Origin of the sequence: Bacillus cereus, from assembly GCF_025917685.1 — a bacterium.
GTDB classification, from domain to species: Bacteria; Bacillota; Bacilli; order Bacillales; family Bacillaceae_G; genus Bacillus_A; species Bacillus_A cereus_AT.
In genome coordinates, this window is sequence record NZ_CP089518.1 from 3916938 (window position 1) to 4378310 (window position 461373).

Sequence of the window (461373 nt, forward strand, 5' to 3'; positions counted from 1 at the left end):
TATGTCCTAAACCACGTCCAGACATTTTCGCTACTGGTACACCTAAAGCAGCTACTAGTGGACCTAATACAAGTGTCGTTGTATCACCAACACCACCTGTTGAATGCTTATCTACTTTTACCCCTTCAATGGCTGATAAATCAATTGTATCACCGCTATTTACCATTGCCATCGTTAAATCCGCACGTTCTTGATCATTCATATCTTGGAAGAAAATTGCCATTGCAAGTGAACTTACTTGATAATCAGGAATATCACCATTTGTATATCCTTCAACAATAAAGTTAATTTCTTCTGTCGTTAATGCTTGTCCATCACGTTTTTTTGCAATTAGGTCCACCATTCTCATTGTGAAGTCACCCCTTCATTTGTTTTACGATTGCTTTTACTAATGCTAAGAAGTTAGCTTTAACACGTTCTGTCGTTTCAATTACTTCATCATGGTGAAGTGGCTGATCTAAAATACCAGCTGCCATATTTGAAATACAAGAAATACCAAGTACTTTCATACCAGCATGACGAGCTACAATTACTTCCGGTACTGTTGACATACCAACTGCATCTCCGCCAAGTGTACGAAGCATACGAATTTCAGCAGGTGTTTCATATACAGGACCTGTCATTCCAACATATACACCTTCTTGTACTTTAATGTTTAAGTCTGCTGCAACTTGTTTCGCCATTTCGCGAAGTTCTGTCGTATAAGATGTAGACATATCAGGGAAACGTACACCCATTTCAGAATCATTTGGTCCAATTAATGGATTCGTACCCATGAAGTTAATGTGGTCTGAAATTAACATAAGATCGCCTGGTTCAAATGATGTATTTACACCACCAGCTGCGTTCGTTACAACAACAGTTTCTACACCTAGTTCTTTCATAACACGAACTGGGAATGTTACTTTTTGCATGTCATATCCTTCGTAGAAATGGAAACGTCCTTGCATTGCTACTACAGGTACACCTTGAAGTGTACCGAATACTAGTTGACCTGCATGTCCTTCTACAGTTGATACTGGGAATTCAGGAATTTCGCTGTAAGGCACTGTTACCGCATTTTCGATTTCATCTGCTAATACACCTAGTCCAGATCCAAGGATTAGTCCTACTTGTGGTGTTTCTTGAAATTTCTCTTTTAAGTATGAAGCTGATTTTGTAATAAGTTCACGATTCATTTGTTTATCCCCCTATTTCTTTAGCTCGTTTAAAAAGCTTGTTCCGTATTCTGGCATTTTCACACCGAAGTTTTCTGCTACAGTTGCACCAATATCAGCAAATGTTTGACGAAGTGCTAATTCTTGTCCGCCTTCTTTCATGCTTGGGCTATATGCTAATAACGGTACATATTCACGTGTATGATCAGTACCAGGATGTATTGGATCATTACCGTGGTCTGCTGTAATTAATAATAGGTCATCTTCTTTTAGTTTTTCGAATACTTCTGGAAGACGTGCATCATATTCTTGCAGAGCTTCTCCATATCCTTGTGGATCACGACGGTGACCGAATAATGCATCAAAGTCAACTAAGTTTAAGAAGCTAAGACCTGTAAAGTCCATGTTTAATGTATCTACAAGCTTATCCATTCCATCCATGTTAGACTTCGTACGAAGTGATTCCGTTACCCCTTCGCCATCATAAATATCAGAAATTTTACCGATAGCAATTACATCGTAGTCACTATCTTTTAATTCATTCATTACTGTGCGACCAAATGGTTTTAATGCATAGTCATGACGATTTGGTGTACGTGTGAATTTTCCTGGTTCTCCAACGAATGGACGAGCGATAACACGTCCTACCATGTACTTCTCATCTAACGTTAGTTCACGGGCAATTTTACAAATTTTATATAACTCATCAAGTGGCACTACTTCTTCGTGTGCTGCAATTTGTAATACACTATCAGCAGAAGTGTAAACGATTAAAGAGCCTGTTTCCATTTGCTCTTGACCAAGCTCATCAAGAATTTCTGTTCCAGAAGCTGGCTTATTACCGATAATTTTACGGCCCGTTTTTTCTTCTAATTCATCAAGTAATTCTTTCGGGAATCCTTCAGGGAATACTTGGAATGGTGTATCAATGTAAAGGCCCATAATTTCCCAGTGACCTGTCATTGTATCTTTACCGGTAGACTTCTCTTGCATTTTTGTATAATATCCAAGCGGTTTCTCTACTTTAGAGATCCCTTTCATTTCACGAATATTACCAAGACCTAATTTCACCATGTTTGGCATGTTTAATCCATTCATATGTTCAGCGATATGACCAATTGTATCAGAACCTAAATCACCAAACTGCTCAGCATCAGGTGCCTCACCGATTCCCACAGAGTCCATCACGACTAGGAAAATACGTTTATATTTATTCATAACTGCGACCTCCTATATGTTCAGTTCTACTTCTTGTAGTATGTTCAAAACGCTATAAAGTGAAACTGTTATCAATGGGAATTATCTTTCGTCCTCATTATTAAACAGTACTGCTTTAAATCATTCTCTAACTTTTTCGTTTTACTTTCAAACGAATCAAAAAAATTTCTAATTTTTTCTAAGTCAGATGTCAGACATCTGATATTGATATCATAACATGTTTACGCTTTCTTTTTAATACATTTTCGTAGAATTTCTTATTTTATTCACACTTCTATTGTAATCCATTCTGCGAAGAAGTGCTAATTATTTTATAACATATTTCCTAATATAAAAATAAAAAGCAGCTCTAAAGAGCTGCTTTTTATTTTACTTCTACTGTTTCTTCTTTGTGTTCATGTAGTTCGCCTTTTCTTACATGAACTTTCACTTTATAAGCACCATTCTCTTTGAAAGTATGCTTACTTTCATATTCGCCTTTATTCCCCTCTTTTGCTGGAATAAATTCATGCTTTTCAACGCCGTCTTTCCAAATTTCAAGTTGTACTTCAGCACCAGTTAGTGCTTCTTCTTTTTGTTTTAAATGAACTTTCATTGTTGATTCAGCATTTGCTTTTATGTCACCAGCCATAAGGTGAATCATTGTGTCACTTTTATGATCGCCGTGTCCTGCACTGTGATCGCTATTTTCTTTTTTCGCATCTTCAACTTTCGCATTTCCCACAGCCACTTTTACTCCCGGCATAACATGCATTTCACGTGCATTTGTATGAGCAATAATATGATATACTCCATCAGTTTCGAACGTTTTCTCTACCGCATAAACACCTTTTCCTTTATGCTTACCATCTAACATCTCGTGTTTTTCGTCGCCTGTTTTCCAAATTTCAAACTTTACATCATCAGCATCTGTTACTTTTTCTTTTCCTTGTGTAACAAGTGCTTGTACTTCTGTTTTTTCACCAGGTTTAATTTCCTTCGGATTCGTTTGAACTGCTACTTCTACAGCTTCAAGTTTCTGTTCTTTTTTCGGTTCTTTTTTCGCTTCTTCTTTGTTTGTATTACAGCCAGCCAATGCTAGCATCGCGATAAATAGCGTCATAATAAGTTTTTTCATCATCATTTCCTCCTTCATACTTTCTTTAGTATAGAGGAAATACATTGTAATATTCCAGTCTTCTGCTGAAAACAATATACGAAATATTTGTGAAGTTTCTGTGAAACGGTTTGCTCTTCTTAATCTATGAAAAAAGAGCATAGTAACTATGCTCTCGGATGAAACTGTTTATATACATCTTTTAATCTAGTTTTTGAAACATGCGTATAGATTTGCGTTGTTGAAATATCTGCATGTCCAAGCATTTCTTGCACGGCACGTAAGTCTGCCCCATTTTCTAATAAATGCGTAGCAAACGAGTGACGCAACGTATGCGGTGTAAGCTCTTTTTCAATATTTGCTTCTTTCGCTAATCGTTTTAAAATTTTCCAAAACCCTTGTCTTGATAATCGATTACCATGATGGTTTAAAAAGAGTGCATCCACTGCTTTTTTACCCATCAGTTCTCTTCTTCCTTTTTCAATATACCTTTGAATTGCTTCCGTTGCTAAGCTTCCTAATGGAATAATTCTTTCTTTATTCCCTTTCCCTATACAGCGGACAAATCCCATAGTCAAGTGTACATCTTCTAAATTTAATGCAATTAATTCTGAAACACGAAGTCCTGTTGCATACAATAACTCCAACATTGCCTTATCACGAATCCCAAAAGCACTCACCGCTTTCGGAGTCTGAAGTAATGCTTCTACTTCGTCAATCGATAATACTTTTGGTAATTTCCGTTCCCCTTGCGGCGTTTCAATATGTACCGATGGGTCATGCTCCACCGCTCGTTCACGAAGTAAAAATTGGTGAAACGAACGAATCGATGCAATATGACGTGCCAATGTTTTTGAAGATTTTCCGTTTTCTTTTAAATACTGCAAAAAGTTAACAATGTGTATACGCGTCACTTCATGAAATGTCTTCGTCTGTTCTACATTTTGCAAATACTTCACATAGCTTTTCAAATCACGTTCATAAGATACAACTGTATTTTTCGCTAACCCTTTTTCAACAATCATATAATGAATAAAATCTTTTAATTGATCTTCCAATATACACTACTCCCCATTTTCATAGAAAAACATCATTCTATTTACGAAAGCATCCTTTGCCGGCTCCTCATTCCCTGATACTTTTTCTACAGTCTCTTCTTTTGGCTTTTCATAACGATGGTAACTTTCATATTCTTCATTTATCCATAGTATAGCGAAATAAAACAAAATCGTACAACTCGTAAATAATAAAAATACTTTCATCCCATCAAAAGTTAATTTTAAAGCTCGGCGCATTGTAAATTCCTCCAAAATATAAGTTATTACAACATATGCCAAGCTTTCACCAATTTATACCTTATTCAAATAAAAAACCTCTTCCTAGTTAAATAGGAAAAGGTTATTTTTCATCCGTTTCATTTTCTTGACAACTTTTACAAATCCCATGGAATGTTAAACGATGATCTTTCACCTTAAAGCTCCAGTCTCGTTCTACTTTATTCTCCACTTCACCAAGTAAATCTTCTTGTATTTCTTGTACAGCACCGCATTGTGTACAGATTAAATGGTGGTGGAAACGCTGTGCACCTTCTTGGCGTAAGTCATAGCGTGAAACACCGTCTCCGAAGTTAATCTTATCGACAACTTTTAACTCAGACAATAACTCTAAAGTTCTATAGACGGTTGCTAATCCGATCTCTGGCGACTTTTCTTTTACAAGGAGGTATACATCTTCTGCGCTTAAATGATCTTCTTCATTCTCTAGCAGCACACGAACTGTTGCTTCACGTTGTGGTGTCAATTTATAGCTCGCTGCATGTAATTGCTTCTTAATTCGTTCAATTCTTTCTTCCATTCGGTACTACTCCCTCCTCGCCACTCTTACACCATTATATCAGAAGAAGGGCTTCTGTCAAAAGAAAAACAATAAAAACAAATTGATAATTATTCTCAAAAAGTATTTATTGTTTATTAATAGCTTCCACGACTTCTTTCATTAAAACTGGTGATGCATATGCTTCGATACTAGAAGCAATAGCTAACACCGCTCCAATCACTAGAAAAAAGCATGTATAGCGAATTAGTAACGGTAATAGTGGCTCGGTTATTTTCCGGATAAATTGGTGCCTAATCATTCTCAAAGAAAAGCTTGCAGCAATTGTTGTCATAACGAGAAATACAGGAATTATAATTAGATTTTGTGGTAATACAGATACAAATGCTAATAATAGTCCATTCCATCCGTGCTGACTTACTAAAAAACCTACTGTAAATCCAACAACTACTCCTTTCAAAAATAGTAAAATAAAAATGAGTGGTAACCCAATAATCGAAATCCCCAAAATCCAAATAAAGCCGATGTATTTTAATTGCGAAAAGTAACTTTCTCGAAACATTTCGCCCGCAATAGCAAATTCTCCTTTAGAAACTTGTCCAAAAAAACGCTGTAAATAAAATGATAAATCTTGCTTTTGGTTTATTTGTAAACTATTCACAAGAATCGCTCCAAATATTACTCCCATCAATAATAAAACAGCATTAAATATATATAATGAAGAGTTTTCCTGTATGTGAGACATTACACGGTCTTGCCAAGTTTTTCGCCACATTTTCCTTCCCTCCGTTCACACTCTTACTAAAAATGTATGAAAGAAAGAAAAAAAGTATGACGAATTAACATTGAAATTCCGCTCTACTTTGCTAAACTAAATAGTAGAGAATAGGAGGGATTTCTCTTGAAACCATTATTATTAGATTTTCCAACATTATTTCAAACTGAGCGCTTGCAAGTACGTAAGCCGTTTCCAGGTGACGGTACAGAAGTATATGAAGCAATCCAAGCTTCTCTAGAAGACTTATTACCGTGGATGCCAATTACAGCTGAAACAGAAGAGAGTGCGGAAGAACTTGTTCGCGAAGCTCACGGACAGTTTTTACTTCGTGAAACACTTGATTTTCACTTATACGATAAAGTATCTGGTACATTCATCGGAGCTATTACTCTTAAGCCTGAAAACTGGGACATTCCAAAGTTTTCACTTCACTTCTGGTTACATAGCGCCTATACAAAACAAGGCTATATGACAGAAGCTGTTAAAGGTGCGATTCAGTTCGCTTTTGATAAGCTAGGTGCTAGAAGAATTGAAATTCGTACTGATGCAACAAACGTGAACGCATGTAACTTAGCAGAACGTCTAGAATTTATTTTAGAAGGTACTATGGAAAATGATTTCCTAGCACCAGATGGTAGCTTACGCGATGCACGTGTATATGCAAAAATTAATTAAAAAACACTCGCCTAAGGCGAGTGTTTTATTTTTGTAATTGTAAATATTGCACAGCGAACATCGTCTTCGCATCATGAATGCGAAGATCTTTCATAAGATCAATCGCTTCTTCTAATGACACTTCCATTAACTCCACAAATTCATCTTCATCTAAAGCTGCTTTATTTTCTTTTTGTTTTAATCCTGTCGCCTTATATACATATAAAATCTCATCTGCAAAACCAGGTGATGTATAAAAAGATGTAATAAGCTCCATATTTTCACATACATATCCTGTTTCTTCTTCTAATTCACGAACTGCTGTTACTTCTGGCTTTTCTCCAGGTTCTAACTTCCCAGCAGGGATTTCCACAATTGCCTTTTCAAGAGCTTTACGATACTGCTCGACAAGTACAATTTTCCCTTCATCAGTAATAGCAATAATAGCAACTGCCCCAGGGTGATTTACGATTTCACGTTTACTCATTTCTCCATTTGGTAATACTACTTCATCAACACGAACTTTTATAACTCTACCATCAAAAATCGGTTCAGTTTTTACTGTTCTTTCTGCAAGACTACTCATACTACTTCATCTCCCTGTTCTATTTCCTAATCGTTCTTCATACATTTTACCACATTGAAAGGAGCGTGATAGAAATGAAAGTTTATATTTTACCAAATCGCGTCACTTTAGTCGGCAAAGCGTGGCAAATTCGTCATAAGCTAAAACAATATGGAAAAGAGTATACAACTGTGCAAGAGTGGATTACAGCAAACAAAAAGTAAACGTTTGTCAACCTCCTTTCCCTTTCGTACAATAAAGATAAGGAGGTTGACCTATGAAAAAACGTCAATTAGGAAACTCAGATTTATATGTTACGGAAATTGGATTTGGCTGTATGTCTCTCGGTACATCTGAGGCTGAAGCTATGCGTATTATCGATGAGGCTATCGATTTAGGAATTAACTTTTTTGATACAGCGGATTTATACGATTATGGATTAAACGAAGAATTTGTTGGAAAATCCTTAAAAGGGAAACGAGACCAAATTGTTCTTACAACGAAGGTTGGAAATCGATGGACAGAAGAAAAAAACGGCTGGTCTTGGGATCCTTCTAAGGATTACATAAAGGCTGAAGTGAAAGAAAGTTTACGTAGACTTCAAACTGATTATATTGATCTTTATCAACTTCACGGCGGGACGATTGAAGATCCTATAGATGAAACAATTGAAGCCTTTGAAGAATTAAAAAAAGAAGGTATCATTCGCCATTACGGTATTTCTTCTATACGTCCAAATGTCATCCGTGAGTATGCCAAACGTTCAAATATCGTTAGTGTACTAATGGAATACAGCCTTTTAAATCGTCGCCCTGAAGAATGGTTCCCACTTCTAAATGAACATCAAATTAGCATTATTGCTCGTGGACCACTTGCAAAAGGAATTTTAACTAACAATAATGCAAGAAAGATAGAAAGAGTAAAAGAAAAAGATTACCTTTCTTATTCTTACGATGAATTATATACGACACTCGCGAGTGTAAAAGAAATAATCGGAGAAAGCTCTTTAACAGGAACAGCTATTCAATATTGCTTACATAACGAAACTGTTGCAGCTGTTATACCTGGTGCAAGCTCTATTCAACAATTGCAAGAAAATATACAAGCTAGTAAACAAACAGAATTAACAAAAGAAGAATATATACTGCTTCAGCAAATTGCTAAATGTGATACCTATGCTTTACATCGTTAAAAAGACGCTACCAGATGGTAGCGTCTTTTTATAGCGTATCATATTTATCAGGATTCGTTCCTACATGTAAATTACGATTTAACGTATTAATTTGATCCATCTCTTCTTCAGTTAATGAAAAATCAAAAATAGTAAAGTTCTCTTTAATACGAGATGGCGTAACAGATTTAGGAATAGTCACAATCCCACTTTGAATATCCCACCTTAATATAACTTGTGCAGGTGTCTTTTCATATTTTTTAGCAATATCTTGAATAATTGGATGCTGGAATACTTCGCCGCCCCTCATTAAAGGACTCCAAGCTTCCATTTGAATTTGCTCACCTTGACAGAAATCACGCAATTCAAATTGTGCTAACATTGGATGAAGTTCCACTTGGTTTACCATCGGCTTCACTTTGCAATTTGGTAATAACAGTTCTAAATGATGTTTATGAAAATTAGAAACACCAATGGCACGCACTTTACCTTCTTCATATAGCTTTTCTAGAGCACGGTACGTATCAACATACTTCCCTCTTATCGGCCAATGGATTAAATATAAATCTACATAATCCATTTGTAATTTCTTTAAACTTTTTTCAAACGCCTCAAGAGTCTCCTCATACCCTTGATCGTCGTTCCAAACTTTTGTTGTAATAAACAAGTCTTCTCGCGGGATTCCAGATTCACGAACTGCTTCTCCGACACCGCTTTCATTTTCATATACAGTTGCTGTATCAATCGAACGATATCCAACTTCTAACGCTGTTTTTACTGCTTGTTTAACTTCGTCGCCTTCTTTCGCTTTATAAACGCCTAGACCAATCATCGGCATTTTCACACCATTATGAAGTGTAGTTGTTGGAATATGCACAGTCTTTCTCCCTTTCATTGTTACATTTTTATAAACCATAACTTTATTTCAACAAGATTCATCCAAAAAGTCAAAACATATGTACAGTTTACATAATAATTTTATACCCCTTTAGAAAGTAACATGAACTCAGTCGTTCACGTTACTTTCTATCCATTCTTTCGCTTTTTCATCAACATTACGTACAAACTCATTTTTTCCTTCTGTATACAACGTGCCATCATATGTATATTTTTCAGCTAGTTCTTTCTTTAAAGTCGCATACGCCTCTGCTTCTTCACAATGAACCATCATATAATCACGAAATGCTAAATGCCTTGTAATCTCAGGATTTCCTTTTTCAAACACGTGTAAGTGATACGAGCGTTTTTCCTCGGTTCCATGAATAAAAAAACGACGTCCTGAAATACCATTTTCCCCTTTTACGATGTATCCAAGCTCTTTAAAACGTTCATTCCAATGATCTACTTTGGTGATACTTTCTACTTCCATAATCATATCTATAATTGGTTTAGCTGCCAGTCCTGGCACTGACGTACTTCCAATATGATGGATTTTCACCGTTTCTGGCATTGCCAATTTTAATCTTTCGGCCTCCATTTGAAATTTCTCACTCCAATGATTTTCATACGGAACGACTACAATTTTCCTCATTCTAACTCCCCTTTTCTTACAAACTCGTCAAAAAAATGATCAGTGGCATCTCACTGATCATTTTTTATTATTTAAAGTCTTTCCAAGTAAGGTTACTTTCACTTAACAGTTCTTCAAATGATTTATTCTTTTCACGTTCTTTTTGTTCTTTACGTTTTCTTTCTTGCTCTGCTACCTCTTTTTTCTCTTCTCTCACTTGCAACTCTTTTTTCTTATTCTTTAATTGTTGCATTAACGAATCGTTCAATTGATCACCTAGTGTAAGCGATTCTTTCTCTGGTTGATTCATTTGAGAGTGTCTTTGCATTTGTCTTTGCTTCTTTTTCTTCATACTACTCACCTTTTACTTTTTTCTCCATTATAGAGGATACACAGTGAAATCGACAATAAAAAAGGTGTATTACTCCCCGATTCTCTATTATTCTTTTTTGTAAATATGTTAATTTTTCGAAAAAACTAAATTTTATTGTAGATATAATCCTAGTAATCTATTAAAATTATGTCGTATGATGTCAGATTATAAAAAAAGGAGAAATTAATTATGTGGAAAAAAATTATTCCTGCTGTCGCTATTTTAAGCACCATGACTTTTTCAAGCGTGTTCGCCGCTCCTCCATCTCAGACTCCTGCTGAACAAAACCGATACATAGACGTACAAATGCTTGGTATTAATGATTTCCATGGACAACTAGACACTGTAAAAAAAATTAACAATAAAGAAGCTGGCGGCGCTGATTATTTAGCTACTTATTTAAAAGAACGTAAAAAACAAAACCCTAATACACTTCTCGTACATGCCGGTGATATTGTCGGCGCCAGCCCACCAGTTTCCGCATTATTACAAGACGAACCAACAATTGAATTTTTAAATGACTTAAAGTTTGATGTTGGTACAATCGGAAACCATGAATTCGATGAAGGTATCGATGAAATGAAACGCCTCATTTACGGTGGTTACCATGAAAAAACAGGGAATTTCAAAGGAGCAAACTTCCCTTATGTCGCTGCAAACTTCTATAATAAATCAACTGGCCGCTTATTTTTACCACCATTTACTGTAAAAATGGTTGACGGAGTTCCTGTAGGATTCATTGGAGTTGTTACAACGGATACGCCAAATGTCGTTATGCCTACTATGCTTAAAAATGTAGAAATCACTGACGAAGTAGAGGCTATTAATAAATCAGCGCAACAATTAAAGCGTCTCGGCGTTAAATCTATCGTAGTCCTTGCGCATGTCGGCGGAACAACTGATGAGTCTGGTGTAACAAATGGAGACCTCACTCGAATTGCAAATGAAACAGATCCAGAAGTTGATGTTATTTTTGGTGGACATAGTCATACGTATGTAAATGGTACAGTTAATAATAAACTTATCGTCCAAGCGAACTCTTACGGAACGGCTTTCTCAGATGTAGATGTAACAATTGATCGTAAAACAAAAGATATTGTTAAGAAAAAAGCTGAAGTTATTACAACATATCATGAAGGTGTAGAGCCTGATAAACAAGTAAAACAAAAGCTAGACCAATATAAAGAAAAAATCGCACCGCTTGTAAATGAAGTTGTCGGAAAATCTACAGCAGCTATCGACCGTAAACAAAACGATGCTGGTGAGTCTACTCTTGGAAATGTAATTGCCGATGCACAGCGACAAACAATGCAAGCGCAAATCGCTCTTATGAATCCTGGCGGCATTCGTAATGACTTAGACGCTGGAGATATTACATGGGGCGAATTATACGGTATTCAGCCTTTCGGGAATCAATTAATTAAAGTAGATTTAACAGGTCAAGATATTCGCGAGATTTTAAATCAACAATGGCAAAAAGGTGCAACGAGAATGCTCCAAATCTCAGGTATTCAATATACTTGGGATGCAAATAAACCGAATGGTGAAAAGGTTACTAATATCCGTTTAACAAATGGTGAAGAATTAGTTTCCACGAAAACGTATAGCGTAGTTGCAAATGCTTTCCTAGCTTCGGGTGGTGATGGATTCGTATCATTTAAAAATGGAAAAAATGCTGAAACGGGGCCAAACGACTTTGAAGCGTTAGTCGATTATGTAAAACAATTGAAAGAGCCAATTCAGCCAATTATTGATGGACGGATTCAAAAATTAAATTAAATATTTTTCAAATAACTGTATGTGCTGTAAATGGGAAATGTCGTTCCCTATAAAAGGAGCACTTTTCATTACAAATTATACGCACATACCCTTTAACTTTTTCGTAATATACATGAACCTGAAAAAGGATACTCGTTCTTACTTTGAACATAGTATCCTTTTCTTCATTTATCTAAATGTGATACCTCATTAAAATCATATCGTTGCAAAAATTCCTGTAGTGCCTCTTCTACAATTTTAGACTTTTGAATCCCTTTAACTTCGGATATAACATCTAATCTCGCTAATATTTCCGTATTAATAGAAAAGGTTCGTTTCTTTTTCTCTGAAATTCCACTTATAATCGGCACGCTTACTTCTTCTCTTTTTCTTAACAATTCATAAATACTTTGCAATTGTTCATAAATTAGTAATTGATAATCCGTTTTTGCATATTGAAGGGCGGCAGTAGCTTCTTGGAGTTGCAAATGACGCGGTTCTTCTCCATCGCCTATAAAGACACGCTTTTTCTGCTCCCCATCATATTCATATCCAATCACCCTTAATTTTTTGGATAAAGTATAAGGGCTCATTTCAAGACGTTTCGCTATAATAGCGATTGATTCGCGTCTATTTAAAGAATCAATAATTTCTCCAATCGTCACATTCTCCCTCCTCCCTTAATTACCTAAACTTGAAATCACACCAGTATGTTATGATACAATGATTTTCTAGTAGTATATGCAACAGAAAGAGCCTGTGCGATTCATACCATTTAAGAAAAGGAGGTTTACATATGCTTTTTCGTAGCTATACACCTCAGTTTTATAACGAAAAGAAGCAATTAATCCCTAACAGTATCGCTACGATAGAAAGCGTTATGATTAATGACCGGAAACAATCTCTCCTTATACGCGGGCAAAACGTGGAACAGCCTATTTTATTATGCTGTCACGGCGGGCCTGGTATGGCACAAATTGGCTTTATTCGTCATTTTCAAAAAGAGTTAGAAAAGCACTTTATCGTTATTAATTGGGATCAACGCGGGGCTGGTAAATCCTTTTTATGGCGAGATATCCAAACAAATTTTACGATTAATCAATTTGTTTCAGATGCAAAAGAAGTCATTCAATATCTTCTTAAAAAGTTCAATAAGAAAAAATTAATTCTTGCCGGTCATTCATGGGGAAGTATTATCGGACTAAAAGTCGCTAGTCAATGCCCTGAATATATAGAAGCATACATCGGCATCGGTCAAATCGTACACATGAAGCAAAACGAAGAATTACTATATCAACATTTAATTAGCTCTGCAAAAAAACATGACCATAAAAAAGCATTAGCTTCTCTTTTAAAATTAGGGAAACCGCCCTTTTTAGATACACGACGTCTCATCATTCAAAGAAAGTGGCTTGGCACATTCGGTGGAGCAATCCAAAACGGATCTTCCTTTTCTTTCATACGAAAAGGTTTCTTTTCTCCTGAATATACGCTATTAGATTGGTTCAAATTTCTCGCAGGAAATTTAAAGTCAGGAGTTTTATGGGAAGAGATGCTAACAATCGATTTCTTTTCGTCTATTTCAAGTTTATCTGTTCCGGTTTATTTTTGTTCTGGTCGCTATGATTATCAAACTCCTTACGCACTCGTTCAACAATATTGCGATATTATTCACGCTCCGATAAAAAAAATGATTTGGTTTCCAAACTCGGCACACTCTCCAGATTTAGAAGAGCCTGAACTATTCGCTCAATCTTTACAATCAATTAAACAAGAGCTATCTTTTCAACATGCATAACGACAGGCTCTTTTACATTTCATAAAAAACATTTTATAATAATATGTCGCAAGTATATGTCACTGCAAACATTTGCTTGCCTTAACAGAATAAAAATTAGGGAGATTACATTTATTATGAACGCTGTACTCATCGCAGTAGCAGTCATGCTAGCGCTTAGTTTATTACGTGTCCAAGTCATTGTCGCCATTATCGTTGGAGCTTTAACGGGCGGACTTATCGGTGGACTCGGTATTTCAGAAACAATTAGTACTTTTACAGACGGTCTTGGGAACAGTGCTCCTATCGCATTAAGCTACGCAATGCTCGGTGGATTTGCTATTTCACTTTCAAAAACAGGACTTCCTGATGCAATGATCCAATCAGCTTTAAAATGGATCGGCAACGAACAAGACACGAAAAAACAAGTCTATTCTAAAATACTCATATTATTTATCATTTTAACAATGGCTTGTTTCTCACAAAATATTATCCCTGTTCATATCGCCTTCATCCCGATCTTAATTCCAGCACTTTTAAAAGTATTAAATGAGCTGAAGGTGGATCGTAGGCTTGTAACATGTCTTATTACATTTGGATTAATTACCCCTTACATGTGGGTCCCAGCAGGATTCGGAAAAATTTATCATGACGTATTGCAAACAAATGCTGCGCAAAGCGGGCTTACATTTGATGTCGCTCTTATTCCAAAAGCAATGACTATTCCAGCAATCGGTATGATTATCGGATTATGTGTAGCGGTTTTCATTACATACCGAAAACCACGTACGTATGAAACGGAACAAGTTCATGCTACACAGAATGAAATCGTTCCCTATACAAAAAGAAGCATTACTTTTGGTTTATTATCAATAATCGCTACATTAACTGTTCAATTAGCAACCGAATCAATGATTTTCGGTGCTTTAGCAGGTATTATCGTCTTATCAGTTAGCGGTAGCCTCCCTCTTAAAGAAGCCGATGCTATTTTAACGAGCGGAATGCGTATGATGTCCTTTATCGGATTTGTTATGATTTCTGCCGCTGGATTTGGCGCTGTTCTTCGAAAAACTGGACATGTTGAATCTCTTGTGCAAACGAGTGCACATATAATCGGAAATAATAAACCGCTTGCTGCATTTCTTATGCTCATTATTGGACTTCTCGTTACGATGGGAATTGGTTCTTCCTTTTCAACCATCCCAATCTTAACAACAATTTTCGTACCATTATGCGTCCAGCTTGGATTTAGTCCAATGGCAACAATCGCAATTATCGGTACAGCTGGTGCACTAGGTGATGCAGGTTCTCCAGCATCTGATAGTACACTTGGACCAACGTCCGGTTTAAATGCTGATGGTCAGCACCACCATATATGGGATACGTGTGTTCCCACTTTTCTTCACTATAATATACCGTTACTTATATTCGGCTTTATTGCCGCAATTACACTATAAAAGGTGCGTTTTATAAACGCACCTTTTACTTTGTCGTTTCTCTCTCAATACATCTAAATTCTGTTTCCAATTCTTCTTGTCCCACTTGTTTCTTCTTTATTCTTCCTATTAACTGCTGAAATGCTATCTCCCCATTTTCTTCGATATAACTTCCAATCGTCGTTAATGATGGGCTTATCCATTCACCCTCTGCACTTCCGTTAAATCCAATGATTTGCAACTTATCTGGTATATGAATATTAAGCGTTTTCGCCGCCCTGATTAGCTCAATAGCGATCTTATCACTTGAAGCTACAACCCCATCTATGTATGGATGTTTTTGTAACAATTCAAGAAACTGTTGATTCGTATACCCTTGTACAATTTCCTCTCGATAAGAAAGTCCTTCTTTCCAAGCAGTATCTAAAAACCCTGCCACATGCTCTTCCATTTCTTCACTTTCTACTCCCTCGCCAATATAAGCAAGAAACTGGCAGCCTTTCTCTTTTAATAAAGAAACAGCTTTCTGCCCACTTTCATAATAACTAGTCAGAGATTGTCGTTCTTCAAGCACAGCGAAAGGCAGTGAGATTTCTCCTATACTTTGAAAAACAGATTTCGTCATTATAACGCCTGCAATGTTATTTTGCACCAACATATCTATGTATCTATTCTTATTTTCTATATTACAAACTACTACTTGATACCCTTCTTTATATGCTATTTCCTCAACGAAACGGAGCAAGGTGATGTATGATGGATTATGCAAATTATCTACCAGTAATGCAATCATCGTTGAAGGTTGCTTAAATAAAGGCTTTGCTGTAGCATTCGGTCTATATTGTAACTCTTCAATTGCTTGCTTTACTTGTTTTACCGTATCTTCATGGACATATCCTTTTTCATTAATAACTCTTGAAACGGTTGCAACTGAAACACCGGCCAATTTTGCAACATCACGTATAGTTGCCACATCGTCACCCCTTAATATGGTAATAGATTACAATTTTAAACTAAACCAAAATATAACATTCGTCAAGAATATTGTTTTATATTTCTGAAAGTTGTTACATAACTTTCACTTTACTTACAAAGTATACTCCAACTGAATTTCATGTGAAATTGCAATATTATCATAACCAATAAACGGAATTTCTTTCTTTATTTTTCGCGCCTCCTTTACGGCATCCATGTATAAGTTCGTCATTATAAAATTACGTTTTTGGTAAAATCGGAGTGCGTTCATATTATCATTCGTCGTAATGAGCCACACTTTTTCACACTCATTTTCCCTTGCCATTTGCAATACACAATCCACCAGTTTTGTTCCAATCCCATTTCCTTCCTCAAAACTATCTAACGATACAATTTCACACATGTTTTTTAGCACTTCACACGTTATAATTCCCACTATTCTGTCATTTTTAAGTGCGATAAAACCAGGTAATTGTTCTAATTGATGCGCTCTGCCTCGCGAGACCATCATTGAACTCCCCCAGTTTTCGCACATAAACCTCCGAATTGTTTCTTTCATTTCTGGTGTGATTTTTTGTATATGAACCATAGACGATTTCTCCCCTTTTTATATCATTGTGATACAATGTAAGTGTATCATATGTAGAGGTATTTGGAGGATGAGGTAAAGTATGAAACGTTTTTTTACAGCATTGTTTACTATACTAGGTGCACTAACTGCGATCGGGATTTTCTTTACAAATAAAGTTATGTACTTGAAGAAAAAAACAGAGGAAGAAGTTTTAGAACGCGAAACGAGAAAACATTTTCATTTGGACGATTTTAACGCGATTCAAAAAGAGGAGGTTCACATCCCTTCTCAATTCGGATATGAACTTCATGGATATTACATGCCAGCTGGTCATTCTAATAAATTTATGATTTTTTGCCACGGTGTGACTGTAAATAAAATGAACTCTGTTAAATATGCAAACTTATTTTTAAGCAGAGGATATAACGTATTTATTTATGATCATCGCCGTCATGGTAAAACTGGTGGTAAAACGACAAGCTACGGCTATTATGAGAAACATGATCTAAAGTCAGTAGTTGACTGGCTAAAAGATCGTTTTGGAACGAATATTACACTCGGAATTCATGGGGAATCTATGGGTGCTGCAACTCTTCTTCAATATGCGGGACTTGTAGAAGATGGTGCCGATTTTTATATTGCTGATTGTCCTTTCTCTGATTTTTATGGACAGTTACAACATCGTTTAAAGGTTGAATTTCATTTGCCAAAATGGCCTTTATTACCTTTAGCAAATGCCTTTTTAAAAGTTCGTGACGGCTATACAATTCGTGAAGTTTCACCAATTGATTGTATAAAAAACATTAATAATCCTGTTCTTTTTATACACAGCAAAGATGATGACTATATTTTATCTGATATGACGAAATCACTTTATGAAGCGAAAGAAAATAATAAGCAACTTTATATTGCAGAACATGGTGCACACGCTTGCTCTTATAATGAAAATAAAGAAGAGTACGAAGCTGCCATCGATCAATTTTTAAACACCTATGTAAAAGAAACAAAAAACAGGCTTGCATAAGCCTGTTTTTTTACTGCGCTAAAACGTCTGTAACTTGTTCCATATTTTCAGAAATCCACTTTATTGCCTCATCTAGCGTCGGAAATTCCGTCGTTTGAAAGGTCACCTCATCTTGCAGTAACCAAACATCTTTCGGTTCTTGTCCTACACCTGCGATTGACCAATGAAGTAAACTATATGGATGATTATCATTCAAAAATGATGCCCACGTGCGCTCATTTGCAATATTTTGTAGTGTTCGTAATTTTTTATCCATCTTTCGTCACCTTACTCTAGTCAGTTATAAAAACTATTATAACACTCTCTTCTCTCTCAAACAAAGTGCTCTTTTTGTCCCGCTATTTGCGGGCAGTAAGACTCCCACCTCAAAATTCGGCTTAGGCAAAGAAGTAAGGGGGGAGATTAACTGCCCGTAAACGCCCGATTGGTGCGGGCTGATAATCAGTGGGGGATGCCCCCCCACTGATTAAAGTTTCACTTTATATTGTCAAGTACTCTCCCTGATTATATGATGGGATTAAGCGTTTGGGAAGGAGGGATAAGGTTGGCAAAAGTACAAATTAAAATAAATGATAATGGCTCTTTTCGCGTTACAGGGGACGTGGAATTAGTTGACTCACAAGGGAATGTATTCCCAGCAAAACCAGCATTTTCTTTATGTCGTTGTGGTTTATCGAAAAACATGCCTTATTGCGATGCTTCGCATAAAGGCAAATTCGAGTCTGTTGTTAGAGCACCAGAAGCAGAATAGTTTTGTACGTAACATGCACATTTTTTTGTGCATGTTTTTTCTTTTTAGCAACTCCGTTATATCCCTTCTCCTTACAACATTTCTCATACTTTTTTCCCCATTCCAGCCTACATATATTTTCACACAATTCTTCACATTCGAATATTTTTTTCTAGCCTTTTATTTTTTTTGTGCTATAATTTGAGCAAACAACATCCTTCGGGGTCGGGTGAAATTCCCAACCGGCGGTGATGAAGTGCAAACTTCTAAGTCCGTGACCCGTTTTCAACTCGAAAACGGTGGATCTAGTGAAACTCTAGGGCCGACAGTATAGTCTGGATGGGAGAAGGATATGTTTTCTAGTAATTTTATATAGCGAATACACTTTTATTTCAGTATGCATATTTTTAAAGTTTCATTTTGAACCTTTATATATGTTTTATTTTGTATACTTATGTTTCTATACTGAAATAAAAAGATACGACTAGCGTTGAAAGAATTTGATATTTTGCTAGGTTTTTTTCCTTATGCCAAAATATCAGTCATCGTTAGGTTTCTTTCCTATACTTTCGTATTCGAACTATATTTCTAGAAATCACGTCTCCCAAACCCCAAGGATTTTATATCCTTGGGGTTTTTTGATTTTTTCAGGAGAGGTGAAGAGAATGACAGATCAAGAATATATGAGGATTGCCTTGCAGTTAGCACAAGGTACAACCGGCCAAACAAGTCCCAATCCTATGGTTGGTGCTGTTGTTGTAAAAGATGGAAACATCATAGGAATGGGGGCTCACTTGCGCGCTGGTGAAGAACATGCTGAAGTTCATGCACTTCATATGGCTGGTGAAAAAGCAAAAGGTGCTACCGTTTATGTAACACTTGAACCGTGTAGCCATTTTGGAAAAACACCACCTTGCTGTGAATTACTCATTGAAAAAGGAGTCCAGCGGGTTGTAATTGCTACCCTTGATTGCAATCCACTCGTTTCTGGTAATGGAAAAAGGAGATTAGAAGAAGCAGGAATCGAGGTAACTACTGGTGTCCTTGAGGCGGAAGTAACTTTATTAAATCGATACTTTTTTCACTATATGAAAACGAAACGTCCCTTTGTAACAATAAAAACAGCAATGAGCTTAGATGGAAAAACAGCTACTGTAACTGGTGAAAGCCAGTGGATTACAAGTGAAGAAGCACGTGCTGATGTTCACCAATATCGTCATATGCATGATGCTATCTTAGTCGGTGTGAATACAGTTTTAACTGATAATCCACATTTAACAACAAGAATTCTAAACGGAGGTAAACATCCTATACGTGTTATTTTAGATACCCACTTACGAACGCCGCCATCTTCTCATGTCATAACAGATGGCTTAGCTCCGACATGGATTATTGTCGGTAAGGATGTAAATAAAGAGAAAATAGCGTCTTATGAATCTAACAATATAGTTGTATACCAAATGAAAACACAGCAAATTAAAATACAAGATGTCCTATCCCTACTCGGTGAGAAACAAATTCTTTCTCTGTTCGTTGAAGGTGGTCAAACGGTGCATGCAAACTTCTTAAAAACAAATAGTTTTAATGAAATTGTGACCTATATTAGCCCGAAATTAATTGGTGGAAAAGATGCACCCACCTTATTTGGCGGAGCTGGTTTTTCGAAGTTACAAGATGCACTTTCCTTAACAATTCAAGAGATGAAACAAATTGGTAATGATATAAAAATTGTTGCAACCTTAAAAAGCGAGGTGACAGAATGTTTACAGGAATCGTAGAAGAGTTAGGAACGATATCAAGCATGACTCAAAGTGGTGAAGCAATGAAGCTAACTATTAACGCAAATCAAATTTTATCAGATATCAAATTAGGTGATAGTATCGCAGTTAACGGCATTTGCTTAACAGTAACTACTTTTACGACTACTTCATTCACTGTTGATGCAATGCCTGAAACAATGAAAGCAACATCACTTCGTATGCTAAAGCCAAGTGCCAAAGTGAATTTAGAACGGGCAATGGCTGCAAACGGACGATTCGGTGGACATTTCGTCACCGGACATATCGATGGCATCGGTACGATTTTAACTAAAAAACAACATTACAATGCCATCTATTACAAAATAGCAATTTCTGATGAATTACTACGCTATTGTTTGCATAAAGGATCCGTTGCTATTGATGGCACTAGTTTAACAATATTTGATATAGACGAATCTTCAATTACAATTTCACTCATCCCCCACACAGTAAGCGAGTCTATAATCGGAGAAAAAAAAGCCGGGGACATCGTAAACATTGAGTGTGACATGATTGGAAAATATATTGAACGCTTTATTTCAAAGCCCACAAAAAGAACAGATTCAATGACCGAAAGCTTTTTACAAGAAAACGGATTTCTATAAGGGGGAAGCACAATGTTTCATCGTATTGAAGAAGCTCTAGAAGATTTAAAACAAGGAAAAGTCGTTATCGTATGTGATGATGAAAACCGAGAAAATGAAGGCGATTTTATTGCTTTAGCAGAGTACATTACACCAGAAACGATTAATTTTATGATTACACACGGTCGTGGTCTCGTTTGCGTACCGATTACGGAGAAATACGCAGAACGTCTACAGTTAGAACCAATGGTTTCTCATAATACAGATTCACATCATACTGCTTTTACAGTAAGCATCGATCACGTTTCTACAACAACAGGCATTAGTGCTCATGAGCGTGCTACGACAATACAGGAATTATTGAATCCCGCATCTAAAGGAACTGATTTTAACCGCCCTGGACATATCTTTCCATTAATTGCGAAAGAAGGTGGCGTCCTTCGCCGCGCAGGTCATACAGAAGCCGCTGTTGATTTAGCAAAACTTTGCGGAGCTGAGCCAGCTGGCGTCATTTGCGAGATTATAAATGAAGATGGGACGATGGCACGTGTACCTGATTTACTAGAGTGTGCAAAACAATTTGATATAAAAATGATTACAATTGAAGATTTAATTGCTTATCGCCGCCATCACGAAACACTTGTGACGAGGGAAGTGGAAATTACATTACCTACAGATTTCGGTACTTTTCATGCAATTGGCTATTCTAACTCATTAGATATGAAAGAACATATCGCGCTCGTAAAAGGTGATATTTCAACAGGCGAACCTGTACTTGTACGCGTTCATTCAGAATGCTTAACAGGAGATGTATTTGGTTCGTGCCGCTGTGATTGCGGACCACAGCTACATGCTGCACTTGCTCAAATTGAGCGTGAAGGAAAAGGCGTTCTTCTCTATATGAGACAAGAAGGACGAGGCATTGGCCTTCTTAATAAGCTTCGCGCTTATAAGTTACAAGAAGAAGGGTTAGATACTGTAGAAGCAAATGAAAAACTTGGGTTCCCAGCTGATCTTCGTGATTACGGTATTGGCGCTCAAATTTTAAAAGATTTAGGCTTACAAAGTTTACGATTATTAACGAATAATCCACGAAAAATTGCTGGCTTACAAGGTTACGATTTAGAAGTAACCGAGCGTGTACCGTTGCAAATGCCAACAAAAGCAGAAAATAAAACGTATTTGCAAACGAAAGTAAGCAAATTAGGACATTTACTAAACTTATAATTAAGGGAGAGATAAATTATGGTATTCGAAGGTCATTTAGTTGGTACTGGATTAAAAGTTGGGGTTGTTGTTGGACGTTTTAATGAATTTATTACAAGCAAGTTACTTGGTGGTGCTTTAGATGGATTAAAGCGTCACGGTGTAGAAGAAAATGATATTGATGTTGCATGGGTTCCTGGTGCATTCGAAATTCCTTTAATCGCTAAAAAGATGGCTAATAGCGGAAAGTATGATGCTGTTATTACATTAGGTACAGTAATTCGCGGTGCTACAACACATTACGATTACGTTTGTAATGAAGTAGCAAAAGGTGTTGCCTCTTTATCACTACAAACGGACATTCCAGTTATTTTCGGTGTATTAACGACAGAAACAATTGAACAAGCGATTGAACGTGCAGGTACAAAAGCTGGTAATAAAGGATATGAATCGGCAGTTGCTGCAATTGAAATGGCTCACTTGTCCAAACAATGGGCATAATAAAAAGAGGCTACGGCCTCTTTTTATTTCTTTACCTTTTTTCGTACATCTTTTATTAATTCATCCATCGATTTTCCTTCTGTTTTTATACGAAGAGCTTGTGCCGTTCTCCACACATTTTCTCTCTTTTTCGCTTCTTCTATAATAGAAATTTCCTTCCTCACTTCTTTTAAATCTTTTCCTTCTGTTTCAAGACCAAAATGTTCAGCTTTCGTTCGAAAATGTTGTTCAATTCTTTGTTGCATTTCTTTTTGTTCAGGATTTTCAGCCGCCTTAACTGGATCAGCACTTATCGCTTTTATTAAAATCAGACAAGTCATAATGGCTAATATGTATTTGTACATGTAAAATCCTCCGCCCCGATATAAATTACATTTTTACTATGTACAATTGGGGCTTGGAAAATTCGTCCACAAAAATTATTTTTTTCGCTCAAAAGCCACTACTATCAAGCCTCAATGGCCTTTTATTACATTTTATTTACAAAAAAAGCAAACCCTTTAAAGAGTTTGCCTTTCATCTATGTTATAGCGCACATTCTTCAATCTCAAAACCTAAGTCTTCAATCATACCCCAGTCCGCAGTCGGTTCTTGTCCAGCTGTTGTTAAGTAATCCCCTACGAAAATAGAGTTTGCCGCAAATAAACCGAGTGGCTGTACAGAACGTAAATTAAGTTCTCGGCCACCTGAAATACGAATTTCTTTTGTTGGGTTTACAAAACGCATCATTGCCAGCACTTTTAAACATTCTACAGGCGTTAATTCTTTTTGTCCTTCAAGTGGCGTACCCTTTACAGCGACAAGGAAATTACATGGAATAGAATCCGCATCTAAGCGTTGTAATTCAAATGCAATTTCAGCGCGCTGTTCAATCGTTTCTCCCATTCCGAAAATCGCCCCTGAGCATGGAGAAATGCCAGCTTGCTTCGCTTTTTGGACTGTATCAACACGATCGTCATACGTATGCGTTGAACAAATGCTATGGTAATTATTTTCATGCGTATTTAAATTGTGGTTATAACGATGCACACCAGCATCTGCTAAACGCCCTGCTTGATCTTCATTTAAAAACCCTAAACAACAGCAAATTTTCAACTCTGTTGTTTCACGAATTTCCTTAACTGCTCCAATAACGTGATTTACTTCTTTATCTGTCGGACGACGACCAGATGCAACAATACAATATGTACCTGCTTTACGACGAATTGCTTCGTGTGCTCCTTCAACAATTTTCTCTTGTGTTAACCATGCATATTTATCAATCGGTGCTTCTGAAATAATAGACTGTGAACAATAACCGCAATCTTCAGGACATAATCCAGATTTCGTATTTATAATCATGTTCAACTTTACTTTCTTACCAAAATGATGATGGCGAATGATGTAAGCTGCATTCATAATTTCTAAAACTTCTGTATCATCAGCTTCTAATATTGCAATTGCATCTTCTTTCGTAATCATTTTTTCTTCTACTACGTCGTATGCAAGTTTTTTCCAATCCCTTTTTGTTTGTACTTGTTTCATTTCATCTCTTCCCCTCTTTTGTTATATACGTAAATAAAGCATGATACGTTGCCATTATCCCTTCTTTTCCCGTGAAGTCTCTTTCGTATATACGAAGCATCGTACGAAAGAGTGATGGTTTTTGACAGTAAGACTCTTCATTACTATTGGTTGCCCCTACTTTTCGAATAGAATGTAGAAACTCCCTAACTTCTGTAAAGCTTTCTATGTAACACGTTTCAGAAACATGTACGTTTCCTAATGGATTTTTGCATATATTCACTAACTGTTCTTTCGAAACGAATCGTTGTCCAATTGAAGTACAATTGTGTATCCCCTTTTCTTTCTTAGCGCGTTGAAAAGATGTATGCAATTCTTGGAAAGTCGTATTACCAAACGTTGAAAATAATAATATGCCTTCTTCAGGCAAATAGTTAAATAAATTTTTCACTGTCGTTTTTAAATCATTAAGCCATTGAAATGTAGCATTTGAAATAATGACATCATATGAATCTTCTAATTTTAATTGTTCAATATCTTCACATCGGAACATCACATTTTCCACATTATTTCTAGTTTTCGCGACTGCAATCATCTCATCGGCAAAATCCACAGCTGTAATATGCGCTTTCGGAAATAAATTTGATAATTGCTCTGTTACATATCCTGTCCCGCATCCAAGTTCTAAAATACGTATCGATGATGTTTCACTGTATCGCCCCTTCAATATAGAAAGTAACGAATGCGCCATCTTTTTTTGTACATTTGCATATTGATCGTAGGATACAGCCGCCCCATTAAACCGTTTTTGCAGTAACGTTTTGTTGATCATGTCGTATCCCCTCTACAAATTGAATAATTTCGTTTGCGCAATATTCAAAATTCGTCACGCATAAAGCATGCCCAGCCTCGCTTACTACCTTTAACGTAGCATTCGTATTCTCTGTCATACTATGAGCTGCGGATAATGGACATATCACATCCTGTTCTCCATGAAGAAGTAATAAAGGGACTTTGACACTTGTTAATTCGTTTCTCATATCTGTTTCTATTAAATAATCTAAGCCTAATTGTAAAGACTGAATCGAGTCTCCTTTAAACTTCAGCGCAATCTCTTCAAAACTCGTATTCTCCCTCAGCTCACTTTTTGTAAACATGTTTTCATAGAAACGCTTTAAAGTATCTTCTTTCTTTCTCGTTAAATTCTTTTTCATACGTTCTACATGCAAGGAATTCCATCCATTTGTATAGTCACTTGTATTGGTAAATTTAGCGGTACCACCAATTAGTACCATACCTTGGGCCTTAATCTTTTTATAAGCTTGTACTGCTGCTAACGCTCCTAGTGACCATCCAACTAAAATTACATTCTCATCCTCTGCTACATCTATTATTCGCCCCGCAAATTCACTTTGTTCTTTCACGTTACGCCAATCTATGCATTGAACAGAATATCCTTTAAAATACGGCAGAACTAAAGTCCAAACACCTTCTTCCATTCCCCATCCTGGAATAAAAATAAGCTTTAGCTCTTTCATACTAAAAACCCCTCTTCTTTACCAATGCGTATAATATGCTGAATAGCCCATTTCAAATCGGCTATTGTATTTTGTGACGTAACTGCAAAACGGACTCGAGAACTACCAACCGGAACAGTCGGCGGACGAATTGCAATGGCTGCGATACCTACCTCTTGTAATCTTTCACTAAACCGTAAAGTATTTTCATTTGACCCAACTACAATCGGTACAATATGAGTTGAGCTACTCCCAATATCAAAACCAGCTTCTTGTAAATGCGTCCTGAAATATGCACCATTCTCTATAAGTCGCTCTCTTCTTTCGTTATCTTCTTTCACAATTTCAATTGCTTTTCGTATCGCCCCTAATGTTCCTGGTGGTAAAGCTGTAGTAAAAATAAAGCTTCTCATCATATTTTGTAAATACTCTATATAAATTGCATCGCCTGTCAAATACGCACCATAACACCCTAAAGCCTTACTAAACGTCCCCATATGTATATCAATTTTCCGAGTAATATCCTTTTCTATATGAGCTAATCCAGCCCCGCCAATACCATATATTCCACTTGCATGTGCTTCATCAACTATAATGATTGCCCCGTATTTCTCTTTAAGCTGAACTAAGCCTCTCAAATATGCAATATCTCCATCCATACTAAAAATCGTATCTGTTACGATTAATTTTCTCTTTTCTGGTGACGCTATTTGCAACATCTTTTCTAAATGATCCAAATCATTATGACGATATCTTTTATGCTCTGCTCCGCTTAATATAATCCCATCAACGATACTTGCATGATTTAATTTGTCACTAAAAACAATATCGCGGCGACCAACTAACGAAGAAATCGCTCCAACATTCGCGGTATATCCACTATTTACAATTAAGGCTTTTTCAGTGCCTTTCCAATCGCATATACTTCTCTCAACCTCTTCATACAGTGGATAATTTCCTACAACGAGACGGGATGCTGTCGCTCCAGTTCCATATTTTCTTGTACAGGCAATAGCAGCTTCTTTCAGCCTTTCATCTCCAGCTAATCCTAAATAATTATTCGATGCTAAATTTAGCATCTTTTTCTTATTTCGAATAAGCCATGTCTCTTCGGATCGCTCTGTTACATGTAAATTACGATACTGCCCTTGCTCCTTTAATTGTTCTACTTTAGATTGAAGATGCGCGCGCCACATTTGATCCATTTTGGATGAGCTCCTCTAATTTTGAAATCATAATATGCTCTTTTGCCGATTCTAATAATTCTTCCTTTGTAAACTCTCCTTCAAGGAATGGTAATAACCCTAAAACTGGCACTCCACTTAACTCCTCAATCATTATTTTATTTTCTTGCACTCTTTCTTTTTCATATTCTTTACATCCAGATAAAATTACACCTGCTACTTTTAATCCATGTGCTTTTGCATAAGAAATTGTTAAAATAGTATGATTAACTGTCCCAAGCGTAGGACGCGCTACTACAATAAGAGGAAGCTGTAATTCTTTTGCAAAATCAATCACTAAAGCATCTTCTGTATATGGGACGGCAAGCCCACCAGCCCCTTCTACAAATAGGCTATTAAACTCTTTTAATAGTTCATTATAGTGGTCAGTAATTTTTTTTAACGTTACTGTCCTTCCAGCTCTTTTCATAGCAAGTCTCGGAGCAAGTGGTTCTTCAATGGAATAAGGACAAATTTTATCTTCTTTTGTCGGTACACCCGATAACGCTTTTAATCTTGCTGCATCACCCTCAGGATTTGATGCAACATGTCCACTTTGCAACGGTTTATATACACCAACATTATGTCCACGCTCTCGAAATATACCTGCTAATGCTCCTGTCACTACCGTTTTGCCAACTTCTGTATCCGTTGCTGTTATAAAGAAACCACTCATTACTCTCCCTCCGTAACATCCGAGATTGCTTTATATAAAATGCGTAACATCTCATCAATCTCAGCCACCGTAGATGCAAGAGGAGGCATAAATACAATGGTGTTACCAAGCGGACGTAAAATCATCCCTAACTCTCTTGAGCGTTTACACACTTGAACACCGACTCTTTCTGTCCATTCAAACGATTCTTTCATTTCCTTATTCTTCACAAGTTCAATACCAACCATTAGCCCACACTGACGAATATCTCCTACGTGCTTATATTCATTAAGGGCTTCTAATTGTGCTGCTACATATTCTGCTTTATGCGCAACATCTTCTATTAAATTAGTTTTTTCATATAGTTCTAAATTTGCAATTGCTACGGCACACCCTAACGGATTCCCTGTATAACTATGACCATGGAAAAATGTTTTTTGTTCTTCATAGTCCCCTAAAAAGGCATTATAAATTTCATCTGTCGTTACCGTAATTGCCACCGGTAAATAACCACCTGTTAAACCTTTTCCCGCAGTTAAAATATCTGGCGTCACACCCTCGTGCTCACATGCAAACATTTTTCCGGTACGCCCAAATCCAGTCGCTACCTCATCTGTAATAAATAATACATTGTATTTTGTACATAAATCGCGAAGCCCTTTTAAGTATCCTTTTGGCATTGTAATCATCCCGCCAGCACCTTGCATTAATGGCTCCACAATAATAGCTGCTACTTCTTCATGTTTTTCTTGCAGCAATTCTTCCATTTCTTCTAAATGTTTCTTTACAATTTGTTCCTTATTATCTCCATAAGGAGAACGATATGTATATGGATACGGCATTTTAATTGCCTCAAATAATAGTGAACTATACACTTGGTGAAACAAGTCTATTGCTCCTACTGAAACAGCTCCTATCGTATCACCGTGATATGCTTCTTTTAATGTAACAAATCTTTGTTTTTTCGGTTTTCCTTTATGCTGCCAATATTGAAAAGCCATCTTAATTGCAATTTCAACAGCGGTAGAACCAGAGTCTGAATAGAATACTTTCTTCAAGCCTTCTGGTACAACATCAATTATTTTTTCTGCTAATAAAATAGATGGAACGTTAGCAAGTCCTAACATAGTAGAATGGGCAATTTTATTTAATTGCTCACGAATTGCCTCATCTAGTTCCGGTACTTGATGTCCATGAACATTTAACCAAATAGACGAAACACCGTCCCAATATTCATTTCCAATTACATCGTATAGCTTTCTTCCCTCTCCACGTTCAATAATGACAGGATCTTCTTCTAAATAATCTTTCATTTGTGTAAATGGGTGCCATACGTAATCTTTATTCTTCTTCGATAATTCTTCATATGTATAAGACGATTTTTCACTCGTGTTACTATTAACAGCCACAATTGTCACCCCTAATGTTAACTTGTTTATAAATACAGTTAACATTAAAAATAAATGACTGTCAATTATTTTTAAATCAAATAGTTCTTAAAAAAGAACAACTTATCATACGATAAGTTGTTCTACTTTCCATGTTGTATCTTTCCAATTTCTAAAATGATCTCTTCATCTTTTTTTCCTTCTGTATCAATTCCAAGTTGCTTAGCATGCTCAATTAACAAATTATGGCGCTGCTCAAATCTAGCGGTATCTACTTCTTTCGTAACCTCTTCTTTTGTTTTCCCATCAGTAGAAACTCCTAGTTTCGCAGCTGCTTTTTCCATCGATTTTTTCTCTTCAGTTTCTTTCACTTTCTTCACTTCTGACTGCTGTATTTGCTTTTGTTTCGACTGCTCTGATTCAGCTGCAAAAGCTGTGTAAATTCCAGCACTTCCGCCAACGACTAGTAAGGTGGTAAAAAGAATTATTTTTTTCTTCACTCTTTCCTCCCCTTTCAAATTCATTATAACGCACGTTTTTACAGTATTAAAAACATTTCTCCTTTATTTCCCTAAAAAAATATTGAACATTTTTATTGACATGTAAGACGAATATATGATAAAAATTTAACTAACATCATATGAATCGGCGTTGATAGGATTTAGTAGTATTTCGATTTCTGATTTCAGAGAGCTGGTGGTCGGTGCGAACCAGTACAGAGCGAATTATGAATTACCCCCTGGAGCTTCTTTTACGAAACGTGAGGAGTAGTAAAAGACGGTTATAGACCGTTATGTCTAAAGAGTGGTGAAACGACACTGTTTCACAATTTAGGGTGGTACCGCGAATTTTTCGTCCCTGCATATATTGCAGGGGCGTTTTTATTTTATTAGCGCATATCATACGACCCTTTATTTTGTGATACATTCATTTCACAAGCTAGGGTGGTACCGCGATTTCTTCGTCCCTGCATAATTATATGCAGGGGCGTTTTTTTATTCCGATCTTCATTAAGCGATTATCCTAAAAATTTGAGATAGGAGAGATACAAAGCTTGATAAATCCCGATTATTTAAACTTTATGATGAAAAACAATTACCGGTAATTTGTCACAAAATTCTAAATTTTAGAAGGAAATATACAATATTGGCGAATTTTATATAAAAAAGAGCTATTTTAAATTACTTAGGAGGGAAAAACAATGGTTTCAAAAATTGAATCTGTTCTTTTAACATTATTTATCTTTTTCTGTATTGGCTTTAGTGTTATCAAATTAGAAGTTTCACCACACATCCCAATTTTATTTGGTATTGTTCTTTTATTAGCATTTGGATTTATGAAAAAAATCTCTTGGTCTACTATGGAAAAAGGGATGATCAGTAGTATTTCAGCTGGTATTCCATCTATTTTTATTTTCTTACTTGTAGGCGTATTAATTAGTGTTTGGATCGCTGCTGGAACAATTCCAACTTTAATGGTATACGGCTTCCAGCTTGTATCTCCTAAAATTTTCGTCCCAACTGTTTTTGTTGTTTGTGCAATTGTTGGAACAAGTATCGGTAGTGCCTTTACAACTGCCGCAACTGTAGGACTTGCCTTTATGGGCATGGGTAGTGCTCTCGGATACGATCCAGCTCTGATCGCTGGTGCAATTATTTCTGGTGCATTCTTTGGAGATAAAATGTCTCCTTTATCTGATACAACAAACTTAGCTCCTGCTGTAACGGGTGTAGATTTATTTGAGCATATTCGTAACATGCTTTGGACAACAGTTCCAGCTTTCATTATTGCTTTTATCGCATTTTTCATTTTAGGAGGCGGCACTAGTGGAGACGTTGACTTTACAAACTTTATTAGCACATTAGAAAAAAACGCAACGATTTCTATCGTTACACTTATTCCAATTTTATTACTGTTCCTATTCGCATTTAAAAAAGTTCCAGCAGTTCCAACATTGCTTGCAGGAATTGTGGTAGGAATTATTATTCTCTTTATTTTTAAACCTAGCACTTCTTTAGCTGATTTAATGAAAATTATGCAAGACGGCTACGTTTCTAAAACTGGTATAAAAGACATTGATAGCTTACTATCTCGCGGTGGTCTACAAAGTATGATGATGTCGATTGCCCTTATTTTCCTAGCTCTTTGTATGGGAGGATTATTACAAGGAATGGGTATTATCTCGCAGCTGATGAATATCATCTCTAGCTTTGTAAAAAATAGTACACGCTTAATTATTTCTACTGCTTCAACTGCAATTGGTGTAAACTTCTTACTTGGTGAGCAGTACTTATCAATCGTTTTAACAGGACAAGCATTTGCTAATAAATACGATGAAGTCGGTTTAGAACGTCGTAATTTATCACGAGTATTAGAAGATGCAGGTACAGTTATTAACCCTCTCGTACCATGGGGAGTAAGTGGCGTATTCTTATCGAACGTCCTTGGTGTTCCGACATTTGATTACGTTCCATTCGCAATCTTCTGTTTAGCTTGTCCAGTCTTAACCATTATTGTTGGTTTCACTGGATTTGGCCTTTCATGGAAGAAAGAAAAAGCAGTACCAGTTTCATAATATAACAAAAAGGATTACCTCAATTGGTAATCCTTTTTATATTCCTCTTCTATCTATTTGCTTTCTTTCTTCTAAATAACAGAAGGAATCCTGCTCCAACAAACGCCAAACCTGCTCCAATTGTAGAAACAACACTTGTACCTGTTTTCGGTAAATCACGTTCTTCTTTATTTTCACTTACAGTTGTTGTTTCTTTTGAGTTTTGATTATCCGTTGTAGTTTGTCCAGATCCTGCATTATTTCCATCTTGTTTTGGTTCATTTCCATTATTATCTTCACCTGTTGGCGGTGTCGTTGGGTTTCCTCCATTATTGCCTTCACCTGTTGGTGGCGTCGTTGGATTTCCTCCATTATTGCCTTCACCTGTTGGCGGTGTCGTTGGGTTTCCTCCATTATTACCTTCACCTGTTGGTGGCGTCGTTGGATTTCCTCCATTATTGCCTTCACCTGTTGGCGGTGTCGTTGGGTTTCCTCCATTATTGCCTTCACCTGTTGGTGGCGTCGTTGGGTTTCCTCCATTATTGCCTTCACCTGTTGGCGGTGTCGTTGGATTCTCTCCACCAGTTTCCTTATCATCATTCTTCTTCGTTATATCAATTGCATATTTAGCAAATTCATTTTCAGATGGTCCAACATATGATATTTTCCCATCTTTCTTTATATGCTTTTGTGCATTTGGTGAAGAGTCAAATGTTGTATTTAATTTATCTGCAACAATTGGTTTAAATGTCCAATTTTGATCAGCTGCTGGATCAATAACTGGTGTTTCTTGCATATACTTCACAATGATTTGACGTGTTTCATCTTGTGATTGATATACAACTTCCCCTTTACTTACACCCGGGAACGTTTGGCTACTTCCACGATAGTTATTTGTAGCAACGATGAACTCTTGATTATCAGCTACTGGTTTACCTTCATATGTCATATTTACAATACGATTCGTATTTGCATTTACAACTTTTCCATCTTTATCATATTTCGCCGGCTGTGTCACGTCAATTTCGTATTTTAAGCCATCTAAAATATCAAAATTATATGTAGGATAGCCTACATTTACTAATGGTTGTTCTTCTGTTTTCGCTGCATCAATTTGATTAAACTGACCTGCAGACATTTCAAGCCATTCTTTCACTTGTGCCCCATTTACTTTTACAGCATATAATGTATTTGGATATACGTATAAATCCGCTACGTTTTTAATCGCTAAAGTTCCAGCTGGAATATCAGTATAATATGTAGCACCGTTTCGGCCACCCGCTTTAAATGGTGCCCCGGCAGATAAAACTGGAATTCCTTTATATTTACTGTATTGTCCATTTTCAGCAAATAATTTCTCAACATACCATTTTTGTGCATTTGTCACAAGTTGTACGGAAGGATCATCTTGTACTAATGAAAAATAACTATTAATTGGTGCTGTCGTTTTACCTACAGCTGTATTTACATAATCGATTGTCGCTTGATGATCATCTTTAATTTCATTAACTAATTTTTGATCAGATTCTACTAATGGGTTACCTTTACTATCAGCAATCGGACGAAGTTGTGGCTTAGACTGATCTTTTTGCACTTCCCATTTTCCGTTTACCTTTTTCAATTGCATATCAATAATACCTAAGTTACTACCAAAAACACCAGGCATTACAACTGGAACACCATTAAATATATCCTTCACTTCAGTATGTGAATGTCCCATTAATACTGCATCAACACCAGCAACTCCTGTTAAATAATATGATGCGTTTTCCATTCCAACATTGTATCCACTCTTATCAACACCTGAATGAGCTAGTGCAACGATAACGTCCGCACCTTTTGCTTTCATTTCTGGAACTAACTTTTCCGCTGTTTGAACAATATCTTTCGCTTTTACTTTTCCTTCTAAATTCGCTTTATCCCAGTTCATAACCTGCGGTGGAACAAATCCCATTACACCAATTTTCACTTTTTGTTTTTGGCCAGATTCATCCTCTACTTCTTTTTCAAAAATATGATATGGTTCAAAGTAATGCTTGTCATTCTCTTCAATACCATCATGATCATCTGTATAAACATTCGAGTTAATAACTGGAAATTCTGTTTTACTAATCACTTTGTTTAAATAATCTAAACCGTAGTTAAATTCATGATTCCCAAGAGAGATGACGTCATACTTCATTAAATTCATTAAACGATATAATGGATGTGTATAACTAGGATCCACAGGATTTTTCGGATCATTTATTTTATTCGCTACGTAATCTCCAAGCGGTGTCCCTTGTAATGCATCCCCATCATCAAATAGAACAGAGTTCTTCGCTTCTTCACGCGCTTTATTAACAAGTGTTGCAGTTTGCACAAGACCTACTTTATTATCTGTTTTCGTTTGATAATAATCGTAATTCATTAAGTTAACGTGAATATCTGATGTTTCTAGAATTCGTAAGTTAACTGTACTCTCCCCATTGTTCTCATCTGCATGAGCTGTTGTTGGCATTACTTGCGGTGCTATAACACCAATCGCAAGAGTTGCTCCAGCTAGCATTTTTTTTGACTTTTTCACAAAAAATCCCCCTTATACAATTACCAGAAATAATGAAATGAATCCCTATCTGTCTCTAACCACATACCTTTTTTCTTCTATTAGAGACACAATTTTCATTTCACCCTGCGCTAACGAGTAGTCCCCTTAAACGCCCGATTGATGAAGACTAACAATTAATAGGAAATAAAGCTCCCACTAATTAAAGTTTCACCTTATCTGACATTATCATATCTAAAGTTCTTTCATACCGTCAATATTTTTTGACATACTTCTACAAATTTTCTGTAAAGTTATTGTGAATTTTTCATAAATATATAATATGCCCTTACATTGCTTATACTGCTGAATATGATACAATTACCAATTACAAGGAGGATGAATTTATGAAAAAAGTCATCTTAACAATTGTTTGTCTCCTCCTTCTAATCATTTCTTGTTCTAATTTTGAAAAGAACGATGAAATAGAACAAAAAAAAACTGAAGGAAAAGCAGAAAAAACATCTGCTCCAAGTTGGATTGATAAGCAAACGAACGACTCCTTTTATCATCTCGTATTAGGTGATTCACTCGCCAAAGGATATGGATCTACACAAGGGGGATTTGCCGAATTAGCTTCTAAGCAACTAGAAGGACAAATTCATAAACCAATTACGGTAGAAAATCTCGGTGTAAACGGTCTCACTACAGGTCGTCTCGTAAAAAAAGTTCAGTTAGAAGAAGTACAACAAAAAATTAGGGAAGCCAATATCATTACTATTAATATTGGCGGAAACAATTTATTTCGCTTAAATCGTGATGTAGGTGTTATTGATGGTATTAAAATGTTAAATAAAGAAAAAACTCGTTTTGAAACGGATGTAAAAACTATTGTAAAGACCGTTCGAGATCAAAATCCGAATGCTTTACTCATTCTCTCTGAACTCTATAACCCTTTACAACTCGATGACTCCATCGCAAGTTATGCAGATAGGTTTTTAGATGGTTGGAATGATTCTATTTATTCTATTTCAAAAGCACATCAACCGTCGATTGTTTTACCAATTCGCAAATTAATATCGAATGATAAAAAAGATTTACTATTTGACCAAGTACACCCAAATGATAACGGTTATGCGATTATTGCCAATACATTTACAAAGCAAGTGTTATCCTACAAATATTAAGGCTACCATGAAACAATTCTATTTTTATACCTTGTCTTTTTTGTTACAATGATAGTGGAAGGGGGCCGTTATATGGAATCACGCGAGTGGGAACGTATTGTTGATCATCTTCTTTCGCTAGTGCCTCTTTTTTATCGCAAATTTATGCTTCCTGGAGAGTTTTCTTCTCAAAGACATATGCCGCCATCACATACGCAAGTGTTACTGCTTTTGCATGAAAATGGTACATTAGCAGTTTCAGAAATTGGCAAGCGGCTAGCGATTTCACGGCCTAACATGACCCCTCTATTAAACAAACTTATTCAAGAAGAACTAATAGAGCGTCATTATAGCGAAAAAGATCGACGGGTCATTTTAATTTCCCTGACAACTGAAGGGAAATTACTAGTAAATCAGTATCAGCAATTCATTTTAGACAAACTAAAAGAAAATTTTCAAACATTATCTGAGGAAGAGCGTGAAAAGCTCATTCATTCTCTTAAAACCATTCAAAATTTAATTTTGAAAACAAACGCATAAAGCTGCTTCTAAATAGAAGCAGCTTTATGATTCGTAATAATTACCATAGTATACATTTGAATACGGCCATGTCGTTAAATATGGTTTTTTCTCTTGATTAACCTGTTGCTCAGGTTGTTGTAGTTGCTGCACTTGCTGTGGTTGCTGATACACTCCGAATTGTCTCCTCATATCATGTATCGAATAATATGTTGGATACGAGTATACTTGAGGTACGTAATAATAATACATTCATTCTCTCCCCCTTTTTCTTAAACATATTCAAAGGAGAAAATGAATGTGACATTCTTTATATTTGCACGAGTGGTTCTCTCACCCGTTTCTTTCTTTTCTTCAAACGTAACTTACGATTCTTTTCATATAAATAATGCACAACGAAATATGAAATTACCCCAAACACAACTCCTATTATCGTCATACCAATTAATACATACACTTCACTCTGTAATAAGCTCTTTAACATTGTGAAAATATGGCTCGAAAACAAATCCGATATCGTAAATGGTTCATGGTGTATTTTTTTCACATGAAATGGATAAATCATTTTCCCTAACGCATAAGCAAACGGAAATAAAAATACCGGTAGAAACGATATTTTCCCAATAATATTACCAATAACTGCGGCTGGAAAAGACCCCTTTGCTAACCTGACAATTGGATAAAATATTAAATATACGAGTGATGCCGTATAAATTACTAACATTTCTAACCCAAATCCAATAGCAAAACCTAATGCTACTTTTTTTGCCCCTTCTGGTGATCGAAGCAACTTAAAATATTGAAACTTTAATATTCTCCACATCCGCTGAAAAAACGAATATGTCTTCTTAGTTGTCTTCACAATTATCATCTCTTTAACTATATTTTTTCTATTTAGTATGTCCTTACATCATATGAAAAACAAATTTAGTTTTCTCTTGTTATTATAAATGATATAGAGATGATTAACCAAATATACATCCGACATTTCGATATAAAAAAACCTTCCTTTTTAGGAAGGTTTTCCAGTAGTTTGAAACAAACTCACTAATAACGCTTTTTGAGCGTGCAATCGGTTACCAGCTTGCTCAAAAACGATAGACTGTGGTCCGTCTATAATCTCTCCAGTTACTTCTTCTTCACGATGTGCAGGTAAGCAGTGTAAGAAACGATACGTTTGCTTCGCATTTATAACAAGCTCTTTATTTACTTGGAACGGCTGGAATAAAGTATATTTCTCTTCTTCTCCTTCTTGCCCCATACTCATCCAAACGTCAGTATATATAAAATCCGCTTCACTTACTGCTAATTCAGGGTTATGCAAAATTTCAATTTCAGCCCCTGTTTCACCTGCAATCGCTAACGCTTTTTTTACAATTTCTTCATTCGGCTCATACCCTACGGGAGTTGCAACAGTCATATTCATTCCTACTTTTGCACTCGCTAACAATAGCGAATGACATACATTATTCCCATCACCTACGTAAGCTAATTTAATCCCTTTAAACGTATGAACTTCTTCATATATCGTCATTAAATCAGCCAATGCTTGGCAAGGATGATGATCATCAGTTAAACCGTTAATAACTGGGATACTGGACTCTTTCGCAAGCTCTTCTACATCCGCATGTGAAAATGTGCGTATCATAATTCCATCAATATAATGAGACAGTACTTTCGCAGTATCTGAAACCGTCTCTCCTCTTCCGATTTGCATCTCTTTCCCACTTAAAAACATTCCATGTCCTCCGAGCTGTACCATTCCTGCTTCAAAAGAAACACGGGTACGAGTTGAATGCTTATCAAAAATGAGACCTAATATTTTCCCTTCTAATAATGGTTCATTCTTATTCTTCTTTAAATATATAGCGAATTCAATTAAAGAAATGATTTCTTCTTGCGTCAGTTCCTCTAATGTTAAAAGATCTTTCGTATTTAATTTCGGTACTTGTACAGTTGACATGAAATCTCCCCCTTATATAATTGATACATTTTTTGTACAAACTACTTTTTTTATCATATATACTGCTTGTTCTAGCTCTTCATTCGTTACAATAAGTGGTGGTAATAGTCTTATGACATTAGGCCCTGCTTGTAATACGAGAAGCCCCTCCTTTTCTAATTGTTCTATGAAATTCGAAACTTCATGCTTGCATTCGATTCCTATCATAAGTCCCTTACCACGAATGTCTTGAATACATTCGACATATTGCAATTCATCTTGCAATTTCTTTAATACGTTCTCGCCCTTTTCATTTACTTCTTTAAAAAACGATGGTTCCTTAATTAATTGCAATACTTCTTTCGCTGCAGTCATGGCAATATAATTCCCACCGAAAGTTGAGCCGTGTGATCCAGCAGTAAAAGATGTGCCGAGTTCTTTCCGGCCAATCATCGCTCCAACTGGAATGCCATTTCCTAGTGCTTTTGCAACTGTAACGATATCAGGTTGTATTCCCATTTGCTCATATGCAAATAGCGTTCCGGTTCTCCCTATCCCCGTTTGTACTTCGTCTATAATAAAAAGAGCATTGTACTCATTACATAGCTTTTCAATTTCTTTCAAAAAGGATGGATTAGCTAATATTACCCCACCCTCACCTTGAACAACCTCCACCATTATTGCGGCAACTTCTTCAGTCATCACTTCTTTTAATGCTTGTATATCGTTAAAAGGGGTATGTAAAAAAGACGGAAGTAATGGACCAAATCCTTCTTTTACTTTATCTTGACCTGTTGCACTCATCGTTCCAAATGTTCTGCCGTGGAAAGATTGTTGACATGTTACGACGAGAGATTTCCCAGTATGTTTACGGGCTAGCTTTAAAGCTGCTTCATTTGCCTCCGCCCCGCTATTACAAAAAAACACATAATCCAACGCTGTGTCTTCTGTTAATAACGATGCAACCTCTTCTTGTAAGGAGTTCACGAATAAGTTAGATATATGCCATATGTTTCCGAGCTGTATTTCTACTGCCTTTATAACAGTCGGATGACAATGTCCTAAGTTACATACTCCAATACCAGAAGTGAAATCTAAATATTGCTCACCATTTTTATCAATAACTTTCGCCCCATTGCCCTCTACAAACTCAATATTTCTTCTCCCATACGTTTGAAAAAGATGACTCGTCATACGATACTCACGCCTTTCGTTACCGTCGTTCCGATACACTCTCCCGTAACCTCAGTAAAATCTTTTGTACCATTCACAATACTTACCTTTTGCACTCCCATTTTTAATGATGCCAGTGCCGCCTGTACTTTCGGAATCATCCCACCTGTAATAACTCCTTTTTCTATAAAAGTAGCAATTTCAAATTCATCCGTTTTCTTTACTAAATTCCCTTCATGTAATATCCCATCTACATCCGTAATAAAAATGAGTTCTTTTGCGGATAGCGCAGCCGCAATCCCAGCTGCAGCAGTATCCGCATTTATGTTATAAATTTCATTACCATTTACCCCTATTGGAGCAATAACAGGAATATACTCCATATTTATTAGTCCTTTTAATAAGGCTGTTTCTACATACCTTACTTCTCCCACATATCCTATCTCTTCGCAGATAGGTTGAACTTGAAGTAACTTACCGTCACACCCTGAAAGCCCAACTGCAAGTAAATGATGTTTTTGTAAATTCATTACGAGTTTTTTATTCGTACTTCCGCATAGCACCATTTGAACAATATCCATCACTTCTTTTGGCGTTACTCGTAATCCATTTTTCTTTTCTATCTTGATATTAGAGTTTTCTAACTTGGCATCAATTTCCGGGCCACCGCCATGGACAATAATAACCTTATACTTATTTTGCAATTTCTTTATGCACTCAAAAAACACACTATTTAATCGATTCAACATACTACCGCCGCATTTAACTACAATATAATCGCTCATCTTCTCTCCCCTTATGTACGATAACAAGCATTTATTTTCACATAGTCATAACTTAAGTCGCAGCCCCAAGCTGATCCTGTTTCATCTCCTAAATGCAAATACACATCAATTTTTATTTCGTGTTCTTGTAATTTCTTTGTCATTTCCTCTTCAGAAAACATTTGAGGCTCACTATTTTTTAATACGTCGATAGATTGAAGAGTTATATCAATTGTATTTGGGTTAATAGTTACTTCACTCTGCCCAATACTACTAATAATTCGTCCCCAATTTGGATCCTCGCCGTATATTGCTGTTTTTACAAGACTCGAACCGATTATTTGCTTTGCAATCTTCTTTGCCTCTTCATTTGTTTTAGCGCCTTGCACATTTACTTCTATTAACTTCGTAGCCCCTTCACCATCTTGTGCAATTTTTTTTGCTAAATCTTCACATACCTTCTGTAAAGCGAATACGAAAGTTTCCCAGTCTTTATGTTCCATATTCATCGTTTTCGTTTCTGATAATCCACTTGCCATAACGATGACCATATCATTCGTAGAAGTATCTCCATCCACCGTAATTTGATTAAACGTATGATTCGTAACCTGTGATAATGCTATTTGCAATACATCATGCTCTATATTGATATCTGTTGTAATAAAACTAAGCATCGTTGCCATATTCGGATGAATCATCCCTGAACCTTTAGCAACACCAGCAATCGTCACTTCTTTTCCATCAATGATCATCTCATAGCAAGTTTCTTTCGTTATAAGATCCGTCGTTAAAATCGCTTCAGAAAAAGAATGTGCTTCACTTACTTCCTTCGTCAGTACAAGAGATCCAACTCCCTTTCGGATTATATCCATCGGTAAAGGGACACCAATTACACCTGTTGAAGCTATTGCAACATAGTTTTCTTTCACTCCAAAATGTTCCGCCCCTAATGCGCGCATCTCGTATGCATCTTGTAACCCTTTCATTCCAGTACAAGCATTTGCATTTCCGCTATTGACGATAATTGCTTGTAATTTCCCCTCAGCCGCTATACTATCTTTCGTTACTTGCAGCGGGGCTGCTTGTATTTGATTTGTTGTATAGACAGCGGCGCATGATGCTGGCACTTCACAAATAATTGCACCTACATCCTTTTTCTCCTTTTTCAAACCATTTGCAGTACCGATTGCCGAAAAGCCTTTCGGCGTTACAATTGAACCATTTTCTAATTTTGTAATAGACTCTACTTTAATCATCACGTCCTCCTTATGGATAAAGCGGCATATGCTGTAAACCCGTTGTTTCTTCTAGTCCCGCTAATAAATTTGCATTTTGAATCGCTTGCCCAGCCGCGCCTTTCATCATATTATCTATAACAGAAACGACCGTAACTCTTTCTGTTCTTTCATCATAAGCCATCCCAATATCACAATAATTTGAGCCTCTTACTTCTTTCGGACTCGGAAATTCTCCTTGAGAACGAATTCGAACGAAAGCTGAGTTATGATACGTTTCTTCATACAACTTTTGAAGTTGCTCTATTTCCATTTCCATTTCCTTTTTCACTTTTGCATAAAGTGTAATCATAATCCCCCGTGATATCGGTATTAAATGTGTACTAAACGTGATTGGCTTCATTTCACTATTCCACTCTACAAGCATTTGCTCAATCTCAGGAATATGCTGGTGCTGATTTACTTTATAAATGTGAAGATTATCATATAGCTCCGGAAAGTGAGTCATTGTTGTTGGAGTTTTGCCCGCTCCAGATACACCTGATTTTGCATCAATGATAATCGAATCTGCTTCAATCATTCCGCTACGTACTAACGGTGCTATCGCTAATAATGCAGCTGTCGCAAAACATCCAGGGTTTGCAATTAAATTTGCATTTTGAATCTCAGGTCTTTTCCATTCACTTAATCCATATACTGCTTTCCTAAGGATTTCTGCTTCTGCAGCTGGCCGCTTATACCACATTTCATATGACGAAGGATCTATCATACGAAAGTCACCAGATAGGTCAATCACTTTTAAACCTACTTCTAATAATTGTGGCGCTAGCTCTGCCGATACTCCTGCGGGTGTTGCTAAAAACATCACCTCTGCTACCTTCCTTATTTCATCCACATCAATTTCTTGCAACTTATGAACGAGAATATTTCGCAAATGCGGATATGCATTCGCTATACACTCACCAACTTGCGAAAAAGAGTGAAGAGATGCTATTGAGAAGTATGGGTGTTGCTCTAATAACCTAATTAATTCAATACCCCCATATCCAGTTGCTCCAATAATTGCGACTTTCATAAGCTCCTCCTCATATCGATTCTTTAAATTAAGTATGATTATAATATTGTATAATTATAGAGTCAATTAAATATTTATTAATTTTTAAAACTTTAAAAACTTAATTTTACTAGAAAAACAATATAAACAATTGAATTTTTATACAAAGATAGTGTATATTAGTATTTTCATTTCACTTCAAGTACAATAAAACAATACATGTATACATACAGGCGGGGGAAAACATGAATGAAAAATTAATTGAGAAAATGATTACAAAAAGTTTTCGGCAATATCAATGTAATCCTGTTTCAAAAGAGGATCAGGAAATGCTAATTAAACATATTCAAATGTTAATTCATTCAAATATCAAAATTGATTTATACGAGGCAGTTGAGGATGTCGTTTACGATTATGTGACTGGAAAATAAAAAAATAGGAGATTTCCATATGGAAATCTCCTATTTTTTACTTAATGATTTGCCTGCAACACGTTCAAATAAACCCGGGAATAATGCATAGAGCTTTGGTCCCATTCCCATCCACTTCGGCAAGTTTACTTCACGTTTTTTCGTTTGCATCACCTTTACGATTTGTTCTGCTACATATGTTGGTTTTAACATGTAACGTCCCATATTTTTTACATATGTACCTGATTGATCGGCTATTTCAAAAAAGTTCGTATCTATCGGTCCTGGATTAATTGCTGTTACAAAAACATTTGTATTAGATAACTCCATGCGTAAACTATTTGTAAATCCTAATACAGCATGTTTCGTTGCAGCATAAGCACTAGACTTCGGGGTTGCAATTTTTCCAGCTAATGAAGCAATGTTAATAATTTGCCCTTCGTTCTTTTTTACCATATAAGGTAATACCGCTTTCGTACAAGCTACTAATCCAAATACATTTACTTGAAACATATCCTTTACTTCATCCATTGATGCATCTTGAAACGTTTTAAAGATACCAAATCCCGCATTGTTTACCAATATATCAATACGTCCTACTTCTTGTAATACCTTCGAAAAAACAGATTGTACTTTCGTTTCTTCACTTACATCTAATACATAGTAATAGCAAGGCGTATTATAAGTTGCTTTAATTTTTTCTGCTAATGCTTGTAGCTTCTCTTCTGTTCGAGCCATTAATACTGGCGTCGCCCCTTGCTCCGCAACCTGCATTGCAACTTGCTCCCCAATTCCACTAGAAGCACCTGTAATGACGATTACCTTTTCTTGTAAACGTCCAGTCATTGCTGTCACCTACTTTGCATAATAAATCCATTGTTGTGAAGATTCATCAATCATCACTTGTTGATTATATGCTAAAAAGTCTAATTGTCCAACAGTTTCTGAGATAGTAAGTGGCAATTGCTCTTTATATAATACCGGAAATAATTTTACACATACTTCAAATGCTGTCATTGGCTTTTCCTTTAATAGCTCCAGCACTTTAAAAGCACGTGTCTCTTGCTTTTGTAATCTTGTTTCAATAAGTTGTTTCACATTCAGAACATCTTCCCCATGCCCGGATAAAATGCGTGAAATATCCATTTCACTTAAACGTTTTAACGTTTGATTGTACTGCAATAAAGGACGTGCTCTTTCTGTTTGCCCTTCATATGGTGGTTCTAATATTGGATTTGAAGAAATATGACTAATGAGGGCATCCCCACCAATTAATATCCCATCTGATTCTCTATATAACGAAATATGAGTGGAAGCATGACCTGGGGTTTCAATCACTGTAAATCCAGGTAACGAATCTATACGATCTCCCTCTCTCACAGTATGCGTTAACGACCTATTACAAGAATATTTAAGTGTCCTCGTCGTCAATAACGCCTCACCATTCAAAAATGCTGCTGGAACGCCGAACTGCAAAGCCGTCTCTTTAAAAAATTCATGATACCGCTTTAAAAATTCGGCATTCTGCGTGATCCACGGTTCATTCCAAGGATGTCCAATAATCTTTGCTTTTTCAGAAAATGTATTTAAAAGTCCACAATGATCCGCATGGTGATGCGTAATCACTACCGTTTCAATATCTTCTATCTTATACCCTAATGCACCTAATTGACTTTCTAGTGCCTTCTTTGCTTCTTCTGTATTTGTCCCTGTATCAATTAACGTTAATGTTTCTCCCTCAACTAAAAACACGTTCACTGTCTCAACTGCAAATGGAACAGGAATCTCCATTCGATGAATCGCCGTCATGCTTAGCCCCCCTGTCTTTTTCCGGTTCAAAAATGAATACCTCTTCAGTTTACAACTTCCCTATAAATTTGTCATTATTTTCAGATAAAAAGAGGTGTTTTCCATAAAAAAACGAATGTATGTACATTTACAAGCATTTCTAACCAAATTTAAAGGAGGAACATCATGTCTATTCAAAACATTTCCTTTCTCGGTGCAGGCTCTATTGCCGAAGCGATTATTGGTGGTTTATTAAACGCAAATGTTGTTAAAGGGGAACATATTACTGTAAGTAATCGTTCTAACGAGACAAGATTACAGGAGTTACATACAAAATACGGTGTCAAAGGTACACATAATAAAAAGGAATTACTTGCTGATGCAAATATTCTTTTTCTAGCCATGAAGCCAAAAGATGTCGCAGAAGCGATGATTCCTCTTAAAGAATACATACATAATGACTTGCTTATTATTTCGTTATTAGCAGGTGTTTCTACTCATTCAATTAGAAACCTACTTCAAAAAGACGTTCCGATTATCCGTGCGATGCCAAATACATCTGCGGCTATTTTAAAATCCGCTACCGCTATCTCACCTTCAGAGCACACAACGGCAGAACATATTCGCATTGCAACATCGTTATTTGAAACGATTGGTCTCGTCTCTGTTGTAGAAGAAGAAGATATGCATGCTGTCACTGCATTATCCGGGAGTGGACCAGCTTATATTTATTACGTGGTAGAGGCAATGGAAGGGGCAGCAAAAAAAATTGGTTTAAAGGAAGATGTTGCAAAATCACTTATTCTTCAGACGATGATTGGTGCTGCTGAAATGCTAAAAGCAAGCGAAAAACACCCTTCTATTTTGCGAAAAGAAATTACTTCTCCTGGGGGAACAACTGAAGCAGGTATTGAAGTGTTACAGGAGCATAATTTTCAACAAGCATTAATCTCATGTATTACACAAGCAACGAAACGATCACACGATCTCGGAAAAACATTAGAAAAAATAGCAAAAGAAAAATAAAAAACGGAGCTCAACTTTATTTGAGCTCCGTTTTTACTTTAATCATATGATATGCTTTTAGTTATTACTCTTACCAAAAATCTCTTCTTGCAGACGACGACCTGTCGGTGTTGCTGCAAGTCCACCTTCTGCTGTTTCACGAAGTGCTACTGGCATCGTTTGTCCGATTCTAAACATTGCCTCAATTACTTCATCACATGGAATTGTACTCGTTACACCAGCTAATGATAAATCAGCTGAAATCATCGCATTTGCAGCTCCTGCTGCATTACGTTTTACACAAGGTACTTCTACAAGTCCTGCAACAGGATCGCATACTAAACCTAGCATGTTCTTTAATGAAATCGCCATCGCTGTAGCTGCTTGATCTTGTGTTCCACCAGCCAATTCAACTGCAGCCGCAGCCGCCATTCCACTTGCTGAACCAACTTCAGCTTGACATCCTCCCGCTGCACCAGAAATACAAGCGTTATTCGCAACAACCATACCGAAAGCTCCTGCTGTAAATAAGAATTCAATCATTTCTTCACGTGTAGGATGCAATTTTTCTCTTAGTGCAAATAGTACACCCGGCACTGTTCCAGCAGACCCTGCTGTTGGTGTTGCACAAATAATTCCCATCGCTGCGTTTACTTCATTTGTTGCAACAGCTTTACTCACTGCGTCCAAAATCGTATCTCCAGATAAGCCTTTTCCGCTCTCCATATACGCCTGAACTTTTACAGCATCTCCACCAGTTAAACCAGTTGGTGATTTCACACCGCGAATACCACGTTCTACTGCTTGCTCCATCACGACTAAGTTCTTTTCCATACCAGCAATTACTTCTTCACGTGAAATACTTCTAGTTTCCATTTCACATTGAATCATAATTTCTGAGATTTTTACATTTTGTTCTTTAGCTTGCGCCACTAGTTCCGCTGCGTTCCGAAACATGGTGTGTCCCCCCTGCAATTATTCCATAATAGTTACTTGACAAATATTTTGTTGCGCGTTTATTTCTTCAATTACTTCATCTGCTAATAATTCGTCTGTTTCAATGACCATAAGTGCTCTTCTTCCTTTTTCTTTACGAGAAACACTCATTGTACTAATGTTAATCTCATGCTTAGCAAGAATTGAAGCTACCGCTGCAATAGCACCAAAGCGATCGTTATTTACAATAAGTAGTGCTGGACTCGTGCCTGATAATTGAAGATCGAATCCATTTAATTCTACAACTTCAATTTTACCGCCACCAATTGAGCAAGCAACAACTTCAATTTCTTCCTCACCTTTATACAAACGAATTCTCGCTGTATTTGGATGAGGTGCATTTGCATCTTCTTCAATGAATTCCACTTCAATTTTGCGCTCTTTTGCTATGTCTAGCGCCTCTGGAATACGTAAGTCATCTGTTTCAAATCCTAATATCCCACCTATTAGCGCTACATCTGTACCATGCCCACGATACGTCTTTGCAAATGATCCATATAATGAAATGCTTACTCTTTCTGGTTCATGACGAAACAGCTGGCGAGCAACTTGCCCCATTCTTGCTGCGCCTGCTGTATGTGAACTTGATGGACCAATCATAACTGGACCAATAATATCAAATACTGAGCGATACTTCATCATAACTCCCCCTAAACCTCTATGAAAAAAATTTTACTATTCTATTAAGCTACCGAATCGGTTGCCGTTCCATTCGTACCACGAATTTGTTCCGCTGTACGAATGGAATCGTTTTTGCATAACAGTGAAGCAATATATCCTGAAATAATACTAGTTATCATAATAAATAAGAAACTTAGCATTACCTTCATTTAAAAATAATATAAGCTAATCCACAATAAAGTCTGGTAGCAATCCAAAGTTTAACACAGAACCCCTTACAAGGATAGCATAAACAAGTGAAACTCCCATTGCTTTCACACCTTTTGATGCTTTAAAGCTAAAACGTGAAAAAAGACTTAGTACAAATAATAGTAGTATCCTTCCTATTATAATTTCCCTGTTGCTCTCTCACGATTTAGTCAACTTCACTTGTTACGACAAATGGCTAAAACGCATGTAGCCTACAATAAATTATAATCTGCCCTCATTATAGCTTGTTTTTAATAAAACGCTTACTTTTAATGAATTTTAAAAGTTCTGAATAACAATTTGTTTTCGCTATTTGTACCACTCGTATGTCGTCTGACTTATATAACAGTTTTTCTAAATAATCGGTAATATGTATTTTTATCCTATATCTTCACATCATTAAAACTTTCTGTTTCATCCAATATAGACATAAAATGATAACAGTTTTATTTTAATTTTTTTTAGAAATAAAAAAATGGCAACTTTTCGTCACCATTTTTTCACACCATTATTATCTTTCTACTGGAAATAATTTCAAATCCATAGCTATTTCTGTATTTGAAAATAGCTCTCTTGCCTCTTTCAATAATTCCTTATATGTATCCCCTTGATAACGAGAACTAATATGAGTCAATATTAATCGTTTTGCATTTGCCTGAAGTGCAATACTCGCAGCTTGCTTAGATGTGGAATGAAAATAATCATACGCTTGTTGTTCATCTTCTGCCGCAAAAGTTGCTTCATGAACAAGTACGTCAGCGTCTTGTGCCAGCTCTCTACTCGCTTCACAATATCTTGTATCACCTAAAATAGTAATGATTCTTCCCTTTTGAGGCGGACCAATAAAATCTTTTCCATTTAGTATCGTACCATTTTCTAATTCAACTACTTCTCCATCTTTTAAACGTTTAAAGAGTGGACCGGGTTTCACACCCATCTCCAGCAATTTATCGACTAAAAGAGCACCCTGTATATCTTTCTCTACAATACGATACCCAAAACATTCAATACCATGTGACAATCTTTTCGTTTCCACATAAAATTCATTATCTTCAAACACAGTACCTTCTTCTGTTATCTCAACAACTTCAAGTGGGTATTTCACATGTGTCGTACTTACTGATAATGCCACTTCAATAAATTGTTTAATTCCTTTTGGCCCATACACTGTTAAAGGTGTAGTCCCTCCTTGAAACGAACGGCTTCCTAATAAACCAGGCAATCCAAAAATATGATCACCATGTAAATGCGTAATAAATATTTTTTCAATGCGGCGTGGACGTACTGATGTATGTAATATTTGATGTTGCGTCGCCTCGCCACAATCAAATAACCAAGTCTGTCCTCGTTCTTCTAGCAATTGCAGAGCAATCGCTGAAACATTCCTTCCTTTCGAAGGAACACCTGCACCAGTTCCTAAAAATACAAATTCCACTTTCTTTCCTCCAGCTCTTTATATAATCTACCTTTCATCTTACGGAATGTTATTTCAAATGGCAAATTGAATTTACATAACCAATCATCTAGACAACTATATAACACGAACGTTATACTCGAAAAACTTAGCAACCGTTCGTGTTTTATGTTAAAATGATTATACTACATTTTAAGGGAGCGTTTTATTATGAAAGAAGCATTTCGTTTACAAACTGATTTTTCATCTTCATTTGATCGCTGGGTAAGTTCTTTCGTGTCTGATCACCCAGCACAATTAGAATGGACGACTTTGAAAGAATTAATCCATGAATATACAACAACACATACAAATGATTCGTTACCAACATATATTTCTTCAGCTTTAACATATTACGCACAACGCGTTTCAACTACAAACAGTTCAGAGATTGTTATTTTTGAAAACCCTACAATCTCGTAATCTAAAATAAAAAAGCACTGATTACAGTGCTTTTTTATTTATATCCATTAAAGTATTTATTTTCCCACCTTATTCCCCCAAAAAAAACTCCTCTTATTTCTTACTATATAGCCATCATGAATCTATTTAATTTTTCAAAAAAAGATATTGACACTACAAATCTACAGTGCTAATATTCAACTTGTAATTGAATATGGTCTCTGTTAGGTGAGGCTCCTGTATAGAGAAACGCTGCTGCCCAAAAATGTCGAGAGACGCCAATGGGTCAACAGGAAAGGTCGGAATGAAGGCCTTTTTTAACGTAGCTGGTTTCAGTACCTATGCTATACAGTGCTAAAACTCAACGAGGGAGAGGTGCGTATGTTTTGTCATACACAAAAACTGTTTTTATCTATGTTTAATAACAGTCTTTGTTGTTGACTCTTTTTGACTGCGAATTCAGACCTTTACTCGTTTTGAGTAAAGGTCTTTTTTATATCTTTATGCACCTTACTATGAAACAAACATAGCATATTCAGAAACTATTAAATTGTACGGAGGTGAGGAACAGTGGCAAGTGATGATTCGGCCCAGATACCCATATGTTTTACGTTAATATTTCACCATGTAGGTAGGAAAGAAGCTGTTCCTCCCAATTTTAAATAGTCGAGTAACAGATTGTTTCCTCCTTCATGAAAGAGGAGGAACTACCGATGTTAAATTTACAAAGACAAGAAACGAAGCATGCTTACGATCAAGATAGCATGAAAGCAAATAACGAATTATTAGTGGAAGTTGCAACACAGGATGTATACTCTGCGTTAAAACTCTTAGAAACAACACAAGATGGACTCTCTAAACAAGAAGCGTCTCGTAGACTTTCTTTATATGGTCCGAACGAAATCGCTCATAATAAAACATTGCCGTGGTACATTCAATTTCTGCTGGCATTTAAAAATCCATTTATTTTTGTTTTATTAGCTCTTGGAGCACTCTCTTTTTTCACAGATGACATACAAGGAACAATTGTCGTATCTGTAATGGTACTGCTAAGTGCAACGATTCGCTTTCTACAAGAATTCCGCTCTCAGAAAGCGGCAGATAAGTTAAAGGCTATGGTTCGAACAACCGCGAGTGTCTTTAGAATAGATGGATTTATACATGAAACAAAAAACGTAACGAATTTAAATCGAAATTATACAATAGAAATTCCAATTGAAGAACTTGTTCCTGGCGATATTATTTCACTTTCAGCCGGTGACATCGTTCCAGCTGATGTGCGTATTTTATCGGCTAAAGATTTATTTGTTAATCAGTCTTCCTTAACCGGAGAAGCACTTCCTGTAGAAAAATACGAAAACTGCTACCATACGGAAAATAAACATATATTACCGAAAAACATGAAAAAAAATTACAATCCGCTCGATATGGAAAACCTTTGCTTTATGGGTACAAATATTGTTAGCGGTAGCGCAAAAGCTGTTGTTGTTTCAACTAGTACGGATACGTATTTCGGCTCTTTAGCAAATAAGGTTATCGGAAAACGTGCAGAAACAAGCTTTGATAAAGGCGTGAACAAAGTAAGTTGGCTCTTAATCACATTCATGCTTATTATGGCACCCATCGTCCTTCTCATTAATGGATTCACAAAAGGAGATTGGCAAGAAGCTTTCTTCTTTGCTATTGCCGTTGCAGTTGGTCTTACACCTGAAATGTTACCAATGATTGTAACTGCTAATTTGGCTAAGGGTGCCGTGAACATGTCCAAACAAAAAGTAATTGTAAAACAGCTAAACTCAATTCAAAATTTAGGTGCTATGAACATCCTTTGCACGGATAAAACTGGAACTTTAACAGAAGATAAAGTCGTCCTTGTTCGTCATTTAGATCCTAATGGAAATGAATGCAATCGCGTCTTACAATTTGCGTATTTAAATAGCTTCTACCAAACTGGATTGAAAAATCTAATAGATAAAGCTGTCATTGAACATACAGAGGAAAACCATAAGTTTGATCCATCAACTTTTCAAAAGCTAGATGAAATTCCATTCGATTTCGCTCGTCGCCGCATGTCTGTTATCGTGAAAGATATTTCAGGTGAACAGACAATGGTTTGTAAAGGTGCCGTAGAAGAAATTTTATCAATTTGTAATTACACTGAAGTGGATGGGCAAATTGTCCCTCTTACTGAAGAAATGAGAGCAAATGTAAAACATCTTAGCGAAACTTTAAACAGTGAAGGAATGCGTGTCATTGCTGTAGCATACAAGAAAGATAACAAACCTTATCATAAAGCTTATGCAGTACAAGATGAATCCGCTATGATCCTTACTGGATATATCGGCTTTTTAGATCCGCCTAAACCATCTGCTGCTTCTGCAATTCAAGCATTGCATAAACACGGCGTACAAGTGAAAATCTTAACGGGCGATAACGAAATTGTTACAAGAAAGGTTTGTAAAGAAGTGGGATTAAATATAGGTGAGCCTGTCCTCGGTTACGAAATTGATTCTTTACCAGATAAAGCATTAGCGAAACTGGCAGAAGAAACAACAGTGTTCGCAAAACTAAATCCAATGCAAAAGTCCCGCATCATTCGTGTATTGCAAGGTAATGGTCATACTGTAGGTTATATGGGGGATGGTATTAACGATGCCGTTGCACTACGTGATGCTGATGTTGGAATATCTGTTGATACTGCTACTGACATTGCAAAAGAATCTTCCGATATTATTCTACTTGAAAAAAGTTTAACTATATTAGAAGCAGGTATTTTAGAAGGACGCACTACTTTCGGCAATATTTTAAAATATATAAAAATGACAGCTAGCTCTAACTTCGGAAATGTATTTAGTGTATTAGTGGCAAGTGCTTTCATTCCATTCTTACCGATGCTTGCAATTCATCTATTAATTCAAAACTTACTTTATGATATTTCACAGCTTTCAATTCCATGGGATAAAATGGATAAGGAATTTTTAGAGAAGCCTAGAAAATGGGATACTGCAAACTTGCGTAACTTCATTATTTGCATCGGTCCAATTAGCTCTATATTCGATATTATCACATTCGTTGTCATGTGGAATGTATTCGGTGCAAATACACCTGGAGAACAATCACTATTCCAATCTGGTTGGTTTGTCGTTGGGCTACTAACTCAAACATTAATTGTCCATATGATCAGAACACAGAAAATTCCGTTCATTCAAAGTACAGCATCAATACCAGTTCTTTTATTAACCGCTTGTATTATGGCAATCGGAATTTATATTCCATTCTCACCACTTGGTGCAGCAATTGGTTTACAAGCATTACCACTAAGCTACTTCCCTTGGTTAGTAGGAATATTATTAGGTTATGCTTTCTTAACACAATTCCTGAAAAAACTTTATATTAAAAAATTTCATAGCTGGTTGTAAAAATGAGAATGAGTGGGTATTTCTCACTCATTCTTAAAAAACATAACACGTACTTATATGTATGGAGGTGACCATGATGGTATGGTATGACATTGTATTAAGATTATTTATCGCAATTATTGTAGGAGCTTGCATCGGAATGGAAAGACAATGGAGACACCGGATGGCTGGGCTGCGGACAAACGCTCTCGTATCACTTGGTGCCTGTATATTTGTTTTATTATCTGTCATGCTTGATCATGATGCTAGCCCCTCACGTATTGCTGCTCAAGTCGTTAGTGGGATTGGTTTTTTAGGAGGCGGTGTGATTATCCGTGACGGTTTTAGTATTAGAGGTTTAAATACGGCAGCAACTTTATGGTGCGCAGCTGCTGTCGGTACTCTTACAGGCGCTGGTTTTCTCGTTGCAGCTATATTAGGTGCAGCCGGCGTTTTACTAGCAAATATACTACTTCGCCCAATCGCTCTCTTTATGAATAAAAAATCAAAAGAAGAATCACCTGAACAAACAAACTACTTCCTTTCTCTTACTTGTTCAGAAGAAAATGAAGCACATATTCGTTTTTTACTTATGCATATGGTAAGTACAGAAGGTCTCGGTTTAAAAGAGTTATATAGTGAAGATGTAGATTCTAATCAAAAAGTCTGTATACAGGCTACATTACATTGCAAGACAAATGCGGCTATCTTAATTGAAAAAATAGTAAGTAGAATGTTATTAGAATCTGGCGTTACTGCTGCTGGGTGGAAGACCTCTTTAGATTTAGAAGCGAGTTAAATATGAAAGGTGCCATGATATTTACTGCTTCATGACACCTTCTACATAAACTTATTTTCTAACTTTTGTTGAAACGACTTCTCTTGCTTACGCAATAGTTGACTACCTCTCTGTAAAAGCGGTGTTCCATACTTATCATTAATTTGATCAATGACAGCAAGTAACGGTTCTTTTTTCGCATCCTCTTCAAATGAAAACAAATCTAATTGTTTCACCGATTCTGTCTTCCACTCTATTTCAGTAGCTGTAACACCTAGTAAACGAACGGAATCACCGTCCCAATGTTGCTTCCACAAACGGGATGCAGCTTGAAAAATATCGCATTCTTCCCAAATCGCATTTTTCAATTGCTTACTCCGTGTTACTGTTCGCCTATCATGGTATTTAATCATAATTTGTATATTATAGCTGACAAGGGTTCGCTTTTGTAACCTTTTACTCACTGACTTTGATAAACGTTCTAACATATCAAGTAATTCTTTCTCTTCATCCATATCCTTTGAAAAGGTCATCGAATTACCGACACTTTTATGCTGTCCCATTTGACTCGGATCAACTTCCCTATCATCCATACCTTTTGCACGTCTTTGTAAGTCAACACCGTGCTTTCCAATTTTAGCGCGAATGATATGCTCGTCTCCTCTTGCCAACTGTTCGATTGTCTGTATATGAATATCATTTAATTTTTCAGCTGTTTTCTCACCAATTCCATGCATGGCTCCAACTGGAAGTGGCCAAATTAATTCTGGAATGTCACGTTTTCGAAGCACAGTAATACCAAGTGGTTTTTTCATATCTGAAGCGGTCTTTGCTAGAAAAAGATTTGGAGCAATTCCAATACTACACGGAAGCTGTAACTCTGTTAATAACGCTTGTTGAATCATCTTTGCTATTTCAAGAGGCGAACCTAGTGCATAGCAATCTGTAATATCTAAATACCCTTCATCTATAGAAACTGGTTGTATCTTTTCTGTAAAACGTGAAAGAATTTGAAACATTTGAAATGAGGCTTCGCGATATAATGTAAAATTAGGACGCCTCACAACTAATTGCGGGCATAATCGCTTTGCTTCCCAAAGGGGCATCGTCGTACGTATTCCATATGCTCTCGCTTCATAACTACATGTTATGATAATCCCTTTTCTCTCTTTTTCATTCCCGGCAATCGCTAATGGCTTTCCTTGTAATGATGGGTCATGAGCAATTTCAACAGATGCGAAAAAACAATTCATATCTACATGTAAAATAACACGACCATTTTTCGGATACATTTCTCGCATAATACTCATCTCCTCCAAAGAACATCCGTTCCTTTATTATATCAAATTCATGTACAATATAATAATTACTTATTCTTTTTATCCTTATTTTTGCTATACTTAATACGAATGATGGATATTATTGTAAAAGGAGTGACTTATTATGAAACCAAATAGTAAGCTCAACTATACATTCGTTATTATTATTTTAATTATCTTAATCAATTATTTGCTACTTCCGATGTTCAATATTAATGTGGCTGGACTCCTTCCTCGTTTACTTAGCATCGCAACAACTTATGTACTCCCATGGATTTTCTTATACTGGCTTATCCGTCTTGTGAAAGCAATTGAATCAAAATAAAAAAGCGTGTAAATCACAATTGATTTACACGCTTTTTCTAGTTAATTACTTCGCTACTTCTTCAATAATAGCTACGACTAATTCTGCTGTTTTCGCTAATTCTTCAACAGGAATTTTTTCATTTGTTGTATGAATTTCTTCATAACCAACTGCTAAGTTAACTGTTGGAATACCGTGTCCTGCGATTACGTTCGCATCACTTCCGCCACCACTTTGGTGAAGAGAAGGTGTACGGCCAATGTTTTCAGCAGCGCGTTTCGCAACTTCTACAACGTGATCTCCATCAGCAAACTTAAAACCTGGGTACATAACATTTACTTCAACGTCTGCATGACCACCCATTTCTTTTGCAGTTGTTTCAAATGCTTCTTTCATTTTTGCAACTTGTGCTTCCATTTTCTCATTGATTAAAGAACGAGCTTCTGCAAAAATTTGAACATGATCGCAAACGATATTTGTTTGTGTGCCACCTTCAAAACGCCCAATATTTGCAGTTGTTTCAGAATCGATACGACCAAGTGGCATCTTTGCAATTGCTTTTGCTGCGATAGTAATTGCAGATACACCTTTTTCCGGTGCTACGCCAGCGTGCGCTGTTTTCCCACGAATAATCGCATTCACTTTCGCTTGTGTTGGAGCTGCAACAACGATTTCACCAACTTTTCCATCGCTATCTAATGCGTAACCATACTTCGCTGTAATACGCTCACGGTCTAACGCTTTTGCACCAATAAGACCAGATTCTTCTCCAACTGTAATAATAAATTCAATTTTACCATGAGGGATGTTTTTCTCTTTTAAAACACGAATTGCTTCAAACATTGATGCTAATCCCGCTTTATCATCCGCTCCTAAAATTGTAGTACCATCTGATACGATATATCCATCTTTAATAGAAGGCTTAATTCCATTACCAGGAACTACTGTATCCATATGAGAAGTGAAATAAATTGTATCAACACCGTCTTTTGTTGCTGGTAAAGTACAAATTAAGTTACCTGCACCATGACCAGTCACGCCCATCGTGTCATCCTCAAATACTTCTACACCTAAAGCAGTAAATTTCTCTGTTAACACTTTGCAAATTTCTGCTTCAAATTTTGTTTCAGAATCTACTTGTACTAACTCCATGAATTCATTTACTAAACGTTCTTGATTAATCATAAGACTGCGCCTCCTGCACTACCATTATGTATGTAACAATATTAATTATAACAGAATTTCGCAAAAGTTTCGAAATACAAGACAAAAAACAGATGGTTCATACATCTAGATACCCATCTGCTTTCTATTACTCGTTTAACAACACCCAGCGCATATGATCTTCCCAAACACCATTAACCATTAGCATTTTTCGAGATACACCTTCATATTGAAATCCTATTTTCGTCACTACTTGTATAGATGCTAAATTTCGTGGCATAATCGGCGCTTCTATACGATGTAAATGAAATTCTTTAAAGGTAACTTGAATTGCTTTTCTAAGCGCTTCTGTTGTGTAACCTTTATTCAATTCTTCCCTATCTAATTTATAACCAAGTACACAAGATTGATAAATTCCGCGAACAATTAGATTAAATGAAATACATCCAATAATTTTTGTATCATCACCCTTCTTAAAAATCCACAGCCTGATGATCTTACCTTCCGCGAACTCTTTTCTATCCTTTTGTAACTTTTTCTTTTGATAATCTAGCGTGAAAAAATCCTCCGGTCTATACTCTTCCCACGCTTTTAAAAACTCACGATTTTTGTCGTAATATTGAAGAACTTTTTCCGCATACGACTCATCAATTTCTCTTAAATGTAAACGCTCTGTTTCGTATATTTTCATCATCGTATCTCCATTCTTCATACTTGCATAACAAAAACTAATAATCTACCTTTTAACATATTCTCTACGTATGCTCAAATTTCCTGTTATATTTTGCAACCCCTTCCCGAATTTTGTCCTTTCTCTCCCCTTGTCCACAATTTCATTTCTCGTTACAATGAAATTGTACTGATTTGCAAGGAGGTTTAACGATGCATAAAAAAGCTCAAAAAATTATGGTTTATATAATGCTAATTTCTATGCTTGTAACAACACTACTTACTGGCGCAAGTATGTTTTGGTAAAAAGGACGATTCACTCGTCCTTTTTTTACTGTTTACACATACAAAATAGACCATCTCGAAGTCGAGATAGTCTACCTTCTAATGAATATTTTATTTTATATATAGTACAACTGCTACAATACTAAAGGAAAAAGCCATTACAAGCGCTATTACAAAGCTTGTATATTGTTTCTGCTGAAATGCCCCAATAACAAAAGTAAGATTGAGTAATGCCATAAATACAATCGCTACAACGTAAGAACATATATTAAAAGTTGCCAATATGAATGTAATAACAAATAGAAAACCCACAAAAAACTGCATATAAGAAATTTTCGGATTCAAGTACATATGAGCAACCCCTTTACCTATTTTTATCCCGCTATTCGCGGGCAGTAAGACTCCCACCTCAAAATTTGGCTAGGGCAAAGCAGTTAGGCGAGAGGTCAACTGCCCGTAAATGCCCGATTGGTGTGGGCTAATAATCAGTGGGTAATAACCTCCCACTGATTAAAGTTTCACTTTATCTTTCTATATTTTCATTAACGCATGGTTATGTACACATGTCAAGACAACTTATAATAAAAGAAAAAGCCAACTTTTGTGTCGGCTTTTTCATATGCAATGGCACCTTTTTCTTTTGCTAATTGCTGAAATGATTTTTTAGATTTCACAATCCATACTTTCGTTCCAATTGGAATACGATCAAATAAATATTCCACATCGTTTTTCTTCATTCTTATACATCCTTGTGAAATATACTTTCCAATTGAACTAGGTTGGTTTGTTCCATGTATTCCATATTTACTCCCATCAGTTCCTCTTGCATTAAATCCCATCCACCTTGATCCAAGTGGATTTTTTGGTGACCCACCTGGAATATCCTTTGCAATATAGTACGGATCCTTCGCCTTCATTACAATATCAAAAGTTCCTTCTGGGGTTAATTCATTCGTTTTGCCTGTCGCTACTGGAAAAACCTTTTGGATTTTCCCATCGTCAATATAAGCTAATTTATTCGTCGCTTTATTTACAATAATAAAAGGATCTCCGGTACGCGGATTATCACCAAGAGGCCAGATCGGTGATAAAGAAAGACATAATATGAAAGAGAGAAGATACGGCATATGTAATTCCTACCTTCTATATAAGTTCTTTTATATTATCCTTTCCCTTAAAGCGACTTTTAATGAGTAAATATTGCTCCATTTCATACACAAGTTGAACAAGTTTCGCACGTATTTCAAATTCTTCTCGCGAGACGGGTAAAGGCATTTCTCTAAATACTTCTCGCATTTCTTGAAGTTGCCTTAACGAAATAACCCCTGTACTTTCAGGACGAATAGAGTTCCCTATATTTTCAATTACATCTGCAATCATATCGGCTTGTTCATACGTCCAAGATAGTGACGCAGCTAATGGTATCATGCGCTCCAAAATTTCAAATTGTTGCATGCGCATATCAAAATAACGATAATAATAGTCATCTTCACGCATAAACTCATTCTCAAGTTTTTTAAATGATAAATCTTTTGCTTCTTTCAGCATCCTTTCTGTTTCAATTAATTCGGCTCCACTCCAATTACTATCTCGATTTCGTAAATAAACGACCATTTCAAACAAGATTGTTCTGAAATGCTCTTCTATTTTTTCTTGATACTCTTTCAGTTTATTCTCACTGCTTGGCATGTACATGTTTACTAATAAAGCGACGCTAATTCCAATCGTTAATATAGCAATTTCATTACCAACTATAGACCATGTAATTTGCTTTAATGAATACAGATGCATAACGATAACCGAACTCGTGACAATGCCTTCTTGAATTTTGCACATAACTGCAGTCGGAATAAAGGTAAGCAGTAATACGCTAATCGCAAGTGGTGTATAACCAATCGTTTCAAAAATACAAAACGCAAATACCATTGATAATACACAAGCTAAAAAACGGTGCAACGATACTTGAACGGATTTTCGTTTCGTATTTTGCACGCATAAAATGACTAAAATACCAGCTGAACTATAAAATTCTAATCCTAATAACTGAGCAATAAAAACTGCCGCCCCCGTTCCAAGCGCTGTTTTCACTGTACGGTATCCAATTTTAAACATATCATTACTCCTATATGTATAAATGTATTTAAAGTTAGTATAAAAAAAGGATGACGCGATGTCATCCTTTTCTACTTATTATTCACGTAACCTTTACATATTACAATATTTTTTGCAAAAATTCTTTTGCACGGTCACTTTTTGGTGCTGTGAAAAACTCTTCCGGATTGCTATCTTCTACAAGCTTTCCACCATCTAAAAAGAGAACGCGGTCTGCTACTTCTTTTGCAAATCCCATTTCATGCGTAACGATTGCCATCGTCATTCCTGTCGTAACTAATGATTTCATAACTTCTAATACTTCTTTCACCATTTCTGGATCTAGCGCAGATGTCGGTTCATCAAATAGCATAACTTCCGGTTCCATCGCTAATGCTCTCGCTATTGCTACACGTTGCTTTTGTCCCCCTGAAAGACGATTTGGATATGAATCTTTCTTATCAAGCAGTCCTACTTTATCCAAAAGCTCCTGAGCCTTTTTCTCAGCCACTTGCTTCGTTACTCCTTTTACATTGATAGGAGCATACGTAATATTTTCTAATACAGTCATATGAGGGAATAAGTGAAAATGTTGAAATACCATTCCGACATTTTCACGAACGTGCATAATATTTGTTTTCGGATTCGTTACTTCTTCCGCTCCAATCCAAATGTGACCATTTGTCGGTGCTTCTAGTACATTCATACAGCGTAAAAACGTTGACTTTCCAGATCCAGACGGTCCGATAATTGCAACAACTTCTCCTTTTTCAATCGTTGTTGTAATTCCTTTTAATACTTCATTTTTTCCAAATGACTTATGAAGGTTTTCAACTTTAATCACTTTTCTTCATTCTCCCTTCAATGGCTTTCCCGACTAATGTAAGAATAATTACTAATATATAATAAATAAGTCCAACAAACAGTAATGGTTCAAGATATTTAAATGTTTCACCGCCTACAATGTAAGCACGGCGCATTAAATCTGTTGCACCAATTACAGTTACTACAGCCGATTCTTTCGTAAGAGTCGCAAATTCATTTACAAGTGCTGGTAAAATATTTTTTAAAGCTTGAGGAAAAATAATATTTCTCATCATTTTCCCGTAAGGAATCCCTAAAGCCATAGCTGCTTCTGTTTGTCCTTTATCAACCGCTTGAATGCCGGCACGAATTACTTCTGACATATATGCACCTGAATTTAAACTAAATGCAAGTACAGCTGCTAAAAAGGCTGGTATCTCATATCCAATCATTTGTGGAACACCGAAATAAATAATCATTAATTGCAATACTAGCGGTGTACCACGAAATATTGAAGTATATATATCTGCTGCAATATTTAATGCTCGTATTCTAGCAATTTTGCAAAGTGCTAATAACGTCCCTAAAATAAATCCTGCTAAAGCTGATGCAGCTACAATTTTCAATGTAACTTCTAAGCCCTTTAATATATATGGTATTGAAGGCGTAATTGCTGAAAAATCTAAATTCATCCTTTTCATTCCCCTCACAGAAAAGTGAAAGGCAGCTTATTTTCCGCTGCCAAACCATTTCTTCACTAATTTATCCATTTCTCCATTTTCTTGCATTTTCTTAATTACTTTATTAAATTCTTCTGTTTTATCACTATTTTTTGGAAGAGCAATCGCTGCACCTACTTCTTCTGGTGCTTCTTGAATTTCAATCCCTTGTAGTTCTTTCATTTTTTCCAAATAATTTTTTGCAACCGTGTCTTCTATAATTGCAGCGTCAAAACGACCAGCTTTAATTTCTTGTACGATTTCTGGTATACGGTCACGTCCCTCAGCTTTGAAATCGACTTGTTTCTGAAATTCTTTTGCCTTTTCTTCTTGAATTGACCCTGTTTGTACCCCTACTTTTTTCCCTTTTAAATCTTCTAACGATTTAATATTAGAGCCCTTTTTTGAAACAATCATATTTTTAGCAACAAAATATATATCTGTGAAATCAGCATTATTTTTACGCTCTGCAGTTGGCGTCATACCCGCCATAACGAAATCAATTTTTCCTGAATTAAGAGATGCTAATAATCCACCAAAATCCATGTCTTTCACTTTCACTTCGTATCCAAGTTCTTTTCCGATATATTTGGCAATATCAACATCAAAGCCGATAATTTCATCACTTTTTGAAGCTTCCACGTATTCATACGGTTTATAGTCTGCTGAAGTCCCCATAACGAGTACTTTTTTATTTTTGACATTCGCCTTTTCTTCCCCATTACTACAAGCACTGAACATACTTACAATTAAAATAAGTGCAAATGATATTGATAATAACTTCTTCATCTTTCTTCCCCCTAACGATGTATATTTAAAAGTTCAATAGTATATTTATTCGTTGTTTGTATTGTATCAGTACTTTTATTTTTATGCAACATTTAAAATAAAAATAAACACAAAAACATTATTAAGTTCATTTTATATGCATAAAAACATGCATAAAATAACATTCCTATGCATGTCTAATCATTATAAAAACTAAATAAAAAAGCGGTACGTCCACTTGTTCGTGAACGTACCGCTTTTTCTCTTCCTTATAGTTCTTCGCAATTGTCTTCGAAGTAAGATTGTAGTTTTGCAATTACTTGCATTGGTTCATGACCTTCAATTTCATGACGTTCTACCATCGTTACAATTTTTCCATCTTTCAATAAAGCAAATGATGGAGATGAAGGTGGATACCCTTCAAAATATTCACGAGCTCTTGCTGTTGCTTCTTTATCTTGCCCCGCAAATACCGTTACAAGGTGGTTAGGACGTTTATCATAATGTACGGAATGTGCAGCAGCAGGGCGAGCAATGCCACCTGCACAGCCACATACAGAGTTTACCATTACAAGTGTTGTACCATTTCTTTTAAATGCTTCTTCAACTGCTTCTGGTGTCGTCAATTCTGTATATCCTGCAGATACAATCTCCTCACGTGCTTGACGGACAACATCATTCATAAAAAAGTTAAAGTTAATCAATCTTTTCCCTCCTCTAATTCTACCTATTTGTATCTTACCAGTTAATGTTTAGAGAATACAAGTAAGTTTACTTGTATTTCAGCATAGAAAAGGTGTTAGAGCTCTTGCTCTAACACCTTTTCTTAATGACCTCGATGTTTTTGCTTTGCCTTTTGTACTTTTATTAAACGTCTTCTTTGCTTTTCAGCCTCTCGTTTCTCTTTAGATTGCACTCGCTTTTCTTGTTTATGCAACTCGTAAGATAAACTAATTGCCTCCTGCGCCTTTGTAAAACGTTTTACAGTTACTTCTTTTGCTGCTTGTCGTATGATACGCTTTATACTTTTTGGACGCTGTTTTTCTTTAACTTCCACACCACATCTTGCAAAGTGCTGAAAATATGCTAACAATGGACCATTTACAAATATAAGCACTTCTTCGTCTGACGGTTCCGTTCCAAAAGTATACCTCGCACCATACAATTTACCTTTTTCTTTACATGTAATAATTCCTACAAAAAATTGACCATCATGATATACTGTCAACTCCATCGACAGCCCCTCCTAAAAAATATTAGAAATACTGGACATCCCGGAGGGGGAAGGTTACTGACATGAGATCATGCGTCTGGACTACCAACCAGAACTGTGTTTTTGTATTTCTTCTACTATTGTATCTTACTTTTCCATAATTTTCATATATTCAACAATCATTTTTTTATGCGATCCTACAATATAGTCGGGTAGTTCTGTTACTGGGAAGAATTTAAGCTGAACCGCTTCTTCTTTATTCATAACAAAGTTCCCTTCATATTCATCGGTATAATAAGCTGTCGTTACAGATTGAAATTCATCACCGTTTGCTAATTTTGTAAAATAGTTCGCTCCAGAAAATACATTGATTAATCGAAGGTTCTTTACTTCTATTCCTGTCTCTTCGTATACTTCACGGTAAGCTGTTTCCTCTGGTGATTCACCAAGCTCCATTAACCCGCCAGGCAGCCCCCATTTTCCGTAAGGCTCTGTTCTTTGCTGTAATAATACATATCCGCTTTCATTGATAACGAGTACAACAGCACCAACTAAAATTAAAGGGCGATGACCAACTATTTTTCGTAATTCTTCTACATATCCCATCGAATCGAATCGCCTCCTTTTTTGTTGTCCACACTATTGTATCATATGTATGAAACGACAAAATGCGTATATTTTTCATTTTTTTAACAAAATATTTATTTTATGAGCTTCATCTACTGTAGCTAACATAATGGATTCGACTTCTGCACTCTTCTCTAGAAATTCTCTCGCCCAATCTTCTGTTTTTCCTACTAAAGCAAGAACATCTTGCTGAATCCTCCCATCCTTTACTAGCACAAAAGAAACTGGAGATCTTCTTCCTGCCACTTTAAGATCACGCCGAGAAACTGCTTCGTATTCTGGATACTGAAATATAGAAACAACACCGCTTGCTTCCCATAATGCTAATTTAACCGTTTGAATATCGCTCACATTTCGCATGCGAAGTTCTGAAAATAAATATTCCACCGTAATTCTCGCTTTTTTTAAATTGCTAAAATCAATGGAACCATTATGTATAAGAATAATAGGTGCTGGCTCTAAAAAGCGTCTCCATCTATCCCATTTCAACATTAAAACAGAGCTTATTATGTGAAGTACAACGAGTATGAACGTTGTGATCATCGAACCGAGTAATCCGACCTTTTCGTCAGATAGCGCATTAGAAATATTCCCGCCAAGCAATAACACTAATACAACATCTAAAAAGCGAAGTTGTGCGATAGATCTTTGCCCCATCGCTTTCGCAACTAATATTAAAAATATGTACGCTATAATAGCCCGAGCAACCCATTCACTATTAGAAAGATGCCGTGCCCCTTCAAAAATATGCATATGCATCACTTTGCACTCCTTACCCGTCTCAAACTGCTATTCTGTTTTAGTTTGCAACGTTTAAGAGCATATATGTAAAAAAGCTGATTCGTTTAAAAACGAACCAGCTTTTTTTACTTAACTGAAAACATATATTTTTTATACGTTTTCCGTACCGATAATATGAGTCCCATCATAATCATATTCGAGAATAAGGAACTTCCCCCATATGATAAGAAAGGTAATGCGATACCTTTTACAGGCATTAATCCAACGATCATACCGATATTTTGGAATATTTGAACCGTTAGTATTCCTATTGATCCAGCACATAATAATGTACCAAATAAATTATCAGCAGAATAACCGATAATAATTGTTCGATATAGTAGCAATAGGAACAAGAACACGACTAACGCCGCTACTATAAATCCACCTTCTTCGGCAATTGTAGCGAAAATAAAGTCAGTATGCTTCTCCGGGATATAGACATTCCCTTCGCCAAATCCCTTTCCTTCCATACCTCCACTACCTACAGCTAAAATCGATTGCTGTGTTTGATAGCCTTGATCTGCATTTTCAAATGGATTTAACCAACCTACAATACGCGACTGTTGGTGAGGTTTTAGTAAAGTAACTAAATTATTAAAGAAGAAATCCTCATACCTTACGTAAATAAATATTAACGCGGATAATATGGTCACCGGAATAACTGTACATAACGCTATCAATTTCTTCTGAATACCTGACATAAATAAAATACATGCAATGGCAGCAGCATATAAGAACACCATACCTGTATCCGGTTGGCTATATACAACAGCCGTAGGAGGAATAGCTACTAACATTACCTTCCCTATTAATATTAGGTCTGTTTTAAATGTTCGAACCACATACTGTGCATTATGCTTTACTGCTAAATTTGCTACTAACATAACCAGTGCAATTTTGAAAAACTCCGACGGTTGAATAGATCCAATTACCGGAAACCTAAACCATCTTTTCGCCCCAAGTATCTCAGGTGTAAAGCTTGAAACTGGTAATATCTTCAACAAAATAATCGAAGCAAATGTAGCAATATACAATGGCCAAGATAGTTTTTGTAGCTGATCTGAATCAACACTTGCAACAAGAAGTAACATTACAATCCCAATTATGTAGTTAACACCTTGCTTCAGAGCAAAATTCTCAGCCCCATATTGTCCAGTTTGCTGACTGCTATATATAGCCGTTATACTTGTAACACATAGTGCAAACAAAATTAAAATTAATTTTACATCTAAACTCTTAAAAAACTCGGTACTTCTTTTCATGACATCCTCCTGAAACATTGTTACAGCAAAATAAAAAACCAGGAGTCAACATTCTTCATGTTTTGACGACTGATTACACATTATCTATAAAACACTTATATAGAATAACTCTCTTTTTCATACAATACAATATATTATACTACAGTTTCATCAGTAAGATTTGCCAAAAAAATTATTCTTTTCTTATTTTATATCTATATACCATATATCAGCAATGTATTTTCGTAAATTCCTAATACATAATCGTTCATTGTAAGATTACTGGGAAAAGTTTTGTACATATAGTAGGATGCAGATGAAGAAATAAGATAATAAAAAGCTCGCATAAGCGAGCTTTTTATTAATATACAGATGTATTATTTTCTGACATGTTTTCTAAAATTTCTTTTACACGTCCTAAGAATTTACCACAAATTAAACCATCAAGTACACGGTGATCAAGTGATAAACATAAGTTAACCATGTCACGAGCACCAAACATACCATTATCCATAATTACTGGGCGTTTTACAATTGATTCAACTTGTAAAATAGCCGCTTGTGGGTAATTAATAATCCCCATAGATTGAACGGAACCAAATGATCCTGTGTTATTAATTGTAAATGTTCCGCCTTGCATTTCGTCCGCTTTTAACGACTTCGTGCGTACTTTTCCTGCAAGTTCTGTAATTTCACGAGCGATGCCTTTAATCGTCTTCTCGTCCGCTTGTTTAATTACTGGTACAAATAACTCTTCTTCTGTTGCAACAGCGATAGAAAGGTTAATATCTTTCTTCTGAACAATTTTATCGCCAGCCCACATTGAATTGATTTGAGGATATTCTTTTAACGCTTGTGCTACTGCTTTTACGAAGAAAGCAAAGAACGTTAAGTTAAAGCCTTCACGCTTTTTGAAATCGCCTTTAATTGTATTACGGTATGACACAAGGTTTGTCACATCTACTTCAATCATCATCCAAGCGTGTGGCGCCTCATGTTTACTACGTAACATATTCGCTGCAATTGCTTTACGCACACCTGTTACTGGAATTTCGATATCTCCAGGCATTGTCGGAACAGAAACTGGTTTCGCAGCTTCTACTTTTTGTGCTACCGGCGCTGCTTTTGGTGCTTCTGGACGCGCTTCTACTACCGCTGCTACAGCTTCCTCTTTTTTCGCACCAGCTTGCGGAATATTTCCAGATTCCACTAGCTTTAAAATATCTTTACGAGTAATACGTCCATTTGATCCTGTACCTTCTACTAGATCTAAATCAACATTATGCTCGCCCGCAAGTTTTAATACCGCTGGTGAAAAACGTGGTTTTCCATCAGTTGGTTGTTTCGCTTTCGGTGCTTTTTCAGGCGTAGTTACTTCTGCCTTTGGTTCTTCTTTCGTTTTTTCCTCAACAGCTGTTGCAGCTACTTCATCTGCGCCTTCTACTTGAATGACACAAACAACTTCACCTACAGCTAACGTATCACCTTCACCAGCTATTAACTCTTTCACAATACCCGTGAAAGAAGATGGTACTTCGGCATTTACTTTATCAGTCATTACTTCTGCAAGCGGATCATACTTATTTACGTGATCGCCAACATTAACGAGCCATTTACTAATTGTGCCCTCTGTAACGCTCTCCCCGAGCTGAGGCATTGTAATATTTTCTACAGCCATGTATAGTCCCCCCGATTAAAATTCCGCAAGTTCACGCATTGCTTTTTCAACTTTATCTGGATTTACCATAAAGAATTTTTCCATTGTTGGTGCATATGGCATTGCTGGAACATCTGGACCTGCAAGACGTGCAATTGGTGCATCTAAATCAAACAGGCAATTTTCAGCAATAATTGCTGCCACTTCACTTATAATACTTCCTTCTTTATTGTCTTCTGTTACAAGAAGAACTTTACCCGTTTTAGAAGCTGCTTCAATGATCGCTTCTTTATCTAACGGATATACAGTACGTAAATCAAGAATGTGTGCAGAGATGCCATCTTGTGCTAACTTTTCAGCTGCTTGAAGAGCAAAGTGAACACATAATCCGTATGTGATAACGGTAATATCATCACCTTCGCGTTTTACATCTGCTTTTCCGATTGGTAATACGTAGTCATCTTCTGGCACTTCACCTTTAATTAAGCGGTATGCACGTTTATGTTCAAAGAATAATACTGGATCTTCATCACGAATTGCAGCTTTTAGTAAACCTTTTGCATCATATGGTGTAGAAGGAATAACAATTTTTAAACCTGGTTGGTTTGCAAACATCGCTTCTACAGATTGTGAATGATACAATGCACCGTGAACACCCCCACCAAATGGCGCACGTATTGTAACTGGACAAGTCCAATCGTTGTTAGAACGATAACGAATTTTTGCTGCCTCAGAAACAATTTGGTTTACTGCTGGCATGATGAAATCAGCAAACTGCATTTCAGCGATTGGGCGCATACCATACATTGCCGCACCAATTGCTACCCCAGCAATTGCAGATTCTGCAAGCGGTGCATCAAGTGCACGATCTTCACCAAATTGATCATATAAACCGTGTGTCGCTTTAAACACGCCACCTTTTTTACCAACATCTTCTCCTAAAACGAATACTTTCTCATCGCGTTCCATTTCTTCGCGCATTGCTAATGTAATAGCATCAATATAAGACATTACAGCCATGAAACGTTCCCCCCTATTCTGCGTATACGTGCTTCAATGCATCTTCAGGTGCTGCATACGGAGCATTTTCTGCATATTCTGTTGCTTCATTTACGATATGCATAATTTCGTCTAACATTTGTTTTTCAAATTCCTCAGTTAACACGCCAGCTTCTTTTAAATAAGCTGCAAATGTTATAATTGAATCTTTTTTCTTTGCTTCTTCTACTTCTTCTTTATCACGATAAACACGATCGTCGTCGTCACTAGAATGTGCTGTTAAACGATATGATACTGTTTCAATTAAAGTTGGGCCTTCACCACGTCGGCCGCGGTCTGCTGCTTCTTTTACAGCTTTATATACTGCAAGCGGATCGTTTCCGTCTATTGTATATCCAGGCATACCGTAACCAATTGCACGATCTGATACGTTTTTACATGCTAATTGTTTTTCAACGGGAATAGAGATTGCATATTTGTTATTTTCACACATGAAAATAACAGGTAGTTTGTGTACACCAGCAAAGTTTGCCCCTTCATGGAAGTCACCTTGGTTTGAAGAACCTTCTCCAAATGTAACGAACGTTACTAAATCTTTCTTCTCCATTTTTCCAGCTAGTGCAATACCAACTGCGTGTGGTACTTGTGTTGTTACTGGAGATGAACCTGTAACAATACGATTTTTCTTTTGACCGAAGTGACCAGGCATTTGACGACCACCAGAGTTTGGATCTCCAGCTTTCGCGAAAGCTGACAACATAAGCTCTTTAGCTGTCATACCAAACGCTAGTACAACACCCATATCACGGTAGTATGGTAATGCATAATCTTTCTCTCTATCAAGAGCGAACGCTGCTCCAACTTGTGCAGCCTCTTGTCCTTGACAAGAAATTACGAATGGAATTTTACCTGCACGGTTTAATAACCACATACGTTCGTCGATTTTACGTGCAAGTAACATCGTACGGAACATTTCTAATACTTGCTCATCACTTAAGCCAAGCTCTTCATGGCGCTTTTCTTTTACTTCTGCCATTTTTCATAACCTCCTAAATCCACATTTTTATGCGTGTAACGCTTTTCCATCTACAGCTAGTGCTGCTTCACCAATCGCCTCAGATAATGATGGATGCGGATGAATTGTATGTGCTACTTCCCAAGGTGTTGCATCAAGTACTCTTGCAAGACCAGCTTCAGAAATCATATCTGTTACATGTGGTCCAATCATATGAACACCAAGAATGTCATTTGTTTCTTCATCAACTACAAGTTTTACAAATCCATCTGATTCTCCGTATACAAGTGCTTTTCCGATTGCGCGGAATGAGAACTTACCTACTTTTAACTTATAGCCTTTTTCTTTCGCTTCTTGTTCTGTTAAACCAACAGAAGCAACTTCTGGACTGCTATATACGCATTTTGATACCATAGAGTAATCAATTGGTGTAACTTCTTTCCCTGCAATATGTTCTACTGCAACAATTCCTTCATGAGAAGCAACGTGAGCAAGTTGTAAGCCACCGATTACATCTCCAATTGCGTAAATATGAGATTCTTTCGTTTGATAAAACTCATTTGTTTGAATGTATCCTTTTTCCACAACGATATCCGTATTCTCTAAACCAATATTTTGCGTATTGGCTTGTCTTCCTACAGATACAAGCATTTTTTCTGCTTTAAATTCTTTATTCTCACCGTTATGTTCAGCTTGAATTGTTACTCCATTATCTTTTACCAATGTTTCTGGTAATACTTTTGCACCAGTCACCACTTTAATACCTTTTTTCTTGAACAGACGTTGCATTTCTTTTGAAACATCCTGATCTTCTAGTGGTAAAATAGTTTTCGCATACTCTAACACTGTAACTTCTACACCGAAGTCAGCAAGCATCGATGCCCACTCAATACCGATTACACCGCCACCAACGATAATAATCGAGCTAGGAAGCGTTTCCATTTTCAGGGCATGATCTGAAGACATTACGTACTCTCCGTCTAATTCTAAACCTGGTAATGAATTTGGACGAGAACCTGTTGCAACAAGTACATTTTTTGGAATTAACATTTCATTCTCTTCTCCACTTGCAAGTTCAACTGAAATTGTCCCTGGCATCGGAGAGAAAATAGATGGGCCAAGAATACGGCCAATACCTTCAAACACATCAATTTTACCTTGTTTCATTAAATGTTGAACGCCTTTATGGAGCTGCGTTACAATCTTCTCTTTACGCTCTTGTACTTTTGCAAAGTTCAGTTCTACATTACTTGCAATAACTCCGAACTCTTCACTTTTTTTAGCAGTTGCGTATACTTCTGCACTACGTAAAAGAGCTTTACTAGGAATACATCCTTTGTGCAAACAAGTACCACCAAGATTTTCTTTTTCAACAAGTGCTGTTTTTAATCCTAGTTGTGATGCGCGAATAGCAGCAACATATCCACCTGTACCGCCGCCAACGATGACTAAATCATATTCTCTTGCCATTATCTCAACCCCTAGCTACTGTTTGTTTTTCTCTTACAACATACTCTTTCGGCGCTTCTTCTTCACGTAATACACGAAGTGCTCCTTCTGCTAACGCTTGTAACTCATCTTCTCCTGGATGCACAATAACATCTGCAATCCAGTCAACACGTTCTTTTATTTCATCGACAAGAATTTTACTGTATGCAAGTCCACCAGTTAATACGATTGCATCGATTTTCCCGTGAAGTACAGCACTCGCTCCGCCAATCTCTTTTGCAACTTGATATGCCATTGCTTTATAAATAAGTGTTGCTTCAGGATCACCTTTTTCAACCATTTGTTCTACTTTAATTGCATCGTTTGTACCGATTAGACTTACAAGTCCACCTTGTCCGACAAGTTTTTTAACCATTTCGTCTCGGTAATACTCACCAGAGAAACACATTTCAACTAATTGTCCTACTGGTACTGTACCAGCACGCTCTGGACTAAATGGTCCTTCTCCGTTTAAGCCGTTATTAACATCGATAACTTTCCCTTTTTTATGGGCACCAACTGTAATACCGCCACCCATATGTGTAACTAATAAATTTAAATCTTCGTATTTGTGATTTAATTGTTCAGCCACTTTACGAGCAACCGCTTTTTGGTTTAATGCATGGAAAATACTTTTACGTTCCATACCAGCAATACCGCTTATACGAGCAATTGGCTCCATTTCATCTACAACGACAGGATCCACAATGAATGCAGGAATATTTAATCCAGAAGCAATTTCATAAGCTAGAATGCCTCCAAGGTTTGAAGCGTGATGACCGCTGAACCCATTTTTTAAATCTTCTAACATTGCATCGTTTACTGTGTACGTACCGCCTTCGATTGGACGAAGTAATCCACCACGCCCACAAACAGCGTTTAATTTTGAAATGTTAATACCATGCGAATGTAAAACTTCTAAAATCGTTTCTTTTCGAAATTCATATTGATCGATAATTCGCTTATATTTTCCAATCTGTTCTTCATCATGACGAATTGTTTCTTCTAAAACGGGTCTTTCATTATCAAAAACACCAATTTTTGTGGATGTACTACCCGGATTAATAACAAGAATTCGATTTAAGGACAATGTTGCTACCTCCACTAATAAATTCAAAAGGAAGTGGAAACCTCATAAGAGGTAACCACACCTTTTGTAAAAGTTGTATATGAATGATTAGCGACGGCTAATAATGTCGTGACCGTTGCGTAAGTATGTGCTACGAGTGTTTTTCAAGCTTGCAATGCGCTCTTCAGCTAGACGATCTGCTGCTACATAAGTTGCTATGCCATCGCGTTTTGAAATTTCGATTACTTTTGCAATTGTGTCATAAATAGACTCAACACGTTTTAAGGCACGTTCTCTATTGTATCCATATAACTCGTCTGCTACGTTAATTACACCACCTGCATTAATAACATAGTCTGGTGCGTATACAATACCCATTTCATGAATGATGTCGCCGTGACGATCTTCTTTTAATTGGTTATTTGCAGAACCTGCGATTACTTTTGCTTTAAGTTGTGGAATAGTTTCATCATTAACTGTTGCGCCTAATGCACATGGTGCGTAAATATCACATTCAACACCGTAAATTTCATTTGGCTCAACCGCTGTTGCACCGAATTCTTCTACTGCACGTTGTACAGCTTCTTTATTAATATCTGTAACGATTAATTTTGCTCCTTCAGCGTGTAAATGTTTGCATAGGTGATATGCTACGTTACCAACACCTTGAACAGAAATTACTTTTCCTTCTAGACTATCTGTACCGAACGCTTCTTTTGCAGCTGCTTTCATACCACGGTAAACACCGTATGCAGTTACTGGAGATGGGTTACCAGAAGAACCGAATGAAGGTGAAATACCTGTTACAAAGTCAGTTTCTTCGTGGATAATATCCATATCATCTACTGTTGTACCAACATCTTCAGCTGTAATGTAACGTCCGTTTAGTCCTTGAATGTAGCGTCCTAATGCACGGAACATCGCTTCGCTTTTATCTTTACGTGGATCACCGATAATTACTGTTTTTGCACCACCTAAGTTTAAACCAGCTGCTGCATTTTTGTATGTCATCCCTTTTGCAAGACGCAATGCATCTTCAATCGCCGCTTCTTCAGAATCATATGTCCACATTCTTGTTCCACCAAGAGCTGGTCCAAGTGTTGTATCATGGATTGCAATGATTGCTTTTAAACCAGATTCTTTATCTTGACAAAATACCACTTGCTCATAATCATATTTTTCTAAGTATTCGAAGATTTCTAATGTCATTGTCGTTTCCCCCTAATTGTTTTACCCTATTTGGTTTATTTTGAAGCAGTCGCAACTGCCAATGCTAATGAATATACTTTTGTTTCTGCTGAATCAGCACGTGATGTTAAAACAATCGGTGCTTTAGCGCCTGCAATCATCGCCCCTACCTTTGCATTTGCAAAATAGACGAGTGATTTATATAGCACATTTCCAGCTTCAATCGTTGGGACGAGTAAAATGTCTGCCTTACCTGCTACATCACTTACTATGCCTTTATGTTCTGCTGCAATTTGTGATACTGCATTATCTAAAGCAAGTGGTCCATCAACGACACAATTTTTAATTTGTCCGCGGCGATTCATTTGAGTTAACATCGCTGCATCAATTGTCGCTTGCATCGCAGGATTAACAACCTCTACCGCTGCAATTGGCGCTACCTTCGGCAAATCTATTCCTATTGCCCGGGCAACTTCTACAGTATTTTGTATAATAGCAGCTTTTTGTGTTACATCAGGTGCAATGTTCATCGCTGCATCTGTAACAAAAATAAGATGATCGTAATTTGGAACTTCAAACGCTGCAACGTGTGAAAGTACGCTGCCCTTACGAAGTCCCCACTCTTTATTTAATACGGCTTTCAAAATATTTGCAGTTGGGATGTTCCCCTTCATAAGCACATCTGCTTCGCCATTTCTTACAGCTTTAACAGAAAGTTCTGCAGCCTCAGCACTTGACGTTGCTGCAATCACTTCAATATGTTCTGAAGTTTGTAATCCGTGCTCTTGTAGCATCCCCATTATTTTTTCTTGATTTCCATATAGACGAAATTGAGCTAGCTGTAGTTGAATTGCCTTCGCTACAGCTTCAATTACTTCATGATCTTCAGCTACTGCTACAGCCACAGTTTTTTTAGGCTGTCCTGCCGCTTGATCAATTAAATGTTCTAACTTCATATTTTGTAATCAACCCTTTCCGTCGTCCCTCGTCTATTCATTAAGCAAATACCGTGCCAACTTTTAAAAGTGGTCTTACCAATAATGAAAACGCATTCAAAATGCTGTAAAATCAATACTTTGGAAAACAACGAAATATTCTGTCTTGTTTTGTCGCTTTTTGTATACCATGCAATAAATTGCACGGTACGCAATTTATTGCATGCTATTTTTTGCACAGTCGTGCTTTTCTAGCTTGTAATATAAGTTTCGAACTGAAATCCCTAACGCTTTTGCAGTTTTCGTTTTGTTCCCCTCAAATTTCTCCAAATATTCACGTATAATATTCCCCTCAAATTCTGTCACTAAGTGTTCAAGGGCCTTCTCCTCTAATTCAGGTAATAAATTATTTTGTTTCGTCTCCACTTGTTCTTCTTTATGTAATAGGGGTAAATGATGTACATCAATGTATATCTCGTTATAATTCATAAAAATAATTGCTCGCCCTAGAATATTTTCAAGTTCCCTAACATTTCCTGGCCATTCATATGATTGTAAATACGAAACAGCTGAATCGGTGAGCCCTTCTACATTCCGGCCATAATCTTGGTTAATTTTTTGAATTAACCTTTCTGCAATCGCTGGTATATCTCCTTTGCGCTGACGAAGAGAAGGGATTTGAATCGGAATTTTATTTAAGCGGTAATATAAATCTTCTCGGAACTTTCCTTCTAAAATTGCTTTTTCTAAATTCACATGCGTCGCTGCAATTACTCGAACATTAATAGGTATCGCTTTCGTTCCACCTACTTTCACAATCTCTTTTTCCTGCAGTACTCGAAGGAGCTTTGCTTGCGTATTTGCAGATAATTCTCCAATTTCATCTAAAAAAATACTTCCATTGTTCGCTTCTTCAAAGAACCCTCGTTTCCCGCCTCTTTTCGCTCCCGAGAACGCACCTTCCTCATAACCGAATAATTCACTTTCTAATAACGTCTCGGAAATAGCAGCACAGTTTACTCTGACGAACTTATTGTATTTTCGATTACTACCATTATGAATAGCGTGTGCAAACAACTCTTTCCCTGTCCCTGATTCCCCTCTAAGTAGTACCGTTGCTGGTGTATTCGCTCCAAGTTTTGCTTGTTCAATAGCTGCTGTTGTTTCATCTGACTTCCCGACTATATCATCAAATGAATATTTCGCTTCTAATGTTCGGATGATTTGTCTTGCTCTATTTAATTCATTTGTTAATTTTTGAATTTCTGATACGTCACGAATTACCCCGACGCTACCTTTCAATATTCCATCTACAATAACTGGTGCTACGTTTACAATTACGTCGCGCTTCTTTTGCCCAATCTTCATATGTATTCCTCGTACCGCTCGGCGTGTCCGAAGTACTTTCATATGCATACTTTCACCTTCTACAATATCAGTTGTAGCTGGCTGCCCGAGAATATCTTCTTCCGTCAAACCTGTTAGCTTCGTATATGCAGGGTTTATAACTAACCCCCTTCCTTTCTCATCGACAACCGAAATCGCTTCTTCAGATGAGTTAATGATCGCCTCGAGTAGCGTTTGAATTTCTTTTAAGTCTGTAACTTCTTCCGCTAAATCTACAACTTCTGTAATATCTTTAAAAATCGCAAATGCCCCTTGAACCTCTCCGCCTTCTTTTAATATTGGTATACGCGTTGTAATGATCTTCTTGTCATTTTCTAACGTCAGTTCATGGTTCACTTCTATTTGTTTCGTACGTATAATACGGAGCAACTTACTCGTTGGAATAACTTCTAAAATATATTTCCCTACCGCTTCTTCTTTTTTATATCCGATAATACGCTCTGCGCTTTTATTAAACAGACGGACTTTTCCCTCTCGATCAATAACAATCATACCGTCATGTGTAGAATTTAAAATTAATTCTCCTTGTTGCGTTTGTTCCTCTAACTGCCCAATCAAACCTTCCTTCTCATGCGCTAATCTCGTAACAATTTTCGCAATATCCCCTGGTATAAGAAGAGTATCTTTATGCTTTTTCATTAATAAATCTTTATGTAAATCATCGTCACCTGTCATATCAAACATTACATCAATATGCATAGAAAGAAACGACGTTACGCTCTCTCCAATTGTAACCCCGTATTCCTTAGCCATTTGTAATCCTTTTGCAATCGGATTTATATCAATAATCCCTATAATTTGAAATATATTCGAACTTTGTAACAGATTCAGCAGTGTACTGCCACCTTCACCTGCACCAACAATTAAAACTTTTTGTTTCATATATTACACTTCCTCTCGAAGTATCTCTGCAAAATTTTTCACATTCTTATCTTACTCGTTCAGCAACCTCTTGACAAACCCCCATTCCATATAACATCATTAAAATACACAAAATAATCTGAAAAGGAGCGTTATTTATGCAGCGTTACCTCGCTCTATTATTAGCACTCATCCCCATTTCATTAGCCGTGCTTGGTATTAAACTAATGAGAGATACTGTATTTGGGATTTTGTTCTCCCCAATCCCTATATTGTGGTTACAATTTTTAATCGGCGCTCTTTGCTTTGCACTCGGGTTTTATATCTTCGGCGGCTTCGTCTTACACAGGGATCGTAAGAGAAATAAAGTACAAGCACGCTTCAGAAGATAAAACAAAGTTTTCACATATCATAAATAAAAAATGAGACCATTATATTAGGTCTCATTTTTTTATCGGTAATAAAGTTCTTGCTGTTTCAGGATAATCAGTAATAATCGCCGATATATTCATATCAAAATATTTACGCATAAGCGTTTCTTCATTTATCGTGTAAGGACGAACCTCCACACCACTTTCCATCGTTAATTCAGCGATAGCATCTTGAAGATAACGATAATTCGGATGTACTGCAGTAGCACCCATCTTTTTTGCATATGCCCACGGGCTATGCAAACCTTCACGATACAAAATAGCTGTTTGAATATCAGGAGCCATCATATGACACCGCTTCATACTGTAGTGATTAAAAGAAGAAAACACAATCCGATCCTCTAGACTAAACTTACGTACAAGTGTTATAACCTCTTCTTCTAAACCTCTGTATGGGATTTTATTATTTTTCAGTTCAATATTGAGTAGCAATTTCGTTTTTGCGAGCCATTCTAACACCTCTTCTAGAAGAGGTATTTTGCAAAAACCTACTTTGTCACCGAATTTATAACTCGCATCCAACTTACATAAATCCTCATATAAATAATTTCGAACCGCACCTTTTCCATTTGTTGTCCGATCCACCGTTTCATCATGAATGACGACAACTTTTCGATCTTTCGTGAATTGAACATCGAGTTCAATTCCATCTGCTCCAAAAGCCTCCGCCGCTTCAAATGAAATCATTGTATTTTCCGGATACGTTCCCGCTGCACCACGATGTGCAAATATAAGAGTCATCCTCACTCCCCCAATCTTATGCTATACTATACGAAAAAGGAGGTACTTCTATGAGACCATTACAAATTTCTCCAGACACTGCAGTCCGCCTATCAAAAGCGTTAGGTGTTCCACTTGAACAACTTATGCATATGCCACAGCATATTTTAATCCAAAAGTTAGTTGAATTAGAAAAACAAAATAAAAACGAAGAATAATATAGTCCTGTTTTGCAGGGCTTTTTATTATCATCTATTATATCATGGATAACTTACCCACTAAAATTATGAATGCATGGAACAACAAAATAAAAAGCCTCTATAGAGAAGCTTTTTTCTACAAATTGCAAATTTTAAGTTCCACCAACATATTGAAGGTCTCCAGATTTATGTAATTCACCTGTTACTCCATCTCCAAAATTATTTAAAGAAAAAGTTTGCTCTTCTAGCGAATCCTTTTCGATTTAAAATTCGAAATCAGACAAAAAACACCGCCCTCTCGATAGTTTTAGTAACTACCAAAAGAACGGTGTTTATCACTCAAATGACCGTGTTATTTATCGGTCAAAGATATTTATTGCTCAACGTTCTCTAACGTTAAAGTCGCGTCAGATACTGTTATATCAACATTTAAGAAGCCTTATGTTCAAGTCTTAGCTTATCCGCAACCATTGCGATAAACTCGGAATTCGTAGGTTTTGCTTTTGACATCGATACAGTATAACCAAATAAGGACGAAATAGAATCAATATTCCCACGGCTCCAAGCCACTTCAATTGCGTGACGGATTGCGCGCTCGACACGACTTGCTGTTGTATTATATTTCTTTGCGATATCTGGATATAATACTTTCGTAATAGATCCTAGTAATTCGATATCATTGTACACCATAGAGATTGCTTCTCGTAAGTACATGTACCCTTTAATATGAGCGGGTACACCAATTTCATGAATGATACTTGTAATACTCGCATCTAAGTTTTTCGGTTTTCCATCGATCGTTGTTGCTGATCGGAAAGATGGTAATGGACGTTTAATGGTAGCATTTGCTTTACCACTCACTTGACGAATATGACTCGTTAAATTCTCCATATCAAATGGTTTTAATATGAAATATGATGCACCTAAATCAACCGCTTTTTTCGTCACATCTTCTTGTCCAAACGCTGTCAACATAATAACGCTAGGTTGTCTTAACCTTTCAATATGTCGCATTTTCTCTAGCACAGCTAGACCATCTAAATGTGGCATAATAATGTCTAAAACGAGTACATCAGGCTGCTTGTCTGTCAATAAGTTTAAACATTCTTGACCATTGTAAGCAGTTCCGATTACTTCCATATCATCCTGAGCAGCAACATAGCTCTCTAGCATTGATACCAATTCTTTATTATCATCCACAAGACATACTTTAATTTTCTCCACAGTTTTTCCTCCCTTACCGAATCGATTCTTCCGACATGTGTAAGCTTCTAGGCTACATGAATTGTTCGACAATTGTGTGAAAATTCCCTTTTAAAGTTTCTTACTTTCCGATAAAAACACAAAAAAATATATTTATCGCCCATTTACTTTCTTTCGCAACACATTCCATCATAGAATTACAACGAAACGTTCAACCCTTTTCTTATATTTTACAACAAAAAACAGCTCTTGCGGAGCTTTTACAAAATTTCAACGAATTTTTCAATAGAAAAGCGAGCTAATATGCATTAGCTCGCTTTTTTCTCTTGATCATAAATATTAATTCCAGCCTCATGTAACATCCATTCAATATGAACACCGTATCCTGACGTTGGATCATTTACAAATACATGTGTAACAGCACCAATTACTTTCCCATTTTGTACAATCGGACTTCCACTCATCCCTTGTACAATACCACCCGTTTTTGCTAGTAAACGTTTGTCTGTCACTTTTATAACCATACCTTTTGTAGCTGGGAACTTTTGCGGTACCGTACTAACAACTTCAATATCAAACGCCTCAACTTTATCTTGATCAATAACTGTTAATATTTTCGCTGGTCCTTCTTTTACTTGATGGGATAATGCGATAGGCATTGCTTTATCCATTATGCCGTTTGTCATATTTGTATTTAATTTCCCGAAAATACCATACGGGCTATTTACTGTAATATTACCAATCACTTCACGATCCGGTGAAAATCTTGCTAATTTTTCTCCTGGATTCCCGTGACTCCCTCTTTCAATAGAGGTTACGGTCGAGCGCATAATTTGTCCATCTTCTACTTGAATTGGTTTTTTTGTATCATTATCAGAAATGACATGACCAAGTGCCCCGTATTTCATGGAACCCGGATGAACAAATGTCATTGTTCCAATTCCAGCTGCCGAGTCACGAATATATAAACCAATACGATAAGACGATTCCCCGCTGTCTTTTTGTGGTGTTAACTTAGTGCGAATGTATTTTCCATCTCTTAGCAAAACAAGATTAAGCGGTTCACCTGTTTCTCCACTATTATGAATAAATGGTGCTACATCACTCATTCTTTCAATTGTTTTCCCATTAATTGCAGTAATCATATCCCCAATCTGTACACCAGCTGTTTCACCAGGAGATACTTTACCCTTTTCAGTTTGAATTAAATGATGGCCTACAACAAGTACACCTTTTGTGTTCAATTTCACACCAATCGATTGTCCACCGGGGATAACTTTAAAATCTTTCAATACTTTTACATTTACTTTTTTCACTGGAAAACCAGCGAGTTGAAACACCATATCAGCTTCACCATTTTGGTGAGAATTCACCATAAGCTCTTGTTCATTTGAACTTACTGTAAATACATTACGATTTGTAGATGAAGCCTTAAAAACTGGTAATGATGCTATTTCTGATTGTTGTCCTTCAAAAACAACAAGTTGTTTCGGGGATGAAATAAACGTTCGAAGCGGTTTAAAACATCCAATAAAAACTAAAGAAACAAGGAGACAAAGACCTATTATTTTTCGAAATCTTTCTAATTTCAATTTGTTCACTCTCCTCGCTCCTACCCCACATTCAGCCTCTTGGCTTCACTTTTTAATCTCTCCTTGCAGTGCTTTATTTATAACCGGAAGAATTAAGAAATCATCATTTGAGAAAAAAAGCTATCCATTACTGGATAGCCTCTGCTGTCTGTTTGAAATGATGTGCTTGCGTAAGTAACTCTTTCGCATGTTCTGTCGTTAAATCTGTAATTTCTACACCAGAAATCATCCGAGCAATTTCTGTTACTTTTTCATCCGTACTTAGCACCGTAACAGATGTAATCGTCCGATCATTCGCCACTTGTTTTCTAATAAATAAATGCGAGTCCGCCATTGAAGCTACCTGAGGTAAGTGCGTAATACAAAGTACTTGCGAGTTTACCGATACACGATAGATTTTTTCCGCAATAGCCTGTGCAACCCGACCACTCACACCTGTATCCACTTCATCAAAAATAACTGAAGCAACACCTTGATGCTTAGAAAAAATACTTTTTAAAGCCAAAATAATACGAGATAACTCTCCGCCAGAAGCAACCTTTGAAAGCGGCTTTAACGGTTCACCAGGGTTCGTTGAAATATAAAACTCCACGTGATCATAGCCATCCGCCGTAAGTTTCACCGGTGTTCCTTCTACAAGAGGTTCTTCTGCATTTCCTTCCCTCTTCATTATTCTCACTTCAAATTTCGTTTTTTCCATATATAATTCTTTTAATTCTTGATGAATAGCGTTTGTAAGATGGTCTGCCAGTTCATGACGCATATCACTTAACAACGTTGCTTCTTTTAAAATAACACTTTCTAATTCCTTTAGCTGCTTTCTCGTCGTTTCAATATGTACGTCTTTATTTTCAATTGTAAAAATTTCTTGTTCAATTTTATCAGCATACGCTAAAATCTCTTCTACAGTATTTCCATACTTTCTCTTTAACATACGGATTTCATTCAACCTTGTTTCAATTTCATCTAAACGTTTCGGATCATATTCCATCATATCTAACTTTTCTCTAAGCTGATATGCAACTTCTTCTAATAAGTAATAGCTATTTGCAATTGAATCATGGTTTTCTTGATACGCCTCATCTAAATGCGTAATACTCTCCATTTGGCTCATTGCATTCCTTACATGATCTAACCCTTGGCTGTCCCCACTCAACGAACGATACGCATCCCCTAACGCTTTATAAATCTTTTCAAAATTGGATATTTTCAATCGTTCCTCAGTCAATTCATATTCTTCATCCATTTTTAAATCTGCCTTACGAATTTCTTCATGTTGGAATTGAATTAAATCTAGACGATGAGCCATTTGTTGTTCATTTTCACTTAAAGATTTCAACTGTTTTTTTAATTTTTCATAGTCTCCGTATACGTTCTGATATATGTCTAATTGCTTAACAATACGATCTCCATCAAAATGATCTAGCATAAACATATGACGCTCTTCATTCATTAAATCTTGCGTTTCATGCTGTCCATGTATATCAACAAGCGTTTTTCCAATCTCTTTTAATATACTAAGTGTAACAAGCTTCCCATTTACACGGCATACACTTTTTCCGTTCGCAGCGATATCACGTTTCAAAATAATCATGCCGTCTTCTATTTCTATATCTAATTCTTCTGCCTTTGCAATACACGGATGCTTATCATCTTCTACATAAAATAAACCCTCTATTTCAGCCTTTTCTGTTCCATATCGAACAAACTCCGCTGAACCACGGCCGCCAACAAGCAAACTAATCGCATCAATAATAATCGATTTTCCGGCTCCTGTTTCACCACTTAAAACGGTTAAACCTTTTTGAAAAGAAATATTTAATGCCTCAATAATAGCAAAGTTTCTGATCGATAATTCCGATAACAATGCCCCATTCACCTCGTTATAAACTAATCCCCTACTAAGGGCTTTTTTTAAGTACTCTTCATTCAAATAGTTATACTGTATGTTTATATGTATAAATTACTCATCTAACCCGCTCCATTGTACCAAACATTTGTTTTACGGGTCAATCCACCTATTTTCTAACTTTATTTAAAGAAAATATTATATTGCATTTAATAATTCATATTTTAACCAATAAAAATATCTTGTTTACTTTCCACTTTACAGAGGAAAGTAAACAAGATTTTTTTGTTACAGCATATTTAAGAAACGATCAGAGACAACACCTGTATCTTCAGGTGTACGGCAAATAATTAAGCAAGTATCATCACCACAAATGGTTCCGATAATCTCATCCCACTCTAAATGATCAATAAGTGCCCCAAGTGAATGAGCGTTACCAGGCAATGTTTTTAGCACAAGCATATGTCCTGCCGTGTCTAATTTTACAAATGAATCCACTAGATTTCGTTTTAATTTTTGCAACGGGTTAAATCGTTGATCTGCTGGTAAGCTATATTTATAGCGTCCATCATGTAATGGCACCTTAACTAAGTGCAGTTCTTTAATATCGCGCGATACTGTTGCTTGCGTTACATTAAATCCCTCATTACGTAAAATATCAACTAGTTCATCTTGTGTTTCAATTTCTTTGTTCGCAATAATTTCCCTGATTTTAATATGGCGCTGACCTTTATTCATACATTTGCACCTCACACTATCTCTTACCACAGTTTAAACATTGGTATACTTCACTTATTTATGTTAACGTATAATTCGTTTCTTGTACACAATTGTTTTTACAATCATTATACAATTACAACAAAAAGAGGAACAACATATGTTATTCCCCTTTCCCTTTTTGTTTTAGAACGTCATGTGCTTCTGTAACAACTTGCTCAATAGAAACCGGCGAATGGTTTTCGCCATTCTCACGCTCTCCATGCCATTTTAGATGGATTAAAAATTCAATATTACCATCCCCGCCCGTAATTGGCGAGAATGTTAAACCTTCGACATCATAGCCTTCCTTCAGAGCAAAATCGACAATCATTTCCACGACAGCTTCATGTACTTTTCTATCACGAACAATGCCTTTTTTCCCAACTTGTTCTCGTCCAGCTTCAAACTGCGGTTTAATTAATGCAGCTACGTCACCATTTAACATAAGCATTGTTTTTAAAACCGGCAATATTAGCTTTAATGATATAAATGAAACATCGATACTTGCAAACTGAGGTAAACCGCGCTCTAAGTCTGCCGGTGTCACGTAACGGAAGTTCGTTCGTTCCATCACAACAACACGCTCATCTTGACGCAATTTCCACGCAAGTTGATTATAGCCTACATCTAATGCATAAGATAACTTCGCTCCATTTTGAAGCGCACAATCTGTAAAGCCACCAGTTGATGAACCAATATCTATCATAACTTTATCTTGTAAATCAAGTTGAAATGTCTCTAATGCCTTTTCAAGTTTATAACCACCACGGCTTACATATGGCATAACTTGCCCTTTCACCGTAATCTCTGTATCTTGTGAGATTTTCTCTCCTGGCTTATCGAGTCTCATTTCATTCGCATATACGAGCCCTGCCATAACAGCACGTTTAGCCTTCTCGCGCGTTTCTATAAGTCCTCGCTCTACTAATAGTACATCTACTCTTTCTTTTTTTACGCTCATTTGTTACGCCCTTTTTTGTTTTGATGGAATCATTGTATGAATACGGTCTACAACAGCATCTGTCGTTAAACCAATTTCTTCTAATAATTTTGTTACACTACCATGCTCTATGAAACGGTCTGGAATACCCATTCTTTCAATTAATGCACTGTGGTATCCATTTTCAGATGCAAATTCAACTACTCCTGTTCCAAAACCTCCGATTAAACACGCTTCTTCAATCGTTAAAATCGGTATATTTTTCCCTAAAAGCTCATGTAAATATGCTTCATCCATTGGTTTAATAAAGCGAGCATTCACTACTTTGACTGAAACTCCAGCCTTTTCAAGACGCTCAGCTGCTTCCATTGCCATCGGGATTGTCGTACCAAACGTTAAAATTGCTGCTTGTGTGCCTTCTTTTAACGTTTCCCATGAACCAATTGGAATCGCCTTTAATTCTTCATCCATATGAACGCCAAGTCCATTACCGCGCGCATAACGCAAAGCAATCGGTCCATCTTCATATTGCATCGCCGTATAAACTAAATGTTGACCTTCATTTTCATCTTTCGGCATCATAAGCACCATATTCGGCAAGTGACGTAAAAACGCGATGTCAAATACCCCTTGATGCGTTTCACCGTCTGCTCCTACTAATCCAGAGCGATCTATTCCAATGAAAACATTTAAATTTTGACGACAAATATCATGAACAACTTGGTCATATGCTCTTTGTAAAAATGTTGAATAAATTGCTAAGAATGGCTTCATCCCTTGTGTTGCCATACCAGCCGCCATTGTTGTAGCATGCTGTTCCGCAATACCTACATCAATCATGCGATCCGGAAATTCTTTTTGGAATTTCTCAAGTTTCGATCCAACAGGCATTGCAGGCGTAATTGCAACGATACGTTCATCCGTTCTTGCTAGATTAAGTACAGTATCACTAACAACAGCACTCCATGCTGGTGCAACTTCCTTCGGTTTAACGAAGTCACCTGACTCGATTTTATACGGTCCTGTTCCATGCCAAGTTCCAATAACGTCACTCTCAGCTGGTTTATAACCTTTTCCTTTTTTCGTAATTACATGAACAAGTACTGGGCCTTTTGTTTTCTTTGCATATTGCAACGTTTCGAATAACTTTTCATAATCATGCCCATCGACCGGACCTAAATATGTAAAGCCTAATTCTTCAAAAAAGACGCCTGATACTAGTAAATATTTTAGACTATCCTTTATTTTCTCTGCTGTCGCAGCAACTTTCCCGCCAACTGCTGGGATTTTCTTCAATATATACTCTAATTCATCTTTTACCCAATGGTACTTCCCTGCGGTACGTAAACGACCAAGTACATTATGAAGCGCACCGACGTTTGGTGCAATTGACATTTCATTGTCATTCAAAATAACAATCATGTCCGTTTTTTCATGACCAATATGGTTTAATGCCTCTAAAGCCATTCCGCCTGTTAATGCACCATCGCCAATGATTGGTATAACGTATTCTTCCGTTTTCTTTAAATCACGCGCTAGAGCCATTCCCATTGCAGCAGATAATGACGTCGAACTATGACCAGTTTCCCAAACATCATGCTCACTCTCGCAGCGTTTTGGGAAACCACATAGACCTTGGTATTGCCTTAATGTGCCGAATTCTTTCGCACGCCCTGTTAAAATTTTATGTACATAGGATTGATGTCCTACATCCCATAAAAACTTATCTTTCGGACTATCAAATAATTTATGCAGAGCAATTGTGAGTTCTACTACACCTAAATTAGGTGCAATATGTCCACCTGTTTGAGAGAGCTCTTCAATTAAAAATTTACGAATATCCTCACTCAATCCCTCTAGTTCGCTAATAGACATATCTTTCAAAAAACTAGGGTTTTGAATTTGCGTTAGATCCACACGGATCACTCACTTTCATTTCATAATCTGTCAACATGTCAAATATTATAAGAAATATTTACACAACACAAGAAATTCTCTTTCTATTCTTTTTATCTTGTCCTGCTTTCAGAAAACACTTCCATTTTTTTCACTTATCATATTATACATCATATTTCTTTACGCGATGAAAAAAATAGCCGCTAACACGAAGTGATAACGGCAATGTAATCTACATATATTTTTGCCAATAACAAGAAAAGAAAAACCTTTTCCTACATTTATATCATAAAATGATGAATGACTCAACAAATGAAAACGCTGTTATATTAGTTATTACGTTTTGCGATCAAATCACAAATAGATAGTAAATATTCATCTTGTAATTGCAAGGAGCTAATAGAATCTTTTGCTTTTGCAATTTTTTCCTCTAAAATAGATTTTGCTCTATCTACAGTAAATAACGTCGTATATGTACTCTTTTCATTAGAAACATCACTACCAATCGGTTTTCCAATCTCTTCTTCGATGCCTTCTACATCCAAAATATCATCTCTAATTTGGAAAGCTAGACCGATATATTTCGCAAATGCAAGTAACTTCTCTTCCTGCTCTTCTGTAGCATCAGAAAGTATCGCTCCTGCAAGTACAGCAAACTCAAGCAGTTTACCTGTTTTATGCTTATGGATGTACTCTAATTCATTAATTGTAAGTCGTTTTCCTTCAGCTTCCATATCTGCCACTTGTCCAGCAACCATTCCTTCAGGTCCTGCTGCTTTCGCAAGCTCAAGTACAAGTCTTACTTTCTTTTCAGCAGAGATTTCTTTATGCTCATATGCCATAATGACTTGAAAAGCATATGTTAACAAACCATCTCCTGCTAAAACTGCCATTGCTTCACCAAATACTTTATGATTTGTAGGCTTTCCTCGTCTTAGATCATCATCATCCATACAAGGTAAATCATCATGAATTAACGAATATGTATGAATCATTTCAAGGGCACAAGCTGCACCCACTCCAAGATTTTTTTCTTTCCCAAACGCTTGTAACGTTGCAAATAAAAGTAACGGGCGGAGACGTTTCCCACCCGCTTCCAAAGAATATGCCATCGCTTCACGAAGCACATTTGGACATTGTAATTCATTTGCATAGCTTACAAGCTTTTCTTCTACGAAAGTTTTACTCTCTTTCAAAAAAGCATCAAAAGCTATATGTGTCACTATGCTTCATCTCCTAAAGCAGTAAACGGTTTAAGCTCTCCATCTTCCCCAAGGATAACTGCCATTTGTTCTTGTACATCTTTCAATTTCTCATCACAAAGCTTAGATAATTCCATGCCTTCTTTAAAATAAGAAATCGCTTCCTCTAAAGGTACATCACCTTGTTCAAGCTTAGAAACGAGGTGCTCAAGCTGCGAAATCGCTTCTTCAAAGCTTAACTTATTTTCCATTATTCAATTCACGCTCCTCTATGCTTGATACGCTACAATCTAGTATTCCATCTTGTAATTGAACTGAAACAGCATCTCCAAGGCTAACATCTTTCACGCTTTTTAATACTTGTTTCTCTTCATCGTATACAAGCCCATACCCTCTCATCATTACTTTAAGCGGGCTTAATACCTCAAGCTTTTGAGCCGCTCTCACAAATACGAACTCCTTCGTTTGAAGTAATGTTTGCATTTCACGTTGCAACTGCTTTTGCAACGTTTCAATTGCCGTTTTCGTTTGTATAATTTTTTGAGATGGGTGGTGCTTTTCTAAATAAAATGAAAGTTGCTTTAATTGATTTACTTTTTTATCTATATAACGCTCTTTCGCTAAAACAAGTTGTTCAAGAGCCCTGTCTAACTGCTCTTCTTTTTGTTCATACACTTGCCTTGGATAACGGAACGCATAAGATTTTTGTAACACTTGCAGTTTTTCTTCTTTTTTATGTACTCTCTCTCTCATTGCTCTTTGCAATCTCAGAGTTCTTTGTAATACCTTTTCTTGTAACTCTATAATATTAGGTACCGCCAGCTCAGCTGCTGCAGTCGGTGTTGGTGCACGTAAATCCGCGACAAAATCTGCGATTGTAAAATCTGTTTCATGGCCTACAGCCGAAATAATCGGAATCTCACTTGTAAAAATTGCTCTTGCAACTACTTCCTCATTAAAGGCCCATAATTCTTCAATAGAGCCTCCACCACGTCCAACAATTAAAACGTCAATATCTCCCATTTCATTCGCTGTACGAATCGCTTGTACAATCGAGGGAGCTGCTGACTCCCCTTGTACAAGTACTGGAAACACAATAACATTCCCAATTGGGTAACGACGTTTAATCGTTGTAATAATATCACGAATTGCTGCTCCTGTTGGCGACGTGATTACACCTATTGTTTTAGCATACGGAGGAATTATTTTTTTATAAACTTGAGAAAACAACCCCTCTTCCTCTAAACGAACTTTTAACTGCTCATAAGCTAAATGCAAGTTTCCAATTCCATCAGGCTGCATGTCTTGAATATAAATTTGATAAGAACCACTCGCCTCGTAAACAGAAATCTTTCCTTTTACAAGTACTTTCATTCCATTTTCCGGTCTGAATTTAATGTTACGATTATGACCCGCAAACATAACCGCTGCAATTCTTGCATTTTCATCTTTCAATGTAAAATACATATGACCACGACTATGATATTTAAAGTTGGAAATTTCTCCTTTTAACCAAACAGACTGCAAATGCGGATCATACTCTATTTTTGTTTTAATATAGCGTGTTAATGCTGTAACGGTTAAATATTGTTTCTCCATTGCTCTCTCCTCATAGCCGATTCAACTTATTTACAAACAACACCTGCACGCTTTGCGGACTCAACAGTGTTGTGAAGAAGCATTGTAATAGTCATTGGACCGACTCCTTTTGGTACAGGTGTAATGTATCCTGCAACGTCTAATACATTGTCAAAATCAACATCACCACAAAGTTTGCCTGTTTCTAAACGGTTAACACCAACATCAATTACAACTGCACCTTCTTTAATATAATCAGCTGTTACCATTTTCGCTCTTCCAACAGCTACGATTAAAATATCAGCTAACTTCGATAATTCTTTTATATTTTGCGTCTTTGAATGACAATATGTGACAGTTGCATTTTCATTTAAAAACAGTTGTCCCACCGGTTTACCAACAATATTACTTCTTCCGATTACAACAACATGTTTTCCAGAAATATCAAGATTTGTTTCTTTTACTAATTCCACAATACCGTGCGGTGTACATGGAAGGAATGTATCTTGTCCCGTCATCATACGTCCAACGCTGATTGGGTGAAATCCATCTACATCCTTTTCAGGTGAAATTCTTTCAATGATAGCTTTTTCTTCAATATGTTTTGGTAAAGGTAATTGTACTAATATGCCATTAATACGGTCGTCTCCATTTAAGCGATCGATTTCAGCAAGCAAACGCTCCTCAGTAATCGTTTCAGGAAGTTCAATTAGCTCTGAATAAATTCCTACTTGCTCACAGCCCTTTTCTTTTCCTTTTACATAAGAACGCGATGCTGGGTCTTCTCCAACTAAAATAACTGCTAATCCTGGTACAATCCCTTGCTCTTTTAACTTCACAACTTCTTCTTTCAATTGTGCTCGTTTTTTCTCCGCAACTTCATTTCCTTTGATGATTACTGCTACCATTTTAAGATTCCCCCTTAAAGAAATTACAGTGTATCTTTTATATTAGATAAAACGCCGTTAATAAAACGACGAGATTCCTCATCCCCAAATGTTTTTGCAATTTCAATCGCTTCGTTAATTGTTACATTGTGTGGAATTTCTTCCATGTATTTCATTTCATACACAGCTACACGTAAAATACTGCGATCAACAATACTAATACGCTCAAGCTTCCACTTCTTTAAATTTTGACGAATTGCTGCGTCAATCTCTTCTTTGTTGTCTACAAATCCTACAACAAGTGATTCTAGAAACTCATTTGTTTCTTCACCTTCATCTAGCGTATTTTCCACCGCTACTTTCGGTTCTAATTCACCTGTAATATCCATTTGGTATAATGCTTGCATAGCTCTTTCTCTAGCCGTCCTACGTTTCATTGTAACTCTCCTTTATACTTCAAGTCTTTCCTTATGCTTTGTTATATTATTATAATTTATAAGCCGTCAATTCACTTACTCTTGTAGTTTTCATTGATTTTCCAACCTTATAATACAATGATAATAACACAATTTATCGTTTCACACACGGGGTACAAGGCTGAAAAATAATAAAAAGATTAACTTCAAGTTCCATATCTTATCACAATGTACGTTTTTTGGAAAAATGAAACATTCTCTTTTATGTTTCTTATTTTTTGAAATAGTATAATAATTTAGAGGTTTTTAATTTGTGAAGAAATGAAACGATAAAAAAGGCACCTATGTTACTAGGCACCTTTTTCACTCTTACACTGGTTCGATTTCTGTTTTTTGTGTTTCGAATGTTACGCCAACGATGTGAACATTCACTTCTTTTGGCTCAAGTCCTGTCATTGTAAAGAGTGCCTGGCGTATATTGTCTTGAATTTTTTGTGCAACAACTGGAATTGCTACACCAAAATACATAACAACATAAAGGTCAACAATAATATCTTCGTTTGCTAGCTCAACCTTTACACCTTTACCGTGATTTTTCTTACCTAACTTCTCAACAACATCTGTAGCAAAATTACCACGCATTGCCGCTACACCTTCTACTTCAGCAGCTGCAATACCTGCAATTACTTCGATTACTTCTGGTGCAATTTCTACTTTTCCAAGAGTTGTATCTTGACCCATATCTAACATATGTTCAGCCATGAAAAAAACCTCCTTTAATGTATCACTGCGTCACAAGTTCATGCTCTTCCAAAAATTTCGTGTTAAACTCACCTTTTACAAAATCAGGATGATCTAGCAATTGCAAATGGAACGGGATTGTTGTATGTACGCCTTCAATGACAAACTCACTGAGTGCTCGCTTCATTTTTGCAATTGCCTCTTCACGTGTTTTTCCGTGAACAATTAATTTAGCAACCATCGAATCATAGAAAGGTGGAATTGAATATCCCGGATATACAGCTGAATCGACGCGAATACCAAATCCGCCTGGTGGCAAGTACATTTCTACTTTACCTGGAGATGGCATAAATTTTTTGGCAGGGTTTTCCGCATTAATTCGACATTCAATTGCCCAGCCATTAAATTGTACTTCTTCTTGCTGTAACGATAACTTTTCTCCAGAAGCAACACGAATTTGTTCTTTAATTAAATCCATCCCTGTTACCATTTCTGTAACTGGATGCTCAACTTGAATTCTCGTATTCATCTCCATGAAATAAAAGCTTTTCGTTTTATATTCATAAATAAACTCAACCGTACCAGCACCTGTATAATCAACCGCTACCGCTGCTTTAACTGCTGCGTCACCCATTTGCTGACGAATATTTTCATCAAGTGCAGGTGATGGACTTTCTTCTAATAGTTTTTGCAAACGGCGCTGAATTGTACAATCACGCTCTCCCAAATGAATGGCATTTCCATGTGTATCTGCCATTATTTGAATCTCAACATGGCGGAAATCTTCAACGTACTTTTCTAAGTATACACCAGGGTTCCCAAAAGCGGTACTAGCTTCTTGCTGTGTAATTTGAATTCCTTTTACAAGCTCTTCTTCATGGCGAGCAACACGAATACCTTTTCCGCCGCCACCTGCAGTCGCTTTAATAATAACTGGATATCCAATTTGATTAGCAAGCTCGATCGCTTCTTCGGTATTTTTAATAATCCCTTGTGAACCTGGTACAATCGGAACCCCTGCTTCTTTCATTGTATCACGTGCAACGTCTTTTGTGCCCATCTTTGAAATAGCTTCTGGGCTTGGACCGATAAAAATCAAGTTACACTCACGGCACAATTCTGCAAAATCCGCATTCTCTGCTAAAAATCCATATCCCGGATGAATTGCATCACAACCTGTTAATTTCGCAACACTAATAATGTTCGTCAAATTTAAATAGCTTTCTTTCGAAATCGTTGGTCCAACACAATACGCTTCATCTGCAATTTGCACATGAAGTGACTCTTTGTCTGCTTCTGAATAAATTGCAACTGTTTCAATATCCATTTCTTTACAAGCTCGAACAATTCGTACAGCAATTTCCCCACGATTGGCTATTAATACTTTTTTTATCATCACAAAGACTCCCTTATTACGCTTTTACAAGAAATAGCGGTTGTCCATACTCAACAAGCTGTCCGTTATTAACAAGAATTTCAACAATTTCGCCCTCTACATCTGCGTCAATTTCGTTAAATAATTTCATAGCTTCAACAATACATACGATAGAATCTTTCGATACTTTGTCCCCAACACTTACATATTGAGGTGTATCAGGCGAAGAAGAGGAATAAAATGTTCCTACCATCGGTGATGTGATTTTATGTAGGTTTTCATTTTGAACAGCTGTCTTCTCTTCTTGTTTTGGCACTTCTACTTGTGCTGCCGCTACTGTTGTTTCTACTTCAACAGGTGCTGCTGGTTGCATGACTTGTTTCGTTACGGGTGCTTGCACAGTAACTACTTCATTACCACGTTTTTTCATTTTAATTGTTGTACCGTCTTTTTTGTATTCAAATTCATCAATATTAGAGCTATCAATTAATTTAATTAATTCACGAACTTCTTGAATTTTAAACATGTAAAATCCACTCCCATACTCTTGTTTGTCCCGTTTTTACAGATTCTCATCACTAAAACTAGATTGACTGTAAAAATACGATGTATTCTATTAGAAAATTTATTTCATTTACTAATAGAAATATTTACTATTCCCATCTTACGATAAATTTTTTAAACATTCCAATTTATATTTCTTTGTAATAAATCGAAACTCCTGTAAAAATATTATTCCACTAAAAAATTATTACCTAGTAATAATACCAAGTTTCACACAAAATTGGCAAGACCACTTCCTAAAAAAACATTTTTCACTTTTTCAAAACTTCACATTGTAAACACGTAATTCCCTAACCACTCTTCTTTTTTCTAAGATAAAAAACATATTTTTACCAAATATTATTTTTTTGTTTACGTGCCGTTCATTCTTCCTTCATATAAGAATAGTATGTTCAAAGTGTATAAAATTTATTGTAGTGAGGTGTGGACATATGATATGGCTCATTCTATTCTTACCTGCCGTAGTGATTTGGGCATTGGTCCTCTTCATCCACGTCAAATCTGGAAAAAGTAATCACCATTATCATGAACCATTAATCTTTTACTCACAGCGTATTTCCCCGTTTCCAATTGAAAAGACTAAATACAACAACAAAGATGAAATAGAAAAAAGCTATCGAAATCGATAGCTTTTTCTATTATTCTTTTATCTCATTTGAAACAGCAACACCTATTATAATTTCAATTTATTTTACTGATGGGTCAAATTTCACACCTACATCTTTTGAACCACCTTCACTTCTTACAAGCTGAATAATTTTATTCGCTTCTTTTTGTGAATGCTTTGCCGCTTTAACTGTCACTCTAATGTCAGTTCCATCAGCTCTTACAAGAGCGTCTTTATATCCACCTTGAGACTTAATCACTGTTTCAAGTAATTCTTGCTTCGTTTCCATTGTAGTGATTGCATCTAGATTATCTTTCGCTTTACTCTTTTCTTCTGCTGAAGATTTTGATGAATTCATTACACCTTGTAATTTTTCTTTCTCTGCACTACGCTGATCTTCCATTTGCATACGTAAAGCTGTGAAATTCTCATCGCTTGATTGAACTGATACGTTAGCATCCTTTTTACTTGTCTCTTTTTTAGCATTCTCTTTTTTGTCTGTTTCTTTATTTGTAGTTTCCTTACTTGTATTTTCTTTTGTTGTTTCTTTATTTGTAGTTTCTTTCGTTGTTTCTTTTGTGACTGCTTTGTCAGCACCTTGTTTTTCTTGTCCCATCTTTTCACCCACTGTTGGTGCTGCAGTATTTTTATTCTCAGGAGTTGTCACGTAATAAACAGATAGTACAACAACTAAACTTAACATCGTTAATAGCCAAACTGTTTGTTTTTTTAACACTTTATTTCCTCCCTATCAATTTTTCGGTGATACTGAAACGCGATGAGCTGGCACATCTAACAATCGCGTCACAGCCTCTTTTACCATTGCTTTTATTTGTATATTATCCACTCCCTTTGCTACGACAAGAACACCTCGTACTTTCGGTTTCTCTGTTCGTAAAACAATTGGAGTTTCTTTATCCCCTTCACGTATAATGACTGTTTTTTCATCAAGAGACTCGTCCTCTACTTCTCTTTTCCCACCTGTTTTATCAGTTTCACCTGTTGTTTGTGAACGCTTTACTGTATTTTTCTCTAGTATTTTTTCTTCAGATGAATCTAAGTTTACTTTAATCGTTACATCTTTTACTCCCGCTATCTCTTCTAAAGAAGCTTTCAATTCTTGCTCATACGCTTTTTCATATTTTTCTACATTTGACATATTATCGTTATTTTTTTGTCCGAAAGTTGCTACGTCCTTTTCTTGGTTTTGAGTTTTTTGTTCTTTAAACACAGGTACTTCTTCTTTTCCTGAAAAGAACTTACTAGAAAACATAAGCAAAATCCCAAGTATAAGTAGGACAAGTAAAAACTTAGGTGTTACCTTTTTTCCCTTCTCATTACTTTCTTTTTCATCCCCATTTAATAAGTTGCGGAAAAATGAGAACTTCGAATTTTTATCTTTATTGTCCATTTACTCTACCTGTCCTCCCTTCCATTTGAACTTGGATTTGTTTATCCTCTAGTTGCCACCTGCTTGAAAAGAAACCTTTCATTTCTACATTCGTTTCTTCTATTTTTTTTGGAGGTTCTTTCGTATTAATTTCAACTGGCTTTACTGTTTCAATTGCATCATTTTTACTACGTTCTTTTTCTTTCAACGTCACAACAACAGATTGAATATCTTTCGCTGACTTTACTTCCCCTGCATGTTTCACTGCGACTATTTGTATTTCAGAGACTGTCATACCATACTTTTTCTCAAACTCTTTTCCTACGTCTTTTTTCATTTTGGTAGCCATCTCTTCTAAACTATATGCACGTGTTAGAGCTTGTATTTCTTTTTTCTTCGAATCTATCGAATTTTTTACCGATCCATCTGCTACGTACTTTTCTTCATTGAAATTTGCGATAACTTCATTTACATCTGTTTGTAACAACTTAAATAGAGGCGTTAAAATTAATACAACTAACAATAGACTTACAACGAATTTAACGTACTTTTGTAAATTTGAATTCGGAAGAATAAGATGAAGCATTGTCGCTAAGAGTAAAAAAACGATAATATTTCTAATCCACTCTGTAACAAATTGCATACTCTTCACCTCCTATCGCATCATGAGCGTAATGTTCCCCGCAGCAATAATAATCGTGATACTTAAAAAGAACATAAACGACACGATAGCTAAACAAGCAAATACGTAAATGATACTTCGTCCGATAATATCTAAACATTGAATAATTGCGCCTCCGCCAACTGGTTGCAATACTGCCGCTGCGAATTTATAAATAAATGCGATACAAAATATTTGAATCGCTGGAAAAGCGACAATTAAGCACAGAATGACGAGCCCGATAATCCCGACTGTGTTTTTTAATAATCCAGATGCACTAATAACGGTATCCGCTGCCTCAGTAAACATCCTTCCTACTACAGGAATGAAGTTTCCTGTTACAAATTTAGCAGTTTTCACAGCTATGCCATCAGCAACGGCTGAAGCGGTTCCTTGTACAGATAATACCCCTAAAAAAACCGTCAAAAAGATACCCATAATCCCAACACTAACGTTTTGCAAAAGCTTGGACAATTTCGTAACTTTATATTGATCACTCATCGTACTTACAATACTTAATATAGTTGCAAGTAATAAAAGTGGTAGAACAATATAATTCATAAGAAGACCACTCGTGTTCATTAAGAAAATGATGATTGGATGAAAAAACGCTACAGACACGACACCGCCACCGGTTGCAATGAGTGCAAGTAAAATTGGTAATAATGCTAGTATGAAATCTACCATTGTTTGTATCGTCTCTCTTGCATATGTCATAACAACATAAAAACTATTTAAAGCGAAAATAATAAGTACCATGTATACGACTGCATCCGCAATTTTACTTACACTACTCTTTGAAAAAGAAGATTGTAGTGATTGCAACAATGCACTGAAAATCGTAAGCATAATGAGCGTTCCAAGTAACTTTCCATTTGCAACAAGCTCGTGAAATAAATATTTTAATAGACCTATCATCCACTCTTTTATGGAGAACTCTTTTTCTCCCTTTACAAACTCCATAAAGCTTCCTTTTTGACTCTCTGGTAAATAGCCTCCGTACTTTGTAACAAGCCCGTCCCAAAATTGCTTCACATCTTCAATTCCGAGCTTATCCAATTGTTGATCAACGACGTTTGTTTCTATAGGAGAAGCTTGTACAACAATCGGTAAAGAAAAGAAAAGGAAGCAAGCAAATAGCAGCTTAGCTCCGAACTTCCTCAACATTCACTCCCCCTTATCCCGTAGGTAAAAATCCGAGAATTGTTTCAATTACAACCGTCAAAATGGGAATTGCCATAACGAGAATCAAAATTTTTCCAGCTAATTCAATTTTCGAGGCGATTGCACCTTGACCAGCATCTTTTGTAATTTGTGCACCAAACTCAGCGATATAAGCAATCCCTATAATTTTCAATAATGTTTCTACATATACGTTGCTAACCTTTGCTTCACTCGCCACTCTCTCAATCATTTGCAAGATAGAATGAATTTGATCGATTAAGAGAAGAAACATTACGCTACCAACGAACACAATAAATAACGATGTAATACTAGATTTATGCTGATTTAAAACAGCGGCTAAAAACGTAGCAACGAGGCCTAATCCGACAATTTGTATAATTTCGATTCGAACCGCCTCCTTTACTGGAAGAGAAAGACACTTTTAATCTTGTCGAACAGAGTATTAATTAAAAATGCAACATGAAATAAAATAACGACAAAACCGACAAGGATAACCCAATTTGCAATATCCTCTCGCTTTAATTCTTTTAGTACGGTATGAATGAAAGCTAAAACAATGCCGATTCCGGCGATTTGAAATATTAATCCAACATCAATGGACATCGCCTTTCTCCCCCCTATAGCAGTAAAATTACGATAAGTAGCCCTGCTAGCACTCCTAAACTCTTTATCATTTTTTCGTATTGTAGTTGTAAAGCTTTTGCTTCTCCTTCTTCTCTCTCCAAATGTGTAATACATAACCGAATATGTTTTTGTTGTGATTCACGATCATGTTGTCCAAGTGTTTCACCAAATTGTTGCAGTATTTCATACTCGGTTTGTTTAAACGCCGTTAATGTCCAGTTCTCTTTCAAACTATCGATCCAAGCCTCTCTAACTGTTTGTTCTCCGTTCTCTAGACGCCTCGCAAAGCTTTGAAATATCCAATTTAATGGCTTCGGCATTTGTTTAACCAATCGCTCAGCCGCTTCAGATAAAGGCGTGTGCCCATACATAATTTCCGCTTCTAATGATTGCAATGCCGCTTTCAATAATCTAAGTTGCCGCGGTCTCTCGCTGTATCGTTTAGCGTATGAAAATCCGAAAAAGGTACTGACCGCAACTATTAATACCGCACCAAATATTTTCACCATACGCCTTGAGCCTTTCTATGAGGTAATACTGGTTTTCCATCTCTGTCTTTCACTTGCATAACCGTTCCTGGTCCTCTCGCTTTTGACAATTCTACAAACCTATCAAATACACCAAGTTCCAGCACCGCCTGTAACGATGGACGTTTCACAACATCATCATAAGAAAATCCGTGTGCACTTATAAAAAGCTGAACGCCAGCATGCACCGCCTCCATAATCGCTTCACTATCTTCTTTACGTCCAATTTCATCTACAATTAATATGTCTGGACTCATAGAACGAATCATCATCATCATTCCTTCAGCTTTTGGACAAGCATCTAATACATCTACTCGCGTGCCAAAGTCATATTGCGGGATCCCTTTCACACAGCCCGCAATTTCTGATCGTTCATCCACAATTCCCACTTTACATGAAGGAATTTTCGAAGCACTCACACCTTGACTCATACAGCGTGCTACATCTCTTAAAAGTGTTGTTTTCCCCGTTTGCGGTGGACCAATTACCATCGTGTTTAACCATCGTGATTCATAAAGATATGGCAGGAGCGGCTCAGCAATCCCTATTTTTTGACGGGCAATACGAATATTAAAAGAAGAGACATCCCTAATCATTTTCACCGCACTTTTTTCTGTAATGACTTTTCCGGCTAGGCCAATTCTATGTCCTCCTCGTAGTGTCACATATCCACGTTTCAATTCCTCTTCCATCGTATAAATCGAAAATTGACTTAATTTATTCAATAAGTAGAGTGCATCTTCCGCTGTAGCGATATAGTCATAAAAAAACACTTCTCCATGTGCGATACACTCTAGCGGCCTTCCAATTCGAACGCGAATTTCTTCTAGAGCATCGTATTGCTTACAACCTTCAACTAACTGTTTCATCGTTTTCGGTAATACCTCTAATACTTCTTTCATAAGCTTCTCCCCACTATACTCGACTTACTATTTCAACAACGCGATAAAAATGCAGCCAATTCCAAGCGCTAGAAAAAAGAGTTTCAGGAAAGAAATTTCACTTGCTACACTCGCTATGCCAATTGTCATTGTTAAAATTAATACGGTCGGTCCAACAAACGCCAACATACCATTTATAAACAATGCTTTCTTCGCATCATTCACATAAAGCATAAGCAAAGCGGCGAATATTTCCGCGCTACCTGAAAACAACCGAAGTAATCCCATCACAAGCACGGATGTTTCCATTGCCGCTAGCCACTGTTTCATTCTCTCACCTTCTCCCATAACGGTTACTAGTTCCTTATTCTAAAAAAGAATATATTTGTACAACCATATGCAGAGGTTGTCTATTTCAGAAGTAAAAACATAATTTTCCTATTCCGATCTTATTAGAATCTGAATATTCTTATTTTTTATGATATATTTAATAGAAAAGGAGTATGGACGATGCAGCACGTTACTTTATTACCACTCGATTTTCGCTATGCAAATGTGATTTTCGAGCTATCAAGCAATCCACATGTAAAAAATGCATTAGGGATACAGGTAGAAAAAATCGAAGACACGAAGGCGTTTCTTCTTTTCGCAATAGAAGAAGAACGCCAAAAGAAGTCTTTATCCAGAATGATTGTAAATGAAAAAAATGAAATAATTGGCCTCACCACACTTAAACATATTAATTATGAGAAGAAGCAATCTCATATTGGTAGTTGGATTGGCTATCCATACTGGGGAAAAGGCTATAATGAGGCCGCTAAAAAAGAAATCTTCAAAGTCGCTTTCCTAGACTTACAACTCACATACGTATTCGCGGGTGCTAAAACGACTAACATTCGCTCTTTAAAGGCGCAAGAGAAACTACCTTATATTTCATTGCATGTGGAAAACAAGTTTCCCGGCGAACACGCTGCACTTGAGAAAGAAGTAAAGTCACCTTGCTCACTACATGTCGTATCACGCAAGAATTTTTTAAATTGGCTGGACGTACAAAATGAGGGGGGAAAACATGAAGGTATTGAAAATTAGTTTAACAATTGTAGTAGAATTAGCTATTATTTATCTTTTTTCAAAGATGGTCTCTTGGTCATTTATGGAGAGTTTTTTCCTTGGCAGCTTAGCAATATTTGCAATTACGTGGTTAATTATTATGAGTAACCATAGAAATAACATTACAGATCACGCAGTAAGTAAGACATTAACTGGTGTTGAAACTGGTGAAATAAAACCATTCCAAATCGTTTTCACTCCATATATCGCGGGTACTCTTTCACTTGTCTTAGTTAGTTTTGTTATAACTGCCATTTACTATCTACCCTACTTTCTATAAAAAAAGCACTCGTGATAATCACGAGTGCTTTTCTACTATGCACGAGAAACGTATTTACCTTCACCAGTGTTGATGATAAGCATTTCGCCTTCGTTAATGAAGATTGGTACTTGTACAACAAGACCAGTTTCTAATGTAGCTGGTTTTGTTACGTTAGAAGCTGTGTCACCTTTAATACCAGGTTCTGTCTCTGACACTTTTAATTCAACAGTATTCGGAAGTTCAACACCAAGTACTTCATCTTGGTATGTCATAATAGATACTTCCATGTTTTCTTTTAGGAATTTTAATTCGCGCTCAATTTGGTTTTCACCAAGTTCGATTTGCTCATAAGTTCCGTTATCCATAAATACGTGAGACTCACCACTCGCGTATAAGTATTGCATACGACGGTTTTCGATGTGTGCTTTTTCTACTTTTTCACCTGCACGGAATGTTTTCTCTTGAACAGATCCTGTGCGAAGGTTACGTAGTTTAGAGCGAACGAATGCAGCACCTTTACCTGGCTTTACGTGTTGGAAATCCATTACTTGCCAAAGGGCATTGTCCACTGAGATTGTTAAACCTGTACGAAAATCGTTTACTGAAATCATGTAAAAAAATCCTCCTGTGTATTACAAAATAATAAGTTCTTTTGGTGATTTCGTTATTACTTCATTACCTTCACTTGTTACAATGATATCATCTTCAATACGTACCCCGCCAACACCTGGAATATAAATACCTGGTTCTACTGTTACAGCCATACCTGGTTCAAGTAATGTATCAGAACGGAACGCTAAACCTGGTGCTTCATGGATTTCAAGACCGATTCCATGACCAGTAGAGTGTCCGAAGTATTCACCATATCCTTTTTCCGTTATGTAATCACGCGTTAATGCATCAGCTTCACGGCCCGTTAAACCAGCTTTAATACCGTTCACACCACGTAGTTGTGCTTCTAAAACGATATTATAAATTTCTTTTAATTTATCAGACGGTTCACCGACTGCAATCGTACGAGTAATATCAGAGCAATATCCTTTGTAATAAGCGCCGAAGTCTAATGTAACGAAATCTCCTTTTTCTATCACTTTTTCAGATGCCACGCCGTGCGGTAATGCCGAACGAAGACCTGAAGCAACGATAATATCAAACGAAGAAGATGTCGCTCCTTGTTTTCTCATGAAAAATTCAAGTTCATTTGACACTTCAATTTCAGATACTCCCGGGCGAATGAATGATAGAATATGCTCAAAGGCAGCATCTGCAATCTGTGCAGCTTCCTTTAATATCTTAATCTCTGAATCAGTCTTTATCAAGCGTAACTTTTCTACAAGCCCAGAAGTTGGGATAAATTCAGCTTCGATCGCTTCATTATGCGTTACGTAAGAGCTATATGTAAGAGTATCTTGTTCAAATCCTAGTTTTTGAATTCCTAGTTCTTTAACTTGTTTCGCAACTTCATCAAGAATTAATCCTGCATGCTGTACAATTTCATATCCAACCGCTTGCTTACTAGCTTGCTCTACGTAACGGAAATCTGTAATAAATAGAGCACGTTCTTTTGAAATTAGTACAACACCAGCTGTTCCTGTGAAATTCGCCATATATCTACGGCTATGTTCATTCGTTAATACGATACCGTCAATACCAGCCTCATCAAAAGCACTTCTTAATCTCTCGATCTTTCCCATTACTTTATGCCTCCCTCAATTTCTCCATTAATGCAAATAACGCTAGCTTATAGCCATAAAAACCAAATCCAACAATTTGTCCTGCACAAACAGCCGCCGTCACAGATTCGTGACGGAACGATTCACGCTGGTGAATGTTAGAAATATGTACTTCAATAACCGGAATCGAAACACTTGCGATAGCATCCCGAATCGCATAGCTATAATGCGTAAATGCACCTGGATTTAGAATGATTCCTTCATATATGTCATCAGCCTCATGAATAATATCAATAATAGCTCCTTCATGATTCGATTGAAAACATTCTAACTCCACTCCCATTTTCTCTGCTTCTTGTTTCATATCTGTTTCAAGCGTCGCTAACGTTCCTTCTCCATATACATTTACCTCTCTGACACCAAGGCGATTTAGGTTAGGACCATTTACGAGGAGTAACTTTTTCATTTTCTTAAAACTCCTTAATATTAAAGAATGTCTATACGACATTTTAACATACGAATCACTTATTTGAATAGTTTGTCTTCTCGAGCCCTTCTCCTCTATTTGTATTGTTCGCTTCGAATGCAACAGAGTATGAAATAAAGACACCATATAATATAAAGATACATGCTGTTGTTACAATTGTTCCTTTCGGTAAATGAAGTGCACTTTTTATAACTGGTGCCATTATCCCCATTCCCAAAAATAATAATGCCCACCAAAATAAACCGTATAGTATACCAGGTAGTACGCCTTCAAACTTTTTAAAAAGAGCTTTATAGAGCAAGGCCACTAAAATTGAAAGAAGTCCCATACAAACGATGCCTAGCATATTTCCCCAAACCCCTTCTTTCCAATCTCCAAACGCAAACGGTAAAAGGAAATAATTAGGTCCAGCTTCTGTAAACGAGAATATATGAAGGAAATACCATATACTTCCCCAAAACAAGCCTCCAAATAAACCAATTTGTACAAAGTTCCTTATCGTTGATTGTTCTTGATTCACATTGACACCTCCGCTCAATAGTATGCCCGAAACTATTTTGAAGCATGTTTAAATTCTGCGAAATTTGTCTATAAAAAGAATAAGAAATGTCCTACTCTCGTAACATTTCCCCTTGTCATCTGCTTGTATTTGTCGATAAAATAAAGGAAACTCGGTGATTGTCTCATTTCAAAATGGCAGGACCAAGTATGACAATTACCTCTTTTTCTACATAAGAGAGAAACAAATACAGGTTGGTGTTAACATGGCAGAAGAGTCAAAACAAATATATGGCGGGCAAGCAGTCATAGAAGGAGTTATGTTTGGCGGTAGAGAATATACTGTTACAGCGGTTCGTCGTAAAGATAAATCGATTGAATTTTATCGATTACCACGCGTTCGTAATAAAGCATTATCTATCCTAAAGAAGATTCCATTTATACGAGGTATTGCCGCTATCGTGGACGCAAGTGCGAATGGAGCGAAGCATTTAAACTTTGCTTCAGAACGATTTGATGTCCACCCAGAAGAAGATGAACAAATTGCAAATAAAAAAGAAGAACAATCAAAATTAACGATGATATTAGGAGTTGCAGCAGTTGGCGTTTTATCGTTCATATTCGGTAAAGTAATTTTCACAGCAGTTCCTGCACTATTAGCTGAACTAACGAGACCGATTTTCCCATCTCATACAGGGCAAATCATTGTCGAAAGTGTCATTAAGCTCATGTTATTATTGAGCTATATATACTTTATTTCTTTAACCCCACTTATTAAGAGGGTGTTTCAGTACCACGGTGCAGAGCATAAAGTAATTAATGCTTATGAGAATAATCTTCCACTAACTGTAGACAATGTTCAAAAGCAAACTCGCCTCCATTATCGCTGTGGCAGTAGCTTTATAATATTTACAGTTATTATTGGAATGTTTGTTTATTTCCTAGTTCCTACAGATCCACTTTGGGCAAGGGTAGTAAACCGAATTTTATTAATTCCAGTTGTTCTCGGCATTTCTTTTGAAGTATTACAATTTACCAATCGATTACGAGATGTCCCTGTTTTGCGAGTACTTGGATATCCAGGATTATGGCTGCAACTATTAACAACGAAAGAACCAACAGATGATCAAGCGGAAGTTGCAATCGCATCGTTTGAAGAATTATTACGTTTAGAAAACAAACAATAATTATTTAAAAATGGTGTTCAACTCCTTTCCTCATCGTTAATATACTAATTTTAATATATGTTTTTAGGAGGTGTCCCTTATGAACGGTCGTTCGTTTACATTCGCTATATTTGTGCTTATTATCGGATTAGCAATATTCGGCCTTGTTTCATCTGTTATTACAGATCCAATGGGAATATTGAAAAACATTGGTATCATGTTAGCTGTCGTCGGTATCTTTTACTTACTCTACAAAATGTTTACAAACTCTAGTGGTTCTGCAAATTCGCAAAGCTCATATAAGCGTGCAGCGAAACAATCGAACCGCAAACACGGGAAACAAAATGTAGCACCCCTAAGTAATTCTTTCTTGAAACGAAATGCTTCTGATGACAAGGGGAAAAAGGGTAATTCTCCATCGTTGAAAAGAAAAAGAAAACAATCTCATTTAACTGTCATTGAAGGTAAAAAAAACAAAAAGAAAGACCGTGCTTCCTTTTAGGAAATACGGTCTTTTTTTATCTCAATTAGTATGGGCAAATAATCAGTGGGGATGAGAAAAGCCCCGATTAATTAAAGTTTCACTTTATATATTGAAGTACTTCTTTCAAACTTTTTTCTTTCATACTTTCGATACGAAGGTGATGGTTTTCAAATTGTAGATTTCTTGTCACATCATTAGGTACGACGACACATTTTAATCCTGCTGCAATTGCTGCTTTCAATCCATTTAATGAATCTTCAAATACAACAGCTTCCGATGGTTCAACTCCTAATTCTTCTATCGCAACTTTATAAAGAGCGGGATCTGGTTTTACCTTCACGACATCTTCTCTCGTTTTAATCACTTCAAAATACTCTCTAATCTGTAGCTCTTCTAAAAAACGAACGACCCACTCTCTAGATGAACTGGAGGCTAATGCGATTTTTAATCCAACTTCTTTCGCTTCTTCTAAATATTCTTTTACACCGTCACGTGCTTTCGGTATTTTCATTTTTTCTTTATGTAAAGTTGTTACTTTTTCCTTTAATGTACGCTCATTAAACTTTTCTTTTAATTGCTCTTTTAAATATGCATAAAGCACTTCATCTGTCGTTCCAATACATTTTGCAAATTCCTCTAAAGGTAACTCGCCGCCGTATTCACGAACAGCATCTCTAAAAGAGTGAAACCATATTGTTTCTGTGTCCACAATTAATCCATCAAAATCAAAAATAATCGCTTTCATTATTCTCCCGTCCTTTTCGATTGAAATAAAAAAGGAAACGCCATACGTTCCCCTTAATTACTTTTCTCTTCATTTGCTTTTTGAACACCACGAAGTGTTTCTACTCGAACTTCATCTTGTTCAAAGTATTGTACTAAATCACCGATACGGTCAATTGATTCCCAACTTAAATGATGTTCAATTCCTTCTACATCATTATAAATTTTGCTTTCATCCACACCGATAATGCGCATAAACTGTTCTAACAATTCATGACGATATACGAGACGTTCTCCGATTTTTTTACCTTTTGATGTTAATACAAGCCCTCTATATTTTTCATAAATTAGATATTCGTCCTTGTCTAATTTTTGTACCATTTTTGTTACAGAGGATGGATGTACACTAAGCGCTTCAGCAATATCAGATACACGGGCATAACCCTTTTCATCAATCAACAAATAAATTTGTTCAATATAATCTTCCATACTAGGGGTAGGCATCGGTTTCCTCCATCCAATTTCATTTTGCTTATTCCGTACGAAGCAATCAATAAAATGATACACCAGAAAGAATAACGTGACAAGGTGGAAACGAGCCTAAATATATAAAACAAAAAAAGAATCCATATTCGCATACAGATTCCCCTTATGTAAAATATTGAATTTCTGCATCGGGAAAATACTCATATATATAACCTCGTATTGTTTCTTCTAATACTTCCACATCATCCTTTTGATATACATATTTTCCAATACCGTATCGTCCCCATTTATATTTCCGCTTCTCTTCATCCATTTCAAGTTTCGTATTTGGATAACGCTCTTGAATGACCTTTTTTGCCGGTTTCGTAAAGCGATGTTGAATTAATTCGAACGTTAAATTTGGTATCGTCATATCTTTTAACGCATTGTACAACCGTTCAAACAATTCACGGTACCCTTCTTCCCACCCTTCATGCATATAAATTGGCGCAACAATAAAACCAAGAGGGTAATTAGCCCCCGCCACTTTACGTGCAGCCTCAATTCGTTCTTCAAATGGCGATGTCCCTGGTTCAAAATTTTTAATCACATAACGTGAATTAATACTAAATCGAAAACGCGTTTTCCCATTATGCCTTGCATCTAATAAATGATCAACGTGCGAATATTTTGTAACGAAACGTAAACGTCCATGTTCACTGTCTCCGATAAACTCTATCGCCCGCTTTAATGCATGTGTTAAATGATCAATTCCGACGATGTCTGATGTACACGCCGCTTCAAATCTTGTTATTTCAGGGGCCCTTTCATCCATATATTGCTTTGCCTTCTCAAATATTTCATCTAGATTCACATACACCCTTACGTAAGGTTTACTACCAAGTGTCGTTTGCAAATAACAATAATGACAATGTCCCATACACCCTGTTGCAAGCGGGATTGCATATTCAGCTGACGGCTTTGATGTATCAAACTTTAATGTCTTCCTCACCCCAACGACTAGTGTCGCTTTTGCATTACGATACTTTTGCAATTCATTTTCGCCTGGCAAATTTCTAATTTGATTGTGTGATGTCGTTTCACGAATTTCTAATCCCATCTTCGTAAACTTCTCATAAAGCTCTTTTCCAAGCGGATATTCGAGTGCCCTCGGTTCAAAGTAAACGAGTTTTGGCATAAATGGTTTCATATGCTTCCCTCCTCTCGTTAGTATGGGAAACAAAGTAAAATTAACACAGATTAAAGTTTTCCACTTCAGTAACTTGCGTTGCAAGTTACTGAATGTTATAATTTGGATACCAGCTACCTTGCAACGCAAGTTACCTGGATAAAAGGTGGTGAAATCATGCACAGCCAAATGTTAAAAGGTGTACTAGAAGGGTGTATTCTATACATCATTTCACAAGAAGAAGTGTACGGATATGAACTGAGTACAAAATTAAATAAACATGGCTTTACATTCGTAAGCGAAGGAAGCATATATCCGTTATTGTTACGCATGCAAAAAGAGAAACTTATTGAAGGTACATTAAAGGCTTCCTCTCTTGGACCGAAGCGAAAATATTATCACGTAACTGATAAGGGATTAGAACAGCTTGAAGAATTTAAAAAAAGCTGGGGAATGGTTTCAACGACGGTAAACAATTTATTACAAGGGGAGTGATAGGGATGAATGCGCAAGATATGGTTAAATTGAACAATAGAAAACGAGAACTTCTAACACCTGAAAACGAATCTGCTTACGGTGATATGTTAGTATATCTTCGATTATCTAACGTACCCGAGCAACAAATGGAGGAACTTTTACTAGAAATATTAGATCATCTTATCGAAGCACAAACAGAAAATAAAAATGCTTACGACATCTTTGGAGATGATTTACAATCTTATTGCGATGAACTTATATCAGCTTCACCAACCCAAACAAAGCTAGAAAAAACTTCTTTGATTGGATTTGCTATTAGTTTACTTCTTGCTATACAGTTTGGCATAGATGCAATTATTTCATTTTTTATGTTTCTCTTTAAAAAAAACAATACATTATCAAGTCCGCCTTTTAGCATCCTTGGAACTACTTTGTCTGTTTCACTAATTATACTAGGCATACTGTTTATTTTATATTTATTAAAGCGTTACTCCTTTGATCAGAAGATGAATTGGAAAAGAAGAATTCTATTTGGTTTCGCTTTCGCTACTCCATTTTGTTCCGCTATATTCTTAAATATTTATTTCAAAAAGCAACCTTACCTCATTTATCATCTAACCTTTTGGCAAAATGCCTTAATCGCTATCTTATTTTACGTTTTATATAAATTACTATATAAAAAATCAAATTTTTAACAGCCTCTCAAGAGGCTGTTTTTTCTTCTGTCTAATTTTACAAATTGAAAAATTTCATAAAGAAAATAAGAAAAATGCAAAATAATTAAAGTTAATTGTTGACGTGATGCTTTTATTATCGGTATCATAAATCTTCGTGAGCAATTATTTTTCGTTATACGATTTTTTTATTATTACTGAATTTTTGAGAGGAGAAATTAGATGTCAGTTAAGAAGAAAACGCAAGTACGCACCGGCAAAATGGTACGTGAACTAATGTTAGCAGACGAAGATGTAAATGCTTCGCTAATTATGGTATATAGTGAAAACGGTGTAAACGCAGAAATTAAAATCGAGGGCTTAACGCCGAAATGTAACGAAGAATTATTTTTGAGCGGAAACGTGGATTGGAACAAGAGTGTTATTTATAAAATTGTTGATTTCACTGGGAACGCTGAAGTTGGTAAAGTTACATTAACAGCGATGAACAAAAATAATGTTTCTCTAGAAGTTGAACGCGTTATGTGGAGCAAAGAAAATAAAGAAGCTGCTGAGCAAGAAGAAACAGTTGCAGAAGCTACTCCGAAAAAAGAAGTAGTTGTAGAAGCTCCAAAAGCAGTTACACCTGCTCCAAAACCTGTTACGCGAGTAGAAACACCTGCTATGGCGCCTAAACCTACTCCGGTACCAACACCGAAGCCAGTAAGTGTTGAAGCAGCTGTAGAACTATCTACTCCAGCACCTATGAAAAAAACAGTACCTACTCCAGTTACAAAGCAAGAGACAGCACCGGTTACTCCTGCAAAACCAAAGCAACCTGCTTTGACTGAAACAAATACAAAACTACAAGAAAATTATGTTAAACTTGTGAAAAAGACAATTGAAGTTTGTCAAGATTACGAGCTTGGCATCGACATAGATGATTCTATTGAAGGATTAAAAGAAGAGCTACAAAGCCAAGGTATTAGCGTTACATTCGACAAAGAGATTATGGACGTTGTAAATCGCCTTCGTTCTTTACAAGATAAAGGAATCAAAGTAGAAAAAGTACTTACTTTACTATAAAAATAAGGAGATGGCGGTCGCCATCTCCTTATTTTTTATAATTCCATTCATTACTTTCATACTTCTCTTTTGCTAACGTTTGAACTTCATGAAGCTGTTCTTCTGTTAGTTCATACGGCACAAGCTCTATATCTAATCCTTTTTCAAATCCAGTTTCAAACGCTTTAATTAACTGTTCAATCGTAAATGTACGATCTGTTAATTCATTAATCGCTACCGCTTTAGAAGAAAACATGTTTTTCATACGCTCTTTTACACGTTCATTCGGGAATAAAAATAGATCGTATAACTCATCTAAATCTATTTCTAACGGAATAGAACCGTGCTGTAAAATAACACCTTTTTGACGTGTTTGAGCACTACCTGCGATTTTTCTTCCTTCAACTACAATTTCATACCAAGATGGTGCATCAAAACATACTCCTGAACGCGGATTTTTCAAATTTTCACGATCCGCTTCTGTTTTCGGAACTGCATAATATGCTTCTAATCCTAATGCCTTAAAACCATCTAATAAGCCTTGCGAAATAACACGATATGCTTCTGTAACTGTTTTTGGCATATTTGGATGATCTTCAGACACAATAACACTGTACGTTAATTCTTTATCATGTAATACACCCCTGCCGCCTGTTTGACGACGAACGAAACCATATTCTTTTTCGTTAACTACATCCATATTAATGTCTTTTTCAACACGCTGAAAATACCCGACTGTTAATGTCGGCACTTCCCATTCATAAAAACGAATTGTTGGCGGCATTTTCTTTTCACTTTGCCAATTTAATAAGCATTCATCTAACGCCATATTAAATGCTGGTGAACATTGACCAGAGTTAATATAACACCATTTTTCTTTTCCCATCCTGCACCTCATATAACCAATTATTTTTCACATTCTCTAGTCTACCAAATTCGACAAAATTTGTGAAAGAATACGAAATTTCTTCTTATATGCGAATGAATCTGTTGCATAAATACATATGGGCATTATAATATTGAAAGTAGGATTAGAAAAAAGGGAGCGATAGAACCGTGTCAACAAGTTGGATTATTTTATTAGCCGTAATCGTAGCGTTCATCGGTTACACTGTATGGATGTATTTCTATCAGAAAAAATTAATTAAAACTCTTACAGAAGAAGAATTTCGCGCTGGCTACCGTAAAGCACAGCTTATCGATATTCGCGAAGCAGACGAATATAACGCAGGGCATATTTTAGGTGCACGTAACATTCCGTTATCACAAGTTCGCCTTCGTCATAAAGAACTTCGTAAAGATCAACCTGTTTACTTATACTGCCAAAGCGGATTCCGTACAGGTCGTGCAGCACAATACTTAAAAAAACAAGGCTACAAAGATTTCTACCAATTACAAGGTGGATTTAAATCTTGGACAGGCAAAATTAAAAAGAAATAACATACAAAAAACTAGCTGTGTAATTCAGCTAGTTTTTTCATTCCATATTGTTCGCAATGTATAATAAATTTTGCTTGATTACATCTTCATCTTTCTCGTCTACATTACGATATAATAGCTGATATTCAATTCCCTGCTCTTGCCATATAAGCGTAGCGAATTCATCTCCTCGTTCGTAATCATCCTTATTTTTAAAATAAGCAGGCGCTCCATTATTCAGCCTCATTTGTTCTTGAAATCGATTCTCTTCTACGAGGTATGGAAAACTGTAAGAAAAGTTTGCTACTGTTAATTCTATATAGTCGCGCCTTCCTTTCTCTTGTTGCTTATATTTAATCGTTACGACAACATTCTTCTTGCCCATCATCCTTACCTCCCCCATCACATCACTCGTAATGTCATAAGGTAAAAATGTTGGAACTTTGAACTTCGCTGGAAAATATTTCGGTAGCTCCTTTAGCGGGATAGGATCAGTAACACGATCCTTAGCCCCCCCTGTTGTTCCCACAAATGTTTTTTCTTCTTGCATCGTTTGCTGAAATGAACATGAGCTAAGTAATACACTAGAAAACACGAAACAAACGATTCCTTTTTTCAATTTGTTTCCGCCCTTTCATACCGCCCTCTTAACGACCGAAGCGTTTATACTCTCTTCATATTCGCTTCGTTATGAAACGCCTCCTCCGAAAACTTTCCACGTTATTCTCACACATTTTGACAAAAACTCTTTGCAAACATACAAAAAAGACCCCGCTACTCTCACGCCCAAATAAAAAGGTTACGCGAATAACAGAAGTCATGTTTATAACATAGTTTGTGAAAAGCTTTTCAGGTCAAGATTTTTTCATTCTTATTATTTTCCCCTTATAATTAAGTAAAGAGGTGATACATATGGCCAATATAAAACAGATTGCAAAAACTGCTGGTGTATCCATAGCAACTGTTTCCCGCGTCCTTAATAATCACCCTTACGTAAAAGAAGAAAAACGTAAGCGTGTTCTAGATGCAGTTGAAGAATTGAACTATGCAAAAAATATTAATGCTATTCATTTAATAAAGGGAAAAACATATACAATCGGGGTTATGCTCCCTTTCATTAATGTTCCATACTTCAGTACCATTATTGAAGGAATCGGAAACGAAGCATTAGCAGCTGGATATCATATTAATTTATGCCAAACGAATTACGATAGTATTGAAGAAATTCGCGTTCTTGAAATGATGAAAATGAAACAATTCGACGGGATGATTATTTGCTCTCGAACGAGTTCATGGGAACAAATTGAACCGTTCGCAAAATTTGCCCCCATTATTTCATGTGAAAAAATGAAACATCCGCTCATTTCATCTGTCTTTGTAGATCATTATGAAGGATTCCGCCTTGGTACTTCCTATTTACTCAGTAAAGGTCATGAAAAAATCGGCATTTGTTTAGCAAGAAAAACAAGTGTTAATTCAATCGAGCGTAAAAAAGCTTTCGCCGATACTCTTCGTCACGAAGGAAAAACAGTGCACCCTGATTGGATTTTCCATCAATGTTATACGATGCAGGACGGGGCAAAAATACTTCATCGTATTTTAAACATGAAAAATCGTCCAACCGCTATTTTTACAGCGAACGATCAAGTTGCAGCTGGTTTATTAACAGAGGCGCGAAAACATGGCATTCGAATACCCGAAGACCTCGCTATCCTCGGATTTGATAACCATGAAATTTCAAAAGCATTAGAAATTACAACTATTGAACATCCCGGTCTCACAATGGGCTCACATGCTTTTTCTTTATTCCATAAACAAATTCAAAGTGAACAAATTATCGGCAACGCAGAAGAACTTTCATTCCATTTAATTGAGCGAGAAACAGTCTAAAAAAGAGCGTTAACTATAGCGCTCTTTTTTCAACTCTTCACCTATTGACTTTATATTTTCCATCTCATATAATTAACCTAACGAACGGTAGGTAGGGGATGAAAATGACAGCAAACCGCATTAAAGCTGTAGCACTTTCTCATTTCGCACGCTACGGCTACGAAGGAACTTCATTAGCAAATATTGCTCAAGAAGTTGGGATTAAAAAACCATCGATTTACGCACACTTTAAAGGAAAAGAAGAGTTATATTTCACATGCTTAGAATCCGCTCTTCAAAAAGATTTGCAAAGCTTCACAGACGATATCGAAAATTTTTCAAAATTGTCCACTGAAGAATTACTAGTAAATCTGTTAAAAGGTTATGCAAAACGATTTGGTGAAAGTGAAGAATCAATGTTTTGGTTACGAACTTCTTATTTTCCGCCGGATGCATTTCGCGAACAAATTATCAATAAAGCGAATGTACACATTGAAAACGTCGGAAAACTTTTATTCCCTGTATTTAAAAGGGCAAGCGAGCAAGATGAGCTGCATAACATTGAAGTAAAAGATGCCTTAGAAGCTTTTCTATGCTTACTTGACGGTCTTATGGTTGAACTACTATACGCAGGTTTAAATCGTTTTGAGACACGTTTAGACGCCTCTTGGAAAGTATTTTGGCGCGGACTTTCAAACTGACGGATTGCTCCTTTGCAATGCGTCGTTTTTAAGCCCTTTACCTAACGACTGGTAGGAAGGAGAAATGACATATGGCATGGATTTATGTAATCTTAGCTGGTATTATTGAAATCTTTTGGGTAATTGGACTAAAACACGCGGAGACACCACTTGAGTGGATAGGTGTCGCTCTATTAATTACAGTAAGTTTCGTCTTATTATTTAGAGCTTATAAAGATTTACCTGTCGGTACTGTGTACGCAGTCTTTACAGGAATCGGCGCAGGCGGAATCGTTCTTACAGAGATTTTCATCTTCGGAGAACCATTCTCTATTGTAAAAGTATTATTAATCGGTTTAATCTTCTTCGGAGTAATTGGTTTAAAACGAGTAACAGAAGAAAAAGAAACGAAGGAGGCTGCATAAAATGGCTTGGGTATTTTTAATTCTAGCTGGTATTTGTGAAATTATTGGTGTACTCTTTATGAAAGTAGCCACTGAAAAGAAAGGCTGGGCACCAAAAGTTATTTTAATCGCTAACTTCGGCGTAAGCTTCTTCTTCTTATCCCTTGCGATGGACACATTACCGATGGGAACTGCTTACGCGATTTGGACTGGAATCGGAACTGCCGGTAGTGCACTTCTAGGTATTCTTATTTTCCGCGAATCAGCGGATTGGCGTCGTCTTGCCTTCTTAAGCTGCATTCTATGCGGCGCTGTTGGCTTAAAACTATTAAGCTAACGTGAGGTGAATGTCATGTGGAAAGAAAAAGGAAAACAAATGTTAGCATGGATTACACTTGGTATCGTCATTCTATTACAGATAAGTTTTCATATAATAGAATCATTGTTTCATAAAGTAGTATCCATTCTCACATTCCTTCCTAACATGACACTTGAAATTGTATCAATTGTTTGGTCCATTATTGCCTCCATTGCAATCGTTATTATATGGAGTATCGCCAAGCTATGGAATAAGTTATTTAAAAAGGACAGTTCTTCTGAAAAGAAGTAACTGTCCTTTTTTTATCCCGCATTAACGGGCAGTAAGACCCCCACCTCAAAATTCGGCGAATGCGAGGGAGTTAGGTGGGAGATCAACTGCCCGTAAACGCCCGATTGGTTCAGCTAATAATCAGTGGGGATGGACAAAACCCCCACTGATTAAAGTTTCACTTTATATTCATTCAGATTTTCTATAGAAATTTGATGCGATCAGACAAAGCAGACCAGCTATGACAACACTCATACCAATCCCTTTATGCAAATTAGGAAATGGCGATGGTATATCTGAGTAAAAATTTACTAATATGAGACCAATTGAAAATAAAAGGACTCCTATTCTATATAACCATTTTCTTTTTTTCATCATTCTCCCTCCTAAAATTTTTCATACCCTTCTTTCTTTTGGACATACTACCTAAAAAAGGAGTGGATAGTATGCAGAATTCTATACATAAGCAAATCCTATTTTTATTTTTCCTCTTTCTCATTCTCGTTATCGTTTTCAGCTTTATATTACATACTCCGAAAGATGTACCTATTAGCGTTTCTTTGTATAAACTTTTGCTCTCGTATTGTCGTTATTGAAGAAGGTGCCTTTTAAAATTCTTGGCAAGAAAAAAAGACCAACATTTTCCTGTTGGTCTTTCGTATATGTATCACTTTTCAAAGCGATCTAACATTTCGTCTCTCATTCCGAAACTAACAACCGCAATTCCTACATACATAAATAGAAGGAATGCCGGATGAACTGTATTGTACCAGCTGCTATCAACAATTAAATAAATTGTTAACGCCACAACAAGAACAAAAGCTAAAATAAACATATAAAAGTGTCTTGTACTACCCATGATAAACTCCTCTCTGCTCTCTTCACCATTCAACAGTATATTTTATCGAATAATTCGATATGACTCAAGGCTAACTTTCTGTTATGTAATCAAGTTCTACCTTTACAATGTCCTCACACGCTATTGAAATGATCGTTCCCTGCTTATCAATCGCTGTCACTTCTCTATTGTCCATTACACGATGAGCTACTCTTTCTAGCACTTTCCCTTGGTCTCGGTAACAAAATTCTTTTATATCTTTAATTGTTTCTCCATTTTCTAAATGGTATACCATTCTATAACATCGATATCCCACACTTTCACCCCCATATTGCTCGTTTTTTCACATATACATAAAAATGAGTAATTTTTTCCTCATCACATCTTCTTAATTTCAATAAAATTCTAACAAAAATAAATACTTTTATCAAACCGACTTTTTCAACAAAATCGGCTATAAAACTGCTTCTTTACAGCAATATGAAACAAAAAATAATAATTTTTAACACTTTTTTCATCCTACCTGCACAAAAAAAAGAACCCGCATATAGCGAGTTCTTTTTTATTCTAATCAAACTTGTACAGGAGCTAGCTTTTCATAACGTAAAATAGGTTTACGTGCAGCCATCGTTTCGTCTAAACGTTTAATGACTGTAGTATGCGGTGCTTCTTGTACAACTTCTGGATTTTCTTCTACTTCTTTAGCGATTTGAATCATCTTATCAATGAAACCATCTAACGTTTCTTTTGATTCTGTTTCTGTTGGCTCAATCATAATACATTCTTCCACATTTAATGGGAAGTAAATTGTTGGTGGATGGTAACCGAAATCAAGCAGACGTTTTGCAATATCTAACGTACGTACACCAAGTTTCTTTTGACGACGACCTGATAATACAAATTCATGCTTACAATGTCTATCGAACGGAAGATCATAGAATGGTGCTAATCTTCTCATCATGTAGTTCGCATTTAATACAGCATACTCAGTTACTGCACGCAAGCCATCTGGACCCATAGAACGAATATATGTGTATGCACGAACGTTAATTCCGAAGTTACCATAGAATGGTTTCACACGCCCAATTGCTTCTGGACGATCATAGTTGAAGTGATAGCCATTTTCCGTTTTCTCCAAAATCGGTTTTGGTAAGTACGGAATTAAATCAGCTTTCACACCTACTGGACCAGAACCTGGACCACCGCCACCATGCGGACCTGTAAATGTTTTATGAAGGTTTAAATGCACAACGTCAAATCCCATATCTCCTGGGCGTGCTTGGCTTAATACCGCATTTAAGTTTGCACCATCATAGTATAATTTACCGCCTGCGTTATGGACGATTTCTGCCATTTCTAAAATATTTTCTTCGAATAGGCCTAATGTATTTGGATTTGTTAACATAAGTGCTGCTGTTTCTTCGTTTACAACACGTTTTAAGTCTTCTAAATCAACAAGACCATGTTCATTTGATTTTACTGTAATTGTTTCAAAACCAGCTACTGTTGCAGATGCTGGGTTCGTTCCGTGAGCAGAGTCAGGAACAATTACTTTCGTACGGTTAAAGTCACCATTTGCTTCATGGTATGCACGAATTAACATTAAACCTGTCCATTCTCCGTGTGCACCAGCTGCTGGCTGTAATGTAACAGTATCCATACCTGTAATTTCAATTAAATGCTCTTGTAAGTCGTACATTAATTCCATTGCACCTTGCACTGTCTTTTCATCTTGAAGTGGATGAATATTTGCAAATCCTGCGAAACGAGCTACGTTTTCATTAATTTTCGGATTATACTTCATCGTACAAGATCCAAGTGGATAGAATCCAGAATCAACGCCGTGGTTACGGTTTGAAAGTGCTGTATAGTGGCGCATAATGTCAAGTTCAGATACTTCTGGTAGCTCTGCATCTTCTACTCGAATATAATCGCTCTCAAACACATCTTCTAGTTTCACTTCTTCTACATCTAATTTGGGTAAGCTGTATCCTACGCGTCCTTCTTTAGTCACTTCAAAAATAAGTGCTTGGTCTTGGTTCTTCATTGGATAGCCCCCATTTCGTTTACAAGTGTGTCAATTTCCTCTTTTGTACGAAGCTCTGTTACTGCTACAAGCATATGATTTTCATGCTCTTTATAATCACGGCCTAGGTCGTAACCGCCGATAATATTCTTTTGTAATAGTGCATCATTTACTTCTTTAACTGGACGTTTGCAATCTACAACGAACTCATTGAAGAATGGACCAGCGAACGTTACAGTGAAGCCTTTCGCTTCGAATTGACGTTTTGCATATTGTGCTTTAGAAATGTTTTGACGTGCCATTTCTTTCACACCTTGTTTTCCAAGCGCAGTCATTGCAACTGATGCTGCTAATGCATTTAATGCTTGGTTTGAACAAATGTTAGACGTCGCTTTATCACGGCGAATATGCTGTTCACGTGCTTGTAACGTTAATACAAACCCACGTTTACCATTTGAATCTACAGTTTGTCCAACAAGACGTCCTGGAATTTTACGCATAAATGCTTTCGTTGTTGCAAAGTAACCACAGTGCGGTCCACCAAACTGCGTTGGGATACCAAATGGCTGTGCATCACCGATTACAATATCAGCACCAAATTTCCCTGGTGGTGTTAATGCGCCTAATGATAATGGATTTGAAGAAACGATAAATAATGATTTTTGTTGATGAACGATTTTTTCGATATCAGCTAACTTTTCAACTTGTCCGAAGAAGTTTGGATATTGAACAATTACACAAGCAACTGTATCATCTACTTCACTTTGTAATACTTCTAAATCTGTTACACCGTTTTTATGATCAATTTCAACAACTTCAAGATGTTGACCTTTTGCATATGTTTCAAGTACCGCTCTTGATTCTGGATGAACTGCGCTAGATACAAGAATTTTCTTTTTACGAGTATGGCCAGCCGCTAACATTGCCGCTTCAGCTAAAGCCGTACCTCCGTCGTACATAGAAGAGTTCGCTACATCCATTCCTGTTAATTCACAAATCATTGTTTGGAATTCAAAGATTGCTTGTAATTCCCCTTGTGAAATTTCTGGTTGGTATGGTGTGTAAGCTGTATAAAACTCTGAACGAGAAATAACATGATCAACAATTACTGGAGCGTAATGATCGTATACGCCTGCTCCTAAGAAAGAAGCGTATTCTTTTAAATTAGCATTTTTACTAGCCATTTGAGATAACTCTTTTAAAAGCTCTGGCTCTGATTTTGCTTCTTTAATTTTTAAATCCCCTTTAAAACGAACACTCTCTGGAATATCAGAGAATAACTCATCAATCGTGTGAACGCCGATTGTTTGTAACATTTCTTTTTTGTCTTCTTCTGTCATTGGAAGATAACGATGCAACATGAAATCTACCCCTCTCCCCGTTACTTTGAACGTTTATAAAATGGTGTTGGAACAACTACTGCTTTGACGCGTTTATTACGAATTTCAATTTCTACTTCTGTATCAACTGCTGCGTATTTTACATCAATTAGTGCTAAACCAATGCTTTTCTTTAACGTTGGAGATTGTGTACCACTCGTTACTTCCCCGATTTTTTCTTCTCCTATAAATACAGGGTAATGCGTACGAGGAATACCACGTTCGATTACTTCGATGCCGACTAACTTACGAGATGCACCGTTTTCCTTTTGCTCTTTTAACGTTTCTTTTCCAAAGAAGTCTGCTTCTTTATTTGGTTTTACCGCAAAGCCAATTCCTGCTTCAATCGGTGTAATATCTTTTGATAATTCTTGACCATAAAGTGGTAATGTTGCTTCGAAGCGAAGTGTATCACGAGCACCTAAACCACATGCTTTTAAGCCTTCTTCTGCTCCAACTTCAAGAAGTTTCTCCCAAAGCTTTGCAGCATCTTCACTCTTACAGTAAATTTCAAATCCATCTTCACCTGTGTAACCTGTACGAGATACAAGTGCTGGAATTCCATCTACAAGAATATCGTTTTTAAATTTAAAGAACTTAATTTCTTTCAAATCTTCTGACACAACTTTTTGTAAAATGCCTTCTGCTTTTGGTCCTTGAATTGCAAGCTGTGCAACTTCACTAGAAACATTGACTACTGTCGCATCGCCAATTACATGGCTAGCTAACCATTCGTAATCTTTCTCGATATTTGATGCATTGATTACTAATAAATAGTCTTCTTCACCACGTTTGTAGATTAATAAATCATCTACTGTACCACCATTTTCATAGCACATAGCTGTATATTGTGCGCCCCCTACCTTTAAGGTAGATACGTCATTTGTAACAACACGTTGTAAAAATGCTAAACTATCTACACCCTTTACCTCTACTTCTCCCATATGAGATACATCGAACAAACCTGCCGCTGTACGTACAGCTTCATGCTCTTCTTTAATGCTTGAAAATTGAACTGGTAATTCCCAACCACCGAAGTCGATTGTTTTTCCACCATACTTCGCGTATACATCAAATAACGGTGTACGTTGTAATGTAATCATGCTCTTTCCCCCTTATGCTCTGACAAATCAATAAAAGTTGCTTTCCATATCTAAACATTTTCATTCTGAAAAGATAGGATATACGGAATCTCATTATATTTTTTTATGAAAGCGTAAATAAAAAATCACTTTCTTGGATAAAATACGAAAGATTCCATACATTTCACACCATTATCCTAACATTATTCGCTATATTTCATCAATATTCTAGCATAAAAAATAATTTAGAATTTTTTATTCTTATTCTTATTAAATACAACTTTTGAGATTTATCCCTTTATCACTGCTTATTCTTTAACTTTTAGTAATTGTGATAATGCCTTATAACAAGGCTTATAATAAAGATTTTTTTAATAATCACTTTAGTTTATAAAAGGTGGGAGCGTCTGAATGAATGTCGATATTTCCGTAGATCGAACGTGGCAAAATAATTTTTTAAAAAGAATTGATGAAGATGGTCCTTGGACAAATTGGGATTTATATCAATTAGCTTATAAAACTGAAAAATCATTACTCGTCCCTACTTTTGATGGATTACAAGCACCAAAACACTTATCACATTTCACGCCACTTCCGCATCAATTAGAAGTTGCTCAAAATGTTATTGAACAAATGAATGGTAAAGCGATTTTAGCAGATGAAGTTGGACTTGGTAAAACAATCGAAGCTGGTCTTATTTTAAAAGAATATATGGTGCGGGGGCTTGTAAAAAAGGTACTCATTCTAGTTCCAGCTTCGCTCGTATCTCAGTGGGCATATGAACTAAATACAAAATTTTTTATTCCTGCGGTCGCTCAAAAGAAAAGTTATTCTTGGGAACAAGCTGATGTCATCGTTTCATCAATTGATACTGCGAAACGGTCGCCGCATCGCGATATCGTTTTAAACTTAGAATATGACCTTATTATTATTGATGAAGCACATAAACTAAAAAATAATAAAACAAAAAACTATGAATTTGCACAACGATTAAAAAAGAAGTTTTGTTTATTACTAACCGCTACTCCTGTTCAAAATAAAATCGATGAAATCTTCAACCTCGTTTCTTTATTAAAACCAGGTCATTTAGGCAACCAATCTAATTTTGAAGAATATTATGCTTCAAAAAATCGCTCGGCTGAATCTGATGAAGATTTAAAAGCTCTCATCAACAAAGTAATGGTCCGAAATCGACGTCATAATACTGGAATTGATTGGCCAAAAAGGCATGTACGTACAATTTTTGTTGAGTTTAATGAAGAAGAACAAGCGTTATATAACGCGATTGAAAATTGGCGAGGTCAAGATGCCTTCACGTCGGCTTTCTCATCTTTAACTTTAAAACGGGAAGCATGTAGTAGTCGCGAAGCTGTTTACTATTCATTAAAAAAACATGTAGAAAAAAGACAGAAAGAAAATGAGCACTACATAAAGGAACCACATATCGATGTGCTAATGGACAAAATTAATCATATTCCTTTCAACTCAAAAGCAAATAAAGCTCTAGAGCTTATAAAAGAAATCGACGATAAAGTTGTCATTTTCACTGAATATAGAGCATCGCAAATGTATTTACAATGGTTCTTACAACAACATGGAATTTCCTCTGTTCCATTTCGTGGTGGATTTAAACGGGGAAAGAAAGATTGGATGAAGGAACTTTTCCAAAATCATGCTCAAGTGTTAATCGCGACCGAAGCCGGCGGTGAAGGAATTAATTTACAGTTTTGTAGCCATATGATTAATTATGACTTACCGTGGAATCCAATGAGACTCGAACAAAGAATTGGGCGTATTCATCGTCTTGGACAAAAAAATGATGTTCATATTTATAACTTAGCAACCAAGCATACTGTTGAAGAGCATATTTTAAAACTGCTGTATGAAAAAATTAATTTATTTGAACGAGTAATCGGTGAACTCGATGAAATTTTAACGAGAATCAACATGAAAAATATCGATGCGCATATTCAAGAAATTTTCGCACAGTCAAAAAGTGAAGGAGAAATTCGAATCAAAATGGAAAATTTAACATCTATTATCGATTTTGCGAAGCGCAATGAAGCAGAGGTGCAGGGATATGCAGCAAAATGAAATTCATAATTACTTATATAACTTTTTTGAGGCGAATAACTGCGAAATTTTAGAACGTTCCCCTCACTTATTAGACGTGCAGTTAACAATTGAAATGGATAAATTATTAATGAACCGTCCTTTCTATTGGCACTATCTTGAAAAAACAGGAGGCGTTCCGAATCCGATGCGCCTTACTCTTATTACAAATCCAGAAAACGAAGAAAACGATGGTGAACTTATTCATTACGGTTCACCACGTTTGCATCAAATCTTTGAAACGACAAAAGAACTAGGCTCATACATACGGTTATACGAGGACGTGAAACATAGCGGGGCAACACATACCCCACTCCACCCTTGGCTTGGTGTAAATATTAAAGTATCTTATCAATGTGACCGAAAAAAAGACATCCTTCACTCCATTGGTATTCATCTCATTTCTGGCACAATGATTGCAAACTTTCATGAAACATTAACAAGCATTAAACTTACACCGAAAATACCTGACTTTTGTTTTACACTCTCGCCTATCATTAAACCGCAAAGCGGTTTACAACGTATAGAGGACGCTTTAAAGAATATAATTGCAGAAGATGACCATACGTGGGCGAAAGAAGCAAGAGTGCGCTGGAATCACGATTTAGATCTTTTAAATCGTTTTTATGAAGAAAGTGATGAACTTCCCGAAAGCTATGAAATTGAAAAACAAGCCTTGCAAGAACAATATGAACCCCGCATTACAGTACAAATTATTAACGGTGGGCTCTTTTATGTTACCGCGAATCATTTTCTATCTTAAAGAAGCTCCTTCTGCTTTAGAAGGAGCTTTATTTTGAGTTACTCTCTATCTTCATTACGCTCTTGTTGTTTTTGCTTTGCCATACGTTTTTGATACGCACGATCCTTTGCGCTCACATGATTTGCATCGGTTGGAAGGTTTTCTTTTGAACGTCCAATACCATTACTCATCTGTTCCACTCCTTCTTATGTCTTTCAAAATACACCCTTATTTTCAGCTAGAGGCACAATCCTTATACAAAAAAAAATAAGAGCAGCCATTGGCTACTCTTACTTACTCACTCACATATTTTTGAAACATATCATGGATGCCTTTATTTACGAGGTTCGAGATCTGCTCGTCAGATTTATTCGGATAACGATCACGCAATCTGATAGATGCCTTCACCATTAAATTTTCTAATACAGAACGGCCACCTTCTCCATAAATAATTTCAGCGTACTTAACAAGCCTACCATCCTCTAGTGTTGCTGGATTATGATTGAAGAAAAATTTACTCATTGTCTCCACCTCTCTTTGGTAACGTTTACATTTATATAGATTATTTATGTTATTTATTTCACAATATTGTATGCATGTATATTTAATTAGTTTCATTATAAAGCAACATATCGATAGTAAATATGTGATTTTCCGTCCATTTTGTGAACAAAACAAAAAATGAAAGCGTTTCCTTTATTATATACTAAAAAAACTTACTACGCTAGGGGCAATTTTTTCAATCTACTAATCCCTCAAAAAGTGATTTATTTTTTCTTTTCCCATTAAACCTTATACAATTTTCAGAAATTATATTATAAAATATATATATGACTTAAGGAGGCTGTATATGAATCAAAATAAAAAAGCTATATTAGATCTTGTCTTTTATCTCGTATTCCCATTCCTCATTTGGAAATTCGCAAAACCTTATATCGATCCTTATTACGCGATGTTAATTTCCTCTGCTCCGGGGATTATTTATACACTGTATACCTTTAAGAAAGAAAAACAGTTTAACATAACAGGGTTCTTTATTTTAATTACACTCATTTCTAATACAACAGTAGATTTATTATCTGGATCAGCTGAACGAATGTTGTGGAACGATGCGTATTATCACATCGTACTCGGTATTATCGTTATATGTACAATCTTTATAAAAAAACCACTGATGTTATATTTCGCTGCAGACATTGCTGCGTTGCAAGGTCATGACCGCGATAAAAGTCGTGAGCTTTACCGAGATAGCCGTATATATCCAGCACTGCAATATTTAACACTATTTTTCGGTCTTCAATTTATATTAAAAAGTTTCTTAAAAATCTATTTCATCTCTGTTTTCGGTGTAGATGGATATGGTGAAATGAGAGCTATTATGACCGCTGTTGGGTGGGGCATTTCTATTTGTATTGGAATTGGATTTGTATGGGTAAACAATAAAATACATGCAGTTACGGAGGAAAAAGAATCCGTACAGTAAATGAAAATCCCCTAGTAGTATGATACTACTAGGGGATTTTCATTTTGCTACACATATTACGAAAGAGTTAACTTGATTTTTTTCTTTTATTTTTTACGTTTCGATAAAACAAAGCTGCACTAAGCGGCATCACACCAAACCACTTATTCATAAATGGCTCTTTTTCAGCACGGCGCTGTTCTTTCTTTTGTTTACGATCCTCTTTTGGAGCATCCATATACGACACAAATTGCTGTGTCACAAAGCGTACATAATCATTAGTAGACATATTATCATCACCTCTACTTGATTAGTATGTCCACTTTTTTATTCATTAATCTTTTCCTTTAATTCATTCATGATTTGCTTTACCGACTTACTTGTCGTATCGATATGAATATGTGCCTCTTCATAATAAGCTCGGCGTGATTCGAATTTCGTTACAAATGCATCTATATTTTTCTTCTGAAATAGTGGACGTGTCGTATCTTCACGAAGCCTTTCTGCAATTACATGTGGATCACAATATAAATATATGACAGTTCCATTTTCCTTCATCCACTTTCGATTTTCCTCTCGTTCAATAATCCCTCCACCAGTTGTAATAATTACATTCTGAACCGGTAGTGAACGTAACATTTCACTTTCACATTCCCGAAAAGCCATTTCGCCTTCTTCTGCAAAAATATGCCGAATTGCCTTCTCTTTCTTCTCTTCGATTTTTTGATCTGTATCTACAACATCGATATGAAGTTCTTTACTTAACGCTTTTCCAATTGTTGTTTTCCCGGCTCCCATATAGCCAGTTATGTATATAGATTTCATTTTCGTTCCTCTCAATCATCCGTTATTATTTGTTATTATAACGAAAGTTGTTGCTTTATTTAATAAAAAAACGTTTTGTTCTTCTTATACTATGAAGAACAAAACGTAACATACTCGCTATTTTCTCGCAATCAAACAAGCTGGTCACTTTTACTTATAAGTACCTCTTCTCACCCACTGCGTCGCAATCCACTTCTCACCTTTCGTAACAGGTGCCCCTCCATGTAACGTAAGCTCATTTAGTGATTGGTCTTGATAGAAATACTCAAAGTATACTGCCATTCCCTTTCTAGGATGCACAGAAAGATTTAATTTCGGAAAGAATGTTTCCCCGCCTTCTTCTACATCATTTAAGTATATGACAAGCGTACTAATACGATTATTAGCAGCTGATCTACTATGTTCCGCAAAATAATCATAGTGCGCTTTATATTGTTGATCCACTTCATAATTTAAAATGTGTAATCCTTCTCCATGCGACGCAGGAACATTCATGATAGATGAAATTCGTTTTTCAATCTTCTCAGTAAGTTCATTATCGTCCAAAAATGCACCACGACTCGTTCGAATATCATTTACATCACGTGATGAACCAACTTTTGAACGTGCTAACTTACTTTTAGACAATTCAATTAATTCGTCGCATTCTTCATCACTTAATACATTTCCTAACACGACAATAAGAGGCTCTTCGAATTTTGAAATAATTTGTATTTCCCTATCCTCTGTCATAATCGTATTTCCTTTATGATCAAAAATAGTTTGTTCCTTATTTTCACCTATTTGATTGTTATTTGTCATTTCCTTATCTCCCTAGAAAAAATGATTGGATAGCATGAATATATCATATTCTTTCTACCTTTCTCTTTTTTGAGAAAATTTAAACTTTTGACTATCGTTTTATCCCTTTCCTCAAAGAAATTAACTCACTCCACAATAGGAATTAGTGGTTCTCTCCCGCTTATTTTACACACTATCCTTCTACCCAATCAAATATTTTATTATCCCTTTTCCTATAGCGAAAGCTCACTGTATAGAAAACTCTCTGCTTTGTAACACATTGCAACGAAATGATAATAACATCATTTTCAAAGATGTACTTTCCACTCACTTCTCCTCTTTCATACTGAAACAAAAAAATATCCTCTTTTTCTTTTTGCTGTAAGTCTCTTTTTATATCTGAAATAGCTCGATCAATAAGTTCCTCCATGAAAAAATTTTGTTCTATTTCAGCATAAAATTTTTTATCCAAAAGTAACATATTCGTTTCGCACATCAAAAAAGAAATTAATAAAATAAGAAAAATAATTGTTCCTGGCATTGCAAATCCATCTTGTTTTCTCATGTTTCTGTCTCAATTTCACTATAGCGTACAACCACGCCTTCATATATTTCACCACCTATATCTTTCACACGTATATATAGCAACTGAGGTGTTAATTTATACGAAATCGCTTCAATCCTTTGTAATATAACTTCCCTTCCACGCATATTTACTTTTCTTATTAAATTACTATTCACTTTTTCATACGTCACCTCATCATCATTACGAAGTTGGAAACGCAAAATATTCCCATCATTTTCTCGTTCTATCTTCCTCCCACTTATTACTTCACGAAACTCTAATTGCATTTGCCCTAAAAACACATCCCACTCCCAGTCATTTAATCCTTTTGAATGTGTATTTTCTACCCCCATAATATGAAGACGCGGTAAAATTAAAAAGAACATCGATAAAAGCAACAAACATGCAATCATTTCTATTAATGTAAATCCCGCTTCCTTTTTATCTTTGTTCTGCATAAAGGCATTGCTCCATCGCTTTTCCTCTCATATCTTTCCACACCGCACAAACTTCATCTCCTCTCCAATATGTGTAATATACAATCCCTTTTATGACTTGCTCTTTTTCTCGCTTTTCCCCATCCTCATACTTAAACAAGGCCGCTTCTTTTTTTAATAATATTAATGCTTTATAGCTCATGTTTATATTTTTTCTTTCCTGCATAATTAATAATGTTTGCGGGAGTAATAACGATACCGCCACCATTATTAAACTTAACGCTACAACCATTTCAACCATTACTGATCCTTTTTGACACTTCACGATACGTAAATCTCCCTCTTCCAAGCTGAAATACAATCTCATATTTATACCCTTGATAGGAAAGTAAAATCGTACCACCTCTATTAATATTCCCGCTCGGATTATATGTCATTGGATTTGGAAAGGTATGCAAATCAAATTGGATATCTTTATTGTATTCTCTCTTAACAATTAAAAAATCCGTCTCTGATTCCGAAATATAATACATCTGTTTCCCTTTAAACCAGCGTAACGTATAATGTTTTTGACGCTTAATTGCCAACTGCTGCATATACAAAACATCATTTGAAAACTGTTTTAAAAACTGCTCAACTCTTTGTTTTTCATGTAATGAAGTAACGTTAAAATGCGTAACAACACTCAGTACAGAAATAGCAAATAAGACAAGTAGCATCTCTAAAAGAGTAAAACCTTTTTGCTTCACGATTTCCCTGCTGATACCGTGCCATCATCAGAAATATGGATTGGTTTACCTTTCGGACATTCATCAACAGCAATATATTTTTTAGTTTTTAATTCCTCGATTGTAGGTATTTTATTATTTTCGAGTTGATATGCCTGTATTTGTGCTTCTACAGATTTCACGTAGGCTTCACACCCTTTTTCCTGCACCGAGGATCGCTGCTTAACTACATTTGGAATAATTAATAGTAATAATACAGTTATGACAACCATAACTAACAACATTTCTAAAAGAGTAAAACCTTCTTCATTCTGCATGTAAATGCCCCCTAAATAGAATTCATCATTTGAAACATCGGCATAATCATCGCTAAATACATCAGAATGACTATAACCCCAAGACATGTAAATAAAATAGGTTGAATCACAAATAACATACGTTTAATTTTTTGTTCTACCTTTTCAATAATGAGCTCACTGTAATCACCAAGCTCATTTGCTAAATTACCGTTTGCTTGTCCATGCGTAATGATATAAGAAAGTTCTTTCTCGTAATAACCGTTTTTATCAATAATAGATTGTAACGGTTCTCCTGCAATTAATTGCCGCTTAATTCGGGCTGCTTCATACTGAAAGAACGGATGATACTTTTGCTTCATCATTATTGTTAATGCTTCGTGTACTGACAATCCACCGTGTAATAAACCACTTAATTGAGCGGAAAAATAATGCGAATGATTTAAAATAAGAAATGTTTTCATAAGGGGAATACGGATCATAATCTTTACCTTTTGAGTAGGCGGAAGTTTCCGAAAATAAAATATATATAAACTAAAGCCTGTTATAACGATAAGAAAAATGCTATAAATGAAGTAGGGTAATAATTTAATTGCAACTAAAATTTGTTCCGTAAGTGGTGGTGCTGTAGAATGTAAAGAACTATACATCATTTCAAACTGAGGTAATAAAATGAGGTTAAAAACAGAAAGCATAATCATTAAAAAGAACGATAAAAACATAGGATATCGTATTACTTTCATCATATCTTTCCTATATTTATCCTTCTTGTAAAGAAGTACACTCCCTTGTCGCAAAGCAAAAGACATGTCACCATGTCGCTCTGCATAAAACAAATAACTTAACACCTCAGGGTGAAACATTAATTGGTGAAAAGAAGCGTGCAAACTTTGTCCATTTTTCAATCCCTCGATCATACGCTGTAGCTGTAGTTTCTTCCCTAATGGTAGTTGCAACTGCAAAAATTCTAACGCCTGCAAAAGTGAGTAACCTTTCTCTAATAAATCACTTAATCTTTTCCATAATAATGCTTGATCACTTAAACTCCATTTTCTCTTAAACATATACATCTTCTTCTAAAAATCCTAAAGCATACCCTTTTCGAACCGATGATTCCAACGTTTCATAGTGATACGTAACATGTTCTCCACTTGCTTCTTTAATCGCTTGTTTTAATTCATATCCATATAACAGTTCATAAATACTTGCCTGTCTCACTTGCCTCATTGATTTACATAAAGTTGAACACTTCCCTCTGCAAAATGGACATTTTAATTCGACGAGCCGCTGAGCAGCTACTGCTAATAATGATTGTTCAATTTCTTGCCTTGTAATACCATAATCCATGAATCGTAGTATCGCTCCTTTCGCATCATTTGTATGCAAGGTTGTCATTACTAAATGTCCCGTCAAACTGGCCCTTATAGCTACTTTTGCTGTTTCTTCATCACGAATTTCGCCAACTAAAATAATATCTGGATCATGACGCAAAATAGCCTTTAATCCCGTTTTATATGTGATACCAGCTTTTTCGTTTATTTGAATTTGTAATAAACCGTCTTTTCTTTGCTCAACTGGATCTTCCAGTGTAATGATGCGACGTGTTTGCCATTTTCTAGCTACTTCTAATAACGCATACATTGTTGTTGTTTTTCCAGAACCAGTCGGCCCAGTAAATACGAGTAACCCATGCGAATGCTTTAAAAAAGAGAGTAATTTTTCCGCTGAACTTGGAAATAACGAAAGGTGAGACAACGGCTGAGCAGATACTTGTAAATGGAGACGAATAACGAGACTTTCTTGATATACTGTTGGAAGTGTTGAAAGGCGTAAATACACTTCTGATCCATCAATTTGCAAATATAATGAACCATTTTGAGGCTTTCTCCTCTCTCCTATATCCATTGATGCTAAAAACTTAAAGTGCGAAACAAGCTTTTCTCCAAATTCCTTTTCAATACACCGTTTCGTAATTAAATCTTTTCCTATCCGTAATTGAATCGCCACATCCTTCTGCCTGGGCACAATATGTAAGTCCGATGCTTGCACCCCACAAGCTTCTTTCATAATCATATTTGCAAAAAGCTCGATACCATTCATCAAATTTCCCTCCTCACCATGTATATATCATGAAAAGCTGCAAAACAAAAATTAGCAATTTTTTATTTTCACTAAGATAAAAAGGGAAAATATGTTTGTGAAATTATGAACAATTTCCGAATTATTGTCTGAAATTACCTATATAGAAGTTTATCTGTATTATAATGTTAATATCTTGGATAAAGTGATAAAGGTGGAGATCCTAATGGAACAAGCTTTAAAAATTACAGGTGTGTTATCTGACCCTACTCGTTATTACATTTATAAATATATTTCTCAAAAGCATAGTTACGTAACTGTACAAGAAATAGCAGATGAGTTTGACATTCATCCAAACGTAGCTCGTTTACATTTATCTAAATTAGAAGATGTTAATATGCTAAAATCAGAAACAAAAAAAACTGGGAAAGGCGGCAGGCCAAGCAGACTATACGTCTTGTCTCAAGATGTCATCCAGTTACAATTCCCATTTCGCGATTATCAATTATTAGCACAGATAGCATTTAATTCACTGCTAAGCTTAGGTAGCGCTGGTGAAAAAGCGCTATATGAAACAGGGAAACAATTCGGCAAAGAATTAATGCAACAACATATGCATCGCTTAAATGTAAGTGCAGAAGCATTGACGGTAGAACAAAAAATGCAAATCGCAAAAGAAGCATTCTCAACAGCTGGTTTATCTCCTGCTTTTGAAATAAGTACGGATGGTACAAAAATTTTCTATGATGTACACAATTGCCCATTTAAAGAAGTTGCTGCGCATCATCCAACTGAAATTTGTAATATGCACGGAGATATGATGAAGGGAATTTTTGAAATCCTATTCCCGAACGTAGAATTAACTCGAAACGATAGTCTACTAGATGGATGCAAATCTTGTAACTATAAAGTGAAACTTTAATCAGTGGAGGTTTTGTTCTTCCCCTACTGATTATTAGCCCGCACCAATCGGGCGTTTACGGACTGCCCGACTCCCACCTAACTTCTTTGCTCAAGCCGAATTTTGAGGTGGGAGTTTTACTGCCCGGCAAATAGCGGGATAAAGTTCAAATTTAGTTTTTCAACTAAGAAGAAGTCAATATTATAATTGGCTTCTTTCTTTTATATGAATGAATATTTACAATAGTTAGAAAAATAAACTATAATGAATAGAGGTTTTACTTTTTTAGAAAAGGAGGGAGATGGCATGGAGCGCATGTTTCGCGTTCTCGGCTTTTGGACTGGAATTTTCTCGGTTATGTTTTACGTAGGGGATATGCATTCGACCGCACTACTATTTTTAGGACAAACAGGATTTTTCGTACTTTTAAGCTATTTAAAATTAACAGAGCGTATGTATATATACGTATTCGGGGCATATTTAACCGTTTTCTTCATCGGATTTACATACTACACGACGTTTTTACTTGTCCCTGGAGCTGGACATTAAAGGGTGGCGCAATTTGCCATCTTTTTTTAATTCCGTAATTTCCTAGTTGACTTATAGGTTTTATTACCTTATATTCTATATAACAGATTGGAATTAGGGGGAATTATCATGAATACACTGCTTGTCGGAATTAACGTTGCAGTCATGCTCATTTTAGTTGGCGTATTATATTATATGCAACGTAAGCATGTATCTTTTAATAAACGTGTATTTACCGCTTTAGGAGTCGGAATTATATTTGGTCTTATATTACAATTTATTTATGAGCCTACTTCTACAGTAATTATTGAATCAAATACTTGGTTTGGTTTAATCGGTAACGGTTATGTGAAATTGCTTCAAATGATCGTTATGCCACTTATTTTAGTATCTATTATTTCAGCATTTACAAAATTACAATTAACGAAAAACCTTGGTAAAATCAGTGGTCTTATTATCGGCATTTTAATTCTTACTACAGGTATTGCTGCAGCTGTCGGTATCGCAGCAAGCGCAGGATTTGATGTATCAGCAACAGGATTACAACAAGGTGATGCAGAATCTGCTCGTCTGAAATTAGTAGAAGAAAGATTTACTTCTATTGAAAAGACAACAATTCCAGACAAATTATTAGAACTGTTGCCTACAAATCCGTTTCTTGATTTAACAGGTGCTCGTCCAACATCAACAATTTCTGTTGTAATATTTGCAGCATTTATCGGTATTGCCTTTCTCGGTGTAAAAAGAAAGCATCCAGAACAAGCGGAGCTATTTAAAAAGATGCTTGATGCTGTATATGCAATCGTAATGCGTATGGTAACGTTAATTTTACGTCTTACTCCATACGGCGTATTAGCCCTTATGGCAAAGACAGTTGCTGGTAGCGATATAAATGCTATTTTAAAACTTGGTAACTTCGTGTTAGCATCTTACGTAGCTCTTATCGTAATGTTTATCATTCACTTATTATTAATCGCACTATCTGGTTTAAATCCAATTCAATATTTGAAAAAAGTGTTCCCTGTATTAACATTTGCATTCACATCCCGCTCTAGCGCCGGTGCAATGCCATTAAATATTGAAGCACAAAAAGAAAAACTTGGTATTTCTGAAGGCATCGCTAACTTCGCAGCATCCTTTGGGGTATCTATCGGTCAAAACGGTTGCGCAGGTATTTATCCAGCAATGCTTGCTATGATGGTCGCTCCAACTGTAGGAATTGATCCATTACAACCACAATTTATTTTAACTTTAATCGCTGTCGTTGCTATTAGTTCATTCGGTGTTGCCGGCGTTGGTGGCGGTGCAACATTCGCAGCATTAATCGTATTATCTACAATGAACTTACCAATCGGTATTGTCGCTCTAGTTATCTCAGTTGAGCCATTAATCGATATGGGGCGTACAGCTCTTAACGTAAGTGGTTCTATGACAGCTGGTCTTATTTCTAGTAAATGGCTTGGTGAATTAGATCAAGATACGTACAATCAAGATGATGTAAAAACTGGTGAGATTGCTTCATAATAAAAAAAGACGCTAACAATTTATACTGTTAGCGTCTTTTTTATTATGTTCCATCTCTATACATCTTATCTTGAAAGTTATCACTCCAAGTATTCTTCTAGTTGCTCTTTTAACTCCTCTTCAATCTCATAGTAAGATCCATCAACAAGTTCCCCTATTTTCTTACTCCCCAAAATTCTCGATTGAATTGGCATCCCTAAAAAAACATTTTCGCATTTCCAAATTGGAATGATATAAAATTCAATCATCTCCTCTTCTTCATCTAATACCGCTATGGAAACTGATGAACAATAGTCCGCTTCAAAGGGATTCTCCTTATCCCTTGCAAATTCCATACATAATTTCATGTTTTTTTCTATGTATACATGTGAATACTCTTCAAAAAGTTCAAGTGATATTCGCTCTATTTCATTCTCCATACATTGAATCTTCTCTTTCAACTCCAATGTAAGCTCCTGTGCTTTATATTTCATTTCCGCCTCCTTAAACATAGAAAAAGAGAATACAATAACATATTCTCTTTTTCTCAAATATATTTCATTATCTCACAGCCCGTCCCTTTCACAAATAACCATTTTGCTCGCACCATGTATGAAATTGTCCTACGTCTACTCCAACTAATACGATATCCTTTAGCTCTACATCAATACTTTGTTCTCCAATTACAATAGCAAAGTGGGATTCTAATTGTTTTTCGTTTTTCTTTACAGTTCCAATTCGGTTCCGATACGGTCCGTCTTTTATATATGCTTTTTGTCCTACAATATCAAAGTTCAAGATTCTCACCTCTTTTACTGCGCTCAAATTGGAAATACAATCTCCACCTCGAAAAATTTCCTTTCATTGCACTATTTCTCTATATATATGACGAAACAATAAAAGAGTCCTTCCTTCTTTACAATTATTTTTTCTTTGTTTCATTTTTATGATTGAAACGTAAAGTTTATAAAAAAATACACTTGGAAGCGCTTTCTGTGCATTTTTTTATGTTATAATATAAAAGTAGAACTTCGTAAAGAGGGTTAAAAAATGAATACAAACATGATTAAAAAAGTAATTGAAGCATTAAAAGTATATGGCTTTCAGGATGTATCATTCTGTGAAGAAACGAAGCAATTCTTATTTCATAACGAAACCGATATTATGAGCGGCTATGCAAAAATAACATATAGTAGTCAATTCGAAAAATTCAACGTACAAATTCATCCAATTGAAACACATCACCAAGCAGAGTTACAAGAGGTTGAAAGACATATACAAGCTTGCATACGAAAAGTAGAGTATTTAAATGCACTTCTTACTGGACAAACAAAGCTAGATGATAAAATTATTATTATGTAAAAAAAAGAACGTGATATCCTCACGTTCTTTTTCTTTATATTTTCATTTTTTCTTTCAGTTGTAATCCTGTAACGGATTGTAATACATCCATTACCTCTCCAAAAGTCATATCAAAAATCGTTTTATCTTCTATGTACGGGAATTGTTTAAAACGCTTTTCTAACATTTTCACTGCATCCGATGTGAAATTTGCGCTATCAATGCCAAATTCTGTTTCAAGAAGCACGATCCAATCTAACACGTGAAAACCTAATCCATTTACGAATGAAATAAGTTTTTCTTCTGGCTGTGAAGCTAAGAATACGTTTCGCTCCATCTCACTAAATAGTTCTTCTCCTAAAATTTCTGCTAACTCATCATCATGTTCGCGTTCAATAATCTCTTCGTAACCGTAATCATCAACAAGCTCTTCTACTTCTTCGCTCTCCTCACAAAGCAATTGGCTAAGAAGTGCATCTTTCTTAAATTCACTGTTTTGTACAACTTCTAAAAAACTTGTTTCCCATCCATTTTCTAATTTCATATGTATAACTCCTTTATATACTTTACTTATCATCACTGTACCCAAAAGATCACTTTTATAACCTTTAGGTAATTACTATTATTCCATATGATTTATAACATAAGATGCAAACTCAGCTGCATCTCCTTCAAAAACATTAACCTCTGGCAAATGGTAAAACGTTGTTTGGAGCGGGTTTCCTTCATGATACATATATACCTTTTTCTCTAGCGCAATCGCCATTCCAAGCTCTGTATGACTTCCGTTTCCGCCATCTAATATAAGTAAAAAGACATCTGCTTCTCGGATCGCTTTTTGTTCTTCTTCACCAATTTTTTGCAATTGTTCTCTATTAGTTGCTCTTTCATTTTTCGTCCAATCATATGTATGATGCCATCCTACTTCTTTCAACTGGCTTGATACGAAACGTACAAGATGCTTATTTTGAAATCCCGAAGCAATATAAAATTTCATCTATATCCACTCCTTATATAAATGGGGAAACTCCGTTTTAGCGTTAATAGGATTTTTTTCAAAAAAAATCCCCATCTTTAGAACTTATTTGCGTTTAAATGATGGGGTGCTTCATGGTCTTCTTTTATTTTTTGTTTTTTATAACTTTCATCAGCTAACATTTCTAGTTCAGCTGTTATCTCTGATTTTTCAAGCTCTCGTTCTTGTGAAAATTTCCTTGAAATATAAACAATAACACTACCAACGTACAACACAAAGCATATAATAAGTGCAGTATTTTCATAGAGACTTAGCTCCAACACAGTCACTCCTAATCCATTCGTATTTTCACGCTTCATTAATTGGAATTTCCCTATTAACCATTTGTTATTGTAACATAAAAATATCAATTCTTGGAATCTTTCAGCCTACTAAAAGAGGCATGATTGTTTCATCATGCCTCTGAAATATGGTGAATGATTGTTTTAATCGCTTCTTTTCCATTGTATTTTTTTAATGCTGTTTTATACGCCTCATTATTTTGATGCAACTCTTCGACATGCTTTATAAGAGATTTCACAGTTACATCTTCTTCATACAATACGGAGGCATATCCTTGCTTTTCGAAGGACTCTGCATTTAAAATTTGATCTCCACGACTGGCAAATTTTGATAGCGGAATTAAGACCATTGGCTTTTGTAATGTTAAAAACTCAAAAATCGCATTGGAGCCCGCACGTGAGATAACAAAATCTGTTGCCGCTAATACATCTGGTAACTCTCCATGTACATATTCAAATTGTTTATATCCTTCTTTATTTTGTAAACTTTCATCAAGATTACCTTTTCCGCAAAGATGAACAATTTGATACTTTTTAAGAAGTTCTAGTAACGCTTCTCGAACCGTTTCATTAATTTTCTTTGCGCCCAAACTTCCTCCCATGATTGTAATAACTGGCTTTTTACGTGAAAAACCTAAAAACGCTACACCTTTTTCACGATTTCCCTTTAACACTTCTTCACGTACAGGAGATCCCGTATATATTACTTTTTCTTTCGGTAAATGTTTCGCTGCTTCTTCAAACGTAACAAATATTTTCGAAGCGAAACGGAGCGCAATTTTATTTGCTAGTCCCGGCGTCATATCAGATTCATGTAATAAAACTGGTACTCTATTTAGCCACCCTCCAATTACGACTGGTACAGATACGAAACCGCCTTTTGAAAAAATTACATCCGGTTTTAATTTTCGAATCCTTACATACGCATCCATAACACCCTTCATTACGAGAAAAGGATCTTTAATGTTTTTCAAATCAAAATAACGGCGTAGCTTCCCGCTCGCAATACTATAATACGGAATGCCTTCCTTTTCTATAATCGTTTTCTCAATCCCTTGATGAGAACCAATATAAGAAATGTCCCAATTCTGTTCTTGTAAATATGGAATAATGGCTAAATTAGGTGTTACATGTCCTGCCGAACCGCCACCTGTAAAGACTATTTTTTTCATACGTCTCCCCCTTCTACACTATAGTACACTAAAATACCTTGCCTCAGGGTGAGAAAATACCATAGCCGTTACAGACGCTTCTGGCTCCATCATAAATCCTTCTGTTAATGTAATGCCTATTTCCTCTGGTTGAATTAAACGGAACAATTTTTCTTGGTCAGCTAGTTCTGGACAAGCTGGATAACCAAAGGACACACGTATTCCTCTATATTTCGTGCGGAAACGTTCTTCCATCGTCAATTCAGGTGAATCTGGAATTCCCCAACGATCGCGAATGAGCATATGTGTTTTTTCAGCAAGTCCTTCTGCTAATTCAAGCGCTAACGATTGAATGGCGTGACTGCGTAAATAATCACCTTTCGCCTTCCACTCTTCAGCAATGTCCCGAACTCCTTCCCCAACAGTAACAGATAAGAAAGCCACATAGTCCATCTCATCTCCAATAGGGCGTAAATAATCACCTAAAGTACGATATGGTGCTTTTCCTTGTCTTGGGAATGTGAAACGCTCTATAATACGCGTATGATCTTCTGGGTCATATATTACAATGTTTTGTCCGTCGCTTTGCGCTGGGAAAAATTGATACACGGCTTTCGGTTTTAACCAAGATTGTCCTTCTCGCAATAATTCGTCTATTAAATCATTTAATTCGTGCGCTCTTTTGTCTCCCTCTTTCAAAAGCTTCTTCACATTTCCTTTTAATCCAAGGTGATGTCCAAGGAGCATTTGTCTATTTAGAAACGGAGCAAGATGTGCAACGGGTATATCACGTAATACAATTCGTTTTGTTGAGTCCGGCACTATAACCGCCGATTTTGGCAATGGCTCAATTACTGCTGGAATTTCTACTTTTTTCTCTTCTTTTGTTACGATATGAAGATGACGTTCTTTTTTATCCTGTTTCATCTTCTCACGCTCTTCTTCTTTTTGAAGCTTATTAATAATATCAAGACCTGTCATTGCATCACTCGCATAACATACGAGCCCTTTATATGATGGAGAAATACGATTATCTGTGAACTTTCTCGTTAGTGCTGCGCCACCTACAACAATTGGAATATCAATATTCGCCGCTTTTAGATCTTCAGCAGTTGTTACCATTTGTTGTGCCGACTTTACTAACAGGCCAGAAAGACCAATAATATCAGGTTTCTTTTCTTGTACTTCTTGAACGATTCGATCCGATCGGACATTAATTCCTAAATTAATAATTTCATATCCGTTATTCGATAAAATAATTTCAACAAGATTTTTCCCAATATCATGTACGTCCCCTTTAACGGTCGCTAATAATACTTTCCCTTTTTTCGCACTTTCGCTAGATTCCATATGTGGCTCTAAATAACTTACAGCAGCTTTCATACTTTCAGCACTTTGCAATACTTCAGCAACGATCAGCTCATTATTATTAAATAATCGTCCCACCTCATCCATTCCTGTCATAAGTGGACCATTAATAATATCAAGAGGTTTTCTTCCTTCTGCAAGTGCGAGACTTAAATCTTCGTGTAATCCTTGTTTCGTACCTTCTACAATATAGTTGGCTAGTCGTTCATCAAGCGTAAGCGTTTCTTGTACAATAACATCTTTCTTTTTCGCCACGCGATAAAAGTTTGTAAATTCTTCTAACGTCTCTTTCGTCGTTTCAAATAATAACGCATCCGCAAGACGCTTTTCTTCCTCTGGAATTGACGCATAGCGCTCTAATTTTTCCGTATTAACAATCGCGTAATCTAACCCTGCTTTCGTTGCATGATATAAAAAGACAGAATTTAATACTTCACGTCCAGCTGGTGGTAAACCAAACGATATATTACTCACGCCTAAAATCGTTAAACATTCTGGTAACGCTTCTTTTATAAGACGAATTCCTTCTATCGTCGCTGCTGCTGAACCGATATATTCTTCATCGCCTGTCCCTACAGGAAACACGAGCGCATCAAATATAATATCAGACGGACGTATACCATACTTCTTTGTAAGTAATTCATAGCTTCTTTTCGCAATTTCTATCTTTCGTTCTGCACTAACGGCCATACCATCTTCATCAATTGTTCCGACAACTATAGCAGCACCGTATTTTTGAAGAAGAGGTGTCACTTTCTCAAAACGCTCTTCTCCATCCTCTAAATTAATAGAGTTGATAACAGCTTTTCCTTGAATATAAGTAAGAGCTCTCTCCATCACATTTTCATCTGTTGAATCAATCATAATCGGTACTTTTAACACTTTCGTAACTTCTGCCAAGAAATTTTCCATATCTTCTATTTCATCACGATCAGGGTCCGCCATACAAATATCAATAATGTGAGCATTTTTCTTCACTTGTGCTCTTGCCACTTCAGCGGCCTCTTCAAATTTCCCTTCTGCTACTAATCGTTTAAATTTACGCGATCCAATAACATTCGTTCTTTCACCTACAAATAAAGGTCTCATAGAATCATCATACTGCAATGCCTCTAATCCACTAATTCCATGCCCTTCTCGTTCATGATGTTCACGCGGATTAAGAGTTGCTAGCGCTGCTTTCATTGCTCTTATATGTTCTGGTGTTGTACCACAACAACCACCAATAATGTTAACCCAACCTTCTTCGGCAAATCGCTTTACTTTTTCCGCGAGAGAAGATGGAGATTCATGATAATGTCCATCTTCATCAGGAAGACCTGCATTTGGATAGCAAGAAATATAACACTCCGATAAATTAGATAATGAACGAATATGTTCCCTCATAAATTCCGGACCAGTCGCACAGTTTAATCCAACCGATAACGGCTTCATATGCTCTATCGATAAATAAAAGGCTTCTATCGTTTGACCCGCTAAAGTCGTTCCCATCGGTTCAATCGTTCCAGAAATCATAATAGGAACCGTTTTATTTAGTTCATCAAAAGCTGCTTGAATTCCAATATAAGCAGCTTTCACATTACGCATATCTTGACTCGTCTCCACAAGTAATACATCAATTCCGCCCCTCAATAACCCTCTCGCCTGCCTTGTATAGGCTTCAATCAGTTCCTCAAATGTAACTCCTCCTGTAACACTAATCGCTTTCGTTGTCGGCCCCATCGCACCTGCAACATATACTTCCTTCCCGCTTTCTTTAACAGCTTGCTTCGCCAATAGTGCTGCCTTTTCATTTAGTTCTTCATCTAAATGAGACAACTCATAATCACTTAATACGATATTCGTCGCACCAAATGTATTTGTTTCAATGATGTCAGCTCCAGCTTCAATATAAGCTTTATGAATCTTTAAAATAACATCTGGTCTTGTTTCTACTAAATATTCATTACACCCTTCGTACTCTTCTCCTCCGAAATCTTCCGCAGTTAAGTCCTCTTGCTGTATCATCGTCCCCATTGCACCATCTAATATTAGAATGCTATTTTGTAATCTTTCTTCTATACACTTCATCAATTAATACCCTCTTTCACTTCTTGCTTTTCTCTTACATATTTCACGAGATGTTCTGTAATTTCATATTTTAAAAATGGTGTAATAAGATAAACACCGTTAAAGTATTTCATTGCCGTATCGATTAACTCTTGTGAAATACGAATCCCTTCCTCAATAGCCGACTCTTTCGTTTCGTGCCCATCCATTCTCTCTCGTATTTCTTCAGGAAGAGTAATACCTGGCACCTCAAAATGAAGAAAATCTGCATTCCGCTTACTTACTAAAGGCATAATTCCAATAAAGATAGGTTGTTCCAAATGCTTTGTCGCTTCATACACTTCCTCAATTAACGCTATATCGTAAATTGGCTGAGTTAAGAAATATTCCGCTCCGGCATCTATTTTCCGTTCCATTCGCTTAACCGCTGCTTTTAAATGTCTTACATGCGGATTAAACGCACCGCCGACAGAAAATCTTGTTGCTGGGCCAATTGATTTCCCTAAAATGGAACGCCCGTCGTTCATTTCTTTAATCATTTTAATTAACTCAATAGAGGACAAATCATATACAGAAGTTGCACCTGGGAAATCGCCAACACGCGCTGGATCACCAGTTAAAGCTAGCACTTCCTCCATCCCTAACGCCGATAAACCTAATAAATGAGATTGTAGCCCAATGACGTTATGGTCTCTACACGTTAAATGAGTCAATACTGGAATATCATGCTTCGTTAATAATGCACCCATTGCCATATTAGAAACGCGAGGCGATGCTAGTGAATTATCTGCTAGAGTAATAGCGTCTGCCCCAGCTCTTTTCAATGCTCTTGCCCCTTCAAAAAAACGCTGCGTGTCTAATGTTTTCGGTGGGTCTAGTTCCACTACAACTGTCGTTTGTTTCTTTGCTTTCTCTGCTAGAGTGACGTGAGATTTCGAACGTTTCTCGTGTGTATGAACTACTTTTGGTCTTTGAATCGTGTCCTTTTCTATTACAGGCGTAACATTTAGAGTAGCACGCTTCATACTTTCAATATGTTCTGGAGTAGTACCACAACAACCACCCAATAACCGAATACCTTGCTCAATAAATTTCGGTGTCATCGCTTCGAAATAAGCCGGACTTCCCTCATATACGTAACGTCCCTCCACATAATTCGGGAGACCTGCATTTGGATATGCTGACAAGTAGCCATTTTGAGGAATCGATATCATTTTAAAAGCTTCCGTCATATGAAGTGGTCCTAGTTGGCAGTTCAATCCAACAACATTCGCACCGTAATCTAAAAGCTGTTTTAATATTTCATTTACATCATTTCCATTTTGAGTCGTACCTGCCTCATGTAACGCTAATTGGGCTACAATTGGAATATTCGTTTGTTTTCGTAACACCTTAACAGCATGAAGTAATTCAAATTCATCATAGAAAGTCTCTAATAGCAATCCATCAACCTGTTCTTCTAATAAAGCACCTGCCTGCTCAAGTAACATAAACTCCCTTTCCATATCAGTTGTTGTAACAGCTCCGATATGTTTCATACCACCAATTGTTCCTAAAATTGCATTTCTTTCTGTAACAGATGCTTTCGCAATCTTCACTGCTGCTTTATTAATTTGAACAACTTGATTCTCTAAGCCATACATACGTAATTTCGCTTCATTTGCCCCATACGTATTCGTTTGGATAACATCCGCTCCAGCAGCTACATATTGTTTATGAATCGATATAATTAAGTCCGGATCAGACAAATTCAATTCTTCAAAACTACTTTGTAAACCATGCGAATGTAATAATGTTCCAACTGCACCATCACCTATTACAATTCCTTTTGATAATAAATCTAGTAATTTCACGAATCTCCCTCATTTCTATCAATATAAAAACCCCCTCTTCACTTTGAAGAGGGGGACATAATTATTCCTCCTCTTATTATGCAAAACATTCGTTTTGCAGGTATTAGCACCGTTTCAAACATTTCGTTTGAAGGTTGCCGGGTTTCACAGGGCCTTTCCCTCCACCGCTCTCAATAAGAGTTGTCTTTATTATTTTATTTATGTAGCTAAAAGGAAATGCGTTCCCCTTTTAACAATGTTTGTTAATTTTTTATAAATTTAGCATGCACAAATATAAAAGTCAATGACACTTGCGGGAAAATAAAAATTATTTAAAATAAAGTTGCAATTCAATTAACTTTTGTTGTAAAGTTAAAAACATAATAAAAATTTCATACGAACATTCTTATCTAGAGAGGTAGAGGGACTGGCCCTATGACGCCTCAGCAACCATTAACAATTTGTTAATAAGGTGCTAATTCCAGCAAACTGTTAAAGATTTGACAGATGAGAAGAAGACTCTATTCAATCCGAAAGCCTTCTTCTTAGAAGGCTTTTTTTATTTTATATTCAACTACTCGTTCAATTTAAAAAGGAGGAATTTTCACATGTCAACTATCGAAACAAAACTAGCACAAATCGGAAATCGTAGCGAAACTACAACAGGAACTGTTAATCCACCCGTTTATTTCTCAACCGCTTATCGTCACGAAGGACTTGGTAAATCTACCGGCTTTGACTATTCACGAACTGGAAATCCAACTCGTGGTCTTTTAGAACAGGCAATCGCAGACTTAGAATATGGCGAACAAGGTTATGCCTGTAGCTCAGGAATGGCCGCTGTTCTCCTCGTCCTTTCACTATTTCGTTCCGGAGACGAACTTATTGTGTCTGAAGATTTATACGGGGGCACTTATCGATTATTTTCTGAGCATGAAAAAAAATGGAATGTTCGATGTAGATACGTAAATACACAATCTATTAAACAAATTGAGAAAGCTATCACAACTGAAACGAAGGCTATTTTCATAGAAACGCCGACTAATCCATTAATGCAAGTTACTGATATTGCCACTGTCGCAAGTGTAGCGAAAAGACACGGACTACTTCTTATTGTAGATAACACATTCTACACTCCTTATATACAGCAACCATTAACAGAAGGTGCCGATATCGTACTTCACAGTGCAACGAAGTATTTAGGCGGGCATAACGATGTACTAAGCGGACTTGTCGTGGCAAAAGGAAAAGAACTTTGTGAAGAAATTGCTCATTATCATAATGCCTCCGGTGCTGTCTTAAGCCCATTTGACTCATGGCTATTAATTCGTGGTATGAAAACTTTAGCGCTTCGCATGAGACAACATGAAGAAAATGCGAAAGCCATTGTTGCTTATTTAAATGATGAAGACGGTGTGACAGATGTATTTTATCCAGGAAGAGGCGGTATGATTTCGTTTCGCCTTCAAGATGAAACATGGATTAATCCATTCTTACAATCTTTATCCTTAATCACATTTGCTGAAAGTCTTGGTGGTGTAGAGAGTTTAATGACTTATCCAGCAACGCAAACGCATGCTGATATTCCTGAAGAAATCAGAACGGCAAACGGTGTATGTAATCGCCTTCTTCGGTTCTCCGTCGGCATTGAAAATAGTAACGATTTAATTCAAGACTTAAAGCAAGCCATTAAACTTGTAAAAGAAGGTGTAAGAATATGAGTTATTCTATCGATACACTCTTACTACACAACCAGTATAAACATGATACTCAAACAGGAGCTGTTAACGTTCCCATTTATAACACATCAACATTTCACCAGTTTGATGTAGATACTTTTGGCAAATACGACTATAGCCGATCTGGAAATCCAACTCGTGAAGCTCTGGAAGATATCATTGCTTTATTAGAAGACGGAACAAAGGGGTTCGCCTTTGCATCAGGCATTGCAGCGATTTCTACTGCTTTTCTACTGCTTTCACAAGGCGATCACGTACTCATTTCAGAAGACGTATACGGAGGTACTTACCGGATTATAACTGAAGTTCTCTCTCGTTACGGTGTTTCACATACATTTGTTGATATGACCAATTTAGAAGCAATAAAACAAAATATCAAATCGAATACGAAGCTCTTTTATGTAGAAACACCATCTAACCCACTTTTAAAAGTAACAGATATTCGCGAGGTTTCTAAACTCGCAAAATCTATTGGTGCTCTTACATTTGTTGATAATACATTTTTGACACCACTATTCCAGAAGCCGCTTGATCTTGGCGCCGATGTCGTTCTTCATAGCGCCACAAAATTTATTGCTGGTCATAGTGATGTTACTGCCGGATTAGCAGTCGTAAAAGATGCTGAACTCGCTCAAAAACTTGGATTTTTACAAAATGCATTTGGCGCTATTTTAGGTCCTCAAGATTGTTCTCTCGTACTTCGCGGCCTAAAAACATTGCATGTACGTCTTGAGCACTCAGCTGCAGGTGCCAATAAAATTGCACATTATTTACAAGAGCACTCTAAAGTCCAAAATGTCTATTATCCTGGATTACAATCACATCTTGGCTATGATATTCAACAATCTCAAGCAACATCAGCTGGGGCTGTCCTATCTTTCACTTTACAATCAGAAGATGCACTCCGCCAATTTTTATCGAAAGTTAAACTACCCGTTTTTGCGGTTAGTCTAGGGGCTGTTGAATCTATTCTTTCCTATCCCGCAAAAATGTCACATGCAGCTTTATCACAGGAGGCACGTGACGAAAGAGGCATTTCTAATTCATTGCTTCGCTTATCTGTCGGTCTTGAAAATGTTAACGATCTAATATCCGATTTTGAAAATGCTCTTTCTTACGTAGAAGAACCTGTAAATGCATAGAGAAAAAAGAAGATATGAAATTAAGTTATCATATCTTCTTTTTATGCTGTCTAGCATATTCATTTTAATGTTTTTTCTTTTTGTATAGTTCATTAAAAAATAAAAGTATATCATCTATTTCCAAGTAATGGATTTATTGATATATTAAGAAATAAAAAGGGGTAAAAATAATGGATACTTGTGCAGATATTTTAATCGTTATCGATTTACAAAATGGGGTATGTTATAGCGGAGAACATTTATTTGATTTACAAAATTTACTTACAAAAGTAAATAAAAGAATTTCTTCATATAGAAAATCAAATAAACCAATCCTTTTTGTCCAACATTGCGATGATGATTTAGTACCCGAAAAAGAACTTTGGGCTATTCATACCGATCTAGATGTTCAAGAACAAGATTTTTTTGTAAGTAAAACACATGCCAATTCATTTTATAAAACAAACTTAAAAGAGATTTTAGATCAATTATCTGTACATCGTATTGAATTTTGTGGTGCCCAAACAGAGTACTGTATGGATGCTACAATTAAATTTGCCCACGGACTGAGATACGAAAATTTCATGGTACAGAAAACAACCTCTACGTTAAACAATCCATTTATGTCCGCAAAAGAGACAATTGATTTTTATGAGAATATATGGAATCACAGATTTTTAACGTTGATAAAAGATGAGCTCTAGAATAAATGACTCATAACTTGATCATTCTAAGATTTATCAGCTACACTCAAATATTTAATCATCACCATAAGGAAGCTGATTATAATCAGCTTCTTTTAACCTGTTTTATATTCTATATATATCATTATAATTCCTTTGTCATATTATTTTAAAAATTTCGTATATTCATTTGAAAGAATAAGAAAATCATGATAAAATTGTGTTACAAATATATCTATATCTTTCAATTTTTAAAACGCATCAAAATTTTCACCCAAAAGTGTCATTTTACAAAACCGTACAAATTTATCTATTTTATTTACATCAGGGTCTCTTTTCTTACAATTTCTTTACTTTAGGACTTTTTTTCTGCAACAACTGTTTTCTTTTCTTTAATTTTTTGGTATGTATAGTATGGTATAACAGCTCACACGGAGGTGGAAAAGAACATGTTAGAAACCTTTCAAAAAGAAATAGAACTATATGAAAGCAATGCAGAATTATTGAAAGTGCTTGCTCATCCTGTTCGCTTATGTATTGTAAAAGGATTAATTGAACGTGGCCCAAGCAATGTTTCTACAATGTACACTGGCTTAAACATGCCACAATCTACAATTTCACAGCATTTAGCAAAGTTAAAAAGTGCTAAAATCGTTTCTAGTGAAAGAAAAGGATTAGAAATTTACTACAAAGTAGAAAACGAAACAATTATTCAACTCGTTCGTGTATTATTAGGTTAGGGACTAATAGACAGAGAAAAAGGACGTATTCTATATTTTTCATCTCATATCTTTAATATAAATATATATCATGAGAGGAAATATATAATACTACATAAGTCGTATTAAAAAACAAGACACAGAAATATACTGTGTCTTGTTTTTTCATATTGTTAAATATCGATTCAACTGTAAATTCTTCATATCTTTCGTGTGCATAACAATATCAAAGGCACTTCCTAAGCCTCCGTTCAAAATCATAGAACGAACTGCTCGATTTCGTTTTTGAGTTTCAGAAAAAGGATTTGTATCTTGATGACTCGTAAGATGTTCTAATATCCCTGCCGCTAACAAAAACTCTGATTGCTTCCTATGCCATATCGTATGAATCCCTTGTAGCTCGAAAATCACCTTCAACTCATCCCAATGAACATGGGTAGTTAAATCCATTTCTCCTGGATATGCAAGAGGGTTACGAATTAGCTTATGCTTATAATATCCTCTTAAACTTCCTTCATGATGTGCAGGATGCATCCATTCTTCTCTTGTATAACCATAATCAACTGTAATACATATACCTCGCTGGAACCATTCCGCAATTTCTTCTATATACTCTTCCATTGCAATAGGTACCTCAAATCGCTGCCCCTCTGCAATATGAATATTATATTTCAATAAGTATCGACCAATTTTTTTCTCTACTGGCCTAAATACTTCTGCAAGGTCCCCTTCCTCTGTATACGTGATACGTACTTCATACAAAATTCCATTTCTTTTCTCAACTACTTCAACAGGAAACGCATCAAATAGTTCATTCGAAAAAATAATTCCTTCGAAAGACTCTCCCATTTCAATATACGATGTATAATACGATACATTATCAAATGAGCAAAGACTCTCCTGCTGTAATCTTCTATGAAAAGGGCTCACTTCAACAATTGAATAGTTTAAACTACTAAAGGTTTCCGGAGATAATTGTTTCCATTCTTGTAAAACATCATGGGCAAACTTTCCCGTTCCCCCACCAACCTCACAAATATTTGAAGAAACTTCTCCATTTTCAACAAGCCGAATAAAAAACTTAGCAAAAGTCTTCGCAAAGACAGAAGATACATTACTACTCGTAAAAAAATCTCCTTGTCTTCCAATTTTTTCACGTTCTCTCATATAATATCCATGTCCTTCTGTATATAATACGAGGTTCATATACGTACTGTATGAAATTGAATAATCCTTTTCTTTCCCCATCCATTCTCTTAAAATGAGCTCCATCCCCATAATAACTCCTTATTGTAAAAATGGATTATTTTCTTTTTCAAATCCAATGCTTGTCTCTGGACCATGCCCACATAGCACTGCTGTTTCATCTGGTAATACAAATAATTTCTCTTCAATACTTCCAATTAATTCAGCAAAGCTTCCGCCAGGCAAATCTGTTCTTCCAATACTCATTTGGAATAATACATCACCAGAAAATACGGCATTCGCCTCTTTACAATAATAAGAAATACTTCCTGGAGAATGTCCTGGTGTCTCAAAAATTTCAAAGTTAAAAGAACCGATCGTTAATGTACCTTCTGCATCAATAATTTGATCTGCTGGTTTCGCTGTAATACTGCGGTTCATCATAAAAATTTGCGATCCATTCACAGTTGCATCTCCTAACCAATCCGCTTCTTCTTTATGTACGTATACCGGAATACGAAAAGCATCTCTCACGGCATCAACAGCACCAATATGATCAAAGTGAGCATGCGTTAATAAAACCGCAAGGGGCTTTAACTGCGCTTCTTGTAAATATGTAACAAGTTTCTCTCCTTCATGACCAGGATCAAAAATAATACACTCATTTTGATCATTCGTTAAAATATAAGCATTTGTTTGTAATGGGCCTAAAGGCATTTGTGTCCATTTCATATAAAAATCTCCTCCAGTTATTGAACTTACTTTCAATGATACAACATTTCTTTCTCTTAGGAAAAGAAAGGATGCTATCTCGACATTCATTTTTAAAACATGTACAATATAAAAGAGTAAATATTCCAAAAACTCATCGTAAGAAATAAGAAGACAGAGGAGGATATTGTATGGGCCTTGTTATTATTTTTGCGCTAGTCACTCTGTTAGCTGTATTTGCTACGCTTAGAACACTTCGCGAAAAGAACTTTTTCGCGGGCGGTTTTGCAATTGCAACCGTACTCGTTTTCGGATGGTTTACAATCATGACTGTTCTATATAATGGGTACCCTCCAACAGCTTAATTCATTTACATGGAATTCTTCATCAAGATTTTGCATAAAAAGAGGAAGGGGTGCCCCTTCCTCTTCTCATATTTCACAACTTATATCATCTTCGCTTCGTATTTGTGCTTTTTTACAAGCCAAGCTCCTCCGATAACACCTGCGTCATTACCAAGTGTCGCAATTGCTAACTTTGTGCTCTTTACAGCACGTGAGAAAGCATATTGCTCGAAATAGCGTTGAATTGGTTCTAATAACGCATCTCCAGCTTTAGACACGCCACCACCAATAACAATTTTCTCTGGATTCAATGTGCTAGAAAGGTTTGCTACAGCTAATCCTAAATAAGAAGCCACCTTTTCTACTACTTCGCCTGCTAGCTCATCACCTTGTCCATGCGCTTCGAATACATCTTTTGATGTAATACGCCCTTCTTCTGCTAACATAGAACGTAAAATACTCTCTTTATCAGTCTCTTGTATTTTTTGCATAGCAACACGCACAATACCCGTTGCAGATGTTACTGTCTCTAAACAACCAGACTTTCCGCAATTACATGGGAAAGCATTCTCTGTAACTACTGTAATATGTCCAATCTCACCTGCAGCACCACTTACACCGTGTACAATCTCACCATTGGCGATTACACCGCCACCAACACCCGTGCCAAGTGTCATGCAAATTAAATCTTTTGCTCCTTCACCAGCACCTTTCCACATTTCTCCAAGCGCTGCTAAGTTTGCATCATTATCTATCACAACAGGTAATCCTGTTTCTACTTCTAGTAAATCTTTTAACGGATAATTTTTCCAACCTAAATTAACCGCTTCATAAATCATTCCAGATGCGACATGTACAGGACCAGGAGCTCCCATACCAACACCAATTAACTTGCTTTTTAATTCACCTAACTCTTCTAACTTTTTATCAATAGCTTTCGCTACATCAAGTGTAATATGTTTTCCTTGCTCATTTGTATTCGTAGGGATTTCCCACTTATGTAAAATTTCACCGTACACATTAATAAATGCTAATTTAATCGTTGTACCACCAAGATCAACACCAACTAACCATTTCTCTTCCATGTTGCTTACCTACCTTTATCTAATTCTTATTTATCTCTTTTTGAATTTCTTGCTTCAATAAAAATAAAGCTGTTTGATAGTCTTGTGGATCGATTAGCTGTGATTGATTTAATTCACGCAATTCATCTTGCATTAATTGTAAATCTGCAATTCGATCACCTGTGTAAATAATCGTACCAAATTTCTTTAGCAATTGTTGAATATCATAAATGGATATCATTTCATCACCCTCTATGCTTACTTACTATAAAAAATTATAATAAGAAAACGTTCACATATTTTATTATAATCAAGAAGAAAAAGCCTCGTCAATTTTTATTTGTCTATACAAGCCCATTTATAACCATTGTTCCTTTTTCTGTAATAATTTTTTCTACATTTTTATCAAATGGTTCAACAGGAATATGTTTTACCATTTGATAATCATAAGCTAATGATAGCGTTTTCCCTTTATAATGCACGAGATAACGATCATAGTAGCCGCCACCATATCCAATCCGTTCCCCTCGCCCTGTATAAGCTACTCCTGGCACGATAAGAAGATCAATTTCACACGCATTCACTTCTTCCGTAAACGCTGGAATCGGTTCACGTAAATTCATATATACTGTTTCTAATTGATCAAAATTACTAATTTTCCGGAAAGACATCGTTCTTGTCCCTTTATTACACTTTGGAACAACAATTTTCTTTCCTTCTTCCCAAGCTTTTTCGATAATAGGATATGTATTCACTTCATGTTCCATCGAGAGAGTGATTCCAATTGTTCTAGCTTCAATCCACTCTTTTTGCCCATACAACGAAACTGCAATTTGTTCCGATAAAGTTGTATACTGTTCTTCAGATAAAGAATTCATGCGTTCTATTATTTGTTTACGTAAACGTATTTTCTCTTCTTTCACACACTTTTCCCCCTTACAGTGACACTTTACTCTACGAGGATAGTGTATCACTTTTACATAGGAATCGCATAAAAAAAAGAAACAGTAGGAAAATATTCCTACTGCTTACTTTGTTTCACGGTGTAACGTAGACTTCTTGTCACGCTTGCAATACTTTTTAAGCTCGATACGCTCAGCGTTGTTACGTTTATTTTTCTTTGAGATATAGTTACGATCTCCGCATTCTGTACATGCTAGAGTAATATTCACACGCATTCTTATTTCCCTCCAGTACTAATAACTTAAATCAGACTATACCATAATACCACTTTTAAAATAAAAATTCTACACCTTTTGATATTGTCTAATTTTTTCTATAAGATTTTTCATGTTTTCCCTTGCTATCACTGGGTTTCTAGCATGTGAATACACTAAAAATTTTGGTTGTTTTGCGTCAGAAACGATATAAGACCACTCTTTTTCTGTATATTTGAACTGTACTCCTTTTAATATCCCGTCTTCTTTTCTTTCCATATCAGCCAATAATTTCCGCATCACTTTCCCTTTTTCCTTCCACGAACACACAACTTCATCACAAAGTAAATAGAGCGGAGGTGACTGCTCTATTATGCTGAGAAATGTTTTTCCCTGCAGTGCTATTAACTCAAATAATTTTCCTATTCGATATAAAATATCTCGCTTCCATCTTATTTGAAAAGACTTTTTTTCATCATGCATATAAAATAGAAGATAACAACCGCCCAATTTCAAAGACATTGGGTAAATTTCACCTGCTGATTCAAATAATAAATCAGGAATATCTACTTCTTCAAAATCAGTTCCTTGGTAAATATTACTATGATTATCATATAAATCGAATTGATTTCCTTGTTCAGAAAACATAAGCGCCATATTTGCTTTACTCGATTTCATCAAAGCTTTCACATGATCTTTTTGTTCCCCCGCATAAATCCATGTAACTGTGCACCCAAGCCTTTGCAGAAAGAGCATAAGTAACTGTTGTAACATATCATTTCTCTTATTAATAAGAAGATGGAACTTCTGTTTTTGTATTTTCTCTATATCAATGTGTTCTAATACTGCTTCTATATAATTATTTAAAGAAACATGAACCTGCTTACTTCGCCCCATTTCTTTCTCACATACGTAACGAAACGACTCAGACATATATAGTTGTTCGATCATTTTTTGCTGCTTATACGATAACATTCCATCCCTGCCATACATCTTTATAACAATCCCTCTATCACTTTCTACTTGAATAAAAACCCCACCTGCACAGTTCAAATTATGAATGGCATACTGAAAAAGTGACTCGTTCATTTCTTTACATTCCATCGTATGAATCCCAATACCATGAATAGCATGGAGGAATAAGTTTTTATAGGACGTTGTTTCTATATTTTCTTGACTTCCGATTAATATACTCTCTCCTTTTACAAAAAGAGAACCATAAGCCATTGCGGCTTTCACAATAAATTGAGGGGTAATCTCAACATTGCCTCTTCCTACAATCCGGCTTTTTTGTAACCATCCTGCCCCCTTTTCACTCTCTTGAACACCAGCAGAGCCTACTATTGAATGACTATCTATCACCTTATATGGCCATAGTTTTCCTTTTTGCTTAATTACTGTACTTTTCCCTATATGGCAACGGTCCGCTACGATACTTTTTTGAAAAAGTGTAACATCATCTTCAACCATTGTATGCTCTCCAATTGTTGTTTCTAGCAACTCACAATATTTTCCGATACGGGCGTTTGCAAAAACGATGCTTTTTTGAAGATGAGAATAACTTGAAACGATACTATTTTTCCCTATAATAGAGTACGGTTCAATTACAGCACCAGCACCAATTATTGCTCCTTCTCCAATAAAAGAAGGACCATGAATTTTCGTCCCTTTTCCTATCGTTACGCCTTCTCCCATCCACACCATTGGTAATACTTCTGTATATGGAATAGGCACCTTCAATTTTTTCGTCAACAAATCGAATTGAGCTTGCCGATATTGATCAAATGTACCAATATCTAGCCAATAGTCTTCTGATAAATATGCAAATAACGTATTTTTATTTGCCAATAATGGGAATACATCATGACTGAAATCAAAAAATCCCATGGATGGTATGTAAGAAAAAATTTCCGGCTCCATTATATAAATACCTGTATTCACAACATTAGAAACTACCTCATTCCAACTCGGTTTTTCTATATATCGTATAATTTCTTGTTCTTTATTCGTTACAACTAACCCAAATGAGAGTGGATTTTCTACTTCTTTCACAAACATCGTTACCATTCTCTTCTTCTGTTCATGAAATGCAATTCCTTCTGATAATTGAAAATCAGTTAGTGCATCCCCACTAATAACAACAAATGTTTCATCTAAAAAACTTTCCGCTTGCTTAATACTCCCTGCGGTTCCAAGTGGGGGAGAGTCTTCAAAATAATACAAGTTAACTCCCCATTTACTACCATCACCAAAGTACTGCTTAATAGCTGTACTCATATATTGAACGGTAATTGCAATTTCACGAATTCCATGCTGACGTAATAATTCAATATTATATTCAAGAACCGGCTTTTCTAACAATGGTAACATCGGTTTTGGAGTATTACATGTTAATGGTCTAAGGCGTCTTCCCTTTCCTCCAGCTAAAATAACCCCCTTCATATACTTCAGCCTCCACTTATATAATGTTCAAGAACTCCGTATACCACATATATATCATTTATCCCTCATTAACTGCAGTAAACGCCCGACTCCCACCTAACTTCTTTGCTCCAGCCAAATTTTAAGGTGGGAGTTTTACTGTCCGCAAATAGCGGGATAAATAAATGTACCTTTTAACCTTAGCAAAAAAGAAAGCGCTTACTATTAACTTAGCAAAATATTTAATAATACGTAATTAACACATATGTACTTATTTTTCCATTAATTATGATACATCTTATCATCATAAACTAAAGGAAACAACGAGCTTTTTTTGTCATGTTTTGACTAAAAAAAGCAGGTGATTTCTCATCACCTACTCTTTTCCTACTCATTCAATAAATAATGCTTTCCTTTTACTAAATAAAATACATTCTCAGCAATATTGGTAACATGGTCTGCTACACGCTCAATATATCTTGCAACAAAGGATAGTTGTGTAATTTGTGTAATCGCTTCTGGTTGTCCAGGGATAGAGGAAATAAATTCACGAATCGCCTTCCCATAAATTTCATCAACTGAATCATCCATTTCAGCAATTTGTCTAGCAAAAGTTAAATTTTCTTGCTCGTATGCTTCTAATGCTAAATTTAACATTTTATGAGCAATCTCAAACATTTCATCAAGATTCTGCAAGCTAACAACCACTTCTTTTTCTCCAAGACGAATTGTTGATTTCGCAATATTAACAGCGTGATCTGCAATTCGTTCTAAATCTGTCGCTGTTTTAATTGAAATGAAAATTCTTCGTAAATCACTTGCTACAGGCTGCTGCTTTGTAATAAGCATAAGTGCAAGGTCATTTATTTCTTCTTCTAAATTATCCATGCGATAATCACCATCAATGACCTCTAATGCTTTCTCTACATCTCTTTTGTGAAGCCCTTCCATAGCAATCAATAAAGCTTCCCTTGCTAATTCACCAAGTTCAACTACCTTTTGTTGTAACGTCTTTAAATCATATTGAAACTGTTCTCTTACCATTGCTTCTTCCCCCTCAATATTATGTGCATTATATATAAATCCCCTCCACAGCCTCTTGTACGTTTATTAAGCCTTGAGAAAAGAGAAATATTACTCCCCTATTTAAAATGAGGTGAAAGTGAGGAATGCCCTCTATTAAGAGGACATTTCCTCTTAGCCTTACAACGATATCAACCAAATCGTCCTGTAATGTAGTCTTCTGTTCGCTTATCTGCAGGTGTTGTAAATAATTTATTTGTATCTGTATATTCCACAACTTCTCCACTTAAGAAGAAGGCAGTTTTATCTGAAATACGTGCTGCTTGTTGCATGTTGTGCGTTACAATAACAATACTAAAATCTTTCTTTAACTCCTGAATTAGTTCTTCTACTTTTAATGTTGAAATTGGATCTAACGCTGATGTTGGTTCATCCATTAAAATTACGTCTGGCTCAATCGCTAAGCAGCGTGCAATACATAGACGTTGTTGCTGCCCACCAGATAAACCATATGCATTATCGTGCAAACGATCTTTTAACTCATCCCAAATGGCTGCTCCGCGCAAGCTTTTTTCAACGATTTCATCAAGTGTTTTTTTGTCACGAACACCATGAATTTTCGGTCCATATGCTACATTTTCATAAATAGATTTCGGGAATGGATTTGGCTTTTGGAATACCATACCCACATGCGTACGTAATTCTTCAACGGGATATGCTTTATCGAATATATTTCGTTCTCTATATTCGATAACTCCCGTAGTTCGAACGATAGGTACTAACTCTACCATACGATTTAACGTTTTTAAGTATGTTGATTTCCCGCAACCACTTGGACCGATAATCGCTGTTACTTCATTCTCATGAATACTTAAGTTGATATCTTTTAAAGCATGGTCTTCTCCGTACCATAAATTTAAATTTTTCGTATCAAACACTACTTTTTTTGGTGCTGCCTCAATCTTCTTCTCATTTTTCACCTGTACATTTACTACTGTTGCTACCATTTGAATTCCCCTTTCATCCACTTCCAACTTATTTTCGATTTCGTAACCATAAGACAAATATATTTATAAAGAGCAGCAATCCTAGCAAAACAATCATCCCAGCTGCTGCTACATACTGAAATTCCTCTTGTGGTCTACTCATCCAATTAAAAATTTGAATTGGTAAAACCGTAAATCTATCGAACATACTAAACGGAACATAATTTGCAAATGCAAGTGCCCCAATAACTAACAACGGTGCTGCTTCTCCGATTGCTCTCGATACCGCTAACGTACATCCTGTTAAAATCCCTGGCAAAGCTACTGGCAGTACAATTTGATACATCGTTTGCCATTTCGTAGCACCTAATCCGTAAGAAGCTTCTAATAAGGAACTTGGTACAGATCGAATCGCTTCTTGGCTAGCCACAACAACTGTTGGTAAGACGAGTAAACTCATCGTCAGTGCCGCTGCGATTATACTCTCTCCCAAATGGAGGGCGTATACGAAAATAGTTAATCCGAGTAAACCAAACACAACGGAAGGTACTCCCGCTAATGTTTGATTATTCAATTCTATTAATTTTTTAAAAACGGACTCTTTCGCATAATGCTCTAAATAAAGAGCTGTTCCGACCCCAAATATAAAAGAGACCGGTATAACAATACTCATAAATAATATTGTCCCTGACAAAGCAGCAGCAATCCCAGCTTCTTTCGGATTACGTGAAGCGAAGTTTGTAAAAAAATCTATTGAAAGATAACTCATACCTTTTTCAAAAATTTGAAACAATAAAATAAACAGAATTACGATTGAAAACAAAATCGCTATATAAAATAATGATTTGTAAATTCTATCTTTTAAAAAACGTGATGCCATATTTTCTTGTATTTTTTTATGATCTAACATTCGCATATTATGTCACCCTCCTAAAACGGCGCATAATATACTGCGAAATGATGTTCATAATAAAAGTAAACATGAATAAAGTCGCACCTACAGCATACATGCTGTAATAAGTAAGCGTTCCATGCGGAGCATCCCCTAAACTCACTTGTACAATATAAGCTGTTAATGTTTGAATGGAATGAGTCGGATCTATCGATATATTAGGTGTTGATCCAGCTGCAATAACAACAATCATTGTTTCACCAATCGCCCGAGAAGCTGCCAATATAATCGCTGCCATAATGCCCGTAAAAGCCGATGGAAATACTATTTGTTTTACCATCTCAAAACGAGTTGCCCCTAGCCCTAGTGAAGCTTCTTTAATTCCTTTCGCTACAGCTCTCATTGCATCTTCAGAAAGCGAGGCAACCGTAGGTACCATCATAAATCCAATCACAATGCCTGGGCTAATAGCATTAAAAAACTGCAAATCTGGTATGATCCGTTGTAAAAGTGGCGTAACAACTGTTAATGCGAAAAAACCATATACAATTGTTGGGATACCTGCTAGTAGCTCTAACAACGGTTTTAATATTTTCCGAGCACCATTTGAAGCATATTCGCTCAAAAATACGGCACACCCTAAACCGATAGGAATTGCTACAACCATAGCAATTGCTGTTACAAGAATTGTTCCACATATAAGTGGTAATATACCGAATTTAGGATCTTCAAAAAAAGGTAACCATTCTTGCTCCGTCAAAAAGGAGTATAATGATATTTTTTGAAAAAACATGATTGTTTCATTAGCCAACGTAATAATAATTCCAAGTGTCGTCACTATAGACACGCTAGCAATTATTTTTAGTAATAACGGAACTATTCGATTGATTCGCTGCGCTTTTTTTCTTCTATTTGTATTTCTCTCAATCAAATGTTGTACAGAAAATGTAATTTGACTTTTGTCATTATGAGCCAAAGATGAAAACCCCTTTCCACCCTGACATTACCTTTTTATTTCTGTTAACATCCGCAGCTGTTCATTGTATTTTTCTTTTGGCAATTTTACATATCCGACCTCTTCAGCGAGGTTGCCAACATGTTTAATCATAAACTCAACATAATTTGCTACATTCATTTTATTTCGGATAGATGCATCATTTACATAAGCAAATAGCGGTCTAGCTAAAGGCTTATACGCACCTGACTGAATGGTCTCTTTCGTTGGAAATACACCATTCACCTTTATTGCTTTCACCTTATCTTGGTTAGCCATATAATAAGCATATCCTACAAAAGCAATGGCATTTTTATCATTCATTACCCCTTGCATAATCACTTGATCGTCTTCAGACAAAGAGACCGTTTTTACAAGGCGACTATTTTGTAAGACAACATTTTGAAAATAATCATAAGTACCAGAGTCTACGCCTGGCGCATAAAATTTAATTTGTTCACGTGGCCATGATGAATGAATTTGCGACCATCGTTTTGAACTTCCATCTTCACCCCATAGTAGACGTAACTCGTCTATCGTTATATTGTTTACCCACGTATTTTGACGATTCACAACAATCGTAAGACCATCATAAGCAACCTCAAATGGCGTAAATTGAATGGAATTTTTCTTCATTGCATTTTCTTCTACACGCTTCATCACTCTCGAAGCATTGTTTATATCTACTTCTCCTTTACTGAAGCGATTAAATCCTCCTCCTGTCCCAGAAATGCTAATAGAAATTTTCACGTTTGGATGAGCCTTTGTATATTCTTCTGCTACTGCCTCTATAATAGGAAAAACCGTTGAGGATCCATCAACTCTCACTTCTCCCATTTCATTTGTAGCGAATGCAGTAGACATGTTATAAAAAAGAATACATGCCGATAATGTCAAAATCTTAATCGATACACTCATCCATTTCACGTGTTCTTCCTCCTAGAAGTAACCGGAAATAACAGGATTACAGATATAAGAATACTGCTAAACTATTAATTCGGTTTTAATTGTTTGTAAAAGTTTTGTAAAGTTCCACAAAAACAACTGTATACACAAACTTGATTTTCATTTTTGTACTTTAGATGCAGTAAATTTTCTAATCATCCATACAACTGCCATCTCCTAGTACATAAGACGAATTTAAAGCGTGTGCACCAATCTTGTTGTGTTCATCTTTTTTGAAACTACATGTTTCTTCAACATTTTACGCTTGTCCACATTTACTAAACCATATGCATAAAGCATAAAAAAAAGCACACTATCTTTTCAGATAGTGTGCTTTTTTTACAGCTTTTTTATTCATCATCTTGTGTATTATTTTTTTTCTCTTTTTCATCTTTTGGAGCTTCACCAGTTAATGCTTGTTTTTTCAAATCATAGTAAGCGTCCATAATTTCACGACCGATATATCCATTGATTCCTGTTTTATCATCATGTACCCATGGCACAACAACAGAAAATGCTACTTCAGGGTCTTCAAGTGGCGCATAACCTACTAATGTTAAGTTATATGTTTCAATACGCTCACCTTTTGCATTTCTACCAATCTCTTTATCTCCGCCATATACAGTTTGAGCTGTACCTGTTTTCCCAGCAGCTTTATATGGTGCGCCTGCAAAGTATTTCGTAGCTGTACCACCTGAATCGTTATACACTTGTCTAAATCCTTCTTGAACACGTTTAATTTGCGATTCAGGCATATCAACGCGATTTAATACTTTCGGTTCCATGGATTGAACAACTTTTCCAACTTCCTCTGGCTTCGCCGATGGCTCACGAATTTCCTTTACAACTTGAGGTTGCATACGATATCCACCATTTGCAATCGTCGAAATATATTGCGCTAATTGAAGAGGTGTATACGTATCATACTGTCCGATTGCTAAATCTAATAAGAAACCTGGTTGATTTCCTCTACCCATTTGACCAGCCGTTTCATTTGGTAAATCAATACCTGTTTTTACACCCAGCCCAAACTGACCAAAATAATAACGCATCGTATCAAATGCTTTTTGCGGGATATCTAAAGTACCGCCTCGTACGTATGGAACCCCTGCAATATTCATCGCAGTTTTAAACATATAAACGTTAGAAGACATTTTTAACGCTGTAAGGTCATTAATATACCCCATCGTTTTCCAAGATGACTTCGTAGGTGTCCCTTTTAATTTAATCGGTTCATCTAACAGTACGGATCCAGGTTGAATTGCACCAGTTTGATATCCCGTAAGTACTGTCGCACCTTTTACAGTTGAACCCATCGGATAAGAACTTGTCATCGTTCCTAATGCGAAATCTTTTACTTTCGTTTCGCCGCCCTCATTCACTAATTGTTTCCCCGCCATAGATAAAACCTCACCATTTTTCGGGTTCATCATTACAACGAATGCGCGGTCTAAAAGAGGTTCGCCCCCTTTAAATCTCATTAAGTTTTTCGCAAGAATTTCTTCTACGCGCTTTTGTAATTCCATATCGATTGTTAAATTCAGGTCGTTACCTCGTTGTCCTTGTGACACATTAATAGTTTCTAAAATATTACCATCTTTATCTGTAACATTTCTAACTTCAGCTTTTGTGCCATGTAAGCTATCTTCATATTGTTGCTCAAGGTAACTTTTTCCTACGCGATCGTTACGATTATAATCGCGAACAAGATAGTAATCTAATCGCTCTCTCGGTAACCCTTCATCAGAAGTCGTTACACCACCAAGTACACTTCGGAACATATCATCATACTTATATTTTCGTTCCCAGTCGACATTTGTATCTACACCTGGCAATTTCGCCAAATTTTCACTAATAATCGCGTATTCTTCTTCTGTTGCACCTTTTTTAACGATTTGCGGCGTCATTGCATATCCGCTTTCCATCTTACTTTTGATCGCCAATATTTCTAAATCTTTTGCTGACAGTTGATTAATCTCTTCTTCTGTTACACGATTTCGTTGACGTTCATCTAGTTCTTTATCGTCAATTTTATTCACTTTAAACTCTTCACGATCTTTTTTTGTGATTTTTGCCTCTGCTTCTTCTTTATGTAAAGCAAGCCAATAGTCTTTTTTATCGCGATCCGTTAACTTATCTGTCGGGACTTCAATTAAATCTGCTAACTTTTTCGCTGTTTCTAAGCGATCTGCTGCAGTTGATCCCTTCATTTTTGTAAATGTAATTGTACGAATAGGCTCATTATCTACGACCGCTTCTCCATTACGATCAAATATTTTCCCACGCGGTACAGGATTACTTATCGTTGAATTTTCTTTCTTCTCAACTTCATTTTTATATTCCTCACCACGAACAATTTGTACGTATCCAAGTCTTACAATAACCGCGGAGAACATTAAAAACACGCAAAAAAACAACACGTTTAACCGAAAGGGAACGTGGGTCTTTGTCTTTGTCTGGTTCTTTTTCTGCTTCTTGCTCATACAAACCCCCTCTACCAACAGCTATGTAATGTGAAAGGGACACCTTCATACAGGTGCCCTCACTGCTGTCTTACATCTTTTTCTATTCTAGCATAAAACACACGATAAGTTAACCTTCTGGTTCAGTTTGATTCTGTGTGGTTTCTTGTGCTACAACGCTGGTTTTGTTCACATTTCCCTCATCATATTTGACATTTTTAACCGCAAAATAAATAAGGAAATGTCCAGCTCCTAAAATACATAGTAAGAAAGGTAAGCTTTTTTCAGGTGGAAAGAATATAACAGCACATAAAAAACTTAAAATGGAACAAATTCTTCCAGCATTTAACCATAATTCCCTGACCACTACATATTCTACACGCCATTCTCTCGCCTGTTTTGCTCTACCAATTACATCGTATGTCATGGAGCCGTACGGAACGAGTAAAATGGGATATGCAACCGCAATACATGCTGCATAAATAAGTAATTTCGTATATGTAACATTGAAAATAACTAAAAATACAACCGCGTATAAAATAATACCACCGAGTAAAATTGCTTTTTTTCGCCATTCTTTCTTTAACATACGAGCAACTAAATAATAGCATACAAATGATACTGCAGAATTCACTAAACTATATTTCCCTAGTGCTAACTCGCTACCAGATGCTAAATAGACGTATACCGAAATAACGAAAATAAACGTTCCTTCTCTTAAACCTTGGAAGAAATGAGCGCGTGTAATTCTTCCCCAGTTTTCATCAACTCGCCGCTCTTTCAATACTTGTACAATTTCATAGCGCCCTTCACATTCTCTCTTTGATAAAAAAAAGCTTAAAACAACTGCAATCGCAAATAGCATTAACGAGAGGAAGAAAACGACAGTATAACCACTCCATTTTTCCATACGTGAAATTGTATATCCGGCTGCTATTGGCCCAATCATTCCAGAGAACGATGTAAGAAGTCCGAGAAAACCATTAAAAAAATCTCTTGTTTCTGGTTCTGTAATCTCAAAAGTCAACAAGTTAAATGCGAGCCAATAAAAACCATAACCAACTCCCAAAAGAGCTCCCATTAGTAAAATATAGTGAGAAGCACTTTTTCCCGCTACTAAAACGACGATAAAAAAAACAGCTAACGTGCCTACACCTATTCGTAATAAAATTGAACGATCAATACGTTTCGCTAATTTTCCGCCTACAAGAAATGTTAGGGGTTGCAATACCACGCTGGCCAAATTATACAAGCCTAGATTCACATAATTTTGTGTTTGCTTCCATAAATAAATGTTTACAAACGTATTCGATAAAGAAATTGCGAGCGTGTATAAACCTCCTATAACGAGCAATAATACTAAATCACGATTCACTTCAACATCACCAATTACATGTTTCCACTTCATACACAACTCTCCTTTACTTCATGTTCTAGTCTTCCAAAGACAAGCTCAATTATGTAAAAGGAGAGCATAGAAAAAAGCTAAGAGAAAACTCCTAGCTTTTTTCTAGCTGTATTAACTTTAATTATTTTGCTTCTTGGTAAAGTTTTTCAGCAACGTTCCAATCTACAACGTTCCAGAATGCACCGATGTAGTCAGGACGACGGTTTTGGTAATTTAAGTAGTAAGCATGCTCCCAAACATCTAAACCGATAACTGGAGTTTTACCTTCAGTTAGAGGAGAATCTTGGTTTGGAGTGCTTGTTACTTCTAACTCACCATTGTTTACTACTAACCAAGCCCAACCAGAACCGAAGCGAGTTGCGCCAGCTTTTGCAAATTCTTCTTTGAATGTATCGAAGCTACCGAATTTCGCTTCAATCGCAGTTGCAAGTTCACCTACTGGTTGTCCTCCGCCGTTTGGAGATAGGATTGTCCAGAAGAATGTATGGTTAGCATGTCCGCCACCATTGTTACGTACTGCTGTACGGATTGCTTCAGGTACTTCGTTTAAGTTTGTTACTAATTCTTCAACGCTTTTGTCAGCTAATTCTGCATGACCTTCTAAAGCAGCGTTTAAGTTTGTAATATACGTGTTGTGATGTTTTGTATGATGGATGTTCATTGTTTCTTTATCAAAGTGAGGTTCTAAAGCATCGTACGCATAAGGTAAATTTGGTAATTCGTGTTTTGCCATTGTTATATTCCTCCCGGTTTATGTATTGTCACTACATATGTGACATACAACTTCATTCTACCCTAATTGCCATAGGGTGCAAACAAATAAATCACATTGTCTTGCTATCATTAAAGTAGCAAAATTCCCACTTCTTTTCAATTAAAATGCTCATATATTCCGTAAAAAAGCTTCCTTCTACAAGGAAGCTTCCTGCCGACATAATAAACATGCGAAATGGATATGGACCCTGTAGGACTCGAACCTACGACCGGACGGTTATGAGCCGTCTGCTCTAACCAGCTGAGCTAAGGGTCCACAATTATGTATGTAACATTAAAAATAACTAAATTCCCATCGGATATATCGTTTGAGAAATGTAAGATAAATTTACCATATACAAAAGAAAAGTGTCAATTGTATTTTTCTCTCCTAAAAGAAGAAAATTAAGTAAGAAGAAATTTAGTCCTCTCTACTATATGTAAATATAATATATCTTGAGCTTCTCTAGATTCGTACGTTACAATGAATTTATACATACATAAAGGAAGTGAATCTATGTCCATTTTTAAACAGCTAGCAAAAAGCGTATATTCGCCTAAAGATATGGCGCTTTTCCGTTTTCAAAAAATCGGTAAAACCATTTTGTATATTATACTTCTTTGCCTAATCACTACTATTCCAAGAACTTTCTTGTACGGTAGCGTTATCCAAGATGGTGTTAACATGGTAAATAAAGTGATTGAAAAAGATTTACCTGATTTCAAAATTGAAAATGGCGAACTAACAGCTGATATTGACCAACCTATCGAAAAAGAAGATGGAAATGCCCTTTTCGTATTTGATCCAAATTCAACAGACTTAGAAAAATATCAAAATAAAACAGGTTTATTCGTTTTAAAAGATAAAGTAGTCTCCATGGGAAATGGCCAAACACAAACATACTCTTATAATGATTTATTAGGTGCATCTCTTGAAAAGAAAGATTTACAAGATTTCATTTCGTTATTTGACAGTATTTATCCAATCTTACTATTCGTTATTGGGTTCTTACTGTACTTGTTCCAATTATTTATTACCTTTGTAGGAGTTACATTACTTGCCTTCATCGGTTCTGCAATGAGCGGTCAACGCAAATTATCTTATAAACAAGTTTGGACGTTAACTGCTTACAGCTACACAATTCCAACGATCTTCTTTATGGTTATGGATTTATTCAAAATAAACGTACCTGGAGCAACATTCATTTACATTGCAGTTGTTTTAATCGTTCTATACTTAACAATTAAAGAAGTTCCAAAACCAAAAGATAAACAAGAACTATAAAAAAATGCCTAAATAGGCATTTTTTTTTTGGACAAGCATATATTCCTAGCAAAGGAGTGAAGGATATGAAGAGATTAGGTGTACTCTTATTCGTGCTTGTCCTCGGCTATATATTTTATTACGACATTAAAATCGGTACTTTACCGATGTTAAGTTCATACAAAAAAACAACAGCTGCCGAAACGATAAAAAAAGAAAATGCAGATACAAAGCAAAATAACGAGAAAGAAACAGAAAAAGAAACGGATACAGCTTATAAAGCAATTGAAGTAAAAACTGGTGATACAGTCCTTTCTATTACAGAAGCGATCAATAAGAAAAAAATTCCTTCTATTGAAAAAGTAATTGATGATTTTAAACAATTAAATAAAAATACATCTGCTACAAAAATCCAAATTGGAAAGTCTTATAAATTCCCGTTATATCAATAAGCCATCACTTAATCCTTGTCAATTACATAAAGGCGCTGATACAATAGTAAAAGCGAAACCGAGTACTTTGGTTTCTATAGCCCTTTCTCACACATACTATCATTGATGTAAGGGACTAAAATAAGAAACTTCTTTTATAAGGAGAGCGATCTACTCGTGAATGAAATGACTCATCGTACAAAAACACGTCCAGTTAAAGTCGGTAATTTAACAATTGGCGGTAACAATGAATTAATTATACAAAGTATGACGACAACAAAAACACATGATGTTGAGGCTACAGTTGCTGAAATTAAACGTTTAGAAGAAGCAGGCTGTCAAGTCGTTCGTGTTGCTGTTCCAGACGAGCGCGCAGCAAATGCTATTGCTGATATTAAAAAACAAATCAACATTCCACTTGTTGCTGATATTCATTTTGATTATCGCCTTGCTTTAAAAGCAATAGAAGGTGGCATTGATAAAGTACGTATCAATCCAGGTAATATTGGACGTCGCCATAAAGTAGAAGCCGTTGTAAACGCAGCGAAAGAGCGCGGCATTCCAATCCGTATCGGCGTAAATGCAGGTTCATTAGAACGTCACATTTTAGAAAAATATGGATACCCAACTGCTGATGGTATGGTCGAGAGTGCACTGCACCATATTAAAATTTTAGAGGACTTAGATTTCCACGATATTATCGTATCAATGAAAGCCTCTGATGTTAACTTAGCAATTGAAGCATATGAAAAAGCCGCTCGCGCTTTTGATTATCCATTACATTTAGGTATTACAGAATCAGGAACTTTGTTTGCTGGAACTGTAAAAAGTGCTGCTGGTCTTGGAGCAATTTTAAATAAAGGTATCGGAAATACACTACGTATTTCTTTAAGTGCTGATCCAGTGGAAGAAGTAAAGGTTGCACGTGAACTATTAAAGTCATTCGGTCTTGCATCTAATGCCGCAACACTTATTTCTTGTCCAACTTGTGGTCGTATTGAAATTGACCTAATTAGCATCGCTAATGAAGTAGAAGAATATATCTCTACACTTCAAGTTCCAATTAAAGTTGCGGTACTTGGCTGCGCTGTAAACGGTCCTGGTGAAGCTCGTGAAGCTGACATCGGTATTGCTGGTGCACGCGGAGAAGGTTTATTATTCCGTAAAGGGCAAGTTGTTCGTAAGGTACCAGAAGAAACTATGGTAGAAGAACTGAAAAAAGAAATTGATGTAATCGCTGCTGAAATGGCTGCCGAACGAGAAAAAGAAAAAGAAAAACAAGAACAATAAAAAAGACGGTTGCCCACAATTTTTGTGAGCAACCTTTTTTACATTTAAATTAAAAACTCGTCAGTTAATAACCGACGAGTTCTCTCATTTTGCACATTTTGGACAACGACCATATATTTCGAACTTATGTCCCGTTACCTCATAACCTTTAAAATCTTTATTCATAAAATCCATTGGGCAAGAAGTGATTTCTTTCGTACCACCACAATCTAAACAAATAAAATGATGATGATGTTCCATAATAGAGCACGTAAAACGAAAATGTTTTTCACCATTTAATTCCGTTTGCTCTAAAACTCCAATTTCAGCGAATACCGTTAAGTTACGATAAATCGTATCGAAACTAAGTCCTGGATAATCATCCTTCATATGCTCTAAAACGTCTTTCGCAGTTAAATAACGATTATGTGCCGCGAATAGCCTTAGCATCTCTTCCCTTTTCCCCGTATGTTTATATCCTTTTTCCTTCATTAGGCGTAAAGCTTCTGTTAGATTCATACCTATCCCTACTTTATGCAGTTTTTTTCTTCTTCCATAAAATCGCACCGATTAAAATAAGAACCGCTATCATAACAATTGTACCACCTGGTGCTAGATCAAGTTGATACGAAGCAAACATTCCACCAATTACTGCAATTTCACCAAATAAAATAGAAAAGAAAATTGTTTGTTTAAATCCTTTTGCAATACGAATACTTGCTGCAACTGGTAACGTCATTAAAGATGATACGAGAAGAACACCTACAACCCGCATTGATACCGCAATTACAAGAGCAACTAATATAATGAAAATAAAGTGAATCCACTTTGCACTCAAACCGGTTGATACAGCGTATTCCTCATCAAATGATAGTAAAAACAACTCTTTGTATAATAAAACAATCGTTATAATTACTACAATTGCTACTATACCAATAATAATTAAATCCGCACTTGTCACAGCACTTACACTACCGAATAAATAACTAAATAAATCCGTATTGAATCCATTAGCAAGTGAAATGAAGATAACTCCAATCCCCATTCCTGCTGAAAGTATAATCGGAATTGCTAACTCTTGATAATGTTTATATACAGTACGTAATTTTTCAATTAGCAATGCTCCACCGATTGAAAAAAACATTCCCATATATAAGGGGTTTAAAAACCCACCGGTAAAGATTGTCTTTTCAAGTAATAAACTTGCTGCAATTCCCGATAACGTCACATGACTTAACGCATCTGCAATAAGCGACATACGACGAATTACAACGAACACGCCGATAAGCGGTGCGACAAGCCCTATTAAAACACCAGCGTATAAAGAATTACGTAAAAAATCATATTGTAAAAAATCCTGTATCATTATATCCTCCCGTGATGCCCATGTTCATGTTCTAAGCGATGAACATGATGTCCATATAAAATCGACATTTCGGCATCTTCTAACTCTCGGAATTTCTCTACATTCCCATGGAAATGTAGATGCTGATTTAAACATGCAACATGCGTCACCTTCTCTGTTACAGCACCCATATCGTGCGTAACAAGAATTAACGTGATCCCTAGCCTTTTGTTTAAATCCTCTAGTATCTCATAGAAGCTTTCCACATTTTTCACATCAATCCCAACAGTAGGCTCATCCAAAATAAGTAATTCCGGATCACTTACAAGTGCACGAGCAATAAATACACGTTGTTGTTGTCCACCAGAAAGCTCTCCAATGTTGCGACCTTGAAACTCGCTCATCCCTACATCAGCAATCGCTTTTTCTACTTTCACCTTATCGTCTTTCGTAAAGAAGCGAAAAAGACCTTTTTTGGAAACAAGCCCCATTGAAACAACTTCAAAAACAGTCGCCGGGAAACCTGAGTTAAAGCTATTTGCCTTTTGAGATACATAACCAACTTTATTCCACTCTTTAAACTTTTTACTATCAATGCCAAACAATCTAATACTTCCTTGCTTCGGCTTTAAAACACCCAATAAACATTTAAGTAAAGTCGATTTCCCTGAACCATTCGGTCCAACTAAACCTAAAAAAGCTCCCTTCGGAACTTGCAAATTAATATCTTCTAACACATTTCGATCTTCATACCGAAACGTAAGTCCTTCTATTTCTAATATATTATTCATTACACATCACCTATTTTAATTCAGAATGATTCCGATTTATCTCTATTTGAATTATAGTACAGCTTATTATAGTTGTAAACCAATCTGCCCAAAATATATTCTTTATTTCCAGAAACCTTACTATTATAACAAAAAGCAGAGAAAATTTCTCTGCTTTCAAAAGATATTGGAATTAATTTTTTAGTGAATCGCTGATTTAAACTTACCGCCATTCGTCTCTTGCGTACTCATAATCGTAACAAAGGCATTTTCATCAATTTCATGCACAATCGACTTTAACTTCGTCACTTCAAGACGCGTTACAACTGCATAAATAACTTCTTTTTCTTTATCTGTATAGCCACCTTTAGCAACAAGTTTTGTTGTTCCACGGCCAAGGCGGTGTAAAATTGCATTTGATACTTCTTCATATTGATCTGACACTATTAAAACCGCTTTCGTTTCGTCTAATCCTTGAATTACTGTATCAATTGTTTTGAATGCGATATAGTACGTCATAACAGAATACATGGCCTGTTCAACACCAAATACAAATGCTGCCCATGCAAAAATGAATAAATTCACAAACATTACAAATTCACCAACAGAGAAAGGTAATTTCTTCGTTAATAAAATCCCCATAATTTCTGTTCCGTCCATTGATCCACCATGGCGAATAACAAGCCCTACACCAAGACCTAAAATAAGCCCTCCAAAAACTGTTGCTAAAATTGGCTCAGTTGTAAATGGCGGGACAGCGTGCAACGTCGATTCAATAAATGCTAAAGCAACGATTCCGAACGCAGAAGATAACATGAATGTTTTTCCAATTTGTTTATAACCCGAGTACATAAACGGAATGTTAAGGATAACAACTAAAGTAGAAAAACTTAACCACCAAATATTAGGAGTAAGATAATCTAATATAAGAGAAACACCAATAATTCCACCATCAATAATTTTATTTGGCATTAAAAATAGTTCAATCGCTACCGCCGCACACGCTGCTCCAAAGAGAATCATAACTAAGCGATATATAAGATGAATAACACTTTCTTTTCGATGTTGCTTTTTTTCCATAAGTCCTCCTTATACTCTTTATCTATAGTTTTGTTCTTATATTATAGCATAAGCTTCTTTTTCACATGGAAAAAACGAAACTCTATAAGAATATATACAAGCTATGTGCACATATATTTCGATAGTAGAACGTGTGAAGGAGGACAACACGATGAACCTCATCAAACAAATTGTTAATAAAAAATTAAACCATATTTCTACAAAAGAGCTATTAAAATATAGCAAAGAATATGAAGTTCCAATTACAACTGCACAAGCTGATAAAATTGTTGTACTTATGAAAGGAAAGAATATTAACATTTACGATAATGACGAACGACTAGAGCTCTTAAAACAAATAGCAAAAGTAACCTCCCCTGCTACTGCCCAACAAGTAAATACTTTATTTCAGCAACTACTAAAATAAGGAGGGGAAAACCCCCTCCTTATTGTGCTTTAATTTTTTCAAGAATCCCTTCATCAAAAGTACCATTCTTCAGCATTTCGATTTCTAATTTATATGGTGGCTTCTTGTCTTTTTTATCTTCACCTACATACGGCGTTTCAAGAATTTTTGGTACATTTGTAAGTTGTGGGTGATGCACAATATGATGTAGCGCCTTATATCCAATATGACCAAAACCAATATTCTCATGACGGTCTTTTCCGGCTCCGCGTACATTTTTGCTATCGTTAATATGAAGTACTTGTAAACGGTCTATTCCAACAATCTTATCAAATTCGTTTAATACACCGTCAAAATCATTTACAATATCATAGCCTGCATCGTGTGTATGACACGTATCAAAACATACAGATAACTTTTCATTATATTTTACGCCATCAATGATTTTCGCAATTTCTTCGAAGCTACGACCGCACTCCGTTCCTTTTCCTGCCATTGTTTCTAGCGCAATATTAACTGTTTGTTCTGGCGTTATTACTTCATTAAGCCCTTTAATAATTTGTTGAATACCAGCATCTGCCCCTGCACCAACGTGAGCTCCTGGGTGAAGAACAATTTGTCTCGCCACACCTAACGCTGCCGTTCTTTCAATTTCCATACGAAGGAAGTCAACACCTAATTGAAACGTCTCAGGTTTCGTCGTATTCCCAACATTAATAATATAGGGAGCATGGACGATAATTTCTTCAATACCGTTCAGTTCCATATGTTTTCTTCCTGCTTCTATATTCAATTCTTCAATTGGTTTTCTTCGTGTATTTTGCGGTGCACCTGTATAAATCATGAACGTTGTTGCACCGTACGAAACAGCCTCTTCACTTGCTGCTAATAACATCTTCTTACCACTCATTGAAACATGAGATCCAATCTTTAACATACAATCACCTCTTCAATATACAATAGATATAATGATAGCATAATTTGTAGAAACATGTAGTGAATTGTTTGTTCGCAAAAAAGGAACTACACAAATTTATATGACTATTTAAACAAGCTATACTCTATATTTAACTTAACTAGATTAGGCGAAACTTTAATCAATATTTTTCTATCCTTACTGAATACACGCTCTCACAAATAGCGTGATAAAAAAAGATAAGGGAAAATCCCTTATCTTTTTTTATTGCTATATTTTCTCTTAACTTTATCACGTTCTGTTGCAAGTTTTCGTTTATAGTTTGGTTTTACTTTCTTAGGCTTTTTAACAACCTTTGTTGCCATAACATCTAGCCCATCATTTGGTTTTTTACGGCTCTTACGACGACGACGGTCACCTAAATCCGCCCACTCATCTCCGCGTAAATCTACATGCTTAAACTCGATATGACGTTGTTTTTCCAAACTATCTAACGCTTCTTCATTTGCTGGATCATAAATTGTCACTGCAATACCTGAATGACCCGCACGTGCAGTTCTTCCAACACGGTGAACGAAGAAATCTAAATCTGATGGAAGTTCATAGTTAATAACATGACTAATTCCTTCAATATCAATACCGCGTGCTGCTAAATCAGTCGCAACAATATATTGGAATTCAAGATCACGAATTTGTTTCATCATTCTTTTACGATCACGTGGTGATAAATCTCCGTGAATTCGTCCAACTTTTAAGCCACGCTCTGTTAATCCATCAGCAACTTGGTCTGCCATTTTCTTCGTGTTAGTGAAGACAATTGCTAAATACGGCTTAAATTGAAGCAACATCTTGTTCACTAAATCAATTTTGTTACGATGTCTAGAAGGCACTAAATAATGCTCAATATTTCCAGCCGCAACTTGTTTCGGATTAATATGAATATGCTCTGGATTCTCCATATATTTCTTCAAAAATGGTTTTAATTTTTGAGGAATTGTTGCAGAGAAAACTAGCATTTGTAAGTTTTTAGGCATACGTCCTGCAATTTTATCTACATCTTGAATGAATCCCATATCAAGCATTAAATCTGCTTCATCGACAATAATAGTATTTGCTTTATAAACAAATAGCGCTTTTTCTTCTACTAAGTCTTTAATACGTCCTGGTGTTCCAACTACAATATGAGGTTGTTTTTTCAACTTTTCAATTGATCGTTGTTTATCAGTTCCACCAATTAAACAACGTGCTGTAATCATTTGATCTTCTGCACAGAACTTTGTTAATTTCACGATTTCTTCGTAAATTTGTTGTGCTAACTCACGAGTAGGCGCTGTAATAACAAGTTGTACTTCTTCACGACTTGCATCAATTCTGTTTAATGTAGGAAGTAAGTATGCATGGGTTTTCCCAGAACCTGTTTGGGATTGTCCAATTACACTCACACCTTTTTTCACAACCGGGAAAATTTTCTGTTGAATTCCTGTCGGCTCTGAAAAGCGTAGTTCACGAACTGCATCTATTAAAAATGGTTTAAAATCATACTGTGTAAAAGTTTGTAGTGTCATAAGTTACACCTTCTTTCTAAAATTTCTACTGCGCGCACAAATCAAGTCAAGTCTACATTATATCGAAATCTACAAGTAAAATCCATCTTTAGTTTAGGTTTTTACTTCAAAAACTAACCTTCTTCCCTTTCATTGCATATTGTATGTGTATATACCTAACTGAAGAAAGGAGGATTTCCCACATGTTTCCGAAATCCCCTATAAGACAAATGTACCCGAATCGAGGACAACAATCTTACACACCATATCCGATTCCACAACTACCACCGATGGCTCAAAAAAAGAAAGGTTTCCTTGCTAAACTCTTTAAAAAACACGATCCAACCGAACCTTTCATGCAAATGGTCCCTCCTTATCGACAAATGGAAGGGCCACCGATGATGCACCAACAACCGCCGCACCAATATCAACAGCAACAGCCATACCAACAACAATATACACAACAATATCAACCATACATGCAGCAATATCCTCAACAGATGATACCACCTCAAATGTATGAATCAAATGATACACGTGGTGCTGCGTCAGCTACAACTGCAGCGGCATCTAGCAGCGGCATCGGTAGTTTTTTTTCAAATTTAATTACGAACCCAACTAATATGATAAATAATATCGAAAAAGTATCCCAAGTTGTTCAATCTGTAGGGCCTGTTGTCGAGCAATACGGTCCAATTATGCGTAGTCTACCAAGCATTGTTAAAATCCTCACCTCTGGAAAAAGCACGGAGGAAAATCAAACTGAAGATGCAACAGAACAGGTTGAGGTAGCAACTCCACCTCCTCCAAAAAGGAAACGAAAACAAAAAAAAATAGTGCTTGAACCTGTAATAGAAAAAGAAGTTCCGAAAGAACCCGTTCAACAATCAGCAACAAAACCAAAACTATATGTGTAACAATCCTTTGTTTTCTATCCACTCCTCCTTTATAATGTAATGGACTATGCACAAAAGTATCCCTTGTTTAGAAGGAGAGGATTACTCACATGAAGATTGTTAAAATTTCCCCTCGTGGTTATTGCTACGGTGTTGTTGACGCAATGGTTATTGCACGTAACGCCGCATTAGATAAATCATTACCGAGACCCATTTATATTTTAGGTATGATTGTTCACAATAAGCATGTCACAGATGCTTTCGAAGAGGATGGCATCATTACATTAGACGGTCCAAGTCGATTAGAAATTTTAGATAAAATCGATTCTGGTACTGTTATTTTTACTGCTCACGGTGTTTCTCCTGAAGTTAAACAACGTGCAAAAGAAAAAGGTTTAACGACAATCGATGCAACTTGTCCAGATGTTACAAAAACACATGACCTTATTGAAGCAAAAAAAGCTGAAGGATACCATGTCATTTATATCGGCAAAAAAAATCATCCAGAACCAGAAGGCGCGGTTGGTATTGCACCTGATATCGTTCATCTTATCGAAAGAGCTGATGATTTAGAAACACTAGAAATTCCAACGGATAAAATTTTAGTTACGAATCAAACAACAATGAGTCAATGGGATGTTCAACATTTAATGGAAGACATTCAGAAAAAATTCCCAACAGCAGAATTTCACAAGGAAATTTGTTTAGCAACTCAAGTTCGCCAAGAAGCTGTCGCTAAACAAGCTGATGTTGCAGATTTAACAATTGTTGTCGGTGATCCGAAAAGTAACAACTCAAACCGTTTAGCACAAGTATCACAAGAAATCGCTGGTACGAAAGCTTATCGTGTTGCGGATGTAAGTGAAATTCAATTAGAGTGGCTACAAGGTGTAGAAAACGTAGCTGTTACAGCAGGTGCTTCTACTCCAACGCCAATTACAAAAGAGGTTATCGCTTTCTTAGATCAATATGACCCAATGAATCCGGCTACGTGGGAAAGAATTCGAAAAGTACCACTTCAAAAAATCTTACCTCGTGTAAAAGTGAAAAAAGAACAATAATAAAAACCGTTGCCTATATGAGCAACGGTTTTTATTTTTCTTATACAAATGTGAATGGATCTGTATGTAACTGCGAAGCATGAATTTGTACATTGAATTTCTTCGCATCTACTTTTTCTTGCAGTTGCTTTTGCACACCTTGCTTCATTACCTTTTCAACGTTATGTCCTGGGTCAACTATATTTAAACCGAGCATCATCGCATCATGAGCGACATGGTAATACATGTCACCTGTTACATATACATCTGCCCCTTTAAATTTCGCTTGGTTTATATATTTATTACCGTCTCCACCAAGTACAGCGACTTTACGCACTTTATCATCTAACTTGCCGACAACTCTTGCGCCCTTCACATCTAATGATTGTTTCACATGTTCAGCAAACTGTCTAAGTGTCATTTCTTCTTGTAAATAGCCTATTTTTCCAAGCCCTAACGTTTCACCTTTATTATCAAGAGGATATACATCATATGCCACTTCTTCGTATGGGTGAGCTACCAACATCTCTTTCATAACTTTTCTTTGTAGTGAAGCTGGAATTATCGTTTCGATACGTACCTCGTCCACACGTTCTAACTGCCCAGTTTCCCCGATATAAGGATTTGTTCCCTCCTGAGGTACAAACGCGCCTGCTCCCTCACTACTGAACGTACAGTGGCTATAATTGCCGATATGACCAGCGCCTGCGTCTCCTAATGCTTTACGAACCTCTTCTGCATGAGTTACTGGCACAAACACAACAATTTTTTTCATTTCTTCTGCGTATGTCGGAGCTAATACTTCTGTATTTTGTAATCCTAACGCATCAGCAAGTAAATCATTTACCCCACCCTTAGCAATATCTACATTTGTATGTGCTGCATAAATCGCAATATCATTTTTAATACACGCTTCAATAATTCTTCCGTACGCCTTATCTGTATGAATCGCTTTTAATGGACTAAAGATTAAAGGATGGTGCGCTACAATGATATTCGCTCCTAATTGGATTGCCTCGTCCACAACTCCCTCCGTTACATCTAACGCGATTAGTACGTGCTGCACAGGTTTATTAAGTGCCCCAATCTGCAGGCCGATTTTATCCCCTTCCATCGCTAAATGCTTCGGATACATACTTTCAAATAAAGAAATAACCTCATGACCATTTGGAATTTTACTCATGATAAAATCTCCCCTATCATTTTCATTTTCGCTTCTACTTCTACACGTTTCGCTTTTGTTTCTTCAGAATCTGCTGCACGTTCTAATTGTTTTAAGATATTTTGGAAGTTTTTCAATTCTCCTTCCCACTTTTCAACAAAAGCCTCACCTTTTTCTTTTATTAAAAATGGACCCATAAATAATTCAGCTTGTTTATTATCTGAGTAAGATTCTGCAATATTTCCTCGTTCCCCAACTAAAATTTCGTAAATTTTCCCGTCTTCTTTTACGATTTTTTCATGGATAAGCTCCCAGCCATTTTCAATAAACCATTCACGAATGTGATGTGCTGCAATGTTCGGCTGTAAAATTAAACGTGTTACACCTTCTAATTTTTCTTTACCACTTTCTAAAATGTCACGAATTAGTGCTCCACCCATACCAGCAACTGTAATCACATCTACTTCCCCTGGCGCTATAACAGCTAATCCATTCCCTTTACGAACGTCTACTTTATCTTGTAAGCCACTTTCAGCTACAGTTGCTTGCGCAGAACGAAACGGCCCATCCACAACTTCTCCTGCAACTGCTTTTGTAGCAATATTATTTATTATTGTATAACACGGTAAATACGCATGATCCGATCCAATATCAGCTACTGTAGATCCTACTGGAATCTCGCGCACAACTTCTTCTAATCGTTTTGAAAGCTTTACTTCATTCATGTATTTCCATTACTCCTTCTCTTGTCAGTCTGTCTCCATGATAATGAATTTATAGTTGTTGTTGCAAGCCCATAACAACAATTCCATTCTCTATTACTCATCGTATTTTAGAAAGTATAGAAAAACAAGCCTTTTGCACAAAAGCAAAAGGCTTGTTTTTCTATACTTTATTTTTTCTGTGATAACCAATCAGCTACTTTAGCCGCTTGATCAGCCGGAACTATATTTGGCGGCATGTTTCCTTTTCCTTTCGAAAGAATTTCTTTAATTTCATCCTTTGAAAGTTTCCCACCAATTTTTTGTAAATTAGGTCCTACCGCTCCTTGTAACTGATCACCGTGACAGCTCGTACAGCTTTGCTTTACAATATCCTCTGGCTTTGATGCTGTTTGCGCTGGTTTCCCACCATTTTTTGCATCAGCTAACTCTTTAGATTTATTTAGCCCCTGAAATGAAAATACAAACATAACGATAATACCTAATGCTGCAATAAGAGCGAACGGAATCAACGGATTACGTTTCATATCTCTTCTCCCCCCTCTATACCCCTAAATAGTTAGATGATTCAGTCATTTTTATTGTACTTGAAAACGTTCTATCAGAAAAGAGTAAACTAACATTTGTTAAAAATATTCCATAAATTCAGTTTATTGATTTTCACTATTATATCGCATATTATTTCGATAATTACTAACGTTTCTCATCATATTTTTTACTTTTCTACATATTATTTTGTATATAATAAACAAAATAAATCGAAAAATCGAAAAATGAGCATTTGCAAATCAAAAGACAATTCTGTAAAATAAATTACAAGAAATTGTAATCGTTGCCGATAGCTAAATTTTAACAAAAATTAACAAAATAAAAAAGTTTACTTCACAAAAGTGAAGTAAACTTAAAGGTAGCCTATTCTAAGAAATCCTTAAGACGCTTACTACGGCTTGGATGTCTTAATTTGCGAAGTGCTTTCGCTTCAATTTGACGAATACGTTCTCTCGTTACGCCGAATACTTTCCCAACTTCTTCAAGCGTACGAGTTCGTCCATCATCTAAACCAAAACGAAGACGCAGAACATTTTCTTCACGATCTGTTAGTGTATCTAACACATCTTCTAATTGTTCTTTTAGCAACTCATACGCTGCATGGTCCGCAGGCGATGTTGCTTCTTGGTCTTCAATAAAGTCACCTAAATGGGAGTCATCTTCTTCACCAATTGGTGTTTCAAGAGAAACTGGCTCCTGTGCAATTTTTAAAATTTCGCGTACTTTTTCTGGAGCAAGATCCATTTCTTCACCAATCTCTTCAGGAGATGGTTCGCGTCCTAAATCTTGTAATAATTGACGTTGTACACGGATTAACTTATTAATTGTTTCAACCATATGAACTGGAATACGAATTGTTCGCGCTTGGTCTGCAATCGCACGTGTAATAGCCTGGCGAATCCACCACGTTGCATACGTACTAAATTTAAAACCTTTACGGTAATCGAACTTTTCAACTGCCTTAATTAAACCCATATTTCCTTCTTGGATTAAGTCTAAGAAAAGCATACCACGGCCCACGTAGCGCTTTGCAATACTTACTACAAGACGTAAGTTTGCTTCAGCAAGACGGCGTTTTGCTTCTTCATCGCCTTCTTCAATACGTGTCGCAAGTCGAATTTCTTCTTCTGCAGATAGTAAGTCTACACGACCAATTTCTTTTAAGTACATACGAACAGGATCATTGATTTTCACACCTGGTGGCACACTTAAATCATTAAGGTCAAATTCTTCTTCCGTTTTTGTAATTTGGCGATTATTAGGACCTTCGTCGTTGTCATTGTCACCAACTAAGTCAATCCCTTGTTCACCTAAATATTCATAGTATTCATCCATTTGATCGGATTCAATTTCAAATCCATTCATGCGTTCTGCAATCTCTTCATATGTAAGAACGCCACGTTTTTTTCCAAGCTCAGTGAGTTGTTCTTTCACTTGCTCAAGGGTCATTTCAGTTTCAATTTGTTTAGAACGAGCTGGTTTGTCAGCCATCTGTTCCCCTCCTTACGCGAGATACAAACATTCATTATACTAAAATTTTATCAAAAAAGCTATTTTCTTGCTTTTTGATTTTGTAAATATGCCACATAATATTTAGCAGCCTCTACAGGATCTGTTTTTTCCATTTGTTTTACTTTAAAGATGATTTCCATCTTTTCAAGTTTTTCCTGATGACGTTTGAGCGTCTCCAAATGACCTTGCAACACTTCTTCTGTGTATTCTGGATTAATAAATTCATCCGTCGAAATATCAGTGATAATATTTTTCAACTTTTCATCAGAGAGCCAACTTAAAAATGTTCCGACTGAAGGTTCATTTCCCTTTTCATAATATGCGTATAGTTCATATAAAATCCCTTTATGTTCTTCTGTATGAAAATCTTCTATATGGGGTTCCATACGAACAGCCACTTCTGCACTTTGCAACATATGGTAAATAATTTCTCTTTCTGCCCTTTCAAAACCTGTTAACTTCGGTTTCGTTTGAACAATTTGAGATGGCTTAGAAACCTGCTTTATTTGTTTTTGCTGTACCTTTTGTTCTTTGCGATATTGGTGCAATTGATTCAAAAGTGTTTCCATTGAATACGAAAATTCTTGCGATAATGACTTTAAATATGATTCAGCCTGCATCGCATCCTGTAGCAATGATAACTCTTTTAAAACACTTTTTACATATTCTTCTTTGCCAGACTCATCTTGCAAATTTTTCCCTAAACGCAAATAATTTATTTTGAAACCAACAAAACTTATACTTGATTTCACAAGATTTTCAAAAGCAGTTGTCCCATATTGTTGCACATATTCATCAGGATCAAGCTTATCTGGCAAGGGTGTGACTTTCACTTGGCAACCAACTTGCAATAACAACCGCCCTGCTTTCATCGTCGCTTCTCGCCCTGCTTTATCACCATCATAGCAAAGAACAACAGTTTCAACGTTACGTCGCAGAAGTTTCGCTTGTTCTTCAGTTAAAGCTGTTCCCATTGTCGCAACAGCTTCTTCCACACCACTTTTTACCGCGGCTAGTACATCGGCATATCCTTCAAAAAGGACAACCTGCCCACGTTTTCTAATAAACGGCCTTGCTTGGTGGAAATTATACAACAACTTACTTTTATGAAAAATTGGTGTTTCAGGACTATTTAAATATTTCGGAGTATCATCTCCTAGCGCCCTTCCACTAAACGCTATCACCTTACCTTGTAAAGTGTAAATTGGAAACATAACCCTTCCACGGAAGCGGTCATAATGACTACCATCCTTCTCGCTTCTTATAAGAAGACCGGCTTGTTCCATACTAGATAGCGAAAAACCTCTTTTTTGCAAAATTTTTGTCGCTGCATCCCAAGCTGGTGATGCATAACCAATTTCAAACTTCTCAATCATTTCTTTTGTAATACCACGTTTTAATAAATAAGAAAGTGCTTCATTTCCTTCTTCTGTATTTACTAATAAATGGTGATAATACTTTTTCAAAAGTTCATGAGCCTGTTGCATGATGACAGTGTCATCAGATATGTTTTCTTGTTGTCCTTGCCCTGATGTATATTCTGCAACTGCAATTCCATTTCTTTCACCCAGCTTTTGAACAGCCTCGGTGAAAGCAAGTCCTTCCATTTTCATAAGAAAAGAAAATACATTTCCACCTTCTCCACATCCGAAGCAATGAAAAATTTGCTTATCAGATGAAACAGAGAACGAAGGGGAATTCTCACCATGAAATGGACAAAGACCGAAATAGTTACGCCCCTGCTTTCTAAGTTGAACATACTCACCTATCACTTCGACAATATCGGATGACGTCCGAATCTGTTCAACAACTTCTTCGGGAATTCTGTTCCCCATAACTCCATCTCCGTGTCGTATTTTGTATTCGATATTAATTACAAGATTCCTTTATAATTCGACAATATTTTTTCTAAATTTATTAGAAAGTGCTGTCGATCACGTTGTGTAAACTATTTTGGGCCTTTTGTATAAGCCCCTTGCCTGCGTAACTTCACAAATACATACCTACTATATAAAATTGTATCCATTTGCTCATCTTTTACAAATGTACTTCGTGGAGACAATACATGTACTCCTTTTTTCAAAAGAAGACTAGCAAGCCACATATCCTATGTGATCACGAAATCTGTAGCTTTGGCATGTTGATAAATATAAAAACCGACTTCATCTTGCTTAAAATCTACATAGACCCAATTATCTTGCTGTTTTCTTAAACGATGAGCCTACGATACGACAAACAAAATTTCGACATAAATTTTTGTTCTAACGTGCACAATTTCATCCTTCACGGGACATGCATCTGCATCAACTAATATCTCACTGATGTTTTGCATATTTCTGTATTCTACATCCCTTCTGTGAATCCTTCCATAATGTGCGTTTTCTTGTCTAGATTTTGTCGATTTAACGTAAATACATGTCTTTTTCGCAAATCCTATCCCTAGTTTATTCTGAAAAATTAAAGTCTAAACGTAAAATATAGGTTTTTATCACAATTTTTTATTATAATATATTTTCTTCAACTACGCTACATATCCCTTTAATTTTCATTTTACATTTAAAGATAACTAAATCGTTCCTTCAACATAATAAAAAAACAGAAGAATATAAGTATAACCATTACACTGTATTCTATTACTAAATCGATAGTTATTGTCCTACTTCTCACGAGCGAAAAAAGCACATTCACCTGTGGTAAATGTGCTAAAACATTTTTTGGTTTTGCACTGCATTCACAATAATATTAGCTGTTTCTTCAATCGCCTTATTTGATACATCGATCACTTGACAATTTATTTTACTCACTACATTCTCAAAATGAACGATTTCTTCTTTAATACGATTAATATTCGCATATGTTGCTCCATCACTTAATCCAAGTGATTTTAATCGTTCTTTTCGAATATGATTTAACTTATCCGGTGTAATTTTCAAACCGAAACATTTCTCTTTTGCCACTTTATATAATTCCTCAGGCGGATCCACTTCTGGTACAAGTGGTACATTGGCAACTTTCAAGCGTTTGTTATGCGCTAAATATTGTGAAAGTGGTGTTTTTGATGTACGTGAAATTCCAATCAACACGATATCGGCTTTTAAAATACCACGTGCATCTCTACCATCATCGTACTTAACAGCAAATTCAATCGCTTCAATCTTTTTAAAGTACTCTTCATCTAATCTTCGAACGACACCTGGCTCATACCTTGGTACTTGTCCTGTAATTTCTTCAATTTGATCGATAAGAGGTCCGATAATATCGTATGCCTCTACCCCTTCTTTTGCCGCCTCTGTCAATAAATATTGACGCATATCAGGCTTTACTAACGTAAAACAAATAAGCGCCTGATTGCTCTTGGCAATCGAGATCACTTCTTTTAACGTCCCTGTATCTTCTACATAAGGTACACGTCTAATATCAGGAGCGAATGGGAACTGTCCCATTGCCGCTCTAACAACCAAATCAGCCGTTTCTCCTACAGAGTCAGATACGACATATACGATTTTATTATCCATTACATTACCTCACTTTAAACAAATTACACTTATTCGTTATTTACTAAATTTACAAACGCACGTGTAATATTTGTTTTTGTAATTCGCCCAATCACTTCTAGACCTTGTTTCGTGTCCTTTACAACTGGCATTGCATCAATCTGTCTTTCTATTAATTCCATCGCAATATCATATAAAGAATCCTCCCTGCGACACATCGCAATGTTTGGCATCCTTGTCATGATAATATTAACCGGGAGAGAGGTTAAATCCTGCTTTCCTAAGCTAGCTCGTAATAAATCTTTACGAGATACAACGCCAACCAATAAAGTAGCTTGATCTACAACAAACAATGTACCAACATCCTCTAGAAACATAGTACAGATTGCATCGTATACTGATACATTTTTATCAATTACAGCAGGTCTAGATTGATAATCTTGCACTTTAATTTTTTTAACAGCTTCAGATAATAGCTGCCCCCCAGTTTTACCCGTATAAAAATAACCTACGCGTGGACGCGCTTCTAAATAACCAGCCATCGTTAAAATTGCTAAGTCTGGTCTTAGCGTTGCACGTGTTAAACCCAATTGCGCAGCAATTGACTCCCCTGTAATAGGACCGTGATCTTTTACAATCTGAATGATATGTTCTTGCCGTTTATTCAGCTCTATGATAATCACCACCTTTAATGCACAACGAAAAAAGTTATACTATCTCTTAAATATTATATACTAAATATGCTATTCGAAAAAGAAAGTATGTAAAAAGGACCGTATACGGCCCTTTTTATATTTGAAATTTATCAAGTTGTTCTAAGAAACGCCTTGATTTCAAATAAATCCCACAATATTCATCATAATATGTATTCAATACTGTGCGCATTTGTTTTTTTGTACTATCCTTTACCGATACATTACCGAGCCGGTGTAGATCGAAGTGAAAAAAGAGACGTAATAATTTATGAACAGCCTCTCCCACCGGAATACGATACTGATCTTGCTCTGCATGACGCGAGCACAGAAAACCGCCTTCCCGAACAGAGAAGGCGACAAAATCTGTTTCTTGATGACAAATAGCACATGTATCAAAGTACGGGCGCATCCCTAATACCGGAAGCATTTTCGTTTGATAAATTAATGATAATACTTCAGGGTCAACACCCTCACACATATAATGCAACGTTTGATATAACATTTCAAATAAATATGGATTATTCTTCTTATCTTCTGTTGCTTTATCAGTTAATTCAATAATAAATGATGCATAAGCAGTTAAAAATATATCCTCACGAATTTCTTTCATAGATGAAATGATCTCGCCTTGTTGCAAAGTTCCAAGTCCAGATCCTATTTGAATAAGAAAATGACCATGTGTCATAAGTTGCGAAACAGCTGCTAACCGACTCTTCGGTTTTTTCGCCCCTCTTGCCATTGCACTTACCTTACCAAATTCCCGTGAGAATATTGTAACAATCTTGTTCGTTTCTCCGTAATCTGTCGTACGGATAACAATGCCCTCAACTTTTTGAAACATGTTCGTCACCATCCAAGGTTTGAACAAAACGGGTCAAGAAATTGGAGAGTCTAGATGCGCTAACTCCTCTTCATGTTGATCCATCTCATCGTTTACGTCTTTTTCCATTTCTTTCAAAAGCAAATACGTTTCAATGCTTCCTGTTTTGGAGAAAAACTTCCAGGTAAAATCTAGCATAAGAATCCACCTTTCTCAATAAGCGTAGCCTATAAACCAATTTCCTTTGTTGTTATTAAATTGACCCATTTTGTTCATTTTCATGTGAGAAAAATTTTTCCTAATTTATCAAGGTTCATAAAAACCAATAATCAGTGGATGAATGAACCATCCACTGATTACAACTTTACTCCATATTAATACTCGTCTTCACGGAAACCAAGGTCACGGAGCTGCGACATCTTATTACGCCAATCTTTTTGCACTTTTACCCATACTTCTAAAAATACTTTAGAACCAAGTAGTGCTTCAATGTCAAAACGAGCTCGCTTACCGACTTCTTTTAACATCTTCCCTTGCTTACCTATAATAATCCCTTTTTGTGATGCACGTTCAACAACAATCGTTGCGTTTATATAAACCGCTCCGCCCTCACGTTTTTGAATCGCATCAATAACAACCGCTACAGAGTGCGGCACTTCTTCACGTGTTAAATGTAATACTTTTTCACGAATAAGCTCTGAAATAATAAATCGCTCTGGATGATCCGTTACTTGATTATCTGGGTAGTATTGCGGTCCTTCTGGTAAATACTTTTTAATTGTTCCAATTAAAGCGTCCACATTATTACCGTCTAATGCAGAAATTGGTACAATCTCTGCAAACTCATATAGTTTACGGTATTGATCAATTAACTCTAATAATTGCTCTGGATGAAGTTGGTCAATTTTATTAATTACTAAAAATACTGGTTGTTTCGTTTCTTTTAATTTCTCAATAATGAATTCCTCACCACGACCAAATCCTTCAACTGCATTGACCATAAACAGAACAATATCAACTTCTTTTAATGTCGTTTGAGCCATCTTCACCATGAAGTCGCCTAGTTTATGTTTAGGTTTATGTATTCCTGGTGTATCAATGAAAATTACTTGTGAATCATTTTCTGTATATACGCCTTGAATTTTATTACGAGTTGTTTGTGGCTTGTCACTCATAATGGCAATTTTTTGGCCGATAATACGATTTAAAAATGTAGATTTTCCAACATTCGGTCTGCCAATAATAGAGACAAAACCTGATTTATAACCTTTTCTATTCATGTAAATCCTCCGCTAAAAATGCTCCTGGTAACAATTCTCCAACTGTAGTCTCTTGAACGTCACCATGTAAATTTGACAGGTATACTTTCGTATCCTGTTTACATAATTCTACCATAACTTGTCGACATGCTCCACAAGGAGGTACCGGACGCTTTGTATCCGCTACAACTGCAATAGCTATAAACCCTTTATCTCCTTCAGAAATCGCCTTAAATAAAGCTGTTCTTTCTGCACAGTTACATAAACCATATGATGCATTTTCAACATTACATCCACGATATATTTTTCCATCCTGAGTTAGTAAAGCTGCACCTACTTGAAATTTAGAATATGGTACGTACGCTTGTTTACGCGCTTCGATTGCTTCTTGAATTAATTGTTTGCTATTCATATTCCCGCATCCTTTCCGTTCACAGCTGTGAATAGATACATTCTTCTATTAAAGGCCCTCACGGCGCTCCCAAAGCTTAATAAAAACTTTGGAATGCAACTATACCATATACGGTAAGAAGATAATAGCACCAATTACAACAGCTATAATCGTAAATAATAAAACTGATCCCGCTGCAACATCCTTTGCGTTTTTCGCAAACGGATGAATATCGGTGGTTGCTAAATCTACTGTTTTTTCAATAGCCGTATTCACCATCTCCAAACTCATTACAATTCCAATCACAATAAGTAATACAATCCATTCTATTTTTGTAATATGGAAATAAAAGCCGCAGCATATGACAATGACTGCGGCTAAATAATGAATTTTCATATTTCGTTCATGACGAAGACAAAAGTATATACCAGCTATAGCATATCCAAAACTATTTATAAGTTTTCCTTTTTTCATCGCCCTAATCCAAATGCCTCTAAAATTTCTTTTTGTCTTCCAAACATTTCTTTTTCATCTTCTTCTGTCATGTGATCATAACCAAGCAAATGTAAAAAGCCATGTAACGCTAAAAACCCAAGTTCACGATCAAAAGAGTGTCCATATTCCTCAGCTTGCTCTTTCGCTCTTGGAATAGAAATAATAAGATCCCCTAACATACGTGGCATCTCCGCACCGATAATTTCCATTTCGCCTTCTCCCATTTCTTCCATAGCAAAAGAAATAACGTCCGTAGGCTGATCCTTATCTCGGTAATCACGGTTTATTTCACGAATACGTTCATTATCTACAAATGTAACCGATAATTCTGCGCCTTCTTCTATGTTCTCCATTTGGGCCGCTTTCTCTACTAAACCTCGAATCAAACTTATATATTCGTCTTTCACTTCTTCTGTTTCATCAATAAAATCAATTAATAAACTCATTCTTTCTCCTTTTCTTCCGGCGGTTCCGGATATGTAATACGGGAATGGAAAATACCATTTAACGTTTCACATAACGTTTTTCCAACGATTTGTAGTTCCTTAAATGTCAAATCACATTCACTAAATTGACCGTCTTGCAAACGATCTCTAATAATACTTTGCACTAAATTATTAATCTGATCTGGCGTTGGATGGTTCATCGAACGTACCGCCGCTTCTACACTATCAGCAATACCAACGATTGCTGACTCTTTAGAAGTTGCTTTTGATCCTGGATAGCGGAACATTCCCTCCGTATATTTCTCTTTATCTTCTTTAATCGCCTTATAGTAAAAATATTTAAGTAACGTTGTACCATGATGCTGTCCAGCAATATCGATAATTTCTTGAGGTATATGGTGTTCCTCTAACATTCTCACCCCATCGGTTACATGAGCAATTATAATATCTTTGCTCGTTACAGGGTCTAATCTATCATGCGGGTTTTCAATACCCATTTGGTTTTCAATAAAAAACTGTGGTTGTACCGTTTTCCCTACATCATGATAATACGCCCCTACACGCGCTAATACTCCATTTGCTCCAACTGCTTCACAAGCAGCTTCTGAGAGATTAGCTACCATTACACTATGATGATATGTACCTGGTGCTTCTAATAAAATTTTACGCAAAAGTGGGTGATTCGGACTTGAAAGTTCCATCAACTTCATACTCGATACAATCCCAAGACCACTTTCTAAATACGGTAAAATCCCCATAGCTAGAACAGAAGAGATAATACCCGAAACAGCAGCCATTAATAATTGCACCCCAATTTCAAGAGGCGAAAAATTCCCGTTACGTAATAATAGCAAAGCCGCTAATACGACTACATTTAATACAGAAACGAGTATACCAGCTTGTAAAATCATCGTACGACGATTTTTTTCTCTCAAGAAAATACTAACTGATAATGAACTTAATAAAACATAAATCCCCACACTATAATTCAGTGTACTCGTTACACCTTCATTAAACATAATACTTCCGCATACAGAAAAGATCATACTCGTTAAAAATACAAATCGATCACCAATCATTAATTTTACAAGTATTGTTCCCATGGCAACTGGAACAACATACGCGATTCCTGCATATTCAAGCTTTTGAAACAAACTAATGATTTTCATTAAAACAATCGTGATAGACAAAATTGTAATATACGCTAAGACATACGGCCTATCTTCTCTTTTCCGCTGTAAAAACACTTCAAACTGCTTATGCATAAAGTACAATAACACACAAATGAGTACCGCTAGACCAACATAAGGTTGGAAGGTATTGCCCTTCTCTAACAATCCTGCTAACTTCAACTGCTCATATGCTTCTCGTGAAATCGTATCGCCTTCTTTCACAAGAACTTGCCCTTGAAGGATAAAAACTGATGCAACTGAATCTTCCGCTATTTTTTTACTATCTTTCGTCGCAGCTGAATCATAAAAATAGTTCGCTGTAACCGCATACTTCCCTAGTGTATTCACCGCGTCTTTTAAATCACTACTTATACTTACGCTACTCATTTCAGTAACAAACTGTTCTCTTGCAGCTTCTTCTTGATCCATCTTGATGTGTTCCCTCATAATTTTATTAACCGCTGTTACAGCCGCATCCTTTGCCAATGACAATTGACTTGAATCAGCATTAATAAATTTCAACAAAATCGGATCGGTTAAACTTTTTGCTAAATCTGTTGGTAATTTCTTCTTTAACTTGTCCAATTTGTCCACATCAGAAATTTTTTTATACTCGTCTGGGCCAGTTGATTTAGCCTCTGCCTCTACTTCACTTACCGCATCAAAGACGGAAGTTACAATATCCACTTTATTTTGCTTATATTCGCTTTTATATGTATATTTATCCTCAACCTTTTGAGCGGCTTCGTTTTTCTTTTTCGCCGTTGCGGCTTTATCTTCAATTTTAATAGGAGAGTGAATTGTTTTTTTAGCAATTTCGAGCTCTTTAACATCTAATTGCTCTGGCTTTACATTATTCATAAGTGCAAAAAACAGTACTGCTCCCAATAATACGTAAGAAACCCAACTTAGTTTTTTCGAATGTTGTATATTACGAAACCACTTAAAAATTTCTTGAGATCTTGACATGATTTCAATACCTTCTCCTCTCCAGAAATAAAGTGAAACTATTTATAGCTTTCATTTCTTCTAGGCAACGATAATTTTTGGACAACATTTTTATCCACTATCACCTATAGTTCATTTCCCTCGTCTTTAATGATAGTAAAAAATATGTCATTCGCCAACCTTATCATACAAAAAGAAATGACCCTGACAAATAGGATCATTCCATTTTATCATATGCCTCAATAATACGTTGCACTAATGGGTGTCTCACAACGTCTGTTTGTTCCAGTGTTATGAACGAAAGACCTGATACACCAGATAAAATATTAGCAGCAATAGAAAGACCTGATTTTACCCCTTTTGGCAAATCTACCTGTGAGGGGTCTCCCGTAATAACCATTTTAGAACTAAAACCTAATCGTGTTAAAAACATTTTTATTTGAGCACCAGTTGTATTCTGTGCCTCATCTAATATAACAAATGAATCATCAAGAGTACGTCCTCTCATATAAGCAAGAGGTGCAATTTCAATTACACCACGTTCCATCATACGCTGTGTGTATTCTTGCCCAAGAATATCGTGCAACGCATCATACAACGGACGTAAATACGGATCTACTTTTTCTTTCAAATCACCTGGTAAAAAGCCTAAACTCTCTCCAGCCTCTACAGCAGGTCTTGTTAAAATAATTTTCTTCACATACCCTTGCTTTAAAGCTCTCACAGCCATTACTACAGCTAAGTATGTCTTCCCTGTCCCAGCAGGTCCTATCCCAAATACAACATCATTCTTTTTCATTGCATGAATATATCTTCTTTGTCCCATCGTTTTCACACGAATGGATTTACCTTTTGCTGTTTTAAAAATTTCCTCTTCATATAACTCTTCGAATTGAGCAATTTTCCCTTGTTTTCCAAGCTGAATTGCGTACGCAACATCTCTTTCCGAAATTGATACACCTTTACGGATAACAACAAGTAGCTGTTGTAAGATTTTTTCTACGAGCACTACAGCTTCATCTGCCCCAGATACACGAACAGACTCTCCTCTAGTTATAATCGATACACTAAGTTCTCGTTCAATTACTTTTAAATGAGCATCATTTACCCCAAATAGAGCGATTGCCTCGTTAGGATTTTCCAATTGTTGGTTCATTTCTACTAATTGTTCTGCCATCACTCAGTCTCCTTGAATATCGGATTCAGATATTGGTTGCGGCTCTGCAATATTTTCAATCACTGTGTAATGTAACGTGACCTTTAAGTGATCCGCCTCAATCTCTTTACTCAAAATCTTATCACTTACAATCATAGCATGTTCATCCAATTTTTTCTTTAGTTCTTTTTCTGCCATCTCTTTTGCCACTTTCATCGCTTGTTTTTCAGTATATTCTCGGTTTGCTTCTTCTTCTTCTCGTACAATATCTTTTTCGTACGCAATCGGTAATGTGAAGCCAAATAATTTCACATCATGTTTTACACTTTCAGTACGAGAGCGCTTATACTTATCATGTTGAAATCCCCATATTTTTATTTTAACACTACCAAATTCAAGAAAATATTCATTATAAGAATTACCAGTATACACTTGAAATTGTGTCTTTAACGGAACATCAACCTCAGATTTGTACCAAGTTTCCCCGTATACAATACCTTTAGCCGAAACAACCGTCGGATTCTCCTCATTACCATACATCCCCGATACGAGAAGCTGTCCCTTTTCTACATGGTCATTTTTCATAACGACCGGTTTTCCTACCTCCACAAACGTTTTCGTAATAGTTGCTTCTTTTTTCGCAATTAAATTTTGCGGCCTTTGTTCCTTTTCTTTTTTCGGCTCGTTTTTTTCAACAATTTTAAAATGATATGTTGTCCCTCTTATTTCCAATCCTGCCCAAGTAATTGCATTAATATTGTCCGTTAAATGCCGCTGAACATTTTCTACACTAGGCATTTGAAACTGTAATTTCCCTTTTTTAATACCCATTTTGTCCAATTCTTTCATCAATATATATTCCGTTTCAGGTTTTGCTCCTGTAATTTCAATTTTCCAAACCATATTTGATAATGTAATCATTCCGAAAAAAAATATTAAAAACCCAATTAAAAATCCACTATTTTTAATTAAACGCTTATTCCAAAATGGAAAACCGTAACGTCCAATAAAATATAATTTACATTCATTCTTTCTATAAATTGGTTTTATCTTTTTCACATCTCGTAATAACATGCAAAAAACTAACGTTTCATCCGCTATCTTCTTTACATCCCAAACTAATAAATTCCTACGTACACATTCGTTAACGAAGCGTTCTGCTCCTCTACCTTCAATTCGCACTTTTACATACCCAAGCCATTTTATAAACCATTTATTTTTCATCGACTACCTTCACTACCTTTCTAAAAGTAGATACAACACTTTTCACTTTAAGCATCAAATAGCTCGTACTAATCGAAGCTTTAATCGGTGAGGTTTTTCTCCTCACTAATCGGGCATATGCATAGGATGAAAGTTTAATAAGTGGAGGTTTTGTCCATACCCACTGATTATTAACGCACACCCCTCGAGCTTTTACGGGCAGTAACTGCGGGATAAAGTGAATATTAAGGTCAGATCACTAAAATAAAGAAGAAAAACTTCACAAACGGAAGTTTCCCTCACTCCTCTTTCTTTTCATTTTCTAAAAACATCACTTGTTCGATAATCCCTTCAAGCAAAAGTTCTTCCGGGAGGATTGTTTTAATAACAAAGGATTGCCCCTTAATTAATAGTTGACCTTGTTTTAATAACAACCTTACTTCTTTATCTGAAAACACTAATAAACCTCGATGATTTTCTATATAGATATGCACTTGCCCAACAAGCGTAATCCGAGGTAGATCCATTAGCACATCCACTGGCAGGTCTATTTGCTTCGTTAACCAATTCTTCATTTGTTCTAATTTTTTCATCTCAAAAGACCCCCTCTCATCCCATATGTATGAAAAAAGAGCTTGTAATATCACGTCCAAACTGAAAAAAGCATAAAAAAACGTCTCATACGAAATGAGACGCTTTTTTATGCTAATAGCTGTATAACCAGCTTATTCACAAGCGATCCGTCTGTTTTACCTTTTACTTTCGGCATAACAGCAGTCATCACTTTACCCATATCTGCTTTAGATGTAGCACCAACTTCAGAAATAACTTGCTTAATTATATCCGCTAGTTCTTCTTCTGTTAATTGCTCCGGCAAATATGCGCTTAAAATCTGAATTTCACTTTGCAGTTTATCAACAAGGTCTTCACGACCAGCTTTTTTAAATTCAAGGAGGGAGTCCTTATACTGTTTTACTTCACGAGCTAAAACTGTTAATTCCTCTTCTTCAGTAAGAGTATGCTGCAGTTTAATACCTTCATTTTGTAAAGCAGCCTTAACCATACGAATAACGGTTAATTTTTCTTTTTGTTTATTCTTCATCGCTTGTTTCATATCATCGTTTAAACGACCGAGAAGACTCATCACTTACACCCTCTCTTAGAACTTACGCTTTCTTGCCGCTTCAGATTTCTTCTTACGTTTTACACTTGGCTTTTCATAAAACTCGCGCTTTCTTGCTTCAGCAAGTGTACCAGTTTTAGAAACCGATCTTTTAAAACGGCGAAGTGCATCCTCCAAAGACTCGTTTTTACGAACGACTGTTTTTGACATTCTCTTTCCCTCCCTCCGAAACATCACACTTACATACTAACTTCAGCATGCAAAAAGAAACACTTCTTCAGCATGTCTTTTACGATTATAATACATTTTATCACTTCAGGTCAACTATTTGACAGAATAAAAGAAGACTAGATGCTCTTCCTTTTTCAAAAATCTATGTAAACAGCCATTATCGCTTCCACCTCAAAACAAATATATTTTTATCACGCAAATTTTTTCATACAAAATTTGCTAAATAACCACTTATTTTATGGCACTCCATTGCATCCATTTCAATACTTAACTTCTCCCCGAAAGAAAAAAGCATGCAAACCATTTTCGGTTGCATGCTTTTTATTATGCGCTTGCTGATTCTTTTTTCACATCATCTTCAAGAACACGAACAAATTGCGCTTCGTTATATGGATAACCAGCTTTCGTAATTTTCACTTTCACTAGCTTACCAATTAATTCTTCTGACCCTTCAAATACAATTTTCAAATAGTTATCTGTATAACCTACATATAACCCTTCACGGTCGCCATCTTTAAATTGCTCTTCCGGGATAATTTCAAGCACTTCGCCTTCGAACTGTGAAGCATACTCTTTCGCTAATTGATTAGATAGTTCAATTAAACGGTGAACACGATCGTTCTTCACATCTTCAGGAACTTGATCTTCCATACGCGCTGCAGGTGTTCCTGTACGTTTTGAGTAAGGGAATACGTGTAACTCAGAGAAGCGATTCTCTTTAATGAAATTGTATGTTTCCATAAATTCTTCTTCTGTTTCACCTGGGAAACCAACGATTACGTCTGACGTAATCGCAAGACCCGGTAAAGCTTCTTTCAAACGATCTAAACGCTCTTGGAAAAATTCCATCGTATACTTACGACGCATACGTTTTAATACAGTATTAGATCCTGATTGCAATGGAATATGCAAGTGGCGTACAACTACTTCAGATTTATCTAACACTTCAATTACTTCATCTGAAATTTGACTCGCTTCAATAGAAGAAATACGAAGACGTTTTAATCCATCTACTTCTGCTTCCATATCACGAAGTAATCCAGCTAAGTTATAATCTTTAATATCTTCACCGTATCCACCTGTATGAATACCAGTTAATACGATTTCTTTATAGCCTGCGTCTACTAATTGCTGCGCTTGTTTAATAACTTCTTTTCCATCACGAGAACGCATTAAACCACGCGCCCAAGGAATGATACAGAACGTACAGAAGTTATTGCAACCTTCTTGTATTTTTAATGAAGCGCGTGTACGATCCGTGAAATACGGCACATCAAGTTCTTCGTACACACGTGTTTTCATAATGTTACGGACAGCATTAATTGGTTGACGCTCTTTACGGAATTCTTCAATGTATCCTAACATCTTTTCACGATCCTGTGTACCAACTACAATATCTACACCTGGAATCGCCATAATTTCAGCTGGAGATGTTTGTGCATAACATCCAGTTACACATATTACTGCATCTGGATTTTGACGTACAGCACGTCTAATAACTTGACGGCTTTTTTTATCTCCAGTATTTGTTACTGTACATGTGTTAATAACATATACATCAGATTTCTTTTCATATTCAGTTCTTTCATAACCACCTTGTTTAAACAATTGCCAAATCGCTTCTGTTTCATAGTGGTTTACTTTACAACCTAACGTGTGGAACGCAACAGTTGACATTGATCATCACCCCATCAATTCAAAATGATAAGAAGCAGCACTTAACGCATAAAGCGGTGCCGTTTCCGTTCTTAAAATCCTTGGTCCTAAACTACATGGTACAAATTTATGTTCTCGAAGCGCTGTAATCTCTTCCTCAGCTAAGCCACCTTCTGGGCCAAATACAATCAATAGCTTTTGACCTGGTTTCATTGTCGTTAAAGCTTTCGCAAAATTAGATTTCTCGCCTTGTTTCGCTTCCTCTTCGTACGCAACAAGACAAACATCATATTCACCACTCATTGAAAGCAATTGCTTAAACGATGCTGGAGCATATACTTCTGGAACTTCACTTCTATGCGATTGTTCCGCAGCTTCTTTCACAATTTTTCTTAAACGCTCAACTTTTTTATCAGCTTTTTTCGCATCCCATTTTACGATAGAGCGAGATGCTTGAAATGGTAAAAATGCGGCTGCCCCAAGCTCAGTTCCTTTTTGGAAAATTAACTCTAGCTTGTCTCCTTTTGGCAGTCCACTTGCAATCGTCACGAACACAGGAAGTTCACTCGATACCTCTACCCATTCTACAATAGCTGTCTCAACAAATTCACTGGTAATTTCATCAATTGAACATACCGCTGTTTTTCCGTTTACACAGCAATAAATATGATCACCAGCTGACATACGCATCACTCTCACGATATGATGTACGTCATCACCTACAATACGAATACTTGTCTCATTTACATATTTCTCTTCTACAAAATAACGTTGCATATAATCACCTTAGTAGAGTTTCGTTCCTTTCGTAAGTCAACACTTACGAAAAGAACGAAACGTTATCATTTTTCATATAACAAACGGCAAGTCCCTCACCTTATAGTGAGAGACTCCCCCTTTTCATTATAAACTAAAATCTATATTACGCATTTCGTGCAATAATTGCTACCCAATCATCCATTCGTAACACTTCTTCAATTGTAAATCCAGCTTTTTCTAACGCCTCAGAAATTACTTTTTCTTTCGCAGCAATAATACCAGATGTAATGAATAATCCACCTGATTTTACAACTCTTGCTGCATCTTCAGGGAACAGAAGAATAATTTCTGCTAATAAATTCGCTACGATTAAATCAACAGGTCCTTCAATACCTTCTAAAAGACTATTTTGTCCAACAGACACGATATCATCTGTTTTATTTAAACGTACATTCATTTCTGCACTTTCCACTGCAACTGGATCTAAATCATATGCTTGAACAGAAGACGCACCTAATTTTGCCGCTGCAATACTAAGTACACCAGAACCTGTTCCTACATCAATGACAGTATCACCTGATTGAACTGTTTTTTCTAAAGCACGAATACACATCGTTGTTGTTGGATGAGTTCCTGTACCAAACGCCATACCCGGGTCTAATTCAATGATTTTTTCATCCGGAGAAGATGGTGTATATTCTTCCCACGTCGGCACAATTGTGAATGTATCAGAAATTTGAACTGGATGATAATACTTCTTCCAAGCAGTAGCCCAATCTTCCTCATCGACTTCATTAATTGTAATATTACCGGTACCAATTTCGATGTCGAAAGATGGTAGTGCATCAATAGATGATTTTACACCCGCAACCGTTTCGTGTAAAGAATCCGTTTGTGGAAAATATGCTTTCACTAAAACACCTTCACTTGGGTATTCATCAGGGTTAAGTGCATAAATCTCACCGTATTGTTGCTCACGCTCTTTCGTTAACTCCGCCGGGTCCTCAATTGCAACCCCGCTAGCGCCTGCTTCATGCAAAATATGAGAGACAGCTTCTACTGCTTCTTCTGTTGTATGAATACTAATTTCTGACCATTTCACAATTTACCAACTCCATTTTTTATTTCCATTATTCCCCTTTGAAAGCACGTTTAAGCTTTCCGAATAAGCTATCATCTTGATTTTCTTGACCAGCGAACTCACGCAATAATTCTTTTTGATGCGAAGTTAATTTCGTCGGTACAACAACGCGAACTACTACGTATTGATCTCCTTGACCATATCCACGTACGTTCGGAGCACCTTTTCCTTTTAAACGGAATTCCGTTCCTGTTTGTGTTCCTGCCGGAATTTTCAACTTCACTTTTCCGTGAACTGTAGGCACTTCTACTTCAGCACCAAGCGCTACTTGTGCGAATGTCAATGGCATTTCACAAATAATATGATCACCATCACGTTCGAAGAATTCATGATTTCTCACATGAACAACTACATATAAATCACCTGCTGGTCCACCATTCACACCTGCCTCACCTTTACCAGAGACGCGAATTTGTTGGCCATTATCGATACCCGCTGGAATTTTAACGTTAATTTTTTTACGTTTACGTACTTTACCTGAACCGTGACATGTCGTACATTTTTCTTTAATCATTTGACCAGTTCCTGAACAATGACCACAAGCTTGACGGTTTACAATACGACCAAACGGTGTATTTTGTTCTACACTTACTTGACCTGATCCTGAACAATGTTTACATGTTTCTTTTGAAGTTCCTGGTTTCGCTCCGCTACCTTTACAAGTATCACATGGATCTTCTACTGGAATTTCAACGTTTAACTCTTTACCAAAAATAGCTTCTTCAAAATCTAAAGTGACTTGATATTGTAAGTCAGCACCTTGGCGCGGAGCATTTGGATCACGACGTCTGCCGCCACCGCCAAAGAACGAACTAAAAATATCTTCAAAACCGAAGCCACCGCCGAAGTCTCCCCCGCCGCCAAAACCTTGATTTGCACCAGCATGACCAAACTGATCGTACTGCGCACGCTTTTGATCATCACTTAATACTTCGTATGCTTCTTGTACTTCTTTAAACTTTTCAATTGCATTTTCTTCTTTACTTACGTCTGGATGGTATTTTTTAGCCAAACGACGATACGCTTTTTTAATTTCATCTTTTGAAGCGCCCTTGCTAAGTCCAAGGACCTCATAATAGTCTCGTTTATTCATAAATTTGTAACCCCCGAATCTTTCACATAAACGTAATTTTAACACCGAAAGAAAGTGCTTTGCAACAATGTTTCCTCACTTACAATATGCAAAGCCTAAAACTTAAGATCTTCTCAAGAATGCCTTAACACAAATAACCACTTTTTTCTTATTCGTGAAAAAAGCCAAAGCCAAGGCACGCTTGACTTTGACTTTTTGTCATCTTACTTATTTATATTACTTGTCTTCTTTTACTTCTTCAAACTCAGCGTCAACTACATTGTCTTTTTTCGCGCCAGCGTCTTGTGCTCCTTGTGCACCTTCTGCTTGCCCTGCAGCCGCTTGAGCTTGCTCATATAATTTAACAGTTAATTGTTGTACGATTTCTTGAAGAGCATCTTTTTTCGCACGGATTTCATCAAGTTCGTTTTTCTCGATTGCCGCTTGTAATGCTTCTTTCGCTTCTGTTGCTTTTGCTACTTCAGCTGCATCGACTTTACCTTCTAAATCTTTTACAACTTTATCTGTTTGGAATACAAGTTGGTCAGCTTCGTTACGAAGTTCAACTTCTTCCTTACGTTTTTGGTCAGCATCAGCATTTGCTTCTGCTTCTTGTACCATACGATTTACTTCATCATCAGAAAGACCTGAAGAAGATTGGATTGTAATAGCTTGCTCTTTGCTTGTTCCTAAGTCTTTCGCACGTACGTTAACAATACCGTTCGCATCGATATCGAATGTTACTTCGATTTGTGGGATACCACGTGGTGCTGGCGGAAGGTCTGTTAATTGGAAACGACCTAGTGTTTTGTTATCAGCTGACATTGGACGCTCACCTTGTAGCACGTGAATGTCTACCGCTGGTTGGTTATCAGCAGCTGTTGAGAATACTTGTGATTTACTTGTTGGAATTGTAGTGTTACGTTCGATTAATTTCGTGAACACACCACCCATAGTTTCGATACCTAAAGAAAGTGGAGTTACGTCTAATAATAGTACGCCTTCTACATCACCAGTAAGTACGCCACCTTGAACTGCAGCACCTAATGCTACAACTTCATCAGGGTTTACGCCTTTGTACGGCTCTTTACCAGTTTCACGTTTAATAGCTTCTTGTACAGCTGGGATACGAGTAGATCCACCAACAAGGATAACTTTATCTAATTCGCTTGGAGCAAAACCAGCGTCTTTTAATGCACGACGAGTTGGCTCTAACGTTCTTTCAACAAGACCTGCTGAAAGCTCTTCGAATTTCGCTCTTGTTAACGTTAATTCTAAGTGTAATGGACCAGCAGCTCCAGCACTAATGAATGGTAATGAAATTTGTGTTTGTGTTACACCTGAAAGATCTTTTTTCGCTTTTTCAGCTGCATCTTTCAAACGTTGAAGTGCCATTTTATCTTGGCTTAAATCAATGTTGTTTTCTTTTTTAAATTCAGCTACTAAGTGATCGATGATAACTTGGTCAAAGTCATCTCCACCAAGACGGTTGTCACCAGCAGTTGAAATAACTTCGAATGTGCCGTCTGCTAACTCAAGGATAGATACGTCAAATGTACCGCCACCTAAGTCATATACTAAGATTTTTTGTTCTTCATCTTGTTTTTCTAAACCGTAAGCAAGTGCTGCTGCTGTCGGCTCGTTAATGATACGCTCAACTTCTAAACCAGCGATACGACCAGCATCTTTCGTTGCTTGGCGCTCTGCATCGTTGAAGTATGCAGGTACTGTAATAACAGCTTTCGTTACTGTTTCACCTAAGTATGCTTCAGCAGAAGCTTTTAAGTTTTGTAAAATGATTGCAGAAATTTCTTGAGGTGTATAATCTTTACCTTCAACTTCTACTTTATAGTCTGTACCCATATGACGTTTAACAGACATAATTGTATTTGGGTTTGTAATTGCTTGACGTTTCGCAACTTCCCCAACTTGACGCTCTTCATTTTTGAAAGCTACAACAGAAGGTGTTGTACGGTTTCCTTCTGGATTTGGGATAACCTTTGGTTCTCCACCTTCCATAACAGCTACACAAGAGTTTGTTGTACCTAAGTCAATACCGATAATTTTACTCATGGCGATTCCTCCTACTTTTATGTATATTATTGATTTACTTTTACCATTGATGGGCGAATCACACGGTCTTTTAGTTTATAACCTTTTTGGAATTCCTCCACAACCGCGTTTGATTCAAATTCACTGTCTTCCACTTGCATAATAGCTTGGTGCTCATTAGGATCAAACTGTTTACCAACAGATTCAATCACTTCAACACCTTCTTTAGTCAACGCTTCTAACAATTGACGATGCACCATTTCCATACCTTGTAACAAGGATTTCGTTTGCTCATCAGTTGCTTCCACTTGCATCGCTCTTTCAAAATTATCAAGAGCTGGCAAAATATCTGAAACTAAACTTTGTGCTCTATATTTTTCAGCAGCCTGTTTATCCATTTGGACACGGCGCTTATGATTTTCAAAATCAGCTTGTAGACGTAATGTGCGACCTTCCGTTTCCGTTAGTTTCGCTTGTAACTCATCTACTTTTTCTTGTAAAAGAGCAGCCTCACTTTTTTCTTCTACAGTTTTTTCACTGTTTTCTGGCGTGACAGCTTCTTCAACTTGCGCTTCTTTCACTTCTTCTACCACTTGTTCGTTACGCTCTTCCACAATTTTCACCTCCTTAAAAGGTATTAGGTATCATGTATAGCATGGTTACCTAAGCATTATATATTACACACAGCAATGAAAGTTTCATCACTTGAGCGAATGTATTACTCTCATTTATTTTTTAAGTCCGTCTGTAAATTGTCTTGTAAATAACTGCAACAAACTAATTACACGAGAATATTGCATTCTCGTCGGACCTAAAATCGCAATTGTTCCTAGTTGCTCTTCTCCAATTGAATACGTTGCAGAAATTAAACTACAATCTTCCATAGCTATTGAAGAATTTTCCCTGCCAATTTTCACTTGAATACCAACTTGTTTATGACGCAAAATATCATAAAACTCAGCTTCGTTATCAATCATCGTCAGCAAGGACCTTACTTTTTGAATGTCATGGAACTCTGGTTGCGAAAGCATATTTGCTTTTCCTCCAAAGTATATCTTTTCCGATAAAGGAACTTGAAATGTACCATCTAACATTTTTATTGCACTATCGTAATTATGAACATACCCACGCAAGACCGTAACAATCTCTTTAAAGATCTTATTATGAAGTTCCGACATAGGTACACCCGATAGCTTTTCATTTAAAATATTAACCATTTTTTCTAAATCTGATAAATCAACAGATTCCGGAACGGTAATCGTTTTACTTTGTACATGCCCTGTATCCGTTACAATAATAGCGACTGCTGTTTGACGATCAAGCGGTACGATTTGTACGTTTTTAAGTTTATTTGTACTTAACTTAGGCCCAAGAACAATAGCCGTATAGTTCGTAAGCTCTGATAAAATTTGAGCAGATTGCTGTGCAACTTTTTCTGCTTCAAAAATTCTTTCAGCAAATAAATCTTTAATTTGTACAATCTCATCGTTCGGTAAGTTTTGTGGTGCTAAAAGATGGTCTACATAAAATCGGTATCCTTTCTCAGAAGGAACACGTCCAGAAGAACTATGCGTTTTTTCAATAAAACCTAATTCTTCTAAATCAGCCATTTCATTTCGAATAGTAGCTGAACTAAATGTAATTTCCTCTTTTTTAGCCAACGTTCTAGACCCAACGGGCTGCGCTGATCCAATAAAGTCATCAATAATTGTTTGTAAAATTAAGAGCTGACGTTCCGTAAGCATCTCATCATCACCTCTGTTAGCACTCTTTGTCTTCGAGTGCTAAATCTATTAATAACTTACCAAAATTGACATTCAATTGTCAACGGAAACGTCACGAAATAATGAAACTTTTTCACGTTTATGGAACATTTAATTAGTCAATCAAAAATGATTGGAACACTTCATTCCCCAATAATTTTCCTTTTCGTGTTAAACGCACATATCCATCTCTCTCTTCAAGCAATCCTTGTTCTTGATTGCTTTGTAACTGCTTCGCGAAAACTTGATCCATCTCCATATTGAATTTCTTTTGGAACGCTATTTTAGACACACCTTTTGTTTTTCGAAGCCCTAAGAACAACTCTTCTTCCATTCTTTCTTTCTCCGTCACTGCGTGAACATCTAAATACGGAAATCCTGTTTCATCAATTTTCGTGAAATATTGCTTGAGCGGCCCTACATTTTGGATACGTTCCCCATTTACATAACTATGCGCTCCAGCTCCAAATCCATAATACTCTTCATTATTCCAGTATGTGAGATTATGTCTACTTTCATTATCACCTTTTGAGAAGTTGCTAATTTCATACTGGCTATAACCATGTTTCTCCATTTCATCCATTACCATTTCATACATTTTCGCTTCATGGTCTTCACCCGGAAGTCTCAACTTCCCTTTATTCATTAAGTTATAAAATACAGTCTTCGGTTCCACAATTAATGAATACGCTGAGAAATGTTGTACACCAAGCGTGAAGGCAATATCTAATGTTTCTTTTACATCTTCTATCGTCTGTCCTGGCAAAGCATAAATTATATCTACATTAATATTTGTAAAGCCAACGTCCTGCGCTTCTCGAATTGCTACAAACGCATCTTCCCTCGTATGTTTACGTCCAATCTTCTCAAGTAGCTCATCACGAAACGTTTGCACACCAAAACTAATTCGGTTTACTCCACCTTCTAGTAATAAGTTCAACTTCTCTTTCGGTAAGTCACCTGGATTCGCTTCAAACGTTAATTCACAATTCGGAGCAAACGGACGCAAACGACGATTAATGATATCGAGTAGTTTTTTTGTCTGTTCCATATTTAATGCTGTCGGCGTTCCTCCACCAACAAAAATCGTTTTCATACTATCAAACGGTACTTTTTGAACCGTGTTTATTATTTCTTTCTCTAAATACTCTAAATATTGATCTACCGGCTGGCGTTCAATAAACACTTTATTAAAATCACAATAGTGACAAATATGCTGACAAAATGGAATATGAATATATGCAGCTTGTACCAAATATAACTCCTACCTTTCTAAAAAGAAAACCTCCGCACTCCGGAGGGTTCTCTACTTCTCTAACGTATTACGGATTTGTTCCATTCGCATTTTTCCCCAATCATACATCATTTCAACGATTGGTAAAAGCGACATGCCTAGTTCCGTCATATAATACTCAACACGCGGAGGAATTTCTGGATATACTGTTCGATCAACAATCCCATCCTCCATTAACTCTTTTAATTGGTTCGACAAAACTTTATGAGAAATGCTCGGGAATAGTCGTTGCAATTCACTAAAACGATGTGGCCCTTCCACACCTAAGTGCCACAATATCACAACTTTCCACTTCCCACTAATAATAGAAAGCGTCAATTCCTTTTCACAATTAAAATTACCATTTTGTATTTTACCTTGAATATCTTTTCGAATATTTTCGGACATTAATAGTCTCCTAACTCTAGATCAATCACTAAAAAGCTCTCTCATCATTGTAAATGAGAGAGGCTAAGATGTCTAAAAAGTAATTATACAGAAAAAAAGAAGCCGCATAAACGACTCCTTTTTTATTTTAATTATTAGTTGTCATCCATTTTCAGTACAGCCATGAATGCTTCTTGCGGTACTTCTACAGAACCAACAGACTTCATACGTTTTTTACCTTCTTTTTGCTTATCAAGAAGTTTACGTTTACGAGAAATGTCACCACCGTAACATTTTGCAAGTACGTTTTTACGCATCGCTTTAATTGTAGAACGGGCTACAACTTTATTTCCGATAGTAGCCTGAATTGGTACTTCGAACTGTTGTCTTGGAATTAATTCTTTTAATTTCTCTACGATTACTTTACCACGGTCATATGCTGAATCACGGTGCACGATGAATGATAAAGCATCCACTTGTTCATTATTTAAAAGAATATCCATTTTCACAAGTTTAGATGGTTTATAACCAATTAACTCGTAGTCAAATGATGCATATCCTTTCGTATTTGATTTCAATTGATCGAAGAAATCATATACGATTTCTGATAACGGGATGTCATATGTCAATGTAACACGTGTTTCATCTAAATACTGCATATCAATAAACGTTCCACGTTTACCTTGGCAAATTTCCATTACAGCTCCAACATAGTCATTCGGAACCATAATTGCAGCCTTCACAAACGGCTCTTCTACACGATCAATAGACTGTGGATCTGGCATATTAGATGGATTATCAACAATAACATCTTCACCGTTTGTTAAATAAACTTTATAAATAACGCTTGGCGCTGTTGTAATTAAGTCAATCTTAAATTCACGTTCAATACGTTCTTGAATAATTTCCATGTGAAGAAGTCCTAAGAAACCACAACGGAAACCAAATCCTAGCGCTTGAGATGTTTCTGGTTCAAACTCAAGAGCAGAATCATTCAATTCTAGTTTTTCTAATGCATCACGTAAATCGTTATAGCGAGCAGAATCAATCGGATATAAACCACAGAATACCATTGGATTTAACTTACGATATCCTGCTAACGCCTCTGTAGCTGGACGTTTCGCATGTGTAATCGTATCACCAACGCGTGTATCACCAACGTTTTTAATAGATGCTGCTAAGAAACCTACATCACCTACTGTTAACTCGTCACGTTGCGTTGTTTTCGGTGTAAACACACCTACTTCTGTTACTTCAAATTCTTTTCCAGTTGCCATCATACGTACTTTATCGCCAACTTTTACCGTTCCATTTACAACACGGATATAAGCAATTACACCACGATACGGATCATATAAAGAGTCGAAAATCATACATTGTAACGGCTCTTCTGAATCACCTGTTGGAGCTGGTACTTTTTCAACGATTTGTTCTAAAATTTCTTCAATACCAATTCCAGCTTTTGCTGAAGCAAGTACTGCTTCTGATGCATCTAAACCAATTACATCTTCTACCTCTTGACGTACACGTTCTGGGTCCGCACTTGGTAAGTCGATTTTATTAATAACTGGTAAAATTTCTAAATTGTTATCAAGCGCTAAATATACGTTTGCTAACGTTTGCGCTTCAATACCTTGTGCTGCATCCACAACAAGAATTGCACCTTCACAAGCCGCTAAACTACGAGATACTTCGTACGTAAAATCGACATGTCCTGGTGTATCGATCAAGTGAAGAATATACTCTTCACCGTCTTTCGCTTTATACGTTAATTGTACTGCATTTAATTTAATTGTAATACCGCGCTCACGCTCTAACTCCATAGAGTCAAGTAATTGTGCCTTCATTTCGCGCTGTGTTAACGCGTTTGTTTTCTCCAAAATACGGTCTGCCAACGTTGATTTCCCGTGGTCAATGTGAGCAATGATGGAGAAGTTACGAATTTTCGACTGTCTTTTTGCTCTTTCTTCTTTATTCATCTATGTTCTCAACTCCTAATAGTCTCGCCAATATACACTAGCACTGATTATATCAATAGAGCAGCAAAGATTCAATGAAAACTCGTGCTGCTTACAAGACAAATCATTCTATCTATATCTTATGCGAACAAACCATAAGAGACAAACTTTTTTCAAATTTAAAAACGGTTGTCTTTCAAATCTGTCAGACAACCGTCCTTCCCACTCTCCTTAACTAAAAATCCCTTTTAGCTTCCCAACAACTATATCCGTTCCAAACTTAGTTATATCGTAAGTAACACTTGCTATCGCCATACCAATACCTTCTACGACGTTGAAACTCTTTAAGTTTTCTAACTGTTTTTGTTTTTCAACAGCTGAAAATGCCTCGCCCAAAATTTCCGATTCAGCTCCTGCACCTTCTGTTCCTGTCATATGAGCAATTTGTTCATATGACAGCTGACGGTATCCCTTCATACTTTTCAAACCATGATTAGCGAGTCCTACTCCAGCTATCATCATAAGTAAACATACGACTGTACCGCATATACACAAGAGCGCAAATCGACTCCAACTATTGTCATCTCTATCCATCAATGTGTATATGCCCCTGTATTATCCTGATCAATTTGATGATGCAGCGCTGCATTTAAACCACTTGCTATTACATTTGCCATATCCTCGATAAACGTATCTACTTCTTTTGGCGTCACCATTAAATTATGACCAAGGGGAGATAACACTTCATAAATTAATTTTCTCTTTTCTTCTTCTTCTAACGTACCAATAGCACCTAAAAACATATTCCGGCTCTTTTCGTCAGGCATATCTTCTTCTGTTAATTTTTTCTTTTCTCCAAATGTAAAACCTGCTGGCAATAAAGAGCGTGATGGTTTGTTTCCTTCTTTCATTTCCCGTCCAAAATGTTTCAAAATGAAATCAATTGTATCACTTGTAATCGATACAGCATCGACCACCGTCGGAACACCTATTGCGATAACAGGGATACCTAACGTTTCTTTACTTAGTTCCTTACGTTTATTTCCAACACCAGACCCAGGATGAATTCCTGTATCAGAAATTTGTATCGTGCTATTTACTCGTTCAATAGAGCGCGCAGCTAATGCATCAATTGCGATGACAAAGTCTGGTTTCGTTTTCTCAATAATCCCATAAATAACATCACTCGTTTCGATTCCTGTAATCCCCATTACTCCTGGACGGATTGCACTAACAGGTCTAAATCCCTCTTCTACACTTTCAGGCTGTAATTGAAATAAATGTCTCGTTACCAGTACGTTTTCTACGACTATTGGTCCGAGCGCATCTGGCGTTACATTCCAATTCCCAAGACCAACAATTAAACAACTCGCTTCTTTTGAAACTCCAACATCCTCTAGGAAATAAGAAAATTCCTTCGCGAAAATACGCTCTACTTTTTGTTGAAGTTCTGTATCTTGTTGACGTATACCTTGCACTTCAAGAGTTAAATAATTTCCAGGTTTTTTCCCCATCGATTCAGATGCAATTTCATCAATAGTTACTTTCGTAACAGTAACACCCTCTTCTTCTCTCTCCTTTACAATAACTCCTTGTATCCCTTTTTGCTCTTCTTGGCGCTCTTGCAACATTTGATGTGCCTCTACAGCAAGGTCGGTTCTAACATTATATTTACTTAAATCTAATGGTTCTTTCATCGTATCTCCTCCGTAATTCATAGTAAATATCGTTAGATTTCCCAAAGTTATATAAGGTCATTCTTTCCTTTACGTGAAATTTCATTGATATACTATTGCAATTCTCTTCACCGTTTGATAGAATATCACTTGTTCTATGTAAGAATCGAGTCATTCGATTGCACCAGGGAGGTGAAAAGTATGGCAAACATCAAATCTGCTATCAAACGCGCTAAACTTAGCGAAGAGCGTCGTGCACATAACGCTTCTATCAAGTCTGACATGCGTTCTGCTGTTAAAACTGTAGAAGCTTTAGTTACTAATAACGATCTTGAAAATGCTAAAGAAGCTTTCAAAACTGCTTCTAAAAAACTTGACAAAGCAGCTCGTAAAGGTCTTATCCACCAAAACGCTGCAGCTCGTCAAAAATCTCGCTTAGCGAAACAAGTAAACGCGTAAGGCGTTTAAAAACGATCCATTCGGATCGTTTTTTTATATACAAAAAAGCTCATGTAACAAGTACATGAACTTTTTTGTATCATTACAGATGATTTAACCGCATTAAGAAAAACTCGAGCACAAGTTTCTTATCCATTTTTCCAGTCTTCATACTGTAATCAGCTTCCGCTAATTCTAAAATAACTCTTTTTAATTCTTCAAAAGAGAAAAATTTCGTTTGATTCATCGCCAACTTTACACGATACGGATGTACACCAATATGGGAAGCAATTTGATTTTGTCCATAACCGCGCTGCTGTAACTCCTTTACCTGATTCAGCAAACGGAATTGACTTACTAATAATGCGAGTAACTTAATTGGTTCTTCCTGCTGTGTGAATAATCCATCCAAAATTTGCATCGCACCTGCGATATCTTTTTTTACCACTTTTTCTGTCAAAGCAAACACATTTTGCTCAACGGATTTTGGTACAAGTTCCGCCACAAGTTTCGATGTAATTTCCCCGCCCATACCGACGTATAACGTTAGCTTGTCCATTTCCTTCGCCAACATCGTGACGTTACTTCCCACAAGCTCTAATAACAAACTAACAGCCGCGTTATCAACATATACATGCGCCTCTTCCGCACGAGAAACAACCCACTTCTGGACATCTTGCACTTGCATCGCATTCGCTTCTACTACATCCGCTGTTTTCTTTAATAGTTTCGTAATTTTTTTTCGTTCATCTAATTTTTCATAAGGCGCAACGAAAACAAGAATAGAAAAAGGAGAAGGTTCTCCGATATATTCTTCTAAAATTTTTATATTTTGTTCTAATTTTTCTTTTTGTGCCGTTAAAAATAATGGTGATTTTATTAATATAACTTTACGATCTCCAAAGAATGGAAGGGTACGTGCATCCTCAACCACGTCTTCTAAATACGCTTCTTCCAAATCATATGTCACAACATTAAACTCTCGATCTTCCTCTTCAAGTGCTTCCGTTGTAATCAGTTTTATCGTTTCATTTATAAAATACGCTTCCGTTCCATACAGTAAATACAACGGAGCAAACTGTTTCTTTTTAATTTTCTTATGTATATCACTCATACTTTTTCCTACTCCCTAACTTGGCAATATATATTTATACTAATGCCCTAGCTTTTGTTTTACAAGTACAAAGGAACAGGCTTTATAACCCGTCCCTTTATTTATATAAAACGCCACACAATAAGCCCCGGGTTTCTTATTGGTGTGCGGTAATCACCTTCCCTTTATTATTTACAATAGTAATCCAAGTATAAGTGCCAACTGTTAACATGCTTGGAAACGAAAAACTCTTGTTACTTAGCTAACAAAAAAGAGTATATATGCTCTTTTTCTCTCCATTTATAAATTGTAGATTTTTTTCTGACAATATTTTATACTAAAGTGGAATGTTGGGGAGGGATTCTAAATGAATAATTTTGAACAAAACGTTCAAAGCAAACGCAATGACGCTATTGATTCAGGGGTAGGATTTATCGTCTCATTTGGTTTTTTCGCAACACTTTTCATTATTGCAACTGTTATTAAATTTATCGGTTCTTAAAGGCTGCTGCTTAATGGCAGTCTTCTTTTTTATCTATTATGTGTTTCATCATATGTGATTTTACTGCGAAAGGTTCCTTTTTCCCCTTTAAAAACATAAGAAATAGCACCTTGCTTATCCGTACGCCATATTTCAATACCATTCTTCTTAAAACTCTCTATAACTTCCTTATGCGGGTGCCCATACCTATTACGCTCCCCAGCAGAAATAATCGCTATACTAGGCTGTACAAGGCTCAAAAAAGGGTCGGTAGATGACGTTTTACTCCCATGATGCGCAACCTTCAAAATGTTAGCCCTCAGCTCCGGATATGTTGATACTACAAGCCGTTCACCTTCTTCTTCTAAGTCACCCGTGAATAACCATGTTAACCCTCCTAATTTCGCCCATATTACAACCGAGGAATCATTTCCCTCTTTTTCTTTTCCTTTTGGAGCTAATACAAAAAATTCCGCTTCATTTACTCTCCATCCCTCACCCTCTCCTACTACACTTACCTTCACTCTCTTTGCTAACGCTGTTTTCTTTAACGCTTTTTCTAATACAGCATCTTGGTCCTTTCTCCCAAATACAACTTCTTTTATAGTAATAAATGATAATAAATCCTGCGCAGCGCCTATATGATCCGCATCTCCATGCGTTACAATTAATTTATCAATTGTTTTAATACCTTCCTTTTGTAAAAAAGGAATAAGAATATCATGTCCAACAGAAAATTCATGCTTTTTTTCTTGCCACGCTTCCTTCTTGATATGAAGCGCTCCACCTGTATCAATAAGATAGACCCCTTTATCGTACGGGAGACGAATTAATATCGCATCTCCCTGTCCAACATCAAGAAATGTAATACTCCCACTTTCGCGAAAATATGGTGATACATAATGACACGTACAAATAAAAAGAAATACGCCTACAACCATAAAAAAAATCCTTTGGGATATTCTCTTTTCCCAAAACACCAATATGCTAATAATGCTAAAACAATATATAATCACAAGAATTAAGGGTGTTTGACCGAAAGTAAGGCGGATAAACGGGAAATTTTCACAGTAGCTTAAAAAATTATTAGAAACGGTTAAACATATCGATAATACATATGCAATTCCTTTCGCAAGAAATGGAATGATCGGCATACATAGAAGGATAACAATGCTACAGGGTAATACAAAAATAGATAGAAACGGAACATACAAAAGGTTGAGGAAAATACTATAAGGAGAAAAATAACCAAAATGATATAGCAAAATTGGGGTGCTAACGAGCTGTGAAACAACAGAAATATAAATCGCATTTCGGATTGCTCCGTTACTACGCGCTAGTAATATTGGAGCAGATAACAGTAAGGAAAAGCTACCTACAAATGAAAACTGGAATCCAATATTGAAAATAAGATACGGATCGTATATAAGCATACATATAGCAGTTATACTTAATGCATCTAAGCTAGATAAGCGAACAGAACATATGAAAGCTACTAGCAACAATACTCCTGTTATAGAAGCCCTTACGACAGACGGTGATGCACCTGCTATGATCATATACAGAGGAATACAAACTATAAGACATACTGTTGCTCTCTCCTTCGTTACACCACTTCTTAGTAAAACAAAATACATTATAACTATCAGCAATACGATATGCGAACCTGAAATTGCCAACAAATGTATAAGACCAAATTGTTGATATTGTTCTTCTACTTCAAACGACATTTGTTGTCGATCTCCAAATAATAACGCGTTCATAAAAGCACCTGACTGTTCCGGAAATATTTCTGTAACTTTCGAGATTGCTTGTTGCCTAAAAAAGAAAATCCACTGCACGAGAGACAACGATGTTTTATGGCATTCAGAAATATCTATCACATTGAATATAAAATGTATTTTTTGCTGGTATAAATAATCACGATAATCAAAAGCATGAAAATTCCTGGCAGTTTGCGGTTCTTGCTTCTCCCCTTTAAATGTACATGCTATTCCTGCAAATAATTGACGCAGTTGCTCCTTTTCTGATGCAGATTGAATTTTATAGTTCAACTGCACTATATCCTCATTTTGATCTTTTATTTGAAAAGAAAGGCGATCCCCATTAATAAAAGGTGTATTTTGTATAACACCTCGTGTAACTTCGTAGGACCCTCCTAGAGGCTTATTTTGACTTTGAACATACGCGGTATACATAGCGCCACTAAAACACGCTAACATACAAATGATGAAGGTTATATGAGAGGTACGATACAAATAAAATAAAGCATAACCAACGAAACAACAAGCAGTCAACAAATACGACGAGGAAAAGGCAATTGCAATCCCCATTATAAACGAGATTGCAACATAGCCCGATTGTCCCTGCAACTCATACCCACTCCTTATAGCATCATTTTTGCTTTAGTGAATACATGCTGTAATTCTTCCATTGACAAACTATCTTTTTCGAAAGATGAGAATAGTTCTTTTAACTGCAAATGACGCTCTTGCTCCTCTAGCGAGGCAATATCGTATTCTAGCGGAACGTGTTTCACTGTCACATTTGCTTGTTCAAACAACTCTATGGCATACGGATGGTTTTTATAATCCTGTGCATAATAAACAGCTGTAATACCACTTTGAATAATCGCCTTGCAACATTGCAAACAAGGGAAATGCGTAACGTATATTTCCGATTCCTCTGTTTTCACACCAAACTTCGCACATTGCAATAAAGCATTCATTTCAGCATGAATTGTACGAACACAATGATTATCAATGACGTAGCAACCATCGTCTATACAATGCACACCACCTTTAATTGAACCATTATATCCGCCAGCAATAATTCGTTTATCACGAACGATTGTCGCTCCTACCGCAAGCCTTGTACATGTACTACGCAAAGATAATAAATGGCTTTGCGTCATAAAATATTGATCCCATGAAATTCGTTCCATATCTTCACCTACTTTTTTGTCTACTTGTAGTGTAGCGAAAAAAGAAAAACTTCGTCAATCTTTTACGGAATAATTATTTGATCTTTTATTTTCTCAAGTGACTTCGTTCCAATCCCGTCAATCTCCAATAAATCTTCTATTTTCTGAAACGGTCCGTGTTCTTCTCGATATTTCAAAATACTTTCCGCTTTCCGGGAACCAATACCTGTTATTTTTTCAAGTTGTTCTTTAGAAGCTGTATTTATTTGTACTTTCCCCTCTTTTTTTGAAGAAGCAGCCCCCTCTTGCACTGGTTCATTTTTGTTAGGAATATAAAGAAGCATTTGATCTTGTACAACTTGTGCCAAATTCACTTTCTTTATCTCTGCATCCGGTAAAAAACCACCTGCTTTTTCAACCGCATCCTTCACCCGCTCCCCTTCCTTCATTTCATACACTCCCTCTTTAAAAACAGCTCCTTTTACATCAATTACAATGTTTTTTTTCTGCTCCTTTGTGCCCAACTCTTTCGGTTTCCCTTTCTTCTCCACCTCTTTCATTTGGACATCTGTTGTCATAATTGTTTGCTCTGCATGCTGGTTCGTTTTCCAGAAAAGAAGAAAAATTGCAGTTCCAATAATAACCACTAACCCCAACCATTTCTTTGGAAAATCCCACATCATTTTACACCTCTAATCATAAATTCATAACATCATTCATATTGTTTAGGAGAAAGCCGTTACGAAGGAGGGATGAAACATTGAACATAGGAATTATAGGGACAGGGAACATGGGGAATATACTAATCGATGCTTTTTTAGAAACCCGTGCTGTCAAACCTTCGTGCCTTACTATTATTAATCGGACGCCTGACAAAGCATATCATATAAAGGAAAAATACCCTTCTGTTCATATAGCCCAAACAATCCAAGAGGTAATCGAACACTCCCAGCTTATTTTCATTTGCGTAAAACCGATAGATATATACCCTATCCTACAAAAATACGCTGAACATTTTTCAGATGAAAAGTGCTTAGTTTCTATTACAAGCCCAATATCTCCATCACAATTAGAAACGCTTATACCTTGCCATATCGCACGAATCATTCCAAGTATTACAAACCGCGCTTTATCTGGCGCATCACTATTTACATTTGGAAATAACTGCTCTGAAGAATGGAAACAAAAACTACTTCATCTATTCAAAAACATTTCTACTCCCCTTGTTATAGAAGAAGATATAACGCGCGTTTCATCTGATATAGCAAGCTGTGGCCCTGCTTTTTTTAGTTATTTATTACAATGTTTTATTAACGCTGCTGTAGATAAAACAAACATTACACATGAAGAAGCGACTACTTTAGTAAGTGAAATGGTCATTGGAATGGGGAAATTACTTGAAAAAGAAATTTTCACATTACCCACTTTACAAGAAAAGGTATGTGTCAAGGGCGGTGTTACAGGAGAAGGTATTCGCATTTTAGAAGCGCACGTTGGGGATATGTTTCATAAATTAATCGAACGGACACATGAGAAATTTGATGAAGATTTAAAGTGCGTTGAGCAGCAATTCAATAAACACACATAATAAATACGCCATCGTAATTCCAAATCCTTTAATTAATACTTATCTTTTTCATACTACATTTTCACTAAAACTAGCATCTTTACACTTTACACATATCATCTTTTTATTTTTCTAGAACTAAAACTACATCTTTTCTATAAAACAAAAGCAACCTTAGCGGTTGCTTTTGTTTTATCCATTCTTCTTCGCCATAAAAAAGATGCGCTCTGTCTGTTCTGTCACTTCAATTCGTTCAAAGTCACCTGTGACGCGAAGCACTGTAAACCCAGCTTCTTCAAGCCATTTCGTTAATACTTCAACCGAATATGCACGTTGCACGTGACATTCGTCAAAACGATGATACACATCTTCTTCTGAATCTTGTACAAAGAATGTCAAATCATGTTCCACACTATCTGATTCTTCTCCAGGGAAGCAGTTCCAAATAAGTGATATTTCTTCGCCATTCACTGTATACGTTTCATTTTGAAATACATGATGTATTTTATATAAAGAGTGTACATCGAATAAAAACAAGCCATCTTGACGTAAATGGTGGAAAACTCTTCTAAATGTTTCTTGTACTCCATCTTCTTGCAAGACATAATTTAATGAGTCACAAAAGATTGTCACACAATCAAATTCACCAGGAACATCAAGCTCTCTCATGTCCTGTTGGTAAAAAGGAATAAAGTAACCTTCTCCCCCCAATTTCTGCTGTGCAACAGTTAACATTTCTTCAGATAGATCTACACCAATTAAATCATAACCTTTTCGCACAAGCGGAAGTGTTACGTTACCCGTTCCACATGCTACGTCAAGAATTTTCGCCTCTTTCATAGATGCCTGTTGCAAACTTTCTTCTGTGAATTCCACCCATTTATCATAAGGGACATCATTCATCAGTTCGTCATACAGCAAAGCAAATTGTTCGTAGTTCATTGATCTAGCTCATCTGCGATATCTTCACGAGGTACATCGCCCCATAGACGCTCTAAATTATAGTGATCACGCTCGTCTTTATGGAATACATGAGCAACCACATCACCAAGGTCTACTAAAACCCAACGCGCTTCATCAAAACCTTCCATACGTTGTACATTAATTTCGAACTCATGTGCCTTTGCTTTAATTTCACGTGCAATTGCTTGCACTTGCTTGTCTGAATTTCCGTGACAAATAATAAAATAGTCTGCAATCGGTGAAATACCTTGCATATTTAGTACAACCATATCTTCTGCTCTCTTATCATCAGCTGCTTTTGCCGCTAATACTAATAACTCTTTATCTTTCATTTATTAATTTCCTCCTTGATAACTGCGTTGTATGTTTGGAATGTTAATGGATAAATCGTTTGATCTTTTTCCATTAAAAATTGAATTGTTCGCTTTAAAGCAAACAGTAAAGCTTGATTTATATCTTTATATGCGAGTTCCCTCGCCTCTTCCACACCAGGAAACTTACGTCCTGGTTCAATGTAATCTGCTACATAAATAACTTTATCTAACATTGTCATTTTTTCATGACCACTTGTATGATATGTAATAGCTTGTAGAATTTCAGAATCAGTAATGCCTACTTCTTTTTCTACTAAGTATGCCCCAACAGGTGCATGCCATAACTCTTTGTTATAGCGAAGTAGATCCTTCGGCAAATCTTCTCTCTTAATAATCTCTTCCATTTCTGGAATCGCTCTACATTTTGCATAATCGTGAAATATAGCAGCTGTCTCTGCCTTCTTCTCATCTACACCATATAACCGAGCAAGTTCAATCGCTGTTTCCATTACACCAATCGTGTGTATATAACGCTTTTCATGCATTTGTTGTTGGACAATACTAAGTGCTTCCTCACGATTCATACAACCCATTCCTCTCGATATATACCTGTACTTTTTCAGGGAGTAAATATTTGCACGTTTTCTTCGTCATATATCTCTCACGTAACAGAGAAGAAGAAACTGCAAACTCCGGAATTTCCACTTTTACGATATCATAAGGCGTATTTAATGTATAACCTGGTCTTGCAACTCCAACGAAAGTCACAAGCTTAAGTAACTTTTCAATGTTATACCACTTCGGCAAATACTCAACCATGTCTCCGCCAATAATAAAGTGAAACTGCACATCCGGATACTTCTCCGTTAATTGTACCATAGTGTCGTATGTATAAGATGGGCCTTCTCTGTCTAGCTCTTCTAAACAAATTGAAAAGCATGCTTCTTCCTCAGTCGCTATTTGCAGCATGTTTAATCGACTTTTCACACTCGTAATGTTACGCCCTTGCTTGTGTGGTGGAATTTGATTCGGCAAAAACCATACCTCTTCCAACCCTAAAGCATGATACACTTCATTTGCAATTAACAAATGCCCATTATGAGGTGGATCAAACGTGCCACCAATAATTCCAATTTTTCTCAAAAGAAACGCTCCTTCCTTTTACATACAGCAACTCTCCCCATAAATATTCGAAGAGAGTCTACTGTTAATATAAAAGTTCAATTGGTTTCAATTTCTACATATCAAGCGTCCACTACGAAATAACTCACGTATACCTTTTATCGTGGAAGCTTAATCTGCTTATTTTCTCTTGATTCTTTGTATAAAACAATTGTGCTCCCGATTACTTGAACGATTTCAGCTCGTGCACCTTGTGCAAGCTCTTCTGCAACTTCACGACGATCAAATTCACAGTTTTGTAATACGCTCACTTTAAATAGTTCACGAACTTCTAACGCTTCTCCAATTTGTTTCACCATATTTTCATTTACGCCACCTTTTCCTACTTGAAAAATCGGTGTTAAATGATGTGCCTTTGCACGTAAAAATCTTTTTTGCTTTCCTGTTAACATATAATTAGCCTCCAAGCTCTCTCATTACTAATTGTTTCATTCTATCAATATTCGGCACGCACCCTGTCCACATTTCAAATGCAAGTGCGCCTTGATAAACGAACATATCGATTCCATTTTGAATTATTGCACCTTGTTCTTTCGCATCGCCTAAAATTTTCGTCTCAAATGGATTATAAATAATATCAGAAACAATCGTTCCTTGTTTCAACGAACGAATTTCTAGCGGTGCATATTCAACATGCGGATGCATGCCTATCGTTGTTGTTTGGATGATAATATCATATTCCCCTTGGATTTCCGCTGCGCGTTCTAGCGATAGAGCATGTGAACTAACATTTCCCATGCATCCAGCAATAAGACTTTCCGCCTTATCTACAGTACGATTAGCAATATCAATTGCTTTCACACCTACATCTGCAAGCGAAAAGTAAATAGCTCGACTAGCACCGCCTGCACCGATTAATAAAATACGTTTCTCTTGAAGTGGATCTTCACTAATTGACTGAAGGGCACGAACAAAACCAATTCCATCCGTATTATACCCAATCAATTTTCCATCTCGATGGACTACCGTATTTACTGCACCGATTTGCTCTGCTAGCGGGGCAACTTCATCTAGATACTCCATAATTGCAACTTTGTGAGGAGTCGTTACATTAAATCCTGAAATGCCTAATGCTTTTAAACCTTTTACTGCTTCCCCTAACGCTTCTTCTTCTACAAGAAACGCATGATAATGGGCATCCATATTCAAGTGTTCAAATGCATCGTTATGCATAACGGGTGATAATGAATGTCCAATTGGATTTCCGATTACACCATATAATTGTTTCATAAATCCCTCTCCATATTAAATTAAAGATTTACGTAATGAAACACTTACTCCTTTTGGTACATGAGCAACAATTTTCGCTCCTGATTCATTTACAGTAACCCAGCCCAATCCAGAGAATACAACGTCCGTTTTCGGCTCACGAATATTAAATTCATATTTCACAAACTCAGGCATATTTTCTAATTCTTCTGGTGTCGGTGGATTCAATAATTCCCCAGCATGTCTCTCGTACAATTCATCAGCCTTTTCAAGCTTTGTGCGATGGATTGTTAAACGGTTTGAGAAATGACAAGTGAATGCACGACGGCCTCCACTTACATAATCAAATCGTGCTAATCCGCCAAAGAATAATGTTTGTTCCTCATTTAATTGGAATACCATTGGCTTAATCTCTGTAGTTGGTGTAATAAGCTTTAAGCTTTGTTTCCCAACATAATGTGCCATTTGATGATGGTTAATAATACCTGGCGTATCAAATAAAGAAGATTCTTCGTCTAATGGAATATCAATTAAATCAAGTGTTGTTCCCGGGAAATGTGATGTTGTAATTACATTCTCAGTCTCATCACTAAACTCTTTAATCATACGGTTAATAAATGTTGATTTACCAACATTCGTACAGCCAACAACATAAACATCTTTGCCTTCACGGTAATACTCAATTGCATCCGCAAGTTCAGTGATTCCTTGCCCTTTAGCTGCACTGATCAAAAAGACATCTTCTGGTTTTAAACCAAGTTGCTTTGCACTATAACGCATCCAATGTTTTACTTTATCATGCTTAACTGACTTTGGAATTAAGTCAGCCTTATTCCCAACAAGTAATACTTTATTATTCCCTACAAAACGATGTAAGCCTGGTAACCAGCTACCATTGAAATCGAAAATATCTACGATTTTGACCACTAGTGCGTCCGATTGTCCAATTCCGTTCAAAATACGAAGGAAATCATCATCCGTTAAAGATACATCTTGAATTTCGTTATAATGTTTCAAACGAAAACAACGTTGGCAAATTACTTGTTCTTTTTCTAAAGATGATGCAGGAGCGTATCCTACTTCATTTTTATTTTCTGTTTGAATTTCTACACCGCAACCAATACATTTAATTGTTTCAGTCAAACTTTATTCCTCCCAATTAATTAAGCCTTTTTTCTTCATGTTTCTCATAATTCTTCGTTCAATTTTTCGATTAAAGCGTGTTACCAATCCGTCTGTTTGCGCTACTGGTACAACTAAAATTGTATGAAGTCCCACACGATTCCCACCGAGCACATCCGTTAGTAACTGATCTCCAATTACTACAACTTCATCTGGTTGTAAATGCATCTCTTGTATTGCGCGCTTAAAGGCACGAACAAACGGTTTACGCGCACTATGAATAAACGGAATACCTAATGGGTCAGCGAAGTCTTTAACGCGTTGCTCGTTATTGTTTGAAACGACCGTTACTTGAATATCATTTTCTTTCATTTTCAAAAACCACTCTTCAAGCTGTGGTGTTGCGTTTGGACGATCCCATTCAATTAAAGTGTTATCTAAATCAGTAATAACTCCTTTAATTCCACGCTTTTTCAAATCTTCTGGTTGAACATGATATACATTTTTCACATATTCATTTGGTAAAAATAACTTCAATTTCTTTCACCTCTTTGAGGATTTTTCATAAAATTTTTCGACAACATTTTTCGATAGATAACCTGTGGATAAACTTGTACACACTTTCCACATTAATTTTTCAGTTAATTTGGAATTTACTAACATTCTATACACATTTTATCCACTGCGGTATGTGGATAACCTCTTGTTTGTGACTGTCATATTTTTTTGGTACATTAAATGCAACAACGAATCAATCCTTATATTATTAGGAGGTGACTCACCTTGAAAACAAAACATATGGAACAGTTATCTACTGAGTTACTCACTGAGTCTTATTATAAAGCAAAAGAACTAAAATTAAATCCCGACTTCATTTTACTTATAAAACAAGAAATTATTCGACGCTCGTTAGAGGACAAGCTCGTCAAATCTTCTTGAGTACATATAGATTGCTGATTGACCTGTAAAAAGAGCCATCCTGCGATGGCTCTCGAATAAACAAGTACTCCCATCTAGGGGATTTCTTCATTAAGCATCTTTGTCCATATTTCTTAATTAGAGCTTCATAAGCATATTATAAAATCTTTTCTTTACTTATGAGATAATCGTGTTGCAATTTTTTCACCCAGACGCAGCTCTTGTCCACTTGTCAATTCCTGCACTGCTTCAATCATATCTTTTTCAAATAATAAAACAACTGTTGAACCAAATGTAAAGTATGCCATCTCTTCACCTTTTTGAACAGTACTTCTTTCATGAAGGAGCTCAATACTATTAACAAACATGGCACCTACTTTTACAAGCGCCATATGTTCACCTTCACTATTTACTTCTGTAACAGAGCGATAATTTTTTGACAATGGTTCTTTCCCATACTCCATACCCGCTGCATTTACCGGATATGATTTTCTGCCAAGTACAAATCTTTCAGTGACAGATCCAGAGAGCGGACTATGAATACGATGATAATGACTTGGACTCAAATAAATTACCATGTATGTACCGCCTGCATATCGCTTTGCACGCTCTTCATTACCTAGCATATCCACAATTGAATAACGCTTTCCTTTTATATCGAATGTTTTTGTATCCTCAATAGGACCTTGATCAGCAAAAACACCGTCAACAGGACTAACGATACTCGATGCATCTGCATCAATACTACGCTTTCCTTCTTTTAGCCTACGCGTAAATAAATCATGCAATGTTTGATATTCCTTCAAACCCTTTTCCATCTCATCTTGATTAATTTGAAAAACTTTCGCATACGATGGAATAATGATAGAGCTCAAACGAGATTGTGCAAATTTACGTAATATATAAGAAGTAAAACGACCATTTGTAAGTTCGATCATAAGTCGATATAATGTACGTCGCAAATTACGAAACCTCCTAACCAGTCTATAACTTTAGTTTCTCCTTCTTTTCTCTCTATATCATATGTAAAATTGGTTCTTATTCCCACATATAGCATGGAGCCGTCTCGTTATACATGAAGAAAAACTAAGTATAATTTTTATTCTTAAATTGTTTAGCACCTTCTAATATTACAGATAGAACCCGCCATTTTCAACAGTGAACATGTATTTCTTCTTAGAGCAGCTCGTTTTCTTTCCTTTTTACAGAAGAAAAAGCAGCCGCTTTTGAAATACGGTTGCCTTTCCTATACTCTATTCTTTTGCTTTCTTCTCTTTCTCAGCCCGCACAAATTCATGGAACATTTTCATTAAAGCACGCTTTTCAATTCGCGATACGTAGCTTCTTGAAATACCGAGTGCCTTCGCAATCTCCCTCTGTGTTTTCTCTTTATCAAGCCCTAGTCCAAAACGCTTCACAATTACTTCTTTCTCTCGTTCGTCTAAAATATCGATATACTCTTTAATCTTTTCTAACTCCATACTAAGCTGAATCATATCAATTACATCTTCAGATTCTGACTTTAATATATCAATAAGCGATATTTCATTGCCCTCTTTATCTTGCCCGATTGGATCATGAAGTGAAACATCTTTTTTCGTCTTCTTCAGCACACGTAAATGCATCAAAATTTCATTTTCGATACAGCGTGCTGCATATGTCGCAAGCTTAGTTCCTTTCCCTGCAGAATAACTCTCGATCGCTTTAATGAGCCCAATTGTACCAATTGAAATTAAATCTTCTGCATCTTCACCGGTGTTTTCAAATTTCTTAACGATATGAGCTACAAGCCGTAAATTATGTTCAATTAAAAGATTTCTCGCTTGAGCATCACCTTGCTCCATTAACTCTAAGTACTTTCTCTCATCATCTGATGATAACGGCTGCGGGAACGCATTGTTCTTCACATAAGAAACAAATACAAACACTTCTCGAACCATATATCCAATTGCGGCGAATAGACTCAAACCTTTCACCTCCGCCAAAATAGTGGTCTTTATTATGTGTATGTGGGCGTGAGGTTGTTTGTGTCTGTACGATGTTTTTAAGCTTAATATTTGTCTCACAAAGCCTCAATACGTATACTTAAACAACAGATAGGAGGGTAAAATGTGAAATTATTTATTACCTTCTTGTACCTGAGTAGCTTGTAAGAGATGAACTCCTTGTACGCTCTTGCAAGCTGCTTGTACTACAAGGAGGGATTACATATATGAAATTTGAAAGAACACGTGCTTATACAAGAAACCAACGTCAGCGTACGATGCGCCGAAAGATGATTATCGCAAAACACGCATGGGGACATACTCCTGAAACAGCTGGTATTTTTGCAAAAGGAAAAATTCACTGCTCCTGTGGAATGTGCACAATAAAATGGAGAACAGAAGGACCACCTGCTAGTGTACAAAAGTGGTTATACAAAATTGATACATACGAAGAATAAATCGTTCTTTCTAAAAAAGGGCTTCTCTCGAAGACCTTTTTCTCTATTTAAAAGCTTATTTGCTCCAAATTTTCTCCCCAGTACGCGCATCGATATAACGAATTTCTCGACTACAATCGAAAGGTTCTTTATGATTTTCATCCGTCGTTTGTTTATACAGCAGCTTGTATTTCGTTTCCTCTGCAGCATTATCTAAAGACCATTCTAGTCTAACTCGGATGGCCCCTCTGTATATTTCTAACGCTTTTTCTTTTGCTACTGTTGGTGTTGTTTCATATGTGAGCAATTCTTTTATAAGATTACTAGATTCTCCTGAGTAATGCATCACAGCACCATTCTCTGCATTGATGTTGACCATTATATATTCTCCCTCTACATGAATGTCATTTACATATATCGAAAAGGAAAATCTCTCTATCCCTTCTTCTTCCTCATCATGTTCATCCCAAAGACGAAGATATTCCGTAACATCTGGAGTAACTCGTTCTAAAAATTGAAGTGCTTTTTGTAAACATTCCTCTCTAGATAATATTTGTTTCGCTTCTTTATCTTCTGTCAGTTTTATAAAACCAATTAATGCATTGGTTGATTTATCCCTAGTAGTTCCAACTAAATTATTATATTTTAACATCGGTAAATGCTTTTTAAAGAATTCATTCATTAAATATGGATTCTTTTCTTCTTTCTGTTTTTGCAACTCCTCTTCCGGGACAAATTTCATCCTTATTGCATCTTCTTTTTCCGTCTCATCTACTTTTGTGAAACTTTCTTTATCCCAGTCAAACAAATCGAATATATCATCTTGTCGACTACTTTTTTCCGGCTTGGTAACAGCTACTGTTGGAGATAATTTATAGTGATCTGGTCCAAACAAATTCTTACCTGTACTTGCATCAATAAACGCATGACTAGGTTCCGGTTCATATACAAGATGGTACCCTTTTACTTCTTCTCCATTTTCATATTCACATGAGGAGTATGTTAAATCAGCAAATACAAGTCTCATATCTTGTCTAGCCTTGAGGTTATCTAAAACAATGCTCTCATCAACAATTTCAATTGGCCATAACGGTTTTTCCTGTATACTTTCCCCTCCGTTATAATGCAAGTTCACAACATTACCTGAAGGATGAACTCGCACAACACATCCTGTATCCGGTAATGGATATCCTTTCACTTCCTGCATATAATTTATTTCTTTCCAACCACGCCAGTCATCCTTAATTGACACATATGTATAAAATTCTAATCCGTCTTCCACATATTTTTTATAAATACATTTGCAACCTCTCTTGCCTTATTCTCCTCTATCACTTCTTTATCACTCGAAAAATAATTTTCATCATCTATCCTGAATTCAAATAGATTACCAGTATGCCTATTTAATGAAATTTGTATCTGTTTCTCCTCATCCTCTTTATGCCCCCACCATAATAAATGATGCGGATCATCCACTCCTTCTTGATCATCTACAACAAGACTGTATTCATCTGGAATTTCAATAATATGAGCCACTTGCTCTTTTCTTTCTTTATCTTTTTGATTCATCATACCCTCCTCCTTATTACAATTTAAGGTAATTATAACAAAAAAAGACTAGAGGAATCTCTAGTCTTCTACTTCGTTTCACGATGTAACGTAACTCGCTTTAATCGTGGACAATATTTTTTTAGTTCAATGCGCTCTGGATTGTTTCGTTTATTCTTTTTAGAAATATAGTTACGATCACCGCACTCCGTACAAGCTAATGTAATATTTACACGCATATGTATTCTCCTTTCTTTCAAAGATTGCAACTAAAACGTAATGATTACGATTTATATATTATATAACTTCATTCTATTTGTCAATTGCAAAACAAAAGGATTCTATATGTCCTTCTCAACAATCATAAATTCGAATTTATATTAATTTATGAAGCTGAATAACTGAAATTAAAACCTTTAAATTGCGACAATAATTTTTATTTACAAAAAAAAGACAAAAAACTGAAACAATTAGTTCATACGAATTTCACATGAATCTATTACTATAGGAATTGTACATAGCGAACTTACTAACAACTGCGTTTATTAATATATAAAATTTCATTTGAAAGGAGTTGAAAATATGAAAACTAAATATCGCTTTATGATTTCATCATTTGCTGCTTGCGCCTACATGATTTGGTGTTTAGTATAATAACAACTTCACTTGTAAATAAGAAAAGGTGTGTATATAAATGGAATATAACCAATCAACAGTTAACTACTGGAAAGCTTTTGTACTACCTTATACATTCGCTTTAGAAGAGTTAAAAACTAAATTTGAAATTATGAACCGGGAAGCTCAATTTTTAGAGGATTACAACCCGTTTGAACATATAAAGACGAGACTTAAACAACCCGAAAGTATCATTAGGAAGCTTGAGCGTAAAAACTTATTACCAACAGTTGAAAATGCTCAAACACAATTACAAGATATTATTGGTATCCGTATTACATGTTGCTTTGTAGAAGACATTTACCATTTAAAAGAGGTTATTGAAAATCGTGAAGATATGGAAATTGTAGAAGTAAAAGATTATATCGCTAACCCAAAACAAAACGGATATAAAAGTCTACACATGATTATTAAATATCCGTTATCACTAAATTCTGGTACGAAAGATGTCTTTGCTGAAATCCAATTACGTACACTTGCGATGGACTTTTGGGCAAGTTTAGAACATAAACTGTACTATAAATATGAAGGAAATATACCTGATTATTTGAGAGATGAACTACATGATGCGGCTATGAAAGCTGAAGATCTCGATAATAAAATGGCGACAATCCGTCAAGATATTGATGATATTGAAGCATGTTCAAATCAAATTTTATTACCACTTTAAAAAGGTTCTCTCTACGAGAACCTTTTTTATTTCTTTTCTATCGTACGAACCTCTTCAATTTTCCAGCCTGCCTCTTCTTTTCCAAGTGCATACTGTACTTTCTTCTGCAAAATAACTCCCCCGTCTACTTCTTTTTCCTCTGTTTCAACGATAACAAGTCCCTCTTTAAGAGCTTTCATATTCATACGCTCTAATTCAATTTTCTTATTTCCCTTTTGAAACGCTGCTTCCTTTTGTGTTTTTAAGTCTTCAGCACTAGGCATCTTCTTTGAAAATAACTCCATATGTTCAGCAAGATTTTTTTCATTCGTCGTCCGTACAAATGCCTCAATAACATCTTGAATGGATTTCTCTTCTTCTTTCGTTATATGTACCTTTTCCTCAGTTTTTTTAGCAGATTTTTGTTCTATATTATTCTCTTGAGATTGACATCCAACTAGCAATAATACAAATACTAAAAGGAATCTTACTTTCCCTAAAAAAATCCTCATCTTTCCATCTCCTAAAAAGAAAAGTGAGGCATTTCGCCTCACTTTCATTTATAATTAGCGTCTTCCTTTATTCGGATCGCCACCGCCAACAATGTCAAAGACACGTTTAGCTATATTTGTATTCTCTTGAACACCAGAGAATAAGTATTTACCTGGGCCAAATGCATACACGTTCACATCTTCACCTGTATGTCCACCCGTTGTCCAGCCTGTAACCGAACGCTTATTGAAGATATCTTCAATTGCATTATCAATCTTTGTTACATCTTTTGATGGAGCTATATCATTTACAGCTTTAATTTCTTCTGGTGTTAACTGTAAATCAATATACTTTTTCAATGTTTCTTCTACATTTGCACCTTTTGCAATCTCATTTGCCATAAAGTCTGGTGTACGTTTCGCAGCTTTAATCGGTTCTACTTTAAAGTTATACTCACCATTCGCACCTAAAGATAAACCGCCAGTAGAATGATCCGCAGTTGCAACAACTAATGTGTTCTTATCTTTTTTCGCAAACTCAATTGCTGCTTTAAATGCTTTTTCGAAGTCTTCCATTTCACTCATTGCACCGACAATATCATTATCATGTCCAGCCCAATCAATTTGACTACCTTCGACCATTAAGAAGAAACCATCTTTATTTTTGTTCAAGCGCTCAATCGCCGCATTTGTCATCTCTTCTAATGACGGTGTTTTATCATTACGGTCAATCATTTTATCTAAACCACCTGGTGCAAATAAACCAAGAACTTGATCACTTTTATCATTTAATAATTGATTACGATCTGTTACATAACTATAACCGGACTTCTTAAACTCTTCTGTAAGATTGCGGTCTTTTCTAACAAAGTTATTGACGCCACCGCCAAGCATAACATCTATTTTATGCTTACCTTTAATTTTCTCATCAAAGTAATCATTTGCAATTGCATCCATATTTTTACGACTAATATCATGTGCACCGAAAGCGGCTGGCGTTGCATGCGTAATTTCAGAAGTCGCAACGAGCCCCGTTGATTTCCCTCTTTCTTTCGCTTGCTCCAACACTGTTTTCACTTCAGCTTTATCATTATCAACTGCAATTGCTGCATTATATGTTTTTATACCTGCTGACATCGCAGTTGCTGCCGATGCAGAGTCTGTAATATTTTCATGTTCATCTTCTGGATATGTTTTTTGTGTTCCTACAAGATGCTTATCAAATTCTGTAGATTCCATCTCAAATGTTTTTGGATTATCTTTCATATAACGATGAGCTGTCATATATGAAGGCCCCATACCATCCCCAATTAATACAATGACATTTTTAATTTTTGCATTGTTTCCGTTCTCATCTGCATTAACCTCACTAGAACGCGTAAAATTCCATGTCGCTACCGAAGTAACTGCTAACGACGCCACAACTGCAAATGGCCATGCTTTTTTTACAAACTTTTTCACTGTCTTGTCCCCCTAATTAGGTTATTCATTTCCCACTATTCAATCTAATAGAAGACTATTAAGATAAAAGTAGTTATATGTAAATTTTTTGTTAACTTATGTAAATATCAGTTATAATTTGTATAACTTTGTCCTTTCATATCAAGCATAATGTCCTTTACAAACTAAATATAAACAAATTGGATTTCTTTTAACGTAAATCGATTACTTTACATTTTGTAACATTCTGTTCTCTACTTTTTTTCTAATTTGAATAGAAATGTGGTGAATCTTTATGGAAACAGTAAAACTAGACAAATCTGCCATTCCAGATTTACTCTCTCTTTGCGAATCTATCGGATGGTTACAACATGAAGCCTTTATGAAAGAACAATTCCATATGTATCTTTCAATTGGTACAATTTTTGGCTATGTACATAAAAATAAACTTATTGCAGCTGGAGGGGTATTTCCATTTGATCGTGGATTTTCTTCTATCGGTATGTTAATCGTACATCCTGATTTTCAAAGACAAGGAATCGGCCGTATTTTGCTAAACAACAGTTTAGCTCTAACTCATTCATCGTTTCCTATTCTGCTCATTGCAACAAAAGCTGGTGAACCTTTATATCAATCATATGGATTTCAATCAATAACAACAATTCATCGTTTCGAAAAACAAGCGAATCACATAAGTACAAAGTCTGTTCCCATAAAACAAATTCAGAAAAATGATCTTCCTTCTCTTGTTTTTCTTGATCAAACTGCGACTGGTGCTCATCGTTCTAAGCTTTATTCATCGCTACTATCGAGAGCAACCTACTCATTTAAAATAGAACGGGATAATCAAATCGATGCTTTTGCTTTATGCATACAAAAAGGAGATGTGCTATGTATTACTCCACTTATTTCAAAAACAGAAGAAGACTCTATTCACTTATTAGAAATAATTTGTAAATCGTGGAATGGGACAATACGCATTGATGTCCCGCATTCACAATTCTTATTCCGCCAATTTCTTCAAACAGCAAATTTCCATGAAGTACTTCTTTCACCTCTTATGATAAAGAATGGTGATCAACTTCCTGGAAATCGTAATATGCTATTTGCTATGATAGATGCAGCGTTATGTTAGAAAGGGGACAACTAATTGAAGCGACTTAGCTATTTTATAGCGAGCTGTCTGACTCTTACATCACTAGTAGGATGTAGTGCAGCAGAAAAGCCCGTAGAACAAGTAAAACAAGTAAAAAATACAATTACCGCGAAATTAACTACAGAAGAAAAAATGGTTGAAATAGATGGACAAACTATTTACTTTAAGCAAATTGGCAGCAAGAAACCACCTTTACTTATGATCCATGGATTTGGTGGATCATCAGATGGATTTCAAAAGATTTACTCAGATTTAGCAAAAGATCATACGATTATTTCTGTTGACGCCTTAGGATTCGGACGTTCCTCTAAGCCGATGGATTTTTATTATTCTTTCCCAACTCATGCAAATTTGTATTATAAGCTAATGAAAAAACTAGGTTATGATACATTCGCAATACTTGGTCACTCCATGGGCGGAGAAATTTCTCTTAATTTAACATACTTATATCCTGATGCGGTTACCCATCTTATTTTAACTGACGCTACAGGCGGGCCTCACTCATTAGTGAATAAGCAGGGATCTCCTAAACCACAATTATCGACTGATTTAAGTACAGTTTCTTCTATTGCAGACTATGATGAGAGCAAAGTTAACTTCAAGCGTAATGATGAAGAACATTATAATAAAATGAAGTTGTGGCCTAGACGTCTTCAAATCAATGCAAATGAAATTAAGCAGCCAACTTTAATTATATGGGGAAGAAATGATAGTAGCGTTTCTTGGAAAGAAGGAGAAACTTATCATCAATTCTTAAAAAATAGTACTTTCCATATTATCGAAAAAGGTTATCACGCACCATTTCGTCAAGAGCCACAAGAATTTGTAGGGTATGTAAAAGATTTCTTCGAAAAAAATCCTATAAGTGCTGAAAAATAAACGGGTATCTCATGTTGAGATACCCGTTTTCATATATTAAGCAGCTTGCTTTTGGCGTTTTGGCGTTTTTGATCCTAGTACTTTTGGAATAATGAAGCCATCAACTCCAATTTTCCCAGCATTCATACCAGAAACAAGAACGAACATCGATAAAATAACCATCTCAGGGTTCACACCAATTGACCCACTAAACATATAGGAAAAGTTCATTACAAGACCGAAAAAGACCGCTGTTTTTGTTAAACAGCCTACAATTAAACCAATTCCGACTAAAATTTCTCCCCACGTCACAAGTGTATTAAATAAATCAACGTTTGGAATTGCAAAATCTTGTAAGAATGATGCCCACCAAGATTGAACAGCTGGTTGTGCTCCTTTAGATTTTTCAATTGCACCTTGTAAATAACCAGTTGCATCGAATCCCTTGCCTTGTAGTTTACCGATTCCAGCCATTACCCATGTGTAACCAAGATACACTCGAACTATCGCTAATACAAAAGAAACTGCTTTGTTTTCTCTTAAAAATTGAATAATCATATCTTCCTCCTAAAGTTGTAATTAAGTCAGTTACAGATAATATAATAACATTAGTTGCTTACTTTTAAAATGTTAATTATGAATAATTTGTGAAACACATAAAAAACATTAAATACTAACGTTTATATAGTAACTTTTATTACCCGCAAAAACTTGAACATATCATACCACAAGTGATAATCATTTTCATTGAAGAAAATGTAAAAAAAATGTGAGTTAAATGTGAAACACATTCATTCGAATATAGAACAAATGCGTTTCACGTTGTTTATATACTCGAAATGTACATGTCCCCTCATCGATTAATCTCGCTTCTCGAACAGCTTCTCCTAACGTGTTGTCATGGTTAATAAGCCTGTAAAATACGCGTATTGTAAACATAAGTCCTAAGTTTCCACCTACATAATCTATCGATCTAACATACGATTTTGCATCATCATGTAAAATTGATTCTACTAGCTTCAGCTCCCCAAATTTACACCAACCATTTACAATATGTATAATATGCAATTTTGCATATTACTTAATTTCCGCTACGCCAAAGTATACCCTCTGCTCGTTTAAGTCGTATACATTCCCCCTAACTCTTCCATTACAAATCCCCTACCCTATAAGTCAATTTCATACATACCCGTTTCTTTCAAAAAATCTGCTCTAGTTAAAGCAACTTTCTGTAAATATTGCCTATACGCTGTAATTGTTCCATCATGTGAAACGATACAAATTTTTTCTGCTTTTAACTGATCGCACCAATGCAGAAATGCATCTACTATTTGCTGAAATTCCTTCTCTGAGATGATATTGATTCCCTCATTCCATAACAATTCATTTGTACTTTCTTCTAATGAAAAATATGGAAATGAATTTTTAATTATCTTTCGATCTAACAATTGATCGCATGGCAATGTTTTGGCGGATTCCCGATAAGGAAAAATACGCGGGGATACATATGGATGAACAATTTTTTGACAAGCAACTTCCGCACTCCATATTGTCGCAGTTTGTAAAGTTCGAAGTGTAGGACTAACGATTAATATATCCTTTTCTTGTAATGGTACATCGCGCTGAAGCAATTTTGCCTGCTTCTTTCCCACACCCGTCAATGACGGATTCACCACTTGTAAACTTAATGATAAATCTTTCGTATGCTCACCTTCACCATGCCGAACAAAGACAAGTTTCATTCTCCTCTTCCCCTCACTATGAAATAATCTCACATATTTCTTCCCTATTTTTTTCTTTACTCCTGCTATTTTAAAAAGCAGAATGTAAAAAGTATTTGACATCAATATTTGGAAAACATTACAATTATATATGTAAAATACTTTTTACAATAAGGGGAGGAATACAAATATGAAATGGATTATCATCTTTATCGGAATAATCATATGGGGATACATAAATGGCTTCTTTATTAGTGATAAAACTGCTAATCCTTGGATTACAGATGATGAACGTAAAACGAAAATTAAACAAAAAGCAATTATCGCAAGCTGGTCCGGTGTTTTCATATTTTGTATCATGAACCTCTTAAACAAATGGTTAGGTTTAGGAACGAGCGATACATCACCTTATTTACCAAATCCTGTCGCAACTATTTTTAAAGAAAATGTAGAGTTACAAATTTTACTTATGTTATTCATTACGTATGGACTATTTTACTTATACTACCGAAGAAAATTAAGCGCTTAACTTTTATCTCATGATTATCCTCCTAAATGGTTATAGTAACTAGGACGCAATGAAAAAAGGAGAGATATAAAAAATGAGTAAATCAAATGACTTTTTAGATACATTACATGAAAAACAAGCAAAAGATGAACAAAATAGACAGCACCAAGGTAACGGAAACCCTGCGAAAAAAAAGCCAAATAAAACACATAAGTAACATTGAAAAACCAGCCTACAAATTATATTTTAGGCTGGTTTTTTTACTCGTCTTTAACCGAAACGACATCTTCCCAATTCCATTTCTCATAATACCACTCTGGTACATCTATATTTTCAATCCACTTCTTTTCATGTTTTCCATCGTTATGAGCAAGCCATGCATCAGCTTTCTTACGATTCGAACGGAGCCACATTAATTGGTTGCTCTTCTTAATAAAAATAGGATTATAATCACCTTGGCTATTAGGTGGCTTTGTAATTTGATTTTGTTCATCGTTTATACTATTTACTTCATATAAAGATGGTAGTGGTCTTTTTTCTAGAGGGACCGATAGCTCTGCTTCCTTTGCCCTTGAAACGATAATTACATTATCGTTCTTCCATGTGAAATCCCAATCAACATAGCCTTTTGGAGTAAATGTGTGCTGCTGTAATGCCGGCAGTTCTTTTACTTTTAAATGTTTATTCTCTAATGCAACTCTCCCGCTTCCTTCAATATAGGCTAATATATTTTTTGATGGCGCCCATTTGAACCATTGTGTGTTTAATAACATTTGATCTACTGTTTCAAAACGACTGCCGTCTGATCGAATTAAGCAAAGTGTATTACTATCCGCTGACAAAGAAGCTGTTGGTACTGCCAAAAACGAAATCCACCTTTGATCTAGCGACCACTTAAATCCACTTCCAACTAATGCTAAAAAGTCATCATGCTCATTCGGTAGTGCATATAAATGTTTCATCTTATGAGGATTCATATTTGCATCCTTTTGTATTTCATATAACTGAGCACCTGTCCATCCTGTTGGAAGCAAGTGCGCTTCTGATGATACAAGAAATTTCTTACCATCAGGATACCATGCATAGTCACCTACACCATTGGCTACATTTTCAAAATCTGCTTTCTTTTTTTCAGCATCAAATATATTTAATGTACGTGCAAATACAAAGGCAATTATATTCTTTGTTGGTGACCATTGATAATTCGATGCTTCTGATTGAGATGGTGTAACTTTCTTTCCATCTTTCAACCGATACAGTTCGAAATGATTTCGCTTCTTTCCTTTTGCATATGCAAGCCACTCTCCATTATGTGACCATTTCGGCCCTGTTATGTACTCTCCTTTTGTAATTTGTTTTTCTTTCTCACCAACTTTAATCCATAGATTATGATTACGAATAAAGGCAACTTTCACTTCATGGTTTTCTGCGCCTTTAATCGAACTGGAACAGAAAAAAAGGAACAAAATCATGATTACACTTACTATAAATCTTTTCATATAGCACCCCCATTTTCCATCTTTAGCATTCCTCATATTCCGCTTACTATATGCAAATTTTACCCATTCGACATAATCCCAAAAAATTTCCCAAGAAATTTTCAATTCAAAGAGGATTGGTATGAATTATGTCGAAAATATAGTTTAGCCAACATTCGTTTTTATATTTAATGATAAAAATGTAAGATATTTTTTCTGAATATTAGCACTTTTTATTAGGGGGAGTTTCAATGAAAAAGACTACATCTACACTATTAAGTATGGCGCTCGTCTTTTCGAGTTTTGGAGCTTTAAGCGCCCATGCTGGGTCACTGCAAAAAGAGAAGCAATTTAGTCCACAGTTAAAAGCGAATATTGAACAATGGGGCGAAAACAAAATCGCGCAAAATGTTGAAACAAAAACATCAAAAGAAATTTCAGTCATTGTAGAATTGCAACATGCTCCACTCGCTTCACAAAGTAACATTCAGCATGCTCCAGACCTAAAAAATAGCAATGTGCAATCATACCATGCACAACTAAAAAAGGCACAAGAGGATACAACAAAAAAAATTAAAGAAAAAGCACCGAAGGCAACGATAAAAGAAACATATAGTACATTATTTTCTGGTTTTTCTATTTCTATCCCAGGAGATCAAGTTGCTGCTTTAGCTTCTTTACCTGAAGTAAAAGCAATTTATCCAAACTTAACATATAAGTTACATGAAACATCAAAAAGCCCAGCGGATCAAGAAACACCAAATGTTGGAGGTCCTACAGTTGGTGCACCTGAGGCTTGGAATTTAAAAGATCCAACTGGCAAACCCCTTGATGGAAAAGGGATGAAAGTCGCTATTATCGATTCAGGTGTAGACTATACCCATCCTGATTTACAAGCAAATTATATTGGTGGCTATGATACAGTAGATGAAGATAATGATCCGATGGATGGAAACGTCCACGGTACCCATGTTGCTGGAATTATTGCTGGTAACGGAAAAATAAAGGGAATTGCTCCGAACGCTTCTATACTCGCTTACCGTGTCATGAATGATGGTGGCACTGGTACGACAGAAGATATTCTTCAAGGTATTGAGTGCGCTATTCAAGATGGCGCTGACGTTTTAAATTTATCTCTTGGTCAAGATTTGAATGTCCCTGATCAACCTGTAACAATGACGTTAGAACGTGCAGCAAAACTTGGTGTTACTGCAGTTGTTTCAAATGGAAATGATGGACCAAAGCCTTGGTCTGTTGATGCTCCTGGTAACGCAAGTAGTGTCATCTCTGTTGGCGCATCTACTGTTTCTATTCCATTCCCAACATTCCAAGTAGCTGGTTCAAATAAATCTTACCAAGGATTACCGTTATCAAAAGCAGATTTCCAAGTAGGAAACGATGCTCAGCTTGTCTATGTTGGCTACGGTAATTCAAGCGATTACGCGAAACAAGATGTGAAAGGTAAGTTCGCCCTTGTTTTACAAGGAACTTCGAGCACGTTAGTAAAGGCAGAACAAGCAAAACAAGCTGGCGCTCTCGGTGTGCTACTAATTTCTAACGAAAAAGAAATTAATATTATGCCCGAATATTTTGGCCGTGAAGATATAGCTCTTCCAGTTATGCAACTATCAAATACAAATGGCGAAGAGTTAAAAACTTTAATTACAAAACGAAAGAAAAATATAAAAATTGGACAACCAAACAAAACCGAACTGATTGGTAACTTCAGTTCAAGAGGACCATCACAAGGTAGTTGGCTTATAAAGCCTGATATTGTTGCACCTGGCGTACAAATTACTAGTACTGTCCCAAGAGGTGGCTATGAATCTCATAATGGGACAAGTATGGCTGCGCCGCAAGTAGCAGGAGCTGTTGCCCTGCTCCGTCAAATGCACCCTGATTGGACGACAGAACAATTGAAAGCAGCTCTTGCCAATACTGCAAAAACATTAAAGGATGTCAATGAAAATACATATCCTGTCATGGCACAAGGATCTGGTTTAATTAACATTCCAAAAGCAGCTCAAACAGATGCATTAGTGCAACCTAACAATGTAAGTTTCGGTCTTATTAAACCTAATAGCGGTAAAGTGAAGTTAACACAAAATATTACGTTACAAAATCTTTCTAACAAAAAGAAAAACTTTTCAACTCGTATTGAATTACTAGATACAAAAACAAAAATCCAAACTTCTTTCCCTTCTTCTATTAGTTTGAAACCAAATAGTAACATCGAAAAGCCTTTTACTATTACTGTAGATAGCTCCTTACCACAAGGCGTATATACAGGAAATCTATATGTAAAAGAACAAGGAAAAACTGAAGAAATGCGTATTCCGTTTACATTTAGCATCGATCCGAAAGAATACAAACGTATTGATGGCCTTGAAATCGTTAACTCTACTTTCAGTCCAAATAATGACAAAATACTAGATGACAACCTAATCAATTACTATTTAGTTACACCAGTTGAGGACATAGCGTTTCATGCCAATTTAATTACGAAAGACCGTGTGACATATCAAGGCACGGTATATCAAGGTAAAAACGAAACACCAGGTTATAAATCTTTCAAATGGAATGGTACAAAAACTGACGGATCTCCTCTACCTGATGGCTTATACCAAATCGAAGCTGTTGCTTCTAACTCTGGTGGAGAAACGAAACAAACAGGGGCTGTATTTGTCGATCGCACTGCACCGAAGTTATCGTCTGAAGTAGATCAAGAAAACCTCGTAATTAGAGGGAAAGTAGATGATATACTTTTAGATTGGATGACAGAATCCGGATGGGTTGCTCCAGGACATCCAGTAACGATACAATATGAAATTAACGGAAATGGTGTGTGGGAAAGTGCGTTCCTGAACCCTTGGGAGAAAAGTTACGACATTTATTTCGATCGTAACCAATTACAACAAGGAAAAAATATAATTCACATTGTAGCAACTGATGCAGCCGGAAATATAACCAATTTAAACGTTGATTTGGAAGTAAAGTAATAATTTTTTGTTGACAATCTTTTAAAAATAGTTTTATAATACGAAACATAGTTTAGTTGAACGAATTATATATCGGCTTTGAAGGAATACTAGTAGCGACTTATATCCCTGTCTCAGAGAACTGATGGTTGGTGCAAATCAGTACATATACAAGCGTGAATTACAATTCTGGAGCTTCTTTCCCGTAGTGCACATAATGCATGAAGAGGAAGACGGAGTTTTTCCGTTATCTTAAAGTGAGTGGTAAACAATTTTTATGTTTACAATTAGGGTGGTACCGCGATTTTTATCGTCCCTATCGGATTTTCCGATAGGGGCTTTTTTGCGTCCTTCCCTTTTATACAACTTCATATATACGCATTGAAAGAATCGCAGTAGTATATTATATCCCTGTTACAGAGAGCTAGTGGTCGGTGGAAATTAGCACATATATAAGTACGAATTACAATTCTGGAGCTTCTTTTTCGTAGTGCTTTTATGCATGAAGGAAAAGACGGAGTTTTTCCGTTATCATGAATTGAGATGTAAGTGTATTTCCACTTACAAATAGGGTGGTACCGCGATTCTTTCGCCCCTATCGGATGTTCCGATAGGGGCTTTTTCTATTTCTCACAGAAACAAATGTTAAATAATTCCGAATCTTATGATAAAATTTTATAAACGCTTACAATTTTGAGGGGGTGGTACAAGCTATACGAAACCGATATTTAATTTTATAGAAAAAAAGGAGGATGTCTAAATGACAAAGAAAACAGAAATTCCATCGCATTTAAAACCATTCGTATCCACACAGCATTATGATCAATACACACCGGTGAATCACGCTGTATGGCGTTACATTATGAGACAAAATCATAGTTTCTTAAAAGATGTTGCTCATCCAGCCTATGTGAATGGACTACAATCATCTGGTATTAATATAGATGCAATCCCAAAGGTAGAAGAAATGAATGAATGTTTAGCACCAAGCGGCTGGGGAGCTGTAACGATTGACGGACTTATTCCTGGCGTAGCATTCTTCGATTTTCAAGGACACGGATTACTACCCATCGCAACGGATATTCGTAAAGTAGAAAATATTGAGTACACGCCGGCTCCAGATATCGTACACGAAGCAGCAGGACATGCACCGATTTTACTTGATCCTACATATGCAAAATATGTGAAACGCTTCGGACAAATTGGTGCGAAAGCTTTCTCCACAAAAGAAGAACATGATGCGTTTGAAGCTGTCCGTACATTAACGATTGTAAAAGAAAGCCCTACTTCTACACCTGATGAAGTTGCCACTGCTGAAAATGCGGTAATCGAAAAACAAAACTTAGTTTCTGGTTTATCAGAAGCTGAACAAATTTCACGTCTTTTCTGGTGGACAGTAGAGTACGGCTTAATTGGAAATATTGACGATCCAAAAATCTACGGTGCTGGCCTTCTTTCCTCTGTCGGCGAAAGCAAACATTGCTTAACAGATGCTGTAGAAAAAGTTCCTTTCTCAATTGAAGCTTGCACAGGGACAACTTATGATGTGACAAAAATGCAACCACAGCTATTTGTTTGTCAATCATTTGAAGAGTTAACTGAGGCGCTTGAGACGTTCTCTGAAACGATGGCATTCAAAACAGGTGGCACAGAAGGATTAGAAAAAGCAATTCACTCCGAAAACCATGCAACAGCTGAGCTAAATAGTGGATTACAAATTACAGGCACATTCAACGAAACAATTGAAAACGATGCAGGTGAAGTTATTTACATGCGCACAACTTCGCCAACGGCATTAGCACTTCATAATAAACAATTAGCGAATCATTCTACATCTGTACACAGTGACGGCTTTGGAACACCAATTGGATTACTCAATGAAAATATTGCATTAGAAAATTGCACAGACGAACAACTACAATCATTAGGAATTACAATTGGAAATATTACAGAGTTTACTTTTGCAAGTGGTATTCATGTAAAAGGAACAGTAACAGCTATTGTAAAAAACGATAAGAAAATTGCTCTTATCTCCTTTATCGATTGCACAGTTACTTATAACGACCGCTTATTATTTGATGCTTCATGGGGCGCATTTGATATGGCTGTTGGCTCAAAAATCACTTCAGTATTCCCAGGAGCAGCAGATGCAGCATCGTTTTTCCCAACTAATGAAGAAACAGAAGAAACTCCAACACCTCTTACATTAACTGAGCTGGATCGTATGTATCAAACGGTTCGTGATATTCGAGGTGAAGGTACTTTACACGACGCGTATGTCGAGCAATTAGTAGCAATTCAAGAGGTATTAAATAAATTTTATGCGAAAGAATGGCTGCTTCGCCTTGAAATATTAGAACTACTTTTAGAACATAACAAAGGGCATGAAACATCAGCAGCATTATTAAAGCAACTTTCTACTTTCACAACTGACGAAGCTGTAACACGCCTTATTAACAATGGTCTTGCGCTACTACAGGTAAAGGATGTGAAAAATGATGCTACGATTAACTGAAGAAGAAGTTCAAGAAGAATTATTGAATGTAGATAAATGGATGGTAAAAGATGAAAAATGGATTGAAAGAAAATATATGTTTTCCGACTACTTAAAAGGAGTCGAATTTGTCTCTGAAGCCGCCAAACTATCAGAAGAACATAATCACCATCCATTTATCCTTATCCAGTATAAAGCAGTTATTATTACTTTGTCATCTTGGAATGCAAAAGGTTTAACGAAACTAGATTTTGAACTTGCGAAGCAATTTGATGAACTATTTTTACAAAATGAAAAAGCAATTATAAGAAAGTAAAAAAGAGAAGCCTTTTTTAGGCTTCTCCTTTTATTTTGAAATGGATACAATGTCCAAACGGATCCTCGGCCTGTAATACTCCATCTTTATACGTAGCAAACACGCCAATATATTTTAAACTTTCACATACTTGCTCTTTTTGTTTTTCATCTGCTAATACAATAGTGAAATATTTCAAGCCGACGGAATTTGGCATTTGTGGTGGTATATCTTCACCTTGCCATGTATTTAAACCGATATGATGATGATAACCACCTGCTGATACGAACAACGCTCCATTTCGAGCTGGGATTGTTACATCAAAACCAAGACCGTCAACATAGAAACGTTTCGCTTCTTCTAAGTCAGCTACATGTAAATGAATATGCCCCATCACAGTACCAGCTGGGAATCCATTCCATGTACTGCCTTGCTGTAATAATCCTTCGCCGTCTAACGGGTTACTAACAAATGGTAGCTCTCCATTTTCATCATGCCAAACTTCTTTTTGGCGATCATGATAAATTTCAATCCCGTTTCCATCTGGATCAGCTAAATAAAGAGCTTCACTAAAGTAATGGTCAGCCCCACCATGTAATGGGTGTACTCTCTCAACAAAATGACGAAGAATATTTGCTAAGTCTTGTCTGTTTGGTAATAAAATTGCATAGTGATATAAACCAGTTCGACCTCTTTGCTTCGGAAGAGCGTCTTCCTTTTCTTCTATGATGAGAAGTGGCTCATTTTCCTCATTACCAAACGTAACGATTGTACTTTTTTCTTCCAATACCTTCATACGCAATACTTCTGTATAAAACTCTAGCGATTTCTTTAAATTTGATACATATAAATGAACAACCCCAAGTGTTGTTTCGGGATGAAGTTGAAAGCCCATTTTGTTATACCCCCATTTTAATTAATTCTTCTTTAACATTTTCTCTTTTAAGAAATTATCTACAAAACCATCAGCTTTCGCAACAAATAAGTATGCACCCATCGCTAATAATGCAAGTTCTAACTCAAACCCAGGATTTTTCCCGTCTCCTAACAAGCCAGCTGACCATTTTACTTTCACAATCGCTCCAACCATAACAAGTGCAAATAATAAGCCAATATATCTTACACCTAAGCCTAGAATTAACAATAGACCTCCAACTAATTCAAATGTTGCTACACCGTATGCAAGTCCTCCCGGTAAACCAATGCTTGTAAACCACCCTGCAATATTGTCAATTCCTGATTGGAATTTTGTTAAACCGTGCATAAAGAACGTTACCCCTAACACGATACGAATAATTAAGTTACCAATATGTTGATTCATTTCTTTCTCTCCTTTATAGTTTTCTTATACAAAACTTTTATTTACATTACAAAACATACACTAATTATTTTTATTCGTCAATTCATTTTTCATGAGAAAAAATATTTTTTTTTTGCTATGATACAAATAGTTGTTTACAAAAAAGGAGCATGATTTTATGAATATCGGTTCTGCAATTCGTGAAATTCGTCAACGTAGAGGTATTACGATTGCCCAAATCTGTGAAGGAACAGGTCTTTCTAAAGGCTTTATGAGTCAAGTTGAAAACAATAAAACATCACCATCTATCTCAACTTTAGAAACGATCTCTAATTTTTTAAATGTTCCCCTTCCCTATTTATTGTTAGAACAAAAAGATCGTTTGAAAATTGTAAAAAAAGAAAAACGTAAATACAGTGTTTATGGAAAAGATGAACAAAGAATTGAGCATGTTGCGGAGCAAGGTGGCCTTCGCCTAAATCTCGTAGAAATTCCTGCTGGGTTTCCAAAAGAAAACTCACCAAATGCTCATGAAGGCGAAGAGTGTCATCTTGTATTACGCGGAAAACTAGAAATTCAACATGGTGAAGATATTGCAATTGTAGAAGAAGGTGATTCTTTCTCCTGGAATGCATGCGTTCCTCATATTGTTCGTAATATAGGTGAAGAGTCTGCGTTATTACTTATCTCTAGTCATGCGGAAAATCGAAAACGCGTTTACTAATTGACAAAAAAAGAAGCCTGTTTCGTAACAGGCTTCTTTTTTATCCCCTTATAATTCCATAACTTGTCCCAACTAGTACGGTCTTTTCATGTTGATTACGATATACTGACTCAATTGAAACTTTTTTATATCCTTCCATTTGTTCAATATTTGTTAAAGTTAATTCACAAGTAATCGTATCCCCTGTAAAAACTGGCCTAATAAATTCACTTACTAATTCCCTTGCTATGTAATGTAACTCTTCGCCTACTTTCGTCCCAATACTAGCCGTCAATAAACCATGAACCATTAACCTTCCATTCTCATCATATTCCATATGATGCCTACCTTTATCGCCTGTAATATTGGCAAATTCGAAAACTTCTTCCTCGGTAAATCTTCTTTCATATTTAAATACATCCCCAACTTTTACATTCATTTTTATCCCCCGTTTAATAAACTGAATTTTCTTTTATTTTATCATAAAATGAGTCTCAATTCAGTTTATATTATTAAAATAGCAATCCTTTTTCTTCACTACCTTATAAGTTTATCGGTGCCCATCCTTTTTTGCTACTTGATACCCGTAGTACGCACATGTCCCATTTCTTGATAACTCTCTTACTTCAAAACCACAACTTCTATAAAAATCAAAATTATTAGCGGCTGTATGTGCAAACCAATCACCATGAGGAAGCTTTTGCAAACAAAGAGCTACTAGTTTCTTACCTAATCCTTTCCCTCTATACTCATACTTCACAACTAAATTTACTATATTAGCAACCATGATTTGATCAGAAATTACTCTAACCATCGCGACCATCTCTTCTTCATCCCAAATTGTGAAAGCCCATGTTGAATTTTCAAATGCTATCGAAAATTTTTCAATTTGCCAAGAAGGGATATTATCATTACTCCAACCAGCATCTTCAAATAATGTTTTAATTGCATATGCTGGCACTCCATTCGTTCCTTCACGAATAATTAGTCCATTATGATAAATATACATGTAATCCCTCCTTTTATTTTTATATACCATTCTTCAAAAAGTATATTTCACCTTTAAAAAAGTGAACTTTTTCATCCAACTCTCTTAATAGAATAAACTAAGACATCAATCCCATGAAATGCAGTTGTTTTTTCATAGCTAAGTCCTGTTTTTCTAGCTACAAATATTGAAGCTGGGTGGTTCGGATTAATAAGCGAAATTAATTTATTCATTTGTAACGCTTGGAAACCGTAGTCTCGAAATGCTGCTGCTGATTCTTTCGCATACCCTTTCCCCCAATACTGAGGAAGTAGCCAATAACCAATTTCGATTTCCTCTTTTCCATCTACCTTCTGCTTAACAAGTCCTGCATGACCAATTCGTATCCCAGTTTCCTTTTCAATCATTACAAATAAACCGAGACCATTTTTATAACTTGGAAGCACCCACTCCTCCAAACTTTTTTTACATTGCATATATGTTTTTAACGTCCCATTTCCAATATAGCGCATTACTTTCTCGTTCCCCCATAACGAAGCGTAGAACTGTAAATCATCCATTGTATATTTGCGAAATTGTAGGTGATCTGTATGGAACATTTTTAAACTCCTTCCCAGCATTCTGTTCTTTATTACACGATCATATTTTGTATGTATAGTAAGTGTTACTCTCTATTATAAATGAACCAACATCAAAATATAGAATATTCACTCTTTACAAACGTAAAAAAAGCAGTAGACAAATATTGTCTACTGCATCCATATCATAACTAGCAAAAAGAAAACTACAATTGAGGGGGGGTGTAGGATTTTCAAATATACTAGATACTTATCCCGTTCTAACGGGCGGTAAACTTTCCAATTATATTAAAGTGAAAAGTTTACCGCACATAAGAACTTTTACGGTTATTAAGAGAGCACCGTTAAGTACTCAAATACACGCTGTGCTTTTTCTCCACCCATTCGAGCATGTTGAAGAAGGGAAATACCATGTGGACCAGATGCACGTAATGCTTCTGGTTGTGCCACTAAAATAGCTTGTACAACTTCTAACTCTCCAAGCATAGCTGCTACGAAAATATCCATCCGAGCACCCTTTTCTAGTAAATAAAGAGCAATATCTTTACGACCTACATGTGCTGCTGCTCCTAAAGCACTTTCCCAATCTGAACCGCCCCAATTATAAGAAGCATGAAGTAAGCTAGGTGATTCGAACAAAAGCTCCTGTACCCTTTCTAGATCTCCATGAGCTGCCATAACAAATTCCCTTACTAATTCAGTGGTAATACGTTCTTCTGTTTGCATCGCTCTTCTCCTTTTTTAGAAATTCGTTTCGGTGTAAAAAATGGCTTGTCGCTTCCTTGAAAAATATCTACTTCTATGCCAAATACATGTTGAAACATTTGTTGACATAATACTTCTTCTGGTATACCGTCATACTGAATCTTGCCTTGCTTTAATACGAGTAAACGATCACTATATTGAGCCGCTTGGTTAATGTCATGTAAAACCATTATAATTGTCATACCAAACTCCTCGTTTAATCGTTTCACAAGTTCCATTACTTCCAACTGGTGAACGATATCCAAAAAGGTTGTTGGTTCATCTAATAATAAGACATTTGTACGTTGTGCTAGCGTCATCGCAATCCAAGCACGTTGTCTTTCTCCTCCTGACAAAGACTGTAAAAGACGATATTCATACCCTTCAAGATTTGTAACAGACAATGCCCAATCAACAATTTCTTCATCTTCTTTATTCAAGCGACTACTCCATGATTTATGAGGACCTCTTCCGAACTGTATTAACTCTTGCACTGTTAAATCTAATTGATGATCATGCATTTGTGGTAACATCGCTAATTGCTTCGCTACATCCGCACTCTTCATCGTATGAATATTTTCCCCATCTAAAATGATATCCCCTTCACTTTGTTTAAGTAGCCTTGCTATTAAACGAAGCAAAGTAGATTTCCCCGATCCATTCGGACCAATTAAACTAACGATTTCTCCAGCTTTAATATGTACATTCATATTTTGCATTTGAAATCTTTCGGAATGTGCGTAAAACACTTTGTTAACGGAAATCACGTCGTTTTCCTCCTCTATGAATTAAATATAAGAAGAACGGACCACCTAAGAAGGACAATAATATACCAACAGGCAATTCAATTGGATCGAACCAACTTCGAGCTATCGCATCCGCGAAAACAAGTAATATCCCTCCGCCAAGGCATGATAACGGCAGTAAATATTTATAATCATTTCCTACTAATAAACGTAACATATGTGGTACAACAAGACCGACAAATCCAATAAGTCCGGAAACACTAACCGCAATTCCAGCTAATAATGTACTTACTACTATTAAATAAAACCGACTTCTCTCCACGTTATGCCCTAATAATTTCGCCATTTCATCTCCTAGCATTAATACTCGAATATGCTTAATGCCAAAGAAAGCCAATATAATAGCGAATATTGCATAATAAATAATCATATTTAAATGTGCCCAACTTACACCACCAATGCCACCAGCTAACCACGGTAACACAGATTGTACTTTATCACTATGTAGTAACATTAATGCTGACGTTGCTGCACCAATTAATGCATTGATTGATACACCTACTAAGACGATTCTTGAAGGTGGTGCCCCTTTTTGCCATGATAAAGCATAAATAACCATCGCTGTTATGAACGCTCCTAAAAACGCCCCTAGTGGTAAAAAAGCCATATGTTGTGGGAATAAAATCATAATTATTATTGCTACAAGGCCTGCTCCTGATGAAACTCCGATAATTCCGGGGTCTGCAAGAGGGTTTCTCATTACCCCTTGCAATAACGCTCCTGATGCAGCTAAACATGTTCCTACAATAAACCCAACGAGCACTCTAGGTATACGAAGATCCCATACAATTCGATGAACTGTCGAACCTTCATCTTGTATCCCTGTTAGAATGTCTCCTAAAGAAAATGATAAACTTCCTGCAAAAAGACCATAAAAAAGACCTAGCATCGTTAATACAACTAAAGTAACTGCTGTTACCCATCTTTTTTTCGCAAAAGGATGTTCCTTTTCTCTTACTATTCCACTACTCTCCATGCTTATCATTTCCTTACATCTTGTATACTTTTATACATAAAGTCCATCGCTTCTGTCACTTTTGTTCCAGGATTTGAACCAAATAAATCTGGTGGTAAAATAACAACGCGATTTTGTTTGACTGCCTCTAAATTTTTCCACGCTTCATTTTTCATCATTTCGCCTTCAAATGCTTTTTTCACACTATTTGGATCTCCGTGTGTAATTAAATAAATTACATCTGGGTTCGCCTCAATAATGCGTTCTACACTTAGCTGTGCATATTGCGGATATTCTTTCATTTCTGGGAAACCAGCTGCAATATTTTTGCCGCCCGTTTTTTCTAAAATATCACCTGACAGAGATGTTGGTAATGCCGCTAAATAAGTGCCTGGTGCTCCATATACTAGCAATGCTTTAACGTCACTCTTTTTCTCATATTTCTTCATTTGATCATTAATTTTTTGATTAAGTTCTTTTGCTTTATCTTCTTTCTTCATCACTGTTCCATACATTTCAATACTCTTTTGAATATCTTTTACAGAATTGGCTGAAGAAATGATTACTTTTGTTCCTTGTCCTTCAACCGTTGGAATATTTTTTTGAAATCCATTATTTGCAACAAGTACGTCTGGTTTTAAGCTAGCAATTTGTTCAAAGTTTGGCTGATGTGCATTTCCAATTACTTGCGTTTTTTGCAAATCTTCTGGAAGGGGAATTTTTGCATCTGGACGACCGACGATTTTCCCTCCTAAAGCATCGATAACATTCATATCACCCATACTTAACGTTGCAAAACTTTCAGGAACTTTATTGAACGTTACCTTTCTGTTTGAGAGATCGGTAATTTCGATTTTGTCTGTTCCTTTTTCTGTTTTTGTTGCAGATGCTTTTTCGTTTTCCTTTGCACTGCAACCTATTAACAAGAAAAAAATAGATAAGATCGCTGTGAACAGCGTAATAGATTTTTTCATTCTTCCACCTCTAATTGATAATGATAATCATTTACTACTATTCTACTTTAATTGATAAGGATTATCATTGTCAATATAGAACGCATACATTTTCTACAAAAAAAAACAAAAAACGCTACAAAAAGATTTCTTCTTTTCGTAGCGCCCTATTTAACAATTTTCTTCATATTCGCTCTCCTCTAATTGATCACGCATCGTTCTAACACGCTTAAAGAAGAAAAAAGCAAGAACTAAAAATACAATAATACTTCCCATCATAACAAAAGACTGTACCATACTTTTTATTCCACTTGGAATTAATAAACCGATCATTAAAAATGTACTTATAGCTAAAAGTACTTGTGCAAACCGGGTATAATCTGCTATTTTTTCTTGTAATTCTTTCATCTGCTTATCACTCCCATCCTCACTTTATCACATTCTATCAAGCTTAAAGACAAGTAAATAGAACCAATCTGGGAGATGTTTTCCAAAGTAAAAAAGAGCCGCTTACTCGCGGCTCTTTTTTATCTATTATACGCCTTTATATGCTTCCATATAGATTTCTTTCAGCTCTGAAATGAGCGGTAATTTTGGATTAGCTGTTGTACATTGATCTTCAAAAGCTCTTTCTGCTAATAATCCAACAACCCCTTCAAATTGGTCTTTAGTAACCCCTTGTCCTGCAATACTCATATTTATATTTAAGCTTTTTCCAAGCTCAATAATTGCTTGGACGAGTGATTCCACACCTTCCGCCGCCGAACTTGCTGGAAGCCCGAGCGTTCTCGCAATATGTGCATAGCGTTCATCAGCCACAAAGTGCTCATATTTTGGGAACAATGCGTGTTTTCTTGGCTTAATAGCATTATAGCGAACTACGTGCGGCATAAGAATTGCATTTGCACGCCCATGCGGAATATGGAATTCTGGTCCAATTTTATGCGCTAAACTGTGATTAATACCTAGGAAAGCATTTGCAAATGCCATCCCTGCGATTGCGGAAGCATTATGCATTTTTTCTCGTGCTTCTTCATCATTTCCATCTTTATATGCTCTCGGTAAATATTTAAATACGAGATCAATTGCTTTTAATGCTAAACCATCAGTATAGTCATTTGCCAGAACAGACACATACGCTTCAATTGCATGTGTTAATACGTCCATACCAGTATCTGCCGTCACATAAGGTGGTACTGTCATTACAAATTGCGGATCAACAATCGCTACATCTGGTGTTAATTCATAATCCGCAAGCGGGTATTTAATATTATTTTTCTTATCTGTAATAACCGCAAATGGCGTCACTTCTGATCCCGTCCCCGATGTTGTTGGAATGGCAACAAATTGCGCTTTATTCCCCAGATTCGGATACTTACATGTACGTTTTCTTATATCTAAAAACTTCTGTTTAATTCCATAGAATGTTGTTTCTGGATGCTCGTAGAATAGCCACATCCCTTTCGCTGCATCCATAGCTGAACCACCACCAAGTGCGATAATTACATCTGGTTTAAAGCTTTTCATCATTTCCGCACCTTTAAATACAGTTTCATCTGATGGATCTGGCTCGACCTCAAAGAAAACTTCAACTTTCACATCATTTGCATGTTTACGTAAATAATGTGTAACCGTATCTACATATCCGTGCTCAACCATTCCTGGATCCGTTACAATAAATGCACGTGAAATGTTAGGCATGTTTGCTAAATATGCTGTCGCATGTTTTTCAAAATAAATTTTTGGTGGCAATTTGAACCACTGCATATTCTTTTTTCTATTTGCCAACCTTTTTATATTTAATAAATGCGCCGCTGTTACGTTTTGAGAAACTGAGTTTTTCCCATACGAGCCGCAACCAAGCGTAAGTGATGGAATAAATCCATTATATATGTCACCGATTCCACCTTGTGATGAAGGGGCGTTTACAATAAGACGGCAAGCTTTCATACGTAATCCAAATTGCTTTTGTACTTCTTTATTTGTAGAATGAATGACTGCTGAATGTCCTAAACCACCGAGGTCTAACATGTCTTCGCAATATGTAAGTCCTTCTTCTAATGAATTTGCTTTTACACAAGCTAATACTGGACTCAACTTTTCACGAGATAGTGGATATGCTGCTCCGATACCTTGTATTTCAGCTACAAGCATTTTTGTATGTTCAGGTACAGTAATTCCTACTAATTCAGCAATATACTGTGCTGATTTCCCAACAATATCACTATTTACTGCACATGTATTTTCATTAATAACAAGCTTTTCTAATTTTCTTCTCTCTTCTTCTGTTACAAAGTAACAATTGTTTGCAATCATTTCTGTTTTCACATCATCATAAATTTCCTTGTCTACAATGATTGCTTGTTCTGATGCACAAATCATACCGTTATCAAATGTTTTTGATAAAATTAAATCATTAACAGCTCGTTTTATATGCGCTGATTTCTCTATATAGCATGGTACATTACCAGGACCTACACCTAGCGCTGGTTTTCCAGTGGAATAAGCTGATTTCACCATACCTGCTCCTCCAGTTGCCAAAACAAGCGCAACACCTTCATGGTTCATTAATTGTTTCGTTGCTTCTACAGAAGGTTTTTTAATCCACTGAATACAATGTTTTGGTGCCCCCGCCTTCACCGCTGCATCATATAATGTTTTCGCCGCTGCAATGGAACAGTTTTGTGCTGAAGGATGAAATGCGAAAATAATTGGATTTCTCGTTTTTATCGCGATTAATGCTTTAAACATTGTTGTCGACGTTGGATTCGTTACTGGCGTTACCCCAGCTACTACACCGACAGGTTCTGCAATTTCTATTACTTCTTCATGAGGATCTTCATGAATTATTCCTACCGTTTTATCTTTCTTTATACTATGCCAAATATATTCAGTAGCAAAAATATTTTTAATACATTTATCTTCATATACACCACGACCCGTTTCTTCAACAGCCAACTTCGCAAGCGGCATATGTTGATCAACACCTGCTAATGCCATTTCATGAACAATGTTGTCAATTTGCTCTTGTGTAAAACTTTCTAATGCTTGTAAAACCTTTTGACCGTTATTCACTAACGTATCAATCATCTCTTTTACTTCCTGCATTTCATTTACAACCTTCTCTTTGACTACCATGTAAATTCCTCCTATTCTACTACCTTGGACTAAATAAGACCCTATAGGTCGTAATAAGTCCCGATTATCGCAAAAAAATAGAGTTGCTTTCCTACATGAACCTCATCATTTGTGAAATATTTCACAAGTTTGTTCGTGAGTAACATTTCATGAACTTAATATACATGAAATTATTTCATTTGTGTATGTCTATTTTGTGAAATGTTTCACAAAATAATGTAATAAAAATGCACTGCCTATATTAGCAGTGCACTTTTATTACGCTAACGCTTGTGCTAGATCTTCAATTAGATCTTCACCGTCTTCAATACCGACAGAAATTCGAATTAATGTATCTGTAATTCCTAATTCTTTGCGACGATCTGCTGGGATTGATGCATGTGTCATTTGAGATGGGATAGAAATTAAACTTTCCACTGCTCCTAAACTTTCAGCCAGTGTAAAGTATTGTAATTTCTCAAGTACTTTATTTAATGTTTTTTCGCTATCTACATCAAATGAGATAATAGCACCAAATCCGTTCGCTTGTTCTGTTGCTAGTTCATGGTTTTGATGTGACTCAAGACCTGGGTAATATACTTTATTTACTTTTGGATGGTTATTTAAAAACTCAGCAATTGCGCGTGAATTCGTTTCATGCTCTTCCATTCGAATTCCTAATGTTTTTAAACCACGAAGCAGTAAGAAGCTATCTTGTGGGCCAAGAATACCTCCTGTTGAATTTTGTACAAAGTGAAGGTCTTCTGCTAATTGCGGGCTATTTACAACTACTAGGCCTGCAACTACGTCACTATGTCCTCCTAAATATTTCGTTGCACTATGAAGCACAATGTCTGCTCCTAAAGAAATTGGCGACTGCCAATATGGCGTCATGAATGTGTTATCAATAATTGTTAATAAATCTTTCTCTTTAGCAAGAGCAGATATTTTCTTAATATCAGTAATTTTTAGTAATGGGTTCGTTGGTGTTTCTACATAAATCGCTTTCGTATTTGGACGAATCGCTTCTACAACTTCCTCTAGATTTGTTGTATCTACAAATGTATGCTCAATACCGAAACGGTTTAATACTTTCGTAATAACACGGTACGTTCCGCCATAAACATCATCTGTTAAAATGACGTGGTCACCTTTTGAGAACAACATAATTGTCGCTGTAATAGCAGCCATTCCTGAACCAAATGCAAATCCAGCATGACCATTTTCTAATACAGCAATCATTTCTTCTAAAGCTGCACGTGTTGGGTTGCCTGTACGTGAATATTCATATCCTTGATGCTTACCAACTGCTTCTTGTTTATACGTACTTGTTTGATAGATCGGTACGTTTACAGATCCAGTTGAAGGTTCTCCTATGCGAATACCATGAATTAACTTTGTCTTTGCTCTCATTTTTTATTCCCATCCTTTGTATATGTCTTTGCTTAAATAGCGCTCACTACTATCAGGAAAAATCGTTACAATATTTGTACCTGGTGTTGCTTTCTCTGCCTCAAGTAAGCTCGCATGAAATGCTGCTCCTGAAGAGCTCCCAACGAGAAGGCCTTCTTTTTGCGCTAACTCTTTCACTCGTAAAAATGCATGTCGATCAGAAATTGTATGAATTTCATCAAAATAAGATGTTTTTAAAAATGGCGGGATGAATTCAAGACCAATCCCTTCTGTTTCATGTGAACCAGCTTTACCACCATTTAAAATAGATCCTTCTGGTTCTACAATAACCGTCTTAATATCAATGTTTTTCTCTTTTAAATAAGACGCAGTTCCCATAAACGTACCGCCAGTTCCTGCCCCTGCAACAAATATGTTAATTTCTCCATTCAATGCATCCCAAAGTTCAGGACCTAATGTTTTGAAATAAGCACGAGGGTTTGCTTCATTCGCAAACTGACTTGGAGAGTATGAATTCGGTATTTCATTTACTAATTCTTTTGCCTTTGCAATTGCGCCAGTCATTCCTTGCTCAGTCGGTGTATGCACGACCGTTGCACCTAGCGCTTTCATTAATTCTTGCTTTTCAACACTAAATTTCTCTGGTACACAAACGATGACGCGTAAATCATGTTCTAACGCTGCAAGTGCCAGTCCAATGCCAGTATTTCCAGCCGTCGGTTCAATAATTGTTCCGCCCTGGTTAACAAGCCCTTTTTCTAAGGCATCCTCGATTAACTCTCTTCCTAAACGATCCTTAACGCTTCCGCCTGGGTTGTAAAATTCAAGCTTTGCAAATAAACGGACTCCTTTCGGAAGTGAAAAACGAGTAATTTCTACGATTGGTGTATGGCCAATCAACTCATGAACTCCACGATATACATTCATCGTGTTCTCCCCCTTATTTGCCAATAAAGAAAAGGCAACTGTATGTATTTTCTTTATATGAGACAGTTGCCTTTTTGTTACATTACTTTAACTCTTCTAGTACTTTTACGATAAAGTTTGTAGAATGAAGAGCTGCTTGATCTAAAAATTGATCAAATGAAACATTTGATTCTTTACCAGCAATATCAGAAAGTGCACGAATAATAACAAACGGAACTTCATATTGGTGGCATACTTGCGCAACAGCTGCTGCTTCCATTTCTACTGCATAAAGATCTTCAAATTTATCACGAATTGCCGCAACGCGGTTCGGATCACTCATAAATGAATCGCCTGTTGCAATCATACCTTTTACAACTTGAATATTTTCTTCTGCCTGCATACATTTCTCAGCTAATGCAACTAATGCGTCATCAGCTTTAAATCCAGGCGGCATTCCTGGCACTTGACCATATTCATAGTTAAATGCTGTTACATCTACGTCATGGTGACGAACTTCTGTTGAAATAACCACATCTCCAACATTTAAAGAGTGATGGAATCCACCAGCTGAACCAGTATTAATTACTTTTTCAGGCTTATATCTTTCTAATAAAATCGTCGTTGACATCGCTGCGTTTACTTTACCAATACCAGACTTTAACAAGATTACTTCATGTCCTGCTAATAGCCCTTTCGTAAATTCACAACCTGCAACAGTTTCTGTTTCTGCTTGTTCTAGTTTGTCACGTAAAATACGTACTTCTTCTTCCATTGCTCCAATTACAGCAATTCTCAATCTAATCCCTCTTTCTATTGCTTAGTTGCCTCCATTACCCAAACGAAATGATTTAATCTCGTGAACGTTACATGGAAGCCATTGTTTTCAAAAATAGATTGCATGATAGGAATACGTGTATAGTATTCTGTTTGCAAATCGTTTGCTAACTGATGAAAACCTCTTTGTTTTGCTACTTCGACAGTTTTATCATATGCATCTTGATCTGCAAATATTGTATCAGCAAACACTATTTTACCACCTTTGTTTAGCAATTGACTATACTTCGCAATCGCTACGTCTTTTTCTTCATCTGTTAAATGATGAAATGCATAGGTGCTCACAATGGTATCAATTGAATTTGGAACTTCGAATGAAAGAAAATCACCTTCTGTAATTGAAAACTCTTGCGGCAATTTTTCTTTAGCAATAATGCGCATTTCACGTGACGGTTCTATACCGTAAACTGTACGACCAGCAAGTAATAATTTATTTGTTAAATTGCCAGTACCAACACCAAATTCTAATACGTTACCAAATGACTTGTTAACTACATCCTCTAAAATGTCCTCATAACGGGCGAAAACTTCTTTATATTGTATATCTTCACCTTGTACGAATGAGTCGTACGTATGAGCCCACTCATCAAATAAACCATTAAATTCTGTACCCATAAAAATTCCCCTTTTTCTCATCGGTTTTATCAGTATAATATGCCCTCTTTCTAAAAATGTCAATTGAAATGTACATGGCATTTCCTTCTTTTCTTTGTTACACTATAGGTGATTACATAGGAGAGGGGTCGTCTTCGTGTCATTTACCTTTGAAATGTTAGAAGATAAAGTAGAGTTTTTTGAAGCGGGAGACTTAGCTTCTTTAGAACGAAAAATTAGTGAACAAATCGATAATAATAAAGCACTTATGCTTGAGGTTCATCACATCTCGCATCAAATGGTTATGGATCCGGAAAGCAAAAGACCATATTATAGCGCGGTTGTTCATTTTAAATTAAAAAAATTACGCTAACTAAAAAAGAGAAGCTCATAAGAGCTTCTCTTTTTTAGTTTAGAGTTTGAACAAGTACTGGTTTCCAGCCTTCATTGTCTACCCAATCAATATTTACATAATATTTTTTACCTGATTGTTTATCTTGTACGTTACCGTAAGCTTTATTCTTACCGTTATTTCCGATTCTATGAATAACTAATTGCTCTACTGGAACGTCAATTGCAGCGGAAATTGCTTGATTCATCTCATTCCAATCTGCTGTACCTTTTTTAAACGTCATCGCAGGTGTTGCGCCTTGCTCTGTACCTACTGGCTTCCAAGAAGATTTCGTATAAGCATCGGTTGCCTTTGGCTGTGTTTTTTCAGCTGGTACTTTCTCGTTAGCTTTCGCTTCTTCTTCAGCTTTTTTCTGTTCTTCTTCAGCCTTTTGCTTCTCTTCTTCCTTCTTCTTAGCCTCTGCCTTCTCTTTCTCGTTCTTCTTCGTCTCTTCTTTACCTTTAGCTTTCTCAGCTTTATTCTCTTTTGTTGTTTGCTGAGCTACTTTTTTATCACTAGAAGACGCTTGCTCTTTTGTGTCAGGAACAAACAATTGATATGCTACAATAGCTACTGCTATTAATACAATAGCAATTGCAATATTTAAAACACCGTTTTGACGACGTTTTTGTTGTTTCTGTTGAAATCTAGATCCTCCTGCCATTCTTCAAACCTCCATGCAGTTTTTCATACTTGCTATTGTAACATTAAATCTAGAAAGGTTGAACATTTACAATAATATTTTCACGAAATGAAAACATTTCATAAAATAATTGCAAGATTACTTTTCATTTTCTAATCTATGAATTGCTTCTACCAGTTCTGTAAAAACGGGTGTAACTACATTTTTGTTACTATCTGTTTCTATATCAACTACAACTAAAGCATATCTTGGATTTTCATATGGAAAATAACCTGCAAACCAGCGATTCACCTTTTCTCCTTTTCCTGTTTGTGCCGTTCCAGATTTTCCGGCAACGTTTAGTGGTAACGAACGGAACACTGTTCCCGTTCCTTTCTCCGCCGTTACAACAGCCCTTAATAACTCTTGTAGTTTTTTCACCGTTTCATAAGAAAGCTGTTTCCCAGTTAATTTATGATTTTCAAATGTAAAAAAGTCGGTTCCATTTTTATATACTATTTTTTTTACAGCTTTCACTTCCAACTTCTCTCCATCTCTAGCAATTGTCGCCATCATATTCGCTATAGCTAGAGGCGACACCCGTACATCTTTTTGTCCAATCATCGTTTGAGCAATGGCTTTTCTACTAACTTTATTTTCTTCACTCCTCCAAATAACAGCATTCTTTTCTTCTGGCAATTGTTCAAATTCTGGTGCATGAAATACTGAACCTTTCCAACCAACCGTCTTACTTGCCCCTAGGGCCTCTAAATACGTCTCTAACACTTCTTTATCCTTTTGTATTAGTTCATTACCTAATAGGGCAAACGTCCGATTACAGCTTCTAGCAAAGCTTTCCTTAAAGTTTAATGACCCCATCATAACTTGTGGAAGATTTTCACCATATAAATCCGTATTACAGTTAAATACACGGTTAAATCGCACCAAATTTTGATCAATTACCGCCGCTGCAACTACTGTTTTAAAAACAGATCCAGGAAAATGAGGAGTTAACATTTGATTTTCAAGTGTTGCTTTATATGCGCTCCTATCATTCATCTGTAAAGATGGCTTACTTACCATTGCTAAAACTTCACTATTTTTTATGTCTAGTAATACTAACCCACCTTTTTTTATTCCGTTTTCATTTATAATCTTTTCAGCTTGCCGTTGCAACGTTTTATGTAGCGTTGTTTGAATAGTAACTGGATAAAATGGATTTCCTGGTGAAGTGTATTTTGCCTGTTTCCCGAAAATCGGCTCTCCTTGCCGATCCACTTGATATAGTACTTTTGCCTCTCCATCAGTAAGTAAAAATTCATCAAATGATTGTTGCAATCCGGAAATACCAATTGGCGTTTGTTCCGAAAGTTTTTTCATTTCTCCATAGCGCTTTTGAAATTCCTGTTCATTCTCTCCCACATCTCCAATTAAATGATTTGCCTCTCCCGTTTGCTTCAATCGAACTTCTGCTGCTACAATGCCTAAAGTATCTAACTGATTTACCTTCTCCATCTGCTCAACCGTTAATTGAAATGGGATATTCCCCCTTTGTAATATAAATGCTTTATTCTTACTTTTCATTTGCAGTCTTATCTCTTGTCTCGACAAACCAATGATATGCGAAATTTTCTCTAACATGTCATTTTTTATTTGTAAAAATGGAAAAATAATTAGAACTGGATATTTCTCTTCACCGATTTCCTTACCATTTCGATCTGTAAAGTGCCCTCTTCCATTATCTACTGTAAGTGATTGCGTTCGTTGCGTAACACTTTTTTCAATTAAATTGATATTTTGGTCAGTAAATGATTCCGTATCTAAAATCTGTATTTGGATTAAGCGACAAAGTAGTAAAAACATTACACCCATAAAACAAATTAACACAACTGTAATTCTCCGTTTTATTTTCATAAAAAACACCTCGTCTCATGTAGTTTAGACGAGGTGTTTCATCTTTTATACAAATAAAAAAATCACCCGTTTTTACACGAGTGATTTTTACGTTATTTTACAGAGATAATCTCTACTTGCATTTCTCCACCTGGAGTTTGGATTGCTACCTTCTCACCAATTTGCTTACCTAATAAGCTTTTTGCGATTGGAGAATCGTTAGAAATTCTTCCTTCAAATGGGTCTGCTTCTGCGCTACCTACGATTGTGTAAGATTCTTCATCTCCACCTGGTAACTCTTTAAATGTTACTGTTTTACCTAATGTAACAACTGTAGATTCTTCGCCGTTATCTGTGATGATAACTGCATTACGAATCATGTTTTCTAATTGTGTAATACGTCCTTCTACGAACGCTTGCTCATCTTTCGCCGCATCATACTCAGAGTTCTCAGAAAGATCTCCGAAGCTACGTGCAATCTTAATGCGCTCTACAACCTCTTTACGTTTTACCGTTTTTAAATCCTCAAGTTCGTTCTCTAGCTTTTGCTTACCCTCTTGCGTCATTGGGTATGTTTTTTCTGTTGCCATATTTTCCACTCCTTTTATATACCAATCCCCCGAAAAAAAGAGGAGTTCCATATGAAAACTCCCCCGCTTATATGTGTAGCGGAGGTTTCTAGCACGCCTGTACTAGCGGAGTTGTCACATACAACCCCTTATTCCCAATTCTTCTTTATATAAAGAAGATATGTATGGAAAGTTGATATAAATATGCCCTCACCTATATATAGATGAGGTTGCATGTTTCATTGTATTCGATAGGAAGGGAAAAAATCCCTTCCTATCGTATATCTTTTACTATGCTATTACAAATTTACTTTTTGTTCAAGAATTGTTGCAATTTTTGTCACCATAATATCAATTGCAACATGGTTTTGTCCACCTTCAGGGATAATAATATCCGCAAATTTCTTAGAAGGCTCAATAAATTGATTGTGCATTGGACGTACAACAGTTACGTATTGATCAATAACTGAATCCATCGTACGACCGCGCTCTTCAATATCACGCTGCATACGGCGTAAAATACGAAGATCCGCATCTGTATCAACGAATAGCTTAATGTCCATTAACTCACAAAGACGTGGGTCTTCTAAAATAAGAATTCCTTCTAAAATGATTACATCTTTCGGCTCAACTGGAATAATTTCTTCTGAACGCGTATGCAATGTATAGTCATATACAGGCTTATCAATTTGCTCATATGCAAGCAACTGCTGCAAATGTTCAATTAACAGATCATTATCAAACGCAAGCGGATGATCATAATTTGTTTTTAAACGCTCTTCCATTGGTAAATGGCTTTGATCTTTGTAATAATAATCTTGCTCCAAGATTAAAATGGAATGACCTTTAAAATGGTCAAAAATCGCTTTCGTTACACTTGTTTTTCCTGATCCTGAACCACCAGCGATTCCAATTACAACAGGCTTATTCGTCCCCATTCGACTACCACTCTTTCTTATTGAAGTATGTTTTTTCGCATCATATTATTCACATACACTGGTTGATCCACTTTGAATTTCACGATTTGCAACGGATGTCTCGCTGCATCTAATTCGTTTCCATCCTCATCCCAAATTTTCTCCACCGTCTGCGTAAAGTTTTCTATTTCTGGTCCAAAGAACTCCACTTCATGTCCTGGTTTGAAATGATTACGTTGCTCAAGCGTTACGATGCCCGTTTCTTCATTATAATCTAACACTAAACCAGCGAAATCATACGTTGTTTTCTTACTATGATTTCCAAACATTTGCTCTTGATGTCCTGGAACCCCTTCAAAGAATGCAGGAGCTGTGTCACGATTTGCACATTTATCAAGCTCATCTAACCACTCTTGTTTAAACTCAAAGTTATCCGGATCCGCACAATACGCATCAATTACTTTACGATATACAGTTGCTACAGTCGCTACGTAATGGATAGATTTCATACGTCCTTCAACTTTTAAGCTATCAATTCCTATTTCAATCATTTTCGGAATTGATAAAATTAAATTTAAATCTTTTGGACTCATCGCAAAGTGAGCATCTTCTTCTTGGAATAAAGGAAGCTCTTTTGCATCTTTATGTTGTGATACCGTTTGAACTAAATCATAGTCCCAGCGACAAGATTGACAACAACCACCACGGTTAGAGTCACGCGCTGTCATATGGTTACTTAATGTACATCTTCCAGAATACGCGATACACATTGCACCATGGACGAATGCTTCAATTTCAATATCAACTTTGTCTTTAATTTCTTTCATCTCTTCATAGCTTGCTTCACGAGCTAATACAAGACGATGTAAACCCTCTTCTTTCCAATACTGTGCTGCTTTCCAGTTGGATAGTGATTGTTGTGTACTTAAATGCACCTCAACAGAAGGCGCTACACGTTTACATGTCTCAATAATAAGCGGATCAGCAACGATAATTCCCGTTACGCCAGCTTTTTCAATCCCTTTTAAATATTCCTCTAGCCCGTCCATATTTTCATTATGTGCAAAAATATTTGTTGTTACATATATTTTTGCTCCATATTTCTTTGCAAATTCAACGCCTTCTGCCATGTCTTCCAGCGTAAAGTTACCTGCATTCGAACGAAGACCAAATTCTTGTCCACCTAAATATACAGCATCTGCCCCATAATGGATAGCTACTTTTAATTTTTCTAAGTTACCCGCAGGGATTAACAGTTCAGGTTTCTTCACAATAACGCGTTTGCCATCGATCACTCGTGAAATTTCTTGTACAGTCATTTCCTACACCCTCCTCGTTTAGTAAACCGTCTCTTTAAAGAAGAATCCTGTATCTAACGGACGATTTACTGGTTGCATTTCTTCTATCTCTTTATATAAATCGTCTTTCACGTCATAATACGCATCACGATCTTCTATACATAAATCAATTGCTTTACGATATTTCTTCGTTACCTCAATAATGTATTCAGAACTTTTTAGGACACCATCAATTTTTAAACTACCGACTTCAGCATCGATTAGTTCCTCTAACTCATCAATGAAACAAATATCATTCGGACTCATAATGTGAGTACCATTTTCATCCTCATAAATTGGATATTTATTATTACGCTCTGGATCATACAAGAACATATTCTCTTCATACTTTTTCTTTTCAATGTCGAGATTACGGCCTTGATACTCAAAGTAGTTTCCTACTAATGAACGCTTTGATTGGAACATGCAAGTCATACCGTGAATTTGCACTTCAAGTTCCACTTCCGCATTTTCTTTTAATTCAACAATTTCATCTAAGCTAAGTTCACGAGCTAATACAGCGCGTTTCGCCCCTCTTTGCCCCCAATAGTTACAAGTAAACCAGTTTGTTGCTGTCGTTTCTGTATTCCAGTGCAACTTCATGTTTGGTGCAACTTCACGAACAGCCATTAATACCGCTGGATCTCCGAAAACAATTGCATCTACATTTATCTCATTTAAAAATGCAACGTATTCCGTTAATTCTTCTACTTTATCATTATGGAACATCGCATTCATTGCAACGTATACTTTCACACCATTTTCATGTGCAATGTTTACAGCTTGTTTCACATCTTCACGTGAAAAATCTCCTGCTAAACGTAAACCAAACTTTTGTTCACCGATCATTACTGCATCTGCTCCTGCTTTTGCAAGAGGTTCGATATCCGCCACTGCTCTAGGCGTTATTAACAATTCAGGTTTCTTCATACCTTTGTCACCCTTTCTTTTTACTTACAGCCACTCCATCACCAATCGGGAAAATCGTTGTATCATATCCTTCATGGTTCATAAGCCATTCATTGTACGTCTTAATACGACGAATCAAACCACGTGTACGTCTATTTTCAATTTTCTCTTTTGTCGTTACAAGCCCATGGTACATAACATTATCTGAAATAATAACGCCACCAGGATTTAATAACGGTTCATATAAGTCAAAAAAGCGACGGTATTGCCCTTTCGCTGCATCAATAAAAATAACATCAAATGTTCCATGCTCATTCACTTGTTCGCCTGTTTCTAAAGCATCACCGTAAATAACAGAAATGCGATCTGTTACTGGAGAACGTTCTATATATTCAAGTGCCTTTTCATATCGTTCACGATTGCGCTCTACTGTCACAATACGTGAATTTGGAATAGCTTCCATCATACGAATACTAGAATAACCGATTGCTGTTCCAAGTTCTAAAATGCTTTTCGGTCCAATTAAACGTAAAAATTGCAGCATAAATTCCATTCCAAGTCGATCCATAATCGGCACATGGTTTTCTGTTGCATACTCTTCCATTTCAAGAATTAATTTATCTTTTGGATCAATAAATGATAATAGGTACTCGTTAACTGCATCCTCCATAATTGGTCCTCCTTATTTACATGGAGAAGTGCCTCTATGACGCGTCAATCTTTGTCTTTTCACACATAGAATGCAATAAAAATACAAGCCAGCTTCACCCTTAGCTTGTACGTCCCGTTTTGATATTAAAAACGATTCTTCTGCCAGTTTTTAACCCGATATATTTTACCACAAAAAAGAGGGATGCGCGACCTTTTTCGCTACCCCTCCCCATTTCACTGTTTTTTCGTAATATATTTTTGCTTTAATGCATTATGTTCTTCTAATGTTTTCGCATAATACACTTCACCACTCGGTGCAGCTAAGAAATAATAATACTCTGTTTGCGCAGGCTCTAACGCCGCTTCCACTGAATGTTTCCCTGAGTTTGCAATCGGCCCAACTGGCAATCCTTTCACAACATACGTATTGTACGGTGAGTTTACTTTTAAATCCTCATATAATACGCGTTGTTTATGCTTTCCAAGCGCGTATAACACTGTCGGATCTGTTTGAAGTGGCATACCTTTTGCTAAACGATTATAGAAAACACTAGAGATCTTTTGACGATCTGTAAAGCCCGTTGCCTCTTCTTCAATAAGTGAAGACAATGTTAAAAGCTGATGAACATCCCAGTTCTTCGCTTTCATTTTCGCCTCGTTTTGAACAATGATTGCATTCGTTTTCTCAAGCATTGGAATTACGATTTCTTCTAACGTCGTATCCTTCTTATAGAACGAATACGTTGCAGGGTATAAATAACCTTCTAACGGGTATTTAATATTGCCGTCAAAGATTTTGTCCGTTAATAACTTCGGATACTTTTGCTGCATTTTTTGAACGAATGCTTTATCGTTTAATTGACGCACAACATCATCTTTATTCCACTTTAACTCTGTCGCAATTGCCTCTGCAATTTCGGTTACTTGTGCTCCTTCTTTTATCGTCACTTTATACAGAGCTGGACGATGTACATTACCAGATGACATTTGTTCCATGACATCTTTCGCACTCATGGAAGGATTCAACAAATATGTACCAGCTTGTAAATTTTTCGATTTAGCTTTTGCATAAAAACTAAAGACTGTACCGTTTTTCACAGCACCTTTTCCTTCTAAAATCTCACCAATTTTACTCGTAGATGAGCCCTTAGGAATCTCTACTTCAACCTCTTTTTTATTCCCGCTATCAACCGGTCCTAACGCCGATGAAATATACGCATAGACTGAACCACAAACTAAGAGCAGTGCAATAATCGAAAATAAAAAAATGCGTCTACGCTTCTTTTTCACTTGATTCTCTACCAAAACTCTTCCTCCTTATTCAATTGTAAACCGTATGTACATATTTCTATACAACACGATATAAAAACACAATAAATTTACTTATCTTCTTTAGATAGACATTTTACCCCGCATTAACGGGACGGTAAGACTCCCCTCAACAATCAGCTAGCGTAAAGAAGTTAAATGGGAGTCTAACTGCCGGTAAAAGCCCGATTGGTTCAACTAGTAATCATTGGGGGATAGCCCCCAATGATTACAGTTTCACTTTATTTTTTCTACAATCCGTCTCATTATACTACAAAGGGTTGCGCAGTTTCGACAAAAAATCATTCATTTTACATATGAAAACAAAAAAGATGGACTGTATGTCGTCCATCTTTTCAGTACTTATTATTCTGCTTCTTGCTCATCAGCAAGAGTGTTGAACATTTCTTGTACCATTTCCCACTCTTCTTCAGATTCGATTGGAAGTAAAGTTCCGCCCTCTTCTTCATTTTGCTCATAAGCCATTGCATCATAAATTTGGTCTCCATCTTCGTCTACTTCACCGATTGGAGAGAAGACTACGTATGATTTTTTGCCAAATTTTTCAGCATCAAAAGTGAAAACAATCTCACATAAATGTTCGTTACCTTTTTCGTCTACAATTGTAATTTGATTTTCTTCCATTTTGGTCACCTCTTATTTACTATCTAAAAATCCTTGTAAGATTACGACTGCAGCCATCTTATCGATTACTTGCTTTCGCTTCTTACGGCTTACATCAGCTGAAATGAGCAGACGTTCCGCTGCCATCGTCGACAAACGCTCGTCCCACATTACAACGTCTAATTGTAACAGCTCTCGTAGGTTTTCTGCAAATTGCTGGCACGCTTCACCACGAGGGCCAATTGTACCATTCATATTTTTAGGTAAACCTACTACTATTTTGTCCACACCATACTGTTTTACTAACTCAGAAATACGATCAAAACCAAATTGACCTCGCTCTTCGTTAATCTTGATTGTTTCTAGTCCTTGTGCTGTCCAGCCCATTTCGTCACTAATTGCAACTCCGACTGTTTTTGTACCTACATCTAAACCTAATATCCGCATAAACTACTCCTCACGATGATGTTTCAAGTAAGACTTCACAAGCTCTTCAATTATCTCATCACGTTCAAGCTTGCGAACGATGCTTCGTGCATCTTTATGGCGAGGTATGTATGCTGGGTCTCCACTTAATAAATAACCGACGATTTGGTTAATCGGATTATAGCCTTTTTCTTGAAGTGCATCATACACAGTTAAAAGTACATCATTTACATGGACACTCTGTTTTTCATCTTGAATGCTAAACTTCATTGTTTTATCAAAACCGTCCATTTCAAGCACCTCACTTGTAAGTAGTAAGTATAGGGAGAAGAACTTCTCCTCTCCCTACCATTGTACACTACTATCTCTTTATTTTGAAACAGATTTAACGTACTCTTGTACAAACGCTAAAGCTTCCTCAACTTGAGCTGGGTTTTTACCGCCTGCTTGAGCCATGTCAGGACGGCCACCACCGCCACCACCGCAGCGAGAAGCCACTTCTTTCACAAGCTTACCTGCATGGTAACCTTGGCTAATTAAATCTTTCGTTACGCCAGCTAAAATGTTTACTTTATCATCATTTACAGACGCTAATACAACAACTGCAGACTCTAATTTATTTTTTAGGTCATCCATCATTGTACGTAAGTTGTTCATATCTGCAACATTTACTTTCGCCGCTAATACGTTCACGCCATCAACTGTCATTACTGAATCAGTTAAGTTTCCAGCTTCGATATTGCTTAATTTCGCAGCAAGAGATTCATTTTCTTTTTGAAGTTGTTTCACTTCAGCAAATAAACCATCAACTCTTGTTAAAATATCTTTCGGATTTGTTTTCATTTTACCTGCTGCTTCTTTTAATAAACCTACTTGATCGTTCATTAATTCGTATGCAGACTTACCTGTTACTGCTTCAATACGACGAGTTCCTGCACCGATACCAGACTCAGCAACAATTTTGAAAATGCCGATAGAAGCTGTGTTATCAACGTGACAACCACCGCAAAGCTCTAAGCTGTAACCGCCAACTTGTACAACGCGCACCACATCTCCGTATTTTTCACCGAATAATGCCATTGCACCCATTTCTTTCGCTTCTTCGATTGCTTTTTGAGAAATCTCAACATCAATACTTTCCCAAATTTTTTCGTTTACAATACGCTCAATTTTTTCTAATTCGTCAGCTTGTACTTGGCCAAAGTGAGAGAAGTCAAAGCGTAAACGTTCAGAAGTTACAAGAGAACCAGCTTGGTTAACATGCATTCCAAGTACGTCTTTTAATGCTTGGTGCAGTAAGTGAGTTGCTGTATGGTTTTTCACAACGCTACTACGGTTCTTCGTATCAATAACAGCTTTTACAGCCGCATCTTTCGTTAATGTACCCTCTTCAACAACAACTTTGTGTAAGTTTTGGCCATTTGGCGCTTTTTGTACGTCTTTTACAAGAACTTTCACACCGTCAGCAAGAAGATAACCACGGTCAGCAATTTGTCCACCGCTCTCAGCGTAGAATGGCGTTACATCAAGCATTAACTGTCCTTCTTCACCAGCTTGTAAGCTATCTGTATACTCACCATTTTTCACAAGTGCTACAACGTTACTTTCTGTTGCAACTGTACCGTAGCCAACGAATTCGCTTGCTACTTTAACTTCACCAAGTACACCACCTTGAACTTGCATAGAATCAACGTCTTGACGAGCAGCACGTGCACGCTCACGTTGTTTTTCCATTTCAGCTTCAAAACCTTTATGGTCAACTGTCATACCAGCTTCTTCTGCATATTCTTCTGTTAATTCAATTGGGAAACCGTATGTGTCGTATAGACGGAACGCATCTACGCCAGAAATAACAGTTGTTTTTTCTTCTTTCGCTTTTGCAATTACTTCAGCTAAAATTGCTTCACCATCATGAAGCGTTTCATGGAAACGCTCTTCTTCGTTTTTCACAACTTTTGCGATGAAATCTTGCTTTTCAAGTACTTCTGGATAGAAGTCTTTCATTACTTCTCCAACAACCGGCACTAATTCAAACATGAATGGACGGTTGATGTTTAATTTCTTCGAATAACGAACAGCACGGCGTAATAAACGACGTAATACATAACCACGGCCTTCGTTAGATGGAAGAGCACCGTCACCAACAGCGAATGTTACTGTACGGATATGGTCGGCAATTACTTTAAACGCCATATCTTTTTCTAAGTCGCCATTACGATACTTCTCACCAGAAATTGATTCTGTTGCACCAATCATTGGCATAAATAGGTCTGTATCAAAGTTCGTAGGCACATCTTGAACGATAGATGTCATACGCTCTAGACCCATCCCTGTATCGATGTTTTTCTTAGGAAGTGGCGTATATGAACCGTCTGGATTATGGTTAAATTGAGAGAATACAAGGTTCCATACTTCTAAGTAACGCTCGTTTTCTCCGCCTGGATATAATTCTGGGTCACTAAAGTCATTACCGTAAGCTTCCCCGCGATCATAGAAAATCTCTGTATTCGGTCCACTTGGTCCTTCACCGATATCCCAGAAGTTTTCTTCTAAGCGGATGATGCGCTCTTTTGGAACACCCATTTTCTCATTCCAAATTGTGAATGCTTCTTCATCTTCTGGATGGATTGTAACTGATAGTAATTCTTTATCGAATCCGATCCATTTGTCGCTCGTTAAGAATTCCCAAGCCCAAGTAATTGCTTCTTCTTTGAAGTAATCACCGATTGAGAAGTTTCCTAACATTTCAAAGAATGTATGGTGACGAGCTGTTTTCCCTACGTTTTCAATATCGTTTGTACGAATTGATTTTTGAGCATTTGTAATACGTGGGTTCTGCGGAATTACGCGTCCATCAAAATATTTTTTTAATGTTGCTACACCACTGTTAATCCATAGAAGAGATGGATCCTCATGTGGAACTAGTGATGCACTAGGTTCTACTGCATGTCCTTTTTCTTGGAAAAAGTCTAAAAACATTTGACGAATTTGTGCGCCTGTTAGTTGTTTCATTGTATTTTCCTCCTTAAATATAAAAAACTCCCGCCCCTATAAAAGGGACGAGAGTTAACTCGCGATACCACCCTAATTATGAATTGATTATTATAACAATCAATTCATCACCTCATGGTGCCGTAACGTGGCAAGACGGCAGTGATTAGCTGCTCTCAGGATTAGCTTTCTGTTACCCTTCATTTAAAGCTTCTTTCAGCCAGTGGAAGCTTCTCTCTACAAATGGACTGTAACGTACTTGTTCCGTCATTGATTTAATGTATTATATGACTAAATATAATAGAATTCTCTTAAGTTTGTCAATGTAGTTAATCATTTATATTGTGTCAATTGCTTATTAACCATAATTATTCTACTATTCATTTTTAACAGCCTTTCGATATATTATGCATTTACTACTAAATAGGAATCTCTTCATAAAAAATATCCCTATACAAATTTCTAGATATTACATTATTTGTTATAATTAAATTATTAACAATAAAGAAGCGATTACAATGACAACTTTATTGAATCAAGCTAAAGCAATGTTAGCTACCGACGAAAAAATCCTTTTTTACGCAGCATGTTCATTAAATATATTTATATATCGTTCCGTCGCAAGGCCAGGCCTGTTAATCTTAACGAACAAAAGGCTCTTCTTTTATGGACCAGATGTAAGCAAGAACCCATTATTTGAGGAGTACTCTTTCGCAAAAATTTCTAATCTAAAAGAACAAAAACGACTTTTCAGCAATCAAATTGTATTTCTTTATGATACGGAATGGAAAAAAATAAAACATATTCAAACAAATGATGTTAGCTCCCTCGTTCAAAAAATAAACGAGCAACTCCCTAAATAAGCAAATGATTAGCCCTCTATTTCATAAATAGAGGGCTAATCATTTAAACATCTTCTTTTTTCCAAAGAGGCCTCACATGAACAATCACTGTACGAATGACTGCTAAAACAGGAACTGATATTAGCAATCCTACAATACCTGCTACTTCTCCTCCAACTAGTAATGCAAGCATAATAATAACAGGGTGCATACGAAGCGACTTACCAACGATGTAAGGAGATAAAATGTTACTTTCCAAAAATTGCAAAATAGCAATCGTAATCCCCGCCTTAATGAGTAAACTCGTTGATACCGTTGCAGCAATCATCAACGCCGGAATTGCCCCTAAAATAGGACCAAAGTACGGGATTATATCCGTTACCCCAATAATAATGCCGAGTAATAACGGATATTTCATACCGATAAACCAAAAAGAAAGAACAGATACTCCTCCTAATACTAAGCAAACAAATAACTGTCCTCGAATATAACTTCCAAGTGACTTATCAATTTCTTTCGCAAGCATTTGCCCCGTACCACGCCATTTACTCGGGACTAATTTCCAAAAGATATGATAAAACTCACCGTAATCTTTTAATATGTAAAATACAATGAATGGAATTAAGAAAATAATGAGTAACGAATCCAGTACACCACGAGCTGTGCTCATGACTTTATTTAAAAGCGCTTGAATCTTCGTTTCTACACCACCAAAAATTTGTTTCACCTTTTCATGAATAAATGATGGGAAATTCGCTGTTTGTTCCGTTACCCCATCCATCCAAGAATCGTACATTTTTGTAAACTGCGGAAATTGTTCATTAATCTCTTGCAACTGCTTAATAACAATTGGCGTTCCTTTATAAATTCCATAGCCAATCCCGCCGAAGAAAAGTACGTAAATGAGCAAAATGGCAAGTGTGCGAGGCATTCCTTCTTTATGGATTTTTTCAATTAAAGGATGCAATAAGTACGCAATGAAACACGCGATCAGAAACGGTGTAATTGCCACTTTAAATACAAAAATAATCGGTGCCCATAATGGCTTAATTTTCAAAAAGACAAGCAAACAAAGAAAAACGAGTAACAATAATCCTAAACGATATATCCAAATGATTTTAAGATTCTTCACACGAAAAACCTCCTCCACCTTTATTTTGAAAATAAATAGGTTAGGTTATGTGCAAAAGTTTTAAAATCTTTTTATACAGACCATACTGTTTTTTAAAGACGTACATATATTTAACATAATAAGGACAACCATCCCTGAAAATACAGAACGCCAAAATATAATCAGGAGGGCTAATTATGGTTTTATTTATGCTCGTATTATCAGCACTTTTTATGATTCTTGAATGGATTTGTATTGGGTTTGGTATTTGGAAAGGTTTCTTTATTCGTTCCTCGCGAAAAGAACGGGCGAAGCAATTATGGCATTATGGAATGCTTGGCGTTGGATGTTACGGTCTATCTTATCTCTTCTCAGAAATCGGACTTTTATATTTGCATACAAATGCATAAAAAACTCCCTTATCCTGAAGGGAGTTTTTCACTTTATCAAAATTATAAATAAGACTTAATCATCTTACGTGCTTTTTTCATATTGCGTTTAGAAAATACATCTTGCTTACGAGCATATTGATATGCTGCAGCCCCAACACCTAATGCGATTAATGAATTGCGTAGATTCAAAGTAAATCCCCCTTTTCGTTATCCGATCGTTCTTTCATTTTCATCAAATAAATCATCAAGAGAGCTTAATGAACCATCTTCCTCTACTTGATGCGTATGGATTTTCCCCTTTGAAACCGATAATTCGATATAACAACTCCAGCAGTAAAATTGGTTGACACCTATCTTTCCAATGTCTTTCCCTTTGCAATTTGGACAACTGAACATATGGCTTTCATCTCCTTACAGTCTCCCAGATTCTATTTGCCATTATGTCCAAACTGCATTCATTTATACATGCTAGAGCCTTTCAACGTTATACGTTTGAAAGTTTCACTATATAATTTCACCTTATTACATAAAATCATACGGTGAAATGTTTTCCACGTCCATTTCTTCACCATTAACCGTCACCATCTGTACCTCTCCTTGTGATTCTTGCAATCGACCAGCTAAAGTCGTTTGACGCATTGCATCATCAAGGCGATTTACACCAGATTGAAAAGCTGCTTCTTCTCCGCAAATGATAAGAAATTTTTTGCTTCTTGTAATACCTGTATAAATTAAATTACGACGTAACATACGATAGTAGCTCTTTACAATCGGCATAATAACAATTGGAAATTCACTACCTTGTGATTTATGAATCGAACAGCAATACGCATGTGTAATTTGGTTCAAATCAGGTTTTGTATACGTTACTTCAATTCCATCAAATGAAACGATAATCATATCTTGTTGCTCGACATTTTCTTTCGCATAAAACACCGAAACAATTTCTCCAATATCACCATTAAACACTTGGCTTTCCGGCTGATTGACTAGTTGAAGTACTTTATCACCCCTCCGGTATACAACGTCACCGTAGGCAATTTCTTTACTCTTTTCTCTTTTCGGGTTAAACACTTCTTGTAGAGCTTCATTTAACACATTAATACCTGCTGGTCCGCGGTACATGGGTGCCAATACTTGTACATCTCTTGCGCTAAACCCTTTCGTCTTCGCGTTTTCACATACTTTTTTTACAACTTCAACAATTTGAGCCCCTGCACAGCTAATAAATGAACGATCTTTTTTATTTTGCGCTAAATCTGGTGGGAGCGTCCCATCTTTTATCGCATGGGCTAGCTGAATAACAGACGAACCTTCTGCCTGACGATAAATTTCTGTAAGTTTTACCGTCGGGATGGCACCTGCATTTAATAAATCTTTTAACACTTGTCCAGGTCCTACAGATGGTAATTGGTCTTCATCACCTACAACGATTACCTGAATATTCGTCGGCAAGGATTTAAACAATTGATTTGCCAGCCAAATATCTACCATCGAAAACTCATCAATAATAAGAAGCTTTCCTTGAACCGGATCAGTTTCATTGCGCTGGAAAGACCCTTCTGGCGTCCAACCAAGCAAGCGATGAATTGTGCAAGCTGGAAGTCCTGTTGATTCACTCATTCGCTTCGCTGCTCTTCCTGTTGGAGCCGTTAATAGTATTGGAAATGGGTTGTCATCACTATATTCATTTAGATTTAATGATAATCCGTGAAGTGACGCATACATTTCAACAATTCCTTTAATAACTGTTGTTTTCCCTGTTCCTGGTCCACCTGTTAATAGCATCATCGGCTTATGAAGGGCAGTTTGAACTGCTTCTTGCTGAAGTGGTGCATACTGTACCTTCAGCTGCTCTTCAATTTGCCCTAATGTCTTTAATACTTCCGCTTCAGGGAATGAAGGAGTTTCTTCTTGATTCATAAGACGACGAATTGATTTTACAACGCCCTTTTCAGAGTAGAATAACGAAGCCAAATACACTCGCTCTTCTTCTATAATGACTTTCCCTTCACCTTGCATCATTTCAACGCAGCCTACAATGTCTTCCTCAGTCACTCTGCCTTCTTGATTATTTAAAAGTGACATCGTTTCTCTTACAAGCTGACCTTTCTCCATATACACGTGACCAAATTGCAATGAAACATTCTCTAATGTATAAAAACACCCCGCACGTACACGATCGTCGTGATTACCCGATATACCTAATGCACGTCCTATATCATCTGCTCTTCCAAATCCAATTCCGTCCACTTCTTCAATAAGCTGATATGGATTATTACGAATCACTTCTAATGTCATCTCTTTGTATTGCTGATAAATTTTAATAGAAAGCTTCGTCCCAAAACCATAACCATTTAAAAAACTCATAACTTTTTCAAGCCCTTGATGCTCAATAATCGTCTCATATATTTCCTGTGCTTTTTGCTTATTTACAACACCATTTAGCGCATCAGGATCATCCATAATTTTAGAAATAGCATGTTCACCAAGATGATCTACAATTTTTTCAGCTGTACGCTTTCCAATCCCTTTAAATAAATCGCTCGCTAAATATTGCACCATACCTGCTTTTGTTTGCGGCAATTCTTTCTTAAACGTTTCAACTAAATATTGTTTCCCATACTTTGGGTGATCTTTAAAATGACCTGTTAATGTAAACACTTCATCTTCATGCATACGGGGAAAATGACCATTTATCATCACTTTTTTTTCGTCGTATGTTTCATTTGTTTCAATGATTTTCATACTAACAACGGAATAGAGGTTTTCTTCGTTGTGGAAAATGGTATGAAGAACTTGCGCTTTTATAAATTTTTTCTCTTCCTCAAACAAATCCATTGCATGTTGATTTCCCATCTTTCCTCTCCTTTCCGAGTTCTTTTCACTTTAATGAGCAGTACATCCCCCACCTCTTTCATACTATTTAGATGAGGGGTAACTGCGCATTAAACTATAATTTCACTTTATTCAGCTTCTTGCTCTAATAAACGAACGCCATTACCAGCTAAAAAGTGCTCTGGCTGAATTTCAGTTGCTTTCTTAAATAAAGCAAGAGCTTTCTCATTATTTTCTTCAAATACGTACGCAACACCTAAATTATAATACGCATCTGCATGCTCTTCATCCATTTCTAATACCTTTTCAAAATAAGGTTTTGCCTCTTGAATATGTTCTAGTCGTGCGAAGCAAAGTCCGCATTGGAAAACAGCTTCTACATCACTTTCATCTAATTCAGTTGCTCTTTGTAAAAATGGCAGTGCAAGACGATCATTTCCAAGTTGCACGTTTGTGATACCTAACATAAACGTTACATCAGCTGATTGTAATCCAGCTTGCATTGCTTGTTCAAATACAGCCTTTGCCTCTGCAAATTGCTCTTGGCCGTAATATACATTTCCTAAGCCATAATAGGCAGCCGCAGATTTATCATCTAATTCTAATGCACGTTTGTAAAATAAAATTGCTCGCTCACTATCACCTAATACATCTAATAAATTCGCAAAGTTAATGTATCCTAGCGAATCTTTCGGATTTTCTTCGATTGCTTCCGTAAAATTTTTGGCTGCTTCTTCCCAGTTTCCTTCTTGCATATATTGAATACCTGTTTCAAGTTTGTTTGACATGTCCTTCACCTCTACAACAAATTATAACAAAGAATGTATTTTTCAAGCGAACGAAAATTCGCTTTATGTAAAAGAAACCTCTAACCGCTAATCGGCAGAGGCTTCTCATTTTATCCTAAATAATCTAATTTCTTACCACTATGATATACTTCATCAATTGTAGCGCCGCCTAAGCACTCATCTCCATCATAGAAAACAACTGCTTGGCCTGGCGTAATCGCACGAATTGGCTCGTCACAAAGAATACGAACTGTATTTTCATCAACGATTTGAACCGTTACTTTATTGTCTGCTTGACGATAACGGAATTTCGCTGTGCATTTAAATTCTGTTTCTTTTGCTTTGTTACTTACCCATCCTACATTCGTAGCAATAACTTCATCGCCATATAAAAGTTCGTTATGGAATCCTTGATCAACATATAAAATGTTGTCTTTTAAGTTCTTCCCAACAGCGAACCATGGATCACCGTTACCACCAATACCAAGGCCATGACGTTGTCCAATTGTATAGTACATTAAACCGTCATGTTTTCCTTTCACTTCACCAGATAATGTTTGCATTACACCTGGCTGAGCTGGCAAATAGTTACTTAAGAAATCTTTAAAGTTACGCTCACCAATGAAGCAAATACCAGTACTATCTTTCTTCGCTGCTGTCGCTAAACCAGCTGCTGTCGCCATTTCGCGAATTTGCGGTTTCTTTAATTCACCTAGCGGGAACATTGTTTTTGATAATTGTTCTTGGCTTAATTGATTTAAGAAATATGTTTGGTCTTTATTGTCATCAACGCCGCGAAGCATTTTATATTCGCCGTCCATATAAGCAACGCGTGCGTAATGACCTGTCGCTACATAATCAGCGCCAAGTGCAATTGCATGCTCTAAAAATGCTTTAAATTTAATTTCTTTGTTACACATTACATCTGGGTTTGGTGTACGACCAGCTCGGTACTCATCTAAGAAGTACGTAAATACTTTGTCCCAGTATTGTTTTTCAAAGTTTACTGCATAATACGGAATACCGATTTGGTTACACACTTCAATTACGTCATTGTAATCTTCAGTCGCTGTGCAGACACCATTCTCATCTGTATCATCCCAGTTTTTCATAAAAATTCCGATTACATCATAACCTTGCTCTTTTAATAAAAGTGCCGCTACAGATGAATCGACGCCACCGGACATCCCGATGACAACGCGTGTTTCGTGAGGTAGTTTGTTCATCATGTCACCTCCCATACTAATTTTGTGTTAATCGTTTCACGATTTTCACTGTTTCGTACGCCGCTTTTTCAATTTGCTCTTTCGTATTTCCAAGTCCGAAACTAAAGCGTACGGATGAACGTATTTGATCGGAGTCTTTTCCGAACATCGCTACTAATACATGTGATGGATCAATCGAACCAGCTGTACAAGCAGAACCACTTGATACTGCAATGCCAGCTAAGTCTAAGTTTACAAGAAACGGTTCAATATTCATTCCTGTAAAACTTATATTCAACACATGTGGTAAGCGATATTCCAAATTTCCGTTTACCTCGAAAGTAATGCCTTCATTTTTGAAGACAGATACCATTATATCTTTAAACTCTTCATATTGGGCATTTTTTTGCTCACGATTTTTTGCAGCTAGCAAAATCGCTTGCTGCAGTCCAGCGATACTAGGTACATTTTCAGTACCAGCACGGCGTTTTCTTTCTTGCTCTCCGCCTATTAATAACGGTTCAAATTTCACATTTGCACCAGCATATAGGAACCCGACACCTTTTGGTCCGTTAATTTTATGAGCTGATATTGATAGTAAATCAATGCCAAACTCTTTCACATCAATTTCTACTAAACCGTAAGCTTGTACTGCATCTGTATGAAAATAAGCTTGATGTTCTTTTAACAGCTTACCTATTTCCGCAATTGGTTGCATTGTCCCTACTTCATTATTCCCAAACATAACAGATACGAGAATTGTCTCATCCGTTAATGCCTTTTGTATGTCAGAAACTTGAACACGGCCTGTTTCATCAACAGGTAAATACGTCACTTCAAATCCTTCACGCTCTAGCAATTCACACGTATGCAAAATCGCATGATGTTCAATTTGCGTTGTAATAATGTGGTTACCTTTATGACGGTTCGCACGCGCTACACCTATAAGCGCTAAATTATCAGCTTCCGTACCACCGCTCGTAAATATAATTTCATTCGGACTCGCGTGAATGCTACGTGCACACACACGTCTCGCCTCATCTACTGCATGGCGCGTTTGACGCCCATAAAAGTGAATACTAGACGGGTTTCCAAATGTTTCTGTCATATATGGAATCATCTTTTCGACCACTTCTGGGTGAGTCGGAGATGTCGCAGCATGATCTAAGTAAATGCGTTCCATTAAATCTCCTTCTTTCCAAATCGTTTCACAAGGAATTAAATGTAAAACATATAGCCCCCGTGATTTTCTTCCTCATAACGTACTAGGTCTTCTAAAGTTGTACTATCTAACACTTCTTGCACCGCATCACGAACACGCATCCATAATTGGCGTTGTGCTGGTTCTTCTTCCTCTATCATTTCTACAACACTAATCGGACCCTCTAATACACGGATTACATCCCCAGCTGTAATGTTAGCAGGCTGATCTGATAATACATATCCACCATATGCACCACGCGTACTCTTTACAAGACGAGCATTACGAAGTGGTGAAATTAATTGCTCTAAGTAATGTTCTGATAAGTCATGTGCTTGTGCGATTGATTTTAATGAAATCGGACCTTCACCAAACTTTTTTGCAAGATCGATCATAATTGTTAAGCCGTAGCGGCCTTTTGTTGAAATCTTCATCTATTTTGCACCTCTTTTCAAATTTTCACTTCTATTGGTTATATCTTATTTATAAAAGAACACAATTTAAAATCCTATGAAATTATAGCATAATATAGTATTATAAGAAATTTCAACTTGTGTATCAAAATGATAACATAAAATCACATTGAAAAACTCGGAAATTATTACAATTGAAAGAAAAATGAAAATATTCATATTCATTTTTCCCACAAAGCAACATCTTATTTCAAATTTCATTAAAAAAAATGATACGATAGAGTGAGATTATACATTAAGGGAGAAGGTCAAAATGAAACAACCACTCGCACATCGAATGCGCCCTACGAATATTCAAGAAATTATCGGACAACAACATTTAGTTGGTGAAGGAAAGATTTTATGGCGAATGGTCCAAGCGAATCATTTTCAATCTATGATTTTATACGGTCCTCCAGGCACAGGAAAAACATCGATTGCTAGTGCAATTGCAGGAAGTACCGGAACCCCGTTTCGCCTATTAAACGCTGTTACTCACAATAAAAAAGATATGGAAGTTGTCGTACAAGAAGCGAAGATGCATCGACACCTCGTTTTAATTTTAGATGAAGTTCACCGTCTAGATAAAGCAAAGCAAGACTTTTTATTACCTCATTTAGAAAGTGGACTTCTTACTTTAATTGGTGCAACGACAAGCAATCCGTTTCATGCGATAAACTCCGCTATTCGAAGCAGGTGTCAAATTTTCGAATTACACGCACTAACAGAAGATGATATTTTAATTGGGTTAAAAAGAGCTTTAGAAGATAAAGAAAAAGGACTTGGGGAATATGCTGTAACGGTAACAGATGAAGCAATGTATCACTTTGCAAACGCCTCTGGTGGTGATATGCGTTCCGCTTATAACGCACTTGAACTTGCTGTATTATCTAGCTTCACTACAGACGATCGAGCGGCTGAAATCACACTCGAGATTGCAGAAGAATGCCTACAAAAAAAGAGCTTCGTTCACGACAAAGGCGGAGATGCTCATTATGACGTATTATCAGCATTTCAAAAATCAGTGCGCGGAAGTGATGTAAATGCAGCGCTCCATTATTTAGCACGCCTTATTGAAGCAGGTGATTTACAAAGTATTGGTAGACGCCTTCTTATTATGGCTTATGAAGATATTGGACTTGCTAGCCCACAAGCTGGACCGCGTACACTAGCCGCAATTGAATCAGCTGAACGAGTTGGATTCCCAGAGGCACGTATACCACTTGCAAATGCGGTTATCGAGCTTTGCCTATCACCAAAATCAAATTCAGCTTATAAAGCACTTGATGCCGCATTACACGATTTACGTAACGGTCAAACAGGTGATATTCCAAGTCATTTAAAAGATAGTCACTATAAAGGTGCCGAATCACTCGGAAGAGGCATTGGATACTTATATCCACACGACCATCCAAATGGCTGGGTACAACAACAATACTTGCCTGATAAAATAAAAAACAAGCAATATTATAAACCGAAAACGACAGGGAAATTTGAACAAGCACTTTCTACTGTTTATGAAAGATTACAAAGTTCGAATAAAACGAAAAATAAAGGGTAACATAAACGAAAACGTCACCATTACGGAGGCTTCGCTTATGAAAACACGTCAAGATGCATGGACAAGAGAAGACGATCTCCTTTTAGCAGAAACTGTTTTACGACATATTCGCAGCGGAAGTACACAAATAAAAGCGTTCGATGAAGTTGGCGATACATTAAACCGTACTTCCGCAGCTTGCGGATTTAGATGGAACGCTGAAGTCAGACCGAATTACGAAGATGCGGTGCAGATTGCAAAAAAACAACGTAAAGAATTAAAACGTTCTGAAGCTAAAATAGAAAAAGAGCAGTTTACACAAACTCGGCAGCTCGTAATCGACGCTGAGTTTTCAGAAGATATTACGCCAAGTAAACAGGAACTTACAATGCAAAATGTCATCTCATTTTTGCAAAACATGGAACATAGTAACCCTTCAATCGCAAAGTTGCAAACTGAAAATGGTGTATTACAAGATCAGCTCACTTCCCTACAAAAAACGAATAATGAACTTGAAGCAAAATTAGCGGTACTCACAAAAAAACAACAAGCAATCGAAGAAGATTACGCAATGCTTGTTAGAATTATGGACCGTGCTCGAAAACTTGTTTCAGTTGAAGAGCAAGAGGAACAGATTGCTCCAATCTTCAAGACTGATCAAAACGGAAACTTAGATATTATATATTCCGCAGAGAATTAAAAAACAGGGGTGTCACTTTTTGACTAAGTGACATCCCTGTTTTTTTTGATTCACAATTCAACAGTAAATGAAATTATATTAACGGTTTTTCGAATATATCTATCACAACTTAAAATATATCAACAATTCGACAAGGAATATCGATTTAACGACAAAGATTAACAATAATAAACCTCTCGAAAAAATTGGATATTTTTTACTTAAATATTATTGTAAATATATACGCTTGAAGGGAGATGGTTGCTATTTCATTAATAGTATTCAAAATAACACTCGGTGTTCTAGTCCTAGCGTTAGGTCTTTTTACAATTCATAGTTTAAAAAAGACCTCTGCCTACAAATCAGACAAATACGATTATTCTTTATTAGGATTACTTACATTTGAATTATTAGTATTGCAAATATCAACAATTCTTTAAAACATAAAAAAGCATATATCCGAAATGAATATATGCTTTCCTTTTATTCTTGCCCTACACGCTTCACTTCTACGTTTTTAATACGCTCACGTACAACGTGACTTGCCATAATTAAGCCTGCCACAGATGGTACAAATGCATTTGAAGAAGGCGGTAATTTCGCTTTACGAATTTTTGCATTTTCGTCTGGTACGATTTCTTTACGTACTTCTTCACGAATTACGATTGGGTTTTCGTCAGAGAAGACAACTTTTACACCTTTTTTAATACCCTCTTTACGAAGCTTCGTACGAATTACTTTCGCAATTGGATCTGTATGTGTTTTAGAAATGTCCGCAATACGGAAACGAGTTGGGTCCATTTTATTTGCAGCACCCATACATGAGATAATTTTAATTTTACGACGTAAACATTGTTTAATTAAATGAATTTTAAACGTAATCGTATCAGATGCATCCACTACGAAATCCAAGCCGTGTTTGAAGAACTCTTCATATGTTTCATCTGTATAAAACATCTCTAATCCAATTACTTCACACTCTGGATTGATGTCTGCAATACGCTCTTTCATTAATTCTACTTTTGAACGCCCTACAGTAGATACTAAAGCGTGAATTTGACGGTTTACGTTTGTAATATCTACAACATCTTTATCAACTAATACAAGACGTCCTACGCCAGAACGTGCTAACGCTTCTGCCGAAAATGACCCTACGCCGCCAATTCCTAAAATACCGACTGTACTATTTTTTAATATTTCAAGGCCTTCTTTTCCAAAGGCTAATTCATTACGTGAAAATTGATGTAACATTCAGCTCTACACTCCTATTACAAAAATGGTCTACCATGTATTCTAGCGTTTTTCCGACTATTTGTATAGAAAAAGTTATAGAATTCCTAAAAATACATATTTCAAGAAGGAAAACATAGTGTAAACTGTGCTTTCACTTCTTCTCTCAATCATCCATTAAAAAAGTCTAGATGGTATTAGTATAACCATCTAGACCCTATTTTTACTTCTCTTACTTCTCTTCTTTCACGTTCAACTTCAAGTTCAGTTCTTCAAGCTGTGCTTCTGCAACTGGGCTTGGAGCTTCTGTTAATAAGCAGCTTGCGCTTGCTGTTTTCGGGAATGCAATTGTATCACGAAGGTTCGTACGACCTGCAAGTAACATAACAAGACGGTCTAAACCTAATGCAATTCCGCCGTGTGGTGGTGTACCGTATTCGAATGCTTCTAATAAGAATCCGAATTGCTCTTGTGCTTCTTCTTGTGAGAATCCAAGTGCTTTGAACATTTTTTCTTGTACGTCACGCTCGTAAATACGAAGTGATCCACCACCAAGCTCATAACCGTTTAATACAAGGTCATATGCTTGTGCGCGTGCTTTTTCTGGTGCTGTTTCTAATAGCTCAACATCTTCACGGAATGGCATTGTGAATGGGTGGTGAGCTGCGAAGTAACGATCTGCATCTTCATCGTACTCAAGAAGTGGCCAATCAGTTACCCATAGGAAGTTAAATTTACTTTCGTCAATTAACTCAAGCTCTTTACCTAAGCGTAAACGAAGTGCACCTAAGCTATCTGCCACAACGCTCTTCTTATCTGCTACGAATAGTAATAAGTCGCCAGCATTAGCTTCTAATGTACTCATTAACACATTTGCATCTTCTTCACCGAAGAACTTTGCAATCGGTCCTTTTAGGCCGTCTTCTTCAACTTTCAGCCAAGCTAGACCTTTTGCACCATATACTTTTACAAATTCAGTTAATGCATCGATGTCTTTACGAGAGTATTTGCTCGCAGCACCTTTTGCATTAATTGCTTTTACTTGTCCGCCGTTTTCTACAGCACTTGTAAATACTTTGAAACCACAACCTGCTGCAAATTCAGATAGGTCTGTTAGTTCCATTTCAAAGCGTGTATCTGGCTTATCAGAACCGTATCGAGCCATTGCATCAGCATATTTCATACGAGGGAATGGTGCACTAACTTCTACACCTTTCGCATCTTTCATGACTTTCGTCATCATACGCTCCATCATTTCTAAAATTTCATCTTGTGTTAAGAATGATGCCTCGATATCGATTTGTGTAAATTCTGGTTGACGATCCGCACGTAAATCTTCGTCACGGAAACAACGTGCTACTTGATAGTAACGCTCAAATCCGCCGACCATAAGAAGCTGTTTAAATAACTGCGGAGACTGCGGTAATGCATAGAATTCACCATCATGCACACGGCTTGGTACTAAATAGTCACGAGCTCCTTCTGGTGTGCTCTTCGTTAAAATTGGTGTTTCAACTTCTAAGAATTCTTCTGTATCTAAGAAGTTACGAATTGTTTTTGTTACGTCGTGACGCATTTTAAATGTGTTGAACATTACAGGACGACGTAAGTCTAAGTAACGATATTTTAAACGCACATCTTCTGATGCATCTGTGTCATCAGAAATAATAATTGGCGTTGTTTTCGCTGCATTTAATACGTTTACTTTCGTTGCTTGTACTTCAATACGACCAGTTGCCATATTGTCATTAATGGCACCTTCGCCACGTTCAACAACTGTACCTTCTACGTGTAATACGTATTCGCTACGAATTGTTTCTGCTACTTCTAGCGCTTCTTTTGATGTTTCTGGGTTAAATACAACTTGTACGATACCTGTACGGTCACGTAAGTCGATAAAGATTAATCCGCCTAAGTCACGACGTTTTTGTACCCAACCTTTTAATTGAACTGTTTGTCCAACAGCGTCTACCGTTACTTTTCCACATGCATGTGTTCTTTCAGCCACTGTAAGTTCCCCCTATATTAATTTCTCTGCTACGTATGAAGCGAATACATCTAACGCTACTTCTTCTTGTCCGCCTGTTTCCATATCTTTCAAGTTAATGATGCCTTTATCTAGCTCATCTTCTCCTAATACAGCTACATATTTCGCATTTAAACGATCCGCTGATTTAAATTGTGCTTTCATTTTGCGATCTAAATAATCTTTTTCAACTGACAATCCAGCTTTACGAAGATCAAACGCAACTTTCGCAGCATGGTCTTTCGCTTTTTCACCAAGCGCTACAACGTAACAATCGATACTATGTTCAATTGGCAATTCAATGTTTTCAGCTTTCAGCGCCATAATTAAACGTTCAATACTCATCGCAAAACCGATACCAGGCATTTCCGGTCCACCGATTTCTTGTACAAGTCCGTTATATCGACCACCGCCACTTAATGTTGTGATAGCACCGAAACCTTCTGCCTCACTCATAATTTCAAAAACAGTGTGTTGATAGTAGTCTAAACCACGTACTAAGTTCGGATCTTTTTCAAATGGAACATCCATCATCGTTAATAGCTCTTGAACTTTGTCGTAGTATACTGCTGAATCTTCGTTTAAGTATTCTGTAATAGATGGTGCTGTACTCATTAGTTCATGATTACGGTCCTTCTTACAGTCTAAAATACGAAGAGGATTTTTTTCTAAGCGAGATTGGCAATCAGAGCAGAATTCTCCGATGCGCGGCTCAAAGTGTGCAATTAATGCATCGCGGTGCGCTTGACGGCTCGCTGCATCACCTAAGCTGTTTAATACAACTTTAATATTTTTTAAGCCCATGCCGCGGTAAAACTCTACAGCAAGTGCAATTACTTCTGCATCAATTGCAGGATCGTTACTACCGATTGCTTCAATACCGAATTGCACGAATTGACGATAGCGACCTGCTTGTGGTCTTTCATAACGGAACATTTGACCGATATAGTATAATTTCGTTGGTTGTGTTGCATCACCGAACATTTTGTTTTCAACGTAAGAACGTACAACAGGTGCAGTACCTTCTGGACGTAATGTTAAACTACGCTCTCCACGGTCTTGGAATGAGTACATTTCTTTTTGTACGATATCTGTCGTATCACCAACACCACGTAAAAATAGCTCTGTGTGTTCAAAAATTGGTGTACGAATTTCTTTATAATTGTAACGACGGCAAATTTCGCGCGCTTGCCCTTCGATATACTGCCATAACTCTACACTACCTGGAAGAATATCTTGCGTTCCGCGTGGGATTTGAATAGACATATTCAGTTCCTCCTCAAATTGTTTTAATCTTAATAAAAATAAAAAAACTCCCGCCTCTACTGTTTGAACAGTAGGGACGAGAGTATTATACCCGTGGTGCCACCCTAATTGAAGCACGTATGCTTCCACTTTTTTAATAACGCTTAAATGTGCGTTCATCTCTACTAGGCGTATAAGCCTTTCAAGTTGAAACCTACAGAGTGTCATTCAATCAGTCATCATGTAGAAATGTTTTCAGCCTAGGACATTTCTTCTCTTTCCATGTGTATCTCATTTACTCTTCTCTATCAACGGCTATATTCATATGTAAATATAAAATTACTATACGTTTGTTGAGTAGGATTGTCAAGTGCTCTAAGAGCGCTCAATTTGCTTCTTTAGGCGCTTTACATCTTGCAGTGAAATTCCGAACTCTGAAGCAAGCTCCATTGAAGTATTGTTTTGCTCTTTTGAAATAAAATCATGAAAATTCACGTTAAACAGTTGATTTGCACCATTTGTAACAGAATGCCCTTTTTCATTCATACGCATACGTATATCCCTCACATTCAATATGGATGTTTTACTTGTTATTGTTCCATATTGATGAAAGAGTTATACATAACTGAAAACAGCTATTGATTCCAAATAAACATAAGAATGCGATTAACAATAATAACAGTAGCCAATCCACTCGCAAGTAAAGGGTGCTTTAAATGATATAACGCTGCAACACCTACTCCAAAAACGCTAATTTCTAACAATACATGCAATATACCACGCACTTCCCACTCTGCGTGTGGAGCTCCAAATAACCCCCCTATGACAGCAACAACAATCGGAAGAATAATAGCCAGTATAATTTTCACAACAGGTATTTCTCCTATTCGAAACCCCCAGTACCCAACAATCCCAAGAACTCATAACTCTAGCATAAAACGCAAAGCTATATTGAATTCTTGAAGCATGCTACACCTTCTTTTTCTTTTATTCCCCTTCACAATCATCCTATGTTAAAGTGAAATTTTAATCAATGGGGGTTTTGTCCATCCCCCACTGATTATTAGCCTTCACCAATCGGACTTTTACGGGCAGCCCACAAATAGCGGGATAAATGAACAAAACATACAATAATGTATAAAAAAGAGAGGGTCATATAACCCTCTCTTTTTTAACAATACTATTTACTTTCCACAATTAAGGTCACCGGACCATCATTGATTAAAGAAACGTCCATCATTGCTCCGAACTTCCCTGTTTCTACATGTAATCCTTGTTTACGAACCTCTTCGTTAAAGAAATCATATAAACGCTCTGCATAGTCAGGTTTCGCAGCATCCATAAAGTTTGGACGTCTCCCTTTACGGCAATCTCCGTATAATGTAAATTGCGAAATAGATAGAACTTGTCCTTCTACATCAAGTACAGAGTGGTTCATCTTTCCGCTCTCATCTTCAAAAATGCGTAGGTTTGCAATTTTTTCTGCAATATAAGTTGCATCTTTTTCTGTATCTTCATGCGTAATGCCCACTAGTAATGTTAAGCCGAATGGAATTTGTCCTACAATCTCACCATCTACTGTGACAGACGCTTCCTTTGATCGTTGTAAAACAACTCTCATCTTTTCTACACTCCCTATTAATGCATCATGCGTCGTACTGCATAAATTTCTGGAACACGTTTAATGCGCTCTACTACTTTTTTCAAGTGCTGTAAGTTTCGAATAGAAATCGACATGTTAATCGTTGCCATCTTATTACGATCACTTCTACCAGAAACAGCTGAGATATACGTTTTCGTTTCTGTAACAGCTTGCAATACTTCATTCAATAAACCACGGCGATCATAGCCTGAAATTTCAATATCAACATTGTATTCAATTTCTTTTTCAGGGCTACCTTCCCACTCTACTTCTAGTAAACGCTCTACAGCTTCTTCTGTATGCACATTGACACAATCACGACGATGAATCGATACACCTCGGCCTTTCGTAATATACCCAACGATATCATCACCCGGAACTGGGTTACAGCATTTTGATAAACGAATTAGTAAATTATCAGCACCGCTTACCTTTACACCAGAATCCCATTTTCGAATTTTCATCGGTTTACGAACTTCTTTAACTTCAACGATGTCTTCTTCTTCACGTTGTTTACGGAACTTGTCCGTTAGTCGCGTAACAATTTGCGCCGCTGTAATTCCGTTATATCCAACTGCTGCAAACATATCTTCTTCATTTGCAAAGTTAAACTTCTCAGCAACACGTTTTAAATTGTCAGGAGCTAACACTTCTTTCATCTCATACTCTAGACCACGTACTTCTTTTTCAACAAGTTCACGGCCTTTTTCAATATTTTCGTCTCTACGCTGTTTCTTAAAGAATTGACGTATTTTATTTTTCGCATGAGATGTTTGAGCAAGTTTCACCCAATCTTGGCTTGGGCCATACGAATGTTTCGATGTTAAAATTTCAATGATGTCACCCGTTTTTAATTTATAATCAAGGGTTACCATTTTTCCATTTACTTTTGCACCAATTGTTTTATTCCCGATCTCTGAATGGACACGATAAGAAAAGTCAATTGGAACAGATCCAAGTGGTAATTCCATTACATCGCCTTTCGGTGTGAAGACGAATACCATGTCAGAGAATAAATCAATTTTTAATGACTCCATAAACTCTTCTGCATTAGAAGCTTCATTTTGCCATTCTAATATTTGACGGAACCACGTTAGTTTCTTCTCTAATGTACCTGTTGTTTCTGCTGTCTTTCCTTCTTTATACGCCCAATGTGCCGCGATACCGAATTCTGCAATTTCGTGCATTTCTTTCGTACGAATTTGCACTTCTAGCGGATCACCTTTCGGTCCAATTACAGTCGTATGAAGAGATTGATATAAATTTGCTTTCGGCATTGCAATATAATCTTTAAAACGACCTGGCATTGGTTTCCAGCACGTATGAATAATTCCAAGCACCGCATAGCAATCTTTAATACTATTCACAACGACACGTACGGCTAGTAAATCGTAAATTTCATTGAATTGTTTATTTTGCAATGCCATTTTACGATAAATACTGTAAATATGTTTTGGTCTTCCAGAAATCTCAGGTTGAATTGAAACCTCTTTTAATTTCTCGCGAATACCAGTCATTACTTCGTCTAAATATTCTTCACGCTCTGCACGTTTACGCTTCATTAAATTCACAATACGATAATATTGCTGCGGGTTTAAATAGCGAAGTGACGTATCCTCTAGCTCCCATTTAATAGTACTAATTCCGAGTCTATGTGCTAAAGGTGCAAAGATTTCTAACGTTTCATTTGCAATGCGTCGCTGCTTCTCTTGAGGCAAATGTTTCAATGTACGCATATTATGAAGACGATCAGCTAGTTTAATTAAAATAACTCGAATATCTTGAGCCATTGCGATAAACATTTTGCGATGGTTTTCTGCTTGTTGTTGCTCATGAGATTTATATTTAATCTTTCCGAGCTTTGTAACACCATCGACAAGCATAGCGATTTCTTTATTAAATTCCCGTTCAATATCTTCTAATGTAATTTCTGTATCTTCCACTACATCATGCAAGAAACCTGCCGATACTGTAGCCGGATCCATGTGTAAATCAACTAAAATACCTGCAACTTGAATTGGGTGAATAATATATGGTTCACCCGATTTTCTATATTGTTCGCTATGCGCATCACGTGCATATTCATAGGCACGTGCCACTAGCTCAATATCTTCATCCGCTAAATATTGACTTGCTTTCTCGAGTACCTGTTCAGCTGTTAGTACTTGCTCATTTGCCATCGAATCACCTTTTATTGAAAATTGACTTTATCTTTATTAAATAGAATAAATTATATTCTATCATTATAACCCAATGATTGTGAATTGTGAAAAGGAAAAGATTTTACTGACATTTCACCATAATTTTTTGTTCAATTATACAAAAGTACCCGATCCTCTCCAAGAGATTCACGGGTACTTTTTATCACCGTAGTTTTACTATATAGTGATTAGTATTTTTCTAATACTAATACATCGTAACCATCTAACATTTTACGACCATCTAAGTAAGTAAGCTCTACTAAGAATGCAATTCCTGCTACAACTCCGCCAAGTTCTTCAACTAGCTTAATTGTTGCTTCAATTGTTCCGCCTGTAGCTAATAGATCATCTGTAATTAATACGCGTTGACCCGGTTTAATTGCATCTTTATGGATTGTTAAAACATCTGTACCATATTCTTTGCCGTAGTCAACTGTAATTACTTCACGTGGTAATTTTCCTAATTTACGAACTGGCGCAAATCCTACTTCTAATGCATAAGAAACTGGGCAACCGATAATAAAACCACGAGCTTCTGGTCCTACTACAACATCGATATCTCTTTCTTTTGCATACTCAACGATTGCATCTGTTGCTGCTTTGTATGCTTTACCGTCGTTCATTAAAGGTGTAATGTCTTTAAACACAATACCTTCTTTCGGATAATCCGGTACAATTGCGATATGTTGCTTGAAATCCATATTTCTGAATCCTCCTCAGATATAAAAGGTTTGTAAATACAAATCCTTTACCCTAACTGTTCTACTTATTTATGATTACGAATCGTTTCAAACCATGTATATAGTTGCTGATATGTGCTATAAACCAATTCTTTTTCTAATTGTAAGTGGTTCATTTTCTCACGATATGTGTTCGATTCAATTAAATCACGCTTTTGTTTTTGTTCGGCCATAAAAATGACACCGTCTTTTATTGTAACAAATTCTAACTCAAAAAACACCTGTGTCATGAAATTTACTGTATCTTTCGACCAACCTTTATGACGACATAGTTGTTCCCCATATTGTCTTAAAGAAAATGGTGCTTTTTGGTTCAAGAAAGAGTAGTACCATTTAAAATGTTCCCTCGTTGGGACTGTACTAAATAAATGGTTATTCTCTTGATAAAATAACGTATAAATTCGCGATGGGAATCCCATTTTAAATAGGTCACGTAATTCATCTGTTCCTTTCGGCAAATCAAGCAAAACGATGTATTGATCATCTAACTGTGTGACCTCTGATGCATGCACGAGATGTTCTTTATAGTCTTCTAAAGAAAACTTATTCAATACCTCTTCAGAAAAATACACCATTGTTATTTTTCCTTTCGGAAGTTCTGCTAAATTTGCTTCCACATTACGCATACTACGCCAATCAAATAATTGCCATGCCTCTACAGCAATATCTTGTACCATTAATTGTGGCTTCTTAAAATTATTCCATTCATTAATGGATGCCTCTCCTATTACAGAAACTTTCGCAACTGGAGAAATTTCTTTCGCATACGCACCAAATCCGAATCCAATTGTATCCAGTATTGCCTGTCCGTCACGAAGTGCCATTTTCAAATGTGAACCATCTGATCCGATTGCACGAATACTTTCCAAATCAGCATCTTTTACCGCAATACGTGGTTTTGGATTTCCAACACCAAACGGCGCTAACTTTTGCATATCCTCAATTGCAGCAAGAGTTACATCCTCCACCTTACAAAAAGCATCAACTGCTGTAATTGGAATAAAATCTTCCTCAGTTAAAATCACATCAGCTTGCTCATTTAACCTACGTCTTAATTCATCTACATCATTCATATGTAGCGTCATTCCGGCTGCCATCGGGTGTCCCCCGAAGTGTGGCAATAACTCTCTACAATCAGACAAGTTAGCAAATAAATCAAACCCTGCAATACTACGCGCTGAACCCTTTGCCGTTTCTTTTATAGGGTCAATGCTCAATACAATCGTTGGACGATAAAAACGTTCAACTAATTTAGAAGCAACAATCCCAATTACACCTGGATTCCAGCCTTCTTTTGCAAGCACTAACACTTTGTTTTCTTCTGGCGGGAAATTATTTTCCACTTCAGCGATAGCCTCTTCTGTAATTTGCTTTACAATATCTTTTCGAAGTTTGTTCAGCTCATCAATTTCTTCAGCAAGCTCTTTCGCTTCTTCTGGATCGTCTGATAATAATAAGTGAACAGCAGGTGTTGCATCTTCTAAACGTCCCACCGCATTAATACGCGGTGCAATTGAGAAGCCAATACTTTCTTCTGTAATTTCACTTTGCGAAACGTTAGCAACTTTAAATAAAGCTTTCAAACCAATATTTCTTGTCATACGCATATGTTTAAGCCCGCGCTGTACTAACAATCTGTTTTCACCATGTAGCGATACTAAATCAGCTACTGTACCGATTACTGCGATTTCCAATAAATGTTCTGGAACGCGCCCTAAAAGTGCATGTGCAACTTTAAACGCAACACCAACACCCGCTAAATAGTGAAACGGATAAACACCGCCTTCTAATTTCGGATGAATAATCGCAAGTGCTTCTGGTAATTCTGGCGGTGGCTCATGGTGATCTGTAATAATAAGATCTATTCCAAGGTCCTTCGCTACCTTCGCTTCATGTACAGCTGCAATACCAGTATCTACGGTAATAATTAGCGAGAACCCAGCGCTATGCGCCCAACGAAACGCTTCTTCGTTTGGCCCATACCCTTCTGTAAAACGGTTTGGAATATAAAATTCTACCTCTGCACCTAATTCTTGAAGCGCAAGATATAAGACAGTCGTACTACTTACCCCGTCCGCATCGTAATCACCAAATATTAATATTTGCTCTCCATTTTGAATCGCCTTATTTACACGTTCTACCGTTCTATCCATTCCTTCTAATAAAAATGGATCGTGAAATTCTTGATTTTCTGTATTTAAAAAATCTAAAATCTTATCTTCTGTATCTAATCCTCTACCGAGGAATAACGAAACAACAAGAGGTGATAATTGCAATTTACTTGCTAATTCACTCACTCGCTCTTCACTATATTCTTTTTCTTTCCAACGCGTCTTCGGTTGTAACACGAAATCACCCCTTAACCTATCCATTATACAAGACAGATTAAGGGGTGACAATATGATGCAAGCTACGATGCAATATCCATATACTAAAATATTAATGCTATTTAATTTGGAGAATACGGATTTATATGTACAAACACATTTTGTACGTTATCTTGTTTCATAAGTGTTTCTTTCACATGCTTTCCGATGCTATGCCCTTCTTCTACAGTGATATATGGATCTACAGATACTTTAATATCAACGATTACATAGTGACCATGTTCCCTCGCATATAAAGAACCTATTTTCTTCACACCTTCCACTTGAAGAACTGCTTCTCTAAACGGAATAACATCCTCCTCATGAAGCACATGATCAAGCGTTGCGTGAATCGCTTCCGCCCCAATACTCCACGCCATTTTCGCAACAAGAATTGAAACAAATAATCCTGCAATCGGATCGGCATATACAAGCCAATCTAAACCTAATTTACCACCGATGATAGCTGCACAAATGCCGATTAAAGCTGCAATTGAGGAAAACACATCCGAACGGTGCTCATATGCATTTGCAATAATTGCATCACTATTTATCCTTTTCCCTAATCGGAATTTATATTGAAACATTCCTTCTTTCACGACAATAGAAAAAATGACAGCAAAAATCGTAATTCCCTTCGGCGGTTCTAATTCTTGTGAAAAAGCTTTTATAGACGAAATCGCTATCTCTAGTCCAACAATAAATAATAATACCGCTACAATAATCGCTGAAATCGATTCCGCTTTACCATGACCGTACGGATGATCTTCATCAGGCGGCTGCTTCGCTGCTCGCAATCCAAAAAGTACAGCTAGCGAACCGATTACATCTGATCCAGAATGCACTGCATCCGCCAATAGTGCCTTACTGTTTCCAATATAACCAATTACCGCTTTTATAATCGCTAATATAATATTACCAACGATACCGACAATAGCACCAAACTCAGCCTGTTTAAAACGTTCATCTTTTTCCATAATTAAAATCCCTTCTTTTCTTAACCTATCTTTTTATCCCGCTATTTGTGGGCAGTAAGCCCCCCACCTCAAAATCCGGCAAATAAGAGGAAGTTAGGTGGGAGTCGGGCTGCCCGTAAAAGCCCGATTGGTGGGGCTAATAATAAGTGGGGATGAATAAAACCCCCCACTTATTAAAGTGTCACTTTATTTTAACAAAAACAGCGATAACCTTACCGCTTTCTTCCACTTTCTTCTTTCAAAAGTTGCTACCTTATTGTATCCACAAACGAAAAAAGAGATGCCTCATAAAGAGACATCATCTTTTTTATACTTGCGGTTCAGATTCTACTTTCTCAACCTTCTTCTTGTTTTTCCCCTTTTTCAAACGACGGTTTTCAAGTAGTAACCAAATTTGAGAGGCAACGAAAACAGAAGAATACGTACCTACGATTAATCCAACAAGTAACGCAAACGAGAAATTACGAAGTGACTCACTACCGAAGATAAGTAACGCAATTACCGGGAATAACACTGTTAATACTGTGTTAATCGAACGACCAAGCGTTTGACGAATACTTGCATTTACGATTTCTTCTAGGTCTTTTATATCACGAACTCGTTTTTTCTGTTTGTATAATTCACGGTTTCTATCAAAGGTAACAATTGAGTCATTAATAGAATAACCGATGATTGTTAATACCGCAGCGATAAACGTTAAGTCTACTTCTATCTGGAAAAGACTAAACATAACAACCATAACGAATGCATCATGTAGTAATGCAAGTACTGCAGATAATGCATACGTAAATCGGAATCGAATACTTACGTATAAGATAATAACTACCGAAGCAATTAATACTGCGATAAATGCATTTCGTGCGATTTCTTTACCGATTGTTGGTGAAACTGTACTTACGTTTGGCTCTGTACCATATTTATCATGGAAGAATGTTTTTGCTTTCGCAATTTCATCTTTTGATAAAACTCCTAATGTACGAACGGCGAAACCTTTATTGTCGTCCCCAGTCGGTACAATATCTTCTTCCTTCACATCAATTTTCAATTCTTCCAAATCTTTATGAACATCTGACACAGTAAGTGCTTGTTTAGATTGCAAGTCGATACGTGTACCACTTGCAAAGTCAATCCCAAGATTCAGTTTGAAAATTGGTAGTATAATTGCACCTGCAATTACAACTACCATCGAGAAGATAAGGAATTTATGACCGATATTTACGAAATTAATACGATCAAATCTTGTCGGTGGATGTACTACACCTTTTGTTAATGGAATAATATCCTTTTCCTTAACACCAAAGTAAGATGGTTTTTTATCGAAGTAACGGCTCTTTACAAGTAAACCTAGTAAGAAACGAGTACCGAATACGTTCGTAATGAAACCGACTAAAATACTAACAATTAAACTTGTTGCGAATCCTTTTACAGAGCTATTACCATAAACGAATAATACACCAGCTGCTGCAAGTGTTGTAATGTTCGCATCTAAAATTGTTGCTAATGAACGATGGTTACCAGCACGAAATGCTGACATCATGGACTTACCAATTTTCAGCTCTTCTTTCAGTCTCTCGTACGTAATAATATTCGCATCAACTGCGATACCTACCCCGAGCACTAACGCTGCAATACCTGGCAACGTAAGAACCGCATGCATCCAGTTAAAGACAAGCAATGTAACGAAAATGTATAAGCCTAGCATAATAACCGCTACAAGTCCTGGTAAACGGTAGAATACAAGCATAAATAAGAAAATAAGAGCGATACCAATCGCACTAGCGAAAATCGTTTGCTCTAATGCTTGTTGACCAAATTTCGCTCCAACAGATGTTGAATACATTTCTTTTAAATCAACAGGAAGTGCACCTGCATTTAATAAAGATGAAAGTTCTTTCGCACTTTCCACTGTAAAGTTTCCACCTACGATAGATACTTGAGCTTGGTTAAATACTTGGTTTACTGTTGCTGCTGATAAAAACTTCGGATTCGGTTTTGCAGACTCTGCTTTATACGAATCTTTTCCTTCTTCAAAATCAAGCCAAATTACCATTAAATTCGTTGGTGGTGGCATTTTTGAAATTTTTTCAGTTACTTCACGGAATTTGTCAGCGCTTTTTAGTGTAAGACCTACGCTTGCACGGCCTTGCTCATCAAATGTTTGCTTTGCTCCGCCGCCTTTTAAATCCGCTCCGTCCATAAGAAGGTTGTCATTCACATCACGGAATGTTAATTTTGCTTGTGTTGATAACATGTCACGTGCTTTTTGCTGATCTTGTACACCAGCAAGCTGTACGCGAATTCGATCTTCTCCTTCGATTTGAATGTTCGGCTCACTTACACCGAGTGCATTGACACGATTTTCAAGAGCACCTACTGTACTGACAAGTGCATCACGATCGATTTTATCACCTTTTTTGGCTGGTTTTACTTCATACAGAATTTCAAAACCACCGCGAAGGTCTAGTCCTAGACTAATTCCTTTTGCTATGTCTTTTCCTGCCGCACCAATCACTCCACCAATTAATAAAACGATGAGGAAAAAGGCGGCAATTCTTGTACCACGCTTTGCCATATGTACCCTCTTTCTGCTACTAACACTTTCAATAAATCTCTTACGATTCATTTTTACACGTGTGCATACGCCTAGTTAGTAGACTTCCTTTCTATAAAATACATGTATTTCCGCTAGTTCATCACTAGCTGTGTCGGTAAGCTTGTCACCATACCTACACTTTCATTATTTATTTTTCCTCTTCACTACCTCCTTTATATATAATCTTAGACATAATTCTTTCCTCTTTATCAATACCTATCATTATACTGCAAAAGGAAGAACAAACCAATTACAGTCAGTTATTTATTTTCATATTCATCAAATGACCAAAGTGGCGCTTGATATGCTTCAACAGTTAAATAAGTCATATATTCATTAGTACTTACTCTTAATACATCATTTACTAATTCATATAACCTAACATCACTGTCTATCTTCTTCCACTTTTTCACCTTGAGAAACTTCCAAATATCATTATCTGTCACTCGGTCATAACCAAACATGTGAAACTCTTCTACTTTACTTTCTAAAACGACTTGTAACTGTCCGCGGTATGATTCTACCAAAGCCTCTTTATCCAACATATATAACATCTCCTTCTTATTTCAGCACGAAAAGTCGCTTTTACTCCCGCTCTAATGGACAGCAATAACTACTTCCAAGAGTACCATTCATACTTTACTCTCTTAAATGCTTGTCATTCTTGTCTCATACGTGCATATAAATTATTGTAAATCATTCCATTGATTTTGAGAAGGTAGGAGAAGAGTATGACGAGACAAAGCTTTTTAAAAGGTGCATTTATTTTAATGATAGCTGGCTTTATTACAAAAATCCTTGGATTCATTAACCGCATTGTAATGGCACGTATTTTAGGAGAAGAAGGCGTTGGCCTTTATATGATGGCTGTCCCCACCTTCATTTTAGCAATTACATTAACACAAATAGGTCTTCCCGTTGCAATCGCAAAATTTGTAGCAGAAGCTGAAGCAGTAAACGATAAACAAAGAGTTAAAAAAATCTTAACAGTCTCGCTAGCCATTACATCCATTATTAGTATCATTTTAACAATTGGGATTATGCTCCTCACACCTATTTTAGCAAAAACATTATTAACTGATGAAAGAACGTACTATCCGTTAATGGCTATTTTACCTGTCGTCCCTGTTATTGCCGTTTCTTCCGTTTTACGTGGTTATTTCCAAGGGAAACAAAATATGAAGCCTAGCGCTTATGCCCAAGTCCTAGAACAAGTTGTCCGCATTACAATTATCGCTGTATGCATTCGGTTATTTTTACCTTACGGCGTAGAATATGCTGCAGCTGGCGCTATGTTATCAGCCGTTCTTGGCGAAGTTGCATCTTTATTATTTTTACTTACTTTATTCCAACGCGAAAAACATCTATCTATACGCTCTGGGTTTTTCACTACGGTAAAGGAGAGCAAAAATACATTTTATTCTCTTATGGATATCGCACTTCCAACTACAGGAAGTCGTTTAATCGGTTCCGTTTCATATTTCTTTGAACCTATCGTTGTTATGCAAAGCTTAGCAATTGCCGGGGTTGCTGCTTCTGTCGCAACACAGCAATACGGTATATTGAACGGTTACGCCTTCCCGCTTCTATCACTACCTGCCTTTATTACATACGCTCTTTCTACAGCACTCGTCCCTTCCATTAGTGAAGCAATGGCAAAGAGACAGCACAAATTAGTGGAACACCGTTTACAACAAGCACTTCGAATTTCCTTAATTACTGGTGGATGGTCAGTCGTTATTTTATATGTATTTGCTTCACCCGTCTTAACGCTTATGTATGGATCGGACAGTGCAACAGCGTTCATCCAACTTCTTGCACCTTGCTTTTTATTTCATTATTTTCAAAGCCCACTTACATCTGTGTTGCAAGCTTTAAACTTAGCAAGAGCTGCTATGATGAACACATTTATTGGCGCTATCGTAAAATTAATCGTTATTTTTGCACTCGCTTCGCGCCCAGAATTCCAAATGATGGGGGTTGCTCTCGCAATCGCAGCAAATATAGTGACGGTAACATTCCTTCACTATGCTACTGTTTTAAAGAAAATTAAATTTACCATTTATGCAAAAGACTATATTTTTGGAGGACTTGCCATCGGTATTGCAGGCGCCTTCGGTTTTTACCTTCATAAGTATATTATTTTCTCTCATTCACTTGGCGTACAAACATTATGGGAAATCACTTTAACAACAATCGTTTATATTTTCCTCCTCTTTGCTTTCAAACTCATTCGAAAAGAAGAGTTGAGTCGCCTCCCTATCATTCGGAAACTTTCATTTTTGAAGTAAATAGGCTTACTATTTAATCTGGTAAGCCTCTAGTTTTCTTTCAAATCAACAAAAAATTGGCCATTTTGAAAGCTGCAGTATAAAATTTGTGTTATATCGTTATAACCTAAGTTTTTTAATTTTCCAATGAGCCATTCATCTGTGTGTTCAATCATTTGCAAATGATTGAATTGAATTTCTCCATCAATAATTAATGGGAGTGTAAAAATTGGCATATCATTTTTACTCTTTTTACTTTTTTGTTTTTGAAAAACAGACAACTTCCCTGACGGTTCTAAAATAGCATATTCCACATCCCGCACATCCCCGACCCCTTGCTCCCTTAGTTGCATCATTAAATCGTCTATGTTATAGCGCTGTTTCCGCATCTTTTTTTCATCAATCTTTCCCGCATTTATAAGGATAGCCGGTTCCCCTTCTATTAAATGTCGAAAACGTTGAAACTTTAAAGATATAACTGACAAAATGATTTGTATGCACATAAGAAAAATCATTGGAACTAATTGATGCCAAAGTGATTTATCGGTATTTTCAATTGCTACTACGGCCATTTCTCCAAGCATAATGAATACGACTAGATCTAATACACTTAACTCTCCAATTTCACGTTTACCCATAAAACGGAAAATAATTAAGATAATGATATACAAAAGCATCGTCCGGCCAATTATTGATACCCATTCCATTTCTACATCTCCTTTTTTATTTATAGATTCCCCTACAAAAAAGAAACTAGTCTAACTTGATCAAAATGAAAATATGCTTGTATTAAAAAGGGGGAATTCATAAATGGATGGAACGAAAAAATTATCAACTGCAATCGGCTTCGGTATTATTGCCCTACTTATCCTCGCATCTATTACTAGCATGGTTATAGCTCTATTATTAAAGTTTACAAATATGAATGAAGGGACATTAACCGTTACTATTTTGATACTAGCTCTTCTATCTATGCTTATGTCTGGGTTTATTGCTGGCAAAAAAGCGCAAGGGAAAGGCTGGCTAGTAGGTTTCACAACAGGACTTACATTCGCCATACTTGTTTTTCTAGTTAACTATTTAGGTTTCTCTCAAACTTTATCGAACTCACAGTTACTTTACCAATTAGCATTAATGGGCGCGAGTACACTCGGTGGTATTTTCGGTGTAAATATGTCAAAACAAAATAACTAAAAAAGGCCCTGCACATTTCATGCAGGGCCTTTTTTAGTTTTTCACAACTTCACGAATCGCATTGCGATCGAAAGTTAAGTGTGAACCACCAGATTTAATAACGATTTTCGTTTCATCTACTGATTCGATTGTACCGTGTAAGCCACCAATTGTTATGATAGCATCACCTTTTGACAACTCGTTTTGCATTTGAGCAACTGCTTTTTGACGCTTTTGTTGCGGGCGAATTAATAAGAAATAGAAAATCGCAAACATCGCAACGATCATAATGATATTCATCATACCTGGATTCATCTTTTGTTCCTCCTTTTAAATTATGTATTAGAAGTTTTTAGCATTCGGTTTATTAAAGCCATACTGTTCAAAGAACTCTTCGCGGAAATCGCCAAGACGGTCTTCACGAATAGCTTGTCTCACCTGCTCCATTAAGTTTAACAGAAAATGAAGGTTGTGATAAGACGTTAAACGAATTCCGAACGTTTCATCACATTTCATTAAGTGACGAATGTACGCACGAGAGTAATTTTTACATGTGTAGCAATCACAGTTAGGATCAAGCGGGCCGAAGTCTCTAGCAAATTTCGCGTTTTTCACAACTAAGCGACCTTCACTTGTCATACATGTACCATTTCGAGCAATACGAGTTGGAAGTACACAGTCAAACATATCAACACCGCGAATTGCACCATCAATTAACGAGTCAGGAGAACCTACTCCCATTAAGTAACGCGGCTTATTATCTGGAAGAAGTGGTGTTGTAAATTCAAGTACACGGTTCATAATATCCTTCGGCTCACCAACAGATAGACCGCCTATAGCATATCCAGGGAAGTCCATTGAAACAAGATCTTTCGCACTTTGACGACGAAGCTCTTCAAACTCTCCACCCTGTACAATACCGAATAAACCTTGGTCTTGTGGACGCTCATGCGCCTTTAGGCAACGCTCTGCCCAACGGCTCGTACGTTCTACAGACTTTTTCATATATTCAAAAGTAGCTGGGAATGGTGGACACTCATCAAATGCCATCATGATATCTGAACCTAATGCATTTTGGATTTCCATCGCTTTTTCTGGAGATAAGAATAATTTATCTCCATTTAAATGATTACGGAAATGAACGCCTTCTTCTTCAATACGGCGGAAGTCACTTAAACTAAATACTTGAAAACCACCAGAATCTGTTAAAATTGCACGATCCCAGTTCATAAATTTATGCAAACCGCCTGCTTCGCGTACAATTTCATGACCTGGACGTAACCATAAGTGATACGTATTACTTAAAATAATGCCCGAATCCATTGCCTTTAATTCTTCTGGTGACATCGTTTTAACTGTTGCAAGTGTACCAACTGGCATAAATGTCGGTGTATCAAATGAACCGTGCGGCGTATGCACACGACCTAAACGCGCACCCGTTTGTTTACAAGTTTTAATAAATTCATAACGAATTGCTGTCATAATTTACTCCTTTTATTTGTTTCTCATTTTAGCGTGAGATGCAACGAACATTGCGTCACCGAAGCTAAAGAAACGATATTTTTCTTTTACTGCTTCATTATAAGCATGAAGTACATTATCTCTATTTGAAAATGCACTTACAAGCATAATTAGTGTTGATTTCGGCAAATGGAAGTTTGTAATTAAACCATCAATTGCTTTAAATTCATATCCTGGGTACATAAAAATATCTGTCCATCCAGAAGCGGCACAAAGCTCACCATCATGATCTGTCGCAATTGTTTCTAATGTACGAGTTGATGTTGTACCTACAGTAATAATACGTCCACCATTCTCTTTCACACGATTTAATAATGCCGCTGTCTCTTCAGACATATGGTAATATTCTGCGTGCATATGGTGCTCTTCAATCGTATCTGCAGAAACCGGTCTAAATGTTCCAAGTCCTACGTGAAGTGTAATAAATGCTAACTGAACGCCTTTTTGCTTTAACTTCTCAAGTAACTCTTCTGTAAAGTGAAGTCCTGCTGTCGGTGCTGCTGCTGAACCGATTTCTTTCGCATATACTGTTTGATAGCGATCGCGATCTTCCAGTGTTTCTTTAATATATGGAGGAAGTGGCATTTCCCCAAGTTCATCTAAAATTTCATAGAAGATGCCGTCATATGAAAATTCAAGCTGACGTCCACCTTGATCTGCAGTTCCTGTGCAAGTTGCTTTTAATTTCCCTTCACCAAAAGAAATTACAGTTCCTTCTTTTACACGTTTCGCTGGCTTAACAAGCGTTTCCCACTTATCGCCTTCCTCTTGTTTCAAAAGAAGCACTTCAATGTGCGCGCCTGTATCTTCTTTTACACCGTGCAAGCGAGCAGGCATAACTTTCGTTTCATTTAAAACTAAACAATCCCCCTCATGTAAGTAAGAAAGAATGTCCGTAAAATGCTTATGCTCAATATCACCAGTTTCACGGTCTAACACCATCAATCTTGATGTTTCACGCTCTTCAAGCGGGACTTGCGCAATAAGTTCTTCTGGTAAATGAAAATCAAACAGATTAATATCCATAACTGTATCCACCTATTTCTTATTTGAATCGATTTATTATATACATAATAAAAGATAATACAATACTTAACACAATACATGTAATGATCGGAAAATAAAAGGTAACGTTACCTTTTTTCAAAAAAATATCGCCTGGAAGCCTTCCAATGAACTTCCAAGCTAGACCAACAACAATGAGTAAAATACCGGCTGTAATAAGCAGCTTTGGCATCTCCGTCATGCTTTTGGCATCTCCATTCCGAAATGTTCATATGCAAGCGGAGTTACAATCCGGCCTCTTGGAGTTCGTTGTAAAAAGCCAATTTGTAATAAATACGGCTCATACACATCTTCAATCGTATGAGATTCTTCCCCAATCGTCGCCGAAACTGTTTCTAGTCCAACTGGACCACCACGGAACTTTTCAATAATACCAAGTAATAATTTATGGTCAATATGATCAAGACCTAATTTATCTACTTGCAGTAGTTCTAACGCCATTTGTGTAATTTCCATTGCAATTGTTCCGTCGCTGCGAACTTGTGCGAAATCACGTACACGTCGTAATAAACGATTCGCTATACGAGGTGTACCACGAGCACGTCTTGCAATTTCTAGTGCAGCTAATGAGTCGATTTCAACTTCAAACACTTCTGCTGTACGTTCAACAATCGCAGAAAGCTGATCCACTGTATAATACTCTAATCTTGAAAGTACACCGAAACGGTCACGGAGCGGCGCTGATAATGCTCCGGCACGTGTTGTCGCTCCAACTAATGTAAATGGAGGTAAATCTAAGCGTACAGACCGTGCTGACGGTCCTTTTCCAATTACGATATCAAGACAAAAGTCTTCCATCGCAGGATATAGTACTTCTTCAATTGATCTATGCAAACGGTGAATTTCATCAATAAACAATACATCTCCAGGTTGAAGTGCTGTTAATACCGCTGCTAAATCTCCTGGTCTTTCAATTGCGGGACCTGACGTCGTTCGAATGTTAACACCCATTTCATTGGCAATAATATTCGCAAGCGTCGTTTTACCAAGTCCAGGTGGTCCATATAAAAGTACGTGATCTAACGTTTCTTCACGCATTTTCGCCGCTTCAATAAACACTTCTAAATTATGTTTCGCTTTATCTTGGCCAATATACTGACGGAGCGTCTGTGGCCGTAATGAATACTCTAAATCCGCATCTTCGTATCCAGATTCCCCTGAAAGGAGACGTTCGTCCATTATACTCACCTCTTACCATTTAGTAAAAGACTAAGTGCCTTTTTAATATATTGATCCGTCGTTAATGATTCTTTTAATAACTCTGGTACAACACGAGAAACTTCCCGTTCTGCATAACCAAGTGCACGCAGTGCCTCCAGTGCTTCATCAAGTTCAACTGAGGAACCTTTCTTCTCATCAAAACTTTCAACATCTGAGAACAAATCAACAAACGCATCTGGTACAACATCTGCTAGTTTTCCTTTTAAATCTAAAATCATTTGGCGCGCTGTTTTCTTTCCGACGCCCGGGAACTTCACTAAAAACTTCTCATCTTCATGTTCAATCGCTTGAACGACCTGTCCTGTTTGACCAGAAGCTAAAATTGCAAGAGCGCCTTTTGGCCCAATGCCAGACACACCTAACAACTTTGTAAATAATAAACGCTCTTCACGTGTTTTAAATCCGTAAAGTGCCATAATATCTTCTCTTACATAATGATATGTATAGACACGAATTTCTTGCTTACTTCTTTGAAATACATACGGATTTGGTGTGAAAATTTGATAACCAATTCCATTATGATCAATTACGACATATTCCGGTCCTACATATTCCACGTAACCTGTAACATATTCAAACAAAATACGATCTCTCCCTCTCAAATCATGTATTCCATTTTAACATATTTAACAATAGAAAAGCGAGAATGCCCCAACAAATGTTCTCTATTTGAAACTTCTGTTATTTTCCATTGACAGAAAGTATAAAGCCCCTTAATATACAGAGGTCGATAATGATTATCAATATTAATTAAAGGGGTTACATCAGGATGAAACAAAAGCTATTTATTTTATTTACTATTATGCTAGTTGTTCTTTCTATCGTTGGCTGTTCTTCTCAAAAAGAAGAATCAAAAGCAAAAGAACAACCGAAAACAAAAGTTGTAAAACATGCTAAAGGGGAAGCAACAATTCCAGTTAATCCAAAGAGAATTGTTGATTTATCTGGATCAACAGAGGAATTATTAATCCTTGGACATAAACCTGTTGGCACAGCAAACACGTATAAAGATAAAATCCAAAATCACTTAACGGACAAGCTAGACGGCGTAAAGGCAGTCGGCTGGTACTGGGCGCCTAAAGTTGACCTAGAGGCTGTTACAGCTTTAAAACCAGACTTAATTATTTTAAACAATCGTCAATTGAAAATTTATGATCAACTAGAAAAAGTTGCACCGACAGTTGTTCTAGAAACAAATCTAGAAGACTGGCGTGGTAAGTTTAAAGAAGTAGGTAAACTATTTGACGAAGAAAAGAAAGCTGACAAATGGATTGCAGACTACGATAAAAAAGCAGACTCTTTATCAAAAAAAATTAAAGAAAAAACAAAAGATGAAAACTTTATGTTCGTCGCAGTTACACCTCAAAACTTCCGTGTATACGGTAGCTTCGGATACGGTGACATCATCTTTAACGATTTAAAACTTCCAGCAACAAAAGGTACAGATTTAAAACAAACGATGGCACAAGTATCACTAGAAGGTCTTGTTGCATTCCAGCCTGACCAAATGTTTATCGTAAACTTCGGCGGTGAAGCTGATAAAGTGTACGAAGACTATAAAAACAGTGCCGTTTGGAAAGACAATAAAGCAGTAAAAAGCAATCACGTATACGAAGTATCAAATGAAGTCTTCAATACGAAAGCATTCAACCCAATCGGAAAAGATATGCTGATTGATGAAATTGCAAAAGAAATTTTAGCTAAAAATAAATAAGAAAAAGCAGCTCACCATGAGCTGCTTTTTTTCTTATTTTGTACTGCATACTGCTTCATTTTTTCGATTGTCTTCACAAAACCTTCTTTTGATTTTATGCGAATACCACGTTTCAATTTCGCACGTTCATAACTCTCAAGTTTTTTCATATCAATTTGAAAAAAGGAGTGGATCGCGTTATCACTTTTCGGTACCCCTTTGAAAATTTGTAATATCCCTTCCTCTGAAACACCAAAATAACCGCTCGTTTTCAGTAAAGGAGAAATATCATCAACTTTCTTTTGTAATACAATTTGTACATCATCACGATCAACAAGTTGCCATTCCTTATATTGCTGCAAAAACTTTTCTAAATCCGCTACTTTTTCTGTCAGTATTTCCTCACTTACTTCTCCATCAACATACATGCGCTCTAATAAAATTGTAACTTGAGGTTCTTTTTCTACTACTTCTGCCCTCACATCGGATCCATAAGCTAAGCAAAACATCATAACGAAAGCTTGCAATGCAATTAGTATCCATTTCATTTCCGTTCACCTCTTCTAGGCAAAATCATACTTTCATTTGTAGTTTTTCCGGAAATGGGGGTTTTATCCCTAATTCATAGAATGCTCACATTAAGAATTATAGAGTTCCATTATTTCTATTTACTTAGAAACGCGTTGATTATGTGAAACCTTCTTTATAGCTTTATTGGATTGCATCGTTGCTATGTAAACACCAATTAGCACAATTATCATTCCAACTATTTGTTGCCATGTAACAGTTGCTCCATATAATATAACCGATATACATGTAGCCACAATGGGTGTTAGATTTAAATACATACTAGCTTTACTTGCACCTAGCTCTTCTACCCCTTTATTAAACACGATATATCCAATTAACGTACCGCATACCACCATGTACAACATCTCTATCCATCCCTGTAAAGAAAGCGTCACAACCTTTCCCCAGCCATCTTCATACAGAGAAAGTCCTGCTAAAAAAACAGTTCCTAATACCGTCATACTCATTGTAGTTAACAAGGGTGATACACCACGCATAACTTTTTTCCCTGTTAAGCTATATAACACCCCACATATTAAAGCAGCTATAAATAAAAGATCCCCCTTATTAAATGATAAAGACATAAGTTTATGTACTGAACCACCCGTAATAACAACTATTACACCAATAAGAGATAAGATTAAACTTATTCCTATTTTTAAATTCCAAGATTCTTTAAAAAATAATATTGCTCCTAATGTCACAAAGACGGGTATTGTAGCAATGATAAGTGAGCCATTCATAGTAGAAGTATAGTGAAGTCCCATAAAGAAAAAAACATTGTAACCAAAAATACCTGTTAACGATACAAATAATAGCCCTCGCCAATTTTCAGCTAACAAACTTGTATCCCACTCAGATTTCATCAAGACTATCCCCATCAAAATAAAACCAGCTAAGCCAAAACGAATTGTCGCTGCGGTAATGGGTGGTATCTCTGTAATAATATGCTCTGCTGTTGCAAAAGAGCCACCCCAAAATAAAGGAACAAGTAACATAATTACGTACATACGATTTACATTGTTCATTCTTATTACCCCTTTTCACAAAACAAGTTTATAAGTTTAAACTTGTTTACTTATTGATCAAAAAAATTAGTAATTTGACTCTATCGCTTGAAGTAAATCCTTCACTTGTTTTAAAAATTCTCCAGCTACTATAGAATAAAAAATTTCTTTTCCACTCCGCTCCGCTACAATTAATTCTGCTTGTTTTAAAATTTTCAAATGATGCGAAACAGCCGGTCTAGAAATCCCCATTTCATCTGTTATTTGCGTTACATTCATCTGTTTGTTTTTTAATAACAACATAATAATTTGCTGACGATTCTCATCTCCCAGTGCCTGAAATATAGGTGTTACGACCTGAAATTTCTCTAATACAACTTCTGTATTTCTACATTCAAAACTCTTCATATCCTCTTCATCCCAACTATATATAAAAAATATGTAATATATTACCATTCAATAATAACTCTTTTACATGCACTTGTAAATAACTTTATTTTCTGACTTTAAAACCAACAAAAAAAGAGAAGCCTGGATTCCTCCAATCTTCTCTTTATATTCATATAAAATGAAAGACGCCTGCAAAGCAGGCGTCTTGATGCGTTTACGGCGAGAGACCAGGCGACCACATTCGCGTGTTTAGCACTTAAGCATATCTCTCGTCTTACGTAAATTAGCTCATCGCTTTGCTAATATAACATTAATAAGATAGAAGCGCAACATGTTTATAAAAATATTTTATTTCCTCTTTCATCCAAACGGACTTTGTGCAAATTATAAATTGATAAATGCAATATATATGTTACAATCAATATAACAGCGAAATCATAATAAACTGGAGATGGATATTGTGAAAAAAATAAAGGATGAACGTCTCATTCTTCAAACGTTAAAAAACATACGTATTGCCTTTCTTTTTCAATCACTTGGTATAATTGGAATTTTAGGATATATCGGATTCACTGAAGGAGTGGATCAAATTACGAAATCTCCCTTGTGGTTATTATTTATGCTTACGAGTATAGTACTTAGTTATTTACAGTTAAGTATTTCAATCGATGTAGAAGAAAGTGAAAAGGAAATAAAGTTAACTCCTTATTACAAACTTGTTTTACGCTCTCTTATTGTTGGAATTATCATAGCTATTATTTATATTATTTTCAGTCCAGAAAGACCTCTGTTTGAAGCTATTCTTACAGGTAGTATTTTCTTCATATGCTTTTTAGCGTCTTACTCCGTTAGTTATTTTATAAAAAAACGCCGTTTACAAGACGACGATGAATAAAGAGGAAGGGCTACCCCTTCCTCTTTTGTTTTGCTATCGTACTGTACCAGTCAGACCGTAACGAATATCTCGGAACATATTTGTTATGTCACGATTAAAATCGTTTGTAGCTGTGCCGTTACGTAAACGTGTACTCATTGCATCGACACGAGTAAACATGTCATTTCTTACAGAAACATATACGTTTCTATTTCCAACTTCATTTGCAACAGCTTGACGAATTTCGTTCGCCATCGCTGTTTCATTCGTCGCTGTATTACGTGGTTTTACCGCAATCGCTACATCGTTTCCATATACAACTGTAGAAACTCGGTCTACGTTATTCATACGTTTCACACGATTCGTAATTTTCTCCGCAGTTTTACCATCATTGTTAATGTATGAATTGTTCATTGTAATATTACGAGTTGGATGCGGATTAGCAATTTGCCCATTGTAATTTACATCGCGGTAATAATTGTACCCTGTATCGTTACGACCGTTGTAATAATTGTACCCTGTATCGTTACGACCGTTTTTATATGTTACATAATCTGTATAGCGATCGTTACGCGCTACATTATCACGATACTGGTGTGTATCATTATAAGATGTACGCTCGTAATTGTAGTTACGTCCATCCATAGCATTATTGTTTTTTGGTGTACCACATGCAGCTAATGCACTGGTAACTAACAAAGAAGCAGCAATCACTTTTACTTTCGTATTCAATACAAAAACCCCCTCTGTTAGAATGAACTTCTCTTCTGAAAAGCTCCCTCTTATGATGAGTAACAAAGAGGTTTTTTACACTGTTAATATTTCACTAGGAATTTTCTAACACTTGATGAAAAAACTTTATTTTTTTTAATTAACATAAATGCAAAAAAGGCGGGAATAATCCCACCTTTTTTAAACTTCCTCTTCGTCCTCTTCTTCCAAAACTGGCTCTCCAAATACATTTGGTGGATCTGGTTGATAATACATCGTTCCTGGCTGTGGTGCATATGCTGGCTGAGTTGGTTGATAATATAATGGGTTAGCATATTGCGGTCCACCTGGTTGTGGGCTATATAACCTACTTTCTCCTCCGCATCCACAATCTTCTTCACCTTGCACGAGTGGCGGCATATTATTATCCATTGGCATCATATTCGAATTTGGCATAGAAGTATATTGCGGCGCCATTTGTTGATACGGCATTTGATTGTATGGATTTTGTTGCTGATACTGCGGATATGGCGGCATCATTGGCTGTTGATACGGCATTTGATATGGCATCATATTTGGTGGTTGATTGTTATCCATTATCGGCATCATATTCGGCGGTTGATTGTTATCCATTATCGGTATCATGTTTGGCATTTGATTGTTATCCATTATCGGCATCATATTTGGCATTTGATTGTTATCCATTATCGGCATCATATTTGGCATTTGATTGTTATCCATTATCGGCATCATGTTTGGCATTTGATTGTTATCCATTATCGGCATCATATTTGGCATTTGATTGTTATCCATTATCGGCATCATGTTTGGCATTTGATTGTTATCCATTATCGGCATCATGTTTGGCATTTGATTGTTATCCATTATCGGCATCATATTTGGCATTTGGTTGTTATCCATTATCGGCATCATGTTTGGCATTTGGTTGTTATCCATTATTGGCATCATATTTGGCATTTGGTTGTTATCCATTATTGGCATTATATTTGGTGGTTGGTCGTTATCCATTATTGGCATTATATTTGGTGGTTGGTTATTATCCATTATTGGCATTATGTTCGGCACTTGTATATTTGGCGGTATTACTTGCGGAATAGTAACATTTTCTTTTGATACGTTTGGTGAGACTATATTCCCTATGTTTTCTTTCTTCACTTGTGGTGAGACTATATTTCCTACATTTTCTTTCTTCACTTGCGGTGAGACTATGTTCCCTATATTTTCTTTTGATACGTTTGGTGAGACTATATTCCCTATGTTTTCTTTCTTCACTTGCGGTGAGACTATGTTCCCTATATTTTCTTTCTTCACTTGCGGTGAGACTATATTCCCTACATTTTCTTTCTTCACTTGCGGTGAGACTATGTTCCCTACATTTTCTTTCTTCACTTGCGGCGAGACTATATTCCCTACATTTTCTTTTTTCACTTGCGGTGAAATTATGTTTCCTACGTTTTCTTTTTTCACTTGTGGTGAGACATTTCCTATATTGTCTTTTTTCGTTTGCGGCGAAATGACGTTGTTAGGTTTCATTTTATTAATTTGAGGAGCAATTAACTCGCTTCCCTTTTTTATTACATCTGAAATTTTATATTCTTTTTTCGCTTTAATTGGCGGTTGCGGTGGCTGTGGCAATACATTAATGGAAAATTTAGTATTCTCCTTCGTAGTTGGCTTTTGCTTTTCTACTTTCTCTATAACAGGTGGTTTTTGAATAACAGACGGCTTTTCAACTGGTTTTTCTTTTTGAATCGGCTTTTCTTGTTGTACTTCTTTTTGCGGCTTCACCTGTATTTCTTTTTGTGGTTTCACTTGCATTTCTTTTTGCGGTTTTACCTGCATCTCTTTTTGCGGTTTTACCTGCATTTCTTTTTGCGTTTGTTGCATAGCTGGCTCTTGTGTAATCGGTGCTGATTGATACGTAATTTCCTCTTCATCTTCTATTCCAAGTGGAGTTGGTGTTGATGCAAACTCTTTTTGTTGCACCTCTTTTACATATTGTTTTGGCGGCGTAGAACCCGCTCCAGGCTGTTGTTTCACATGAACGCCGTTTGATGGTACTTTAATTTTCATACCTGGCATGATTAAATCTGGATTACTAAGCTGTGTATTTGTTTTTTTCAGCGTGTCAAAATCCACTCCGTACTTTTTCGCAATTTTCCAAAGGGTATCCCCTTTTTGCACGATATGAATTTTCAAATTTTCCCCCTCCTGTATAACTTATCTATAAGTAACAAATCTCATGAAGTAACCCTTTCTAAATAACATTAACTTCTTTTCACTTTTATCACTTCTTCTATTTTCAATATAGTTCGAAGTGGAATAAGCATAAAAACCACAATGATTTCTTCAAAACAATGTATGCCTATTTCGCTCTCGTTATGATTATATGTATGAAAAAAAGCAACGGAAATCCCGTCGCTTTAAACACGTTCTAACATACGATTTAATGCAAGAACCGCTTCTTCTGTTACTTGATTTTCTACACGGATAACGTTAATTTCTTCTCCTCTTTCTATATTCTCGAGCGCCCATAGTAAGTGAGGTAAATCAATTCGATTCATCGTTAAGCAAGGACACATAAACGGATTTAGCGACATAATTTCTTTATCTGGATGTTGCTGAATAATTCGATTTACTAAATTCATCTCTGTACCAATCGCCCACTTACTTCCCGCTGGAGCAGCTTCAATCATATCAATAATATATTTCGTTGACCCTGCATAATCGGAAGCAGCAACAACTTCATAACAACATTCAGGGTGAACAATAACATTCATATTCGGATGATTTTTTCGCACGCTTTCAATGTTTTTCACAGTAAAATTTTGATGAACAGAACAATGACCTTTCCATAAAATCACTTGAATTTCTTCTATATCTCCATCGTACTCTAATGAATCTGTATGTGGGTTCCATACTGCCATTTTATCTAACGGGATGCCTAAGTCGTACGCTGTATTTCTTCCTAAATGTTGGTCTGGTAAAAAGACGAGACGTTCTTTTTGTGTAAACGCCCAAGACACCATTTGTTTTGCATTAGAAGAGGTTACTGTTGCCCCTCCATTACGACCGCAAAATGCTTTAATTGCAGCTGTTGAATTTACATACGTTAGTGGAATCATCGTATCCCCAAATAATTTCGCGAGCTCTTTCCACGCTCTTTCTGTTTGTTCAATATCTGCCATATCCGCCATTGAACACCCTGCACGCATATCTGGTAAGATGACAACTTGATCCTCTGTCGTTAACATATCTGCTGTTTCCGCCATAAAGTGCACACCACAAAACACAATATATTTCGCCTCTTTATTACTCGCCGCAACTTGTGCAAGTTGCAACGAATCCCCTGCCGCATCTGAAAATTGTACCACTTCATCTTTTTGATAATGATGCCCTGGGATAAATAGCAATTCACCCATTTTTTCTTTAATTTCGCGAACACGCTCTTCCATTTCTAATGTAGACATCGTTTGATAACGCTCTGGTAACATTACTTCGATTGGCTGCACTTTCTCTAAAATACCCATTTATGATTCTCCCCCTCTAAACCACTCTCATCACGCCTCAATATTAAAACTAATATCAAGTGCTTTCACTGAATGTGTTAACGCCCCAAGTGAAATATAATCCACTCCTGTTTTTCCGTATTTCGATAAATCTTCAATTGTAATGCCACCTGAAGCCTCCGTAACGATGGCACTCGGTACAATTTTTGAAAACTCACGAATCTCATCTGGCGTGCGATTATCGAACATGATAATATCTGCGCCGGCCTCTACCGCTTCTCTCACTTGCGCCTCCGTCTCTGTTTCGACTTCTACTTTCACCATATGTCCCAATCTTTCTTTCACCGATGTAACAGCTTTTGTAATCGATCCAGTAAACGTAATATGATTGTCTTTAATCATGACACCATCATACAAACCGAATCTGTGGTTAAATCCACCTCCGCACACTACCGCATATTTATCAAACATACGTAGTCCCGGCATCGTTTTTCTCGTATCACAAATACGCGTATGATTGCTATCTAACGTAAGTACTGCTTTACGAGTCATCGTTGCTATCCCGCTCATACGCTGAATAATATTTAATATAACGCGCTCCGCTGTTAATAAAGATGCAATAGGCCCTTTAGCTGTTGCTATAATTTCACCTTTTTCTACTAAGTCCCCATCTTTTTTATGGAGTGTAACTTCAATTTTTTCATCAATTAGTTTAAAACCCTCTTCTATTACTAAACTCCCAGCAAAGACCCCTGTATCCTTTACAAGAAACGTTCCTTTCGCAAGTGCATTATCAGGAAAGATAAGCTGAGATGTTACATCTCTTTCTCCTATATCTTCTAGAAAAAATCTATTTAGTGCTTCCTTAACTTTTAATGTGTTCATAAAACCCCTCTTCTCCTCATTAAACAAGTTGTAGTTTTCTTCTCACTCGAATAAATTCTTTCCTTACTTTATTTCTTTCTGGATAATCACTGCGATAATGACCACCAATACTTTCTTCTCTTTGCAACGCTGATACTGTTATAAGCTCACAAACTGTTAACATATTAATAAGCGTAATTTCTTCATTTGTAAGAGCATCATATTGTAATATCATATTTCTCACACCGTACCTACTAAACCATCTCGTAGCATATGATAAATCTTTCTCTGTTCGCACAATCCCAACATACTTCATCATGTATTCTTGTATTTCTTCTTTCAACGGTAAACCATTAAGAGCTATAAAACTTTTTTCCCTCTCTTCTGATATACTTTTTCTTTCTTGTGCTGGTCTAGCTAAAATGTGTTTTCCTGTCCGCCTTCCGAACACAAGACCTTCCAATAATGAATTGCTCGCCAATCTGTTCGCACCATGAACTCCATTACACGCCACTTCACCGACCGCATATAAGTTGGAAATGGACGTCTCCCCATCACAATTCGTCTTCACGCCGCCCATATGAAAATGAGCACCCGGTACAACCGGAATAAGGTTCCCTTTTAGGTCAACGCCATTCTTTTTACATAATGATGAAACGGTCGGAAAACGCTGTTCAAAGTCTTGAATAGTTTCGATGCTTAAGTACACTTTTTCACCCGCAAGAAGTTGTTCATGAATAGCTCTTGCCACTACATCACGCGGAGCAAGATCTTTCCCGGGATGTATATCCATCATAAAACGCTGTCCCTTTTCATTGATAAGGACAGCTCCTTCCCCGCGGACTGCTTCAGAAACGAGACCACAACATCGCTCGCCCACGTATAACATTGTCGGATGAAATTGTACAAATTCTAGATCAACTAGTTCACCACCAGCTCGATATATCATCGCAAGTCCATCGCCTGTAATTGTCTCGTCATTCGACGTAAAGGCATACAAACCACCTATTCCGCCTGATGCTAACACCGTATAATCAGCATAATAACGCTTCAGCTCTCCTTCACTATTTCGTGTTAAAGCCCCTATGCATTTATTATTTTCTATCATAAAATCGAGCACCATCTCTTGCTCTACAACAGTAACGTGCGGAACTACTTCTTGAATTAAATGTTCTAATAAATTTTTACCAGTTGCATCTCCTCCCGCATGTAAAATACGACGTTTTCGATGCGCTCCTTCTTTACCAAGGTGGAGCTCTTTTTCATCCCCATCAAATTTCATCCCATTTGTAATAAGCTTATTTATTTCTTTCGGCCCCTCTTCAACTAAATACCGAACTGCTTCTTCATTGTTATAATGACAACCTGCCACTAATGTATCTTCAAAATGCCCACTCGGATCGTCATATGCAGCAACAGCCGCTGCAATTCCCCCTTGAGCTAAATGCGTATTGTTATTGCGTCCTGTTTTTTTTGTGATAATTATCACATTCTTTTCGTGACAAAGCTCTTTTGCAACACGAAGTGCCGCAACGCCACTTCCAATAATCAAGACATCTGCACTTGGCATAATTATTGCCTCCTACTTTACACTTTTCAACTGTCTTGACACCTATATTTACATAGTTTTAAAATAATGACAAGAGTTTTTTTACAATTCTTATTTTCAATATCATTCTCAAAACGAAAATAAACATCACTCTTACTGAAGAGAGGAATTCACATGATGATATATCTTGATTACGCAGCAACAACACCTATGAGCGAAGAAGCTTTAGAAACATATATACAAGCGACAAAAACATATTTCGGAAACGAACAAAGTTTACACGATATTGGCGGAAGTGCATCTTCTTTATTACAAGTTTGTAGAGAAACATTTGCAGAAATGATCGTGGGGAAGGAACAAGGTGTATTCTTCACAAGCGGTGGTTCAGAGTCTAACTATCTTGCGATTCAATCACTTCTAAATGCTAGAAATGAGAAACATATTATTACGACACCTATGGAACACGCATCGATTCGAAGTTATTTTCAATCCTTACAATCGCAAGGCTATACAATTACTGAAATTCCTGTTGATAAAAGTGGGCTAATTCATTTAGTAGATTTAGAAGCAGCTATTACGGAAGATACTGTTCTAGCAAGCGTACAGCATGGAAATTCTGAAATCGGAACCGTTCAAAACATCGCAGAAATCGGGGCACTTTTTAAAAAATATAATGTTTTATTTCATTCGGATTGTGTTCAAACATTTGGTAAACTTCCAATAGACGTTACAACGATGTCAATTGATAGTCTCTCAGTTTCAGCCCATAAAATATACGGACCAAAAGGTGTCGGCGCTTGCTATATAAATCCGCAAACGCGCTGGGAACAAGTATTTCCGGGAACTTCTCATGAAAAAGGGTTTCGCCCTGGTACAGTGAACGTTCCTGGCATCGCTGCTTTTTTAACGGCTGCAGAGCATATATTAAAAAATCAAAAGAAAGAGAGCTTCCGTTTTCAAGAGTTACGATCCTATTTTTTAAAGCAATTTCAAACACTTCCTCTAGAAATTGAAGTAGAAGGTCATTCTACTTCTTGTTTACCACATATTATTGGGGTTACAATAAAAGGAATAGAAGGTCAATATACAATGCTAGAATGTAATCGTCATGGTATTGCCATTTCCACCGGAAGTGCTTGCCAAGTCGGTAAACAAGAACCTTCAAAAACAATGGTCGCAATTGGAAAAACGTATGAAGAGGCAAAACAATATGTCCGCTTTTCTTTCGGACATCACACAACGAAAGAACAAATTGATACAACTATTCATGCACTACACACAATTGGAAATCAATTTTATAGAGGTGTTAAATCATAATGAAACAAAATGATCAAAAAAAGATTTTAGGTGAAGAAAGACGTCAGCTTATTCTTCAATGGCTTCTCGCTGCAAATGAACCATTATCAGGGAGTGAGTTATCTAAAAAAACAAATGTAAGTAGGCAAGTTATCGTACAAGATATTTCCTTACTAAAAGCACGAAATGAACCCATTATTGCGACTGCTCAAGGATATTTATATTTAAAACCACAAGCGAAGCAACAAGCTTTTGAACGCGTAATTGTATGCCAACACAAACCAGCCGAAGTACGCCAAGAACTTACAATGTTAGTGGACCACGGTGTTACGATTAAAGACGTAAAAGTTGAGCATCCTGTATACGGTGATTTAACAGCATCGATCATGGTAAGTAATCGCTTTGATGTAGAGCAATATTTACAAAAAATCGAAAACACAAACGCTTCCTACCTTTCGCAACTAACAGATGGTATTCACTTACATACAATCGAAGCAGATTCTAAAGAGAAATTAGATGCTGCTTGTGAGGCACTAGACCGTGCTGGATTTCTCGTTTATTAATTAATGTAAAGCACAGAGTTTTTCATCATTCTCTGTGCTTTTATTTTGTAAATGATATAATATTGTAATCAATTGTAAAGGAGGTCAAATATGGGAATTGAACTCGTTCACTTTAGCACCGGTAAACCGAAACAAATGAAATATGGCGAAGATAAAGAAATGATAACAGGTATATGTAAAGATCCTACAGAAGAGGCCTTTCTCTCAAAAGACGGATTCCGTGGTGATGATGTAGCAGATTTAAAACATCACGGGGGACCTGACCGCGCAGTTTGTGTGTACCCACACGAGCATTACGCACTATGGGAAGAGGAATTTCAAACTACGCTTCCAGCTTCCACATTTGGCGAAAACATTACCGTAACAAATATGTTAGAGCGTGATGTTTGCATCGGAGATACATATCAACTAGGTGAGGCAATCATTCAAGTGACACAATCGAGAGTACCTTGTAGCACAATTTCAAAACGTCTTGGCATCCCTGGCATACTGCCGCGCATTGTAGCAACTGGATTTACTGGCTACCTATGCCGCGTTCTTCAAGAAGGTACTGTACGTCAAGATTCTAAAATTACATTACTAGAGCGTCCATCAAACAATGTATCTGTTTTGTTCTCTAACGAAATTTATTTTCATAATAGGAAAGATAAAGATGGCATTGAGAAGATTCTTGCTGTACCAGAACTAGCTGATATTTGGCGTGGTCAGTTAGAGGATCGTCTTGCGAAGTTGAAATAAAGAATCCCACCTTCTGCAGGTGGGATTTTATTAATCTAGCAAAATTATTTCTGTTGATTCAATAGAATAGACAGCTTGCTCTGCCCCAAACCGATAATACGTTTGAATTAATTTCATACGTAACCGTTCTAAAAGTTTACGCGAAGGTATATTAGCCATTTGTGTTACTGCAATTACTTTTGATAAATGTAATTCCCGAAAACCATACTGAATTACAGCCTGAACAACTTCTGTTGCATAGCCAACTCCCCAGTACATCGGTAAAAATTGATAAGATACTTCAATATCTTTATTAACATCATTTGGATCGAGCGATACTACTCCCAAAAATGCTTTTGTTTCCTTCTCTTTAACAATCCAATACCAACAGTTTTCTTCCGGATGCAACATATCATTCAAAACATCTCTAATCGACTCTTCTTCACGCGGTCCACCAAGATATTTTCTCACTTCTTCATTTAAATATAGTTCTTTTATACTTTCGTAATCTAATTCATGAACTGTATTTAATAAACAACGTTTCGTTTCAAGCAAGTTTAACAGCCTCCTCGCTTTTTACAACCAATAAGAAGAATAACTTCCCAGCACAGTAACAGAAAAACCAAGCGCTTCAAGCTCCATCGTTACGCCTGGCAGTAATACGTCATCGTATGCTTTATCGACATCGATTAAGAAAAAGTAATTTCCAAGACCTGTTTTCATCGGGCGAGATTCGATTTTTGATAAGTTCAATTTTCTCCATGCGAAAGCTGATAACACTTGATATAGCGCTCCTGCATAATCTGCAGGTAACGTTATCATAAGCGTCGTTTTCTCTCCGCGATTTTCTCCGTTTTTCGGGAGTACTGCTTTCTTTTTCTTATGCAGAACAAGGAAACGCGTATGATTGTTTTTGTGCGTATGAATGTCATGCCTTACAATTGTTAATCCGTATTTTTCTGCCGCTGCTTCATTTGCAATGGCGGCGATTTTTTCTTCAGGATGTTCTTTCACATATTGCGCAGCAGCGCTTGTTGATGTCATATCGCGAACTGTTACCCCTTTTAATTCTTCATTTAAAAATTTATGGCACTGTGCAATAGCATGTGGATGAGAATGTACAGCATATACTTCTTCCCACACTTCTGCATACTGGGGATGTACGAGTAAGTGTTGCTGAATCGGTACTGTAATTTCTCCTACAATAGAAAGTGGTTGCTCATGTACGAGGTAATCAACCGTTATATTTACTGAACCTTCAATCGCATTTTCTAACGGTACAACTGCAAAGTCTACATTTTCATTTGCAGCTGCATCTATACAATCTGGAATCGTTCGGTACGGCACATGCTCTGCTTCCGGAAAAAAACGACTCACCGCCATATTTGTAAATGTTGCCTCTGGTCCTAAATATCCTACTCGAATCATCGTCTTTTCCCCTCTTTTTCGTTTTCTTACTGTTATACCATAATTTTTTATATTCTTCTATGTAAATTTCGAATATTAAAAAAAGACTAGCATTTGCTAGTCTAAATGTTTCTTATATTCTCTTTGAGCGAAGAAGAAATAAATGATACATGCTGCGATATAAAACAGAATGAACAAACCTACTTTTCTTAATGATCCATCCATAAAGAACGTATTATGAAACGTATATAACGCAACTGCACTATGCATACTTCCTACTATAATTGGCGCAAAAAATAGCATACACAATTGCCAACGAGAAATTTTCCACACTTCTTCCTTCGTCATTCCAAGTTTGGAGAGCGCACCATACTGCTTTCGATCCGATGCAATATTATGAAACCATTTAAAATATACGATACTACATGAAGTGAGAAAGAATAATATACTAATGAATGAACCTAAAAATAGAGTAATATCGCCGCCTTCTTTCATATTCACATATAACTCCATATTACTTCGAAATGCATCATTATTATCTTGTTTCATATGTTTCCGTAAATCTTCATTTAATTTCTTCGTATTTTCAATATTTGGTAATGTGTAGCCTCTATATATCATTTTTTCAGAATCCGGAATTGTATTTGCTATACTGTCAAAATCCGCATCATTCATGACGAAGAACAGACCATTAATGTGCGCAGGGTGATAGTTAAATTTCACCCCTTCTTTCTGACCATTAAATACGAATGGATACGTTTGATTCATTACTTGTAATTGAATCTCTTTTTGATTATATACATTCGGATAATTACTTTTATTATAATAAACAAGTGTAACGGTTCCTGTTTTAGGATGATACGTTTTCTGCTTTTGTTTTCTTGCCTCTTGATTGTATTCACTTTCCTTTATAAGCGGCGCTACTTCTGTTTCTCCCTTATTGGATTGAAAGGATGCATACACTCCAACAAAACTCATAAATTGAAAATCATCATACCCATATTGATGTAGTAATTTTCCAACCGCCTCCTCCTCAAAAACTTCATGGGAAGAAGCACCTTTTTCTATGTACGAAAATGAGTGTACTCCTCCATCCCGCCACATATCTTGCATACTAGAAAAATATAAGAACACTGTACCTGTTGCTGTAACTACAAACGTCGTTGCCATAGACAACATGAAGAAAAAGCGACCATTTTCCTTCATTCGATGTGATAATTGATTCACTATAAACAAATACGGATATGTATACATAATCTTTTTATTTCGTTTTATCATTTCTAATATTTGAGCAGTGCCGTGTGTAAAAGAAAAATACGTTCCGAAAAAGACAAGTATAGCCACAGGAAAAAAATAGAATGCTATCGTTGACATCGTCGTTTGTAACGCTAACGCATATCCTATCCCTAAACAAATAAAGCCGAATATACAAAGCCACATTGATGTTTTCTTCTCTTTTTTATCTGCTCGAAATTCTTTCAATAACCGAATGATTTTTATATTCCATATTCGTAAAGCACTTATAAAAGATAATAGAATAAAAACGACCATATATATAACAAACGTTACACCAATCGCCCTCACGTCAAATATGACAGGGAGTTCTTTCGGAAGACGAAGTAACATACTAAACACCATGAAGAAGAGCTTTAAAAAGATCATGCCAAGCCCAATACCGAAAATATTAGCAAACATTCCAATTAATATTTGCTCGGTCATAATCACTCCTATTACGTTAGATTTCGTTGCTCCCATTAACATATATAACCCTAGTTCTTTCTTACGCGCTTCTATGAAAATAGAAGTAGAGTACAAAATAAATATGATAAAAAAAGAAATAATTATAATGTTACATATGATAAGACCCCAGCGTACATTTTGATACCACATCGTCTCTTGCATATACGGATGTACAATGATAGACATATATGCAAAAGACGCAAATATTGCAAAACAACTACTTAAGAAAAACACTTTATAATTACGCCAATTCCCCTTTATATTTTGCAGCGCTAGTTGCCGAATGTTCATCTATCGTCCCCCTGTAACTTACTACATAGGCAAAAAGCTAGAGGTTTCCCTAGCTTTTTACGTGTTTTAAATATCCTCTTTGCGCGATCATAAAGTAAATGGCAGAAGCTACAATGTATGCGCCAATTACGATCGCACCTGATTTCCATAAATCAATATAAAGCATTTTCCCTAACGTATGAAGAGCAAATCCACTATGAATTGTACCGATTAAGATTGGGATAAAGAAGATAACGCCCATTTGTCGAATTGCAATTTTATGAATTTCTTTGTCTGTCATACCGATTCTCTTTAACGATTTAAACTGAATACGGTCTTGTTCTTTATCGTTAAACCATTTAAAGTATGTCATGCTACAAGCGAAGAAGAAGAACAGTACTGCTACGAAGAAACCGATGAACATTGTAATTGCTCCTGATTCTCTTATATCTTTATAAGCAAACACTGAATTTTTCAGTTCTCCTTGCTTTTCTGGCGCAATTTCCTTTTTCAAATCTAACACAAGGTCTTCAGTACTCTTCCAATCTTCAATATAATAACCGTAATATTTCGTCTTTTCTTCATCTGGTACGAGCTTTGCATATTTCTCAAAATCTTGATCATTCACAATAAGATATTCATCATCATTAAAAACAGAATATGAAGTTGGTTCATTTAACTGAACAGACTGTTTTTGCCCATTAATTGTAATTTCATATGGCTTCGCACGATCTATCTTCACTAGATCATTTGTCATATCACTCATGATCATCGTCGCACTACCTGGTGCATTATGAACTTCTCTAACTTCTTCCCTTTTTTGTTTACGCACTTCCGCATTATATTCTTTCTCTGCAATAATCGCTGTTGGCACTTCATGTTCACTGTTAAAAAACGCTATTTTCTGTGTTGCAGGTAGTTTTACGTAGGTTATTTTTCGTGCATCTTCAAATCCATTCTTTTTTAATAATACCTGTACTTTTTCCTCGTTAATAATGGTATGCGTATTTATACCCTTTTCCTCATATGAAATAGCATGTGGCGTAAGATCTATCGTTTTCGCACTCATATTTTCAAAATATACATAAAGCGTACCAACTGCTGAAGAAACAACAGCTGTAATGATAGAAATAACAAATAGAAAACGAGCATTATCTTTCATTTTATAAATAAGATTGCTAAGGACGAACATGTTTGGATATGTATAAAATGATTGTTTTCTTTTTTGCAATGCTTTTAAAACGACTGTACTACCTTGTGTAAATAGTAAATACGTTCCTCCAATTGTCAGTCCGACGATTGGTAAGAAATACATTATAAAATTCATAATTGTTACTTGGAAACAAAGGACATACGCTGCAATAATACATCCTATTCCTGCTACACATAACCATGTAAATGCAAACGGCTCTACTTTTTGTTTTCTAGCTTCCCTTAATAAATCAATAATTTGCAAACGTCCTACTGTCCAAACACTAAACAATGATAGGATTAAAAAGAGGATAAAGTATATGCCAGCTGTAATAAGAACTGCTTTTCCATTCCACACAAGCGGCAATGTTTTATCAACTTTTAGTAAGACACTGAGTGCTTGGAAAAATAGTTTTGAACAAAGCATTCCAATCCCGATACCTACTACAATTGCAGTACTACCTAACATAAGTTGTTCTAATATAATCATTCTGCCAAGTTGAGACTTTGTTCCGCCTATTAATGTTAATAAACCGAATTCTTTTTTTCTTGCTCGTAAAAACGTTGAATTTGCATATAAAATAAAGAGTGCTGAGAAGATGACTACGATGTAATTCATTGATTCTAACCCTTTTGTAATCATCGTCTTCATACTAATATTACCGCTTACGACATCTGGATGATAAATGAAGGAAGCATACATGAAAAATACGACAATCGATAAACAACTACTAATAAGGAATGCTTTATAATTACGCCAATTTCCTTTTACGTTATTAAGCGCGAGCTGGCGAAAGTTCATGATATTCTCCTCCTAGCATCGCAAGTACGTCTAAAATTTCTTGGAAAAAGGCTTGCTTCGTTCTTCCTTTGTGTATTTCTGAGAAGATCTCTCCATCACGTATGAAGAGGATGCGTTCACAATAGCTAGCCGCTACTGGATCATGCGTAACCATTGCAATCGTTACTTTCTTTTGCTCATGCAAATCTTGAAGTGCTCCCATTAATGATTTCGCTGACTTAGAATCTAAGTTTCCCGTTGGCTCATCCGCTAAAATTAACGTCGGTTCATGAATGATTGCTCTCGCAGCTGCTGCACGTTGTTGTTGTCCGCCTGATACTTCATATACTTTTTTATTTAAAATTTCTTCGATGTTTAAAAACTTCGCAATTTCCAGTACTTTTGTATCGATTTCATTTACAGATTTCTTCGCCATTACAAGCGGTAAAATAATATTTTCTTTAATCGATAACGTATCAAGTAAGTTAAAATCTTGGAAAATGAATCCTAAATGTGTACGGCGAAACTCTGCTAATTTTGCTGCACGCATTTGATTAATTTCTTCACCATTTACAAGCACATGACCTGAAGTTTGCTTATCAATTGTTGCTAATAAATTTAAAAGCGTTGTTTTTCCGCTTCCTGAAGGACCCATAATCCCTACAAATTCGCCTTCTTCAATTTTAAAATTTATATCATTTAAAGCAGTCGTCGCTACTGAACCTTTCGATTGATACACCTTTGTTAAGCCTTTTACTTCAAGAACACTCATTTCTAATCCCCCTATGTGTTTTCTTCTTACATTTACTATAAGAAAAATAAGAAAAAGAAACGATTGATTTTCCTTACAAAACGTTTTGTTATCTTACAGTTTTGTCATTTTTCTCATCAATGCATGATATTCTTCATCTTTTGCAAATTGGAATGTGAATGTCGTTCCTTCTCCTTCAGCCGATTGAACATACATTCCATGATGTAAATTATCGCAAATTTCCTTCGTAATATATAAACCCATTCCAGTCGCTTCTCTCGTTTTACGGCCGTTTATTCCCGTAAAGAATGGATCAAATATGCGCTTTACATCTTGCTCTGGAATACCGATTCCATTGTCCTTAATATGTAGTAACACCTTTTGATCTTTCTCTTCAATTTGAAATTGAATTTCTTTTTTCTCTGCTTCTGCAATTTTTGTATACTTAATTGCATTTACAACAATTTGGCTCATGGCGATACTAAGCCACTTTCTATCAGACGCAATCATACAAGCTTCTTCTTCAACCATCAGTTTCGGAAATACAGACGATTGAATGAACGACTTTCGATTTTCATTAATAATATCTCGAATGACATCTATAACATTTACTACTTCTACTTTATAATCCTTCGCAAACTGATCTAATCTTGCCATATGTAACGCTAAATCTAAGCCATTTAAAATACGGTTATTTTCTTCACGAATACTTTCAATCGTTCCCCTTGCCTCACGATGTTCCTTACCATATTTCTGTAACAATAATTCAATAACCGATACTGGTGTTTTCATTTGATGAATCCATTGGTTCATAAATATCATTTGCTGTTGCTCTTTCGCATGCTGTTTATGAACTTCATTCATATATTGCTGCCTTAATAGCGTAAACGATTCGACGACCATCTCTTGTTCTGACGTATAAGAAGTATCGATAAGTAAGGAGTCATGTAATGTATTTCCGCCAGTAACATACTTTTCGATCCTCTTTAAAAACACACTCCGTTTTCGGTAATCGTAAATGAGGTATACAGTAAACACAACTGTCCCTAATAAAAGTCCGTATAACCACGTGCTCCAATCAATGGATTTCTTTTCTAAAAGACTTTGCAACTGCAAAACGAGCCCAAATAAACAAAGGCTAACAATATAAGAAAGAATTAAAGAAAAGCGGTCCATGAGGTAATTTTTAACCTTCATGCCCTTCGCCCCACTCTGTAAGAAGCGCATAACCATATCCACGTTTCGTTACAATTGCATTTTTAATGCCTAACTCCTCTAGTTTCTTCCTTACACGTTTTACATTTACGGTTAATGTATTATCATCAACAAAGGCTACTTCATCCCACAGGGCCTCTAATAGTTCTTCGCGCGTTACGTATTGATTCGCCTGTTTCATTAAACACTCTAATAAGTAAAATTCATTTTTTGTCAGTTCTGTTTGTTGCCCTTGCCACTCAACAACGTGTTGAGAAGGGAATAACAACAGTCCATTTACACCTAAACAATCACTCTCAGCAGCAGCAGCATACTCACCATACCCACGGCGAAGTGCACTTTTCACCTTTGCCATTACAATATCTAAGTGGAATGGCTTCGTAATGTAATCATCTCCACCATTTTCAATCGCCATTACTTGATCCATTTCCCCTGTTCTTGCAGAAACAAAAATAATCGGCGCATTCGATACAGTGCGGATTTGACGACACCAATAGAAACCATCAAAGTACGGTAAATTAATATCGAGTAACACTAGATGTGGATTTATTTTTACGAACTCATTTTTTATATGACGTAAATCACTTACTCTAAATGATTGATAGCCATACCTTTCTAAATGCTCCTCTAATATTCCCGCGATTTTCTCATCGTCTTCTACAATTAATATTTTATACATGTTCTCTTTCTCCCCATAAATATTCTTCTAAAATTACTTCTTTTTCTATTATAAATTGAAAATTTGATTAGTGGAGATTTTTTCCTATAAGAATCAGACTTTTACGATATAAAGTGAAACTTTAATCGGTGGGGCTTTTGTTCCTCCCCCACTGATTATTAGCCCACACCAATTGGGTGTTTACGGGCAGTAAGGCTCCCCCTAAACTTCTTTGCTCCAGCTGAATTTTGAGGTGGAAGTTTTACTGCCCACAAATAGCGGGATAAAAAAAAGACTGCCATATTTCGGCAGTCTTAATCGATAAATTCAAATTGATATTCAAGAATTTTTACAATATCTCCGTCTACTGCACCACGTGCACGAAGAGCTTCATCAATACCCATTCCACGCATTTGACGAGCAAATCGGCGTACAGATTCATCACGTGAGAAGTCTGTCATTTTGAATGTTTTCTCAATATCATAACCAGAAATAACAAATGTGCCATCACTTTCGCGTGTAATTTCAAAATTAGATTCAGATTCAAATTTGTACATTACACTTGCTTCAGATTCTTCTACATCATCGTACATTGGGAATTCTGGTGTTGTTTCTAATAAGTTCGCTACTTCAAATAGTAAGTCACGAACACCTTGTTTCGTTACAGCTGAGATTGGGAAAATTTTCACTTCGTCTCCCAATTTTTCTTTAAATGCTTGTAAGTTTTCTTCTGCACCTGGCATATCCATTTTGTTTGCAACAACAACTTGTGGACGCTCAGTTAAACGCATATTGTATTCTTTTAGTTCACTATTGATTGTTACATAATCTTCATATGGCTCACGGCCTTCTAAACCAGACATATCGATAACGTGCACGATTACACGTGTACGCTCAATATGACGTAAGAATTGGTGTCCAAGTCCGACGCCGGCATGTGCGCCTTCAATTAGTCCAGGAAGGTCAGCCATAACGAAGCTGCGGTTATCACCAGTTTCAACAACACCAAGATTTGGAACGATTGTTGTAAAGTGATACTCTGCAATTTTCGGACGCGCTGATGATACAACAGATAATAATGTAGATTTACCTACACTCGGGAATCCAACAAGTCCAACATCTGCTAGTACTTTAAGTTCTAGCGTGACATCACGTTCTTGACCTGGTTCCCCGTTCTCAGCGATTTCTGGCGCTGGGTTCGTCGGTGTTGCGAAACGTGAGTTACCACGGCCACCGCGGCCACCTTTTGCGATTACAGCTGTTTGTTCATGCGTTACTAAATCGGCAAGAATTTCACCTGTTTTTTCATCTTTTACTATTGTTCCCGGTGGAACCTTTACGATTAAATCTTCAGATTTACGACCGTGCTGACCTTTACTCATTCCGTGCTGACCACGATCAGCTTTGAAATGACGTTGGTAGCGGAAGTCCATTAATGTACGTAAGCCTTCCTCAACAACGAAAACAACATCTGCACCTTTACCACCGTCGCCACCTGCTGGGCCACCTTTAGGTACATACTTCTCACGACGATACGCAACCATTCCGTTACCACCGTCGCCGCCTTTTACATATATCTTGACCTGATCTACAAACATTATTTCACCACACTTTTTTCGATTGGTTGTAATATAACTGAGACTTCTTCGTCTCGTACTGTATAAGAAATGGAATACCATTTATTGTTTTGGTTCGCAAGCCAATTCTGTAGTTCTTCTACACTCGTTAGCTTACCACGAAAATCAAAAAAGAAACGAGCATTCTCCGCGTCACATTCAATTGTGATACAAACATAATTTTCAACATATACGTCTAAACTATGCTGAAGCATTGAGAAAAATTGATTCGTCCATGTACATACAGTCTCATCTAAGTGAGATAAGTTATGTAATTTCCCTAATACTTCGTACTCCAATAAGCACGGCTGCTGTTTCCAATTATATGTTAAAATCCACTCTGAAAATAAAGGCATTGATAGCCCTATCAGATTGGATTCTTGTCTCGCTTCTTGGACAAAACGATCGATGAGCCTATGAATCTCTTCCACTTTTCCAAGGGAAAGGTTTCCTTTAACCATCTGCATACGATTGAGCCAATCATGTCTTGAATGGCGCAACGCATCTATAATTGTCCATTTTTCATTCATTTAGATACCCCTTAATATAGAAAAACTCTAACCTGCACTCAGGTTAGAGTTTTCCGTGAGTTCTTATGCTTCTTGAGCAACAGGATATACGCTCACTTGTTTGCGGTCACGGCCAAGACGCTCAAAGCGTACTACGCCGTCAACTTTCGCGTATAAAGTGTCATCGCCACCACGACCAACGTTAACACCTGGATAAATTTTTGTACCGCGTTGACGGTAAAGAATTGAACCACCTGAAACCGTTTGACCATCTGCGCGTTTAGCACCAAGACGTTTTGACTGAGAGTCACGACCGTTCTTTGTACTACCTACACCTTTCTTAGATGCGAAAAACTGAAGATCTAATCTTAACATACGTTACACCTCCTGCACTTTTTCTATTAAACGGATATACTTTCCGTAATCAAGTTCGATCGTCTTTAGCGAAACAACCAATCCTTCTAAAAGCGTTTGTGCTTTTTCTGCTGCATGAACGTCTAAATCATTAGGCAATTCATACGTTAAGAATCCGCCATCACTTCCGAGTTCAATAGTTGCCTGCACATTACAAAGTTCTTCCACTGCATTTATAGAACCAAACACAACCGCTGTAGTTCCAGCACAGACAAGGTCTTGTCCATGTGGCGCATAATCGGCATGTCCAGTCATTTTAAATGATTGGATACTTCCTAATTTCGTGCGACTTATCGTAATTTTAATCATGTTAACCTGAATTAAGCGTTGATAGCTTCAACAACTAGCTTAGTGTAAGGTTGACGATGACCTTGTTTCTTACGATTGTTCTTTTTCGCTTTGTATTTGAAAACGATGATTTTCTTAGCGCGACCTTGTTTTTCAACTTTAGCAGTCACTGTTGCGCCTTCTACAACTGGGCTACCAACTTTAACGTTTTCGCCACCAACGAAAAGAACTTTGTCAAAAGTAACAGTTTCACCAGCTTCAACATCTAATTTTTCAATGTAGATTGCTTGACCAGCTTCAACTTTAATTTGTTTTCCACCTGTTTCGATAATTGCGTACATACTTGCACCTCCTCTTAATTACTAAGACTCGCCAAAAACGAGGTAGACATACATGTCTTTAGGGAACCTGTTTTGTGCGGTTGTAGCATATAGCCGTTTAGGTGCTATAAACTATAACATAAAGATGTTATCATGAATCATAGACTATTGTCAATAAATGTTCTACTAACTATTTTTTCCGTTCTACAATTTCTTTCTTACTTCCAAATCGGATAATAGCGTACTTTTCGATAATATCATCTTTGAAATAAATTTCAAATGGAAGATTTTTTTGTAATTCTTTTTGTAGAAAATGCTTTTGCAAAATTTTCGGTGCAGCGATTAATACTGCTTCATCTTCTATATTGCCATATGTAATTAATTCTCTCTCTAACTCATACGCAATTGTTTCATAAGACATGACATATCCCGTCGCTTTACATGGTACACATTCTTCTAATAATACGTCACGTAACGAATGTTTCTTACGTTTACGCGTCATCTCTAAAATTCCTAATTCCGTAAATCCGAGTACTCTCGTATATGTACGATCATCTTGTAAAGCTAACATTAAACTCTCTCTTACCTTCTCTTTATCTTCTCGTCTTTTCATATTAATAAAATCAATTAATATCATACCGCCAATATCACGCAGTCTTAATTGACGAGCAATCTCTTCAGCAGCCGCTTCATTTGTGCGAAGTACAGTATCTTGTAAATTTTGTTTTCCAGTAAATTTGCCTGTATTCACATCAATTACAGTCATCGTCTCCATTTGTTCTACAATTAGATACGCACCATTTGGTAGCCACACAATTTTTTGAAGTGCTTTCTCGATTTCACGATCTATTCCAAAATGGTTAAACATCGAAGATTTTTCATTGTAAAAGGATACTCTTTCTTCCCCTACTTTTTCTTCTAATTCTTTTACTACACTTCTCGTATCTGCAACTACTTTTTCAATCGTTTCAATTGGGTTCTCCTGAAATACACGATCTAAAAACGTCGCTGGTCGATGAAGTAGTAACGGCGCCTTTCCTTGCTCTTCTCTTCTTTTTAATTCTTCATATAACTGCTGCAACCCTTGCATTTCAGCTTGTATTTCATCAATTGTTCCTTTTTCAGAAGCAGAGCGGAAAATGTATCCACCCGTTCCTTTCACTTCAACTCCGAGCAACTGTTGTCTTCTTTTGTTATTTTTTATTTTCCGAGAAATAGCGCGCATTTCATCATACGGCATGTAAACAACATATTTTCCGGTAAATTCTATATTCGCTGTTAACTTAGGACCTTTCGTATCAATTGCTTCTTTCACAACTTGTACAAGTATCGCCTGTCCTTCATGTATGCGATATGAAGATGGTACATCATCATATGAAAGATATGCATGTTTTTCTAATCCGATATTTACAAAGGCTGCGTTCATTCCAGCAATTGTTCTTACGATACGCCCAACATAAATATGCCCGACAATCTCCTGCTCTTCATTCCTTTTCCATAAAAGCTCGACAATTTTTTGTTTCTCTTCTATCGCAACACGCTTTTCCGAACCAGTGTAGTTTATATATAACGTCTTCAAAATTTTTTCCTCACTTTTCACTTCTTTTCCTTACAATATAAAAGGTTAGTGTCGTCGTCAACACTAACCAATTAATTCTTCAACAGACGAAGTTGTTCGTTTTTCAGCAAAATACGCATAGAGCAATTCATTTTCGTCCAATGTGTAATGCTCTTTATATTTTCCATGGACGATAATAGAGTGTTTATATCCTCTACGAAATTTTGTAAAAATCGTATACAAGCGATCTTCTGTTTTCACCTCAATAGGTGCAATCTTTTCAATATCTCTTTTATTCCCATAATAACGTTCTAATAAAAAACGCATAAATGCGTACCTTCTTTGTTTCCATTCTTGATACAAAGAAATCGCTAGAAAAACGAGTAATACCCACATCATAATGTTATTACTATTCCAAAGTAACTGCCATCCTAATATTACACTAAAAAAAACACATGACAATTTCATCATCTTTTCATGTGCTTGTAAATACGGAAAACGATATGATAATACATTAAATAATACTTTTCCGCCATCAAGTGGCCAAATAGGCAATAAATTAAATCCTAAGATAATGACATTATTCCATACAAAGAAATGGTACAAATCATCAGTTACCCAGCCCGCTTGATACAAAATATAGGCGACTGCAATCATCCATATATGCTGAATTGGTCCCGCCATAACGACAATCAATTCTTCTTTTAATGATTTATTCCCATGTTCCTCCATCTCAGCTACGCCACCAAACGGCAAAAGCTGAATTTGTTTAATACGCCAATTATAATATGCAGCTGCAAAAGCATGCCCCAATTCATGAACTAAAACGATACAAAATAGTAATAGTAACTCTTTAAAACGCGCTGTAAAAATACCAATAACGATAATAACCCAAAACAATGGATGCACCGTAATTTTCGTTAAAACATCTCTATATTTAATCAAATGAAATCACCTGAATAGGATCAATAAATTTTTCATTCTTTTTCATCGCGAAATAAAATTTACCGTTTTTATTATTTTCGTCACTATTCACCGTTCCGATTTTTTGTTTTTTTGAAACGTAATCATATAATTTTACTGACATATCGTTTAAATTTCCATACCAAGACTCCGTGCCATCAGCGTGTTGAATTTGAACTGTATTTCCAAGTTCCTCTTTCTTGCCCGCAAAAACAACTACACCTTCATTTACTGACTCAACCGTTGCATTTGTAGCCGTTTGAACAAATACACCTTGGCCATTTTTTTGAAACCCTTGCATCACCTTTCCAGAGGCAGGAATCGCATAATCCTTTTGCTGAATAGTCTTTTCTTTTTTCTCATTTGGAGAAAAGAAAACGAGAGGTTTTCCAAACTGCTTTTCATACCATTTCGATATAGTAGCAAATTGAAATTCTTCTTGCATAACTTTTTCTGTGACAGCTCTAGTACCATCAAAAGAAGAAGGTGCATTTTTAAATAAAATAGCAACTGAGAGAACTAATATTGCTGATAGCAAAACTTTGAAGAGAAAAACTTCTTTTCGAAATAGAGGGTGAATTTCCTTCTCTCCTTCTTCAATAAATACCGTGTCACTATCAAAGTCCCCTCCAGCAAAATACTGATCTTCCTCCATCCTTTCTTGCTCTGCTTTCCTTTTCGCAATCCGCTTTTTAATTTCTTCCACACGTCTATTCTTCATACTGTCTCCTTTCTTTAGTGAGCCTTATTCAAATAGAAACAGTTATATACAGTTTGTACATATGTATGAGTTATGGAAGAAAGATATTCATGCGAAGAAAAAAAGAAAGCACTCCGCATATATGCGAAGTGCTTTTAACGAATCCCAAAGAAATTTTTCATCTTTGTAAATACCGATACTTTTTCTTGTTCAAATGCTTGTAATGGCACATTCTCACCTAACAAACGTCTTGCAATATTGCGATAAGCTAGTGCTGCTTTTCCGCTCGGTTGCAACGCTACAGGTTCGCCTGTATTCGTAGCACGAATAACTTCATCATCATCTTCGACAACACCAAGAAGCTCGATTGACAATGTACGTACGATTTCATCAACATCTAACATATCCTGTTCATGAAGCATATGACTACGCACACGGTTAATGACAAGTTTCGGCGGTTCAATATCCTCTTTCTCTAAAAGCCCGATAATACGATCTGCATCACGCATTGAGGATACCTCTGGCGTCGTTACTACGATTGCTTTATCCGCACCTGCTACAGCATTTTTAAATCCCTGCTCAATCCCCGCAGGACAATCAATTAATATGTAATCATAATCTTGACGTAATACTTGTATTAATTCATCCATTTGTTCAGGTGTTACCGCCGATTTATCGCTCGTTTGTGCTGCAGGTAATAAATAAAGATCATCAAAACGCTTATCTTTAATAAGAGCCTGAGGTAAACGACAACGCCCTTCAACGACATCAACAAGATCAAATACAATACGATTTTCCAGCCCCATTACTACGTCTAAATTGCGTAAACCGATATCTGTATCAATTAAACACACTTTCTTTCCAGATAACGCAAGGGCTGTACCAATGTTCGCAGACGTTGTAGTTTTACCTACGCCGCCTTTTCCAGATGTAATTACTATTGCCTCTCCCACAGCTATACAATTCCCCTTTCTAACTTTGTTAAATTAGGTCTAAGATGAGTGAGAAGTTGCAGGCGATCGACAACAATGTGATTGTTCTCATTAATATACGCACATTCGGCCGCCTCCGCTCCGTCCTCTTTCTCTTCCGGAGCCCGCATTGTCACATCACTAATTCGGAGTTGCATAGGGTTCATAATAGATGCAGCAATAACAGCTTCTAAATCTCCATCATACCCCGCATGTGCAATCCCTCTTAGTGATCCCACGACAAAAATATTCCCCCCAGCGATAACCGTTCCGCCTGGATTAACATCTCCAATTAATAATAAATTTCCTTTTACATGTAACACTTGTCCAGAGCGAACAATTTTGGAAATAGGGACAATTTCTGTTTCTTCTTTCCAAGCTATTGCTTCTGCTTTTGTTATAACATCACTATCAATTGATTCCACAACAAGATTCTTCTTATTGCGAATTAACGTACGAATCTCTTCTTGTTGTACTTCTGTTAAATAACGATTTCCTACTTTAACACGCACTTCAATCAAAGAACGTCCGTCACCATCATAGTAATGTGTAGAAAGCTTTTCATCCAATTCTTTTAATAGTTCAGAGAATGAACAGCAATCATCTAAATGAAGTGTTATTCCATCTTTTGTCCCTTTTATCGTTACATTTTGTTGCTTTTTTTCTTCCACTAAAGTTCACCCCACCGATTCAATTCGACATAAAATTAGAAAATCCTTTTTTCTTTTTCTTCCATCGCTTTTGAAAGACGCACTAAATATCGTCTCAGTGGGAAACAAACTATCAATAAGAAAATTCCATTTAGCAATAAAGTAGCAAGGAGACGATCGGTGAAAAAGACATACGCCGACATGTGAGTACGCCCTAACAAAGTTAAAAATCCATACACATAATACTCTAATGCTGCAATACTAGCTAATACGATAGAAACAACAATAAATAAATTCAATTGCAATATCTTCATCGTACTATAAACTAAATATGCCAAAATTGGATAGGCAAATATATATATACCAACAAGTTCTGTGTATACGGTATCAAATAAGAAACCAAATAATAGTCCGTAGTAAATCCCTTGAACCGGACCATAGTACACTGTAATAAAACATAACACAATTATAAAGAAATGCGGTGCTGCTATACTGTCTTTCCAAAAAACGTCTGTTGGAACAACAGTAGAGAACATATTTTCAAATAAAAAAACAAAAAGGAGCAAAAGAGGAAGAGCTGCTCTTTTTAAAATCTTCATCATCTCTTCTTCCCCTCCTATTCTAACGGCGCCGAAGGCGTGTCACGTTTGACAACCGTAATATGCTCTACGTCATTTAAATCAGCAGCAGGTTTTACATAAGCTGTTTTTGTTAAACCGTATGGATCAGGCTGAACATCAACGATTTTCCCAATTACAAGACCTTTCGGGAAAATATCACCAAGTCCAGATGTTACAACTAGTTGATCTTTCTCTACCTTAGCATCAGAGCCAATCTTTGTAAAAAGAAGTAAGTGCTTTTCTTTATCGTAACCTTCAATCAATCCAAAGATTTTCTCATCACCTTGTACAATAGCAGAAACACGATTTGTTCGGCTCATAGAGCTTAGTAACTCTACTGATGATGTAAACTGAGATACACTTTTCACTCGTCCAACTAAACCTTGTGAAGTTACTACAGCCATATCCTTTTTAATTCCTTGCTGTGCCCCTTTATCAATTCCAATTAAATCGTACCATTTATCTGGATTACGAGAAACAACAGTAGCTGGAATTTCAGTATAACCGCTATTTAACGCTGTTTTACCAGTTAACTCTTGTAATTTCTTTTTATCATCTTCTAATTGTTTTACTTTTCCTGATAGGTCTGCATAATTATCTAATTTTGCTTTTAATTCTTTATTCTCTTCATACGTGCGCTTTACATCTTCTACGTTTTCGAAGAATCCGGCAACATAATTCGCTGGCTTTTGGAATACACGTTCTACAACACCAACAGTATCTTTTATAAACTGCTCTGGCCATGTTAAACTGTTCCGTTCTTTCAATGAGATTCCAATCAATGCCACGAGAAGAATAATACTAACTAACAAAACAATTAATCTTTTGTTTAAGAAAAACTGTGGCACGTTCACACCCTCTTAATTTCATTGATTTTTATTTTGCAATATTATCGAGCAGCAGTTTTGAAAAGGTCGATATTGTCTAATGCTTTACCCGTTCCAATTGCTACGCAATCTAATGGATTTTCTGCAACAAGAACTGGCATATTTGTTTCTTCACTAATAACTTTATCTAAGTTACGTAGTAATGCCCCGCCACCTGTTAATACGATACCACGGTCCATAATATCTGCCGCTAATTCAGGTGGAGTTTTCTCTAACGTATTTTTAACTGATTCTACAATCGCATCTACTGTATCTTTTAATGCATCTGCAATTTCTTCTGGTTGAATTAGTACTGTTTTTGGTAAACCACTTACTAAATCACGACCGCGAATTTCCATAGGTTCAATACCTTCTGGCTCGCCTGCAGAACCGATTTCTAATTTTAATGCTTCTGCTGTTCTTTCACCGATCATTAAGTTATAGCTCTTCTTAATGTATTGAATGATTGAATCGTCCATATCATCACCAGCAACACGAACTGATTGGCTTGTTACAATACCGCCTAAAGAAATAATTGCAACTTCTGTTGTACCACCACCGATATCAACAACCATACTACCAGTTGGTTCCCAAACAGGTAAGTTCGCACCAATCGCTGCTGCAAATGGCTCTTCAATTGGATATGCATCACGAGCACCAGCTTGACGAGTTGCATCGATTACTGCACGTCTTTCTACAGCTGTAATACCAGATGGTACACATACCATTACGTATGGTTTACGTGAGAAGAATCCATTTGATTTTTGAGCTTGTTGAATGTAATATTTCATCATTGTTGCTGTTGTTTCGTAATCAGCAATTACACCGTCTTTCATAGGGCGAAGTGCCACTACGTTTCCTGGTGTACGACCAATCATTTGTTTTGCATCGCTACCTACTGCAACGATTTGTTTTGTATCAGTTTGTAATGCTACTACTGAAGGCTCACGTAAAACTACACCTTTTCCTTTCACATATACAAGCGTGTTCGCAGTTCCTAAATCTATTCCAAGATCGCGAGTAAAGCCACCAAATCCAAACATATTATTTATCTTCCTTTCTTGTTTTCACGGACTCATTTTTTCTTACTTTATATGATAAAAACAGTACGTTTTTTTATATCTGTATCCTTTTTGCAGATAATTTTCTACAAAAAACTCATAAATCACATTATAAAACAAAATAAGTAAAAAGCATAGTCTTAAATATGACCTTTTTCCTTTAAACTCACGAATTTATGGTCACCTATTATAATATGATCAAGTACTTCAATTCCGATAATCTGGCCGCATTCTACTAAACGTTTTGTTACTTCAATATCTTCTCGGCTCGGCGCCGGATCTCCTGAGGGATGGTTATGAAGACATATTATAGAGGCTGCTGCACGACGGAATGCTTCTTTAAAAACTTCCCTCGGATGCACAATCGACGTATTTAAACTTCCAATAAAAATCGTTTGCCTATGTATAACTTGATTTTTCGTATTCAAATATAAACACACAAAATGCTCCTGCTGTAAAAAACGCATCTCTTCCATCATATAACTCGCACAATCTTCCGGGCTTCGAATGCTATATCTATTTCGATATTCTAAACGAACCATTCTTCTCCCTAATTCAAAAGCAGCCATAAGTTGCGATGCTTTTACGATTCCAACACCATGAATGCTTATTAGCTCTTCTAACGTCGCGTCTTTCAACATTCGTAAACCATCAAAATGGTGTAAAATTTTATCTGATAACGTTAAAACTGTATCTTCTTTAGAACCTGTTCTGAGTAATACTGCAAGAAGCTCTCGATTCGATAAACTTCCTGCTCCTTCTAATAATAAACGCTCCCGTGGCTGTTCCTCTTTCACAACATCACGAATACCGTTCATTTCTTCACCTCTTTTTTATTAGTTCTCTCAAAGAAAACCCCATGCAATTTTACGCATGGGTTACATCGCTACCAAACTGTTTTAATTCACGAACAAGACGTGCAATTGGCAAGCCTACTACACTATAATAATCCCCTTGAATGTGTTGAACAAAAATAGATCCTTTCCCTTGGATCCCATAACTTCCTGCTTTATCAAGTGGTTCCTTCGATGCAACATATGCGTCAATTTCCTCTTCTGTTAATTCCCAAAATGTAACTTCTGTACGCTCGTAAAAAGTGATTGTTTTGTCTTTTGATATAATCGCAACACCAGTATATACTTCATGTGTTTTCCCTGATAATAATCGTAACATTTCTTTCGCCTCAGCCTCATTAGACGGCTTTCCAAGAATACGTGACTCATATGTAACAATTGTATCTGCACCTAACACAATATCATCACTATAATTTTCTGCTACGGCAGATGCTTTTTGTAAAGCAAGCGACATAACAATATCAGAAGGTGATGAATATGCACCAATCGTCTCATCTACTTCACTAACAACAACTTCAAATGGCACATCAGCCAATTCAAGCAGCTCCTTCCTCCGAGGTGATCCTGAAGCTAAAATAATTTTTTTCATGTTTTCTCCTTCCTTTCTCATATGAAGCAGAACAATCCCTATCAATCGTATCAAAAGAATAGTTTCCCCACAAATTAGAGAAATATCATTTTCTCTAAACAAAATAATATTTTTTAATACGATTATACTCTGCCCACAAAGAAAGCATTTTGCTCTAAATTCAAAAGAAAAGAAAGAAGTGTACGTACTTCTTTCTCCTTCATCTCATTATCTTATTATTTTACTTTTTGTGAAACCATTTTTTCGTACGAAAGTAACCCATCAATAATAACTTGATTTAATTTAGCTACAGATTCCTTATCGCTCTTTCCTTCCTTAATCGTTTGCATAGCCACAGATATATACGTATAAAGCTTCTTCGCATCTTCACGCTTCATACTTTTCCCTTCCTTTTCAATCGCTTTCCATTCTTTTTCAATCGCTCCTATATCTGTTGCATTACTTTTTCCACTAACTTGTACGCTGGAAGCATATTTTGCTAAATGAGTATATAATGGCTGTACTTTTGTTAAAAACGCCCCTATTTCTTTATCATCTTTAAGTAACACTTTATCTGTTATATCCCAGTTCTTTTTCAAAACGGAGACACCCTCGTTTTTATACTGAGTCATTAATTGATTTACGGCCTGTTCATCGCTCGCAATCCCAACGACTAATGCATACTTATCACCGCTCGGTTTCAAAGCTGCAACGCCTCCATTACCTTTCCATTCTTCAAGAGCGGCCTGTCCCTTTTCTTCAGAAGAATAAATCCCTCCTTGAACAAAAAATAAATTCATCGGATCTAATGACGTTCCTACCTGTGCTTTTTTGTTTCCCTCTTTTGGTGCTGGTGTTTGTTCTGCCGTTCCACCCACCTTTGATTCTTCATTCGAAGTCTGCTTCGAGGTTGTTACTTCGCTTCCTCCTGTCGCACCTTGTCCAGTGACATGAAGCATTCCCATTCCCAACGCCGTACCAATAATAATCGCAGTTGCAACGATTGCAATTAACGTATTGCTCCACTTCTTTCGTTTTTTTTCCGTAGACATTAATTTCGCTTTTTGAAACGGAACAACGTTTTTGGGTCTTTCACTTTCTACTACCATCCATTCAAACTCATCTTTCTTCTTTTCTTCATACTTCGCTTCTGTTCCATTTACTTTCACTGAGATCGTTCGTGATTGCTTGTCCATACACTCACACCTCACCTCTTATCGTTGTCCGCATCATATCATATTCATTTCACAAAAAAACGAGATATTTGTCAGAGGAATTCGCCAAATTACCCTATATAATTATCTTATATGTATGCATTTGACTTCATTTGTAGAACAAAAAACTAGATAGCAAATACTATCTAGTTTTTTTCGCAAATATATTTTCGAACTTCAGAAATGAAATATAGAGAACCAGTTATGATGAAGACATCATTTTTTCCTATCATTTCAATCTTCTTATCAATTGCCTCTTTCCAATCTTCAAAAATTAATTTTGATTCTTTTTGCGAATACGATGCAAGTTTGTCAGCAGAAATGGCACGATCAAAGGCAAATGTCGTAAATATTATTTCATCAGCAACTTCTTCTAATTGCCCTACCATGTTATGTAACTGTTTGTCACCAAGAGCAGTAAATAAAACTATTACATTTTTATCTTTGTAATGCGCCTCTACTGTTTTCACAAGACTTTCAATACCCTCTGGATTATGAGCACCGTCTATTATAATATCTGGATTACTTTGTAACTTTTCAAATCGACCAATCCAGTATGCTTCTTGTAATCCAGCTTTCATTTCCTCTTCATTAATTAAAAATGATAAATATGTTTTTAAATACATTACTGCCATAAGCGCTACTGTAGCATTGCCTACTTGATGAATACCCTTCATTGAAATCCGAACATCTTTAAATGAGGCGAATGGACAAGCAAAATCAAAATGTTCCCCATCTTCATTAGAATGTTTATGTAGTGATGTAAATTGTTTTCCAAGTTCATATACGTTTGCATGATTTTCCTTCGCAACCTTTTGAATGACTTGCAATGCTTCTTCATCTTGTACACCAGTAATTACTGGAACACCTGACTTAATAATCCCTGCCTTTTCATATGCAATTTCTCCTAGTGTATCCCCTAAAATATGCATATGATCGTGACCGATATTCGTAATAATCGTGAGAACAGGATGAATAACATTTGTAGAATCAAACCTTCCCCCAAGCCCTGTTTCAAATAAAACAACATCACAGAAATTAACTTTACCGAAATAACAAATTGCCATAACAGTAATAATTTCAAACTCAGTTGCTTCTCCTAAATCCGTCTCGTCTAGTTTTTCAACGACTGGCTTTACCATCTTTACAAGTTCCGCAATCTCTTCATCTGCAATTGGCGTTCCGTTCACACTAATACGCTCATTAAATGTTTCAATGTAAGGAGAGGTAAATGTTCCAACCTTATATTTTGCGTCTTCTAGCATGTAGCGCATATACGTTAAAGTTGAACCTTTTCCATTTGTACCAGCAAGATGAACACATTTTATATGACGCTCTGGATTTCCGAGCTCTTCTAACATCCATTGCATTCTTTCTAGTCCTGGTTTTATCCCAAATTTCAATCGGCTATGAATCCATCCTATCGCTTCTTCATATGTATGTATCACGTATGTTATTCCCCTTTCAAAAGACAACCTTCATACTTCTATTATACGCAAAGAAAAGAGACTCACCAATATAGTGAGTCTCTGAAAAAATATTTTATTTCTCAAGATCCGCTAGACGTTGACGAACTGCTTCACGTTTTTCTAGGTAATCTTGCTCTTTCGCACGCTCTCCGTCAATAACTTCTGCAGGAGCTTTCGCTACGAATCCTTGGTTTGAAAGTTTCTTCTGTACACGTTCTACTTCTTTATCGAACTTCTCAAGTTCTTTTTCAAGACGCGCTTTCTCTTCATCAAGATTGATAAGATCAGCTAATGGTAAGAATAACTCTGCACCTGATACGATTGCAGTCATCGCTTTTTCTGGCGCTTGTAAATCAATCTTAATTGTTAGTTCACTTGGGTTACAGAAACGCTCAATGTAAGAACTGTTTTTCGTAAGCTGAGCTAGTACTGCCTCATCTTTTGCTTTAATTTGCATTTGAACTTTTTTGCTCATTGGCGTATTTACTTCAGCACGAATGTTACGAACAGAGCGAATGATATCAACTAGAAGGTGCATTTCTGCTGCCGCCTCTTTATCTTGTAAATCTTCGCGAACTGTTGGCCATGCCGCTACTGTAATAGACTCGCCTTCATGCGGTAAATGCTGCCAGATTTTCTCTGTTACGAATGGCATGAATGGGTGTAATAGACGCATTGTTTGGTCTAATACGTAAGCTAAAATAGAACGAGTTGTTTTCTTAGCTGCTTCATCTTCACCGTATAGTGGAAGTTTCGCCATCTCAATGTACCAGTCACAGAAATCATCCCAAATGAAGTTGTATAATGAACGACCAGCTTCACCGAACTCATATTTATCCATGTTACGTGTTACGCTTTCGATTGTTTCGTTTAAGCGAGTTAAAATCCACTTATCCGCAACTGATTTTTCACCAGTTAAATCGATTTCTTCATACTTCATGTCATCCATGTTCATTAATACGAAACGTGATGCGTTCCAAATTTTATTAATGAAGTTCCAAGTAGATTCTACTTTTTCCATGCTGAAACGTAAATCTTGGCCTGGTGCACTTCCTGTTGATAAGAAGTAGCGCATTGCATCTGCACCGTATTTCTCGATAACATCCATTGGATCAATACCGTTACCAAGAGATTTACTCATTTTACGTCCTTGCTCATCACGAACTAAACCGTGAATTAATACATCTTTGAATGGGCGCTCACCTGTAAACTCTAAACCTTGGAAAATCATACGAGATACCCAGAAGAAGATGATGTCATAACCAGTTACTAGTGCATCTGTTGAATAGTAACGTTTAAAGTCTGCTGAATCTTCATTTGGCCAACCAAGTGTTGAGAATGGCCATAATGCTGAACTGAACCATGTATCCAGTACGTCGTTATCTTGATTCCAGTTTTCAATATCTGCTGGCGCTTCTGTACCTACGTATACTTCACCAGTTTCTTTATGATACCAAGCTGGAATGCGGTGTCCCCACCATAATTGACGAGAGATACACCAGTCATGAATGTTTTCCATCCAGCGTAAGTATGTGTTTTCAAAACGTTCTGGTACGAACGTTACTTTTTCTTCTTCTTTTTGTTGAAGTTCTACTGCTTTTTCAGCAAGTGGAGCCATTTTTACGAACCATTGTGTTGATAAGTAAGGCTCAACAACTGCACCACTACGCTCACTATGACCTACTGAATGCATATGAGGCTCAATTTCTACTAATACGCCAGCTTCTTGTAAATCTTTTACTAACGCTTTACGACATTCGAAACGATCCATGCCGTTATACTTACCAGCTTTTTCGTTCATCGATCCATCTTCATTCATTACTAAAATACGTGGTAAGTCATGACGGTTACCTACTTCAAAGTCATTCGGGTCATGAGCTGGTGTAATTTTTACAACGCCTGTTCCGAAGTCTTTTTCTACGTACTCATCAGCAATAATCGGAATCTCACGGCCTACGATTGGAAGTGTAACTGTTTTTCCGATTAAGTGTTTGTAACGATCATCTTCTGGATGAACTGCTACTGCTGTATCACCAAGCATTGTTTCTGGACGAGTAGTTGCAAGACGAATGTGACCAGAACCATCTGTTAACGGATAGTTCATATGGTAGAATGCACCTTGAACTTCTTTATGAATTACTTCAATATCAGAAAGAGCTGTGCGTGTTGCTGGATCCCAGTTGATAATATATTCACCACGGTAAATTAAGCCTTTTTCGTATAATTGAACGAATACTTTATTAACCGCATCAGATAAACCTTCGTCTAATGTGAAACGTTCACGAGAATAGTCTAGTCCTAAACCAACTTTTCCCCATTGTTGACGAATGTGAGAAGCGTACTCTTCTTTCCACTCCCAAGCTTTTTCAAGGAATTTCTCACGACCAAGATCGTAACGTGAAATACCTTCTTCACGAAGTTTCCCTTCTACTTTCGCTTGTGTTGCGATACCAGCATGGTCCATTCCTGGAAGCCACAGTACATCGTAACCTTGCATACGCTTCGTACGAGTTAAAATATCTTGAAGAGTTGTATCCCAAGCGTGACCTAAGTGTAACTTACCAGTTACGTTCGGAGGTGGAATTACAATTGTATACGGTTGTTTCTTCTCGTCTCCTGTTGCTTCGAAATATTTTCCTTCAAGCCACCATTGGTAAAGGCCTTCTTCAACGGACATATGATCATATTTAGTTGGTAAATTCTTTTCCGTGTTTGACATTATTTTCCCTCCTTAAAATAAAAAATGTCCCTCATCCAAAAAAGGACGAGGGACATCGCGGTACCACCTTTATTTACAAACAAATTCAGAATTTGCTTATACTCTTAATTTGATAACGGACAAATCCGTCTTTTCCTAATGAGAACTATTCCGTTCAGAAAAGATGCTCCAGGGCTACCTTCTAACATAACTATCTAGAGAATCTCCCAGCTAATGATTCTCCTCTCTGAAGACGTTTCATGTCATACTCTTCCCCTTCAATGCATTTATATGATTGTTAATTATTATATACAATAGTGTAAAAAACGAAACCTTATTCGTCAAGATAAATTTGAAACTACGGCTTTTATCTCTTTATGGAACTAATAAAAAAGATAAGCAGGGTTCTCCCTACTTATCTTCTTCATCCGTTCCCTTGCTGGGCAGCTTGTAATTGCGAAAGGAAATATTCTGTATTGCTAACGAGCCAATGCGATTGCTGCAAACTTTTCACCCCGCGGAGCTCATTTTCTTCATTACGACTCTTTCTTCTTTTCGTATACGACTGAATTTGCCGAATAAAATGCGACGGATACGTCATATATGCAAACATAAGAAGCTGCTCCTCTTTCGTAAACGGGAAATTTTTTTGATACATTTGATACCATTCAAAGCGGTCACTCCGTGCAATTGGATATGTGTTTAAAGACCGAGAATAAAAACCTACTATATCTTGCACGGGCGTTGCAAACTGCGATTTTTCTAAACTAATAAAATAGCCGTTTCGCTCATAATCAAATAAAAAATGATTAAGCGATACATTCCCATGAATGAAAGTAGTACGTGTTGTTTCCTTTTCTTTCATCGCATCATGCCATTCATTTAATTGCTTTGTTGCGAACTCGCGAGCTCTCATAACATGGTGATAATACGTACAATATTGTAATTCAAACGGAGACATATACCACTTCGCTTCAGATTCTACAAGAAACTCTTCTAACATCTCACCATCATTTTCCCAACGGTCGGATATATTTGTATAATGTTTTTCTAATTCTTCTTCTGTATACGTCTCCTCTTTCACCGTTTTTTGATGCAACGTTCCGAGCGTCTGAAACATTTTGTGATATTGATCGTTATCCTCACCGTTTCCTTCCGCACGCTCTAACCAAGGCATTAAATAATAACTATATGTCCCATCACTTAAGACATAATTTCCGTCCGTCGCATGATAAATAGGTACATAATTCGAAAAACCTTTCTCTTTCAAATATTGAATGTGATGCAAAAAATTATTCCGCTCTAATTTTCTATCTTGTATTTTCTTTAACGCATACGGACCTTGATTCGTATAAATTTTCATTACACTTCCGTGCTCTTCCATATGCTGCGTATCCAATCTATATTGCCTAACAATGGGTTCATAGCGATTTCGTAATTCAATATCCATACGAATGACCCTTTCTTATTCAAAACATAACTTTTAGGAAAAGAAAAGAGGTGAGTGAAAAAAAACACTCACTTATTTCGCCTTTGCTTTTGAAACAGGAATATATATAATTTGCCCTGTAGTTAAATATATATCTTCTGATTGATTTACACGATATAAATTTTGCACAGACGTTTCATAACGTTCTGCAACAGATTCGATTGTATCCCCTTCTTGCACAAAATACATTCTTAACTTTGTAAATTCTTCTTCCGGTTCTTTCGTAAATATTTTTGTTAAATAAAGCGCATTTTCATCTCGCTGTGAGTACGCTTCTTCTTCTTGTTCCTCCTGCTTTTTCGCTTTTTCTTTCTTGAAATCTTTTCGTCCGAACAATTCAAATTGTGGAGTTGCTTCTTTCTCCTCTTCACGCTCCACAAATTCATGTTCTTCTATTTCCTCTTCCTCTAATTTCTGCTCTTTTCTTTCTTCTAGTTGGAACGGTTCAAATGCGTAATCTTCCCACTCATCCGATTCCTTATAGACTGGTTCTTCTACATGCGTTGCAGGTCTATTTTCATCCTCTTCAGCTGGCTCATCTTCTAACTCAGCATACACCGTTTCTTCCTCTTCATCCTCGATTCTTTCTTCATCACATAAACCTGTAATAGATATATCCGCTAACAATTGTAAGCAACCATTTTCCTTTAATTCATAATCAAATTCCTCGATTGATACATATAATTCTTCAATGACTTTCACTCGATTTCTTGGAATTGATATTTCAAGCGGAAAGGAATGGACAAGCTCATTAACCCCATCTTCCCTTGTTTCTACATAATCAATTGCCTTTGCTGGTGATAGCTCTCTTAATGAATAAGCTGAATCATCTTGCCTTACAACATACTCTCCCGTTAAATCTAACTGCCCTCTCACGATAACTTCATGATCAAGCTCTTCTATCTCAACGTCTGGATCTAACGAAATTGACAAAAGTTCTTCGACTTCCTGTCCTTTTTGGAACCAAACAGATTCTTTTAATGAAAATCGTAATGAATGATCTGTTGTCACTTCTTTTCCCCCTCCCAAACTATATGTCATTACAGATTTATGTATGGAAAGCCTACTTTATGAATAAAAAAAATCGCTCCCCTTATGGAGAGCGATTTTCTTTATTAAATTAAGCTTTTAATTTTGACATTGCAATTTCAGCCGCTACAATCGTCGCTTCAATATCTGCATCACTATGTGCTGTCGATAAGAATAAACCTTCGAATTGAGATGGTGGTAAGAATACACCTTGTTCTACCATTTCACGATAGTAAGCCGCAAAGAATTCTAAGTTTGAAGATTTTGCTGCATCGTAATTAATAACCTGCTCAGCTGTGAAGAAAATACCAATCATAGAACCAGCACGGTTAATATAATGCGGAATGCCATGTTTTTCAGCCGCTTTACGTAAGCCAGCTTCTAACATTTCAGCTTTACGCTCAAATTCTACATATGATTCTGGCGTTAATTGTACTAACGTTTCATAACCTGCTGCCATCGCAAGCGGGTTACCTGATAAAGTACCAGCTTGGTAAATCGGTCCGCTTGGCGCAACTTGGCGCATAATTTCTGCTTTACCACCGTATGCTCCTACTGGTAACCCACCACCGATTACTTTACCTAAACAAGTTAAATCAGGTGTTACACCGTAATAACCTTGTCCACAATTATAAGCAACTCGGAATCCTGTCATTACTTCATCAAAAATAAGCAATGAACCGTTTTGCTCTGTTACTTCACGAAGGCCTTCTAAAAATCCAGGTTGTGGAGGAACAACACCCATATTGCCCGCTACTGGTTCTACAATTACACAAGCAATATCATCACCGAATTGTTCAAAAGCGTATTTCACACTTTCTAAATCGTTATAAGCTACTGTAATCGTATTTTTCGCTACCCCTTCTGGTACACCAGGGCTATCTGGTAAACCTAGCGTCGCCACACCAGAGCCTGCTTTAATTAATAACGAATCACCATGACCATGGTAACAACCAATGAATTTCAAAATTTTGTTACGGCCTGTATAACCACGAGCTAAACGTAGTGCACTCATTGTCGCTTCTGTTCCAGAGTTAACCATACGTACAATCTCAATTGATGGTACGCGCTCAATAACAAGTTTTGCTAATTTATTTTCAATTTCTGTTGGTGCACCGAAGCTTGTACCTCTTTCAGCAACAGCTTTTAAAGCTTCCACAACACGATCATTTGCATGGCCATGAATTAAAGGACCCCATGATAATACGTAATCGATGTATTCATTTCCATCGATATCATATACTTTAGAACCTTTTCCACGCTCCATAAACAACGGATTCATACCGACAGATTTAAAGGCACGAACAGGGCTATTTACGCCACCAGGCATTAAGTCTTGTGCCTCTTCAAACGCCGCAATCGACTTATCAAACTTTTTCATTATTTAGCGCCTCCTTCTTGTAACCATCTTGCTGCATCTTTTGCATGATACGTAATAATTAAATCTGCTCCTGCACGTTTCATGCTAATTAATTTTTCAAGTACAACTTCTTTTTCATTAATCCAACCATTTTGCGCCGCCGCTTTAATCATTGAATATTCACCGCTTACGTTATAAGCAACGACTGGTAAATTAAAGTTATTTTTCACATCACGAACGATATCTAAGTAAGAAAGAGCTGGCTTTACAATTAAGAAATCTGCCCCTTCCATTACATCTGATTCTGCTTCACGGAACGCTTCCATACGGTTCGCTGGGTCCATCTGATATGTTTTGCGATCACCAAATTGTGGTGCACCGTGCGCCGCATCACGGAATGGTCCGTAAAATGCTGATGAATATTTCACAGCGTACGACATAACTGGCACATGACCAAAACCATTTTCATCTAATGCATGGCGAATTGCTGTTACGAATCCGTCCATCATGTTTGATGGTGCAATAATGTCCGCTCCTGCTTTTGCTTGGCTTACAGCTGTTTTCGCAAGAACTGCAAGAGACTCGTCATTTAAAATAATACCATCTTCAATCACACCGCAATGACCATGGCTTGTGAATTGACATAAACATGTATCCGCAACTACTACTAGCTCAGGGAAATCACCTTTAATTTGCTTAATTGCACGTTGCACAATTCCATGGTCACAATATGCTGATGACCCAACTTCATCCTTTTCAGCAGGTAAACCAAATACAATAACAGAACGAATACCTAAGTCAACAACCTCTTGCATTTCAGCTTGCAATAAATCTAAAGACATTTGATATACGCCTGGCATAGAAGGAACTTCATTACGAACATTTTCACCTTCTAATACAAAAATAGGGTAAATAAAGTCTTCCGTATGTAAAAACGTTTCACGCACAAGCGCACGCAAATTACCGCTTTGTCTTAAGCGACGATGACGATTAAATTGTAAAGAATTCATAGATTTCTATCCCCATTCTTTTATTTTGATTATGCATGTAAAATAGATTCACAAATGCATTGTATTAACGATTCTATTGTGTATTCTTCTGGCACGATAACTTCTGAGAAATAACTTCTTGCCTCTTTCGCTGTTATCGGTCCTATACAAGCAATTGTACATTTTTTTGTCCATTCTCTCCAGTTTGTACCCTCAAGTAAACGGACAAAACTATTAACAGTTGAAGGGCTCGTAAATGTAATAATGTCTACTTTCCCAAACTTCAACGCTTTTATCAGTTCTTGTTTTTTCTCTACATTTTCTTTCGTACCGTATACGATTAGCTCCTCTAGAGAAACACCCATTTCCCGGAGTTTAACTGGAATAACATCTCTTGCTAAATTCCCTTTCGGAAATAAAATACATTCGTTTCCACTTAGTTTTTTTACAAACTCTTCTGCAAATACTTCTGCAACAAATGCGGTGGGAACAAAATCTACTTGATAGCCTCGCTTTTCTAACTCTAACTTTGTTTTCACGCCTACTGCAGCAATTTTAATCGTTCCGGGGAGCTTCTTTCTCAAACTATCTAGAAAAAAAGCTACACCATTTCTACTCGTAAACATAACCCAGTCATACGAATGTAGCTGCCCTGCTATATGTTGAATTTGCCTATGAGACATACCTTCCATACGCAAAAGCGGAATTTCCAATGGAATTCCGCTCCTTTCTTTCACTGCTACACTCATTTGTTTCGCTTGGTGCTGGGCACGTGTAATCAATACCGTTTTGCCAACGAGAGCGTTCATATTTATTGTTGCCCCTTATTCGCAGCAAGGATGAGCTCTTTTGCTCCTTGTTTAATTAAACGATCCGCAGCCTCTAATCCTACTTCCTTTGGATCAGTACCTACTACTGTCTCTTTTAATAAAACAGAACCGTCCATAGAACCAACAAGGGCTGTTAATTCGATTGCATCATCTTCTTTAAGAGTTGCATATCCAGCGATTGGAACTTGGCATCCACCTTCAAGTTTGTGAAGAAATACTCGTTCAGCAGCCACTGTTCTTTCTGTTACTGCATCATTAATATGTGCTAACAACTGAAGTAAATCCTTATCGTCCTCACGACATTCAATCGCTAATGCACCTTGTCCTACAGCTGGTACACATAACGTTTCATCTAAATGTTCTGTAATAACTTCATCGTCCCAGCCCATTCTCTGTAATCCAGCTGTCGCTAAAATAATTGCATCGTAATCTTCATCTTTTAACTTACGTAAGCGTGTATCGATATTTCCGCGGATCCACTTCACTTGTAAATCTGGTCTCGCAGCTAGTAGTTGTGCACTACGTCTCAAACTACTCGTCCCTAAGATTGCACCTTTTGCTAAGTCTTTAAACGATTCTCCGTTTTTAGAAATAAAAGCGTCACGAGGGTCAACGCGCTTTGGTGTACAACCAATCGTTAATCCATCTGGAAGTACAGCCGGCATATCTTTCATACTATGTACAGCCATATCAATTTCTTTCGTAAGTAACGCGTGTTCAATTTCCTTTACAAATAAACCTTTTCCGCCTACTTTTGAAAGAGTAACATCTAAAATAACATCACCTTTTGTTACGATTTCTTTCACTTCAAATTCATATGGTAAACCAAGCGCTTTTAATTGATCGATAAACCAATTTGTTTGTGTTAATGCTAGCTTACTCTTTCGTGAACCTACAATAATTTTGCGCATAATTCTCTCTCCTCATTATAAATACCAAAAGTGGAAATTAGATAAACTACTTAATAGAAAAATGTTAACTAGCATTACGAGAAATGCCCCTACATTCCACAGCACAATTTTCTTACCTTGCAACACATCTGCCGCTCGTAAATACAAGCCCGCACAATATACAAATAGAACAACAAACGAACCGATTACTTTCGTATCATACCAATGGAAATTATCCAATTTTGTATATCCCCATATGCATCCTAATATAATTGCTAATAAGAAAAACGGAACAGAAAATAAATTTAATCCGTAAGACATAGATTCAAGCTTCGGCAAATTTCCTAACCTTCTTAATCTCGCATTCCATTTTTTCTTTTTTAATAGCCGATATTGCAATAAATACATAATAGAAAAAATGAACGATACAGTAAACGTTGCATAAGAAATAATCGCCATACCGACATGCACGTATACAAGCTCTGAAACTAATTGCTCTGCAAGTACTGGCGACATCTTTCCGAGTGGTGTAAAAATAGAAAAAGCGCTTACGCCAAATGCTACAACATTTGTAAAAAAGACTAAAAAGTCAATGCGCATAAATCGATTAATGACTAATGACATCGTAATCAATAACCAAACATAAAAATAAATCCCTGACAATAAAGTTAAAATAGGATTCGTTTCTGAATCTGTAGCCCTAAGCAACATAAAGATAGACTGCAATACCCATACAATCGCAAGTAACCAAAAAGCAAATCGGTTCGCCTTTCGGTTACTTTGGAAATAATCTATAAAATATAAACTAATGCTACAAGCATATAAAATAATTGCAATATGATAAATAATACTGTTATTTAAAAAACTCATCCGATCATCCTTCCAAATTATAAAGATGGAACGGATGGTGTCCACGCTCTTTTATGTTCTACTTCTTCCGTATTTCCCGCTTCTTCTACTTCTAAATCAAAAATCTTCGCAAATAAGGCTAATTTTTCACTTGCTCCCTCTTCAGCAGCTAGTTCTTTCGCTACTAAAATTGGGTCTTTTAGCAATTGATTAATAATACTTTTCGTATGTTTACTAATTACCTTTTTCTCACGATCACTAAGATTTGGTATTTTTCGTTCAAGGCTTTCCATCGTATCACTTTGAATTGCTAGCGCCTTATCACGTAGAGCCGATATTAACGGTACAACACCAAGCGTACTTAACCACGTTTTAAATAAAACCATTTCCTCTTCAATCATAAATTGAATTTTCTCTGCTTCCTTCAAACGCTCGGCACGGTTTGCTTCCACTACACCTTGCAGATCATCAATGTCATATAAGAAAGAGCCTTCTAATTCATCAATCGCAGGATCAATATCACGCGGTACTGCAATATCAACCATAAATAACGGACGACCAGAGCGCATTTTCTCCACTTTCGTCATCATCTCTTTCGTAATGACATACTCTGATGCACCCGTCGAACTAATTAAAATATCCGCTTCCAATAATGCACATTGCAATTCACTTAAAGGCTTTGCATGTCCCATATATTTCTCAGCCATTACTTCTGCTTTCGAAAGCGTTCTATTCATAACTGTTACTTTACGAGCACCGCTTCCATATAAATTTTGCAGAGCAAGTTCCCCCATCTTACCAGCACCAAGAATAAGTACATGACAATCTGTTAACTCACCAAATATTTTCCTTCCAAGTTCAACAGCAGCATAACTAACAGACATCGCACTTTCACCAATCGTTGTCTCTGAGTGCGCACGTTTCGCTAACGTAACCACTTGCTTAAACAACTCATTAAAAATTGTGCCTGTCGTTTTTACTTGCTGCGCTTCTAAAAAGCTATCTTTTATTTGGCCTAAAATCTGTGTTTCTCCAACTACCATAGAATCTAAACCGCACGTTACGCGGAATAAATGATCTATTGCACCATCTTGTTCAAAAATAGTTAAGTATGGTGCGACTTCGTCTATTTCAAGCTGAAACCAATCAGCTAAAAACTTCTTAATATAATACCGTCCCGTGTGTAATTGATCGACGACAGCGTAAATCTCAGTGCGATTACAAGTTGATACAATGACATTTTCTAGCACGCTCTTTTGATTTTGTAATGTAGTCATTGCTTGCTCTAGCTCTGCTGCCTGAAATGTGAGTTTCTCACGAAATTCTACAGGGGCTGTTCGATAATTTACACTAACAACAAGAATATGCACGCAGCATGTCCCCCTTCACCCGTTTTATCACTTTATCTACTATCATAATACAACTTTCCTCTTATGAATCTGACAATCGTGTGAACAACCGATTATTTTTTATTTATTCTCCGTATGTTAACGAAGGAGATTCCGTATAACTAATAAAAAACTTTCTACTTTATAATGATTATAAATTAATAACTCTATTTGTACGTTACCAAAAAAAGTCCTCATAATCAAGTGATGGAAACTATTCCATATTAATTATAACATCATCTTTTCTATCTTCTTTCATCATGAAGGAAAATATGTATGATTGTTCCAAAATATAGTACTCACTTTCTCAATGCAATGTATTTGACATCGTATTTATTTTTCGTTATATTGGTTTTACAAAATTAAATTGTGCACAATTTAAAAGAGAGGTGTTGCTGATGAAAGAAGATTCTTTGCAACTAGATAACCAACTTTGTTTTTCTATTTACGCTTGTTCAAGAGAAGTTACCCGTTTTTATCGGCCCTATTTAGAAGAAATGGGCATTACGTATCCCCAGTACATTACGTTACTCGTACTATGGGAGCAAGACGGACTAACAGTAAAAGAAATTGGCGAACGCCTATTTTTAGATTCCGGCACTTTAACACCCATGTTAAAACGCATGGAATCATTAAAACTTGTAAAACGTGTTCGTTCAAAAGAAGATGAGCGAAAAGTTTGTATTGAATTAACAGAACAAGGCAAGGATTTAAAAGAAAAGACTTGTTCATTACCGACAACGATGGCTACAAATTTAGGAATTACAGAGCAAGAATATCGTTCTTTATTAATTCAATTAAATAAACTAATTGAAACAATGAAAACCATTAATGATAGAAAAGGGGAATAAACATGGATAAATTATATACTGCTTCAGTAACAGCAACAGGTGGAAGAAACGGGAAAGTAGTTTCAGATGATGGCATATTAAACCTTGATGTAAAAATGCCGAAAGCACTAGGTGGTGCAGGCGGAGAGGCAACAAATCCAGAACAACTATTTGCTGCTGGTTATGCAGCTTGCTTTGATAGTGCATTACAACTTGTCATTCGTACAAAACGTGTGAAAGTGGAAAGTACAGAAGTAACTGCTCACGTTTCTATCGGAAAAGATACAGATGGTGGTTTCGGCCTATCTGCTGTACTTGATGTACATGTCGCTGGCGTTTCACATAGTGAAGCACAAGAACTTGTAGAAGCTGCTCACGGGGTGTGTCCGTACTCTAAAGCAACACGAGGGAATATTGAAGTAACATTAAACGTACGCTAAAAGTGTATAAAGAAAAAAACGCGCGACATTCGTCACGCGTTTTTTGTTTTTGTCATTTTATGAATTGCTTTCCATGCCTCTTCTTTTCCAAGTCCTGTTTCAGAAGAGAATAGAACGATTTCATCGCCAATTTCAACAGCAAGCGTTTCTTTTACAACTTTTAAATGCTTTTGCCATTTCCCTTTCGGAATTTTATCGGCTTTCGTTGCAATAATAATTGTTGGGATTTCATAATGCTTTAAGAAATCATACATCATCACGTCATCTTTTGTTGGCTGGTGACGTAAATCAACTACTAATACAGCTGCGTCTAATTGCTCACGTGTTGTAAAGTACGTTTCAATCATCTTGCCCCATGCCGCGCGCTCCGTTTTAGATACTTTCGCATATCCATAACCTGGAACGTCAACAAAATGCATCATTTCATTGATTAAGAAAAAGTTCAGTGTTTGCGTTTTTCCTGGTTTAGAAGAAATACGTACTAACTTTTTACGATTTAAAATTTTATTAATGAAGGAAGACTTCCCGACATTTGAACGACCTGCTAATGCAATTTCTGGTAAATCACTGTCTGGATATTGTTCTGGTTTAACAGCACTAATTACAATATCTGCTTTTGTTACTTTCATTGTTTCACTCCTACTAATGCGTGCTCCAATACTTCATCTAAATGAGATGCAAGCACAAACGTAAGGTTTTCTTTTACGCTCTCTGGAATATCATCTAAATCTTTCTCGTTTTCTGCTGGCAAAATAATTTTTGTTAAGCCTGCGCGGTGAGCACTTAATGTTTTTTCTTTTAAACCACCAATTGGTAATACACGACCACGAAGTGTAATTTCACCTGTCATACCTACTTCTTTACTTACAGGAATACCTGTTAGTGCCGAAATAAGTGCCGTTGCCATCGTAATACCTGCTGACGGTCCATCTTTTGGAACTGCTCCTTCTGGAACATGAATATGAATATCATTTTTCTCATGGAAATTCGGATCGATCTGCAACTCTTCTGCACGAGAACGAATATAACTAAACGCTGCTTGTGCTGATTCTTTCATAACATCCCCAAGTTTCCCTGTTAAAATTAATTTCCCTTTACCTGGCGCTACAGACACTTCAATAGCAAGTGTATCACCACCAGCTGCTGTGTAAGCTAAACCAGTCGCCATACCAACTTGGTCTGTCTTCTCAGCTTGTCCGTAACGGAATATGTGCTTGCCAAGTAAATCAACAACATTTTTCTCCGTTACAACAATTCGCTTGCGTTCTGCTGTAACAATGATTTTTGCTGCTTTACGACAAACTTTTGCAATTTGACGCTCTAGTGTACGAACACCAGCCTCACGTGTATAATAACGAATAATTTCAAGAAGCGCTTCATCACGTACTTGTAAATTACCTTTTCGTAAGCCATGCTCTTTTAATTGTTTCGGCAGTAAATGTTCACGAGCAATGTGTACCTTTTCAAGTTCTGTATAACCAGCAATCGAAATGATTTCCATACGGTCAAGCAACGGACCTGGAATACTTGAAAGTGTATTAGCAGTTGCTACAAACATAACTTTCGATAGATCATATGGTTCTTCAATGTAATGATCACTAAAGTTATGGTTTTGTTCTGGATCTAACACTTCAAGTAATGCTGCTGATGGATCTCCACGGAAATCGTTAGACATTTTATCAATCTCATCTAATAAGAAGACTGGATTAACTGTTTTCGCCTTTTTCATACCTTGAATAATGCGTCCCGGCATTGCTCCAACATACGTACGGCGGTGACCACGAATTTCAGACTCATCACGTACACCGCCAAGGGATACACGGACAAAGTTACGATTCAATGATGTTGCGATAGAACGAGCTAACGAAGTTTTTCCGACCCCAGGAGGTCCTACTAAACAAAGAATAGGGCCTTTTAATGAGTTAGTCAATTTTTGTACAGCTAAATATTCAAGCACTCGCTCTTTTACTTTTTCAAGGCCGTAATGATCTTTATTTAAAATCTCTTCAGAATGAACAAGATCAATCATATCCTCTGTCGCTTCTGTCCACGGAAGAGCTAATAACCAATCCATATAATTGCGAATAACACCGCTCTCCGCAGAACTTGCTGGTAACTTTTCATAACGGTCTAATTCCTTCAGTGCAGCCTTCATTGTTTCTTCAGGCATTCCTGACTGTTCAATTTTTTCACGAAGTTCTTCAACTTCCCCGCCCTTACCTTCTTTATCGCCAAGTTCAGTTTGAATCGCCTTCATTTGCTCACGTAAGAAATATTCTTTTTGCGTGCGCTCCATTGAACGTTTCACTTTTTGTCCAATTTTCTTTTCTAGGCTAAGCAACTCTTGTTCATCTTGAATAATTGAAATAAGTGTATGTAATCGTTCCTTCACAGATACAATCTCTAAGATTTCTTGTTTCTGCTTCGTTTTAATCGGCAAGTGAGAAGCAATTAAATCAGCTAGCCTTCCCGGTTCTTCTACATCAGCTACCGTTGCAAATGTTTCATTTGAAACTTTTTTCGAAACTTTAATATATTGTTCGAAATGCTCCAGTAACGTACGCATAAGAGCTTTCTCTTCTAAATCATCTTCTACTTCTTCCGTTACCGTTTTAATTGAAACTTGCACTATATTTTCTTCTTCGATAAACTCTACTACTTCTGCTCTATGTAAACCTTCCACAAGGACACGAAGCGTACCGTTCGGCAATTTAAGCATCTGCTTCACTTTCGCCACTGTACCTACACTATATATGTCATCTTCTTTCGGATCATCGATATTCATTTCTTTTTGCATTGCTAAAAAGATGATATTTTCATCCATTGCCGCCTGCTCTAGTGCTTGTATCGATTTATCACGTCCTACATCAAGATGCAGAACCATCGTTGGATATACGAGAACGCCTCTTAATGGTAGGAGGGGCACAATTCTTTCGTTCGTATTCATACTAGACATAGCACCTCCATAATAAATTAAACTCCTGTTCAACTATTTTATATTACAATACATCTAGATGCAATTGCAGAGATTATCCGCAATTGTTAATATCTTGTTTTTTCTCCCTTATGAAAAGAAAAAAGACTCCGCTTAAGCATACAAACTTAAACGAAGTCTGGCAAATTTTATTATCGTTTATTCTTACATTGATTGTGCATCTGTTTCGTCCAAAGCAGTCTGTACATCAATCTCACGATGCATATTTTCCTGCATAAATGTTAATTCAAATACTTCTTTTAATTTACGGACAGGAATGATTTCAATTCCCTTTATTGTATACAAAAATGGTTGCATGTTTTCAGCCGGAATAATGACTTTCTTAGCCCCCGCTTTTTTCGCAGCTTTTATTTTTGCGTACACACCACCAATAGGCTTCACTTCTCCGTGGATACTTATTTCACCTGTCATCGCTACTTCATTATTCACATATGTACGATGCACCGCTGAATAAACACCCGTTGCCATAGCAATCCCTGCCGAAGGACCATCAATCGGGATACCGCCCGGAAAGTTAATATGTATATCATAGCCTTCTGGAAGTACATCTAGAGAACGGAGTACTGTTAATACGTTATCAACAGAACCTTTCGCCATACTTTTACGGCGGATTGATTTCGTTTGACTCCCAATACTTTCCTCTTCCACAATACCAGTTACATTTACTGATCCTTTATCTTTCGCAGGAATAGCTGTTACCTCAATTTCTAATAAAGCGCCTGTATTCGGTCCATATACAGCAAGCCCATTCACAAGGCCAATCCTTGGAATTGGATAAATGTGCTTTTCATACTTTGGTGTAAGTTGGCTCGAATGAACAACCCACTCAATATCTTCATCTTTAATGAAAGAACGTTCTTCATTTATCGCCATACCAGCAGAAATTTGTACGAGATTAATCGCTTCCCGTCCATTTCTTGCATACATTCCAATCATTTCAATACCGTTCTCACCTATTTGCATTTCCACTTTGTCAGCTGCATTCTTCGCTACTTTTTGAATTTCTTCTGTTTCTAACTCCCGGAAGAACACTTCTAAACACCGCGACCGAATTGCAGGAGGAATTTCCTCTGGCGAACGAGTCGTTGCACCAACTAAGCGAAAATCGGCTGGTAAACCTTTTTGAAAGATATCATGTATATACGTTGGAATCATCGAATTTTCTTCACTATAGTACGCACTTTCCAAAAATACTTTCCGATCTTCTAACACCTTTAACATTTTGTTCATTTGAATCGGATGTAACTCACCAATCTCATCAATAAACAAAATGCCTCCATGTGCATCTGTTACAGCCCCTTTTTTCGGTTGCGGGATACCCGCTTGCCCCATTGCACCCGCTCCTTGATAAATTGGATCATGGACTGAACCAATTAAAGGATCTGCAATACCACGTTCATCAAACCTAGCTGTCGTCGCATCAAGTTCAATAAATGTTGCATTCGTACGAAATGGTGATTTCGGGTTTCGTTTCGCTTCTTCTAATACAAGGCGTGCTGCCGCTGTCTTTCCGACACCTGGCGGACCATATATGATTACATGTTGCGGATTAGGACCACAAAGAGCCGCTTTTAACGACTTAATCCCGTCTTCTTGCCCTACAATGTCTAAAAAGGATGTAGGACGCACCTTTTCCGCAAGTGGCTCTGTTAAAGAAATCTCACGCATTTTACGAAGCTGCTCCAATTCTTTTTTCGATTCTCGATCAATTGAAACTTTTTGTGTTCGCTGATTTCGAAGTAAATGCCAAAAGTACAATCCGACAATTACACCAAAAACAAGTTGAACAAGTAAAAATATATTTGTCCAGCTCATAATTCATTTCCTCCCGCTATGTTTTATCATTTAGTATTTCCTGGGAGGAATAGTGCTAAACATAAAGAAAAACAGCAATTATAAAAATTGCTGTTTCTTCTTCGCATTATGCAGATGTTTTTGTATCAAGTACAGTACCGTCTTGTAACACCAATTTTGGCGGTGCATTATCAGCTACTGTTTCTTTTGTAAGAACACACTTCTCGATATCTTTGCGAGATGGAAGTTCAAACATTACATCAAGCATTAAGCCTTCAATAATAGAACGAAGTCCACGAGCACCTGTCTTACGTTCAATTGCTTTTTTCGCAATCTCAACTAGTGCACCTTCTTCAAACTCTAACTCAACATCGTCAAGCTCCAATAATTTTTGGAATTGCTTAACAAGTGCATTTTTCGGTTTAGTTAAAATATCTACAAGAGCATCTTCATCAAGCGGCTCTAGATTCGCAATAACTGGAAGACGACCGATAAACTCCGGAATTAAACCGAATCTTAAAAGATCCTCTGGTAAAACGTGAGATAAAACATGCTTCTCATTTACATCAGCATTTTTCTTCTCAGCACCAAATCCAATTACTTTCTCACCAAGGCGACGTTTAATAATAGGCTCGATGCCATCAAACGCTCCACCACAAATGAATAAGATGTTCGTTGTATCAATTTGAATAAACTCTTGATGCGGGTGCTTACGACCACCTTGAGGTGGAACGCTTGCTACAGTACCTTCTAGAATTTTCAGAAGTGCCTGCTGTACGCCTTCACCAGATACATCACGTGTAATTGATGGATTTTCGGACTTACGTGCCACTTTATCAATCTCATCAATATAAATGATTCCTTTTTCCGCTTTCTCTACATCATAATCAGCTGCTTGGATTAATTTTAGTAAGATGTTTTCTACATCTTCCCCTACATATCCAGCTTCCGTTAAAGATGTTGCGTCCGCGATCGCAAATGGAACATTTAAAATACGCGCTAATGTTTGTGCCAATAATGTTTTACCACTACCAGTTGGCCCAATAAGTGAAATATTACTCTTCGCTAATTCTACATCATCAATTTTGCTGTTAGAATTAATGCGTTTGTAATGGTTATATACCGCTACCGCTAGTGCTTTTTTCGCGTTATCTTGTCCGATGACATACTCATCTAAGATTTCACGAATTTCTACCGGTTTCGGTACATCTTTGAATTCTACTTCTTCGTCCTTCGCAAGCTCCTCTTGTACAATTTCAGTACAAAGCTCGATACACTCGTCACAAATGTAAACACCTGGACCTGCAACTAGCTTTCGAACTTGCGTTTGTGTTTTACCACAGAAAGAACATTTTAATTGACCTTTTTCATCATTAAATTTAAACATATTTTCACACCCCTTACAAAGTGCTAATCTCTTGCCTTCGTATGTACACGATAAATGTATCGTATGTAAATACATATTATGTCACTACGTGGCGAGAAATACAAATAATATGACTAGTTATGTACAAATAAAAAAATTTTAAAACTTTTGAAATATGTATATTCGACTTACAAAGGAACTTTTCCTTCTTCATCAAAAAGTTTTATAAATATATTTCTATATTTATAAAACAAGGCACGATTAAAATCGCGCCTTGTTATTTTATTATGCAGCGTTGTCTACTAAGAAGTCTACAGCTTTACGCACTTTAAGATCTTCAGATAAAGCGTCTACGCTTCCAAGAGCTTGCTTGATAGCGTCTACTGGCATACCGTACATTTCAGCCATTTTTTCAACTTCTGCAGTTACTTCTTCTTCAGTAACTTCGATGTTTTCAGCTTCAATGATAGCTTCAAGAACAAGATTGATTCTTACACGTTTTTGTGCATCCTCTTTCATTTGCTCTTTTAACTTGTCAGCGTCAGTACCTGTGAATTGGTAGTAAAGCTCAAGGTTCATACCTTGTTGGCTTAAACGTTGCTCGAATTCACGAACCATACGATCTAACTCAGTGTCGATCATAGCTTCTGGAATGTCGATTTCAGCGTTAGCAGCAGCTAATTCTACTACTTCGTCACGTACTTTGTGCTCAGCTTCGTGCTTTTTGCCTTCTTCTAAGTTTGTGCGAAGTTTTGTTTTTAATTCATCAAGAGTTGCAACTTCTTCGTCAGCATCTTTAGCGAACTCGTCGTTTAACTCAGGAAGTTCTTTTGTTTTGATTTCGTGAATTGTTACTTTGAATGTTGCTGGTTTGCCAGCTAATTCAGCAGCATGGTACTCTTCTGGGAATGATACTTCAACGTCTTTAGAATCACCAGATTTAAGACCAATTACTTGCTCTTCGAAACCTGGGATGAAAGTACCAGAACCGATTGCAAGAGAGTAGTTTTCGCCTTTTCCGCCTTCAAATGCTTCGCCATCAACGAAACCTTCGAAGTCGATTACAGCTGTATCACCGTTTTCAATAGTTCCTTCTTCTTTAACAACTAGTTCAGCTTGACGCTCTTGTAAAGCTTTTACTTCGTTCTCTACATCTTCGTCAGTTACAGTTGTTTCAACTTTTTCTACTGCTAAACCTTTGTACTCACCTAATTTAACTTCAGGTTTCACTGTAACTTTTGCAGTGAAGATAAGGTTAGCATTTTTTTCGAACTTCTCGATGTCGATTTCAGGATGATCAACTGGGAAGATACCAGCTTCATCGATTGCTTCACCGTATGCTTTTGGTAAGATGATATCTAAAGCATCTTGGTATAAAGATTCAATACCAAAGCGTTGTTCGAATAATGGACGAGGCATTTTTCCTTTACGGAAACCTGGTACATTAATTGTTTTTACTACTTTTTTGAACGCAGCGTCGATAGAGTTGTTTACTTCTTTAGCATCAACTTCGATTGTTAAAACGCCAACGTTACCTTCTAATTTTTCCCATTTTGTAGACATTTATTCTTTCCCTCCAACTATAATAATGTATGCACATACCTCTATAGATTAAGACCTTCATTATCTCTTTTTTGAAATAACAAATGTACAAATAATCTTCTAGCAAAAGCTTTCAGATATAATGTTCCAATCTACTAATTGTCTAAAAGACAATTACGGTATATTTTGTTCGAGAATAATATGAAACATATTAAGTAAGAGAATTATACTTCTCTTCTCTTACAAACAGGCAGATTTCTGCCTTTTGCAACCCTTACATTATAACATAGAATATGCTCGTTTCAATAACTGAACGATTCTTTTTCATAATTATACGGGCAAATACCCTTCTCTTTCAATGCGTAATAACCATTGATAAGCAATATGAAATTCCTCAAATTCAATATTGTATGCTGTCATAAGTTCTTCTTCATCAATAGCTAATCCGAAACGCTTTCTTCCAATTCTCTCTAAGACGGCAGCCCAAATTTCTACTTTATCCATTAATAGAGGGAATGGGAAGGTGCTAATTTGTAATTCTTTCCAGTATGTAACCATTGCATCAAATATATCCGGATAATTTTGCTCTAATCGGCTTGATAATTTATGTATTATTTTATCGGATTGCTCCTCATTATGACCTGTAAATGCCGGAATCACCTTTATCGTATTTCCAAACTTCTCTACTTCTATCTCTTCTTCTATTTGATTTTCTACCATCTTATACAAAATAGAAGTTTTCAAATAAGGGTGTTGCTTTTCCTCTATTAAAAATTTCTTTAAAGCAGGAAGTGCAAGATCCAGGTCTTTTAATGAAAGTTTCTGGATCACTCTTAGCTTTTGACCAAAGTTCCCTCCAAAAAGTTCATTAGTAAACTCGTCTAATTCAAAATCCGAATCAACTAGCGACGCGTCTTCCTCATTTAGCATACCTTCTGCAAATAAAGCGAGCTGCGCTAATTTTTCCTTTTGCTCGGGCATTATGTCTTTCGTTTGCAAAACTTTTTCGACAGTTTCAATAACACCTTCATAATCATTTGTTTGAACTAAAATCGTCACATACGTTTCAAGAATGTCACCAAATAATACAGCTCCCGTTTCAAGCAACTGCTCACATTTTTCTTTCGCTTCTTCCATATGCTTTAATTCTAACAAACAAATAACCGAAGCTAATTCTGTTTGTTCCGTTTCCGCATTATACTGACGTAATATTTCAAAGCAGCGCAATGCATCTTCGAATTTCCGCTCTTTCAACGCTAAAAAACCTTCATCAATATAGCGTGCTGATAGTTGCGGAAACAATACGACCGTATTTTCTTTTTTATCCATACGTTCGCCTCTTTTTCTAGATTTTAATTATCTTCAAAGTAAATATATCAAATGCGTAATGAGAACACAACATTCCAAAACCATTCGTTTGAAATATAAGAATATTTAATTTTTATATCAGAAAATCAACAACCTTTTAAATAAAATTCATTTTTCACAAACAAAAACCCTCAGCAACAGAAGCAGAGGATTCATCATTAATGGAAAGCATTTATAATTGTGGGGTATATAACAAGGGTAATAATTTGGAGAACAATAATTGCCATAACAATCATGCTAAAGTAGAAGATTGGTTTACTTCGCTTCATTAAAAACATAATAATAAGCATCGTACAAGCAAACAAACTTAAGAAGAACAAACTCGTTGTCGAACTAAGTATACCACTCGGGACAAAGAACAATAATACTACACTACAAGTACCTATAATTCCGAATAACCATTCCATTCATTCACTCATTCCCTTTCCCTCTCATGGTAGTTTTTTCTAAGCGATTAAATGTTTTACAACATCAACTACATACGTTAATTTCTCATACGCTACAAATCCAAAAGCAACTGTTAAACCCGTTACGATTAATCCCTTCATCATTTCTTCCTCCTCGTTTTATCGTTGTTACCTTCATTATAGAGGATTAGTAATTTGTTACCATCGAACTTCCTTACACTTACCTTACAGAATTGTAAGCTTTCCAAAAATGAAAAAAACACCTCATATTACTCGAGGCGTTTTCCGGAATTTCTCTATATTCATTTACAATTGATGCATTTTTATAGTTTTTTATTTCACGCTATTAATTAACTCACTCATGCCGCGTGAATGAATCATCATTATTCAAATCGGTAACTTTTACCACCTTTGATCTCGGATCATATATAGAATGAATCGCAGAGTACAGTTTCCCCATCGATATAATTAACAGTCACACTCGTAATTGACGCAGAATATTCATACCGAACAGCTTCTTTTCCATCTACTGTAGCCCACGAACTAGACTCCGCATTCTTTTGCAACTTTCCCGTGACTTCTTCCGCCGTCATACCTACGGATAAAGCATTAAAACTTCCAACGTTTAGCATACCACGATCACAATACTTCCCGTTCGAATCACACGTATTGAACGTTTGAAGTTCAGGCCTTGGCTTCACCGATTCCTCGGAATTTTTTACATTTTTTGCTTCATCCACCTTTTTATCAGTAGACTTCCCCTTCTTTTCAACCTGTTCACTCTTCTTTGGCGTTTCCTTTCCCATAGAAGTGTTATCTTGTGCGCATCCGACCAATAAACTTAACATCAGCACCCCTACTACAAAATACTTTTTCATATTCATTTCTCCTGTTTATATTGTTAATTATGTAATAATAGCTATTTACTCCTAATAGCACCTTAATTTCTATATGGTAGTATAGCAAAAAAAACAAAATATATATCCACACAATCACTATAGCTACAGCGATTCCAAATGTTTTTATTACGACTCATAGTTTAGTTATTTCCAATTTTTATTTACACACATCACTTTTAGACAAACAAAAAACCTTGTTATCAAAAGATAACAAGGTTTTTTTAGCGTCCCAGGAGAGATTCGAACTCCCGACCCGTCAATTACCGATATATAAACGATTCTTTCATCGCTTACTGAACGTTCATTTGTGCGGTCAACTGACCATTTTTGTTAATTAATATTATACGCTATATAGTAGTTCTACATCAATGTTGAATACCTTTTTGTTCTATCGATTCCCTATCGAAAATTCTGACGCATTTAGATGAATTCCCTTATCCACGGAATAAAAAATAATCGTCTTAAAATGCGAATCTCGGCGTACCTTTCCGCACTATTTTATATATTTTGATTGCAGTCTTAATATATCTTCCTCTTCGCGAATGCCTGCCGATCCCTTCCTCACATTTTTTACGACAGTCCAATTCGGGTTAGTTTCATCACCGATGTTCTGTACTGTAAAGTTGCCGTCACCATATTTTCGGTGACCTTCTGCCAATTTCTCCGTTAAATCATTTTCTTTTGATCTCGCCATATTTGCGCCATCTCCCTTTTTTATACAACCTTCTTAAACTGTCCAATCAATCACACGTCCAGTCAATTGGAGATCCTCACTTTCCGCTTCTATTAATTCTAACACACTGCCGGGGATAAGTTCCGATAACGGCTGCCCAATCGTACTAGAAACGTTATTTTCTTTGAATTTGAATGATCTGACGCCAGTTACGCTAAATGATGCGATTCCTTGCCGCTGCATTTTGTTTGTATCGTTATAAACAATTACTAAGTATGCGCTGAATTCACATATCGCATTATAGGGGATATCATATCCTTCGAATTGATTGTACAACGTTCGATCCGCCGAGTTCATTAATCGTACTTTCTTTTGATCGTCCGCATCGTGCCAGTCTTCGTTGCTGATAACGTATGTGTCGATATGTTGTTTTAACAGAATTCGATAAAATAGCTAACGAACTAGAAAGAGCTACGGAAAAATTTCGCACGGCGGATGCTGAATACGAAGATAATCCAATCAAAGGCGAGATAACAAATACTGTGGCTTCTTCAGAAAAAAGCCTTCTCCGAAATTGCGGAATCAGGTACCATTGTTAAAAGTAGGAACAAACCGCCATTTGAACATTTATTAGAAGAGATTCCACCAACGAAAATAAATGTAATAAGAAAAGAAGAATAAGGAGGCTTTTATATGGCATTACATGATACGGATCAAGTCGATTTAGTATTAATAGACGAGGATAATAAAGATAATGTGTACTTAACAACCTTTGATGCTTTAGAGTGGAATAAAAGCGAAGAACTTGACGATAAACACATTTTACTTTTACAAGACAAAATCAATACATATTTAGGATTCATTGAAAGTGATGAAATTTATGAAAAAGTTCCAAGTACAATAGGAAGAACACAATTTATTATACAAGTGTATCCGCAGAATGAACCTAGTTTTTATGGGAAAAAGTTTTATAATATTGTAAGTGAACAATTAGGAGAATCTGGATATGGATTTGAGTTCCATCATAAACCTATTGATTCTTTAAATTAAATAAGAGGAATAGGGCGCATAAATGGTGCTCTTTTTTTAATGTGCTTTAATCTGTTACATATACTCATTAACATATATTCCGTTGTAGTATTTTCACACCTCTTGCACATACATCAATTTTTAGACAAACAAAAAACCTTGTTATCAAAAGATAACAAGGTTTTGTTAGCGTCCCAGGAGAGATTCGAACTCCCGACCGACGGCTTAGAAGGCCGTTGCTCTATCCTGCTGAGCTACTGGGACATGGAGCGGGTGAAGAGAATCGAACTCTCGACCAGAGCTTGGAAGGCTCTTGTTTTACCACTAAACTACACCCGCATATGTTATTTTATTTTTCTTCGTTAGCGCCGTTGCCCTATCGACAATATTTATTATATTCATAACCACTTATAAAGTCAACACTTTTTTAAAAGAGGATAATTTTTATTATCCTCTTTTAAAAATTGCTTGTTCAACTAGCTGTCCGTCTAATGTTTCAAAACGAACTTCTATATGATTTTCATCCATTTCTAATAAAGCGAATGTCTTTTCCACACGAGAGCGCGGGAGCAAAATACTTCCTGGATTAATAAATAAAATCCCATCAAGTAATTCTGCCCCTAGTACATGAGAATGTCCAAAGCACGCTACTTGTGCTCCTACTTCTTCTGCATGATACGCTAACGTTTGTAACGTCATTTTCACATTATGACGATGACCGTGTACAACTAAGAAACGAATTCCATCTACATCAGTTACAATTTCATCTTGAAAGTTAGCATAATCACAATTCCCTTTTACAACATGGAAACCTTGTAGCTCTTCGTGAGCAGGCGTTAGCTCTGAATCACCACAATGAATCATGACATCTACTTTCCCTTCATATTTCTCTTTTAACTGCTGTAATTCCTTCACAGAGCTATGACTATCGCTTACGATTAAAGCTTTCATCAATTTCTCTCCCTTATTCTTCTAAAAACCATTCTGGGATTTTCTCTTCTAATTTACGAAGAGCGCGTCCACGGTGGCTAATGGCATTTTTCTCATCTGAGCTTAGCTCCGCCATCGCTTTTTTATATTCTTCTACATAAAAAATCGGATCGTATCCAAAACCATTTTCCCCGCGGCGCTGTTCTAAGATTTTCCCTTCACACGTTCCGTTTACAATAACAGGCTCTTTATCTGCTTCAGGGAAAGCAACCGCTAGCGCGCAGTAAAAACGAGCTGTACGTTTTTCTAAATCGATGTCAGTTAACTCTTGCAACACTTTATCGATATTCGCTTGGTCATCTTTCGGCTCTCCAGCAAAACGAGCTGAATATACACCCGGCTTCCCGTTTAAGGCATCTACAATAAGACCAGAGTCATCCGCAATTACGATGGAATTCAACTGTCTACTAAGACTGTCCGCTTTCAAAATTGCATTTTCTTCAAATGTTTCACCAGTTTCTTCGACTTCTTCAATATGAGGAAAATCGTGTAAAGATTTCACTTCTAAATCAAATCTCTCAAATAACTCAGCAAACTCACGTACTTTCCCAAGATTTTTCGTCGCTACAACAACTTGCTTCATATTTTCCACCTCTACTCTATATGAGATACGATGTCACCTAACGCTTCTTTTTGCTTTTCAACAAGTTGGAAGATCCCTTGTTCCGCAGCATCAAGTAGTTCATTTAATTCTGCTCTGCTAAACGTCGCTTCTTCTCCAGTTCCTTGCACTTCAACAAACTGACCTTTTCCAGTCATAATAACGTTCATATCAACATCCGCTTTAGAATCTTCGGCATAATTTAAATCTAAAACGACACCTTGCTCTTCAACAACACCTACTGACGTTGCCGCTAAATAATCTTTTACAGGAATTTTAGATACTTTGTCTGCTTGCAATAATTTTTCAAAAGCTAATACCATCGCTACATAAGCACCTGTAATTGAAGCTGTTCTCGTTCCGCCATCCGCTTGAATTACATCACAGTCAATCCAAACCGTTCTTTCGCCAAGCGCTTCTAAATCGACAACCGCACGTAATGCTCGTCCAATTAAACGCTGGATTTCCATTGTACGCCCTGTTACTTTCCCTTTACTTGACTCCCTGATTGTACGTTGCTCTGTCGCACGTGGAATCATTGAGTATTCTGCTGTTACCCAGCCTTTTCCTTCTCCACGCATAAACGGCGGTACACGCTCTTCAATTGTCGCTGAACAAATTACCTTTGTATCCCCAACTTCAATTAGTACCGATCCCTCTGGATGTTTTAAATAATTTGTATGAATATGTATATGGCGTAACTCTGCTTGTCCTCTACCATCTACTCGCATAAAAATAACCCCCTCATAAATACTCTCATTAGTATAGCCAAATTTAAATGTACGATATGTATAACAATAAAAGAAGGGGAACTCAAAAAGCAATCCCCCTTTCTTACATAATTATATCAAATTATTCACGATTAAAAACTACCTGTATTCACGTTTTGTGGACGATCAACAGGTTTTGTTAACTTTTCACCTTTCTCATCCATCAGATTCGCTTTCCCATTCACTTCAATAGAAACATTTTTCACACCTTGTTTTTCCGTTAAAGATAAGACTAACGACTTCAATACGTAATTTGAAATCACACTCTTGTCTTGGTTCGCAAATATATTTTCATTAAAGTTTAATGTAAGATTTCCATTTTGTAATTTCGGATTCGTAATAAGCTTAACTCCTGGATTAAAATCATTCAGAAGCGATTGATGAATCGGTCCTTTTACAAGTTCATCTATAATTGCTGCATAATCATTTTCTTTCCCTTCTACAACGCGTCTTGTTACCGGTACGTAATATTGCTGCTTATTATTATTTTGCGCCATAAAGTAAAGTGTAACCGGTTTTGTATGCGTTACATCTGCTACTTGTTCATCATCAAAGTTAATTCCATTCGCACGACTTACACCTTCACCAAGCGGTGTACCCGCAACAGGCATCTTCGCTAACTTTTCACCATTTATTTGGAACTGCACTTGTTTTATTTCTGTAAATTGAGTCAAAGTCCACGCTACTGATTCAACAATTTGACGCTCTTCTTCCTTTGAATAATTTTTCATTTCTTTAGAGAAATCAATTACCGCTGTCCCATCTTTTTTCAAATCCAAGGTCATCGTCGTATTCGCTGGAAGGACTGCTCGAAATCCATTCGGCAATAAATTTGTGACTGGTCCATCTTTCACAAGATACTCTAACGTTTGCTTTACAACTTCATTCGCTTTCGGAGTAGGCATTGCAATAGTTTGCGGTACGACATATCCATTTTTATCAACGAGGTATAACTCTCTATTTACTGTTTGCCCTTGTTTATCTTTTTTAGCTGTTTCTTTCTTTTCACCTTCTGTATACGTAACTTTTTTCGGTGGATCAATTTGTTCTGTTGCTTTCTCTTGATTTAATAAGCCACACCCTGATAATAAAATCGCACTCACAGTAGCACCAACAACCCATTTAAAAGTGGATTTAGGCATGCCATTCCCCCCTAAAATCTAAGTTTGTACTATTATGTATACGAGCTGTTTCATATTTTAGAACAAGCTATAGCTACTTACACAGAAAAAACCCCTGATTTCTCAGGAGTTCTCTTATATGAATCTACTATTATTCTGTTTCTAAATTAATATGCTTCACATTTTCAATCGGCTGACCAAACCACTTTGATGCAATTTCTTTAAACAGACCTATTTTACCAGTCGTTAAGAAGAGGTGATCACTTTGTTCTTCTCCCTCGTTTAACATCTTACTATGGTATAAAATCGTACTTACCTCACGAGCTGTTTCATCACCCGAACTAATTAATTGCACTTGATCTCCCATTACCTTTTTTATAACAGGACCTAAAATCGGATAATGTGTACACCCTAAAATAAGTGTATCAATGTCTGTACTTTTCAACGGTTGCAATGTTGCTCTTACAACCTCATACGCCATTTCGCTTTCGAAATTCCCACTCTCTACAAGCTCAACGAAAGGTGGGCACGCTAAACTTTCTACCATAACACGGTTATTAATAGATTTTAGCGCCTCTTCATAGGCACCACTTTTTACTGTTCCAATCGTCCCAATAATCCCAACATGATACGTATTTGTCACTTTTAAAGCTGTACGTGATCCTGGATGAATAACTCCAACTACTGGAATTGGCAACTGTTTCTGCATTTCTTCCAACACAACCGCAGTTGCTGTATTACACGCAATCACTAACATTTTGATATTTAAATCTAATAAATGCTCCGTCATTTCCCACGTAAATTGACGCACTTCTTCACGAGAACGCGGACCATAAGGGCAACGTGCTGTATCCCCTAAATATATAATACGCTCTTTCGGCAACTGACGAATTAATTCCTTCGCTACTGTTAAACCGCCAACTCCTGAATCGATTACACCGATCGCTCTATTCAACTTAATCACCCGTTTTCTCATTCATCATCTTATTTTATGTTTATCATTATATTTTACGCACTTTAAGTTCGCTCACTTAAAATGCTCCTGTATGAAATTTTTTTATCTGTATCTGCATAGACTAGGACCTTTTTTATTTTGCTCCTTTTTTTCATAATTTGCAAGACAGAAAAATAAACGATCCTCTATATGAAAATTGGTTTCTTCTATATAAAATACGTATTCATTACGACACTTTTCTCTGAACAGAAGACATTCCTATTAATAAGAAGAAATGAGCAGAAAGTAAACTCCCCACCACTCAGTATCTCTTACAAGCTTACTTGAAGTGGGGACTTCTCGGTTCATCGTTACTTTTGATAGTTAACGAATTTGTCTTAGGACAGCCGAGCTAACTCCCTTGTTCCAAAGGTTATTTCTTACCATTTATATCAATTTATTTCAATTTCAATCTAGGCTATACATAAAAGTACCCACTACCTTTGTTAGTAGCGGGTACTTTTTCTATAATTTATTTACAGCTCTTTTTATAGCCTTACCTATTTCTATACTAGACTGCGGATTTTGCCCTGTAATTAAATGCCCATCTACTACTACATGTGGCGTGAAATTTGGAGCAACATAAAACAAAGCCCCTTCTTCTTTCAATTTACTTTCTAATAAAAACGGCACTCTCTTTTCTAAATGTACAGCTTTTTCTTCATCGTTTGTATAACCTGTTATACGCTTACCGGCAACAAAAAACGAGCCATCTTTATTTTTCACACCGACCAAAGAACTTACTCCGTGACAAACAGCCGCTACAATCCGGTTATTGTTGTACATGTTCTCAATCAAATTCGCTACATATGGATTACCAGGAAAATCCACAATAGCCCCGTGTCCACCACCAAATAAAACTGCATCATAATCTAAAAAGTGAACAGTAGATATTGGTTTTGTATTTTGCAACAAAGAAGCGACATGCTTAAATTCACGAGGTATACCATTTGGAATTGATACTCTATCAATAGGCACCCTTCCACCTTCTATAGATACAAGATCAACATCGAACTTAGCCTTTTTAAATAAATTATACGGAGCTGCGAGTTCTTCAAGCCATAAACCAGTCGGGTGTCCATTCATATCATGAGCGCTTGTTGAAACTAATAATACTCTTTTCAACACATCCCCTCCTTACTACCTATTTATGTATGAAACATTCTTATCATTCATATAGCACGTGAAACAGACAGAAAAATAGCCGACTCTTCATATAAAAGTCGGCTGCTTTCTTATAGTTCGAGTTCTCCCATACGAAGAAGCTCTACAACTGCTTGTGAACGTCCTTTAACCCCTAGCTTTTGCATTGCGTTTGAAATGTGATTGCGTACTGTTTTTTCACTTATAAAAAGTTCACCTGCAATTTCCTTCGTCGTTTTATCTTGAACGAGTAATTCAAATACTTCTCTTTCTCTCTTTGTGAGTAACGGTTTAGATTGATACGCTTTTTCCTTCAACTGGTATAACCCTCCTTGCTTAAGCCAGAGCTGTATATGTGTAAGTTGGGTGTTTATTTAGTCAAGATATTGTATGAACGAAATGTGCAGGTGGTGAATGAAAATGGGCTTTATTTCTTATGTTATTTTAGACTTTTATACAGTGCATACACTCGATTTATCCACTTACTTTCCAGTACGCCATATTTGTTCTAGCAATATACTTACAACAGTACCTACAAACAAACCATTACCGAATACATATTGCATAACAGAAGGCAATGATTGAAGTGCTCCAGACGGTAAAAACATAACGCCGCAGCCAAACAATACCGCGACTCCTAAGATCGTTACATTCCGTTCGCTAAGTGGCACTTGTTTTATATTATGAAATCCAATTCCAATGAGTTGCACGAACGAAGCCATTAAAACCGCAGATGCGACCGCGGATGGCAGAGAGGCTAAATAACGAATAATACTTGGAAATAGCGACATAACGACTAATAGTACACAGGCCAATAAGAATGAACGCATATACTTTTGATTTGTTAAACGTATGAAACCTGCCGTTGCCGGTAATGGAACGACACCTACTGTTGAAAATAAAGAAGAAATCATATGCGAAATCCCTCCAACCCACGTACCGTTTCTCAACTGTTTTTGTTCAATAGTCGCTTTATGAATGGTAGCTTGATTAATTGCTATAATAGCTGCCACTGTATTTGAAACTAAAATACATACCATAACGAAACTTGATACAGCCATACCTGTATTCCATTTTGGAAGTCCCCAAGCAAATATATGTGGAAATTGTACAAAATGAGTTACTTGAGACGGAATCGTCACTTTCCCTACGATCAGAAAAATAATCCAACCGCTAATCAATCCTATTAAAACCGCATAACTTTTAACAAAACCTTTTCCAAAATTCGAAAGTATGACTACGAACAAAAATATGCCAAAAGCGATCAATGCTGTAAATCCATCAATTTGAGAAACAGTAGCTGTAATTCCTAACATTCCTTTTAAAAATACACCACTTAATTGCAAACATAATAGAAGCAAGAACGTCCCTGTAACGAGCGGTGTAAATAAAAATAAAATGCGCCCTATAAAACCCGTTACCCCTAATCCTATTAAAATAACTCCGGAAATCATCATCCCTAATTCTAATATTTGCAACGTACTATGTAGTTGATCCTGCCCGACAGTTGCATAAGCAAGTACGGTAAATACACCAACCCAAGATCCAGCTGGCCCATCCGCAATTGGTAATCTATGCCCAATCCATCCTTGTAAAAAAGAAGATATACCCACTACAAAAAACGTACGCTGCATTAAATAAAATACTTCTTCCGTCGTAAGATGAAATAATCCGCCAACGACAATTGGTAGTGCGATCGAATTCGCTAATAAAAAAATAAACCATTGCAAGGTTCCCATAATATGATTTTGGTTATGTTGATTGTCCAAATTTTTCATCCCTTCCATACATTGCGTACAAAAATACGCTTAATACTATTACGTAGCTTTTCGAAACAACTCTTTTTCTCCCCTCGATTTCTTCCCATATCCAAACGTTGCGATGTAAACTCCACAAACGATAAAAATAGCTCCAATTATTTGAATGGATGTTACACTTTTCTGCAATATAATATATCCAACTACCATCGTAACGAATGGTTCTAAATTTAAAAACATAGCCGCAGTCGACGCCTTCGTTTTTCTCAATTGATTATTCCAAACAAGCGTACAAATTCCATGCATAAGTATTGCTGTCACAATTAGAAGCGACCAACTCTCTATAGAGTATTTCAACGTTATGTGAGAAAAGGTAAAAGCAAGAAACGGTAGCATAATTAAAAAACCAAAAATTGAAGAAAAGAATGTAATAAAAAACATATCATCTCTGTTCCCCAATTTCCGAATTAAAACGATAGATAAAGAAAAAGATAGCATCGTTATAAAAATCCATATTAACCCTTCTGAAAAGACGAACCTCTGCCCAACACCAATTACAAAAAACACTCCAAAAGTAGCAATCCCTCCTCCTATTACTAACTTAGCTGTTAACGGTTCGTTTAAAATAAATACCGCTAGAATAGAAGTCATGACAGGAGTAAGCGCTAATATTAGCGCAGCTGTTGTTGGGTCTGCTGTTTGTAACCCTTCATAAAAAGACCATTGATTAATCGCGACACCTATGATCCCAATTAATAATACACTTTTCATTTCATTCTTTTCTATATATAAGTCTTTCTTACACATAATAGCGTACGCTAGAAAAAACAAATTAATAAATAGTAAGCGAAGTGTCGTTAACAACACCGGATGAAATGTATTTACTAAAATCGCACCAAATATAAAATTACTCCCCCAAACTACTACACATATAAACAGTAATATATATGTACGTGTCACCTATTCCCCTCCTTTTCTCGTAAAAAAGAAGGATTCCTATTCTTTCATTAGGAACCCTTGAAAATATATATATAAATTAGGGAGATACGTAAATTAAATCAATACACCTTGAACATTTTGCAAGGAACCTGCTACTATTTTCCCATTTTTCATTACGGCTGGTCGCTTTGCTCGTCTAGCAATCGCTTCTGCTGAACAAGTAGCTTGTAAGAAGACGAAATCAGCTTTATCTCCTACTTTAGGCCAAACTTGATTTCCTTCTTGATCCAATGGCGTTTTTCCATCTGTAATATACGCTAAAGAAGAAGATAAAGACTTCTCATCAATCCAGCGATACTTTTCTGCTAAACGCCCTACTCTTTCAAAAATATCAGCATTTCCAAATGGTCCCCATGAATCAAACATACTATCGCAACCTAAAGAAACGGAAACGCTTTTTTCTGTAAGCAATGGTACTGGCGGCATATTTCTGTTAATTGGTACTGTCGTAATAATAGACATTCCTCTTTCAGCTAATAAGTCTGCCATATCTGCCCCTTCTTCTTTAGATACGTCTCCTAGGCTAAACGCATGACTGACCGCAACACGTCCGTCCCAACTAGCATCCTCTGTAAATTGAGCTAACTTTTTAATTGTATAAATACCTAAATGCCCTGCATCATGTAAATGCAAATCAACATCTGCATTTGCCTCTACAGCAATTTCCATCATATCAAAAAGTGATTTTTCAATATTATTATCTACAGTAGCTGGATCTACACCACCTACTAAAGTTGCGCCCATTTTCATCGCTTCTCTCATAAGAGAATGTGCTTCTGTACGAAGTAAACCGTGCTGCGGGAATGCTACGATTTCATATGTAAACGCACCTTTCATATTTTCTAAAGTTTGACGTACAGATTCTAAGTTTTTAAGACCAATATACGGATCAATATTTACATGCGTTCGTATATGAGTCGAACCAGCATTTAAAATATTTCTTAGTAACAACTCTGCTCTCTCTCCAGTTGTTTGAGCTAAAATTGGTAACTCCTGCTGTTCTAACTCTAATCTCTCAATAATATTTTTTACTGGTGTGCACGCTTCCCACGGGCCACCAAGTTTTGTTTTATCAAGGTGAAAATGATTTTCCACAAACGACGGAAGAACAAGCAATTCTTTCGCATCTTTCGTTTCATATTCTGTTTGAAGCGGTACATCCGCAAGTACAATCTTCTCAATCTTTCCATCCTGTATGAGTAAATGATGCAAAGCTGTTTCTGTACCTGTAACTACTTCATTATTAAACTTGTAACCTGTTTCTAATCGTACATTCGTTAACCAATACACATTTTGCATTTCAATCATCCTCTCAAACAAGATTATTTATAGCCGTTTTTTGCAAACTACCAGCAACAACATTTCCTTTATATAAAACAGCACAGCGCTCTGTTTGTCTTGCTACTACCTCGGCTGAACATGACGCTTCTGTAAAGACGATATTTGCTTCATCCCCAATTTTTGGCCATTGACGATTTCCTTGATCATCTAATATAGATTTCCCACCCGTAATAAACTGAAGTGCTTTCCCTAAAGAGCGCTCGTCAATCCATCTAAATCTCTCCGCTAGACAATTTGCCTTTTGCAACATATCTCCTGTTCCAAATGGAGACCAATGATCAGTTATACTATCGTTTCCTAGTGAAACTTTTACACCTTTACGATTTAATAACGGAACTGGAATTACATGTCTACTAATTGGAACTGTTGACGTTATATCAACGCCTAATGCCGCAAGTCGTTCAGCCATTTCCTCCGCTTCTTCTACGGATACATCTCCAAGTCCAAGAGCATGACTAATTGTCACTCTTCCTTGCCACCCTGCTTCTTCTGTTAACGCAGCTAATCTCTTCATTGTAAATATTCCAAGTTGATCCGCGTCATGTAAATGAATATCAATGTCTGAATCAAACTCTACTGCAATATCTATAATTGTATTTAATGATTTTTCAATATTACCGTCTACAGTAGCTGGGTCTACTCCACCTACTAAATGAGCTCCCATACGCATAGCGTCTTTTACAAGCCCTACGGAATTACTTCGTAACAAACCGTGTTGCGGGAATGCTACAATTTTTGCTGATAACTTATCTTTATACGTTTCTAGTGCCGCAATCGTTGCTTCTAAATTCCCAAGACCAATTACAGGATCAATATTGCAATGTGTTCGAATATTTGTCGCTCCATTTTCAAGAAGTAATTGCAACATTTTCTCCGCTCTACTCTTTGCAGTTTCTAATTGCTTCGGAAGAATAGTTTGCTCCTCATGAATACGAGTGAATATACTTTTTACTGGTGTACACGCTTTCCACGGTCCACTATAATACGTTTTATCAATATGAATATGCATTTCTTCAAATGCTGGTAATGCCAGTAAACCATTTGCATTTACTACTTCACCATCTTGCTCCGATACAATCCCAGTTAATATCTTCGTAATCTTTCCATCTTCAATAAACAAACTACAAATTTCCGTTTCTGTACTTGTAATTCGCGATTTCTCATATACGTACCCACATTCAAGTTTCACATTCGTTAACCAATATTGTGATTTCACACTCACTTTGTCAATCTCCCCTCGCAATATGATTTTTCTACTTCACAAATGAAACAAAAATAGATAAAAATTTCTATCAGTGTAAAATGATGTTTTACACTGATAGAATTTCCTATTTTACTGTAGTTCTACACCTTCCAGTCGCAAATACCCAGATGGATCAATCCAAAATCCTTTTATATTTTTCGTGGTTGCAGCAATATGATTAATCCCTCGAATTGGTACTAATAAAGCATCTTTTAATTCAATTTCTTGTAACTGTTTATACAATTCTTTTCTCTTAGTCTCATCTTTTTCTTTTCTAGCATCTTCTATTAATTTATCTACTGCCGGATTACTATAGAAGAATTGGTTACCAGTTGCTCCGTGTGAACTAGAATGGAATAAATTATATTGATTATAGTCACCATCACCTGTTGCGTTTCCCCATCCTCCAACAAACATCGCATGTTCTGATTTATTCGTTGCAGCTAAAAACGCACCATATTCCATAACTTTAATTTCTACATCAACGCCAATCCCTTTTAATTGAGATTGAATTACTTCCACTAACGCCATTCTAACTTTGCTGTCATTCGTCCAAATTGTTGTTTTAAACCCATTTGGATAACCAGCTTCTGCTAATAACTTTTTCGCAGTATTAATGTCATACTTATATCCTTTTACGTCTTTCGTATAACCGAATACTTTAGGCGTCATTACAGAGTTCACTTCAGTCCCAACATTGTTATATACTCCTTTTAAAATCCCTTTTGTTTCAATCGCATGTGCAATCGCTTGACGAACGAGCGGATTATCAAATGGCTTTTTCTCCACATTAAATCCAATATATTCTACACCCAAACCTTCATTTTCAATTAACTCCATAGATGGTGAATTCTTCACTCGCTCTACTTCAGTTACTGGTAAATTCTCTGCAATGTGAGCTTCACCAGTTTCAATCATTCCAATACGTGTTGCATCTTCTGGTACTACTTTGAATACAACTTCATCAACCTTTGTTTTTTCACCCCAATAATTTTTATTCTTCTCAAGGCGAATTTCTTCACCTGGTTTCCATGACTTAAAAGTATATGGACCTGTCCCAACTGGATGCTGGGCTAAACCTTTTCCTTTTTCATCAATTGCTTTCGGACTTAAAATACTTCCTTCATTACTTGCGAAAATAGATAAAAGAGGTGCGTATGGGTATTTCAATACGAACTGTACTGTGTATTCATCAATTACTTTTATTTCTTGAATCATGGAATAAACAGTTGCTCGATTTGAACCTACTTTCGGGTCTAATACACGTCCAAAGTTTTTCTTTACTGCCTCAGCATTAAATGGTGCACCATCTTGGAATGTCACTCCTTGTTGCAACTTAAATTCCCAATTTAAATCATCAATTTGTTTCCATTCCTTTGCTAACATCGGCTTAAAATCCATGTTTTTATCTCGTTGTACAAGATTTTCATACACTTTATGGTACACAACACTTGCGGAAGGGATGTTTGTAATAAAATGCGGATCTAAATTATCAGCATCTGACAGTCTAGCAATTGTTAAAACGCCGCCTTCTTTTGTCCCTTTGCTTCCTGACCCTTCATTTCCTGTCTTCGTATTAGATGAACACCCCGCTAGAAAAACTGAAAGACATAAAATTGTGATAAAACAAATCACAAGTCCCCTTTTGAATCTCATCGCCCTTCCCCCTCCACTTTCTTTTATCTCTACATCCTAAAGCGAAACCTTAAACCTAGCTTTCTATCCCCCTATTTTCTAATAGCAGATCATTCCACCACCCTCTCTTTTTTCAATTTTGTCTATGTATTTGTAATTATAAATAACTTTGTGGAAAAAGTTTTTAAACATCTTTACTTCTATTTGCACTTTCTTTACTATTTGAATTTTCTGATTTTTTTGAAACATCTTTACTTCTATTTGCATTTTCTTTACTTATTGTTTTAAAATCGTTGACTGGTTTTAATTTTCTGATAATTTATTCATAAAGAAAGGGAGGTATGAAAAATGGAAGTTCGTCTTTCTAAAGAAGAAAATACTTCTTTACAAACGATTCAAACGAAGAACACATCGAAATGGATAATTAGCTATCGAAAACTGAAAAAAAATAAGATGGCATTTATCGGGGGTAGTATCGTTCTTTTCTATATTTTAATAGCTATATTTGCCCCATTGTTAGCACCCTATAATCCATTTGATATTCAGTTAGTTAACAAATTACAACCACCATCTATGGAACATTGGATGGGAACAGATGATAAAGGTAGAGATATTTTAAGCCGCCTTTTACACGGGACACGCCTTTCATTACTTGTTGGATTTTCTTCTGTATTTATAGGGGCATTGTTCGGCATTATTCTTGGTATCATTTCTGGTTATTACGGCGGATGGTTTGACACAATTATTATGCGAATCATTGATATTATGCTAGCTTTCCCTGGTATTTTACTTGCTCTTGCCATTGTAGGCGCACTAGGACCAAGTCTTGTGAACGTAATTATCGCTATTGGCTTTTTCTCAATCCCTATGTTCGCTCGTATCGTTAGAGCTTCTACATTAACAGTAAAAAAATTAGAGTATATCGATGCTATAAGAGCACTAGGGGCAAATGATTTTACTATTATTATGAAACACATATTCCCTAACATCTTATCACCTATTATCGTCCAAGCTACTTTACGCTTAGCTACAGCAATTTTATCTGCAGCTGGATTATCATTTTTAGGACTTGGAGCGCAACCACCTTCACCTGAATGGGGTGCCATGTTAAGTAATGGACGCGACTTTTTATTTACCGCACCACATATCGCAATGTTTCCTGGAATCGCAATGTCTACACTCGTAATCGGTTTAAACATGTTTGGGGACGGATTACGTGATGCACTAGATCCTAGACTTAAAAAATAGAAAGGGGCATTACACATGCTAATGTTTATATTTCGTAGAATACTACAATTAATTCCCGTTCTTTTCGGCGTTGTATTCGTTGTTTTCTTAATTATGCAAATGGTACCCGGTGATCCAGCTCTCCTTATTGCTGGTGAAGGAGCATCAAAAGAAACTGTCCAGCAAATACGTCACCAATTAGGATTGGACAAACCTTTTATCATGCAATATTTCTCTTATATCGGAAATATATTACAAGGCGACTTTGGGGTTTCGATTCGTTCTAATCGCCCAGTGTTAGACGAAGTATTAATTCGCCTTCCAATCACTATTGAACTCGCACTGTGTAGTATCGTCATTACAGTTGTAATTGGGATGATTGCTGGCATCATCTCTGCTACAAAGCAATATTCTTGGACAGATGTTTCTATTATGATTATCGCTTTGTTAGGTGTCTCATTACCAAGCTTTTGGTTTGGACTTATGCTTATTTTCTACTTCTCTGTCCAAATTCAAATATTCCCCGTTTCTGGTTGGGGAACTTGGATGCACATGGTTTTACCAGCACTTACACTAGGTGCATCCGGCGCAGCAATTGTAGCACGTATGACTCGCTCAAGTATGCTTGATGTTATACGCCAAGATTATATACGAACAGCAAGAGCGAAAGGGGTAAAAGAAAGAGTCGTTATATATAAACACGCTTTGAGGAACGCATTAATTCCCGTTATTACTGTTGTTGGATTACAATTTGGTGCTCTTTTAGGCGGTACAGTTTTAGTAGAATCAGTTTTTGCTATAAATGGACTTGGAAGATTGATTGTGGACGCCATCCGAATGAGAGACTTACCAATGTTACAAGGGGGCGTATTAATCGCCTCGGTCATCTTCGTTCTAGTCAATCTTATTGTTGATATTTTATACCGTCATTTCAATAAACGTATTGAACTTAATTAAGGGGGGTGCACAAACATGAATAAAAAGGAAGAGATATTACAAGTTAAAGATTTAAAAACACATTTCTTTACAGACGAAGGTGTAAGCAAAGCGGTTGATGGTTTAAATTTCTCTGTTTCTAAAGGAGAAACACTCGGCATCGTAGGTGAATCTGGTTGTGGGAAGAGTATCACTTCTCTATCCATTATGAGATTAATCGACCGAGAAAGCGGCAGTAAAATTGAAGGCAGCATTTTATTTAAAGGAAAAGATTTATTACAACAAAAAGAAGCTGAAATGCGCGCAATTCGTGGAAATCAAATCTCAATGATTTTCCAAGAGCCAATGACATCTTTGAATCCAGTATATTCTGTTGGGGAACAGATCGCAGAAGCAATTCGTATCCATCAAAAATTAAATAAAAAAGAAGCTTGGAATAAAGCCGTCGATATGTTGAAACTAGTTGGAATTCCTTCTCCTGAAAAGCGTGCAAAACAAGAGCCACATGAACTAAGCGGAGGAATGCGACAACGCATTATGATTGCAATGGCACTTGCTTGCAATCCAGATTTACTCATTGCAGATGAACCAACAACTGCTCTTGACGTAACAATTCAAGCTCAAATATTATCACTTATGAAATCACTTCAAAAACAACTCGGTATGGGGATTATCATGATCACCCATGACTTAGGAGTCGTGTCAGAAACATGCGATAGAGTCGCCGTTATGTACGCTGGAAAAATCGTCGAATATGCAGATATCGAGCATATATTTACTAGCCCAAAACATCCTTATACAATCGGACTTCTTCAATCTCTTCCAAGACTCGATACAGACCAAGAAGAATTACAAACTATTCCTGGGTCCGTACCGAGTCCATACCATATGCCGAGTGGATGTCGCTTTGCTGATAGATGCACACATGCAAAAGAACTATGTCACAATACTCTTCCAGAACTTCAACTCACGCAAGATGGAAGCGAAGTTCGATGCTGGATGTTTACTGACCTTTGGGATAAATCATCTTCAGAAGAATTGGAGGTATTATAAAATGTCTACTGCTACGCAAATAAATAAACGAGAGTTATTACAAGTACAAAACTTAAAACAATACTTCCCTATAAAAAAAGGGATTCTAGGACGTTCTATTAGCTATATTAAAGCGGTTGACGATATTAGCTTTACAATTTACGAAAAGGAAACTGTTAGTATTGTTGGTGAATCTGGTTGCGGAAAATCCACCACTGGGCGTGCAATATTGCGCCTTGATGAAGCAACAAGTGGAAAAATTATATTTCAAGATAAGGATTTACTAGAATTAAATAACTCAGCAATGCGAAAGATTAGAAAAGATTTACAAGTTATTTTTCAAGATCCCTTCGCTTCTTTAAACCCTCGGCAAACTGTAGGGAGTATTTTAGAAGAAGCTATGACCATTCAAAACGTATGTCCAAAAGGAGAAAGGAAAGCAAAGGTTATTGAGTTACTCGGGAAAGTTGGTCTTCCACCTGATGCAGTGAAGCGCTATCCACATGAGTTTAGTGGCGGACAACGCCAAAGAATTGGAATTGCTCGCGCCTTAGCTGTTAATCCAAAACTCATCATTTGTGACGAAGCTGTCTCCGCCTTAGATGTTTCAGTGCAAGCACAAGTATTAAATTTATTAAAGCAGTTGCAACAACAATATGGGTTAACATATTTATTCATCTCTCACGACTTAGCTGTCGTTCGTCACATATCAGATCGTATCATTGTAATGTACCTTGGTACCATTGTGGAGATTGCCGATAAACATTCTCTTTTTAACAATCCGCAACACCCTTACACAAAAGCGCTTCTCTCAGCAATTCCTACCATTAGTGCAGGAACGAAAAAAGAGCGTATTGAACTTAAAGGAGACCTGCCCTCTCCTTTAAACCCGCCAACAGGCTGTCGTTTTCATACTCGTTGTCCGTATGCCATTGAAAAATGCGCTACGCAGCAACCAAGTTTTCAATCTATAAGTGAAGATCATAAAGTAGCCTGTCATATCATTTGATCCGAGTCTGAATAATAGAAATATTTACAACACTTTAGTATAATAATAAAAAACAAGATTGAGGTATGTATGTTAACTTATGAAGCATTTGCTGTATTAATAACTATACTTGTCTTAGCTCCAATTTTTGGAGCTATTATTTTATTATGTTTATTTATTTTTGAAAAACGAATCGACTTACTAGAAAGTGAAAAGAAAAAAATAGCACTAGAACGAGAGTTGCAACAATCTTTATATCATCAACTTACTCAACAAATTCAGCCTCATTTTTTATTCAATACATTAAATACAATTTTAAGTTTAGCTCGTCTACAGAGAACAGATGAAGTTGTCAAATCACTCGAAATCTTTTCTCTATTTTTAAAAGGAAAATATAAAACAACAGATTTGTTAATTCCTATTTCTGAAGAACTAACCTATACGAATTATTATATTGAGATTCAAAAAATGCGATTTCGCTCAAGGCTTTCAGTAAGCATTACCTCTTCTGAAGATTTACATAACGCCCATATTCCACCTTTCGTGATTCAAACGTTGGTTGAGAATTCCTTTAAACATGGGCTAGAAAAAAAAGCTGGTCAAGCAATTTTAAATATTCATCTATACAATACAAATAACCGAATTATACTTCTAGTATCCGACAACGGTACTCAAAACGAACCATTTACTTCCCATACGGAAGAAAGCGGATACGGACTTGAAAATATAAAACAACGATTTCAGTTATTCTTTCAAGAACAAACTACGTTCTCTTTCCTCTCTACAAAAGAGAACGGCACGAAAGTAGAAATCACATGGCCTTTCATCACAGAAAAAAACACAGAGGAGGTAATACAAAAATGAACGTGCTATTAGTAGATGACGAACCACTGGAACTGGAACAATTAGAATTTCTTATCCACCGTCAGTTTCCTAATTGGACACTGCATCTAGCTTTAGATGCGGATGCAGCTTTAAGTATAAATGAAAAATTCTCGATTCATTTAGCACTTTTAGATATTCACCTTCCAGGCATATCCGGCCTACAACTAGGTGAAAAATTAAAAAATAATAACTCTAACTTGGACATCATCATCGTAACCGCATATCAAAATTTCGATTATGCAAAACAATCTATTCGTCTAGGAGTTATTGACTACATAACAAAGCCAATTATAGAAAAAGAACTCATTGATGTATTACAAAAGTACAAAGGAGTTTCCAATACTCCTTCCTACTCACGTATTATTCAAGATACATTAGACATCATCCATGAAACTTTTCATGACAAACTACACTTGGCAGACATCGCAGCTAAAGTACATACAAATCCGACTTATTTAAGCCGACGGTTCCATGAAGAAGTAGGTATTTCATTTTCCGGATATATCATGCAATATCGGATTGAAATGTCACAGAAATATTTAACGGAGCACCCTCATTGGTGTATCTCTCAAATCTCTGAACGATCTGGTTTTAATAGTCAGCATTATTTCAGTACTGTTTTTCGTAAAATGACCGGAATGACTCCGAAAGAATATAGAGGCGAGGGATAAATTGTGACGAAAAACAACTCAGCTTTCACACCTTTACAATTGGGTATCGGAACTGGTACTGTTCTTTTATTATCTAAATGGGTCGCAAGTATATCGACGCTCGCTTTACCTGAATCTATTATCAATTATGGGCTAATCGCTGGTATTCTTTATGCGATGATTGGCCCTTTTACTCTTATTTTATTGGGGATTTTAATAAAAAAAATACGTTCTACATTCCCAGAAGGAGAATCCATTCACGATTACTTATCTTATAAACTTTCTCACAAAGGATATATAATTGTATGCTCTTTCCTTGTTCTATTAAGTATAGAAAGTATGTTCATTCAAACGAAAGTTGCTAGTATTTTACTTAATGTTTTTTTTCATATTCCATATACATTGGGTTCTTTCCTTTTCATTACCCTTTGTACAATATTCGTAATGTTAAGTAACGCTAAGCTATTTACTAAAATGGCTATTATGCAAACTGTATTAATGTTTTCTACCATGATCATTATTCCAATTTATTTTTTTGTGCAAGATGGCATTACCCATGTATACGATGGAATTCGCTTATATCACCCGTATTTGCTATTTTATGAAAATATAAACGGAATATATTTTCTTACTGCCGGCATTCTCATCGAAACAGGCAGAGTATTAATAAGCCCTGCATCTTGGGATAAAGCTTTCCGTATTCATCCTAAAAAAATCATTCCGACTTTTTTACTATCAGGATTTATATGGATTACCATCCCTTTGGCGTTCGCTTCTCTAATTATGATAGTTATCTTTAGTGGAAGCTTAGATCATTTATACGATCTTCTAGCTCAACTTCCAAAAAAAATAGAATTTACCATTTTATTTTATCTACTCGTTATCGGCTCTTTAAGCGCAATAACTTCTAGTTTTATTTCTTGGATGCATGGATTTACTAAACTCATTCGAGATTTTATACCGATGATACGTACAAAAATAAATTTCAAATTATATACAGCTCATTTTATTTCTATAACTATCGGATTTTTAGCTTTTTTCATTACAATTACTACAAACTATACTATTTTAGAAATTATTTTTTTCTTTGGTATTCTTTATACATCTCTTATCATCACAATATTATTCGTTATTTTCAGCAAACAAAAGATCAGCATCATTATACCGCTCATCTCGATTATTGGTACCCTTACCGGTTATGTAACTTACTTCTTAATCAGTCCTTTAGCGAGCATTTGGGTTAGTATAGCGGTTACTCTTTCACTAAGTATTTGTTATATGTTTTCACATTGGATACACCAACAATTCAACTATAAAATGAAACAATAATATAAGGCCCTTTTGGTGGTTTAACTTTGCTACCTAAGGCCTTTTTTTACTTTTATCGCAAACTATTGTACTGCGCTATAAATTAGATTCATTGTTTATATAATCCCGTATCTAAATTGTAAAACACAGTTCACTTTATAAAAAATGTAATACAACCTCATAGTCTTCTCATAAAATTCCATATAGAATAGAAGTATACAGTTTGCTATAAAAAGGAGTGGATTGGACAATGTCAAAAAGATTATATAAATCCGAAACTGATAAAATGTTATTTGGTGTATGTGGTGGTTTAGGAGAATATTTTGATATTAGCTCTACTCTCATTCGCATACTTTGGGTTATTGCTATTTTATGTTTTGGAACGGGTTTTTTAGTTTATTTCATTTGTTTATTACTTATGCCACGCTCTTACTAATAACTTCATTCAATACATTTGAACAAAACGTATAAAAAATCCCCTATAGTTTTTTCTATAGGGAATTTTTTCATGAAGAGTATTTCATCGTTAAATGTAATACTGCCACTTCATCTTCTTCATTCTTATAACTATGTTTCTTATTCGCTTCAAATTGAATGGAGTCAAACTCATTTAGCTCATACACATCATTCTCCACTTGAATAGATACTTTCCCTTTCATTACCGTTACAAGCTCAATAGCACCTTCATGATGAGCTTCCGGTTCATATATACTATTCGCTCTTAAACAAGCACGGTGCATTTCCATCCCTGTTTCTTTCGTGTAACGGAACATCGTTTCTAAATGCCATGCTTGTCCTACATCTACTGCAAATCCCTCTCCGCAGCGCGCAACAGCTACAGGTTCTCCAACAACCATTAATCTTGATAAAGGAATCGATAACCCTTTCGTTATTTTCCAAATGACAGCTAACGTTGGATTCGTTTCCCCTCTTTCGATTTTTCCTAATGTCAATTTACTAACCCCTGTTTTTTGGGCTAATTCTTCTAAACTTAGTTTTTGTTCATTTCGAATTTGTCTTAATAACTGACCTACTTGCTGGATCACTTCTTTTGTTTGCATATCCTCATTTTCTTTCATCTATAAAACCACCTTAAAATATAAAATAGTTTACTTTTATTGTACTTAAGTATATTATACTATACATAATTATTTAATTCCGAAAGGAGTGCTATATTTCATGCGCGCAATATTATTAGGCCTTTTATCATCAGCCTTCTTTTCTGCAACCTTTATTATTAATAGAGCGATGAACGTATCTGGAACAAGCTGGGCTTGGACAGCTTCCTTCCGTTTTTTATTTGCTCTCCCTATTTTATTCCTTATCGTTTTATTTCGCAAAAACTTAAGGGGGTTATGGGCAGAGTTAAAGAAACATCCATTTGCATGGATCGGATGGGGTTCCGTTGCAGGGATTGGTTTCTATTCTTTATTAAGTTTCGCCGCTGTCTTCTCTCCAGCTTGGCTCGTTGCTGGAACTTGGCAAGTTACTATATTAGCAGGTTTGCTTTTATCGCCATTATTTTTCATTAAAATAGAAACAAAATCAGGTACAAAACTTGTACGTGGAAAAATTCCACTACGCAGTTTATACGTCGCTTTATTTATTTTACTTGGTGTAATTTGTATGCAAGCGACTGAAGCAGGCCACATTACAATGAATCAGTTCATTTCAGGCTTTTTACCTGTCGTTTTAGCAGCTTTCTTATATCCCTTCGGCAACCGAAAAATGATGGAACTTGTTGGCGGACGTCTTGATACATTCCAACGTGTATTAGGAATGGCAATTGGAAGTCTTCCTATTACAATTCTCCTTGGGATATACGGATTTTCCACTACTGGTATTCCATCATCAACTCAAATGCTTCAAGGATTTTTGTTAGCACTATGTTCTGGAGTTATTGCGACGATGACATTTTTCTTTGCTACTGATTTAGCAAAAGACAATCTTGCTTTACTTGGAGCTGTTGAAGCAACACAAGCTGGAACGATGGTCTTTACCGTGCTTGGTGAGATTATTTTCTTAAATGGTTCATTCCCTAGTGGTCTGTCACTGATTGGGATGATTATTATCATGTTAGGAATGGTCGTAAATAGCGTTTTAAACCGTTCTGTTCCAGTTATTAAACAAAAAAATCGGCATAAAAATAGATATGGTTCTTCTTCATAGAACCATATCTATTTTTATTGTCTCCCTATTTCGCCTTATCAGAATAGTATTTCATTAGCTGTTTATACTAAAACTTATGTTATAATACGTTTCATGCGCATTAATAGGAGGTAAATTATGTTAAAAAAAGCAATCGCTGAATTTATTGGTACATTTGTACTTGTATTATTCGGAACTGGAGTAGCTGTTACTGGCGGCGGAATTGAAGGAATTGGAACACTAGGTATCGCTATGGCTTTCGGTCTATCTATTGTAGCTATGGCATATAGCATTGGAACAATTTCTGGATGTCACATTAACCCAGCAGTATCAATCGCTATGTTCATCAACAAAAGAATGAACGCTATGGAACTTTGTTATTATGTATTAGCTCAAATTTTAGGTGGTTTATTAGGAACTGCAACGTTAGTAACAATTTTACGCTCTGCTAAAACACCTTTAGATAATTTAGGACAAAATAGTTTTGGAACTCTTGGTTTATCTGGAGCATTTCTAGTTGAATTCATTTTAACTTTCGTATTTGTTTTAGTTATCGTTGCTGTAACTGGTAAAAAAGGAAGTTCTTCTTTAGCTGGACTAGTAATTGGTTTCACATTAGTATTAATTCACTTATTAGGCATTCCGTTAACTGGAACATCTGTTAACCCAGCTCGTAGTATCGCACCAGCTCTATTCGCTGGCGGAGAAGCACTTTCTCAACTATGGGTATTCATCGTTGCCCCAATTCTTGGTGGTATCGTAGCAGCTGTTGTAGGAAAGTTTATTTTAAATACTGAAAAATAGAATTTTCAATATTTCCGAATAAAAAAAGCGAGCCCTCATTATGAGGAAGCTCGCTTTTTTATTTTTTAATTTTCGACTTTAAATTTGTAACTAACTGCTCTACCGTTACATTTGCAAGTACGTTTTCCATCGCTTCTTGCGATTGCATTAAAACAATCTCTAATACCGATTGAATATTAGCTCCTACTGGACATTCAATGTTGGGATTTTCATGGAAAGAAAATAGATGTCCTTCTTCTACAACTTCCACAGCTTTATATACATCAAGTAATGTAATTTCATCTAAATCACGAGCAAGTGTCGTACCACCTTTACCAGCTTGTACATCAACAAGTCCTGCTCTCTTCAACATTCCTGTAATGCGACGAATCACAACTGGATTTGTATTCACACTACCAGCAATCCATTCAGAGGTACAGCGAGAGTTTCGATCTATCGCAAGTAACGTTAACATATGAACACCTACTGTAAAACGACTACTAATTCCCATCTGCACACCCTCCTTTTTATTCATTCTATTAAAAGACAACTCTTATTATTATATACTATTTTTAATTTATACATAAAGAAAAAGCATGATTCCATTAGAAAATCATGCTTTTCTCCCATTATTGACGCTTTATAAATTTCGCTAAATCTTTAAACTTCACTTTGTCGGAGTAATTCATTACACCGTTTACGTAGATACGGCTTGTAACAGCGTTTAATATACCGATTGTCGCCAATAAGACTACTAATGTTATCGTAATTTCCAACATACCTGCTTCACCAGCTACAATCCGTGAAAATGTGACCATAGGAGTAAAGAACGGAACATATGAACTTACAACAACGATAGTACTATTCGGATCACTTAATGATTTAATACTAATAAAGAATGCAGCCATGATTAAAATCATTACTGGGAAAGATACAGCTTGTAAATCCTCCGTCTTAGACACGACAGCTCCAGCAGCTGCATACATCATCGCATATAGTAAATACCCCGTAATGAAATACACAAGGAACATGCTTATAACCTTTGCATCTAATTTGGTAAAGTCAATTGGAATACCAAATAATGAGGCACTTTCTAAATCGACCCAACCTAACAAATAAGGAATAAGGTAACCACACGCCAATATTACAAGTTGCAATAACGCCGTTGAAACAACCGCTAAGATTTTCGCATACATCATCGTAAGTGGCTTTACTTTCGGAAGCATTACTTCCATTACACGTGACGCCTTTTCAGATGCAATATTCATTGCAATTGTATTTCCGAAAGCTACAATAAACATATACAAAGCAAATGTAAAGAAATACGCAATTCCGAAAGAAGATGTACGATCTTTTATCGCTTCTTGCTTCACTTGAATTTCTGCTTGTAATTGCTGCGCAATTTCTGGTGAAACATTATTTTTTGCAATCGTCACCATCGTATATTGTTGTTTTAAATAGCCTGCCATAATTGCAGAAGTTGCTTGGCTTGGAAATCCATTATACATATATGTAACCGCTGGAGTCCCATCCTTTTCCATCACATGGAATAGACCATCTAAATCACCTTCTTCTACTTGCTTATGCAGTTTATCAAAATCATCCTTTGAACCAACCGTTATTTTTGCTGATGGCAATAGCTTATTTAGCTCTTCTTTTTGTACTTTGTATGTGGAGCTCTCTACTACAACTGCAATTTTATCTTTATCCTTATTTTTATCATCACCTGAAGTAAAATGATTAAATGCAAAAATCCCAAACACAACTAAAAATAAAATCGCACTCGTAATTAATGATTTTTTAGATAAAAACGCTTCCCTAAAATAAAATGAAAATACATGAGAAAATTTACGCATCGTTATTTCGCCCTCTCTACAAAGATTTCGTTCAACGTTGGCTCTAACATTTTAAATTGTCGTAAGCTAACACCTTGTTCTTGCAATTGTTGCAAAATCTTTAGAGCTTCTGCATCGTCTTGTACTTTTACATAAAGAAGGCCTTGTTGTTTTTCATACGGGACTTGTATAGCTTCTAATCCCTTTTCATTCTCTGCTATATCTTCAATCGTTAAATTACGGAAACCGTATTCCTTCTTAATATCACTTAACTGTCCCTCTACAACTGCTTCACCCTTTTTCAAAATACATACATGCTGGCAAAAAGCCTCTACTTGCTCCATACGGTGACTTGATAAAATAATTGTCTTTCCGCTCTGTACTTGTTCTCCAATAATACTAGCTAGCATTCCAGCATTAACTGGATCAAGTCCGCTAAAGGGTTCATCCAAAATAAGGAGTTCTGGATCGTGAAGAAGAGCAGCTATCAATTGAATTTTTTGCTGATTCCCTTTTGAAAGTTCTCCAGCCGTTTTAAATTTATATTCTGGAATTGCTAAGCGTTCTAACCAGTAATCAATTGCAAGATCCACTTCTTTTTTCGTCATTCCTTCTAATCTACCAAAATATCGCAACTGATCTATTACTCTACTTTTTGTATATAGTCCTCTTTCTTCTGGTAAATATCCAATTGTTACCCCGCTATCACCAAATGTTTTTCCATCCCACGTAATAGAACCTTCATTTGGCGTTAATAAACCTAGTAACATTTTAATTGTCGTTGTTTTCCCTGCACCATTTCGGCCAAGTAACCCTAACACTTCACCTTTCGGTAACGAGATTTGCAAACCATTAACTGCTTTAGATTCTCCGAATATTTTTGTTAAGTTTTGAATTTGTAAACTCAATGTATAAAGCCTCCCCTTTAGTATCATTCGTACCCTCTGTTAAAGCCTATGATTGTTCAGGATGAAATATAGTACTATATTTCATTCTCTTATATGTATCGCTACACCTAACCCATCATTTGTTTCATTTAGTTAAAATTGTAAATAAAAATCCTGTTTTCGTCAATTATACTTGTCATTACGACAATAAAACTTGTCAAAACAATTATTATTATTTGACTCATCTTTCTAATATAAGACAAACTACTACATATACAAAAGACAATATGCAAATGTTCATATAAAAATATTATATTTTAATATATAATATAAAATGATTTTCTAACATCAAGGAGGATACATATGAAGATGAAGAGGGGTATTACCACTTTATTATCTGTAGCCGTTCTTTCCACATCGCTTGTAGCATGTTCAGGAACAGCTGAGAAAACAGTGGCGAAAGAAGAAAAAGTAAAATTAACAGACCAGCAATTGATGGCTGATTTATGGTATCAAACAGCTGGTGAAACGAAAGCACTTTATTACCAAGGATACAATATTGGTCAATTAAAGCTTGATGCAGCTCTTGCAAAAGGCACAGAAAAAAAACCTGCTATCGTACTTGATTTAGATGAAACTGTTTTAGATAACAGTCCTCATCAAGCTATGAGCGTAAAAACAGGAAAAGGCTATCCTTACAAATGGGACGATTGGATTAATAAGGCTGAAGCTGAAGCCCTTCCAGGCGCAATTGATTTCTTAAAATATACAGAGTCTAAAGGTGTAGATATTTACTACATCTCAAATCGTAAAACGAATCAACTAGATGCAACTATTAAAAACCTTGAGCGCGTAGGTGCTCCTCAAGCAACGAAAGAACATATATTACTACAAGACCCGAAAGAAAAAGGAAAAGAAAAACGCCGTGAACTCGTTTCTCAAACACATGATATTGTTTTATTCTTCGGTGATAACTTATCTGATTTCACTGGTTTTGATGGAAAATCTGTAAACGATCGTAATCAAGCAGTGGAAGAATCAAAAGCACAATTTGGTGAGAAATTCATCATTTTCCCTAACCCAATGTATGGTGATTGGGAAGGCGCTTTATATGACTATAATTTCAAAAAATCAGATGCAGAAAAAGATAAAATCCGTCGTGACAACTTAAAATCATTTGATGCAAAATAACAAAGAGGATGGCTTTCGCCATCCTCTTTCATTTTCCCTTCTCTGTTAAAGGCAAGATAAACACTTCCACACGTCTATTCTTTGCCTTTCCTTCTTGTGTATCGTTCGGAGCAATTGAACGATATTCTCCGTAACCAATTGTACTAAATTTTTCTGGTTGCAATTCTTTATTTTGGAGTAATACTTGCATAAAATTAACTGCACGCTGCGTACTTAATTCCCAATTCGATGCAAACTGCGCATTGGCAATCGGGACATTATCAGTATGACCAGCTACTGTAATTTCACGAGGTGACGCTGAAACAAGTAGGTTAGACATCTCTTTTGCAATCCCTAAAGATTCTAATTTCACATCTGCTTTCCCCGAATCAAACAGCACATTCTCTAGTATTGTCACCATTAATCCCTTTTCAGTTAATTCAGTTTGAAAAGCAGAGGATAATTGCTTCTTATTAATATATTGATCAATCTTTTTTTGTAATGATTTTAACTCATCCATTTCTTTTTTTTCTTCGGCTCTAGCTTCTTTTTGTTTTTTTTCTTGTTCCGCCTCAAGGCTACTTGCTGATAATTCTTTTTCATCATTTGGCTTTTGATCACTTAAAAACTCTTTATTTCCTGTTCCACCTGCTAGTTCACTGCTAAAAGCAACTGCCATCTGTTTAAATTTCGCAGCATCTATACTACTCATTGCAAATAAAACAATAAACAATGCAAACAACAGCGTTAGCATATCAGAATACGGAATTAACCACGTTTCATCAATATGTTCGTCATGCTTTTTCTTTTTATTTCTTCTATTCTTCCTACTCCGCATTTTTTCCCGCTCCTTTTTCTAGCTTTTTACGCTCAGTTGCAGAAAGCGCACCTAAAATGCGGTTTTTCATAATAAATGGATATGTACCTTCTTGTAATATTAATAAACAATCAATAATTAAACGTTTCTTCTCTAATTCAGCGGCAGACTTTTGCTTTAATTTATTTGCAAATGGATGCCATAACACGTAACCTGAAAAGATACCGAAAATCGTTGCAATAAATGCACCTGAAATAGCATGTCCTAACTTTTCAATATCAGTTAAATTTCCAAGTGCAGCTACAAGACCAATAACAGCACCTAAAACCCCTAATGTCGGTGCATATGTACCAGCTTGAGAAAAAATTGCCGCTCCTTTTGCATGCCTTTCTTCAATTGATTCTAATTCAGCTTCTAAAATTTGTTCTAAATCTTCTGCGGATACGCCATCAATCACAAATTTCATACCACGTAAAAGAAACTCATCCTCAATTTTATCTAATTGTTGTTCTAAAGACAAAATACCGTATTTTCTACTCTCGGATGTCCAATGAACAAATAACTCTAGTAACTGTTCATAGCTTAAATCTTTTTTATTTGAACCAAAAAGAACTTTAAATAATTTTGGAACTCTTTTTAGTTGATTCATCGGAAATGCAATACATACTGCAGCAAATGTACCGACAAAAATAATTAGTGCCGCGGCAGGATTCAGTAAGGCCATTACGTCAGCGCCCTTGACGACCATTCCTACTACTACCGCCAATACTCCTAAAATGATTCCAATAATTGTTGCAAAATCCATTCCCATTCACTCCTAGTCTATACAAGAAGTCCTTTACTCTCATAATCGTTATATCTTCTTATATATATATAACATAAAAAATGAATTTCGTGAAAGATAAGAAATGAATTATATGAAAAAACACTACAATTTCACACATTTTCTGACATTTTCTTTGCATTTCTATTACGTTATGACTCTTATATTTCTTTTTCAATAAACTAGACTTATAATAACAACGATACATATTTTATTAAGAAAGGACTGTGATTACAAGGCATCATGAAAAAGATAATAATTGTTTCTGCCGCTACTATTGTAATCGGTATCACATCTTTCGCTTACTTTGGTTCTAAATCACCACTACAAAACGAGGTAAAGGCTGTCGAAAGTCAAAAACATAGTAACCATCAAAAAGAAGAGATTCCTGCTTTTCCAAAAGCTAATCATAATGCAAAGAAACTAGACAATAATTTTTCAGTTGTAACAAATCCAGATTCTGCTCTTGTATTAGTTAATAAACATCGAAAACTACCAGATGGGTACATTCCAAAAGATTTAACGAAACCGAACGTACCATTTACTAGTCCAAAAGATAAAGAGAAAACATTACTTCGTAAAGATGCTGCAGATGCGCTTGAGAAAATGTTCCAAGCAGCGAAAGACGAAGGGTTAGAACTTACAGCAGTTTCAGGTTACCGTTCTTACAAACGTCAACAGTCATTACATAATACATATATTAAGCGCCAAGGAAAAACTGAGGCTAATTCGGTAAGTGCAATTCCTGGAACAAGTGAGCATCAAACTGGTCTAGCAATGGATATTAGCTCAAAATCTGCTAAATTCCAATTAGAACCAATCTTCGGAGAGACAGCAGAAGGAAAATGGGTCGCGAAACATGCTCATGAGTTCGGATTTGTCATCCGTTATTTAGAGGATAAAACAGAGACTACAGAGTATTCATATGAACCGTGGCACTTGCGATACGTTGGTAATCCATACGCTACATACATATATAAACATCATTTAACATTAGAAGAAGCGATGGAAGGCAAAAAATAAGAGAGCAATTTGCTCTCTTATTTTTCTTTCACTCTATCACTGTAGTAATTTTCTCTTCCATTCTTCAGGCCACGGTTCGCCTCTTCCCGTTTTTTTCGATGCTTGAACCATCATACCGCGTCCAACTAAACACACTTCCCCTTCTGCATTTTTGACCATATAGTGTAAATCTAAAGAGGAATTCCCAACCGCTCCAGCCTTTACATATACTTTCAACTGCTCATCAAAATAAATTTGTTTAATAAAATTACATTGTAGATCTGCAACAACGATCATCGTTTCTGATGATTCATGTGTCCATTCTTGCATAAATCCGAGCTCTTTAAATAATGCGATACGAGCTTCTTCAAAATAAGTAAAAGCAACGACATTATTTACATGTCCAAACATATCGACTTCACCAAAACGAACTTTCACAGGATTGTAAAATGAAAAACCACTTTCCCATTGCTCAAAGTCTTCGATATAAGAAATCCTCTTCATTGCTACCTCTCCTTTTCACTTTTAAAATAAACAGAATAAACAGAAAAATAAAGTTATAAATATTGCCTCTTCAACATGAAGAGGCAATATTTATTAATAGTTATTGTCGCTACCAAAGAAATCTTTGAACGATTGAATTGTTGTATCACGGTTTAATGCTGCAATTGAAGTTGTTAATGGAATACCTTTCGGACATGATTGCACACAGTTTTGAGAGTTACCACAGTTGGCAAGTCCTCCATCTCCCATAATTGCACGTAAGCGATCTGCTTTATGCATTTCACCCGTTGGATGTGAGTTGAATAAACGAGCTTGTGATAACGGTGCTGGTCCAATAAAGTCAGATTTACTGTTTACGTTTGGACATGATTCTAAGCAAACACCACATGTCATACATTTTGAAAGCTCATAAGCCCATTGACGCTTTTTCTCTGGCATTCTTGGTCCTGGTCCTAAGTCATACGTACCATCAATTGGAATCCAAGCTTTAACGCGTTTTAGAGCATTAAACATGCGACTACGGTCAACTTGCAAGTCACGTACAACTGGGAATGTCTTCATCGGCTTTAAGCGAATTGGTTGTTCTAACTGGTCAATAAGAGCTGTACATGATTGACGTGGTTTTCCGTTAATCACCATCGAACAAGCACCACATACTTCCTCTAAACAGTTCATATCCCATGCAATCGGAGTCGTTTGGTTCCCTTTTGAATCAACAGGATTACGACGAATTTCCATCAGCGCTGAAATAATATTCATATTTGGACGATACGGAATTTCAAACTCTTGGTCAAATTCTTGTGCATCTGGTCCATCTTGTCTCGTAATGATGAGGCGGATTGTTTTCTCAGACATGTTGCTTATCCCCCTTCTCTTCACCCTTAGCAGCTACATCGTGTTTTGAAGAATAGTCACGTTTACGTGGTTTAATTAATGAAACATCCACTTCTTCGTAATGGAATGCTGGTGCATTTCCTTCTCCTTCAAATTTCGCCATCGTAGTTTTTAAGAAGTTTGCATCATCACGATTTGGGAATTCTGGTTTGTAATGAGCTCCGCGGCTTTCATTACGGTTATATGCCCCAATTGTAATAACACGTGCTAACTCAAACATATTTGCAAGTTGGCGTGTAAACGAAGCACCTTGGTTGCTCCATCTTGCAGTATCGTTAATGTTAATACGTTTGTAACGAGCCATTAACTCTTCAATTTTCGCATCTGTTTCTAGTAATTTTTTATTTTCACGAACTACTGTAACGTTATCTGTCATCCATTCTCCAAGCTCTTTATGAAGAACATATGCATTTTCATTACCATCAAGCGTTAAAATATTGTTAAATTTCTCTGTTTCGATTAATTCATTTTGCTCATATACAGTAGATGAAACAGCATCAGATGATTTAGAAAGACCTTTCATATACTCAATTGCGTTTGGTCCTGCTACCATACCACCGTAAATTGCTGATAATAGTGAGTTCGCACCTAGACGGTTACCACCGTGCATAGAATAATCACACTCACCTGCTGCAAATAAACCTGGAATACTTGTCATCTGCTTGTAATCAACCCATAGTCCGCCCATTGAATAGTGAACCGCTGGGAAGATTTTCATTGGTAGTTTACGAGGATCATCACCTGTAAACTTCTCATAGATTTCAATAATTCCACCAAGTTTAATATCTAGTTCTTTCGGATCTTTATGAGAAAGATCTAGATATACCATGTTTTCACCGTTAATACCTAGTTTTTGCTCTACGCAAACATCAAAGATTTCACGCGTTGCAATATCACGAGGTACAAGGTTTCCGTAAGCAGGATATTTTTCTTCTAAGAAGTACCATGGCTTACCATCTTTATATGTCCAAACACGCCCACCTTCACCACGTGCAGATTCACTCATAAGACGTAACTTATCGTCTCCAGGAATTGCCGTTGGATGGATTTGAATGAACTCACCGTTCGCATAATATGCACCTTGTTGATATACAGCAGATGCTGCTGTACCTGTATTGATAATAGAGTTAGTTGATTTTCCAAAGATGATACCAGGGCCCCCTGTTGCCATAATCACGGCATCAGCTTGGAAACTTTTAATCTCCATAGTCTGTAAGTCTTGTGCGACGATTCCTCGGCACACACCTTCATCATCAACAACAGCTCGTAAGAAATCCCAACCTTCGTATTTCGTTACAAGTCCTGCTACTTCATGACGGCGTACTTGCTCATCTAATGCATATAGTAATTGTTGACCAGTTGTTGCGCCAGCAAATGCTGTACGGTGATGTTGTGTTCCACCAAAGCGACGGAAATCAAGAAGTCCTTCTTCCGTACGGTTGAACATAACACCCATGCGGTCCATTAAATGAATAATACCTGGTGCTGCTTCACACATTGCTTTAACTGGCGGTTGGTTCGCTAAGAAGTCCCCACCATAAATTGTATCGTCAAAGTGGATCCATGGAGAATCCCCTTCACCTTTTGTATTTACGGCACCGTTAATTCCACCTTGGGCACATACAGAATGTGAACGTTTTACTGGTACTAAAGAAAATAGTTCAACATTTACTCCTGCTTCTGCCGCTTTAATCGTTGCCATTAAGCCGGCCAAGCCACCGCCGACTACTATAAGTTTCCCTTTCATGCTCTCCCACTCCTTACTGGTTTGCTAGCTGTGGATCGATGAACGCTAATAATGCACTCACACCTACATAAGATAGACCTAAGAAAATAGCTAATGTTACATAAGTAGAGATTCTTTGTGAACGTGGAGATACTGTAATTCCCCAGCTTATGCAGAATGTCCATAGTCCATTTGCAAAGTGGAAAATCGTTGAAACAACACCAACTAAATAGAAACCAAACATAAATGGGTTGTTTAAAATATCTGCCATCATATCATAGTTTACCTCTTTACCTAACATTGCTTGAATACGAGTTTCCCAGACGTGCCAAGAAATGAAGATCAGCGTAACGATACCTGAAATTCGTTGGAAGACGAACATCCAGTTACGGAAATAACCGTAAGATACCGCATTGTTCTTAGCTGTAAATGCAATATATAAGCCATATATAGCATGGTACAGTATAGGTAAAAAGATGATGAAAATTTCTAGCGCATACCGGAATGGAAGGAGCTCCATAAAGCCTGCAGCTTTGTTAAAAGCCTCTGCTCCTCTTGTTGCAAAGTTGTTTACAATTAGATGTTGCGTCAAAAAGACACCAACCGGGATGACCCCCATTAATGAGTGCCACTTACGAAACGTATACTCGCGGCCTTTCATGTCCCCATTACCCCCTTGAATGTTTGACTGCTGTTTTCAGATTAATTTACAACAATAATGTTTTTTCACTATTGGCATAAGAAAAACTGAAAAAATTATTCGAAATATTTCAGCATAATTTGATAACAAGTTCATTTTACCCCTATTTTTGTCGAAGCGTCAAGAAAACGTATACATAATTTGCATATAATTTGCCAATTCTTTTTCCCTTCTTATATATTCAGATTTCCCTAAAGAAAAATCTGTTTTTATAAATGAAAAATGTTATATAATAATCCCTATAGAAAGAGGGGAATATTGTGAGTAAAAATACAATCGATACAACATCTTTAGAAGATGTTTCATTGAACGCCTTCGCTTATGAATTGCTACGTGAAGAATTACTACCTGATTTAATCGGTAACGATTTAGATGGTATTTTATACTGGTCTGGTAGAAACCTTGCAAGAAAATATCCGCTAGAAACAATTGAAGAAGTCATTCAGTTCTTTGAAAAAGCTGGCTGGGGCACTTTAAGCATTATTGAACATAAGCGTCGTGAAATGCAGTTCCAACTTAAAGGCACACTCATCGCTGAACGTCAAAAACAAAACAGACATTCTTCTTATCAATTAGAAGCTGGATTCATCGCTGAACAAATTCAAAAGCAACGAAACGTCGTTGCAGAGTCCTATGAAGAAAAGAAAAAGCGTTCAGACTCTATTACATTTCTTGTGAAATGGGATATAAAAGATCTCATTGAAGTGTAACCTTTCCCACGGTCAACTAGACATATAAGTTTAGTTGACTTTTTTGTATTTTCATTCATATGCATTTATTTTAAATCTTCAGAAATTATACCAAAAAACAGAAGACGTTGTAAACTACAACGTCTTCTTATCTGTTAAATACGTATAAATCGTCTCTGCGACATTTTTCGGCATACCTGCTTCGACAAATTCTGTTACAGAAGCTTCTTTCATCTTTTTTAATGAGCCAAAATGTTTTAACAATACCTTTTTCCGTTTATCACCGATTCCTGGAATATCATCCAACGCTGATTGAATGACCGATTTCCCATGCAACTGGCGATGGAATGTAATTGCAAATCTATGCACTTCATCTTGAATGCGTTGCAATAAATAAAATTCTTGGCTATTCCTCTCAAGCATCACAGGTTCAGGCGGATCTCCAATAATTAAATGTGATGTTTTATGTTTGTCATCTTTTACAAGCCCTGCCATTGGAATATATAATCCTAGTTCATTCTCCAGAACATCACTTGTAGCGGCCAGATGGCCTTTTCCACCATCAATAATGATTAAATCTGGTAAAGGTAAATTCTCTTTAAGCGCCCTCGTATAACGGCGTCTTACAACTTCCCTCATAGATTCGTAATCATCAGGACCTTGAACTGTTTTAATTTTATATTTCCGATATTCTTTCTTTGCTGGTTTCCCATCGATAAAAGCAATCATTGCGGACACGGGATTTATCCCTTGAATATTCGAGTTATCAAACGCTTCAATACGATATGGGGTTTCAATACCAAGCTGCTTCCCTAAATTATCAATGGCTTTAACCGTCCGCTCTTCATCACGTTCAATTAAGTAAAATTTCTCTTCTAGTGCAATTTTTGCGTTTTTATTTGCTAATTCTACAAGGTCTTTTTTCTTACCACGTTTCGGCTGTGTCGCTTCAACTTCTAAAAAGCGTTCTACTAATTCTGAATCTATACTTCCTGGAACGACAATTTCCTTCGGTTTAAAGTGACTACTGTTTTCATAAAATTGACCGATAAACGTTAAAAATCCCTCTTCTGGTTCATCATAGATTGGAAACATAGAAACATCACGCTCAATTAACTTTCCTTTTCTAACAAAGAAAACTTGAACACACATCCATCCTTTATCAACCGCATATCCAAACACGTCACGATCCACTAAGTCACTCATAATCATTTTTTGTTTTTCCATAATTGCATCAATATGAGCAATTTGATCGCGCAACTCTTTCGCCCGTTCAAATTCTAGTTTCTCTGAAGCCTCATACATCTTTGTTTCTAATTCTGATCGAACTTCTTTATGTCCACCATTTAAAAACTTAATAATTTCATCTACAATTTCTTTATTTTGCTCTTCCGTTACTTCTTTCACACAAGGCGCTAAACATTGGCCCATATGATAATACAAGCAAACTTTATCTGGCATATTTGAGCATTTACGAAGCGGATACATACGATCTAATAATTTCTTTGTTTCATGAGCTGATTGCGCATTTGGATAAGGACCAAAATACTTTCCTTTATCCTTTTTTACATTTCGCGTAATGAGTAAGCGCGGCTGTTTTTCAGCTGTAATTTTAATGAAAGGATATGTTTTATCATCTTTTAATTGAATATTATATTTTGGATCATATTTTTTAATTAAATTTAACTCTAAAATAAGAGCCTCCAAATTTGAGGAGGTTACGATATATTCAAAGTCAACAATTTCTCCTACAAGCCGAAGTGTTTTCCCATCATGCGAACCAGTAAAGTACGAGCGCACACGATTTTTTAGTACTTTTGCCTTACCGACATATATAACCGTTCCTTGCTTATCTTTCATTAAATAACAACCAGGTTGATCTGGTAAAATAGCCAACTTCTCTTTCAAATGTTCGTGCACTCGTTACCCTCCATTTCTACATGCTTAGCATTTTTATTTTCACATGAAAACATACTATGCCAAAACACCCAACATACGTTCTTTTATTGTAACGGAAAGGTTATAAAAAAGAAAATAAAAAAAGCTACCAAATGGTAGCTTTTTTTATTTTAGAAGTGTTTAGAAACTAATTCTACTAACGCTTCTTTCGGTTTATAACCTAACGTTTGATCAACTACTTTACCGTCTTTTAATACGAAAAGAGCTGGAATACTCATTACTTCGAATTGACGAGCAGTTTCTTGGTTCTCATCAACGTCTACTTTTACTACTTTTACTTTCTCGCCTAACTCTGCATCGATTTCTTCTAATACAGGAGCGATCATTTTACAAGGTCCACACCAAGGTGCCCAGAAATCTAATAATACAACACCTTCGCCAGTTTCAGCTGCGAAGCTTTGGTCGTTTGCATTTACAATTGCCATTTTATTTCCTCCTTCAAGTATATTCTACCAAGAGTATAACATTAACTTATATACGTGGCGAATATTATGTATCGTTATGTATTGTAACAAAAAAATGTCCCTTTATACTATATAAAAATACGGATTAAATACTAAAAAGGTGAGAGACAGGGGATCCCTCACCTTTTTCTATATATAGGGGTACTTCACTTAGAACTCAAGGGTACTCAAATCATGAATGTACTTTTAACTTTTTAAATTCTTCTGTTAAAAGAGGTACAACTTCAAATAGGTCACCAACAATACCATAGTCAGCTACTTTGAAGATACTTGCTTCTGGATCTTTATTAATCGCAACAATTATTTTCGAGTTAGACATACCAGCTAAATGCTGAATCGCACCAGAGATACCGCACGCAATGTATAGGTCTGGCGTAACAACTTTACCAGTTTGACCAATTTGTAATGAGTAATCACAATACTCAGCGTCACAAGCACCACGAGATGCCCCAACAGCGCCGCCTAGCACGTCAGCTAACTCTTTTAATGGTTTAAATCCTTCTTCACTCTTCACACCGCGTCCACCTGCGATAATAACTTTCGCTTCAGAAAGATCTACACCTTCTGCAGTTTTACGGACGACATCTTGAATGATTGTACGTAAATCTTTTACATCAACTGTAATAGAAGATACATCACCGATGCGAGATTCATCTTTTTCAAGCGTTGTAATGTTATTTGGACGCACTGTCGCAAATAAGATACCATCTGTTACAATCTTCTTCTCGAACGCTTTACCAGAGTAAATTGGACGAGTGAAGATAACATTTCCACCTTCAACTTCTAAAGCAGTTACGTCAGAAACTAAACCAGCTTCAAGCTTCGCTGCTAATTTTGGTGATAAATCTTTACCAAGTGCTGTATGTCCAAATACAATACCTTCTGGATTTTCTTCAGCATATACAGCTAAAAACGCTTGCGCATAACCATCAGACGTATATGATTTTAACTTATCATTTTCAACTGTCACAACGCGATCTGCACCGTAATGAATCAATTCATTTGCAAAAGAGGCAACGCTGTCTCCAACTAGAAGACCTACCACTTCACCGCCTTCTGCAATTGTTTTTGCTGCTGCTACCGCTTCAAATGAAACGTTACGTAGCGATCCATCACGAACTTCACCCATTACTAATACTTTACGAGCCATAGATTTTCCCTCCTGCATATATAATTTCGTATTTTATTAGATTACTTTCGCTTCTGTGTGGAGCAACGATACAAGTTCTTTTACTTGATCTTGCAGCTCGCCTTGTAACACTTTTCCTGCATCTTTCTTAGGAGGCAAATAGATTTCAATTGTTTTTGTTTTTGCTTCCACATCATCTTCTTCTAAATCTAAATCATCTAATTCTACTTCTTCTAGTGGCTTTTTCTTCGCTTTCATAATACCTGGAAGTGATGGATAACGCGGTTCATTTAAACCTTGTTGCGCTGTTACTAAAACTGGTAATGATGTTTCAATTACTTCTGTATCTCCTTCAACATCACGCTCAATCTTCACATTTGTACCGTCAATTTCAAGCTTTGTAATTGTCGTTACGTATGGAATGTTTAACGCTTCAGCCACGCGTGGACCAACCTGTCCAGATGCACCGTCAATCGCAACGTTTCCGCCTAAAATTAAATCTGCATCTTTATCTTTTAAATACTCAGCAAGTACTTTTGCTGTCGTGAACTGATCACCATTTTCAACATCATCTTCAATATTGATTAATACCGCTTTATCGCAGCCCATCGCTAACGCAGTACGAAGTTCTTTCTCACTATCCTCGCCACCAACTGTTACAACAGTAACCTCTCCACCTTGTGCATCTCTTACTTGAATTGCTTCTTCAATCGCATATTCGTCGTAAGGGTTGATGATGAATTCCGCTTCGCCATCGTAAATTGCACCGTTTTTAATTACGATTTTTTCTTCTGTATCAAATGTTCGTTTCATGAGTACGTAGATGTTCATTCCATTTACCCCCTTATTTTTCAGAAAGATTCTATCAATTTTAAAATTCTGTTAATTTATATTAAAAAAATAATTGGACTACCTACCACTAAATGAAGGCTTACGTTTTTCTAAAAACGCTGCTACACCTTCTCTTCCATCTTCACTCGTAAACACTTCACCAAAAATCTGTGATTCACGCTGTACACCTTCATAATAATGAGACGATTTTGTCGTTTGTAATAACTCTAGCACAGCACGAGTTGTTGCTGGACTTTTTCCAGCAATCTGTTTTGCAATTTTAAGCGTATCTTCTAAAATAGATTCTTCAGAAAATACCCCGTTAACAAGCCCCCATTGTAATGCTTCTGCACCAGTAATTGGTGTACTTGTTAACATCATTTCACAAGCTTTCGCTTTACCAACATAACGCGGTAAACGCTGTGTACCTGCAAAACCAGGAATTAATCCAAGTGTTAATTCAGGTAAACCAAGTTTTGCACTTTCAGTTACAAAGCGCATGTGGCAAGACATAGCAAACTCAAGGCCGCCGCCAAGTGCCGCTCCATGAATTGCCGCAATAACTGGTTTTGAACATTTTTCAACACGCTCAAACGTAACTTGTCCAAGCTGTGCTAATTCTGTTGCTTGCTTCGCTTCAGTAACAGATGTAAATTCTTTAATATCTGCTCCTGCTGAGAAGAAACGCCCTTCACCATGTAGAACAACAACACGAATGTTATCATCCTTTTCCACTTGATCGATTAATTCAGTAACGTCATGCATAACTTGTGAAGACATTGCATTAGCTGGCGCATGATTTAACGTCGCCACCGCAATATGGTCTTCAACTTTTACAGATAGGAATTTCAACATGATCCCTCCCATTATTGACGATAACCACAAGCTGCACTAAGTAGCCCATGTACCGTTTTCGAAAGTGCGACCAGATCATACTTATGATCGCTCATTACCCAATTGGTCACAACTTCATCCACTGTTCCAAAGATCATTTGTCTTGCCACGCGAACATTTAAATCCGCCTGGAATTCACCTTGCTTTATACCTGTTTCTAAAATCTCATCCATAACTTGTAAGTAGCCTTTTAATACTTCATTTATTTTAAGGCGCAAGTCTTGATTGGACTGTCTTAGCTCTAATTGCGTAACTATAGCAAGAGGATCATTTTGCGACAACAGCAAGAAGTGCGTTTCTACCAACATGAATAACTTCGCTACAGCGCTTTCAATTCCTGCTGTTTTTTGACGAATTGTTTCAACAAATTCTCCCATCTTCTCTTGGAATAAGGATATTAATATATCTTCTTTATTTTTAAAATATAAATAAATCGTGCCATCAGCTACCCCAGCTTGCTTTGCAATTTTAGAAACTTGCGCTTGATGGTATCCATTCTCTGCAATCACAATGACTGCTGCATCAATAATTTGATTGTATTTCGGTCTATTTTTCTTCACTTTACTGTCCCCTTCAAGAAGATGACTGAATGAATAGTCATTCATATTCTTATAATACTGACTATTTAGAAAAGTGTCAATCCTATTTTTTCAAAAAGAAAGGGCCTTAGCCCGTTTGCTCATCCTCATTCTTTCTTTTCTCTTCATCTATTAGGACACGGCGTAAAATTTTTCCGACTGTCGTTTTTGGCAGTTCATCTCTAAACTCATATACTTTCGGCACTTTATAAGCCGCTAAATATTTACGCGCAAACTGGTTTAATTCTTCCTCAGAACACTCCATACCTTCTTTTAACACAACAAATGCTTTAACTGTTTCTCCTCGGTACGGATCGGGAATTCCAATCGTCACTACTTCTTGCACTTTTTCATGCTCATATAATACTTCTTCTACTTCACGAGGATACACATTAAATCCACTCGCAACAATCATATCTTTCTTACGATCTTTCACATAGAAAAATCCATCTTCATCCATGTAACCAACATCCCCTGTATGGAGCCATCCGTCTTGTAATACAGCTGCTGTTTCTTCTGGCTTATTCCAATACCCTTTCATAATTTGAGGACCCTTTACAACAATCTCACCAATTTCACCCGGAGGTAAAGCCTCTCCAGTTTCAAGTGACATAATGTTTGCCTCTGTATCTGGCCACGGCACACCAATACTTCCTGGCACGCGTTTTTCCCACAAAAAATTCCCATGTGTAACTGGCGACGACTCCGTTAATCCATAACCTTCTACCAATTTTCCACCTGTAACTCTCTCAAACTCTTCCTGTACTTCTACAGGAAGCGGGGCAGATCCACTAATACAAGCCTCGATAGAAGAAATATCATATTCTTTTAAGAGGGGACTATTTAATAGAGCAATATAAATGGTTGGTGCCCCTGGAAATAGTGTGACTTTATGTTTTTTTATTGCTTCAAAAACCATTTTCATATCAAACTTCGGAATCAGCACCATTTTATATCCTTGCATAATACTTAAATTCATTACAGCTGTCATCCCATACACATGAAAGAACGGGAGAACACCAAGAATTACTTCTTCTCCTTCTTTACAATTATATAGCCAATGAGCTCCCATTAAAGTGTTCGAAACAAGGTTTTTATGCGTCAACATAACCCCTTTTGGAAATCCCGTTGTCCCCCCTGTATACTGCAAAAGAGCTAGATCATTTTCAGGATCACAAGGAACTTCAACATTAACATTACTTTCTCGTTCTACTGATTTCCATAGATGAATCGTTTCACTTTCCGACACATTCACCACAAGATTTGCCTGCTTTTTTTGTACAAATGGATAAAGTAAATTTTTAGGGAAGGGTAAAAAGTCCGCAATACGGGTTACGATAATATGTTCAATTTTTGTAGCAGCTTGAACATTCGTTACTCTTGGAAACACTAAATCGAGACAAAGAATTACTTTTGCTCCCGAGTCATAAAGCTGGTATTCTAACTCTCTTTCTGTATATAGTGGATTTGTTTGTACTACGATACCTCCCGCAAGTAATGTACCATAATAACCAATTACAGATTGCGGACAGTTCGGCAACATAATAGCAACTCGATCACCCTTTTCCACACCTAGCTTTTGAAGATAATTTGCAAACCTCTTTACCTTATCGTGGAAGTCTGAAAATGTAATATCCTTCCCTAAAAAGTGAAGCGCTTTCTTTTCTGGATAACGAGAAGCCACCTGTTCCACATATCCATGAAGCGGCTGAATATCATAAGAAATCGTACTTGGAATTTCCTCTGGATAACTTTTCAACCATGGTTTTTCCACCTTCATTCCCCCTTCAAATACATAAAAAATAAATGAATGTTCATTCATGATGGTTTTTTTCATTATATTATAGTCGCCATAGCGTTACAATCATAATATTCTGACTCTTATATAACTATGCTTCACTCCATTAACTTCTTATTATATGTATAAACTCTCCTAATCTATAAAAGAATAAGAGAGTTATTATTTAGCTTAATCTTATTATCGTTAACACAGCTCCTGGTGTAGTTGTTGATAATGTGGCAACAGCTAACAAACCAAATAGTTGCAAACTAATAGCATCTCCTGCTGCAAGAGTTGTAATAATTGTTGCACTAAATGATGTGGTTGCTAACGCAGGAGCATTGATAGTCCCAGCAAGCGCTGCTCCATTAATTGTAATTCGCGAACTGACTAATAATGAAGCAGTAATATTAATCGTATATGAAATATAATAATTCCCAGCATTCGCAACCGTAAATACTGTATTTCCGCCAGACACTGTAATTCCTGGACCGATATTTTGATTATTCGGAAGTGGGACATTCGTTCCACCAAGAAGTACCGATATCGCTGTTCCCGACGTATTATTTGCAAATGCATACGTCGCCGTGATACTCGTACCTGTTACTCCCGTTGGACCCGTTGCTCCTGTTGCTCCCGTTGCTCCTGTCACTCCCGTTGCTCCTGTTGAACCCGTTGCTCCTGTTGCTCCTGTTGCTCCTGTTGAACCCGTTGCTCCTGTCACTCCCGTTGAACCGGTTGCTCCTGTTATTCCTGTCGCTCCCGTTACTCCTGTTGCTCCTGTTGAACCCGTTGCTCCCGTTACTCCTGTCGCTCCCGTTACTCCTGTTGCTCCTGTTGAACCCGTTGCTCCTGTCACTCCCGTTGCTCCTGTCACTCCCGTTGCTCCCGTTGGACCCGTTGGACCCGTTGCTCCTGTTGCTCCTGTTGCTCCTGTTGCTCCTGTTGCTCCTGTTGCTCCTGTTGCTCCTGTCGCTCCTGTCGCTCCCGTTGAACCCGTTGCTCCTGTCGCTCCTGTCGCTCCCGTTGAACCCGTTGCTCCTGTTGAACCCGTTGCTCCTGTTGCTCCCGTTGCTCCCGTTGAACCCGTTGCTCCCGTTACTCCTGTTGCTCCTGTTGAACCCGTTGCTCCTGTTGCTCCTGTTGCTCCTGTTGGACCTGTTGCTCCTGTTGAACCCGTTGCTCCTGTCGCTCCCGTTGAACCGGTTGCTCCTGTTATTCCTGTCGCTCCCGTTGGACCTGTTGCTCCTGTTGAACCCGTTGCTCCCGTTACTCCTGTCGGACCCGTTGCTCCCGTTACTCCTGTCGCTCCCGTTGGACCCGTCGCTCCCGTTGGACCTGTTACCCCCGTTATTCCTGTCGCTCCCGTTGGACCTGTTGCTCCTGTTGAACCCGTTGCTCCTGTTGCTCCTGTTGTTCCTGTTACTCCCGTTGCTCCCGTTGAACCCGTTGCTCCTGTTGCTCCCGTTGGACCTGTTGCTCCTGTTGAACCCGTTGCTCCTGTTGCTCCCGTTGGACCTGTTGCTCCTGTTGAACCCGTTGCTCCCGTTACTCCTGTCGGACCCGTTACTCCTGTCGCTCCCGTCGGACCCGTCGCTCCCGTTGCTCCCGTTACTCCTGTCGCTCCCGTTGGACCTGTTGCTCCTGTTATTCCTGTTGCTCCCGTTGGACCTGTTGCCCCCGTTATTCCTGTCGCTCCCGTTGGACCTGTTGCTCCTGTTGAACCCGTTGCTCCTGTTGAACCCGTTGCTCCTGTTGAACCCGTTGCTCCTGTTGAACCCGTTGCTCCCGTTGGACCTGTTGGGCCTAGCTTAGGAACTGTCCCATCGCAACTAAAACAGCATGAATCAACATGTACACCGTTTTGATTATTACACCCATAATTATCGCTCCATAAAGACATGCTGATCCCTTCCTTCGTGTTCAATCTTTTAAGTACAGCCAACTAATTAAAAATATCTTTCTAATAAAAATCAGTTTTTATTTCCCCTATCAACTACCCGCTCTGGAACAAACCTTTTATAAACAAAGTTTTTTCCTTACATTCTAATAAATATTACATGCAATACGCTCTCCTTTCGCTTGTACTTTCGCCTTCCTAATTAAAGGAATTTCAGCTCCTTCAACTTTGATACACGTATGCATTTTAATAAGGTATATTAAAATGCGTATAAATCGTTATTTTTTTCGTCAAAATTTTTTAACATATCAACACTTAAAATGCCCTCATAGTATGATTTGGTCGTTGTAATTGATAATGATTTTCACCATCGTACATATTGCAAATAAAACATTTTATTTTTGGGCAGAAGATGAAGAAAATTATCGGTATTTTCATAGTAGTTCTTCTATTCGATGTTGGATGTGGGCAGCAAAAAGAGAAGAAAACAGAAACGAAAGTGGACAATATAAATCAAGCTATAACAATTAAACACGCTGAAGGAGAAACGAAGTTAGATAAACCAGCGAAAAAAGTTGTTGTACTTGAGTGGAGATATTCAGAAGACTTATTAGCACTTGGTGTTCAGCCAGTATGGATGGCAGACATTAAGAATTATAATAAAATGAAACAACTTGACGTTCTTGTACTTGGAGATGATTTAGCAACCGGACTCGGGCAGCCTGCAAATAAAACGCGTCTTGCTCTAATTGTGTTAGCGACACTACTTACATCAATTAACATTGCTGCTGTCGGTACAGTTGCCTTTTTAGGTCTTGTTGCACCTCACTTAGCACGAATCGTCGTTGGTATGAATTATCAAAGACGATTCGTTTGTTCAGCACTGTTTGGAGCAACACTTCTTTCCATTGCTGATTTACTCGGACGAACGATTGCATATCCGAAAGAAATCCCTTCTGGTCTTGTCGTTGCTGTACTTGGAGCACCTTATTTCTTGTGGTTGATGAGGAGAAGTGGGAAGAAGGTTAATTAAAAGCTGGCTTCATATATGAAGCCAGCTTTTCTATTATGGCATAAAGCGAAACTTTAATCAGTGGGGGTTTTACTGCCCGTTAATGCGGGATAAAATTAATATAAGCTTTGTACATAAAGTATATAACAATTGAATACATGATTATATTAAACACACTTCGTTTTAAAGTTAACTGTCTCTTTAATTTCTTATCCTGTAACCTTAGTTCTATTCCGCTTGCTATTTTCAATCCACCTACTATTTGAAATAGCTCTCTGTAATCATCAGCATTTCCTAACAATACGTATTCTCTATTATTTTTATACTTTATATATAGAAATTCACTTCCACCTTTACGGTCTAATATTGTTTTCATAGAAGCTATTTCATTTAATAAACATACTTTTAGATCAACGTCATTATAATAACGATCAACAAAAAACACGTACAATCGTTCATTTGTAACGATTAGCATATTATTAATACCGAAGTTCATCGCAAGAACGCCTACCCCTAAGCTCATCGCTGTTCCTGTCTGCCAATTTTTCACGCGAGGATTTTCAGCAAACATACTATATAAAATTTCTTCCCTTCCCTGTAATCCTTCTTGTACAACCTCATGACATCGCTTCATTAAAATTTTTTTTGTTACAACTTCTTTTGTACGATTTATTTTCTTTTCATCTATTTTTTCATCATTTATATCGTCATCTACAAAATCATCACTATACTGCAAATTATTTAATTCCTGAAGGAACTTTTCTTTATTCATCCCTATTCCCTCCCAACATCTTCTTCAATTTTTTTCTCCCTCTTGAAAGCCTGCTATACACCGTATCTCGTGTCATACCGAACTCAAGCGCTATTTCTTGTACACTATATTCATCTAAATACCTTTTTATAAAAATTTTCTTATCTTCTTCGTTCAATTCTTTAATCAAAACGAAAAAATTACAATCTAGCTCTTCTTTTGTTAAATTAACATTTTTTCCTTCTACATATATGTCTTGCTGAAACTCTTGTAATTGATAGACCTTATTACTTTTTCGTTTATAATCAATGGCTTTAAATTTCGCAACAGATATAAGCCAATTTCTAAACTTCCCACGATTTTCATCATAACTATTAATGTTGTACCAAACGATTAATAAAATATCGTCAACACATTCATCCACTAGCACCTTACTCTGTGCCGTATCTAAAACACTATGAACCACCTTATAAATTAAATCTCCATATTGATCAATGACTGTATGTAACGCTAACATATCTTGTTTTCGAAGACCTTCTACTATTTCTATGTCCTTCACCCTTATCACCACTCTTTACTCTTTACTCCATTCTCTATTCATTATATATACGAATGAATAGAGCGGTTTTCTGACACTTTTACAAATATTTTCTAATTATTTTTTATATTGTAGCAATGCTTAATTAAGTATTTCTTATGAAACAGGGATTATATTATCTCTCACGAATTTAATATACGAGCGAAAAACAGGAGGGATAACTATGTACCAAACAATTGAAGATTTTTTAACATCATGGACATACGAGGCTGAGTCTACTCAAAAGATGCTCGATGCATTAACCGATGAATCTTTATCACAAGAAATTGCACCTGGGCACTGGACGTTAGGCAGAGTTGCTTGGCATATCGTGACTGCAATTCCTGTTATGCTATCTGGAACAGGGCTTAAGTTTGAAGGAGAAACGAAAGATTATCCTGTACCAACTTCAGCAAAAACAATTGCAGATGAGTATCGTAAAGTAAACGCAGCTTTTGTTGAAGCACTTCAAAGCGAATGGACTGATAAAGATTTAGCAACTATTAATGACTTCTTTGGCCGTCCTATGCCGAATTCTATATTTTTAATGACACTCATTAATCATCAAAATCACCACCGCGGGCAAATGACCGTTTTAATGCGACAAGCTGACTTAAGAGTTCCTGGCGTATATGGTCCTGCAAAAGAAGAGTGGGCTGCAGCTGGAATGGAAGCTCCTAAAATGTAACGACAGAAAAAGACAAGGTGATTGCTCACCTTGTCTTTTTCTGTAACTTGTTTCATGTGAAACTATTTTCTACTAAATAATTGTTTTATGAGGAAAATACGTTAAAATAAATTCATATTATTAGGAACGGGGAACCATATTGAATACAAAGAATAAAAAAATAACATTGGGAACTCTTTTACTAACTTCAATCATTGGAGTTATCGGTGTATCTATTTACTTCACATATTATGGTACCCCTTGGGGAAAACAAGCAGCAATTACGGAATCAAAGAATTATATTACAAAATACTTTAATCTAGATGCAGAAGTCAAAAATACTTCTTACGATGCTAAAATGAATAGCTATGCAATCTCCTTTGAAACAAGTACCGACGGAGAGTTTACTATCGAATATAAAAGTCCTAATAACTTTAACATTTCTCCAGGAGTGCAGGAGTATTTAAGTAAACACTACAAATTAACAAAGTAGTAACGAAGCATACATATACAAAAAAGAGTTGGTGTAACGCCAACTCTTTTTTACGTATTCTTATCATACTGTTATATCTTCCTTCTCTATATTTTTAATTCCGTAATATGCAATCGCAACTCCAATCGCTGCAAATGTGAATTGAAGAGGAAGAAACGTCGCTATAGGAAATATGGACGGGTTATTAATTGCGATTAATACAACGATAATAGAAGAAACGATTGTAGCTGGCACAGAACGTTTACGCATCCCGAAATATAGAGGAATTAAGCTTATTCCTGCCGTGGCAATGGCTAAAGGAATAAGATTTATCCCTTCTTGAATCAATTGATCTACTGTGAATGAATTAGGAAGAATTGAAAAATAACTATCTATCCCAAAGAAAATTCCTACTACTAAAATGTTAGATACAATAACTGTTATAAATGTTAATGTCGCTGTAATAGCCAACTTACTAGCCATCATTTTCTTTCGGTTAATTGGATAAGAAAACATGAGTAGTATTGTTTTACTTTTATATTCATCAATTATTAACTTGGCTATTAGTACGCCACCAAAAATAATAAATGTTGCTCTTACTAACGCACTAGCCATCGACAAAATTATCTGCGGATCCCTTATTTTTGGATCCCCTTCTATTTGAGCAACGATACTAACGAAGATTAGTAGTGCCAGTATAACGATATTCGCAATAACCGCTCTCTTCACATACCATCCGAGCTTAAACTTCTTCAATTCTAGCTTCATAAGACGTAGCATGATAGTCCTCCTTTCATTTTAAATTTAATTGATATAAATCGCCCCTGTTTCACTTAAAATCTTCACTTCGTTTTTTGCATCACCGATGGTTCCTTCTTTTACCTTTTCTGTATTTTTATCTTTCTTAAGTCCGTTTACATTCACCATTATGTCAGACGAATTACTTTTAGCCATAAGTTTCAAAGAAGTCGGAACACCCTTATACCGTACGCCAATATCCCCTGATTTTGTTTCTACAAATAATGATTTTCCTTCTGTCATATCTTTCAGTAATACTTCACCAGATGTTGAAGTGATGTTCATATTTTCATTTTTTATATTTTTCACATAATTATCGCCAGTAGTAGAAGTTATATTTACTTCTTGTAATGAACTATCTTTTAACATTAAATCTCCACTTTCGGATATGAACTCACCCTTATCTGCCGATAGTCCTACAATCATTTCATCTCCAGACTTGCCTTTTGTCACGATACTTTTTACTACTATATCGCTTATTTTCACATCGCCCGATTTATTATTTAATACAATTTTATCTATTTCTTTCTTCGGAATAGCTATAGATATACTATTTTTCTTCCGAAACGTAAAACCATTAAAAAATCTGGTCGCCTTTTGTTTTTGCTTAATCACAACTTTATTTCCTTCATGTTCTATTTCGATGGGATCTAAATCTTTATCTGCTCGTTGGCCTTGAGCAGAAATCACTATTTTGTTAGCTTCTGTGCTTTTAAATTCAATATCCCAGTTTTCATTGTCCACTTCTATTTCTTTTATATTATTTATCTCAAAAGACTTTTCTTTCTTAAAATCTTTCCCCTGAAATGTCTTAAACCCAAAAACTACACTAGCAATTATAAGCAATAAAATAGCACTTACTATTATTTTTTTCACCATTCATACCCCAGTTTGTTGTTGTTTTAGGCCTGCTTCACGCCACATCGATCTTGTCGATTTTACGATACGATAGATAACTAATGAAAATTCCTAATAAACAGAGCACAATTGGGATAACTATAAAATCATACATATTTACTTGACCGTTTCCAGCACCAACATTACCGTTAATTATCATCCCAATTATTACTGCAGAAGTAATCGTTGTCGGTGTCGATTTCTTTCTCATCCCAAAAAATAAAGGAATTAAACTTATACCAGATATCATAAATGCACTTATAAAAGTAGACGGAACGGTGGCTATTATTTCACCCATCGTAATAGGTGTTTCAATCAGTCCCATCATTGGGTTCATAAAATATATGAGCAAACTAATAGTGAAAGTAGCAATAGTCATGCTCACAAAACAAAAACTAAAAACAATTGTTAATTTCGCCCTCATTAACATTTTCCTTTGCAGTGGGTACATAAACAATAGTTGTATTGTTTTGTTCTTATACTCATCAATTACTAAACGTGACAAAATGATCGAACTAAAAATAAGAAATGTCATCCTAATAAAGATGTTTGCTAAAGTCATATATTTTGTGAAATCAGTGAGCGCCGCATCTACTTCATCTTTCGCTCCCAACCCCATAAGACTTACCGCAGCAAAAATTGCTATAATACAAATTGCTACACTTTTAAAGTAATTAGATAATTTATGTTTTTTCCACTCTAGCTTCATTAATCTAAGCATACTTTTCCACTCTAGCTTCATTAATCTAAGCATACAAACCACGCCTCCATTCTTTATATAACTCTCTCTACGCTGCTAACATTCTAATTCCAGCAGTAACTACGCTTAACATTCCTATCACTAGTAGAATTAACAACCATTTCCGCTCTGGTTTCCTATAATATAAAATCCCACTTATGAACATTACGATTAATCCGCTTACGAGATTCAACAACAATCCATTAAGCATGAATGCCCTCTCCATCCATTACATTTAAGAAATACTCCTCTAAAGAACTATGTTTCTTATTAATACTTTCAATTTCTACATCGTTCATAATGAGTGCTTTTGAAATGGCTTGCTGCGTCGCCTTCACTTCATACACACGAATCATGTTTCCACTCATTATTTTGTAATTTTTTATAGCGAGTTTATCTTCTAAAATATAAGCCGCACGTTTCACATCTGGAGTCGTAATTTCAATATACTCTGTTTGTTTTCCGTTAATACTCTTCATTGAAACTTCTTTTATTAGTTTTCCATTTTGAATCACACCAATTGTATCTGCCATTTGTTCCATCTCACCTAAAATATGACTAGAGACTAATAACGTAATGCCATATTCTTTGCAAAGCATTTTAAATAACTCTCGTAACTCTTTAATACCAATTGGATCTAAGCCATTAATTGGTTCATCTAAAATGAGAAGCTCTGGTTTTGTCATGATCGCCCTTGCAATACCGAGTCGTTGTTTCATTCCTAATGAAAAATCTTTTACTTTTTTATTATCTATGCCGTGTAGTTTCACTAAATTTAACGCATGGTCAATTGCGTTTTTATCGTAATAGCCCATATATTCACAATGTAACTCTAAGTTTTCTTTCGCCGTTAATTTATCATAAAAGATTGGATATTCAATAATTGTCCCCATTCTTTTTAATACTTCATAAGATGTGTCTGTTAACTTCTCACCGAAAATTTCAATATCACCGCTCGTCGGTTTTATTAAATTTGTAATCATTTTCATAATCGTTGTTTTACCCGCGCCGTTCGGTCCTAAAAAGCCGTAAATCTCTCCTTTTTTCACATGCATATTAACACTAGAAATAACTTCTTTCCCTTTAAACACTTTCGTTAACTGGTTCGTTTTTAATATATATGTCATGTCACTTTCCCCTTTCGCACTGCTCTATATTTCTATAATAGACAACGGAAATCTCTTTTTTCTTACCCGTTCCTTACAAATTCCTTACGCTGAAAAAAAAGCTTGTAGAATCTACTTCTCTACAAGCTAAAACTGCATCTTTGTTAATACAACTGTAAAAACCGTTTTTTCATACGGCTTACTAGAAAGATAAATTTCTCCATCCATCGCTTCCACAAGCCTTTTCGTAATTGTTAACCCTAGACCACTTCCTTGGTACAATCTATTTCTTGAATCTTCAAGTGTGTACATACGCTCAAACACTTTATCAATATGAGATTCATCAATTCCTTTTCCTTTATCCCATACGTCTATATACACACTCGTTTCATCATCTCTTAAAGTCATACCAAGTGTCTTTCCATCGTCCCCATATGTAATCGCATTTGATATTAAATTATTCAATACTCTGCCTAATACTTCTACATTTCCAAGTGCATATATATTTCTTTCTGCTATATCAATATGGACATGAAAACCTTTCGTCGTCACTAAATCATAAAAAGATAAAATCTTCTCGCGGCAAACTTCATTCATATTTACTTTTGTCATCTCGATTGCTTTGTCACCGGATTCTAATTTTGCTAAATCAAAAAACTTATGAATCAGTTCCATAACTTCCAGCGTTTTCGTATGCACCTTTTCAAGCAATATTTGCTGCTCTTCCTCATTTATCGTTTTATCCTTATTTAACATTTCTGTATATCCAAGAATAACTGTTAGTGGTGTTTTTAAATCATGTGAAATATTTGAAAGCATTTTTCTCATTGAAATTTCCACTTTCGCATGATCTGCATTCGTTTTTTGTTTTGCATCTAATAAATGATTAATTGCCACTAATAACTTTTGCAATTCTGTATCATCCGTCATAATTAATAGCTTCTCACCAGTTTGTTCTTTTACAATTCGATTTAACTTCTCATACGTATAGCGTAAATTCCTACTACTATTTTTCCTAATTTTATATTGCACGTAAATAATGATAAGCAATATAATAATCACCACTGTTAAAAATACAACCATACTACATCACTTCCAACTTATAGCCGATGCCCCATAACGTTTTAATATATTCTGGATTAGATGGATCACTTTCGATTTTCTCACGCAATCTTCTCATATGAACATTAATAACGTTATCATCACCATAATATTCTTCATTCCAAACAAGCGTATATATTTGCGCTTTCGTAAAAACACGATTTTGATTCTTCACGAATAGCTTTAAAATCTCAAATTCTTTTAAAGTAAGTTTAAGCTGTCTTCCCTTTTTTTCCACAGTAAAATTAATTGGGTCAATTATTAAATCACCAATCTGAATGGCCTCATCTTTTGATTCCACAGCTGAATACTTTGTAGACCTTCGAATAGCGGCTTTTACACGTGCTGCCAATTCAATCATAGAAAATGGCTTACAAATGTAATCATCTGCTCCAAGTCCTAACCCAACAGCTTTATCAACATCTGTATCTTTTGCCGACATCATTAAAATCGGCACCGCACTTTTTTCTCGAATGATTCGCACAACCTCTAAGCCATCTAACTTCGGCATCATAATATCGAGGATAATCAAATCAAATGAACCTTTTAAAAATGCGTTAACTCCTTCTTCTCCGTCAGATGCGATTGTAACTTGAAAACCTTCTTTTACTAAATATGTTTCAACCATCTCTTGAATTGAGATGTCATCTTCAACTAATAAAATATGATGTGACATATTTCTATCCCCTTTTTTTTACAAACATTAACATTTTAATTGTATCGTAACGAAGGAATGCTGGAAAGAATTATATGAATTTTCAAACCAACTTCCCTTCCTTCCCTAACAATGATATGATAAAATTCACTACTATTGTTCATAATTAACTTTATATAAAGGAGACTTATCATGTCAGAAAACAAAAAAGTAAGCTTAGCTGATTTAATGCGCGAACAACTTGCAAAGAAAAAGCAAGGAAATGGAAATGCTGCAAACAATACGAATCAAAGCCAAGCAACGAAAAAATTACAAAACCAACAAACGAAGAAAACAAACAACCAACGTAGACGTACAGGTGTGTAAATGAACGGACAAAAACGATCTAACATTTCATCAGGTCTTGAAGTTGATATTGTATTAAAACAAGATCAACGTACAGGCAAGCTAACAAGAGGAATTGTAAAAGATATTTTAACTAACTCTCCCTCTCATCCTCACGGTATTAAAGTACGATTGCAGGATGGGCAAGTTGGCAGAGTACAAAATATCGTTCAATAAGAAAAGGAGCTCAAGTAAACTCGAGCTCCTTTTTCTTTATTACCCTTTAATTTTCTCGATGAAAACTACTTTTAAATAGTCTCCCTCTTTAAACTGATCAATTGTACGGAAATCTTCTGGTAAAGAGTGTTCTTCTAATATTTTATATTTGCCATTCATTTCTTTAAATGCTGTATCGATAAAACCTTTAAACTTTTTCATATCGAACGCGCTACAATTTGTAGAAGCAACGATAATACCGTTATTTTCTGTAATCGCGATTGTTTCTTTTAATAAGTTTTTATAGTCTTTCGCTGCGCTAAATGTATATTTTTTAGAGCGTGCAAAACTTGGAGGATCAAGTACCACCATATCAAATTTCATCTTTTTCTTAGCTGCATATTTGAAATATAAAAATACATCTTCTACGATAATGTCTTGTGCTTCGTAATCAATTTCATTTACACTAAACTGCTCAATTGTTTTACTTAAACTACGATTGGCAAGGTCAACACTTGTTGTTTTACTTGCGCCGCCAAGTGCTGCAAATACAGAGAATGCTCCTGTATAAGAGAACATATTTAAAACCGTTCTTCCTTGTGCATATGTATCACGAATTTGTTTTCGAACGTTACGCTGATCTAAAAATACACCAACCATCGCCCCGTCATTTAAATATACAGCAAAGTTTACACCGTTTTCTTTTACGATAAGTGGGAACTCACCGCGCTCTCCTGCTACGAAATCATCGCCTTCAATGTATTTTCCTTTCGTATCAAAACGCTTTTTCTCATAAATACCTTTAAAGTTTGCTACTTTTTGAAGAGCTGCTATAATCTCATCTCTGAAAGTATAAATCCCTTCACTATACCAACTTACTACGTAATAACCGTCATAATAATCGATGATTAAGCCGCCAAGACCATCACCTTCACCATTTAGGGCACGGAATGCTGTCGTATCATTTGATTTGTAAAACTGTTTTCGTTTATGTAAGGCAGATTTGATTTTACTTTCAAAGAAAGATTGATTAATTTGTTCACTCTCTTTTCTCGTTAAAATCCAGCCGTATCCTTTATTTTGTTTTCCGTAATAGCCTTTTCCGATGAATTGGTTCTTCTCATCTACTACTTTGATGATTGTCCCTTCTTCACGTACATCATTTAAATTTTGAATAGCATCTTTTAAAATAAGTGGATATCCACTTTTAATTTCTTTTATAAATTTCGGTTTTATTTTTATAGTTACTTCAGATCTCATGTAATGTCTTCCTTTCCATTTGAATGCTTTCTAATTAGTAGGAAGCATGTAAAAAACGAGGCCGAAAAACAGCCTCGTTTCACTATACCATATTATCGCTTTGCTAGTACAACCCGCTCAGCCTTACACCTAATCGCGATATATTTACTAACTTATGAAATAAACATCATACTTTCAAAAAAAATTTTATATATTTCATTATTGTCATTGACAATGATAATGATTTTCATTATCATTTAATGTATATGGGTTCTTGAAAATATAGCTACATTTATAGGAGGAAGAAACATGATTATTGTTACAAATACAGCTAAAATTACAAAGGGAAATGGACATAAATTAATTGAGCGTTTTAATAAAGTAGGTCAAGTCGAAACGATGCCAGGCTTTTTAGGATTAGAAGTGCTTTTAACGCAAAATACAGTTGATTATGATGAAGTAACAATTAGCACACGCTGGAATGCAAAAGAAGATTTCCAAGGTTGGACGAAGAGCTCAGCATTTAAAGATGCTCACTCACACCAAGGCGGGATGCCAGAATATATTCTTGATAATAAAATCACTTACTACAATGTTGAAGTTGTACGTATGCCAATGGCTGCAGCACAGTAAACATATTTCTTTTTTAAAGTATAGAATATGAGAAGCGTTACCACTTCTCATATTCTGTACTTTTTATTTACTGTCTTTTTACTAGTTTCGCATGCACGACTAACCTTCCTGCTTCCGGATCAAGTGCATAGTCACACGTCGAAAGTGTTACGATTTGATCACTTGCTGTCACTTTTGTATCCGTTTTGTACAGCGATTTTTCTTGAATTTTCTCCAAAAATGATGTGTATTCCGTATCACTACTAAAATCCGTTTCAATGTAATAAAAATCAGTTGTTGTCGTATACACTGAAAATACTTCGACATCGTACCCTTCAAATAAAGTATCGTAATATAATTTGCGGTGCGACATAAAAAAACCTTCATCTAACATTTTTTTTAGGCTTGCGAACATAGAACCATCTTTCATACGATGACCGTATAAAATTGTATTTCGATTTTGCGACTTCACATCATTACGATAGTCCATAAAGATACTGCCTGCTCGCATATCCTCACCTTTATAATTACGGTATAAATAGTAATCATTGTCTTTAGCTTGAACAATTGGATAATTAATTTGTGTATCATCCATCGTAATCCATCCAACTATTTCTGGGTTGATTTTTTGTAACGCTTGAAACTGTTTTCGTATCTCTCCGTCTTTTGCCTTTTCTTCTACCGGGCTCCGCTCATAAATTTCTTGTGCCTCAGCCATTACTTTACGATTTTCATAGTAGTCCATAAAAATGCCGCCTAATTCATACATTGAGTAGAAAAAGACACCTAAAAAAACAACTGTAAGTATTCGTTGAAAAAAAGGATTCTTTTTCCGTTTTTTTGTACTACTCAAATTATCACCTCAAAACAGATTGCGATCAGCGCTTAAATTCCCATCGGTACCATATACAATCCTGTATCTTCATCATGCTTTACAACAACATCTACACCGTATATCGCTTTAATCATATCCTCTGTTACTACATCATTCGGATTACCTTTCGTAACGATTTCACCATCTTTCATAACAATAATGTGATCACTATAGCGAATCGCTTGATTAATATCGTGCAGTACCATTACAATCGTCAATCCATACACTTCATTTAATTCTTTCACTAACTCTAATATTTCAAGCTGATAATAAATATCTAAATATGTTGTCGGCTCATCTAAAAAGAGCATCGGTGTCTTTTGCGCTAAAGTCATCGCAATCCATACCCTTTGTCTCTCACCGCCAGATAAAGCATGAATTGGCTTATCTCGCTTACTCTGTAAATTCGTACAAGTAAGTGCCTTTTCAATAGCTTCTCTATCTTCATCATTGTGTGAAGAAAAAATATTTTTATATGGCATACGACCAAAACTCGTTAATTTTTCAACAGTAATATCTGCCGGCGCCTCATTTTGTTGATGAACAACCGCTAGTTTTCTAGCAAACTCTTTCGGTTTATACGCACTAATTGCTTTTCCATCAAGTATTACTTCCCCACTACGAGGAGTGTGATTTCTTGACATAACACCAAGTAATGTCGATTTCCCGCAACCGTTTGGGCCAATAATGGTTGTAATTTTCCCCATTTCTATTTCACTACTAACAGACTTTAAACGATCTGTTACATTGTCATACGAAAAGGTTACATTTTTAATTTCCATGAACTTTATCACTCTTTCTAAGCAAGAATATTAAGAATGGACCACCAATAACCGCCATAATTGTTGCTGCTGGAATTTCATTAGGTGGCACAATTAACCTCCCGATCGTATCCGCCGTCAAAATTAATAATGCACCTGCAAGCGCTGAAAATGGAATCAATACTTTATGGTCTGAACCGACTAGTTGTCTTGAAATATGCGGAACAAGTAACCCAACGAAAGCAATAACACCTGCAATCGCTGTCGATACTGCGGCTAAGAGTACTGCAATGGCAGAAATAATAAGACGAACTCTCGTCACGTGCAAGCCTAAGTTTTTCGCAGTCTTATCTTGTAGCGATAATAAGTTACACCAAGCTCCTACAAACAGAGCGAGAATAAGGCCAATCGTCCCATATGTAACCATTATTTCTACATCTCCCCACGTCTTCATCGTTATATTAGAAGTCGTCGTTTGCTTAATACTCTTAATAAAATATCCGCAAATCGTAATGAACGATTCATTTAATCCAGTAAACATCGCATTAATAGCTATACCAACTAAAATAATGCGAAGTGGACTTAACCCTGACTTCCATGAAAATGTATAAACGAGATAACATGCAAACGCACCACCTAAAAAGGCGAATACTGGTGTCCAGAAAAAGAATTGCGGGAACAACGTAATAATAACGAGTGTCATAAAACTTGCTCCAGAAGATATACCGATTACCCCAGCATCAGCAAGTGGATTTTTCATAACAGCTTGAAAAAGCACACCTGAAACAGCCAGAGCTGCTCCAGTAAATAGTGCAATAATAATACGTGGGAAACGTAAATCTTTAATCACTTCAACATCTTCATTTCCCCCTGTAAATATCCCTTGTACAAGCTCAACAATACCTACTTCTAAACTACCTTTCATCGCTGACAATGATGTCATAACAATAAGCAATGCAGTAACAATGAGGAAACTCCAAGTTTTTTTATTCATTCCACTCTTCCTTTATATTAAAATGCATCACTGATACATCATTTTTTTCAATTCATCTAACGCTTCAATTGCTGCTAAATTACCTGTCGTTCCAAATAAACGCTCTTCTAAATCGTAAACACGGTTATTTTTAACTGCAGCGAAGTGCTTCCAAATGTCATTTGTTTTAAATTCTTTATCAAACATTTTTACAACTTCATCAGGCATACCATGAGCTGCTCGTAAAATAATATCTGGATCAGCTTTCTTTAAATACTCTGTATTAGAGGCTAAATACTCTACTTGTTCACCTTGCACAATATTTTTACCACCTAGTTGTTTCACTAAATCTCCAATATAAGAATGCTCTGTTGCTACTAAATAACTCCCCGGCACACCTAATAAAATAAGCACTGTCGGTTCTTTCTTTCCTTTTACTTCTCTTTGAATGCTAGCAACCTTTTTATCTAACTTAGTTACAACTTCTTCAGCCTGCTTTTCGCGTCCATATTTCTTACCTAAATCGCTAATGGAATTTTGCATATTTTTTAAGCTTGTTAAATCTAAAAAGTTTGCTTTCATACCCACACCATCAAAAACTGGCTTTAATTCATATTTAAGTGTTGTCACAGATAACACTTCTGACGGCTTTAATGATTTTACCTTTTCCATATCAGGACTCATTGGATTCCCAACTTCAGGTAAACCTTTATATCGCTTCGGTAAAGTTTTAGAACTTGTTGGGACACCAACTAACTCTACTTCTAACGCATCCATAATTTCAGTAACAGCAACTGTCGTTGCAACAATTCGCTCTTTACTATCACTCTTTACCTGCTTCGCTGTTTCTTTTTTTGGTGATGAGCACCCAGCTATACTCATTAACAGAATGATAGCCATTAGTACACTTGTGATTTTCTTCACTCTCAATCACCACTCCTTTCCAAACAATATGAAACAAGTCTTGATGCACGCGAACACGCATCAAGACTCCAAAAATTACAATCTACCAGCTCTATATTTACGAACTAATAAAGCAAGTGACCCTAGCAGTAGCACCATGTATAAACCAAGTTGTGCTGTGTCTGCAGTTTTTGAGTTTTTCTCTTTTTTCGAATCATTTTTTTGATCTTCTTTTTTCTTCTTATCATCCGCATTTCGGTTGAAATCAGGAGTACTTACTGTTTTTACATTATCTACTTTCGGTGTAGTCACTGGGGTTTTTGGTTCATTCTTTGGCTCTTCTTTTACCGTTCCTATAGCACCAATCTTCGTCGTATCAAATTGAATTTGTACGTCATAGAAGTGATGGTAGTTCATTGAATCGATATCTACTTTTACTTTTGCATTTAATTTTGCAAATAAATCAGCTACTTCAAACTCTACTACTCTTGTATTGGCAGCCTTATCTTCACTTACTACTTTTGCATCAACAAATGCACCAGCGTTTTCTGTTTGGAACTTCGTAATCCATGCACTATCTTTCAGTGTCACCGCAACATATTTTTTGCCATCTTTCACTGTTAATCTCGCTGGATTTAGAACATATTGATTCATCATTGAAATCTCATCAGTTTTATCTTTTAACACTTTAAAAGCAATATCGTACTGACCGTCTTTTAAATTTTTCGGATCAACTGTTACGTGTCCATTTTGGTTATTATTTCCGTCTTGATTGTTACTTCCGCCTTGATTATTGTTTCCATCTTGGTTATCGTTTCCGCCTGGAATGTTGTTTCCATCTTGATTACCTAAAGCTTTAATACTACCTTTATCAAATGCAAATTGAATATCGTAGACATGATGATAGTTCATTGCATCGATATCTACTTTCACTTTTGCATTTAGCTTTTTCGATAAATCATCTACTTCCACTTCTACTACTCTTGTATCTTGCTCTTTACTTGTACCTAATACCTTTGCATCGACGAACGCGCCATTCTTTTCAAACTCAAATTTTGTAATCCATGAGCTATTCGTTAATGTGAATGATACATACTTCTTACCATCTTTCACTTTTAATACGCCCGGACTCTTCGTATATGTGTTCATCATTGAAATTTCTTCGGTTTTATCTTTTAACACTTTAAAACCGATACTGTATTCACCGTCTTTAAGAGCATTTGGATCAATTGTTGTATTGTCTTGGTTGTTGTTTCCGCCCTGGTTGTTGTTTCCGCCTTGGTTGTTGTTTCCACCTTGGTTGTCGTTTCCGCCTTGGTTATCGTTTCCGCCTTGGTTATCTAAAGGTTGGATGCTGTCTTTATCAAATGCAAATTGAATATCGTAAGAATGATGGTAATTCATTGAATCGATATCTACTTTCACTTTTGCATTTAATTTCTTAGATAAATCATCTACTTCCACTTCCACTACACGTGTATCAGCTTGCTTATTCTCACTTAGTACATTTGCATCAACAAATGAATTATTCTTTTCAAATTCAAACTTTGTAATCCAAGCACTATTCGTTAACGTAAATGATACATACTTCTTACCATCTTTTACTTTTAACACACCTGGACTTTTTGTATATGTGTTCATCATTGAAATTTCATCTGTTTGATCTTTTAATGTTTTAAAATTGATGCTGTATTCGCCATCTTTAATTGTTTCAGCATCTGGTTGTTTCTCGCCTTCTGGTTTCTTATCTCCGTCTGGTTGTTTTTCGCCTTCTGGTTTCTTATCTCCGTCTGGTTGTTTTTCTTCACCTTTAATTGTTTCAAGTTTGTCTTGTTCAAATACAAGTTGTACGTCATGCGTTTGCTTGTAATTTCTTGATGCCATCTCAATAAATACTTTTGTATTTAGTTTTTTTGATAAATCATCTACATCAAATTCTACTACTCTTGTATCGTTTTCTTTATCTTCACTCACTACTTTTGCATCAACAAATGCACCATCTTTTTCCGTTTGGAAATTTTTAATTAATGAGCTACTTTTTAGTGTTACAATCGCTTTTTTCTTACCATTTTCTACTTTCAATACTCCTGGATTTACCATGTAAGTATTCATTTTAGATTCTTCATCTGTTTTATCTTTTAACACTTTAAATGGAATGCTGTACGCACCATCTTTAATTGTGTTAGAATTTGGTTGTTGATCTGAGTCAGGCTTTTGGTCGGGCTTCTGACTTGGATCCGGATTTTCATTTGGATCTGGCTTATTAGCTGGGTCCTCTTTTTCATTTGGTTTTTCTACATGAATTGGTGTAATGCTATTTTGATCGAATGAAATACGAATATCATAGTAATGATGATAATTAAAAGCATCAATATCAACTTTTACTTTTGCATTTAATATTTTTTCTAAATCTTCTACATCAAATTCTACTACTCTTGTATCGCTTTCTTTATCTTCACTCACTACATTTACATCAACGAATTGGCTACCTTTTTCTGTTTCAAACTTCGTAATCCATGAACTATGTGTTAACGTAAAGGATACTTTCTTTTTCCCATCCTTCACTTTCAAAGTCCCCGGGCTTACAGAATATTGATTCATCATTGATTCTTCATCTGATGTATCTTTCAAAACTTTGAAACCAATTGAATATTCACCGTCAGCTAAAGTTGTAGCTGCTTGAACTGCAAGTGGTTGTAGCGTTGATACGAATGTAAAAATCGTTAGAAACATTGCAACAACAATCTTAAGATACCTGTTCAATGGAATGACTCTCCTTTTTAAAATTTATTTACTGAACTTCACTTTACGAACTAAGAAAATACCTGAGATTAAAACTAACGCTGCAAATAATCCGATACGTGCTTCGTCGCCTGTTTTTGGGTTATCTGTTTTTTCAGCCTTGCCACTCTCATTTGTTCCTTTATTTGCGTCTTTGTTTGTTTCTTTACTCTCTTCTTTCTTTTGCTCTTCTTTTACTTGTCCATCTTTTTTAGTTTGGCCATCAGTTTTCGTTACACCAGCTGCTTCGTTATCGCGACCTACAGCTTTTACATTTGCATCAAATGCAAAGCGAACTGTGTAATGATGGTCGTAGTTTGCACTTGGTACAACAACATGAATTTTTACTCCTAACGGTGTAGATAAATCATCAACTTTAAATTCAACCGTTCTTTTATCTGCTGCTTCGTCTTTGCTAATTACTTTTGAATCAACGAAATTACCATTCTCTGGTGCTTTAAATTCTGTAATCCAAGCACTATGATTCATTGGAACTTGTACTCTCATCTCACCATTTTTTACAATTAACTTAGCTGGTTTCTCAAAATAATCATTTGCCATTGAAGCTGAATCATCTTCCGCCTTTTTGATAACGTAGTTAATATCGTAAGTACCGTCAGCTAATTTTGCTGAAGCTTGTCCAGATGGCATTACGAGAAAAGCTAGCATACATACTAACGTTATAATAAATGCGGGTAATACTGAAAACTTTCTCATTTTGCTTACTTCCTCCTTGTTTATCCTTCGTTTTATATTTCGAAAATGATAATTATTCTCAATTTATAAGAAAAAAAATAATCTCTTCTACCTTTATTTAATTGTCATTACTTTATGTAATATAAGTATTATTGATTATCATTCTCAATAGAGGTCAAAAAATATAATATCCCTCAATCTTCCCTATAAAAAACACTCTAAAATACTTTAATCAATTCACTGATTATCATTCTCAACAGACTACAAAAAAAATAAACTACCTATTCTATTGTTCTATCACCTCTTCTTCCAAAAATGATATAGTCATAGAAAACCTCTTCCCTTGCTCCCGTCACTTCCCTTCTAACATTTCCACAACTAAGTCAATCTTAGCCTACTCATATTTTTTTTGTCAACTATATTACGTATAAAATTTTTAATATCTAAATTTCCCTATATATAATTTTCCCTACAAAAAAGAGACCTTCTTTCACAGAAAGTCTCTTTTCTCTATTTTTCTACAGCAATTTCTTGCTTTTGAAACTTAGAAACTATATAACCAATTCCTATACCGATCATACCTGGAACTAACCAGCCAATCCCTACACTATATAGTGGAATCTTATCTAGAATAGGTGCTAATGCTGCAATTTGCAGATTCGCATTGTGCAATCCATCAAAGAAGCTAATTGCGAACGCTCCTATAATACCGCCTACATACATTGCTAATGGAAGACGAACATAGTTTTCAACGAGTGACAATACAATAAGTACGATCCCAATTGGATAAATTGCGATTAAGATTGGTAATGCTAATGCGTTTAACTGAGTTAAACCAAGATTTGCTACCATAAATGCTAATACACAGAAAATGAAAACAACTTTTTGATATGAAAGCTTCGGTAATAAGGAAGAAAAGTATTCTCCACAAGCAGCAACAATACCTACAGAAGTTGTTAAACACGCTGCTGTAATTGCGATACCTAGTAATAATGTTCCGTAGCTACCAAATAAATGATTCACGACGTTTGTTAAAATAATTCCTCCATTTGCTCCCATTCCAAGTGAAACACTAGAAGCTCCAAGGTAAGCAAGTGCTAAATAAACTAATAGTAAACCAAGTGCTGCAATAAATCCTGCAAAGATTGTTACTTTCGCAATACTGTTCTTATTTGTAATGCCTTTTGCTTTTAAAGCATTGATCACAACATTTCCGAAAACAAGTGCTGCAAGTCCATCTAAAGTTAAATATCCATCAATAAAACCTTTAAAGAGTGGAGCACTATACGCTTCTGTCGGTGCACCAAACTCTCCAATTGGTGTCATAATTGCTTTCGCTACAATAATTGCAATGACCGCTAATAAAATTGGTGTTAACACTTTACCGATGCGTCCCACTAATTTCGAAGGGTTTAAAGATAAATAGAAAGTTACCGCAAAGAAAATAAATGTAAAGATAACAAGTGGATATGATTGACCAGCTACCTCACTTGGTAAAAACGGTGCAATGCTCATCTCATAAGCAACTGTTCCTGTACGTGGTACACTTACAAATACACCTAAACATAAATAAATTACTGTGATAAAAACTAGTGCGAATAAAGGATGTACACGTCCTGCTAGTTCATTAATATCCCCTTTTAGAGCTATAACAATTACCCCTAATAAAGGTAAACCAACGCCTGTTACGATAAAGCCAAATAACGCGATCCATACATCAGTTCCAGCACCTTGTCCTAACGCTGGTGGGAAAATCATATTACCTGCACCGAAAAATAGTGCAAATAACATTAAACTTATTGCGAACATCTCAGAAAACTTTAAAGATGATTTCATTTCTACTAACCTCCTAATTATTTAATTAACAAAATATTCTGAATTAAAATCCGTCACATATCCTCTTTCAAGCATACTTCCCCGTAAAAGAACGCAAAAAACACCCGTCCCTAACAAAGGGACGAGTGTTGAAATCGTGGTTCCACCCTTATTCTAATAAAATGAATTTATAACGAAATAAGCTCATTTTATAGCTCGTGTAAATTGATAACGGTTTTATCCGCCAAGAATTACAATGCATCATGCATGCAGTTCACTCTTGAAGTTTAGAGGTGGTAAGCTTGTCTTTTCGTATTAGGAAGCTCACAGCCTAAGGCTTCCCTCTCTGAGAATCGTAGAAAACAACTCATGTCCTCATCATTACTTTTATAAAATATCTTGTCGAAACTTGTTGTTTTTTATTATATGGGCTATTTTTTAAAAAATCAATAGTTTTATTTTTTCTGACAAAAAAATATAGGGAGAAAATTTTTCCTCCCTATAACTGTCCTATTAATAATTCTAATTCTTCAGCTGTAATGTCTCGCCACTTTCCTACTTCAAGATCACTTAGCTTTATATTCATAATACGTTCTCGCTTTAATTTTGTCACAGTGAATCCGAAAGCACGGCTCATTCTACGAATTTGTCTGTTCATCCCTTGCGTTAAAACGATGCGAAATGTTGATTGATCGACTCTCGTCACTTTACATGGCTTCGTCATTCCATCTTTAATCTTTACACCGCTGGACATCTCATCAATAAACCAATCAGTAAAAGGCTTATCGACCGTCACAACATATTCTTTCTCATGCTCATGATCTCCGTGTAAAATTTGATTCGCAATCGCACCATCGTTCGTTAATAAAATAAGTCCTTCTGATGCTCTATCTAATCGTCCAACAGGAAAAATTCGCTCTGGGTAATTGATATAATCAATAATATTATCTTCAATATGATCGGCTGCTGTACAAGTAATTCCGACTGGTTTATGAAAGGCGATATACACTTTTTCTTTCTCTTCTTTTGCAATAACCTGTCCATCAATCGTTACAACATCACCATCGCTCACGAGTGCACCGTGCGTACATATTTCACCGTTAATAGCCACGCGTCCCGCTTTAATGAGACGGTCTGTTTCGCGTCTTGAGCAGGATTTTGCTTCGCTTATGTATTGGTTGATTTTCATAGCTTATTCCTTTTCATATATATTAAAAGCGTCAATCTATGGCGATGTCATTATGCCACGATTGACGCTCCTTTACTTCGCAAAAACAACTAAATAAATAACCCCAATCACCAAAAATATTCCACAACAAGCTAACAATGCTTTTGCAAGTTTGTCCATAAACATATAATGGTTTCCCCTTTTGTTTGGTTGTTTGCTATTTTAATTCGACAACTGTTACGCCTAGGCCTCCCTCGCCCATGTCACCGTAGCGGTAGTTTTTCACGCCGCGATGTTTCTTCAAGTAATCTTGTACACCTTGGCGAAGTGCTCCTGTTCCTTTACCGTGAATAATTGATACGCGCGGATAGCTTGCAAGCTGTGCATCATCTAAATATTTTTCAACGCGCATCATTGCATCTTCATAACGTTCACCGCGAAGGTCAAGCTCTAACGACACGTGATAATCTCTACCCTTCACACTTGCGACTGCTTTTTTCTCTGTTTGCTTCGGTGTATTAATGTATTCCATATTGGATTCTTTCACTTTCATCTTCAGAATACCAATTTGTACGCTCCACTCTGTATCACTTACTTTTTCAAGTAATTGACCTTTTTGGCCGAACGTTAATACTTTTACTTCATCGCCTGCACGTAATTGTTGTTTTGGCGCTGTGTTTTTCACGTTCACTTTTTGTTTCTTCACAAGCTCTGGCACTGCGCCTTCTAGACGGCTCTTCGCTTCAATAAGCTCGTGATCTTTCACGTTTATAAGCTGCGCTTTACGCAATTGACGAAGTTCGTGAATAATGCCCTCTGCTTCTTTCTTCGCAGCTTCGACTTTTTCTTCCCCTTCTATTTGCGCTTTTAATAATTTTTCATCACGCTCTTCGTTAAATTCAATAATTTGACGCTGTAATTCGCGATGAAGTTTTTCAGATTGCTTACGAAGCGCTTCTGCTTCGTTCCAGTCACGCTCTGCGTTCTTTTGACTTTCTTCTAACTTCGCAATCATATTTTCAATTTTATTTGTATCCGTACTAATATGGTTACGAGCTTGGTCAATAACGCGATCAGATAATCCAAGACGCTTCGAAATTTCAAAGGCGTTACTACGTCCTGGTACACCGATTAATAATTTGTACGTTGGGCTTAATGTGTTCACATCAAACTCCACGCTCGCATTAATAACTTGCTCACGGTTGTATCCGTATGCTTTTAATTCTGGATAATGCGTTGTAGCAACAACGCGAGCACCACGATTACATACTTCATCTAAAATTGAAATTGCTAGTGCAGCCCCTTCTTGCGGGTCTGTTCCAGCACCTAATTCATCAAATAAAACTAAGCTTTCAAAATCAGCTTTTTCTAAAATATCTACAATATTCACCATATGTGAGGAGAACGTACTTAAACTTTGTTCAATCGATTGCTCATCACCGATATCAGCGAAAATATTTTTAAATACACAAATCTCCGATTCATCCATTACTGGAATGTGAAGACCAGACTGCGCCATTAATACACAAATACCGACTGTTTTCAGCGTAACTGTTTTACCACCTGTATTCGGTCCTGTAATAACAATTGTCGTGAAATCTTTACCTAACATAATGTTATTTGGCACGATGATTTCTGGATCAATAAGCGGATGACGTGCTTGTCTTAAATCCATATAGCGCTCGTTATTTACGATTGGCTTATTTGCTTTAATACGCTTCGCATAAAAAGCTTTCGCAAATATGAAGTCAAGATTCGCAACTACTTCTACGTTAGATAAAACGATATCCGCTTCTACTGCCACTTCTTCTGTTAACATCAATAAGATGCGTTCAATTTCTTGTTTTTCTTTCACTCGTGCTTCTTGAAGCGCGTTATTTAACTCTACAATGACTTGTGGTTCAATAAATAACGTTTGCCCAGAAGCTGATTGATCGTGAACAATACCACCATATACGCCGCGGTATTCTTGTTTTACCGGGATTACGTAACGTTCGTTACGAATCGTTACAATCGAGTCAGACAGCATCTTTTGCGCGTTTGAAGAACGCGTCATGTTTTCTAACTTTTCACGAATACGGCTTTCTGCAGTACGAATTTGAGTACGAATACCACGCAGTTTATCACTTGCGCTATCGACTACTTCACCACCGTCACCGATGCAATTAGTAATTTTCTTTTCTAAATCATATAAAGATACAATTTGAGCGACATGAGTTTCTAAAATTGGAAGCTCGACACCATTATCAACCATATCTTCAATGAAACGTTTCATATTGCGACTACCATACATCGTATTGGCAATATCAAGTAGTTCATTTGGGCTTAACATACTTCCAATCTTTGCACGCTTCACATTTGGGCGAATATCCGTAATACCACCTAATGGTGCACTACCTTTTAAACGAATAACTTTCGCCGCTTCATCCGTTGTATCTTGCAGTTCTACAATTTCTTCAAAATCAGTGCTGGGCACTAAATTCTTCACCTTGTCACGACCAAGTGAAGAGGCTGTATGTTCAAGTAATTGTTCTTTTACTTTATTGTATTCTAATACACGCAACGTTCTTTCTAACATGTTGCAGGTCCCCCTTGTGTTACTTATTACGTTTAATATAGTCTAATAAACGTTCAATATCCCATGTGTTAATTACGTTATCTTTTTGAATCCAACCTTTACGTGCTGCTGCTACACCTGTTTCCATATCTTCTAACATTTCAAGTGTATGAGCATCCGTATTAATCGCTACTTTTACACCAGCATCTTGTGCTTGTTTTAATAATTTCGCGCTTAAATCTAGACGGTTTGGGTTTGCATTTAATTCTAAAACTGTATTTGTTTCTTTTGCGAGCTGGATTAATAAATCTGTATCTACATCGTAACCCTCGCGGCGCCCAAGAAGACGACCTGTCGGATGGGCAATCATAGTGACATGCTTATTCTCAAGCGCAGTGCGAAGACGTTTCATAATCGTTTCACGGTCTTGTGAGAAGCTAGAGTGAATCGCTCCAATGACATAATCTAGTTCTGCTAATACTTCATCATCAAAATCAAGCGAGGCATCTGGTAAAATGTCCATTTCAATTCCCCGTAAAATTGTAATGTCTGGATACTTTTCATTCATACGCTCAATTTCTTTCGCTTGCTCGCGAAGACGCTCTTTCGTTAAACCATTCGCTACTTTCAAGTATTGTGAGTGGTCCGTAATCGCCATAAACTTATATCCACGAGCGCGGCATGCTTGTACCATTTCTTCAATTGAAAAGGCACCGTCACTCCATGTTGTATGCATATGTAAATCACCTTGTATGTCAGAGAACTGAATTAAGTTCGGATACTCTTTAATTAATTCAATTTCCTTTCCATCTTCACGTACTTCTGGCGGAATAAACGGAAGACCGAAATGAGCAAAGAACTCCTCTTCTGTTTCAAATGTTTTTACTTCACCTGTTTCCAGATTCTCTACACCGTACTCACTAATTTTCTCACCTTTATCTTTGGCGATTTGGCGCATTTTTACGTTATGATCTTTTGATCCTGTGAAATGGTGAAGAGTTGTAATAAACTCTTCTGGTTTTACTAAGCGGAAATCAATTGAAATATCGTATTCATATTGAAGACGAACAGAGACTTTCGTATCTCCACTTGCAATCACTTCAATCATATTATCAAACTGTAATAAATGTTCACGTACTACTGCTGGCTCCGTCGTTGCAATAATGAAATCTAAATCTTTCACTGTCTCACGAACGCGGCGTAAACTACCAGCGCGAGAGAAACGAATCACTTCAGCAATATTCGACAATTTCTCCTCTATTTCCCCGGCAATAGGCAATACCATCGCAATTGGTAAACGCTCTGGACGAGATCCTACTTGATCAATTGCTTCTAATATTTTCTCTTCTGTTTTCTTACCGAAACCTGCTAAAGCTTGTACTTTATTTTCCTCGCAAACAGCTTTTAGCGATTCCATATCAACAACACCAAGTTCTTTGTATAACTTAGCTACCTTCTTACCACCAAGGCCCGGAAGTTTTAATAACGGTAATAAACTGCTTGGTACTTCTTTTTCAAGTTCCTGTAATACTTCAGATGTTCCCGATTCTATATATTCTTGAATAACTGCTGCTGTTCCTTTTCCAATACCCGGAATCTTCGTGAAATCTTCAATCTCAGAAAGACTACGATCATCACTCTCTAATGCTGCTGCTGCTTTACGGAATGCAGATATTTTAAATGGATTCGCGCCCTTTAGTTCCATAAACAGGCCGATTGTCTCTAATAATTTAATAACTTGTTTTTTATTTATTTTCATCATTGCCCCGCCTTTCTTTCATAGAAAAAAACTTCTCTTTCTGAAAAAAGAGAAGTTATACTTTGCTACCTGTCTGCCATAGCTCCTTCACCTTTTCAGAAAGAATCGGTGTATCGTCTACAATTATTTTGCTAATTGATGATTTTTGTAATGGTGTTTGTATTTGCTCAATTGGAAGGATGTTTCCAACGATAATTAAAACAAACAAAATAATATATACTTCTAAAAATCCGAGGATTGCCCCCGCGAACGCATTGACTTGCTTTAAAACCGGTATTTCTGCAAACATATTTAACAAATTACCAAGTAATGAAAGTGCAATTTTTGTAATAATAAACAATATGATAAACGCAAGTGCTTGATAAAATACTGTTTCAATATTATTTGCATCAATCCATTCTGGAACAGATACGTTTTTATCAAATGGATACGGAATAAATTTCGCAAGCGCTGGCGCTAAATCTTTACAGTACCAGTATGCAACAAGGTATGCGATAATAAAGCTTGTTAACTTTACAAGTTGCAGAATAAACCCTCTGCGTAAGCCGAGGAAAAATCCCATAACAAGCAGTAAAATGATAATAATATCAATCATGTTATTCCATTCCTTTTTTTGTCATACTTTCTTTCAATTTCTCATGTTCTTCTTTTAATTTTATGTAATCGTGTATGACGTTTACCGCCGTCAATACCGCTAGTCTACTCGTGTCAAGCGAAGGATTCTTGGCATTGAGTTCGCGCATTTTATCATCCACAATCGCTGCTACCATGCGGATATGACTTGTACTTTCATCGCCAACAACTGAATATTGCTGACCATAGATTTCTACATTAATTCGACTTTTCTTTCCCTTTTGTTGTGACAACTCACCGGCCTCCAATCACGTACAGAATCCTAAAGTTTATCATACCATGAACCTTCATAATATGGAAACAGAAAGAACAATCCGATATGATAAAAATAACAATATAAAAAAAGGGGTGACCATTATGTCAAATTCTATCGTAATTCAAACAAATTCTACAGTAATTGAAAACATGAAACAACAATATAAACAAGCGCTTAGCCCGAAAATTCCACAAGGCGGGATCTTCATGGCAAAGGTGCCATCTTGCACAATTACAGCGTATAAATCTGGAAAAGTAATGTTCCAAGGAGGCCGCGCTGAAGCAGAAGCTTCTCGTTGGCAAACTGTCTCTCAAACACCGAAAACAGCTGTAAAAAAATCTGTCGATTCACACCGTTATGCACCGCCTACTTCCATCAGTACAATGTCTATCGTAGGGTCAGATGAAGTTGGTACTGGTGATTTCTTCGGACCGATGACAGTAGTTGCTGTATATGTGGATGCAAAGCAAATTCCACTACTAAAAGAACTTGGTGTAAAAGACTCTAAAAACTTAAATGACGATCAAATTACTGCCATTGCAAAACAACTTCTACACGTTGTTCCTTACAGCTCTCTTGTCCTTCACAATGAAAAATATAACGAGCTATTTGATAAAGGAAACAACCAAGGTAAGTTAAAAGCCTTACTACATAATAAAGCTATTACAAACTTATTAGCTAAAATTGCACCTACAAAGCCTGAAGGCGTCTTAATCGATCAATTCACACAACCTGATACATACTACAAATATTTAGCAAAACAAAAACAGGTACAACGTGAAAATGTTTACTTCGCGACGAAAGGCGAAAGCGTCCATTTAGCAGTAGCCGCTGCTTCTATTTTAGCTCGTTACTCATTCGTAAAACAGTTTGACGAACTAAGCAAAAAAGCTGGTATGCCACTTCCAAAAGGTGCCGGTAAACAAGTTGATATTGCCGCTGCTAAATTAATTCAAAAGCTTGGTAAAGAACGATTACCTGAGTTTGTGAAAATGCATTTCGCTAATAAGGAGAAGGCGTTTCGCTTATTAAAATAGTATCGACAAAAACAGGAGCCTACAAACTCCTGTTTTTTGTTTCCCCCTACTATAGGCCTTATATTTTTGTTACAATTATAATATACAGATTATTCTAACATAGGAGGAGATTCCCATTGCTACTTCTACAAATGATTCTAAATATTTTACTAGGTGATCCACATGAAAGACAATTCGAAATTAGGGGAAATATTCAATTACTCAGTGAGCAGCAGGAGTTTCAAAACTTGATTGAAAGATATGGTAGATCATTCCTATTAAACTTACGAATTCGAAAGTTTATTGGGAAACACGATGCCCGCTTGTTAATACACAATCCAGCAAAACTACAACACTTCTGTAAGGAACTTGAATTTATGATTAGAAAAAGGAGGTATTTCATATGAACGCTGTAAAAGTAAAAAAGGTATTATATGCTTTCGTACACCTCGTAGGTCCACTTTCTTACTTCATTATTTCTACCATTTGGGGAGTTTTTTTCACTACTAAATCCATATTCGAGAATATATCTGATAATCTTGGCGTTATGGCTATCTATTACGTGTTCATTAGCTTAGTGTGGTTTTTCTATTTAGGTCGATTAGACAAAGATGTAGATAAAATCACAAAAGAAATTAACGATAATAAGATGTAATACATAAAAAAGGAGTGTCGCCAAGACTCTCCTTTTTTATGTTAGCTTCGTTTCTGCTTCTTATTAGATGAAGATACTTTATGAGAGCCTGTTTCATGTGTTGTCGTTCCTTGTCCTTCTACTTCTGGAGAACCTAGGCCCGATCTTGAATGATCTTTTTTCACTTTTTTACTCATTTATATTCACCCCTTCGCGTTACTTTTTGCTATGAGGTAATAAACTATGCAAAATAAAAAGCGAGAGGAAATCCTCTCGCTTTTTTCACATTTTAGAATTCAGAAGAACCTGGAGTTCTTGGGAATGGAATTACGTCACGGATGTTAGCCATGCCAGTGATGTACATTAGGAAGCGCTCGAAACCTAGACCGAATCCAGCATGTTTTGTACCGCCGTATTTTCTAAGTTCTAAGTACCACCAGTAATCCTCTTCGTTCATACCTAGTTCTTTAATTCTGTCTACTAAAACGTCCATTCTTTCTTCACGTTGACTGCCACCGATTAATTCGCCGATGCCAGGAACTAGAAGGTCAGTAGCAGCTACTGTTTTACCATCTTCATTAAGACGCATGTAGAATGCTTTAATGTCTTTCGGATAGTCAGTTACAAATACAGGGCGTTTGAAGATTTCTTCTGATAAGTATCTTTCGTGCTCTGTTTGTAAGTCAATACCCCATTCTACTGGGTATTTGAAGTCAGCACCTGACTCTTGAAGCACTTTAATTGCTTCTGTATATGTGATGCGACCGAAGTCAGAGTTAATTACGTTGTTCATGCGCTCTAGAACTGTTTTGTCAACGAAACTGTTGAAGAATTCCATTTCTTCTGGTGCATGCTCTAGTACGTATTTCATTGCATATTTTAGCATATCTTCTGTAAGGTTCATTACGTCACCTAATTCAGCGAATGCAATCTCAGGCTCAACCATCCAGAACTCAGCTGCGTGGCGAGTTGTGTTTGAGTTTTCTGCACGGAATGTAGGTCCGAATGTGTAAACATCACGGAATGCTAACGCATAAGCTTCAGCGTTCAGCTGTCCACTTACTGTTAAGTTTGTTTCTTTACCGAAGAAGTCTTTTGATTCATCAACTTGTCCGTCTTCACCTTTTGGTACGTTGTTTAAATCTTGCGTTGTTACGCGGAACATTTCGCCAGCACCTTCTGTATCACTACCAGTGATGATTGGTGTGTGAACATGTACGAATCCACGCTCTTGGAAGAATTGGTGAATCGCAAATGCTGCGATAGAACGTACACGGAACGTTGCAGAGAATGCATTTGTTCTTGGACGTAAATGAGCGATTGTACGTAAGTATTCAAACGTATGACGCTTCTTTTGAAGTGGGTAATCAGAGTCTGATAAGCCTTCGATATCAATTTTTTCTGCTTTAATTTCAAATGGTTGCTTCGCTCCAGGCGTTGCAATTACTTTACCTTCTACTTTAACTGAAGAGCTAAGTGGAAGTTTTGCAATTTCTTTGAAGTTCTCTAATTCTGTATCGAAAACGATTTGAACGCCTTTGAAGAAGCTACCGTCGTTTAATTCGATGAAACCAAATGCTTTTGAATCACGTAAGTTACGAATCCACCCTGATACTTGTACTGTTTGATCTGCATACTTTTCTGTATCTCTATACAGACTTTTTACTAATGTGTTTTCCATAGTGAAATTCTCCTTTGCTGATATATTTAAATACAAAAAAACCTTTCATCCATAAAGGGACGAAAGGTTAAACTTCGCGGTACCACCCAATTTGTCATAAAGACCAACTTTAACTCGTATGTAATACATACTTCCCGGTTTGTAACAGGCCGGATTCCCGTCTAAGTCTACTCTTGAATACAAGATCCAATTTCGGTTAGCAACTCCAAGGTGTTCTTCATATATACCGCCTCATCAGGCTCTCACCGTCCCTGACTCGCTTTGGATTATAGTATATACTACTTTTCCTTATCATCGTCTTTCGTTTTGTTAAACTAAAATTAATGTACTACATTCGAGGGAAAGATGCAAGATGTCGGAAAATATATCAGTATTTTTCTTTCTTCAACAACATATATTTAAAAGCTTTCCTTGTACAGACCAATCCCCTGCCGTATTATGCTAATTTGCTTCTAATAATGCTTTCATCTTCATTTCTGTATCTTCCTCTGTACGAGGCTGGTAAATTGTAAGCTTTAATTCAGGTGCGTCATAAACCTGGAGTGTGACATGATCCATAATCAACGTTCCAGCGACAGGATGTAAAAGTATTTTCCGACCAATAGGTGTTCCTTGTACTTCATGATTTGACCACCACATACGAAATTCGCTACTTCTTTCCGTAAGTTCTTCAATTATATTTTTAAACCACTCATCCCCAATAAACTGTGTATATGTAGAACGGAACTGTGCAATTAAACGTTGCGCATGGTTTTCCCAGTTTTCAAATAGTTCACGGTATTCTTTTGATGTAAAACAACGCCAAACTGCATTTCGATTTCTCTCATCCATTTCGCCAAAATCACCAAATACAACGCTTGCTGCTTTATTCCAATGAACAATGTTTAGTTTCTCATCAATTACATAAGTAGGACAAAATTGTAATTGATCTAATAGCCCCTCTAAAATCCCATTTATGTGTCCAGCAATCGGTTTCCTTATTTGAGAAGGTAGTGAATGATTTGCTAATAAAAGCAAATGTTTTTTCTCTTCCCCCTCCAACTGAAATACACGAGAAATTGACTCTATAACTTCTTGAGAAACTTGGATATCACGCCCTTGTTCTAACCATGTATACCATGTCAATCCAATTCCAGCTAATTGCGCAACTTCTTCTCGTCTTAATCCTTTTATTCTTCTTCGTTGACCAATTGGTAAATTAAATTGCTCAGGAGTCAACCTAGCGCGGCGGCTTTTTAAAAAATCAGCTAGTTCCTTCCTTCTATCTGCATCGCTTAACATATAATGTTCCCCTTTATTAGTGGTAGTTTTTATACCAGTATAAATACACTCCTATTTTCATTATAAACCTACCTTTATCTTAATAAGTAAAGGAGGTGAATTTTATGATAATAAAAAATACAGAAACGCATTCTTTCGAACTGACACAGCGATTTGTTTTATTCATGGCGATAATATGTGGTTTTACAGTAGCAAACGTGTATATAAATCAAACCCTTTTAGTAAGTATGGCTCATACTTTTCATGTTTCAGAAACTAGAATCGGTATTGCTGCTACTGTAACCCAAGTCGGGTATGCATTAGGAAACCTCTTCCTAGTTCCTTTAGGAGATATGCTTGAGAGAAAAAAATTAATTTTAAGTTTATTGTCCCTCGTTTGTATCAATTTAGCTTTATCCGCTTTATCGACAAGTGCGAATTGGCTAATTGCATCCAATTTTATTCTTGGATTTGTTACAATCATCCCCCAGATTGTAATCCCTTTTGTCTCTCAATACGCCACTGATCAAAATAGGGGGCGAATTTTAGGCAATGTGTCTATCGGTCTAGTTTGCGGCATTTTAGGTGCTCGATTAATTAGTGGATTTATTGATATTCACTTCGGATGGCGAGCTGTTTACGGAAGTTTTTTCATAAGTACATCCATTCTTATTTTATTGGTGAAAATATATTTCCCTAAGGGAGATACGATTCACCACATGCAGTATAAAAAGCTGTTTCATTCTTTCCTTCCACTTTTGTTGCAAGAAAAAATATTGCGAAAGGCTTGTTTAAGTCAAGGAATGATATTTGGAGCTTTTAGTGTCTTTTGGACTACACTTATTTTCTTATTAACCACACCTCCTTATCATTACGGAAGTTCTACTGTTGGATTAATCGGTTTAGTAGGAATAGTAGGGGCATTTGCAACACCTATAATTGGGCGCATTATAGATAAAAAAGGAGCCGTATTTGCTAGTACTTTATGTACATCTATTTCATTTTTTTCTTTTTTACTATTTTTATTTTTAGGGTACTGGTTACCAGGACTAATTATAGGAGCCCTTCTACTTACAGCCAGTACTCAAGCAAATCAAGTCGCTTGTCAAGCACACATTTTCCAATTACACCCTGAGAAACGAAGTAGTTTGAACGGCATATACATGGTAGCTACATTCCTTGGTGGATCTATTGGTTCTTACTTGGGACTACTCGCCTGGAGCAAATGGCAGTGGACCGGAGTATGCATTCTTGGAATTTCCATGATAAGTATTGCAATAATCTCGTTTATAAAAATACCTAACTATACTAGAAAGGGAGATATATGTAATGAAAAATCCTAGTGTAAATTATGAAAAAGGAATGAAAGTTTTAGCAAAAATCGCTCCAGAACATTATCAAAATATTGTAAATAACTTTGCAGATTCTATTGCGCCTGATTTAGGAACATTAGCTGTAGAATTTAACTACGGTCAAATTTTCGCCAGACCAGGTCTTGACTTAAAATCTCGATTACTTGCGACCGTTGCTGGATTAACAGCTTTAGGCAATACTGAGCAGCTAAAATTTTATATAATCGGAGCATTAAACGTCGGATGGACAGAAGAAGAAATCATTGAAGTAATGATGCAAATGATTATTTATGCCGGATTTCCTGTAGCATTAAACACCATTTTAACGGTTGCTACCGAGGTATTTACAGAACGAAAAACAGCTGAAATTTAATTAAAAATAAAAAGGTTGAGCCTCATGTAATTAGCACTCAACCTTTTTATTTAAAAATTACTTACGTAACTCCGCACCAAATTTCTCTTCTACCGCTGTTAATACACGGTTATGTGCTTCTGTTACTTCTTCATCTGTTAATGTACGTTCTGCATCGAAGTAGTTCATAGAGAATGCAAGTGATTTCTTGCCTTCTTCCATTTTTTCACCTTCGTATAAGTCGAATAGTGTTACATCTTTCAGAAGTTCTCCGCCAGCTTCAGCAATGACTTGCTTCATTTCACCAGCTTTTGTTTCTGTTGTTACGACAACAGCCATATCACGTGTCATAGATGGGAAACGTGGAATTGCTGAGTAGTAAGTTTCCTCTGCGTCTGCACCGAATACTTTTACAAGAGATAGTTCGAATACGAATGTATCTTTCACATCTAATTGTTTTTGCGCTTCAGGGTGCAATTGACCGATGAATCCAATTACTTCGCCATCTAATACGATGTCAGCTGTACGTCCCGGGTGCATACCTTCACGTTTTGCTGGTGCATATGTGATTTGGTTAGCAACGCCTAGTACGTCGAATAATCCTTCTAGCACGCCTTTAACAACGAAGAAGTCTACAACTTTCTTCTCACCTTGCCATGCATGGTGAAGAGCAAGACCTGTCATAACACCTGCAAGATGTTGTTCTTCTTTCGGAAGTTCTCCTGCTTCTGTTGGTAAGAAGACAGAACCTACTTCGTATAAAGCAACGCTATCGTTTTTACGTGCAACATTGTATGAAACTGCTTCTAACAATTGTGGCACTAAGCTTAAACGAAGTTGGCTACGCTCTTCGCTCATTGGAAGTGCAAGATTTACAGGAGCTTTTTCGTTTGGCTCAACCATATATTGTTTCGCTTTGTCAGCGCTTGTTAATGAATACGTGATTGCTTCATATAAACCAGCGCCTTCTAGGAAGCGGCGTACTTTACGACGTTTCGTTTGTGCCGATGTTAATTTACCACGTGTCATTGTTCCAGAAGGTAATGTAACTGGAATGTGGTCATAACCGTATAGACGACCCACTTCTTCTACTAAGTCTTCTGAAATTGTAATATCAGGACGACGTGCTGGCACATTTACATGGAATGTTCCTTCTACTTCTGTGAATGGGAATTTTAAGTTTGTGAACATTGTACCCATTTCACTTGCAGAAATATCTGTACCTAATACACGGTTTACTTTTTCAGCAGTAACAGATACTGTACGCTCTTCTACTTGTAAGTTATCAGCTTCTACTACACCTTCAAGTGCTTCACCGCCAGCGTATTTTGCCATTAAAGCAGCTGCATGTTGAATCGCTTCAAATGTGCGTGTTGGGTCAATCCCTTTTTCGAAACGTGCACTTGATTCACTACGAAGACCTAAGTCTTTTGATGTACGGCGCACAGTTTGTCCTGCAAAGTATGCAGACTCGATTAGAACGTTTACTGTGTCATTTGTAACTTCAGAATCAGCTCCGCCCATAACACCAGCAACAGCTAAAGCTTTTGTGCCGTTTGTAATTACAAGGTGGTGGCTTTGTAATGTACGTTCTTGATCATCTAATGTTTCAATTTTTTCGCCTTCTTTTGCAAGACGAACAACGATTTCTTTTGAACCTAATTTATCGTAATCGAATGCATGTAACGGTTGACCGTATTCCATTAAAATGTAGTTTGTAATATCAACAACGTTGCTAATTGGACGAATGCCAGCTGCCATAAGGCGCGTTTGCATCCACATTGGTGATGGACCAATCTTTACGTTCTTAACCATTTTTGTAATATATAATGGGTTTTCTTCTTTCGCTTCTACACTTACAGAAATGTAATCAGAAGTTTTTTCTGCTGTTTCTTGTAAGTCGATAGCTGGAAGTTTCACTTCACGGCCGTAAATAGCGGCTACTTCATATGCAACACCTAACATGTTTAAGCAATCTGCACGGTTTGGTGTTAAACCAAGCTCAAGTACTTCATCGTGTAAGTTTAAAATTTCAAGTGCATCTGCACCAACTTCAGCGTCACTTGGGAAGATGAAGATACCATCTGCATATTCTTTTGAAACTAACTTTCCATCAATACCAAGCTCTTGAAGAGCACAAACCATACCGTGAGAAGCTTCACCGCGTAGTTTTGCTTTTTTAATCTTGAAGTTACCAGGAAGTACAGCGCCAACTTTTGCAACTGGTACTTTTAAACCTTTTGCAATATTAGCAGCACCACAAATAATTTGTACTGGTTCTTCTTCACCGATATCGATTAAGCATTTGCTTAATTTATCAGCTTCTGGGTGTTTTTCACATTCTAATACGTGACCAACTACAACACCTTTTACACCTTTATTTAATACTTCAACGCCTTCTACTTCAATACCACTTTTCGTGATTTTGTCTGCTAGTTCTTGTGCCGTTACATCTTTAATATCTACATACTCTTGTAACCAACGATATGATACGAACATATTTATCCTCTCCTTCCCTTACGCTCGTTTGAATTGTTGTAAGAAACGTACATCATTTGTATAGAAATGACGAATGTCATCTACGCCGTATTTCAACATTGCGATACGCTCTGCGCCCATACCGAATGCGAAACCTTGATATTCTTTTGAATCATAACCAGCCATTTCAAGTACGTTCGGATGAACCATACCTGCGCCTAAAATTTCGATCCAGCCAGTCCCTTTACAAGTGCCGCAACCTTTACCGTGACACATCATACAAGAAATATCCATCTCTACAGATGGCTCTGTGAATGGGAAGAAACTTGGACGAAGACGGATTTCACGGTCTTCACCGAACATCTTTTTCACGAATACTTGCAGTGTACCTTTTAAATCACTCATACGAATGTTTTTATCAATTACAAGACCTTCAATTTGCATGAACTGGTGTGAATGTGTCGCATCATCGTCATCGCGGCGATACACTTTACCAGGACAAATAATTTTGATTGGACCTTTTTCTTTATTATTTTCCATTGTACGTGCTTGCACAGAAGATGTATGTGTACGTAGTAACGTTTCTTCTGTAATGTAGAATGTATCTTGCATATCACGTGCTGGGTGATCTTTCGGTAAGTTTAGTGCCTCGAAGTTGTAGTAGTCTTTTTCTACTTCTGTTCCTTCAGCTACTTCATAACCCATACCGATGAATACATCTTCAATTTGTTCAACAACAGCTGTTAACGGATGGTGACACCCTGTTTCAACAGGACGACCTGGCAGTGTAACATCAATTGTTTCAGTAGCTAATTTCGCTTCAATTACTGCTTTTTCTAAGTTACCAATTTTGTCATCTAGACGCGTTTGAATCGCTTCACGTACTTCATTTACTAATGCTCCCATACGTGGACGCTCTTCTGCTGATAATTTTCCCATGCCGCGTAATACTTCTGTAATTGGGCCTTTTTTTCCTAAATACGCTACGCGTACGTCGTTTAAGCCCTTTAGCTCTTTCGCTTCTTCAATAAGCTCTAACGCTTTTTGCTTTAGCTCTTTTAAACGTGCTTCCATTTGGAACCCTCCTAATTTTAAAAATAAAAAAACCTCGCTCCCAAAAAGGGACGAGGTAAATTCGCGGTACCACCCTAAATTGACAGAACAAGTCTGCCCACTCATTAGTTATAACGATCAATTCTGACCGGAACGCCTTTACATATAAATGGTCCTGGCGTCAACTCCAGAGGTGAATTCACTTCCGTCTACCATAAGAATGCTTTCAGTCTACGGCACTCTCTCCCTATATGGCGATTTTGTAAGCTACTCTTCTCTATCAACGTTTTTCGTTATTTAACTTTTATTGTATGTTCATTTCAAACATATACTTCAACTTATTATAAGAAGTTTTTTATTTGTTCGCAACTGGGCTTTGTAAATAATACGTTAAAACCCCTGCTGCAACCGCAACATTTAATGATTCTGCCCCGCCGTAAATTGGAATATACAAGTTTTGATCCGTTTTCGCAAGAATTTCTTGGCGTACGCCGCTTCCTTCATTTCCTACAATTAATGCAAAAATTCCGGCTGGTGTTACTTCACCGTAAGGAACTCCATTTTCAAGAGCTGTTCCATATACAGGAACGTTATTTTCCTTTAACTTGTCTACCCATTCTTCTAAGTTCCCTTTTACAACCGGTAAGTGGAAAATAGAGCCTTGTGTAGAGCGGAGTACTTTACTATTATATGCATCAACGCATCCTTCTCCAAGCACAACGGCATGAATACCAGCTGCATCAGCTGTACGAATAATTGTCCCTAAGTTACCTGGGTCTTGAAGACCATCTAATAAAAGAAACTTCCCATCTGCAAGAGCTACTTCACTCTCGTGTTTCTCACAAACAGCAAATACACCTTGCGTCGTTTCTGTTTCACGAAGTACTTTTACGATTGCTTCAGGTACGATATACATTTCCACATCATTAACTGTCCAATCTTCCGGAAGATCTGTCTGATCTGAAACGATAAGTTCTGTTACGACGCCTGCCTTTAAAGCTTCTTCCACTAAGTGGAACCCTTCAACAAAGAACAACCCTTGTTTATCGCGCTCTTTTTTCGTCTGCAGCTTTTTCCACTGCTTCACACGCGGATTTTGTACTGAATCAATGTTTTTCATAATATGTATTTCCCTCTCTTCTTGTCTTATCATTATAGCCTATTTTTCATACATATTTACATAAAAAAGAACAAAAACTAACGTCAGTTTCAATTCTGAAGAAGAGGTGAAAATCATGAGCTTTAATTTACGCGGCGCTGTATTAGCGAATGTAACTGGAAATTCACAAGACCAATTACAAGAAACGATTGTCGATGCAATTCAAAGCGGTGAAGAAAAAATGCTTCCAGGTCTTGGCGTTTTATTCGAAGTCATTTGGAAAAATGCTGATGAAAATGAAAAACACGAAATGTTAGAAACACTGGAGCAAGGATTAAAAAAATAAGCAATTTGAAAATCACCTTAGCATAAGCCGAGGTGATTTTTTTACGAAAAAATTTTTTTCTTCTCCTAAACATTTCTACTTTACTAACGCTGATTGATGGAGTACAATGTTCAAAATACATTTAAACCGATCGATTTTCTTCATATACACCATTAGATAAAAGGAGTGAATGTTTTATGCACCGTATTACGCTTGAACAAGTTTTTAAACATCACATTACACAAAAATATGTAAACCGTTCTGGAATGGTCCACGCGATTGCTGTCGCTTACCATGCGTTTCACCTAGCTAAAAAGCATCACGCCTCAGTCGATGCTGCGACAAAGGCTGGTTTCCTTCATGATATCGGACACCATACGTGGTACACAGGTGGCGAATGGGACTATGACTTGTATAAAAAGAATGATATACATGCAATTAAAGGAGCAGAAAGAGCTCATAAATTGCTTATTAGATTAGGAGAACATCCGAAACTAGCAAAAGAAATTTCTGTTGCAATTCTTCTGCACACCGATTCTTTCCTACTAGAACAAACGCTTGAAAGAACACCTCTACAAAACGTTATTAAGTGGGCGGATGAAGCCGATGAAGAACCGGGCGGGGCACATCATTATAGAACGATTCCTTATGAAAAAGCATTGAAAGCAATTCAACAATTAGACCGATTGGTAGAGCGTGAATTGCAAATAGAGCAATCGAAATCGAATAACAAGGCAGAACGCATTTACCAATGAGAAAGAGGCATCACTACAGAGTGATACCTCTTTTATTATTTTCCCCTAAAAAACACACGGAATATTTCAAATTTGAATCTTGTATGTAATATTTAAACGTAACATTCCAAATTCAAATCAACTATAATTTTATATATAAATATAAAGAGGTGATTTGAACATATGCAACCCGCTACACAAATTCCAAACGAACAGAACAACTCCATGTCATGGTTACAATTTCTTGGAGTTTTATTCATTCTCTTCCCATGTCTCTCATTAATAAATATACTCCTTACACTTTTACCTATTGAGTTATATGGATACATTAACCCAGATACAAATAAATTTTTGCTTGATTCTATAGAAAATGTAAGTTATGAATTAGTTGCTTTACTTTTACTAATCGTATTTACCACGAAATATAAACCACTGAAAGAACTAGTATTGCCTATATTTGATTTTCGAGTTTTAAAATCTTTTCAGATGTACATCTATGTTCTCATTTATTATGTACTCACTCTGTTTGTAGATATGTTTGTGTTAGATAAATTATTCCCTTCATCCGTACAAGAACAGTCTGATGCATTGCAACTTTCAACACTAGAGCATTATCCACTTCTCTTACTTCTAGCTGGCGGGATTTTTGCACCTATTTTTGAAGAGCTTGTATGCAGAGGTATTCTTCTTCGTTTTTTCGAAGAGAAGTTTACCTTTTGGCCAGCTGTAATCCTCTCAAGTTTAATTTTCGGTATTGCCCATACGTACTCTGTGGGAGTTATGATTAGCGCATTTATGACGGGAATATTTGCTTGTTTATTGTACAAACAAACTAAATCTATTATTCCAGCTATACTATTACATATTTTGACTAATGTAATCGCCTTTTCAACGTAAAAAAGAGGTATCATCCCGATACCTCTTCATTCTTTTATAACAACTTCAAACTCTTCTTCTGTTAACACTTTTCGATCATTCGTATCGTTACTACTCATTTCTATCAAATTATTCATATTCATTAACAATATCCAAAATAAACCTCATGTAGTAAAATGTTACTTAATTAATATAAAGGAGTTTATACATATTCAGTATTATTTGGATGCTTTTTATGCCGCTTCTCATGTTGTGCGGAATTGCTGGTGGTATTTTTTTAGTGGTAACCGGAATTATTCATCGTAAATTCCTTGCTATTTTAATGGGGATTATTTGCTGCTCATTCGTTATAATGCCTTTTATTTTTTTGAACAAAGGTATAAACGGAGAGGATATTCTTCATATTCCAGCGGTTCTATATTGGGTGCTTTTCTCTCTAGCTGGTTTATTAGCAGGAATTAATGGGGCACGTTCAAAAATTAAAAGTATACGTAATACGGGATTCATTATTTTCTCGGTAGGACTGTTCGCAGCTATTTGTTATCAGCTCATGTCTATGCCTGATTCATATTTCATTCGTTAAGAAGTTGTTACACATGGAAGCTACCGGATTATTAGTTTGGATTATTTTAGGCCCTATTTTGATGCTATGTGAAGTCATCGTTGGCATTTTTTTAATTATTGCTGGAATTAAATATCGGAAATTACTTACTTTTATAGTGGGATTGATTAGCATATTACTTATCGTTGTTCCTATCATTTGTATAGGCTATGGAATAGATTTAGAGCGGATGCTTCCAATTTCAGGAACTTTATATTGGGGCTTCTTCCCTTTAGCCGGACTATTAGCTATTATAAGTGGAAGACAATTAACACATATTCGTTCTATGGGGATAATTTTGTTTATAACGGGATTATGCTCTTTGACTGCTTATCATCTTTTATATTTAACTACATAAAAACATAAAAAAGCAGGGAAATTAATTCCCTGCTTTTCTATTTGGTTTATTGCCTGATGGTAAGAAGAACGATAATACCCAAGCAACACCTGCTAATATCGTTGCAATTAAGAAGGCATCGTTAATACCATTAATTGCAGATAGCTTTGAAATTTGTCCGAATAATAGTTGCGTACTCATCGCATCTCCTGCTTGAGCTGATCCAGCTAATGCCGCTAAGCTTTGGCCCATACCGTGCACTTTATCAACTAAAATTGGGTTTGACGTTGTTAACATATTGCCGTAATCCGCTACGTGAGCAGTTGTTTGTTGCGTCATAAGTGTAATTAAAATCGCTGTCCCAATTGAACCAGCTACTTGTCTTGACGTATTTTGCGTTGCTGTACCGTGAGAAATTAATTTCATCGGTAACGCGTTCATACCAGCTGTCATAATTGGCATCATAATGAATGACATACCAATTGAACGTATAATATAATCCGTCATAATAACGCTATACGGTGTATCCATCGATAACGTCGTAAATTTATATGTTGCAAATGTTGTAATGGCTAATCCGACAATTGCTAACGGACGAATACCATACTTATCAAATAGTTTACCTGCAACTGGTCCCATAATCCCCATAATTAATGATCCCGGAAGGAGTAGTAGACCAGATTCCATCGGCGTAAAGCCGCGAATATTTTGCAGATATACTGGAAGTAATAACATACCTCCGAATAATGCCATCGTTACGATTGCGTTAATTAATAATGTGAAAGTGAACGTTGGATATTTAAACACTTGTAAATCAAGCATTTTATTGTCCGTTGTTAACTCTCTCCAAATAAATACTGCTAAACCAATAACACCGATGATAAGTGTTATAACAACTTCTGCACTAGTCCAGCCATTATTTCCAGCTTCACTAAATCCGTACAATAAGCTTCCTAGTCCAATACTTGAACTAATAACACCAAATACATCTAACTTTGTTTTAGACACCGGCTGTGCTAGTGTGAAGAATTTTAAAGATAAGAACGTAATAATTAAACCGATCACAAACATACCGTAGAACATTAAGTTCCAGCTATAATTTTCAATCACCCAACCTGTTATAGTTGGTCCAATAGCTGGCGCTAAAATCATTGCTACCCCTAGTAATCCCATCGCTGCTCCGCGCTTATGAGGCGGGAATAATGTCATGAAGATATTCATACCAACCGGCATTAAAATACCTGCACCGACCGCTTGAATAATGCGGCCTGTCATCATCATTGTAAAGTTACCTGATGTAGCACAAATGATAGATCCTACCGTGAAAAATAACATTGCCGCTACGAATAATTTACGATACGTAAATCGTGAAACTAAAAAGGCACTAATCGGTACTAAAATTCCGTTCACAAGCATGAAGCCTGTAATTAACCATTGGGCCGTTGAAGTTGATACGTTAAATTCGTTCATTAATGGAGGCAATGCAACATTAATGATTGTTTGGTTTAAAATAGAAACGAACATACCAAGAATTAATACAGCTACAACTGCCTTTACATTCACATTCTCTACCGGCAATTGTCTCTTCAGCATTTCTTTTTCCTGCTTTACTTGCTCTTGCTTCCCTATTTCTAATTCCACTACGTTAGAAGCTTCTATTTCTTGTTTTTGTTCAAGTTCTGTTTCTGTTTTTGTTTCTGTTTCTGTTTTTGTTTCTGTTTCTGTTACCTCTATTTTACTTACGGCTGGGACTTGTTCTTCTCCCATATTCGTTTTTTTCTTTCGTAAAAGACGATTTACAAGGAAGAAGACGATTATACAAAATAGTGCATATCCTACAATTGCAATTGAGGACATCTCATCTCCCCCTTACTTATGAATACGAACTGACACATTCATTCCAGGAACAATATTTACTGATTTACTATGGTCTAAAGAAATTTTAACTGGTACAACTTGCTTTACTTTCGTATAGTTCGCTGTTGCGTTACTTGATGGTAACATTGAGAATGTATTTGCTGTTGTTAATCCAACTTGTTCTACTTTTCCTGTTAACGTTGTATCTGGGTATGCATCTACATACACATCTACTGTTTGGCCTTTTTGAACATCATCAATAGTTGTTTCTTCAATGTTTGCTGTTACCCATAAATTATTCATATCAAATGCGTAAGCAATTGGGCTTCCCGCTCCAACGAATGCATTTGTTGTTGCGTTTGATTGTACAACTGTCGCATTTTGTGGAATCGTTACATCTACTGTTTGTTCTCCATTTGTTGCCGCTACAGTAACAGCACCTAATTTATCGTTCTCATTGTAATTTTTGCCTACTTCAGCTTTCCAGTCTGTTAACTTACCCGCTACTGGTGACGCAATTGGAATTACCTTTCCGTCAATTTTTGCATTGTCTGTTTTTAAATAGTTTTCCGTTTGATTGTAATAGTAATAACCGCCAATACCGCCGCCAACTAATACAATTAATGTGATAATGTTGATAATTACCATTCTTCGAAACTGATTCATTGCATTCCTCTCCTTATATCGCATATAATTTTTTTCTAAACTATTTACATCCTTTTTGTTTAGATTGCTTAATTGTTAATTATATTAACTTTTAACCAAAAAAATCACACCCTTTGCAGTACAAACCTTATTTCGTCTGTCTGCGAGCGGTGCTGATTTCTAAAGGACTATCGTTTATAATTATAAATAATTATGCCGAATCTACAACCGACAATTTAAGTATGAAATGTTGCTTAAACAACAATACAATATCATTGTGTTGTTTAAGTGCAAAAAATTAAACAAGGAGAAGTAACAATGTCTATTAAAAATACAAATGATCCACGTGTAAAACGAACGAGACAACTCATACAGGATGCTTTTGTCGCTTTAGTAGGCGAAAAAGGATTTGAAAATGTAACTGTCCAACATATTGCAGAACGTGCTCCTGTAAATCGCGCTACGTTTTATAGCCATTACCAAGATAAATATGACCTATTAGAAAAAAGTATCGAAGAAATGTTAGAGAAGTTAACAGAAGTAATTAAGCCTAAAAATAAAAATAAAGAAGAGTTTCAACTGACATTCGATTCACCATATCCGACATTTTTGGCTTTATTTGAGCATATCGCAGAAAACGCTAAATTCTATAACGTTATGCTTGGTGATAAAGCAGTTGGAAACTATACTCATAAAATGATGAAAGCAATTCAAACACATTTAACATTAAGCTTATCTATTTCCCAGCCAGATGATGAAGACCTTATGGTCCCTCGTGATATTCTTATTAGTTATGTTACAGGCGCTCATATCGGAATGATTATGTCATGGTTAAAAAGAGGCATGATTTATACCCCACATTTCATGGCAATGCAATTAACTCGCTTAATTATTTTAGGAGCTCATACTGCAGCAGGATTAGAAAGACCGTTTTAAAAATGAAAAAAGCGAAGGAGGTTATCCTTCGCTTTTTTCTATTAATTAAATGTAATGTTATGTACAGCCTCTTTATCAAGACGTTTAATAACTTCTACAATTAACTTCACTGCATTTTCATAGTCATCACGGTGTAACATTGCCGCATGAGAATGAATGTAGCGTGTCGCAATCGTAATTGCCATAGACGGAATACCGTTTACAGAAATGTGAATTGCTCCTGCATCTGTTCCCCCGCCGGCTACAGAATCATACTGATATGGAATTTGTAATTCATCAGCAACATCAACTACAAAGTCACGTAAACCTGTATGACCAATAACAGAAGCATCATATAAAATGATCTGCGGTCCATCGCCCATTTTACTTTGCGCTTCTTTTGACGTTACACCCGGTGTATCTCCAGCGATACCAACATCTACTGCGAACGCGATATCTGGTTTGATATAATTCGCAGATGTTTTCGCACCACGAAGACCAACTTCTTCTTGTACAGTCCCAACGCCGTATACAACGTTTGGATGTTTTTCATCTTTTAATTGTTTTAATACATCAATTGCAATTGCACAACCAATTCGGTTATCCCATGCTTTTGCAAGTAACATCTTTTCATTCTTCATTACTTGGAATTCAAAGTAAGGTACAACTTGATCTCCTGGTCTTACGCCCCACTCCATTGCCTCTTCTTGGCTAGAAGCACCAATATCGATGAACATGTCTTTAATGTCAACTGGCTTTTTACGAGCTTCTGGAGGTAAAATGTGCGGTGGTTTCGAACCAATCACACCTGTTATATCTCCTTTACGCGTTACAATTGTTACGCGCTGTGCCAGCATAACTTGCGACCACCAGCCACCAACCGTTTGGAAACGAAGGAAGCCTTTGTCATCAATTTGCGTAAGCATAAAGCCAACTTCATCTAAATGACCTGCAACCATAATTTTCGGGCCATTTTCTTCCCCAACTTTTTTCGCAACTAAACTTCCTAAATTATCAGTAGAAAGTTCATCTGCAAACGGCTCAATATATTTCTTCATTACTTCACGTGGTTCGCGCTCATTACCCGCAATACCGCGTGCGTCTGTTAATTCTTTTAGCATTGTCAATGTCGCGTCTAATTTTGTCATTGCCAACACCCTCCTTTTTCTTCAGTCACTTTATTATACAAAAGGAAATTGAAATATTCAAAAATTAAATTAGTATCCTTGTGTTTGACGCTGATGATTTACTTCATTTTTGTCTAAATACGCCTTTTCAATCTCTTCTTGTTCAAATTCAAGCGCTTGTCCAAGGCGAAGATAACTTGTAAATAGTTCAATATAGTTCGTAATAGAAGGTTGATCTGTAAATCGAATCACTTTTGCATATGTGTCTAAGAAAATTTCTACTTGCGTTTTATTCGTTTGCGCACATTTATAGAATAAGAAGTTTTTATCAATTCCTAAATCGATTCCGATTGATAAGATAAAATGTAAACCATCTACGTATTCTTCTAATATTACTTCACGCTCTGATGCTGGTTTATTGCTCCAATATTTAAAACAACGTGTTTCATTTGCAAGTTCTCCAATTTCTACAAGAAGAGCTAACATTTTTTCTTTTAACAATTTTTTTGGTTGTAAGTCATGTTCTTTCACAATACGGTCATCTAATTCTTTTTGTAGTTTAAATAGTTGTAGTAAGTCCATTCTATTGTCCTCCTCCAACATCGCATTTTACGCAACAATGTTGTTTCATCTCAAAGTTCATTATTATTTTTCAGTTCTTATTAATAAGTCAGCTACCTAACTCTTTATAAAATAGCTTGTCCTTAATTTGCAAATACGTTTCAATCATCGCTATTCGATTGTTCACCTCATTGGTGATGGCTAATATTTAGCCGAGGATAACACCTCACTGATTAAAGTTTTACTTTATCTGATGAAAGTTCCATATCATCTTTCCATTATAGCAGTGTCGTTTCTGCTAGGAAAGATACTCTTCTTTCCAAAGGAGCATAAATAAAAAAAGCCAGGAGGATTCTCCCGACTTTATACACATATTCTTCTATATCACTATAGTTTTCGCATTGATTTTGTCATATCGATAACGATAATACTGAAGGATTTTGCAAATCATTGAATATTTACAATAAATGTAAACAAAAAACCTTAGAAGAAAAATCTTCTAAGGCTTCAACTAATTAATTAGTTAATGTTGTTTTTTGCAACTGTTGCTAATTCAGCGAAAGCTTTTTCGTCATGAACAGCTAAGTCAGCAAGCATCTTGCGGTTAACTTCGATGCCAGCATTTTTAAGACCGTGCATTAAGCGGCTGTAAGAAAGACCATTCATACGAGCTGCTGCGTTGATACGTGTAATCCATAATTTACGGAAGTCACGTTTCTTTTGACGGCGGTCACGGAATGCATACATTAGAGATTTCATAACCTGTTGGTTAGCAACCTTGAATAATGTATTTTTAGAACCGTAATAACCTTTTGCTAATTTTATTACTTTTTTACGACGTTGACGAGTAACTGTACCACCTTTTACTCTTGGCATAATATTACCTCCTAATTGTTCTATATATCAGCCGAACTTATTTTAAGTTGTCAAGCATTTGACGAATGCGTTTGAAGTCACCAGCGCTTACTACACCAGCTTTACGTAGTTTACGTTTAGCTTTTGTAGATTTGTTAGCGAATAAATGGCTTGTGTAAGCGTGAGAACGTTTCAGTTTACCTGATCCAGTCTTTTTGAAACGCTTTGCAGCGCCGCGATGAGTTTTTTGTTTAGGCATAGGTATTTCCTCCTCTATCTATTACTTATCGTTTTTCGGTGCTAAAACTAAGAACATACTACGTCCTTCCATTTTAGGCTTAGATTCGATTGTACTAACTTCAGCACAAGCTTCTGAGAAGCGATCTAAAACACGTTGACCGATTTCTTTATGAGTAATGGCACGTCCTTTAAAGCGAATTGACGCTTTAACCTTGTCGCCTTTCTCTAAAAACTTGATAGCATTACGAAGTTTTGTGTTAAAGTCGTGTTCATCAATTGTTGGACTTAAACGAACTTCTTTCATGCTGATTACTTTTTGATTTTTGCGCTGTTCTTTTTCTTTCTTCTGTTGCTCAAAGCGGAATTTACCGTAGTCCATAATGCGGCATACTGGCGGTTTCGCATTTGGAGCAACTAATACTAAATCAAGATTAAGACTTGCAGCTAAGTCTAAAGCGTCATTACGAGACTTGATTCCAAGTTGATCGCCATTTGCGCCAACTAAACGTACTTCACGTGCACGAATTTGCTCGTTAATCATCATATCCTTGCTAATAGTAAGCCACCTCCAAGGTTTTTTCAGAATATGTTTTGTAATTGTAGAACCCGAACAAAAAAAGTGCGGGCATACGGCACCCACACTTGTAATATCTTAAGTAAGAAATACATTTACCTGCTAACTGCGAATGCGTCCATCAGGTGAGAAGCGGGTGCTTCTACTTGTTCCAAAACCATATTCTATTATCCTTGATGAGTTTATCATAGGACATGACGTCTGTCAAGAAGACGCGATGTGTTTTACTAACAACAAGAAATATTGTAACAAACAACTAACATACTTGCAATACTTTTTTATGATAAGTGTTACATGGTTATTTTTTCTAATTTTTTTCACTTATATTACATAGAAAAGCCGCGGTATACCGCGGCTTTTTCTTATCGTTTTCCTTCTACTTTAATCATGTCAACAAAAGCATCTAATGCAATTGTTTCTGATTTTTGTTCACCATATTTACGTACGTTTACGCCGTTTTCAGCCACTTCATTGTCACCTACTACAAGCATATACGGGATTTTTTGCATTTGTGCTTCACGGATTTTGTAACCAATTTTCTCTTCACGAGTGTCTAATTCAACACGGATACCAGCACGTCGTAATTCATCTTGTACTTTCTTCGCATAGTCTAAATGCACTTGCGGAGAAACAGGAATTACTTGCGCCTGAACTGGAGCTAACCAAGTTGGGAATGCGCCTTTGTATTCTTCAATTAAGAAGGCTACGAAACGTTCCATAGTTGATACAACACCACGGTGGATTACAACTGGACGATGTTGTTTACCGTCTTCACCAACGTAAGTTAATTCAAAGCGTTCCGGAAGTAAGAAGTCTAATTGTACAGTTGAAAGTGTTTCGTCTTTTCCAAGAGCAGTACGAACTTGAACGTCAAGTTTTGGACCGTAGAATGCCGCTTCACCTTCAGCTTCATAGTAATCAAGACCCATTTCATCCATAGCTTCTTTTAACATACCTTGTGCTTTTTCCCACATCTCATCATCAGCATAATACTTTTTAGTATCTGCTGGGTCACGATAAGATAGACGGAATGAATAGTTTTCTAAGCCGAAATCTTTGTACACTTCTAAAGTTAAGTTTACAACACGTTTTAACTCTTCTTTAATTTGATCCGGACGAACGAAAATGTGCGCATCATTTAAAGTCATTCCGCGTACACGTTGTAATCCAGATAACGCACCTGACATTTCATAGCGGTGCATTGTTCCAAGTTCCGCAATACGGATTGGTAATTCACGGTAGCTGTGAATATCATTTTTATAAACCATCATATGGTGAGGGCAGTTCATTGGACGAAGAACTAACTCTTCATTATCCATTTCCATTGATGGGAACATGCCATCACGGTAGTGATTCCAGTGACCAGAAGTTTCATAAAGCTCTCTGCTTCCTAGCACTGGAGTGTATACGTGATCATAGCCTAAGCTCGCTTCTTTATCAACGATGTAACGCTCGATAATACGGCGGATTGTTGCACCTTTTGGTAACCAAAGTGGTAAGCCTTGTCCTACTTTTTGACTATTAGTAAATAGTTTTAACTCTTTACCTAGTTTACGGTGATCGCGCTCTTTCGCTTCTTCAAGCATGCGTAAGTGCTCATCTAATTCTGTTTTCTTAACGAATGCAGTACCGTAAATACGTTGTAACATTTTATTATTGCTGTCGCCGCGCCAGTAAGCACCTGCAACACTTAATAATTTAAATACTTTAATTTTCCCTGTAGATGGAAGATGAACACCACGGCAAAGGTCGAAGAATTCGCCTTGCTCATAGATTGAAATAACTGCATCTTCTGGAAGATCGTTAATTAAATCTAATTTTAACTCATCGCCGATTTCTTCAAAGCGACGAAGTGCTTCTGCACGTGGTACTTCATGACGAACGATTTCTAAGTTCTCGTTTACAATTTTTTGCATTTCTTTTTCGATTTTCTTGAAGTCTTCAACTGTAATCGCTTCTTCCATATCGATATCGTAGTAGAAGCCATTTTCGATTACTGGACCAATGCCAAGCTCAAGCTTAACATCTTTATATAAACGTTTTAACGCTTGTGCTAAAAGGTGAGCTGTTGAATGGCGTAAAATGTATAAGCCATCTTCAGAATCTAATGTAATAATAGAAACTGCACCATCTTCTTCGATTGGTGTAACAAGATCGATCATCTCATCGTTTAATTTTCCAGCCACAGCTTTTTTCTTTAAGCCTGGGCTAATAGAAGCTGCGATTTCTTCAGTTGTTACGCCTTTTGGAAACTCCTTCACAGCTCCATCAGGGAAAGTAATTTTAACTACGTCTGCCATCACTGGTCACTCCTCTTTTTTTTCAAAATAAAAAACACTCATCCCGTAAAAAGGGACGAGTGTTGAATTCGTGGTTCCACCCTTGTTCCAATTAACCTTATTGTTAATTGCTCAAGTTCAACATAACGGTGTTGTCCGTTAGCAATTACTAGAAAAACGTTCACTGCTAAAGTTTAGAGGTGGTAAGTAATAATCCCGTACTAGGAAGCTTACACCCTAAGGCTTCCCTCTCTGAAAATCGTAGATAACTACTCATGTCCTCATCATGACATTTCAATATATTTCATTTATGTAGGTAATTATATGCTCAAAAACTTAGAAAATCAAGGGCGTTACCTTTATTTTTTAAATTTTTCACATTGCGCTCAAACTCATGTAATCCATGTAATTGGACCCGTTCTTGAAATACATTTCGCAAAGTAATGATCATATTATGATCTTGTTCTTTCGTATATAAATAAATCTTTTTCGGCGAAATAGAAAGAAGTGGCGCAATTACTTTCGTATCGATATATACATCCTTTTGCTTTAATAATTCCTCATCTATATATTGGACCAACCTCTCCTGTTTTAAACGTCTACCTTTATCATCATAGAAAATAAAACTTTCATCAAAAATAAGATGCACACAGGACAAACGTGATTTCCGGCTACTTACTTGTTGACGAAGGGTCTCAATGAACATTTGGTATTCTTGCTCCATTTTATACTCATCAATTGCAACTTCAGCAAGCCTAGCTACCATTTCCCTATATGTACGAAGACGAAAACGAACATATGATGAAAACGAGAATGAAAGCGGATCACAAAGCCAATCATTTAAAGATGACATAATATAGGTCTCAAATTTATGACGCGTTAAATCACGAGCCACTCCTTTTCTTCTTTCTTTTAATATCTCCTGTGCCATATGCAAGATGTGATGACACTCTTCTTGTTCTTCGTAAAAAAACTTTTCCTTTAAAATGGTATGAATCCATTCATTTTGTTTCACATTCATAATGAAATATAGTAGTACTGGCAATAAAATCTTTTCAATATAATTCGATTCACATAATGGTATATGAATAATAACCTTTTGCCCATCTAAATATACACTTGTTTCCTTGTATAAAGATTCCGTTCTTTTCGTTAGTTGTCTGTATACGTGCGCAGCATCATTTTTTTCTTCGAAGCAAATTTCAATCACTTTTGTCCCCCCTTTTATCCCCGCTCTAAAGGATTGCATCTATACGTTACAAATCCTATAAGAGTCCGATCTGTGGAAGTTCACTCTTAGTAGAAATATATCTCCCATCGTTAGAAAATCCACTCGATATGGCTTGCTAATTTTATATATATTAAGGGGGAGAGAAAAAAATGATACAAGCTACTATGAATTTTCAACAATTTGACCATTATGATAAAGTGAAACTTTAATCAGTGGAGGTTTTGTTCGTCCCCCACTGATTATTAGCCTTCACCAATCGGGCGTTTACGGGCAGCCCGACTCCCACAAATAGCGGGATAAAGTGAAACTTTAATCTGTGAAGGCATCCTCATTCCCTACTAATTATTAGCCCTCACGAATTAGGATAAACGGACGGTATTAAGATGTTTGAGTATATACATTATAAAAATCAAATCGAAAGGTTCCTTCGTCATATGTAAACTGCTTAAGAGTTACTACATCGTTATGAAGAAAGTGTTAGTTTTAGACACCTTGAATACTTTGATCTTATCTCCAAAACATCATCACTATAACAAAAAAGAGCAAGCTTCTCAGCTTGCTCTTTTACTTATGACGACGGTTCTTCCCACCAATTGGAATTGGCTTCGCTAAATATTTAATTCGTTCCATAATACGTGCTGCTTTCATTTGCTCTGCCTCACCGCGTTGTGTATACGTTAAATGATGTTCCAACTCCTTGAAATCAAAGTTAGACGTAAAGAACGTCGGTAAGTTTTCTAACATACGGAACTGCAAGATTGCGCCAAGCACATCATCACGCACAAAACTTGACATCGCTTCTGCTCCGATATCATCTAACATTAATACTTGTACGCGTTTAACCGCATCAATCTTTTCACCAATCGAATTATCTTGAATCGAACTTTTAATTTCACGTAGAAATTCAGGGAAGTATACGAGCATCGAACTAATTTTCTTTCGAGCAAGCTCATTTGCAATTGCCCCTAAAAGATACGTTTTCCCTACACCAAATTTACCGTACAGATATAAACCTTGTACTTTTTTACCCGGTTCGTATGTGTTTAAAAATTCATTCGCTGCACCTATTGCATCAATACGTGCATCTAACTCTGAAGGGTCTAAATTTTCCATAGTTGCCTGTAAAATGTCAGCTGGCATATATACACTTTGAACAAGTTTTTCATATTTTTTTCTCTCATCATATGCTACTTTTCTAATGCAACGATCGTATTGAATATCAATCATCTTACCTTGGATGACGAGCTTCGGCTCATATCCTTGTAGCATGTTTTTACATGAACCTAAATCCGGACAATCCGCACACCCTACACTTTGTCCAATATATTCATACAACTTCACAAGACTTCGTTCAATCATCGAAGTCGTTACTTCACCTTTATGTTCGTCTATAAATTCTTTCACACGCGGGTGCGCCATCACTTCTGTCTTTAAGACTTCATATCTATTTTTAAAATTTTTATTTTCCATTAATTTCGCAAATGAATTTTGAATATGCTCCATTTCCTCACCTCAAAGAGCGTTCATTCTTTTTTATTAATCACGCTTATATTTTTTCAACACTTCTTCTAATCGCTTCCGCTCATCTTCTAACGAACTTGTATTTTTCTTAACACTCACGTCCGTTTTCACAGTTTCTTTCACTTCTTCTTTCGGCTCTTCTTTAAGCCAATCTGGTACCATTTCTCTTCGTACCGTTTTCTTCGCCGTACGACCTTTTTTCTTCGTCTCAGCCCACTCTTGATATTGGCGGTTTTCTTCTTTCGCTAATGCCATCGCTTCAGCTACTGTACCGACCTTTTTTCGTGCCCAATGTCCAGCGATCTTCTCAACATACGTTTTCGCAAGTTTCATATCTGAGCGTAGCATAACATAATAAATAAGTACATTCACAACCCCTGGCGTTAACTTTTGGTTTATCATTACATCCTCGACAATTTGCAAGTCTGCTTTCGTTGCTTCTGCACCGCCTGAAATCTCTTTCAATAGTTGTTTTGGCGATATTTCCTCTAACTGCTTCATTAGCATTTCTTCTTGCGTAGATGGCTCTTTCTCTTTCATCGTACGTGCAGCATGAGGTTGCACTCTTTCACTTAATACAGGTAATGCTTGACCATTTTCAAATTGATACCAATCGCGAGCTCCTTTTCGAAGTCTTTCGATATCAATTGTTTGCATCTCTGTCACCGTACCAAGAACGATATTTTGCATTGATAACACATCCACACCGTACACATAAGCGAGTGTAATGACACATTCTCGTACTTGATCTGTAATCGCCTTTTTAGGAACAAGCGCTGATAACCCTTCCACAAATAAAGGGAAATCAAAGAAATCATTCCAAACTTTCGGAGCATCCCCCTTCTCGTTACTTGGCATAGTTGTCGTTTTGGGGATACGAAGTTCTTCTTGCGCATGCTCAAACTGACCTGGGTTAAATGAATCAAATACATCATTGAAGGAGCGCGTAACATTTTCATAAGAAGTAAAATCGAATTCTTCTTCTAAGAAATATTGCTTTATTTGGTTATATTTTGTCCGACTCAATCGATTGTATAAAAAGATACTTAAAACAATATCATCAAAAAACTGCTTCGGAGATAACGGTGGTTGCAACTCATATATAAACATTCGAATATCTTTTTCTTTTTTAATATATACATTTAAAAGCCCAATCGCCTCTAACTTTACTCGTTCCTCATATATTTCAGGAAGTTGCATTTGCATGGTCACCATAAGGGAGTGATGTGTATTCTCTTTTCCAAATACACGATCTTGCTCAAGCTCCCCCCATAGCGTCATGTATAAGCTAAAAGCTCTACTACCTATTAATGGCTGATACAACATTGTTAAAACTTTCCGGTCGTAATTATGTAACAACCCTTTCGCACTTACCTTATAACGATCAATCGGCAATAGCTCCATCCATGACTGTTTTTCCATTCTTGCTTTTCCTTTCTCTTATCCAATCTAACCTATATTTCACTCGTTCTATCTTTATTATATAATTTCTTAGCGAAAAAGAGCTATTAGCTTCCGCTTCTAGCTCTCTTATCTCATTTACTTACAGTATATAAGGAGAATATACTACACCTTCTACTCTCTCTCTTTTTGCAGTATATCTTTTAATTCTTCAATAAATACATTTAAATCTTTAAATTGACGATACACAGAAGCAAAACGTACGTAAGCAACATCATCAATATCACGAAGTTCTTCCATAACAATTTCACCAATCATATCACTTTTCACTTCTGATATACCTAAGTTACGAAGTTCACGTTCCACACTTTGTGTTACTTCCTCTAACTGTCTTAAAGATACAGGTCTTTTTTCACACGCTTTAATTAAACCGCGTAAAATCTTCTCTTTATTAAACTCTTCTCGTGTTCCTTCTTTTTTAACAACGATAAGAGGTGATTCTTCTACTCTTTCAAATGTTGTAAAGCGACTTAAACAACTTTCACACTCTCTTCTTCTTCGAATAGAGCGCCCCTCGTCTACCGGACGCGAATCTAACACTCTTGTGCCATTATGAAAACAGGATGGACAACGCAATTCATTCACTCCTTTACAATATAATCTTTATTTTTTCGCTACTCACCTACATGTGAAAATATATATACAATATTATATAACTCATTCTTATACACTGACCACTCTAAGTTATTACACATCATGATCCTATTTTATATAAACTAAAAAAGAGGTGCATTATACACCTCTTTACATTTTAAATCAATTATGTTCTTTTTTAAAGAGCTTTTGTTTCTCTCTGCTTAATTTCGAAGCTACCAGTGCCTCGAGGAAGCTCGATGCTCTCACGCGTTTTCGCGTTTAAACCTTCTGCAATATATTCTGCAGCAACATTTGGATCAATACGATCCCCACAAGTATAAACATCAATACTTGCGTAACCGTGCTCCGGAAAGCTATGAATTGTTAAATGTGATTCCGAGATAATTACTACTCCACTTACACCTTGTGGTGCAAATTTATGAAAAGCAACCTCACGTACTTCAGCACCAGCTCTTAGTGCTGCATCCACAAATAATTGTTCAATATACGGCATGTCATTAAGCTTGTCGAAATCGCAATCCCAAAGTTCAGCAATCACGTGACGACCCATCGTATCCATAGTATCCATTCTACAGTTCCCCCTTGTAAATTTATTCTAACTGTTCGAATTGAAAACTAATTTGCAATTTGGCTTGCTCCACTACCACGGGGGAAAGTTAGTCCAGAGAGGTCCTAACCCTTTAAGTAGTGACTACGTACCTCAGCTCTTAAGTTTACGAGTGTTAGTATACTTTGTTTATTTTCATTTTGCAACAACAGTTTTTTCGATTTTCTGTCATATTTTCCTCTTTACTTTTCCCTAAAAAAAATTAATGATTCACGAATACAGTAATCCCAACGTTTCGTGGTATGTCCACTATTTGAAAATATACTTATATAATTTTTTTCCTTTTCAGAAAAAAATAAAAAAGAGAGCAAATTTTCACTTGCCCTCTCTCTCTCGTTCACTTAAATATGTTGCACATTTTTTTGTTTCGCTAATTCATCAACAACTAACGTTACAAGATCTACAACACGACGAGAGTAGCCCCACTCGTTATCATACCAAGCAAGTACTTTCACTTTACGATCACCCATTACCATTGTAGACAAACCATCAATAATAGCTGAGTGTGTATTTGTATTAAAATCGATAGACACTAAAGGCTCTTCGCTGAATTCTACAATTCCTTTTAATGCACCGTTTGCAACAGTTTTGAACGCTTCATTAATATCTTCAACTGTTACATCACGTTTCACGTCCACTACTAGGTCAACAAGAGACACGTTTGGTGTTGGTACACGAAGTGCCATACCATGAAGTTTGCCGTTTAAGTGCGGAAGAACTTTTGATAGCGCTTTCGCAGCACCCGTCGTTGTCGGAATGATAGACTGTCCGCAAGCACGTGCTCTTCTTAAATCTTTATGTGGGTTATCAATATTTTTTTGGTCATTTGTATAAGCATGAACAGTCGTCATTAAACCGTTTTCAATTCCGAACTGCTCATCTAACACCTTTACAACAGGTGCTAAACAGTTTGTTGTACAAGATGCATTTGAAATAACAGTATGTTTTGTAATATCTAATTGGTCTTCGTTCACACCAACTACAATTGTTACATCTTCATTTTTACCAGGCGCTGTTAAAATAACTTTTTTCGCTCCAGCTTCAACGTGAAGAATTGCTTTTTCTTTCGAGTTAAATTTACCAGTTGCTTCAATTACAACTTCAACACCTAAATCTGTCCAAGGCAATTCCTTTGGATCGCGGTTGTTTAAAAGGCGAATCATTTTCCCATCAACTAATAAGTGATCTTCAAATGCTTCTACTGTTCCGTCAAACTTACCATGAACTGTATCATATTTAATTAAATGTGCTAACGTTTCTGATGGATAGCTTGCATTGATTGCTACAATTTCGAATGCGCTTTCTTTTATTGCTTGACGAAATACCATTCTCCCAATACGTCCAAATCCATTAATTGCCACACGAGTCATAATATGTTATCCCCCTTGAATGCGTTATACTATTTATCTCCAATCCCAATAATAGTATAACACAAAAAGGGGATATGTCACTAAGCATTTTCATTAATTTCACAATTTTTTAGTTAATAATGTTCCACTTCTTTAAAATTACCTGTAATTGTGTTTTCGTTCCCATAATTGTGCCATCATTATTTATCACTTCATCTGCACGCTTTACTTTTTCTTCCAATGGCATTTGAGATTGAATACGCGCCGTTGCTTCTTCTTCTGAAAAATTATTCCGTTTCATTAAACGTTCTAATTGCGTACTCGGCATAACTGCTACAACTAAAACACGATCAACGAGATTTGTTAAGTTACTTTCAAACAAAAGAGGGATATCTAACACAACCGCTTGCATACCTTCTTTTATGTACATCTCCTTTTTCGCATTCATTTCTTCACGTACCGCAGGATGCACAATTTTGTTTAACTGCAATCGTTTTTCTTCATTATAAAAAACGACACTTCCTAATTTAGGTCGATCAAGCTCCCCATCTTCTTGTAACACTTCCGTTCCAAACACCTCTACAATTTTGTTATATGCTGGCTTTCCTCGTTCTACAACTTCTCGTGCAATAATATCAGCATCAATAACTGGTATATTTAGTTCACGAAACATTTCTGATACCGTACTTTTTCCGCTTGCAATACCTCCCGTTAATCCAATTACCACTGTCATAATAATCCTCCTCACAATATAAAAGGCGCGAAACTAATGTTCCACGCCCATACTTACATTTTCCAAATTCCAATAATAATGAGTAATACCCCAGGCAGGAATGTAAATTTTTGTAACCACTTCATATTCGACAAAACCGTGCCAAGCTTCATTCCAATAAATAAAAATAAAGAACTCATAACCGCGACTAATATCGCCATCATAGCAGGTGCATAACCTAATAAGGATGCACCAATTCCAGCACCAAACGAATCGATAGAAAGAGCAATACCGAGAAGTAGCGCTTCACCTGCAGATATAGTTCCTGATTTATCAAAATCCGCAACAGTCGGTTTCCTCAAAATTTGAATCACTAGCCCTAGAGAAGCAATTTCTAATTTCCAAACCTTCTCCTCTTGCTTCAGTTCTTCTTTTTTATCACTCCGAAAAAATTGATATAATACCCAAATCCCGATTCCAATAAGAACAAGCCCACCGATACGCGTTGCGATAACTGGTGAAAATATTTTCGCGATCATATGTCGAATTCCCATGGATACGAGCATGACAGCTGCTGAACAGATCCCGATAATTATAATTGATCTTAGTGGAATTCTTACACTCCTTAATCCGTATGTTAGCCCTACACTACAGCTATCTAAGCTTAATGTAAAAGCTAATAAAATAAGAGATAAATAAAGGTACATCGGTAAGCTCCTCCCTTATACATAGCTCTGCTGTATGTATATGACAAATGCCTATCCGATGTTATCTCTTTTCTATATTCTCGGCTGACAAATCGGGCAGTAATGCGTTCCTCTTCCGCCAACAACTGTTTTTTCTAATATCGTACCGCAAGTCACACAAGGTTCCCCTTTTTTTCCGTATACATTTAGAAGTTCTTGGAACGAACCAATTTGCCCTTGTGAGTTGATATACGTTCGAATTGTACTTCCGCCACGCTTCACTGCTTCGCCTAGCGTTGTAACAGTCGCCTCATAAATCCGTTCAATTTCTTCTACTGTTAAAGATGACGCTTCTCGTTCCGGATGAATTTGAGAACGGAATAAAACTTCATCTACATATATATTTCCAAGCCCTACTAAAAGACGCTGGTCTAATAATACAACTTTTATTTTACGATTTGTTTTTTGCAATCTTTCTTGTAAATACTGCGGTGTCAATTCAGCATCAAATGGCTCCGGGCCTAAGTCAGCAAGAGGCATTTGATTCAACTCTTCACCTTTCTTAAAGAGATGCATCGTACCAAACTTTCTCACATCTTTATAATGTAATTCAGTTCCATCTGTAAATAAGAAACGGACGTGCGTATGTTTATCAATTGGCTCACCCTCTTGATGAAGTAAAAACTTACCTTCCATACGCAAATGTGAAACAATGACATAATTCGTTACATATAAAAGCAAAAACTTTCCTCTTCGCTTTATATTTTCAATTGTCTCGCCTCTTAGCATTTCTTTAAAGATTTCTGCATCATCCGGTCGTTTTACTATTTTGGGATAAGTAATAACGACATCTTCAATCGTTTTTCCTGTTACAAGATTTTCAAGCGTCCGTCTAACGTTTTCAACCTCTGGTAATTCCGGCATTTCATCACGTCCTTATTTTGCATCGTACCAAGTTGGACCGTAAGAATAATCAACTTTCAATGGAACGGCTAGTTCAATTGCATGCTCCATTACTTCAGGTACAAGCTTCTCTAATTTTTCAATTTCTTCTTTTGGTGCCTCAAATATCAATTCATCGTGTACTTGCAGAAGAAGACGTGCTTGTAATCCTTCTTCTTCTAAACGATCTGCCATAATAATCATCGCTTTTTTAATAATATCAGCCGCACTACCTTGAATTGGTGTATTCATAGCTGTACGCTCAGCAAAGCTACGTAAATTGAAATTACGACTCGTAATTTCCGGAATATAACGGCGACGATTTAATAATGTAACCACATACCCTTTTTGTTTCGCATCTTTTACGATTTCATCCATGTATTCTTGTACACCAGGGAAACTTTCTAAATACTTTTCAATAAATTCCGCTGCTGCTTTTCTTGTAATTCCTAAGTTTTGCGAAAGACCATAATCACTAATGCCATACACAATTCCGAAGTTAACAGCTTTTGCTTGTCGCCTCATGTTAGATGTTACTTCATCTTTCCCAACACCGAATACATCCATAGCTGTTTTCGTATGAATATCCATGTCATGTTGGAATGCTTCAACTAACCCTGGATCATTTGCAATATGAGCAAGCACACGAAGTTCAATTTGTGAATAATCAGCCGCGTACATGATCCATCCTTCTTCTGATGGAACGAATGCCTGACGAATTTTTCTTCCTTCTTCTAATCGAATCGGGATATTTTGTAAGTTCGGATCTGTTGAACTTAATCGACCTGTTTGCGTTAACACTTGATTGAAACGAGTATGGATTTTAGATGAATCTTCATGTACAACTTTCAATAAACCTTCAATGTAAGTTGAATTTAGCTTTCCTAATTGACGATAATGTAAAATATTTGGAATAATTTCATGATGATCCATAAGTTTATCTAATACATCCGCCGACGTAGAATAACCTGTTTTCGTCTTTTTAATAACTGGTAAGTTTAAGTTCTCAAACAGAATAACCCCAAGTTGCTTCGGTGAATTAATATTAAATTCCGTTCCCGCAAGCTTATAAATTTCCTGTTCCATTTCCTTTAATCTACCTGCAAGTTCTTCTCCCATATTACGAAGACGCTCCGTATCAACTTTTACACCTTTTACTTCCATATCAGCTAATACACGCGCAAGTGGTAATTCTAACTCTGTAAACAATTCATATTGCTCGTTCTTTTTTAATTCTTCTAAGAACGTTTGCTTTACATCATATAATACATGCACTTTACGAGCTACATGCTCCGCTACTACATCTAACTCTGGAACTGCACGCTTCGCACCTTTTCCGTAAACTTCTTCATCCGATTTCACGGCATGCGTTTCTTTCATTTTCGCTACAGTACGGAAATCTTTATCCGTATCAGCTGGATCAAGTAAATAAGCAGCGATTAATAAATCAAAGTCAATTCCTTGAATATCTACACCGTTCCATTTGAGTGCAACGATAGCTCGCTTCGCATCAAATGTATGCTTTCTCATTTCTCCATTTGCAAGCCATGCTTTGAAAGCATCTGATTTAAGAGCAATGTCTGCCGAAATAAAGTAACAACCACTTTCATTTTGAATACCAAAACCTTGAATATCCGCTTTATGATAGTTATCTTCTTGCACTTCTACAATAAGCGCACTATCTTGCTGAAGCATTTCTTCTGTAACTTCTTCCACAATATCAAATGTAATATCATCTAATTCAGCTGGAGCTGTTTCTTCAGGCGTAACACCTAGCTTATTTAAAAGAGATGTAAATCCTAAATTCTCAAACATTGGAATAACATCACTTGGTTCATACCCTTTATATGCCATATCATCTACATGCACAGTAATTGGTGCGTCTGTAATAATCGTCGCAAGTTCTTTACTCATAAGTGCTTGTTCTTTATTTGCTTCTAACTTTTCTTTTAATTTCTTTCCGCTCACTTGATCTAAGTTTTCATATACTGCTTCAACCGTTTCAAATTGCGTTAATAATTTAATGGCTGTCTTCTCACCAACACCTGGTACACCTGGAATGTTATCTGATTGGTCTCCCATCAAACCTTTCATATCGATAATTTGCTTTGGTGATAAGCTATATTTCTCAAATAAAGCTTCTTTCGTATATTCATCTACTTCTGTAATCCCTTTGCGCGGAATACATACAAGTGTATTATCAGAAACAAGTTGAAGTAAGTCTTTATCTCCTGAAATAACTTTTACATAAGCCCCTTGCTCACTCGCTTCCTTCGCTAGGGTTCCCATAATGTCATCCGCTTCATAGTTTTCTAATTCATAGCGCGGAACATTAAATGCATCAAGTACTTCGCGAATAAATGGGAATTGCTCTGATAACTCAGGTGGAGTCTTTTGACGTCCTCCCTTGTAATCACTATACGTTTTATGACGGAATGTTGTTTTCCCCGCATCAAACGCCACAAGCATATGCGTCGGTTTTTCTTCCTCTAGTATCCTCATTAACATCATTGTAAAACCATAAATTGCGTTCGTATGTATACCTTTGTCGTTATTTAAAAGCGGTAGTGCAAAGAAAGCACGATACGCGATATTATTACCATCTACTAATACGACTTTTTTTTCCAAACTACAAACCTCCCCATACATATTTGAAACGATTTTTTCCACAGAAAAAAAACCGTTCCTGTCCTCTCTCTATATTAACATGACTAATAGAGAGAAGAAAAATAACGGCTATTTTCTATCATATATACAAACGTTTACTAACATAAAAGGGAAGTGACGAGAACAGCATAACTATTCTCGTCCAAAATTACTCCTTGGATGAAGGGGTTTTCATCTATTATATTAACAGAGCTTTATTAATATTTAATTAAGCCATTGTTAATATATTGTAAATATCCTTCATCCTATTTTTCAGTAGCTGATTTTGGCAAAACAACCGTAAATGTTGTTCCTTCCCCAACCTCACTATCCACCGTAATCGTACCTTGATGTGCTTCAACTAAATGTTTCACAATTGATAAACCAAGACCCGTTCCACCCGTATTTCTACTTCTTGCTTTATCCACTCGGTAAAAGCGTTCAAAAATACGTGGGATTTCCTCTTTGCTAATACCAATTCCAGTATCAGATACTTTTATATAAGCATTATATTTATCTTCTGCCAATTCAACAGAAACAACGCCTCCAGCCGGTGTATATACAATCGCGTTATTAATTAAATTAATAAAGATTTGTTTCAAGCGGCCTGGATCACCAATGACAGAGACACGTTTTAATGCATTCACTTGTAAAGAGATTTCTTTTTCTCCTGCTTTATTATCAAGCACCATATGAATATCTTCAAGAAGTCCCTTCATATCAACGGTCCCCATATTTAGTTTAAACCCTTGTTGCTCGATCTTTGACAAGTCTAATAAATCTTCAATTAATCCTTGCATGCGTTCACTTTCTTTTAAAATAATATGTAAGAAATGTTCACAGAATTTTTTATTATCCATAGCCCCATCCAAGAGCGTTTCTGAAAAACCTTTAATAGAAGTAATTGGTGTCTTTAGTTCATGAGAAACATTCGCTAAAAAGTCTTTTCTCATTTGTTCTAATTTCTTTAACTCTGTTATGTCATGGAATACAAGAACAATACCTTTCCATTCATGGTTCGTCCCGATAATCGGCGCTCCATATACTTCAAAATGCTTTCGCTCAATTCCAAGCGGCAATAACATTTGTTTACGCACTTTCACTTCTGTCATAAAGATTTCTTCCACAAGCTCAATAATTTCTGTATGATGAAACGATTCATAATATAAACGATCTAAATATTCTTCATCTGTTACGTGGAAAGTTTCCTTATAAGAACGATTTACAAGGTTTATATAACCGCGGCTATCAATTAAAATCATTCCACTTCCCATATTTTCAATTAACGTATGCAGACGATCCTGTTGCATTTCCTGCTCAAGTGTCATCTCTTGTAAATTACGAGCTAAAATATTAATCGCTTTACTCAGCATCCCTGTTTCATCCGAATGACTTTCATAAGCGCGTGCTTTATAATTTCCCTTTGCTAATTCAATGGCAACTTTCGTAACCGATTCAATCGGCCTAATATATTGCCCCGTAATTTTCATACCTAAAAATACGACTACGAGACAAGCGATAACAAATCCGATAATTAATAATCCCCACGTTTTTTGATGTACGTCTTTCAATGGCTCAATTGTACTTTTTACCAAAATGTATCCTTGTTTTCCTGCTAGATCTTGAACGAACACCGCATGATAAAATTCATTCTTTTGATCTGTTTCTTGCGTAATCACTTTACTTCGTTGTTTTGCTGCTTCCGAAGAAAGCTCTTTAATCGTCTCTTGACTAAATACAGATTGTTGCCCTTTGCTATATTGAACTCTCTTTTTTTCATCCACAAATACAATAGAAGCTGGTATTTTTTCTTCTAACTTTTCAAATACATATGGCTTTTTTAAAACATCATCAAAACCTTGTTCTTCTGCTAATACTGCAACATACTCTGTCTCTCGTACCATTCTCTCTTTCGCATGATCTATATAATAGTTTTCAAACACAGTTTCTAGTAATAAACCGAGTCCGACTAAAATAAATACAATAAGAGAAACAAATGTAAAAAGAAGCCTGGAACGAAATTTATTCATCCCCTTTTGGCTCCTCTAATTTATATCCTAAACCACGTATCGTTTTAATGTACGTCGGTTTTTTCGTATTTTGTTCAATTTTATCGCGTAAGTGGCTAATATGAACATCAACAATTCGTGTATCAC

487 protein-coding genes, 3 tRNA genes, 6 pseudogenes, 4 riboswitches and 12 other annotated features (2 of these 512 running past the window's edge) are annotated in these 461373 nt (G+C 36.5%); of the genes and pseudogenes, 117 read left to right on the top strand and 379 right to left on the bottom strand.

Going from position 1 to position 461373, the window contains the following annotated elements:
* The 8 genes from LUS72_RS20260 to spoIIM all read right to left on the bottom strand — a co-directional run.
* On the bottom strand, positions 1-349 hold the beginning of the coding sequence (locus tag LUS72_RS20260) for a pyrimidine-nucleoside phosphorylase (protein ID WP_097830798.1). Its footprint begins 956 nt before the window's first position; only the first 349 of its 1305 coding nucleotides appear in the window; its start codon is at positions 347-349; the stop codon falls past the left edge of the window.
* A 7-nt stretch (positions 350-356) separates the two neighbouring features.
* On the bottom strand, positions 357-1178 hold the full coding sequence (locus LUS72_RS20265) for a purine-nucleoside phosphorylase (RefSeq protein WP_071746972.1): 822 nt from the start codon (positions 1176-1178) through the stop codon (positions 357-359).
* Between the two features lie 12 nt (positions 1179-1190).
* Positions 1191-2375 (bottom strand): phosphopentomutase, encoded by a 1185-nt coding sequence (gene deoB, locus LUS72_RS20270; protein ID WP_097830797.1) that lies wholly within the window; start codon positions 2373-2375, stop codon positions 1191-1193.
* Positions 2376-2739: 364 nt separating this feature from the next.
* Positions 2740-3495, bottom strand: coding sequence for a FixH family protein (locus LUS72_RS20275; protein ID WP_141533244.1), 756 nt, complete (start codon positions 3493-3495; stop codon positions 2740-2742).
* A 143-nt stretch (positions 3496-3638) separates the two neighbouring features.
* Positions 3639-4529 carry a site-specific tyrosine recombinase XerD gene (gene xerD / locus LUS72_RS20280; RefSeq protein WP_097830795.1) on the bottom strand — a complete coding sequence of 297 codons (891 nt, stop codon included), beginning with the start codon at positions 4527-4529 and terminating at the stop codon, positions 3639-3641.
* A gap of 6 nt (positions 4530-4535) precedes the next feature.
* Complete coding sequence (locus tag LUS72_RS20285; RefSeq protein ID WP_001250436.1) at positions 4536-4766, bottom strand: YqzK family protein; 231 nt, start codon at positions 4764-4766, stop codon at positions 4536-4538.
* A 103-nt stretch (positions 4767-4869) separates the two neighbouring features.
* Positions 4870-5325: a ferric iron uptake transcriptional regulator gene (locus tag LUS72_RS20290; protein ID WP_097830794.1), complete on the bottom strand. Its 456-nt coding sequence runs from the start codon at positions 5323-5325 to the stop codon at positions 4870-4872.
* 106 nt (positions 5326-5431) lie between these two features.
* A complete protein-coding gene (gene spoIIM / locus LUS72_RS20295; RefSeq protein ID WP_097830793.1) occupies positions 5432-6079 on the bottom strand; it encodes a stage II sporulation protein M in 648 nt (215 codons plus the stop codon).
* Between the two features lie 126 nt (positions 6080-6205).
* On the opposite strand from spoIIM, the gene LUS72_RS20300 reads away from it, so the two are divergent.
* On the top strand, positions 6206-6757 hold the full coding sequence (locus LUS72_RS20300) for a GNAT family N-acetyltransferase (protein WP_097830792.1): 552 nt from the start codon (positions 6206-6208) through the stop codon (positions 6755-6757).
* A gap of 25 nt (positions 6758-6782) precedes the next feature.
* Here the strand turns inward: LUS72_RS20300 and LUS72_RS20305 are convergent, their stop codons facing one another.
* The gene (locus tag LUS72_RS20305; RefSeq protein WP_097830791.1) at positions 6783-7322 is read right to left on the bottom strand and encodes an NUDIX hydrolase; all 540 of its coding nucleotides are present in this window, start codon (positions 7320-7322) and stop codon (positions 6783-6785) included.
* 74 nt (positions 7323-7396) lie between these two features.
* Here LUS72_RS20305 and mciZ point away from each other — a divergent pair, with 74 nt between their 5' ends.
* Positions 7397-7525: a Z-ring formation inhibitor MciZ gene (mciZ, locus tag LUS72_RS20310; RefSeq protein WP_000870295.1), complete on the top strand. Its 129-nt coding sequence runs from the start codon at positions 7397-7399 to the stop codon at positions 7523-7525.
* A 53-nt stretch (positions 7526-7578) separates the two neighbouring features.
* Positions 7579-8493 carry an aldo/keto reductase gene (gene lolS, locus LUS72_RS20315; protein WP_264448206.1) on the top strand — a complete coding sequence of 305 codons (915 nt, stop codon included), beginning with the start codon at positions 7579-7581 and terminating at the stop codon, positions 8491-8493.
* A 28-nt stretch (positions 8494-8521) separates the two neighbouring features.
* Here the strand turns inward: lolS and LUS72_RS20320 are convergent, their stop codons facing one another.
* The 3 genes from LUS72_RS20320 to LUS72_RS20330 all read right to left on the bottom strand — a co-directional run bounded on the left by LUS72_RS20320 (position 8522) and on the right by LUS72_RS20330 (position 10334).
* On the bottom strand, positions 8522-9349 hold the full coding sequence (locus tag LUS72_RS20320) for an aldo/keto reductase (RefSeq protein ID WP_000548008.1): 828 nt from the start codon (positions 9347-9349) through the stop codon (positions 8522-8524).
* A gap of 129 nt (positions 9350-9478) precedes the next feature.
* Entirely contained in the window at positions 9479-10003 is a 525-nt protein-coding gene (locus LUS72_RS20325; protein WP_097830789.1) for a GrpB family protein, read from the bottom strand.
* 67 nt (positions 10004-10070) lie between these two features.
* Positions 10071-10334: a YqkE family protein gene (locus LUS72_RS20330; RefSeq protein ID WP_141533243.1), complete on the bottom strand. Its 264-nt coding sequence runs from the start codon at positions 10332-10334 to the stop codon at positions 10071-10073.
* A gap of 210 nt (positions 10335-10544) precedes the next feature.
* Between LUS72_RS20330 and LUS72_RS20335 the strand changes: the two genes are divergently transcribed.
* Positions 10545-12134: a bifunctional metallophosphatase/5'-nucleotidase gene (locus tag LUS72_RS20335; RefSeq protein WP_071746979.1), complete on the top strand. Its 1590-nt coding sequence runs from the start codon at positions 10545-10547 to the stop codon at positions 12132-12134.
* Positions 12135-12298: 164 nt separating this feature from the next.
* On the opposite strand, the gene LUS72_RS20340 is transcribed toward LUS72_RS20335, so the two are convergent.
* Positions 12299-12778, bottom strand: a complete 480-nt coding sequence (locus LUS72_RS20340; RefSeq protein ID WP_097830788.1) for a ribbon-helix-helix domain-containing protein — start codon at positions 12776-12778, stop codon at positions 12299-12301.
* A gap of 131 nt (positions 12779-12909) precedes the next feature.
* Between LUS72_RS20340 and LUS72_RS20345 the strand changes: the two genes are divergently transcribed.
* Together LUS72_RS20345 and LUS72_RS20350 are read left to right on the top strand one after the other, a co-directional pair.
* Complete coding sequence (locus tag LUS72_RS20345; protein WP_097830787.1) at positions 12910-13911, top strand: alpha/beta fold hydrolase; 1002 nt, start codon at positions 12910-12912, stop codon at positions 13909-13911.
* Positions 13912-14027: 116 nt separating this feature from the next.
* Positions 14028-15347, top strand: a complete 1320-nt coding sequence (locus LUS72_RS20350) for a Na+/H+ antiporter family protein (RefSeq protein ID WP_264448213.1) — start codon at positions 14028-14030, stop codon at positions 15345-15347.
* 25 nt (positions 15348-15372) lie between these two features.
* Here the strand turns inward: LUS72_RS20350 and LUS72_RS20355 are convergent, their stop codons facing one another.
* Together LUS72_RS20355 and LUS72_RS20360 are read right to left on the bottom strand one after the other, a co-directional pair.
* Positions 15373-16299, bottom strand: coding sequence for a LacI family DNA-binding transcriptional regulator (locus LUS72_RS20355; RefSeq protein WP_264448215.1), 927 nt, complete (start codon positions 16297-16299; stop codon positions 15373-15375).
* Between the two features lie 114 nt (positions 16300-16413).
* Entirely contained in the window at positions 16414-16890 is a 477-nt protein-coding gene (locus tag LUS72_RS20360; RefSeq protein WP_097830784.1) for a GNAT family N-acetyltransferase, read from the bottom strand.
* Positions 16891-16972: 82 nt separating this feature from the next.
* On the opposite strand from LUS72_RS20360, the gene LUS72_RS20365 reads away from it, so the two are divergent.
* Positions 16973-17896 (top strand): alpha/beta hydrolase, encoded by a 924-nt coding sequence (locus tag LUS72_RS20365; RefSeq protein WP_071746985.1) that lies wholly within the window; start codon positions 16973-16975, stop codon positions 17894-17896.
* 10 nt (positions 17897-17906) lie between these two features.
* Here the strand turns inward: LUS72_RS20365 and LUS72_RS20370 are convergent, their stop codons facing one another.
* On the bottom strand, positions 17907-18152 hold the full coding sequence (locus LUS72_RS20370; RefSeq protein ID WP_000358701.1) for a YqkC family protein: 246 nt from the start codon (positions 18150-18152) through the stop codon (positions 17907-17909).
* A gap of 288 nt (positions 18153-18440) precedes the next feature.
* Here LUS72_RS20370 and LUS72_RS20375 point away from each other — a divergent pair, with 288 nt between their 5' ends.
* The 5 genes from LUS72_RS20375 (at position 18441) to ribH (ending at position 22716) form a co-directional block, all read left to right on the top strand.
* On the top strand, positions 18441-18647 hold the full coding sequence (locus LUS72_RS20375) for a CDGSH iron-sulfur domain-containing protein (RefSeq protein WP_128853498.1): 207 nt from the start codon (positions 18441-18443) through the stop codon (positions 18645-18647).
* Positions 18648-18837: 190 nt separating this feature from the next.
* Positions 18838-18981, top strand: a riboswitch (FMN riboswitch).
* A gap of 310 nt (positions 18982-19291) precedes the next feature.
* Complete coding sequence (gene ribD / locus LUS72_RS20380) at positions 19292-20404, top strand: bifunctional diaminohydroxyphosphoribosylaminopyrimidine deaminase/5-amino-6-(5-phosphoribosylamino)uracil reductase RibD (protein ID WP_264448219.1); 1113 nt, start codon at positions 19292-19294, stop codon at positions 20402-20404.
* Positions 20386-21030: a riboflavin synthase gene (gene ribE, locus LUS72_RS20385; protein ID WP_097830781.1), complete on the top strand. Its 645-nt coding sequence runs from the start codon at positions 20386-20388 to the stop codon at positions 21028-21030. Before ribD ends, ribE begins: the two co-directional genes overlap by 19 nt.
* Before the next feature lie 12 nt (positions 21031-21042).
* Positions 21043-22236, top strand: coding sequence for a bifunctional 3,4-dihydroxy-2-butanone 4-phosphate synthase/GTP cyclohydrolase II (ribBA, locus tag LUS72_RS20390; protein ID WP_097830780.1), 1194 nt, complete (start codon positions 21043-21045; stop codon positions 22234-22236).
* Between the two features lie 18 nt (positions 22237-22254).
* Positions 22255-22716 carry a 6,7-dimethyl-8-ribityllumazine synthase gene (ribH, locus tag LUS72_RS20395; RefSeq protein ID WP_000230892.1) on the top strand — a complete coding sequence of 154 codons (462 nt, stop codon included), beginning with the start codon at positions 22255-22257 and terminating at the stop codon, positions 22714-22716.
* Between the two features lie 23 nt (positions 22717-22739).
* On the opposite strand, the gene LUS72_RS20400 is transcribed toward ribH, so the two are convergent.
* The 8 genes from LUS72_RS20400 to LUS72_RS20435 all read right to left on the bottom strand — a co-directional run bounded on the left by LUS72_RS20400 (position 22740) and on the right by LUS72_RS20435 (position 29502).
* Positions 22740-23060 (bottom strand): hypothetical protein, encoded by a 321-nt coding sequence (locus LUS72_RS20400; RefSeq protein ID WP_000280031.1) that lies wholly within the window; start codon positions 23058-23060, stop codon positions 22740-22742.
* Between the two features lie 181 nt (positions 23061-23241).
* Positions 23242-24240, bottom strand: coding sequence for a biotin synthase (gene bioB / locus LUS72_RS20405; RefSeq protein ID WP_264448222.1), 999 nt, complete (start codon positions 24238-24240; stop codon positions 23242-23244).
* A gap of 1 nt (position 24241) precedes the next feature.
* Positions 24242-25051, bottom strand: a complete 810-nt coding sequence (gene bioC / locus LUS72_RS20410; protein ID WP_097830778.1) for a malonyl-ACP O-methyltransferase BioC — start codon at positions 25049-25051, stop codon at positions 24242-24244.
* On the bottom strand, positions 25017-25757 hold the full coding sequence (locus LUS72_RS20415; RefSeq protein WP_097830777.1) for an alpha/beta fold hydrolase: 741 nt from the start codon (positions 25755-25757) through the stop codon (positions 25017-25019). Before LUS72_RS20415 ends, bioC begins: the two co-directional genes overlap by 35 nt.
* Positions 25754-26941: an 8-amino-7-oxononanoate synthase gene (gene bioF / locus LUS72_RS20420; RefSeq protein ID WP_097830776.1), complete on the bottom strand. Its 1188-nt coding sequence runs from the start codon at positions 26939-26941 to the stop codon at positions 25754-25756. The genes LUS72_RS20415 and bioF overlap by 4 nt, the downstream gene beginning before the upstream one ends.
* Positions 26907-27635, bottom strand: a complete 729-nt coding sequence (bioD, locus tag LUS72_RS20425) for a dethiobiotin synthase (protein ID WP_097830775.1) — start codon at positions 27633-27635, stop codon at positions 26907-26909. The genes bioF and bioD overlap by 35 nt, the downstream gene beginning before the upstream one ends.
* A complete protein-coding gene (gene bioA, locus LUS72_RS20430; RefSeq protein ID WP_141533242.1) occupies positions 27635-29068 on the bottom strand; it encodes an adenosylmethionine--8-amino-7-oxononanoate transaminase in 1434 nt (477 codons plus the stop codon). The genes bioD and bioA overlap by 1 nt, the downstream gene beginning before the upstream one ends.
* Before the next feature lie 77 nt (positions 29069-29145).
* Entirely contained in the window at positions 29146-29502 is a 357-nt protein-coding gene (locus tag LUS72_RS20435) for a hypothetical protein (protein WP_128853492.1), read from the bottom strand.
* A gap of 142 nt (positions 29503-29644) precedes the next feature.
* Positions 29645-29865, top strand: a binding site (T-box leader).
* A 338-nt stretch (positions 29866-30203) separates the two neighbouring features.
* On the opposite strand from LUS72_RS20435, the gene nhaC reads away from it, so the two are divergent.
* A complete protein-coding gene (nhaC, locus tag LUS72_RS20440; protein WP_097830772.1) occupies positions 30204-31577 on the top strand; it encodes a Na+/H+ antiporter NhaC in 1374 nt (457 codons plus the stop codon).
* A gap of 49 nt (positions 31578-31626) precedes the next feature.
* Here nhaC and cpdB read toward each other — a convergent pair whose 3' ends face one another.
* Complete coding sequence (gene cpdB / locus LUS72_RS20445; protein ID WP_098361630.1) at positions 31627-34122, bottom strand: bifunctional 2',3'-cyclic-nucleotide 2'-phosphodiesterase/3'-nucleotidase; 2496 nt, start codon at positions 34120-34122, stop codon at positions 31627-31629.
* A gap of 365 nt (positions 34123-34487) precedes the next feature.
* Between cpdB and LUS72_RS20450 the strand changes: the two genes are divergently transcribed.
* Both LUS72_RS20450 and LUS72_RS20455 read left to right on the top strand, forming a co-directional pair.
* Complete coding sequence (locus LUS72_RS20450) at positions 34488-35267, top strand: GDSL-type esterase/lipase family protein (protein WP_264448223.1); 780 nt, start codon at positions 34488-34490, stop codon at positions 35265-35267.
* Between the two features lie 72 nt (positions 35268-35339).
* Positions 35340-35786, top strand: a complete 447-nt coding sequence (locus tag LUS72_RS20455) for a MarR family winged helix-turn-helix transcriptional regulator (protein ID WP_002111682.1) — start codon at positions 35340-35342, stop codon at positions 35784-35786.
* A 24-nt stretch (positions 35787-35810) separates the two neighbouring features.
* Here the strand turns inward: LUS72_RS20455 and LUS72_RS20460 are convergent, their stop codons facing one another.
* The 7 genes from LUS72_RS20460 to argC form a co-directional block, all read right to left on the bottom strand.
* Positions 35811-36017: a hypothetical protein gene (locus tag LUS72_RS20460; RefSeq protein ID WP_264448224.1), complete on the bottom strand. Its 207-nt coding sequence runs from the start codon at positions 36015-36017 to the stop codon at positions 35811-35813.
* A 58-nt stretch (positions 36018-36075) separates the two neighbouring features.
* The gene (locus tag LUS72_RS20465) at positions 36076-36627 is read right to left on the bottom strand and encodes a DUF2062 domain-containing protein (RefSeq protein WP_141533241.1); all 552 of its coding nucleotides are present in this window, start codon (positions 36625-36627) and stop codon (positions 36076-36078) included.
* Positions 36628-36777: 150 nt separating this feature from the next.
* Positions 36778-37728 carry an ornithine carbamoyltransferase gene (gene argF, locus LUS72_RS20470; RefSeq protein ID WP_097830768.1) on the bottom strand — a complete coding sequence of 317 codons (951 nt, stop codon included), beginning with the start codon at positions 37726-37728 and terminating at the stop codon, positions 36778-36780.
* A 12-nt stretch (positions 37729-37740) separates the two neighbouring features.
* The gene (locus tag LUS72_RS20475) at positions 37741-38901 is read right to left on the bottom strand and encodes an acetylornithine transaminase (RefSeq protein WP_264448225.1); all 1161 of its coding nucleotides are present in this window, start codon (positions 38899-38901) and stop codon (positions 37741-37743) included.
* Positions 38898-39665 (bottom strand): acetylglutamate kinase, encoded by a 768-nt coding sequence (gene argB, locus LUS72_RS20480; RefSeq protein WP_097830766.1) that lies wholly within the window; start codon positions 39663-39665, stop codon positions 38898-38900. The genes LUS72_RS20475 and argB overlap by 4 nt, the downstream gene beginning before the upstream one ends.
* A gap of 11 nt (positions 39666-39676) precedes the next feature.
* The gene (gene argJ, locus LUS72_RS20485) at positions 39677-40900 is read right to left on the bottom strand and encodes a bifunctional glutamate N-acetyltransferase/amino-acid acetyltransferase ArgJ (RefSeq protein WP_141533240.1); all 1224 of its coding nucleotides are present in this window, start codon (positions 40898-40900) and stop codon (positions 39677-39679) included.
* 10 nt (positions 40901-40910) lie between these two features.
* Positions 40911-41954, bottom strand: coding sequence for an N-acetyl-gamma-glutamyl-phosphate reductase (gene argC / locus LUS72_RS20490; protein WP_097830764.1), 1044 nt, complete (start codon positions 41952-41954; stop codon positions 40911-40913).
* A 224-nt stretch (positions 41955-42178) separates the two neighbouring features.
* On the opposite strand from argC, the gene LUS72_RS20495 reads away from it, so the two are divergent.
* The gene (locus tag LUS72_RS20495; RefSeq protein ID WP_097830763.1) at positions 42179-42364 is read left to right on the top strand and encodes a YqzH family protein; all 186 of its coding nucleotides are present in this window, start codon (positions 42179-42181) and stop codon (positions 42362-42364) included.
* Between the two features lie 30 nt (positions 42365-42394).
* Here LUS72_RS20495 and LUS72_RS20500 read toward each other — a convergent pair whose 3' ends face one another.
* The gene (locus tag LUS72_RS20500) at positions 42395-43189 is read right to left on the bottom strand and encodes an SDR family oxidoreductase (RefSeq protein ID WP_097830762.1); all 795 of its coding nucleotides are present in this window, start codon (positions 43187-43189) and stop codon (positions 42395-42397) included.
* A gap of 9 nt (positions 43190-43198) precedes the next feature.
* Entirely contained in the window at positions 43199-44152 is a 954-nt protein-coding gene (locus tag LUS72_RS20505; RefSeq protein WP_097830761.1) for an MBL fold metallo-hydrolase, read from the bottom strand.
* 165 nt (positions 44153-44317) lie between these two features.
* Here LUS72_RS20505 and proI point away from each other — a divergent pair, with 165 nt between their 5' ends.
* Entirely contained in the window at positions 44318-45157 is an 840-nt protein-coding gene (gene proI, locus LUS72_RS20510) for a pyrroline-5-carboxylate reductase ProI (protein WP_097830760.1), read from the top strand.
* Positions 45158-45214: 57 nt separating this feature from the next.
* Here proI and sdaAA read toward each other — a convergent pair whose 3' ends face one another.
* From sdaAA to rnz, 3 genes are all read right to left on the bottom strand, one after another.
* A complete protein-coding gene (gene sdaAA, locus LUS72_RS20515) occupies positions 45215-46093 on the bottom strand; it encodes an L-serine ammonia-lyase, iron-sulfur-dependent, subunit alpha (RefSeq protein ID WP_097830759.1) in 879 nt (292 codons plus the stop codon).
* Positions 46094-46111: 18 nt separating this feature from the next.
* Complete coding sequence (gene sdaAB / locus LUS72_RS20520) at positions 46112-46771, bottom strand: L-serine ammonia-lyase, iron-sulfur-dependent subunit beta (RefSeq protein WP_087966079.1); 660 nt, start codon at positions 46769-46771, stop codon at positions 46112-46114.
* A 742-nt stretch (positions 46772-47513) separates the two neighbouring features.
* Positions 47514-48437, bottom strand: a complete 924-nt coding sequence (rnz, locus tag LUS72_RS20525) for a ribonuclease Z (protein ID WP_097830758.1) — start codon at positions 48435-48437, stop codon at positions 47514-47516.
* Positions 48438-48626: 189 nt separating this feature from the next.
* On the opposite strand from rnz, the gene LUS72_RS20530 reads away from it, so the two are divergent.
* From LUS72_RS20530 to LUS72_RS20540, 3 genes are all read left to right on the top strand, one after another.
* Complete coding sequence (locus tag LUS72_RS20530) at positions 48627-48878, top strand: DUF3932 family protein (RefSeq protein WP_044442673.1); 252 nt, start codon at positions 48627-48629, stop codon at positions 48876-48878.
* Between the two features lie 192 nt (positions 48879-49070).
* Positions 49071-49236: riboswitch (M-box (ykoK) riboswitch) on the top strand.
* Between the two features lie 334 nt (positions 49237-49570).
* On the top strand, positions 49571-52276 hold the full coding sequence (gene mgtA / locus LUS72_RS20535) for a magnesium-translocating P-type ATPase (RefSeq protein ID WP_141533239.1): 2706 nt from the start codon (positions 49571-49573) through the stop codon (positions 52274-52276).
* 76 nt (positions 52277-52352) lie between these two features.
* Positions 52353-53054 carry an MgtC/SapB family protein gene (locus LUS72_RS20540; protein WP_071747052.1) on the top strand — a complete coding sequence of 234 codons (702 nt, stop codon included), beginning with the start codon at positions 52353-52355 and terminating at the stop codon, positions 53052-53054.
* A 41-nt stretch (positions 53055-53095) separates the two neighbouring features.
* Here LUS72_RS20540 and LUS72_RS20545 read toward each other — a convergent pair whose 3' ends face one another.
* Positions 53096-54334: a DNA polymerase IV gene (locus LUS72_RS20545; protein ID WP_097830756.1), complete on the bottom strand. Its 1239-nt coding sequence runs from the start codon at positions 54332-54334 to the stop codon at positions 53096-53098.
* A 142-nt stretch (positions 54335-54476) separates the two neighbouring features.
* Here LUS72_RS20545 and LUS72_RS20550 point away from each other — a divergent pair, with 142 nt between their 5' ends.
* On the top strand, positions 54477-54677 hold the full coding sequence (locus LUS72_RS20550) for a hypothetical protein (protein ID WP_097830755.1): 201 nt from the start codon (positions 54477-54479) through the stop codon (positions 54675-54677).
* Between the two features lie 45 nt (positions 54678-54722).
* On the opposite strand, the gene LUS72_RS20555 is transcribed toward LUS72_RS20550, so the two are convergent.
* Positions 54723-55841 (bottom strand): tripeptidase T, encoded by a 1119-nt coding sequence (locus LUS72_RS20555; protein ID WP_097830754.1) that lies wholly within the window; start codon positions 55839-55841, stop codon positions 54723-54725.
* A gap of 127 nt (positions 55842-55968) precedes the next feature.
* Positions 55969-56514 (bottom strand): GNAT family N-acetyltransferase, encoded by a 546-nt coding sequence (locus LUS72_RS20560; protein ID WP_128853575.1) that lies wholly within the window; start codon positions 56512-56514, stop codon positions 55969-55971.
* A 188-nt stretch (positions 56515-56702) separates the two neighbouring features.
* Here LUS72_RS20560 and prli42 point away from each other — a divergent pair, with 188 nt between their 5' ends.
* The gene (gene prli42, locus LUS72_RS20565) at positions 56703-56795 is read left to right on the top strand and encodes a stressosome-associated protein Prli42 (RefSeq protein WP_000549036.1); all 93 of its coding nucleotides are present in this window, start codon (positions 56703-56705) and stop codon (positions 56793-56795) included.
* A gap of 90 nt (positions 56796-56885) precedes the next feature.
* On the opposite strand, the gene LUS72_RS20570 is transcribed toward prli42, so the two are convergent.
* The 19 genes from LUS72_RS20570 to LUS72_RS20660 all read right to left on the bottom strand — a co-directional run bounded on the left by LUS72_RS20570 (position 56886) and on the right by LUS72_RS20660 (position 75660).
* A complete protein-coding gene (locus tag LUS72_RS20570; protein WP_071747057.1) occupies positions 56886-57125 on the bottom strand; it encodes a DUF3894 domain-containing protein in 240 nt (79 codons plus the stop codon).
* A 215-nt stretch (positions 57126-57340) separates the two neighbouring features.
* Positions 57341-57901, bottom strand: a complete 561-nt coding sequence (locus LUS72_RS20575; RefSeq protein ID WP_097830751.1) for a L,D-transpeptidase — start codon at positions 57899-57901, stop codon at positions 57341-57343.
* A 16-nt stretch (positions 57902-57917) separates the two neighbouring features.
* A complete protein-coding gene (locus tag LUS72_RS20580; protein WP_097830750.1) occupies positions 57918-58886 on the bottom strand; it encodes an aromatic acid exporter family protein in 969 nt (322 codons plus the stop codon).
* 100 nt (positions 58887-58986) lie between these two features.
* On the bottom strand, positions 58987-59709 hold the full coding sequence (locus LUS72_RS20585) for an amino acid ABC transporter ATP-binding protein (protein WP_097830749.1): 723 nt from the start codon (positions 59707-59709) through the stop codon (positions 58987-58989).
* Positions 59702-60361, bottom strand: coding sequence for an amino acid ABC transporter permease (locus tag LUS72_RS20590; RefSeq protein ID WP_001046912.1), 660 nt, complete (start codon positions 60359-60361; stop codon positions 59702-59704). The genes LUS72_RS20585 and LUS72_RS20590 overlap by 8 nt, the downstream gene beginning before the upstream one ends.
* A 36-nt stretch (positions 60362-60397) precedes the next feature.
* On the bottom strand, positions 60398-61177 hold the full coding sequence (locus tag LUS72_RS20595; RefSeq protein WP_264448226.1) for a transporter substrate-binding domain-containing protein: 780 nt from the start codon (positions 61175-61177) through the stop codon (positions 60398-60400).
* 248 nt (positions 61178-61425) lie between these two features.
* The gene (locus tag LUS72_RS20600; RefSeq protein ID WP_002015097.1) at positions 61426-61839 is read right to left on the bottom strand and encodes a BrxA/BrxB family bacilliredoxin; all 414 of its coding nucleotides are present in this window, start codon (positions 61837-61839) and stop codon (positions 61426-61428) included.
* Between the two features lie 143 nt (positions 61840-61982).
* Positions 61983-62390 (bottom strand): YjdF family protein, encoded by a 408-nt coding sequence (locus LUS72_RS20605; RefSeq protein ID WP_097830747.1) that lies wholly within the window; start codon positions 62388-62390, stop codon positions 61983-61985.
* A gap of 126 nt (positions 62391-62516) precedes the next feature.
* The gene (locus LUS72_RS20610) at positions 62517-62975 is read right to left on the bottom strand and encodes an NUDIX hydrolase (protein ID WP_071771625.1); all 459 of its coding nucleotides are present in this window, start codon (positions 62973-62975) and stop codon (positions 62517-62519) included.
* 75 nt (positions 62976-63050) lie between these two features.
* Positions 63051-63755: a DUF421 domain-containing protein gene (locus LUS72_RS20615; RefSeq protein ID WP_097830746.1), complete on the bottom strand. Its 705-nt coding sequence runs from the start codon at positions 63753-63755 to the stop codon at positions 63051-63053.
* Positions 63756-63862: 107 nt separating this feature from the next.
* The gene (locus tag LUS72_RS20620) at positions 63863-65041 is read right to left on the bottom strand and encodes an FtsW/RodA/SpoVE family cell cycle protein (protein ID WP_097830745.1); all 1179 of its coding nucleotides are present in this window, start codon (positions 65039-65041) and stop codon (positions 63863-63865) included.
* A 340-nt stretch (positions 65042-65381) separates the two neighbouring features.
* Positions 65382-66698, bottom strand: coding sequence for a dihydrolipoamide acetyltransferase family protein (locus tag LUS72_RS20625; protein ID WP_097830744.1), 1317 nt, complete (start codon positions 66696-66698; stop codon positions 65382-65384).
* Positions 66699-66713: 15 nt separating this feature from the next.
* Entirely contained in the window at positions 66714-67697 is a 984-nt protein-coding gene (bfmBAB, locus tag LUS72_RS20630) for a 3-methyl-2-oxobutanoate dehydrogenase subunit beta (protein WP_000290070.1), read from the bottom strand.
* Between the two features lie 13 nt (positions 67698-67710).
* Entirely contained in the window at positions 67711-68712 is a 1002-nt protein-coding gene (gene bfmBAA, locus LUS72_RS20635) for a 3-methyl-2-oxobutanoate dehydrogenase subunit alpha (protein ID WP_000852549.1), read from the bottom strand.
* A 27-nt stretch (positions 68713-68739) separates the two neighbouring features.
* A complete protein-coding gene (gene lpdA / locus LUS72_RS20640) occupies positions 68740-70161 on the bottom strand; it encodes a dihydrolipoyl dehydrogenase (protein ID WP_000090438.1) in 1422 nt (473 codons plus the stop codon).
* Between the two features lie 4 nt (positions 70162-70165).
* Positions 70166-71269, bottom strand: a complete 1104-nt coding sequence (gene buk, locus LUS72_RS20645) for a butyrate kinase (RefSeq protein ID WP_097830743.1) — start codon at positions 71267-71269, stop codon at positions 70166-70168.
* 87 nt (positions 71270-71356) lie between these two features.
* Positions 71357-72457, bottom strand: coding sequence for a leucine dehydrogenase (locus tag LUS72_RS20650; RefSeq protein WP_097830742.1), 1101 nt, complete (start codon positions 72455-72457; stop codon positions 71357-71359).
* Positions 72458-72492: 35 nt separating this feature from the next.
* Positions 72493-73392, bottom strand: coding sequence for a phosphate butyryltransferase (gene yqiS, locus LUS72_RS20655; RefSeq protein ID WP_097830741.1), 900 nt, complete (start codon positions 73390-73392; stop codon positions 72493-72495).
* Positions 73393-73587: 195 nt separating this feature from the next.
* Entirely contained in the window at positions 73588-75660 is a 2073-nt protein-coding gene (locus LUS72_RS20660) for a sigma-54 interaction domain-containing protein (RefSeq protein ID WP_097830739.1), read from the bottom strand.
* Positions 75661-75797: 137 nt separating this feature from the next.
* Between LUS72_RS20660 and LUS72_RS20665 the strand changes: the two genes are divergently transcribed.
* Complete coding sequence (locus LUS72_RS20665; protein WP_001190193.1) at positions 75798-76031, top strand: DUF2627 domain-containing protein; 234 nt, start codon at positions 75798-75800, stop codon at positions 76029-76031.
* Between the two features lie 51 nt (positions 76032-76082).
* Here LUS72_RS20665 and LUS72_RS20670 read toward each other — a convergent pair whose 3' ends face one another.
* Positions 76083-76811 carry a glycerophosphodiester phosphodiesterase gene (locus LUS72_RS20670; RefSeq protein ID WP_097830738.1) on the bottom strand — a complete coding sequence of 243 codons (729 nt, stop codon included), beginning with the start codon at positions 76809-76811 and terminating at the stop codon, positions 76083-76085.
* A gap of 50 nt (positions 76812-76861) precedes the next feature.
* Between LUS72_RS20670 and LUS72_RS20675 the strand changes: the two genes are divergently transcribed.
* A complete protein-coding gene (locus tag LUS72_RS20675; protein ID WP_097830737.1) occupies positions 76862-77008 on the top strand; it encodes a YycC family protein in 147 nt (48 codons plus the stop codon).
* 411 nt (positions 77009-77419) lie between these two features.
* On the opposite strand, the gene spo0A is transcribed toward LUS72_RS20675, so the two are convergent.
* From spo0A to accB, 14 genes are all read right to left on the bottom strand, one after another.
* Positions 77420-78214 (bottom strand): sporulation transcription factor Spo0A, encoded by a 795-nt coding sequence (gene spo0A / locus LUS72_RS20680; RefSeq protein ID WP_000411416.1) that lies wholly within the window; start codon positions 78212-78214, stop codon positions 77420-77422.
* 287 nt (positions 78215-78501) lie between these two features.
* Complete coding sequence (gene spoIVB, locus LUS72_RS20685) at positions 78502-79794, bottom strand: SpoIVB peptidase (protein WP_264448227.1); 1293 nt, start codon at positions 79792-79794, stop codon at positions 78502-78504.
* Positions 79795-79912: 118 nt separating this feature from the next.
* On the bottom strand, positions 79913-81652 hold the full coding sequence (gene recN / locus LUS72_RS20690) for a DNA repair protein RecN (protein ID WP_097831045.1): 1740 nt from the start codon (positions 81650-81652) through the stop codon (positions 79913-79915).
* A gap of 270 nt (positions 81653-81922) precedes the next feature.
* Positions 81923-82372, bottom strand: a complete 450-nt coding sequence (gene argR, locus LUS72_RS20695) for an arginine repressor ArgR (protein ID WP_001032581.1) — start codon at positions 82370-82372, stop codon at positions 81923-81925.
* Between the two features lie 142 nt (positions 82373-82514).
* Entirely contained in the window at positions 82515-83354 is an 840-nt protein-coding gene (locus LUS72_RS20700) for a TlyA family RNA methyltransferase (RefSeq protein WP_097830735.1), read from the bottom strand.
* A 3-nt stretch (positions 83355-83357) separates the two neighbouring features.
* Positions 83358-85250 (bottom strand): 1-deoxy-D-xylulose-5-phosphate synthase, encoded by a 1893-nt coding sequence (gene dxs, locus LUS72_RS20705; RefSeq protein WP_097830734.1) that lies wholly within the window; start codon positions 85248-85250, stop codon positions 83358-83360.
* 308 nt (positions 85251-85558) lie between these two features.
* Positions 85559-86452 carry a (2E,6E)-farnesyl diphosphate synthase gene (gene ispA, locus LUS72_RS20710; protein WP_097830733.1) on the bottom strand — a complete coding sequence of 298 codons (894 nt, stop codon included), beginning with the start codon at positions 86450-86452 and terminating at the stop codon, positions 85559-85561.
* Positions 86452-86682: an exodeoxyribonuclease VII small subunit gene (gene xseB, locus LUS72_RS20715; protein ID WP_000428422.1), complete on the bottom strand. Its 231-nt coding sequence runs from the start codon at positions 86680-86682 to the stop codon at positions 86452-86454. Before xseB ends, ispA begins: the two co-directional genes overlap by 1 nt.
* Positions 86672-88030: an exodeoxyribonuclease VII large subunit gene (gene xseA / locus LUS72_RS20720; RefSeq protein WP_097830732.1), complete on the bottom strand. Its 1359-nt coding sequence runs from the start codon at positions 88028-88030 to the stop codon at positions 86672-86674. The genes xseB and xseA overlap by 11 nt, the downstream gene beginning before the upstream one ends.
* 26 nt (positions 88031-88056) lie before the next feature.
* On the bottom strand, positions 88057-88917 hold the full coding sequence (gene folD, locus LUS72_RS20725; RefSeq protein ID WP_071718655.1) for a bifunctional methylenetetrahydrofolate dehydrogenase/methenyltetrahydrofolate cyclohydrolase FolD: 861 nt from the start codon (positions 88915-88917) through the stop codon (positions 88057-88059).
* 23 nt (positions 88918-88940) lie between these two features.
* Positions 88941-89333 carry a N utilization substance protein NusB gene (gene nusB / locus LUS72_RS20730; protein WP_000830246.1) on the bottom strand — a complete coding sequence of 131 codons (393 nt, stop codon included), beginning with the start codon at positions 89331-89333 and terminating at the stop codon, positions 88941-88943.
* A 348-nt stretch (positions 89334-89681) separates the two neighbouring features.
* On the bottom strand, positions 89682-90074 hold the full coding sequence (locus tag LUS72_RS20735) for an Asp23/Gls24 family envelope stress response protein (protein WP_000807630.1): 393 nt from the start codon (positions 90072-90074) through the stop codon (positions 89682-89684).
* A gap of 22 nt (positions 90075-90096) precedes the next feature.
* Positions 90097-91449, bottom strand: coding sequence for an acetyl-CoA carboxylase biotin carboxylase subunit (gene accC, locus LUS72_RS20740; RefSeq protein ID WP_071747080.1), 1353 nt, complete (start codon positions 91447-91449; stop codon positions 90097-90099).
* A 16-nt stretch (positions 91450-91465) separates the two neighbouring features.
* Positions 91466-91954: an acetyl-CoA carboxylase biotin carboxyl carrier protein gene (gene accB, locus LUS72_RS20745; protein WP_000472877.1), complete on the bottom strand. Its 489-nt coding sequence runs from the start codon at positions 91952-91954 to the stop codon at positions 91466-91468.
* Between the two features lie 469 nt (positions 91955-92423).
* Here accB and LUS72_RS20750 point away from each other — a divergent pair, with 469 nt between their 5' ends.
* On the top strand, positions 92424-92621 hold the full coding sequence (locus LUS72_RS20750; RefSeq protein ID WP_002094415.1) for a hypothetical protein: 198 nt from the start codon (positions 92424-92426) through the stop codon (positions 92619-92621).
* A gap of 57 nt (positions 92622-92678) precedes the next feature.
* Here LUS72_RS20750 and LUS72_RS20755 read toward each other — a convergent pair whose 3' ends face one another.
* The 9 genes from LUS72_RS20755 to LUS72_RS20795 are packed head-to-tail and all read right to left on the bottom strand — an operon-like array spanning position 92679 to position 98197.
* Complete coding sequence (locus LUS72_RS20755; protein WP_097830731.1) at positions 92679-93335, bottom strand: SpoIIIAH-like family protein; 657 nt, start codon at positions 93333-93335, stop codon at positions 92679-92681.
* Between the two features lie 15 nt (positions 93336-93350).
* Positions 93351-94010: a stage III sporulation protein AG gene (gene spoIIIAG / locus LUS72_RS20760; protein WP_097830730.1), complete on the bottom strand. Its 660-nt coding sequence runs from the start codon at positions 94008-94010 to the stop codon at positions 93351-93353.
* Positions 94000-94632, bottom strand: a complete 633-nt coding sequence (spoIIIAF, locus tag LUS72_RS20765) for a stage III sporulation protein AF (protein WP_097830729.1) — start codon at positions 94630-94632, stop codon at positions 94000-94002. The genes spoIIIAG and spoIIIAF overlap by 11 nt, the downstream gene beginning before the upstream one ends.
* Positions 94633-94644: 12 nt before the next feature.
* Entirely contained in the window at positions 94645-95817 is a 1173-nt protein-coding gene (spoIIIAE, locus tag LUS72_RS20770) for a stage III sporulation protein AE (RefSeq protein ID WP_071747085.1), read from the bottom strand.
* A 10-nt stretch (positions 95818-95827) separates the two neighbouring features.
* Positions 95828-96211, bottom strand: a complete 384-nt coding sequence (gene spoIIIAD, locus LUS72_RS20775; RefSeq protein ID WP_079998460.1) for a stage III sporulation protein AD — start codon at positions 96209-96211, stop codon at positions 95828-95830.
* Between the two features lie 23 nt (positions 96212-96234).
* Positions 96235-96438, bottom strand: coding sequence for a stage III sporulation protein AC (spoIIIAC, locus tag LUS72_RS20780; protein ID WP_000020914.1), 204 nt, complete (start codon positions 96436-96438; stop codon positions 96235-96237).
* Between the two features lie 14 nt (positions 96439-96452).
* Complete coding sequence (gene spoIIIAB / locus LUS72_RS20785) at positions 96453-96968, bottom strand: stage III sporulation protein SpoIIIAB (protein ID WP_002122444.1); 516 nt, start codon at positions 96966-96968, stop codon at positions 96453-96455.
* A complete protein-coding gene (spoIIIAA, locus tag LUS72_RS20790; protein WP_097830728.1) occupies positions 96962-97888 on the bottom strand; it encodes a stage III sporulation protein AA in 927 nt (308 codons plus the stop codon). Before spoIIIAA ends, spoIIIAB begins: the two co-directional genes overlap by 7 nt.
* Positions 97889-97915: 27 nt before the next feature.
* Positions 97916-98197, bottom strand: a complete 282-nt coding sequence (locus LUS72_RS20795) for a YqhV family protein (protein ID WP_000816054.1) — start codon at positions 98195-98197, stop codon at positions 97916-97918.
* Between the two features lie 180 nt (positions 98198-98377).
* Between LUS72_RS20795 and LUS72_RS20800 the strand changes: the two genes are divergently transcribed.
* Together LUS72_RS20800 and LUS72_RS20805 are read left to right on the top strand one after the other, a co-directional pair.
* Positions 98378-98956, top strand: coding sequence for a GNAT family N-acetyltransferase (locus LUS72_RS20800; protein WP_097830727.1), 579 nt, complete (start codon positions 98378-98380; stop codon positions 98954-98956).
* Positions 98937-99257 (top strand): hypothetical protein, encoded by a 321-nt coding sequence (locus tag LUS72_RS20805; protein WP_097830726.1) that lies wholly within the window; start codon positions 98937-98939, stop codon positions 99255-99257. The genes LUS72_RS20800 and LUS72_RS20805 overlap by 20 nt, the downstream gene beginning before the upstream one ends.
* 35 nt (positions 99258-99292) lie before the next feature.
* Here the strand turns inward: LUS72_RS20805 and efp are convergent, their stop codons facing one another.
* Genes efp through LUS72_RS20825 form a run of 4 tightly spaced genes read right to left on the bottom strand, consistent with a single transcriptional unit; the run spans position 99293 to position 101919 of the window.
* Entirely contained in the window at positions 99293-99850 is a 558-nt protein-coding gene (gene efp / locus LUS72_RS20810; protein ID WP_000626521.1) for an elongation factor P, read from the bottom strand.
* Positions 99851-99871: 21 nt separating this feature from the next.
* Entirely contained in the window at positions 99872-100933 is a 1062-nt protein-coding gene (gene pepQ, locus LUS72_RS20815) for a Xaa-Pro dipeptidase (RefSeq protein WP_097830725.1), read from the bottom strand.
* Between the two features lie 4 nt (positions 100934-100937).
* Positions 100938-101378 carry a type II 3-dehydroquinate dehydratase gene (aroQ, locus tag LUS72_RS20820; protein ID WP_000735138.1) on the bottom strand — a complete coding sequence of 147 codons (441 nt, stop codon included), beginning with the start codon at positions 101376-101378 and terminating at the stop codon, positions 100938-100940.
* Between the two features lie 55 nt (positions 101379-101433).
* Complete coding sequence (locus tag LUS72_RS20825) at positions 101434-101919, bottom strand: YqhR family membrane protein (protein WP_128853427.1); 486 nt, start codon at positions 101917-101919, stop codon at positions 101434-101436.
* A gap of 244 nt (positions 101920-102163) precedes the next feature.
* On the opposite strand from LUS72_RS20825, the gene LUS72_RS20830 reads away from it, so the two are divergent.
* Entirely contained in the window at positions 102164-103084 is a 921-nt protein-coding gene (locus LUS72_RS20830; RefSeq protein ID WP_097830723.1) for a DUF1385 domain-containing protein, read from the top strand.
* A gap of 79 nt (positions 103085-103163) precedes the next feature.
* Positions 103164-103565 (top strand): SA1362 family protein, encoded by a 402-nt coding sequence (locus LUS72_RS20835; protein WP_097830722.1) that lies wholly within the window; start codon positions 103164-103166, stop codon positions 103563-103565.
* A 79-nt stretch (positions 103566-103644) separates the two neighbouring features.
* On the opposite strand, the gene LUS72_RS20840 is transcribed toward LUS72_RS20835, so the two are convergent.
* The 3 genes from LUS72_RS20840 to splB all read right to left on the bottom strand — a co-directional run bounded on the left by LUS72_RS20840 (position 103645) and on the right by splB (position 105945).
* Positions 103645-104292, bottom strand: a complete 648-nt coding sequence (locus tag LUS72_RS20840) for an HAD family hydrolase (protein WP_141533238.1) — start codon at positions 104290-104292, stop codon at positions 103645-103647.
* A gap of 53 nt (positions 104293-104345) precedes the next feature.
* A complete protein-coding gene (gene mntR / locus LUS72_RS20845; RefSeq protein ID WP_001143080.1) occupies positions 104346-104774 on the bottom strand; it encodes a transcriptional regulator MntR in 429 nt (142 codons plus the stop codon).
* Between the two features lie 145 nt (positions 104775-104919).
* Positions 104920-105945: a spore photoproduct lyase gene (gene splB, locus LUS72_RS20850; protein WP_336297050.1), complete on the bottom strand. Its 1026-nt coding sequence runs from the start codon at positions 105943-105945 to the stop codon at positions 104920-104922.
* A gap of 156 nt (positions 105946-106101) precedes the next feature.
* Between splB and LUS72_RS20855 the strand changes: the two genes are divergently transcribed.
* The 3 genes from LUS72_RS20855 (at position 106102) to LUS72_RS20865 (ending at position 108140) form a co-directional block, all read left to right on the top strand.
* The gene (locus LUS72_RS20855) at positions 106102-106419 is read left to right on the top strand and encodes a PadR family transcriptional regulator (RefSeq protein WP_000556081.1); all 318 of its coding nucleotides are present in this window, start codon (positions 106102-106104) and stop codon (positions 106417-106419) included.
* Positions 106420-106424: 5 nt separating this feature from the next.
* The gene (locus LUS72_RS20860) at positions 106425-107096 is read left to right on the top strand and encodes a DUF1129 family protein (protein ID WP_264448229.1); all 672 of its coding nucleotides are present in this window, start codon (positions 106425-106427) and stop codon (positions 107094-107096) included.
* 201 nt (positions 107097-107297) lie between these two features.
* Complete coding sequence (locus tag LUS72_RS20865) at positions 107298-108140, top strand: hypothetical protein (RefSeq protein WP_264448230.1); 843 nt, start codon at positions 107298-107300, stop codon at positions 108138-108140.
* Between the two features lie 28 nt (positions 108141-108168).
* On the opposite strand, the gene LUS72_RS20870 is transcribed toward LUS72_RS20865, so the two are convergent.
* Complete coding sequence (locus LUS72_RS20870; RefSeq protein WP_000514069.1) at positions 108169-109005, bottom strand: lipoate--protein ligase family protein; 837 nt, start codon at positions 109003-109005, stop codon at positions 108169-108171.
* 170 nt (positions 109006-109175) lie between these two features.
* On the opposite strand from LUS72_RS20870, the gene LUS72_RS20875 reads away from it, so the two are divergent.
* Positions 109176-109559 carry a rhodanese-like domain-containing protein gene (locus LUS72_RS20875; RefSeq protein WP_097830714.1) on the top strand — a complete coding sequence of 128 codons (384 nt, stop codon included), beginning with the start codon at positions 109176-109178 and terminating at the stop codon, positions 109557-109559.
* Between the two features lie 37 nt (positions 109560-109596).
* Here the strand turns inward: LUS72_RS20875 and LUS72_RS20880 are convergent, their stop codons facing one another.
* Positions 109597-110133 carry a DNA polymerase III subunit delta gene (locus LUS72_RS20880; RefSeq protein WP_141533260.1) on the bottom strand — a complete coding sequence of 179 codons (537 nt, stop codon included), beginning with the start codon at positions 110131-110133 and terminating at the stop codon, positions 109597-109599.
* Between the two features lie 317 nt (positions 110134-110450).
* On the opposite strand from LUS72_RS20880, the gene LUS72_RS20885 reads away from it, so the two are divergent.
* The 5 genes from LUS72_RS20885 to LUS72_RS20905 all read left to right on the top strand — a co-directional run bounded on the left by LUS72_RS20885 (position 110451) and on the right by LUS72_RS20905 (position 113101).
* On the top strand, positions 110451-111428 hold the full coding sequence (locus LUS72_RS20885) for a LacI family DNA-binding transcriptional regulator (RefSeq protein ID WP_097830712.1): 978 nt from the start codon (positions 110451-110453) through the stop codon (positions 111426-111428).
* 98 nt (positions 111429-111526) lie between these two features.
* Positions 111527-112108 (top strand): TetR/AcrR family transcriptional regulator, encoded by a 582-nt coding sequence (locus tag LUS72_RS20890; protein ID WP_128853419.1) that lies wholly within the window; start codon positions 111527-111529, stop codon positions 112106-112108.
* Positions 112109-112179: 71 nt separating this feature from the next.
* The gene (locus LUS72_RS20895; protein WP_002145771.1) at positions 112180-112512 is read left to right on the top strand and encodes a DMT family transporter; all 333 of its coding nucleotides are present in this window, start codon (positions 112180-112182) and stop codon (positions 112510-112512) included.
* Between the two features lies 1 nt (position 112513).
* Positions 112514-112828 (top strand): DMT family transporter, encoded by a 315-nt coding sequence (locus tag LUS72_RS20900; protein ID WP_000312621.1) that lies wholly within the window; start codon positions 112514-112516, stop codon positions 112826-112828.
* 15 nt (positions 112829-112843) lie between these two features.
* Entirely contained in the window at positions 112844-113101 is a 258-nt protein-coding gene (locus LUS72_RS20905) for a DUF3975 family protein (RefSeq protein ID WP_097830710.1), read from the top strand.
* 168 nt (positions 113102-113269) lie between these two features.
* Here LUS72_RS20905 and LUS72_RS20910 read toward each other — a convergent pair whose 3' ends face one another.
* The 6 genes from LUS72_RS20910 to gcvT all read right to left on the bottom strand — a co-directional run bounded on the left by LUS72_RS20910 (position 113270) and on the right by gcvT (position 118426).
* The gene (locus tag LUS72_RS20910; protein WP_141533236.1) at positions 113270-113455 is read right to left on the bottom strand and encodes a hypothetical protein; all 186 of its coding nucleotides are present in this window, start codon (positions 113453-113455) and stop codon (positions 113270-113272) included.
* A 292-nt stretch (positions 113456-113747) separates the two neighbouring features.
* Positions 113748-113939 (bottom strand): hypothetical protein, encoded by a 192-nt coding sequence (locus LUS72_RS20915; protein ID WP_000535934.1) that lies wholly within the window; start codon positions 113937-113939, stop codon positions 113748-113750.
* A 70-nt stretch (positions 113940-114009) separates the two neighbouring features.
* Positions 114010-114213 (bottom strand): DUF3929 family protein, encoded by a 204-nt coding sequence (locus LUS72_RS20920; RefSeq protein WP_000262494.1) that lies wholly within the window; start codon positions 114211-114213, stop codon positions 114010-114012.
* Positions 114214-114489: 276 nt separating this feature from the next.
* Positions 114490-115965: an aminomethyl-transferring glycine dehydrogenase subunit 2 gene (gene gcvPB / locus LUS72_RS20925; protein ID WP_000795709.1), complete on the bottom strand. Its 1476-nt coding sequence runs from the start codon at positions 115963-115965 to the stop codon at positions 114490-114492.
* A complete protein-coding gene (gcvPA, locus tag LUS72_RS20930; RefSeq protein WP_097830707.1) occupies positions 115962-117305 on the bottom strand; it encodes an aminomethyl-transferring glycine dehydrogenase subunit 1 in 1344 nt (447 codons plus the stop codon). Before gcvPA ends, gcvPB begins: the two co-directional genes overlap by 4 nt.
* Before the next feature lie 20 nt (positions 117306-117325).
* Positions 117326-118426 carry a glycine cleavage system aminomethyltransferase GcvT gene (gene gcvT, locus LUS72_RS20935; RefSeq protein WP_000631767.1) on the bottom strand — a complete coding sequence of 367 codons (1101 nt, stop codon included), beginning with the start codon at positions 118424-118426 and terminating at the stop codon, positions 117326-117328.
* Between the two features lie 390 nt (positions 118427-118816).
* Between gcvT and LUS72_RS20940 the strand changes: the two genes are divergently transcribed.
* The gene (locus LUS72_RS20940) at positions 118817-120499 is read left to right on the top strand and encodes a DEAD/DEAH box helicase (RefSeq protein ID WP_097830706.1); all 1683 of its coding nucleotides are present in this window, start codon (positions 118817-118819) and stop codon (positions 120497-120499) included.
* Positions 120486-121280 (top strand): YqhG family protein, encoded by a 795-nt coding sequence (locus LUS72_RS20945; RefSeq protein ID WP_097830705.1) that lies wholly within the window; start codon positions 120486-120488, stop codon positions 121278-121280. The genes LUS72_RS20940 and LUS72_RS20945 overlap by 14 nt, the downstream gene beginning before the upstream one ends.
* 38 nt (positions 121281-121318) lie before the next feature.
* Here LUS72_RS20945 and LUS72_RS20950 read toward each other — a convergent pair whose 3' ends face one another.
* The gene (locus LUS72_RS20950) at positions 121319-121450 is read right to left on the bottom strand and encodes a hypothetical protein (RefSeq protein ID WP_000064668.1); all 132 of its coding nucleotides are present in this window, start codon (positions 121448-121450) and stop codon (positions 121319-121321) included.
* 103 nt (positions 121451-121553) lie between these two features.
* On the bottom strand, positions 121554-121781 hold the full coding sequence (locus tag LUS72_RS20955) for a hypothetical protein (protein WP_071747114.1): 228 nt from the start codon (positions 121779-121781) through the stop codon (positions 121554-121556).
* Between the two features lie 70 nt (positions 121782-121851).
* On the opposite strand from LUS72_RS20955, the pseudogene LUS72_RS20960 reads away from it, so the two are divergent.
* A pseudogene (locus LUS72_RS20960) lies at positions 121852-121969 on the top strand (GTP pyrophosphokinase).
* Positions 121970-122109: 140 nt separating this feature from the next.
* The gene (locus tag LUS72_RS20965) at positions 122110-122742 is read left to right on the top strand and encodes a VC0807 family protein (RefSeq protein WP_097830704.1); all 633 of its coding nucleotides are present in this window, start codon (positions 122110-122112) and stop codon (positions 122740-122742) included.
* 67 nt (positions 122743-122809) lie between these two features.
* Here LUS72_RS20965 and LUS72_RS20970 read toward each other — a convergent pair whose 3' ends face one another.
* The 10 genes from LUS72_RS20970 to comGA all read right to left on the bottom strand — a co-directional run bounded on the left by LUS72_RS20970 (position 122810) and on the right by comGA (position 128452).
* A complete protein-coding gene (locus tag LUS72_RS20970) occupies positions 122810-123010 on the bottom strand; it encodes a YqzE family protein (RefSeq protein ID WP_000106081.1) in 201 nt (66 codons plus the stop codon).
* 38 nt (positions 123011-123048) lie between these two features.
* Positions 123049-123546: a shikimate kinase gene (locus LUS72_RS20975; protein WP_097830703.1), complete on the bottom strand. Its 498-nt coding sequence runs from the start codon at positions 123544-123546 to the stop codon at positions 123049-123051.
* Positions 123547-123696: 150 nt separating this feature from the next.
* Complete coding sequence (locus LUS72_RS20980) at positions 123697-124347, bottom strand: 2OG-Fe(II) oxygenase (RefSeq protein WP_097830702.1); 651 nt, start codon at positions 124345-124347, stop codon at positions 123697-123699.
* Between the two features lie 172 nt (positions 124348-124519).
* On the bottom strand, positions 124520-124891 hold the full coding sequence (gene comGG / locus LUS72_RS20985) for a competence type IV pilus minor pilin ComGG (RefSeq protein ID WP_097830701.1): 372 nt from the start codon (positions 124889-124891) through the stop codon (positions 124520-124522).
* Positions 124888-125349, bottom strand: coding sequence for a competence type IV pilus minor pilin ComGF (gene comGF, locus LUS72_RS20990; RefSeq protein WP_097830700.1), 462 nt, complete (start codon positions 125347-125349; stop codon positions 124888-124890). The genes comGG and comGF overlap by 4 nt, the downstream gene beginning before the upstream one ends.
* Positions 125333-125629 (bottom strand): competence protein ComG, encoded by a 297-nt coding sequence (locus LUS72_RS20995; protein ID WP_097830699.1) that lies wholly within the window; start codon positions 125627-125629, stop codon positions 125333-125335. The genes comGF and LUS72_RS20995 overlap by 17 nt, the downstream gene beginning before the upstream one ends.
* Positions 125622-126077: a competence type IV pilus minor pilin ComGD gene (comGD, locus tag LUS72_RS21000; RefSeq protein WP_097830698.1), complete on the bottom strand. Its 456-nt coding sequence runs from the start codon at positions 126075-126077 to the stop codon at positions 125622-125624. The genes LUS72_RS20995 and comGD overlap by 8 nt, the downstream gene beginning before the upstream one ends.
* Positions 126074-126373 carry a competence type IV pilus major pilin ComGC gene (gene comGC, locus LUS72_RS21005; protein WP_002145747.1) on the bottom strand — a complete coding sequence of 100 codons (300 nt, stop codon included), beginning with the start codon at positions 126371-126373 and terminating at the stop codon, positions 126074-126076. The genes comGD and comGC overlap by 4 nt, the downstream gene beginning before the upstream one ends.
* Before the next feature lie 11 nt (positions 126374-126384).
* A complete protein-coding gene (comGB, locus tag LUS72_RS21010; protein WP_141533530.1) occupies positions 126385-127422 on the bottom strand; it encodes a competence type IV pilus assembly protein ComGB in 1038 nt (345 codons plus the stop codon).
* Positions 127409-128452, bottom strand: coding sequence for a competence type IV pilus ATPase ComGA (comGA, locus tag LUS72_RS21015; protein WP_097830696.1), 1044 nt, complete (start codon positions 128450-128452; stop codon positions 127409-127411). Before comGA ends, comGB begins: the two co-directional genes overlap by 14 nt.
* A gap of 205 nt (positions 128453-128657) precedes the next feature.
* Between comGA and LUS72_RS21020 the strand changes: the two genes are divergently transcribed.
* From LUS72_RS21020 to LUS72_RS21030, 3 genes are all read left to right on the top strand, one after another.
* Positions 128658-129353, top strand: coding sequence for a helix-turn-helix transcriptional regulator (locus LUS72_RS21020; protein WP_097830695.1), 696 nt, complete (start codon positions 128658-128660; stop codon positions 129351-129353).
* A gap of 285 nt (positions 129354-129638) precedes the next feature.
* A complete protein-coding gene (locus tag LUS72_RS21025; RefSeq protein WP_000440713.1) occupies positions 129639-129881 on the top strand; it encodes a DUF2626 domain-containing protein in 243 nt (80 codons plus the stop codon).
* Between the two features lie 108 nt (positions 129882-129989).
* Positions 129990-131384: an L-cystine transporter gene (locus LUS72_RS21030; protein WP_097830694.1), complete on the top strand. Its 1395-nt coding sequence runs from the start codon at positions 129990-129992 to the stop codon at positions 131382-131384.
* Positions 131385-131464: 80 nt separating this feature from the next.
* On the opposite strand, the gene LUS72_RS21035 is transcribed toward LUS72_RS21030, so the two are convergent.
* Positions 131465-131875, bottom strand: a complete 411-nt coding sequence (locus LUS72_RS21035; RefSeq protein ID WP_141533531.1) for a hypothetical protein — start codon at positions 131873-131875, stop codon at positions 131465-131467.
* A gap of 70 nt (positions 131876-131945) precedes the next feature.
* Positions 131946-132161 carry a DUF3912 family protein gene (locus tag LUS72_RS21040; protein WP_141533532.1) on the bottom strand — a complete coding sequence of 72 codons (216 nt, stop codon included), beginning with the start codon at positions 132159-132161 and terminating at the stop codon, positions 131946-131948.
* Positions 132162-132413: 252 nt separating this feature from the next.
* Here LUS72_RS21040 and LUS72_RS21045 point away from each other — a divergent pair, with 252 nt between their 5' ends.
* Positions 132414-132725: a hypothetical protein gene (locus LUS72_RS21045; protein ID WP_001095549.1), complete on the top strand. Its 312-nt coding sequence runs from the start codon at positions 132414-132416 to the stop codon at positions 132723-132725.
* A gap of 34 nt (positions 132726-132759) precedes the next feature.
* On the opposite strand, the gene LUS72_RS21050 is transcribed toward LUS72_RS21045, so the two are convergent.
* The 6 genes from LUS72_RS21050 to LUS72_RS21075 all read right to left on the bottom strand — a co-directional run bounded on the left by LUS72_RS21050 (position 132760) and on the right by LUS72_RS21075 (position 140442).
* Entirely contained in the window at positions 132760-133248 is a 489-nt protein-coding gene (locus tag LUS72_RS21050; RefSeq protein WP_141533533.1) for a hypothetical protein, read from the bottom strand.
* A gap of 78 nt (positions 133249-133326) precedes the next feature.
* Positions 133327-133701 (bottom strand): nucleoside 2-deoxyribosyltransferase, encoded by a 375-nt coding sequence (locus LUS72_RS21055; RefSeq protein ID WP_097830690.1) that lies wholly within the window; start codon positions 133699-133701, stop codon positions 133327-133329.
* Positions 133702-133778: 77 nt separating this feature from the next.
* Complete coding sequence (locus tag LUS72_RS21060; RefSeq protein ID WP_083596079.1) at positions 133779-134039, bottom strand: DUF3966 domain-containing protein; 261 nt, start codon at positions 134037-134039, stop codon at positions 133779-133781.
* A gap of 95 nt (positions 134040-134134) precedes the next feature.
* Positions 134135-135193 carry an undecaprenyldiphospho-muramoylpentapeptide beta-N-acetylglucosaminyltransferase gene (gene murG, locus LUS72_RS21065; RefSeq protein WP_097830689.1) on the bottom strand — a complete coding sequence of 353 codons (1059 nt, stop codon included), beginning with the start codon at positions 135191-135193 and terminating at the stop codon, positions 134135-134137.
* Positions 135194-135211: 18 nt separating this feature from the next.
* Positions 135212-138610: a methionine synthase gene (gene metH, locus LUS72_RS21070; protein WP_097830688.1), complete on the bottom strand. Its 3399-nt coding sequence runs from the start codon at positions 138608-138610 to the stop codon at positions 135212-135214.
* A complete protein-coding gene (locus tag LUS72_RS21075) occupies positions 138610-140442 on the bottom strand; it encodes a bifunctional homocysteine S-methyltransferase/methylenetetrahydrofolate reductase (protein WP_097830687.1) in 1833 nt (610 codons plus the stop codon). The genes metH and LUS72_RS21075 overlap by 1 nt, the downstream gene beginning before the upstream one ends.
* A gap of 70 nt (positions 140443-140512) precedes the next feature.
* A riboswitch (SAM riboswitch) is annotated at positions 140513-140622 on the bottom strand.
* A gap of 202 nt (positions 140623-140824) precedes the next feature.
* Positions 140825-140935: riboswitch (SAM riboswitch) on the top strand.
* 94 nt (positions 140936-141029) lie between these two features.
* Between LUS72_RS21075 and metI the strand changes: the two genes are divergently transcribed.
* The 4 genes from metI to LUS72_RS21095 all read left to right on the top strand — a co-directional run bounded on the left by metI (position 141030) and on the right by LUS72_RS21095 (position 144704).
* On the top strand, positions 141030-142142 hold the full coding sequence (gene metI, locus LUS72_RS21080; protein WP_264448231.1) for a cystathionine gamma-synthase/O-acetylhomoserine thiolyase: 1113 nt from the start codon (positions 141030-141032) through the stop codon (positions 142140-142142).
* Positions 142139-143302 (top strand): cystathionine beta-lyase, encoded by a 1164-nt coding sequence (gene metC / locus LUS72_RS21085; RefSeq protein ID WP_097830685.1) that lies wholly within the window; start codon positions 142139-142141, stop codon positions 143300-143302. The genes metI and metC overlap by 4 nt, the downstream gene beginning before the upstream one ends.
* A gap of 170 nt (positions 143303-143472) precedes the next feature.
* On the top strand, positions 143473-143985 hold the full coding sequence (locus LUS72_RS21090; protein ID WP_097830684.1) for a cysteine hydrolase family protein: 513 nt from the start codon (positions 143473-143475) through the stop codon (positions 143983-143985).
* Between the two features lie 428 nt (positions 143986-144413).
* Positions 144414-144704 carry an ArsR/SmtB family transcription factor gene (locus LUS72_RS21095; protein ID WP_000894375.1) on the top strand — a complete coding sequence of 97 codons (291 nt, stop codon included), beginning with the start codon at positions 144414-144416 and terminating at the stop codon, positions 144702-144704.
* Between the two features lie 144 nt (positions 144705-144848).
* Here the strand turns inward: LUS72_RS21095 and LUS72_RS21100 are convergent, their stop codons facing one another.
* A complete protein-coding gene (locus LUS72_RS21100) occupies positions 144849-145961 on the bottom strand; it encodes a class I SAM-dependent methyltransferase (protein WP_097830683.1) in 1113 nt (370 codons plus the stop codon).
* Between the two features lie 9 nt (positions 145962-145970).
* Entirely contained in the window at positions 145971-146600 is a 630-nt protein-coding gene (locus LUS72_RS21105) for an MBL fold metallo-hydrolase (RefSeq protein ID WP_044737737.1), read from the bottom strand.
* A gap of 170 nt (positions 146601-146770) precedes the next feature.
* Between LUS72_RS21105 and LUS72_RS21110 the strand changes: the two genes are divergently transcribed.
* Entirely contained in the window at positions 146771-146944 is a 174-nt protein-coding gene (locus LUS72_RS21110; protein ID WP_097830682.1) for a DUF2759 domain-containing protein, read from the top strand.
* A gap of 80 nt (positions 146945-147024) precedes the next feature.
* Here the strand turns inward: LUS72_RS21110 and glcK are convergent, their stop codons facing one another.
* The 14 genes from glcK to LUS72_RS21180 all read right to left on the bottom strand — a co-directional run bounded on the left by glcK (position 147025) and on the right by LUS72_RS21180 (position 161305).
* Positions 147025-148008, bottom strand: coding sequence for a glucokinase (glcK, locus tag LUS72_RS21115; RefSeq protein WP_097830681.1), 984 nt, complete (start codon positions 148006-148008; stop codon positions 147025-147027).
* Between the two features lie 19 nt (positions 148009-148027).
* Complete coding sequence (locus LUS72_RS21120; RefSeq protein ID WP_002173470.1) at positions 148028-148228, bottom strand: YqgQ family protein; 201 nt, start codon at positions 148226-148228, stop codon at positions 148028-148030.
* Between the two features lie 103 nt (positions 148229-148331).
* Positions 148332-148910, bottom strand: coding sequence for a 5-formyltetrahydrofolate cyclo-ligase (locus LUS72_RS21125; protein WP_097830680.1), 579 nt, complete (start codon positions 148908-148910; stop codon positions 148332-148334).
* A gap of 105 nt (positions 148911-149015) precedes the next feature.
* On the bottom strand, positions 149016-149165 hold the full coding sequence (rpmG, locus tag LUS72_RS21130; protein WP_001265616.1) for a 50S ribosomal protein L33: 150 nt from the start codon (positions 149163-149165) through the stop codon (positions 149016-149018).
* A gap of 69 nt (positions 149166-149234) precedes the next feature.
* On the bottom strand, positions 149235-151586 hold the full coding sequence (locus tag LUS72_RS21135) for a sugar phosphate nucleotidyltransferase (RefSeq protein WP_264448232.1): 2352 nt from the start codon (positions 151584-151586) through the stop codon (positions 149235-149237).
* A 366-nt stretch (positions 151587-151952) separates the two neighbouring features.
* A complete protein-coding gene (phoU, locus tag LUS72_RS21140) occupies positions 151953-152609 on the bottom strand; it encodes a phosphate signaling complex protein PhoU (RefSeq protein ID WP_097830678.1) in 657 nt (218 codons plus the stop codon).
* A 170-nt stretch (positions 152610-152779) separates the two neighbouring features.
* Positions 152780-153595 carry a phosphate ABC transporter ATP-binding protein gene (gene pstB, locus LUS72_RS21145; protein ID WP_097830677.1) on the bottom strand — a complete coding sequence of 272 codons (816 nt, stop codon included), beginning with the start codon at positions 153593-153595 and terminating at the stop codon, positions 152780-152782.
* 28 nt (positions 153596-153623) lie between these two features.
* Complete coding sequence (pstA, locus tag LUS72_RS21150) at positions 153624-154490, bottom strand: phosphate ABC transporter permease PstA (RefSeq protein ID WP_097830676.1); 867 nt, start codon at positions 154488-154490, stop codon at positions 153624-153626.
* Position 154491: 1 nt separating this feature from the next.
* Positions 154492-155442, bottom strand: a complete 951-nt coding sequence (gene pstC / locus LUS72_RS21155; protein WP_264448233.1) for a phosphate ABC transporter permease subunit PstC — start codon at positions 155440-155442, stop codon at positions 154492-154494.
* A gap of 27 nt (positions 155443-155469) precedes the next feature.
* Entirely contained in the window at positions 155470-156387 is a 918-nt protein-coding gene (locus LUS72_RS21160; RefSeq protein ID WP_098361906.1) for a PstS family phosphate ABC transporter substrate-binding protein, read from the bottom strand.
* Between the two features lie 368 nt (positions 156388-156755).
* Entirely contained in the window at positions 156756-158888 is a 2133-nt protein-coding gene (locus tag LUS72_RS21165) for a peptidoglycan D,D-transpeptidase FtsI family protein (RefSeq protein ID WP_264448234.1), read from the bottom strand.
* 109 nt (positions 158889-158997) lie between these two features.
* A complete protein-coding gene (locus tag LUS72_RS21170) occupies positions 158998-160275 on the bottom strand; it encodes an MFS transporter (RefSeq protein ID WP_097830672.1) in 1278 nt (425 codons plus the stop codon).
* A gap of 121 nt (positions 160276-160396) precedes the next feature.
* Positions 160397-161008, bottom strand: a complete 612-nt coding sequence (gene sodA / locus LUS72_RS21175; RefSeq protein WP_071771673.1) for a superoxide dismutase [Mn] — start codon at positions 161006-161008, stop codon at positions 160397-160399.
* Between the two features lie 223 nt (positions 161009-161231).
* Positions 161232-161305: transfer RNA gene (locus LUS72_RS21180), tRNA-Ile, on the bottom strand.
* Between the two features lie 240 nt (positions 161306-161545).
* On the opposite strand from LUS72_RS21180, the gene LUS72_RS21185 reads away from it, so the two are divergent.
* The 3 genes from LUS72_RS21185 (at position 161546) to ispG (ending at position 164013) form a co-directional block, all read left to right on the top strand.
* On the top strand, positions 161546-162313 hold the full coding sequence (locus LUS72_RS21185) for a DUF1189 domain-containing protein (protein ID WP_097830671.1): 768 nt from the start codon (positions 161546-161548) through the stop codon (positions 162311-162313).
* Positions 162314-162378: 65 nt separating this feature from the next.
* Positions 162379-162744 carry a hypothetical protein gene (locus LUS72_RS21190; RefSeq protein WP_097830670.1) on the top strand — a complete coding sequence of 122 codons (366 nt, stop codon included), beginning with the start codon at positions 162379-162381 and terminating at the stop codon, positions 162742-162744.
* Between the two features lie 165 nt (positions 162745-162909).
* Positions 162910-164013 (top strand): flavodoxin-dependent (E)-4-hydroxy-3-methylbut-2-enyl-diphosphate synthase, encoded by a 1104-nt coding sequence (gene ispG, locus LUS72_RS21195; RefSeq protein ID WP_165616075.1) that lies wholly within the window; start codon positions 162910-162912, stop codon positions 164011-164013.
* A gap of 84 nt (positions 164014-164097) precedes the next feature.
* On the opposite strand, the gene LUS72_RS21200 is transcribed toward ispG, so the two are convergent.
* The 4 genes from LUS72_RS21200 to LUS72_RS21215 all read right to left on the bottom strand — a co-directional run bounded on the left by LUS72_RS21200 (position 164098) and on the right by LUS72_RS21215 (position 167187).
* Entirely contained in the window at positions 164098-164511 is a 414-nt protein-coding gene (locus tag LUS72_RS21200) for a Fur family transcriptional regulator (RefSeq protein WP_071747162.1), read from the bottom strand.
* A gap of 13 nt (positions 164512-164524) precedes the next feature.
* On the bottom strand, positions 164525-165358 hold the full coding sequence (locus LUS72_RS21205) for a metal ABC transporter permease (RefSeq protein WP_000613830.1): 834 nt from the start codon (positions 165356-165358) through the stop codon (positions 164525-164527).
* Entirely contained in the window at positions 165358-166128 is a 771-nt protein-coding gene (locus LUS72_RS21210; RefSeq protein ID WP_097830669.1) for a metal ABC transporter ATP-binding protein, read from the bottom strand. The genes LUS72_RS21205 and LUS72_RS21210 overlap by 1 nt, the downstream gene beginning before the upstream one ends.
* 180 nt (positions 166129-166308) lie before the next feature.
* A complete protein-coding gene (locus LUS72_RS21215; protein ID WP_097830668.1) occupies positions 166309-167187 on the bottom strand; it encodes a YitT family protein in 879 nt (292 codons plus the stop codon).
* A gap of 151 nt (positions 167188-167338) precedes the next feature.
* On the opposite strand from LUS72_RS21215, the gene LUS72_RS21220 reads away from it, so the two are divergent.
* Positions 167339-167593, top strand: coding sequence for a DUF2624 domain-containing protein (locus tag LUS72_RS21220; protein ID WP_097830667.1), 255 nt, complete (start codon positions 167339-167341; stop codon positions 167591-167593).
* Between the two features lie 19 nt (positions 167594-167612).
* On the opposite strand, the gene LUS72_RS21225 is transcribed toward LUS72_RS21220, so the two are convergent.
* Both LUS72_RS21225 and LUS72_RS21230 read right to left on the bottom strand, forming a co-directional pair.
* Positions 167613-168509 carry a deoxyribonuclease IV gene (locus LUS72_RS21225; RefSeq protein WP_097830666.1) on the bottom strand — a complete coding sequence of 299 codons (897 nt, stop codon included), beginning with the start codon at positions 168507-168509 and terminating at the stop codon, positions 167613-167615.
* 233 nt (positions 168510-168742) lie between these two features.
* A complete protein-coding gene (locus LUS72_RS21230) occupies positions 168743-170053 on the bottom strand; it encodes a DEAD/DEAH box helicase (RefSeq protein WP_097830665.1) in 1311 nt (436 codons plus the stop codon).
* A 182-nt stretch (positions 170054-170235) separates the two neighbouring features.
* On the opposite strand from LUS72_RS21230, the gene vrrA reads away from it, so the two are divergent.
* Together vrrA and LUS72_RS21240 are read left to right on the top strand one after the other, a co-directional pair.
* Positions 170236-170949 (top strand): VrrA/YqfQ family protein, encoded by a 714-nt coding sequence (gene vrrA / locus LUS72_RS21235; protein WP_097830664.1) that lies wholly within the window; start codon positions 170236-170238, stop codon positions 170947-170949.
* A gap of 89 nt (positions 170950-171038) precedes the next feature.
* The gene (locus LUS72_RS21240) at positions 171039-171989 is read left to right on the top strand and encodes a 4-hydroxy-3-methylbut-2-enyl diphosphate reductase (protein ID WP_097830663.1); all 951 of its coding nucleotides are present in this window, start codon (positions 171039-171041) and stop codon (positions 171987-171989) included.
* Positions 171990-172029: 40 nt separating this feature from the next.
* Here LUS72_RS21240 and LUS72_RS21245 read toward each other — a convergent pair whose 3' ends face one another.
* The 32 genes from LUS72_RS21245 to gpr form a co-directional block, all read right to left on the bottom strand.
* Positions 172030-173151, bottom strand: coding sequence for a Nif3-like dinuclear metal center hexameric protein (locus LUS72_RS21245; RefSeq protein ID WP_264448235.1), 1122 nt, complete (start codon positions 173149-173151; stop codon positions 172030-172032).
* Positions 173148-173855, bottom strand: a complete 708-nt coding sequence (locus LUS72_RS21250) for a tRNA (adenine(22)-N(1))-methyltransferase (protein ID WP_097830661.1) — start codon at positions 173853-173855, stop codon at positions 173148-173150. The genes LUS72_RS21245 and LUS72_RS21250 overlap by 4 nt, the downstream gene beginning before the upstream one ends.
* 167 nt (positions 173856-174022) lie before the next feature.
* Complete coding sequence (gene cccA / locus LUS72_RS21255) at positions 174023-174379, bottom strand: cytochrome c550 (protein ID WP_097830660.1); 357 nt, start codon at positions 174377-174379, stop codon at positions 174023-174025.
* 385 nt (positions 174380-174764) lie between these two features.
* Positions 174765-175892 (bottom strand): RNA polymerase sigma factor RpoD, encoded by a 1128-nt coding sequence (gene rpoD / locus LUS72_RS21260; protein ID WP_000764062.1) that lies wholly within the window; start codon positions 175890-175892, stop codon positions 174765-174767.
* A 59-nt stretch (positions 175893-175951) separates the two neighbouring features.
* Positions 175952-177748, bottom strand: a complete 1797-nt coding sequence (gene dnaG, locus LUS72_RS21265) for a DNA primase (protein ID WP_097830659.1) — start codon at positions 177746-177748, stop codon at positions 175952-175954.
* Positions 177749-177861: 113 nt separating this feature from the next.
* Entirely contained in the window at positions 177862-177975 is a 114-nt protein-coding gene (locus LUS72_RS21270; RefSeq protein ID WP_097830658.1) for a hypothetical protein, read from the bottom strand.
* A 640-nt stretch (positions 177976-178615) separates the two neighbouring features.
* A complete protein-coding gene (locus tag LUS72_RS21275) occupies positions 178616-179428 on the bottom strand; it encodes a pyruvate, water dikinase regulatory protein (RefSeq protein WP_071747361.1) in 813 nt (270 codons plus the stop codon).
* Positions 179429-179457: 29 nt separating this feature from the next.
* Complete coding sequence (locus LUS72_RS21280) at positions 179458-180090, bottom strand: transcriptional regulator CcpN (RefSeq protein WP_083596090.1); 633 nt, start codon at positions 180088-180090, stop codon at positions 179458-179460.
* Positions 180091-180196: 106 nt separating this feature from the next.
* Entirely contained in the window at positions 180197-180943 is a 747-nt protein-coding gene (gene recO / locus LUS72_RS21285) for a DNA repair protein RecO (protein WP_000487006.1), read from the bottom strand.
* Positions 180944-180976: 33 nt separating this feature from the next.
* Positions 180977-181120: a YqzL family protein gene (locus LUS72_RS21290; protein WP_000883924.1), complete on the bottom strand. Its 144-nt coding sequence runs from the start codon at positions 181118-181120 to the stop codon at positions 180977-180979.
* A 176-nt stretch (positions 181121-181296) separates the two neighbouring features.
* The gene (gene era, locus LUS72_RS21295; RefSeq protein ID WP_001080239.1) at positions 181297-182202 is read right to left on the bottom strand and encodes a GTPase Era; all 906 of its coding nucleotides are present in this window, start codon (positions 182200-182202) and stop codon (positions 181297-181299) included.
* A complete protein-coding gene (locus tag LUS72_RS21300) occupies positions 182195-182593 on the bottom strand; it encodes a cytidine deaminase (RefSeq protein WP_097830657.1) in 399 nt (132 codons plus the stop codon). Before LUS72_RS21300 ends, era begins: the two co-directional genes overlap by 8 nt.
* Positions 182594-182692: 99 nt before the next feature.
* Complete coding sequence (locus LUS72_RS21305) at positions 182693-183046, bottom strand: diacylglycerol kinase family protein (RefSeq protein ID WP_000715486.1); 354 nt, start codon at positions 183044-183046, stop codon at positions 182693-182695.
* A complete protein-coding gene (gene ybeY / locus LUS72_RS21310; RefSeq protein ID WP_000054678.1) occupies positions 183043-183513 on the bottom strand; it encodes an rRNA maturation RNase YbeY in 471 nt (156 codons plus the stop codon). The genes LUS72_RS21305 and ybeY overlap by 4 nt, the downstream gene beginning before the upstream one ends.
* Positions 183510-185654 carry an HD family phosphohydrolase gene (locus tag LUS72_RS21315; protein ID WP_097830656.1) on the bottom strand — a complete coding sequence of 715 codons (2145 nt, stop codon included), beginning with the start codon at positions 185652-185654 and terminating at the stop codon, positions 183510-183512. The genes ybeY and LUS72_RS21315 overlap by 4 nt, the downstream gene beginning before the upstream one ends.
* Positions 185655-185850: 196 nt before the next feature.
* Positions 185851-186810 carry a PhoH family protein gene (locus LUS72_RS21320; RefSeq protein WP_000840505.1) on the bottom strand — a complete coding sequence of 320 codons (960 nt, stop codon included), beginning with the start codon at positions 186808-186810 and terminating at the stop codon, positions 185851-185853.
* A 3-nt stretch (positions 186811-186813) separates the two neighbouring features.
* On the bottom strand, positions 186814-188013 hold the full coding sequence (yqfD, locus tag LUS72_RS21325; RefSeq protein ID WP_097830655.1) for a sporulation protein YqfD: 1200 nt from the start codon (positions 188011-188013) through the stop codon (positions 186814-186816).
* Between the two features lie 278 nt (positions 188014-188291).
* Positions 188292-188585, bottom strand: coding sequence for a sporulation protein YqfC (gene yqfC, locus LUS72_RS21330; protein ID WP_000732268.1), 294 nt, complete (start codon positions 188583-188585; stop codon positions 188292-188294).
* Between the two features lie 107 nt (positions 188586-188692).
* Positions 188693-189136: a GatB/YqeY domain-containing protein gene (locus LUS72_RS21335; RefSeq protein ID WP_000054578.1), complete on the bottom strand. Its 444-nt coding sequence runs from the start codon at positions 189134-189136 to the stop codon at positions 188693-188695.
* A gap of 15 nt (positions 189137-189151) precedes the next feature.
* Positions 189152-189325 carry a 30S ribosomal protein S21 gene (gene rpsU / locus LUS72_RS21340; RefSeq protein WP_000048061.1) on the bottom strand — a complete coding sequence of 58 codons (174 nt, stop codon included), beginning with the start codon at positions 189323-189325 and terminating at the stop codon, positions 189152-189154.
* Between the two features lie 345 nt (positions 189326-189670).
* On the bottom strand, positions 189671-191023 hold the full coding sequence (gene mtaB, locus LUS72_RS21345; RefSeq protein ID WP_097830654.1) for a tRNA (N(6)-L-threonylcarbamoyladenosine(37)-C(2))-methylthiotransferase MtaB: 1353 nt from the start codon (positions 191021-191023) through the stop codon (positions 189671-189673).
* 6 nt (positions 191024-191029) lie between these two features.
* Positions 191030-191779 (bottom strand): 16S rRNA (uracil(1498)-N(3))-methyltransferase, encoded by a 750-nt coding sequence (locus tag LUS72_RS21350; protein ID WP_264448236.1) that lies wholly within the window; start codon positions 191777-191779, stop codon positions 191030-191032.
* A gap of 145 nt (positions 191780-191924) precedes the next feature.
* Complete coding sequence (gene prmA / locus LUS72_RS21355; RefSeq protein WP_097830652.1) at positions 191925-192863, bottom strand: 50S ribosomal protein L11 methyltransferase; 939 nt, start codon at positions 192861-192863, stop codon at positions 191925-191927.
* A gap of 28 nt (positions 192864-192891) precedes the next feature.
* Positions 192892-193995: a chaperone protein DnaJ gene (dnaJ, locus tag LUS72_RS21360; protein WP_097830651.1), complete on the bottom strand. Its 1104-nt coding sequence runs from the start codon at positions 193993-193995 to the stop codon at positions 192892-192894.
* A 216-nt stretch (positions 193996-194211) separates the two neighbouring features.
* Positions 194212-196047 (bottom strand): chaperone protein DnaK, encoded by a 1836-nt coding sequence (gene dnaK, locus LUS72_RS21365; RefSeq protein WP_002173509.1) that lies wholly within the window; start codon positions 196045-196047, stop codon positions 194212-194214.
* Positions 196048-196073: 26 nt separating this feature from the next.
* Positions 196074-196640 (bottom strand): nucleotide exchange factor GrpE, encoded by a 567-nt coding sequence (gene grpE / locus LUS72_RS21370; RefSeq protein ID WP_002122597.1) that lies wholly within the window; start codon positions 196638-196640, stop codon positions 196074-196076.
* 114 nt (positions 196641-196754) lie between these two features.
* On the bottom strand, positions 196755-197771 hold the full coding sequence (gene hrcA, locus LUS72_RS21375; protein ID WP_097830650.1) for a heat-inducible transcriptional repressor HrcA: 1017 nt from the start codon (positions 197769-197771) through the stop codon (positions 196755-196757).
* Between the two features lie 133 nt (positions 197772-197904).
* The gene (hemW, locus tag LUS72_RS21380; protein WP_097830649.1) at positions 197905-199044 is read right to left on the bottom strand and encodes a radical SAM family heme chaperone HemW; all 1140 of its coding nucleotides are present in this window, start codon (positions 199042-199044) and stop codon (positions 197905-197907) included.
* 51 nt (positions 199045-199095) lie between these two features.
* Positions 199096-199470: a winged helix-turn-helix transcriptional regulator gene (locus LUS72_RS21385; protein WP_264448237.1), complete on the bottom strand. Its 375-nt coding sequence runs from the start codon at positions 199468-199470 to the stop codon at positions 199096-199098.
* Between the two features lie 134 nt (positions 199471-199604).
* Positions 199605-201428 (bottom strand): elongation factor 4, encoded by a 1824-nt coding sequence (gene lepA / locus LUS72_RS21390; RefSeq protein ID WP_097830647.1) that lies wholly within the window; start codon positions 201426-201428, stop codon positions 199605-199607.
* Between the two features lie 210 nt (positions 201429-201638).
* On the bottom strand, positions 201639-202004 hold the full coding sequence (locus tag LUS72_RS21395) for a YqxA family protein (protein ID WP_170961039.1): 366 nt from the start codon (positions 202002-202004) through the stop codon (positions 201639-201641).
* Positions 202001-203104, bottom strand: a complete 1104-nt coding sequence (gene gpr, locus LUS72_RS21400) for a GPR endopeptidase (RefSeq protein WP_097830645.1) — start codon at positions 203102-203104, stop codon at positions 202001-202003. The genes LUS72_RS21395 and gpr overlap by 4 nt, the downstream gene beginning before the upstream one ends.
* Positions 203105-203284: 180 nt before the next feature.
* On the opposite strand from gpr, the gene rpsT reads away from it, so the two are divergent.
* Positions 203285-203542 carry a 30S ribosomal protein S20 gene (gene rpsT, locus LUS72_RS21405; RefSeq protein WP_001274011.1) on the top strand — a complete coding sequence of 86 codons (258 nt, stop codon included), beginning with the start codon at positions 203285-203287 and terminating at the stop codon, positions 203540-203542.
* Positions 203543-203624: 82 nt separating this feature from the next.
* Here rpsT and holA read toward each other — a convergent pair whose 3' ends face one another.
* Entirely contained in the window at positions 203625-204635 is a 1011-nt protein-coding gene (gene holA, locus LUS72_RS21410; protein WP_097830644.1) for a DNA polymerase III subunit delta, read from the bottom strand.
* A gap of 346 nt (positions 204636-204981) precedes the next feature.
* Between holA and LUS72_RS21415 the strand changes: the two genes are divergently transcribed.
* The gene (locus LUS72_RS21415) at positions 204982-205116 is read left to right on the top strand and encodes a YqzM family protein (RefSeq protein ID WP_001058627.1); all 135 of its coding nucleotides are present in this window, start codon (positions 204982-204984) and stop codon (positions 205114-205116) included.
* Between the two features lie 29 nt (positions 205117-205145).
* Here the strand turns inward: LUS72_RS21415 and LUS72_RS21420 are convergent, their stop codons facing one another.
* The 3 genes from LUS72_RS21420 to LUS72_RS21430 all read right to left on the bottom strand — a co-directional run bounded on the left by LUS72_RS21420 (position 205146) and on the right by LUS72_RS21430 (position 208701).
* On the bottom strand, positions 205146-207467 hold the full coding sequence (locus LUS72_RS21420; protein WP_097830643.1) for a DNA internalization-related competence protein ComEC/Rec2: 2322 nt from the start codon (positions 207465-207467) through the stop codon (positions 205146-205148).
* A gap of 14 nt (positions 207468-207481) precedes the next feature.
* Positions 207482-208039, bottom strand: coding sequence for a ComE operon protein 2 (locus LUS72_RS21425; protein ID WP_000439790.1), 558 nt, complete (start codon positions 208037-208039; stop codon positions 207482-207484).
* Between the two features lie 62 nt (positions 208040-208101).
* Positions 208102-208701, bottom strand: coding sequence for a helix-hairpin-helix domain-containing protein (locus LUS72_RS21430; protein ID WP_097830642.1), 600 nt, complete (start codon positions 208699-208701; stop codon positions 208102-208104).
* Positions 208702-208778: 77 nt separating this feature from the next.
* Here LUS72_RS21430 and comER point away from each other — a divergent pair, with 77 nt between their 5' ends.
* On the top strand, positions 208779-209606 hold the full coding sequence (gene comER, locus LUS72_RS21435) for a late competence protein ComER (protein WP_097830641.1): 828 nt from the start codon (positions 208779-208781) through the stop codon (positions 209604-209606).
* 171 nt (positions 209607-209777) lie between these two features.
* On the opposite strand, the gene LUS72_RS21440 is transcribed toward comER, so the two are convergent.
* From LUS72_RS21440 to LUS72_RS21475, 8 genes are all read right to left on the bottom strand, one after another.
* Entirely contained in the window at positions 209778-210527 is a 750-nt protein-coding gene (locus LUS72_RS21440; RefSeq protein ID WP_097830640.1) for a class I SAM-dependent DNA methyltransferase, read from the bottom strand.
* Positions 210524-210880 carry a ribosome silencing factor gene (gene rsfS, locus LUS72_RS21445; RefSeq protein WP_097830639.1) on the bottom strand — a complete coding sequence of 119 codons (357 nt, stop codon included), beginning with the start codon at positions 210878-210880 and terminating at the stop codon, positions 210524-210526. Before rsfS ends, LUS72_RS21440 begins: the two co-directional genes overlap by 4 nt.
* Positions 210877-211446, bottom strand: a complete 570-nt coding sequence (yqeK, locus tag LUS72_RS21450) for a bis(5'-nucleosyl)-tetraphosphatase (symmetrical) YqeK (protein ID WP_097830638.1) — start codon at positions 211444-211446, stop codon at positions 210877-210879. The genes rsfS and yqeK overlap by 4 nt, the downstream gene beginning before the upstream one ends.
* Positions 211436-212005: a nicotinate-nucleotide adenylyltransferase gene (locus tag LUS72_RS21455; RefSeq protein WP_097830637.1), complete on the bottom strand. Its 570-nt coding sequence runs from the start codon at positions 212003-212005 to the stop codon at positions 211436-211438. The genes yqeK and LUS72_RS21455 overlap by 11 nt, the downstream gene beginning before the upstream one ends.
* A gap of 137 nt (positions 212006-212142) precedes the next feature.
* Positions 212143-212436 (bottom strand): ribosome assembly RNA-binding protein YhbY, encoded by a 294-nt coding sequence (gene yhbY / locus LUS72_RS21460; RefSeq protein ID WP_000955223.1) that lies wholly within the window; start codon positions 212434-212436, stop codon positions 212143-212145.
* A gap of 4 nt (positions 212437-212440) precedes the next feature.
* Positions 212441-213274 (bottom strand): shikimate dehydrogenase, encoded by an 834-nt coding sequence (gene aroE / locus LUS72_RS21465; RefSeq protein ID WP_264448238.1) that lies wholly within the window; start codon positions 213272-213274, stop codon positions 212441-212443.
* Between the two features lie 15 nt (positions 213275-213289).
* Positions 213290-214396, bottom strand: coding sequence for a ribosome biogenesis GTPase YqeH (yqeH, locus tag LUS72_RS21470; protein WP_000140802.1), 1107 nt, complete (start codon positions 214394-214396; stop codon positions 213290-213292).
* 3 nt (positions 214397-214399) lie between these two features.
* Positions 214400-214912, bottom strand: coding sequence for a YqeG family HAD IIIA-type phosphatase (locus tag LUS72_RS21475; RefSeq protein WP_097830635.1), 513 nt, complete (start codon positions 214910-214912; stop codon positions 214400-214402).
* Positions 214913-215158: 246 nt separating this feature from the next.
* On the opposite strand from LUS72_RS21475, the gene LUS72_RS21480 reads away from it, so the two are divergent.
* Positions 215159-215314 (top strand): sporulation histidine kinase inhibitor Sda, encoded by a 156-nt coding sequence (locus LUS72_RS21480; RefSeq protein ID WP_000850094.1) that lies wholly within the window; start codon positions 215159-215161, stop codon positions 215312-215314.
* 152 nt (positions 215315-215466) lie between these two features.
* On the opposite strand, the gene LUS72_RS21485 is transcribed toward LUS72_RS21480, so the two are convergent.
* Both LUS72_RS21485 and sigK read right to left on the bottom strand, forming a co-directional pair.
* Positions 215467-216255: a phosphatidylserine decarboxylase gene (locus tag LUS72_RS21485; protein WP_071747392.1), complete on the bottom strand. Its 789-nt coding sequence runs from the start codon at positions 216253-216255 to the stop codon at positions 215467-215469.
* Between the two features lie 291 nt (positions 216256-216546).
* On the bottom strand, positions 216547-217260 hold the full coding sequence (sigK, locus tag LUS72_RS21490; RefSeq protein ID WP_000051382.1) for an RNA polymerase sporulation sigma factor SigK: 714 nt from the start codon (positions 217258-217260) through the stop codon (positions 216547-216549).
* Positions 217261-217505: 245 nt separating this feature from the next.
* Between sigK and LUS72_RS21495 the strand changes: the two genes are divergently transcribed.
* Positions 217506-217736 carry a hypothetical protein gene (locus LUS72_RS21495; RefSeq protein WP_264448239.1) on the top strand — a complete coding sequence of 77 codons (231 nt, stop codon included), beginning with the start codon at positions 217506-217508 and terminating at the stop codon, positions 217734-217736.
* A gap of 55 nt (positions 217737-217791) precedes the next feature.
* On the opposite strand, the pseudogene LUS72_RS21500 reads toward LUS72_RS21495, so the two are convergent.
* Positions 217792-219287 (bottom strand): annotated as a pseudogene (locus tag LUS72_RS21500) (YcdB/YcdC domain-containing protein).
* A gap of 65 nt (positions 219288-219352) precedes the next feature.
* The gene (gene rpmG / locus LUS72_RS21505; protein ID WP_001265617.1) at positions 219353-219502 is read right to left on the bottom strand and encodes a 50S ribosomal protein L33; all 150 of its coding nucleotides are present in this window, start codon (positions 219500-219502) and stop codon (positions 219353-219355) included.
* A 455-nt stretch (positions 219503-219957) separates the two neighbouring features.
* On the opposite strand from rpmG (LUS72_RS21505), the gene LUS72_RS21510 reads away from it, so the two are divergent.
* Positions 219958-220608, top strand: a complete 651-nt coding sequence (locus tag LUS72_RS21510) for a GTP pyrophosphokinase (RefSeq protein WP_097830633.1) — start codon at positions 219958-219960, stop codon at positions 220606-220608.
* Positions 220609-220634: 26 nt separating this feature from the next.
* Here LUS72_RS21510 and LUS72_RS21515 read toward each other — a convergent pair whose 3' ends face one another.
* Positions 220635-221099 (bottom strand): hypothetical protein, encoded by a 465-nt coding sequence (locus tag LUS72_RS21515; protein WP_097830632.1) that lies wholly within the window; start codon positions 221097-221099, stop codon positions 220635-220637.
* 54 nt (positions 221100-221153) lie between these two features.
* Positions 221154-222539 carry an alkaline phosphatase gene (locus LUS72_RS21520; protein ID WP_097830631.1) on the bottom strand — a complete coding sequence of 462 codons (1386 nt, stop codon included), beginning with the start codon at positions 222537-222539 and terminating at the stop codon, positions 221154-221156.
* Positions 222540-222813: 274 nt separating this feature from the next.
* On the opposite strand from LUS72_RS21520, the gene LUS72_RS21525 reads away from it, so the two are divergent.
* Positions 222814-223653, top strand: coding sequence for a GNAT family N-acetyltransferase (locus tag LUS72_RS21525; protein WP_264448240.1), 840 nt, complete (start codon positions 222814-222816; stop codon positions 223651-223653).
* A 15-nt stretch (positions 223654-223668) separates the two neighbouring features.
* On the top strand, positions 223669-224553 hold the full coding sequence (locus tag LUS72_RS21530; RefSeq protein ID WP_264448241.1) for an alpha/beta fold hydrolase: 885 nt from the start codon (positions 223669-223671) through the stop codon (positions 224551-224553).
* A gap of 36 nt (positions 224554-224589) precedes the next feature.
* On the opposite strand, the gene LUS72_RS21535 is transcribed toward LUS72_RS21530, so the two are convergent.
* The 3 genes and pseudogenes from LUS72_RS21535 to LUS72_RS21545 form a co-directional block, all read right to left on the bottom strand.
* A complete protein-coding gene (locus LUS72_RS21535) occupies positions 224590-225090 on the bottom strand; it encodes a DoxX family protein (RefSeq protein WP_097830628.1) in 501 nt (166 codons plus the stop codon).
* 216 nt (positions 225091-225306) lie between these two features.
* Positions 225307-225689 (bottom strand): annotated as a pseudogene (locus LUS72_RS21540) (hypothetical protein); the annotation flags it as partial.
* A gap of 9 nt (positions 225690-225698) precedes the next feature.
* Positions 225699-226274, bottom strand: coding sequence for a histidine phosphatase family protein (locus LUS72_RS21545; RefSeq protein WP_264448243.1), 576 nt, complete (start codon positions 226272-226274; stop codon positions 225699-225701).
* Between the two features lie 169 nt (positions 226275-226443).
* On the opposite strand from LUS72_RS21545, the gene LUS72_RS21550 reads away from it, so the two are divergent.
* A complete protein-coding gene (locus LUS72_RS21550) occupies positions 226444-226782 on the top strand; it encodes a phosphoglycerate mutase (RefSeq protein WP_097830625.1) in 339 nt (112 codons plus the stop codon).
* A gap of 73 nt (positions 226783-226855) precedes the next feature.
* A complete protein-coding gene (locus LUS72_RS21555) occupies positions 226856-226978 on the top strand; it encodes a DUF4023 domain-containing protein (protein WP_264448244.1) in 123 nt (40 codons plus the stop codon).
* 43 nt (positions 226979-227021) lie between these two features.
* Here the strand turns inward: LUS72_RS21555 and LUS72_RS21560 are convergent, their stop codons facing one another.
* Entirely contained in the window at positions 227022-228260 is a 1239-nt protein-coding gene (locus LUS72_RS21560) for a TolB family protein (RefSeq protein ID WP_264448245.1), read from the bottom strand.
* A gap of 230 nt (positions 228261-228490) precedes the next feature.
* On the opposite strand from LUS72_RS21560, the gene LUS72_RS21565 reads away from it, so the two are divergent.
* The 3 genes from LUS72_RS21565 to LUS72_RS21575 all read left to right on the top strand — a co-directional run bounded on the left by LUS72_RS21565 (position 228491) and on the right by LUS72_RS21575 (position 234027).
* Positions 228491-231238, top strand: coding sequence for a S8 family serine peptidase (locus LUS72_RS21565; protein ID WP_264448246.1), 2748 nt, complete (start codon positions 228491-228493; stop codon positions 231236-231238).
* A gap of 69 nt (positions 231239-231307) precedes the next feature.
* Positions 231308-231538, top strand: a binding site (T-box leader).
* A 51-nt stretch (positions 231539-231589) separates the two neighbouring features.
* Positions 231590-231817: a binding site (T-box leader), on the top strand.
* 160 nt (positions 231818-231977) lie between these two features.
* Complete coding sequence (locus LUS72_RS21570; RefSeq protein ID WP_264448247.1) at positions 231978-233732, top strand: aromatic amino acid hydroxylase; 1755 nt, start codon at positions 231978-231980, stop codon at positions 233730-233732.
* Positions 233713-234027 (top strand): 4a-hydroxytetrahydrobiopterin dehydratase, encoded by a 315-nt coding sequence (locus LUS72_RS21575; RefSeq protein ID WP_097830620.1) that lies wholly within the window; start codon positions 233713-233715, stop codon positions 234025-234027. The genes LUS72_RS21570 and LUS72_RS21575 overlap by 20 nt, the downstream gene beginning before the upstream one ends.
* A 16-nt stretch (positions 234028-234043) precedes the next feature.
* On the opposite strand, the gene LUS72_RS21580 is transcribed toward LUS72_RS21575, so the two are convergent.
* Together LUS72_RS21580 and LUS72_RS21585 are read right to left on the bottom strand one after the other, a co-directional pair.
* Entirely contained in the window at positions 234044-234901 is an 858-nt protein-coding gene (locus LUS72_RS21580; RefSeq protein WP_097830619.1) for a VOC family protein, read from the bottom strand.
* Between the two features lie 21 nt (positions 234902-234922).
* A complete protein-coding gene (locus LUS72_RS21585; protein WP_002145660.1) occupies positions 234923-235327 on the bottom strand; it encodes a DoxX family protein in 405 nt (134 codons plus the stop codon).
* A 157-nt stretch (positions 235328-235484) separates the two neighbouring features.
* Here LUS72_RS21585 and LUS72_RS21590 point away from each other — a divergent pair, with 157 nt between their 5' ends.
* A complete protein-coding gene (locus LUS72_RS21590) occupies positions 235485-236030 on the top strand; it encodes a helix-turn-helix domain-containing protein (RefSeq protein ID WP_097830618.1) in 546 nt (181 codons plus the stop codon).
* 40 nt (positions 236031-236070) lie between these two features.
* On the opposite strand, the gene LUS72_RS21595 is transcribed toward LUS72_RS21590, so the two are convergent.
* From LUS72_RS21595 to LUS72_RS21655, 13 genes are all read right to left on the bottom strand, one after another.
* A complete protein-coding gene (locus LUS72_RS21595; RefSeq protein WP_071747409.1) occupies positions 236071-236448 on the bottom strand; it encodes a hotdog family protein in 378 nt (125 codons plus the stop codon).
* Positions 236449-236559: 111 nt separating this feature from the next.
* Positions 236560-237018 carry a GNAT family N-acetyltransferase gene (locus LUS72_RS21600; protein WP_097830617.1) on the bottom strand — a complete coding sequence of 153 codons (459 nt, stop codon included), beginning with the start codon at positions 237016-237018 and terminating at the stop codon, positions 236560-236562.
* A gap of 71 nt (positions 237019-237089) precedes the next feature.
* Positions 237090-237617, bottom strand: coding sequence for a GNAT family N-acetyltransferase (locus LUS72_RS21605; protein WP_141533499.1), 528 nt, complete (start codon positions 237615-237617; stop codon positions 237090-237092).
* Positions 237618-237905: 288 nt separating this feature from the next.
* Positions 237906-238301, bottom strand: coding sequence for an ankyrin repeat domain-containing protein (locus tag LUS72_RS21610; RefSeq protein ID WP_097830615.1), 396 nt, complete (start codon positions 238299-238301; stop codon positions 237906-237908).
* The gene (locus LUS72_RS21615) at positions 238268-239086 is read right to left on the bottom strand and encodes an ABC transporter ATP-binding protein (RefSeq protein WP_097830614.1); all 819 of its coding nucleotides are present in this window, start codon (positions 239084-239086) and stop codon (positions 238268-238270) included. Before LUS72_RS21615 ends, LUS72_RS21610 begins: the two co-directional genes overlap by 34 nt.
* Positions 239073-240101, bottom strand: coding sequence for a FecCD family ABC transporter permease (locus LUS72_RS21620; RefSeq protein WP_141533498.1), 1029 nt, complete (start codon positions 240099-240101; stop codon positions 239073-239075). Before LUS72_RS21620 ends, LUS72_RS21615 begins: the two co-directional genes overlap by 14 nt.
* A gap of 5 nt (positions 240102-240106) precedes the next feature.
* Positions 240107-241054: a helical backbone metal receptor gene (locus LUS72_RS21625; RefSeq protein WP_097830612.1), complete on the bottom strand. Its 948-nt coding sequence runs from the start codon at positions 241052-241054 to the stop codon at positions 240107-240109.
* A gap of 150 nt (positions 241055-241204) precedes the next feature.
* Positions 241205-241441 carry a YrhC family protein gene (locus LUS72_RS21630; protein WP_002034123.1) on the bottom strand — a complete coding sequence of 79 codons (237 nt, stop codon included), beginning with the start codon at positions 241439-241441 and terminating at the stop codon, positions 241205-241207.
* A 126-nt stretch (positions 241442-241567) separates the two neighbouring features.
* The gene (adhE, locus tag LUS72_RS21635) at positions 241568-244171 is read right to left on the bottom strand and encodes a bifunctional acetaldehyde-CoA/alcohol dehydrogenase (RefSeq protein ID WP_097830610.1); all 2604 of its coding nucleotides are present in this window, start codon (positions 244169-244171) and stop codon (positions 241568-241570) included.
* A 258-nt stretch (positions 244172-244429) separates the two neighbouring features.
* Complete coding sequence (locus LUS72_RS21640; RefSeq protein WP_097830609.1) at positions 244430-245563, bottom strand: bifunctional cystathionine gamma-lyase/homocysteine desulfhydrase; 1134 nt, start codon at positions 245561-245563, stop codon at positions 244430-244432.
* Positions 245564-245566: 3 nt separating this feature from the next.
* Entirely contained in the window at positions 245567-246490 is a 924-nt protein-coding gene (locus LUS72_RS21645) for an O-acetylserine dependent cystathionine beta-synthase (RefSeq protein ID WP_097830608.1), read from the bottom strand.
* An 82-nt stretch (positions 246491-246572) separates the two neighbouring features.
* A complete protein-coding gene (gene mtnN, locus LUS72_RS21650; protein ID WP_001217032.1) occupies positions 246573-247268 on the bottom strand; it encodes a 5'-methylthioadenosine/S-adenosylhomocysteine nucleosidase in 696 nt (231 codons plus the stop codon).
* Positions 247269-247282: 14 nt separating this feature from the next.
* Positions 247283-247921: a class I SAM-dependent DNA methyltransferase gene (locus LUS72_RS21655; protein WP_097830607.1), complete on the bottom strand. Its 639-nt coding sequence runs from the start codon at positions 247919-247921 to the stop codon at positions 247283-247285.
* Between the two features lie 136 nt (positions 247922-248057).
* Between LUS72_RS21655 and LUS72_RS21660 the strand changes: the two genes are divergently transcribed.
* Positions 248058-248273 (top strand): YrzA family protein, encoded by a 216-nt coding sequence (locus tag LUS72_RS21660; RefSeq protein WP_000010984.1) that lies wholly within the window; start codon positions 248058-248060, stop codon positions 248271-248273.
* 34 nt (positions 248274-248307) lie between these two features.
* On the opposite strand, the gene LUS72_RS21665 is transcribed toward LUS72_RS21660, so the two are convergent.
* The 12 genes from LUS72_RS21665 to alaS form a co-directional block, all read right to left on the bottom strand.
* The gene (locus LUS72_RS21665; RefSeq protein WP_264448248.1) at positions 248308-248955 is read right to left on the bottom strand and encodes a YrrS family protein; all 648 of its coding nucleotides are present in this window, start codon (positions 248953-248955) and stop codon (positions 248308-248310) included.
* Between the two features lie 117 nt (positions 248956-249072).
* Positions 249073-250827 carry a peptidoglycan D,D-transpeptidase FtsI family protein gene (locus LUS72_RS21670; RefSeq protein ID WP_097830605.1) on the bottom strand — a complete coding sequence of 585 codons (1755 nt, stop codon included), beginning with the start codon at positions 250825-250827 and terminating at the stop codon, positions 249073-249075.
* Between the two features lie 92 nt (positions 250828-250919).
* The gene (gene greA, locus LUS72_RS21675; protein ID WP_000179964.1) at positions 250920-251396 is read right to left on the bottom strand and encodes a transcription elongation factor GreA; all 477 of its coding nucleotides are present in this window, start codon (positions 251394-251396) and stop codon (positions 250920-250922) included.
* 278 nt (positions 251397-251674) lie between these two features.
* Positions 251675-252313, bottom strand: a complete 639-nt coding sequence (gene udk, locus LUS72_RS21680; RefSeq protein WP_000537077.1) for a uridine kinase — start codon at positions 252311-252313, stop codon at positions 251675-251677.
* A 17-nt stretch (positions 252314-252330) separates the two neighbouring features.
* The gene (locus LUS72_RS21685) at positions 252331-253611 is read right to left on the bottom strand and encodes a peptidase U32 family protein (RefSeq protein ID WP_000217960.1); all 1281 of its coding nucleotides are present in this window, start codon (positions 253609-253611) and stop codon (positions 252331-252333) included.
* A gap of 18 nt (positions 253612-253629) precedes the next feature.
* On the bottom strand, positions 253630-254559 hold the full coding sequence (locus LUS72_RS21690) for a peptidase U32 family protein (RefSeq protein ID WP_097830604.1): 930 nt from the start codon (positions 254557-254559) through the stop codon (positions 253630-253632).
* A gap of 7 nt (positions 254560-254566) precedes the next feature.
* Positions 254567-255208 (bottom strand): O-methyltransferase, encoded by a 642-nt coding sequence (locus tag LUS72_RS21695; RefSeq protein WP_097830603.1) that lies wholly within the window; start codon positions 255206-255208, stop codon positions 254567-254569.
* A 215-nt stretch (positions 255209-255423) separates the two neighbouring features.
* Positions 255424-256494: an endolytic transglycosylase MltG gene (gene mltG, locus LUS72_RS21700; protein ID WP_097830602.1), complete on the bottom strand. Its 1071-nt coding sequence runs from the start codon at positions 256492-256494 to the stop codon at positions 255424-255426.
* 369 nt (positions 256495-256863) lie between these two features.
* Positions 256864-257142, bottom strand: coding sequence for a DUF1292 domain-containing protein (locus LUS72_RS21705; protein WP_000392249.1), 279 nt, complete (start codon positions 257140-257142; stop codon positions 256864-256866).
* A 12-nt stretch (positions 257143-257154) separates the two neighbouring features.
* Positions 257155-257568, bottom strand: a complete 414-nt coding sequence (gene ruvX, locus LUS72_RS21710; RefSeq protein WP_097830601.1) for a Holliday junction resolvase RuvX — start codon at positions 257566-257568, stop codon at positions 257155-257157.
* Between the two features lie 3 nt (positions 257569-257571).
* The gene (locus LUS72_RS21715) at positions 257572-257838 is read right to left on the bottom strand and encodes an IreB family regulatory phosphoprotein (protein ID WP_000348591.1); all 267 of its coding nucleotides are present in this window, start codon (positions 257836-257838) and stop codon (positions 257572-257574) included.
* A gap of 78 nt (positions 257839-257916) precedes the next feature.
* Complete coding sequence (gene alaS / locus LUS72_RS21720; RefSeq protein ID WP_097830600.1) at positions 257917-260559, bottom strand: alanine--tRNA ligase; 2643 nt, start codon at positions 260557-260559, stop codon at positions 257917-257919.
* Between the two features lie 40 nt (positions 260560-260599).
* Positions 260600-260818 (bottom strand) — a binding site (T-box leader).
* Between the two features lie 238 nt (positions 260819-261056).
* Between alaS and LUS72_RS21725 the strand changes: the two genes are divergently transcribed.
* Positions 261057-261401, top strand: coding sequence for a PH domain-containing protein (locus LUS72_RS21725; RefSeq protein WP_097830599.1), 345 nt, complete (start codon positions 261057-261059; stop codon positions 261399-261401).
* Between the two features lie 43 nt (positions 261402-261444).
* On the opposite strand, the gene LUS72_RS21730 is transcribed toward LUS72_RS21725, so the two are convergent.
* Entirely contained in the window at positions 261445-262512 is a 1068-nt protein-coding gene (locus LUS72_RS21730; protein WP_097830598.1) for an AI-2E family transporter, read from the bottom strand.
* A gap of 176 nt (positions 262513-262688) precedes the next feature.
* Between LUS72_RS21730 and LUS72_RS21735 the strand changes: the two genes are divergently transcribed.
* Positions 262689-262901, top strand: a complete 213-nt coding sequence (locus LUS72_RS21735; RefSeq protein ID WP_097830597.1) for a hypothetical protein — start codon at positions 262689-262691, stop codon at positions 262899-262901.
* Positions 262902-262943: 42 nt separating this feature from the next.
* Here the strand turns inward: LUS72_RS21735 and LUS72_RS21740 are convergent, their stop codons facing one another.
* From LUS72_RS21740 to cymR, 7 genes are all read right to left on the bottom strand, one after another.
* Positions 262944-263072, bottom strand: coding sequence for a YrzQ family protein (locus tag LUS72_RS21740; RefSeq protein ID WP_001053553.1), 129 nt, complete (start codon positions 263070-263072; stop codon positions 262944-262946).
* Between the two features lie 18 nt (positions 263073-263090).
* The gene (locus LUS72_RS21745) at positions 263091-263279 is read right to left on the bottom strand and encodes a hypothetical protein (RefSeq protein ID WP_097830596.1); all 189 of its coding nucleotides are present in this window, start codon (positions 263277-263279) and stop codon (positions 263091-263093) included.
* 126 nt (positions 263280-263405) lie between these two features.
* The gene (locus LUS72_RS21750; protein ID WP_097830595.1) at positions 263406-265742 is read right to left on the bottom strand and encodes an SF1B family DNA helicase RecD2; all 2337 of its coding nucleotides are present in this window, start codon (positions 265740-265742) and stop codon (positions 263406-263408) included.
* A gap of 107 nt (positions 265743-265849) precedes the next feature.
* The gene (locus tag LUS72_RS21755) at positions 265850-266509 is read right to left on the bottom strand and encodes a tetratricopeptide repeat protein (RefSeq protein WP_264448249.1); all 660 of its coding nucleotides are present in this window, start codon (positions 266507-266509) and stop codon (positions 265850-265852) included.
* Between the two features lie 110 nt (positions 266510-266619).
* Positions 266620-267735, bottom strand: coding sequence for a tRNA 2-thiouridine(34) synthase MnmA (mnmA, locus tag LUS72_RS21760; RefSeq protein WP_097830593.1), 1116 nt, complete (start codon positions 267733-267735; stop codon positions 266620-266622).
* A gap of 16 nt (positions 267736-267751) precedes the next feature.
* Positions 267752-268897, bottom strand: coding sequence for a cysteine desulfurase family protein (locus LUS72_RS21765; protein ID WP_097830592.1), 1146 nt, complete (start codon positions 268895-268897; stop codon positions 267752-267754).
* Positions 268898-268932: 35 nt separating this feature from the next.
* Positions 268933-269349 carry a cysteine metabolism transcriptional regulator CymR gene (gene cymR, locus LUS72_RS21770; protein WP_000704116.1) on the bottom strand — a complete coding sequence of 139 codons (417 nt, stop codon included), beginning with the start codon at positions 269347-269349 and terminating at the stop codon, positions 268933-268935.
* A 292-nt stretch (positions 269350-269641) separates the two neighbouring features.
* On the opposite strand from cymR, the gene LUS72_RS21775 reads away from it, so the two are divergent.
* Together LUS72_RS21775 and LUS72_RS21780 are read left to right on the top strand one after the other, a co-directional pair.
* Positions 269642-270928 carry a replication-associated recombination protein A gene (locus LUS72_RS21775; RefSeq protein ID WP_097830591.1) on the top strand — a complete coding sequence of 429 codons (1287 nt, stop codon included), beginning with the start codon at positions 269642-269644 and terminating at the stop codon, positions 270926-270928.
* A 37-nt stretch (positions 270929-270965) separates the two neighbouring features.
* Entirely contained in the window at positions 270966-271607 is a 642-nt protein-coding gene (locus LUS72_RS21780) for an RsfA family transcriptional regulator (RefSeq protein WP_071771713.1), read from the top strand.
* 462 nt (positions 271608-272069) lie between these two features.
* Here LUS72_RS21780 and LUS72_RS21785 read toward each other — a convergent pair whose 3' ends face one another.
* From LUS72_RS21785 to LUS72_RS21840, 12 genes are all read right to left on the bottom strand, one after another.
* Positions 272070-272837 carry a tRNA threonylcarbamoyladenosine dehydratase gene (locus LUS72_RS21785; protein ID WP_000903182.1) on the bottom strand — a complete coding sequence of 256 codons (768 nt, stop codon included), beginning with the start codon at positions 272835-272837 and terminating at the stop codon, positions 272070-272072.
* Positions 272838-273048: 211 nt separating this feature from the next.
* Positions 273049-274824 carry an aspartate--tRNA ligase gene (gene aspS / locus LUS72_RS21790; protein ID WP_264448250.1) on the bottom strand — a complete coding sequence of 592 codons (1776 nt, stop codon included), beginning with the start codon at positions 274822-274824 and terminating at the stop codon, positions 273049-273051.
* A 12-nt stretch (positions 274825-274836) separates the two neighbouring features.
* On the bottom strand, positions 274837-276108 hold the full coding sequence (hisS, locus tag LUS72_RS21795) for a histidine--tRNA ligase (protein ID WP_097830590.1): 1272 nt from the start codon (positions 276106-276108) through the stop codon (positions 274837-274839).
* Positions 276109-276177: 69 nt separating this feature from the next.
* Positions 276178-276408 (bottom strand) — a binding site (T-box leader).
* Positions 276409-276462: 54 nt separating this feature from the next.
* Positions 276463-276639, bottom strand: coding sequence for a hypothetical protein (locus tag LUS72_RS21800; RefSeq protein WP_001242605.1), 177 nt, complete (start codon positions 276637-276639; stop codon positions 276463-276465).
* 83 nt (positions 276640-276722) lie between these two features.
* Positions 276723-276998: a YrdB family protein gene (locus LUS72_RS21805; RefSeq protein WP_264449076.1), complete on the bottom strand. Its 276-nt coding sequence runs from the start codon at positions 276996-276998 to the stop codon at positions 276723-276725.
* Between the two features lie 269 nt (positions 276999-277267).
* Positions 277268-277708, bottom strand: a complete 441-nt coding sequence (locus LUS72_RS21810) for a D-tyrosyl-tRNA(Tyr) deacylase (RefSeq protein ID WP_001266956.1) — start codon at positions 277706-277708, stop codon at positions 277268-277270.
* A gap of 17 nt (positions 277709-277725) precedes the next feature.
* Positions 277726-279909, bottom strand: coding sequence for a GTP diphosphokinase (relA, locus tag LUS72_RS21815; RefSeq protein WP_071747440.1), 2184 nt, complete (start codon positions 279907-279909; stop codon positions 277726-277728).
* Positions 279910-280118: 209 nt separating this feature from the next.
* Complete coding sequence (locus LUS72_RS21820; protein WP_000346217.1) at positions 280119-280631, bottom strand: adenine phosphoribosyltransferase; 513 nt, start codon at positions 280629-280631, stop codon at positions 280119-280121.
* A 65-nt stretch (positions 280632-280696) separates the two neighbouring features.
* Positions 280697-283018: a single-stranded-DNA-specific exonuclease RecJ gene (recJ, locus tag LUS72_RS21825; RefSeq protein WP_097830589.1), complete on the bottom strand. Its 2322-nt coding sequence runs from the start codon at positions 283016-283018 to the stop codon at positions 280697-280699.
* A gap of 101 nt (positions 283019-283119) precedes the next feature.
* On the bottom strand, positions 283120-284013 hold the full coding sequence (locus LUS72_RS21830) for a cation diffusion facilitator family transporter (protein WP_097830588.1): 894 nt from the start codon (positions 284011-284013) through the stop codon (positions 283120-283122).
* Positions 284014-284320: 307 nt separating this feature from the next.
* Positions 284321-286585, bottom strand: coding sequence for a protein translocase subunit SecDF (gene secDF, locus LUS72_RS21835; protein WP_097830587.1), 2265 nt, complete (start codon positions 286583-286585; stop codon positions 284321-284323).
* A 281-nt stretch (positions 286586-286866) separates the two neighbouring features.
* The gene (locus LUS72_RS21840; RefSeq protein WP_097830586.1) at positions 286867-287151 is read right to left on the bottom strand and encodes a post-transcriptional regulator; all 285 of its coding nucleotides are present in this window, start codon (positions 287149-287151) and stop codon (positions 286867-286869) included.
* Between the two features lie 186 nt (positions 287152-287337).
* Between LUS72_RS21840 and spoVB the strand changes: the two genes are divergently transcribed.
* The gene (spoVB, locus tag LUS72_RS21845) at positions 287338-288897 is read left to right on the top strand and encodes a stage V sporulation protein B (protein ID WP_097830585.1); all 1560 of its coding nucleotides are present in this window, start codon (positions 287338-287340) and stop codon (positions 288895-288897) included.
* A gap of 29 nt (positions 288898-288926) precedes the next feature.
* Here the strand turns inward: spoVB and LUS72_RS21850 are convergent, their stop codons facing one another.
* A complete protein-coding gene (locus LUS72_RS21850; RefSeq protein WP_097830584.1) occupies positions 288927-289583 on the bottom strand; it encodes a DUF421 domain-containing protein in 657 nt (218 codons plus the stop codon).
* Between the two features lie 103 nt (positions 289584-289686).
* On the opposite strand from LUS72_RS21850, the gene LUS72_RS21855 reads away from it, so the two are divergent.
* A complete protein-coding gene (locus tag LUS72_RS21855; RefSeq protein ID WP_000349126.1) occupies positions 289687-290070 on the top strand; it encodes a TIGR04086 family membrane protein in 384 nt (127 codons plus the stop codon).
* A gap of 33 nt (positions 290071-290103) precedes the next feature.
* Here the strand turns inward: LUS72_RS21855 and yajC are convergent, their stop codons facing one another.
* Genes yajC through ruvA form a run of 6 tightly spaced genes read right to left on the bottom strand, consistent with a single transcriptional unit; the run spans position 290104 to position 294437 of the window.
* Positions 290104-290364, bottom strand: a complete 261-nt coding sequence (gene yajC, locus LUS72_RS21860) for a preprotein translocase subunit YajC (protein ID WP_097830583.1) — start codon at positions 290362-290364, stop codon at positions 290104-290106.
* A gap of 27 nt (positions 290365-290391) precedes the next feature.
* Complete coding sequence (tgt, locus tag LUS72_RS21865; RefSeq protein ID WP_000125371.1) at positions 290392-291531, bottom strand: tRNA guanosine(34) transglycosylase Tgt; 1140 nt, start codon at positions 291529-291531, stop codon at positions 290392-290394.
* 12 nt (positions 291532-291543) lie between these two features.
* A complete protein-coding gene (gene queA, locus LUS72_RS21870) occupies positions 291544-292596 on the bottom strand; it encodes a tRNA preQ1(34) S-adenosylmethionine ribosyltransferase-isomerase QueA (protein WP_097830582.1) in 1053 nt (350 codons plus the stop codon).
* A 19-nt stretch (positions 292597-292615) separates the two neighbouring features.
* The gene (locus LUS72_RS21875) at positions 292616-292816 is read right to left on the bottom strand and encodes a DUF2905 domain-containing protein (RefSeq protein ID WP_000138159.1); all 201 of its coding nucleotides are present in this window, start codon (positions 292814-292816) and stop codon (positions 292616-292618) included.
* Positions 292813-293814, bottom strand: coding sequence for a Holliday junction branch migration DNA helicase RuvB (gene ruvB, locus LUS72_RS21880; protein WP_000344469.1), 1002 nt, complete (start codon positions 293812-293814; stop codon positions 292813-292815). The genes LUS72_RS21875 and ruvB overlap by 4 nt, the downstream gene beginning before the upstream one ends.
* A 5-nt stretch (positions 293815-293819) precedes the next feature.
* The gene (ruvA, locus tag LUS72_RS21885) at positions 293820-294437 is read right to left on the bottom strand and encodes a Holliday junction DNA helicase RuvA (RefSeq protein ID WP_000464514.1); all 618 of its coding nucleotides are present in this window, start codon (positions 294435-294437) and stop codon (positions 293820-293822) included.
* A 188-nt stretch (positions 294438-294625) separates the two neighbouring features.
* On the opposite strand from ruvA, the gene LUS72_RS21890 reads away from it, so the two are divergent.
* Entirely contained in the window at positions 294626-295570 is a 945-nt protein-coding gene (locus LUS72_RS21890) for an iron-hydroxamate ABC transporter substrate-binding protein (RefSeq protein ID WP_071747451.1), read from the top strand.
* An 11-nt stretch (positions 295571-295581) separates the two neighbouring features.
* Here LUS72_RS21890 and LUS72_RS21895 read toward each other — a convergent pair whose 3' ends face one another.
* From LUS72_RS21895 to LUS72_RS21905, 3 genes are all read right to left on the bottom strand, one after another.
* A complete protein-coding gene (locus LUS72_RS21895; RefSeq protein ID WP_097830581.1) occupies positions 295582-296097 on the bottom strand; it encodes a BofC C-terminal domain-containing protein in 516 nt (171 codons plus the stop codon).
* A gap of 120 nt (positions 296098-296217) precedes the next feature.
* A complete protein-coding gene (locus tag LUS72_RS21900) occupies positions 296218-297147 on the bottom strand; it encodes a DMT family transporter (RefSeq protein WP_264448251.1) in 930 nt (309 codons plus the stop codon).
* A gap of 66 nt (positions 297148-297213) precedes the next feature.
* Positions 297214-297534 (bottom strand): ArsR/SmtB family transcription factor, encoded by a 321-nt coding sequence (locus LUS72_RS21905; RefSeq protein ID WP_097831044.1) that lies wholly within the window; start codon positions 297532-297534, stop codon positions 297214-297216.
* Between the two features lie 442 nt (positions 297535-297976).
* Here LUS72_RS21905 and LUS72_RS21910 point away from each other — a divergent pair, with 442 nt between their 5' ends.
* On the top strand, positions 297977-298411 hold the full coding sequence (locus LUS72_RS21910) for a branched-chain amino acid ABC transporter substrate-binding protein (protein WP_141533497.1): 435 nt from the start codon (positions 297977-297979) through the stop codon (positions 298409-298411).
* A 33-nt stretch (positions 298412-298444) separates the two neighbouring features.
* On the opposite strand, the gene LUS72_RS21915 is transcribed toward LUS72_RS21910, so the two are convergent.
* The 5 genes and pseudogenes from LUS72_RS21915 to nadB all read right to left on the bottom strand — a co-directional run bounded on the left by LUS72_RS21915 (position 298445) and on the right by nadB (position 305065).
* Positions 298445-299122 (bottom strand): YhcN/YlaJ family sporulation lipoprotein, encoded by a 678-nt coding sequence (locus LUS72_RS21915; protein ID WP_098361861.1) that lies wholly within the window; start codon positions 299120-299122, stop codon positions 298445-298447.
* A gap of 2006 nt (positions 299123-301128) precedes the next feature.
* Positions 301129-301321: pseudogene (safA, locus tag LUS72_RS27340) on the bottom strand (SafA/ExsA family spore coat assembly protein); the annotation flags it as partial.
* 224 nt (positions 301322-301545) lie between these two features.
* Positions 301546-302652 carry a quinolinate synthase NadA gene (nadA, locus tag LUS72_RS21925; protein WP_264448253.1) on the bottom strand — a complete coding sequence of 369 codons (1107 nt, stop codon included), beginning with the start codon at positions 302650-302652 and terminating at the stop codon, positions 301546-301548.
* 30 nt (positions 302653-302682) lie between these two features.
* Positions 302683-303516, bottom strand: coding sequence for a carboxylating nicotinate-nucleotide diphosphorylase (nadC, locus tag LUS72_RS21930; RefSeq protein WP_097830575.1), 834 nt, complete (start codon positions 303514-303516; stop codon positions 302683-302685).
* A 19-nt stretch (positions 303517-303535) separates the two neighbouring features.
* Entirely contained in the window at positions 303536-305065 is a 1530-nt protein-coding gene (gene nadB, locus LUS72_RS21935; RefSeq protein WP_097830574.1) for an L-aspartate oxidase, read from the bottom strand.
* A 153-nt stretch (positions 305066-305218) separates the two neighbouring features.
* Between nadB and LUS72_RS21940 the strand changes: the two genes are divergently transcribed.
* From LUS72_RS21940 to LUS72_RS21950, 3 genes are all read left to right on the top strand, one after another.
* Complete coding sequence (locus LUS72_RS21940) at positions 305219-306361, top strand: IscS subfamily cysteine desulfurase (protein WP_264448254.1); 1143 nt, start codon at positions 305219-305221, stop codon at positions 306359-306361.
* On the top strand, positions 306361-306903 hold the full coding sequence (locus tag LUS72_RS21945) for a transcription repressor NadR (protein ID WP_071745750.1): 543 nt from the start codon (positions 306361-306363) through the stop codon (positions 306901-306903). The genes LUS72_RS21940 and LUS72_RS21945 overlap by 1 nt, the downstream gene beginning before the upstream one ends.
* A gap of 90 nt (positions 306904-306993) precedes the next feature.
* Positions 306994-307641, top strand: a complete 648-nt coding sequence (locus LUS72_RS21950) for an MOSC domain-containing protein (protein ID WP_097830572.1) — start codon at positions 306994-306996, stop codon at positions 307639-307641.
* 30 nt (positions 307642-307671) lie between these two features.
* Here the strand turns inward: LUS72_RS21950 and LUS72_RS21955 are convergent, their stop codons facing one another.
* The 33 genes from LUS72_RS21955 to hemA all read right to left on the bottom strand — a co-directional run bounded on the left by LUS72_RS21955 (position 307672) and on the right by hemA (position 341778).
* On the bottom strand, positions 307672-308175 hold the full coding sequence (locus LUS72_RS21955) for a GNAT family N-acetyltransferase (protein WP_071771729.1): 504 nt from the start codon (positions 308173-308175) through the stop codon (positions 307672-307674).
* 21 nt (positions 308176-308196) lie between these two features.
* Positions 308197-309048 carry a prephenate dehydratase gene (pheA, locus tag LUS72_RS21960; RefSeq protein WP_097830571.1) on the bottom strand — a complete coding sequence of 284 codons (852 nt, stop codon included), beginning with the start codon at positions 309046-309048 and terminating at the stop codon, positions 308197-308199.
* Positions 309049-309144: 96 nt separating this feature from the next.
* Positions 309145-311058: an ABC transporter permease gene (locus LUS72_RS21965; protein ID WP_264448255.1), complete on the bottom strand. Its 1914-nt coding sequence runs from the start codon at positions 311056-311058 to the stop codon at positions 309145-309147.
* A gap of 49 nt (positions 311059-311107) precedes the next feature.
* Positions 311108-313030: an ABC transporter permease gene (locus LUS72_RS21970; RefSeq protein ID WP_264448256.1), complete on the bottom strand. Its 1923-nt coding sequence runs from the start codon at positions 313028-313030 to the stop codon at positions 311108-311110.
* Positions 313005-313781, bottom strand: coding sequence for an ABC transporter ATP-binding protein (locus LUS72_RS21975; RefSeq protein ID WP_088230692.1), 777 nt, complete (start codon positions 313779-313781; stop codon positions 313005-313007). Before LUS72_RS21975 ends, LUS72_RS21970 begins: the two co-directional genes overlap by 26 nt.
* A 93-nt stretch (positions 313782-313874) precedes the next feature.
* A complete protein-coding gene (locus LUS72_RS21980; RefSeq protein WP_097830568.1) occupies positions 313875-314957 on the bottom strand; it encodes a HAMP domain-containing histidine kinase in 1083 nt (360 codons plus the stop codon).
* Complete coding sequence (locus LUS72_RS21985) at positions 314947-315654, bottom strand: response regulator transcription factor (protein ID WP_264448257.1); 708 nt, start codon at positions 315652-315654, stop codon at positions 314947-314949. Before LUS72_RS21985 ends, LUS72_RS21980 begins: the two co-directional genes overlap by 11 nt.
* A gap of 293 nt (positions 315655-315947) precedes the next feature.
* Complete coding sequence (gene obgE, locus LUS72_RS21990) at positions 315948-317231, bottom strand: GTPase ObgE (RefSeq protein ID WP_000497117.1); 1284 nt, start codon at positions 317229-317231, stop codon at positions 315948-315950.
* The gene (locus tag LUS72_RS21995; protein WP_097830566.1) at positions 317231-317779 is read right to left on the bottom strand and encodes a sporulation initiation phosphotransferase B; all 549 of its coding nucleotides are present in this window, start codon (positions 317777-317779) and stop codon (positions 317231-317233) included. Before LUS72_RS21995 ends, obgE begins: the two co-directional genes overlap by 1 nt.
* Before the next feature lie 63 nt (positions 317780-317842).
* Entirely contained in the window at positions 317843-318133 is a 291-nt protein-coding gene (rpmA, locus tag LUS72_RS22000; protein ID WP_000944957.1) for a 50S ribosomal protein L27, read from the bottom strand.
* 3 nt (positions 318134-318136) lie between these two features.
* Entirely contained in the window at positions 318137-318481 is a 345-nt protein-coding gene (locus tag LUS72_RS22005; RefSeq protein WP_001973720.1) for a ribosomal-processing cysteine protease Prp, read from the bottom strand.
* A gap of 11 nt (positions 318482-318492) precedes the next feature.
* Positions 318493-318801 carry a 50S ribosomal protein L21 gene (rplU, locus tag LUS72_RS22010; protein WP_000270907.1) on the bottom strand — a complete coding sequence of 103 codons (309 nt, stop codon included), beginning with the start codon at positions 318799-318801 and terminating at the stop codon, positions 318493-318495.
* 14 nt (positions 318802-318815) lie between these two features.
* Positions 318816-318893 (bottom strand) — a sequence feature (ribosomal protein L21 leader region).
* 77 nt (positions 318894-318970) lie between these two features.
* Positions 318971-320359 carry an Rne/Rng family ribonuclease gene (locus tag LUS72_RS22015; RefSeq protein ID WP_264448258.1) on the bottom strand — a complete coding sequence of 463 codons (1389 nt, stop codon included), beginning with the start codon at positions 320357-320359 and terminating at the stop codon, positions 318971-318973.
* 63 nt (positions 320360-320422) lie between these two features.
* Entirely contained in the window at positions 320423-321283 is an 861-nt protein-coding gene (locus LUS72_RS22020) for a M50 family metallopeptidase (protein ID WP_097830565.1), read from the bottom strand.
* A complete protein-coding gene (locus LUS72_RS22025; RefSeq protein ID WP_097830564.1) occupies positions 321276-322022 on the bottom strand; it encodes a M23 family metallopeptidase in 747 nt (248 codons plus the stop codon). Before LUS72_RS22025 ends, LUS72_RS22020 begins: the two co-directional genes overlap by 8 nt.
* 134 nt (positions 322023-322156) lie before the next feature.
* Positions 322157-322954 carry a septum site-determining protein MinD gene (minD, locus tag LUS72_RS22030; RefSeq protein WP_000503310.1) on the bottom strand — a complete coding sequence of 266 codons (798 nt, stop codon included), beginning with the start codon at positions 322952-322954 and terminating at the stop codon, positions 322157-322159.
* A gap of 2 nt (positions 322955-322956) precedes the next feature.
* Positions 322957-323643 (bottom strand): septum site-determining protein MinC, encoded by a 687-nt coding sequence (gene minC / locus LUS72_RS22035; protein ID WP_264448259.1) that lies wholly within the window; start codon positions 323641-323643, stop codon positions 322957-322959.
* Between the two features lie 35 nt (positions 323644-323678).
* Positions 323679-324224 (bottom strand): rod shape-determining protein MreD, encoded by a 546-nt coding sequence (mreD, locus tag LUS72_RS22040; protein WP_097830563.1) that lies wholly within the window; start codon positions 324222-324224, stop codon positions 323679-323681.
* A 14-nt stretch (positions 324225-324238) separates the two neighbouring features.
* Positions 324239-325090, bottom strand: a complete 852-nt coding sequence (gene mreC, locus LUS72_RS22045) for a rod shape-determining protein MreC (RefSeq protein WP_097830562.1) — start codon at positions 325088-325090, stop codon at positions 324239-324241.
* 41 nt (positions 325091-325131) lie between these two features.
* Positions 325132-326151 carry a cell shape-determining protein MreB gene (mreB, locus tag LUS72_RS22050; protein WP_000466738.1) on the bottom strand — a complete coding sequence of 340 codons (1020 nt, stop codon included), beginning with the start codon at positions 326149-326151 and terminating at the stop codon, positions 325132-325134.
* Between the two features lie 158 nt (positions 326152-326309).
* Positions 326310-326987, bottom strand: a complete 678-nt coding sequence (gene radC / locus LUS72_RS22055) for a DNA repair protein RadC (protein WP_097830561.1) — start codon at positions 326985-326987, stop codon at positions 326310-326312.
* Positions 326988-327036: 49 nt separating this feature from the next.
* Positions 327037-327612 (bottom strand): Maf family protein, encoded by a 576-nt coding sequence (locus LUS72_RS22060; protein WP_097830560.1) that lies wholly within the window; start codon positions 327610-327612, stop codon positions 327037-327039.
* 215 nt (positions 327613-327827) lie between these two features.
* Positions 327828-328787 (bottom strand): stage II sporulation protein B, encoded by a 960-nt coding sequence (locus tag LUS72_RS22065; protein WP_097830559.1) that lies wholly within the window; start codon positions 328785-328787, stop codon positions 327828-327830.
* 164 nt (positions 328788-328951) lie between these two features.
* Positions 328952-330253 carry a bifunctional folylpolyglutamate synthase/dihydrofolate synthase gene (locus tag LUS72_RS22070; protein WP_264448260.1) on the bottom strand — a complete coding sequence of 434 codons (1302 nt, stop codon included), beginning with the start codon at positions 330251-330253 and terminating at the stop codon, positions 328952-328954.
* 94 nt (positions 330254-330347) lie between these two features.
* Positions 330348-332993 carry a valine--tRNA ligase gene (locus LUS72_RS22075; RefSeq protein WP_264448261.1) on the bottom strand — a complete coding sequence of 882 codons (2646 nt, stop codon included), beginning with the start codon at positions 332991-332993 and terminating at the stop codon, positions 330348-330350.
* 38 nt (positions 332994-333031) lie between these two features.
* Positions 333032-333263, bottom strand: a binding site (T-box leader).
* A 133-nt stretch (positions 333264-333396) separates the two neighbouring features.
* Positions 333397-334422, bottom strand: a complete 1026-nt coding sequence (ysxE, locus tag LUS72_RS22080; RefSeq protein ID WP_097830556.1) for a spore coat protein YsxE — start codon at positions 334420-334422, stop codon at positions 333397-333399.
* Positions 334423-334494: 72 nt separating this feature from the next.
* Positions 334495-335502 (bottom strand): stage VI sporulation protein D, encoded by a 1008-nt coding sequence (gene spoVID / locus LUS72_RS22085; protein WP_141533496.1) that lies wholly within the window; start codon positions 335500-335502, stop codon positions 334495-334497.
* A gap of 79 nt (positions 335503-335581) precedes the next feature.
* Positions 335582-336871, bottom strand: coding sequence for a glutamate-1-semialdehyde 2,1-aminomutase (gene hemL / locus LUS72_RS22090; RefSeq protein WP_097830554.1), 1290 nt, complete (start codon positions 336869-336871; stop codon positions 335582-335584).
* Positions 336871-337860 (bottom strand): porphobilinogen synthase, encoded by a 990-nt coding sequence (gene hemB / locus LUS72_RS22095; RefSeq protein ID WP_097830553.1) that lies wholly within the window; start codon positions 337858-337860, stop codon positions 336871-336873. The genes hemL and hemB overlap by 1 nt, the downstream gene beginning before the upstream one ends.
* Before the next feature lie 29 nt (positions 337861-337889).
* On the bottom strand, positions 337890-338648 hold the full coding sequence (gene hemD, locus LUS72_RS22100) for a uroporphyrinogen-III synthase (RefSeq protein WP_264448262.1): 759 nt from the start codon (positions 338646-338648) through the stop codon (positions 337890-337892).
* Between the two features lie 2 nt (positions 338649-338650).
* Positions 338651-339580: a hydroxymethylbilane synthase gene (gene hemC / locus LUS72_RS22105; protein WP_097830551.1), complete on the bottom strand. Its 930-nt coding sequence runs from the start codon at positions 339578-339580 to the stop codon at positions 338651-338653.
* Between the two features lie 15 nt (positions 339581-339595).
* Positions 339596-340429, bottom strand: a complete 834-nt coding sequence (locus LUS72_RS22110) for a cytochrome c biogenesis protein (RefSeq protein WP_097830550.1) — start codon at positions 340427-340429, stop codon at positions 339596-339598.
* Between the two features lie 17 nt (positions 340430-340446).
* Positions 340447-341778: a glutamyl-tRNA reductase gene (hemA, locus tag LUS72_RS22115; RefSeq protein ID WP_097830549.1), complete on the bottom strand. Its 1332-nt coding sequence runs from the start codon at positions 341776-341778 to the stop codon at positions 340447-340449.
* 416 nt (positions 341779-342194) lie between these two features.
* On the opposite strand from hemA, the gene LUS72_RS22120 reads away from it, so the two are divergent.
* Positions 342195-342647, top strand: a complete 453-nt coding sequence (locus LUS72_RS22120) for a MarR family winged helix-turn-helix transcriptional regulator (RefSeq protein ID WP_264448263.1) — start codon at positions 342195-342197, stop codon at positions 342645-342647.
* Positions 342648-342649: 2 nt separating this feature from the next.
* Positions 342650-343066 (top strand): organic hydroperoxide resistance protein, encoded by a 417-nt coding sequence (locus LUS72_RS22125; protein ID WP_000359781.1) that lies wholly within the window; start codon positions 342650-342652, stop codon positions 343064-343066.
* Between the two features lie 32 nt (positions 343067-343098).
* On the opposite strand, the gene ysxC is transcribed toward LUS72_RS22125, so the two are convergent.
* The 10 genes from ysxC to LUS72_RS22175 form a co-directional block, all read right to left on the bottom strand.
* Positions 343099-343695: a ribosome biogenesis GTP-binding protein YsxC gene (ysxC, locus tag LUS72_RS22130; RefSeq protein WP_000869121.1), complete on the bottom strand. Its 597-nt coding sequence runs from the start codon at positions 343693-343695 to the stop codon at positions 343099-343101.
* Positions 343692-346022: an endopeptidase La gene (lon, locus tag LUS72_RS22135; protein ID WP_097830547.1), complete on the bottom strand. Its 2331-nt coding sequence runs from the start codon at positions 346020-346022 to the stop codon at positions 343692-343694. Before lon ends, ysxC begins: the two co-directional genes overlap by 4 nt.
* 183 nt (positions 346023-346205) lie before the next feature.
* A complete protein-coding gene (gene lonB / locus LUS72_RS22140; RefSeq protein ID WP_141533495.1) occupies positions 346206-347876 on the bottom strand; it encodes an ATP-dependent protease LonB in 1671 nt (556 codons plus the stop codon).
* A 106-nt stretch (positions 347877-347982) separates the two neighbouring features.
* On the bottom strand, positions 347983-349242 hold the full coding sequence (clpX, locus tag LUS72_RS22145; protein WP_097830545.1) for an ATP-dependent protease ATP-binding subunit ClpX: 1260 nt from the start codon (positions 349240-349242) through the stop codon (positions 347983-347985).
* A 264-nt stretch (positions 349243-349506) separates the two neighbouring features.
* Positions 349507-350784: a trigger factor gene (gene tig, locus LUS72_RS22150; RefSeq protein WP_097830544.1), complete on the bottom strand. Its 1278-nt coding sequence runs from the start codon at positions 350782-350784 to the stop codon at positions 349507-349509.
* Positions 350785-351093: 309 nt separating this feature from the next.
* Positions 351094-352092 (bottom strand): hypothetical protein, encoded by a 999-nt coding sequence (locus tag LUS72_RS22155; protein WP_097830543.1) that lies wholly within the window; start codon positions 352090-352092, stop codon positions 351094-351096.
* A 197-nt stretch (positions 352093-352289) separates the two neighbouring features.
* Positions 352290-352538, bottom strand: a complete 249-nt coding sequence (locus LUS72_RS22160) for a hypothetical protein (RefSeq protein WP_002094402.1) — start codon at positions 352536-352538, stop codon at positions 352290-352292.
* 422 nt (positions 352539-352960) lie between these two features.
* The gene (locus LUS72_RS22165) at positions 352961-353416 is read right to left on the bottom strand and encodes a hypothetical protein (RefSeq protein WP_264448264.1); all 456 of its coding nucleotides are present in this window, start codon (positions 353414-353416) and stop codon (positions 352961-352963) included.
* 514 nt (positions 353417-353930) lie between these two features.
* Complete coding sequence (locus LUS72_RS22170; RefSeq protein WP_097830541.1) at positions 353931-354131, bottom strand: cytoplasmic protein; 201 nt, start codon at positions 354129-354131, stop codon at positions 353931-353933.
* 33 nt (positions 354132-354164) lie between these two features.
* Positions 354165-354446 carry a hypothetical protein gene (locus LUS72_RS22175; protein WP_264448265.1) on the bottom strand — a complete coding sequence of 94 codons (282 nt, stop codon included), beginning with the start codon at positions 354444-354446 and terminating at the stop codon, positions 354165-354167.
* A gap of 357 nt (positions 354447-354803) precedes the next feature.
* On the opposite strand from LUS72_RS22175, the gene LUS72_RS22180 reads away from it, so the two are divergent.
* Positions 354804-355160: a DUF6572 domain-containing protein gene (locus LUS72_RS22180; protein WP_264448266.1), complete on the top strand. Its 357-nt coding sequence runs from the start codon at positions 354804-354806 to the stop codon at positions 355158-355160.
* A gap of 169 nt (positions 355161-355329) precedes the next feature.
* Here LUS72_RS22180 and LUS72_RS22185 read toward each other — a convergent pair.
* From LUS72_RS22185 to LUS72_RS22250, 14 genes are all read right to left on the bottom strand, one after another.
* A tRNA-Arg gene (locus tag LUS72_RS22185) sits at positions 355330-355403 on the bottom strand.
* Position 355404: 1 nt separating this feature from the next.
* Positions 355405-355478: transfer RNA gene (locus LUS72_RS22190), tRNA-Gly, on the bottom strand.
* A 108-nt stretch (positions 355479-355586) separates the two neighbouring features.
* Complete coding sequence (locus LUS72_RS22195) at positions 355587-356090, bottom strand: metallophosphoesterase (RefSeq protein WP_097830540.1); 504 nt, start codon at positions 356088-356090, stop codon at positions 355587-355589.
* Between the two features lie 13 nt (positions 356091-356103).
* On the bottom strand, positions 356104-356712 hold the full coding sequence (locus LUS72_RS22200) for an XTP/dITP diphosphatase (protein ID WP_002143277.1): 609 nt from the start codon (positions 356710-356712) through the stop codon (positions 356104-356106).
* An 11-nt stretch (positions 356713-356723) separates the two neighbouring features.
* Positions 356724-357461, bottom strand: a complete 738-nt coding sequence (gene rph, locus LUS72_RS22205) for a ribonuclease PH (RefSeq protein WP_001261778.1) — start codon at positions 357459-357461, stop codon at positions 356724-356726.
* A 131-nt stretch (positions 357462-357592) separates the two neighbouring features.
* Positions 357593-358642: a GerMN domain-containing protein gene (locus LUS72_RS22210; RefSeq protein WP_264448267.1), complete on the bottom strand. Its 1050-nt coding sequence runs from the start codon at positions 358640-358642 to the stop codon at positions 357593-357595.
* A gap of 130 nt (positions 358643-358772) precedes the next feature.
* The gene (gene racE / locus LUS72_RS22215; RefSeq protein WP_000593836.1) at positions 358773-359585 is read right to left on the bottom strand and encodes a glutamate racemase; all 813 of its coding nucleotides are present in this window, start codon (positions 359583-359585) and stop codon (positions 358773-358775) included.
* Between the two features lie 495 nt (positions 359586-360080).
* Positions 360081-360743 carry a type 1 glutamine amidotransferase domain-containing protein gene (locus tag LUS72_RS22220; protein ID WP_097830538.1) on the bottom strand — a complete coding sequence of 221 codons (663 nt, stop codon included), beginning with the start codon at positions 360741-360743 and terminating at the stop codon, positions 360081-360083.
* 107 nt (positions 360744-360850) lie between these two features.
* On the bottom strand, positions 360851-361075 hold the full coding sequence (gene gerE / locus LUS72_RS22225) for a spore germination transcription factor GerE (RefSeq protein WP_000659484.1): 225 nt from the start codon (positions 361073-361075) through the stop codon (positions 360851-360853).
* Positions 361076-361240: 165 nt separating this feature from the next.
* On the bottom strand, positions 361241-362536 hold the full coding sequence (locus LUS72_RS22230; protein WP_097830537.1) for a purine/pyrimidine permease: 1296 nt from the start codon (positions 362534-362536) through the stop codon (positions 361241-361243).
* Between the two features lie 39 nt (positions 362537-362575).
* A complete protein-coding gene (locus LUS72_RS22235; RefSeq protein WP_264448268.1) occupies positions 362576-363475 on the bottom strand; it encodes a DMT family transporter in 900 nt (299 codons plus the stop codon).
* A gap of 93 nt (positions 363476-363568) precedes the next feature.
* The gene (locus LUS72_RS22240; RefSeq protein ID WP_264448269.1) at positions 363569-364813 is read right to left on the bottom strand and encodes an amidohydrolase family protein; all 1245 of its coding nucleotides are present in this window, start codon (positions 364811-364813) and stop codon (positions 363569-363571) included.
* A gap of 13 nt (positions 364814-364826) precedes the next feature.
* A complete protein-coding gene (locus LUS72_RS22245) occupies positions 364827-366077 on the bottom strand; it encodes an amidohydrolase family protein (RefSeq protein WP_264448270.1) in 1251 nt (416 codons plus the stop codon).
* 111 nt (positions 366078-366188) lie between these two features.
* A complete protein-coding gene (locus LUS72_RS22250; RefSeq protein ID WP_264448271.1) occupies positions 366189-367754 on the bottom strand; it encodes a glutathione ABC transporter substrate-binding protein in 1566 nt (521 codons plus the stop codon).
* 327 nt (positions 367755-368081) lie between these two features.
* On the opposite strand from LUS72_RS22250, the gene nikC reads away from it, so the two are divergent.
* The 8 genes from nikC (at position 368082) to LUS72_RS22290 (ending at position 375195) form a co-directional block, all read left to right on the top strand.
* Positions 368082-368981: a nickel transporter permease gene (nikC, locus tag LUS72_RS22255; protein ID WP_199636731.1), complete on the top strand. Its 900-nt coding sequence runs from the start codon at positions 368082-368084 to the stop codon at positions 368979-368981.
* 15 nt (positions 368982-368996) lie between these two features.
* A complete protein-coding gene (gene nikB, locus LUS72_RS22260; RefSeq protein WP_000928489.1) occupies positions 368997-369917 on the top strand; it encodes a nickel ABC transporter permease in 921 nt (306 codons plus the stop codon).
* Between the two features lie 15 nt (positions 369918-369932).
* Complete coding sequence (locus LUS72_RS22265; RefSeq protein ID WP_264448272.1) at positions 369933-370949, top strand: ABC transporter ATP-binding protein; 1017 nt, start codon at positions 369933-369935, stop codon at positions 370947-370949.
* Between the two features lies 1 nt (position 370950).
* Positions 370951-371937 (top strand): ABC transporter ATP-binding protein, encoded by a 987-nt coding sequence (locus LUS72_RS22270; RefSeq protein ID WP_264448273.1) that lies wholly within the window; start codon positions 370951-370953, stop codon positions 371935-371937.
* Between the two features lie 69 nt (positions 371938-372006).
* Complete coding sequence (locus LUS72_RS22275; RefSeq protein WP_264448274.1) at positions 372007-372780, top strand: sensor histidine kinase; 774 nt, start codon at positions 372007-372009, stop codon at positions 372778-372780.
* Positions 372777-373472: a response regulator transcription factor gene (locus LUS72_RS22280; protein WP_264448275.1), complete on the top strand. Its 696-nt coding sequence runs from the start codon at positions 372777-372779 to the stop codon at positions 373470-373472. The genes LUS72_RS22275 and LUS72_RS22280 overlap by 4 nt, the downstream gene beginning before the upstream one ends.
* A gap of 3 nt (positions 373473-373475) precedes the next feature.
* A complete protein-coding gene (locus LUS72_RS22285; protein WP_264448276.1) occupies positions 373476-374780 on the top strand; it encodes an SLC5/6 family protein in 1305 nt (434 codons plus the stop codon).
* Between the two features lie 229 nt (positions 374781-375009).
* Positions 375010-375195 (top strand): PspC domain-containing protein, encoded by a 186-nt coding sequence (locus LUS72_RS22290; RefSeq protein WP_097830535.1) that lies wholly within the window; start codon positions 375010-375012, stop codon positions 375193-375195.
* A gap of 70 nt (positions 375196-375265) precedes the next feature.
* On the opposite strand, the gene LUS72_RS22295 is transcribed toward LUS72_RS22290, so the two are convergent.
* Positions 375266-375838 carry a helix-turn-helix domain-containing protein gene (locus tag LUS72_RS22295; RefSeq protein ID WP_097830534.1) on the bottom strand — a complete coding sequence of 191 codons (573 nt, stop codon included), beginning with the start codon at positions 375836-375838 and terminating at the stop codon, positions 375266-375268.
* A gap of 100 nt (positions 375839-375938) precedes the next feature.
* Between LUS72_RS22295 and LUS72_RS22300 the strand changes: the two genes are divergently transcribed.
* Positions 375939-376928 (top strand): DMT family transporter, encoded by a 990-nt coding sequence (locus LUS72_RS22300; RefSeq protein WP_097830533.1) that lies wholly within the window; start codon positions 375939-375941, stop codon positions 376926-376928.
* A 117-nt stretch (positions 376929-377045) separates the two neighbouring features.
* A complete protein-coding gene (locus tag LUS72_RS22305; RefSeq protein ID WP_097830532.1) occupies positions 377046-377711 on the top strand; it encodes an MIP/aquaporin family protein in 666 nt (221 codons plus the stop codon).
* Positions 377712-377769: 58 nt separating this feature from the next.
* On the opposite strand, the gene LUS72_RS22310 is transcribed toward LUS72_RS22305, so the two are convergent.
* The 3 genes from LUS72_RS22310 to LUS72_RS22320 form a co-directional block, all read right to left on the bottom strand.
* On the bottom strand, positions 377770-378201 hold the full coding sequence (locus LUS72_RS22310; protein WP_097830531.1) for an Rrf2 family transcriptional regulator: 432 nt from the start codon (positions 378199-378201) through the stop codon (positions 377770-377772).
* A 118-nt stretch (positions 378202-378319) separates the two neighbouring features.
* The gene (locus LUS72_RS22315; RefSeq protein ID WP_264448277.1) at positions 378320-379546 is read right to left on the bottom strand and encodes an ABC transporter permease; all 1227 of its coding nucleotides are present in this window, start codon (positions 379544-379546) and stop codon (positions 378320-378322) included.
* Positions 379547-379548: 2 nt separating this feature from the next.
* Positions 379549-380433 (bottom strand): ABC transporter ATP-binding protein, encoded by an 885-nt coding sequence (locus LUS72_RS22320; protein ID WP_264448278.1) that lies wholly within the window; start codon positions 380431-380433, stop codon positions 379549-379551.
* Between the two features lie 342 nt (positions 380434-380775).
* Here LUS72_RS22320 and LUS72_RS22325 point away from each other — a divergent pair, with 342 nt between their 5' ends.
* Positions 380776-381603, top strand: a complete 828-nt coding sequence (locus LUS72_RS22325; RefSeq protein WP_097830528.1) for a 5'-nucleotidase, lipoprotein e(P4) family — start codon at positions 380776-380778, stop codon at positions 381601-381603.
* Between the two features lie 28 nt (positions 381604-381631).
* Here the strand turns inward: LUS72_RS22325 and motB are convergent, their stop codons facing one another.
* Entirely contained in the window at positions 381632-382420 is a 789-nt protein-coding gene (gene motB, locus LUS72_RS22330; protein WP_097830527.1) for a flagellar motor protein MotB, read from the bottom strand.
* A complete protein-coding gene (motA, locus tag LUS72_RS22335) occupies positions 382410-383204 on the bottom strand; it encodes a flagellar motor stator protein MotA (RefSeq protein WP_097830526.1) in 795 nt (264 codons plus the stop codon). The genes motB and motA overlap by 11 nt, the downstream gene beginning before the upstream one ends.
* 261 nt (positions 383205-383465) lie before the next feature.
* Here motA and LUS72_RS22340 point away from each other — a divergent pair, with 261 nt between their 5' ends.
* On the top strand, positions 383466-384245 hold the full coding sequence (locus LUS72_RS22340) for a M15 family metallopeptidase (RefSeq protein ID WP_097830524.1): 780 nt from the start codon (positions 383466-383468) through the stop codon (positions 384243-384245).
* Positions 384246-384281: 36 nt separating this feature from the next.
* On the opposite strand, the gene LUS72_RS22345 is transcribed toward LUS72_RS22340, so the two are convergent.
* The 4 genes from LUS72_RS22345 to sdhC all read right to left on the bottom strand — a co-directional run bounded on the left by LUS72_RS22345 (position 384282) and on the right by sdhC (position 388009).
* The gene (locus LUS72_RS22345; protein WP_097830523.1) at positions 384282-384728 is read right to left on the bottom strand and encodes an acyl-CoA thioesterase; all 447 of its coding nucleotides are present in this window, start codon (positions 384726-384728) and stop codon (positions 384282-384284) included.
* Positions 384729-384821: 93 nt separating this feature from the next.
* Positions 384822-385583, bottom strand: coding sequence for a succinate dehydrogenase iron-sulfur subunit (sdhB, locus tag LUS72_RS22350; RefSeq protein WP_001291830.1), 762 nt, complete (start codon positions 385581-385583; stop codon positions 384822-384824).
* Positions 385576-387369, bottom strand: coding sequence for a succinate dehydrogenase flavoprotein subunit (sdhA, locus tag LUS72_RS22355; RefSeq protein WP_000676749.1), 1794 nt, complete (start codon positions 387367-387369; stop codon positions 385576-385578). Before sdhA ends, sdhB begins: the two co-directional genes overlap by 8 nt.
* A gap of 13 nt (positions 387370-387382) precedes the next feature.
* Positions 387383-388009 (bottom strand): succinate dehydrogenase cytochrome B558, encoded by a 627-nt coding sequence (sdhC, locus tag LUS72_RS22360; protein WP_000678357.1) that lies wholly within the window; start codon positions 388007-388009, stop codon positions 387383-387385.
* Positions 388010-388308: 299 nt separating this feature from the next.
* Between sdhC and LUS72_RS22365 the strand changes: the two genes are divergently transcribed.
* The gene (locus LUS72_RS22365) at positions 388309-388758 is read left to right on the top strand and encodes a YslB family protein (RefSeq protein ID WP_000042225.1); all 450 of its coding nucleotides are present in this window, start codon (positions 388309-388311) and stop codon (positions 388756-388758) included.
* Between the two features lie 114 nt (positions 388759-388872).
* Here LUS72_RS22365 and uvrC read toward each other — a convergent pair whose 3' ends face one another.
* From uvrC to LUS72_RS22405, 8 genes are all read right to left on the bottom strand, one after another.
* The gene (uvrC, locus tag LUS72_RS22370; RefSeq protein WP_264448279.1) at positions 388873-390657 is read right to left on the bottom strand and encodes an excinuclease ABC subunit C; all 1785 of its coding nucleotides are present in this window, start codon (positions 390655-390657) and stop codon (positions 388873-388875) included.
* Positions 390658-390806: 149 nt separating this feature from the next.
* The gene (gene trxA, locus LUS72_RS22375; RefSeq protein WP_097830521.1) at positions 390807-391121 is read right to left on the bottom strand and encodes a thioredoxin; all 315 of its coding nucleotides are present in this window, start codon (positions 391119-391121) and stop codon (positions 390807-390809) included.
* 211 nt (positions 391122-391332) lie between these two features.
* Positions 391333-392310 carry an electron transfer flavoprotein subunit alpha gene (etfA, locus tag LUS72_RS22380; protein WP_097830520.1) on the bottom strand — a complete coding sequence of 326 codons (978 nt, stop codon included), beginning with the start codon at positions 392308-392310 and terminating at the stop codon, positions 391333-391335.
* Between the two features lie 36 nt (positions 392311-392346).
* Positions 392347-393120, bottom strand: coding sequence for an electron transfer flavoprotein subunit beta (gene etfB / locus LUS72_RS22385; RefSeq protein ID WP_001029031.1), 774 nt, complete (start codon positions 393118-393120; stop codon positions 392347-392349).
* 78 nt (positions 393121-393198) lie between these two features.
* Positions 393199-393975: an enoyl-CoA hydratase gene (locus LUS72_RS22390; protein ID WP_097830519.1), complete on the bottom strand. Its 777-nt coding sequence runs from the start codon at positions 393973-393975 to the stop codon at positions 393199-393201.
* 11 nt (positions 393976-393986) lie between these two features.
* Positions 393987-394619, bottom strand: a complete 633-nt coding sequence (locus LUS72_RS22395; RefSeq protein WP_002077415.1) for a fatty acid metabolism transcriptional regulator FadR — start codon at positions 394617-394619, stop codon at positions 393987-393989.
* 61 nt (positions 394620-394680) lie between these two features.
* On the bottom strand, positions 394681-396366 hold the full coding sequence (locus tag LUS72_RS22400; protein WP_141533493.1) for a long-chain-fatty-acid--CoA ligase: 1686 nt from the start codon (positions 396364-396366) through the stop codon (positions 394681-394683).
* Positions 396367-396556: 190 nt separating this feature from the next.
* Positions 396557-398275: a BclA C-terminal domain-containing protein gene (locus LUS72_RS22405; RefSeq protein WP_264448280.1), complete on the bottom strand. Its 1719-nt coding sequence runs from the start codon at positions 398273-398275 to the stop codon at positions 396557-396559.
* Positions 398276-398684: 409 nt separating this feature from the next.
* Between LUS72_RS22405 and LUS72_RS22410 the strand changes: the two are divergent.
* Both LUS72_RS22410 and LUS72_RS22415 read left to right on the top strand, forming a co-directional pair.
* Positions 398685-398940: pseudogene (locus tag LUS72_RS22410) on the top strand (iron-siderophore ABC transporter substrate-binding protein); the annotation flags it as partial.
* A pseudogene (locus tag LUS72_RS22415) lies at positions 398937-399305 on the top strand (FecCD family ABC transporter permease); the annotation flags it as partial. The pseudogenes LUS72_RS22410 and LUS72_RS22415, both read left to right, overlap by 4 nt.
* 79 nt (positions 399306-399384) lie before the next feature.
* Here LUS72_RS22415 and LUS72_RS22420 read toward each other — a convergent pair.
* On the bottom strand, positions 399385-400056 hold the full coding sequence (locus LUS72_RS22420) for a septation ring formation regulator EzrA (RefSeq protein ID WP_097832049.1): 672 nt from the start codon (positions 400054-400056) through the stop codon (positions 399385-399387).
* Positions 400049-400603, bottom strand: coding sequence for a sigma-70 family RNA polymerase sigma factor (locus LUS72_RS22425; RefSeq protein WP_097832050.1), 555 nt, complete (start codon positions 400601-400603; stop codon positions 400049-400051). The genes LUS72_RS22420 and LUS72_RS22425 overlap by 8 nt, the downstream gene beginning before the upstream one ends.
* 193 nt (positions 400604-400796) lie before the next feature.
* Here LUS72_RS22425 and LUS72_RS22430 point away from each other — a divergent pair, with 193 nt between their 5' ends.
* Positions 400797-401300 carry a DinB family protein gene (locus LUS72_RS22430; protein WP_264448281.1) on the top strand — a complete coding sequence of 168 codons (504 nt, stop codon included), beginning with the start codon at positions 400797-400799 and terminating at the stop codon, positions 401298-401300.
* A gap of 139 nt (positions 401301-401439) precedes the next feature.
* Positions 401440-401772 (top strand): YfjL-like protein, encoded by a 333-nt coding sequence (locus LUS72_RS22435; protein ID WP_002145483.1) that lies wholly within the window; start codon positions 401440-401442, stop codon positions 401770-401772.
* Positions 401773-401835: 63 nt separating this feature from the next.
* Here the strand turns inward: LUS72_RS22435 and LUS72_RS22440 are convergent, their stop codons facing one another.
* The 7 genes from LUS72_RS22440 to LUS72_RS22470 form a co-directional block, all read right to left on the bottom strand.
* Complete coding sequence (locus LUS72_RS22440) at positions 401836-402531, bottom strand: ABC transporter permease (protein WP_264448282.1); 696 nt, start codon at positions 402529-402531, stop codon at positions 401836-401838.
* Positions 402532-402555: 24 nt separating this feature from the next.
* The gene (locus tag LUS72_RS22445; protein WP_264448283.1) at positions 402556-403428 is read right to left on the bottom strand and encodes a DUF4097 domain-containing protein; all 873 of its coding nucleotides are present in this window, start codon (positions 403426-403428) and stop codon (positions 402556-402558) included.
* 34 nt (positions 403429-403462) lie between these two features.
* Positions 403463-404167, bottom strand: a complete 705-nt coding sequence (locus tag LUS72_RS22450) for an ABC transporter permease (RefSeq protein ID WP_264449077.1) — start codon at positions 404165-404167, stop codon at positions 403463-403465.
* A gap of 67 nt (positions 404168-404234) precedes the next feature.
* A complete protein-coding gene (locus LUS72_RS22455) occupies positions 404235-404396 on the bottom strand; it encodes a hypothetical protein (protein ID WP_264448284.1) in 162 nt (53 codons plus the stop codon).
* Entirely contained in the window at positions 404389-405312 is a 924-nt protein-coding gene (locus LUS72_RS22460) for an ABC transporter ATP-binding protein (protein ID WP_264448285.1), read from the bottom strand. The genes LUS72_RS22455 and LUS72_RS22460 overlap by 8 nt, the downstream gene beginning before the upstream one ends.
* Positions 405313-405438: 126 nt before the next feature.
* Complete coding sequence (locus LUS72_RS22465; RefSeq protein ID WP_264448286.1) at positions 405439-406374, bottom strand: HAMP domain-containing histidine kinase; 936 nt, start codon at positions 406372-406374, stop codon at positions 405439-405441.
* Between the two features lies 1 nt (position 406375).
* Positions 406376-407068: a response regulator transcription factor gene (locus LUS72_RS22470; protein WP_097832059.1), complete on the bottom strand. Its 693-nt coding sequence runs from the start codon at positions 407066-407068 to the stop codon at positions 406376-406378.
* A gap of 171 nt (positions 407069-407239) precedes the next feature.
* Here LUS72_RS22470 and LUS72_RS22475 point away from each other — a divergent pair, with 171 nt between their 5' ends.
* Together LUS72_RS22475 and LUS72_RS22480 are read left to right on the top strand one after the other, a co-directional pair.
* On the top strand, positions 407240-407413 hold the full coding sequence (locus tag LUS72_RS22475) for a hypothetical protein (protein WP_071748244.1): 174 nt from the start codon (positions 407240-407242) through the stop codon (positions 407411-407413).
* Positions 407414-407608: a YwbE family protein gene (locus LUS72_RS22480; protein ID WP_001014316.1), complete on the top strand. Its 195-nt coding sequence runs from the start codon at positions 407414-407416 to the stop codon at positions 407606-407608.
* A gap of 39 nt (positions 407609-407647) precedes the next feature.
* Here the strand turns inward: LUS72_RS22480 and LUS72_RS22485 are convergent, their stop codons facing one another.
* Complete coding sequence (locus tag LUS72_RS22485; protein ID WP_097832060.1) at positions 407648-408847, bottom strand: class I SAM-dependent rRNA methyltransferase; 1200 nt, start codon at positions 408845-408847, stop codon at positions 407648-407650.
* Positions 408848-409135: 288 nt separating this feature from the next.
* Here LUS72_RS22485 and isdG point away from each other — a divergent pair, with 288 nt between their 5' ends.
* Positions 409136-409459 (top strand): heme oxygenase, encoded by a 324-nt coding sequence (gene isdG / locus LUS72_RS22490; RefSeq protein ID WP_000587825.1) that lies wholly within the window; start codon positions 409136-409138, stop codon positions 409457-409459.
* A 67-nt stretch (positions 409460-409526) separates the two neighbouring features.
* Here isdG and srtB read toward each other — a convergent pair whose 3' ends face one another.
* From srtB to zapA, 12 genes are all read right to left on the bottom strand, one after another.
* A complete protein-coding gene (gene srtB, locus LUS72_RS22495) occupies positions 409527-410291 on the bottom strand; it encodes a class B sortase (protein WP_097832061.1) in 765 nt (254 codons plus the stop codon).
* Between the two features lie 32 nt (positions 410292-410323).
* Entirely contained in the window at positions 410324-411094 is a 771-nt protein-coding gene (locus LUS72_RS22500) for an ABC transporter ATP-binding protein (protein WP_097832062.1), read from the bottom strand.
* Positions 411084-412067 carry a FecCD family ABC transporter permease gene (locus LUS72_RS22505; RefSeq protein ID WP_097832063.1) on the bottom strand — a complete coding sequence of 328 codons (984 nt, stop codon included), beginning with the start codon at positions 412065-412067 and terminating at the stop codon, positions 411084-411086. The genes LUS72_RS22500 and LUS72_RS22505 overlap by 11 nt, the downstream gene beginning before the upstream one ends.
* Before the next feature lie 27 nt (positions 412068-412094).
* Positions 412095-412976, bottom strand: a complete 882-nt coding sequence (isdE, locus tag LUS72_RS22510) for a heme ABC transporter substrate-binding protein IsdE (protein WP_141533475.1) — start codon at positions 412974-412976, stop codon at positions 412095-412097.
* Between the two features lie 69 nt (positions 412977-413045).
* Positions 413046-415712: an NEAT domain-containing protein gene (locus LUS72_RS22515; RefSeq protein WP_264448287.1), complete on the bottom strand. Its 2667-nt coding sequence runs from the start codon at positions 415710-415712 to the stop codon at positions 413046-413048.
* A 24-nt stretch (positions 415713-415736) separates the two neighbouring features.
* Positions 415737-416447 (bottom strand): heme uptake protein IsdC, encoded by a 711-nt coding sequence (gene isdC, locus LUS72_RS22520; RefSeq protein WP_264448288.1) that lies wholly within the window; start codon positions 416445-416447, stop codon positions 415737-415739.
* A 489-nt stretch (positions 416448-416936) separates the two neighbouring features.
* Positions 416937-418262: a branched-chain amino acid transport system II carrier protein BrnQ6 gene (gene brnQ6, locus LUS72_RS22525; RefSeq protein ID WP_097832067.1), complete on the bottom strand. Its 1326-nt coding sequence runs from the start codon at positions 418260-418262 to the stop codon at positions 416937-416939.
* A 114-nt stretch (positions 418263-418376) separates the two neighbouring features.
* Positions 418377-418632 (bottom strand) — a binding site (T-box leader).
* Between the two features lie 108 nt (positions 418633-418740).
* Entirely contained in the window at positions 418741-419430 is a 690-nt protein-coding gene (locus LUS72_RS22530; protein ID WP_097832068.1) for a 23S rRNA pseudouridine(2604) synthase RluF, read from the bottom strand.
* A 196-nt stretch (positions 419431-419626) separates the two neighbouring features.
* Positions 419627-421987: an endonuclease MutS2 gene (locus tag LUS72_RS22535; RefSeq protein ID WP_264448289.1), complete on the bottom strand. Its 2361-nt coding sequence runs from the start codon at positions 421985-421987 to the stop codon at positions 419627-419629.
* A 19-nt stretch (positions 421988-422006) separates the two neighbouring features.
* Complete coding sequence (polX, locus tag LUS72_RS22540; protein ID WP_097832070.1) at positions 422007-423725, bottom strand: DNA polymerase/3'-5' exonuclease PolX; 1719 nt, start codon at positions 423723-423725, stop codon at positions 422007-422009.
* Between the two features lie 55 nt (positions 423726-423780).
* On the bottom strand, positions 423781-424320 hold the full coding sequence (locus LUS72_RS22545; RefSeq protein ID WP_000565410.1) for a CvpA family protein: 540 nt from the start codon (positions 424318-424320) through the stop codon (positions 423781-423783).
* A 1-nt stretch (position 424321) separates the two neighbouring features.
* Complete coding sequence (gene zapA, locus LUS72_RS22550; protein ID WP_000082701.1) at positions 424322-424591, bottom strand: cell division protein ZapA; 270 nt, start codon at positions 424589-424591, stop codon at positions 424322-424324.
* A gap of 124 nt (positions 424592-424715) precedes the next feature.
* On the opposite strand from zapA, the gene rnhC reads away from it, so the two are divergent.
* The 3 genes from rnhC (at position 424716) to LUS72_RS22565 (ending at position 426285) form a co-directional block, all read left to right on the top strand.
* Positions 424716-425651: a ribonuclease HIII gene (gene rnhC, locus LUS72_RS22555; RefSeq protein ID WP_097832071.1), complete on the top strand. Its 936-nt coding sequence runs from the start codon at positions 424716-424718 to the stop codon at positions 425649-425651.
* Positions 425652-425767: 116 nt separating this feature from the next.
* On the top strand, positions 425768-426037 hold the full coding sequence (locus tag LUS72_RS22560) for a hypothetical protein (protein WP_098361818.1): 270 nt from the start codon (positions 425768-425770) through the stop codon (positions 426035-426037).
* Positions 426034-426285 carry a hypothetical protein gene (locus LUS72_RS22565; protein ID WP_097832073.1) on the top strand — a complete coding sequence of 84 codons (252 nt, stop codon included), beginning with the start codon at positions 426034-426036 and terminating at the stop codon, positions 426283-426285. The genes LUS72_RS22560 and LUS72_RS22565 overlap by 4 nt, the downstream gene beginning before the upstream one ends.
* Positions 426286-426326: 41 nt before the next feature.
* Here LUS72_RS22565 and LUS72_RS22570 read toward each other — a convergent pair whose 3' ends face one another.
* The 3 genes from LUS72_RS22570 to LUS72_RS22580 form a co-directional block, all read right to left on the bottom strand.
* Positions 426327-426461 carry a YuzL family protein gene (locus LUS72_RS22570; protein WP_000039590.1) on the bottom strand — a complete coding sequence of 45 codons (135 nt, stop codon included), beginning with the start codon at positions 426459-426461 and terminating at the stop codon, positions 426327-426329.
* Between the two features lie 92 nt (positions 426462-426553).
* Positions 426554-427945 (bottom strand): asparagine--tRNA ligase, encoded by a 1392-nt coding sequence (gene asnS / locus LUS72_RS22575; RefSeq protein ID WP_097832074.1) that lies wholly within the window; start codon positions 427943-427945, stop codon positions 426554-426556.
* A gap of 52 nt (positions 427946-427997) precedes the next feature.
* Positions 427998-428249: a binding site (T-box leader), on the bottom strand.
* A gap of 137 nt (positions 428250-428386) precedes the next feature.
* On the bottom strand, positions 428387-429226 hold the full coding sequence (locus LUS72_RS22580; protein WP_097832075.1) for a helix-turn-helix transcriptional regulator: 840 nt from the start codon (positions 429224-429226) through the stop codon (positions 428387-428389).
* A 104-nt stretch (positions 429227-429330) separates the two neighbouring features.
* Between LUS72_RS22580 and LUS72_RS22585 the strand changes: the two genes are divergently transcribed.
* Together LUS72_RS22585 and LUS72_RS22590 are read left to right on the top strand one after the other, a co-directional pair.
* The gene (locus LUS72_RS22585) at positions 429331-430548 is read left to right on the top strand and encodes an MFS transporter (RefSeq protein WP_097832076.1); all 1218 of its coding nucleotides are present in this window, start codon (positions 429331-429333) and stop codon (positions 430546-430548) included.
* On the top strand, positions 430535-430930 hold the full coding sequence (locus LUS72_RS22590) for a carboxymuconolactone decarboxylase family protein (protein ID WP_097832077.1): 396 nt from the start codon (positions 430535-430537) through the stop codon (positions 430928-430930). Before LUS72_RS22585 ends, LUS72_RS22590 begins: the two co-directional genes overlap by 14 nt.
* A gap of 57 nt (positions 430931-430987) precedes the next feature.
* On the opposite strand, the gene pheT is transcribed toward LUS72_RS22590, so the two are convergent.
* The 3 genes from pheT to LUS72_RS22605 form a co-directional block, all read right to left on the bottom strand.
* Positions 430988-433408 (bottom strand): phenylalanine--tRNA ligase subunit beta, encoded by a 2421-nt coding sequence (gene pheT / locus LUS72_RS22595; protein ID WP_097832078.1) that lies wholly within the window; start codon positions 433406-433408, stop codon positions 430988-430990.
* An 18-nt stretch (positions 433409-433426) separates the two neighbouring features.
* Positions 433427-434461: a phenylalanine--tRNA ligase subunit alpha gene (pheS, locus tag LUS72_RS22600; RefSeq protein ID WP_000388217.1), complete on the bottom strand. Its 1035-nt coding sequence runs from the start codon at positions 434459-434461 to the stop codon at positions 433427-433429.
* Positions 434462-434504: 43 nt separating this feature from the next.
* Positions 434505-434733, bottom strand: a binding site (T-box leader).
* A gap of 62 nt (positions 434734-434795) precedes the next feature.
* On the bottom strand, positions 434796-435593 hold the full coding sequence (locus tag LUS72_RS22605) for a TrmH family RNA methyltransferase (RefSeq protein WP_264448290.1): 798 nt from the start codon (positions 435591-435593) through the stop codon (positions 434796-434798).
* Between the two features lie 82 nt (positions 435594-435675).
* On the opposite strand from LUS72_RS22605, the gene sspI reads away from it, so the two are divergent.
* The 5 genes from sspI (at position 435676) to LUS72_RS22630 (ending at position 438433) form a co-directional block, all read left to right on the top strand.
* On the top strand, positions 435676-435885 hold the full coding sequence (sspI, locus tag LUS72_RS22610) for a small acid-soluble spore protein SspI (protein ID WP_000009515.1): 210 nt from the start codon (positions 435676-435678) through the stop codon (positions 435883-435885).
* A gap of 176 nt (positions 435886-436061) precedes the next feature.
* Complete coding sequence (locus tag LUS72_RS22615; RefSeq protein WP_264448291.1) at positions 436062-436619, top strand: HD domain-containing protein; 558 nt, start codon at positions 436062-436064, stop codon at positions 436617-436619.
* Positions 436620-436781: 162 nt separating this feature from the next.
* The gene (locus LUS72_RS22620; RefSeq protein WP_097832080.1) at positions 436782-437495 is read left to right on the top strand and encodes a CPBP family intramembrane glutamic endopeptidase; all 714 of its coding nucleotides are present in this window, start codon (positions 436782-436784) and stop codon (positions 437493-437495) included.
* A gap of 187 nt (positions 437496-437682) precedes the next feature.
* Positions 437683-438057 carry an ammonia permease gene (locus tag LUS72_RS22625; RefSeq protein WP_264449078.1) on the top strand — a complete coding sequence of 125 codons (375 nt, stop codon included), beginning with the start codon at positions 437683-437685 and terminating at the stop codon, positions 438055-438057.
* A 13-nt stretch (positions 438058-438070) separates the two neighbouring features.
* Positions 438071-438433, top strand: coding sequence for an ammonia permease (locus tag LUS72_RS22630; protein WP_264448292.1), 363 nt, complete (start codon positions 438071-438073; stop codon positions 438431-438433).
* Positions 438434-438454: 21 nt separating this feature from the next.
* On the opposite strand, the gene LUS72_RS22635 is transcribed toward LUS72_RS22630, so the two are convergent.
* Together LUS72_RS22635 and LUS72_RS22640 are read right to left on the bottom strand one after the other, a co-directional pair.
* Positions 438455-440269, bottom strand: a complete 1815-nt coding sequence (locus tag LUS72_RS22635) for a DHA2 family efflux MFS transporter permease subunit (protein WP_264448293.1) — start codon at positions 440267-440269, stop codon at positions 438455-438457.
* 12 nt (positions 440270-440281) lie between these two features.
* The gene (locus LUS72_RS22640) at positions 440282-440935 is read right to left on the bottom strand and encodes an HlyD family secretion protein (RefSeq protein WP_264448294.1); all 654 of its coding nucleotides are present in this window, start codon (positions 440933-440935) and stop codon (positions 440282-440284) included.
* Positions 440936-441232: 297 nt separating this feature from the next.
* On the opposite strand from LUS72_RS22640, the gene LUS72_RS22645 reads away from it, so the two are divergent.
* Positions 441233-441850, top strand: a complete 618-nt coding sequence (locus tag LUS72_RS22645) for a TetR/AcrR family transcriptional regulator (protein WP_097832083.1) — start codon at positions 441233-441235, stop codon at positions 441848-441850.
* Positions 441851-441891: 41 nt separating this feature from the next.
* Here the strand turns inward: LUS72_RS22645 and LUS72_RS22650 are convergent, their stop codons facing one another.
* The 18 genes from LUS72_RS22650 to phoP all read right to left on the bottom strand — a co-directional run.
* Positions 441892-442977, bottom strand: a complete 1086-nt coding sequence (locus tag LUS72_RS22650) for a M42 family metallopeptidase (RefSeq protein WP_000163562.1) — start codon at positions 442975-442977, stop codon at positions 441892-441894.
* 69 nt (positions 442978-443046) lie between these two features.
* Complete coding sequence (locus LUS72_RS22655) at positions 443047-443538, bottom strand: dUTP diphosphatase (RefSeq protein WP_000365057.1); 492 nt, start codon at positions 443536-443538, stop codon at positions 443047-443049.
* A gap of 498 nt (positions 443539-444036) precedes the next feature.
* Positions 444037-444393, bottom strand: coding sequence for a 50S ribosomal protein L20 (gene rplT / locus LUS72_RS22660; protein WP_001138362.1), 357 nt, complete (start codon positions 444391-444393; stop codon positions 444037-444039).
* Positions 444394-444430: 37 nt separating this feature from the next.
* Positions 444431-444631 carry a 50S ribosomal protein L35 gene (rpmI, locus tag LUS72_RS22665; protein ID WP_001125945.1) on the bottom strand — a complete coding sequence of 67 codons (201 nt, stop codon included), beginning with the start codon at positions 444629-444631 and terminating at the stop codon, positions 444431-444433.
* 21 nt (positions 444632-444652) lie between these two features.
* A complete protein-coding gene (gene infC, locus LUS72_RS22670; protein ID WP_170960745.1) occupies positions 444653-445156 on the bottom strand; it encodes a translation initiation factor IF-3 in 504 nt (167 codons plus the stop codon).
* Between the two features lie 63 nt (positions 445157-445219).
* Positions 445220-445340 (bottom strand) — a sequence feature (ribosomal protein L20 leader region).
* A gap of 208 nt (positions 445341-445548) precedes the next feature.
* A complete protein-coding gene (gene thrS, locus LUS72_RS22675; RefSeq protein ID WP_097832084.1) occupies positions 445549-447486 on the bottom strand; it encodes a threonine--tRNA ligase in 1938 nt (645 codons plus the stop codon).
* Between the two features lie 48 nt (positions 447487-447534).
* Positions 447535-447762, bottom strand: a binding site (T-box leader).
* A gap of 31 nt (positions 447763-447793) precedes the next feature.
* Positions 447794-448675 carry a putative sporulation protein YtxC gene (gene ytxC, locus LUS72_RS22680; protein ID WP_264448295.1) on the bottom strand — a complete coding sequence of 294 codons (882 nt, stop codon included), beginning with the start codon at positions 448673-448675 and terminating at the stop codon, positions 447794-447796.
* A gap of 585 nt (positions 448676-449260) precedes the next feature.
* Positions 449261-450199, bottom strand: a complete 939-nt coding sequence (gene dnaI / locus LUS72_RS22685) for a primosomal protein DnaI (protein ID WP_097832086.1) — start codon at positions 450197-450199, stop codon at positions 449261-449263.
* Between the two features lie 33 nt (positions 450200-450232).
* Positions 450233-451639, bottom strand: coding sequence for a replication initiation and membrane attachment family protein (locus LUS72_RS22690; RefSeq protein ID WP_097832087.1), 1407 nt, complete (start codon positions 451637-451639; stop codon positions 450233-450235).
* Between the two features lie 153 nt (positions 451640-451792).
* Positions 451793-452254, bottom strand: a complete 462-nt coding sequence (gene nrdR / locus LUS72_RS22695; protein ID WP_001203686.1) for a transcriptional regulator NrdR — start codon at positions 452252-452254, stop codon at positions 451793-451795.
* 196 nt (positions 452255-452450) lie between these two features.
* On the bottom strand, positions 452451-452834 hold the full coding sequence (gene speD / locus LUS72_RS22700; RefSeq protein ID WP_002003660.1) for an adenosylmethionine decarboxylase: 384 nt from the start codon (positions 452832-452834) through the stop codon (positions 452451-452453).
* A gap of 389 nt (positions 452835-453223) precedes the next feature.
* The gene (locus LUS72_RS22705; protein WP_097832088.1) at positions 453224-454252 is read right to left on the bottom strand and encodes a glyceraldehyde-3-phosphate dehydrogenase; all 1029 of its coding nucleotides are present in this window, start codon (positions 454250-454252) and stop codon (positions 453224-453226) included.
* Between the two features lie 109 nt (positions 454253-454361).
* On the bottom strand, positions 454362-454964 hold the full coding sequence (gene coaE / locus LUS72_RS22710) for a dephospho-CoA kinase (protein ID WP_097832089.1): 603 nt from the start codon (positions 454962-454964) through the stop codon (positions 454362-454364).
* Between the two features lie 53 nt (positions 454965-455017).
* The gene (ytaF, locus tag LUS72_RS22715; RefSeq protein WP_264448296.1) at positions 455018-455650 is read right to left on the bottom strand and encodes a sporulation membrane protein YtaF; all 633 of its coding nucleotides are present in this window, start codon (positions 455648-455650) and stop codon (positions 455018-455020) included.
* A 72-nt stretch (positions 455651-455722) separates the two neighbouring features.
* Positions 455723-456553, bottom strand: a complete 831-nt coding sequence (mutM, locus tag LUS72_RS22720) for a DNA-formamidopyrimidine glycosylase (RefSeq protein ID WP_097832091.1) — start codon at positions 456551-456553, stop codon at positions 455723-455725.
* A gap of 12 nt (positions 456554-456565) precedes the next feature.
* The gene (polA, locus tag LUS72_RS22725; protein WP_141533473.1) at positions 456566-459199 is read right to left on the bottom strand and encodes a DNA polymerase I; all 2634 of its coding nucleotides are present in this window, start codon (positions 459197-459199) and stop codon (positions 456566-456568) included.
* Between the two features lie 284 nt (positions 459200-459483).
* Positions 459484-461247 (bottom strand): sensory box histidine kinase PhoR, encoded by a 1764-nt coding sequence (phoR, locus tag LUS72_RS22730; RefSeq protein WP_264448297.1) that lies wholly within the window; start codon positions 461245-461247, stop codon positions 459484-459486.
* A protein-coding gene (phoP, locus tag LUS72_RS22735) for a two-component system response regulator PhoP (RefSeq protein ID WP_097832094.1) crosses the window boundary here: on the bottom strand, positions 461240-461373 show its 3' portion. The gene runs 586 nt beyond the window's last position; the window shows 134 of its 720 coding nt (coding positions 587-720); the start codon falls outside the window, past its right edge — the gene reads right to left on this strand; the stop codon is at positions 461240-461242. The genes phoR and phoP overlap by 8 nt, the downstream gene beginning before the upstream one ends.

Excerpts from the sequence above, each read along its gene's own strand:
- rsfS (WP_097830639.1), bottom strand. The coding sequence starts at position 210,880 with ATGAAAGATAAAGAGTTATTAGTATTAGCGGCAAAAGCAGCTGATGAT.
- LUS72_RS20895 (WP_002145771.1), top strand. The coding sequence starts at position 112,180 with ATGGCATGGATTTATGTAATCTTAGCTGGTATTATTGAAATCTTTTGG.
- mtaB (WP_097830654.1), bottom strand. The coding sequence starts at position 191,023 with ATGTCAACTGTTGCGTTCCACACGTTAGGTTGTAAAGTAAACCACTAT.
- spoVID (WP_141533496.1), bottom strand. The coding sequence starts at position 335,502 with ATGACATATAGTTTGGGAGGGGGAAAAGAAGTGACAACAGATCATTCA.
- LUS72_RS20570 (WP_071747057.1), bottom strand. The coding sequence starts at position 57,125 with ATGTACTTGAATCCGAAAATTTCTTATATGCAGTTTTTTGTGGGTTTT.
- LUS72_RS22690 (WP_097832087.1), bottom strand. The coding sequence starts at position 451,639 with ATGGAAAAACAGTCATGGATGGAGCTATTGCCGATTGATCGTTATAAG.
- LUS72_RS20995 (WP_097830699.1), bottom strand. The coding sequence starts at position 125,629 with ATGGTTGAAATGGTTGTAGCGTTAAGTTTAATAATGGTGGCGGTATCG.
- LUS72_RS22195 (WP_097830540.1), bottom strand. The coding sequence starts at position 356,090 with ATGAAAGCTTTAATCGTAAGCGATAGTCATAGCTCTGTGAAGGAATTA.
- LUS72_RS22305 (WP_097830532.1), top strand. The coding sequence starts at position 377,046 with ATGTTAAAAAAAGCAATCGCTGAATTTATTGGTACATTTGTACTTGTA.
- LUS72_RS20840 (WP_141533238.1), bottom strand. The coding sequence starts at position 104,292 with ATGAAAGCGATTATTTTTGATTTTGATGGATTAATTGTGGACACAGAA.
- LUS72_RS22165 (WP_264448264.1), bottom strand. The coding sequence starts at position 353,416 with ATGAAAAAGTATTTTGTAGTAGGGGTGCTGATGTTAAGTTTATTGGTC.
- etfB (WP_001029031.1), bottom strand. The coding sequence starts at position 393,120 with ATGAACATCTACGTACTCATGAAACGAACATTTGATACAGAAGAAAAA.
- rpsT (WP_001274011.1), top strand. The coding sequence starts at position 203,285 with ATGGCAAACATCAAATCTGCTATCAAACGCGCTAAACTTAGCGAAGAG.
- LUS72_RS20970 (WP_000106081.1), bottom strand. The coding sequence starts at position 123,010 with ATGTCTACTAATGATTATGTACGCTTTGTGACACAGCAATTTGTGTCG.
- LUS72_RS20620 (WP_097830745.1), bottom strand. The coding sequence starts at position 65,041 with ATGAAAAGAAGTACCGAGTTTTTTAAGAGTTTAGATGTAAAATTAATT.
- ybeY (WP_000054678.1), bottom strand. The coding sequence starts at position 183,513 with ATGAGTTTATTAATTGATTTTATTGATGAAACAGAAGAAGTGAAAGAC.
- LUS72_RS22200 (WP_002143277.1), bottom strand. The coding sequence starts at position 356,712 with ATGAAGCAAGTTGTTGTAGCGACGAAAAATCTTGGGAAAGTACGTGAG.
- LUS72_RS21240 (WP_097830663.1), top strand. The coding sequence starts at position 171,039 with ATGAAGATTGTTAAAATTTCCCCTCGTGGTTATTGCTACGGTGTTGTT.
- LUS72_RS21575 (WP_097830620.1), top strand. The coding sequence starts at position 233,713 with ATGATGCTACGATTAACTGAAGAAGAAGTTCAAGAAGAATTATTGAAT.
- LUS72_RS21590 (WP_097830618.1), top strand. The coding sequence starts at position 235,485 with ATGAATATCGGTTCTGCAATTCGTGAAATTCGTCAACGTAGAGGTATT.
- LUS72_RS21245 (WP_264448235.1), bottom strand. The coding sequence starts at position 173,151 with ATGAGTAAAATTCCAAATGGTCATGAGGTTATTTCTTTATTTGAAAGT.
- LUS72_RS21755 (WP_264448249.1), bottom strand. The coding sequence starts at position 266,509 with ATGTCAAACAAACTTGAAACAGGTATTCAATATATGCAAGAAGGAAAC.
- argB (WP_097830766.1), bottom strand. The coding sequence starts at position 39,665 with ATGAGCGATTATATTGTAGTTAAATGCGGCGGTAGTATGTTGAATCGA.
- LUS72_RS21545 (WP_264448243.1), bottom strand. The coding sequence starts at position 226,274 with ATGAAACTTGTCTTTGTTCGGCATGGTGAAGGTGAGCATACGAAAGAT.
- LUS72_RS22340 (WP_097830524.1), top strand. The coding sequence starts at position 383,466 with ATGAAAAAGATAATAATTGTTTCTGCCGCTACTATTGTAATCGGTATC.
- LUS72_RS22630 (WP_264448292.1), top strand. The coding sequence starts at position 438,071 with ATGGAAGCTACCGGATTATTAGTTTGGATTATTTTAGGCCCTATTTTG.
- accC (WP_071747080.1), bottom strand. The coding sequence starts at position 91,449 with ATGATAAAAAAAGTATTAATAGCCAATCGTGGGGAAATTGCTGTACGA.
- LUS72_RS20750 (WP_002094415.1), top strand. The coding sequence starts at position 92,424 with ATGATATGGCTCATTCTATTCTTACCTGCCGTAGTGATTTGGGCATTG.
- LUS72_RS21250 (WP_097830661.1), bottom strand. The coding sequence starts at position 173,855 with ATGAATGAAGTAAAGCTTTCAAAACGATTAGAAGAAGTTGTGCGCGAG.
- LUS72_RS20370 (WP_000358701.1), bottom strand. The coding sequence starts at position 18,152 with ATGGATAAAAAATTACGAACACTACAAAATATTGCAAATGAGCGCACG.
- LUS72_RS20615 (WP_097830746.1), bottom strand. The coding sequence starts at position 63,755 with ATGCATATGCATATTTTTGAAGGGGCACGGCATCTTTCTAATAGTGAA.
- LUS72_RS22535 (WP_264448289.1), bottom strand. The coding sequence starts at position 421,987 with ATGTTAGAAAGAACGTTGCGTGTATTAGAATACAATAAAGTAAAAGAA.
- greA (WP_000179964.1), bottom strand. The coding sequence starts at position 251,396 with ATGGCAACAGAAAAAACATACCCAATGACGCAAGAGGGTAAGCAAAAG.
- radC (WP_097830561.1), bottom strand. The coding sequence starts at position 326,987 with ATGAACGGTATTCGTGATGTTGTGAAAGAGGAACAGCCACGGGAGCGT.
- argR (WP_001032581.1), bottom strand. The coding sequence starts at position 82,372 with ATGAATAAAGGTCAGCGCCATATTAAAATCAGGGAAATTATTGCGAAC.
- LUS72_RS21030 (WP_097830694.1), top strand. The coding sequence starts at position 129,990 with ATGAATACACTGCTTGTCGGAATTAACGTTGCAGTCATGCTCATTTTA.
- sdhA (WP_000676749.1), bottom strand. The coding sequence starts at position 387,369 with ATGAAAGGGAAACTTATAGTAGTCGGCGGTGGCTTGGCCGGCTTAATG.
- LUS72_RS21995 (WP_097830566.1), bottom strand. The coding sequence starts at position 317,779 with ATGAATGAAAAATGGACAATTATAGATGCGTTGCGCCATTCAAGACAT.
- LUS72_RS21095 (WP_000894375.1), top strand. The coding sequence starts at position 144,414 with ATGTTAGAAACCTTTCAAAAAGAAATAGAACTATATGAAAGCAATGCA.
- ruvB (WP_000344469.1), bottom strand. The coding sequence starts at position 293,814 with ATGGACGAACGTCTCCTTTCAGGGGAATCTGGATACGAAGATGCGGAT.
- rpmG (WP_001265617.1), bottom strand. The coding sequence starts at position 219,502 with ATGCGTGTAAATATTACATTAGCTTGTACGGAGTGCGGTGATCGTAAC.
- mntR (WP_001143080.1), bottom strand. The coding sequence starts at position 104,774 with ATGCCTACCCCTAGTATGGAAGATTATATTGAACAAATTTATTTGTTG.
- recO (WP_000487006.1), bottom strand. The coding sequence starts at position 180,943 with ATGTTTCAAAAAGTTGAGGGCATTGTTATCCGTACGACAGATTACGGA.
- ribE (WP_097830781.1), top strand. The coding sequence starts at position 20,386 with ATGTTTACAGGAATCGTAGAAGAGTTAGGAACGATATCAAGCATGACT.
- LUS72_RS20505 (WP_097830761.1), bottom strand. The coding sequence starts at position 44,152 with ATGACGGCGATTCATCGAATGGAGATTCCTGTTCCATTTGCAGTTGAG.
- LUS72_RS21320 (WP_000840505.1), bottom strand. The coding sequence starts at position 186,810 with ATGGCAGAACAATTAGTAGAAATGAACCAACAATTGGAAAATCCTAAC.
- LUS72_RS20980 (WP_097830702.1), bottom strand. The coding sequence starts at position 124,347 with ATGACAAATAACAATCAAATAGGTGAAAATAAGGAACAAACTATTTTT.
- nikB (WP_000928489.1), top strand. The coding sequence starts at position 368,997 with ATGCTAATGTTTATATTTCGTAGAATACTACAATTAATTCCCGTTCTT.
- LUS72_RS22470 (WP_097832059.1), bottom strand. The coding sequence starts at position 407,068 with ATGTCACATCATATTTTATTAGTTGAAGATGACATCTCAATTCAAGAG.
- LUS72_RS22465 (WP_264448286.1), bottom strand. The coding sequence starts at position 406,374 with ATGGTTGTATTTTTAACAGTGGTGATTATTATATTGCTTATCATTATT.
- LUS72_RS21165 (WP_264448234.1), bottom strand. The coding sequence starts at position 158,888 with ATGAGCAAGAAGCAGAAAAAGAACCAGACAAAGACAAAGACCCACGTT.
- comGG (WP_097830701.1), bottom strand. The coding sequence starts at position 124,891 with ATGAGAAAACAAGATGGATTTGCAATGCCAGGAACAATTATTTTTCTT.
- etfA (WP_097830520.1), bottom strand. The coding sequence starts at position 392,310 with ATGGCTCGTAAAGTATTAGTAATGGGTGAAGTTCGTGATGGATCGCTA.
- sodA (WP_071771673.1), bottom strand. The coding sequence starts at position 161,008 with ATGGCAAAACACGAATTACCAAATTTACCTTATGCGTACGATGCTTTA.
- LUS72_RS22170 (WP_097830541.1), bottom strand. The coding sequence starts at position 354,131 with ATGGCGAGATCAAAAGAAAATGATTTAACGGAGAAATTGGCAGAAGGT.
- splB (WP_336297050.1), bottom strand. The coding sequence starts at position 105,945 with ATGAAACCATTTATGCCAAAACTCGTTTACTTTGAACCGAGGGCACTC.
- rplU (WP_000270907.1), bottom strand. The coding sequence starts at position 318,801 with ATGTACGCAATTATCGAAACAGGTGGAAAACAAATTAAAGTTGAAGCT.
- relA (WP_071747440.1), bottom strand. The coding sequence starts at position 279,909 with ATGGCAAATGAGCAAGTACTAACAGCTGAACAGGTACTCGAGAAAGCA.
- argJ (WP_141533240.1), bottom strand. The coding sequence starts at position 40,900 with ATGATTAAAGTAGAGTCTATTACAAAATTAGAAAATGGTTCAATTGTA.
- ribBA (WP_097830780.1), top strand. The coding sequence starts at position 21,043 with ATGTTTCATCGTATTGAAGAAGCTCTAGAAGATTTAAAACAAGGAAAA.
- LUS72_RS22180 (WP_264448266.1), top strand. The coding sequence starts at position 354,804 with ATGGCATTACATGATACGGATCAAGTCGATTTAGTATTAATAGACGAG.
- LUS72_RS22645 (WP_097832083.1), top strand. The coding sequence starts at position 441,233 with ATGTCTATTAAAAATACAAATGATCCACGTGTAAAACGAACGAGACAA.
- bioB (WP_264448222.1), bottom strand. The coding sequence starts at position 24,240 with ATGAAACAAGTACAAACAAAAAGGGATTGGAAAAAACTTGCATACGAC.
- yhbY (WP_000955223.1), bottom strand. The coding sequence starts at position 212,436 with ATGTTAACAGGAAAGCAAAAAAGATTTTTACGTGCAAAGGCACATCAT.
- sdhC (WP_000678357.1), bottom strand. The coding sequence starts at position 388,009 with ATGAAAGGCCGCGAGTATACGTTTCGTAAGTGGCACTCATTAATGGGG.
- ispG (WP_165616075.1), top strand. The coding sequence starts at position 162,910 with ATGACTCATCGTACAAAAACACGTCCAGTTAAAGTCGGTAATTTAACA.
- LUS72_RS21735 (WP_097830597.1), top strand. The coding sequence starts at position 262,689 with ATGGTTTTATTTATGCTCGTATTATCAGCACTTTTTATGATTCTTGAA.
- brnQ6 (WP_097832067.1), bottom strand. The coding sequence starts at position 418,262 with ATGAAATCATCTTTAAAGTTTTCTGAGATGTTCGCAATAAGTTTAATG.
- motA (WP_097830526.1), bottom strand. The coding sequence starts at position 383,204 with ATGGATTTTGCAACAATTATTGGAATCATTTTAGGAGTATTGGCGGTA.
- coaE (WP_097832089.1), bottom strand. The coding sequence starts at position 454,964 with ATGACAGTGGTAATTGGATTAACGGGAGGTATTGCAAGCGGAAAAAGT.
- hemL (WP_097830554.1), bottom strand. The coding sequence starts at position 336,871 with ATGAAAAAGTTTGATAAGTCGATTGCGGCGTTTGAAGAGGCACAAGAC.
- LUS72_RS21640 (WP_097830609.1), bottom strand. The coding sequence starts at position 245,563 with ATGAGAGCAAAGACAAAGTTAATTCATGGTATTCGCATAGGAGAACCT.
- LUS72_RS21495 (WP_264448239.1), top strand. The coding sequence starts at position 217,506 with ATGAAATTTGAAAGAACACGTGCTTATACAAGAAACCAACGTCAGCGT.
- LUS72_RS21625 (WP_097830612.1), bottom strand. The coding sequence starts at position 241,054 with ATGAAAAAATCTATTACGCTGTTCACAGCGATCTTATCTATTTTTTTC.
- LUS72_RS21670 (WP_097830605.1), bottom strand. The coding sequence starts at position 250,827 with ATGAAAATAAAACGGAGAATTACAGTTGTGTTAATTTGTTTTATGGGT.
- trxA (WP_097830521.1), bottom strand. The coding sequence starts at position 391,121 with ATGGCAATTGTAAATGCAAACGACCAAAGCTTCGCAGCTGAAACTGGC.
- infC (WP_170960745.1), bottom strand. The coding sequence starts at position 445,156 with ATGATGATTAACGAGCAAATTCGTGCACGTGAAGTACGTTTAGTTGGC.
- LUS72_RS20595 (WP_264448226.1), bottom strand. The coding sequence starts at position 61,177 with ATGAAGAAGTTATTATCAATATCATTTGCACTTATTTTAATTGTAAGT.
- LUS72_RS21725 (WP_097830599.1), top strand. The coding sequence starts at position 261,057 with ATGACAACTTTATTGAATCAAGCTAAAGCAATGTTAGCTACCGACGAA.
- mreD (WP_097830563.1), bottom strand. The coding sequence starts at position 324,224 with ATGATGAAGATTTTAAAAAGAGCAGCTCTTCCTCTTTTGCTCCTTTTT.
- LUS72_RS20965 (WP_097830704.1), top strand. The coding sequence starts at position 122,110 with ATGAATCAAAATAAAAAAGCTATATTAGATCTTGTCTTTTATCTCGTA.
- LUS72_RS20625 (WP_097830744.1), bottom strand. The coding sequence starts at position 66,698 with ATGGCTGTAGAAAATATTACAATGCCTCAGCTCGGGGAGAGCGTTACA.
- obgE (WP_000497117.1), bottom strand. The coding sequence starts at position 317,231 with ATGTTTGTAGATCAGGTCAAGATATATGTAAAAGGCGGCGACGGTGGT.
- era (WP_001080239.1), bottom strand. The coding sequence starts at position 182,202 with ATGAATAGAAAAGGTTATAAATCAGGTTTTGTCTCTATTATTGGCAGA.
- aroE (WP_264448238.1), bottom strand. The coding sequence starts at position 213,274 with ATGAAACAATTATATGGTGTAATCGGAAATCCAATTGGACATTCATTA.
- secDF (WP_097830587.1), bottom strand. The coding sequence starts at position 286,585 with ATGGCAAAGCGTGGTACAAGAATTGCCGCCTTTTTCCTCATCGTTTTA.
- LUS72_RS21620 (WP_141533498.1), bottom strand. The coding sequence starts at position 240,101 with ATGGAGAGTAGTGGAATAGTAAGAGAAAAGGAACATCCTTTTGCGAAA.
- holA (WP_097830644.1), bottom strand. The coding sequence starts at position 204,635 with ATGAGTGATATACATAAGAAAATTAAAAAGAAACAGTTTGCTCCGTTG.
- LUS72_RS20890 (WP_128853419.1), top strand. The coding sequence starts at position 111,527 with ATGAAAATGACAGCAAACCGCATTAAAGCTGTAGCACTTTCTCATTTC.
- LUS72_RS20350 (WP_264448213.1), top strand. The coding sequence starts at position 14,028 with ATGAACGCTGTACTCATCGCAGTAGCAGTCATGCTAGCGCTTAGTTTA.
- LUS72_RS20865 (WP_264448230.1), top strand. The coding sequence starts at position 107,298 with ATGTCAGTTAAGAAGAAAACGCAAGTACGCACCGGCAAAATGGTACGT.
- hemB (WP_097830553.1), bottom strand. The coding sequence starts at position 337,860 with ATGAATTCTTTACAATTTAATCGTCATCGTCGCTTAAGACAAAGCGGT.
- LUS72_RS20475 (WP_264448225.1), bottom strand. The coding sequence starts at position 38,901 with ATGACGAGTCATCTTTTTCAAACGTATGGGAGAAGAAATATTGAGTTT.
- rpmA (WP_000944957.1), bottom strand. The coding sequence starts at position 318,133 with ATGTTAAGATTAGATCTTCAGTTTTTCGCATCTAAGAAAGGTGTAGGT.
- pstB (WP_097830677.1), bottom strand. The coding sequence starts at position 153,595 with ATGGTAGCAACAGTAGTAAATGTACAGGTGAAAAATGAGAAGAAGATT.
- ribH (WP_000230892.1), top strand. The coding sequence starts at position 22,255 with ATGGTATTCGAAGGTCATTTAGTTGGTACTGGATTAAAAGTTGGGGTT.
- LUS72_RS21050 (WP_141533533.1), bottom strand. The coding sequence starts at position 133,248 with ATGAAATTAGAAAATGGATGGGAAACAAGTTTTTTAGAAGTTGTACAA.
- mnmA (WP_097830593.1), bottom strand. The coding sequence starts at position 267,735 with ATGAACAAACTACCTCACGAAACACGCGTTGTCATCGGGATGTCCGGT.
- LUS72_RS20860 (WP_264448229.1), top strand. The coding sequence starts at position 106,425 with ATGAATGCGCAAGATATGGTTAAATTGAACAATAGAAAACGAGAACTT.
- LUS72_RS22460 (WP_264448285.1), bottom strand. The coding sequence starts at position 405,312 with ATGACATATATATTAAAAACGAACCAGTTAACGAAAGTGTTTAAAGGG.
- nadA (WP_264448253.1), bottom strand. The coding sequence starts at position 302,652 with ATGGGTATTTTAGAGAAAGTGCAGCCAATCGAAGTAATGTTACCAGAG.
- LUS72_RS21745 (WP_097830596.1), bottom strand. The coding sequence starts at position 263,279 with ATGTTCAGTTGTCCAAATTGCAAAGGGAAAGACATTGGAAAGATAGGT.
- LUS72_RS20495 (WP_097830763.1), top strand. The coding sequence starts at position 42,179 with ATGAATGAAAAATTAATTGAGAAAATGATTACAAAAAGTTTTCGGCAA.
- rpmG (WP_001265616.1), bottom strand. The coding sequence starts at position 149,165 with ATGCGTGTGAATATTACTCTAGCATGTACAGAATGCGGAGATCGTAAC.
- bioF (WP_097830776.1), bottom strand. The coding sequence starts at position 26,941 with ATGGATCAAATGTGGCGCGCGCATCTTCAATCTAAAGTAGAACAATTA.
- LUS72_RS20855 (WP_000556081.1), top strand. The coding sequence starts at position 106,102 with ATGCACAGCCAAATGTTAAAAGGTGTACTAGAAGGGTGTATTCTATAC.
- LUS72_RS22325 (WP_097830528.1), top strand. The coding sequence starts at position 380,776 with ATGAAGATGAAGAGGGGTATTACCACTTTATTATCTGTAGCCGTTCTT.
- LUS72_RS21800 (WP_001242605.1), bottom strand. The coding sequence starts at position 276,639 with ATGCGTATGAATGAAAAAGGGCATTCTGTTACAAATGGTGCAAATCAA.
- LUS72_RS21315 (WP_097830656.1), bottom strand. The coding sequence starts at position 185,654 with ATGTCAAGATCTCAAGAAATTTTTAAGTGGTTTCGTAATATACAACAT.
- comGC (WP_002145747.1), bottom strand. The coding sequence starts at position 126,373 with ATGCAGAATGAAGAAGGTTTTACTCTTTTAGAAATGTTGTTAGTTATG.
- LUS72_RS20910 (WP_141533236.1), bottom strand. The coding sequence starts at position 113,455 with ATGAAAAAAAGAAAATGGTTATATAGAATAGGAGTCCTTTTATTTTCA.
- LUS72_RS21655 (WP_097830607.1), bottom strand. The coding sequence starts at position 247,921 with ATGGGTACAGAATTTAATGGTTTATTTGATGAGTGGGCTCATACGTAC.
- folD (WP_071718655.1), bottom strand. The coding sequence starts at position 88,917 with ATGGTAGCAGTAATCATCAAAGGAAATGAAGTTGCGGAGAAAAAACGA.
- LUS72_RS21220 (WP_097830667.1), top strand. The coding sequence starts at position 167,339 with ATGAACCTCATCAAACAAATTGTTAATAAAAAATTAAACCATATTTCT.
- efp (WP_000626521.1), bottom strand. The coding sequence starts at position 99,850 with ATGATTTCAGTAAACGATTTTCGTACAGGTTTAACAATCTCAGTGGAC.
- LUS72_RS22125 (WP_000359781.1), top strand. The coding sequence starts at position 342,650 with ATGGATAAATTATATACTGCTTCAGTAACAGCAACAGGTGGAAGAAAC.
- nhaC (WP_097830772.1), top strand. The coding sequence starts at position 30,204 with ATGGTTTCAAAAATTGAATCTGTTCTTTTAACATTATTTATCTTTTTC.
- LUS72_RS20610 (WP_071771625.1), bottom strand. The coding sequence starts at position 62,975 with ATGGGATATGTAGAAGAATTACGAAAAATAGTTGGTCATCGCCCTTTA.
- LUS72_RS22430 (WP_264448281.1), top strand. The coding sequence starts at position 400,797 with ATGTACCAAACAATTGAAGATTTTTTAACATCATGGACATACGAGGCT.
- spoIIIAA (WP_097830728.1), bottom strand. The coding sequence starts at position 97,888 with ATGAAAGAAGTATTAGAGGTATTACCGAAAACGATGAAACAGTTAGTT.
- LUS72_RS21535 (WP_097830628.1), bottom strand. The coding sequence starts at position 225,090 with ATGATTATTCAATTTTTAAGAGAAAACAAAGCAGTTTCTTTTGTATTA.
- bfmBAA (WP_000852549.1), bottom strand. The coding sequence starts at position 68,712 with ATGGCAGAAGTAAAAGAAAAGCGCCATGAAGAGCTTGGCTTAAGTGAT.
- LUS72_RS22240 (WP_264448269.1), bottom strand. The coding sequence starts at position 364,813 with ATGCAAAATGTGTATTGGTTAACGAATGTACGATTAGAAACAGGTTAC.
- LUS72_RS21980 (WP_097830568.1), bottom strand. The coding sequence starts at position 314,957 with ATGAAGGTTAAAAATTACCTCATGGACCGCTTTTCTTTAATTCTTTCT.
- phoR (WP_264448297.1), bottom strand. The coding sequence starts at position 461,247 with ATGAATAAATTTCGTTCCAGGCTTCTTTTTACATTTGTTTCTCTTATT.
- LUS72_RS22395 (WP_002077415.1), bottom strand. The coding sequence starts at position 394,619 with ATGAATGACTATTCATTCAGTCATCTTCTTGAAGGGGACAGTAAAGTG.
- LUS72_RS22420 (WP_097832049.1), bottom strand. The coding sequence starts at position 400,056 with ATGAATAAAGAAAAGTTCCTTCAGGAATTAAATAATTTGCAGTATAGT.
- LUS72_RS21585 (WP_002145660.1), bottom strand. The coding sequence starts at position 235,327 with ATGAATCAACATATTGGTAACTTAATTATTCGTATCGTGTTAGGGGTA.
- LUS72_RS21840 (WP_097830586.1), bottom strand. The coding sequence starts at position 287,151 with ATGTTGGATAAAGAGGCTTTGGTAGAATCATACCGCGGACAGTTACAA.
- ysxC (WP_000869121.1), bottom strand. The coding sequence starts at position 343,695 with ATGAAAGTAACAAAAGCAGATATTGTAATTAGTGCTGTTAAACCAGAA.
- spoIIIAG (WP_097830730.1), bottom strand. The coding sequence starts at position 94,010 with ATGGACAATAAAGATAAAAATTCGAAGTTCTCATTTTTCCGCAACTTA.
- pheT (WP_097832078.1), bottom strand. The coding sequence starts at position 433,408 with ATGTTCGTATCATATCGTTGGTTACAAGAGTATGTAGATATTAAAGAT.
- LUS72_RS20590 (WP_001046912.1), bottom strand. The coding sequence starts at position 60,361 with ATGAATTTAGATTTTTCAGCAATTACGCCTTCAATACCATATATATTA.
- LUS72_RS22025 (WP_097830564.1), bottom strand. The coding sequence starts at position 322,022 with ATGAAGAATAGACGTGTGGAAGAAATTAAAAAGCGGATTGCGAAAAGG.
- LUS72_RS21020 (WP_097830695.1), top strand. The coding sequence starts at position 128,658 with ATGGAACAAGCTTTAAAAATTACAGGTGTGTTATCTGACCCTACTCGT.
- spoIIIAC (WP_000020914.1), bottom strand. The coding sequence starts at position 96,438 with ATGTCCATTGATGTTGGATTAATATTTCAAATCGCCGGAATCGGCATT.
- LUS72_RS21440 (WP_097830640.1), bottom strand. The coding sequence starts at position 210,527 with ATGAACTACGAACAATTTGCTTTGCTGTATGACGAACTGATGAATGAT.
- LUS72_RS20795 (WP_000816054.1), bottom strand. The coding sequence starts at position 98,197 with ATGAAACAGTGGCTAGCGGCAATGGAAACATCCGTGCTTGTGATGGGA.
- LUS72_RS22230 (WP_097830537.1), bottom strand. The coding sequence starts at position 362,536 with ATGAAAAATTTGGACAATCAACATAACCAAAATCATATTATGGGAACC.
- comGA (WP_097830696.1), bottom strand. The coding sequence starts at position 128,452 with ATGAATGGTATCGAGCTTTTTGCAAATATGATTATGAAAGAAGCTTGT.
- LUS72_RS20650 (WP_097830742.1), bottom strand. The coding sequence starts at position 72,457 with ATGACATTAGAAATCTTCGAATACTTAGAAAAATATGATTATGAGCAA.
- LUS72_RS22275 (WP_264448274.1), top strand. The coding sequence starts at position 372,007 with ATGTTAACTTATGAAGCATTTGCTGTATTAATAACTATACTTGTCTTA.
- LUS72_RS21695 (WP_097830603.1), bottom strand. The coding sequence starts at position 255,208 with ATGGAGGATGCAGTTAACGAGTACCTATTATCATTTATTGATCCAAAA.
- LUS72_RS22455 (WP_264448284.1), bottom strand. The coding sequence starts at position 404,396 with ATGCTTAATGGATTGTTGTTGAATCTCGTAAGCGGATTAATCGTAATG.
- mciZ (WP_000870295.1), top strand. The coding sequence starts at position 7,397 with ATGAAAGTTTATATTTTACCAAATCGCGTCACTTTAGTCGGCAAAGCG.
- LUS72_RS21595 (WP_071747409.1), bottom strand. The coding sequence starts at position 236,448 with ATGAATGTAAAAGTTGGGGATGTATTTAAATATGAAAGAAGATTTACC.
- sdaAB (WP_087966079.1), bottom strand. The coding sequence starts at position 46,771 with ATGAAGTATCGCTCAGTATTTGATATTATTGGTCCAGTTATGATTGGT.
- yajC (WP_097830583.1), bottom strand. The coding sequence starts at position 290,364 with ATGAATCCAGGTATGATGAATATCATTATGATCGTTGCGATGTTTGCG.
- sdhB (WP_001291830.1), bottom strand. The coding sequence starts at position 385,583 with ATGTCTGAGAAAACAATCCGCCTCATCATTACGAGACAAGATGGACCA.
- yqiS (WP_097830741.1), bottom strand. The coding sequence starts at position 73,392 with ATGAAGTTAGAACATTTAATTGATCAAGCGGCAGGACAGCCTAAAAAA.
- LUS72_RS22475 (WP_071748244.1), top strand. The coding sequence starts at position 407,240 with ATGTCAGAAAACAAAAAAGTAAGCTTAGCTGATTTAATGCGCGAACAA.
- rplT (WP_001138362.1), bottom strand. The coding sequence starts at position 444,393 with ATGCCAAGAGTAAAAGGTGGTACAGTTACTCGTCAACGTCGTAAAAAA.
- yqfD (WP_097830655.1), bottom strand. The coding sequence starts at position 188,013 with ATGAAAAATAAATGGTTTATAAAATGGCTTGGGTATGTAAAAGTGCGA.
- LUS72_RS20265 (WP_071746972.1), bottom strand. The coding sequence starts at position 1,178 with ATGAATCGTGAACTTATTACAAAATCAGCTTCATACTTAAAAGAGAAA.
- thrS (WP_097832084.1), bottom strand. The coding sequence starts at position 447,486 with ATGGCAGACGTAGTTAAAATTACTTTCCCTGATGGAGCTGTGAAGGAG.
- lpdA (WP_000090438.1), bottom strand. The coding sequence starts at position 70,161 with ATGGCAAGAGAATATGATTTAGTCATCGTTGGCGGCGGTACAGGTGGA.
- LUS72_RS20540 (WP_071747052.1), top strand. The coding sequence starts at position 52,353 with ATGGTATGGTATGACATTGTATTAAGATTATTTATCGCAATTATTGTA.
- LUS72_RS20900 (WP_000312621.1), top strand. The coding sequence starts at position 112,514 with ATGGCTTGGGTATTTTTAATTCTAGCTGGTATTTGTGAAATTATTGGT.
- deoB (WP_097830797.1), bottom strand. The coding sequence starts at position 2,375 with ATGAATAAATATAAACGTATTTTCCTAGTCGTGATGGACTCTGTGGGA.
- LUS72_RS20450 (WP_264448223.1), top strand. The coding sequence starts at position 34,488 with ATGAAAAAAGTCATCTTAACAATTGTTTGTCTCCTCCTTCTAATCATT.
- dnaK (WP_002173509.1), bottom strand. The coding sequence starts at position 196,047 with ATGAGTAAAATTATCGGTATTGACTTAGGTACAACAAACTCTTGTGTA.
- LUS72_RS22345 (WP_097830523.1), bottom strand. The coding sequence starts at position 384,728 with ATGAAGAGGATTTCTTATATCGAAGACTTTGAGCAATGGGAAAGTGGT.
- glcK (WP_097830681.1), bottom strand. The coding sequence starts at position 148,008 with ATGGAAGAGAAATGGTTAGTTGGTGTTGATCTTGGTGGTACAACGATT.
- comGF (WP_097830700.1), bottom strand. The coding sequence starts at position 125,349 with ATGCAGAACAAAGATAAAAAGGAAGCGGGATTTACATTAATAGAAATG.
- pepQ (WP_097830725.1), bottom strand. The coding sequence starts at position 100,933 with ATGGGAAAGATCGAGAGATTAAGAAGTGCTTTTGATGAGGCTGGTATT.
- LUS72_RS20335 (WP_071746979.1), top strand. The coding sequence starts at position 10,545 with ATGTGGAAAAAAATTATTCCTGCTGTCGCTATTTTAAGCACCATGACT.
- LUS72_RS21170 (WP_097830672.1), bottom strand. The coding sequence starts at position 160,275 with ATGAAGTGGAAACATGTAATTGGTGATGTTGAAGTGAATCGTGATTTA.
- ytaF (WP_264448296.1), bottom strand. The coding sequence starts at position 455,650 with ATGTACCTTTATTTATCTCTTATTTTATTAGCTTTTACATTAAGCTTA.
- LUS72_RS20905 (WP_097830710.1), top strand. The coding sequence starts at position 112,844 with ATGTGGAAAGAAAAAGGAAAACAAATGTTAGCATGGATTACACTTGGT.
- LUS72_RS22605 (WP_264448290.1), bottom strand. The coding sequence starts at position 435,593 with ATGATAAGACAAGAAGAGAGGGAAATACATATTATGAAAAACATTGAT.
- LUS72_RS21820 (WP_000346217.1), bottom strand. The coding sequence starts at position 280,631 with ATGGATTTCAAGCAACATATCGCAATTGTACCGGATTATCCGAAAGAA.
- LUS72_RS20665 (WP_001190193.1), top strand. The coding sequence starts at position 75,798 with ATGCAGCGTTACCTCGCTCTATTATTAGCACTCATCCCCATTTCATTA.
- LUS72_RS21335 (WP_000054578.1), bottom strand. The coding sequence starts at position 189,136 with ATGAGTCTTCTCGGTCGTTTAAACGATGATATGAAACAAGCGATGAAG.
- LUS72_RS22450 (WP_264449077.1), bottom strand. The coding sequence starts at position 404,167 with ATGCTTAGATTAATGAAGCTAGAGTGGAAAAAACATAAATTATCTAAT.
- xseA (WP_097830732.1), bottom strand. The coding sequence starts at position 88,030 with ATGGAGAAACAATATTTAACCGTTACAGCATTAACACGCTATATTAAA.
- LUS72_RS21970 (WP_264448256.1), bottom strand. The coding sequence starts at position 313,030 with ATGAACTTTCGCCAGCTCGCGCTTAATAACGTAAAAGGAAATTGGCGT.
- LUS72_RS21090 (WP_097830684.1), top strand. The coding sequence starts at position 143,473 with ATGGATACTTGTGCAGATATTTTAATCGTTATCGATTTACAAAATGGG.
- aroQ (WP_000735138.1), bottom strand. The coding sequence starts at position 101,378 with ATGAAAAAGTTACTCCTCGTAAATGGTCCTAACCTAAATCGCCTTGGT.
- LUS72_RS21055 (WP_097830690.1), bottom strand. The coding sequence starts at position 133,701 with ATGAAATTTTATATTGCTTCGGGATTTCAAAATAAGCATCTTGTACGT.
- LUS72_RS22480 (WP_001014316.1), top strand. The coding sequence starts at position 407,414 with ATGAACGGACAAAAACGATCTAACATTTCATCAGGTCTTGAAGTTGAT.
- spoIIIAF (WP_097830729.1), bottom strand. The coding sequence starts at position 94,632 with ATGCAATTTGTTACAGAGTGGATTAGAAATATTATCGTTTTTTTACTC.
- LUS72_RS21210 (WP_097830669.1), bottom strand. The coding sequence starts at position 166,128 with ATGAATAATATATTAGAAATAGAAGGACTTACGTTTCGGTATGAAGAT.
- pstA (WP_097830676.1), bottom strand. The coding sequence starts at position 154,490 with ATGCGAATGTTAGATCATAAAAAAATACAAGAAAATATGGCATCACGT.
- LUS72_RS21685 (WP_000217960.1), bottom strand. The coding sequence starts at position 253,611 with ATGACTGTACAAGAAATTTCACGAGTGATCGATGGCAAACGCGTTATT.
- spoIIM (WP_097830793.1), bottom strand. The coding sequence starts at position 6,079 with ATGTGGCGAAAAACTTGGCAAGACCGTGTAATGTCTCACATACAGGAA.
- ysxE (WP_097830556.1), bottom strand. The coding sequence starts at position 334,422 with ATGGATATTGAATTACGAAATCGCTATGAACCCATTGTTAGGCAATAT.
- LUS72_RS21850 (WP_097830584.1), bottom strand. The coding sequence starts at position 289,583 with ATGGAATGGGTATCAATAATTGGCCGGACGATGCTTTTGTATATCATT.
- nikC (WP_199636731.1), top strand. The coding sequence starts at position 368,082 with ATGGAAGTTCGTCTTTCTAAAGAAGAAAATACTTCTTTACAAACGATT.
- LUS72_RS20945 (WP_097830705.1), top strand. The coding sequence starts at position 120,486 with ATGCAGCAAAATGAAATTCATAATTACTTATATAACTTTTTTGAGGCG.
- LUS72_RS21560 (WP_264448245.1), bottom strand. The coding sequence starts at position 228,260 with ATGAAAAGATTTATAGTAAGTGTAATCATGATTTTGTTCCTTTTTTTC.
- LUS72_RS21415 (WP_001058627.1), top strand. The coding sequence starts at position 204,982 with ATGAATAATTTTGAACAAAACGTTCAAAGCAAACGCAATGACGCTATT.
- adhE (WP_097830610.1), bottom strand. The coding sequence starts at position 244,171 with ATGGTAGTCAAAGAGAAGGTTGTAAATGAAATGCAGGAAGTAAAAGAG.
- LUS72_RS21875 (WP_000138159.1), bottom strand. The coding sequence starts at position 292,816 with ATGACGGAGATGCCAAAGCTGCTTATTACAGCCGGTATTTTACTCATT.
- LUS72_RS21965 (WP_264448255.1), bottom strand. The coding sequence starts at position 311,058 with ATGAACATTCGGCAACTAGCGCTGCAAAATATAAAGGGGAATTGGCGT.
- LUS72_RS21905 (WP_097831044.1), bottom strand. The coding sequence starts at position 297,534 with ATGAAGAGTTTTGAATGTAGAAATACAGAAGTTGTATTAGAGAAATTT.
- LUS72_RS21515 (WP_097830632.1), bottom strand. The coding sequence starts at position 221,099 with ATGAGGATTTTTTTAGGGAAAGTAAGATTCCTTTTAGTATTTGTATTA.
- LUS72_RS21645 (WP_097830608.1), bottom strand. The coding sequence starts at position 246,490 with ATGAATGTATATCGTGGAGTTCATGAGTTGATTGGCCATACACCAATC.
- LUS72_RS21705 (WP_000392249.1), bottom strand. The coding sequence starts at position 257,142 with ATGGAAGAAAATCAAATTACAATTGTAGACGAAAAAGGTAACGAACAT.
- LUS72_RS22590 (WP_097832077.1), top strand. The coding sequence starts at position 430,535 with ATGAAAAATCCTAGTGTAAATTATGAAAAAGGAATGAAAGTTTTAGCA.
- LUS72_RS21605 (WP_141533499.1), bottom strand. The coding sequence starts at position 237,617 with ATGCTGGGAAGGAGTTTAAAAATGTTCCATACAGATCACCTACAATTT.
- LUS72_RS22615 (WP_264448291.1), top strand. The coding sequence starts at position 436,062 with ATGCACCGTATTACGCTTGAACAAGTTTTTAAACATCACATTACACAA.
- LUS72_RS22210 (WP_264448267.1), bottom strand. The coding sequence starts at position 358,642 with ATGCCTAAATCCACTTTTAAATGGGTTGTTGGTGCTACTGTGAGTGCG.
- bfmBAB (WP_000290070.1), bottom strand. The coding sequence starts at position 67,697 with ATGGCTGTAATGTCTTATATTGATGCTATTACATTAGCAATGCGCGAA.
- LUS72_RS20460 (WP_264448224.1), bottom strand. The coding sequence starts at position 36,017 with ATGTATTATTATTACGTACCTCAAGTATACTCGTATCCAACATATTAT.
- vrrA (WP_097830664.1), top strand. The coding sequence starts at position 170,236 with ATGTTTCCGAAATCCCCTATAAGACAAATGTACCCGAATCGAGGACAA.
- LUS72_RS22650 (WP_000163562.1), bottom strand. The coding sequence starts at position 442,977 with ATGACAAAATTAGACGCGACATTGACAATGCTAAAAGAATTAACAGAC.
- nadB (WP_097830574.1), bottom strand. The coding sequence starts at position 305,065 with ATGCCAAGTGCAGATGTCTTGATTATTGGAAGTGGCGTTGCGGCACTT.
- LUS72_RS21950 (WP_097830572.1), top strand. The coding sequence starts at position 306,994 with ATGGGAATTGAACTCGTTCACTTTAGCACCGGTAAACCGAAACAAATG.
- LUS72_RS21275 (WP_071747361.1), bottom strand. The coding sequence starts at position 179,428 with ATGGATAATAAAATCGTATATGTCGTATCTGACTCTGTAGGAGAAACG.
- LUS72_RS22075 (WP_264448261.1), bottom strand. The coding sequence starts at position 332,993 with ATGTCAAACACGGAAAAGAATTTACCAACTAAATATGATCATATGTCC.
- mgtA (WP_141533239.1), top strand. The coding sequence starts at position 49,571 with ATGTTAAATTTACAAAGACAAGAAACGAAGCATGCTTACGATCAAGAT.
- gcvT (WP_000631767.1), bottom strand. The coding sequence starts at position 118,426 with ATGATTACATTACAACGTACACCGTTATTTGATGTATACGCGAAGTAT.
- LUS72_RS21525 (WP_264448240.1), top strand. The coding sequence starts at position 222,814 with ATGGAAACAGTAAAACTAGACAAATCTGCCATTCCAGATTTACTCTCT.
- LUS72_RS22155 (WP_097830543.1), bottom strand. The coding sequence starts at position 352,092 with ATGGATAAAAAAGAAAATACGGTCGTATTGTTTCCGCAACTATCAGCA.
- spoIIIAE (WP_071747085.1), bottom strand. The coding sequence starts at position 95,817 with ATGTTGAGGAAGTTCGGAGCTAAGCTGCTATTTGCTTGCTTCCTTTTC.
- LUS72_RS20805 (WP_097830726.1), top strand. The coding sequence starts at position 98,937 with ATGAAGGTATTGAAAATTAGTTTAACAATTGTAGTAGAATTAGCTATT.
- pheA (WP_097830571.1), bottom strand. The coding sequence starts at position 309,048 with ATGATTCGAGTAGGATATTTAGGACCAGAGGCAACATTTACAAATATG.
- LUS72_RS20800 (WP_097830727.1), top strand. The coding sequence starts at position 98,378 with ATGCAGCACGTTACTTTATTACCACTCGATTTTCGCTATGCAAATGTG.
- LUS72_RS20600 (WP_002015097.1), bottom strand. The coding sequence starts at position 61,839 with ATGAATGATGTTGTCCGTCAAGCACGTGAGGAGATTGTATCTGCAGGA.
- LUS72_RS22005 (WP_001973720.1), bottom strand. The coding sequence starts at position 318,481 with ATGATTAAAATTACGATAAGTCGCACGAAATTAGGAAGTATCCAATCA.
- asnS (WP_097832074.1), bottom strand. The coding sequence starts at position 427,945 with ATGGAAAACACATTAGTAAAAAGTCTGTATAGAGATACAGAAAAGTAT.
- LUS72_RS20455 (WP_002111682.1), top strand. The coding sequence starts at position 35,340 with ATGGAATCACGCGAGTGGGAACGTATTGTTGATCATCTTCTTTCGCTA.
- LUS72_RS20975 (WP_097830703.1), bottom strand. The coding sequence starts at position 123,546 with ATGAAATCTATATACATAACTGGCTATATGGGAGCCGGGAAAACAACA.
- LUS72_RS22270 (WP_264448273.1), top strand. The coding sequence starts at position 370,951 with ATGTCTACTGCTACGCAAATAAATAAACGAGAGTTATTACAAGTACAA.
- LUS72_RS21200 (WP_071747162.1), bottom strand. The coding sequence starts at position 164,511 with ATGAATCTAACAGAAGCTTTACGCCTAATGAAGGAAAAAGGATATAAA.
- accB (WP_000472877.1), bottom strand. The coding sequence starts at position 91,954 with ATGTTTAAAATTCAAGAAGTTCGTGAATTAATTAAATTAATTGATAGC.
- LUS72_RS22620 (WP_097832080.1), top strand. The coding sequence starts at position 436,782 with ATGCAACCCGCTACACAAATTCCAAACGAACAGAACAACTCCATGTCA.
- sdaAA (WP_097830759.1), bottom strand. The coding sequence starts at position 46,093 with ATGTTTCGGAACGCAGCGGAACTAGTGGCGCAAGCTAAAGAACAAAAT.
- LUS72_RS21385 (WP_264448237.1), bottom strand. The coding sequence starts at position 199,470 with ATGTCCGAAAATATTCGAAAAGATATTCAAGGTAAAATACAAAATGGT.
- LUS72_RS20735 (WP_000807630.1), bottom strand. The coding sequence starts at position 90,074 with ATGGCTGAACATATGTTAGATATGGGTCAAGATACAACTCTTGGAAAA.
- LUS72_RS21035 (WP_141533531.1), bottom strand. The coding sequence starts at position 131,875 with ATGTTTAAGGAGGCGGAAATGAAATATAAAGCACAGGAGCTTACATTG.
- LUS72_RS22060 (WP_097830560.1), bottom strand. The coding sequence starts at position 327,612 with ATGAAAAAAATTATTTTAGCTTCAGGATCACCTCGGAGGAAGGAGCTG.
- argC (WP_097830764.1), bottom strand. The coding sequence starts at position 41,954 with ATGAAAGTCGCAATTATTGGAGCAACTGGATATGGGGGTATTGAATTA.
- LUS72_RS21570 (WP_264448247.1), top strand. The coding sequence starts at position 231,978 with ATGACAAAGAAAACAGAAATTCCATCGCATTTAAAACCATTCGTATCC.
- rpoD (WP_000764062.1), bottom strand. The coding sequence starts at position 175,892 with ATGGCTGACAAACCAGCTCGTTCTAAACAAATTGAAACTGAAATGACC.
- LUS72_RS21550 (WP_097830625.1), top strand. The coding sequence starts at position 226,444 with ATGAAATGGATTATCATCTTTATCGGAATAATCATATGGGGATACATA.
- LUS72_RS21105 (WP_044737737.1), bottom strand. The coding sequence starts at position 146,600 with ATGAAATGGACACAAATGCCTTTAGGCCCATTACAAACAAATGCTTAT.
- LUS72_RS21225 (WP_097830666.1), bottom strand. The coding sequence starts at position 168,509 with ATGTTAAAGATTGGATCTCATGTTTCAATGAGTGGTAAGAAGATGTTA.
- LUS72_RS20400 (WP_000280031.1), bottom strand. The coding sequence starts at position 23,060 with ATGTACAAATACATATTAGCCATTATGACTTGTCTGATTTTAATAAAA.
- argF (WP_097830768.1), bottom strand. The coding sequence starts at position 37,728 with ATGTCAACTGTACAAGTACCGAAATTAAATACGAAAGATCTTTTAACA.
- gpr (WP_097830645.1), bottom strand. The coding sequence starts at position 203,104 with ATGAAAGAACCATTAGATTTAAGTAAATATAATGTTAGAACCGACCTT.
- metC (WP_097830685.1), top strand. The coding sequence starts at position 142,139 with ATGAGTTATTCTATCGATACACTCTTACTACACAACCAGTATAAACAT.
- LUS72_RS21215 (WP_097830668.1), bottom strand. The coding sequence starts at position 167,187 with ATGGAAAAAAAGCAACATCGAAAAGAAAGTGTTATTCATCTTATATAT.
- LUS72_RS21350 (WP_264448236.1), bottom strand. The coding sequence starts at position 191,779 with ATGCAACGTTATTTTGTAGAAGAGAAATATGTAAATGAGACAAGTATT.
- LUS72_RS21135 (WP_264448232.1), bottom strand. The coding sequence starts at position 151,586 with ATGAAGGGGGTTATTTTAGCTGGAGGAAAGGGAAGACGCCTTAGACCA.
- LUS72_RS21510 (WP_097830633.1), top strand. The coding sequence starts at position 219,958 with ATGGAATATAACCAATCAACAGTTAACTACTGGAAAGCTTTTGTACTA.
- motB (WP_097830527.1), bottom strand. The coding sequence starts at position 382,420 with ATGCGGAGTAGGAAGAATAGAAGAAATAAAAAGAAAAAGCATGACGAA.
- LUS72_RS21945 (WP_071745750.1), top strand. The coding sequence starts at position 306,361 with ATGAAACAAAATGATCAAAAAAAGATTTTAGGTGAAGAAAGACGTCAG.
- LUS72_RS20550 (WP_097830755.1), top strand. The coding sequence starts at position 54,477 with ATGAAACCAAATAGTAAGCTCAACTATACATTCGTTATTATTATTTTA.
- yqeK (WP_097830638.1), bottom strand. The coding sequence starts at position 211,446 with ATGAATCGTGAGGAAGCACTTAGTATTGTCCAACAACAAATGCATGAA.
- LUS72_RS22485 (WP_097832060.1), bottom strand. The coding sequence starts at position 408,847 with ATGAGATCTGAAGTAACTATAAAAATAAAACCGAAATTTATAAAAGAA.
- LUS72_RS20915 (WP_000535934.1), bottom strand. The coding sequence starts at position 113,939 with ATGGGTAGTACAAGACACTTTTATATGTTTATTTTAGCTTTTGTTCTT.
- hemD (WP_264448262.1), bottom strand. The coding sequence starts at position 338,648 with ATGAACGCTCTCGTTGGCAAAACGGTATTGATTACACGTGCCCAGCAC.
- LUS72_RS22565 (WP_097832073.1), top strand. The coding sequence starts at position 426,034 with ATGAACGCTGTAAAAGTAAAAAAGGTATTATATGCTTTCGTACACCTC.
- LUS72_RS21610 (WP_097830615.1), bottom strand. The coding sequence starts at position 238,301 with ATGCAAACAGAAGAACGTATTACCACTGAATTAGTAAGGGAATTTGTT.
- LUS72_RS21025 (WP_000440713.1), top strand. The coding sequence starts at position 129,639 with ATGGAGCGCATGTTTCGCGTTCTCGGCTTTTGGACTGGAATTTTCTCG.
- hisS (WP_097830590.1), bottom strand. The coding sequence starts at position 276,108 with ATGTCTATTCAAATCCCACGCGGAACGCAAGATATTCTTCCAGGTAGT.
- LUS72_RS21425 (WP_000439790.1), bottom strand. The coding sequence starts at position 208,039 with ATGGAACGAATTTCATGGGATCAATATTTTATGACGCAAAGCCATTTA.
- LUS72_RS20290 (WP_097830794.1), bottom strand. The coding sequence starts at position 5,325 with ATGGAAGAAAGAATTGAACGAATTAAGAAGCAATTACATGCAGCGAGC.
- LUS72_RS21855 (WP_000349126.1), top strand. The coding sequence starts at position 289,687 with ATGGATGGAACGAAAAAATTATCAACTGCAATCGGCTTCGGTATTATT.
- hemC (WP_097830551.1), bottom strand. The coding sequence starts at position 339,580 with ATGCGCAAAATTATTGTAGGTTCACGAAAGAGTAAGCTAGCATTAACA.
- LUS72_RS21305 (WP_000715486.1), bottom strand. The coding sequence starts at position 183,046 with ATGAAAAAAGGAAAACTTATAAATAGTTTTGGATATGCTATAGCTGGT.
- bioC (WP_097830778.1), bottom strand. The coding sequence starts at position 25,051 with ATGATCAACAAAACGTTACTGCAAAAACGGTTTAATGGGGCGGCTGTA.
- LUS72_RS22445 (WP_264448283.1), bottom strand. The coding sequence starts at position 403,428 with ATGGTGAAAAAAATAATAGTAAGTGCTATTTTATTGCTTATAATTGCT.
- lonB (WP_141533495.1), bottom strand. The coding sequence starts at position 347,876 with ATGAGCTGGACAAATATATTTTTACTTGTTCAACTTGTTTTTGGTGTA.
- LUS72_RS20325 (WP_097830789.1), bottom strand. The coding sequence starts at position 10,003 with ATGAGGAAAATTGTAGTCGTTCCGTATGAAAATCATTGGAGTGAGAAA.
- LUS72_RS22110 (WP_097830550.1), bottom strand. The coding sequence starts at position 340,429 with ATGAGTTTTTTAAATAACAGTATTATTTATCATATTGCAATTATTTTA.
- LUS72_RS21890 (WP_071747451.1), top strand. The coding sequence starts at position 294,626 with ATGAAACAAAAGCTATTTATTTTATTTACTATTATGCTAGTTGTTCTT.
- LUS72_RS21290 (WP_000883924.1), bottom strand. The coding sequence starts at position 181,120 with ATGCTAGATTTTACCTGGAAGTTTTTCTCCAAAACAGGAAGCATTGAA.
- LUS72_RS22390 (WP_097830519.1), bottom strand. The coding sequence starts at position 393,975 with ATGTTGAAATTCCTATCTGTAAAAGTTGAAGACCATATTGCGGTGGCG.
- hrcA (WP_097830650.1), bottom strand. The coding sequence starts at position 197,771 with ATGCTTACGGAACGTCAGCTCTTAATTTTACAAACAATTATTGATGAC.
- LUS72_RS21230 (WP_097830665.1), bottom strand. The coding sequence starts at position 170,053 with ATGACACTACAAACTTTTACACAGTATGATTTTAAACCATTTTTAATA.
- LUS72_RS21300 (WP_097830657.1), bottom strand. The coding sequence starts at position 182,593 with ATGAATAGCAAACAATTAATTCAAGAAGCAATCGAAGCGCGTAAACAA.
- LUS72_RS21600 (WP_097830617.1), bottom strand. The coding sequence starts at position 237,018 with ATGTATATTTATCATAATGGACTAATTATTCGTGAAGGAACGAATGGA.
- LUS72_RS22265 (WP_264448272.1), top strand. The coding sequence starts at position 369,933 with ATGAATAAAAAGGAAGAGATATTACAAGTTAAAGATTTAAAAACACAT.
- LUS72_RS21120 (WP_002173470.1), bottom strand. The coding sequence starts at position 148,228 with ATGATATCCATTTATGATATTCAACAATTGCTAAAGAAATTTGGTACG.
- lepA (WP_097830647.1), bottom strand. The coding sequence starts at position 201,428 with ATGAATAAAGAAGAAAGAGCAAAAAGACAGTCGAAAATTCGTAACTTC.
- LUS72_RS22120 (WP_264448263.1), top strand. The coding sequence starts at position 342,195 with ATGAAAGAAGATTCTTTGCAACTAGATAACCAACTTTGTTTTTCTATT.
- LUS72_RS21985 (WP_264448257.1), bottom strand. The coding sequence starts at position 315,654 with ATGTATAAAATATTAATTGTAGAAGACGATGAGAAAATCGCGGGAATA.
- LUS72_RS22300 (WP_097830533.1), top strand. The coding sequence starts at position 375,939 with ATGCGCGCAATATTATTAGGCCTTTTATCATCAGCCTTCTTTTCTGCA.
- comGB (WP_141533530.1), bottom strand. The coding sequence starts at position 127,422 with ATGTATATGTTTAAGAGAAAATGGAGTTTAAGTGATCAAGCATTATTA.
- LUS72_RS20580 (WP_097830750.1), bottom strand. The coding sequence starts at position 58,886 with ATGTTTAAAATTGGATACCGTACAGTGAAAACAGCGCTTGGAACGGGG.
- LUS72_RS22545 (WP_000565410.1), bottom strand. The coding sequence starts at position 424,320 with ATGATTGATATTATTATCATTTTACTGCTTGTTATGGGATTTTTCCTC.
- metI (WP_264448231.1), top strand. The coding sequence starts at position 141,030 with ATGTCAACTATCGAAACAAAACTAGCACAAATCGGAAATCGTAGCGAA.
- LUS72_RS21630 (WP_002034123.1), bottom strand. The coding sequence starts at position 241,441 with ATGAAAGAATTACAAGAAAAAATAGCAGATTATACCCGGTTTGCACAA.
- xseB (WP_000428422.1), bottom strand. The coding sequence starts at position 86,682 with ATGGAAAATAAGTTAAGCTTTGAAGAAGCGATTTCGCAGCTTGAGCAC.
- metH (WP_097830688.1), bottom strand. The coding sequence starts at position 138,610 with ATGAAGTGTATAGAAGAAAGATTACAAAATAGCATTCTAATATTAGAT.
- nadC (WP_097830575.1), bottom strand. The coding sequence starts at position 303,516 with ATGAACACATTAAAAGTTAAGGAAGCACTAAATAGATTTTTTCTAGAA.
- lon (WP_097830547.1), bottom strand. The coding sequence starts at position 346,022 with ATGTCTAGTATGAATACGAACGAAAGAATTGTGCCCCTCCTACCATTA.
- LUS72_RS20285 (WP_001250436.1), bottom strand. The coding sequence starts at position 4,766 with ATGCGCCGAGCTTTAAAATTAACTTTTGATGGGATGAAAGTATTTTTA.
- spoIIIAB (WP_002122444.1), bottom strand. The coding sequence starts at position 96,968 with ATGGTGAAAATATTTGGTGCGGTATTAATAGTTGCGGTCAGTACCTTT.
- LUS72_RS20275 (WP_141533244.1), bottom strand. The coding sequence starts at position 3,495 with ATGATGAAAAAACTTATTATGACGCTATTTATCGCGATGCTAGCATTG.
- LUS72_RS22505 (WP_097832063.1), bottom strand. The coding sequence starts at position 412,067 with ATGAATAAAAAAACTTGGAGTTTCCTCATTGTTACTGCATTGCTTATT.
- LUS72_RS20700 (WP_097830735.1), bottom strand. The coding sequence starts at position 83,354 with ATGAGCGTAAAAAAAGAAAGAGTAGATGTACTATTAGTAGAGCGAGGA.
- bioA (WP_141533242.1), bottom strand. The coding sequence starts at position 29,068 with ATGTTAACTGTATTTATAAACAAGTTAACATTAGGGGTGACAATTGTG.
- LUS72_RS21780 (WP_071771713.1), top strand. The coding sequence starts at position 270,966 with ATGAAAACACGTCAAGATGCATGGACAAGAGAAGACGATCTCCTTTTA.
- LUS72_RS20670 (WP_097830738.1), bottom strand. The coding sequence starts at position 76,811 with ATGACTCTTATATTTGCACATCGTGGTGCAGCGGGAACGTATCCGGAA.
- clpX (WP_097830545.1), bottom strand. The coding sequence starts at position 349,242 with ATGTTTAAATTTAATGATGAAAAAGGTCAATTAAAATGTTCTTTCTGT.
- dnaI (WP_097832086.1), bottom strand. The coding sequence starts at position 450,199 with ATGGAGCATATTCAAAATTCATTTGCGAAATTAATGGAAAATAAAAAT.
- LUS72_RS21045 (WP_001095549.1), top strand. The coding sequence starts at position 132,414 with ATGAATACAAACATGATTAAAAAAGTAATTGAAGCATTAAAAGTATAT.
- LUS72_RS22640 (WP_264448294.1), bottom strand. The coding sequence starts at position 440,935 with ATGAATCAGTTTCGAAGAATGGTAATTATCAACATTATCACATTAATT.
- LUS72_RS20555 (WP_097830754.1), bottom strand. The coding sequence starts at position 55,841 with ATGATTAATCAAGAACGTTTAGTAAATGAATTCATGGAGTTAGTACAA.
- sspI (WP_000009515.1), top strand. The coding sequence starts at position 435,676 with ATGAGCTTTAATTTACGCGGCGCTGTATTAGCGAATGTAACTGGAAAT.
- LUS72_RS20885 (WP_097830712.1), top strand. The coding sequence starts at position 110,451 with ATGGCCAATATAAAACAGATTGCAAAAACTGCTGGTGTATCCATAGCA.
- LUS72_RS22065 (WP_097830559.1), bottom strand. The coding sequence starts at position 328,787 with ATGGACAAGCAATCACGAACGATCTCAGTGAAAGTAAATGGAACAGAA.
- pheS (WP_000388217.1), bottom strand. The coding sequence starts at position 434,461 with ATGGAAGCACGTTTAAAAGAGCTAAAGCAAAAAGCGTTAGAGCTTATT.
- LUS72_RS21975 (WP_088230692.1), bottom strand. The coding sequence starts at position 313,781 with ATGAGTGTTCTTGAAGTAAAAGGCTTAACAAAGGTGTATCAATCGAAA.
- LUS72_RS22295 (WP_097830534.1), bottom strand. The coding sequence starts at position 375,838 with ATGAAAGAAAATGAGGATATGCAAACAAAAGAAGTGATCCAGCAAGTA.
- LUS72_RS21940 (WP_264448254.1), top strand. The coding sequence starts at position 305,219 with ATGATGATATATCTTGATTACGCAGCAACAACACCTATGAGCGAAGAA.
- LUS72_RS20605 (WP_097830747.1), bottom strand. The coding sequence starts at position 62,390 with ATGGAGTTGACAGTATATCATGATGGTCAATTTTTTGTAGGAATTATT.
- LUS72_RS21430 (WP_097830642.1), bottom strand. The coding sequence starts at position 208,701 with ATGATGTGGGATTTTCCAAAGAAATGGTTGGGGTTAGTGGTTATTATT.
- LUS72_RS20830 (WP_097830723.1), top strand. The coding sequence starts at position 102,164 with ATGGCAGAAGAGTCAAAACAAATATATGGCGGGCAAGCAGTCATAGAA.
- dnaG (WP_097830659.1), bottom strand. The coding sequence starts at position 177,748 with ATGGGGAACAGAATTCCCGAAGAAGTTGTTGAACAGATTCGGACGTCA.
- phoU (WP_097830678.1), bottom strand. The coding sequence starts at position 152,609 with ATGGTAAGAGAACAGTTTCAATATGATTTAAAGACGTTACAACAAAAG.
- polX (WP_097832070.1), bottom strand. The coding sequence starts at position 423,725 with ATGAAAATAAATAAAAAACAAGTTATTAAATTATTAGAGACAATCGGC.
- LUS72_RS21765 (WP_097830592.1), bottom strand. The coding sequence starts at position 268,897 with ATGGAACGCATTTACTTAGATCATGCTGCGACATCTCCGACTCACCCA.
- ruvX (WP_097830601.1), bottom strand. The coding sequence starts at position 257,568 with ATGCGGATATTAGGTTTAGATGTAGGTACAAAAACAGTCGGAGTTGCA.
- udk (WP_000537077.1), bottom strand. The coding sequence starts at position 252,313 with ATGGGGACGAATAAGCCTGTTGTAATTGGAATCGCTGGTGGTTCAGGA.
- LUS72_RS20305 (WP_097830791.1), bottom strand. The coding sequence starts at position 7,322 with ATGAGTAGTCTTGCAGAAAGAACAGTAAAAACTGAACCGATTTTTGAT.
- LUS72_RS22160 (WP_002094402.1), bottom strand. The coding sequence starts at position 352,538 with ATGGAATGGTTATTCGGAATTATAGGTACTTGTAGTGTAGTATTATTG.
- LUS72_RS20920 (WP_000262494.1), bottom strand. The coding sequence starts at position 114,213 with ATGGTATACCATTTAGAAAATGGAGAAACAATTAAAGATATAAAAGAA.
- LUS72_RS21775 (WP_097830591.1), top strand. The coding sequence starts at position 269,642 with ATGAAACAACCACTCGCACATCGAATGCGCCCTACGAATATTCAAGAA.
- rnhC (WP_097832071.1), top strand. The coding sequence starts at position 424,716 with ATGTCAAATTCTATCGTAATTCAAACAAATTCTACAGTAATTGAAAAC.
- speD (WP_002003660.1), bottom strand. The coding sequence starts at position 452,834 with ATGGATACGATGGGTCGTCACGTGATTGCTGAACTTTGGGATTGCGAT.
- LUS72_RS22585 (WP_097832076.1), top strand. The coding sequence starts at position 429,331 with ATGATAATAAAAAATACAGAAACGCATTCTTTCGAACTGACACAGCGA.
- LUS72_RS22405 (WP_264448280.1), bottom strand. The coding sequence starts at position 398,275 with ATGTCTTTATGGAGCGATAATTATGGGTGTAATAATCAAAACGGTGTA.
- LUS72_RS20955 (WP_071747114.1), bottom strand. The coding sequence starts at position 121,781 with ATGAGTAAATTTTTCTTCAATCATAATCCAGCAACACTAGAGGATGGT.
- ribD (WP_264448219.1), top strand. The coding sequence starts at position 19,292 with ATGACAGATCAAGAATATATGAGGATTGCCTTGCAGTTAGCACAAGGT.
- LUS72_RS20870 (WP_000514069.1), bottom strand. The coding sequence starts at position 109,005 with ATGGGAAAAGAAAAATGGTGTTATATTAACTCTGGTCAATGTTCACCA.
- LUS72_RS22280 (WP_264448275.1), top strand. The coding sequence starts at position 372,777 with ATGAACGTGCTATTAGTAGATGACGAACCACTGGAACTGGAACAATTA.
- rpsU (WP_000048061.1), bottom strand. The coding sequence starts at position 189,325 with ATGTCAAAAACAGTCGTTCGTAAAAACGAGTCTTTGGAGGATGCACTT.
- LUS72_RS21810 (WP_001266956.1), bottom strand. The coding sequence starts at position 277,708 with ATGAGAGTTGTTTTACAACGATCAAAGGAAGCGTCTGTCACAGTAGAT.
- LUS72_RS22250 (WP_264448271.1), bottom strand. The coding sequence starts at position 367,754 with ATGAGATTCAAAAGGGGACTTGTGATTTGTTTTATCACAATTTTATGT.
- LUS72_RS21690 (WP_097830604.1), bottom strand. The coding sequence starts at position 254,559 with ATGAAGAAACCTGAATTGTTAATAACGCCTAGAGCAGTGGCGGATATC.
- LUS72_RS20675 (WP_097830737.1), top strand. The coding sequence starts at position 76,862 with ATGAGACCATTACAAATTTCTCCAGACACTGCAGTCCGCCTATCAAAA.
- LUS72_RS22500 (WP_097832062.1), bottom strand. The coding sequence starts at position 411,094 with ATGGAAATTAAAAATGTAACCTTTTCGTATGACAATGTAACAGATCGT.
- LUS72_RS20330 (WP_141533243.1), bottom strand. The coding sequence starts at position 10,334 with ATGAAGAAAAAGAAGCAAAGACAAATGCAAAGACACTCTCAAATGAAT.
- LUS72_RS21185 (WP_097830671.1), top strand. The coding sequence starts at position 161,546 with ATGTCCATTTTTAAACAGCTAGCAAAAAGCGTATATTCGCCTAAAGAT.
- LUS72_RS22635 (WP_264448293.1), bottom strand. The coding sequence starts at position 440,269 with ATGTCCTCAATTGCAATTGTAGGATATGCACTATTTTGTATAATCGTC.
- LUS72_RS20835 (WP_097830722.1), top strand. The coding sequence starts at position 103,164 with ATGAACGGTCGTTCGTTTACATTCGCTATATTTGTGCTTATTATCGGA.
- tig (WP_097830544.1), bottom strand. The coding sequence starts at position 350,784 with ATGTCTACAAAATGGGAAAAATTAGAAGGTAACGTTGGCGTTTTAACA.
- LUS72_RS21100 (WP_097830683.1), bottom strand. The coding sequence starts at position 145,961 with ATGGGGATGGAGCTCATTTTAAGAGAATGGATGGGGAAAGAAAAGGAT.
- proI (WP_097830760.1), top strand. The coding sequence starts at position 44,318 with ATGTCTATTCAAAACATTTCCTTTCTCGGTGCAGGCTCTATTGCCGAA.
- cymR (WP_000704116.1), bottom strand. The coding sequence starts at position 269,349 with ATGAAGATTTCAACAAAAGGCCGCTACGGCTTAACAATTATGATCGAT.
- LUS72_RS21555 (WP_264448244.1), top strand. The coding sequence starts at position 226,856 with ATGAGTAAATCAAATGACTTTTTAGATACATTACATGAAAAACAAGCA.
- mutM (WP_097832091.1), bottom strand. The coding sequence starts at position 456,553 with ATGCCGGAATTACCAGAGGTTGAAAACGTTAGACGGACGCTTGAAAAT.
- rpmI (WP_001125945.1), bottom strand. The coding sequence starts at position 444,631 with ATGCCTAAACAAAAAACTCATCGCGGCGCTGCAAAGCGTTTCAAAAAG.
- LUS72_RS22530 (WP_097832068.1), bottom strand. The coding sequence starts at position 419,430 with ATGAAAATCAACCAATACATAAGCGAAGCAAAATCCTGCTCAAGACGC.
- LUS72_RS22440 (WP_264448282.1), bottom strand. The coding sequence starts at position 402,531 with ATGCTACGTCTTATGAAGCTAGAATTGAAGAAGTTTAAGCTCGGATGG.
- LUS72_RS22580 (WP_097832075.1), bottom strand. The coding sequence starts at position 429,226 with ATGTTAAGCGATGCAGATAGAAGGAAGGAACTAGCTGATTTTTTAAAA.
- LUS72_RS20660 (WP_097830739.1), bottom strand. The coding sequence starts at position 75,660 with ATGAAACAAAAAGTTTTAATTGTTGGTGCAGGTGAAGGTGGCAGTACA.
- murG (WP_097830689.1), bottom strand. The coding sequence starts at position 135,193 with ATGAAAAAAATAGTCTTTACAGGTGGCGGTTCGGCAGGACATGTAACA.
- queA (WP_097830582.1), bottom strand. The coding sequence starts at position 292,596 with ATGGATATTAATCTGTTTGATTTTCATTTACCAGAAGAACTTATTGCG.
- LUS72_RS21205 (WP_000613830.1), bottom strand. The coding sequence starts at position 165,358 with ATGATACAGGATTTTTTACAATATGATTTTTTACGTAATTCTTTATAC.
- LUS72_RS20365 (WP_071746985.1), top strand. The coding sequence starts at position 16,973 with ATGAAACGTTTTTTTACAGCATTGTTTACTATACTAGGTGCACTAACT.
- rph (WP_001261778.1), bottom strand. The coding sequence starts at position 357,461 with ATGCGAGTAGATGGTAGAGGACAAGCAGAGTTACGCCATATACATATT.
- LUS72_RS20415 (WP_097830777.1), bottom strand. The coding sequence starts at position 25,757 with ATGAAAGAGCTAAAGCTTATTTTTATTCCAGGATGGGGAATGGAAGAA.
- isdG (WP_000587825.1), top strand. The coding sequence starts at position 409,136 with ATGATTATTGTTACAAATACAGCTAAAATTACAAAGGGAAATGGACAT.
- LUS72_RS21900 (WP_264448251.1), bottom strand. The coding sequence starts at position 297,147 with ATGAACAATGTAAATCGTATGTACGTAATTATGTTACTTGTTCCTTTA.
- prli42 (WP_000549036.1), top strand. The coding sequence starts at position 56,703 with ATGCATAAAAAAGCTCAAAAAATTATGGTTTATATAATGCTAATTTCT.
- tgt (WP_000125371.1), bottom strand. The coding sequence starts at position 291,531 with ATGACAGCAATTCGTTATGAATTTATTAAAACTTGTAAACAAACGGGT.
- LUS72_RS21580 (WP_097830619.1), bottom strand. The coding sequence starts at position 234,901 with ATGGGCTTTCAACTTCATCCCGAAACAACACTTGGGGTTGTTCATTTA.
- LUS72_RS21750 (WP_097830595.1), bottom strand. The coding sequence starts at position 265,742 with ATGGGAAATCAACATGCAATGGATTTGTTTGAGGAAGAGAAAAAATTT.
- LUS72_RS20545 (WP_097830756.1), bottom strand. The coding sequence starts at position 54,334 with ATGCGAGAAATGTATCCGAAAAATGGTCGTGTTATTTTACATGTAGAT.
- LUS72_RS20950 (WP_000064668.1), bottom strand. The coding sequence starts at position 121,450 with ATGAGTAATGGTATTGGACGTTCAAAAGAAAACCTTCCAACCGATGCA.
- alaS (WP_097830600.1), bottom strand. The coding sequence starts at position 260,559 with ATGAAACAACTAACAGGCGCACAAATTCGTCAAATGTTTTTAGACTTT.
- LUS72_RS22655 (WP_000365057.1), bottom strand. The coding sequence starts at position 443,538 with ATGGACTTACTACAACTATTTAAACTACAAAAAGAATTAGATGACCGT.
- nusB (WP_000830246.1), bottom strand. The coding sequence starts at position 89,333 with ATGAAACGTAGGACGGCTAGAGAAAGAGCTATGCAAGCATTATACCAA.
- yqfC (WP_000732268.1), bottom strand. The coding sequence starts at position 188,585 with ATGAAAAAATTAGAACAAATGAAGAATTGGTTAACGAAGCAAATAGAC.
- LUS72_RS22315 (WP_264448277.1), bottom strand. The coding sequence starts at position 379,546 with ATGCGTAAATTTTCTCATGTATTTTCATTTTATTTTAGGGAAGCGTTT.
- gcvPA (WP_097830707.1), bottom strand. The coding sequence starts at position 117,305 with ATGTTGCATCGTTATCTTCCAATGACAGAAGAAGACAAAAAAGAAATG.
- dnaJ (WP_097830651.1), bottom strand. The coding sequence starts at position 193,995 with ATGAATAAACGAGACTATTATGAGGTCCTTGGACTTAGCAAGGGCGCT.
- LUS72_RS20560 (WP_128853575.1), bottom strand. The coding sequence starts at position 56,514 with ATGATGAAAATATACGAAACAGAGCGTTTACATTTAAGAGAAATTGAT.
- LUS72_RS21715 (WP_000348591.1), bottom strand. The coding sequence starts at position 257,838 with ATGGACGGTTTTGATAAAACAATGAAGTTTAGCATTCAAGATGAAAAA.
- LUS72_RS21565 (WP_264448246.1), top strand. The coding sequence starts at position 228,491 with ATGAAAAAGACTACATCTACACTATTAAGTATGGCGCTCGTCTTTTCG.
- lolS (WP_264448206.1), top strand. The coding sequence starts at position 7,579 with ATGAAAAAACGTCAATTAGGAAACTCAGATTTATATGTTACGGAAATT.
- LUS72_RS21665 (WP_264448248.1), bottom strand. The coding sequence starts at position 248,955 with ATGGCAGGAGGATCTAGATTTCAACAGAAACAACAAAAACGTCGTCAA.
- LUS72_RS20530 (WP_044442673.1), top strand. The coding sequence starts at position 48,627 with ATGAAAGAAGCATTTCGTTTACAAACTGATTTTTCATCTTCATTTGAT.
- isdC (WP_264448288.1), bottom strand. The coding sequence starts at position 416,447 with ATGAGAAAGTTTTCAGTATTACCCGCATTTATTATAACGTTAGTATGT.
- cccA (WP_097830660.1), bottom strand. The coding sequence starts at position 174,379 with ATGAAACGTAATCCGTTGATTCCGTTCGCTCTTATTGCAGCATTAGGT.
- LUS72_RS20345 (WP_097830787.1), top strand. The coding sequence starts at position 12,910 with ATGCTTTTTCGTAGCTATACACCTCAGTTTTATAACGAAAAGAAGCAA.
- LUS72_RS22290 (WP_097830535.1), top strand. The coding sequence starts at position 375,010 with ATGTCAAAAAGATTATATAAATCCGAAACTGATAAAATGTTATTTGGT.
- LUS72_RS21895 (WP_097830581.1), bottom strand. The coding sequence starts at position 296,097 with ATGAAATGGATACTAATTGCATTGCAAGCTTTCGTTATGATGTTTTGC.
- gcvPB (WP_000795709.1), bottom strand. The coding sequence starts at position 115,965 with ATGAAGAACCAAGACCAAGCACTTATTTTTGAAGTGACTAAAGAAGGA.
- LUS72_RS21110 (WP_097830682.1), top strand. The coding sequence starts at position 146,771 with ATGGGCCTTGTTATTATTTTTGCGCTAGTCACTCTGTTAGCTGTATTT.
- LUS72_RS20500 (WP_097830762.1), bottom strand. The coding sequence starts at position 43,189 with ATGACTGGACGTTTACAAGAAAAGGTAATCGTCATTACAGGTGCTTCT.
- LUS72_RS21190 (WP_097830670.1), top strand. The coding sequence starts at position 162,379 with ATGAAGAGATTAGGTGTACTCTTATTCGTGCTTGTCCTCGGCTATATA.
- LUS72_RS22705 (WP_097832088.1), bottom strand. The coding sequence starts at position 454,252 with ATGACTCGTGTGGCAATTAATGGATTTGGACGTATTGGGAGAATGGTA.
- LUS72_RS20940 (WP_097830706.1), top strand. The coding sequence starts at position 118,817 with ATGAATGTCGATATTTCCGTAGATCGAACGTGGCAAAATAATTTTTTA.
- spoVB (WP_097830585.1), top strand. The coding sequence starts at position 287,338 with ATGACGAGACAAAGCTTTTTAAAAGGTGCATTTATTTTAATGATAGCT.
- LUS72_RS20360 (WP_097830784.1), bottom strand. The coding sequence starts at position 16,890 with ATGGTTCATATACAAAAAATCACACCAGAAATGAAAGAAACAATTCGG.
- bioD (WP_097830775.1), bottom strand. The coding sequence starts at position 27,635 with ATGAGTGGTTTCTTTATAACAGCAACGGATACAGAAGTTGGCAAAACG.
- mreB (WP_000466738.1), bottom strand. The coding sequence starts at position 326,151 with ATGTTTGGATTTGGTGGCTTTACTCGCGATCTTGGAATAGATTTAGGA.
- LUS72_RS20575 (WP_097830751.1), bottom strand. The coding sequence starts at position 57,901 with ATGCCGTATCTTCTCTCTTTCATATTATGTCTTTCTTTATCACCGATC.
- LUS72_RS21060 (WP_083596079.1), bottom strand. The coding sequence starts at position 134,039 with ATGAAGCGTGAAAATACGAATGGATTAGGAGTGACTGTGTTGGAGCTA.
- LUS72_RS22310 (WP_097830531.1), bottom strand. The coding sequence starts at position 378,201 with ATGGGAATTAGTAGTCGTTTTACAGTAGGTGTTCATATGTTAACGTTA.
- LUS72_RS22570 (WP_000039590.1), bottom strand. The coding sequence starts at position 426,461 with ATGAGTAAAAAAGTGAAAAAAGATCATTCAAGATCGGGCCTAGGTTCT.
- LUS72_RS21785 (WP_000903182.1), bottom strand. The coding sequence starts at position 272,837 with ATGTTACATCAATTTTCACGTAATGAATTAGCCTTTGGAAAAGAAGGC.
- LUS72_RS21830 (WP_097830588.1), bottom strand. The coding sequence starts at position 284,013 with ATGGAAAAAGATGAACGTTTTAAACAGGCTGAGTTTGGTGCTATTGTC.